The organism is Corynebacterium nasorum (assembly GCF_022347325.1).
Classification (GTDB): Bacteria; Actinomycetota; Actinomycetes; order Mycobacteriales; family Mycobacteriaceae; genus Corynebacterium; species Corynebacterium kefirresidentii.
This window is the reverse complement of the sequence record NZ_JAKRDU010000001.1, coordinates 1-461,373: the sequence shown is the minus strand read 5'-3', so window position 1 is coordinate 461,373 and position 461,373 is coordinate 1. Positions and strand designations below refer to the sequence as shown.

Annotated in this window: 421 protein-coding genes, 9 tRNA genes, 1 other RNA gene and 8 pseudogenes (1 of these 439 only partly in view); 294 read left to right on the top strand and 145 right to left on the bottom strand. The window is 58.3% G+C overall.

The features are described 5' to 3' along the window. A protein-coding gene (locus MHK05_RS02185) for a hypothetical protein (protein WP_239204518.1) crosses the window boundary here: on the top strand, positions 1-1,668 show its 3' portion. The gene continues 180 nt to the left of window position 1, outside the view; the window shows 1,668 of its 1,848 coding nt (coding positions 181-1,848); its start codon lies beyond the left edge, outside the window; the stop codon is at positions 1,666-1,668. A gap of 52 nt (positions 1,669-1,720) precedes the next feature. Here MHK05_RS02185 and MHK05_RS02180 read toward each other — a convergent pair whose 3' ends face one another. From MHK05_RS02180 to MHK05_RS02160, 5 genes and pseudogenes are all read right to left on the bottom strand, one after another. Further along, positions 1,721-2,884, bottom strand: a complete 1,164-nt coding sequence (locus MHK05_RS02180; RefSeq protein ID WP_239204516.1) for a hypothetical protein — start codon at positions 2,882-2,884, stop codon at positions 1,721-1,723. A gap of 168 nt (positions 2,885-3,052) precedes the next feature. Continuing rightward, a complete protein-coding gene (locus tag MHK05_RS02175; RefSeq protein WP_239204514.1) occupies positions 3,053-4,096 on the bottom strand; it encodes an ATP-binding protein in 1,044 nt (347 codons plus the stop codon). Between the two features lie 213 nt (positions 4,097-4,309). Continuing rightward, positions 4,310-5,503, bottom strand: a pseudogene (locus tag MHK05_RS02170) (IS3 family transposase). Between the two features lie 144 nt (positions 5,504-5,647). Further along, entirely contained in the window at positions 5,648-6,067 is a 420-nt protein-coding gene (locus MHK05_RS02165) for an organic hydroperoxide resistance protein (protein WP_239204512.1), read from the bottom strand. Between the two features lie 54 nt (positions 6,068-6,121). Continuing rightward, positions 6,122-6,541, bottom strand: coding sequence for an organic hydroperoxide resistance protein (locus MHK05_RS02160; RefSeq protein ID WP_239204510.1), 420 nt, complete (start codon positions 6,539-6,541; stop codon positions 6,122-6,124). Positions 6,542-6,641: 100 nt separating this feature from the next. Here MHK05_RS02160 and MHK05_RS02155 point away from each other — a divergent pair, with 100 nt between their 5' ends. After that, complete coding sequence (locus tag MHK05_RS02155; protein WP_239204508.1) at positions 6,642-7,124, top strand: MarR family winged helix-turn-helix transcriptional regulator; 483 nt, start codon at positions 6,642-6,644, stop codon at positions 7,122-7,124. Between the two features lie 5 nt (positions 7,125-7,129). Here the strand turns inward: MHK05_RS02155 and MHK05_RS02150 are convergent, their stop codons facing one another. The 4 genes from MHK05_RS02150 to MHK05_RS02135 all read right to left on the bottom strand — a co-directional run bounded on the left by MHK05_RS02150 (position 7,130) and on the right by MHK05_RS02135 (position 11,545). Then, complete coding sequence (locus tag MHK05_RS02150) at positions 7,130-7,741, bottom strand: hypothetical protein (RefSeq protein ID WP_239204506.1); 612 nt, start codon at positions 7,739-7,741, stop codon at positions 7,130-7,132. Positions 7,742-7,778: 37 nt separating this feature from the next. Next, positions 7,779-9,356, bottom strand: a complete 1,578-nt coding sequence (gene ulaA / locus MHK05_RS02145; RefSeq protein ID WP_239204504.1) for a PTS ascorbate transporter subunit IIC — start codon at positions 9,354-9,356, stop codon at positions 7,779-7,781. Positions 9,357-9,367: 11 nt separating this feature from the next. After that, a complete protein-coding gene (locus MHK05_RS02140; RefSeq protein WP_239204502.1) occupies positions 9,368-10,183 on the bottom strand; it encodes a PTS sugar transporter subunit IIAB in 816 nt (271 codons plus the stop codon). A gap of 456 nt (positions 10,184-10,639) precedes the next feature. Further along, a complete protein-coding gene (locus MHK05_RS02135; protein ID WP_239204500.1) occupies positions 10,640-11,545 on the bottom strand; it encodes a DUF5067 domain-containing protein in 906 nt (301 codons plus the stop codon). Between the two features lie 132 nt (positions 11,546-11,677). On the opposite strand from MHK05_RS02135, the gene MHK05_RS02130 reads away from it, so the two are divergent. Then, a tRNA-Ile gene (locus MHK05_RS02130) sits at positions 11,678-11,751 on the top strand. A 106-nt stretch (positions 11,752-11,857) separates the two neighbouring features. Further along, complete coding sequence (locus MHK05_RS02125; protein WP_239204498.1) at positions 11,858-12,913, top strand: trimeric intracellular cation channel family protein; 1,056 nt, start codon at positions 11,858-11,860, stop codon at positions 12,911-12,913. Positions 12,914-12,937: 24 nt separating this feature from the next. On the opposite strand, the gene MHK05_RS02120 is transcribed toward MHK05_RS02125, so the two are convergent. Beyond that, positions 12,938-13,459: a hypothetical protein gene (locus tag MHK05_RS02120; protein ID WP_232212601.1), complete on the bottom strand. Its 522-nt coding sequence runs from the start codon at positions 13,457-13,459 to the stop codon at positions 12,938-12,940. A 146-nt stretch (positions 13,460-13,605) separates the two neighbouring features. On the opposite strand from MHK05_RS02120, the gene MHK05_RS02115 reads away from it, so the two are divergent. Then, positions 13,606-15,213, top strand: a complete 1,608-nt coding sequence (locus MHK05_RS02115) for a mechanosensitive ion channel domain-containing protein (protein ID WP_239204496.1) — start codon at positions 13,606-13,608, stop codon at positions 15,211-15,213. Positions 15,214-15,356: 143 nt separating this feature from the next. Continuing rightward, positions 15,357-16,445: an alkene reductase gene (locus MHK05_RS02110; protein ID WP_239204494.1), complete on the top strand. Its 1,089-nt coding sequence runs from the start codon at positions 15,357-15,359 to the stop codon at positions 16,443-16,445. A gap of 146 nt (positions 16,446-16,591) precedes the next feature. Here MHK05_RS02110 and MHK05_RS02105 read toward each other — a convergent pair whose 3' ends face one another. After that, positions 16,592-18,283 carry an alkaline phosphatase D family protein gene (locus MHK05_RS02105; RefSeq protein ID WP_239204492.1) on the bottom strand — a complete coding sequence of 564 codons (1,692 nt, stop codon included), beginning with the start codon at positions 18,281-18,283 and terminating at the stop codon, positions 16,592-16,594. 156 nt (positions 18,284-18,439) lie between these two features. Here MHK05_RS02105 and MHK05_RS02100 point away from each other — a divergent pair, with 156 nt between their 5' ends. Together MHK05_RS02100 and MHK05_RS02095 are read left to right on the top strand one after the other, a co-directional pair. Continuing rightward, positions 18,440-19,234: a serine hydrolase domain-containing protein gene (locus MHK05_RS02100; protein ID WP_200288828.1), complete on the top strand. Its 795-nt coding sequence runs from the start codon at positions 18,440-18,442 to the stop codon at positions 19,232-19,234. Between the two features lie 500 nt (positions 19,235-19,734). After that, on the top strand, positions 19,735-20,145 hold the full coding sequence (locus tag MHK05_RS02095) for a hypothetical protein (protein ID WP_051138330.1): 411 nt from the start codon (positions 19,735-19,737) through the stop codon (positions 20,143-20,145). Between the two features lie 82 nt (positions 20,146-20,227). Here the strand turns inward: MHK05_RS02095 and MHK05_RS02090 are convergent, their stop codons facing one another. Both MHK05_RS02090 and MHK05_RS02085 read right to left on the bottom strand, forming a co-directional pair. Then, the gene (locus tag MHK05_RS02090; RefSeq protein WP_023021126.1) at positions 20,228-21,013 is read right to left on the bottom strand and encodes an HAD-IIA family hydrolase; all 786 of its coding nucleotides are present in this window, start codon (positions 21,011-21,013) and stop codon (positions 20,228-20,230) included. Further along, complete coding sequence (locus tag MHK05_RS02085; RefSeq protein WP_239204490.1) at positions 21,010-21,303, bottom strand: acyl carrier protein; 294 nt, start codon at positions 21,301-21,303, stop codon at positions 21,010-21,012. The genes MHK05_RS02090 and MHK05_RS02085 overlap by 4 nt, the downstream gene beginning before the upstream one ends. A gap of 27 nt (positions 21,304-21,330) precedes the next feature. Between MHK05_RS02085 and MHK05_RS02080 the strand changes: the two genes are divergently transcribed. Next, positions 21,331-22,329: an alpha/beta fold hydrolase gene (locus MHK05_RS02080; RefSeq protein ID WP_239204488.1), complete on the top strand. Its 999-nt coding sequence runs from the start codon at positions 21,331-21,333 to the stop codon at positions 22,327-22,329. Between the two features lie 115 nt (positions 22,330-22,444). Here the strand turns inward: MHK05_RS02080 and aceE are convergent, their stop codons facing one another. Further along, entirely contained in the window at positions 22,445-25,192 is a 2,748-nt protein-coding gene (gene aceE / locus MHK05_RS02075) for a pyruvate dehydrogenase (acetyl-transferring), homodimeric type (RefSeq protein ID WP_200288829.1), read from the bottom strand. A gap of 337 nt (positions 25,193-25,529) precedes the next feature. Here aceE and MHK05_RS02070 point away from each other — a divergent pair, with 337 nt between their 5' ends. Further along, positions 25,530-25,928: a DUF3052 domain-containing protein gene (locus MHK05_RS02070; RefSeq protein ID WP_239204486.1), complete on the top strand. Its 399-nt coding sequence runs from the start codon at positions 25,530-25,532 to the stop codon at positions 25,926-25,928. A 68-nt stretch (positions 25,929-25,996) separates the two neighbouring features. Beyond that, positions 25,997-26,072, top strand: a tRNA-Val gene (locus MHK05_RS02065). A gap of 75 nt (positions 26,073-26,147) precedes the next feature. On the opposite strand, the gene MHK05_RS02060 is transcribed toward MHK05_RS02065, so the two are convergent. After that, positions 26,148-26,678: a tyrosine-type recombinase/integrase gene (locus MHK05_RS02060; protein ID WP_239204484.1), complete on the bottom strand. Its 531-nt coding sequence runs from the start codon at positions 26,676-26,678 to the stop codon at positions 26,148-26,150. Next, positions 26,653-27,006 (bottom strand): annotated as a pseudogene (locus tag MHK05_RS11890) (site-specific integrase); the annotation flags it as partial. The pseudogene MHK05_RS11890 and the gene MHK05_RS02060, both read right to left, overlap by 26 nt. Before the next feature lie 255 nt (positions 27,007-27,261). Between MHK05_RS11890 and MHK05_RS02055 the strand changes: the two are divergent. Further along, positions 27,262-27,660 carry a DoxX family protein gene (locus MHK05_RS02055; RefSeq protein ID WP_239204475.1) on the top strand — a complete coding sequence of 133 codons (399 nt, stop codon included), beginning with the start codon at positions 27,262-27,264 and terminating at the stop codon, positions 27,658-27,660. 287 nt (positions 27,661-27,947) lie between these two features. Here the strand turns inward: MHK05_RS02055 and MHK05_RS11955 are convergent. From MHK05_RS11955 to MHK05_RS02045, 3 genes and pseudogenes are all read right to left on the bottom strand, one after another. Continuing rightward, a pseudogene (locus MHK05_RS11955) lies at positions 27,948-28,025 on the bottom strand (IS1/IS1595 family N-terminal zinc-binding domain-containing protein); the annotation flags it as partial. A 301-nt stretch (positions 28,026-28,326) separates the two neighbouring features. Further along, positions 28,327-29,334, bottom strand: coding sequence for an SURF1 family cytochrome oxidase biogenesis protein (locus MHK05_RS02050; RefSeq protein ID WP_239204473.1), 1,008 nt, complete (start codon positions 29,332-29,334; stop codon positions 28,327-28,329). A gap of 10 nt (positions 29,335-29,344) precedes the next feature. Further along, positions 29,345-29,836, bottom strand: a complete 492-nt coding sequence (locus MHK05_RS02045) for a low molecular weight protein-tyrosine-phosphatase (protein ID WP_239204471.1) — start codon at positions 29,834-29,836, stop codon at positions 29,345-29,347. Positions 29,837-29,931: 95 nt separating this feature from the next. Between MHK05_RS02045 and MHK05_RS02040 the strand changes: the two genes are divergently transcribed. The 5 genes from MHK05_RS02040 (at position 29,932) to MHK05_RS02020 (ending at position 34,806) form a co-directional block, all read left to right on the top strand. Further along, complete coding sequence (locus MHK05_RS02040; protein WP_239204462.1) at positions 29,932-31,071, top strand: Nif3-like dinuclear metal center hexameric protein; 1,140 nt, start codon at positions 29,932-29,934, stop codon at positions 31,069-31,071. Then, positions 31,072-31,788, top strand: coding sequence for a zinc ribbon domain-containing protein (locus MHK05_RS02035; protein WP_239204460.1), 717 nt, complete (start codon positions 31,072-31,074; stop codon positions 31,786-31,788). It begins immediately after the preceding gene. After that, positions 31,788-32,921, top strand: a complete 1,134-nt coding sequence (locus MHK05_RS02030; protein WP_239204458.1) for a bifunctional RNase H/acid phosphatase — start codon at positions 31,788-31,790, stop codon at positions 32,919-32,921. Before MHK05_RS02035 ends, MHK05_RS02030 begins: the two co-directional genes overlap by 1 nt. A gap of 15 nt (positions 32,922-32,936) precedes the next feature. Next, an RNA gene (gene rnpB / locus MHK05_RS02025) (RNase P RNA component class A) lies at positions 32,937-33,386 on the top strand. Between the two features lie 25 nt (positions 33,387-33,411). Further along, positions 33,412-34,806, top strand: a complete 1,395-nt coding sequence (locus MHK05_RS02020) for a ribonuclease catalytic domain-containing protein (RefSeq protein WP_239204450.1) — start codon at positions 33,412-33,414, stop codon at positions 34,804-34,806. Between the two features lie 12 nt (positions 34,807-34,818). On the opposite strand, the gene MHK05_RS02015 is transcribed toward MHK05_RS02020, so the two are convergent. Beyond that, complete coding sequence (locus MHK05_RS02015) at positions 34,819-36,093, bottom strand: galactokinase family protein (protein WP_239204448.1); 1,275 nt, start codon at positions 36,091-36,093, stop codon at positions 34,819-34,821. Between the two features lie 259 nt (positions 36,094-36,352). Between MHK05_RS02015 and MHK05_RS02010 the strand changes: the two genes are divergently transcribed. Continuing rightward, complete coding sequence (locus MHK05_RS02010; protein ID WP_049361312.1) at positions 36,353-36,541, top strand: hypothetical protein; 189 nt, start codon at positions 36,353-36,355, stop codon at positions 36,539-36,541. Between the two features lie 59 nt (positions 36,542-36,600). Here the strand turns inward: MHK05_RS02010 and MHK05_RS02005 are convergent, their stop codons facing one another. Together MHK05_RS02005 and MHK05_RS02000 are read right to left on the bottom strand one after the other, a co-directional pair. Continuing rightward, complete coding sequence (locus MHK05_RS02005) at positions 36,601-38,331, bottom strand: CYTH and CHAD domain-containing protein (RefSeq protein ID WP_086587349.1); 1,731 nt, start codon at positions 38,329-38,331, stop codon at positions 36,601-36,603. Positions 38,332-38,466: 135 nt separating this feature from the next. Next, a complete protein-coding gene (locus MHK05_RS02000; protein ID WP_239204446.1) occupies positions 38,467-39,525 on the bottom strand; it encodes a DUF2786 domain-containing protein in 1,059 nt (352 codons plus the stop codon). 192 nt (positions 39,526-39,717) lie between these two features. On the opposite strand from MHK05_RS02000, the gene MHK05_RS01995 reads away from it, so the two are divergent. From MHK05_RS01995 to MHK05_RS01970, 6 genes are all read left to right on the top strand, one after another. Continuing rightward, on the top strand, positions 39,718-41,055 hold the full coding sequence (locus MHK05_RS01995) for a glutamine synthetase family protein (RefSeq protein WP_239204439.1): 1,338 nt from the start codon (positions 39,718-39,720) through the stop codon (positions 41,053-41,055). A gap of 7 nt (positions 41,056-41,062) precedes the next feature. Further along, entirely contained in the window at positions 41,063-44,134 is a 3,072-nt protein-coding gene (locus tag MHK05_RS01990; protein WP_239204437.1) for a bifunctional [glutamine synthetase] adenylyltransferase/[glutamine synthetase]-adenylyl-L-tyrosine phosphorylase, read from the top strand. Positions 44,135-44,231: 97 nt separating this feature from the next. Next, positions 44,232-44,576: a Cgl2226 family protein gene (locus tag MHK05_RS01985; protein WP_239204435.1), complete on the top strand. Its 345-nt coding sequence runs from the start codon at positions 44,232-44,234 to the stop codon at positions 44,574-44,576. Next, positions 44,569-45,036, top strand: coding sequence for a hypothetical protein (locus tag MHK05_RS01980; protein ID WP_239204433.1), 468 nt, complete (start codon positions 44,569-44,571; stop codon positions 45,034-45,036). Before MHK05_RS01985 ends, MHK05_RS01980 begins: the two co-directional genes overlap by 8 nt. A 143-nt stretch (positions 45,037-45,179) precedes the next feature. Next, entirely contained in the window at positions 45,180-45,398 is a 219-nt protein-coding gene (locus MHK05_RS01975) for a hypothetical protein (RefSeq protein WP_023021145.1), read from the top strand. A 10-nt stretch (positions 45,399-45,408) separates the two neighbouring features. Next, positions 45,409-46,116 carry an AAA family ATPase gene (locus MHK05_RS01970; RefSeq protein ID WP_239204431.1) on the top strand — a complete coding sequence of 236 codons (708 nt, stop codon included), beginning with the start codon at positions 45,409-45,411 and terminating at the stop codon, positions 46,114-46,116. Between the two features lie 14 nt (positions 46,117-46,130). Here MHK05_RS01970 and MHK05_RS01965 read toward each other — a convergent pair whose 3' ends face one another. Beyond that, positions 46,131-47,438: an MFS transporter gene (locus MHK05_RS01965; protein WP_049361303.1), complete on the bottom strand. Its 1,308-nt coding sequence runs from the start codon at positions 47,436-47,438 to the stop codon at positions 46,131-46,133. Positions 47,439-47,477: 39 nt separating this feature from the next. On the opposite strand from MHK05_RS01965, the gene thrC reads away from it, so the two are divergent. Genes thrC through MHK05_RS01945 form a run of 4 tightly spaced genes read left to right on the top strand, consistent with a single transcriptional unit; the run spans position 47,478 to position 50,456 of the window. Further along, complete coding sequence (gene thrC / locus MHK05_RS01960) at positions 47,478-48,920, top strand: threonine synthase (RefSeq protein ID WP_239204429.1); 1,443 nt, start codon at positions 47,478-47,480, stop codon at positions 48,918-48,920. Positions 48,921-48,923: 3 nt separating this feature from the next. After that, on the top strand, positions 48,924-49,070 hold the full coding sequence (locus tag MHK05_RS01955; protein WP_023021149.1) for a hypothetical protein: 147 nt from the start codon (positions 48,924-48,926) through the stop codon (positions 49,068-49,070). Positions 49,071-49,092: 22 nt separating this feature from the next. Then, entirely contained in the window at positions 49,093-49,881 is a 789-nt protein-coding gene (locus MHK05_RS01950; RefSeq protein ID WP_239204427.1) for a trypsin-like serine protease, read from the top strand. Between the two features lie 29 nt (positions 49,882-49,910). Beyond that, complete coding sequence (locus MHK05_RS01945; RefSeq protein WP_239204425.1) at positions 49,911-50,456, top strand: NUDIX hydrolase; 546 nt, start codon at positions 49,911-49,913, stop codon at positions 50,454-50,456. Here the strand turns inward: MHK05_RS01945 and MHK05_RS01940 are convergent. The 3 genes from MHK05_RS01940 to glnA form a co-directional block, all read right to left on the bottom strand. Continuing rightward, positions 50,453-50,833 carry a hypothetical protein gene (locus tag MHK05_RS01940; RefSeq protein ID WP_239204423.1) on the bottom strand — a complete coding sequence of 127 codons (381 nt, stop codon included), beginning with the start codon at positions 50,831-50,833 and terminating at the stop codon, positions 50,453-50,455. The two genes, MHK05_RS01945 and MHK05_RS01940, sit on opposite strands and share 4 nt — an antisense overlap. A 64-nt stretch (positions 50,834-50,897) precedes the next feature. Continuing rightward, entirely contained in the window at positions 50,898-51,863 is a 966-nt protein-coding gene (locus MHK05_RS01935) for a TDT family transporter (protein WP_200288844.1), read from the bottom strand. Between the two features lie 241 nt (positions 51,864-52,104). Further along, positions 52,105-53,538, bottom strand: a complete 1,434-nt coding sequence (gene glnA, locus MHK05_RS01930) for a type I glutamate--ammonia ligase (protein ID WP_023021154.1) — start codon at positions 53,536-53,538, stop codon at positions 52,105-52,107. A 118-nt stretch (positions 53,539-53,656) separates the two neighbouring features. On the opposite strand from glnA, the gene MHK05_RS01925 reads away from it, so the two are divergent. Beyond that, positions 53,657-54,130: an RDD family protein gene (locus tag MHK05_RS01925; RefSeq protein WP_023021155.1), complete on the top strand. Its 474-nt coding sequence runs from the start codon at positions 53,657-53,659 to the stop codon at positions 54,128-54,130. 76 nt (positions 54,131-54,206) lie between these two features. On the opposite strand, the gene MHK05_RS01920 is transcribed toward MHK05_RS01925, so the two are convergent. The 7 genes from MHK05_RS01920 to sucB form a co-directional block, all read right to left on the bottom strand. Beyond that, complete coding sequence (locus MHK05_RS01920; RefSeq protein WP_239204421.1) at positions 54,207-54,992, bottom strand: DUF4191 domain-containing protein; 786 nt, start codon at positions 54,990-54,992, stop codon at positions 54,207-54,209. 81 nt (positions 54,993-55,073) lie between these two features. Further along, the gene (lipA, locus tag MHK05_RS01915) at positions 55,074-56,138 is read right to left on the bottom strand and encodes a lipoyl synthase (RefSeq protein WP_023021157.1); all 1,065 of its coding nucleotides are present in this window, start codon (positions 56,136-56,138) and stop codon (positions 55,074-55,076) included. A gap of 121 nt (positions 56,139-56,259) precedes the next feature. Further along, entirely contained in the window at positions 56,260-57,069 is an 810-nt protein-coding gene (gene lipB, locus MHK05_RS01910) for a lipoyl(octanoyl) transferase LipB (protein ID WP_239204419.1), read from the bottom strand. Between the two features lie 79 nt (positions 57,070-57,148). After that, on the bottom strand, positions 57,149-57,541 hold the full coding sequence (gcvH, locus tag MHK05_RS01905) for a glycine cleavage system protein GcvH (protein ID WP_023021159.1): 393 nt from the start codon (positions 57,539-57,541) through the stop codon (positions 57,149-57,151). Between the two features lie 35 nt (positions 57,542-57,576). Continuing rightward, positions 57,577-58,689 (bottom strand): glycine cleavage system aminomethyltransferase GcvT, encoded by a 1,113-nt coding sequence (gcvT, locus tag MHK05_RS01900; protein ID WP_239204417.1) that lies wholly within the window; start codon positions 58,687-58,689, stop codon positions 57,577-57,579. 2 nt (positions 58,690-58,691) lie between these two features. Then, positions 58,692-61,535 carry an aminomethyl-transferring glycine dehydrogenase gene (gene gcvP / locus MHK05_RS01895; protein WP_239204415.1) on the bottom strand — a complete coding sequence of 948 codons (2,844 nt, stop codon included), beginning with the start codon at positions 61,533-61,535 and terminating at the stop codon, positions 58,692-58,694. 292 nt (positions 61,536-61,827) lie between these two features. Beyond that, positions 61,828-63,531 (bottom strand): 2-oxoglutarate dehydrogenase, E2 component, dihydrolipoamide succinyltransferase, encoded by a 1,704-nt coding sequence (gene sucB, locus MHK05_RS01890; protein WP_239204413.1) that lies wholly within the window; start codon positions 63,529-63,531, stop codon positions 61,828-61,830. A 125-nt stretch (positions 63,532-63,656) separates the two neighbouring features. Here sucB and MHK05_RS01885 point away from each other — a divergent pair, with 125 nt between their 5' ends. After that, a complete protein-coding gene (locus tag MHK05_RS01885; RefSeq protein ID WP_023021164.1) occupies positions 63,657-64,067 on the top strand; it encodes a hypothetical protein in 411 nt (136 codons plus the stop codon). Here MHK05_RS01885 and thiC read toward each other — a convergent pair. From thiC to MHK05_RS01870, 3 genes are all read right to left on the bottom strand, one after another. Continuing rightward, complete coding sequence (gene thiC, locus MHK05_RS01880) at positions 64,059-65,840, bottom strand: phosphomethylpyrimidine synthase ThiC (protein ID WP_239204411.1); 1,782 nt, start codon at positions 65,838-65,840, stop codon at positions 64,059-64,061. The two genes, MHK05_RS01885 and thiC, sit on opposite strands and share 9 nt — an antisense overlap. 424 nt (positions 65,841-66,264) lie before the next feature. Continuing rightward, the gene (locus MHK05_RS01875) at positions 66,265-66,801 is read right to left on the bottom strand and encodes an isochorismatase family protein (protein WP_239204409.1); all 537 of its coding nucleotides are present in this window, start codon (positions 66,799-66,801) and stop codon (positions 66,265-66,267) included. 38 nt (positions 66,802-66,839) lie between these two features. After that, positions 66,840-68,327 (bottom strand): leucyl aminopeptidase, encoded by a 1,488-nt coding sequence (locus tag MHK05_RS01870; RefSeq protein ID WP_239204407.1) that lies wholly within the window; start codon positions 68,325-68,327, stop codon positions 66,840-66,842. A gap of 103 nt (positions 68,328-68,430) precedes the next feature. Between MHK05_RS01870 and MHK05_RS01865 the strand changes: the two genes are divergently transcribed. Beyond that, positions 68,431-69,528: a branched-chain amino acid aminotransferase gene (locus MHK05_RS01865; protein ID WP_275436255.1), complete on the top strand. Its 1,098-nt coding sequence runs from the start codon at positions 68,431-68,433 to the stop codon at positions 69,526-69,528. A gap of 8 nt (positions 69,529-69,536) precedes the next feature. Here MHK05_RS01865 and MHK05_RS01860 read toward each other — a convergent pair whose 3' ends face one another. Together MHK05_RS01860 and MHK05_RS01855 are read right to left on the bottom strand one after the other, a co-directional pair. Beyond that, positions 69,537-70,331: a nicotinate-nucleotide--dimethylbenzimidazole phosphoribosyltransferase gene (locus MHK05_RS01860; protein WP_239204403.1), complete on the bottom strand. Its 795-nt coding sequence runs from the start codon at positions 70,329-70,331 to the stop codon at positions 69,537-69,539. A 12-nt stretch (positions 70,332-70,343) separates the two neighbouring features. After that, complete coding sequence (locus MHK05_RS01855) at positions 70,344-71,036, bottom strand: DUF3043 domain-containing protein (RefSeq protein WP_239204401.1); 693 nt, start codon at positions 71,034-71,036, stop codon at positions 70,344-70,346. A gap of 141 nt (positions 71,037-71,177) precedes the next feature. Between MHK05_RS01855 and MHK05_RS01850 the strand changes: the two genes are divergently transcribed. Beyond that, positions 71,178-71,522 carry a HesB/IscA family protein gene (locus MHK05_RS01850; RefSeq protein ID WP_005324455.1) on the top strand — a complete coding sequence of 115 codons (345 nt, stop codon included), beginning with the start codon at positions 71,178-71,180 and terminating at the stop codon, positions 71,520-71,522. Positions 71,523-71,588: 66 nt separating this feature from the next. Here MHK05_RS01850 and asnB read toward each other — a convergent pair whose 3' ends face one another. Then, on the bottom strand, positions 71,589-73,511 hold the full coding sequence (gene asnB / locus MHK05_RS01845; RefSeq protein ID WP_239204399.1) for an asparagine synthase (glutamine-hydrolyzing): 1,923 nt from the start codon (positions 73,509-73,511) through the stop codon (positions 71,589-71,591). A gap of 388 nt (positions 73,512-73,899) precedes the next feature. Between asnB and ctaC the strand changes: the two genes are divergently transcribed. From ctaC to MHK05_RS01785, 12 genes are all read left to right on the top strand, one after another. Beyond that, positions 73,900-74,973 (top strand): aa3-type cytochrome oxidase subunit II, encoded by a 1,074-nt coding sequence (ctaC, locus tag MHK05_RS01840; protein ID WP_049361049.1) that lies wholly within the window; start codon positions 73,900-73,902, stop codon positions 74,971-74,973. A 19-nt stretch (positions 74,974-74,992) separates the two neighbouring features. Beyond that, a complete protein-coding gene (gene ctaF, locus MHK05_RS01835; protein WP_049361050.1) occupies positions 74,993-75,424 on the top strand; it encodes an aa3-type cytochrome oxidase subunit IV in 432 nt (143 codons plus the stop codon). A gap of 545 nt (positions 75,425-75,969) precedes the next feature. Continuing rightward, positions 75,970-76,581 carry an aa3-type cytochrome oxidase subunit III gene (ctaE, locus tag MHK05_RS01830; protein ID WP_432417960.1) on the top strand — a complete coding sequence of 204 codons (612 nt, stop codon included), beginning with the start codon at positions 75,970-75,972 and terminating at the stop codon, positions 76,579-76,581. A gap of 53 nt (positions 76,582-76,634) precedes the next feature. Then, positions 76,635-77,522: a cytochrome bc1 complex diheme cytochrome c subunit gene (gene qcrC / locus MHK05_RS01825; protein ID WP_049361051.1), complete on the top strand. Its 888-nt coding sequence runs from the start codon at positions 76,635-76,637 to the stop codon at positions 77,520-77,522. Then, positions 77,519-78,739, top strand: a complete 1,221-nt coding sequence (qcrA, locus tag MHK05_RS01820; protein WP_023021176.1) for a cytochrome bc1 complex Rieske iron-sulfur subunit — start codon at positions 77,519-77,521, stop codon at positions 78,737-78,739. Before qcrC ends, qcrA begins: the two co-directional genes overlap by 4 nt. Next, positions 78,739-80,361 carry a cytochrome bc1 complex cytochrome b subunit gene (qcrB, locus tag MHK05_RS01815; protein WP_023021177.1) on the top strand — a complete coding sequence of 541 codons (1,623 nt, stop codon included), beginning with the start codon at positions 78,739-78,741 and terminating at the stop codon, positions 80,359-80,361. Before qcrA ends, qcrB begins: the two co-directional genes overlap by 1 nt. Before the next feature lie 968 nt (positions 80,362-81,329). Further along, positions 81,330-81,959: a C40 family peptidase gene (locus MHK05_RS01810; protein ID WP_200288857.1), complete on the top strand. Its 630-nt coding sequence runs from the start codon at positions 81,330-81,332 to the stop codon at positions 81,957-81,959. 113 nt (positions 81,960-82,072) lie between these two features. After that, positions 82,073-83,116, top strand: a complete 1,044-nt coding sequence (locus tag MHK05_RS01805) for a C40 family peptidase (RefSeq protein ID WP_239204397.1) — start codon at positions 82,073-82,075, stop codon at positions 83,114-83,116. Continuing rightward, positions 83,117-84,220 carry a glycosyltransferase family 4 protein gene (locus tag MHK05_RS01800; RefSeq protein ID WP_239204395.1) on the top strand — a complete coding sequence of 368 codons (1,104 nt, stop codon included), beginning with the start codon at positions 83,117-83,119 and terminating at the stop codon, positions 84,218-84,220. A 38-nt stretch (positions 84,221-84,258) separates the two neighbouring features. Beyond that, positions 84,259-85,191 (top strand): ROK family protein, encoded by a 933-nt coding sequence (locus MHK05_RS01795; protein WP_239204393.1) that lies wholly within the window; start codon positions 84,259-84,261, stop codon positions 85,189-85,191. 23 nt (positions 85,192-85,214) lie between these two features. Beyond that, positions 85,215-85,955, top strand: a complete 741-nt coding sequence (locus tag MHK05_RS01790) for a lysophospholipid acyltransferase family protein (protein WP_239204391.1) — start codon at positions 85,215-85,217, stop codon at positions 85,953-85,955. A 65-nt stretch (positions 85,956-86,020) separates the two neighbouring features. Further along, positions 86,021-87,112: an acyltransferase family protein gene (locus MHK05_RS01785; RefSeq protein ID WP_023021183.1), complete on the top strand. Its 1,092-nt coding sequence runs from the start codon at positions 86,021-86,023 to the stop codon at positions 87,110-87,112. Here the strand turns inward: MHK05_RS01785 and MHK05_RS01780 are convergent. Beyond that, entirely contained in the window at positions 87,018-88,199 is a 1,182-nt protein-coding gene (locus MHK05_RS01780) for a glycosyltransferase 87 family protein (RefSeq protein ID WP_239204389.1), read from the bottom strand. The two genes, MHK05_RS01785 and MHK05_RS01780, sit on opposite strands and share 95 nt — an antisense overlap. 74 nt (positions 88,200-88,273) lie before the next feature. On the opposite strand from MHK05_RS01780, the gene MHK05_RS01775 reads away from it, so the two are divergent. Then, a complete protein-coding gene (locus MHK05_RS01775) occupies positions 88,274-88,783 on the top strand; it encodes a polyadenylate-specific 3'-exoribonuclease AS (protein WP_239204554.1) in 510 nt (169 codons plus the stop codon). A 44-nt stretch (positions 88,784-88,827) separates the two neighbouring features. Beyond that, positions 88,828-90,216, top strand: a complete 1,389-nt coding sequence (locus MHK05_RS01770) for a class II 3-deoxy-7-phosphoheptulonate synthase (RefSeq protein ID WP_023021186.1) — start codon at positions 88,828-88,830, stop codon at positions 90,214-90,216. Here the strand turns inward: MHK05_RS01770 and MHK05_RS01765 are convergent. Further along, positions 90,213-91,547 (bottom strand): protein kinase domain-containing protein, encoded by a 1,335-nt coding sequence (locus MHK05_RS01765; protein WP_239204387.1) that lies wholly within the window; start codon positions 91,545-91,547, stop codon positions 90,213-90,215. The genes MHK05_RS01770 and MHK05_RS01765 overlap by 4 nt on opposite strands. A gap of 10 nt (positions 91,548-91,557) precedes the next feature. Here MHK05_RS01765 and MHK05_RS01760 point away from each other — a divergent pair, with 10 nt between their 5' ends. Next, positions 91,558-91,962 carry an Rv2175c family DNA-binding protein gene (locus tag MHK05_RS01760; RefSeq protein ID WP_023021188.1) on the top strand — a complete coding sequence of 135 codons (405 nt, stop codon included), beginning with the start codon at positions 91,558-91,560 and terminating at the stop codon, positions 91,960-91,962. On the opposite strand, the gene MHK05_RS01755 is transcribed toward MHK05_RS01760, so the two are convergent. From MHK05_RS01755 to MHK05_RS01745, 3 genes are read right to left on the bottom strand one after another with little or no spacing between them, the layout of a single operon-like run. Next, the gene (locus tag MHK05_RS01755; RefSeq protein ID WP_239204385.1) at positions 91,931-93,421 is read right to left on the bottom strand and encodes an alpha-(1->6)-mannopyranosyltransferase A; all 1,491 of its coding nucleotides are present in this window, start codon (positions 93,419-93,421) and stop codon (positions 91,931-91,933) included. The two genes, MHK05_RS01760 and MHK05_RS01755, sit on opposite strands and share 32 nt — an antisense overlap. Before the next feature lie 9 nt (positions 93,422-93,430). Further along, entirely contained in the window at positions 93,431-94,510 is a 1,080-nt protein-coding gene (locus MHK05_RS01750) for a polyprenyl synthetase family protein (RefSeq protein ID WP_239204552.1), read from the bottom strand. A gap of 50 nt (positions 94,511-94,560) precedes the next feature. Beyond that, positions 94,561-95,115, bottom strand: coding sequence for a GNAT family N-acetyltransferase (locus MHK05_RS01745; protein ID WP_023021191.1), 555 nt, complete (start codon positions 95,113-95,115; stop codon positions 94,561-94,563). 231 nt (positions 95,116-95,346) lie between these two features. On the opposite strand from MHK05_RS01745, the gene MHK05_RS01740 reads away from it, so the two are divergent. From MHK05_RS01740 to MHK05_RS01640, 21 genes are all read left to right on the top strand, one after another. Further along, on the top strand, positions 95,347-95,778 hold the full coding sequence (locus tag MHK05_RS01740; RefSeq protein WP_239204383.1) for an SAV_6107 family HEPN domain-containing protein: 432 nt from the start codon (positions 95,347-95,349) through the stop codon (positions 95,776-95,778). 109 nt (positions 95,779-95,887) lie between these two features. Continuing rightward, positions 95,888-96,286: a DUF3040 domain-containing protein gene (locus MHK05_RS01735; protein ID WP_086587386.1), complete on the top strand. Its 399-nt coding sequence runs from the start codon at positions 95,888-95,890 to the stop codon at positions 96,284-96,286. A 451-nt stretch (positions 96,287-96,737) separates the two neighbouring features. After that, positions 96,738-97,172, top strand: coding sequence for a division/cell wall cluster transcriptional repressor MraZ (gene mraZ / locus MHK05_RS01730; RefSeq protein ID WP_005324499.1), 435 nt, complete (start codon positions 96,738-96,740; stop codon positions 97,170-97,172). A gap of 158 nt (positions 97,173-97,330) precedes the next feature. Then, positions 97,331-98,371 carry a 16S rRNA (cytosine(1402)-N(4))-methyltransferase RsmH gene (gene rsmH, locus MHK05_RS01725; RefSeq protein ID WP_275436251.1) on the top strand — a complete coding sequence of 347 codons (1,041 nt, stop codon included), beginning with the start codon at positions 97,331-97,333 and terminating at the stop codon, positions 98,369-98,371. Continuing rightward, positions 98,368-99,144, top strand: coding sequence for a cell division protein FtsL (gene ftsL / locus MHK05_RS01720; RefSeq protein ID WP_239204381.1), 777 nt, complete (start codon positions 98,368-98,370; stop codon positions 99,142-99,144). Before rsmH ends, ftsL begins: the two co-directional genes overlap by 4 nt. A gap of 207 nt (positions 99,145-99,351) precedes the next feature. Continuing rightward, positions 99,352-101,220, top strand: coding sequence for a peptidoglycan D,D-transpeptidase FtsI family protein (locus MHK05_RS01715; protein ID WP_034655422.1), 1,869 nt, complete (start codon positions 99,352-99,354; stop codon positions 101,218-101,220). A gap of 9 nt (positions 101,221-101,229) precedes the next feature. Further along, positions 101,230-102,765: a UDP-N-acetylmuramoyl-L-alanyl-D-glutamate--2,6-diaminopimelate ligase gene (locus tag MHK05_RS01710; protein WP_239204379.1), complete on the top strand. Its 1,536-nt coding sequence runs from the start codon at positions 101,230-101,232 to the stop codon at positions 102,763-102,765. 2 nt (positions 102,766-102,767) lie between these two features. Beyond that, a complete protein-coding gene (locus MHK05_RS01705; RefSeq protein ID WP_239204377.1) occupies positions 102,768-104,297 on the top strand; it encodes a UDP-N-acetylmuramoyl-tripeptide--D-alanyl-D-alanine ligase in 1,530 nt (509 codons plus the stop codon). A gap of 27 nt (positions 104,298-104,324) precedes the next feature. Beyond that, entirely contained in the window at positions 104,325-105,431 is a 1,107-nt protein-coding gene (gene mraY, locus MHK05_RS01700; RefSeq protein WP_023021199.1) for a phospho-N-acetylmuramoyl-pentapeptide-transferase, read from the top strand. Positions 105,432-105,472: 41 nt separating this feature from the next. Further along, the gene (murD, locus tag MHK05_RS01695; protein ID WP_239204375.1) at positions 105,473-106,864 is read left to right on the top strand and encodes a UDP-N-acetylmuramoyl-L-alanine--D-glutamate ligase; all 1,392 of its coding nucleotides are present in this window, start codon (positions 105,473-105,475) and stop codon (positions 106,862-106,864) included. 28 nt (positions 106,865-106,892) lie between these two features. Next, entirely contained in the window at positions 106,893-108,293 is a 1,401-nt protein-coding gene (locus MHK05_RS01690) for an FtsW/RodA/SpoVE family cell cycle protein (RefSeq protein ID WP_023021201.1), read from the top strand. Positions 108,294-108,316: 23 nt separating this feature from the next. Further along, on the top strand, positions 108,317-109,417 hold the full coding sequence (murG, locus tag MHK05_RS01685) for an undecaprenyldiphospho-muramoylpentapeptide beta-N-acetylglucosaminyltransferase (RefSeq protein ID WP_239204373.1): 1,101 nt from the start codon (positions 108,317-108,319) through the stop codon (positions 109,415-109,417). After that, positions 109,418-110,881, top strand: a complete 1,464-nt coding sequence (murC, locus tag MHK05_RS01680; RefSeq protein WP_239204371.1) for a UDP-N-acetylmuramate--L-alanine ligase — start codon at positions 109,418-109,420, stop codon at positions 110,879-110,881. Further along, positions 110,881-111,552: a cell division protein FtsQ/DivIB gene (locus MHK05_RS01675; RefSeq protein ID WP_239204369.1), complete on the top strand. Its 672-nt coding sequence runs from the start codon at positions 110,881-110,883 to the stop codon at positions 111,550-111,552. The genes murC and MHK05_RS01675 overlap by 1 nt, the downstream gene beginning before the upstream one ends. Before the next feature lie 310 nt (positions 111,553-111,862). After that, positions 111,863-113,182 carry a cell division protein FtsZ gene (gene ftsZ / locus MHK05_RS01670; protein WP_239204367.1) on the top strand — a complete coding sequence of 440 codons (1,320 nt, stop codon included), beginning with the start codon at positions 111,863-111,865 and terminating at the stop codon, positions 113,180-113,182. Positions 113,183-113,206: 24 nt separating this feature from the next. After that, a complete protein-coding gene (gene pgeF, locus MHK05_RS01665; protein ID WP_239204365.1) occupies positions 113,207-113,938 on the top strand; it encodes a peptidoglycan editing factor PgeF in 732 nt (243 codons plus the stop codon). Further along, entirely contained in the window at positions 113,938-114,636 is a 699-nt protein-coding gene (locus MHK05_RS01660; RefSeq protein ID WP_239204363.1) for a YggS family pyridoxal phosphate-dependent enzyme, read from the top strand. Before pgeF ends, MHK05_RS01660 begins: the two co-directional genes overlap by 1 nt. Positions 114,637-114,740: 104 nt before the next feature. Continuing rightward, positions 114,741-115,193, top strand: coding sequence for a cell division protein SepF (locus tag MHK05_RS01655; protein WP_023021208.1), 453 nt, complete (start codon positions 114,741-114,743; stop codon positions 115,191-115,193). A 76-nt stretch (positions 115,194-115,269) separates the two neighbouring features. After that, positions 115,270-115,563: a YggT family protein gene (locus MHK05_RS01650; protein WP_239204361.1), complete on the top strand. Its 294-nt coding sequence runs from the start codon at positions 115,270-115,272 to the stop codon at positions 115,561-115,563. Positions 115,564-115,767: 204 nt separating this feature from the next. Continuing rightward, positions 115,768-116,943, top strand: a complete 1,176-nt coding sequence (locus MHK05_RS01645) for a DivIVA domain-containing protein (RefSeq protein ID WP_239204359.1) — start codon at positions 115,768-115,770, stop codon at positions 116,941-116,943. Between the two features lie 99 nt (positions 116,944-117,042). Continuing rightward, positions 117,043-117,264, top strand: a complete 222-nt coding sequence (locus tag MHK05_RS01640) for a zinc-binding dehydrogenase (protein WP_239204357.1) — start codon at positions 117,043-117,045, stop codon at positions 117,262-117,264. A gap of 56 nt (positions 117,265-117,320) precedes the next feature. Here MHK05_RS01640 and MHK05_RS01635 read toward each other — a convergent pair whose 3' ends face one another. Continuing rightward, on the bottom strand, positions 117,321-118,316 hold the full coding sequence (locus MHK05_RS01635; protein WP_239204355.1) for an HNH endonuclease signature motif containing protein: 996 nt from the start codon (positions 118,314-118,316) through the stop codon (positions 117,321-117,323). Positions 118,317-118,603: 287 nt separating this feature from the next. Between MHK05_RS01635 and ileS the strand changes: the two genes are divergently transcribed. Beyond that, positions 118,604-121,774, top strand: coding sequence for an isoleucine--tRNA ligase (ileS, locus tag MHK05_RS01630; RefSeq protein WP_239204353.1), 3,171 nt, complete (start codon positions 118,604-118,606; stop codon positions 121,772-121,774). 69 nt (positions 121,775-121,843) lie between these two features. Here ileS and MHK05_RS01625 read toward each other — a convergent pair whose 3' ends face one another. The 6 genes from MHK05_RS01625 to MHK05_RS01600 form a co-directional block, all read right to left on the bottom strand. Continuing rightward, positions 121,844-123,076, bottom strand: coding sequence for an MFS transporter (locus MHK05_RS01625; protein WP_023021214.1), 1,233 nt, complete (start codon positions 123,074-123,076; stop codon positions 121,844-121,846). Continuing rightward, the gene (locus MHK05_RS01620) at positions 123,073-123,717 is read right to left on the bottom strand and encodes a GntR family transcriptional regulator (protein ID WP_023021215.1); all 645 of its coding nucleotides are present in this window, start codon (positions 123,715-123,717) and stop codon (positions 123,073-123,075) included. Before MHK05_RS01620 ends, MHK05_RS01625 begins: the two co-directional genes overlap by 4 nt. A gap of 65 nt (positions 123,718-123,782) precedes the next feature. Next, a complete protein-coding gene (locus tag MHK05_RS01615) occupies positions 123,783-124,406 on the bottom strand; it encodes a metallophosphoesterase (protein WP_239204351.1) in 624 nt (207 codons plus the stop codon). Beyond that, positions 124,396-126,060 (bottom strand): ABC transporter permease, encoded by a 1,665-nt coding sequence (locus MHK05_RS01610; RefSeq protein ID WP_239204349.1) that lies wholly within the window; start codon positions 126,058-126,060, stop codon positions 124,396-124,398. Before MHK05_RS01610 ends, MHK05_RS01615 begins: the two co-directional genes overlap by 11 nt. Positions 126,061-126,063: 3 nt before the next feature. Beyond that, the gene (locus MHK05_RS01605) at positions 126,064-127,125 is read right to left on the bottom strand and encodes an ABC transporter substrate-binding protein (protein WP_239204347.1); all 1,062 of its coding nucleotides are present in this window, start codon (positions 127,123-127,125) and stop codon (positions 126,064-126,066) included. 9 nt (positions 127,126-127,134) lie between these two features. Beyond that, complete coding sequence (locus MHK05_RS01600; RefSeq protein ID WP_239204345.1) at positions 127,135-128,115, bottom strand: ABC transporter ATP-binding protein; 981 nt, start codon at positions 128,113-128,115, stop codon at positions 127,135-127,137. Between the two features lie 158 nt (positions 128,116-128,273). Here MHK05_RS01600 and MHK05_RS01595 point away from each other — a divergent pair, with 158 nt between their 5' ends. Then, the gene (locus MHK05_RS01595; protein WP_239204343.1) at positions 128,274-129,662 is read left to right on the top strand and encodes a DNA polymerase IV; all 1,389 of its coding nucleotides are present in this window, start codon (positions 128,274-128,276) and stop codon (positions 129,660-129,662) included. Positions 129,663-129,666: 4 nt separating this feature from the next. On the opposite strand, the gene MHK05_RS01590 is transcribed toward MHK05_RS01595, so the two are convergent. Further along, positions 129,667-130,554, bottom strand: coding sequence for an asparaginase (locus tag MHK05_RS01590; protein WP_239204341.1), 888 nt, complete (start codon positions 130,552-130,554; stop codon positions 129,667-129,669). A 108-nt stretch (positions 130,555-130,662) separates the two neighbouring features. On the opposite strand from MHK05_RS01590, the gene MHK05_RS01585 reads away from it, so the two are divergent. After that, positions 130,663-131,313, top strand: coding sequence for a WKL family lipoprotein (locus tag MHK05_RS01585; RefSeq protein WP_023021220.1), 651 nt, complete (start codon positions 130,663-130,665; stop codon positions 131,311-131,313). Here the strand turns inward: MHK05_RS01585 and MHK05_RS01580 are convergent, their stop codons facing one another. Then, complete coding sequence (locus MHK05_RS01580; protein WP_239204340.1) at positions 131,314-132,255, bottom strand: hypothetical protein; 942 nt, start codon at positions 132,253-132,255, stop codon at positions 131,314-131,316. A gap of 41 nt (positions 132,256-132,296) precedes the next feature. Here MHK05_RS01580 and lspA point away from each other — a divergent pair, with 41 nt between their 5' ends. From lspA to MHK05_RS01555, 5 genes are read left to right on the top strand one after another with little or no spacing between them, the layout of a single operon-like run. Then, on the top strand, positions 132,297-132,788 hold the full coding sequence (gene lspA / locus MHK05_RS01575; RefSeq protein ID WP_034655419.1) for a signal peptidase II: 492 nt from the start codon (positions 132,297-132,299) through the stop codon (positions 132,786-132,788). After that, positions 132,781-133,707, top strand: a complete 927-nt coding sequence (locus MHK05_RS01570; RefSeq protein WP_239204338.1) for an RluA family pseudouridine synthase — start codon at positions 132,781-132,783, stop codon at positions 133,705-133,707. The genes lspA and MHK05_RS01570 overlap by 8 nt, the downstream gene beginning before the upstream one ends. Next, positions 133,704-134,240, top strand: a complete 537-nt coding sequence (locus MHK05_RS01565; RefSeq protein ID WP_239204336.1) for a hypothetical protein — start codon at positions 133,704-133,706, stop codon at positions 134,238-134,240. The genes MHK05_RS01570 and MHK05_RS01565 overlap by 4 nt, the downstream gene beginning before the upstream one ends. Before the next feature lie 60 nt (positions 134,241-134,300). Beyond that, a complete protein-coding gene (locus tag MHK05_RS01560; RefSeq protein ID WP_239204334.1) occupies positions 134,301-135,323 on the top strand; it encodes an HNH endonuclease signature motif containing protein in 1,023 nt (340 codons plus the stop codon). 24 nt (positions 135,324-135,347) lie between these two features. After that, positions 135,348-135,617, top strand: a complete 270-nt coding sequence (locus MHK05_RS01555; protein WP_239204332.1) for a permease — start codon at positions 135,348-135,350, stop codon at positions 135,615-135,617. Here MHK05_RS01555 and rarD read toward each other — a convergent pair. Further along, positions 135,604-136,473: an EamA family transporter RarD gene (gene rarD, locus MHK05_RS01550; RefSeq protein WP_239204330.1), complete on the bottom strand. Its 870-nt coding sequence runs from the start codon at positions 136,471-136,473 to the stop codon at positions 135,604-135,606. The genes MHK05_RS01555 and rarD overlap by 14 nt on opposite strands. A gap of 27 nt (positions 136,474-136,500) precedes the next feature. Here rarD and dnaE point away from each other — a divergent pair, with 27 nt between their 5' ends. Both dnaE and MHK05_RS01540 read left to right on the top strand, forming a co-directional pair. After that, entirely contained in the window at positions 136,501-140,073 is a 3,573-nt protein-coding gene (gene dnaE, locus MHK05_RS01545) for a DNA polymerase III subunit alpha (protein WP_239204328.1), read from the top strand. Positions 140,074-140,146: 73 nt separating this feature from the next. After that, positions 140,147-141,337: a cobalamin-independent methionine synthase II family protein gene (locus MHK05_RS01540; RefSeq protein WP_023021229.1), complete on the top strand. Its 1,191-nt coding sequence runs from the start codon at positions 140,147-140,149 to the stop codon at positions 141,335-141,337. Between the two features lie 48 nt (positions 141,338-141,385). Here MHK05_RS01540 and MHK05_RS01535 read toward each other — a convergent pair whose 3' ends face one another. Both MHK05_RS01535 and MHK05_RS01530 read right to left on the bottom strand, forming a co-directional pair. Beyond that, the gene (locus tag MHK05_RS01535) at positions 141,386-141,628 is read right to left on the bottom strand and encodes a hypothetical protein (protein WP_239204326.1); all 243 of its coding nucleotides are present in this window, start codon (positions 141,626-141,628) and stop codon (positions 141,386-141,388) included. Between the two features lie 30 nt (positions 141,629-141,658). Next, positions 141,659-142,099, bottom strand: coding sequence for a hypothetical protein (locus MHK05_RS01530; RefSeq protein ID WP_239204324.1), 441 nt, complete (start codon positions 142,097-142,099; stop codon positions 141,659-141,661). 182 nt (positions 142,100-142,281) lie between these two features. On the opposite strand from MHK05_RS01530, the gene ilvA reads away from it, so the two are divergent. The 4 genes from ilvA to hslR are packed head-to-tail and all read left to right on the top strand — an operon-like array spanning position 142,282 to position 144,820. Beyond that, complete coding sequence (ilvA, locus tag MHK05_RS01525; protein ID WP_023021232.1) at positions 142,282-143,550, top strand: threonine ammonia-lyase IlvA; 1,269 nt, start codon at positions 142,282-142,284, stop codon at positions 143,548-143,550. Continuing rightward, positions 143,550-144,188, top strand: a complete 639-nt coding sequence (locus tag MHK05_RS01520; protein ID WP_239204322.1) for a YigZ family protein — start codon at positions 143,550-143,552, stop codon at positions 144,186-144,188. Before ilvA ends, MHK05_RS01520 begins: the two co-directional genes overlap by 1 nt. A 2-nt stretch (positions 144,189-144,190) precedes the next feature. Beyond that, positions 144,191-144,430: a hypothetical protein gene (locus MHK05_RS01515; RefSeq protein ID WP_049361101.1), complete on the top strand. Its 240-nt coding sequence runs from the start codon at positions 144,191-144,193 to the stop codon at positions 144,428-144,430. After that, entirely contained in the window at positions 144,431-144,820 is a 390-nt protein-coding gene (hslR, locus tag MHK05_RS01510) for an Hsp15 family ribosome-associated heat shock protein (RefSeq protein WP_023021235.1), read from the top strand. Between the two features lie 10 nt (positions 144,821-144,830). On the opposite strand, the gene MHK05_RS01505 is transcribed toward hslR, so the two are convergent. The 5 genes from MHK05_RS01505 to MHK05_RS01485 form a co-directional block, all read right to left on the bottom strand. Continuing rightward, on the bottom strand, positions 144,831-145,829 hold the full coding sequence (locus MHK05_RS01505; RefSeq protein WP_239204320.1) for a GTP pyrophosphokinase: 999 nt from the start codon (positions 145,827-145,829) through the stop codon (positions 144,831-144,833). 10 nt (positions 145,830-145,839) lie between these two features. Then, complete coding sequence (locus tag MHK05_RS01500) at positions 145,840-146,457, bottom strand: hypothetical protein (protein WP_023021237.1); 618 nt, start codon at positions 146,455-146,457, stop codon at positions 145,840-145,842. A 76-nt stretch (positions 146,458-146,533) separates the two neighbouring features. Continuing rightward, positions 146,534-147,865: an exonuclease domain-containing protein gene (locus MHK05_RS01495; protein ID WP_239204318.1), complete on the bottom strand. Its 1,332-nt coding sequence runs from the start codon at positions 147,863-147,865 to the stop codon at positions 146,534-146,536. Positions 147,866-147,878: 13 nt separating this feature from the next. After that, the gene (gene glgX / locus MHK05_RS01490; RefSeq protein ID WP_239204316.1) at positions 147,879-150,077 is read right to left on the bottom strand and encodes a glycogen debranching protein GlgX; all 2,199 of its coding nucleotides are present in this window, start codon (positions 150,075-150,077) and stop codon (positions 147,879-147,881) included. 21 nt (positions 150,078-150,098) lie between these two features. Next, positions 150,099-150,638, bottom strand: a complete 540-nt coding sequence (locus MHK05_RS01485; RefSeq protein ID WP_023021240.1) for a TetR family transcriptional regulator — start codon at positions 150,636-150,638, stop codon at positions 150,099-150,101. A gap of 161 nt (positions 150,639-150,799) precedes the next feature. Between MHK05_RS01485 and MHK05_RS01480 the strand changes: the two genes are divergently transcribed. Both MHK05_RS01480 and MHK05_RS01475 read left to right on the top strand, forming a co-directional pair. Further along, entirely contained in the window at positions 150,800-151,570 is a 771-nt protein-coding gene (locus MHK05_RS01480; protein WP_239204314.1) for a hypothetical protein, read from the top strand. After that, complete coding sequence (locus MHK05_RS01475) at positions 151,545-152,057, top strand: hypothetical protein (RefSeq protein ID WP_232212597.1); 513 nt, start codon at positions 151,545-151,547, stop codon at positions 152,055-152,057. Before MHK05_RS01480 ends, MHK05_RS01475 begins: the two co-directional genes overlap by 26 nt. Positions 152,058-152,066: 9 nt before the next feature. On the opposite strand, the gene MHK05_RS01470 is transcribed toward MHK05_RS01475, so the two are convergent. Further along, positions 152,067-152,963: a type III secretion system chaperone family protein gene (locus MHK05_RS01470; RefSeq protein WP_239204312.1), complete on the bottom strand. Its 897-nt coding sequence runs from the start codon at positions 152,961-152,963 to the stop codon at positions 152,067-152,069. Positions 152,964-153,089: 126 nt separating this feature from the next. On the opposite strand from MHK05_RS01470, the gene hisD reads away from it, so the two are divergent. From hisD to MHK05_RS01395, 15 genes are all read left to right on the top strand, one after another. Next, entirely contained in the window at positions 153,090-154,400 is a 1,311-nt protein-coding gene (gene hisD / locus MHK05_RS01465; protein ID WP_239204310.1) for a histidinol dehydrogenase, read from the top strand. Further along, positions 154,401-155,531: a histidinol-phosphate transaminase gene (locus MHK05_RS01460; RefSeq protein ID WP_200288891.1), complete on the top strand. Its 1,131-nt coding sequence runs from the start codon at positions 154,401-154,403 to the stop codon at positions 155,529-155,531. Beyond that, on the top strand, positions 155,528-156,130 hold the full coding sequence (gene hisB / locus MHK05_RS01455; RefSeq protein ID WP_023021246.1) for an imidazoleglycerol-phosphate dehydratase HisB: 603 nt from the start codon (positions 155,528-155,530) through the stop codon (positions 156,128-156,130). The genes MHK05_RS01460 and hisB overlap by 4 nt, the downstream gene beginning before the upstream one ends. 5 nt (positions 156,131-156,135) lie before the next feature. After that, positions 156,136-156,303, top strand: coding sequence for a CG2302 family histidine operon protein (locus MHK05_RS01450; RefSeq protein WP_023021247.1), 168 nt, complete (start codon positions 156,136-156,138; stop codon positions 156,301-156,303). Next, positions 156,300-157,550 (top strand): MFS transporter, encoded by a 1,251-nt coding sequence (locus MHK05_RS01445; protein ID WP_023021248.1) that lies wholly within the window; start codon positions 156,300-156,302, stop codon positions 157,548-157,550. The genes MHK05_RS01450 and MHK05_RS01445 overlap by 4 nt, the downstream gene beginning before the upstream one ends. Positions 157,551-157,553: 3 nt before the next feature. After that, complete coding sequence (hisH, locus tag MHK05_RS01440; protein ID WP_239204308.1) at positions 157,554-158,186, top strand: imidazole glycerol phosphate synthase subunit HisH; 633 nt, start codon at positions 157,554-157,556, stop codon at positions 158,184-158,186. Positions 158,187-158,200: 14 nt separating this feature from the next. Beyond that, positions 158,201-158,989 (top strand): bifunctional 1-(5-phosphoribosyl)-5-((5-phosphoribosylamino)methylideneamino)imidazole-4-carboxamide isomerase/phosphoribosylanthranilate isomerase PriA, encoded by a 789-nt coding sequence (gene priA / locus MHK05_RS01435; RefSeq protein WP_239204306.1) that lies wholly within the window; start codon positions 158,201-158,203, stop codon positions 158,987-158,989. Positions 158,990-158,992: 3 nt separating this feature from the next. Next, positions 158,993-159,775: an inositol monophosphatase family protein gene (locus MHK05_RS01430; protein ID WP_023021251.1), complete on the top strand. Its 783-nt coding sequence runs from the start codon at positions 158,993-158,995 to the stop codon at positions 159,773-159,775. 30 nt (positions 159,776-159,805) lie between these two features. Continuing rightward, on the top strand, positions 159,806-160,576 hold the full coding sequence (hisF, locus tag MHK05_RS01425; RefSeq protein WP_239204304.1) for an imidazole glycerol phosphate synthase subunit HisF: 771 nt from the start codon (positions 159,806-159,808) through the stop codon (positions 160,574-160,576). Beyond that, entirely contained in the window at positions 160,573-160,935 is a 363-nt protein-coding gene (gene hisI / locus MHK05_RS01420; protein WP_023021253.1) for a phosphoribosyl-AMP cyclohydrolase, read from the top strand. Before hisF ends, hisI begins: the two co-directional genes overlap by 4 nt. Continuing rightward, entirely contained in the window at positions 160,932-161,654 is a 723-nt protein-coding gene (locus tag MHK05_RS01415) for a TIGR02234 family membrane protein (protein WP_239204302.1), read from the top strand. Before hisI ends, MHK05_RS01415 begins: the two co-directional genes overlap by 4 nt. Continuing rightward, positions 161,654-162,484 (top strand): indole-3-glycerol phosphate synthase TrpC, encoded by an 831-nt coding sequence (locus MHK05_RS01410; RefSeq protein WP_239204300.1) that lies wholly within the window; start codon positions 161,654-161,656, stop codon positions 162,482-162,484. Before MHK05_RS01415 ends, MHK05_RS01410 begins: the two co-directional genes overlap by 1 nt. Before the next feature lie 45 nt (positions 162,485-162,529). After that, on the top strand, positions 162,530-163,459 hold the full coding sequence (gene lgt / locus MHK05_RS01405; RefSeq protein WP_239204298.1) for a prolipoprotein diacylglyceryl transferase: 930 nt from the start codon (positions 162,530-162,532) through the stop codon (positions 163,457-163,459). A gap of 182 nt (positions 163,460-163,641) precedes the next feature. Further along, positions 163,642-165,057 carry a pyruvate kinase gene (gene pyk, locus MHK05_RS01400; protein ID WP_239204548.1) on the top strand — a complete coding sequence of 472 codons (1,416 nt, stop codon included), beginning with the start codon at positions 163,642-163,644 and terminating at the stop codon, positions 165,055-165,057. Positions 165,058-165,347: 290 nt separating this feature from the next. Beyond that, positions 165,348-166,238 (top strand): cation diffusion facilitator family transporter, encoded by an 891-nt coding sequence (locus MHK05_RS01395; protein WP_005328806.1) that lies wholly within the window; start codon positions 165,348-165,350, stop codon positions 166,236-166,238. A 7-nt stretch (positions 166,239-166,245) separates the two neighbouring features. On the opposite strand, the pseudogene MHK05_RS01390 reads toward MHK05_RS01395, so the two are convergent. Both MHK05_RS01390 and MHK05_RS01385 read right to left on the bottom strand, forming a co-directional pair. Further along, positions 166,246-166,997 (bottom strand): annotated as a pseudogene (locus MHK05_RS01390) (IS1634 family transposase); the annotation flags it as partial. 36 nt (positions 166,998-167,033) lie between these two features. Then, the gene (locus MHK05_RS01385) at positions 167,034-168,377 is read right to left on the bottom strand and encodes an IS256 family transposase (RefSeq protein WP_239204294.1); all 1,344 of its coding nucleotides are present in this window, start codon (positions 168,375-168,377) and stop codon (positions 167,034-167,036) included. 16 nt (positions 168,378-168,393) lie between these two features. Here MHK05_RS01385 and MHK05_RS01380 point away from each other — a divergent pair, with 16 nt between their 5' ends. Together MHK05_RS01380 and MHK05_RS01375 are read left to right on the top strand one after the other, a co-directional pair. Then, the gene (locus MHK05_RS01380; protein WP_239204292.1) at positions 168,394-168,708 is read left to right on the top strand and encodes a hypothetical protein; all 315 of its coding nucleotides are present in this window, start codon (positions 168,394-168,396) and stop codon (positions 168,706-168,708) included. 36 nt (positions 168,709-168,744) lie between these two features. After that, positions 168,745-169,536 (top strand): alkaline phosphatase, encoded by a 792-nt coding sequence (locus tag MHK05_RS01375; RefSeq protein WP_239204290.1) that lies wholly within the window; start codon positions 168,745-168,747, stop codon positions 169,534-169,536. A gap of 70 nt (positions 169,537-169,606) precedes the next feature. On the opposite strand, the gene MHK05_RS01370 is transcribed toward MHK05_RS01375, so the two are convergent. Beyond that, a complete protein-coding gene (locus MHK05_RS01370) occupies positions 169,607-171,997 on the bottom strand; it encodes a glycogen/starch/alpha-glucan phosphorylase (protein WP_239204288.1) in 2,391 nt (796 codons plus the stop codon). Positions 171,998-172,097: 100 nt separating this feature from the next. Continuing rightward, positions 172,098-173,302 (bottom strand): annotated as a pseudogene (locus MHK05_RS01365) (amidohydrolase). Positions 173,303-173,338: 36 nt separating this feature from the next. Here MHK05_RS01365 and MHK05_RS01360 point away from each other — a divergent pair. Beyond that, positions 173,339-173,737, top strand: coding sequence for a hypothetical protein (locus MHK05_RS01360; RefSeq protein ID WP_023021262.1), 399 nt, complete (start codon positions 173,339-173,341; stop codon positions 173,735-173,737). Here MHK05_RS01360 and MHK05_RS01355 read toward each other — a convergent pair. Beyond that, positions 173,734-174,816: a glycerate kinase family protein gene (locus tag MHK05_RS01355; protein WP_239204286.1), complete on the bottom strand. Its 1,083-nt coding sequence runs from the start codon at positions 174,814-174,816 to the stop codon at positions 173,734-173,736. The genes MHK05_RS01360 and MHK05_RS01355 overlap by 4 nt on opposite strands. Before the next feature lie 198 nt (positions 174,817-175,014). Here MHK05_RS01355 and gdhA point away from each other — a divergent pair, with 198 nt between their 5' ends. Continuing rightward, positions 175,015-176,361, top strand: coding sequence for an NADP-specific glutamate dehydrogenase (gene gdhA / locus MHK05_RS01350; protein WP_023021264.1), 1,347 nt, complete (start codon positions 175,015-175,017; stop codon positions 176,359-176,361). 200 nt (positions 176,362-176,561) lie between these two features. Next, positions 176,562-177,320: a DivIVA domain-containing protein gene (locus MHK05_RS01345; RefSeq protein ID WP_239204284.1), complete on the top strand. Its 759-nt coding sequence runs from the start codon at positions 176,562-176,564 to the stop codon at positions 177,318-177,320. 184 nt (positions 177,321-177,504) lie between these two features. On the opposite strand, the gene MHK05_RS01340 is transcribed toward MHK05_RS01345, so the two are convergent. Further along, entirely contained in the window at positions 177,505-178,152 is a 648-nt protein-coding gene (locus tag MHK05_RS01340) for a hypothetical protein (RefSeq protein WP_239204282.1), read from the bottom strand. 150 nt (positions 178,153-178,302) lie between these two features. Between MHK05_RS01340 and MHK05_RS01335 the strand changes: the two genes are divergently transcribed. The 16 genes from MHK05_RS01335 to ffh all read left to right on the top strand — a co-directional run bounded on the left by MHK05_RS01335 (position 178,303) and on the right by ffh (position 198,893). Further along, positions 178,303-178,848: a YceD family protein gene (locus tag MHK05_RS01335; protein ID WP_023021267.1), complete on the top strand. Its 546-nt coding sequence runs from the start codon at positions 178,303-178,305 to the stop codon at positions 178,846-178,848. Then, positions 178,845-179,615, top strand: a complete 771-nt coding sequence (gene rnc, locus MHK05_RS01330) for a ribonuclease III (protein ID WP_023021268.1) — start codon at positions 178,845-178,847, stop codon at positions 179,613-179,615. The genes MHK05_RS01335 and rnc overlap by 4 nt, the downstream gene beginning before the upstream one ends. Positions 179,616-179,617: 2 nt before the next feature. Beyond that, positions 179,618-180,433 (top strand): bifunctional DNA-formamidopyrimidine glycosylase/DNA-(apurinic or apyrimidinic site) lyase, encoded by an 816-nt coding sequence (gene mutM, locus MHK05_RS01325; protein WP_023021269.1) that lies wholly within the window; start codon positions 179,618-179,620, stop codon positions 180,431-180,433. A gap of 53 nt (positions 180,434-180,486) precedes the next feature. Then, positions 180,487-181,986: an alanine/glycine:cation symporter family protein gene (locus MHK05_RS01320; protein ID WP_200288901.1), complete on the top strand. Its 1,500-nt coding sequence runs from the start codon at positions 180,487-180,489 to the stop codon at positions 181,984-181,986. A gap of 22 nt (positions 181,987-182,008) precedes the next feature. Further along, on the top strand, positions 182,009-182,287 hold the full coding sequence (locus MHK05_RS01315; protein ID WP_239204280.1) for an acylphosphatase: 279 nt from the start codon (positions 182,009-182,011) through the stop codon (positions 182,285-182,287). 78 nt (positions 182,288-182,365) lie between these two features. Continuing rightward, positions 182,366-185,875 carry a chromosome segregation protein SMC gene (gene smc, locus MHK05_RS01310; RefSeq protein WP_239204278.1) on the top strand — a complete coding sequence of 1,170 codons (3,510 nt, stop codon included), beginning with the start codon at positions 182,366-182,368 and terminating at the stop codon, positions 185,873-185,875. 102 nt (positions 185,876-185,977) lie between these two features. Next, on the top strand, positions 185,978-187,942 hold the full coding sequence (ftsY, locus tag MHK05_RS01305; protein WP_239204276.1) for a signal recognition particle-docking protein FtsY: 1,965 nt from the start codon (positions 185,978-185,980) through the stop codon (positions 187,940-187,942). Between the two features lie 371 nt (positions 187,943-188,313). Then, entirely contained in the window at positions 188,314-191,292 is a 2,979-nt protein-coding gene (locus tag MHK05_RS01300) for a DUF4040 family protein (protein WP_239204274.1), read from the top strand. Further along, the gene (locus MHK05_RS01295; RefSeq protein WP_023021275.1) at positions 191,292-191,768 is read left to right on the top strand and encodes a sodium:proton antiporter; all 477 of its coding nucleotides are present in this window, start codon (positions 191,292-191,294) and stop codon (positions 191,766-191,768) included. Before MHK05_RS01300 ends, MHK05_RS01295 begins: the two co-directional genes overlap by 1 nt. Then, entirely contained in the window at positions 191,768-193,309 is a 1,542-nt protein-coding gene (locus MHK05_RS01290) for a monovalent cation/H+ antiporter subunit D family protein (protein WP_239204272.1), read from the top strand. Before MHK05_RS01295 ends, MHK05_RS01290 begins: the two co-directional genes overlap by 1 nt. After that, positions 193,310-193,843 carry a monovalent cation/H+ antiporter subunit E gene (locus MHK05_RS01285; protein ID WP_023021277.1) on the top strand — a complete coding sequence of 178 codons (534 nt, stop codon included), beginning with the start codon at positions 193,310-193,312 and terminating at the stop codon, positions 193,841-193,843. Then, the gene (locus tag MHK05_RS01280; protein WP_023021278.1) at positions 193,840-194,130 is read left to right on the top strand and encodes a hypothetical protein; all 291 of its coding nucleotides are present in this window, start codon (positions 193,840-193,842) and stop codon (positions 194,128-194,130) included. Before MHK05_RS01285 ends, MHK05_RS01280 begins: the two co-directional genes overlap by 4 nt. A gap of 1 nt (position 194,131) precedes the next feature. Then, positions 194,132-194,500 (top strand): Na+/H+ antiporter subunit G, encoded by a 369-nt coding sequence (locus MHK05_RS01275; RefSeq protein ID WP_049361135.1) that lies wholly within the window; start codon positions 194,132-194,134, stop codon positions 194,498-194,500. Between the two features lie 222 nt (positions 194,501-194,722). Next, a complete protein-coding gene (locus tag MHK05_RS01270; protein ID WP_086587453.1) occupies positions 194,723-195,061 on the top strand; it encodes a P-II family nitrogen regulator in 339 nt (112 codons plus the stop codon). Between the two features lie 7 nt (positions 195,062-195,068). Beyond that, complete coding sequence (locus tag MHK05_RS01265) at positions 195,069-197,192, top strand: [protein-PII] uridylyltransferase (RefSeq protein WP_239204270.1); 2,124 nt, start codon at positions 195,069-195,071, stop codon at positions 197,190-197,192. A 51-nt stretch (positions 197,193-197,243) separates the two neighbouring features. After that, positions 197,244-198,893, top strand: coding sequence for a signal recognition particle protein (gene ffh, locus MHK05_RS01260; RefSeq protein ID WP_239204268.1), 1,650 nt, complete (start codon positions 197,244-197,246; stop codon positions 198,891-198,893). Between the two features lie 139 nt (positions 198,894-199,032). Here the strand turns inward: ffh and MHK05_RS01255 are convergent, their stop codons facing one another. Then, positions 199,033-201,300: an acyltransferase family protein gene (locus tag MHK05_RS01255; protein ID WP_239204266.1), complete on the bottom strand. Its 2,268-nt coding sequence runs from the start codon at positions 201,298-201,300 to the stop codon at positions 199,033-199,035. Between the two features lie 353 nt (positions 201,301-201,653). On the opposite strand from MHK05_RS01255, the gene rpsP reads away from it, so the two are divergent. After that, on the top strand, positions 201,654-202,169 hold the full coding sequence (rpsP, locus tag MHK05_RS01250) for a 30S ribosomal protein S16 (protein WP_005325261.1): 516 nt from the start codon (positions 201,654-201,656) through the stop codon (positions 202,167-202,169). A 226-nt stretch (positions 202,170-202,395) separates the two neighbouring features. Here rpsP and MHK05_RS01245 read toward each other — a convergent pair whose 3' ends face one another. Together MHK05_RS01245 and MHK05_RS01240 are read right to left on the bottom strand one after the other, a co-directional pair. Beyond that, positions 202,396-203,082 carry a TetR/AcrR family transcriptional regulator gene (locus tag MHK05_RS01245; RefSeq protein ID WP_239204264.1) on the bottom strand — a complete coding sequence of 229 codons (687 nt, stop codon included), beginning with the start codon at positions 203,080-203,082 and terminating at the stop codon, positions 202,396-202,398. 38 nt (positions 203,083-203,120) lie between these two features. Continuing rightward, on the bottom strand, positions 203,121-203,525 hold the full coding sequence (locus tag MHK05_RS01240) for a cupin domain-containing protein (RefSeq protein ID WP_239204262.1): 405 nt from the start codon (positions 203,523-203,525) through the stop codon (positions 203,121-203,123). A 104-nt stretch (positions 203,526-203,629) separates the two neighbouring features. Between MHK05_RS01240 and rimM the strand changes: the two genes are divergently transcribed. The 13 genes from rimM to MHK05_RS01175 all read left to right on the top strand — a co-directional run bounded on the left by rimM (position 203,630) and on the right by MHK05_RS01175 (position 216,258). Continuing rightward, positions 203,630-204,127: a ribosome maturation factor RimM gene (rimM, locus tag MHK05_RS01235; RefSeq protein ID WP_034655408.1), complete on the top strand. Its 498-nt coding sequence runs from the start codon at positions 203,630-203,632 to the stop codon at positions 204,125-204,127. Continuing rightward, positions 204,124-204,996, top strand: coding sequence for a tRNA (guanosine(37)-N1)-methyltransferase TrmD (trmD, locus tag MHK05_RS01230; protein ID WP_239204260.1), 873 nt, complete (start codon positions 204,124-204,126; stop codon positions 204,994-204,996). The genes rimM and trmD overlap by 4 nt, the downstream gene beginning before the upstream one ends. 496 nt (positions 204,997-205,492) lie before the next feature. Then, positions 205,493-206,122 carry a hypothetical protein gene (locus tag MHK05_RS01225; RefSeq protein WP_239204258.1) on the top strand — a complete coding sequence of 210 codons (630 nt, stop codon included), beginning with the start codon at positions 205,493-205,495 and terminating at the stop codon, positions 206,120-206,122. A 143-nt stretch (positions 206,123-206,265) separates the two neighbouring features. After that, positions 206,266-208,599 carry a Tex family protein gene (locus tag MHK05_RS01220; RefSeq protein ID WP_239204257.1) on the top strand — a complete coding sequence of 778 codons (2,334 nt, stop codon included), beginning with the start codon at positions 206,266-206,268 and terminating at the stop codon, positions 208,597-208,599. A gap of 363 nt (positions 208,600-208,962) precedes the next feature. Next, positions 208,963-209,307 (top strand): 50S ribosomal protein L19, encoded by a 345-nt coding sequence (rplS, locus tag MHK05_RS01215; protein WP_005325245.1) that lies wholly within the window; start codon positions 208,963-208,965, stop codon positions 209,305-209,307. A 185-nt stretch (positions 209,308-209,492) separates the two neighbouring features. Then, entirely contained in the window at positions 209,493-210,296 is an 804-nt protein-coding gene (lepB, locus tag MHK05_RS01210; RefSeq protein ID WP_239204255.1) for a signal peptidase I, read from the top strand. Beyond that, entirely contained in the window at positions 210,274-211,011 is a 738-nt protein-coding gene (gene lepB / locus MHK05_RS01205; protein ID WP_023021293.1) for a signal peptidase I, read from the top strand. The genes lepB (MHK05_RS01210) and lepB (MHK05_RS01205) overlap by 23 nt, the downstream gene beginning before the upstream one ends. Continuing rightward, a complete protein-coding gene (locus tag MHK05_RS01200; protein ID WP_239204253.1) occupies positions 210,998-211,639 on the top strand; it encodes a ribonuclease HII in 642 nt (213 codons plus the stop codon). The genes lepB (MHK05_RS01205) and MHK05_RS01200 overlap by 14 nt, the downstream gene beginning before the upstream one ends. Positions 211,640-211,701: 62 nt before the next feature. Beyond that, on the top strand, positions 211,702-212,007 hold the full coding sequence (locus tag MHK05_RS01195; protein WP_005325239.1) for a DUF2469 domain-containing protein: 306 nt from the start codon (positions 211,702-211,704) through the stop codon (positions 212,005-212,007). Between the two features lie 172 nt (positions 212,008-212,179). Further along, positions 212,180-212,578, top strand: coding sequence for a YraN family protein (locus MHK05_RS01190; protein WP_086587468.1), 399 nt, complete (start codon positions 212,180-212,182; stop codon positions 212,576-212,578). Then, positions 212,565-214,127 (top strand): YifB family Mg chelatase-like AAA ATPase, encoded by a 1,563-nt coding sequence (locus tag MHK05_RS01185; protein WP_239204251.1) that lies wholly within the window; start codon positions 212,565-212,567, stop codon positions 214,125-214,127. Before MHK05_RS01190 ends, MHK05_RS01185 begins: the two co-directional genes overlap by 14 nt. Further along, positions 214,124-215,305: a DNA-processing protein DprA gene (gene dprA / locus MHK05_RS01180; RefSeq protein WP_239204249.1), complete on the top strand. Its 1,182-nt coding sequence runs from the start codon at positions 214,124-214,126 to the stop codon at positions 215,303-215,305. The genes MHK05_RS01185 and dprA overlap by 4 nt, the downstream gene beginning before the upstream one ends. 35 nt (positions 215,306-215,340) lie before the next feature. Then, positions 215,341-216,258 (top strand): tyrosine recombinase XerC, encoded by a 918-nt coding sequence (locus MHK05_RS01175; protein ID WP_023021298.1) that lies wholly within the window; start codon positions 215,341-215,343, stop codon positions 216,256-216,258. Here MHK05_RS01175 and MHK05_RS01170 read toward each other — a convergent pair. Further along, complete coding sequence (locus MHK05_RS01170) at positions 216,255-216,761, bottom strand: M23 family metallopeptidase (RefSeq protein ID WP_308767530.1); 507 nt, start codon at positions 216,759-216,761, stop codon at positions 216,255-216,257. The genes MHK05_RS01175 and MHK05_RS01170 overlap by 4 nt on opposite strands. Positions 216,762-217,154: 393 nt before the next feature. Here MHK05_RS01170 and rpsB point away from each other — a divergent pair, with 393 nt between their 5' ends. From rpsB to MHK05_RS01145, 5 genes are all read left to right on the top strand, one after another. Beyond that, entirely contained in the window at positions 217,155-217,988 is an 834-nt protein-coding gene (rpsB, locus tag MHK05_RS01165) for a 30S ribosomal protein S2 (protein ID WP_005325233.1), read from the top strand. A gap of 300 nt (positions 217,989-218,288) precedes the next feature. After that, positions 218,289-219,101: a translation elongation factor Ts gene (gene tsf, locus MHK05_RS01160; protein ID WP_023021300.1), complete on the top strand. Its 813-nt coding sequence runs from the start codon at positions 218,289-218,291 to the stop codon at positions 219,099-219,101. A gap of 268 nt (positions 219,102-219,369) precedes the next feature. After that, positions 219,370-220,056: a UMP kinase gene (gene pyrH, locus MHK05_RS01155; protein ID WP_023027755.1), complete on the top strand. Its 687-nt coding sequence runs from the start codon at positions 219,370-219,372 to the stop codon at positions 220,054-220,056. 71 nt (positions 220,057-220,127) lie between these two features. Continuing rightward, entirely contained in the window at positions 220,128-220,685 is a 558-nt protein-coding gene (gene frr, locus MHK05_RS01150; protein WP_023021301.1) for a ribosome recycling factor, read from the top strand. 151 nt (positions 220,686-220,836) lie between these two features. Then, positions 220,837-221,715 (top strand): phosphatidate cytidylyltransferase, encoded by an 879-nt coding sequence (locus MHK05_RS01145; RefSeq protein ID WP_023021302.1) that lies wholly within the window; start codon positions 220,837-220,839, stop codon positions 221,713-221,715. An 87-nt stretch (positions 221,716-221,802) separates the two neighbouring features. On the opposite strand, the gene MHK05_RS01140 is transcribed toward MHK05_RS01145, so the two are convergent. Then, a complete protein-coding gene (locus MHK05_RS01140; protein WP_200288924.1) occupies positions 221,803-222,210 on the bottom strand; it encodes a LapA family protein in 408 nt (135 codons plus the stop codon). A gap of 94 nt (positions 222,211-222,304) precedes the next feature. On the opposite strand from MHK05_RS01140, the gene rlmN reads away from it, so the two are divergent. From rlmN to MHK05_RS01125, 3 genes are all read left to right on the top strand, one after another. Continuing rightward, positions 222,305-223,417 (top strand): dual-specificity RNA methyltransferase RlmN, encoded by a 1,113-nt coding sequence (rlmN, locus tag MHK05_RS01135; protein WP_487019046.1) that lies wholly within the window; start codon positions 222,305-222,307, stop codon positions 223,415-223,417. A 75-nt stretch (positions 223,418-223,492) separates the two neighbouring features. Next, positions 223,493-224,266, top strand: coding sequence for an ABC transporter ATP-binding protein (locus MHK05_RS01130; protein WP_239204245.1), 774 nt, complete (start codon positions 223,493-223,495; stop codon positions 224,264-224,266). A gap of 5 nt (positions 224,267-224,271) precedes the next feature. Next, the gene (locus MHK05_RS01125) at positions 224,272-225,864 is read left to right on the top strand and encodes a hypothetical protein (protein ID WP_239204243.1); all 1,593 of its coding nucleotides are present in this window, start codon (positions 224,272-224,274) and stop codon (positions 225,862-225,864) included. A 180-nt stretch (positions 225,865-226,044) separates the two neighbouring features. Here MHK05_RS01125 and MHK05_RS01120 read toward each other — a convergent pair whose 3' ends face one another. Next, a complete protein-coding gene (locus MHK05_RS01120) occupies positions 226,045-226,506 on the bottom strand; it encodes a DUF2631 domain-containing protein (protein WP_023021307.1) in 462 nt (153 codons plus the stop codon). 177 nt (positions 226,507-226,683) lie between these two features. Between MHK05_RS01120 and dxr the strand changes: the two genes are divergently transcribed. The 5 genes from dxr (at position 226,684) to map (ending at position 233,221) form a co-directional block, all read left to right on the top strand. Beyond that, positions 226,684-227,844 carry a 1-deoxy-D-xylulose-5-phosphate reductoisomerase gene (dxr, locus tag MHK05_RS01115; protein WP_200288927.1) on the top strand — a complete coding sequence of 387 codons (1,161 nt, stop codon included), beginning with the start codon at positions 226,684-226,686 and terminating at the stop codon, positions 227,842-227,844. Between the two features lie 15 nt (positions 227,845-227,859). Continuing rightward, the gene (locus tag MHK05_RS01110; RefSeq protein WP_200288928.1) at positions 227,860-229,068 is read left to right on the top strand and encodes a M50 family metallopeptidase; all 1,209 of its coding nucleotides are present in this window, start codon (positions 227,860-227,862) and stop codon (positions 229,066-229,068) included. 106 nt (positions 229,069-229,174) lie between these two features. Continuing rightward, complete coding sequence (gene ispG / locus MHK05_RS01105; protein ID WP_023021310.1) at positions 229,175-230,338, top strand: flavodoxin-dependent (E)-4-hydroxy-3-methylbut-2-enyl-diphosphate synthase; 1,164 nt, start codon at positions 229,175-229,177, stop codon at positions 230,336-230,338. Positions 230,339-230,419: 81 nt separating this feature from the next. Further along, positions 230,420-232,273 (top strand): penicillin-binding transpeptidase domain-containing protein, encoded by a 1,854-nt coding sequence (locus MHK05_RS01100; protein WP_023021311.1) that lies wholly within the window; start codon positions 230,420-230,422, stop codon positions 232,271-232,273. Between the two features lie 78 nt (positions 232,274-232,351). After that, positions 232,352-233,221: a type I methionyl aminopeptidase gene (map, locus tag MHK05_RS01095; protein ID WP_238799681.1), complete on the top strand. Its 870-nt coding sequence runs from the start codon at positions 232,352-232,354 to the stop codon at positions 233,219-233,221. Between the two features lie 172 nt (positions 233,222-233,393). Here the strand turns inward: map and MHK05_RS01090 are convergent, their stop codons facing one another. From MHK05_RS01090 to MHK05_RS01075, 4 genes are all read right to left on the bottom strand, one after another. Continuing rightward, positions 233,394-233,792: a hypothetical protein gene (locus tag MHK05_RS01090; RefSeq protein ID WP_239204241.1), complete on the bottom strand. Its 399-nt coding sequence runs from the start codon at positions 233,790-233,792 to the stop codon at positions 233,394-233,396. A gap of 47 nt (positions 233,793-233,839) precedes the next feature. Beyond that, positions 233,840-234,226 (bottom strand): hypothetical protein, encoded by a 387-nt coding sequence (locus MHK05_RS01085; protein WP_239204239.1) that lies wholly within the window; start codon positions 234,224-234,226, stop codon positions 233,840-233,842. Positions 234,227-234,542: 316 nt separating this feature from the next. Then, on the bottom strand, positions 234,543-235,946 hold the full coding sequence (gene mtr, locus MHK05_RS01080; RefSeq protein WP_239204237.1) for a mycothione reductase: 1,404 nt from the start codon (positions 235,944-235,946) through the stop codon (positions 234,543-234,545). 27 nt (positions 235,947-235,973) lie between these two features. Further along, the gene (locus tag MHK05_RS01075; protein WP_239204235.1) at positions 235,974-237,005 is read right to left on the bottom strand and encodes an alpha/beta hydrolase; all 1,032 of its coding nucleotides are present in this window, start codon (positions 237,003-237,005) and stop codon (positions 235,974-235,976) included. Positions 237,006-237,269: 264 nt separating this feature from the next. Here MHK05_RS01075 and mqo point away from each other — a divergent pair, with 264 nt between their 5' ends. Continuing rightward, on the top strand, positions 237,270-238,766 hold the full coding sequence (gene mqo, locus MHK05_RS01070; RefSeq protein ID WP_239204233.1) for a malate dehydrogenase (quinone): 1,497 nt from the start codon (positions 237,270-237,272) through the stop codon (positions 238,764-238,766). 82 nt (positions 238,767-238,848) lie between these two features. Here the strand turns inward: mqo and MHK05_RS01065 are convergent, their stop codons facing one another. Then, a complete protein-coding gene (locus MHK05_RS01065; RefSeq protein ID WP_239204231.1) occupies positions 238,849-240,204 on the bottom strand; it encodes a protein adenylyltransferase SelO in 1,356 nt (451 codons plus the stop codon). Continuing rightward, positions 240,205-241,026, bottom strand: a complete 822-nt coding sequence (locus tag MHK05_RS01060; protein WP_239204229.1) for a PhzF family protein — start codon at positions 241,024-241,026, stop codon at positions 240,205-240,207. It abuts the gene before it with no gap. 67 nt (positions 241,027-241,093) lie between these two features. Between MHK05_RS01060 and MHK05_RS01055 the strand changes: the two genes are divergently transcribed. The 5 genes from MHK05_RS01055 to MHK05_RS01035 all read left to right on the top strand — a co-directional run bounded on the left by MHK05_RS01055 (position 241,094) and on the right by MHK05_RS01035 (position 246,119). Further along, a complete protein-coding gene (locus MHK05_RS01055) occupies positions 241,094-242,278 on the top strand; it encodes a sensor histidine kinase (RefSeq protein WP_239204227.1) in 1,185 nt (394 codons plus the stop codon). Beyond that, positions 242,271-243,014 (top strand): response regulator, encoded by a 744-nt coding sequence (locus MHK05_RS01050; protein ID WP_239204225.1) that lies wholly within the window; start codon positions 242,271-242,273, stop codon positions 243,012-243,014. Before MHK05_RS01055 ends, MHK05_RS01050 begins: the two co-directional genes overlap by 8 nt. Before the next feature lie 66 nt (positions 243,015-243,080). Beyond that, positions 243,081-243,980 (top strand): ABC transporter ATP-binding protein, encoded by a 900-nt coding sequence (locus MHK05_RS01045; protein ID WP_034655868.1) that lies wholly within the window; start codon positions 243,081-243,083, stop codon positions 243,978-243,980. 45 nt (positions 243,981-244,025) lie between these two features. Beyond that, positions 244,026-244,778, top strand: coding sequence for an ABC transporter permease (locus MHK05_RS01040; protein WP_023021324.1), 753 nt, complete (start codon positions 244,026-244,028; stop codon positions 244,776-244,778). Positions 244,779-244,805: 27 nt separating this feature from the next. Further along, a complete protein-coding gene (locus MHK05_RS01035; RefSeq protein WP_239204223.1) occupies positions 244,806-246,119 on the top strand; it encodes a DUF4921 family protein in 1,314 nt (437 codons plus the stop codon). Between the two features lie 30 nt (positions 246,120-246,149). Here MHK05_RS01035 and yaaA read toward each other — a convergent pair whose 3' ends face one another. Next, on the bottom strand, positions 246,150-246,872 hold the full coding sequence (gene yaaA, locus MHK05_RS01030) for a peroxide stress protein YaaA (RefSeq protein WP_239204221.1): 723 nt from the start codon (positions 246,870-246,872) through the stop codon (positions 246,150-246,152). A 31-nt stretch (positions 246,873-246,903) separates the two neighbouring features. Between yaaA and MHK05_RS01025 the strand changes: the two genes are divergently transcribed. Then, a complete protein-coding gene (locus MHK05_RS01025; RefSeq protein ID WP_239204219.1) occupies positions 246,904-248,673 on the top strand; it encodes a proline--tRNA ligase in 1,770 nt (589 codons plus the stop codon). 40 nt (positions 248,674-248,713) lie between these two features. Further along, on the top strand, positions 248,714-249,076 hold the full coding sequence (locus MHK05_RS01020; RefSeq protein WP_034655866.1) for a DoxX family protein: 363 nt from the start codon (positions 248,714-248,716) through the stop codon (positions 249,074-249,076). Between the two features lie 126 nt (positions 249,077-249,202). On the opposite strand, the gene MHK05_RS01015 is transcribed toward MHK05_RS01020, so the two are convergent. Together MHK05_RS01015 and MHK05_RS01010 are read right to left on the bottom strand one after the other, a co-directional pair. After that, complete coding sequence (locus tag MHK05_RS01015) at positions 249,203-249,532, bottom strand: transglycosylase family protein (protein ID WP_239204217.1); 330 nt, start codon at positions 249,530-249,532, stop codon at positions 249,203-249,205. 169 nt (positions 249,533-249,701) lie between these two features. Next, positions 249,702-250,553 (bottom strand): DUF4439 domain-containing protein, encoded by an 852-nt coding sequence (locus MHK05_RS01010; RefSeq protein WP_239204215.1) that lies wholly within the window; start codon positions 250,551-250,553, stop codon positions 249,702-249,704. 38 nt (positions 250,554-250,591) lie between these two features. Here MHK05_RS01010 and rimP point away from each other — a divergent pair, with 38 nt between their 5' ends. From rimP to MHK05_RS00965, 9 genes are all read left to right on the top strand, one after another. After that, positions 250,592-251,131: a ribosome maturation factor RimP gene (gene rimP / locus MHK05_RS01005; RefSeq protein WP_239204213.1), complete on the top strand. Its 540-nt coding sequence runs from the start codon at positions 250,592-250,594 to the stop codon at positions 251,129-251,131. A 23-nt stretch (positions 251,132-251,154) separates the two neighbouring features. Next, positions 251,155-252,171, top strand: a complete 1,017-nt coding sequence (nusA, locus tag MHK05_RS01000; protein ID WP_239204211.1) for a transcription termination factor NusA — start codon at positions 251,155-251,157, stop codon at positions 252,169-252,171. 84 nt (positions 252,172-252,255) lie between these two features. Continuing rightward, positions 252,256-252,603 carry a YlxR family protein gene (locus MHK05_RS00995; RefSeq protein WP_239204209.1) on the top strand — a complete coding sequence of 116 codons (348 nt, stop codon included), beginning with the start codon at positions 252,256-252,258 and terminating at the stop codon, positions 252,601-252,603. 106 nt (positions 252,604-252,709) lie between these two features. After that, the gene (gene infB, locus MHK05_RS00990; RefSeq protein WP_239204207.1) at positions 252,710-255,550 is read left to right on the top strand and encodes a translation initiation factor IF-2; all 2,841 of its coding nucleotides are present in this window, start codon (positions 252,710-252,712) and stop codon (positions 255,548-255,550) included. A 264-nt stretch (positions 255,551-255,814) separates the two neighbouring features. After that, positions 255,815-256,258 (top strand): 30S ribosome-binding factor RbfA, encoded by a 444-nt coding sequence (rbfA, locus tag MHK05_RS00985; protein WP_023021335.1) that lies wholly within the window; start codon positions 255,815-255,817, stop codon positions 256,256-256,258. Further along, positions 256,259-257,221, top strand: a complete 963-nt coding sequence (locus MHK05_RS00980; RefSeq protein ID WP_239204205.1) for a DHH family phosphoesterase — start codon at positions 256,259-256,261, stop codon at positions 257,219-257,221. Next, the gene (locus MHK05_RS00975) at positions 257,218-258,558 is read left to right on the top strand and encodes an MATE family efflux transporter (RefSeq protein ID WP_023021337.1); all 1,341 of its coding nucleotides are present in this window, start codon (positions 257,218-257,220) and stop codon (positions 258,556-258,558) included. Before MHK05_RS00980 ends, MHK05_RS00975 begins: the two co-directional genes overlap by 4 nt. Positions 258,559-258,642: 84 nt before the next feature. Then, positions 258,643-259,455, top strand: a complete 813-nt coding sequence (locus MHK05_RS00970; protein WP_239204203.1) for a metallophosphoesterase family protein — start codon at positions 258,643-258,645, stop codon at positions 259,453-259,455. Further along, entirely contained in the window at positions 259,452-260,126 is a 675-nt protein-coding gene (locus tag MHK05_RS00965; protein WP_239204201.1) for a 4'-phosphopantetheinyl transferase family protein, read from the top strand. The genes MHK05_RS00970 and MHK05_RS00965 overlap by 4 nt, the downstream gene beginning before the upstream one ends. Here the strand turns inward: MHK05_RS00965 and truB are convergent. Then, the gene (truB, locus tag MHK05_RS00960) at positions 260,123-261,016 is read right to left on the bottom strand and encodes a tRNA pseudouridine(55) synthase TruB (RefSeq protein WP_239204199.1); all 894 of its coding nucleotides are present in this window, start codon (positions 261,014-261,016) and stop codon (positions 260,123-260,125) included. The genes MHK05_RS00965 and truB overlap by 4 nt on opposite strands. A gap of 23 nt (positions 261,017-261,039) precedes the next feature. On the opposite strand from truB, the gene MHK05_RS00955 reads away from it, so the two are divergent. The 4 genes and pseudogenes from MHK05_RS00955 to MHK05_RS00940 all read left to right on the top strand — a co-directional run bounded on the left by MHK05_RS00955 (position 261,040) and on the right by MHK05_RS00940 (position 265,825). Beyond that, entirely contained in the window at positions 261,040-262,062 is a 1,023-nt protein-coding gene (locus tag MHK05_RS00955) for a bifunctional riboflavin kinase/FAD synthetase (protein ID WP_239204197.1), read from the top strand. Then, positions 262,063-262,995 (top strand): annotated as a pseudogene (locus MHK05_RS00950) (nucleoside hydrolase). 170 nt (positions 262,996-263,165) lie between these two features. Then, on the top strand, positions 263,166-263,435 hold the full coding sequence (gene rpsO, locus MHK05_RS00945) for a 30S ribosomal protein S15 (RefSeq protein ID WP_005278802.1): 270 nt from the start codon (positions 263,166-263,168) through the stop codon (positions 263,433-263,435). 143 nt (positions 263,436-263,578) lie between these two features. After that, positions 263,579-265,825 carry a polyribonucleotide nucleotidyltransferase gene (locus tag MHK05_RS00940; protein WP_239204195.1) on the top strand — a complete coding sequence of 749 codons (2,247 nt, stop codon included), beginning with the start codon at positions 263,579-263,581 and terminating at the stop codon, positions 265,823-265,825. 94 nt (positions 265,826-265,919) lie between these two features. Here the strand turns inward: MHK05_RS00940 and MHK05_RS00935 are convergent, their stop codons facing one another. Both MHK05_RS00935 and MHK05_RS00930 read right to left on the bottom strand, forming a co-directional pair. Beyond that, complete coding sequence (locus tag MHK05_RS00935; RefSeq protein WP_436406949.1) at positions 265,920-266,615, bottom strand: AMIN-like domain-containing (lipo)protein; 696 nt, start codon at positions 266,613-266,615, stop codon at positions 265,920-265,922. Positions 266,616-266,742: 127 nt separating this feature from the next. Beyond that, entirely contained in the window at positions 266,743-267,132 is a 390-nt protein-coding gene (locus MHK05_RS00930) for a VOC family protein (RefSeq protein WP_239204191.1), read from the bottom strand. 141 nt (positions 267,133-267,273) lie between these two features. Here MHK05_RS00930 and dapB point away from each other — a divergent pair, with 141 nt between their 5' ends. From dapB to MHK05_RS00895, 7 genes are all read left to right on the top strand, one after another. Further along, positions 267,274-268,020 carry a 4-hydroxy-tetrahydrodipicolinate reductase gene (dapB, locus tag MHK05_RS00925; protein ID WP_239204189.1) on the top strand — a complete coding sequence of 249 codons (747 nt, stop codon included), beginning with the start codon at positions 267,274-267,276 and terminating at the stop codon, positions 268,018-268,020. Positions 268,021-268,023: 3 nt separating this feature from the next. Next, positions 268,024-268,770 carry an FAD-dependent thymidylate synthase gene (gene thyX, locus MHK05_RS00920; RefSeq protein ID WP_049361193.1) on the top strand — a complete coding sequence of 249 codons (747 nt, stop codon included), beginning with the start codon at positions 268,024-268,026 and terminating at the stop codon, positions 268,768-268,770. Between the two features lie 56 nt (positions 268,771-268,826). Beyond that, complete coding sequence (gene dapA / locus MHK05_RS00915; RefSeq protein ID WP_239204187.1) at positions 268,827-269,735, top strand: 4-hydroxy-tetrahydrodipicolinate synthase; 909 nt, start codon at positions 268,827-268,829, stop codon at positions 269,733-269,735. 2 nt (positions 269,736-269,737) lie between these two features. Continuing rightward, positions 269,738-271,867: a ribonuclease J gene (locus tag MHK05_RS00910; RefSeq protein WP_023021349.1), complete on the top strand. Its 2,130-nt coding sequence runs from the start codon at positions 269,738-269,740 to the stop codon at positions 271,865-271,867. A 57-nt stretch (positions 271,868-271,924) separates the two neighbouring features. Beyond that, positions 271,925-272,560 carry a TIGR03085 family metal-binding protein gene (locus MHK05_RS00905; protein ID WP_239204185.1) on the top strand — a complete coding sequence of 212 codons (636 nt, stop codon included), beginning with the start codon at positions 271,925-271,927 and terminating at the stop codon, positions 272,558-272,560. Positions 272,561-272,777: 217 nt separating this feature from the next. Further along, positions 272,778-276,113 (top strand): FtsK/SpoIIIE family DNA translocase, encoded by a 3,336-nt coding sequence (locus MHK05_RS00900; protein WP_411338538.1) that lies wholly within the window; start codon positions 272,778-272,780, stop codon positions 276,111-276,113. 169 nt (positions 276,114-276,282) lie between these two features. Beyond that, positions 276,283-277,404 (top strand): TerC family protein, encoded by a 1,122-nt coding sequence (locus MHK05_RS00895; RefSeq protein ID WP_023027867.1) that lies wholly within the window; start codon positions 276,283-276,285, stop codon positions 277,402-277,404. On the opposite strand, the pseudogene MHK05_RS00890 reads toward MHK05_RS00895, so the two are convergent. Beyond that, a pseudogene (locus MHK05_RS00890) lies at positions 277,401-277,687 on the bottom strand (YciI family protein). The gene MHK05_RS00895 and the pseudogene MHK05_RS00890 overlap by 4 nt on opposite strands. A 59-nt stretch (positions 277,688-277,746) precedes the next feature. Between MHK05_RS00890 and pgsA (MHK05_RS00885) the strand changes: the two are divergent. The 4 genes from pgsA (MHK05_RS00885) to MHK05_RS00870 all read left to right on the top strand — a co-directional run bounded on the left by pgsA (MHK05_RS00885) (position 277,747) and on the right by MHK05_RS00870 (position 280,268). After that, the gene (gene pgsA, locus MHK05_RS00885; protein WP_023021354.1) at positions 277,747-278,331 is read left to right on the top strand and encodes a CDP-diacylglycerol--glycerol-3-phosphate 3-phosphatidyltransferase; all 585 of its coding nucleotides are present in this window, start codon (positions 277,747-277,749) and stop codon (positions 278,329-278,331) included. 7 nt (positions 278,332-278,338) lie between these two features. Further along, positions 278,339-278,836 (top strand): CinA family protein, encoded by a 498-nt coding sequence (locus tag MHK05_RS00880; protein WP_200288942.1) that lies wholly within the window; start codon positions 278,339-278,341, stop codon positions 278,834-278,836. A 26-nt stretch (positions 278,837-278,862) separates the two neighbouring features. Continuing rightward, the gene (locus tag MHK05_RS00875; protein WP_023021356.1) at positions 278,863-279,225 is read left to right on the top strand and encodes a helix-turn-helix domain-containing protein; all 363 of its coding nucleotides are present in this window, start codon (positions 278,863-278,865) and stop codon (positions 279,223-279,225) included. Positions 279,226-279,407: 182 nt separating this feature from the next. Next, positions 279,408-280,268 carry a PspA/IM30 family protein gene (locus tag MHK05_RS00870; RefSeq protein ID WP_200288943.1) on the top strand — a complete coding sequence of 287 codons (861 nt, stop codon included), beginning with the start codon at positions 279,408-279,410 and terminating at the stop codon, positions 280,266-280,268. 80 nt (positions 280,269-280,348) lie between these two features. Here the strand turns inward: MHK05_RS00870 and MHK05_RS00865 are convergent, their stop codons facing one another. From MHK05_RS00865 to MHK05_RS00855, 3 genes are read right to left on the bottom strand one after another with little or no spacing between them, the layout of a single operon-like run. Next, positions 280,349-280,969 (bottom strand): energy-coupling factor transporter transmembrane component T family protein, encoded by a 621-nt coding sequence (locus tag MHK05_RS00865; RefSeq protein WP_023021358.1) that lies wholly within the window; start codon positions 280,967-280,969, stop codon positions 280,349-280,351. An 11-nt stretch (positions 280,970-280,980) separates the two neighbouring features. Further along, a complete protein-coding gene (locus MHK05_RS00860; protein ID WP_023021359.1) occupies positions 280,981-281,673 on the bottom strand; it encodes an energy-coupling factor ABC transporter ATP-binding protein in 693 nt (230 codons plus the stop codon). Next, positions 281,673-282,236 carry a biotin transporter BioY gene (locus MHK05_RS00855; RefSeq protein ID WP_023021360.1) on the bottom strand — a complete coding sequence of 188 codons (564 nt, stop codon included), beginning with the start codon at positions 282,234-282,236 and terminating at the stop codon, positions 281,673-281,675. Before MHK05_RS00855 ends, MHK05_RS00860 begins: the two co-directional genes overlap by 1 nt. 163 nt (positions 282,237-282,399) lie before the next feature. Here MHK05_RS00855 and MHK05_RS00850 point away from each other — a divergent pair, with 163 nt between their 5' ends. From MHK05_RS00850 to MHK05_RS00830, 5 genes are all read left to right on the top strand, one after another. Then, positions 282,400-282,615 carry a DUF3046 domain-containing protein gene (locus MHK05_RS00850; RefSeq protein ID WP_239204182.1) on the top strand — a complete coding sequence of 72 codons (216 nt, stop codon included), beginning with the start codon at positions 282,400-282,402 and terminating at the stop codon, positions 282,613-282,615. A 182-nt stretch (positions 282,616-282,797) separates the two neighbouring features. After that, entirely contained in the window at positions 282,798-283,934 is a 1,137-nt protein-coding gene (gene recA, locus MHK05_RS00845; protein WP_200288944.1) for a recombinase RecA, read from the top strand. Positions 283,935-283,982: 48 nt separating this feature from the next. Next, complete coding sequence (gene recX / locus MHK05_RS00840) at positions 283,983-284,585, top strand: recombination regulator RecX (RefSeq protein ID WP_023021362.1); 603 nt, start codon at positions 283,983-283,985, stop codon at positions 284,583-284,585. Positions 284,586-284,630: 45 nt separating this feature from the next. Beyond that, positions 284,631-286,193: a tRNA (N6-isopentenyl adenosine(37)-C2)-methylthiotransferase MiaB gene (gene miaB / locus MHK05_RS00835; protein ID WP_200288945.1), complete on the top strand. Its 1,563-nt coding sequence runs from the start codon at positions 284,631-284,633 to the stop codon at positions 286,191-286,193. Between the two features lie 22 nt (positions 286,194-286,215). Next, entirely contained in the window at positions 286,216-286,842 is a 627-nt protein-coding gene (locus tag MHK05_RS00830) for an Rv2732c family membrane protein (RefSeq protein WP_023021364.1), read from the top strand. 40 nt (positions 286,843-286,882) lie between these two features. Here the strand turns inward: MHK05_RS00830 and MHK05_RS00825 are convergent, their stop codons facing one another. Continuing rightward, positions 286,883-288,010, bottom strand: a complete 1,128-nt coding sequence (locus tag MHK05_RS00825; RefSeq protein WP_239204180.1) for a GNAT family N-acetyltransferase — start codon at positions 288,008-288,010, stop codon at positions 286,883-286,885. Beyond that, entirely contained in the window at positions 288,010-289,314 is a 1,305-nt protein-coding gene (locus MHK05_RS00820) for a DUF349 domain-containing protein (protein WP_239204178.1), read from the bottom strand. Before MHK05_RS00820 ends, MHK05_RS00825 begins: the two co-directional genes overlap by 1 nt. Positions 289,315-289,450: 136 nt before the next feature. Between MHK05_RS00820 and MHK05_RS00815 the strand changes: the two genes are divergently transcribed. Genes MHK05_RS00815 through dapF form a run of 3 tightly spaced genes read left to right on the top strand, consistent with a single transcriptional unit; the run spans position 289,451 to position 291,812 of the window. Then, positions 289,451-290,050, top strand: a complete 600-nt coding sequence (locus tag MHK05_RS00815) for a hypothetical protein (RefSeq protein ID WP_200288947.1) — start codon at positions 289,451-289,453, stop codon at positions 290,048-290,050. Next, positions 290,050-290,946, top strand: coding sequence for a tRNA (adenosine(37)-N6)-dimethylallyltransferase MiaA (gene miaA, locus MHK05_RS00810; RefSeq protein WP_239204176.1), 897 nt, complete (start codon positions 290,050-290,052; stop codon positions 290,944-290,946). Before MHK05_RS00815 ends, miaA begins: the two co-directional genes overlap by 1 nt. Before the next feature lie 5 nt (positions 290,947-290,951). Then, positions 290,952-291,812 carry a diaminopimelate epimerase gene (dapF, locus tag MHK05_RS00805; RefSeq protein WP_239204174.1) on the top strand — a complete coding sequence of 287 codons (861 nt, stop codon included), beginning with the start codon at positions 290,952-290,954 and terminating at the stop codon, positions 291,810-291,812. Positions 291,813-291,835: 23 nt separating this feature from the next. Here the strand turns inward: dapF and MHK05_RS00800 are convergent, their stop codons facing one another. Both MHK05_RS00800 and MHK05_RS00795 read right to left on the bottom strand, forming a co-directional pair. Further along, complete coding sequence (locus MHK05_RS00800; protein WP_034655392.1) at positions 291,836-292,441, bottom strand: hypothetical protein; 606 nt, start codon at positions 292,439-292,441, stop codon at positions 291,836-291,838. Between the two features lie 35 nt (positions 292,442-292,476). Further along, entirely contained in the window at positions 292,477-293,274 is a 798-nt protein-coding gene (locus MHK05_RS00795) for a hypothetical protein (RefSeq protein ID WP_239204171.1), read from the bottom strand. Between the two features lie 75 nt (positions 293,275-293,349). Between MHK05_RS00795 and hflX the strand changes: the two genes are divergently transcribed. The 3 genes and pseudogenes from hflX to MHK05_RS00780 all read left to right on the top strand — a co-directional run bounded on the left by hflX (position 293,350) and on the right by MHK05_RS00780 (position 297,275). Continuing rightward, a complete protein-coding gene (gene hflX, locus MHK05_RS00790; RefSeq protein ID WP_239204169.1) occupies positions 293,350-294,843 on the top strand; it encodes a GTPase HflX in 1,494 nt (497 codons plus the stop codon). 30 nt (positions 294,844-294,873) lie between these two features. Next, on the top strand, positions 294,874-296,154 hold the full coding sequence (locus MHK05_RS00785) for a uracil-xanthine permease family protein (RefSeq protein ID WP_239204167.1): 1,281 nt from the start codon (positions 294,874-294,876) through the stop codon (positions 296,152-296,154). Positions 296,155-296,285: 131 nt separating this feature from the next. Continuing rightward, positions 296,286-297,275 (top strand): annotated as a pseudogene (locus tag MHK05_RS00780) (HNH endonuclease signature motif containing protein). 68 nt (positions 297,276-297,343) lie between these two features. Here the strand turns inward: MHK05_RS00780 and MHK05_RS00775 are convergent. From MHK05_RS00775 to MHK05_RS00765, 3 genes are read right to left on the bottom strand one after another with little or no spacing between them, the layout of a single operon-like run. Further along, positions 297,344-297,613, bottom strand: coding sequence for an HPr family phosphocarrier protein (locus MHK05_RS00775; RefSeq protein WP_023021375.1), 270 nt, complete (start codon positions 297,611-297,613; stop codon positions 297,344-297,346). A gap of 54 nt (positions 297,614-297,667) precedes the next feature. Continuing rightward, positions 297,668-299,773: a PTS fructose transporter subunit IIABC gene (locus tag MHK05_RS00770; protein ID WP_239204165.1), complete on the bottom strand. Its 2,106-nt coding sequence runs from the start codon at positions 299,771-299,773 to the stop codon at positions 297,668-297,670. A 13-nt stretch (positions 299,774-299,786) separates the two neighbouring features. Beyond that, entirely contained in the window at positions 299,787-300,752 is a 966-nt protein-coding gene (locus MHK05_RS00765; RefSeq protein ID WP_239204163.1) for a 1-phosphofructokinase family hexose kinase, read from the bottom strand. 194 nt (positions 300,753-300,946) lie between these two features. Here MHK05_RS00765 and ptsP point away from each other — a divergent pair, with 194 nt between their 5' ends. Further along, complete coding sequence (ptsP, locus tag MHK05_RS00760; protein ID WP_239204161.1) at positions 300,947-302,635, top strand: phosphoenolpyruvate--protein phosphotransferase; 1,689 nt, start codon at positions 300,947-300,949, stop codon at positions 302,633-302,635. A 21-nt stretch (positions 302,636-302,656) separates the two neighbouring features. Here the strand turns inward: ptsP and sugR are convergent, their stop codons facing one another. Both sugR and lexA read right to left on the bottom strand, forming a co-directional pair. Beyond that, positions 302,657-303,439 carry a transcriptional regulator SugR gene (gene sugR / locus MHK05_RS00755; protein WP_023021379.1) on the bottom strand — a complete coding sequence of 261 codons (783 nt, stop codon included), beginning with the start codon at positions 303,437-303,439 and terminating at the stop codon, positions 302,657-302,659. Positions 303,440-303,794: 355 nt separating this feature from the next. Continuing rightward, positions 303,795-304,499, bottom strand: coding sequence for a transcriptional repressor LexA (lexA, locus tag MHK05_RS00750; RefSeq protein ID WP_023021380.1), 705 nt, complete (start codon positions 304,497-304,499; stop codon positions 303,795-303,797). Between the two features lie 725 nt (positions 304,500-305,224). Here lexA and nrdR point away from each other — a divergent pair. Beyond that, a complete protein-coding gene (gene nrdR, locus MHK05_RS00745) occupies positions 305,225-305,683 on the top strand; it encodes a transcriptional regulator NrdR (RefSeq protein ID WP_049361220.1) in 459 nt (152 codons plus the stop codon). Here nrdR and hrpA read toward each other — a convergent pair. After that, complete coding sequence (gene hrpA / locus MHK05_RS00740; RefSeq protein ID WP_239204159.1) at positions 305,680-309,567, bottom strand: ATP-dependent RNA helicase HrpA; 3,888 nt, start codon at positions 309,565-309,567, stop codon at positions 305,680-305,682. The two genes, nrdR and hrpA, sit on opposite strands and share 4 nt — an antisense overlap. Positions 309,568-309,673: 106 nt before the next feature. Between hrpA and MHK05_RS00735 the strand changes: the two genes are divergently transcribed. Next, positions 309,674-310,582, top strand: a complete 909-nt coding sequence (locus tag MHK05_RS00735) for a hypothetical protein (protein WP_239204157.1) — start codon at positions 309,674-309,676, stop codon at positions 310,580-310,582. 88 nt (positions 310,583-310,670) lie between these two features. Here MHK05_RS00735 and MHK05_RS00730 read toward each other — a convergent pair whose 3' ends face one another. Then, the gene (locus MHK05_RS00730) at positions 310,671-311,615 is read right to left on the bottom strand and encodes a hydrogen peroxide-inducible genes activator (protein WP_200288966.1); all 945 of its coding nucleotides are present in this window, start codon (positions 311,613-311,615) and stop codon (positions 310,671-310,673) included. Between the two features lie 160 nt (positions 311,616-311,775). Between MHK05_RS00730 and MHK05_RS00725 the strand changes: the two genes are divergently transcribed. Beyond that, complete coding sequence (locus MHK05_RS00725) at positions 311,776-312,369, top strand: peroxiredoxin (protein WP_023021385.1); 594 nt, start codon at positions 311,776-311,778, stop codon at positions 312,367-312,369. A gap of 97 nt (positions 312,370-312,466) precedes the next feature. Then, positions 312,467-312,991, top strand: a complete 525-nt coding sequence (gene ahpD / locus MHK05_RS00720; protein ID WP_239204155.1) for an alkylhydroperoxidase, AhpD family — start codon at positions 312,467-312,469, stop codon at positions 312,989-312,991. Between the two features lie 88 nt (positions 312,992-313,079). Here the strand turns inward: ahpD and MHK05_RS00715 are convergent, their stop codons facing one another. Together MHK05_RS00715 and MHK05_RS00710 are read right to left on the bottom strand one after the other, a co-directional pair. After that, the gene (locus MHK05_RS00715; protein ID WP_239204153.1) at positions 313,080-315,623 is read right to left on the bottom strand and encodes a DEAD/DEAH box helicase; all 2,544 of its coding nucleotides are present in this window, start codon (positions 315,621-315,623) and stop codon (positions 313,080-313,082) included. 34 nt (positions 315,624-315,657) lie between these two features. Continuing rightward, positions 315,658-316,722, bottom strand: a complete 1,065-nt coding sequence (locus MHK05_RS00710; protein ID WP_239204151.1) for a proteasome assembly chaperone family protein — start codon at positions 316,720-316,722, stop codon at positions 315,658-315,660. Between the two features lie 89 nt (positions 316,723-316,811). On the opposite strand from MHK05_RS00710, the gene MHK05_RS00705 reads away from it, so the two are divergent. Then, complete coding sequence (locus tag MHK05_RS00705; RefSeq protein WP_239204149.1) at positions 316,812-318,065, top strand: DUF4192 domain-containing protein; 1,254 nt, start codon at positions 316,812-316,814, stop codon at positions 318,063-318,065. Here the strand turns inward: MHK05_RS00705 and galE are convergent. From galE to MHK05_RS00660, 9 genes are all read right to left on the bottom strand, one after another. Further along, positions 318,062-319,048: a UDP-glucose 4-epimerase GalE gene (gene galE / locus MHK05_RS00700; RefSeq protein ID WP_023021390.1), complete on the bottom strand. Its 987-nt coding sequence runs from the start codon at positions 319,046-319,048 to the stop codon at positions 318,062-318,064. The genes MHK05_RS00705 and galE overlap by 4 nt on opposite strands. Positions 319,049-319,050: 2 nt before the next feature. Beyond that, positions 319,051-319,728, bottom strand: a complete 678-nt coding sequence (locus tag MHK05_RS00695) for a metal-dependent transcriptional regulator (protein ID WP_023021391.1) — start codon at positions 319,726-319,728, stop codon at positions 319,051-319,053. Between the two features lie 223 nt (positions 319,729-319,951). Beyond that, entirely contained in the window at positions 319,952-320,965 is a 1,014-nt protein-coding gene (locus MHK05_RS00690; protein WP_023021392.1) for a sigma-70 family RNA polymerase sigma factor, read from the bottom strand. 181 nt (positions 320,966-321,146) lie between these two features. Next, on the bottom strand, positions 321,147-321,938 hold the full coding sequence (locus tag MHK05_RS00685) for a helix-turn-helix transcriptional regulator (protein ID WP_023021393.1): 792 nt from the start codon (positions 321,936-321,938) through the stop codon (positions 321,147-321,149). A gap of 146 nt (positions 321,939-322,084) precedes the next feature. Beyond that, positions 322,085-323,458 (bottom strand): L-serine ammonia-lyase, encoded by a 1,374-nt coding sequence (locus MHK05_RS00680; protein WP_023021394.1) that lies wholly within the window; start codon positions 323,456-323,458, stop codon positions 322,085-322,087. 46 nt (positions 323,459-323,504) lie between these two features. After that, on the bottom strand, positions 323,505-324,893 hold the full coding sequence (locus MHK05_RS00675) for an SLC5/6 family protein (protein ID WP_200288970.1): 1,389 nt from the start codon (positions 324,891-324,893) through the stop codon (positions 323,505-323,507). 356 nt (positions 324,894-325,249) lie between these two features. Next, positions 325,250-325,693 (bottom strand): D-aminoacyl-tRNA deacylase, encoded by a 444-nt coding sequence (dtd, locus tag MHK05_RS00670; protein WP_239204147.1) that lies wholly within the window; start codon positions 325,691-325,693, stop codon positions 325,250-325,252. 43 nt (positions 325,694-325,736) lie between these two features. Further along, positions 325,737-327,308 (bottom strand): DUF7782 domain-containing protein, encoded by a 1,572-nt coding sequence (locus MHK05_RS00665; RefSeq protein WP_239204145.1) that lies wholly within the window; start codon positions 327,306-327,308, stop codon positions 325,737-325,739. Positions 327,309-327,323: 15 nt separating this feature from the next. Beyond that, positions 327,324-327,698: a DUF3099 domain-containing protein gene (locus tag MHK05_RS00660; protein ID WP_239204143.1), complete on the bottom strand. Its 375-nt coding sequence runs from the start codon at positions 327,696-327,698 to the stop codon at positions 327,324-327,326. A gap of 104 nt (positions 327,699-327,802) precedes the next feature. Between MHK05_RS00660 and MHK05_RS00655 the strand changes: the two genes are divergently transcribed. The 5 genes from MHK05_RS00655 to dhaM all read left to right on the top strand — a co-directional run bounded on the left by MHK05_RS00655 (position 327,803) and on the right by dhaM (position 332,428). Continuing rightward, the gene (locus tag MHK05_RS00655) at positions 327,803-328,087 is read left to right on the top strand and encodes a DUF3039 domain-containing protein (RefSeq protein WP_049361236.1); all 285 of its coding nucleotides are present in this window, start codon (positions 327,803-327,805) and stop codon (positions 328,085-328,087) included. Beyond that, positions 328,084-329,868: a DEAD/DEAH box helicase gene (locus tag MHK05_RS00650; RefSeq protein ID WP_239204141.1), complete on the top strand. Its 1,785-nt coding sequence runs from the start codon at positions 328,084-328,086 to the stop codon at positions 329,866-329,868. The genes MHK05_RS00655 and MHK05_RS00650 overlap by 4 nt, the downstream gene beginning before the upstream one ends. 149 nt (positions 329,869-330,017) lie before the next feature. Next, positions 330,018-331,019, top strand: coding sequence for a dihydroxyacetone kinase subunit DhaK (gene dhaK, locus MHK05_RS00645; RefSeq protein WP_239204546.1), 1,002 nt, complete (start codon positions 330,018-330,020; stop codon positions 331,017-331,019). A 2-nt stretch (positions 331,020-331,021) separates the two neighbouring features. Next, positions 331,022-331,705 (top strand): dihydroxyacetone kinase subunit DhaL, encoded by a 684-nt coding sequence (gene dhaL, locus MHK05_RS00640; protein ID WP_239204139.1) that lies wholly within the window; start codon positions 331,022-331,024, stop codon positions 331,703-331,705. 3 nt (positions 331,706-331,708) lie between these two features. After that, positions 331,709-332,428: a dihydroxyacetone kinase phosphoryl donor subunit DhaM gene (gene dhaM, locus MHK05_RS00635; protein ID WP_239204137.1), complete on the top strand. Its 720-nt coding sequence runs from the start codon at positions 331,709-331,711 to the stop codon at positions 332,426-332,428. 457 nt (positions 332,429-332,885) lie between these two features. On the opposite strand, the gene MHK05_RS00630 is transcribed toward dhaM, so the two are convergent. Beyond that, on the bottom strand, positions 332,886-334,364 hold the full coding sequence (locus tag MHK05_RS00630; RefSeq protein WP_086587550.1) for an RNA polymerase sigma factor: 1,479 nt from the start codon (positions 334,362-334,364) through the stop codon (positions 332,886-332,888). Positions 334,365-334,564: 200 nt separating this feature from the next. Then, on the bottom strand, positions 334,565-335,323 hold the full coding sequence (gene ppgK / locus MHK05_RS00625; protein WP_239204135.1) for a polyphosphate--glucose phosphotransferase: 759 nt from the start codon (positions 335,321-335,323) through the stop codon (positions 334,565-334,567). Between ppgK and MHK05_RS00620 the strand changes: the two genes are divergently transcribed. Both MHK05_RS00620 and MHK05_RS00615 read left to right on the top strand, forming a co-directional pair. Next, positions 335,322-336,209 (top strand): inositol monophosphatase family protein, encoded by an 888-nt coding sequence (locus MHK05_RS00620; RefSeq protein WP_239204133.1) that lies wholly within the window; start codon positions 335,322-335,324, stop codon positions 336,207-336,209. The two genes, ppgK and MHK05_RS00620, sit on opposite strands and share 2 nt — an antisense overlap. A gap of 112 nt (positions 336,210-336,321) precedes the next feature. Further along, positions 336,322-336,612: a DUF4193 domain-containing protein gene (locus MHK05_RS00615; protein ID WP_239204131.1), complete on the top strand. Its 291-nt coding sequence runs from the start codon at positions 336,322-336,324 to the stop codon at positions 336,610-336,612. Between the two features lie 123 nt (positions 336,613-336,735). Here MHK05_RS00615 and MHK05_RS00610 read toward each other — a convergent pair whose 3' ends face one another. Further along, the gene (locus tag MHK05_RS00610; protein ID WP_034655386.1) at positions 336,736-337,272 is read right to left on the bottom strand and encodes a DUF3093 domain-containing protein; all 537 of its coding nucleotides are present in this window, start codon (positions 337,270-337,272) and stop codon (positions 336,736-336,738) included. Positions 337,273-337,336: 64 nt separating this feature from the next. On the opposite strand from MHK05_RS00610, the gene dut reads away from it, so the two are divergent. The 5 genes from dut to dxs all read left to right on the top strand — a co-directional run bounded on the left by dut (position 337,337) and on the right by dxs (position 342,849). After that, positions 337,337-337,810 carry a dUTP diphosphatase gene (gene dut / locus MHK05_RS00605; protein WP_023021406.1) on the top strand — a complete coding sequence of 158 codons (474 nt, stop codon included), beginning with the start codon at positions 337,337-337,339 and terminating at the stop codon, positions 337,808-337,810. Between the two features lie 48 nt (positions 337,811-337,858). Continuing rightward, positions 337,859-338,833, top strand: coding sequence for a DUF3710 domain-containing protein (locus MHK05_RS00600; protein ID WP_239204129.1), 975 nt, complete (start codon positions 337,859-337,861; stop codon positions 338,831-338,833). A gap of 17 nt (positions 338,834-338,850) precedes the next feature. Next, positions 338,851-339,579 carry a DUF3159 domain-containing protein gene (locus MHK05_RS00595; protein ID WP_239204127.1) on the top strand — a complete coding sequence of 243 codons (729 nt, stop codon included), beginning with the start codon at positions 338,851-338,853 and terminating at the stop codon, positions 339,577-339,579. Next, a complete protein-coding gene (locus tag MHK05_RS00590) occupies positions 339,572-340,795 on the top strand; it encodes a class I SAM-dependent RNA methyltransferase (protein ID WP_023021409.1) in 1,224 nt (407 codons plus the stop codon). The genes MHK05_RS00595 and MHK05_RS00590 overlap by 8 nt, the downstream gene beginning before the upstream one ends. Before the next feature lie 128 nt (positions 340,796-340,923). Beyond that, a complete protein-coding gene (gene dxs / locus MHK05_RS00585; RefSeq protein WP_023021410.1) occupies positions 340,924-342,849 on the top strand; it encodes a 1-deoxy-D-xylulose-5-phosphate synthase in 1,926 nt (641 codons plus the stop codon). Positions 342,850-342,870: 21 nt separating this feature from the next. On the opposite strand, the gene MHK05_RS00580 is transcribed toward dxs, so the two are convergent. Both MHK05_RS00580 and MHK05_RS00575 read right to left on the bottom strand, forming a co-directional pair. Continuing rightward, the gene (locus MHK05_RS00580) at positions 342,871-344,115 is read right to left on the bottom strand and encodes an HRDC domain-containing protein (RefSeq protein ID WP_239204125.1); all 1,245 of its coding nucleotides are present in this window, start codon (positions 344,113-344,115) and stop codon (positions 342,871-342,873) included. Position 344,116: 1 nt separating this feature from the next. Next, the gene (locus MHK05_RS00575; protein ID WP_232212620.1) at positions 344,117-344,710 is read right to left on the bottom strand and encodes a DUF3000 domain-containing protein; all 594 of its coding nucleotides are present in this window, start codon (positions 344,708-344,710) and stop codon (positions 344,117-344,119) included. A gap of 213 nt (positions 344,711-344,923) precedes the next feature. Here MHK05_RS00575 and hemQ point away from each other — a divergent pair, with 213 nt between their 5' ends. Continuing rightward, complete coding sequence (gene hemQ / locus MHK05_RS00570) at positions 344,924-345,625, top strand: hydrogen peroxide-dependent heme synthase (RefSeq protein ID WP_034655844.1); 702 nt, start codon at positions 344,924-344,926, stop codon at positions 345,623-345,625. 107 nt (positions 345,626-345,732) lie between these two features. Here the strand turns inward: hemQ and msrB are convergent, their stop codons facing one another. From msrB to MHK05_RS00545, 5 genes are all read right to left on the bottom strand, one after another. Further along, positions 345,733-346,155, bottom strand: a complete 423-nt coding sequence (msrB, locus tag MHK05_RS00565) for a peptide-methionine (R)-S-oxide reductase MsrB (protein WP_023021414.1) — start codon at positions 346,153-346,155, stop codon at positions 345,733-345,735. Positions 346,156-346,164: 9 nt separating this feature from the next. Continuing rightward, positions 346,165-347,316 carry a glycosyltransferase family 87 protein gene (locus MHK05_RS00560; RefSeq protein WP_239204123.1) on the bottom strand — a complete coding sequence of 384 codons (1,152 nt, stop codon included), beginning with the start codon at positions 347,314-347,316 and terminating at the stop codon, positions 346,165-346,167. 6 nt (positions 347,317-347,322) lie between these two features. Further along, complete coding sequence (locus MHK05_RS00555) at positions 347,323-348,021, bottom strand: pyrimidine reductase family protein (RefSeq protein WP_239204121.1); 699 nt, start codon at positions 348,019-348,021, stop codon at positions 347,323-347,325. 72 nt (positions 348,022-348,093) lie between these two features. Beyond that, positions 348,094-348,996, bottom strand: a complete 903-nt coding sequence (locus MHK05_RS00550) for a DMT family transporter (RefSeq protein ID WP_239204119.1) — start codon at positions 348,994-348,996, stop codon at positions 348,094-348,096. Between the two features lie 72 nt (positions 348,997-349,068). Further along, a tRNA-Val gene (locus tag MHK05_RS00545) sits at positions 349,069-349,143 on the bottom strand. 245 nt (positions 349,144-349,388) lie between these two features. On the opposite strand from MHK05_RS00545, the gene MHK05_RS00540 reads away from it, so the two are divergent. The 16 genes from MHK05_RS00540 (at position 349,389) to MHK05_RS00465 (ending at position 358,821) form a co-directional block, all read left to right on the top strand. After that, positions 349,389-349,464, top strand: a tRNA-Gly gene (locus MHK05_RS00540). A 46-nt stretch (positions 349,465-349,510) separates the two neighbouring features. Continuing rightward, positions 349,511-349,582: transfer RNA gene (locus tag MHK05_RS00535), tRNA-Val, on the top strand. A 38-nt stretch (positions 349,583-349,620) separates the two neighbouring features. After that, positions 349,621-349,696, top strand: a tRNA-Gly gene (locus MHK05_RS00530). A gap of 30 nt (positions 349,697-349,726) precedes the next feature. Then, positions 349,727-349,797: transfer RNA gene (locus tag MHK05_RS00525), tRNA-Cys, on the top strand. Positions 349,798-349,824: 27 nt separating this feature from the next. Then, positions 349,825-349,896 (top strand) — tRNA-Val (locus tag MHK05_RS00520). Between the two features lie 44 nt (positions 349,897-349,940). After that, positions 349,941-350,016: transfer RNA gene (locus tag MHK05_RS00515), tRNA-Gly, on the top strand. Between the two features lie 103 nt (positions 350,017-350,119). Beyond that, on the top strand, positions 350,120-350,347 hold the full coding sequence (locus tag MHK05_RS00510; protein ID WP_023021418.1) for a hypothetical protein: 228 nt from the start codon (positions 350,120-350,122) through the stop codon (positions 350,345-350,347). A gap of 202 nt (positions 350,348-350,549) precedes the next feature. Beyond that, positions 350,550-351,116 carry a copper resistance CopC family protein gene (locus tag MHK05_RS00505; RefSeq protein WP_239204117.1) on the top strand — a complete coding sequence of 189 codons (567 nt, stop codon included), beginning with the start codon at positions 350,550-350,552 and terminating at the stop codon, positions 351,114-351,116. After that, the gene (locus tag MHK05_RS00500; protein ID WP_239204115.1) at positions 351,116-351,718 is read left to right on the top strand and encodes a copper chaperone PCu(A)C; all 603 of its coding nucleotides are present in this window, start codon (positions 351,116-351,118) and stop codon (positions 351,716-351,718) included. Before MHK05_RS00505 ends, MHK05_RS00500 begins: the two co-directional genes overlap by 1 nt. A 2-nt stretch (positions 351,719-351,720) precedes the next feature. Then, positions 351,721-352,947, top strand: coding sequence for a Dyp-type peroxidase (locus MHK05_RS00495; RefSeq protein WP_239204113.1), 1,227 nt, complete (start codon positions 351,721-351,723; stop codon positions 352,945-352,947). 77 nt (positions 352,948-353,024) lie between these two features. Then, positions 353,025-355,088, top strand: a complete 2,064-nt coding sequence (thrS, locus tag MHK05_RS00490; RefSeq protein ID WP_239204111.1) for a threonine--tRNA ligase — start codon at positions 353,025-353,027, stop codon at positions 355,086-355,088. After that, positions 355,075-355,674 carry an HIT family protein gene (locus MHK05_RS00485; protein WP_408918441.1) on the top strand — a complete coding sequence of 200 codons (600 nt, stop codon included), beginning with the start codon at positions 355,075-355,077 and terminating at the stop codon, positions 355,672-355,674. The genes thrS and MHK05_RS00485 overlap by 14 nt, the downstream gene beginning before the upstream one ends. Further along, the gene (pgsA, locus tag MHK05_RS00480; protein ID WP_049360666.1) at positions 355,667-356,272 is read left to right on the top strand and encodes a phosphatidylinositol phosphate synthase; all 606 of its coding nucleotides are present in this window, start codon (positions 355,667-355,669) and stop codon (positions 356,270-356,272) included. Before MHK05_RS00485 ends, pgsA (MHK05_RS00480) begins: the two co-directional genes overlap by 8 nt. Before the next feature lie 40 nt (positions 356,273-356,312). Further along, on the top strand, positions 356,313-357,257 hold the full coding sequence (locus tag MHK05_RS00475; RefSeq protein WP_239204109.1) for a phosphatidylinositol mannoside acyltransferase: 945 nt from the start codon (positions 356,313-356,315) through the stop codon (positions 357,255-357,257). After that, positions 357,257-358,360 (top strand): glycosyltransferase family 4 protein, encoded by a 1,104-nt coding sequence (locus tag MHK05_RS00470; RefSeq protein WP_200287399.1) that lies wholly within the window; start codon positions 357,257-357,259, stop codon positions 358,358-358,360. Before MHK05_RS00475 ends, MHK05_RS00470 begins: the two co-directional genes overlap by 1 nt. After that, positions 358,360-358,821, top strand: coding sequence for a hypothetical protein (locus MHK05_RS00465; RefSeq protein WP_239204107.1), 462 nt, complete (start codon positions 358,360-358,362; stop codon positions 358,819-358,821). Before MHK05_RS00470 ends, MHK05_RS00465 begins: the two co-directional genes overlap by 1 nt. Before the next feature lie 14 nt (positions 358,822-358,835). Here the strand turns inward: MHK05_RS00465 and MHK05_RS00460 are convergent, their stop codons facing one another. Beyond that, positions 358,836-360,002, bottom strand: coding sequence for a glycosyltransferase family protein (locus MHK05_RS00460; RefSeq protein WP_239204105.1), 1,167 nt, complete (start codon positions 360,000-360,002; stop codon positions 358,836-358,838). Positions 360,003-360,331: 329 nt separating this feature from the next. Between MHK05_RS00460 and MHK05_RS00455 the strand changes: the two genes are divergently transcribed. The 13 genes from MHK05_RS00455 to MHK05_RS00395 all read left to right on the top strand — a co-directional run bounded on the left by MHK05_RS00455 (position 360,332) and on the right by MHK05_RS00395 (position 375,922). Then, the gene (locus tag MHK05_RS00455) at positions 360,332-361,204 is read left to right on the top strand and encodes an acyl-CoA thioesterase (protein WP_239204103.1); all 873 of its coding nucleotides are present in this window, start codon (positions 360,332-360,334) and stop codon (positions 361,202-361,204) included. 93 nt (positions 361,205-361,297) lie between these two features. Next, positions 361,298-362,053: a YebC/PmpR family DNA-binding transcriptional regulator gene (locus MHK05_RS00450; RefSeq protein WP_023021430.1), complete on the top strand. Its 756-nt coding sequence runs from the start codon at positions 361,298-361,300 to the stop codon at positions 362,051-362,053. Positions 362,054-362,241: 188 nt separating this feature from the next. Continuing rightward, positions 362,242-362,808, top strand: a complete 567-nt coding sequence (gene ruvC / locus MHK05_RS00445; RefSeq protein ID WP_086587570.1) for a crossover junction endodeoxyribonuclease RuvC — start codon at positions 362,242-362,244, stop codon at positions 362,806-362,808. A 33-nt stretch (positions 362,809-362,841) separates the two neighbouring features. After that, positions 362,842-363,459, top strand: coding sequence for a Holliday junction branch migration protein RuvA (gene ruvA, locus MHK05_RS00440; RefSeq protein ID WP_239204101.1), 618 nt, complete (start codon positions 362,842-362,844; stop codon positions 363,457-363,459). A 25-nt stretch (positions 363,460-363,484) separates the two neighbouring features. Then, positions 363,485-364,564, top strand: a complete 1,080-nt coding sequence (gene ruvB, locus MHK05_RS00435; RefSeq protein WP_239204099.1) for a Holliday junction branch migration DNA helicase RuvB — start codon at positions 363,485-363,487, stop codon at positions 364,562-364,564. 72 nt (positions 364,565-364,636) lie between these two features. Then, a complete protein-coding gene (gene yajC / locus MHK05_RS00430) occupies positions 364,637-364,999 on the top strand; it encodes a preprotein translocase subunit YajC (RefSeq protein WP_239204097.1) in 363 nt (120 codons plus the stop codon). A 239-nt stretch (positions 365,000-365,238) separates the two neighbouring features. Continuing rightward, positions 365,239-367,131, top strand: coding sequence for a protein translocase subunit SecD (gene secD / locus MHK05_RS00425; protein ID WP_239204095.1), 1,893 nt, complete (start codon positions 365,239-365,241; stop codon positions 367,129-367,131). Between the two features lie 2 nt (positions 367,132-367,133). Then, positions 367,134-368,294 (top strand): protein translocase subunit SecF, encoded by a 1,161-nt coding sequence (secF, locus tag MHK05_RS00420; protein WP_239204093.1) that lies wholly within the window; start codon positions 367,134-367,136, stop codon positions 368,292-368,294. Positions 368,295-368,347: 53 nt separating this feature from the next. Further along, positions 368,348-370,015: an ABC transporter substrate-binding protein gene (locus MHK05_RS00415; RefSeq protein ID WP_239204091.1), complete on the top strand. Its 1,668-nt coding sequence runs from the start codon at positions 368,348-368,350 to the stop codon at positions 370,013-370,015. Positions 370,016-370,069: 54 nt separating this feature from the next. Then, positions 370,070-370,615 (top strand): adenine phosphoribosyltransferase, encoded by a 546-nt coding sequence (locus tag MHK05_RS00410; protein WP_023021438.1) that lies wholly within the window; start codon positions 370,070-370,072, stop codon positions 370,613-370,615. Positions 370,616-370,702: 87 nt separating this feature from the next. Beyond that, the gene (locus MHK05_RS00405; protein ID WP_156900699.1) at positions 370,703-372,991 is read left to right on the top strand and encodes a RelA/SpoT family protein; all 2,289 of its coding nucleotides are present in this window, start codon (positions 370,703-370,705) and stop codon (positions 372,989-372,991) included. Between the two features lie 188 nt (positions 372,992-373,179). Then, positions 373,180-375,252 carry a bifunctional metallophosphatase/5'-nucleotidase gene (locus MHK05_RS00400; RefSeq protein WP_239204089.1) on the top strand — a complete coding sequence of 691 codons (2,073 nt, stop codon included), beginning with the start codon at positions 373,180-373,182 and terminating at the stop codon, positions 375,250-375,252. Between the two features lie 97 nt (positions 375,253-375,349). Then, a complete protein-coding gene (locus MHK05_RS00395) occupies positions 375,350-375,922 on the top strand; it encodes a DUF421 domain-containing protein (protein WP_239204087.1) in 573 nt (190 codons plus the stop codon). 126 nt (positions 375,923-376,048) lie between these two features. On the opposite strand, the gene MHK05_RS00390 is transcribed toward MHK05_RS00395, so the two are convergent. Together MHK05_RS00390 and MHK05_RS00385 are read right to left on the bottom strand one after the other, a co-directional pair. After that, a complete protein-coding gene (locus MHK05_RS00390) occupies positions 376,049-376,351 on the bottom strand; it encodes a hypothetical protein (RefSeq protein WP_200287419.1) in 303 nt (100 codons plus the stop codon). A 351-nt stretch (positions 376,352-376,702) separates the two neighbouring features. Continuing rightward, positions 376,703-377,563, bottom strand: coding sequence for a peptidylprolyl isomerase (locus MHK05_RS00385; protein WP_239204085.1), 861 nt, complete (start codon positions 377,561-377,563; stop codon positions 376,703-376,705). Between the two features lie 142 nt (positions 377,564-377,705). Between MHK05_RS00385 and tpx the strand changes: the two genes are divergently transcribed. The 3 genes from tpx (at position 377,706) to hisS (ending at position 380,218) form a co-directional block, all read left to right on the top strand. Then, complete coding sequence (gene tpx / locus MHK05_RS00380) at positions 377,706-378,203, top strand: thiol peroxidase (protein WP_239204083.1); 498 nt, start codon at positions 377,706-377,708, stop codon at positions 378,201-378,203. A gap of 84 nt (positions 378,204-378,287) precedes the next feature. Next, positions 378,288-378,923 carry an MBL fold metallo-hydrolase gene (locus MHK05_RS00375; protein WP_239204081.1) on the top strand — a complete coding sequence of 212 codons (636 nt, stop codon included), beginning with the start codon at positions 378,288-378,290 and terminating at the stop codon, positions 378,921-378,923. A gap of 5 nt (positions 378,924-378,928) precedes the next feature. After that, positions 378,929-380,218: a histidine--tRNA ligase gene (gene hisS, locus MHK05_RS00370; protein ID WP_239204079.1), complete on the top strand. Its 1,290-nt coding sequence runs from the start codon at positions 378,929-378,931 to the stop codon at positions 380,216-380,218. A gap of 26 nt (positions 380,219-380,244) precedes the next feature. Here hisS and MHK05_RS00365 read toward each other — a convergent pair whose 3' ends face one another. From MHK05_RS00365 to ypfJ, 5 genes are all read right to left on the bottom strand, one after another. Then, complete coding sequence (locus MHK05_RS00365; RefSeq protein ID WP_239204077.1) at positions 380,245-380,820, bottom strand: TetR/AcrR family transcriptional regulator; 576 nt, start codon at positions 380,818-380,820, stop codon at positions 380,245-380,247. A 10-nt stretch (positions 380,821-380,830) separates the two neighbouring features. Beyond that, on the bottom strand, positions 380,831-382,240 hold the full coding sequence (locus MHK05_RS00360; protein WP_239204075.1) for an L-serine ammonia-lyase: 1,410 nt from the start codon (positions 382,238-382,240) through the stop codon (positions 380,831-380,833). Between the two features lie 175 nt (positions 382,241-382,415). Next, the gene (locus MHK05_RS00355) at positions 382,416-383,075 is read right to left on the bottom strand and encodes an FMN reductase (RefSeq protein ID WP_239204073.1); all 660 of its coding nucleotides are present in this window, start codon (positions 383,073-383,075) and stop codon (positions 382,416-382,418) included. A 2-nt stretch (positions 383,076-383,077) separates the two neighbouring features. Beyond that, positions 383,078-384,190 carry an LLM class flavin-dependent oxidoreductase gene (locus tag MHK05_RS00350; RefSeq protein WP_239204071.1) on the bottom strand — a complete coding sequence of 371 codons (1,113 nt, stop codon included), beginning with the start codon at positions 384,188-384,190 and terminating at the stop codon, positions 383,078-383,080. A 716-nt stretch (positions 384,191-384,906) separates the two neighbouring features. Next, positions 384,907-385,785: a KPN_02809 family neutral zinc metallopeptidase gene (gene ypfJ / locus MHK05_RS00345; RefSeq protein ID WP_200287429.1), complete on the bottom strand. Its 879-nt coding sequence runs from the start codon at positions 385,783-385,785 to the stop codon at positions 384,907-384,909. 248 nt (positions 385,786-386,033) lie between these two features. On the opposite strand from ypfJ, the gene aspS reads away from it, so the two are divergent. The 13 genes from aspS (at position 386,034) to MHK05_RS00280 (ending at position 401,195) form a co-directional block, all read left to right on the top strand. Then, positions 386,034-387,866 (top strand): aspartate--tRNA ligase, encoded by a 1,833-nt coding sequence (gene aspS / locus MHK05_RS00340; protein ID WP_239204069.1) that lies wholly within the window; start codon positions 386,034-386,036, stop codon positions 387,864-387,866. Positions 387,867-387,990: 124 nt separating this feature from the next. Beyond that, positions 387,991-389,205: a protein kinase family protein gene (locus MHK05_RS00335; protein WP_239204067.1), complete on the top strand. Its 1,215-nt coding sequence runs from the start codon at positions 387,991-387,993 to the stop codon at positions 389,203-389,205. A gap of 42 nt (positions 389,206-389,247) precedes the next feature. Next, on the top strand, positions 389,248-390,639 hold the full coding sequence (locus MHK05_RS00330) for a replication-associated recombination protein A (protein ID WP_239204065.1): 1,392 nt from the start codon (positions 389,248-389,250) through the stop codon (positions 390,637-390,639). A gap of 101 nt (positions 390,640-390,740) precedes the next feature. Continuing rightward, positions 390,741-393,425 (top strand): alanine--tRNA ligase, encoded by a 2,685-nt coding sequence (gene alaS / locus MHK05_RS00325; protein ID WP_239204063.1) that lies wholly within the window; start codon positions 390,741-390,743, stop codon positions 393,423-393,425. A 10-nt stretch (positions 393,426-393,435) separates the two neighbouring features. Then, entirely contained in the window at positions 393,436-393,987 is a 552-nt protein-coding gene (gene ruvX / locus MHK05_RS00320) for a Holliday junction resolvase RuvX (protein ID WP_023021457.1), read from the top strand. 38 nt (positions 393,988-394,025) lie between these two features. After that, on the top strand, positions 394,026-395,219 hold the full coding sequence (mltG, locus tag MHK05_RS00315; protein ID WP_239204544.1) for an endolytic transglycosylase MltG: 1,194 nt from the start codon (positions 394,026-394,028) through the stop codon (positions 395,217-395,219). A 29-nt stretch (positions 395,220-395,248) separates the two neighbouring features. After that, positions 395,249-396,076, top strand: coding sequence for a shikimate dehydrogenase (locus MHK05_RS00310; RefSeq protein WP_239204061.1), 828 nt, complete (start codon positions 395,249-395,251; stop codon positions 396,074-396,076). A 113-nt stretch (positions 396,077-396,189) separates the two neighbouring features. Beyond that, positions 396,190-396,582 (top strand): prepilin peptidase, encoded by a 393-nt coding sequence (locus MHK05_RS00305; protein ID WP_239204059.1) that lies wholly within the window; start codon positions 396,190-396,192, stop codon positions 396,580-396,582. Between the two features lie 68 nt (positions 396,583-396,650). After that, positions 396,651-397,862: a chorismate synthase gene (aroC, locus tag MHK05_RS00300; protein WP_200287441.1), complete on the top strand. Its 1,212-nt coding sequence runs from the start codon at positions 396,651-396,653 to the stop codon at positions 397,860-397,862. A 3-nt stretch (positions 397,863-397,865) separates the two neighbouring features. Further along, the gene (locus tag MHK05_RS00295; RefSeq protein ID WP_239204057.1) at positions 397,866-398,402 is read left to right on the top strand and encodes a shikimate kinase; all 537 of its coding nucleotides are present in this window, start codon (positions 397,866-397,868) and stop codon (positions 398,400-398,402) included. A gap of 64 nt (positions 398,403-398,466) precedes the next feature. Further along, a complete protein-coding gene (aroB, locus tag MHK05_RS00290) occupies positions 398,467-399,537 on the top strand; it encodes a 3-dehydroquinate synthase (RefSeq protein WP_239204055.1) in 1,071 nt (356 codons plus the stop codon). A 3-nt stretch (positions 399,538-399,540) separates the two neighbouring features. Continuing rightward, on the top strand, positions 399,541-399,969 hold the full coding sequence (gene aroQ, locus MHK05_RS00285; protein ID WP_239204053.1) for a type II 3-dehydroquinate dehydratase: 429 nt from the start codon (positions 399,541-399,543) through the stop codon (positions 399,967-399,969). A gap of 119 nt (positions 399,970-400,088) precedes the next feature. Continuing rightward, complete coding sequence (locus MHK05_RS00280; protein WP_086587596.1) at positions 400,089-401,195, top strand: M24 family metallopeptidase; 1,107 nt, start codon at positions 400,089-400,091, stop codon at positions 401,193-401,195. Here the strand turns inward: MHK05_RS00280 and MHK05_RS00275 are convergent. Then, on the bottom strand, positions 401,192-402,088 hold the full coding sequence (locus tag MHK05_RS00275) for a GDSL-type esterase/lipase family protein (RefSeq protein ID WP_086587597.1): 897 nt from the start codon (positions 402,086-402,088) through the stop codon (positions 401,192-401,194). The genes MHK05_RS00280 and MHK05_RS00275 overlap by 4 nt on opposite strands. 263 nt (positions 402,089-402,351) lie before the next feature. Here MHK05_RS00275 and efp point away from each other — a divergent pair, with 263 nt between their 5' ends. The 3 genes from efp to MHK05_RS00260 all read left to right on the top strand — a co-directional run bounded on the left by efp (position 402,352) and on the right by MHK05_RS00260 (position 404,520). Continuing rightward, positions 402,352-402,915: an elongation factor P gene (gene efp, locus MHK05_RS00270; protein WP_023021466.1), complete on the top strand. Its 564-nt coding sequence runs from the start codon at positions 402,352-402,354 to the stop codon at positions 402,913-402,915. An 11-nt stretch (positions 402,916-402,926) separates the two neighbouring features. After that, complete coding sequence (nusB, locus tag MHK05_RS00265) at positions 402,927-403,556, top strand: transcription antitermination factor NusB (RefSeq protein ID WP_239204051.1); 630 nt, start codon at positions 402,927-402,929, stop codon at positions 403,554-403,556. A gap of 109 nt (positions 403,557-403,665) precedes the next feature. After that, on the top strand, positions 403,666-404,520 hold the full coding sequence (locus MHK05_RS00260) for a PPK2 family polyphosphate kinase (RefSeq protein WP_239204049.1): 855 nt from the start codon (positions 403,666-403,668) through the stop codon (positions 404,518-404,520). Between the two features lie 85 nt (positions 404,521-404,605). On the opposite strand, the gene MHK05_RS00255 is transcribed toward MHK05_RS00260, so the two are convergent. The 3 genes from MHK05_RS00255 to MHK05_RS00245 form a co-directional block, all read right to left on the bottom strand. Further along, positions 404,606-405,118: a YbjN domain-containing protein gene (locus tag MHK05_RS00255; protein WP_239204047.1), complete on the bottom strand. Its 513-nt coding sequence runs from the start codon at positions 405,116-405,118 to the stop codon at positions 404,606-404,608. Further along, positions 405,111-405,602 carry a YbjN domain-containing protein gene (locus MHK05_RS00250; protein WP_023021470.1) on the bottom strand — a complete coding sequence of 164 codons (492 nt, stop codon included), beginning with the start codon at positions 405,600-405,602 and terminating at the stop codon, positions 405,111-405,113. Before MHK05_RS00250 ends, MHK05_RS00255 begins: the two co-directional genes overlap by 8 nt. Before the next feature lie 265 nt (positions 405,603-405,867). Beyond that, a complete protein-coding gene (locus MHK05_RS00245) occupies positions 405,868-407,211 on the bottom strand; it encodes a TIGR01777 family oxidoreductase (RefSeq protein ID WP_239204046.1) in 1,344 nt (447 codons plus the stop codon). Positions 407,212-407,353: 142 nt separating this feature from the next. On the opposite strand from MHK05_RS00245, the gene pyrR reads away from it, so the two are divergent. From pyrR to whiA, 25 genes are all read left to right on the top strand, one after another. Further along, positions 407,354-407,962 (top strand): bifunctional pyr operon transcriptional regulator/uracil phosphoribosyltransferase PyrR, encoded by a 609-nt coding sequence (gene pyrR, locus MHK05_RS00240; protein ID WP_239204044.1) that lies wholly within the window; start codon positions 407,354-407,356, stop codon positions 407,960-407,962. 2 nt (positions 407,963-407,964) lie between these two features. Further along, entirely contained in the window at positions 407,965-408,921 is a 957-nt protein-coding gene (locus tag MHK05_RS00235; protein ID WP_086587612.1) for an aspartate carbamoyltransferase catalytic subunit, read from the top strand. 34 nt (positions 408,922-408,955) lie between these two features. Further along, positions 408,956-410,293, top strand: a complete 1,338-nt coding sequence (locus tag MHK05_RS00230) for a dihydroorotase (protein WP_239204042.1) — start codon at positions 408,956-408,958, stop codon at positions 410,291-410,293. 23 nt (positions 410,294-410,316) lie between these two features. After that, positions 410,317-411,498 carry a glutamine-hydrolyzing carbamoyl-phosphate synthase small subunit gene (gene carA, locus MHK05_RS00225; RefSeq protein ID WP_239204542.1) on the top strand — a complete coding sequence of 394 codons (1,182 nt, stop codon included), beginning with the start codon at positions 410,317-410,319 and terminating at the stop codon, positions 411,496-411,498. A 25-nt stretch (positions 411,499-411,523) separates the two neighbouring features. Next, on the top strand, positions 411,524-414,865 hold the full coding sequence (carB, locus tag MHK05_RS00220) for a carbamoyl-phosphate synthase large subunit (protein WP_239204040.1): 3,342 nt from the start codon (positions 411,524-411,526) through the stop codon (positions 414,863-414,865). After that, a complete protein-coding gene (gene pyrF, locus MHK05_RS00215; RefSeq protein WP_023021477.1) occupies positions 414,849-415,688 on the top strand; it encodes an orotidine-5'-phosphate decarboxylase in 840 nt (279 codons plus the stop codon). The genes carB and pyrF overlap by 17 nt, the downstream gene beginning before the upstream one ends. A 259-nt stretch (positions 415,689-415,947) precedes the next feature. Continuing rightward, positions 415,948-416,268, top strand: coding sequence for an integration host factor, actinobacterial type (mihF, locus tag MHK05_RS00210; RefSeq protein WP_005328460.1), 321 nt, complete (start codon positions 415,948-415,950; stop codon positions 416,266-416,268). A gap of 8 nt (positions 416,269-416,276) precedes the next feature. Continuing rightward, complete coding sequence (gene gmk, locus MHK05_RS00205) at positions 416,277-416,846, top strand: guanylate kinase (protein WP_023021478.1); 570 nt, start codon at positions 416,277-416,279, stop codon at positions 416,844-416,846. 40 nt (positions 416,847-416,886) lie between these two features. After that, on the top strand, positions 416,887-417,189 hold the full coding sequence (rpoZ, locus tag MHK05_RS00200; protein ID WP_005324891.1) for a DNA-directed RNA polymerase subunit omega: 303 nt from the start codon (positions 416,887-416,889) through the stop codon (positions 417,187-417,189). A gap of 130 nt (positions 417,190-417,319) precedes the next feature. After that, positions 417,320-418,567, top strand: coding sequence for a bifunctional phosphopantothenoylcysteine decarboxylase/phosphopantothenate--cysteine ligase CoaBC (gene coaBC / locus MHK05_RS00195; protein ID WP_200287469.1), 1,248 nt, complete (start codon positions 417,320-417,322; stop codon positions 418,565-418,567). Positions 418,568-418,676: 109 nt separating this feature from the next. Further along, complete coding sequence (gene metK / locus MHK05_RS00190; RefSeq protein ID WP_239204038.1) at positions 418,677-419,909, top strand: methionine adenosyltransferase; 1,233 nt, start codon at positions 418,677-418,679, stop codon at positions 419,907-419,909. 11 nt (positions 419,910-419,920) lie between these two features. Then, a complete protein-coding gene (locus MHK05_RS00185; protein ID WP_239204036.1) occupies positions 419,921-421,963 on the top strand; it encodes a primosomal protein N' in 2,043 nt (680 codons plus the stop codon). Positions 421,964-422,061: 98 nt separating this feature from the next. Further along, entirely contained in the window at positions 422,062-422,574 is a 513-nt protein-coding gene (gene def / locus MHK05_RS00180; RefSeq protein ID WP_023021482.1) for a peptide deformylase, read from the top strand. Positions 422,575-422,649: 75 nt separating this feature from the next. Beyond that, the gene (gene fmt, locus MHK05_RS00175; RefSeq protein WP_023021483.1) at positions 422,650-423,600 is read left to right on the top strand and encodes a methionyl-tRNA formyltransferase; all 951 of its coding nucleotides are present in this window, start codon (positions 422,650-422,652) and stop codon (positions 423,598-423,600) included. Then, the gene (locus tag MHK05_RS00170; RefSeq protein WP_239204034.1) at positions 423,597-425,150 is read left to right on the top strand and encodes an RsmB/NOP family class I SAM-dependent RNA methyltransferase; all 1,554 of its coding nucleotides are present in this window, start codon (positions 423,597-423,599) and stop codon (positions 425,148-425,150) included. The genes fmt and MHK05_RS00170 overlap by 4 nt, the downstream gene beginning before the upstream one ends. 19 nt (positions 425,151-425,169) lie before the next feature. Further along, positions 425,170-425,838 (top strand): ribulose-phosphate 3-epimerase, encoded by a 669-nt coding sequence (gene rpe / locus MHK05_RS00165; RefSeq protein WP_034655367.1) that lies wholly within the window; start codon positions 425,170-425,172, stop codon positions 425,836-425,838. Then, entirely contained in the window at positions 425,838-426,860 is a 1,023-nt protein-coding gene (ribD, locus tag MHK05_RS00160; protein WP_239204032.1) for a bifunctional diaminohydroxyphosphoribosylaminopyrimidine deaminase/5-amino-6-(5-phosphoribosylamino)uracil reductase RibD, read from the top strand. Before rpe ends, ribD begins: the two co-directional genes overlap by 1 nt. Before the next feature lie 35 nt (positions 426,861-426,895). Further along, a complete protein-coding gene (locus tag MHK05_RS00155) occupies positions 426,896-427,510 on the top strand; it encodes a riboflavin synthase (RefSeq protein WP_239204030.1) in 615 nt (204 codons plus the stop codon). Positions 427,511-427,521: 11 nt separating this feature from the next. Beyond that, positions 427,522-428,784 carry a bifunctional 3,4-dihydroxy-2-butanone-4-phosphate synthase/GTP cyclohydrolase II gene (locus tag MHK05_RS00150; RefSeq protein ID WP_239204028.1) on the top strand — a complete coding sequence of 421 codons (1,263 nt, stop codon included), beginning with the start codon at positions 427,522-427,524 and terminating at the stop codon, positions 428,782-428,784. A gap of 40 nt (positions 428,785-428,824) precedes the next feature. Beyond that, positions 428,825-429,304, top strand: a complete 480-nt coding sequence (gene ribH / locus MHK05_RS00145; RefSeq protein WP_086587628.1) for a 6,7-dimethyl-8-ribityllumazine synthase — start codon at positions 428,825-428,827, stop codon at positions 429,302-429,304. A 73-nt stretch (positions 429,305-429,377) separates the two neighbouring features. Further along, the gene (locus MHK05_RS00140) at positions 429,378-429,926 is read left to right on the top strand and encodes a PH domain-containing protein (RefSeq protein ID WP_023021490.1); all 549 of its coding nucleotides are present in this window, start codon (positions 429,378-429,380) and stop codon (positions 429,924-429,926) included. Between the two features lie 3 nt (positions 429,927-429,929). Further along, complete coding sequence (gene uvrC, locus MHK05_RS00135; RefSeq protein WP_239204026.1) at positions 429,930-432,005, top strand: excinuclease ABC subunit UvrC; 2,076 nt, start codon at positions 429,930-429,932, stop codon at positions 432,003-432,005. Between the two features lie 40 nt (positions 432,006-432,045). Further along, positions 432,046-432,927, top strand: a complete 882-nt coding sequence (rapZ, locus tag MHK05_RS00130; protein WP_239204540.1) for an RNase adapter RapZ — start codon at positions 432,046-432,048, stop codon at positions 432,925-432,927. Positions 432,928-432,950: 23 nt separating this feature from the next. Beyond that, positions 432,951-433,946, top strand: a complete 996-nt coding sequence (locus tag MHK05_RS00125; RefSeq protein ID WP_239204024.1) for a gluconeogenesis factor YvcK family protein — start codon at positions 432,951-432,953, stop codon at positions 433,944-433,946. Between the two features lie 171 nt (positions 433,947-434,117). Next, complete coding sequence (gene whiA, locus MHK05_RS00120) at positions 434,118-435,107, top strand: DNA-binding protein WhiA (protein WP_023021494.1); 990 nt, start codon at positions 434,118-434,120, stop codon at positions 435,105-435,107. A 130-nt stretch (positions 435,108-435,237) separates the two neighbouring features. Here whiA and MHK05_RS00115 read toward each other — a convergent pair whose 3' ends face one another. Further along, positions 435,238-436,884 (bottom strand): L-lactate permease, encoded by a 1,647-nt coding sequence (locus tag MHK05_RS00115; protein ID WP_239204022.1) that lies wholly within the window; start codon positions 436,882-436,884, stop codon positions 435,238-435,240. A gap of 541 nt (positions 436,885-437,425) precedes the next feature. Between MHK05_RS00115 and gap the strand changes: the two genes are divergently transcribed. The 4 genes from gap to secG all read left to right on the top strand — a co-directional run bounded on the left by gap (position 437,426) and on the right by secG (position 441,007). Next, positions 437,426-438,433 (top strand): type I glyceraldehyde-3-phosphate dehydrogenase, encoded by a 1,008-nt coding sequence (gap, locus tag MHK05_RS00110; protein ID WP_239204020.1) that lies wholly within the window; start codon positions 437,426-437,428, stop codon positions 438,431-438,433. A 119-nt stretch (positions 438,434-438,552) separates the two neighbouring features. Beyond that, on the top strand, positions 438,553-439,770 hold the full coding sequence (locus tag MHK05_RS00105) for a phosphoglycerate kinase (protein WP_239204018.1): 1,218 nt from the start codon (positions 438,553-438,555) through the stop codon (positions 439,768-439,770). Between the two features lie 37 nt (positions 439,771-439,807). After that, entirely contained in the window at positions 439,808-440,590 is a 783-nt protein-coding gene (gene tpiA / locus MHK05_RS00100) for a triose-phosphate isomerase (RefSeq protein ID WP_023021498.1), read from the top strand. Positions 440,591-440,773: 183 nt separating this feature from the next. After that, on the top strand, positions 440,774-441,007 hold the full coding sequence (gene secG / locus MHK05_RS00095; RefSeq protein ID WP_005324856.1) for a preprotein translocase subunit SecG: 234 nt from the start codon (positions 440,774-440,776) through the stop codon (positions 441,005-441,007). Between the two features lie 151 nt (positions 441,008-441,158). On the opposite strand, the gene pgl is transcribed toward secG, so the two are convergent. From pgl to tkt, 5 genes are all read right to left on the bottom strand, one after another. Next, on the bottom strand, positions 441,159-441,920 hold the full coding sequence (pgl, locus tag MHK05_RS00090; protein WP_239204016.1) for a 6-phosphogluconolactonase: 762 nt from the start codon (positions 441,918-441,920) through the stop codon (positions 441,159-441,161). Between the two features lie 41 nt (positions 441,921-441,961). Next, positions 441,962-442,897, bottom strand: coding sequence for a glucose-6-phosphate dehydrogenase assembly protein OpcA (locus tag MHK05_RS00085; protein ID WP_239204014.1), 936 nt, complete (start codon positions 442,895-442,897; stop codon positions 441,962-441,964). 14 nt (positions 442,898-442,911) lie between these two features. Further along, complete coding sequence (zwf, locus tag MHK05_RS00080) at positions 442,912-444,444, bottom strand: glucose-6-phosphate dehydrogenase (protein ID WP_023021501.1); 1,533 nt, start codon at positions 444,442-444,444, stop codon at positions 442,912-442,914. A 99-nt stretch (positions 444,445-444,543) separates the two neighbouring features. Continuing rightward, entirely contained in the window at positions 444,544-445,629 is a 1,086-nt protein-coding gene (gene tal, locus MHK05_RS00075; RefSeq protein ID WP_239204012.1) for a transaldolase, read from the bottom strand. Between the two features lie 29 nt (positions 445,630-445,658). After that, the gene (gene tkt, locus MHK05_RS00070) at positions 445,659-447,731 is read right to left on the bottom strand and encodes a transketolase (protein WP_239204538.1); all 2,073 of its coding nucleotides are present in this window, start codon (positions 447,729-447,731) and stop codon (positions 445,659-445,661) included. A gap of 347 nt (positions 447,732-448,078) precedes the next feature. On the opposite strand from tkt, the gene MHK05_RS00065 reads away from it, so the two are divergent. Then, entirely contained in the window at positions 448,079-449,023 is a 945-nt protein-coding gene (locus tag MHK05_RS00065; protein ID WP_239204010.1) for a heme o synthase, read from the top strand. An 88-nt stretch (positions 449,024-449,111) separates the two neighbouring features. On the opposite strand, the gene MHK05_RS00060 is transcribed toward MHK05_RS00065, so the two are convergent. From MHK05_RS00060 to mptB, 5 genes are all read right to left on the bottom strand, one after another. Then, on the bottom strand, positions 449,112-450,101 hold the full coding sequence (locus MHK05_RS00060) for a quinone oxidoreductase family protein (protein WP_239204008.1): 990 nt from the start codon (positions 450,099-450,101) through the stop codon (positions 449,112-449,114). Positions 450,102-450,165: 64 nt separating this feature from the next. Continuing rightward, entirely contained in the window at positions 450,166-451,194 is a 1,029-nt protein-coding gene (locus MHK05_RS00055; protein ID WP_239204006.1) for a COX15/CtaA family protein, read from the bottom strand. 69 nt (positions 451,195-451,263) lie between these two features. Then, on the bottom strand, positions 451,264-452,028 hold the full coding sequence (locus tag MHK05_RS00050; RefSeq protein ID WP_239204004.1) for an ABC transporter permease: 765 nt from the start codon (positions 452,026-452,028) through the stop codon (positions 451,264-451,266). Between the two features lie 57 nt (positions 452,029-452,085). Continuing rightward, entirely contained in the window at positions 452,086-453,015 is a 930-nt protein-coding gene (locus MHK05_RS00045) for an ABC transporter ATP-binding protein (protein WP_239204002.1), read from the bottom strand. A 6-nt stretch (positions 453,016-453,021) separates the two neighbouring features. Further along, on the bottom strand, positions 453,022-454,746 hold the full coding sequence (mptB, locus tag MHK05_RS00040; protein ID WP_239204000.1) for a polyprenol phosphomannose-dependent alpha 1,6 mannosyltransferase MptB: 1,725 nt from the start codon (positions 454,744-454,746) through the stop codon (positions 453,022-453,024). Positions 454,747-455,014: 268 nt separating this feature from the next. On the opposite strand from mptB, the gene MHK05_RS00035 reads away from it, so the two are divergent. The 7 genes from MHK05_RS00035 to MHK05_RS00005 are packed head-to-tail and all read left to right on the top strand — an operon-like array spanning position 455,015 to position 461,286. Next, entirely contained in the window at positions 455,015-455,752 is a 738-nt protein-coding gene (locus MHK05_RS00035; protein ID WP_239203998.1) for a helix-turn-helix transcriptional regulator, read from the top strand. Then, entirely contained in the window at positions 455,749-457,188 is a 1,440-nt protein-coding gene (sufB, locus tag MHK05_RS00030; protein ID WP_023021511.1) for a Fe-S cluster assembly protein SufB, read from the top strand. The genes MHK05_RS00035 and sufB overlap by 4 nt, the downstream gene beginning before the upstream one ends. Before the next feature lie 5 nt (positions 457,189-457,193). Further along, on the top strand, positions 457,194-458,348 hold the full coding sequence (sufD, locus tag MHK05_RS00025; RefSeq protein ID WP_239203996.1) for a Fe-S cluster assembly protein SufD: 1,155 nt from the start codon (positions 457,194-457,196) through the stop codon (positions 458,346-458,348). A 29-nt stretch (positions 458,349-458,377) separates the two neighbouring features. Continuing rightward, positions 458,378-459,136 (top strand): Fe-S cluster assembly ATPase SufC, encoded by a 759-nt coding sequence (sufC, locus tag MHK05_RS00020; RefSeq protein ID WP_023021513.1) that lies wholly within the window; start codon positions 458,378-458,380, stop codon positions 459,134-459,136. Positions 459,137-459,181: 45 nt separating this feature from the next. After that, positions 459,182-460,429, top strand: coding sequence for a cysteine desulfurase (locus tag MHK05_RS00015; protein WP_239203994.1), 1,248 nt, complete (start codon positions 459,182-459,184; stop codon positions 460,427-460,429). Then, entirely contained in the window at positions 460,426-460,878 is a 453-nt protein-coding gene (sufU, locus tag MHK05_RS00010) for a Fe-S cluster assembly sulfur transfer protein SufU (protein ID WP_239203992.1), read from the top strand. The genes MHK05_RS00015 and sufU overlap by 4 nt, the downstream gene beginning before the upstream one ends. After that, a complete protein-coding gene (locus tag MHK05_RS00005) occupies positions 460,879-461,286 on the top strand; it encodes a metal-sulfur cluster assembly factor (RefSeq protein ID WP_023021516.1) in 408 nt (135 codons plus the stop codon). Positions 461,287-461,373: the final 87 nt, after the last annotated feature.

The window sequence follows — 461,373 nt, the reverse complement described above, 5'->3', positions numbered from 1 at the left end:
ATAGGTGTGTGGAAAAGGACGAACGAGTCGAACCGCGTCGTCGCAAAGAAAGACTGGTGGGCGCATTCGAGCGGCCAGGATGTTTCCGAGCTCCTGTTCGAGAAGGTGTCCAGGCGTGGCGGCGAGGTTGTTTACACCGATCCTGTTTGGGGCAGCTATACGGCGATCTGGGGTGAGCGCTATCGCGATCGCGTCATACTATGGAACACAATTCCGGCTCTAGAAGCGGTACATTATGCGGAGACGGAAGATTATGTTTTCGCTAGCAACAGACCACTTCTTGCTGCAGTAGCAAGAGCAGAGGGAGAAGCTTCTCCAGTGGCATTGGAAACTGACTTTTTAGATCAGTATTTGATGTTTGGGTTTAACCTCGATGCCGTATCTCCGTTTGAAGGCGTATCTACGATTGCAGTGGACGAGGCACTCGAGGTTAATGGCGGAGAAGTAAAGATTATTCCTCGTCCAGCAGGTCTAACCGCGAATCTCCCTAACCTTCACTCTGAAGAGGAAGCAGCTGAAGCACTCGCCGACGCGCTAAAGGCCTCTGCTCAGAGAGCATTAGCGAAATTTTCGGGCAAGAACGTTCAACTACGAATGAGTGGCGGTAAAGACAGCCGGCTATTGCTCGGACTAGTTAAGGACTCGGAGCAATCTGTCTATGGGGTAACCTTTGGCAAGCCGAATGATGAAGAAGTCCGAGTGGCGCATAATTTGTGCCGAGCAGCTAAAAAGAACTTGGAAGTAACTGCACCAGCCCCAGTTGATCGGTCAAGCTTGGCGGAAAAGGTTGATCGAACAATTCTCATGTCTGATGGCATCCCGGCTTCTGAACCGCATACTTCTATTTATTATGGCTCCTCGCCGCGTGTTGCCGGTGACGCAATCATGCTGGGGCAGTGGCCACTAATGAAGGGCGGTCAGGCAAAGAAGCTGCACTATTCTGGGTCGGGCTTGCAAAACGCTTTGCGACGACAAGCCGGGTGGTTCGTAAACGAGGGAATCCGAGCGCAGTACGCTTATTTCCTTGAACAATGGCAGCGTGAAGTAGAGACGTCTATCGACCTCGAGTACTTGTATCTCTTTGCCCGAAACTTTAGGTCGGGACGTTGGCTGCATGCACACATAAACCTTTACGAGCGTGATGCAGTCATTGCTTATCCAATCGCTGATGAAGAGGTCGCTGCGATTTCTGACGCTATGACGATGTCAGAGAAGGTTTCACAGCGCGTTCTCTTTAGGGCCTTAGAAATGATTTGGCCCGAAGCGAACCGAATTCCTTTGTCCAACGGCAATAAATGGCGGTTTGAGAGTGCTGGTCCGGTGGAGAATCTTGGAGAAGATTCCTTTGCCGAGCGATATGCCGAAGTTCCTGCTCACGAAAGCGATGAATTCTTACAGGTGGATCCTCGGCTTAAAGATTCAAAAGCGATAGAGTACACCAAGGCTGTGGCCGTTCAGATGGCCAGAGAATTGGTGGAATCTGCTAACTGGGATCTGCTCATTTCAAAGGTCACTCCCGAATTTGGGAAAATCTTGGAAGCGGCCGCGAACGGAGAACTTATCGTTCCCGAAAAGTCGTCTCAAAGAGAGATCGTGAAATTCATTTGGCGTTTGTACGTGGCTGATCGTTGGCTGCGGAAGGAATGGCTAGCGGCGAAAGATGGTTAGCCCAAGGCTGTAGGTCGGTGAACATGATGTGCTCATGCTCACCGACCTCACTTTAGTCTTCGGTGGGAAATAGCTGCAGCTTTAGTTTGCAGAAGTCATGGCGAGAGGAAAGCATTTGCTTTTCTTTCAATGAGAAGGTCTCTTCTGTGCCTTTTGCAAACTTGTGCTGGGCGTAGTACGAGTCCAGATAGTGCGCGATGGGGTTTATAGACTCCCCGTAAGTGGGGTAGATAAAGGAGGTCGCGTGAGGGAAAGAGTTGACTTCCAAAACTCGTGGCATGTCGTCTTTCAAACTACGCACCATGATATCGACGCCGCCAGTGTATAGACCCGGAATCGCGGCAACTGCTCGAACAGCGGTGTCCCTAATTTCCTCTGAAATGATATCGGTGATATTTGCAGTTTCAGCACCGAAAGAAATATTAGAGATTGCGCTGAGGAGAACGCGTTCTCCTGCTTCGGGAATATCTGAGAAAGACAATGAATTGGAGCGCATGAACGCTTCCATGTTCGCGTTTCGGCGAAGAAGTCGCTTGCTTCGTGCGCGGTCCTTCTGACGCTCGTCATTTTTAAGCGCCATCAGTTCTTCGATGTTGTGGGTTCCGTCGCCGGTAACGTAGGCAGGGATTCGGATGATTGAACCGAAAAACTCTCCCTCCACAACGGTGACGCGCAATTCAAAACCGTCAACCATTTCTTGGACAATTACCGAGGGCTCTCGCTTTCGTTCCTTTTGCATCTCCACGCATTCGTGGAAGCGCTCTTTGAAGTCCTGTTCAGTAACGTTAAGAAAAACTCCGAGACCTTGGGAGAAGCTTGGTGCTTTGACCACGACTTCTCTCCGGCCTTGAGTAAAAGCGGTGTCGAAGGCGTCGTCAGCCTCGTCCGGTCCAAAAACCTGGTACCAAGGAACATTAATGCCAGCGGCGTGCAGGATTTTTTGTGTTTTTACTTTGTTCTGGCAGATTCGTCCAGCTGTCTTAGTGCAGGTAGGTACGTTCCAAGGAGTAACTACTCCGATGGGATCATCTGCAGAATCCTTTAGAGTGATATACGGACGGTTCTTTTTCGAGCGGTCAATATGGAAGTTGCGCCCCGAGCGGCGGACAGTCCGAATCCACGCGTTGTGTATGCCCGTGGTGTAACCATCTTGCCAATAATTTTGTTCAAGGCTGGGCAGAGAATCCAGAATATGGTTTAAGTGCTCGGTACGCATGTAGTTCCAATCATCTGAGCTAGGAGTGGGTTGCTTATCGCACAGATTTTAGCAACGAGGTCAGGCTGACAAGTTAGTTCGCCTTGGTCCTCACTATTAAGCCCGAGGCGGTGCAGAGATTTAGCGGTGTTACGCCGACCCAGCAACGCCTAGAGCCTTAACTAGTGCCTAAGAGTAGAGCAGCTGTGTTCGCTCGATCTGGTCGACAATATAACTGGCCGCATTAACAGGCTCGCCGTAGCTTACATAGTGGTGGATGTCGAAGAAAGGCTGCGTATTGATCTCTAGAACTGTGATGTCGGCGTCAGGCTGCAAGGAAGAGGTGAAAATGTCTACTCCCACTGTTCCCGTCCCTGGGAAGGCCCGAGCAGCGCGCTCTGCAACCGCGATGTGTTGACGAGAAATTTTATCGATGACATTAAGCGTGAAGCCGCCGCCACCTACGGAGGATATTGGATTTAGAACGACTACTTCGCCGTGCTCGGGCACTTGCTCGAGTGTCCAAGGGCTTTCGGCCAGCCAATCTTCATCTATGTTTATCTCCGTAGATTTTAGGTAAGCATCGGCTTGTCGGCGTTGGAGCTCGAGATCCACCAGTTCTTGAACCGTATGCTTCCCGTCACCTACTACAAATGCGTTTAGCCTAGAGCAAGCAACGCGTACACGGCCACCGATGACTAAGACGCGTATATCGAAACCAGCGAAGTATTCTTCGATTACAATTTCATCGCCGTAGCCGCTGTCAGCTGCTTTAGACCAAGCCTTTTCAAAGGTCTCGGTATCTTTGATATTGAGAGACACGCCGCGCCCTCGGGTACCGCCATTCGGCTTAACTACGACAGGGCGATCTTGCGCCTTAAAATATTCGAGGGCCTCAGCTTTAGTGGCTGAATTGAACTTCTGGCCGTTAGGCGTCGGCACGTTATTGGCTTGAAGAGTCAATTTTGTGGCCTGTTTGTCGTTGGAAACCCTTCTAGCGAACATGCTCTGGGTAGATGGGCCGTGATAAACGGTTCCTCCCACCGTTTTACCGTTATTCAAAAATATCCATGTGCCGTCTTTGACTTTTTGGGTCTCCCAGCCGCGGGACCTCGCTTCGCCCAGCATAAGTTTTGTGCGGGACTTAATCCGGTCATAAGTATTGATTGGCAGCTTTGGTTTCAAAATTTCGTCATTTACCAAAGCAATTAGGTTTCTAGGATCGTAGCTCACGTAGGCATAGTACATTTAAGATTCTCGCTTTTGTACCGACTAACTCACTAAAACTTATTCACTAGTTCGCCCCATCGATGACCCCTTCAAAATCACCGCAACACGTCCGACGTAAATAGTGGCAGTTCCTTGAACTTTCATAAGATGCTGTCTCTAATGTGGTGGGGTTTCTATGGGGCCTGACCCCCGGAAAGTAGACACGTCGGGGGTTAGCTATGCTGCTTGGGTCAGTGTAGCTGATGTGAGCGCTTCGAAGTCATCGGGAGCTTAGAAGGTTGCACCAGTAGTGCCGCCTGCGCGTGTTGTAGCGCATGCACCATCGGAAGACTTCTTGGCGGCAGCTGATTGGACTTTCAAAGAGTTTCCTATCACGCAGTACTTCACGCTTTAAGGCGGTGTTAAATGATTCTGCCAGGGCATTATCGGCACTCGTTCCCACTGCTCCCATGGATTCGCGCACGCCAAGCTGGGCGCAGTGGTCCCTAACAGCCTGTGAGGTGTACACACTGCCATGATCAGAATGGAAAATTGCCCCTTTAAGGCTTCCGCGGACTTTCCTGGCATGAGACAAAGCTTCGATAACCAGCGATACCCGCATGTGATCTGCGAGCGCATAACCTGCAAGTTTCCGCGAGTAAGTGTCAATAACTGTGGCCAAATACATGTTCTTGCCGCCCTTACACGGCAGGTAGGTGATATCGCCTACGTAAACGTGATTCGGCCTGTCAGCTGTGAATCTGCGGCCTACTAGATCTGGCATGACTCGACGTCCAGGCTTGCGCCTGATGGTGATACACCGACGCCGCTTAGTAAAGCCTTTCAGCCTCATGGATTTCATGATGCGTGCGACCTTCTTGTGATTGATCGGAGGAAAGTCCGTATCGTCGTTGAGGTTTGCAGCAATGCATTTTGCACCATAAAGCCCGAGCTCATCATCGAAGATGGTCTTGATTCGTGCACCAATAAGAGCATCAGAACACATCTTTAACCTGCGTTCTTCGCGAGTGTTGGCCCATTTGTAGAACGAGGAGCGATTGAGCTTTAACACCTGGCACATCCGCTTAACCGAGTACTCGGTTCGGTGGTCATAGACAAACTGGAAGCGGATTACCAGCGTGTCTCTTCGGCAAAATATTTCGCGGCCTTGCGTAGGATGTCGCGTTCTTCGCGCAGCTTCGAGACTTCTTTTTCTAGCTGGCGGATCCGTTCAGAATCAGTCGTCTCCTGGGCCTTGTCGCGTATGGTCTTCGTGCGGGCACGTTTGCCAGTGCCGTACTGCTTAAGCCAGGAATAAAGTGAGGAGCGATTGATTCCTAGCTCTGCTGCAGCCATGTGAAGTGAGAGGTCCTCATTGTTTTCGTAGAGGGCCACAGCATCACGTTTGAACTGTTCGGAATACCTAGGCATGGTGGTAGATTACCTTTCTTCCCAACCCAACCGGGCTGGATATCAGGTGTCTACCAAACAGGGGTCAGGTTCGGAGCACAACGTATAAAAATACCCACGCGGCGCGCATGGTGGCGCGGCGTGGGCTGGGGGGAGGACTAGAAATTAGTCCTGAGCAACACCGACGTTGATCTCGATGTTGCCGCGGGTGGCCTTGGAATAAGGGCACATCTGGTGGGCGGCGTCGGCAAGCTCCTGTGCCTTGTCATCCTCAACGCCTGGGATGGTGACCTCGAGGTCAACGCCGAGGAAGAAGCCCTCGTCGTTCTTGCCCAGCTTAACGCGGGCGCCGACGGAGGAATTCTCCACGTCAACACCCTTGTCCTTGGCCACTGCCTTGAGTGCGGAGTGGTAGCAGGCGGCGTAGCCGGCAGCGAAAAGCTGCTCCGGGTTAGCGCCCTCACCGCTGCCGCCCATTTCCTTTGGGGCGGTCATGGTGAAGTCCAGATCGGAATCCTTGACTACGGCGCGGCCGTCGCGGCCTGCTCCGGTGGACAGTGCTTCGGTGGTGTATACGGCGTCCATAATGACTCCTTTTCTATCGGGTCTTTGTACGTCCGCCGATTGTACGCAAGAATTCTAGTCCTCGACGACGTTGACGGTGACCTCAATATTGCCCCGGGTGGCATTGGAGTAGGGGCAGACCTTGTGGGCGGCGTCGGCAAGCTGCTGGGCTGTGGCCTTGTCTTGAGCCGGGATGGAAACCTCCAGGTCCACTGCAAGCTGGAAGCCTTCGCCCTGCTTTCCAATGCCCACTCGTGCCCCCACCGCAGAGTCACCCAGCTCGACCTTCTGGTTGCGTGCCACGGCCTGCAGTGCGGAGTGGAAGCAAGCGGCGTAGCCGGCGGCAAAGAGCTGCTCGGGGTTGGCGCCTTCGCCGCTGCCACCCATTTCCTTCGGAATGGCCAGGGTGAAGTCGAGGTCAGAGTCCTTGACGGTGGCGTGGCCGTTGCGGCCTGCTCCGGTGGCTAGTGCCTCGGTGGTGTACATGGCGTCCATGATTGCTCCTTTCGAGTTTACAATCCGGTTTTAATATCCACTTTTGATTGTACACAATTAAATTGCGGACAATATTTTCTTGGCGTCTATACTTTTGGCTATGAATGACGCGCCCACTGATTACCTTTCTCTCGATAGTCAGCTGTGCTTCTCGATTTACCGTGCGAGTAGGGCGGTAGTGCGTTCCTATCGGCCACTCCTCGATAAGCTGGGGCTGACCTACCCCCAATACCTGGTCATGTTGGTGCTGTGGGAGGCCGACGAACCGGTGCCACTTAAATTCATTCATTCCCGCCTCGGTCTGGATAGCGGCACGCTTACCCCGCTGCTTAAGCGCCTAGAAAAGCAGGGGTACGTGGAGCGACGCCGTGATCCCGCCGACGAGCGCCGCACCCTCGCTAGCCTCACCGCCGACGGCGACGCCCTGCGCTCCCGCGCCGAGTGCATCCCCGAAGCAATGGTCGAGGCCTATGAGAAGTTGGGCCTCGACCTAGTGGAATTTAAAGAGTCTCTCGATGTCCTTGCCGCTACTCTCGTCGACGTGGAGCTGCCCTGGCGCCCCGAAGATGACTTTGTGAGGTAGGGGGCTTAGTTCGTCGTGGCCACGCGCCTGGACCATATGCTTTTGTCGGCGGTTTCGAATGAGGCGCGAACTGTTTTGTCTCCGGGCTTTTCGCAGGTGAGAACCCGCTGGTCGCTGCCCATGCGGCAGTCAAGGTCATAGGATTGCTTGGTCACCGGGCTGCTGGCGGAGACATCCGCGTGGTATACCGATGTCACCGTGGGATCTGGGGAGCGCAGAGTGTAGCTGGCCTGCATCGCGGCATCAAAGACCGCGGCGGCGAATTCGCAGGAAGTCGCATCGCCGGCGTCGATGGAATCGCCTGATGAAGATGTACCGCAGTAGCCGCCAATCTGGCCTACATGGATGTTGTGTTTGCCGCCGGCCGGTGGTGTGGGCTGCTCTGGGGCTGCCTCTTTGGTGACCGTTTCGGTGCGGCGTTGCTTCGTTTCCTTCTCCGGGCTGGTTTCTTCTGCATTTTCACCAGCCGGGGAGTTGCTATCTTGCGCAGTGGAGAAGGCTGGCTCTTCTGCTGGGGTGGAATCAGAGTTGGAGTCTGAACCGGAGCCGCAGGCGCTTAGCACAAGACCGGTAGCGAGGAGCACGGACGCGAGAGGGAGAATGGAAGGGCGTTGCATAGGGATACTGTAGCGCCCTTCGGGGTGTGGCGCGCGGCTAATGGTCTATACGAGCGGGTGGAACTGGCGCACCTTCGGGTGGCAGAACCTTCGGGTACTTTGTGGCTGTGCCGGCGGAAGTGGGTGCGCCGGTTGCACCGCTGGTTGCGGCGGCATCGGCGTTGCTGGTGGGGGAAGGGCGGTGGGGAGTGGGGTCCCAGTGGGCGTCGACAAGCGTGCGCTGGCATACCCAGCCCAAAGCCAAAATAGCCAGTGCGATAAGGGCGATGAAGACGAGCCCCAGTGCACCGTCGGCGTGAATGGACCAGCCCAGCAGCAGGCCGAGCCAGCCAAAGTCAGCGTCGCCGAAAGTGGTATTCGCGGAGCCGAAGGAACCAAGGACACCGAGGAGGAATGCCGGCAGGAAAGTAATGATGAGGCCGTTGACAAAAGCACCGAGCGCGGCACCACGGCGGCCGCCGGTGGCATTGCCATAAACGCCTGCTGCACCGCCGGTGAAGAAGTGCGGCACCAAACCGGGCAGAATCAGCGCAATGCCAAAGGCTGGATTGAGCCAGGTAGACAGGACGGCGAGGCCGACAAGTCCGCCGAGGAAGGAAGAAATGAATCCGATGAGCACTGCGTTCTGGGCATAAGGAAAGACGATGGGGGCATCCAGTGCAGGGATCGCGCCGGGCACCACCTTGGCTGCGATGCCCTGGAAAGCAGGCACGAGCTCGCCCAGGATGGTGCGGACGCCAAACAGGATGACGGCCACGGCTACGCCAAACTGGAGTCCTTGGGTCACGGACTGCATCAAGAAATTGCTCACATTAGTGGCGCCATCTGGAAAGGCCGTGAAGGCTTCCTCGGAACCGGCGCGAGCAATGAAGAGCACGGCGAGGACCACGTACATCAGCGCCATGGATAGCGCGGTTGCCACCATGGAATCGCGCAAGAAGCGCAGGCCTTCCGGCAATTTCAGGTCCTCAGTGGAGGGCGACATTTTCTTACCCTTGCCGCCCACCAGCTTGCCGACGCCGCCCGCAGCCAAATACCCCGCAGTGCCAAAATGTCCGATGGCCACGGAGTCATCGCCGGTGATTCGGCGGGTAAATGGGTGCGCGATGGCGGGGAGGGAGACCATAAGGATGCCGAGCAGAACTGCGCCGAAGGCGATGACAATCCACGAGGAATACCCGGCCGGTGCAAGCACCATGGTGAGAAGAGTCGCCATAAAGAGAACATGATGACCGGTAAGAAATACGTAGCTCATTGGCGTAAAGCGGGCAAGCAGCAGCGAAACCACAAAGCCTAAGATCATGATCCAAGCGACTTGGCTGCCGAACTGATCTTGCGCAATACCTACGATGGCTTCATTGGTGGGAACCACTCCCTGAGCCCCGGTCGCGCCAGTAATCATGGCCCCCAGCGGCTCTAAGGAATCGGTGACTAGGCCTGCACCGGCGCCGATAAGGAGGAAGCCGAGCGTGGCCTTGATGGCGCCGCCAATGGTTTTGCCGGTTCCGCGGCCCATCGCTGCCAGCCCCACCGCGGTGATGATGCCGATGAGAAACGCTGGCACGGAGAGAATTTCATTAACAAGGAAATTCGCTATAGCAAGAAGAAAGTCCATGAGGATGCTCCTTAGATGTCATAGAGCTCGCGCAGAGCCCCATCGATTTCAGACATGGAGGTGAAGTCTTGGATGACGTAGACAGGAACCCCGACATCACCTAGCGTTGCAGCAATTTCGCCGGAGGTGAGCAAGAAATCCGCCTCACCAGCTCGTCCTTTGGCTGAGATGGTATCCGTGGCTTCCACGGTGAGGTAAGGGCCCCAACCCCACTCATCGAGCACCTGCTCGAGGGTGTTTTTGAGGAACAATGACGTACCTAGCCCGTTGCCGCATACCGTGAGAATTTTTCCTTTGGAGGCAACAGAATCGGCGGCCGTTTGCTTCGCTGGTTGCGCCTTTGGCCCCGACGTTGCTGTGGAAGCTGCGCGTTTCTTACTCGACGTCGATGCCGTGAGGACTGCGCGGAGCCCCTCTTCAGATTCTGCGCTATCAAGCTCGTCGCGTTTGGTGGCCAGCAGCTTTGCGAGCTGTTTCATCGCCTGCAGATGCTCGGAGTCACTCCGTGCGGCAAACGCTACGACGAGGTCTACAGGGTCATTGGAATCATGCCCGAATTCCACCGGCTTATCCAGGCGCACCCACGACAGTGAGGTTTCTTTTACCGCCTCCGAAGGGCGCGCGTGCGCAAAAGCGAAACCGGGAGCCACGACAATATATGGGCCCGTTTCTTCCACGGAGTGCACCATTGCTTCCGTGTAGTCTGCGGTTATCGTGCCAGCTTCTTCAAGCAGCGATCCCGCAAGATGGATAGCTGCTCGCCAGTCCTTGGCGGTGCCGTGCAAGTCCACGGCACCGGGCACCAAGAAGGAATCTAGTGTCGCCATATGTATCTCCCATCACAAATGCTGTGACATCAAGGTCAATGTCACTCTTGATTTTATGCCGCGGAGAAACGGGAGGTAAATGCAGGGGTAACGTTTGCACTGGGGGAGTTGCAACCGCTCAAGGGGCGGTCGAATTGGCTCTATCGGTCTTTAGCGTGGTCGCAATGCAAAGGGGACCGTGTGTTCTCGGAAAGGCCGGACCTGGAAATGGACCTGTGCTAAGGGGAAGGGAAATGAGAAATCCCCGCCGGCGCGGGGAGAAACACAGCTAAAGTGCTGCTTTGCGCACTACAACAGGCCCCTCCCATTGGATACAGGAGGGGCCTGGCTACGCCTGTCAAGTACTGCCTGCCTCAGTGAGAAATGGGCTCGATTTCCTTTGGGCGTTGTATCTCGGCGGGCTTTGCTTCCTGTATCGGCTAGAACGGGAGATTTAAGCGCGTTGCATACGGGCAGTTAATTGAGCTCGAAAGTTTGGCGTCCGATTTCATCTTGGCTGAAGGACTTAGTTGCAACAAGGTCCACAGGGGTAGTTAGATCATCGAGCTCGTAGGCTATGGTTCCAGCGACAGTGCCTCCCTTTTTAATCTGCTCAAGCTGAGTATCGTCAGTTTCAGGATCATTGTAGGAACCGAGGTCGAGCTCGTTTACTTTATTCGGATCATTGTCTTGGATGGCGGTGAAGTACACGACAAAGTCGGTGGTGGTTAGAGTTTCATCCGTTTTATTGGTTACGTCATAGTTAAAGACGAGAAGTGGCTTTTCACCTATTTCATTACCAGGCTCACCGGGCTTGATAACACGGTGATCGGTTATTTCGAACTTGGCGGCTGGAACATCCAGGACTCCATTTTTAAAGGTTTGGCCAAAATCCGTGCTCTTTAGCTCTCTAATGGTTGTCGGATCATCCTTCACTTTCTTCATGTGTGTGGTGAATTCCTTATCTTCAATCGCGACCTTGAAAGTTAAGGCGTCGTCATCGATAGAGAAATCTTTCTTGTCGGACGAAGCAGCCATCCACTCAGAGGCGGTGGCAACGGTATCGCGGTTTGAAGTAACGGTCTCACCGGATGCAGCGGCTTGAGCGTCAAAGGTGCCAATCCAGTAGATCATACGATTTTCGCCGTTGTCCATGACCCATTCGATGGTGATGACGTCGTCGGTGATGCTGGCCTCCATCCAACCATCTTCAGAAGCGCTGTCCTCTTGCTTCCACGTCCCAATTACGGACTTCGCATCGGCCTGTGCATCGGACGCGGAGTTACTGGAGTCGCTCGTCTTTGAGCTGTCACTACCGCTATCCGAGCAGGAGGTAAGCGTGAGAGCAGAGACGAGAATGAGAGAAGAGAGTAGTTTGCGCATAATTAACTTCTACCCGCAGGGGGTAGGAAGAGTACAAATACTCAATAGCGAAGGGGGCAAATTGGTCTTTGGCCGCTCTTTGACTAATCTTTTCAGGGCAGAGAGTCGCCCAAGTGGGCGTGCAATCTGCGTGGGGCTATAGCTCAGTCGGTTAGAGCTACGGACTCATAATCCGTTGGTCGCGGGTTCGAGCCCCGCTGGCCCCACGGTGATAGGGAGGCGTCGGCAAGCAGTGCTGGCGCCTCCTTGTGCTTATCTGCGCATATGGGTGTGCTGATTGCGCAAGGGCGGACGGTGAAGTCTAATAACTATATGGTTGAAGTAGATCCGCTCATTGAATCTCTCTACCGCTGGTCCGATATCAGTGGTGTGCTGCTGATGGGAATTATCGGTGGCACTATGGCGCGCAAGCGCGGCTACGATATCATCGGCTTTTTCTTCATTGCGATGTTCTCGTCGCTAGGCGGCGGCATGGTGCGCGACGTGCTCATTAACCGCGGCACCGTCGCGGCAATGAGCCAGCCGGAATACCTCTACTTGGCTTTTACCGGCGCGCTGATTGCTCGCTTTGTGTACTTCAAAGGCAAGACCTGGGATTATCTGCAAGCGCATGGCGACGCCGTCGTTTCCGGCCTGTGGGCCGCCACCGGCGCGGTGAAGGCTATTACCTACGGCCTGCCGCTTATTCCCTGCATCATGATGGGCGTGTTTACCGCCACGGGTGGTTCGATGATTCGTGACATCGTGATGGGGCGCGAGCCGAGCGTCTTTGGTGATAACCAGCCAACAGTCATTCCGGCCGTGGCTTGTGCGATTATTGTGCTGGTAGGCCACTATTTCGACATGATGGCAGTGGGCATGATCATTGGGCCTTTGGTCTCCATCTTCTTGGCGCTGCTGGGCATTTGGGCGGGGTGGCGCGTGCCGGCCTACCAAGACTGGGCACCTATTAATGACACCGCCGCACAGGTGAAGGTCCTAGCGAAAAAGGCCGAGAATAAAAACCGTGCCGTCGGCCGCCGCCTCGAGCCGCACCGCCTACGTTCTTGGCGCCACCGCCAGATGGAGGCAGCGCTGCAGCGCCGCGTTGAAAAGGAAGTGCGCTCTGGTAAGCGGCGCGTAGAAGCCGCCGCAGAGGCCAGCGAATTTCTGGAGTCCTTCGAATCCGATGTGGATCAGCTCAGTGCAGTGGTAGCAGAAGGCGATGATACGGACTTCGGCGTGGACCTCACCGGTGATTCCTACACCGAGGAGGAACAGGCCTCCCAGGAGGAATCCCAACGCCTCCTTGATGCCATTCTGGAAGATGACAAGCTTACGGATGAACTCATTGATCGCCTCATGAAGCGCTATGACTCCCGCGACTAGCCCGCGGTTCTTTAGCGCGGCGGCTTAGCGCCCAACCGCGCCGCAAACCTGCGGGTCCGTGATATAGCCTTGCTCGCAGCCATATTGGGTCTGGATTTCTCCGGAGCTCTTATTCCGGTTGCCGTTGGCATCGTTGCCATAGCCGCACAAGTAGGCCGGACACTCCGCACTCGGCCCATTGGGCGCTTGTACTGGCGGTTGAGCGTTTGATTCCTTGCACAACGCGGCAAACTCCACCCAGGTGCCGTCCGCGCATTGGTACTGCGCGGTGTTTTCCTGCTGCCGGTTTTCGGTAGGCGGTTGCACGGCTTCCTGATTTTCTGTTTGTGGTTCGGCGTGCTGCGCGGCATCTGTAGTTGCTACTTCCGTGGTCGTTTTTTCTGTGGACGTTTCCTCGGTGCTGGATTCTGTAGAGCTCGTTTCATTGGCCGTTTCCGTAACGGTTTCTTTCACCGTGGAAATGGTGGTGGCGGTCTCGTCGCTGCCGCCGCAACCGGTGGCAAAAAGGGCTAGGGAAAAGAAGGGAATAAGGAATGATTTCTTCATGCCCCATACCGTAGCCAAACAAGGCGGCGGGTGCCGGAGTCTGTGCAGGGCATAGGGGGAAACGGGCTGTGCGAGGGGGAGTGTTTGCATGGTGGCTGGCAGTGAACTGGCATCTAGTTTTCAGGTGTGCGCACTAATCTAGAGACATGAATCTGAAGTATTACTTCTACGAGCTGTGGAGCATCTTCGTTGACCACGGCTTACCGCTTATCGCGCTGCTGCTGATCGGCATTTTGATCCCGCGCATCGGCAGGCTGGCGATCCGCATCATAGAGCGCCGCCTCGATGAAGATGAAGAATCCACCAAGGCGCGCCTGGCGCTGACCGGTGCGCTGGTCTACATCGTGCAGGCCATCGCGTACTTCCTCATCATTTGGGCGGCGCTGACCAATATTGGCGTGCCCGCGGTAGGCGCGGCGGTGCCGGCGACGATAGTTTCGGCCGCCGTGGGCTTTGGTGCCCAGTCCATCATCGCCGATTTCCTCTCCGGCTTTTTCATCCTGTCAGAAAAACAATTTGGCGTAGGCGATTACGTCAGCTTCGATGGCGTAACCGATGTGGAAGGCACCGTGGTGATGCTGACTTTGCGCACCACCAAGGTGCGCACTCCCACCGGCGAGCTCGTCACCGTGCCCAATAGTTCTGCCGGGGCGGTAACAAACTATTCCCAGGAATGGTCGCGCGCCGTGGTCAACTTCGACGTACCCGTGCAAGAAGGAGAGACCCTGCCAGAGATTACCCGCCGAGTGCGCACCATTTCTGAGCAAGCCATCCAAGAGCCGTCCATCGCCGTGGATGTCAACGGCGAGCTCGAGGTGCTGCCAGCCACGCAGCTGGTTGCCCCGCAGGCCGCCGGCCAATCGTGGCACGTGACCTACCGCGTACTGGTCACCGTTAACCCGGCCCGCCAATGGGCGGTGGAACGCGCCATTCGCTCGGCGCTGCTCTCGGAGTTCTGGGATCACTACAATGTGGCCGATCTCGATGAACTGCAGCGCCCGCTGACCCCACCGCAGGGAAATACCGCGGCTCAAGAATCCGTAAAGGATGCTTCCACCGCAGGGGAGGGCCACCACCCTGAGACGAAGGTGGAGCGCAGTGCCGCCACCGCGGACGCTGAGGTGGATGGCCCGGCTAGTGACGGCCCCGGAAAACCCGCGCTGTCTGATGCGGACGACCAAGAACCAGAGCCCTCCCAGGGCATCTGGCGTGGCTTGGAGGCCAATAGCAAGTTCCAAAAGATCGCCACATTCGGCGGCCGAGTCCGCGCCTCCACCACGGGCCTTGTCCTCGCGCTGTTTGTCGTCGGTGCCTTGGCCTTGGCCTCGAGCAATCCCGAAAACGCGGACGCGGGCTGGCTCTCGCCCGAGCACTGGCGCGATAGCGGCAAGGAAACCTCCTCCTCACAGCTTTCCGACGCCCCCTCAAACCAACCCACCCCAGCAACCACCGAGACCGGTACACAGTCCGAACCAACGGAAGATAGTGCCGCTCCCACGGAGACCGACTACCCACAGGGCACTAATGACACTGGCGTGACTGATACGCCTGCCGGCGGCAGGCAGGGAACAGGCGCTACTGGTAATGCCTCCCCGGCCCCGAGTGCCCCCAATGGCGCAGACAACGTGGGGACAGATTCCGGGACCGGCGCCGGCACTGCGCCCACTGCGGGAGGCGACGCCGGCGACGGCGCCCAAGCTTCCGGAACGGCCGGTAGCGCAGGCACAGAGATTCCGGCAGAGCCTCGTCAGTAGGATGTGCCCTCCATTTCGACCACTGCTTCCTTTCGTGGTTGGCAAAGCCGGCATGATCGCTCATGTCGTAGCTCTTGACGTGCAGGAATGATTTTGTGTGGCAAAGATGAAATAGTGCGAGCCGGTTGCGCGTTGCACTTGGCATGACTTCACTATTTGAACCTCTGGAACTTGGCCGATACACGATAGATAATCGCGTGACCATGGCGGCGTTGACCCGCCAGCGCGCGGGTGAAAGCGGAATACCTACTGAGCTGCACCAGAAGTACTACTCGCAGCGTGCCACGGCCGGGCTGGTTGTCACGGAGGGCACCTTCCCCGCGTGGACCAACCGCGCATTTCCAGGCCAGGCAGGCATTGCCACCGAGGAGCAGGCAGAAGGCTGGCGTGCGGTAGCAGACCGCGTTCACGAGGCCGGCGGCACCTTGTTCATGCAGATCATGCACGGTGGCCGCACCAGCCACCCAGATCTGATTGACGGTGCAGATCCAGAGGCCCCGAGCTCCTTCGATTGGGGCGGAACCGTGCGCGGATTTTCCGGCAAAATGGATGCGCCTCTCCCGCGCGAGCTAAAGACTGAGGAGCTGCCGCGCATCGTAGAGGAATTCCGTCAAGGCGCGCGCCGGGCTATCGATGCCGGCGTCGACGGCGTGGAGATCCACGGCGCGAATGGCTACCTGCTGCATGAGTTTATGGCACCCTCCGCCAATAAGCGCGAGGATGAATTCGGCGGCAGCCCGGAAAATCGCTGGCGCCTGCCGGAGATGGTTATCCGCGCCGTGGCGGAGGAAATCGGCGCCGACCGCGTAGGTGTGCGATTCTCGCCGGCCCACAATGTGCAGGAGGTCATCGAGGATGACCAGGACGATATGCTGGCCACCTACGGCGGACTGCTCGATGCCCTGGCACCGCTGAACCTGGCTTATGTGTCCCTGCTGCACGGTGAGCCGGAAAGCGAGCTTATCGCCACGCTGGCGCAAAAAGCCCGCGCAAATGGCGTGACCAAGGTGCTGATGAATGACGGCTTCCCTACGGTGACTTCTAAGGAAGACGCGCAGCGTGAAATCGAGCTGGACTACGTGGATGCCGCAGTGGTGGGCCGCCAGCTCATCGCCAACCCGGACCTAGTGCGCCGCTGGCGTGAGGGCTTGGAGCTCAACGAGCCGGACCAGGATACGTTCTACCTGGGCGGCGAGCGTGGCTACATTGATTATGAATATGCCGCGGACTAGGGAAAAATCCGCGGCATAAAGGGGGGCCGAGAGGCATCAGAGTGATAGGTAGTGAAATTCCCCAGAGAGGGTCTTTCACTATGCCTATCGAAGGTGTACTACCCGTTCGTTAACACCAAGTGCCTGTCATGTGACAGAACTTACAACTACTTGGTATAGCCCTTGCCTGGGCGCCAGGTCATGGTCACAGCCTCGCGCACCGGGGACTTAGCGGTCAGCAGGTTGTCCACGCGCAGCCAGTGCATTTCTGCGGAATCCGGGCGCACGGTTACAAAGCTATAGCCGTGGTGGTCCAAGTCCACGTGGCGGGTGTGCGGGTTGGCACCTAGCAGGTAACGCTCGGCAAGCTTGGAAAGCTCGTTGCCTTCCGGCAGCTTGAGCTGCTCGTTGACATTGGGCGCAGAAACGGAGGCGCAGACCAGCTCGGCGCCAAAGATGCGGCCATCCTTGCTGATATTATGCGCCCACTCGGAATGGATATCGCCGGTGACAAAGAGGGTGTGGGCATCGTGCTTGGAAAGGGCGTCGATAAGCAGGCGGCGCTCTGCAGAGTAGCCATCCCACTGGTCGCCATTGACCGGAATGCCGGTGATATTGGAAGACAGCGAGGAAGAAACCGGCTTGGTCTTGTCATCCTTTTGCAGGGTAGCCAGGTTCATGGGGGAGAACATGACGGAATTGCCCAGCATATTCCACTTCGCAGAAGAGGTCTCAATCTTATTGAGCAGCCAATTATATTGCTCGGATCCGAGCATCGTGCGGCCTTCTGCGGCCATCTTGTGCGGGCCAAAGCGCACCTGCTCATCGCGGTAGGTGCGCAGGTCCATCATGGTTAGTTCCACCAGGTCACCAAAAGTCAGGCTGCGGTAGAGGTGGCCCTGCTCGGAAGGATTGGTTGCGCGCACCGGCATCCACTCGAAGTAGGCCTGCATTGCGGCCTTGCGGCGGTCGAGGAAGGCGCCCTCCTTGCCCTCGGTGTGGTTTTCGGCGCCCTCGCGCCAGTTATCGTTGGCCACCTCGTGGTCATCCCACACCACAACCCACGGCAGTGCCCCGTGTGCGGCTTGCAGGTTTTCATCGGTGCGGTAGCGGCCGAAGCGAATCCGGTAATCCTCTAACGAGATAATCTCGTGCGCAGGGTGGTGCAGGCGCACCGGGCCATTACCGGCGTACTCGCGCTGCGGGTATTCGTAGATATAGTCGCCCAAGAAGATCATATAATCCAGCTGGTCGGCGCGGCCGCGCTGGGCAATATCGCCATAGGCGTTAAAGAAGCCGGACTCCCAGTTTGCACAGCTAGCCACACCGAAGGTGAGCTCTTCTGGGGAGGCGCTCAGCGCCGGGGCGGTCTTGGTACGGCCAATGGGCGAGTACTTATCCTGCGCCTTAAAGCGGTAAAAGTACACGGTCTCCGGCTCCAAGCCGTGCGGGTCCACGTGCACGGTGTGGTCCTGGTTGGCATCGGTGGTCACTTCGCCCTGCTTGACGACGTCCCCAAAGCCCTCGTCCTTGGCAATTTCCCACTCCACCCGGGTGGCCTCGCCCAAGCCGGATCCCGGCATGGCATCGGCATCCGGGGTTACGCGGGTCCACAAAATGACCGAATCCGGAATAGGATCGCCCGAGGCAACGCCGTGGAGGAAGGGGCGCTCGCCCAGTTGGGGCTCTACCATGTGCTGCTCCACGCGCGGGGAGAGGCTGCTTTGGGCATTGGCAGAGTTGGCGGCGGCGGTGGACAAAGCGATGGCGGCGCCGGCGGTGCCGGTGGTTTGCAGGAAGCGGCGGCGATTGACGTTTCCGCGGGCAGAAGCGGACTGATTCTGAGAATTATTAGGCATGATTTAAAGCTTCGTCATGTTTGCCGCCTGTGCAAGCGATCCTAGGCCAATTACATAAAGAGTTCTTTTTGTCTTAACTGGCGGTTAACTTCCTTGCCCCTCGCCCGGCCCTAGAGTGCGGGCCTTGGGCGGGCTTGGCTCAGTAGGCTGGAGGGCATGAGTGAATTTAGCCAGATCAGCCAATGGCCCGCGGATACGGTGGCCGGTGCTTTGCTGCACCGCGGCGAGGTCATAGAAACGGTAGGAGATACCGCCCGCGAGTTTCCAGTGGCATCGGTGACCAAGCTGGTTGCGGCCTATGGCGTGATGCTTGCCGTGGAAGAAGGCGCGGTGGAATTGGGGCAGCCGGCCGGTCCGGAGGGCTCGACCCTGGAACACCTGCTTGCACACGCCTCTGGCATTTCCTTTGACTCCCGAGAGCCGCAGAAGCCGGTAGGCGAACGCCGCATCTATTCCTCGGCCGGTTATGAGTGGGCCGCAGATACCGTGGCCGATGCCACGGGCATGGACTTTGCCGAGTACCTACGCGAGGGTGTACTTACCCCGTTGGGCATGGATTCCACCCGGCTCGAAGGTTCGGCCGGTCACGGCTTGGTCTCCACGGTGAAAGATTTGGCGGCCTTTGCTGCGGAAGTCCAGGATCCGCAGCTGCTGCACCCATCCACCGTGGCCGATATGCGCCGCGTCCATTTTGGTGGCCTGCGCGGCATTGTCCCGGGCTACGGCAGTTTTAAAGATTGTACCTGGGGCCTTGGTTTTGAAATCCACGGCGACAAAGAACACTGGATGGGCGCCCTGCCTGCTGACGCCGTCGGTCACTTTGGCATGTCCGGCACCTACCTCTGGGTGGCCGGCGAGTATGCCATGGTGGCGCTCACGGACCGTGACTTTGGCGAATGGTGCAAGCCACTCTGGCACGATACGAATACCTCCATCTGGAACGCCTTGTAGGCGTCCGGACTCGGCGGAGCTAGCGCCTCCAGTGCGCTAGCGCGTGTCTATAACCTTTTATCGGGGAAGCGGCACGGTGGAAGGCTCCCCCGCAGGGTGGGAAAATCGAGGATTTTTGTGCGGTAGGAGCCATAAAACTTGGGATCGCGGCGTGCCTGTAACTAGCCGCTGTTGGAGGTAAGTCAAATAGGGTTTTCGCGCCCATGAGCAGGCCGTCTGGTGGAGAATATAGAACAAGCCTAGGAAGTTCACAGAAAAGGCCAAGTTTCACATTAATAACACTGGTTTCACCTGCAACTTTAGTCCCAGTCTGTACCTGGGGTTGAGGTTTAGCAAACGGGGGTTGAAGTGAAAGTTGAGGGTTGTAGGGGGAGGTGTGACGCAGGAAAACTGTGTGCAGACGCATCAGACAGTTCGTTGGGGAAGACGAAGCTCGTCTTGCATCGCGCCGGGCCGGCAGGCCTCGTGCGGTGGTGATCTATGTCGAGGGAGAATCGGCTATGAATACGTGCGTTAACCCTGCGCCGGTTGAACAGCCGGCCTCCACCTCCGCGTGGCCCTCCGTCAACGGTGGTGCCACCGTGGTTACCGGTGTGCTCAAGATTTCCGGGATGCCGCGCTCGCTGCGCTCGGAGATTGAACGCGCCATGGATCGGTGCATCCGTACCGAGTCGGAATTTATCATTCCGGGCGATGACCCACTGACCGCTCAGTGGTGCACTCGCTGGTTCCGGGATGGGCTTTCTGTCGCGGCGCTTGCTCGAGGCGGCAAAGCCTGTGCCCACTCAGACAGCGGTATTGGCTGCCACCAGGTGCTGACCGGCACCCGCGAAGAGCTAGATGCGCTGGACTGCGTCGTGCGCTACCTTGCACAGCGCCACGGCTTTACTGCTGCCGTGCGCCTGCCGTAGAAAGCACAGGGAGGGTGGACCAACAGCTGTTGGTCCACCCTCCCTTTTCCTTCTGCCATAAGTAGGGCCGGTTGAGGGCGGCCTATTCCTCCTCGGCGAAGGGATCAAAGATTTTGTCCGGCAGCTCGGCCACCGATTTCAGCACGGCAGAAGGGCGGTAGGGGTAGCGAGAAATCTCTCGGTCATCGGAGATGCCGGAGCGCACCAATACAGTGCGCATGCCGGCCTCGAGACCGGCCTTAACGTCTGTATCCATGCGGTCACCAATCATTACGGTGTGCTCCGAGTGGGCACCAATATGATTGAGCGCCGAGCGCATCATGACCGGGTTGGGTTTGCCCACGTAATAAGGCTCGCGGTTGGTAGCGGCGGTAATCAGTGCAGCCACGGCACCGGTGGCCGGCAATACTCCTTCCGGGGCAGGGCCGGTGACATCCGGGTTGGTGGCGATAAAACGAGCACCATTGCGGATGAGGTTAATCGCGTTGGTGATGGCCTCAAAAGAATAGGTGCGGGTCTCACCAAGCACCACAAAATCAGGGTCATCGTTGGTAAGGATCCACCCAGCCTCGTGCATGGCGGTGGTAAGGCCGGATTCACCCACTACATAGGCCTTGCTGGAGCTTACCTGGCTGGAAAGAAAATTCGCGGTGGCGGTGGCGGAGGTCCAGATGCGCTCGGCAGGAATATCCAAGCCGGTATTGCGTAGGCGGGCAGAAAGATCCCGTGGAGTAGACATGGAGTTATTGGTCAGCACCATGTACTCGATGTCATTATCCTTGAGCGCTTGGATAAATTTATCGGCGCCAGGGATCATCTCGCCTTCTTTGATGAGTACGCCGTCCATATCGGATAGATAAGAAATCATTGGTGGTCCTCCACATACTCGGCAATATCGCCGATGGTTTCGCAGTTGAGCATCGTTTCCTCAGAAAAACGCACCTGGAAGGTCTCTTCCGCGCGCACGGTCAGCTCCACTAGATCTAGCGATTCGACGCCAATATCCTTCAGCCGCGTATCCCGGCTCAGATCTTCCTCGGTACCGGTGACCTTGTTTATGAGCGCGAGGAGCTGGCCGAGCGTATCGCGCTCCGGCTCCTTTTCCGGCGCGCTCGCGTTGAACTTTGCCTGTAATTGGGCGCTGAGGTCGTTTGCCATGCCCACCAGTCTAGTATTGATCCCGTTATGGCATTGAGAAAACGTTCTTCCGTTGTGGCGCGTAGTTGGCTCAAGCGCCTGCGCCCCTCGCACCGCGCCGAGCTAGAAAAACTCTATGGCGGATTGCATGATCCCTCCACCGAGCCGGGCCTTACCCAGGTCAGCGCTTCCGGCACTGTGGAACACGATGGCCTAGATATTGCCTGGTACGAGGTGGGGAGCGAAGACGCGCCAGTAACCGTGGTCTTCATTCACGGCTATTGCTTATCCGCGGAAGCCTATTATGACCAGGCCAATTATCTCCGCGGTCGCAATGCGCGTGCACTCTTGGTGGATTTGCGCGGGCACGGCCAGTCCTCCACGGTCGCCCCAGAGGAGTGCACCGTTGATACGGCGGCTGACGACGTCCTCGCCGTCATTCGAGAGCGCGCTCCCCGTGGCAACCTGGTCATCGTCGGCCATTCCCTGGGCGGCATGGTTGCCTTAAACCTCATCCGCCGTGCTCCAGCCGAGGTTTATGAGCGCATCAAGGGCGCGCTGCTAATTTCAACTTCGATGCGCCGCTTTGCAGCAAAGGGCGTAGCGCAGATTCTGCAGTCGAAATCTCTGCATGCGCTCTACCGCCTCTGTCTGCGCCTGCCTGGTCGCGTCGATAGCGCGCGCTTTGAGGCCGCCCGGTTCATTGCGCCACTTTTTGCTGCGACCTTGGCCGGCTTTCCACAAATGGAGAAGCTGCAATTTCACGTTGCCATGCTTCTCGATACCCCCTTGGCCTCCTACTCCGGCTTCTTCGACGACCTTTTGGAACACGCCGAGTACGGCGCCGCCCCACGGCTGGCGAAGCTCAAGGGCGAGGTGGTAGTCGGAACCGCCGATATTGTCACCCCGCGTTCACAATCCGAGGTGCTCTGTAAGCATTGGCCCGCCGCGAACCTGCAGACGGTGGAAGGCTCCGGACACATGGTGATCCTCGAAGACCCCGAGGCTATCTCCGCGGCCCTTGGCCGCGTCCTTGATGCGATATAGACGGGCCGGATGCATAAGCCCGTTTGCTGGGTACGCAAAAGGCGCCGCGGCGCGGAAGCCGGCGGCGCCTTTCTTGTAGCGCGTGGCGCGGGCCTAGCCAGCACCAAAGCGGGGATTAGTCTTCGATGTGGGTGGTCACGGTCGGATCATCCAGCTTGAGATCCTTGGCTGCCTTCTCCACAACGGAGCGCTCAATCTTGCCCTCGCGAGCCAAGCCATCGAGCACTGCGACGACGATGGACTCGGCGTCGATATTGAAGTAGCGGCGAGCGCCCTCGCGCGTATCGGAGAAGCCGAAGCCGTCCGCGCCCAAGGTGATGTAGGTGCCTGGGACATACGGGCGGATTTGCTCCTGCAGCTCGGTGGTGAAGTCAGAGACACCAACGAACGGACCCTCGTAGCCCTTGAGCTGGGAGGTAGCAAAAGCCTCGCTCGGTTCCTCGCCCTTGCGCAGGGCTTCCTTGTTGCGGCGGGCGCCGTCGCGAGCCAGCTCGTTCCAGGAGGTGACGGAGAAGATGGAGGCCTTGACATCGAAGTCGTCGGCAAGCATCTGCTGTGCGCGCAGCGCCTCGTGCACGCCTACACCGGAAGCCAGGATATTGGCAGCAATGGAGCCGCCCTCTGCGGTATTGAAGTGGTAGATGCCCTTGTGCAGGCCCTCCACGTCCAAATCCTCCGGCTCGGCCGGCTGGTGTACCGGCTCGTTGTAGACGGTGAGGTAGTACATGATGGCCTCGTTGTCCTTGCCATACATGCGCTCAATACCGCGGGAAACCAAGTGGGCAACCTCGTAGCCGAAGGCCGGGTCATAAGAAACCACGGCCGGGTTGGTCGCAGCCAAGACAGGGGAGTGGCCGTCCATGTGCTGCAGGCCCTCACCGGTCAGGGTGGTGCGGCCGGCGGTTGCGCCAATGATGAAGCCGCGGCCCATCTGGTCGCCGGCTGCCCAGAAGGCATCGCCGGTGCGCTGGAAGCCGAACATCGAGTAGAAGATGTAGAGCGGAATCATGGCCTCGCCCTGGGTAGCGTAGGACGTTGCCGCAGCGGTAAAGGAGGCAGCGGCGCCGGCCTCAGAAATACCCTCGTGCATGATCTGGCCGTCGGTGGCCTCGCGGTAGGAGAGCATGAGGTCATGGTCAACCGGCACGTAGTTCTGGCCACGCGGGTTCCAAATCTTCATAGTCGGGAACCAGGAGTCCATACCAAAGGTGCGGGCCTCGTCCGGAATGATCGGCACGACGCGCTTGCCCAGCTCCTTGTTGCGCATAATTTCCTTGAAGGTGCGCACCAAGGCCATGGTGGTGGCTACTTCTTGCTTGCCAGAGCCCTTGCGTACAGAGCGCAGCTTGTCCAGAGCCGGTGCCTCCAGCGGGGTGAAGTCCTCGCGGCGCTCCGGCAGGAAGCCGCCGAGCTCTTTACGACGCTCCAGCATGTACTTGATCTCCGGGGAGTCCTTGCCTGGGTGGTAGTACGGCGGCAGGTATGGATCCTTTTCCAGCTCCGCATCGGAGAAAGGAATTTCCTGCTTATCGCGGAAGCGCTTCAGGTCATCCAGGGTCAGCTTCTTCATCTGGTGGGTAGCGTTGCGGCCCTCGAAGTTGTGGCCCAAGCCGTAACCCTTAATGGTGTGCGCGAGGATGACGGTTGGCTTGCCGGTGCCCTTGTTCTCCAGCGCGCGAGCGTAGGCGGCGTAGACCTTGCGGTAATCGTGGCCGCCGCGGCGCAGTGCCCAAATCTCATCATCGGACATGTCTTCTACCAGCTTGGCCGTGCGCTCATCGCGGCCGAAGAAGTGCTCGCGCACATAGGCGCCATCGTTGGCCTTGAAGGTCTGGTAGTCACCGTCAGAGGTGGTGTTCATGACGTTGACCAAGGCACCTTCGGTGTCCTTTTCCAGCAGCTTGTCCCAGCCACGACCCCAAATGACCTTGATGACCTCCCAGCCGGCACCGCGGAAGAAGGATTCTAGCTCCTGGATGATCTGGGTGTTGCCGCGCACCGGGCCATCGAGGCGCTGCAGGTTGCAGTTGACCACGAAGGTGAGGTTATCCAGCTCGTAGAGGGAAGCGATCTGCAGCAGGCCGCGAGATTCTGGCTCATCCATCTCGCCATCGCCCAAGAATGCCCACACGTGCTGCTTGGAGGTGTCCTTGATGCCGCGAGTCTCCAGGTACTTATTAAAGCGTGCCTGGTAGATAGCGTTAATCGGGCCCAAGCCCATGGACACGGTGGGGAATTCCCAGAACCATGGCATCAGGCGTGGGTGCGGGTAGGACGGCAGCCCCTCGCCCTCGCCACGGGATACCTCCTGGCGGAAGCTATCAAGGTCCTTTTCAGTCAGGCGGCCTTCCATGAAAGCACGTGCGTACATGCCCGGTGAGGCATGGCCTTGGAAAAAGACTTGGTCGCCGCCCGAAGGATCATCCTTGCCCTTGAAGAAGTGGTTCAAGCCCACCTCATAGAGCGGGGCAGCACCCGCGTAGGTCGAGATGTGGCCACCTACGCCAATTCCTGGGCGCTGTGCACGGTGCACCATGATGGCCGCATTCCAGCGGATCCAGCGGCGGTAGCGCTTTTCCAGTTCCTCGTCACCAGGAAACTCTGGCTCCATGGAGGTTGGGATGGTGTTGACGAAGTCCGTGGACGTCAACGAAGGCAGTTCAACGCGCTTAGCGGTAGCGCGCTCGAGCAGGCGCAGCATCAGGTAGCGTGCGCGCTCCGGATCGGAGTGCTCCAGCAGACCATCGAGGGAATCCATCCACTCGCGGGTCTCTTCTGGATCATTATCGTGAAGATACGATGCAACGCCGTCGCGGATGAGCGGGAAGTTGGAGTCGCCCTTGGTGGCGTCCTTCTCGGCCATTTAAACCTCCTGTATAAGGGTCTGCACAGTTTGCTTACTAGGATACGCGCTCACAGATCCACAATGGTTGTGAAGCCCGACTTAAGGGGACGTGCGGTACGTTACATCGCCATAACCAGTATCTTTGCCGGGTTTATTGGGGTAAAAGAGGGTAGTTTGCAAACTCTGCGGAACTGGGCGAAGTGGCGGGAGGGCCTGCAAAATGGGGGAATTGCGCCCCTTAGGCGGGTAAAAGGGGCCGGTGGGCGTTAAAATACTTCTATTAAGCCGCGATTTACCCGCAGGATGCGGGGGATGCGCGGACCGGACATTCACCAAATTAGGAAGGAAATGCATAGTGGCTGACGCTGCAGTCAAGCTCGGAATCAAGGAAGGGCAAATCGCCCTAGAGCTTGGTTGGGACGAGGATTGCGATACCGCGATCTCTGAATCGATCGAAGCCGTGCTCGGCGATGATTTCTTGGAAGAAGAAAATGACGAGCTGTGCGATGTAGTCCTTCTTTGGTGGCGCGACGAGGATGGCGACCTCGTGGATGGACTCGTTGACGCGAGCCGTCCGCTGGCCGATAACGGTGCGGTCTGGCTGCTTACCCCGGGTGCCGGAAAGCTGGGAACCGTCGAGCCTGGGCTCATCTCTGAGTCCGCTCAGCTGGCAGGCCTAGTGCAGACCAAGGCGGAGCGCCTAGGCGAGTGGCAAGGCTCGTGCTTGGTGCAGCGTGGCTACACCAAGAAGTAGGACTTTACCTGCCGATTTGTGTTGCTTCAGCAACCTGCGCTACTGTTTCTAACAGCGCAAGAGCGCATGCGGCTTTAGCTCAGCTGGAAGAGCAATTGGTTTACACCCAATAGGTCGGGGGTTCGATCCCCTCAGGCCGCACCAGGTCAGACCCCCTTTTCGAGAAATCGGAGAGGGGGTCTTACTCAACCCTACGACAAAAACGCTGCATCCGAAGAACTACGCCACACCCCACGACAACCCACGCAGCCCCTCATCTATACGACCTGCCACCTCATCCAAGTCACCATCAAGCAAATCCGCATACGTATCCAGGGTGAGCATTGCCGACTTGTGCCCCAACTGCTTTTGCACAGCCTTCACCGACGCACCAGACGCCACCATCAACCCCGCCGCCACATGCCGCAAACCATGTGGAGTAAGACTGTCCGAAATCACCCCATCCTGGACACACCGCTTCACCGCATGAGCAAAGAACGACGTATGCCCCAACGGACGTAAACACCCGCCAGAAGGCCGCTCCCACACAAACTCATCTGGCCCCTTACCCTCAATAGCTTTCACAATTAGAGGCATAATCGACGCAGCAACCGCCACCGTCCGCTGCTCCCACGACTTAGGCTCCATCGGCACCCACTCACCAGAATCATCACGAGCAATCGCCTGCGCCACCGTCAAACAACGCCGAAGAACATTCACATCCCTCACCCGCAGACCAGCCAACTCACCCCACCGCAATAATGTCACCACGCGGGCCGCTTTCCCGCACCAAGGCGTTAAGCTGCTCCTGCGTGGGATACACCGTCACCGGGCCGGGCTTCTTCGATAGTTTGACCCCCTTAGCGGGATTTTTACGTATTAGCCCGTCGTTGACTGCGACTTCGAGAATCTGCATGAGTACCGCATGACAGTTCAGGATTAGGGTTGCTGATGGTGTGGTGTCATGCTCGCGCCCATGGCGCCGCTTTTCTATCGACTCCACCCACGCCTGCACTTCTGATGGTTTGATGCTGTTTACTTTCCTGTGCCCCCAGTGGGGTTTAACGTGGTGCTCCCACGCGGAATTAAGTTGACGGCGATAGTTGGGTTTGCGTGGTGTGAGGGGTGCCCACTATGCGGGGTGAAGTTCCCCCACGGTTACTTTGCCAGCATTAGGGTCAATTCAGTCGCCAGTGCGGATGGTGGTGGCATTCTTGTCTGCCCAGGCTTGTGCCTCGTTTGGTTCGGAAGCCTTGTTTGTGCGGTTCTTACCATGGGGAAGCGGGGCCAGGCCCGTTAGGTTTTGAGCGTAGTTGAGAATATTTCATTGTTCGGTGATTTTGTGGCGTAGTGTATGGGTATGAGTAAGTTTAGTGAGCGTTTAACTGCTGGTGTTCTTGGTGGGTTTATGTCGTTTGCTGGTGTGTCACATTTGACTCATCAGCGTGAGGAGTTTCAGGCTCAGGTTCCTGATTGGTTTCCTGGTTCCAAGGATGCTGTTGTTGTGGCGTCTGGTGTAGCGGAGATTGTGTTGGGTGTAGGTTTGTTGATTTCGCGTCGCCGTCGTACTGCTTTTGGTGTTGCGTTGGCGGCTTTTTATACCGCTATCTTCCCTGGAAATATTGCTCAGTATGCGGAGCGGCATAATGGGTTCGGGTTGGATACTGATATTAAGCGTTTTGTGCGTTTGTTGTTTCAGCCGGTGTTGATTGCAGGGGCTTTGCATGCGGCGGGGCTACCAGCTAAGAAGTAGCGGTTTTGCTGGCCTTGGTGTCTTCCAAGGCCTTTTATTTTTGGGCTAGAATCATGCCTTGCTCGTTCATCGCATTTTAGATTTGAAGCTCTGTTTAGCCCACCAGGCCCTGAAGAAGTTGAAGCGGGCTATGAGTCTGTCTCGGTCACCTGGGCGTAACGCACCACGAGGCAGGAGTTCTTAATCCTTAAGTCAACAAATACTCCGACGCGTGTTGAGGGTATAGCTTGTCGTCGCGCAGATTATTGCACGGTCGTGACATGTGTCTACCTAACGGGGCTAGGTCCCGTCGTCAATGCCCCGCACATCGGTGAGGTGCAACGCCATCGAGTTGTACCTTTGGTTGTTGTGCCGTTTTTCTTCATCCACTAAGACAACGCGCACGCCTACCACAGACTCTGCATTGGAACGTGGATTGACCGTTCCGGGGACGTTTATATCGCTTTGAAGATTATAAACGCCCCAGTTTTACCCCCCTTCATCTGCGTGGACCCCACCCGCACAGACGAAATTTCCGTCGCATATCCTGGCAGGGTTGGGGGGGCAAGGCCTCGAGAGCCAACTTGTGGACGCGTTATGCCCCAAGAGGAGAGGGCATAACGCATTAACGTGGCTGTTCCTTGGGGCCTAGGCGGATGTTCAGGCAAAGGCCTAGGCAGAGAGTGGCTAGTAGCGCTCGCGGCGGCGCTTGTTTAGCTTGGCGTAGTGATCTGGTTTGGAGTCGCCGTAGCGCGAGCGATTGCGGCGGCCGGCGGCATGCGAGGAGGACGCGGCGGGAACGGCCGTGGCGGCATCGGTGGCGTCGTCAGTGACCGCGTGGACATCGTGCTGGGAGGTCGCAGGGGACGGGGCTTTTACGGGTGCGGAGCCTGAAGCGGAGGCGTCCTCGGGCTCGGATGGGGTTGAGGCATCGGCATCGAGGGCGGCCAAGGCCTCTTCCTCCTCGCGCAGGCGGCGGCGCTCACGGATTTCGGACCATACGAAGTAGCCCAAACCCAGCGGGGCCATGATGCCGAAGGCAATCCACTGGTAGCCGTAGGAGAGGTGGTTGCCGCGGTCGAGCTGCGGGATAGGCATGGCGTTGAGCACGCCGGGCTGGTCGGCGGAGAGTTGGATGTAGTCGTGGGCCAAGGGGGCGTCGATAAGCGAGGCAACCTGCTCCGTATGGATGGAGTAGACCTGCTGGTAGCCCTCCTGCTTAATGGGGGCGGACTGGTGCTGAGCCTCATCGGCGCGGATCATTCCGGTCAAAGTCGTTTCGCCAGAAGGGGCGGCGGGAATATCCGGCACGGCGTTGGCCTCGCCGGCCTTGACCCAGCCGCGGTTAACCAGGATGGTCAGGCCGGAATCGGTGTGGAAGGGAACCAGAGATTGGTAGGACGGACCGGAATCGACCGGGCGCAGGCGCAGCAGCACTTCATCCTGCGGCAGGTAGCGGCCGTGCAAGGTGGCGCGGGACCACTCATCGTTTTTGATAGCACCGTGGTCATCCACGAGGTCTTCTACCGGCTGGGGATCTGCCTCATAGGCGTGGGTGATGAGCTCGTTGCGTTCCACAATGTCATCGTCCTTGCCCAGTTGCCACGGGGCAAGGACGGTAAAAGCGAGGTAGGAAAAGGCCACGACGAACAGCAGCAGTAGAACCCAACCCGGCTTAAGGAACGTCTTTAGCATGGGGCCTAGTTTAGTCGTGGTGAGCGCGAATCCAATCCAGCAGGCCAGGTACGGCGGCCTCGATATTCTTGCGGGTGGTTTCGAAATCGGCGGCAGAACCGTAATACGGGTCTGCTACGTCCGCGTCTTCCGGGGAGTTGGGATCGAAGCTGCGCATCAAGCGGATCTTGTCCGGGTCGATGCTGCGCTCAATAAGGGCGTCGCGGTGGCCTTTGTCCATGGCGATGAAGAGATCAGCATCCATGTGCTCGGGCCCCAGCTTGGCCGCGCGGTGGGAACCACCATCGTGGCCGCCGCGGCGCAGCTCGGCAATGGCGCGCGGATCCGCTCCTTGGCCCACATGCCAGCCGCCGAGGCCGCAGGAGTCCACGGTGGCGACAAGGTCAAGCATGTCCTTTTCCATCTCATCGCGCGCGATGATTTCTGCCATGGGGGAGCGGCAGATATTTCCGGTGCAAACAAAGACGAGGTAGAGGCCGGAGCGGGCAGCGGATTCGGTCATGCGGAAAACCCCTTCGCGCGAATAGTACTGTGGTGCGGAAGATAGGATATAGCAGTAGTAACTATTCCATGAAACGAGCATAAAGGAGTACCTCCATGTCCGCTGTGAGCGTGGGCGATGTCCGCCGCGTACTCGATGAGGCCTACCCGCCGCACCTGGCAGAAAAGTGGGACGCCGTGGGGCTTATCTGCGGTGATCCGACCGCGGAGGTCAAGCGCGTGGCTTTTGCCTTGGACTGCACCCAAGCGGTAGCGGAGCGGGCGGTTGAACTCGGCGCGGATATGCTCGTGGTCCACCATCCATTGCTCTTGCGCGGGGTGGAGTCCGTGGCGGCCGATACGCCCAAGGGCAAGGTCATACACACGCTGCTGAGCAATGGTGTTGCGCTTTTTGCGGCCCATACCAATGCCGATAAGGCGCGGCCGGGCGTCAACGACAAGCTCGCGGAGCTGGTGGGCATTAACCCAGGCCGGCCCATCGTGCCGGAGCCCCAGGGCGTGGATAAGTGGGGCGTGCACGTGCCGGTTGCCGCGGCCGAGGAGGTGAAGCAGGCGCTTTTCGACGCCGGCGCGGGCCACATCGGCGCCTACTCTCACTGCTCCTTCGATATCGCCGGCACGGGCCAATTCCAGCCGGAAGAGGGAGCAGACCCGGCGGAGGGAGAATTTGGCGGACTGCACCGCGGCGAGGAAATCCGCGTCGAGTTCGTCGCGCCGGCTGCGCTTCGCTCCGCCTTGTTGCAGGCCCTGCACGCCGCGCACCCTTATGAAGTACCGGCCTATGACATCACGGAAACCGCCGGCCACCAAGACCTGGATAAGGCGCTTGGCCTCGGACGCGTGGGAGAACTGCCGCAGGAGATGACCCTGCGCGAGTTTACCCAGCAGGTGGCCAATGCCCTCCCCGAGACCGCCTGGGGCATCCGCGCCGCCGGGGATCCGGAACAAAAGGTGCGCACCGTCGCGGTTTCTTCCGGCTCGGGAGATTCCTTCCTCTCCGCGGCCGCGAAGCTAGGCGTAGACGCGTATGTCACGTCGGATCTGCGCCACCACCCGGTGGATGAGCACTTGCGTGCCGGCGGGCCGGCCGTCATCGATACCGCCCACTGGGCCAGCGAATTTCCGTGGACGGCCCAGGCGCGCGATATCGTAGAGAATGCTTTAGAACTGGATACGGAAATTATCAGCCTGCGCACCGACCCGTGGACTATCTCTGCGCACCCAAAGGAGTCATAAGTGAAACTATCGCAAGAACTACAGCCGGTATTGCTGGAGCTGGCCAACCTGGAACGCTCGCAGGGCCATGGCGCGAAGAAGGAAATCCCGGAACAATCCGAGTATGACAAGGCTAAAGAAGAACACAAGCGCCTACTGGATGCATCCGGCTCCGCGCAGATGGCCGTCGATGACATGGAGACCGAAATCTTGCGCATCCAGGCCGATGAGCGCAAGCTGCGCCAGCGCGAGCGCGATGATAAGCGCCAGCTAGGTGCTGCCGTAGATCCAGAAACGCGCAAGGACCTAGAGCACGATCTCTACGCCGCCAAGTCCCGCATCGCAGATCTCATGAGCGAGCTACAAGAAGCACATAATGAGGTGCACGCGCTGCGTTCTAACCTGGACGTGCACGGTGCGCGCGTTTCTGAGTCCGAGCGCAAGCTGGAAAAGCTGCGTCGCGCGGCCGAGGCGGCACAGGAGGCGGCTGCCAACCAGGAAGACCCGGCCGTGCGCATCGGCGAGTTGCGCCATCAGCTGCCTGCCGGGGTACTGAGCGAGTACGATACCCAGCGCGAGGAAAACGGCGTGGGCGCCGCCCAGTTCAAGGCCAACCGCGCTTGTGGCGGCTGCTTCATTGTCCTGCCGCCGGCGGAGCAAAACGCGGTGCGCAATGCCCCGGCCGATGAATTGCCGCAGTGCGGCGATTGCGGCTCCTACCTGGTGCGTTTGGTCTAATGAAGGTCATTATCTATGCCGATGGCGGCTCCCGCGGCAACCCTGGTGTGGCCGGTTCCGGCACCGTTATTTATGACGGCAGCGGGCAGCGCATCCTGCGCGAAATCGTCTACGTAGTAGGTACCAAGTCCACCAATAACGTCGCTGAGTACAACGGCTTATTGCGCGGCCTGGAAGCCGCCACCGAAATGGGCGCTAACGAAGTGGAGTTCCACATGGATTCCAAGCTGGTGGTAGAGCAAATCAACGGCCGCTGGAAGATAAAGCACCCGGACATGCAGAAGCTGGCCCTGCGCGCCCGCGACTACATCAACGGCTTTTCTTCCTTCAGCTTGGACTGGGTGCCGCGCGCTAAGAATAAGGTGGCAGACGCCCTATCCAATGACGCCATGGACGCCGCGGCCGCCGGACATCCTGAAGGCATCGTTGCCGGGGAGGAAGATACTGCCGAACCGGCACAGGCTACGGAACACGACACCACCGCGCCGCATCCCACCGATTGGCTTGGGGACCGCGGACCTACCACTCGCTTTATCCTGCTGCGCCACGGGCAGACGGACATGTCGGCCGCTAAGCAGTACTCCGGGCGCGCCAACCCGGGGCTTACGCAGCTCGGGCAAAAGCAGGCGCTGGCCGCAGCCCAAGCGCTTGCCGACGCCCACTTTGATGCCATCGTCTGCTCGCCCCTGCGCCGCTGCCAAGAGACAGCGGCGGCCGTGGCCAATGGCCGCGATATCGAGGTAGAGACCGTGGAAGGACTCATCGAGGTGGACTTCGGCGCATGGGAAGGCAAGACTGCCGCCGAGGCCCACCAGCGCGATCCGGAACTGCACGAGGAATGGCTGCATGACGCGAGCATCGCCTGTCCGGGCGGGGAATCGCTGCAGGCGCTAAACCGCCGCGTGCGCACTACCCGCAAGGAGCTACAAGAGCGCTTTGCGGGCAAAACCGTGCTGGTAGTAAGCCACGTCAATCCGATTAAGTCCTTTATCCGCCAGGCGCTTGATGCCGGGCCGGCTACCTTTGGTCATCTCTTTTTAGACCTGGCTGCCATTTCCCAGGTGGAATTCTGGGAAGGCGGCTCTATGGTGCACGGATTTAACGATGTGGGCCACCTGGCAGGCCTGCGCTAGAATAAGGAACGCGAATGAGCCGGCCGGGTGATCGCGTCGCTTCATACGGGCAGCGCGCTGCTGCCGCGTGGGCGCCGAGGAAAGTCCGGACTCCATAGAGCACGGTGGTTGCTAACGGCAACCCGGGGAAACCCGCGGGCAAGTGCAACAGAAAGTAGACCGCCTTGTGCCTCCGCTTGAGCTTCGGCCCAAGTTGGAGCAACAAGGTAAGGGTGAAACGGTGCGTTAAGAGCGCACCAGCACCGTCAGTGATGGCGGTGGCTGGGTAAACCCCACCGGGAGCAAGGCATCACGGCCCCGCCACGTTGCGGGGCCCGATCAGGCGTTTTAAGGCTGCTCGCTCGAGCCTGAAGGTAGCTGCTGGAACCAACTGGCAACGGTTGGTCTAGATGGATGTTCACCGCACGGTGCTCCCTTGGGAGTGCCGCGATTAGACAGAATCCGGCTTATAGGCCGACTCATTCGCCCCAAGACGTTTATGGTGGTGGACATGAAGCTCTACGCCGCCCCGCTCGATTTCCGCGCCATTGCCGCAGAATTTTCGGTAGCCACCGATTTTCCGGCTGCGGTCACTCACCAGGCCGCCCACGCGCAAGACCGGTATGCCGACTCGCGCCGCGACGCCCGCGATATTCCCTTCGTAACCCTCGATCCCGCCGGCTCCATGGACTTGGATCAGGCGGTTTACCTGGAAAAGCGCGATGGTGGCTACCGCGTCTTTTATGCCATTGCGGATGTCGCCGCCTTTATTGAGCCCGGCAGCGAGCTGGAGCGCGAGTCCTTCCGCCGCGGCCAGACTATTTATCTTCCCGATGCGCCAGCTCGCCTGCACCCGCCCGAGCTTTCCGAAGACCGTGCCTCACTGCTGCCTAAAACCGATAAACCGGCCGTGCTGTGGACCTTTGATCTAGATGACGCCGGTGAGGTGGAGTCTTTCCACGTCGAGCGCGCGCTCATCTACTCCCAGGCCCGCCTGGACTATGAGGGCGCGCACGCGGACTTGGCGGCCGGTAACCTGCACCCGTCTATTGCATTGCTGCCGGAGGTGGGACGATTGCGCCAGGAGTCCTCCCTGCGCCGCGAGGCCATTTCCTTGCGCCTGCCCTCCCAGCGCGTAGTGGAAAATTCTGATGGCACCTTTGAGCTCATTATCGAGCCTCGCTATGAGGTCATGGACTATAACTCGGAGATCTCTCTGCTTGCCGGCATGTGCGCGGGACGCCTCATGCAGGAAGCGGGCGTGGGTTTTCTGCGTACTTTGCCCGCCGCCGAACCGGAGCACGAGCGCCAATTTCGCGCCGAGGCCCAAGCCCTGGGCTTTGCGCTTGGCGATGCCCCCATTCCCCAGTTTCTCCTCACCGTCGACGCCGATTCCCCACGCGGCATGGCAGTCATGCGCGAGGCCCAAAGCCTCCTGCGAGGCGCCGATTATGCGTGGCTAGGAGAACAGGAAGCGCAGGTGCATGCCGGGATAGGCGGCTACTACGCACACGTGACCGCGCCGCTGCGGCGCCTGTCCGATAGGTTTGCAACCGAGGTCTGCCTAGCCCTCTGCGGCGATTACGAGGTCCCCGGCTGGGTGGGGGAGCGCGCCACGGAGGTCATTGGCGCAATGCGTTCTACCTCGCAGCTTGCCTCCCAAGTGGATAAGGCCTGCCTCAACCTCACCGAGGCCACCGTGCTGCGCCCCTGGCTCGGCACCAATTTCCCGGCCACCGTCGTAAGCGGCGATGCAAAGCGGGACAAAGCTCGGATTTTTGTGCCGGAGCCACCAGTCTTCGCCCAATCTGTAGGCGCGCCAGAAACCGGCAGCGAAACCACAGTCTCGCTGGTGACAGCGGATACCGATTCGCGCGAGGTACTCTTTGCGTGGCCTGCTGACTAGCTGGTGAGGCTACTAGCTCTCGCCGCGTGCGGCCTCGCCCGGCTGTAATTCGACTACGAGCAGGCCATCGTCTGCCAAGTCGGCCGCAAAATTATGCGCGCTCTTCGCCGAGACGTAGGCAATAACTGCGTTCGATGTGCCCGCGTGTGCCGAACGCCCCGCTACGGCACCGCGGACCGTGACTAGCTCGGCGAGTTTTTCTGCCGAGTCCAAGCCGTAGATATTGGCCAGGGAGGACTGTGACTGCAAAAGGATGGGGAAGAGCTCCGCGCCGCGATGCGAGCGCAGGAAGCGGGTGAACTTTTCTACCCGCTGGGTTTCTTCCTCATAAAAGGCCATCCACTCGGTGGCGGCGCTGATGCTCGGGTGGCCCTCCTCGCCGTAGACCTTGTGGACGGCCTTGAGCCAATCGAGGACGCGCTGTTGGGCGTCTGGAAGCAAGCGCAGCGAATCGGTGCCAAAGGAATGGCAGGCATCATCAATAAAGCGCTCCCGCTGGCGGATATCGGCGATGGCCTTTTCTTCCTGCGCGGAAAAATCTTCCGGCACCGCCACCGCGAACGCAGCTATCTCGCGACCAACAAGGTGCGGGGCGTGGGTGACAGAACCGTCGGCGTAATCCATGATGCATACGCCCTCACCCGTGCTGCGCAGAGCCGCGCTATGGCGGGCACGCAAAGGCGGCCGCGCACCAAAGGTAGTAACGGCCTGGGTGCATACATCTGCCACCCGAGCCCTTAGCGGCGCATCCAGGTCCGCATCAGCCCCCATGAGTGCCAGCGCTACCGCGACGTCCGCAGCGGCATCCGCACCCAAACCCGCACCTTCCGGAATATCGGAGGCGATAGTGATATCCGCGCCGGCTGTCTCACGAGAGAGCAACTGGCGGTTAATCATCGTGTGGACAATGCCACCTACGCGGGCAGCCAGCCCTCCCTCCGGAGCCGGCGGAATGATTGGCTGGCCCTCTGCATCCGTGGTGGGTTGTTGCGCTGTTGCCAGCTCTGCGAGCGCTTGCAGGCTTATCGAATCATGGGCAGGCTCACCTTCTGCCGGGTGGAAATGTACCGTTACCACGCCATCGGTGCGCGAGCTTACTGCCGCAGCGGCGCGTAGCTTGTCCACGCACATGGCAACAATGCCGCCGAAGTGGTCAATGTGTTCACCAATAAGGGACCACGTTGCCGGCGCGCTAGCGGTATGAGTTGGAGCGCTGCCCGTGAGATCAGTATGTGCTTGGGCGGCGCGCTCGGCTACAGGCTCTGCAGGCGTTGACCACAGTGGCATGGGTGCTAAAGCTCCTTTTCCAGGTTCTGGGACCAGTAGTCTTCGTTGCCACTCGCACGCGGCGGTGCGCTTAAAGCAACGAATGCCCGCCACCTTTTGGTGCGGCGGCGGGGAATACGACATGGAATCGTATAAAAGAAATGTGCTGCCCCACATTCTAGCGGGCATCGCTTAGACGGCGTGGGTAGTGTGGACACAAACCATACCAGCGGCAGCGATCAGCCGGTGCCGCTGGCGCTACGACTGAGAGGATAGTTTTATGAGCGATGCAGACCAGAAGTGGTTCTTCGATCCAGCCACCAAGGAAGTCAGCCAAGGCAAGACCTCTGGCTGGGAAAACCGAATGGGCCCGTATGACACCCGTGAAGAAGCAGAAAACGCTATCGAAATTGCCCACGCCCGCAACGATGCGGCAGATGCCGCAGACAAAGAAGATGACTGGAAGTAAATAACCTCCAGCCATCTTTTTCTACGCCGTGTTTCCCGGTAACTGCCTGGGAAGCGCGGCTACTTTAGTTTCTTACGCAGCGGCTTAAACGCCGCCTTGATGTCTTTGAAAGACTCGGCGTAATCATCCAGCGCCTTCAGCCCGATGGTGCGCTCGCGTTGATAGAGCAGGCCATAGCCAAAGGTATTTTCGCCACGGCGGCGAGCGGAATCTGCCAGTTCGAGCAGCTTATCGCGCGAGGTCACGGAATCTTGGAAATCACCGAGCACCGACTGCATCTGCTTGCAGGCCTTATAGAGACGCTTGGTCTTAAGGTTGGTGGCAGAACCAGCTGCTTCTGCTGCATAACGCAGCTTCTTTGCAGCCTTACGCATATCGTGGAAATAGTCCTCGCGCTCGTGCAGGGACAGCTCCGGGTTATCCCAATTCTCTACGGCCTTCTTATGGCGCTTGACCAGCTTGTTATAGGCCTTTTCAAGGTGCTGCGCCATCACAGTGTCCATGTCCGCGGACTTGTCCTTGGACTTCTTCTCTGGCTTCTTTTTGGCCTTCTCTGCAGCAGCTGCGTTATCCTCGCGGGACTCGGAAGAAGCAGCGCCTTCCTCCGTAGAGGACTGTTCTTCCGTCTGCTCCGCATCATCATTTACCGGAGCGGATTCTTGTTGCTTATCGGCCGTTGGCGGATCCGCGAGCAAGCGGTCGAGCGACTCTAGCAGCTCGAGGTAACGCTCGGAATCAAGGGCGGCGATAACGCGACGGTGCGCACGGCGGTAGGCGGTGCCCATATCCTGCGCAATGTGCTCGCGGGTGGAATCATCCAAGGTGTCAGAATCTTCGGACTCCAACAGCTTCTGCCAGCGCTCTTCAACAACCTCCGCATCGCGAGCAACCCCCAAAATGCCAGCGAGCTCCTTCAGATCGGCTTCAATTTTTTCGATTTCTGGTCCGACCACGATGCCATGGAAGGTCTGAAGGTGGCTGCGCAGCTCGCGGGTAGCTACACGCATCTGATGCACCGAGTCCCACTCATCGCGGCGAACACGTGGATCATAATCAACCAGCTTGTCGCGGTTAGCTTGCAGTGCGGTGATCACGGCGGCGGCAGGGGAATCCGGGTCCACGTCCGGCGATACCAGGGCCGGGGGAAGCGGGGCGTTGGCATAAGAATCACCCAAGGCCGATTTCAGCTTGGATGGGGAAGAAGATACGCGTGCACCGGCACCGATGAGAAGAGAGGTAGCACGGCGAATGAACTGCGTTCCTTCCTCGGTACCAGGTAGCTCACCTGCGAGCTCTACTTCCCATTCGCGCCACGACTGTTGCTCGCCGCCGGGAAGGAAGGAAAAGGCGGTGACATGGTCATCGCAAAACTCTGCCACTGGCTTATTATCGGCATCTGCCAAGACCATCTCGGTGCGCTTGTTGTCTACCTGAGCAATTGGGGTGAGCTCGTTGTGGCGGACAATGGAGCGAACCTGATGGAGCAGCTCGCTAGGAACTTCATAGCGGCCATCGACAGGCTCTCCCAATTCTGCGTGGATTTCGGTACGGCCAGCCTCGCTAGGGATCTTGATATGCCAGCCATCATCATTTCCTCCGGTGCGGCGGCGGAGGGTGACCTTAGCGTGGGTGAGGCGGAGGTCTTCAGTGTCGTAGTAGATGGCCGAAAGTGCGTGGTGGCGCGTGTCTGCGACGTGGTCAACTCCCTCAAGGCGGGTCAGTTCAGGGAGCTGAGTGGACTCGGCTACGGAGAATTTCGCTTCAACTTCGAGAAAAGACTGTGTAGACATTCACGTACCTTCTACTTTCTAGACCTAATCAATCTCATCGGTGATCTTACCTGTAATGACCTCGTTACGGTGCCATACTCTGCCCCCGTTCGCTAGCAGGGAACGGGGGCCAGGAACCGTATCAAACAGGGGAAATTACCGTGTAATTTCTGGAACTGAACCGAGCCCTGAGGCGTCACCTCCCAAGTGAGATTTATCGGCAGCGGCAATGCCATCGTTGATGCCGTGCAGACTGTTCATTGACAGCGACATCTCTGTGAGATTGGAGAAGAGGCGGTTGCGGGTATCGATGGCGTGATCGGTGCGTGCTTGCAAAGCGGGAAGGGTTTGGGTGGCTACAGCCTCTGCATGGTGAGAGCAATACTGAGACTCACGCAGGTTTTCAGCAATTCCGTCCTCATTAGCTTGGGTGAGCAATTCACCGATGCGGGCGGCATAAGACAGGCGGAAGCTGCGGCGATATGCGGCAGTGGAATTGGTAGCGCGGGCGATTTCCGCGCCATCGCCGTTACGCATAAACCAGTCGCATTGGCGGTTGAGGGAGGCAAAGAGGTCGGCGCAATGGGCGGCGTCGGCAGGAGCACCAATCACACAGGCTAGGCCTTTGTCATGGATGAGGAGCGTGGTGCATCCATTGGCGTCAGAAATGGTGCTGAGCAGGGAAGCCTGGTGCTTGATATAGGGCGGGTGGATGTGCACGCGGTGGGAAATGAGATTGGGGAGCTCGGAAGTAAGTAGATCCTCGATGCGATACTTCTGTTGCAAGGACTGCGCCTTAGAAATCAGAACCTCGGCCTCGTCTTCAAAACTAGTGGACTCAGCCTTGCGTAAAAGTCCTAGGACCTTTGCGCGAATTTTGCGTTGTTTATCGCTAAGCCCGTCTTCTCGCAAGGATTCGCCAGAGGCCAAAAGTTCAGTATCGCGCAGCCTAGGCAGGTGAATTAGCGCTTTCATAACGGCGCGCAGCTTATCGCGCGGAATGAAATTTTCGTCCGGCGGTGCCATTTGTAGCCAAGCCTTGCGTAAGGCAGGGGAGGTAATTCGTGCCGGCACATGGGGGCTAGCACGGTAGATAATGGGGTAAGCATGCGGGCCTAAGACGTGCTCTAAATCCGCCGGTGCCCAACCATGTTGCGCGGCGGTGATGAGGCATTCGATTACGTGAGTAGAAAGGTCATCGCAGTGGGTGGTCATAAAACTTCGTCCTTTAAGAGGTGTACGTGTGTTCGCTTGCTTCCTCAGCAAAGCATGCACATCAGTTGGCCCGTGAAGGAAAAGCCCCCGCTTGATACCCCCTAGATACTCTTGCGACCTGCGCATTTCACCCTGGAAAAACTGTCGCATGAACTGCACATCCCTCGGAGGTGAGCCGGTAAGGTCTAAGGCATGAATAGCCAACACGAATTTGTCCTGCGAACCGTTGAGGAACGCGATATCCGCTTTATCCGCCTGTGGTTTACGGATATTTTGGGCGCCCTTAAATCCGTGGTCATGAGCCCATCCGAGCTGGAATCGGCCTTTGAAGAAGGTGTTGGCTTTGATGGTTCTTCCGTGGAAGGGTTCTCCCGTATCTCTGAGTCTGACACCATCGCGTTGCCAGATCCCTCCACCTTCCAGATTCTGCCCTTTGATATGGATGAGCCGGACCTCCAATCGGCCCGCATGTTCTGCGATATCGCGCAGCCGGACGGCCAGCCCTCCATGGTGGATCCGCGCCATATCCTGCGCCGCCAGGTCACCGAGGCCGCCAATGATGGATTTACCTGCATGGCCTCACCAGAAATCGAGTTCTACCTTTTTGAGCGTGGCCGCGAACTCACGGACTTGGTACCGACCGATAATGGTGGTTATTTCGACCAAGCTACGCATGATACCGCCCCGCTTTTCCGTAGGAAGGCGATGCTGGCGCTGGAATCACTGGGAATTGCCACGGAGTTTAGCCATCACGAAACCGCACCGGGGCAGCAAGAAATTGATCTGCGCCATGCGGACGTGTTGACCATGGCTGATAGCATCATGACTTTCCGGCACGTAATCAAACAGGTGGCAACCAACTCCAACGTGCGCGCCACCTTCATGCCCAAGCCTTTCGAGCATCTGCCAGGCTCTGGCATGCACACCCACTTGAGCCTTTTTGAAGGCCAATCTAATGCCTTCCACGATCCGGACGATGAATTTTCCTTGTCGCAGACTGGCCGACAGTTCATCGCCGGAATCCTGGAACACTCCACGGAGATGTCCGCCATTGTTAATCAGTGGACAAATTCCTATAAGCGCCTGATGTTTGGCAACGAGGCACCGGGTTCAGCAACCTGGGGCGTGTCTAATCGCTCTGCGTTGGTCCGCGTGCCCACCTACCGGCTTACTAAGGAAGAATCGCGCCGGGTAGAAATCCGCTCCATTGATGCCTCGATGAACCCCTACCTGGGGTATGCGGTGCTATTGGCAGCAGGTCTGCGAGGCATCCGCGAGGGCTACGAGCTCGATGATCCAGCTGAGGACGATGTCCACCAGCTCACCCGCCGCGAGCGCCGGGCAATGGGCTATAAGGATCTACCCACCAGCTTGGATCAGGCCTTGCGAGAATTTGAAAAATCCGAGTTCATGGCAGAAGTCTTGGGCGAGCACGTCTTTGAGTTCTTCCTGCGCTCCAAGTGGGATGAGTGGCACCACTATCAGAGCCAAATCACCACCTTTGAGCTGCGCAATAACCTGAACTTCTAGGAGAAAAATGCGTCCTGCTGCTGTGCCTTCACCGGCCACACTAGGTCTTACCCGCCCGCATGCTGCGCAAGATATTGAGCAGCTGGGGTGGAAGAATCCGGAATCAGCGGATCTGTTGTGGACCCTCGCTGCCGTGGGTGACCCAGACCTGGCTCTCAATAATCTGATCCGCATCTATGAACAAGCCCCAGAGCTAGATGATGCCGTGCGGTCCAATGAAACTTTGCGCGTGCGCCTTTTTGCCCTACTGGGGGCGTCGACCGCCTTTGGCGATCATCTCGCGGCGCACCCTGAACTGTGGCGAGAATTAGAAAAACCCCTTCCACAGCCCGAAGAGATGCTGCAAAACCTGCTTGGTGCTATCGATGCCCAGCCTGCGGACTTTGTTCACGACGTGGACCGGCCTGATCCGGCGTGCGAGGACTTGAGCGCGGCGGGCACTTACCGCGCCGGTGAGGGGGAGCATAAGCAGGCGCTGCGCACCACCTACCGCACGTTAATGATGCGCATTGCCGCTTGCGATGTGGCCGGTACCTTCCATGCACGCAAGGGCCAGACCACACCCCAGCCGGAGGTAGGATTCCGCCAGATTACGGCGCTGACCACCGCGCTTGCCGACGCCGCCTTAACCGCCTCCCTCGCCTGCGCTGTGCGCACCATCTACGGGGACGAGCCTGTAGACGCGCAACTAGCAGTCATGGCGATGGGAAAGTGCGGCGCGGGGGAGCTGAACTATATCTCTGATGTGGATGTCATTTTCGTCGGCAGTGAGGCAACCCCGCGGGCCATGCGCTTGGCAGCGGAGTTCAATCGCATTGGATCCACCACCTTCTTCGAGGTGGATGCGAACTTACGCCCGGAAGGAAAATCGGGTGCTTTGGTGCGCACTTTGGAATCGCACGTTGCCTACTACAAGCGGTGGGCGGAGACATGGGAATTCCAGGCGCTCCTGAAAGCGCGCGCGATGACCGGTTACCTACCACTGGGCCAGGACTATCTGGATCAGATTCGCCCGATGGTGTGGACGGCCTCCCAGCGCGACTCCTTTGTGGAAGACGTCCAGGCCATGCGCCGCCGCGTGCTGGCTAATGTTCCTGCAGAACTAAAACATCGCGAGCTGAAGCTGGGCGTGGGTGGCCTGCGTGATATTGAATTTGCAGTCCAGCTCTTGCAATTGGTGCACGGGCGTTCCGATGAAACGCTTCGCGCATTATCCACAGTGGATGCGCTGGAGGCATTGGTTTCGGCAGGGTACGTCGGCCGTGAGGACGGCACCCAGCTCATCGAAGCCTATGAATTTTTACGTTTGCTTGAGCACCGATTGCAATTGGAGCGCTTCCGGCGAACGCACACGCTGCCGGAAAGTGATGATGAAGACGGGATGAAGTGGCTAGCACGCATCGCCGGTTTTTATCCGCAGGGCACTCAATCCGCAGCCGAGCGCATGCTTTCGCACCTGCGCCGGATTCGCCTGCGCATCTCCGAGCTGCATTCGCGCCTGTTTTATCGGCCGCTTCTTAATTCTGTGGTCACCATGTCTGCCGATGAGCTGAAGCTCTCGCCCGAGGCGGCCAAGCTGCAGCTGGCCGCGCTGGGGTATAACCACCCGGACCGCGCCTTTGAGCACCTGACTTCTCTGGCGGCAGGAACCTCACGCAAGGCGCGCATCCAGGCGATATTGCTGCCCACCTTGATGGAATGGCTTTCCGATACCGCAGACCCTGACATGGGCCTGCTGAACTATCGCAAACTTTCCGAGGCTGCGAAAGATAGGTCGTGGTTCTTGCGCATGCTGCGCGATGAAGGAATTGTGGGCCAGCGGCTCATGCACATCCTGGGCACGTCACCGTTTACCTCGGATCTGATTATTAGCGCGCCGGATTCGCTAAAGCAGCTTTCCGACGGCGCCACTGGCCCCAAGCTGCTGGAAACCAAGCCCGACCAGGTCTGCAAAGCACTGGTTAATTCCAGCAAGCGCCACGCCGACCCAGATAAGGCGGTGGCGGTGGCTCGCTCGCTGCGCCGGGTAGAGCTTGCCCGCATTGCTAGTGCGGATTTGCTGGGCTTTATGCCAGTCAAGCAGGTGTGTTATGAGCTATCTACCATTTGGGATGCCGTGCTGGAAGCTGCCCTTCGCGCCGAGGTGCGGGCATGGCGCCTAGCCAACGAGGATGCGGAGCCACCAGCGCGCATTGCCGTCATTGGCATGGGCCGGCTGGGAGGCATGGAGCTGGGCTTCGGCTCAGATGCGGACGTGCTCGTTGTAGCAGAACCCGCCGAACAGGATGCTGGCTCTGCTGCGGAAGGGGAGGCAGTAAAGTGGGCCATCGGGATCGTCGATAAGCTCCGGCGCCGCTTGTCTAAACCCTCGGGAGACCCGCCACTGGATGTCGACTTAGGCCTGCGTCCCGAAGGCCGCTCCGGTGCGGTGGCACGCACTATCTCATCCTATGAGCGTTACTACCGCGAATGGGGCGAGTCCTGGGAGCTACAGGCTTTATTGCGTGCGGCCTTCGTTGCTGGGGATAAAGAGGTAGGCGAGCGCTTTATGTCCATGGTGGATATCTTCCGCTATCCAGAAGGCGGCGCCAGCGCATCTACCATTCGCGATATTCGGCGCATGAAGGCACGTGTGGACAATGAGCGCCTACCGCGCGGCGCGGACCGCAATACTCACACCAAGCTTGGCCGCGGTGCGCTAACCGATATTGAATGGACCGTTCAGCTACTGACGATGATGCATGCCCACGAGTACGCCGAACTCCATGATCCGTCTACGCTGCGCGTGCTTGATGCTTTGGAAGAAACCGCTATCCTTTCCGCCGGGCAGGTATCTGACCTGCGCGAAGCCTGGCTAATGGCTACCGACGCGCGCAATGCGCTAGTGCTTGTGCGCGGCAAGCGCGTGGACCAACTGCCTGGACCTGGCCCGCAGCTGGCCCAAGTAGCCGGTGCCGCCGGATGGGCACCGGAAGATAACCAGGAGTTTTTGGAACACTATTTGAAACTAACCCGGCATGCCCGCAAGGTAGTCGATGAAGTCTTTTGGGGCGAGGAGGAATCCTTCGAGCATTCTTAGAGTTGCCCTTGAAAATCCCCGGTGTGAGCACTACGGCCTTACTTTTTGCACTGCCGGACTCTAGAGTGGGATGGGAAAGAGGAAGGACTGGCTAGTTATGTCTTTTAAGCTGCAACTTGATGTGAATAACGCTACGGTGGGCGAGCTATCCGCATTGCTTTCCGCTGCGCGTGCCGCGGGCGTGCGCGACGGCGACGCCCTCCACCTTGATGGCACCACAGTGACCATTGAGGTCTCCACGCCTCGGGAGCACAAGCCCACACCGCCGAGCCCGGAATCAACGCCGCAAAATTCCCGCCAAACCCCTCGCTCATGGGGCCGCGCCGACCGCATAGGGGAGGCCACCATTCGCTCCATCATTGATGCCCTCAATGATCGCGGCGAAAACCCGCGCGGCAATGACTACGGTTCTTTTAGCGATGGCGCTGGTTTCCATGGCTAAAATCAGTGGGGTACACCGCCGCAAACTCATCTATCTATGGGTCTTTGTGGCCGTGGCCGTCATCGTGGCCATCGCAGTAGGGGTATGGGCAACCAACCGCGACAATCCACCCAAAGGGACAATGACCGTGGGCGAGGCCGTGGCCGGTGGCGTAGTCCAAGAAGACGTTCCTGCGCAGGTCAATGGTGCCATTAAGGATGATAATTCCACCGATGCTAACCGGGTGACCTCCCTAGCTAAGGCATTGGGCATTCCCCTAAACTCCGTCCCGCGAGATATTACCCAGACCGAAAACGGTAAGTCTGATGTGCGCGTGTACCTTGAGCGCGAGCTGAGCAGTGCAGTGGAAGCCGGTGACATCAGTGAATCTGATGAAAAGGCGGTCCTCGTGGCCTTTGAACGAGGACTTGTAATGCCGGCTAGCGACGGCATCGTCGCAGAAAGCTACCCGGCGAACTAGCCGGGCTTAACTGCGAACTGGGGATGAAAATTCAGGCAACCCGCAGCCGGGCGGCATGGCCTTGGCAGTAACTCTTCCTAAGGTAAAACATCACAAATTGGTAACGGGCAGGGTGCTCGGTGCCGAAGCCTTTGGAGGAGACTATGACTTTCAAGTCCACGCTATCGACCGCGGTGGGAGTAATCGCCGCCATCGCCATCCCCATCACCGGTGGGGTAGGAGTGGCCTATGCCGTCAATACCGTGCCGGCCGATACCATCGCCCAATCACTTCCCACTGGTGAACTGGCCGGCCACCTGAAAAACTTTGGTGCGGAAGCTACACGTGAAGACGCGCTGCGCATATTGGATGAGCTGAATTAGTCTAGAGGCCATGCTGATTGATGCCCTAAGCCTGAAATTTAAGCCCGATGACTACAGGGCAAAGCTGTCGGTTTTCGATTACTTGGCCGACCTAGGAAGCTTTAAGCTGCGGAGGCCGGTAACCGTCTTCGTGGGGGAAAACGGCATTGGTAAATCTAGTTTGCTCGCCGGTGTGGCCAGTGATTTGGGCTGCTCTCCCGAAGGCGGACGGATGGACGATCCCGATGAAATCGTTCCCCGCAGCCCCATTCGCTGCGTCACGGATAAAGTCATCCAACGCGCCTATTTCCTACGCGCTGAAAAACACGAGTATCTGATTGCACGCGGAGATTCATCAGACGAACGCGCAGGCCGCTCCACCTTGTCCCAGAATGTAGATTTATCTCGCCGCTCGCACGGACAATCCGTCTTCGACATGCTCTATGAGCACATCAATGGCCAAGGCGTATATGTCCTTGATGAGCCAGAATCGGGACTTTCCGTTATCCGGCAGCTGGCCCTAGTGGGGGAAATAGCCCAAGCGGTTGACCGCGGCGCGCAGATAATCATCGCCACGCACTCGCCAATTCTTTTGGCCTGCCCGGGGGCAGACATTGTGGAACTAAACGATACTGGCTTTGAACGCATCGCCTTCGATGAGGCGGAAGCCGTGGCGGCTACCCGTGAGCTTTTAGCGGATCCTGAAGGAACCATCCGCTTTATTGTCAACCCCGAGTAACCAAGCTCTGGCCTTTAAGAAACCTCCACGATGGTAACAGAAGGCCCATCCTCGCCAGCGCGGCGCCGCAGGAAGTGGGTGACTACCACACCAATCATGCCGACCACCCACACGGCTAGCACCGCCGCGGAGGCTGCAGTGAAATCCGGCATGGAGTAGTTAGGGGCAGCAGAGGAATGGTCCAGCACCATGCCGAAGAGCTGAGCGCCCAGCATGCCGGAGGTAAACCCGCCCATATTGCCCAGGCCCGTAGCAGTGGCCACCACGGATCGATCCATGCGCTCGCGCACGATATCGAAGCCATAGTTAGCCGTCGGCGTGCAGAGCGCGGTAACGAAGGACACCACCAAAATCGCGGCCAGACCACTGTCGGTGCCGAAGGTAAAGAAAATGAGCCAGGTCAGAACGTGGACCGCTACAAAACCCAGGCTGAGCCACGGGCGAATATGCTGTGCGCGGGAGGAAATCTTGCCGTGCAATGGGCCGACGAGGACCAAAAATACCGCCAACAAGGTAAGCACCAGGCTGGACTTCGCCTTGGATAGCTCCATTCCTTGGGTCATCATGGGCATTCCCCAGAGCATGACAAAGACGATGAGCGGGAGCATACCGATGTAGTGAATGAAGTAGGCCTGCCATGCCACTGGGGAGCGGAATACTTTCTTCAGGCGCGCCGGGATGCTGGTGGCCTGAGAGTTGGGCGGTTCTTTTTCCGTGGGGATAATGCCCAGCTTTTCCGGTGAATCTGCCACCGCCACAATCGCGGCGATGGCCACGAGAATGCCCACCGCACCAAGGGTAACGAAGGCGGCGGTCCAGCCGGCTGCGCCCAGCAACCACAAGAAAGGCACTGCGGAGATGAATTGGCCCATTTGCCCGAGCGACGAGGTCACCTGGGTAAACATAGGCGTGCGGTGCAGCGGGAACCAATAGGGAAGGATGCGCATCACGGAGAGAAACGCCGTGGCATCGCCCGCGCCAATAAGTATGCGGGCAGCGATGGCTACGCCGTAGCTCGTGGTAAAACCCAGCACAACCTGACCGATGCCCATGATGACGGCGCCGACTACCAGGAGCAGGCGTGGGCCAAATTTATCGATCAATATGCCGGTAGGAATTTGGGCTAGGGCATACACGCCCAGCTGCACGGAGGTAAAGACCGCGATACGGCCGGCATCAACATCGAAGCGCTCAATAGCGTCCAGGCCGGCCACGCCAAAAGAGGTACGGCCAGTAATCGCTACGAGGTAGACCGCCATGGCGGCCACCCAAATGCCTAAAGCTTGAGTGGTAATGACTTCTCTGGGATTCGGCTGCGACATGGCTGATACCTTACGCCTTAACTACTAAGATTCTTTTGTGTGAAGTATATTTCGACCCGCGATACCGCCCGTCAGCCCGCATCTTTTACGGATATTCTCCTTGGCGGGCTTGCCCCCGATGGAGGTTTGTACCTGCCAGAGAGCTACCCGCAGTTGGATTTCGACACTTTAGATTCATGGCGCACGCTCCTTGCGGATGAAGGCTATGCGGCACTCGCGGCCGAGGTGCTCAAGCTTTTCATTGACGATATTCCGGCGCAAGATATCGAGGATATCGCTGCCCGGGCCTATACCAGCCCCAAGTTTGCAGACCCAGAGATCGTCCCCGTTACCGAACTGGGAGAGGGCCTTTTTATCGGGCACCTTTCTGAAGGACCTACTGCGGCATTTAAAGACATGGCCATGCAGCTTTTGGGGGAGCTTTTTGAATATGAGCTCGCCCGCCGCGGCGAGACGCTGAATATTTTGGGCGCCACCTCTGGTGATACGGGTTCTTCAGCAGAGTATGCGATGCGAGGTCGCCAGGGCATTCGCGTTTTTATGCTCACCCCGGCCGGCCGCATGACGGCCTTCCAGCAGGCACAGATGTTTGGCCTGGATGACCCGAATATCTTCAATATCGCCCTTGATGGCGTCTTTGATGATTGCCAGGATGTGGTCAAGGCGGTCTCGGGAGATGCCGACTTTAAGTCCACCTACCGTATCGGTGCGGTCAATTCCATTAACTGGGCGCGGCTTATGGCCCAGGTGGTCTACTACATCTCCTGCTGGCTGAAGGTCACCGACAATGCCGAGCAGAAGGTTTCCTTCAGCGTTCCTACCGGCAACTTTGGCGATATCTGCGCCGGCCACATCGCCCGCCAGATGGGGCTTCCCATCGATCGCCTCATCGTGGCTACCAATGAAAATGACGTGCTAGATGAGTTTTTCCGCACAGGAAACTACCGTCCGCGCCCTGCCGCAGAAACCGTGGCTACGTCTTCGCCGTCGATGGATATCTCGCGTGCCTCTAATTTTGAGCGGTTTGTGTTCGACTTGCTCGGCCGCGATGCAGCCCAAGCAGCGGAGCTTTTTGGCACGAAGGTCAAAGAGGGCGGTTTCAGCCTCAACCAAGAGAAGATCGCCGCAGCCGGTCAAGAGTACGGATTCCTATCCGGCTCCTCCACCCACGCCGATCGCCTCGCCACCATCAAAGACGTGCACGAGCGTTTCAACTACCTGGTGGATCCGCACACGGCCGATGGCATTAAGGTCGCCCGCGGGGCGCAGCGCGAAGGCGTGGAGACGCCCATCGTATGCTTGGAGACTGCACTGCCGGTGAAGTTTGCAGAGACCATCACAGAGGCCATTGGCTCTGCCCCCGAGCCGCCTGAGCGTTTTGCTGGCATTCTCGATACTGAGCGGCATGTTAAGGACTTGCCCAATGATGCTGCGGTGGTCAAGGATTACATCACCACGTCGATTCAGAAAACGGAGGTTTAGCTCATGGCCCTAGAAAATTTTGCCGGCCCGGAACACTACACCGAGTTTGACCCAGAAAAGTTCATCCGCGATCTCAAGGCCCAGGCGGAGATGGCTAAGGATGAAGACGCTAAGGACGACGCCGGGGATGCGGGCGCGGATAGCAACTAGCGTTGGTGCAGTCTGCACGGCCGTGCTCCTCGCGGCCTGCAGCCCGATTCGGGGTGGGGAAGAACCAAGTTTTTCTGCCCTGTCTTATAAAAACCTCATTCCTAATGAGGTCTATTCCCCGGCCGTGGCGCCTATCGCGCCGGGCACGGCTCTTGAGCTCTCCGGCGATGACCCGCAGCCGGGTGCTTATTTCCAGTACCACTCTTGTACGGCGGCATGGTCATTTACGCTTGCCGACGCCCGCACCATCGCCGTTACCGCCGGCCATTGCGGCAAACCTCACGATAAGGTCTGGGCTGGCTCTGCCGACGGTGAGTTCAAATATCCCGCCGAGCCCATTGGTGAGGTCATTTATTCTGATATCTACGCCGAAAAGAGTTATGACCTCGACGTAGCTTTTATCGAAATCACCGGCAGTGCTGATTACTATATCCCCGGGGAAGTAGACAATACCGTCGCCACCTCCCTGGCTCATCTGCCGCAGAAGGTGTGCAAGCTGGGCGTGGTTACTAATGAGACGTGTGGATCGCTATCCCATGATGCGGAAATTGCGCAGCTTACCTGGCAGGACCGCCAGTGGGATTCGCTTGCTGCACGGGCACATGTGTGCAGTACCAATGGCGATTCGGGCGGGCCGGTCTATGGCGAGGTAGAAGGCAAACAGACCATCGTGGGCGTGGTCTCCGGAACGACGCAATCCCTCGAAGAAGGGCGCTCCTGCGAGAACACACAGACGGATATGGAGCTGACTTTCACCTTGGCTACCGATATTCAACGGCTTGCCAAAAAGGTGTTGGGCCCGATGGCCTAGATCGGCGGCACTGGTCTACCCTAGGTGGCATGCCGACTCCAGATTTCATTGTTCAGCTGCGCGAAAAGATTGGTCACGATCAGATCTTCGTGCCGGCCTGTAGCGCCATTCTCCTCCGCGATGTACCCGCAGATGCCGCATTGTGGGAGGTTCCTTCCGTGCTCCTAGTCAAGCGCTCCGATAATGGTGTGTGGACACCGGTGGAAGGAATCTGTGAGCCGGGCGAGGAAATTACCACCACTGCGCTGCGAGAGGTCAAAGAAGAAGTCGGACTCGAGGCCAAGGTGGAAGCGCTTTTGGGCGTAGGGCAAACCGGCCCAGTGACCTATCCCAATGGCGATGAGTGCACCTTCATGGGAACGGCGCTGCGTGTATCGGTAGCAGAGGGCGCAGAGCCGGTCATCAGTGATGAAGAAAATACCGAGGCGGATTGGTTCTCGGTGGCGAAGCTTCCCGATAGCGTTTCGCGCCGCCACCGCCTCATGATTGCTGACGCAGTAGCCCAGATGAAACATCCCCGCGGCTTTGTTCCACGTATGGGCTGGATGAAGCGCAGCGAGCAACCAGGGCTTTAGGTCGGCTTTGTTGCGGCGTCGGCAAGCAGCTTGCACAGATGCTGCGGATTGCGGGTGGCGATGAGGTCTTGTGCAATGCAGTCGCGCGCCGTGGCGATGTCTTCTTTATCGCCGCAGGCAATCACCGCAGTATTAATGGTGATGAGGACCTTGCCCTGTCGCGCCAACTCATAGAAAAGCGGGCAATCATCTGCACTCCAGCGCCATGCTGTGGCGTAGAAGTCCCGTGCGCCTTGGCCCAGCCACGACGTCTCCAAGAGCAGGTGCTCGCCGTAGAGATAGATGCCGTTTCGCTGCACGCCGGCGAGTACCTGTCTTACTGCAGTCAGGTCCGCGCATTCCCAAGCGATGAAGGTGATGGGGGAGGAACTATACATCAGCGGCGACCGTTGCGGCGCTTCCCACCTTCAAAGCTGGCATCTCGCATAGCGGTTGCTCCTTTTATTGGCCTGTAGTGATAAGTGGCTCTTCAGGGCCTGTTTGCTTTTTGCCTTCCCATACCCAGCTCAGGAAGCGGGTGGAGCACAGCATCCAGTGCGCGGTGAGGAGAACCGGGATGGTGAGCGCAATGGCGTCGATAAGCTCGGAGCCATTGACCAATGCCAGCTGGTGGCCGCCCATGCTGACGGTTCCCGGCGGGAAGGTGCACGACCACCAGGCAGGGGAATAGGGGACCCACCGAGCTACATTGGGATAGAAGGTAAACATCGCGTAGATGGATAGCGGAATGGCGATGATGAGGGCAGTCAGGCCGTAATAGATGGATACCGGGCCGGGGAAAAGAATCTGCATAGCCGTGGTGGACTGGCCTACCACGCCTAGTGGTACCCAGGCAGTGGCTGATTTCGCGCCGGTAAAATCCACCTTCCCGTGCCATGCGGCCCAGTACACGCGAGCAAAGGTCGGCACCGCCGTTACCAGGGACATGAAGAAAAATATCGTGCCCATTACGTGGTAGAACTGGCCGTAATCGTGAGCCAGCCAACCAGAAACCGAGGCCGAAATCATGGGGCCAACCAGTGGCAGGCCCCAGGTGAACTTCGGCTCGCCATCAAAGCGTGTGAGCTGGATAGCCCACGTGATAACCGTAATTGGGCCACCGATCCAAAAGCCTATGAGGCGGAAAGTAGGAATGTCCGTGAGCCCGGAAAGCGCGGCGCCGAGCGCCAAGATTCCGATGAAAAACATCGACCATTCCGCCATTGTGGTGCGCTCGAAGCTGGGATGGCGGTAGCGCAAGAAACCCGCGGTGAGGACGACAAAGATGACGCACGCAATGGCGGCAAAAATGCCGGCCAGGATCATCATGCCTTCTTCCACGAGTAGGCGCGAAACGATGGAGGTGCCCATGAGGCTGCCTCCCCACGCGGGGCCAGGGGCTGGGAGTTGGCGGAATCTATCAGTCACACCCACATGTTAATTTCTTTCGGTCGGGTTATCAGAATTTTGCTCTCGTTTGGGCTGGTGAGAACTCTCGCTAAGTATGGATTTAGGGGCGGGGGTCAAGCCTAGATCATCTTGTGGCATCGATCGCATCTCGCGGGGTCGGCTTAGAAAAAGCAAGTCCCGACACCCACTGAAGGTCTCGGGACTGAGCTTTGTAGGCGCGTGCCCTTTCGTCCCCTATAGGACGCTGGCTAGCGCAGCTTTAGCAATCGAAATACATCTCAAATTCCTGCGGGGTCGGGCGCAGGCGAACGGGGTTAATCTCGTTCTCGTATTTGTAGTTGATGTAGGTCTCGATGAGATCCTCGGTGAAAACATCGCCTTCGGTGAGGAAGTCCATGTCCTCCTGCAGGGCCTTGAGGGAAGCCTCGAGGGAGGTCGGGGCCTGCGGGATGGATTCAGCTTCTGCAGGCGGCAGCTCGTAGAGGTCCTTATCTACCGGAGCGTGTGGCTCGATGCGGTTCTTTACGCCGTCGATGCCGGCCATCATCATGGCGGCAAAGCCCAAGTACGGGTTGCCGGATGGGTCCGGAGCGCGGAATTCGATGCGCTTAGCCTTCGGGTTGGAACCGGTAATCGGGATACGGATTGCAGCGGAGCGATTGCGCTGGGAGTAGACCAGGTTAATCGGAGCTTCGAAGCCTGGGACCAGACGGTGATAGGAGTTCAGCGTTGGGTTGGTGAACGCAAGCACAGCACCAGCGTGGTGGAGGATGCCGCCAATATAGTAGCGGGCGATATCGGAAAGACCTGCGTAGCCGGCTTCATCGTGGAACAGCGGCTTGCCGTCCTTCCACAGGGACATGTGGGCGTGCATGCCGGAACCATTATCGCCAGCCAACGGCTTGGGCATGAAGGTGGCGGTCTTGCCCCACTGCGCTGCGGTCTGCTTGACCACGTACTTGAAGGTCTGAATGTCATCGCCCGCGTGCAACATGGAATTGAAGCGGTAGTTGATTTCGTTCTGGCCGGCGCCCACCTCGTGGTGGAAGCGCTCGATGTGGAAGCCTACCTTTTGCAGGTTTTCCACCATGGCGTCGCGCACTTCACCGTGCTTGTCATACGGCGCGGTGGGGAAGTAGCCGCCCTTCAGGCGGGTCTTGTAGCCGGTGTTCGGGGTGCCGTCGAAGTTGGTTTCGCTATCGCGGTTCCACCAACCTTCATCGGAATCAACCTCGTAAAAGCCGTGCTGGACGTCGGTGCCAAAGCGTACGGAGTCAAAGAGGTAGAACTCGGCCTCAGCGCCAAAGTTGCAGGTATCGGCGATGCCGGTGGACTGCAGGTACTCTTCCGCCTTGCGCGCGATGTTGCGCGGGTCGCGGGAGAACGGTTCAAAGGTAAATGGGTCGTGGACGAAGAACTTGATATTCAGGGTCTTGGCCGTGCGGAACGGATCAATATGCGCGGTGGCTGGATCCGGCAGCAGGGTCATATCGGACTCATCGATGGTGGTGAATCCGCGGATAGAGGAGCCGTCGAAAGCGAGGCCGCTTTCGGCATCTTCTACGGTGAACTCTTCTGCTGGGATGGAAAAGTGGTGCTCGGTGCCTGGGACGTCCGTAAAACGGATATCGACGAATTTTACGTCCTCGTCCTGAATAAATTGGACGATGTCCTGCACTGTCTCGAAAGACACGTTTGTCTCCTCGTTGTTGACCGGTGAATTGTCTCTCTATAGCCTACTAGGTTCTCGCCTTAGGCATCGCGATTCCCCTCGTTTCACATCTCACTTTCCGCCCGCTAGATTGGTGAGCATGGCAGATAAGCGTACGTGGCTCGACGGTCCAAATATTCCGGGCGAATACGATGATATGGAAGGCCCCGGTCGCTGGCCGGGAGAAAAGCTGGGTCTTCCGGAGTCCGGACCGGGGTCACTAGCTTCCGTTGGCCGCCGCGCCGGCGCTGTGGCGATTGACTGGATCGTGTGCATGCTCATCGCCAACCTGATCCACATGTTCACCACGGAACTCGGCGGTGTGGCTTTCTTGGGCTACGCCCTCTGGGTCATCATGGGCATCGTGTGTGGTTGGCTCTTTGCTCGCACCCCCGGCATGCTGCTGTTGGGTATGGGCGTGGCGCGACTCGACGTCCCCGGCGCCCGCGTGGGCCTATGGCGCGCGGCGTTGCGCACGGTGCTCACCGGTGTGCTGTTCCCAGCAGCCATGGTTGATGCGGATGGACGCGGAATGCATGACCGCGCCACCGGTACCATCGTTATTCGCTCCTAAGTCGCCCGGATTTTCCGGGCAAGAGAAAATCCCTGCCACACCTCATATGGTGCGGCAGGGATTCGCTTTAGGCGCCCTACTTATTCTTTTTGCGCTGCTGGGCGCGGCGCATGCGGCGGTTCATGCCGGCCATGTTCTGCGCCTGGTGGGGCATTGGACCCTTGGGCATGCCCGGGGTGGTGCCCGGCATGGAATCCATGGCTTCGATTCGGCGGATGTTTTCATAGGTCTCGTTCTTATTGAAGTTGCGCGGCAGCTTCATGACCTTATTGCGCAGCTTGGATACGGGGACCTCGTCCTCGCCGTTGCCTACGAAGATCTCGTAGATGGGAACGCCGCCGGCGATCTTGTCTACGCGCTTCTTAAGCTGGTTGAGGGTAGGGCGCACGCGATTCTTATTGCCCTCGCACACGAAGATGACGCCGGCATTGCCGATGACGCGGTGGATAAGATCCTGCTGGCGGGTGGCGGCCACGCCGGTTTTGACGGACCAGACGATGCCCACGGTATTGCGCAGCTGCTGCTCGAGTGCCCAGCCCGCAACACCCGGCTGGTCTTCCACGCGCTTGTACATATCGCGCTCAAGGCGGCGGGTAAATAGGAACATTGCGAGCAGCGCGCCGATGCCCAAGCCCAGGATGAGCATGAACCACTGGCCGTTGAAAAGCGAGCCGATCAGGAAGAAGAGCAAGCCCATGCCCAGGAAGGCGCCCAGCATGATGGGGATAAGCGCCTTATCCTGCTTGCGCTGCATATTAAATGCTTGCCACATTTGGGACCAGGTTTGCTTACGCTGCTGGCGCTTGGCCGCGCGTTCTTGCTTCTTTGCAGCCTTTAGTGCTGCCTTGTCATCTTTCGCCATGGCTCCTACTTTAAAGGTCAATGGGCATGAATGTTAAAACGGCCCACGCGGAAAGCGCAGGCCGTTATGAAAACGTGTGGTTTAGCGGACGGTGGCCGCCGCCGAATTCGCATTAGCCGGAGCCTTGGCCATGCGGGTGGTCACGGGTGTTTCTTCCGATGGGCCGTATTTCTCCAGCAGGGTGGAGGCCTCTTGGGCGGTAGCACCCTGGGAGGTTTCCGCCAAATGCTTGAGGTTTTCCGGCAGCTCGAAGCCGCGCTTTTCCATGGCCTGCACGTAGAGACGGCCGGCGCGGTAGGACGAGCGCACCAGTGGGCCGGACATGACGCCGCCGAAGCCGAGCTCCTTTGCCAGCTTGGAGTGAGCCACAAACTCCTCTGGGCGCACCCAGCGCTCAATCGGGTGGAAGCGCGGGCCGGGGCGCAGGTACTGGGTGATGGTGATGATATCGCAGCCAGCAGAGCGCAGGTCACGTAAAGCTTCCTCGACCTCTTCCTCGGTCTCGCCCATGCCCAAAATCAGGTTGGACTTGGTAATGAGGCCATAATCATGTGCCTGGCGGATGACGTCCAAGGAGCGCTCGTAGCGGAAGGCCGGGCGGATGCGCTTAAAGATGCGCGGCACGGTCTCCAGGTTGTGCGCGAAGACCTCCGGCTTGGCCTCGAAGACCTCCTCCAGCAGGTCTGGCTTGCCAGAGAAATCCGGGGTGAGGTTTTCCACGCCGGTGTGGGGGTTAAGCTCGTGAATCTTGCGCACGACCTCGGCGTAGAGCCATGCACCCTCATCGGGGAGATCATCGCGGGTAACACCGGTAATGGTGGTGTAGTTAAGGTCCATTTCCCGGATATTTTCGGCTACGCGGCGCGGTTCATCGCGGTCTAGTTCTTCCGGCTTGCCGGTGGCAATATCGCAGAAGTCGCAGCGGCGGGTGCACTTATCGCCACCGATGAGGAAGGTAGCCTCGCGGGATTCCCAGCACTCGTGGATATTCGGGCAACCTGCCTCCTGGCACACGGTGTGCAGGGAGGCCCCAGCCACGCGGGACTTCATGTCCTCATAGCCCGGGCCAGTGCGAACCTGGTTGCGGATCCAGCGTGGCTTTTGTTCGATGGGTGACTCCGCATTCTTCTTTTCAATGCGGAGCATCTTGCGTCCTTCAGGCTTAACAGTCACAAAAACTCACTTTATCGGTTGATGGTGGTGATGGCTAATAGCTCTTCTAGGTATAAGTCGCCGCGGTCACATCCTATTCCGCGCCAGCCCCAAACTAGGGTTCTTGCCGCGCTTGCCGACGCCTCTGTCTAGCCCTTTCATTCGCTAACTTCGTGGGATCAGGGGCTGAGCCAAAGGTGTGGTCGGCGACAATGAGGCGGCCCGAGAGGGCGTCATCAAGCGCCTGCAAAAGCGGTTGGGTGGCATCCTCGAGGCTGACCTGGCGTCCGAGCTCCAGCGATAGGGTGGTGACATCGGCGTCATCGATGCCACATGCCACGATGTGGTCGTAGTATTCCAGCGTATTGCAGCAGTTAAGCGCCAAACCGTGCATGGTCACCCCGCGAGTAATGCGGATTCCAAGAGCGGCAATCTTGCGGTCACGCTTTGGAGCGGAGGGATCCTTGGCTTCGGTAGTGGAAGGAACCCACACGCCCGAGCGGCCATCGATGCGCCCGGCGGTGGTTACCCCCATCTGGCGGACCGTCTGGATGGTGGCCTCCTCGAGGCGGCGGACATAGTCGACGACGTCGACGGGCTCGGCCAATTTGATAATGGAGTAGATGACCAGCTGGCCTTCGCCATGCCAGGTGATGCGCCCGCCACGGTCAACGGTGATAACGGGCAGACCGTTATCTGGCATATCTTCCGGTTGGGTGCGCTTGCCGGCGGTATAGATATTGGGGTGTTCGACTACGAGCACCACATCGTCTTGTTCCCCCTTGGCGCGCGCGGCTGCTACCTCGGCCTGGTAGTCCCAGGCCTCCTGGTAGTCCATCCGGCCCAAGAAACGGACCTCTAGTGGTTTATCGGAGGCGCGGATAGAGCGCTCGGCGGGGAAGAAAGGATCGCGTGGTGCAGTCATAGCCAAAAGTTTCCTCTGGTGCGGTGGGCAAAGCAAAGCGGGAGGGTGCGCGTGGCACACCCTCCCGCGTGGGGTCGAATTAATCTAGGCCGTTGGCGGATGCATAAGCGGCAGCATCCATGAGCTCGCCGGCCTCATCAACCTCAACCTCGAAGAGCCAGCCCTCGCCGAACGGGTCGTTGTTGATGACAGCGTAGTCGTCGTGCACATCCTCGTTGACGGCCTTTACGGTGCCGGTGACAGGGGAGTAGAGGTCAGAGACGGACTTCGTGGATTCGACCTCGCCACAAGACTCGCCGGCGGTAACGGTATCGCCTACCTCCGGCAGTTCGGCGAAGACGACCTCACCGAGGCGGTCAGCAGCCACGGAAGTAATGCCGATGCGCACGGTAGCGCCAGCAACAGCATCGGCGGCAGCGTTGACCCACTCGTGGTCTTCGGAGTAGGAGAAATCTTGAGGAAGGTTAGCCATGGTGATGTAGTCCTTTCGGGCTGGTTGAAGGATGCTTACTTATCGCGCTTATAGAACGGCAACGCGGTTACTTCAAAAGGATAGCGCTTACCGCGAATCTCCACCTCTACAGCGGAGCCGGGCTCGAGGTTCGCGCTGGTATCCAGCAGCGCGATGGCCACTGGGTGTCCCAGAGTGGGGGAAGGCTGGCCGGAGGTGACCGTGCCTACCTTCTCATCGCCCACGAATACCTCGGCACCGGCACGCGCTGCGCGGCGCTGCTCGGAGGTGAGACCGGCGATCGCTACCTGCGGGCCTTCTGCGGCGCGCTGGCGGATGACCTCGGAGCCGACGAAATCGGCTTCCTTTTTGGCAAAGGCACGGGCCATGCCCGCCTCTACCGGGGTGATGTCGCGGGAGAGCTCGTTGCCGTAAAGAGGCATGCCGGCCTCGAGGCGCAGGGAATCGCGGGCGGCGAGGCCGCACGGCTTGAGGTCGTATTCTGCACCGGCCTTGAGCAGCTCTTCCCACAGCTGCGCGGCATCGGAGTTGTACACAATGAGCTCGAAGCCATCCTCACCGGTGTAGCCGGTGCGCGCGATGATGGCGAAGGTGCGCGCCACCTTACCCATGGTGGCGGCGTAATAGCCGAGGTTATAGACCTCGTCCTGCTTATTGTCTTCCACCAATGGGACGAGGATTTCTGCGGCCTTAGGGCCCTGGACGGCGATCATGGCCACGTCACGGGATTCGTTCTTCAAGGTGACATCGAAGCCCTCGGCGCGCTTGTTGAGCTCGTCCCACACGGTATCGGCGTTGCCGGCATTCGGGACGACGAGGAATTTATCTTCCTCAAAGCGGTAGGTGATGAGGTCATCGATGATGCCGCCGTCCTCGGCGGTGATCATGGAGTACTTGGCCTTGCCCACCTTGAGGGGCTCAAAGTTGGAGATGAAGGCATAAGACAAGAACTTGCCGGCATCAGCGCCGTTGACCCAGATTTCGCCCATATGAGACAGGTCAAAGAGACCAGCGCTGTTGCGTACGGCGCGGTGCTCGTCTAGCTCGTTCTGGTACTTCAGCGGCATGTTCCATGGGCCGAAGGCCGTAAAGGTGGCGCCGAGTTTCTCGTGCTCGGCATTGAGTGGGGAGGTAAGTAGTTCGGTCATGTTTACTCCTCAGAATCGTCGATATCGAATGCTTCCGGCGGCGGGCAGCTGCAGACCAAGTTGCGATCACCATAGGCCTCGTCGATGCGGCGCACCGGCGGGAAGTACTTGTAGCTCTGGCGCAGGGATTTCACTGGCCAAGCGGCCTTTTCTCGGCTGAAGACAAAGTCCCACGTATCGGCGCTAACGGACTCCGCGGTAAACGGAGCATGGTGGATGACGGAGCCTTCGTAGGACACCTGGCCGTCGATGATTTCCTGGATCTCGGCGCGGATGGTGCGCATTGCCTCGATGAAGCGATCCAGCTCGCCCAAGTCCTCGGACTCGGTGGGCTCCACCATGAGGGTGCCGGCCACCGGGAAAGCCAGGGTCGGGGCGTGGAAGCCAAAGTCTACGAGGCGCTTGGCGACGTCCGCGGCGGTGACCCCAGAGGCGTCGGTAAGCGCGCGCAGATCCAGGATGCATTCATGGGCCACTAAGCCAGCATTGCCGGTGTAGAGCACGGGGAAGGAATCTTCCAGAGACTTGGCCAGGTAATTTGCGCCCAAAATTGCGTGGGCGGAGGCTTGAGCAAGTCCCTGCGCGCCGCTCATAGCTAGGTATGCCCAGGAAATCGGCAGCACTCCGGCCGAGCCGTACTTGGTACTGGTGATAGGCACGCCTTGCCCAACCGGGGTAGCAGTGGTTGCATCCAGCTGCGGATCCGCGGCATTGGTGGGCAGGAACGGGATAAGGTGCTCGGCCACTGCTACTGGACCCACGCCTGGGCCGCCACCGCCATGCGGAATGGTAAAGGTCTTGTGCAGGTTGAGGTGGGACACATCGCCGCCGAACTGCCCTGGGCGGGCCCAGCCGGTCAGCGCGTTCATATTCGCACCGTCAATGTAGACCTGGCCGCCCACCGCGTGGACCTTATCGCAAACATCGCGAACCTCTGGGTCAAAGACGCCGTGGGTGGACGGGTAGGTCACCATGATGCCGGCGATGTGGTTGCCATGCTTGGCAATCTTTTCATCCAAATCCGCCAGATCAATAGAGCCGTCGTCCGCGGTCTTTACCACCACAACGCGCAGGTTAGCCAGCGTAGCCGAGGCCGCGTTTGTGCCATGTGCAGAAGCCGGGATGAGTACTACATCGCGCTCGTTATCGCCATTGGCTACGTGGTAGCGGCGGATGGCCAAAAGGCCGGCCAGCTCTCCCTGGGATCCGGCGTTGGGTTGGATAGAGACCTTGGCATAGCCGGTGATCTCGGCCAACCAACCTTCAATCTCCTCGACCAGTGCGCGCCAGCCAGCGGTTGTCTCTTCCGGGGCGTAGGGGTGGATGCCAGCAAACTCCGGCCAGGAAATCGGCTCCATGGCGGCGGTGGGGTTGAGCTTCATGGTGCAAGAACCCAGCGGGATCATGGTGCGGTCAAGTGCTAAGTCCTTATCTGCCAGCTTGCGCAGGTAGCGCAACATCTGGGTTTCGGAGTGGATGCGGTTGAAGACCTCGTGCTGGAGCGGCTCCTGGCTGCGCTGCAGGCTCTTAGGCAGGTCGAAGTCAGTCTCAGCCGCCCCAGCGCCGAAGGCTTGGGCGAGCTTGGCGACGTCCTCCTTAGTCGCCGACTCACCGAAGGACACCGATACCTTGTCCTCGCCGATCGAGCGCACGAGGTATCCCTCCTTCTGGAGGTTTTCCTTGATGCTGGTGGCATCCACGCCGGCGACGGTGACGGTATCGAAGAAGTCTTCAGAAACCAGCTGCTTTCCGGCATCCTTGACGGATTGGGCGAAGCTGGAGGCAAGCCCGTGCACGCGCTGTGCGATAGCCTTGAGGCCTTGCGGACCGTGGTAGACGGCGTACATGGAGGCGACATTAGCTAGCAAAGCCTGCGCAGTACAGATATTAGAGGTGGCGCGCTCGCGGCGAATGTGCTGCTCGCGAGTCTGCAGTGCCAAGCGGTAGGCCGGGCGACCATCCGCGTCCTTAGAAACACCGACGATGCGGCCAGGCATCTGCCGCTTGAGTTTTTCCGTAACCGCCATATAAGCGGCGTGCGGGCCACCGAAGAAGAGCGGCACGCCGAAGCGCTGGGAGGAACCGAGCACGATATCGGCGCCCAGCGAGCCAGGGCCTTCCAAGAGGAGCAGGGAAAGCGGGTCGGTGACCACAGCGGCTAGCGCGCCGCGGGTATGCAGCTCCTCGATGAGGGAAGAGGGATCAAAGATATCGCCCTCGGTGCCGGTGTAGGCAATGACGGCACCAATGAGATCCTCGCCCACGAGGCCTTCGCACAGGTCCACGATTTCCACCTCGAGGTCAATCGCGCGGGCACGTTCCGCGGCGACGGTAAGCACCTGCGGGTGCAGGCGGGAATCGAGCACCACACGGCGGCCCTTCTTTACCGCACGGGACATCAGGCCCACGGCCTCAGCCGCGGCAGAAGCCTCATCCAAGAGAGAGGCATTCGCAATCGGTAGTCCAGTGAGGGATTCAATCATGGTCTGGAAATTCAGCAGCGCTTCCAGACGCCCCTGGGAAATCTCCGGCTGGTACGGCGTATAAGCGGTATACCAACCAGCATCTTCTAGCAGACCGCGGCGGATGACCGCTGGGGTGAGGGTATCTGAAAAGCCCTGACCATAGAAAGGCTTGAGCACAGTGTTCTGGTTGGCGTACTCCCGCAACGTAGCCTGTGCTTCATCCTCCGAGAGTGCCTCAGGAAGCTGAGGCAATTCTGCGGCGCGGATCTTGGAGGGAATGGCGGCATCGACCAGCGCGTCCACGCTGTCGTAGCCTACCTTCGCAAGCATGGTTGCCTGCTCCGTAGAATCCGGCCCTAGGTGGCGGGAGATGAATTCCATGTCAGTGAGACTCCTTAGTGGGGGACAATGGCTATAACCGTCCTAATTATATGTTTAATAATGGGTGAGCCGATCCCCCTTGAGAAACTTTTATGCACCGCATCACTGTCTAAGGTGGCTCCAAAGGCGCTCACCACGGGCTTAGGGGGATCACCCGCGAAAAGCCTCGAATAAAACGGGATGGATGGTTCGGCTCAAGGCGGATCTATCATCCCCACTTGGCACCCCAGACATGGCAAAAGCCTTCCAGCCCCGCGGTGGGGCTGGAAGGCTTTAAGCGGCGATAGAACCTTTAGACTTCGAGGTCTGCCTGGAAGTCCGCGGTCTGCAGGCGATCCTTGATGGTGGTGATGAAGCGGCCTGCGTCCGCACCGTCAACCACCTGGTGGTCGTAGGTGAATGGCAGGTAGCACATCTGGCGGATGGCGATAGCATCCTGGCCGTTTTCGTTGACAACCACCGGACGCTTCTCAATGGCTGCGGTACCCAGAATGCCGGCCTGTGGCGGAACCAAGATCGGGGTATCGAGCATGGCGCCCTCGGAACCGATGTTGGTCACGGTGAAGGTAGCACCGGTCAGATCGTTCGGCTTCAGCTTGTTATTGCGGGCCTTATCAGCCAGCTCCGCAATCTGCTGCGCGATCTGTGGCAGGGTCATGTCCTGTGCCTTGGGGATGACCGGGGTGAGCAGACCCTTCGGAGTATCAACAGCGATAGCGATGTTGACATCCGCGTGGTAGGTCATCTCCTTGGTCTCTGGGTTATAAGACGCATTGACGTTCGGGTGGGAGACTAGGGCCTCAGCGGTAGCCTTTACGATGAATGGCAGGAAGGACAGGTTGGCACCGTGCTTGTCGATGAATGCCTGCTTGTTCTTCTTGCGCATATCCCAGATGGCAGTCATGTCGACTTCCTGCACGTGGGTAAGCTGTGCGGAAATCTGCAGCGCCTCTACCATCTTGGAAGCGGTGATTTCGCGAATGCGGTTAACCTTCTGGGTGGTGCCGATAAGCTCCTGCTTGGCCGGATCCACAGACTTGGTGGACCAACGAGCGCGTGGGGAGTTATCGGATTGCGCACCAGACTTGGCAGGTGCGTCTCCCTCGCCAGCAGCAGCAAGCACGTCCTGCTTGCGGATACGACCACCGACGCCGGTGCCCTCAACGTTGTTGAGGTCTACGCCGTGCTTATCAGCCAGCTTGCGTACCAGTGGGGTGACATAAGGAACGTTGTCGCCGTTGTTGACCTTCGCGGAGGTATTGAGAGAAGAATCCTGCTGGGTTTCTTTCTTGTCCTCTGCCTTTGGCTCCGGCTTCTTCTCTTCCTCAGCCTTTGGCTCTTCCTTCTTTTCCTCTTCCTTCTTTTCTTCGGCCTTTGGTTCTGGCTTGGAGTCGGAGGAGGATGCGGTGGCGTTTTCATCGCCGATGCGGGCGATGACTGCGCCTACCTCGATGGTGTCATCTTCGTCGGCGAGGATTTCTACCAGGGTGCCTGCTACTGGGGATGGAATTTCGGTGTCGACCTTGTCGGTGGAGACCTCGAGCAGTGGCTCGTCTACTTCGACGGTGTCGCCGACGGACTTGAGCCACTGGGTGATGGTGCCTTCGGTGACGGACTCGCCAAGTTCTGGCATTTCCACGTCGGATGCGTCGCCGGAGCCGCCGTTAGAAGAGTCAGCCTTTGGCTCTACCTGAGCTTCTTCTGCTTCTTCCTCGTCCTTGTCAGCGGAGGAGTCGTTGGATGCGGAGCCTGCCTCATCCTCGTCACCGATGATGGCAATGACCTCGCCAACCTCGATGGTGTCATCCTCGTCAGCCTTAATTTCAATAATGGTGCCGGCTACGGGGGAGGGGATTTCGGTATCGACCTTGTCGGTGGAGACCTCGAGCAAAGGCTCGTCTACTTCGACGGTGTCGCCGACGGACTTGAGCCACTGCGTGATGGTGCCTTCGGTTACGGATTCGCCCAGCTCGGGCATCTCAACGGAGTTCGCCATGAGTTATAAGACTCCTCGAAAGTTGGAAGTGTTCTATCGCTACCCGACAATCTTACAGCGTGATGCTCACCCTCGTGCAGATGTGGGGTTAGTAACTACCCTCCTTCCGGGTAAGCTAGGGAATTATGTTCAACCCCTTCCGCCGCAACAAGTCCAGATCGTCACTGCGACCACCCCGCGGACCGGGGGAGACCATCCGCCCAGAAGACGCGCAGGATTTGCAACAGTGGGCCGCCGGAAGAATGTATGTAGAGGCCTTTGTGGAGCCGGAAACAGTGGTCAACGAGATGTCGGTTGTCGTTGTCGATGAAAACGGCGAGTTCATCCGCCGTCGCATCGGCGGGCCAAAGGGTATCGACGCGGTGGCCGCATTATTGAGCTGCGATATTTATGACGTGGAAGAAACCGGCTACCCGCAGCGCATGCGTGAACGCCTGGAGCGAAACCGCATTCTGCGTAAAAGGGAAGAACAAAGAAAACGCCGCGCCCGGTTCGAGCGCGGCGAGAACCCCGATACGGGGACTGAATTAAGCTAGATCGCTCTCTTCACGTAGGTAGACCTGGGAGCCGCGGCGGCGGAATTCGGCAGACTTTTCTTGCATGCCTTTCTCCGGTGCAGTGCCGTCGACGGCCTCGCGGACTTGCTCACCTAGCGTTGGCATGCCTAGCTCGGCCATCTGCCCGCCAAACATATCCCGAATGTCTTGGCTGATGCGCATAGAGCAGAACTTGGGGCCACACATGGAACAAAAGTGGGCGGTCTTTGCTGGCTCGGCAGGCAAGGTTTCGTCATGGTAAGCCTGCGCGGTTTCCGGATCGAGGGAAAGCGCAAACTGATCATTCCAGCGGAATTCAAAGCGGGCCTTGCTCATCGCGTCATCCCAGGCACGGGCGCCAGGATGACCTTTGGCCACGTCCGCGGAGTGCGCGGCAATCTTATAGGTAATGACACCAGTTTTTACGTCATCTCGGTTGGGTAGGCCCAAGTGCTCTTTCGGAGTCACGTAGCACAGCATCGCCGTGCCACCCATAGCGATATGGGCGGCGCCGATGGCAGAAGTGATGTGGTCATAGCCGGGAGCGATATCGGTAACTAGCGGGCCGAGAGTATAAAAGGGCGCGTCAGAGGCCCAATCCTGCTCGAGCTCGTTATTTTCTTGAATCATGTTGAGCGGGACATGGCCAGGGCCTTCCACCATGACTTGGACGTCATACTCCCAAGCCCGGCGGGTAAGTTCGCCAATCGTCTTAAGCTCAGCGAACTGGGCTGCGTCGTTCGCATCGGCTAGGCTGCCGGGACGCAGGCCGTCGCCAAGCGAAAATGCAACATCGTATTGCGCAAAAATCTCGCATAACTCATCAAAGTGCTCGTAAAGGAAAGATTCTTTGTGGTGGGCCAAGCACCAGCCCGCCATAATCGAGCCGCCGCGGCTTACAATGCCAGTCACGCGATTGCTAGCTAAAGGCACATAGGCCAAAAGCACACCAGCGTGAATCGTCATATAGTCCACGCCCTGCTCGCATTGCTCGATGACGGTATCACGGAAGATCTCCCACGTGAGGTCCTCCGCTATGCCATTGACCTTTTCCAATGCTTGGTAAATCGGGACGGTGCCGATGGGAACCGGAGAGTTGCGCAAGATCCACTCACGGGTGGTGTGGATATCGTCACCCGTAGACAAGTCCATGACGGTATCCGCACCCCATTGGGTAGCCCAGCGCAGTTTGGATACTTCCTCATCGATGGAGGAGGTTACCGCTGAGTTGCCGATATTGGCGTTAATCTTGGTAAGGAATTTGCGGCCAATGATCATGGGCTCGGACTCGGGGTGGTTGACATTATTGGGAATAATCGCGCGGCCGCGAGCGACCTCCTGACGTACGAATTCCGCATCGCAATGCTCGCGCAGAGCTACAAATTCCATTTCTCGGGTAATAATTCCCTGGCGGGCATAATGCATCTGCGTAACGCGTTGGCCTGCCTTCGCCTTAAGCGGCAGGCGCTTAGAGCCCTTCCATTCTTGGGAGGCAGCACCGCGGCGCTGTGCGGCGCGGCCGTCATCAGCGAGCTCTCGGTTGCGGCCTTGGTATTCTTCGGTATCCGCGCGTTTTTGAATCCACTCGGTGCGCAACGCCGGAAGCCCCTGCTCCGGTGCGCATTCAGGACCACGCGTGCGGTAAACGCGGAAGGGCTCGTTAGGGGCATGAGGGGAATCGTCCAAGTGGATTTCGGTCTCTGGGACCTCTATACCGTTGTGTCGAATAGGGGAGTAGGAATGCTTGGGGTGGTTTTCTGGGGCAGCCGTCATGGCAGGCTCTCCTCTCTTCCTTCGTAGGTATTAACCAAACAGGTTCGAACGGTAGATACGCAGCTGTAGCGCACTCTCAGCCCGTGCTCGGGCACCCGTGGGGACGCAGATCACCGTATAACAAACGCTTCACCCAGCGCAGGGTTTTCCGCATGTGGTCTAGGCCTAGCGATGCGTGGTGGGAGGGTGAAGGAATGTGGTGCTAGGTCAACAGGAAACTTTCAGGATTCTTCCACCCGTATCCAATATCGGTAACCCATACTGAATTTATGCGTTTGAGAGAGCGCATGCGAGAGAGATAGAGAGAACCCCTCATGTTTCCAGAGGGCGGCTGTTTTAGCCGATACATGGAAACACCTTGTAGAGAGACGCCTGCGGCCCTCGGACCACTTTCGGTTCGAGGGCCGCAGGCGTTTTCTTTTGCCTAGCAGATCGTGGCGCCGGCAGCGGCTAACTCTTGCAACGCCACCTCACCGCGAGATTCATTTACCGGGGAGCAATAGTCACGCAGAACGCGGACGGTGAACCCCTCCTGTAGGGCATCAGTAGCGGTGGCACGAACACAATGATCGGTGGCAATGCCCACGATGTCTACGGCATCGATGTGGTGCTCGCGCAACCAGTCAGCAAGCAGGGTGCCGTTAGCAGCACCCTCAAATCCGGAATAGGCGGCGGTGTATTCGCCCTTGCGGAAGTAGGCTTGGGACGGCCCGATAGCCTCATGCATGGCCGCGCCGTGGGACTCGGCTACACAGTGCACGGGCCAGGAATCAACAAAATCCGGACTCTGCGAAAAGTGAGAGCCCGGATCTATATGCCAATCCTGCGTGGCTACGACGGTGTCATAATCCTGTTGCAGAGTCGCGATTTTGGCGGCGACTTCATTGCCTCGTTCGGTGCCTAAGGCACCGCCGGGGCAAAAGTCATATTGAACGTCAACGATAATCAGAGCAGGCTTCATGCCTTTAGGAGTTTAATCGCATAAAGCCTGCTGTGGTGCTACTTTAATTCAGCAATTTCGCGCAGGGCTGCTACCACCGTGCGGGTGGGCACGCCGGTGCCCATCTTTGGGTTGTATCCATAAGCGCCAGTGGTGTTGAAGGAAGGGCCGGCCACATCGATATGGGCCCATTCGATTCCTTCACCCACAAAGTGTTGGAGGTAGGTGCCGGCATATTCCATGCCGCCCTCACGCTTAGCGTTGATATTACGGATATCGGCGCTGGCGGATTTTACCGATTCCTCGTGTTCCTCCAGTAGCGGCATGGCCCAAGCCTTCTCGCCCACCTCGCGGCCGATTTCGGCCATGCGGTCACGGAATTCCTCGGAACCCATAACGCCGGCGGTCCGCTCACCTAGAGCAACCATCTGGGCGCCGGTGAGAGTAGCCGTTTCAATGAGGTAGTCAGGGTTGTCCTCGCTGGCGCGCGCAATGGCATCAGCAAGCACGAGGCGACCTTCCGCATCGGTGTTGAGCACCTCGGAGGTAATGCCGCCGTAGTGGGTGATGACGTCACCTGGGCGGGTGGCATCGCTGCCTGGCATGTTTTCTGCCAGGGGCAGGGTAGCGGTGATACCCACCTTGAGGTTCAGCTTTGCCGCAGCGATGATGGCAGCGGCCATTGCGGCGGAACCGCCCATATCGGAAATCATGTCCCACATCTTGGCGCCTGGCTTCAAGGAAATGCCGCCGGTATCAAAGGTAATGCCCTTGCCCACCAGCGCGACGTGGCGCTTGGCCTTCTTCGGGCGCCAGCTCAAGCGGACCAAACGCGGCGGACGTGCAGAGCCACGGCCGACCGCCAGGATGCCGCCAAAGCCCTGCTTTTCTAGGGTCTTTTCATCCAAGACCTCTACCTCAAGGCCCGCCTCTGCTGCTTGGGCGGAAAGGAAAGCGGCGTAGCTTTCTGGGTAGAGCAGGTTGGATGGAGTATTGACCAGATCGCGGGCGAGAAGAACGGATTCAGCGGTAATCTTCGCGTTTTCAAATTCCTCTTGGGCTGACTTCTCGGCCACTACGGTAAAGGTGGTGGGCACCGTAGATGGCTCGCTGCGTAGGCCGGAGTACTTATAGCCGCCGAGGATGAGGCCTTCTACCACTGGGGCGATGCCAAAATCGCCCAGAGAGGTAGCTACCTGTTCAATCTTGGTAATGGAGCGGGCGGCCTGGCCTGCAGCGCGGCGCAGCGTTTCATCGTCTACTTCTTCTGCTTCGCCCAATCCCACGGCGATGATGGAGGCTACGCCAGCCTTAGCTGGAGCCGGTACTCGCGTGACCTCGCCGGCGGTGCCGGAAGCCCCTACGGCCACCAGTGCTTCGTAGGTGGAGCGCAGTGCGGCAGCCCCTAGCAACTCGGTGCCCGGCAGTTCTAGCCCGCCTTCGCCCTCGAACGCAGCAATTAGTAGTGCGTCCGCCTTCTTTGGAACCTTCTTCCCCAGCTTTAGCTTGGGAAAGTGACCGCGTGCGGGCAATTCGTTTTGTGCCATAGTGTCCTCCTTTATAAAAAGGCTTATCAATCTTCCCTCTACTGTACCGCGCAGCGGTGAACTTATTCCTGCCTCGCTATAGATAAAGGGGTAGATTGTGGGCATGCTTGATTACACGATTACTCGGACCGATAATCCCACGTCTGCGGAGGAATTGAGCGAAATCCTCGCCAACCCCGGCTTTGGCAAGCACTTTACGGACCACATGGTCACCATTGATTGGACCGAAGAAAAGGGCTGGCACAATGCTCAGGTAAGACCGTACGGGCCGATGACAATGGAACCGGCAAGCAACGTATTCCACTACGGGCAGGCAATCTTTGAAGGCATCAAGGCCTATCGTCAGCCCGATGATTCCATTGCCACCTTCCGTCCAGACCATAATGCCCAGCGGTTTATCAACTCTGCTGAACGCTTGGCTATGCCGGAGCTGCCGCAGGAGGAGTTTATTGAGTCTTTGCGCCAGTTGGTGGAAGTAGATAAGGACTGGGTACCGGAAGCCGGTGGAGAAGCGGCGTTGTATCTGCGTCCCTTTATGATCTCCACCGAGGTTTCCTTGGGGGTTCACCCGGCCAAGTCCTACCGCTACGTGCTTATAGCCTCCCCAGCGGGTTCCTACTTCAGTGGTGGCATCAAACCGGTATCCGTCTGGCTGTCCACCGACTACGTGCGCGCAGCGCCCGGCGGCACCGGCGCGGCCAAGTTTGCGGGCAACTATGCGGGCTCGCTATTGGCCCAAGCTCAGGCGGATGAAAAGGGCTGTGACCAGGTGGTCTGGTTGGACGCTATTGAACGCCGCTACATCGAAGAAATGGGCGGAATGAACCTCATGTTTGTCTATGGCTCCGGCGAGAATGTGGAGACTGTTACGCCAGAACTATCCGGTTCCTTGTTGCCGGGCATCACGCGCGAATCTCTTCTGCAAGTTGCCCAAGACCTGGGCTACAAGGTCACCGAACGCCGCATTACGGCCGAGGAATGGCAGCGCGATGCAGAATCCGGCGCAATGTCGGAGGCCTTTGCCTGCGGTACTGCCGCGGTTATCACCCCGGTGGGCCACGTGCTGGGCGATTCCGCCGATTTCCAGGTCAATGGCAATGAAGCAGGCGAGATCACCATGACCTTGCGCGAGCACCTAACCGGAATTCAGCGCGGTGCTGTGGAAGATACCCATGGCTGGCTGCATACCCTGGTGAAATAGGCCGCGGCTTAGGCGTCTGCGGCGATCTCGACTCCGGTAAGTAGCATCGGCAGCGCCGCTAGGGCGCCGAGGGTGGGTTCCGGCTCCATTGCCAGTTGGTGCAGTGGCTGGAGCCCCAATTTTCCTAGCGCCAGCTCGTGGGCAGGGGCGGCGGATAGGGTAGTGGCGAAGAGCCACTCTTTCACGCCAGGGTTGTCGCGCTCGGCAAGGAGGGCAGCGGTGGCGGTCAAGGGGGCATCGATAAGCAAGGGAGTGCGACGCTCCGCGGCTCGGGTAATGAACCCCACCGCAGCGGCCAGCACCGCAGACTGGCAGGAGGCTACGAGCTCCATGCCCTCGAGGTTGCGGGCGCGGAACATAGCATCTCGAATGGCAGAGACCTCTCGCTTCCAGTCTTCCACGCTGGGCTGCTTGCCGACGATCACTACCGGCTCCGTCTGCGTCATCGTCGCCATGACCACGGCGGGGACGCGGGCGCTTTCCACGCCGCCGGGAATCAGTAGGTCCGCACCGGCATCAATTTCCGCATCTGCGGTAGCGGCTCCTAAGTCATATGCCTGGGATAGATCCGTCACCGTGACTACATTAAGTCCGGCCCCGGCCCGACGCGCAGCGGTCTCGGGAGCCGGTAGCTGGGTCTCCTGCTCAGCAAAGACGATGGCTCGTATACGCTGCGGCTCCTGAGCGGGGGCGCTGCCTTGGCAGGCGGCTAGCCATTGGGCGGCTTCGGTCAGGCGCCCATAAGGCGCGAGCTGTGCGTCGTGTGCGGTACGTGCCTGAGAATCGGGCTGCGGAATGGCCATGAGCACATCTCCCTAAACGTCAGCACCGAGCTCCACGCGGGGGCGCGGAATGCGCCACTTGCGCGGCTGGCTGGCGCGGGAATATGCATAAAAGCCCAGGCTAAAGCCGGCTTCAGTGGTGCCAGGGAACTTGGTACGCACGGCATTATTGCAACGGCGGGCCAAGATGATGCCCTCGATGGCAAAGATAATGAGGATAACCATCGCCACCGCGTTAATGACCGTCGCGATGCTTGGTACCGCGTAAGTCAAGAACACGACCACGATGAGAACTAGGGCCATTGGCATAACCCAATTGCTCAAGCTGCGGCGCGCATCTACCCAATCGCGCACATAGGCGCGTTCTGCGCCCTGATCGCGAGCGGGAAGGAAACGCGGATCACCGTCAGCCATGCGGGCCTGCTGCTCACGGTTGGCCTGCTGGCGCTCTTGGCGCTCCTTTTTCTTATATTCCTTCCACTCGTCCTTGCTCATGGACTTCTTCATGTCCTTGCGGTGCTGGTAACGCTGTGCTTCGGACATGCCATGGGGATCGCGCTTTACGCCGCGCGCGATCTCTTGTTCGGAGCGCTTTGGCGTAGGACGACCCTTCGGTGGGGTATAGCCCTTGCGCTGGGGCTCTTTCTGAATGTCTTCCTGCGCCTTGTCCTGCGCAGGAGCGGGCTCAGTGGAGGTCTTGTCATCTTTTTGCCACGGGAGTTTCACGCTCCTCACACTACAAGGTTTAGGCGCGAATAGGGGAATAGGCCCGGCCCAGTAGATGTTGTAGCAGTGGGCTACCTTTTCCCACCTGAAAGAAGCGGGTAGGGTAGTGGCAACGAAACCAATACTTATTGAGGAGAAGTGATGACCGCTCCAGCTTCCGCAACCGGCGTCATTCTGACTGAAGCAGCAGCCGCTAAGGCAAAGGCGCTGCTTGATCAGGAAGGCCGCGACGATCTCTCCCTGCGCATTGCCGTTCAGCCTGGTGGCTGCGCTGGCCTGCGCTACCAGCTTTACTTTGATGATCGCACCTTGGATGGTGACAAGGTCGACCAGGTAGGCGGCGTAAACCTCGTCGTGGACAAGATGTCCGTTCCTTACCTGACCGGTGCCAAGATTGACTTCGCTGACACCATCGAGTCCCAGGGTTTTACCATCGATAACCCGAATGCCACCGGTTCTTGCGCCTGTGGCGATTCCTTCAACTAAAAAGAAGGACAGCAAAGAGGGTGGGTGCCGATGGCACCCACCCTCTTGTGTATGTGTGGAAGGCTCTTAGAGCTTGACTGGATAGTCGCGCTGCTCGATCTGCGGATCGATGCGCTTTTCCACAAAGATGCCGTGCCAAATCATAAAGGACAGGACGGTCCACAAACGGCGGGAGTGGTCGGAGACGCCGTCGCGGTGCTCCTTGAGCATCTCGAGAACTTCCTTCTTATTGAAGATGTCCTCTGTCTGGGATTCGTTGATGGTGTCTTGGGCCCAGCCGTAGAGCTCGTCGCCGGCCAACCAGTGGCGCATCGGCACGGGGAAGCCCAGCTTCTTGCGGTGCAGAACGTGGGCCGGAACGATCTGCTCCATTGCCTTGCGCAGTGCGTACTTGGTGGTGCCGTGGGAAATCTTCAGGTCATAAGGGATGGACTCGGCCACCTTGAAGACTTCCTTGTCCAAGAAGGGCACGCGAAGCTCAAGCGAGTTGGCCATATTGATCTTATCGGCCTTGACCAAGATGTCACCGCGCATCCAGGTAAAGAGGTCCAGGTGTTGCATGCGTGCGACCGGGTCAAAGCCCTCAGACTGGGCGTAGATGGGCGCGGTTACCTCGCGGTGGTCCCATTCGCGCTTCGCCCACGGAATAACCCGCTGCATCTGCTCAAAATTGAAGGAACGTGCGTTGCCATAGTAGCGCTCTTCCATGGTCATCGAGCCACGGTTGAGCAAAGACTTGCCCTTCATGCCTTCTGGCAGCACCTGGGAGAGCTTGCCCAACCCGCGGCGCAGTGGGGAAGGGATCTTCTCAAAGGGAGCGAGGGACAGCGGCTCCTTATAGATGGTGTAACCACCAAAGAGCTCGTCCGCACCCTCACCGGAAAGAACAACCTTGACGTGCTTGCGGGCTTCTTGGGCCACGAAATAGAGCGGCACCAGCGAAGGGTCAGCTACCGGATTGTCCAGATACCACATGATCTTCGGGATGGACTCGGCATACTCCTCCGGGGAGACAATCTTGACGATGTGTTCCACGCCAATAGCTTCCGCGGACTCTGCCGCGACATCGACCTCAGAGTAGCCCTCGCGCTCGAAGCCGGTGGTGAAAGTCAGCAGATCAGGGTTGTGGCGCTTAGCCAGGGTGGCAATAGCGGTGGAGTCAATGCCGCCCGACAAGAAGGAGCCTACGGTGACGTCGGCGCGCATGTGCTTAGCGACGGAATCCTCCAGCGCCTCCGCAATCCGGTTAAAGAGTTGCTGCTCTTCACCTTGCTTTACCTGTTGAACAGGGAAGCGGGGCTTGAAGTAGCGCTCGGAGACAACCTCTTCGCCTGGACGAAGGGTAACGGTGCATCCGGATTCCACGCGGCGGATATTCGCGTGGAGGGACTCCGGCTCCGGGACGTATTGCAGGTCGACGTAATACTCAATGGCGCGGCGGTCAAGGTTGAGCTCTAGACCGATCTCGTCTGCCATTTCCAGAATGCACTTCATCTCGGAGGCAAAGACAGTGCCAGCGTCGGTGGTGGCGTAGTACAGCGGCTTGATGCCGAATTGGTCGCGGGCAGCAAACATCGTCTTAGTGTGGGTGTCCCAGATGACGATGCCGAACATGCCGCGCAGGTGGTTGACCACGTCCTTGCCCCAGTGGTGGTAGCCCACCACGATAGGCTCACCATCGCCTTCGGTATGGAAGGTATAGCCGAGGCCCTTGAGCTCTTCCCGCAGTTCTACGTAGTTGTAGATTTCGCCGTTGAAGGTCATGGCGTAGCGGTCGGGCTGGTCCTCCGGGCCCCAGCGAAGGGGCTGGTGGGAGTGTTCTAGGTCAATGATGGACAGGCGATTGAAGCCAAAGGCAGCATCGCCGTCGTGCCAGGTGCCTGCCGCATCTGGGCCGCGGTGGCGCATGCAAGGCAGGGAACGTTCTAGCGCGTCAACGTACTTATCTACGTCGCCCGTGGCGGCGAGCATGCCAAGAAGTCCGCACATGTAAAGATTGCTCCTTAATATAAGCGTCTATTGCTAGTCACCCACTTTACGGCTCGAGAGGTGCAAACTAGAACACGCCACGGCTTAAGGAAAGCTGTTGGCTGCCTTGGAAATAGCTTCCCCGATAGGGTGCGAACTTTCGGTTGATGTATCCCCGGGCAAGCTGTGAATTGACACACATGGCCGAGTTGGAACCTTAGGGTCCGGTTGGAACATTGTGCAGGTGGGGCGGTAACCTACAAGAAGGAGAATATGAAATGAGTGCACTAGGTGCCCTTTTATGCCTTTAAACAGGCTGGGAATCTGGCAATTTTCCTCTATTCTGATTGGGTAAGAGTGCTCTGTGAGTATTCGAGAAGTTTTGTGTGGACAGAAAGGCAGAACACACGTGGGACAGCGTAATAAGCGCACCTTTGCCCGCAAGGCGGGCGTAGCTGGCGCACTTGCCCTGGGTGGACTCGCTCTGGCAGGTTGTGACGTTCAGGCGCCAACTGCTGTAGAGAACCTCCTAGGATTCGGTTGGCCAAAGGGTATTACCCCTGAGGCAGAGGCCATGTACAACTTCTGGATTTGGGTCTGGGTTGCTGCGTGGATCGTTGGTTTTATTATGTGGGGCCTGTTCCTCACCGCTATCTTCCGCTGGAGCGCGAAGAAGGCGAAGAAGGATGGCAAGGGCGAGTTCCCGCGCCAGATTCAGTACAACGTACCGCTTGAGATGGTTCTGACCATCGTTCCGATCCTCATCATCATGGGCCTGTTCTTCTTTACCGTTCAGACCCAGCAGAAGGTTACCGCCTTGGATAAGGATCCGAAGGTTGTCGTCGACGTCACCGCTTTCCAGTGGAACTGGAAGTTCGGTTACGCGGAGAACCACGTTAACGGTGAGAACTATGACGGTGCTGATAAGGAACGTCAGGCCGAGGCGGAAAAGTCTGCTCACGACCCAGAGGGTATCGATAACCCGAACCCAATCCACGGCAAGTCCATGGGCGACCTTTCCTACCTGAACTACAACAAGATTGAGACCGTCGGTACTACCGAAGAGGTTCCGGTTCTGGTTCTTCCTTCCGATACCGCGATTGAATTCCGTCTCGCTTCTGGCGACGTATCCCACGCATTCTGGGTACCGGAGTTCCTGTTTAAGCGCGACGTCTACGCACACCCAGAGGCAAACGCTCAGGAGCGTAGCTTCCAGGTGGAAAAGATTGAGAAGCAGGGCGCATTCGTTGGTCGCTGTGCCGAGATGTGCGGTACCTACCACTCGATGATGAACTTCGAAATCCGCGTTGTATCCCCAGAGGACTTCAACAAGTACATGAAGTTCCGCGAGAACAATCCGGAAGCTACCAACGCCGAGGCTCTCAAGGAAATCGGTCAGGACCCATACGCGGTTACCACCCACCCGTTCTCCGGCGAGCGTGATACCGCTAATGGTGACAACTTCGTCAACACGGCGGCATAAGAGATAAGGACACAACACAATGCGTGCAACATCGAAAGTCTTTTACTCAATCGCGACCTACCTTCTTGTCTCGCTGATTGTCTACATCTTCGGCGTTACCTTCGTTAAGGACGACGGCTACCTGTATGGTGCCGAGTGGGTGGGCATCGTGGGTATGTTCCTCGCCTTCCTGCTGTGCATGATGCTTGGTGCTTACCTGCACTTCACCGATAACCGCAGCGACGTCCTGCCAGAGGATTGGGAAGAGGCAGAGACCGAGGACGCTGCTGGCATCCTAGGCTTCTTCTCTCCAGGCTCCATCTGGCCGCTGGCTATGACCGGTGCTATCGCCCTCCTTGGCCTGGGTATCATCTTCCTCTACTTCTGGTTGATCGCTCTCGGCGCTGTCTGTCTCATCGCAGCATGCACCGGTCTTTCCCTGCAGTACGGTCTGCCAAAGGAAAAGCACTAGTTCTTCACTCTGAAGAAATCCCCGCCTAAAACTTCTCCGCCCTCCTAGCTATGGGAGCTAGGAGGGCTTTGGCGATCGGCTGTCGGATGTTCCACGAAAAAGTTCCCTAGATTCCAAAAAACTTTTAAGAGGTGGGGTGGTGGCCGCACATCCAACAAGGAAGTTGCCTAACCGTCTGTGCGATTCGGCCACGTAGAGGCATCTTTTCGCGGGGGTCGACCGAAAGTTGTAGACCTGCGGGTTTGGGGTGGTGAGTGGGTGTGATTTATCTCTCCAGAAAGTATCAATCTCGCGTACTTGTTAATGCATCTACAGGTCAGAATTACTGAGGTGGGGGCGCTCGGGAATTTCTAAGCGTGGGGCGTCGTGTGTTGTCACCTGCATCGATGGGGCGTCGTAAAGCAGGGCAAAAAGTTCCCGGCGGAAAAAATAAAAATATCGCGGGGAACTAGCTGAACGTCTGCTGGCTAAAGCATCAAAAATGAATAGTGATAGCGGGGGGAATTGAGGTGACTTTGCCGCCCAGAACAGCCATAATGGCCTCTGTGACGAGCGTAGTTTCTAACCAAGGTATGACAGCACCACGTGCTGCCTCACTGAACCGACCAAATATGGTCAGTGTGGGCACCATCGTGTTCCTGTCTCAGGAATTGATGTTCTTTGCCGGACTGTTCGCGATGTGGTTCACCTCGCGAGCAAACGGTCAAGAAGGCGACTGGGCGGAGCACACCGCCCATATCAACCTGCCCATGGGTTTCCTCATTACGGCAGTGCTGATTACTTCTTCTGTGACCTCTCAGTTCGGCGTGTTTGCCGCAGAAAGGGGTGACGTTTACAAGCTTCGACTCTGGTACACCGTGACGCTGGTACTGGGCGTTGTGTTCCTGTGCATCATGGCATTCGAGTGGACCGAGTTGATTCACGCAGGTGTGACTGTGCAGTCCAGCGTCTTCGGTTCGGTGTTCTACATCATCACCGGCTTCCACGCTGCGCACGTGACCGCAGGTCTGATTTCTTTTGCAATCATCCTGGCGCGCGTTGCTAAGTCCAAGTTCACGCCGGCGCAGGCGACCGCCGCAATGGCAGTGTCTTACTACTGGCACTTCGTTGACGTTGTGTGGATCGGCGTCTTCACCGTTATTTACTTGGTCCAGTAGAACTGGCCACTATCCCCAAACAGTCCTCCCGTGTTCGAGTTATCTAAAGGAAAATGATGGATAACAATTCGCAGTCCGTGGCAGTGGAGCAGACCACTGCGGCGGCTAAGAAGACCCGCCGTCGCCGCAAGGCGAAGCGCACCATCGCCGGTGGCTTCGCTTTGGCGATTGGCCTGTCCGGTGCGGGCGTCTTGGCTTCTGCCTTGACCCCAGACGCACAGGTCGCCACGGCGGAAAAAGATGACCAAGCCCTCGTTCAGGAGGGCAAGGACATCTATGACACCGCTTGTATCACTTGCCACGGTGCCAATCTGCAGGGCATCGAAGGTCGCGGTCCGTCCCTCGTTGGCATCGGCGCTGGTTCCGTGTACTTCCAGGTGCACTCTGGCCGTATGCCAATGATGTCTAACGATGCGCAGGCAGAGCGCAAGGCTCCGCGTTATACCGAGCAGCAGACTCTGGCATTGGCTGCATACGTAGCAGCCAATGGTGGCGGCGCAGACATCGTTTACAACGATGACGGAAGCGTTGCCCAGGAATCCCTGCGTGGTGCTAACTACAACGGCGAAATCCAAGCAGAAGACGTAGCGAAGGGTTCTGAGCTCTTCCGCATGAACTGTGCATCTTGCCACAACTTCACCGGTCAGGGTGGCGCGCTGTCCTCCGGTAAGTTCGCTCCTGAGCTTGCCCCGGCAAGCGAGCAGGAGATTTACCAGGCAATGCTGACCGGCCCGCAGAACATGCCTAAGTTCTCAGACCGCCAGCTGACTGCAGACGAGAAGAAGGACATCATTGCCTACCTCAAGTCTGCAAAGGAAACTCCTTCCCCAGCAGGTTGGGACCTTGGTAGCCTCGGCCCCGTAGCGGAAGGCCTGGCAATGTGGATTATCGGCATTAGCGCCCTGTGCGCCGCCGCTATGTGGATTGGATCGCGCTCATGAGCAATGTAAAGAAGAATTACACTAATGCTGAGCTCGATAAGATGAGCAACGATGAACTCGCTGCTCTAGGTACCGAGCTCGATGATGTCACCGTCGCGTTCCGCAAGGAGCGCTTCCCGGTTGAAGGCGACCCGGCTGAAAAGCGTGCGGGCCGCAACGTCGCCATCTGGCTTTTCCTGTCTGTCATCGGCGGGCTGGGATTCCTCGGCGTTTACCTGTTCTGGCCGTGGCAGTACAAGCAGCTAGGGGAGGAGGGCCACATTTGGCACACCCTCTACACTCCTTTGCTGGGTATTACCGCCGCACTCGCAATTTGTGCGTTGGGTATCGCCATTGTTCAGTACGTTAAGAAGATCCTCCCAGAGGAGATTTCCGTACAGCGTCGCCATGACGGTCCTTCCGAAGAGGTTGACCGTCGTACCTTGACCGCGTTGCTGAATGATTCTTGGAAGACTTCCACCCTTGGTCGCCGTAAGACCGTTCAGGGGCTGTTGGGCGGAGCCGGCGTTCTGTTCGGCCTGACTGTGATTGCACCGCTGGGCGGCGCAATCAAGAACCCATGGAAGGTTCGCCACAACCTGAACTACGCCGGTGACGGAACTCTGTGGACCTCCGGCTGGACCCTTCATAATGAAGGTGTCAAGCTTTACCTGGCCCGCGACACCGGTACCATCGCTGAGAAGCACTCCGGTGAAACCGGCGAGCACTACAGCACCAAGGGCGTTACCCGCCTGGTTCGCGTGCGTCCGGAGGATCTGGCAGCAGGCGGTATGGAGACCGTCTTCCCGCTGGCAGAAGAAGACGTCAACGATGGCGATAAGTACGATGCCGAGCGCGATGTCTACGAGCACCACATGCACTCAATTCACGGCAACCGCAACGCCGTGATGTTGATCCGACTGCGTCACAACGATGCGCAGAAGGCCATCGAGCGCGAAGGTCAAGAAGACTTCCACCACGGCGACTACTACGCCTACTCCAAGATCTGTACTCACATCGGTTGCCCGACCTCTCTCTATGAGGCTCAGACCAACCGAATCCTGTGTCCATGCCACCAGTCGCAGTTCGACGCTTTGCACTACGGCAAGCCGGTCTTCGGTCCTGCAGCCCGTGCACTGCCACAGCTGCCTATCACGGTGGACGACGAGGGCTACCTCGTTGCACAGGGCAACTTCATTGAGCCTGTCGGCCCGGCATTCTGGGAGCGTAAGTCATAATGAGCAATAAACTCGCCCAAATGGGCAACAATATGGATGAGCGTTATAGCGCCGCCGGTGTGCTGAGGACTCAGCTGAACAAGGTCTTCCCGACCCACTGGTCCTTCATGCTCGGTGAGATGGCGCTGTACAGCTTCATCATTCTTGTACTGACCGGTATCTACTTGGCGTTGTTCTTCGACCCTTCCATTACGAAGGTCATTTACGACGGCACCTACGCACCGTTGAACGGTGTGGAAATGTCTCGCGCTTACGCCACTGCGCTGGACATCTCTTTTGAGGTTCGTGGCGGTCTGTTTGTGCGCCAGATGCACCACTGGGCAGCCCTGCTGTTCATGATGTCCATGGTGGCTCACATGCTCCGCATCTTCTTCACCGGCGCATTCCGCCGTCCACGTGAAGCAAACTGGATCATCGGCTGCGCACTCATCTTGCTGGGCATGATCGAGGGCTTCCTCGGTTACTCCCTGCCGGATGACCTGCTTTCCGGTGTTGGTCTGCGAATCATGTCCGCCATCATCCTCGGCCTGCCTATTATCGGTACCTGGCTGCACTGGGCAATCTTCAGCGGTGACTTCCCGTCTGACCTGATGCTGGATCGTTTCTACATCCTGCACGTTCTGGTCATTCCGGGCATCATCCTCGGCCTGATTGCTGCCCACCTGATTATGGTTTGGTTCCAGAAACACACCCAGTTCCCCGGACCGGGCCGTGCCGAGAACAACGTCGTTGGTGTCCGCATTATGCCGGTCTTTGCTACCAAGGCAATTGGCATGGGCATGATGGTCGCCGGCGTACTTGCTCTGATGTCTGGTCTGCTGACCATCAACGCCATCTGGACGCTTGGACCATACAACCCGTCCCAGGTCTCCGCCGGTTCTCAGCCGGATATCTACATGCTGTGGACTGATGGTGTTGCCCGTGTCATGCCAGCTTGGGAGCTCTACATTGGCAACTACACCATTCCTTCCGCGTTCTGGGTTGCTCTGCTGTGTGGTCTGATGGTCGTACTGCTTATGGCATATCCATTCTTGGAGAAGAAGTTCACCGGTGACGATGCACACCACAACCTATTGCAGCGTCCGCGCGATGTTCCTACCCGTTCCGCTATCGGCGCAGCTGCCATCGTATTCTTCTTGCTGGTCACGCTGTCCGGTGGTAACGACCACGTAGCGCACTTCTTCCAGATTTCGCTCAACGCGATGACCTGGGTTGGTCGTATCGGCTTGATCATCTTGCCTCCGATTGCATACTTCATGACCTACCGCATCTGCGTTGGTCTGCAGCGCTCCGACCGTGAGGTTCTGGAGCACGGTATCGAGACCGGCGTTATCAAGCAGATGCCGAATGGTGCCTTCATTGAGGTTCACCAGCCGCTCGGCCCGGTTGATGCCGATGGTCACCCAGTTCCCCTCGAGTACGCAGGTGCTCAGGTTCCAAAGCAGCTCAACCAGCTCGGCTTGGCGGATTCCGAGACTCAGGGCACCTTTAGCCCTGACGATGAGGCGCTCATGCACCGCGTCCATGAAATCCACTCGGATAACCACGATGAGGAAGCGGAGATGTTCCGTCGCCTCAACGAGGCTAACCGCCGCGAGGACGAGGAAAACGGCCGCATCTAAGCCCTTTTCTTGAGGATTACTCGAAACACGCTCATAGACCCACCCTGCTCCTGCTGAAGGAGCAAGGGTGGGTTTTGCGTTTTGCTGGCCCAATACTTCTCTAGGTGCTGTTGTTATTGAGGTGTAATGCCGAAGCGCAGAAAGAGTACTGGAATGGAGCCCCTGCGCGGTGAGCGGCCTTGGAGCATGGAGGAGCAATGTTTAGACGATAAACGCGTGAGAAGTCCATGGAGTTCCTCGGCAGGCGTTCATAGCCGGGCTTGTTGTTTTCGTTTGGCGTTGTCCCTACGGGCAGTCAGGCTTCGATGCTGCTTCTTGTAGGGGCTTTCTCAAGTTCCTTGTAGTTACGCCCTATTTTCTAGTCTCGCGGTGACCTTCACTATGGGTTTCGGTTAAAGATCTGTACGCGGCGAGAGGCCGATACTGCTCGGCTATGTAGGGAGGTTCGACTGTCGTGAAGGGGCTACAGTGCGGTGGAGTAGAAGGGGTTAACTTACGGCTAAATAGGGCCATCAAATGTGTTAGTGGCTAAAGTCACAAATTAGAACTTGCTTAATTGTTGAGTGTCAGCATTGTGAACATACGGCTTTGAGCGGTGTGGTCTAAGCTTTGATATTTATGCAGGTAGTGGGTTTATAAGTTCTGCTAGCGGTGAACTTATTTCGTTCTATGGGTGATAAGTCTCGTCTAGGTCAAGGGAAGGTAACGAACCGATAACAAAGCAAAATTGGGTAGTGCGAATGGACATCGGTTGTAATGATTTCGTAACCTATTCGAGACATTGAGTTACCGCCCGAAAGGTGCTCAATCTAAACAGAAGAATTACAGCGCCGCATCTGGCTCCTCCTACTGAGGGGCCGAGTGGAGGAAATCCTAAAGGAACGGATTTCCAACGAACGCTAGTCCCCCAGGGTCAGAGCTTCTCTTAGTAGAGAAGTAGGCGCGCAGGAAGATTTGGAGTTTTTCTCATGGCACAGCACCGTCGTCAGGGCATTAAGAACACCCGTCGAATCGCATCTACCGCAGCACTGGCTGCCACCGCAGCTGTCGTTGCGCCAGGCGTAGCGCAGGCGGCAGAGGTCGTCGTACCTAATACTGACTACCGCTTCGAGGTAGCAGGTCTGGAAAACGTCCCGAATATTGACCAGGTCCCGAACATTGACCGCTACGTTCCGTCTTTGGGCCAGGTTTCTGACCAGCAGAACACCAACTACGCAGCCGCCGGCCACAAGCAGGCAGCTCCGGCACAGCAGACCGTTGGTCAGAAGGCGCTGGCAGCAGCCCGCTCCGTTATCGGCTCCCCGTACGTTTACGGCGCTGCAGGCCCTAACGCCTTCGATTGCTCCGGCCTGACCAGCTGGGCATACGCTCAGGCTGGCAAGCAGATTCCGCGTACCTCTCAGGCACAGGCCTCCGGTGGTACTCCGGTTTCGCTGGATCAGCTGCAGCCGGGTGACATCATCGCTTACTACGGTGGTGCTTCCCACGTCGGCATCTACACCGGCCACGGCACCATCATTGACGCTTTGAACTCCGGTGTTCCGGTTCAGGAGCGCGACATGAACTACATGCCGATTCACTCCGCTGTCCGCTTCTAATAGGTTGCGGATAGAGCCCTCCCTTCCGTGGGAGGGCTTTGTTGTGCATTAGGGGGTAAAACCCGCTATAATTGATGCGATTTTTAAATTCCTCTTAGTCTAAGGGTCCTTACGTGTCTAAACGAGTACTTCCCGTAGCTGCAATCGTGGCAGCTCTTGCTGTGTCGTCGGTTTCTGGGATTTCGCAGGTAGTTGCGCAGGAAGCGGCGCCGCAACAGGAAAACGCCACGGAAGATATGGACGCGTTGGTGGAGCGCGTTGGCGAGGTTGCGCGCAAGGTTTCCGCCAAGAATGAAGAAGTAAAAGAGCTAGAAATCAAGCTCGAGGAAAAACAGGCGGAAGTCTCTGATTCTGAGAGCGCAGCCGCTGAGGCGCAAACTCGGGCGGATGAGGCGAAGGGTGACGTGACCGCGCAGCAGAGCCGCGTCGATGACCTCGCTCAGTCGCGCTACCGCGGCGATTCTCGCTCCGCTGTATCGGGAGCGCTGGCTGCAGAAAATCCTTCCGATGCAGTTGAGCGCATGGGTTACCTCGGCGCGCTTTCCCGCCAGGCGCAGCGCACCCTTGATGCAAAGGCGAGCGCCGCTTCAACGGCGGAGGGAGAAAAGCACAAGGCTGCTGAAGCCGCTACTAAGGTACGCGAGGAAAAGAAGGCGCTAGAAGAGCAGCGCGAGAAGCTCCTCAAGGAAAAGGAGGAGCTGGAAAAACAGCAAGAGGACATCGAGAAGCAGGTAGACGCCCTCGATGAGCAACAGCGCCAGGCCTGGGAAGGGCAGTTCGGCGGTACCGATAAGCCTGATATGGATTTGGGCGAGGTTGCTGATGGTGCCGCTTCAGCTGCTCTGTCGAAGCTGGGTGCACCTTATGGCTGGGGCGCTGCAGGCCCAGATCAATTTGACTGCTCTGGGCTGATGTTCTGGGCGTATCAGCAGATTGGCAAGTCGATTCCACGTACGTCGCAGGCTCAGATTGCTGGCGGTACCTCGGTACCGCTTGAGGACCTGCAGCCGGGCGATATTGTGGGTTATTACCCTGGTGTCACCCACGTGGGTATGTACATCGGTAATGGGCAGGTGGTCCATGCCTCTACCTATGGCGTGCCTGTTCAGGTGGTGCCGTTGAAGTCCATGCCGATTACCGGAACGGCGCGGTACTAAGTGGCCCGCGTTCTGCTGGTAACCAATGATTTCCCGCCCAAGATCGGCGGGATTCAGTCTTACCTCCGGGATTTTTTAGCAACCTTAGATCCGCGCGGCGTCGTGGTATTTGCCTCGACTCAGGAATCGCCGGCGGAATTCGATGCCGCGGTGGACTACAAGGTTATCCGTTGGCCTCGCCGAGTGATGCTGCCGACGCCGGCCACGGTGCGCCGCATGCAGGAGATTATCCGCGCCGAGGGCATTGACATCGTGTGGTTCGGTGCAGCTGCGCCCCTTGCCTTGATGGGCAAGGCCGCTAAAGAGGCAGGAGCCACCCGTGTGGTTGCTACAACCCACGGACACGAGGTGGGGTGGTCGATGCTGCCCGTCGCCAGGCAGTGCCTGCGCCGCATTGGTGATCACGCCGACGTCATTACTTATATCTCTGAATACACCCTGCGTCGGTTGCGCCGAGCATTTGGGCCGAATCCGCGGTGGGAGCATTTGCCTTCCGGCGTGAGTGTAGAAGGACTTTTCCCGGCCACACCGGAGCAACGTGCAGCTGCAAAGGCTGAGTTCGGTGTCAGTGGGCCGACTATCGTGTGCATATCGCGGTTCGTACCCCGCAAAGGCCAGGATCAGCTCCTACGCGCCATGCCCTTAGTACGCGAAGAATTCCCCGATGCGCAGCTACTTCTTATCGGGCGCGGGCGCTATCGCCGGGCCCTAGAGGAACTGGCGGATATCTACTGCCCGGATGCGGTGATTCAAGAAGCAGAAAGCATTGAGACTGCCTTGCACGCGGCGGATATCTTTGCCATGCCGGCGCGCACTCGCGGCGGCGGTCTGGATGTTGAGGGCTTGGGCATTGTCTACTTGGAGGCCCAAGCGTGCGGCCTGCCGGTTATCGCCGGAGACTCTGGCGGAGCACCGGAAACAGTAACGGGGGATACTGGGGTCGTCGTCAATGGCGCATCGGTGCAGGAACTGGCAGAGGCAGTAAAGGCTCTTTTGGCTGATCCGCAGCGTAGGCTCAGCATGGGGCAAGCGGGGCGTCGCCATGTAGAAGCTCATTGGACCTGGCGGATTATGGGCCAGCGATTGCGTCGGCTGATGTCCTGATGTGACCCTAACCAGGTTGTCGGTATATTCTGTTATGCATGCTTAAGAACAACTCCGCCGATCTCACTATCGGCTTTGACGTCGGTGGCACCAACGTGCGCGGTGGAGTGATCACTCGGGAAGGGGAAATTCTCGCCAGCCGTACCGTTCCCACTTCTATGGACGTCGAGCAACTGGAAGCGGACATAGTGGGTATCGTCGAGGAACTGCGCGCTGAATATACAGTGGATGCGGTTGGCCTCGCATTGGCGGGATTTCTGGATCCTTCGTGCGAAGTAGTGCGCTTTGCCCCGCATCTTCCATGGCGGCAAGCCCACGTGCAGGAATCGCTTTCGCGCAAGCTAGACATGCACGTGCGCTTGGAGCATGATGCAAATTCTGCTGCGTGGGGAGAATGGCGCTTTGGTGCTGGTCGTGGCGCGGAAGATTGGGTCTTTTTTGCAGTGGGAACCGGAATCGGCGCCACGCTGATGACGCATGACACCATTTACCGCGGTGCGTTCGGGACCGCACCAGAGTTTGGGCATATCGTGGTGTCTCCTAATGGGCGGCAGTGCTCGTGTGGCAAGCGTGGCTGTTTGGAGCGTTATGCCTCCGGGACTGCCTTGCCGGATACCTGCGCCGATCTGCGTGAACATTATGAGACTTCGTTGCCGGCGGAGCCTACAGGTAAAGAAATTACCCAGGCAGCGCGTAGGGGAGACCCGCTTGCTGTAGCGGTGATGGAAGACTTCAGCCGGTGGCTAGGCCAAGGCCTGTCCATTGTGGCCGATGTCCTCGATCCAGAGCTCATAGTGCTTGGCGGCGGCGTATCTCAAGACGCGGACTTGTACCTCGAAGGGGCCACCAAAGCCATGGGGCAAGATATTGTCGGGGCAGGGCATCGCCCCCTCGCACGTGTTGCCACCGCGGAATTGGGGTCTGCAGCGGGTATGATTGGCGTAGCCGATTTGGCCCGTAGCGGCCGTTAGAACGAACAAAGGACGACCTGGCGATGAAAAACAAGTGGTACTGGGCTTTTAAGTACATATTCTTCGGACCTGTCCTGCGCGTATGGAATCGCCCGTGGACCGAGGGAATTGAAAACATCCCAGCGGAAGGGCCCGCGATTTTGGTCTCGAATCACCAAGCTGTGATGGATTCTTTCTTCTTTCCTTTGGTATGCCCTCGCCAGATTACCTTTCCAGCTAAGTCGGAATATTTCACCACCCCTGGGTTCGTCGGTAGCTTGCAGAAGTGGTTTTTTACTTCGGTAGGCCAAGTCCCCATCGAGCGCGATAGTGAAGACGCTGGCGATGCCATTGTGCAAACCGCAGAAAGCATCTTGTCCCGCGGGGACCTTTTCGGTATTTACCCGGAAGGCACCCGTTCTCCGGATGGTCGCGTTTATAAGGGCCGCACCGGCATGGCGCGCATTGCGATGGAGACTAACCAACCGGTTTTCCCCATTGCGATGATCAACACGCGCAAAGCTAATCCCATTGACTCGTGGATTCCTCGCCCCTTCAAGGTCGGCGTGCGGGTGGGCGACGCCATCTGGCCGCATGAGTGGGCCAAAGAGCGCGGTATGAATCCAAAAGAGCATGAGACGATCCGTGCCTTTACTGATTTTGTGATGCGCAATTTGGCCGAGATGAGCGATAAGCCTTATGTTGATGTGTACGCCTCCGATGTGAAGGCTTCACTCAAAGCTGGCCATGGTTACCCCGCCGGCGCAGAATACAAGGGGAGGTAATCACTATTCCCAAGGCCCGCTTAGCCTGGCCAGATACCGCTAAAGGCGTATCCATTATCGGCGTCGTGCTGCTGCACGTCACGCTGGTAGTTCCAGAAGGTGAGCTAACGTGGTTGGCTGCCCTAAACGTATGGCTGGACCCGCTCCGCCTACCCTTGTTCTTTCTCGTATCCGGCTATTTCTCTACCAAGATTTTTCGCTATTCTTTTAGCGAGCTATTTACTCGACGCCTGTGGTTTTTCCTCGTTCCCTATACGGTGTGGATGACCGTTGAACTATGGACCAAGCGCATCGAGTATCACTGGGTTTTCGGTGATCCCTATCTCCAGGTTACTGAGCTACTGTATAACCTGCTTTTGGGGCACACGATGGCTTGGTTTATTCACTCGCTCATTTTGTTCAATATATTTTTGTGGGCCGTGCGCAAGCTGCCAGCGTGGGCGGGCATAGGACTAAGTTTTGCACCGCTGCTTTTTATAGCCTGGCAGGACCACTATTTTTTCATCGGCAAGGCAATTATGTTCTTGCCCATTTTCGTGGGGGCGGCCTATTTGCGTGGACCAATTACGCGGTTTGCCGACGCCGCCGAAGCACCCTTCAAGGGCAACTTCCACACAGGATCGCTATGGGTATATTGTGCGGCCATCATTAGCTACATCACGGGACTGTCCCTCCGCCAAACCTGGAATGCTATCGAAGGTGACGTAGCTGTGCAGTGGCCATTGCCAGGTGGGGACGTCCTCGGCCGGGGCGATTTAGATCTCTTGATTCGCTTTGCAGAGCAAACGCTCGAAACCCCAGCGGGCATCGTCGGTGCGGTCATCATCAGCCATATTCCGGCGCTTTCCACCTTCGTAAAATTTGTCGGCCGGCACACGTTGCCCATTTACTTGGCCCACCCCATTGGTATGACGGTGGGATTCGGGTTCTTCATGGCCCACCGAGACTACGCGGTGAGCCTGGCCGGCGCGTGGCCCATGGAAAATACCTGGTTCTGGATTGGAGCCTGCTTTTTCTACTCGGCAGCGGCCTCGGTGGCACTGTGGGCGCTGGGCAAGGTACCTATCCTTGGGTGGACGCTGGTTCCACCGCGGATTGATAAGCGCCGGCCCGTCGTAGAGCCAATGGTAGCGAACAAAGAACCAGCAGGGCAGTAACGATGGCGTAATCATTGCCCACGATGTGCTGCCACCAGGCCCAGCTTAGCTCTTGGCCATTGGCATGAGGCACGAGCCAGTGCCCGCGAGCCAGAAGCGCCAGCCACGTTAGTGCGGCAAACCCCCAGTGGCGACGGGCCACCAGAAGCACTCCCGCCAAAACGAGCCAGGTAAAGTGGTGCGACCACGACACCGGCGAGCACAGCAGCGAAACTGATGCGGCCAGAAGCATGAGCACCGCTTGGTTCTCCTGTGAGAGACGCTCCATGGTAAACCAGACGAGGGCAATGACGAGGAGAACAGCTACGAGCCATAGCTTTTCGGCGTGTTCTGGGGCTAGGCGGCTGAAGAATCCGCGCAGAGATTGGTTGGAGCTATAGGCAAGGCCGCCAATGCGGTTGGAATCGCGCAACGTATCGCTCCAGTACTGGATGGAACTATGCGGATTGCAAGCAAAGGCAAGGAGACCCGCGGCTAGGAAGGCGCCTAGCGCGCTGAAAAATGCGCGCCATTCCCTGCGGACAAAGAACACGGCGAGGAATACTGCGGGGGTGAGCTTGATAGCCATTGCAATACCGGTCAGCACGCCGCGGCCACGGCTGGGGCTAAGCCAGAGGATATCCACCACCACTAGTGCGGACAGCAAGATATTGACCTGCCCGAAGCTAAAGGTCTCCGTGATCGGCTCAGTAAGCATTGCGGCCAAAAGCGCCCAACCTGCCCAGCCAGGGCAGCGCAAAGCACGCAGAACGAGGGCTACGCAGCCCCAAAGCGCAGCAAAGGAAGCGATAGATATGAGGATGCTTGCGGCGGTGAGGGGAATCCAGCTCAATGGGACAAAAAGCAGCGCCGCAAACGGCGGGTAGGTAAAGGGGAGAGAGACATCGCGATTGCTGCCCACTAGGTAATCTTTGGCATATAAATCGCTGCCAAAGCCGGCACCGCCTTCGCGGTAAACGTCGAGGTCAATGTGGTAGTAGGTGGAGAAATGGCCGGAGAAAAGCTCCGGAATATCAATCAGCCACCAAAGGGCCACGAGGGCAGATAGGCACAAGGGAAATGCAGTAAACCACACAGACTTCTTCACGCCAGAAGTGTACAACTGTCTCTTTAAGGGGCCAATTTACCGCCCCGGATAAGGCGACGCTAGGCTTGGGAGACGTGCGCTACTTCTATGACACCGAATTTATCGAAGATGGACAGACCATTGAATTGGTCTCCATCGGCATCGTCGGTGAGAATGGCAGCGAGTACTACGCTGTGTCTACGGATTTTGATCCGGCAAAGGCCAATTCTTGGGTAAAAGACAATGTATTAGCCAAGTTGCCCAGCCCCCGGGATCCAGTGTGGAAACCTTTGGAGACCATCCGCACGGAGGTCTTTGAATTCCTGACCCAAAGTTCCACTCCGATAGAGCTGTGGGCGTGGGTGGGAGCCTACGATCACGTGGTATTGGCGCAGTTGTGGGGAGATATGGCCGGGCTGCCTAGGCGGATGCCGCGCTATACCCGCGAGCTCAAGCAGTACTGGGAGTTTGCAGGACGACCAAGCTTGCCCGCCGTGCCAAAGGGCAATCATGATGCGCTTGTCGACGCCCGCCATAACCTTGCCAAGTTCCGTGCCTGCGCCCAGGTGCTTCCGCTCTCTAAGGGCAATAGAATCAATATCTAGAATTTAACTAACGCGCTATAGGTCCTTAATGGTTAAATAGCAGTGTGAGTTGGACAGTAGATATTCCGCAAGGCGTTCTCCCGGACCTTCCACCATTGCCTGAGGGCATCGAGGAAGTCTTCCAAGACGTCATCAAGCGTGATGCAAAGCAGCAGCCAAGCTGGGATCCCTCCCAGGCCAATAACGTGCGCAAAATTCTCGAATCCGTGCCTCCTATCGTGGTTGCGCCCGAGATTGAAGCGCTCAAGAAGAAGCTGGCAGACGTTGCCCTAGGCAAGGCTTTTTTGCTGCAAGGCGGCGACTGTGCAGAAACGTTTGAGTCAAATACCGAGCCGCATATCCGCGGCAATGTGAAAACGCTGCTGCAGATGGCCGTGGTGTTGACCTATGGTGCCTCGGTTCCCGTGGTGAAACTGGGCCGCATCGCCGGCCAGTACGCCAAGCCGCGTTCCTCTGATACGGATTCTAACGGTCTGTTGAACTACCGCGGTGACATTGTCAATGGCGTGGAGCCAAGCGAGGAGGCGCGCCGTCACGACCCCGCCCGCATGATCCGCGCCTACGCAAACTCTTCGGCGGCAATGAACCTGGTACGTTCGCTAACCTCGTCTGGAACTGCGGATCTCTACCGCCTGCATGAGTGGAACCGTGAGTTCGTGCGTAAATCTCGCGCTGGTGCCCGCTACCAGGACCTAGCCCGTGAGATCGAAAACGGCCTGAACTTTATGAATGCCTGCGGCGTGCACGATGACACCTTGCGCTCTGCCGATATCTACTGCTCGCACGAAGCATTGCTGAAGGACTACGAGCGCTCCATGCTGCGCTTGGGCTTGGATAATAACGGCGATACCAAGCTCTACGATCTTTCTGCGCACCAAGTATGGATTGGTGAGCGCACTCGAGGTATCGAGGATTTCCACGTGAATTTTGCGGCGATGATTGGCAACCCAGTGGGCATCAAGCTGGGGCCAGGGGTAACCCCAGAGCAGGCCGTGGAGTACGCAGAAAGGCTCGACCCGAACCGCGAACCTGGTCGCCTGACCATGATTTCGCGCATGGGCCACGATAAGGTCCGCAGCGTTCTACCTGCCATCGTGAAGGCAGTGGAAGACTCAGGCCACAAGGTGGTTTGGCAGTCTGATCCGATGCACGGCAATACCTTTACCGCATCCAATGGTTATAAGACTCGCCACTTTGACAAGATTGTGGACGAGGTCCAAGGCTTCTTTGAGGTCCACCGTGAACTGGGCACCCATCCGGGTGGCGTGCACCTCGAGTTCACCGGTGAAGACGTCACCGAGTGCCTAGGCGGTGCCGAGGACATCACCGACGTGGACCTGCCGGGCCGCTATGAGTCTGCCGTAGATCCGCGCTTGAATACACAGCAATCGCTAGAGCTGTCCTTCCTCATTGCGGAGATGCTGCGTAACTAAATCCACAGGTTCGGCGTCATGCCATAAAGCGAAGAACCGAACCACCACCCGCCGATCGCCACCGCGCCAACAGCAATCGCTACCACTAGTAGGAAAAGAACTAGTGAAAGCGGATTGCGGTTGGTCAACGGACGCTCGGCGGGTTCTTCTTGTGCGCTGTGGACCGGTTGCTCAGGGACAGACGCCGGCACCGGTGGTGGCGCAGATGCAGCTGCCGGGGCAAACGGCTCGAGGGGGGACTCGGCCGTGGAATATGGCTGCGGTTGTGGCTGCGGCCCTGGAGCGGCCTCCGCCTGAGGCATATCCAGTTTTGTTTCAAAACTAAGGCGCTGCGGCGGGATGACTTCTGTCGGGCCACCGTCAAGATGTTCCGTTTCGTCCTGCGAGATGCTGCGAGTGGGCTCAAAGATCTCGGTGGCTCCTGTGCCAGAAAAATCCGTAGGAGCCTGTGCCGTGCGCGCTGCCGCAGCGTTCCTTGGCACGGGGATGGTCACGTCTGGGAGATCGAGCTCTCGGCAGACGTCATCGAGTGCCTCGAGAAACTCGCCGGCGTCGGAGAAGCGCTCACGGGGATCACGGGCGGTGGCGGTGGCCACGAGGGCGTCGACAAGCTTGGGCACACCAGAGATACGCGACGACGGCGCGGGGACGTCGGAATTTAAGCGGGCCGTGGCATGCGCCATGGGAGTATCGCCAGAAAAGGGAACGGTGCCGGTAAGCAGCTCGAAGAGGACAATACCGGCTGAATATACATCTGAGGCCGGGGTAATTTCCCCACCTGTGACTTGCTCTGGCGCAAGGTAGGACACGGTGCCCACAATCATGTTTGTCGTGGCTTCGGCATTGGTGGCGCGCACCAGCCCAAAATCGCCCACCTTTACTCGGTGGTGGGAGGTAATAAGCACATTATCGGGTTTGATGTCGCGGTGGATGAGCCCGGTGGAATGCACCTCCTCTAGGCCGCGGAGAACATTGCGCAGGGTAGAGGTGGCCGCCTGCACTGGGAAGGGGCCGCCTTCGGCCAGAAGCTCGCGCAGCGTACCGCCATCGATGAGCTCCATGATGAGGTAGATGGGCTCACCATCGGCCGAAAAGTCGTGAATAGCCACGAGGTTGGGATGCTGCAAACGAGCCATGGCGCGGGCCTCGCGCGAAAAGCGCTTGATAAAAACTGGGTCATCGGAATAGCGCTCGTCCATGACCTTGGCCGCTACCGCTCGCCCAAGCCGCATGTCCACGCAACGATAGACGGTAGACATGCCACCGCGGGCAATGGGGCGATCGATGCGGTAACGGTTTTCCAGCACGTCACCAATTTCCAACCTAGTCATGCTTCCCAGTATGGCTGATCCTCTAGCCCGCGTTAAAGTAGAGAACGTGACTAATGCAGAAAAATCCCTAGATACCTTGCTCGCTAACGAAGAACTGCTCAGCATGCAGCAAGTAGCAGAAAAGCTAGACTTGCCCATTACGCGCGCCTATGACCTGCTGCAGGACCGAAAGTTCATCGCCTGGGATTCCCCAGAAGGAAAGCGGGTGCCGCTGGCCTTCTTCAATGATAAAGGTGTCATTGCCAAGCATGTGACCGCGGCGATTACCGTATTGACCGACGGCGGCTATAAGGACACCGAAATCTTCAAGCACCTCTTTACTGAGGATGATTCACTGCCGGGCCGCCCCATCGATGCCTTGCATGGTCACCTCGCCCGCGAGGTTATCCGGCGTGCTCAGGCTGCCGCTTTTTAGGCACGCCTTCAAATATCCACTGAATGGCAAACCATGCCACCACGATCATCCCGATGACCCAGAACCAGTTGTAGAGCTGGTGATTGCCATCGCCGGAGAAGGAGACGCCGATAAACAGGGCCACGCCGGAGGCGAATTTAATAAGCCATAATGGCGGCCGGAACGTGCCCATCAGGGTAAAGATGGAGGCGTAATACCACGGCAAGGTCACGGCATTGAAGACAAAGGCGACCTGGTAGGCGGCCGCGGTGCCCATGACAGCGTCGCGGTCGTCCTTGCGGCATAGCCACCACACCGCCACCAGTCCGATGAGCATGCAGGCCATTGCGATGCTGCGCAAGACAGCCAGGATGGCGTTATAGGAAGCATCCGGCATAAAGATTTGCACGGCGGGGAAGATTACATCAGTGGCTAGGGTTGGCCCCGCAAGCGGGTTGATCACCTTGGAATTGCCGCTTACCTGAGACAACCAGCCCCAAGACGTTCCCGAAATCCATGTGATGAGGGCTACCGCAGCGATGATTTCTACCAGCGCAGTTAGGCCAGAAAGCACAAAGACGAATAGCGACCGCCACTTGCTAGAGCCTTTGGGCGCGTAGTAGTGAAGCATCATCCATACAATGAAAGGTGCCGCAATGACGGCAGTGGCCTTCATCGCCACTGCCGTGCCTACGAGGAGGAGGGCGGCGTGGAAATGCCTGTTCAAAGCTGCTAGCAGCCCGATAGATACGAGACCCACCATGAGAGATTCGTTGTGCATGCCGCCGATGAGGTGCAAGATAATGACTGGGTTTGCCACGCCGAGCCACAAAGCTACCGCCGGATCAGCGCCGAGTTTCGAAGCGATGCGGGGGATAGACCAAGCGATGGTGATAAAACCTAATAGGGAAAGAACCTTATACGCGGCGACACCTGCGGTGACGTTGTCACCCACCAAGCCGGTGACCAATTCACCTATCCATAAATGAAGGGGGCCATAGGGCGTGGTGGTATTGCGCCAGTCCTGGGAAACCTCAAGAAGGAAGGGGCCTGGATTGACAGCAGCACCTTCGGTATAAGGATCGAAGCCGTCGCGGACCATTGCGCCCTGCATGAGATAGGAATACACATCGCGCGAAGCCAGGGGACCGGCAAATACAAGGGGAGTGACCCAGGCAAAGAGGATGCGCTGGATATCGCGTAAGCCGCCCTTGGGGCGAGGGTTAGTAAGCTGCGGGCGAATAATGGTGCGCCCAGCGAGTACCCAAGCCGCAGCTAAGAGGAAAATGCCCACCCAGTACAGCGCAAGACCGAGATTGCGCCCGTGACCATAAGACAAGAAGCCAATATTTAGCGCCTCAAGGAGCCCGCCGCGGTTCCGGGTAGCGCCGCCGGAGAATGAGGCAAACAGCAAAATACAGGATGCCGATAATCCCAGTGGTAGCGCGCGCGGAATGGGAAAGGAGTACGTCTTTGACACGGCAAAAACCTACTTGTGGCGAGCCGTGGCCTTGATTGCCAACTGCTCTAGGGTTTCGGTTACCGCGGGATCTACTCGTGCGGCGCGCAGGTGCTGCAAACCGGATTGCGTCAGTGATGCGATGCGGCGCTCAATCTCTTCCGGTGCGCCCGAATCAGCGATAATCTGCGCTAAGCGCGATAGCTCCTGGGGATCTGAGGTGTGACCGATGAGCTTGCGTAGGGTGGCCGCAGCCTGCGGGTCGGATTCATCCGCGCGACGAAGCGCTAGCGCCAAAAGCTCGGTGCGTTTTCCTTCGCGCAGATCATCACCGGCAGGTTTGCCGGTTACGGCGGGATCGCCAAAGACACCCAATTGATCGTCGCGCAACTGGTAGGCAATGCCGATATCTTGCCCGTAGCCGCGGAAGGCTGCGATAAGTTCTTCGCTAGCACCGGCAATCGAGGCGCCCAAGTGCAATGGGCGTTCAATGGTATAGGCGGCCGTTTTATAGCGGTTGACGGAATTGGCAAGCTCTACGGATTCGGAACCGGCCGCCTCCAAAGAGATATCTAAAAGTTGTCCGCCAATGACTTCAGTTCGCATGCCGCGCCACGGGCTGCGAGCTCGGTGTAAAGCTGCCGCACTAAGACCGGAGTCCTGGAACATGTCCTCCGCATACACCAGCGCTAGATCGCCGACCAAGATTGCTACGGACGTGCCAAAAAATTCTGGGTCCCCCAAGTATCCCGACTCGCGGTGCAGCTTTTCGACGCCTCGGTGCACCGTAGGATTGCCGCGCCGGGTATTTGAAGCATCGATAATGTCATCATGGATGAGCGCACATGCCTGGATAAATTCCAGGGAAGCGGCCGCGCGGAGCATGGCCTCCGGGTCTTCTTCTCCGCGACCAGCAGCGAGGTAGCCCGCCCAGGCATAGGTGGGGCGCACCCGCTTGCCGCCGTCAAGCACGAAGGATTCCAAAAAGCTCACGGCCTTAGTTACAGGGGCACCAATTGCGGCCACCTGCTCTCGGCGTTGATCAAGAAAGGCAGCGAGTTCTTCGCGTACCGCACCGGAAATGTCCGCCAGCTCAGGAATATTTTGCATAGTCACATCCCACACGATACCGCCTAGAGCACATAAGAAATAACAGAGGTTTACAGCGGCAGCCTAGCGCCCAAGATGGCAAAAGGGCGGGCATCGGCGGGGTAGAGGTGATTGCGGAGGACATCGAAAAAACCGGCGGACCTATAGAGGCGGAAGGCACCGTTGTCCTCGTTTGGTACTTCAGGCGTGGACAATAGGGCATAACGCGCCGGGGCATTCCATAACAATCCCTCTAAGAGCTTTTTACCCAGGCCGTGTCCCTGGTATTGCGGCAATACGTGGATCTCCGCCAATTCGTAGTAGTTGCGTACGATGTCCCACTGCTCTTCAGTGGGACCGCCTTGCAAACGTAGCCCGCGACGAAGCTCAGCGTCCCACCAGCTATCCGGAGAACCTAGAAACCCATAGGACACCCCAACGATGCCGTCGTCCTGGGTGGCTATCTGCGCGCTGAATCCAGGGCGCGTCAAGTCACGTCGCCAGCTGGAGATGCGGCTGTGCACGATGGCGGGGTTGTAGTTCATTGCCTCGATATGGATTTCAACCAATTGAGGGGCCAGTAAGGAAAACTCCGGCGGGGTTAGGCGGCGAATTTCAAAGCTCACAGTATCTATGACACCAGAAGTCTGGCCCAGAGGCGGACAGTGGGGCGAACTCTGTCTTTCGGACGCGGTGTTAAAAAGTCGAACAATCGGCCTTATAGAACCTTGTGCGCAGGGTATACCCTTGTCTAATTCGAACAGGTGCACTATTCTTAAGGATGAAATGTCCGGCGGCTTCCTTAGGGTCAATGGGCAAAACCAACGACGTTATTTATTTAGTTAAGGACAAAGGCAATGGCACAGATTATTTCGGCAACGCGTACCCGTTCTAATGGCCGGGCGGGCGGCAAGCGAGCGCGGTTCCTCTTTCAGGCTCGAGAATTATTGGATGTCGCACGCGGTTATGCGGCTGAGGGGAGGTTCGATCAAGCTTTAGAGGTGGCGTACCAATCGGCCCTTCGCACCGCGGGGGCGCGGGTAGCTGTATCGGCGGTGGCTCGACGTCGCCGCCTCCCCTCTAGCGCATGGGACCGGCTAGCGCTCGTAGGTGTGGAGGAAAAGCGGTGGGCTGAATCTTTTGAGGGCTATTCGCGTACCCGCGCTCGCGTAGCGTCGGGCTTGGATGAAGTCCCGGGCGAGGATTTTGTCTACGGTCTTATGCAGCGTGCTGCACAGTTCTTGGATGAAAGTGAGTTAGGGACTTCTTTTGGCTCTTTTGCTGCGTAGTCACTGCGTGGGGGCGCTCACTACCTTTTAGGGAACATACTGATTATTCTGGGCGTTAGTATAAGTAGAACTATTGCCGCCCGAAGCCCAATCCCTAGTTGGAGGAACAGTGTCTCTTTCTGAACAGGAGCAGCGTACGCTCCGTGAAATTGAGGAATCGTTACTTGCTGATGATCCTAAGTTTGGCGCTTCCGTTTCTGAGCCTGCGTCGTTCGGTGGCTCTGGCGGCGCGGTAACCCTGCGTGGTGTAGCACTCGTTGTTGTCGGTCTATGCATGCTCATTGGCGGTGTTGCCCTCGCGCAACAGAGTCTGTGGTTTATTGCGCTTTCCATTGCGGGCTTTTTAGTGATGTTTGCCGCTGGTGTGTGGATGCTGCGCGGTGATGGCTCCGGCTATTCGGTGAAGAAGCGTGATTCTGGTGCCCGTGCAAAGAAGTCTGCCGCCCGTAGGGGCGGAGTCAGCGATAAGCTGGAGGAAAACTTCCGCCGCCGTTTTGAGGGGCGTTAGCGCTTCTCATTTTCAAGCTCACCCCGGTCGACCTAGCAAAGGTTGACCGGGGATTTTTTGTATCCAACCAAAAATCCCCACTTTGCCCCACCGGAGAAGCGTTCGGTGGGCTGTTGTGGGGTAGCTTTCCCGTAGGCCCAGTCAAAACGCCTTGATAACACAGGATATGGGGGAGGTGAGGGAATCGGGGCGCATTATATTGGTGTTACGGGTGGGGTGTAAGAGGTGGCTGTAGTGGGCTGTCAAGGCTCTTTAGGGGATTTCTTCCCACTGAAAAACCGCTATCTAGCTGCGGGAAATTGTGGACTAACTGAAGGACACGCGGCAATAAGTGGGTTAGGTGGGGGAAAGTGGGGTAGAGTGGGGCGCAGCGGAGGAAAGAGGGGCTTCAATGTCTCGATTCTGAAGTGAGAGAATCCGGAGTTTTCGAGTAAGGAAGGTGGATGCCGGGATGTTTCTCGGAACCTACACTCCGAAGCTCGATGACAAAGGACGTCTTACGCTTCCGGCAAAGTTTCGCGATGAACTCGCGGGTGGCCTCATGGTCACCAAGGGGCAGGACCACTCGCTGGCCGTGTACCCACGGGAGGAGTTTGCGGCACGAGCACGGAAGGCAGCGGCGGTTTCTCGAACCAACCCAGAAGCACGCGCTTTCATTCGCAACTTGGCAGCAAGTGCGGACGAACAGCGGCCGGACGGGCATGGTCGAATCACGTTGTCCGCGGGGCATCGGGAGTACGCGAACCTGTCCAAGGAATGCGTTGTGGTTGGCTCTGTGGACTTTCTCGAAATTTGGGACGCGGCCGCGTGGGCCGAGTACCAGTCGCAAACTGAAGATGCTTATTCGGCCGCAGATGCCGATGACGTACTGGCGGGCTTGCTCTAAGCCTGCACAAGAGTGCGTGTAAGGACTCTGTCCGAGGCGGATGATTCTGGTGTACTTCCCCGATATCAGAAACCTGCCTCGGACAGGGCCCTATACGCACTCGCATGCTTTCCACCACTGGAAGTCCGAGATTCGAAGAAAGGGGGTTGCGGGGAGACATGGCTATTGAAAACCTAAATTATGACGTGGCTGATAATCACGGCCATGTGCCTGTCATGCGCGAGCGCATGGCCGATCTCCTACGCCCCCAAGTAGAAACGGCGGGGGATAATGCCGTGCTTGTTGACGCCACCTTGGGCGCCGGCGGCCACACCCGCTATTTTCTAGAAGCTTTCCCCAATGTCCGAGTGATTGGCGTAGACCGCGATCAACAGGCGCTGCGCAACGCAACCGAACGTCTAGCGCCTTATGGCGATCGCTTCATTGGCGTCAACGCTCGCTTTGATGAGTTGGGCAGTGCCATTGCGGAAGGCGAGGGCTATAACTTTGATCTGGCCCGCAGCGTCGGCCTTGCCGGAGCCCTCTTTGACCTTGGCGTTTCTTCGATGCAGCTCGATCAGGCGGATCGCGGATTCGCGTACAAGACGGATGCACCGCTGGATATGCGTATGGATCCCTCGCAGGGGATTACTGCGGCGGATGTGCTCAACACCTATTCGCACGGTGATTTGGCTCGGATCCTCAAGACCTATGGCGATGAGCGTTTTGCCGGGAAAATTGCCTCGGCTGTACTGAAGGAGCGCGGTAAGGAGCCTTTCACTAACTCCGCGCGCTTAGTTGAGCTGCTTTACGACGCCATTCCGGCCGCGACCCGGCGTACAGGGGGACACCCCGCGAAGCGCACCTTTCAAGCCTTACGCGTCGAGGTCAACCGCGAGTTGGAGGCTATCGAAAATGTGCTGCCGGTTATTACCCAAGCACTATCGGTAGGAGGCCGTGCCGTATTTATGAGTTACCAGTCCTTGGAAGACCGCATCGTGAAGGCGGCCTTTAAAGAATTGACCACGTCCACAACTCCGGCCGGACTGCCAATGGACCTTCCTGGCACCGCGCCGAAATTCACAATCGTGACGCGAGGCGCGGAAAAGGCCTCCGAAGAGGAGATTGCAGAAAATTCCCGGGCCGCGTCGGTGCGTGTTCGTGCCATCGAAAGGCTCGAGGGAATGCCAGAATTTCTACCGCCGGGAGGCAGGCCATGAGCACAATCCCACGTCGAAACCACCTAAAGACTGACAGCCGCGACAGAGAGGCCACTCGCACCATGGGCGCCAGCCGAGACTTCACCACCGGAATCGATACCGGAGCCCCGACGGCGCTGCGTGAGCGTCCCAGCACGAAGCGTGCCCCGAGCCGCACCCGGGTGCCGCACCGCAGCCGCAGCACGAACCGCCTGGGATCGAAGCAGGTTGTTAGCTTCCGCGGCCGGCAGCTGCAGCCGCAGACTAAGAAGAGCGGGCTGTTTGCCCGCCTGTCTGTCATCGCGCTTACGCTTCTCATCGTCGGCGTAGCTGTGGCAATGTGGCTGTCCGGTTTGTCTACCAAGCAAACCTTTGCCATCCAACAGCTCACCGTTCAGGATTCCCAACTGGATAACCAGATTGAAACCCTCAACCGTGATGCAGAAAATCTCAGCTCTTCTGCAGACATCGCGCGCCGTGCGGATGAAATGGGCATGGCCATTCCTAAGCAGCCAGGTATTGCGGAAGTTGGCGGCGATGGAAAGATCATCGATAAGCGCGAAGGCACCCCGGATACGGAAAAGCTTATTGACGTAAACGGAGAACCTATCCGCCCCGGCCAAGCTTCCAGCGACCCGAAGGATACTGAAGGCCTCTCGGATTCCTTAAACGCCGTGCCGCAAGGCCAACAGCGCACCACCCGCGGCGGTGATGCCGGGAATACCGGCGCCGCGCAGGATGACGCGCGCCCCAACCTTCCCGCACGTGCGCCGTACGCCAGCCGCGCCGAGTAGCCGGAGTAGCTAGGAAAGAATATTCGGTGAAAATGATGATGCTCGCGCGTGGTGGCGCGGGCATTCTGACTTTTGTAGGGCACAATCAATACACGCAAGAAATTGTGGCGGAAATAGGGAAGGTGACATTGGACTGTGACTACGCCAAGTAGGGCTAGGCGCCGCCCGCGCCGCACCACCAGCTCCGCGGTGCCGCAAAAGAAGCTGATGCGCAAGCGTCTGCGCATTATCGTCTCCGTGGTGCTCGTGGCTATGGTTGTCCTTGTCGGCCGACTAGCCTGGGTGCAGCTCGTATGGGGTCCGGACCTTTCCGCCAAGGCCGTAACTCAGCGCGAGCGCGTCTATATTGAGCCGGCCCGTAGGGGAGAGATTTTAGACCGCGACGGCCAGCGCTTGGCTTATACGATGAAGTCTCGGTCCTTGACCGTCTCACCTACTCGTCTGCGCGATGAGCTAAAAGACAAGGCCGAAATCGAGGCCCAGAATGACGGCTCGACTGAGGGTATGGACGATAAGAAGCTCGATAGCTTCCTCAACCAGAAAATGGAGGAGACCCTCAAAGACATGGCGGAGGGAATCCCGAAGATGATTGAGGATTCGGGAGCTTCGACCTCCAAGGTGGAAAAGGAAGACATTCTTAATAAGCTCAAGGCCGATACCCAATACGAGGTATTGGTGCGCAATGTCGATCCGGATGTAGCCGTAGAGATTTCCAATAAGTACCACGGAGTGGCAGCGGACCGGCAAGACATTCGCCAGTACCCCAATGGCGCTATTGGGGAGAATGTCGTGGGCAAGGTATCCATGGATGGCCATGGCCAATTTGGCTTCGAGGCCGCGCGCGATACGGAACTAACCGGCATTGACGGCCAGTCAACCGAGGACGTATCCGCGGATGGCCAGGTTATCCCCGGCACGCTCCGTGATGTCGTTGATACCGTTGATGGCCGCGATGTCACCCTCACCCTCGATTTGGACCTGCAGACTTATGTGCAGCAAAAGCTGGAGAAGGCCAAGGCCAACTCCAAGGCTTCTGGCGCGGAGGCTGTGGTCCTTGATGCTGCGACCGGCCAAGTTCTCGCCATGGCCAATACCGATACCGTAGATCCCAACAAGAATATTGAGGATCAGCTCGATGAGGGCAAAGACTTTGAAAACCACAGCGTCTCGCACCCTTATGAGCCAGGCTCTGTAGCCAAGGTGGTTACCGCTGCTGCCGCATTGCAAGAGGGAGTGACCACCCCGGACGAGGTGCACCAGGTTCCGGGATCCATCGATATGGCGGGTGTGACCGTTAACGATGCGTGGCAGCACGGCACCGAGCCCTATACAACGACCGGCATCTTTGGTAAATCCTCCAATGTGGGCACCTTGATGCTTGCCGATAAATTGGGCCAAGAAAAGTACGCGAAGTACTTGGAAAAGTTTGGTTTGGGTAATACCACCGGCGTAGAACTACCGAATGAATCTGCCGGTAGCGTGCCGGACCTGGAGCAATGGTCCGGCGGCACCTTCGCCAACCTGCCCATTGGTCAGGGCCAGTCCTGGACCACCTTGCAGATGGCGAGCGTGTACCAAACATTGGCAAATGGCGGCGAGCGCATCGAGCCGCGCATCATTGACTCTGTGAAGGGGCCAGACGGCAAGGAAGAAAAGCTGGAGGAGCCAAAAAAGACCCAGGTGATAAGCCCTGAAACCGCCAAGACAACGGTGGATATGTTCCGGGCCGTCTTCCAAGACGATGACGCTGGCCTGCAAAATGGCACGGCCGGTAATGCGCAACTCAAGGGTTATCAGCTCTCCGGCAAGACTGGTACAGCTCAAAAGGTCGATCCGAATACCGGGGCCTATTCGAACTCCGCCTATTGGATCACCTTTGCCGGTATCGCACCGGCCGATGATCCGCGCTTCGTCGTTGCCGTCATGTTGGATGAACCCAAATCCGGTGTGGAGGACAATGGAGGCGGCGGCCAATCGGCAGCGCCGATTTTCCGAGACATCGCCTCCTGGCTGCTCAACCGTGACAATATTCCGACTTCGAAACCAGCACCGCGGCTGACCCTGCGGGCACAATAGGAGCTTAGTATGACCGTTTCATTGGATACTCTCGCCCAGCTTTCTGGCGGGCGCGTCATTGGTGATGCCTCCGTGGAGGTCTCCGCGTGCGGGCTGGATTCTTCCCGTCTGCCTGAGGGCGCGCTCTTTGCCGCCCTGCCGGGTACCCGTGCACACGGCGCGCAGTTCGCCCGCGATACTAAGGCTGCGGCTGTGCTTACCGACGCCGCCGGACTCGACCTGCTCAGCCGGGCCCAAGAGACCCGCCCCATTGTGGTGGTGGACGATATTCGTGCCGTGCTCGGTCCGATTTCCGCTGAAATTTATGGCCACCCCACCCGGGAACTGACGGTCATTGGCGTCACCGGTACCTCCGGCAAGACCACCACGAGCTACCTGCTTGAAGCTGGCCTGCTCCATGCTGGGCATTCCGTGGGGCTTATCGGTACCACCGGTACTCGTATTAACCGCACCCCGGTTCCTACCTCGCTTACTACTCCCGAGGCACCTACCTTGCAAGAGCTATTCGCGCGCATGAAAAGCGAGGGCGTCACCCACGTGGTGATGGAGGTATCTTCGCATGCACTGGAGTTGGGGCGTGTTCGCGGAACCCGGTTTGCCGTGGGCGGGTTTACGAATTTAAGCCAGGATCACCTGGATTTTCACCCCACCATGGAGGACTACTTTGAAGCTAAGGCCAAGCTCTTTGCTGGGGAACAGGCGGCCGAGCAGGCTGTAATCTGCCTCGATGATGAGTGGGGCGGGCGCATGCGCGCCGTCGCCGAGAGCGCTGGCCACCCCGTAACCACGGTGGCCACTCAGGGGGCTGCGGCCACGATTTCTGCGCACCAAACCGCCACCGAGGCTACCGGCGCCCAAGAGGTCGACTTGAACTATGACGGTGCCGATTTCTCCTTCCGGTTGCCACTGCCTGGCGAGTTCAATATCGCCAATGCCTGCTTGGCGCTGGGCATGGCCGTAGCGGTAGGAGAGGAGCCGGCGGAGTTCCTCTCGGGCGTGGAAAAGGTCGCTGTTCCCGGTCGTATGGAGCGTATTGACCGGGGCCAAGACTTTGTGGCCGTGGTGGACTATGCCCATAAGCCGGCAGCTATCGCCGCGGTGCTTGATACTCTGCGCGGCCAACTAGAAGGAACCAAGGGGCGCGTCGGCATCGTCGTCGGTGCCGGCGGAGACCGTGATAGCTCAAAACGCCCCATCATGGGCGCTGCCGCGGCCACCCGCGCTGACCTCACTGTGGTCACCGATGACAACCCACGCTCTGAGGACCCTGCCACTATTCGTGCTGCGGTGGTGGACGGTGCACGCGAAGCCGCGCCCCAGGGCGATATTCGTGAGGTAGGTTCTCGTGCCCGTGCCATCGATGAAGTCGTTGACTGGGCCGAGCCAGGCGATGCCGTCATCGTTGTCGGCAAGGGCCACGAGGCGGGCCAGCTTATTAACGGGAAAACCTTGCACTTTGATGACCGCGAAGAAATGGCACGCGCCATCGAGGAGAAACTGGCCGGAACCCTACAGCGCGATACCCTTAGGGATGCGAAGGAGTAGTCATGATTCCACTTTCTATTGCCGATATTGCCGAAATCACCGGGGGCAGCCTCGATTGCGTTTCCGACCCAGATCAGCGCGTTACCGGGTTCATCGAATTCGATTCCCGGAAGGTAACCAAAGGTGGGTTGTTTCTAGCCCTGCCCGGCGCCCGAGTGGATGGCCACGATTATGCGGAAAAGGCCATTGAGCAGGGCGCTGTAGCGGTGCTTGCCGCGCGGCCGGTCGGCGTTCCGGCGGTCATCGTCAAGCCTCAAGGCCGCGTTACCGGTGATGCTGCGAACGCGGATATCTATGCTCACGACGAGGACGGCTCTGCCGCTGCGGTTGTCCAGGCGCTGTCCGATATTGCCAGGGAAGTCACCCGCCGCCTGACCGCGGAGCAGGGCCTAGAGATAGTCGGTGTGACCGGCTCAGCCGGAAAGACCTCCACCAAGGACCTGCTGGCCACTATTTTCCGCGCAGAGGGCGATACCGTTGCCCCTCCTGGTTCCTTTAATAACGAGGTCGGTCTGCCCTATACCGCTTTGCGCTGTGATGAGCACACTCGCTTCCTTGTTGCCGAAATGTCTGCCCGCGGAATTGGCCATATCCGCCACCTGACAACTATTACCGCACCCACCGTGGGCGTAGTGCTCAACGTCGGCACCGCTCACCTAGGCGAGTTTGGCTCGCGTGAAAACATCGCCCAAGCCAAAGGCGAGCTTGTGGAGGCCCTGCCCTCGGCCGCTGAGGGCGGGGTCGCTGTGCTCAATGCCGATGATCCCTTTGTCGCCGGCATGGCGCCACGCACCTCAGCAAAGGTGGTTTACTACTCGGCAAATAAGCCGCCGGCTGCCGACGCCCAGTACTACGCCAGTGAAATCCAGCTCGCTGATGTGGCCCGCCCCTCGTTCGTGCTGCATGCGCCGGGCACAGACCCGCTTCCAGTAAAACTGCAGGTCTTTGGCCGGCACCAAGTATCTAATGCTTTGGCAGCGGCGGCCGCAGCCATTGAATCAGGCATGGACCCGCAGGTGGTAGCCAGCGCGCTATCGGGGCACCAAAATGCCTCCGAACACCGCATGGACGTACGCACCCGCCGCGATGGAGTCACCACCATCGATGACTCCTATAATGCCAATCCCGATTCCATGCACGCGGCGATTGCCGCGCTGGCCTATACCTCAGCCGCCCGTCCGGATGCCCGTGCCATCGCCGTGCTCGGTGAGATGGGAGAACTCGGCGGCGAAGCGGTGGCTGCCCACCGCACATTGGGCGAGGTCCTTTCCAAATACCACGTTGGCTACCTCGTGGCCGTGGGAGATAACGAGAATATGAGGGCGATGGTCGAGGCCGCACGGGCGCAGGGTATAAATACTACTATCAGCCCAGATGTTGACACCGCTGCGGCGGCGGTCGAAGACATCATTAGGGTAGCGCCTGCCGGCATCGAAGACTGGGCGGAGCGCGAGGCCAAAGACGTTGTCCTCATCAAGTCATCGAATGCCCAGCGCCTGTGGCGCGTGGCAGAAAAGCTCAATCGCCGTTAGTCCTCAGTACAAGGAGAAAGACCAGCAATGACTCAGATCATTATCGCGGGCATCCTCAGCTTCCTCGTCGCGATTTTTACCACTCCCATGTTGGTCCGCTATTTTTCCGGCGTAGGCAAGGGGCAGGAAATCCGTGAGGACGGGCCACAGCTGCACCTACGCAAGCGCGGCACCCCAACTATGGGCGGACTGGCGATTTTGCTCGCCATCACTGTGGCCTACCTTGTGGTGGGCATTTACGCCCGCGTGACGGGCAACGGTGGCTTTAGCCCCTCCGGTCTCTTGGTCTACTTCCTCACCATGGGCTTGGGCGGACTGGGCTTTGCCGATGACTTCATCAAGCTGTTTAAAAAGCGTAACCTCGGCCTCAATAAGACCGCCAAGCTGGTAGGTCAACTAGCCGTCGCGCTTATCTTCGGCATCTTGGCACTGCAGTTCCCCGATGCACACGGCTTGACCCCGGCGTCGACAAACCTGTCCTTCGTCCGCGATTTTGACACCTTCGATATCGCCGTAGGCGGCGCCATTATCGGCACCATCGTTTTCTTGGTCTTTCTCTATCTACTCATCGCGGCGTGGTCGAATGCCGTAAACCTCACCGATGGCCTCGACGGCTTGGCCGCCGGCACCACTGCGATGGTCATGGGAGCCTACGCGCTCATTTCCTTCTGGCAGTTCCGCAATTCTTGCGCGGTGTCGCCTGCGGCGGGGTGCTATGAGGTCCGTGATCCACTCGACCTCGCCGTGCTGGCTGCAGCTGGCCTGGGTGGTTGCTTGGGCTTTTTGTGGTGGAATGCCGCACCGGCGAAAATCTTTATGGGCGATACCGGCTCACTAGCACTCGGTGGTCTCGTCGCTGGCCTGTCCGTGACCACCCGTACCGAGCTGCTCATGATCATCATCGGCGCCATCTTCGTTATTGAGACGGTCTCCGTGGTTATCCAGATCATCGTCTTCCGCAGCACCGGAAAGCGCTTTTTCCGCATGGCGCCCATCCACCATCACTTTGAAAACGGTGGCTGGGCAGAGACCGCCGTGGTCACTCGCTTTTGGTTGCTCAGCGCCATGGCCGCCATTGCCGGCGTATGCATCTTTTATGGTGACTGGCTGTCCGCGGTCGGTTTTAGTTCTTAAGACTCACGCCTTCTAGTTTTATCGAGGAAAGAGGAAAACAGATGACCGAGTTGCCATCCTCCTTGCGCGGTCGCGTGCTCGTGGCTGGGGCGGGAGTATCCGGGCGCGGTTGCGTCGCTATGCTCACCAGACTCGGCGTGGATACTACCGTGGCAGATTCCAACGAAGATGCTCTAGAGGCGTTGGCGGAGGACTACGGCGTAGCTACGGTTTCCGTTGACTCCGCTGCCCAAAGCGAGTTTGACCTCGTGATTACCTCGCCCGGCTGGCGTCCTGACTCGCCTTTGTTGGTTGCTTTTCAGAACGCTGGGGTAGAGGTGATCGGCGATGTGGAGCTTGCCTATCGCTTGGACCGATCCGGCGTCTTCGGGGCACCGCGCACCTGGTTAGTGGTCACCGGAACTAACGGCAAAACCACCACCACCGGAATGTTGGCCCAGATTATGCAGGCCGATGCCGAGCGCACCGGCAAGCGCGCACTGGCGGTGGGCAATATTGGCGTTTCGCTTTTCGACGCCCTCACCGCCACCCCTTGCGTCGACGTCCTTTGTGCCGAGCTTTCTTCTTTCCAGCTGCACTGGTCTAGCCAGTTGCGCCCAGATGTGGGCGTGCTGTTGAACTTGGCAGAAGACCACCTCGATTGGCATGGCTCGTTCGACGCTTATGCGCAGGCCAAAGCCAAGGTGCTCGACGGCCAAGCCGCCGTCGTGGGCAAGGACGATGCCGCGGCGGTGCGCTACGCCGAGAATACAGCTAATCTATACGGCTTTACCGCCGCTGAACCTGCAGAGGGGGAGGTAGGCGTAAGCGCCGGCCGCCTTCTCTCTCGGCTCACCCAGGAGCGGGAGGATCTCGCTTCCGCCGAGGGTATCGAGCCCGCTGGCTTGGCAGGAGTCTTGGACGCTGCGGCCGCAGCAAGCGTCGCGCGCTTGGCAGGCGCTAGCCCGCGCTCCATCGCGCAGGGGCTGGCAGCGTATACCGTCGCCGGGCACCGTGGCGCTGTGATTCATGAGCATTCCGGTATCAGTTTCATCGATAACTCCAAGGCCACCAACCCACACGCAGCGGATGCAGCGCTAAAAGGGCTCAATTCCGTTTTATGGATTGCCGGCGGGCAGTTGAAGGGGGCGGAGGTAGACGGGCTCGTCGCCAAGCACGCCGCCCAGATCAAGGCCGCGGTAGTTCTCGGCGCGGATAGGCAAGAAATCGCCCAGGCACTGGCCGAACACGCACCACATGCACCTGTAGACGTTATCGAAAGCAACGACCCTGCCGCGGCCATGAATGCAGCGGTGGATGCTGCACTGCAACACGCCGAAGCCGGGGATACCGTCCTTTTGGCACCGGCTGCGGCATCGTTGGATATGTATACCGGCATGGCTCAACGCGGTGACTTCTTTGCCGCAGCCGCGCGGGAGCTCACCCGCGACTAGAGCTAGATATTGAAGATCAGGAGAACATATGACGGCCACCTCCCAGCAGCGCCCGCGCTCCAAGAGCTTTGGCGACCGCGTTCGTGAGCTGCGCGAGCAAGCCCGCCAGCAGGCCGGCCTGGATTATCAGCTGTTGCGCTTTATCATTTTCACGCTCGTGGGCATTGGTGTGCTCATGGTCTTTTCCTCTTCAATGGCCACGTCATTGACGGAGGACGGCGGGGTGTGGAACCAGGCGCTACGGCAGTGCGTCATGGTGTTTTTTGGTCTCCTTGCCTTTTGGCTGGGCCTGCAGGTTTCGCCACATACTTTGCGCAAGTGCGTGCCGTGGATCGTGGGCCTTTCTATCATTTTGCTCATTGCGGTGCTTATCCCCGGTGTAGGCACCGGCCGTGAAGAGGTGGGTTCGCAGTCGTGGATTTACCTCGGTCCGTTTTCCTTGCAGCCTTCGGAACTCGCGCGCATTGCCGTAGGCATGTTTGGTGCGAGCGTCCTGGCTGACAAGGAACACAAATCCATGAAGCTTTCTGACCCCTTCATGATGTATTCCTTTATTTCTGCAGGAATGTTTTTGCTCATCGTCGGTCAAGGGGACATGGGCATGGCGTTGTCCTTCGCCATCGTGGTGGTCTTTACCCTCATTTTCGCCGGCGTTGACTGGAGAGTCCCCGCAACGATTGGCGTTGCCGCGGTCTTGGGGTTGATCGGGATTTTCTTGAAAGGCGGTTTCCGCTCGAATCGCTTCCACACCTATTTCGACGCCTTGTTGGGCAATATCTCCGATACTCAAGGCACTGGTTTCCAGTCTTATCAGGGCTTTCTCTCGCTTGCCGACGGCGGCTTCTGGGGCGTTGGTATCGGCCAATCCCGCGCCAAGTGGTTCTACCTGCCAGAGGCGAAGAATGACTTTATTTACGCCATCGTGGGTGAGGAGCTTGGCTGGTGGGGCGGCGCGCTCGTTATCTTCCTCTTTGCCGCTTTGGGATATGTGGGCCTGCGCACCGCGATGCGGGCACAGAATCAGTTCCAATCTTTGCTCGCCGCCTCGTTGACCATCGGTGTGGTTACCCAGGCCTTCGTCAATATTGGCTATGTCATTGGCCTGCTGCCAGTGACCGGTATTCAGCTGCCCATGATCTCCGCCGGCGGTACCGCGGCGATTATCACCATCGGTTCGATGGGCGTGCTGTGCAATGTAGCGCGCCACGAGCCGATGCAGATTTCCGCAATGCAGAACTTTGGCCGCCCGTTTTTTGATCGCCTCTTTTTCATCGGCGAGCCGCAGCCGGTGTCTAAGCCGAAAAAGAAGCAGCGGGGGCGTCACGCCCGCCCGCAGGAGCCACGCTCCCGTGTGCGCGAAGAGCAATTTGGTCGCCCGGTGACTGGAAGCGGCCGCCGCTATCCGCGCGCCGAGCGCCGCTATCGATAGGTGGCGCTGGTAGCCTTTAGGCTATGAATTCCACGCCTGTTTCCGTCGTCATTGCAGGTGGCGGCACTGCCGGACACATTGAACCCGCCCTTGCCGTGGGCGAAGCTTTGCGTGAGCGCCACGGCGCTCGCATCACTGCTCTCGGTACCGAAAAGGGCCTTGAGCGCGATATCATTCCCGCCCGAGGCGTGGACCTTAGACTGATTACCCCCGTGCCGATTCCGCGCAAAATCAACGCGCAGCTTTTCAAGCTACCGTTTAACCTCTCCCGCGCGGTGAGGGAGGCCAAGCAGGTACTCAAGGACGTCGAAGCAGACGTTGTCTTTGGCACCGGCGGCTACGTGGCCGGCCCAGCCTATATTGCTGCGGGTTCCCTCGGGATCCCGTTCTATGTTTTGGAAACCAATGCCTTAGCCGGAATCGCCAATAAGCTCGGCGTGAAAATGGGCGGCATCGGCCTAAACGCCCACCCGGACTCCGGAATGCCGGGTGAGGTCGTGGGCATTCCCGTGCGCCCGAGCTTGGCGGAGGACCCGGAGGGGACCCTTGCTGCAGGCGCGCGCACCAAGTGGAACTTGGCCGAGCTTCCCACCGTCCTCATTACTGGCGGCTCCCAAGGCGCAGCCAGCATCAACCGCGCGGTTGCTGGGGCAGTGGAAGACCTAGCCAAGGACTTCCAGCTCCTTCATGCTTATGGCAAGAAGAATGAAGAGCCCGCAGCACATCCGAACTACGCTGCTTTGCCGTATATCGAGGATATGGGCTCGGCCCTTGCGGTAGCCGATCTCGTCGTATGTCGCTCCGGTGCTATGACCGTTGCCGAAGTATCTGCCGCAGGGCTGCCAGCGATTTACGTGCCGTTGCCGCATGGTAACGGTGAACAAGCGCTCAATTCCCGTGAAGTGGTCGAGGCGGGCGCTGCCATCCAGATTCCCGATGCGGAGCTGACCCCTGAGCGTCTTATCTCTGAGGTGCGCGGCATTCTCGATGACCCTAAACGTCTAGCATCGATGACGCATGCCGCCGCCCACGCCAGCGCCGGCGACGTGGCCAATACCATCGCAGACCGCATCGCTGCCCGCGTGTCCGAGGCCGAAACCGCCGCCGGAAGGAAGGAAAAATAAATGACTGATCCCGCACACTACGATCTCCACCGCGTTCACCTTATCGGCATTGGTGGCTCTGGCATGTCGGGGCTGGCGCGAATTCTTGCCACGCGCGGCGCCGTGGTTACCGGTTCCGATGTAAAAGACTCCACCCCGGTGGAGGTGCTGCGCACCATGGGCGCGAAGATCGCCATCGGGCACGCTGCCGAAAACCTGCGCCTATCGGGTGAACTGCCGACCGTCGTGGTGACTTCCTTCGCTGCCATTCCGCAAGACAATCCGGAGCTAGTAGCCGCGCAGGAAAACGATATCCCCGTCATCCGCCGCTCCGATTTGCTCGCCGCATTGATGGAAGGCCACAAGCAGGTATTGCTAGCCGGCACGCACGGCAAAACGTCCACGACGTCGATGACCGTGAGTGCGATGCAACACGCAGGTCTCGATCCTTCCTTTGCCATCGGCGGCCAGCTCAATCGCGCGGGCACCAACGCCCACGGCGGCACCGGTGAGGCCTTTGTCGCCGAGGCTGATGAATCCGATGCCTCCCTGCTGCGCTACAGCCCCGATGTTGCGGTGCTGACGACCATCGAGCCCGATCACCTCGACTTCTTCCACAGCGAGGAGGCTTACTTCAAGGTCTTCGATGACTTTGCTGGCCTGGTCACCCCAGATACCGGCTATCTTGTTGTCTGCGCCGAGGATGAGCCCGCCGCCCAAGCAGGCGAGCGTGCGCAGGAGCGCGGCATCAACGTCGTGGCCTATGGCGCAGCGGACAAGTCTTTTACCTCAACCGTGCCGCTGGCCGCTGAGCTGGAACGCGAGGAGACCACCGCTGAAGGGATGGACACCACCGTAAAGGTTAACCTTCCTGGCATCTCTGAAACTGTGCGCTACGAGCTGCAGATCCCGGGACACCACATGGTGCTTAACTCGATGGGTGCCTTGTTGGCTGGTGTGCTTTCCGGTGGCGCCCCGGCTGCCATTGCTGAGGGATTGGCTGATTTTAGCGGTGTGCGCCGGCGCTTTGAGTATCGGGGGAGCGTCGACAAGCAGGGAAAGCCCGCGCGCGTCTTTGATGACTATGCGCACCATCCCACCGAGGTTGCTGCAGTTCTGCGCGCCGCTCGGGCAAAGGTTGAGGCCGAAGGCCACGGCGGCCGTGTCATCGCCTGCTTCCAGCCGCACCTGTACTCGCGCACCATGGAATTCGACGCCGAGTTTGCCCAAGCGCTCTCGCTTGCCGACGCCGCCGTAGTCCTCGACATCTACGGCGCGCGCGAACAACCTGTGGAGGGAATTACCTCCCGCATCATTACCGATAAGATGCCAAGCGACATGCAGGTCATCTTCGAACCAGATTTTTCTGCCGCTGCCCGCGACGTTGTTTCGCTCGTAGAACCTGGCGATGTCGTGCTGACCATCGGTGCTGGCTCGGTAACTATGGTCGCGGCAGAAATTCTCGATGAATTGCGGGCGAGCTAGTGCGCGTATCCACCAAGCTCATTGCCGGGATCAGTGCAGCTGTCGTTGTCGTAGCCTTGATCATTGCCGTCGTAGTGTGGACGGTGCCCATCTTAAAAGTCCGCCATTTTCAGGTGGAAGGTACCCACCAGCTTGATGCCGCGCAGGTAGAGGAGGCCGCTGGGGTTGCCAAAGGAGAAAACCTCCTGCGCGTAGATGCAGGCAAGGCAGCCTCCGGTGTTGCTGGATTGGATTGGGTTGATTCGGTAACTGTCTCGCGCGATTTTCCCTCCACCTTGACTATCAATGTGGAAGAACACAAGGCTGTGGCTTTTGTAAAGCGCGATAATAAGCCTTTCCTGATTGATGATAAGGGCGAGGAATTTACCTCCGCGGAGCCTCCCGCCGGCGCGGTTGAGGTTACTGGTTCTGTTGATAGCGGCTCCCGCCAAACCCAAGACGCGGTGCGCGCGATCGCTGCGTTATCGGATGATCTGCGCAACCAAGTAGGAACCCTTGATGTGGCCGATGAATACTCGCTCGTCTTTACCACTAAGGATGGCCGCCGCGTCTTTTGGGGTGCGAGCGACTCCAATGATGATGACAAGGCGCGTGCCTTTGCCACCGTGTTGAAGATGGAAGGTCGCGAGTGGAATATTTCCAACCCTGAGTTGGTGACCACCCGCGGATAGGGGACGGGTGCCCCCGGACGCATTTTTTACCCTTCTGTGGTCCCTGCAGCGCCGCTTAAGCGCGTGCGCTGCAGGGGCCTTTTTCTCTGGCACCAATGTGGGGCGGATGGTGCGGGTGTGACTAACAAAACCGCAGGTGAACAACCCTAAAGTGCAACTTGAGGGTCTCGACACGCGCAAAATGTGCGTGAAAATTACACGGCTGTCGTTAAAGATGGAAAGGAACGCGATTCGTTTTCGGCGGACCGCATTACATTCCTCGTTTAATGCACGTGCAGACTTAAAGTAGCGAAAGGTGAGACCAACTCACATGATCTCTTCCAATAACAATCTCGCGGATATCAAGGTCGTCGGCGTCGGCGGTGGCGGCGTCAACGCCGTCAACCGCATGATCGAAGAAGGCCTCAAGGGCGTTCAGTTCGTCGCCATCAACACTGACTCTCAGGCCCTCATCTTCTCTGATGCCGATACCAAGCTGGATATCGGCCGCGAGGCCACCCGTGGCCTCGGTGCCGGCGCTAATCCTGAGGTGGGCAAGACCTCCGCAGAAGATCATAAGTCCGAAATCGAAGACGCCCTGCAAGGCTCCGATATGGTCTTCGTGACTGCTGGCGAAGGCGGCGGTACCGGCACCGGTGCCGCTCCGGTTGTGGCATCCATCGCGAAGAAGATGGGCGCGTTGACCGTGGGCGTTGTCACCCGTCCGTTCAAGTTCGAGGGTGCCCGCCGTACCCGCCAGGCTATGGCCGGCATCGAAGAGCTGCGTGAGGTATGCGATACGCTTATCGTTATTCCGAATGACCGCCTGATGCAGCTCGGTGGGGAAGAGCTTTCCATTGTTGAGGCTTTCCGCGCCGCCGATGAGGTGCTGCACAATGGTGTGCAGGGTATTACCAATCTGATCACCATCCCAGGCATGATCAACGTCGACTTTGCCGACGTCCGCTCCGTCATGTCCGACGCCGGCTCTGCCCTGATGGGCATCGGCTCTGCCCGCGGCGATAATCGCGCCATGACCGCTGCCGAGCAGGCCATTAATTCCCCGCTATTGGAATCGACGATGGAAGGCGCCAAGGGCGTGCTGTTGTCCATCGCCGGCGGCTCCGACCTTGGCCTGCACGAGGTTAATGCCGCGGCTTCCATGGTGGAGGAGCGCGCTGACGAAGACGTCAACCTTATCTTCGGTACCATCATCGATGACACCTTGGGTGATGAAATCCGCATCACCATCATTGCCACCGGCTTTGATGCCGAGGCCAATATGACCCAGGCCGCTGCACAACCGCAGAAGCAGCAGGAACAGCGCAAGCCGGGGTCCCTTTTTGACAATCGCCAGCGCGCGGCCGCAGAGCCCGTCACCCCGGCTCCGGCACAGCCTGGTGCGGCCGAGCCGGTACAAGATGATTACTCCCCGCGCCACTCCTACGAGCCGCGTGCCGGCCAGGAGCGGGAGCGCTACACCCCAGAGCGCCCTGTCGAGGAGCGCCGCCCAGAATCTACCGGTCTGTTCACCAACTCTGACCGTTTCTCCCGCGAGGAGCGTCGCGATGACTACCGTCTGTCTCGCCCGTCCCAGCGCCGCGATGATGATGGCGACGACGATCTGGACGTGCCTTCCTTCATGCGCTAAGCGCAAAGCGCTACGCTGGTGTGCATGCCAGTAAACGAGGAACATCGCACCAAACGCCCCGTCCGCATGGTCTTTACCAGCCGTGCCGGCGGGGCGTCTGCTATTCCATATGACTCTTTTAACCTAGGGCTCCATGTCGGCGATGACCCCGCCGCGGTTGCCGCAAATCGCGACCGCTTAAAGCGCGTGACCGGCGTGGACGATATCGTGTGGATGGAACAGCTACACACCAATACAGTCACCGTTATCGATGGTCCACAGGATGAACCTGTGTCAGCCACCGACGCGATTGTCACCACGCAGCGCCGCCTTGGACTGGGCGTCCTTGTTGCAGATTGCACGCCGGTTCTGCTTGTCGACGTCGCCGCTGGTGTCATCGCCGCCGCCCACGCTGGCCGCTTGGGCGCCCGCAACGGCATCATCGTTAATACCGTGCGCGAAATGGAGAAACTCGGCGCTCAGCCCGAGCGCATCCAGGTGGTTATGGGACCAGCTGCCTCCGGCAAAAACTACGAGGTGCCGAAAGAGATGGCTGAGGATGTAGAACGTCGGCTGCCCGGTTCGAAGACGAGGACGTCGAAAGGAACCTGGGGAATTGACGTTCGCGCAGGTTTGATCCGCCAGCTCATGGGCCTCGGCATCACCGCGATTGAATCCGATCCGCGCTGCACAATTGAAGACGAAAATTTCTTTTCCTATCGCCGCGAAGGCACTACCGGCCGCCAGGCCGGGCTGATCTGGTTGGAGGCTAACTAATGGCAGACCGTAAAGCACAGCTTCGAGAAAATCTCGCCGCCACTCGAGCCGAAATTGAACGGCTATCGGCGCAAGCAGACCGCAAGCCCCCGCAGCTACTGCCGGTGACGAAGTTTCATCCAGCTGCGAATATCGCCCTTCTTGCTGAACTCGGGGTTAGTGACGTTGCCGAAAACCGGGAGCAAGAAGCTCGCGCCAAAGCGGCTGAACTGCCACAGCTGCGCTTTCATATGATCGGCCAGATCCAGACCAAAAAGGCCAATCACGTGGCTCGTTGGGCGGCCAGCGTTCATTCGCTTGATTCCCTCAAACTTGCTCAGGCTTTGGAACGGGGCGTCGCCTTGGCAAAGGAACGAGGGGAGCGCGAGAGCAACCTGCCGGTCTTTGTCCAAGTGTCTGCCGATGGCGATGACGTTCGCGGAGGCGTTTCTCGCCACGCGCTCGACGAGCTCGTCGAAGCAGTAGAAGGAAGCGAACATCTCGACTTCGCTGGCCTCATGGTAGTCCCGCCCCTCGACGCCGATGCGGGCGAGGTCTTTCGCGGTGTGCGAGATGAGGTCGACCGGCTATCTGCCGCGCTGAAGCGCCCGCTGAAATTGTCTGCTGGAATGAGCGCGGACATGGCCGAAGCAATTGCTGCGGGCAGCGATATCGTGCGTGTCGGAACCAGTATCATGGGGCCGCGGCCAGTAGGTTGAAAGCATTGCAAAAGCGCATTTCACAGCGTAAATCACATGAGTCACACTAGACACATTTTGCGCGTTTAGACTTGTACAAATTTAGGTCAGAGGGAGACCCAAAAATGTCATTCATTGATAAGACGAAGGATTTCTTCGGGCTGGGCCCGGTGGACATCGAAGAAGACGATGCCTACTACAGCGAGGAGCCGCGTTATTCCGAAAATGCCTCCTCCGCCTACGCCCCGCGTCGTGCTCCGCAGTCTTATGAGCCTGCTCCGGTGAAAGAAGAGTTTGTGCCGACCATCGTGGCTATTTCGCTGACGTCTTTCAATGACGCTGCCAAGGTGGGCGAGCCTTTCCGCGACGGCGACGCAGTGGTCTTTGAGCTTACCGACGCCGACAAGGCCACCGCAAAGCGCTTCATCGACTTCGCTGCCGGTCTCTGCTTCGGCTTGGAAGGGCGCATGCTTAACCTCACCAAGGGATTGGATACCGAGCGCAAGGTCTTTTCTATCGTGCCGAAGTCTGCGGACATCGCTAGGCACGAGCTCGAGCGCGCCGCCGGCCTGCGCTAAAGCGGTAAGTTTCTCTTGACCCCCGCGGGGTGCCGATTGGGCACCTGCGGGGGTCTATTAGATAGGCTCGGTTATTGTGACACAACTCGGAATTATTCTTATCCTGCTCGTGCAGATTTATACGTGGGTTCTCATCGCCCGCATCATCATTGAGATGATTCAATCCTTCTCCCGGCAGTTTAACCCGCCACGTTGGTTTATGGTTGTGGCGGAGCCACTGTTTGTAATTACGGATCCGCCGGTAAAGGCGCTACGCCGTTTGATCCCGCCGCTCCAGATGGGCGGGGTGGCCCTCGACGTATCGGTGCTCGTGCTATTTATTTTGCTTTCGATACTTACACGAATCTTGCAAATCGTATTTTTCGGTTAGCACCCCCGTCGCCTCGCAACCTGTGGTAAACGTTGAGACTCGGCGGGGCGTCGATTATTGTGGTCGTTTGGTTACGATAAATCGCGATAACCCGTATTATGAACCACATGTACCTTTGTGGGGAAGGTTTAGTTAGACCTGAACCGCAGCTCCTAAGGCCCTGGAACCTCCGGGGTTGTATCAACCTGAAGGGGAAGAGAAGACATGCCACTGTCACCAGCTGATGTTCACAACGTCGCGTTCAGCAAGCCGCCCATTGGCAAGCGCGGCTACAACGAAGACGAGGTGGATCAGTTCCTCGACCTCGTAGAGGATGCGCTCGCCCAGCTGCAGGATGAGAACGAAGACCTACAGGCACAGGTCAGCGATCTCAACTCTCAGGCCAAGGCTGGCGCTGGCGCCGGTGCCGCTGGTACCGCAACGGCAGCGTCCGCTCGTACCGATGAGGCTGCACTGCGCAAGGAGATTGAGGCCAAGCTGCGCGCCGAGTACGAAACCAAGCTGGCGGACTCCAAGTCCGAGCTGTCCCGCGCTAAGGAAGAAACCAAGAAGGCGCGCGAACAGGTAAAGGCAGCCCAGGCGGAGGCTTCCAAGGCACAGGAGACCGGCTCTGCTGCCGCTTCCGCTTCTGCAGACCTGAAGGCCGCTCGCAATGAGGCAGCACAGGCAAAGAAGGAAGCCGAGGCAGCTCGTGCAGAGGCTGCACAGGCAAAGAAGGACCTTGAGGCTTCCAAGAAGGAAAATGATGAGCTGAAGAAGTCCGCTTCCGCAGCTGGTTCTTCCAAGGCCGGCGTTGCAGCTGCAGGCCTTGCAGGCGCTGGTGCAGCTCAGACTGCAGATGGTCTGGCTACCCCAGAAACCCACATGCAGGCCGCTCGCGTTCTGGGTCTGGCACAGGAGATGGCAGACCGCCTGACCTCCGAGGCCCGTGCGGAGTCCGAGTCCATGCTGTCGGAGGCACGCACCGCCGCCGAGAAGCAGCTGACCGACGCAGACTCTCGTTCCAAGGCGCAGCTTGCCGACGCCCAGAAGAAGTACGATGCCCAGCTGCAGGACGCGGATTCCCGCTCCAAGAAGCTGGTGTCTGACGCCGAGGCTAAGGCAAAGCAGACCGAGTCCGATGCGTCCTCCCGTGCTGAGGCACAAATCCGTCAGGCTGAGGAGAAGGCTGCTTCCTTGCAGGCCGATGCTGAGCGCAAGCACACCGAGGTTATGAACACGGTCAAGCAGCAGCAGACCGCACTGGAGGCTCGTATCTCCGAGCTGCGTACCTTCGAGCGCGAGTACCGCACTCGCCTGAAGACCTTGCTCGAGTCTCAGCTGGAAGAGCTGGCTACTCGCGGCACCGCCGCACCGAACGGCGAAGCTGGCAATAACTAATCCACCGCGTTCTCTCTAGCGCCCCCGCCACCGCTGCGGGGGCGCTATTGTTGTTTTAGACCGTGGTGCTCTATCCCGACCTAACCGAAAGGAACCATTGTGCTTGTTGCCGCCTTAGTTCTCGCCCTCGTGGCATTCGTAGCCTTGGTCAATTTCGTCATCTCGGGAGCCGATTGGTCGCTGTATGTCGTATTCGCCGCCGCTGGCCTCGGTCTGGTGTGCTTTATTCTGGACTGGGCGCATAAGCACCGCAGCGATAAAGCCCGGGCAGCACAACACCCTGAGCAAGATTCGTTGCGCGAGGCTTTACGCGAGAACTAAAATGGCACGCCAAAAAGGCGCTCGAGGCGCCTTATTTCGCGGTCTTGTCCTAGCAGTCAGGGGGGCTGCCACCGAATCTGTCCATTCGTGCGGCTAAGCCGTCCGCGTAGCGGCGGGGCGTTGGGATCGTCGTCGTTGGCTCCATTGTGGTAGGCGCAGGCTGTGGATAAGTTTGCGATATTGGTCAATCCACCCTGTAGCCAGGGGTCCAAATGGTGAATTTGGCATTCGTCGGCGGGCTTAGCGCACCGCGGCCACGGGCACACAGGATTTTCTGCACCCGCCATCAATCGCTGCTTAGCATTGGCGAAGCGCTCCGTGCGATACAGGTTCACCGCGCCTTCGTAGGGGCTGACCAGCGTGATGAGTCCATGTTCCTTTAACGTGCGGCGCAAGTATTGCGCACCCGAAAGCGTTGCCCCGTTTGTCATCTGCAGGGTGATTTCCTCACCGTCACCGTTGACGATGCGTACGTAATCTTCCAGCCGCACGATAACATTGGTTACTACGGTGCTCCGTTGTGCGCTATCGTCCCCGAAGAAGGTATCTTCCACCACATCTAGCGGCTTTTTATTCTGGTTTTCTACCGCTGCGTGCAAATCCGCAATAAACGAAGACGATCCATCGATCGCAAGCGTCCACGGAGCATCTTTGCGTCGGATGATGCGCACGCCTGGTTTCACGGTGCGCTTTTTCTTCGGGACTTTGGACTGAGCCAGCTTCTCCAGCGCCCCTGCTGTGGCCTTGGTAGTGCAGAGTTGTTCGCGGAGAACCCAGGCGTCGAAAAGCGTAGGCATTTTCCGCGCATACTTTTCAATGATGGATAAGGCAACAATGGAATGCCCATTGTGCTGGGCGCCTTCGATAGCGCGGCGACGTTTCCCCGTGAACTTGGTCGTGCCGCAGTATGCTTCCTTTAACAAGGCCAGCTCGCGGGCAGTCTTTTCGGCAGCGCCCCGTGCGCAGAGGTCGTCCTCAGACATGCCTGCGCACCCAAGGACGATGTCCATCCCAGGTGCCATGGCTGCGAGGTAAGTATCTAGCGCGTTCACGACTCACAATTTATTGCCCCGCGCAAGCCCCCACAAGGGAAAATTTTTAGCCTGTGGATAACTATTGTGCACGAAGATTCTGGGGCGCTATACTTTGTGCTACATGCAGTGATCCGGCCATCACCGGGGAGCAATTCAGAAGAACAGCCAGTGCGGCCTAGTAGAACTGAACGGGTGGGACCGTCAACTCCTTCACCGAAACGAAGCGGAGCCTTCGGGCTCAAGCAGGGTGGTACCGCGAGCCTGACAGGCGCGTCCCTGCACCGAGTGATGAGTGAAGGATTGTAATGGCGAAAAAGATTTACCCCAAGGTTGACATGACCGGAGGCTCAAGTCGCTTCCCGGATATGGAAGAGGAAGTTCAGAAGTACTGGAAGCAGGATGATACCTTCCAGGCTTCACTAGAAAAGACAAAGGATTGCCCAGAATACATCTTCTATGATGGCCCTCCCTTTGCTAATGGCTTGCCGCACTATGGTCACCTGTTGACCGGTTATGTAAAAGATATCGTTCCGCGCTATCGCACCATGGCAGGCAACTACGTGCCTCGTGTCTTCGGCTGGGATACCCACGGTCTGCCCGCCGAGCTGGAAGCGGAAAAGCAGCTGGGTATTACTGATAAAGCGCAGATCGAGGACATGGGCTTGGAAAAGTTCAATGAATACTGCGCTAAGTCCGTGTTGGAATACACCGACGAGTGGGAAGAATACGTCAACCGCCAGGCCCGCTGGGTGGACTTTGATAACGGCTACAAGACCATGGACATCAACTACATGGAATCGGTCATGTGGGCGTTTAAGGAGCTTTATGACAAAGGCCTGATCTACAAGGGATTCCGTGTCCTGCCTTACTCTTGGGCAGAGCATACTTCTCTGTCCAACCAGGAGACCCGACTGGATGATTCCTATAAGATGCGCCAGGATCCGACCCTGACGGTTACCTTCCCTGTGGAGGGTGCTCGTGAGGGAAGCGCGGCAGAAAAGACGCTGGCGGAGCACCCCGCGCTTGCCGACGCCTCCTTCCTCGCCTGGACTACCACCCCCTGGACCTTGCCTTCTAATGAGGCTTTGGCGGTTCACCCAGAGGTTACCTACGCGCTCTTTAAGGCCACCGAGGGTGATTTCGCTGGCCGTACCTTCATCATGGCGGAAAACCTGCTGGCTACCTTGGAAAAGGAACTAGGTGAGGCCGAGGTACTGGAGACCTTTACCGGCGCGCAGCTCGAGGGCTTTACCTATGAGCCGATCTTTGGTTTCTTCCCGGATTTGCGCAATGCTTACCAGGTATTGGTTGCTGATTACGTCACCACCGAGGACGGCACCGGCGTGGTTCACCAGGCTCCGGCGTTTGGTGAAGACGATATGAATACCACTAACCAGTACGATATCGAGCTGGTTATCCCAGTGGACGAGGACGGCAAGTTCACTTCGCAGGTACCGCCGTATGAGGGACAGCTGGTCTTTGATGCCAATAAGGACATCATCAAGGACTTGAAGGCCGCTGGGCGAGTGGTGCGCCACGTGACCATCGAGCACTCTTACCCGCATTCGTGGCGCTCGGGTGAGCCGCTAATCTACATGGCTCTGCCAGCCTGGTTTGTGAAGGTAACCGAGTTCCGCGATCGCATGGTGGAGCTCAACCACAATGAGATCGAGTGGCTGCCGGAGCACATTCGGGACGGTCAGTTTGGCAAGTGGCTCGAGGGGGCGCGCGACTGGAATATCTCGCGTACCCGCTACTGGGGTGCGCCAATCCCGGTTTGGATGTCCGATGATGACAATTACCCACGCATGGATGTCTACGGCTCCTTGGATGAGCTGGAGCGTGACTTCGGCGTCCGCCCGGAGTCTCTGCACCGCCCGCACATCGATGAGTTGGTGCGCCCGAACCCGGACGATCCAACCGGCAAGTCTATGATGCGCCGCGTGCCGGACGTATTGGACTGCTGGTTCGAGTCCGGCTCGATGCCGTTCGCGCAGAAGCACTACCCCTTCGAGAATAAAGAGTGGTTTGAAACCCACTCGCCGTCTGACTTCATCGTGGAGTACTCCGGTCAAACGCGTGGCTGGTTCTATGTGATGCACGCGCTGTCCACCGCGCTGTTTGATCGTCCGGCATACAAGAAGGTCGTAGCCCACGGCATCGTGCTGGGCAACGATGGCCTCAAGATGTCCAAGTCCAAGGGCAATTATCCAAACGTCAATGAAGTCTTTGACCGCGACGGTTCGGATGCCATGCGCTGGTTCCTTATGTCTTCGCCTATCCTGCGCGGAGGCAATCTCATCGTGACCGAGCAGGGCATCCGCGAGGGCGTGCGCCAGGCTATCTTGCCTATTTGGAACGCCTATACGTTCCTGCAGCTCTACGCGGAAAAGGAAGCTAAGTTCGACACCACCTCTACGCATGTTCTGGACCGCTATATCTTGGCTAAAACCCACGATGTCGTAGCTAAGGTGGACGCGGCGCTTGCCGATACCGATATCGCTACGGCAACCGAAGAGGTGCGCCTGTTCGCAGACGTTTTGACCAACTGGTACGTGCGTCGCTCGCGCGAGCGATTCTGGGAGGGAGAGGAAGCCCATCCTGAGGCATTCAATACCTTGTACACCGTGTTGGAAACCGTGACTCGCGTGGTCGCGCCACTTTTGCCGCACGTGGCGGAAGTTATCTACCGCGGGCTAACCGGCGAGCGTTCCGTCCACTTGGCGGACTTCCCGCAGGCCGCGGATTACCCAGCCGATGCAGATCTGGTGTCTGCGATGGATACGACCCGTGCGGTGGCCTCGGCGGCATCGTCGGTGCGCAAGTCCAATAAACTGCGCAACCGCTTGCCGCTGCCGAAGCTGACGGTGGCTCTTGCAGGGGCACAGCGTTTGGCGGGCTTTGCCGATATCATTCGCGACGAGGTCAACGTTAAGGAAGTTGAGCTTACCGATGACGTCGATTCGGTGGGCACCTTCCAGGTAGTCTGCAATGCCAAGGTCGCTGGTCCGCGCTTGGGTAAGGATGTGCAGCGCGCCATCAAGAACCTTAAGGCGGGCAACTATGAGCGCCGCAGCGATGAGGTAGTAGTTGACGGCGATATTGTGCTTGGTCCGGATGAGTACACGGAGCGCCTGCAGGCGGCGAACCCGAAGTCGACCGCGCGTATCGACGGGCTCGATGGCCTTGTGGTACTCGATACTGAGGTGACCGAAGAGCTCGAGGCCGAAGGCTGGGCTGCTGACGTTATCCGTGGCCTCCAGGACGCCCGCAAGGCTTCTGGATTCGAGGTTTCGGATCGCATCGCGGCCGTACTTGCCGTACCGGAGGCGAAGAAGGCATGGGCTGAGCGTCACGCCGACCATATAGCCGGTGAAGTACTCGCCACCGACTTCCAAGTGACCACCGAGGCGCTTGATGGCGAGGGCGTGCACGAGGTGGTTAAGGGGGTTAGCGCTACCGTCGTCAAGCAGTAGCGCGCTAGCTGCCACCTAAAAATAATTGCCCAGCCGGCGTGGCTGGGCAATTTTTATGAGTGATAGGACTTAGCGGACTGGACCGGGCAGGTGAGCGCGCCAGCCGAGGACCGCGTTAACTAGGCAGCACAGTGCAAGCACGGCGCCAATGAGGAATAGGGTGGTAAAGCCGAGCAGCGGGGCGAGCGCGCTGAAGGCCATGGGGATAAAGAAGCCGGTGTAGGACACCGAGTAGTACACGGCGGTGAGGCCAGCGAGTTCTTCAGGGCGGGCGATGCGCTGGACCTCGGATAGACCGGCGACAAGGGCTAGGCCATATCCTGCACCCATGACGGCTGCGCCGGCGATACCGAGCGGCAGCGAACGGGTACTAGAGGCAACCGCACCGAGGATGGTGCCTACGGTGATAACTCCCATTGCCACCGCGGAAGCACGGGCGGACCGGCTGGTGTCAATGACCTTGCCGAGCATTTGGACGCCAACGCCGCAGCCCAAGGTGATAACAGTCATGAGGCCGGAGAAAGCAATGGGTGCTTCACTGGCAGACTTGGACAAAAGTTGGGGCAAGAGCGCGTAGGCGGCACCAGCGCAGCCGAAGACCCACGGTGCTACCGGCAAGACGATGCGCACGAAGCGGCGGTGGGCTGCGGAGGGAATGTGCAGCATGCGCAGCATGTCGCGGATGCTCAGGTCGAGGAAGGTATCTTTTACCGTGGCGCCACGTGGTGGGCGAGTCTCCGGGGTATTCATCAACCAGATGGCGGTGGCTACGGTGAGGAGAATGTGCAGGATATAGGCCAGATGGGTTGGCCACGGGCCCCATTGGGCCAGCACCGATGCGAGGCCAGCGCCGATGAGAAAGCCTAGGGTTAGGCACATCGAAGCGTGGCGCGGGCCAGCAGCGGGGTCGCCGCCGGCGCGGGTGATAAGCTCCGCCACCCACGTGGAGCCGACCGCCATGACGATGCCTAGAGCCAAGCCACACATGATGCGGCCCACGGCGATGACGAGGGGCTCATTCGGTGCGATGGAGAGTAGGAATGAACCCAGCAGTGATAGGGGTGCGGCAGGCAGCATTGTGGGGCGGCGCCCGATGTAGTCCGAAAGCGGGCCAGAGATGAGCAGCGCCGGCACGATGCCGAGCACATAAGCGGCTAGGAGCCCGTTGACAGTGACCTGCGAGAAGTGTGATTGCTCGCGGTACATAACTAGGAGAGGGGTGAACTCATTGCCGCCCCACGCCACGGCAACCATGCTGCCGGCGACGGGAAACCATGAGTGCTGGGCAAACTTTTCGGTCATAGTTGATTCCTTGAGTTGGTTAGGTGGGTGTCCAATGTGGAGAGGTAGGCGTCGAGGTCGCCGGTGCGGAGGGCATCGGCAAGCGTGCGGTGCTGGTCCACGAAGGTGCGGGCACGGGCCACATTGCGGCCAATGGCTGTGGCGGTAAAGCGCTGCTGGCGTTCGCGCAGCTGGTGTCCCAGCCCGGCTAGCAGGCTATTTGCCCCGCCATCCATGATGATCTGGTGGAAACGTGCGTCCAGCTGGGCATAGGCGCGTAGGTCTGCGCCGTCTAGGGCGGTGTCTTGCTCCGCGATGGTCGCATCCAGCTGATCAGCAATGTCCGCGCGCTCGGCATCTGACATTGCACAGATTTTTTCGGCGCAGTGCCTGTCTACGAGTAAGCGCGCCTCATAGACCTCGCGGATTTCCTGCGGGCTAATCGGCACGATAAGTGCACCTCGCCTGGGGTAGAGCTGGAGGAAGCCTTCGACCTCTAGGCGCAAAAAGGCTTCATGCATCGGGGTGCGGCTAATCCCCATCTCGGTAGCGAGTGAGGCCTCGGAAAGCATCTGCGAGGGCTCGAAGGAGCCGTCAATGATCTTCTCTTTGACGAAGTCATAGGCACGCTCCGCAGCGGGTTGCATTCGTTCATTGGACATGCATCCATCTTGCATACAAGCTTGCATGCAAGCAAGCGTGAAGGTGTACTTTGTGGGGAACGAATCTAGTTAGGCAATCGTGTGACGTGGCACGTATTGGGGTCGAAGAGTAAGCCGTGGCCCATGCCGACCCAGCCGATGAAGGGGGCGTCGGCAAGCGTGTGCGGGGTGTGGACGTGCCCAAGGATCCAGGCATCGGCCTCGCAGGCCTGTAGCTCAGCCACGGAAAGCGGCAGGCAGGTGCCTTTAGAAAACTCACCGGTGACGGAAGAATGTAGGAGGCCGAGGACGGGGCCGTTGCTGCGGCGGGGAGGAAGCTGGAGGCGGCGCGGGTCCGGATCGGTGGCCACCGCTGCGGTTAGGACCGTGGTGTTTCCTATGCGAAAGGTATGCACCTGCGTGCCGTGGACTGTCACCTCGGGCGGGAAGTCCAGGTGGTGGTGGGTATCGTGGTTGCCGGAAATGAAGTGGACTTCGCTGAACAAAGTGACTGCATGGGCCATAACGGTGCGGGCCTGAGGCACAAACTCGGCCGAGTTAGCGTTGCGGTCAATGATATCGCCCAAGCACACGCACGCTGTGGCCCCTCTGTTGGCGGCAACCTCGAGTGCCTGCAGGGCCCAGTCCAAGCCGGGGGCGCCCGCGCGGCCTAGGTGCAGATCGGCAAAGACAAAAATGCTAGCGGGCATGTGCGGCCTTTCGGTTTTGCCACCACGTGATAGCTACCAAGACAATTGTGGACGTTCCGACACCGATGAGCGTCATAGCCATGGCCTCGGCACGGTGTCCTTGATCGAATTGGTTCATAATCCACGGAGCCAAGAGGTTGACCTGGCTGGGGCGAATGAGCGAGGACATGACCAGCTCGCGGATTCCTACGAAGAAGGCGAGGAGCCAGCCAGCGAAGATGCCAGGAGCAAGCAAGGGCAGGGTAATGCGCCCAAAAGTTTGCAGAGTTGAGGAACCCGAAATCGCGGCGGCCTCGTACATGGTGGGGGAGATGGACTCGGCTGAAGTCTTGATATTTTGAATAGTCATGGGCAAAAAGAGCACCGTAAAAGCCATGACCAGCATGCCCATCGTGCCGTAGGGCGACCAGGGCAGCCAAGGAGAGTTCCAGAGCAAAATAAAGCCAATGGCCAGCACAATGCCCGGCACGGTATCGGGGGCGACGGCCAAGAAATCGCTCAGCTTTGCGCCTATGAAGCTTTGGCGGCGGGTGAGCACCGTGACGAGGACACCTAGTGCTACGGCAGCGGTGGCGCCAAGGGCGCCCAGGCCGATGGAGCGAATCAGCGCTTCCTGTGCGGTGGGCATCTGCACAACGATGGAGAAGTAATCGAAGGTGAGGTTATTGAGCGTAGGTGGGGCCGAGCGCAGGATGGTCATCGCGGACAAAGTGATGGAAAGATAGGGAATGACCACCGAGGCCAAGAGGATGACTGCGGCAATGAGTGCGCCGAGGATAGAGCCGACGGGGCTGAGGCGGATGAGCACGGGGCGGCTTACACGTCCGCCGCCGGTGAGATCGTGGCGCGAAATCCACTGTTGGAATGCCCACGCAGCCACGCCAATGGCAAAGAGAACCGAAGAGGACGCGGCGGCGCTGGAAAAGTCGAGGGGGTCGATGGTGACGTCTTCATAAATAGAGGAGACGAGCACCTTGTATCCGATGGCATTGCCCAACGTAACTGGGGTGCCAAACTCGCCGGCGGCCTTGATGAAGATGATGAGTGCACCAAGGGAATATGGCCCAATAACATTTGGGGCGATGATGCGCACGGCCTGTTGCCAGCGGCTCGCGCCGGCTACCTGGGCCATCTCCAACGTTGACGCTGGAATGCAATTCAGGCAGGTGCGCAGGATGAGATATAAGAAAGGGAAAAGCTCCACGGCCATGATGAAGGCCATGCCCCACACCGAGTAAATGACATCGTGGGCGAGTTTGCCAGCGCCGTGGCCGAGAAGCATCTCTGCGACACCACCGCGGCGGGTGAAATCCATCCACGCCATTGCCGCCGCAAAGGGCGGAGTCATAAACGGGATCATGACGGCGATCTCGATCCAGTTGGCCGAGCTAAAGCGCGTCCACGCACGTAGAAAAGCGAGCGGGGCGGCCATGAGCGTGGCAAAAGCCACGACCAGCACGGACAACAAGATGGTATTGCCAAGGATGTGCAGCATGCCCGGTTGGACAATGTTGCCTAGGGCTGAGGGCTCATCGTGGTAGCCCACGGCCGCGTTGACCAACACGGAAGCCAGTGGTGCGGCGACGAGGGCGAGCAAGATAAGAAGGATCCCGTATATCCCAAGGCGACGTCGGGGAGTGGTGGTGGAGCTCATTGGTTATTTCAAATAGCGCTTGGCAAAGGTTTCCTTGATGTCCTTGGACTGAGAAACCAGGCCATCGAGGTCATCGTTGAGGGTCTTAATCTCATCCAACTTCGGGCCATTCTTTGGAGCGATGTCCTTATTGGCCGGAATCATGTTCTTGGAGGCGGAAATTTCTTGTGCCTCTTCGGAGAACATGAAGTCCACGAAGGCCTCTGCGGCTTCCTTGTTATCGGAGGACTTGAGGATCATGACTGGGCGCGGGGTGACCGTGGTACCGGAAGTAGGGATGGCGACCTCGAGCGGCTCACCCTTTTTCTGCGCGGAGTATGCGGAGTAGTCAACGCCGCCGAGGACGATGCCACGGGAACCGGAGGTGACCTGGTCGAGTGCTGGGCCATTGGCACCTTGGACGATCATGCCGTTGTCAAAGAGCTTGTCAAAGAGGTCCCAGGTCTTCTTCTCGCCCCATTGGTCCACCATGGCCGCGATGAGGTCGGCTGCGGTACCGGATTCGCGCGGGTCCGGCATGATGATTTGGTCTTTGTACTTCTCATCGGTGAGGTCCTCCCAGTCTTTCGGGGCCTCGTCCACGACGTTGGTGTTGGTTACCAGTGCTAGAGCCGAACCATCGCGGCCGGTAAACGTGCCGCTTTCCGACGCCCACTTGGACTCAATCTTGTCCGCTCCCTCCGGCGTGTACTTTTCAAGAGCGCCGGACTTGTCCTGCTTGCTAGCTGCCGCCCACGAGGCGAGGTAGACGACGTCAGCCTGCGGGTTTGCCTCCTCTGCCTTGAGCTTGGCGGTGATCTTTCCGGTGGTGTCGGCAAAAACATTGACGTGGACGTTGGTCTTTTCTTCGAAGGCCTCCACGAGGGCGTCGGTGAGACCCTGTGGGTTAGCGGAGTAGTAATCCACCTCGCCGGATAGACCTTCAGGCGCTTTCCACTTCTCAGCAGAAGAGGTGGACTCGTCGGTGGCGGTTTCGGTGCTGTCCTCAACGGACCCGCAACCGGTCAAGGCGAGCGCTCCAGCAGCGGTGGTAGCGATAGCGGCAGTAAACTTTTTGGTGAACATGTGTGGCTCCTATGCAGAAAGAGAAGATGGATAGTTGAGGTGGACGGTCTCGCCGCGAGCGATGCGGCGCGGTGAATATGCCACCCACGGCTCCTCGGCCCCGGGAACATTGCAGCGCAACTCGTAGCGCCCACCGATGTAGTGAGCGCCAAGAACCTGCGCCTCGACCCGGCGCGGGGAGGCGCCGGTGTCCTCCTCCGCAGTGGTGACGGTGAGATTTTCTGGACGTACGCTGGGTAGCTGTGGGTGGCGGTTCATGGTGCCTACGAAGCCAGCGATGAAATCGGTGGCCGGCTGTTCGTAAAGGGTGACTGGATCCGCGAATTGTTCGATATGGCCCTGAGTCATAACTACGACGCGATCCGACATGGCAAGTGCCTCGGCTTGGTCGTGCGTGACGTAGATGACCGTCAGCCCCAGCTCCTGTGCCAGCTGGGTGAGCTCTGCGCGGATTTGCACGCGCAGCGCGGCGTCGAGGGCGGACAGCGGCTCATCCATAAGCAGGACATCTGGATTAGAAACCAACGCGCGGGCGATGGCAACGCGCTGCTGTTGGCCACCGGAAAGTTGGTTTGGCCGCGCCTTCGCTTTGGAAGCGATACCCACCATGTCCATGCAGGCTCGGACCTTCTCGGCCCGTTGGCCTGCCGCCACCTTATTGCCTGGGGTGGTCAGCGGAAACTCGATGTTCTTTTCCACCGTCATGTGTGGCCACAGTGCGAGGTCCTGGAAGACCATCGAAAGCCGGCGCTTATTGACGGCTACGTTGGTTAGTGGGCCAAATACCTCCATCTCTCCGAAGGAGATGGTTCCCGCGTCAGGCGTTTCTAATCCGGCTATGCAACGCAGCAGGGTGGACTTGCCGCAGCCGGAAGGTCCGAGAATAGAGACGAATTCACCGCGGTTGATGCTCAGATCGGTCTCGTGGAGGCCCGTATTATCGGCGAATTCGCGCTTAACGCCGCGCAAGATGACGTGGGGTGAGTCCATAATCAGCGAAATACTTTCTTCAAGAAATAACCTCGAAAAAGATAAGGCCGTAATATTGCATGTGGGTGACGTGAAGATGGAAGGGGATTAAAGCTTTAATTAACGGCACGCAAACACCCAGGAGTGCATGTAGAGGTACGCCTATTAGACTGGGCCGCATGCAACGCTGGGTTTTACATATCGACATGGACGCGTTTTTCGCCTCCGTCGAGCAGCTGACCCGGCCTACGCTGCGGGGGCGTCCGGTTTTGGTGGGCGGAACCAGCGGACGCGGCGTGGTGGCAGGCGCCTCCTACGAGGCGCGCGTGTACGGTGCGCATTCGGCCATGCCGATGTACCGCGCGCAGCAGCTCGTTGGGCTACGCGCGGTAGTGGTGCAGCCGCGCCGGGTGGTCTATTCGGCGGCCTCGCGCCGGGTATTCGACATCATCGCGCAACACGTGGAAGTCGTCGAGCAACTTTCCATCGACGAGGCCTTTATGGAGCCCGCCGCCCTGCAAGGCGCGAGCGCGGATGAGGTCAAACGCTGGGCGGATGAATTGCGCGCGCTCATCCGTAAGGTGACGGGGCTGCCGTGCTCCATCGGTGCGGGTTCGGGTAAGCAATTTGCCAAGATTGGCTCAGGCGAGGCGAAACCCGATGGCACCTTCGTCATCCCGGCCGAGCGCCAGCTTGAAATGCTGCACCCGCTTGCGGTGAACAAGCTATGGGGAGTCGGCCCAGTGACCGGCGCGAAGCTGAATTCCATTGGGGTGGAAACCATTGGGCAGCTCGCGGCGATGACGCGCAAGGAAGTGGAGATTTCTATCGGCAGCGTGGTAGGTCTGCAGCTGTGGCAGCTGGCCCGCGGTATTGATGACCGAGAGGTAGCGCCGCGCGCTATTTCTAAGCAGATTTCCACCGAGCACACCTACCCGAAGGATCTGCTAACCGTGCCGGAGGTCGATGCAGCTATAGCCCGCGCGGCGGAGGACGCGCACCGCCGGCTGCTTAAGGATGGGCGTGGCGCACGCACCGTGACGGTGAAGCTGCGCATGGCGGACTTTCACATTGAGTCACGCTCAACTACCTTGCCGTACGCGACTGACGACGCCGCCGTGCTCACCGCCGCCGCCTTCAAGCTCGCCCGCTATCCCGATGAGCTCGGGCCCATTCGCCTAGTGGGAGTGAGCTATTCCGGGTTAGAAACCGCCCGCCAGGACGTGCTCTTCCCGGAATTGGACCGCGAAATCGTGCGGCCCGCGCCGGCAGATACGGACTATGAAACCGGAGTGAGCGACGACGTTGCGCCGCCAGTACCGACACCGACGGTGACGGTGGAAGAAGAAACCGATAACCAGTGGCACGCAACGCAAGACGTATTCCACCCCGAATACGGCCACGGCTGGATTCAGGGCGCCGGGCATGGGGTAGTGAGCGTGCGCTTTGAAACCCGTGCCACGGGGCCCGGCCGGACCAAATCTTTCGCGGCCGATGACCCCGTGCTCGTGCCGGCGGATCCGCTCGACTCGCTTGATTGGCAGGATTGGCTCACCACCGAAGACTAAGCATTTACTGTCGGAATAGCTCAGCTGGGTCGGTGCCAGTGGCCAGTGCCGCTGCCAGCAAGATTCGCGCCTGGCTCGGGCGGAAAGACCCGGCGTTAATAGCGCCCAGTTTCCCAAGGCTCGCGCCACCGCCGTCGCCGCCGTAGGCCAGCGCTGTTGGGCCGTAGGGCGTGCGGGTAGAAATGACGACGGGGAGGCCGGCGCGGAGGGCGTCGGCAAGCGCGCGGCCCATGTCCTCGCCCATATTGCCCGAGCCCATGGCCTCGATAATGAGGCCGCAGGTAGGGGAATTGGCGGCGGCATCAACCAGCAGGCGCCCAGCACCCGGATAGGCAGTGATGATCTCCACCGGATGCGGCGCCAGCGGGGCAGGAGCTAGGCGCGGCGTGGTGCCAGGGATACCCAGAGACTCGAATCCGCGCAGTTCACTAGTGTGCCGCTTGCGCGCACCGCGCGCCGGAATGCTCGCACCGCCAAAGCAGATAAACACCCCGGCGCGCCCGCTGGCTGCAAGATCGCGGGCATCGCGCAGGTTGCTAGGGCCGTCCGCCGCGGGGTGATCGTAGGAACGCTGCGCCCCCGTGAGCACGATGGGCTTTGCACCGCTACAGAAAATCTCCAGTGCCAACGCGGTCTCTTCCATCGAGTCGGTGCCATGGGTGATGATTACACCGTCGATGTCCTCCCGCGACGTTTGGGCGTTAACCACCGCGATGAGCTCATCGAGGTCCGCCAAAGTGATAGAGGAGGAGTCGAGTTGCCGAAACTCCACTACCTCGGCGTCGATATCGGCGGCTAGGGTCGCGCCGGAGACGGTGGGAACAAGGGAACCATCGGCTGTGGTGGTACACGCTATTGTGCCGCCGGTGGCGATCAAAGCAATTCGGGTCATGTACCTAAGGTTAAAGAAATCTGCGTCCACGCGGCGGGCGCAATCCGGAAAAGGGTGGTGCAGCTGTAAACTGATGGGAGTTTGGAACCCACACGTGAGGAGTTAGAATTGAAATTCCGCAAGTTTAGCGCCGCGTGCCTCGCACTGACCGCGGCTACCGCCCTGGCCGCCTGCTCTTCCGACGATGAGCAGGACAATTCCGCCGCCGCCAACACCGAGGCAAAGGAATCCGCTTCCTCGGACGGCGATTCCGCCGCCCCCGCGCTGCCGTCCCCGGCCGACCTAAACGCAATTTTGGCCAAGGCCACCGACCCCAATGCCTCCGAGCAAGAAAAGACCTCCACCGTGCAAGGCGGCGAGACCGCGCCGGAAATCTTTGACACCATGGCAAAATCCAAGGCGGAATCCGGCGCTGAATTCGAGGTCGTGGATCCTGTACTGCCGGGCTATGACCCGCAGTCCGTGCTTACCACCGTGAACTTCACCACCGCTGATGGTCAGCAGCAGACCGCAGACCAGGTGGAGTTTGTGTATGAAAATGGCACCTGGAAGCTTTCCAAGGCTTGGGCTTGCACGCTTATCCAAAACACGGTGCCGCCAGAGCAAGTTCCAGAAATGTGTGCGGACACTGGCGCCGGTGCCTCCGCACCTGCCCCGGCTCCGGCCGAGGGCGACGGTGCACCCGCGGAAGGCGATGCCCCCGCTGCTGGTGCCGAGCAGGCCCCGGCAGAGGCTCCTGTAGAAGCCCCGGCCGAGTAACTAGGAAAAGTTCAGCTCCGTCAGGCTCGACTGCACCACGCGCAGCTCCGAGCCGGCGGCACCATAAATGACCTTAGTGTCGAAGGACACGTCACCGTCTACGGGCAGCGGCTTGCTCAAATCCACCGTGATGCTGCCCTTGGATTTGGTGCTGGAATCTAAAACCTTGAGCTCTTTGTTCTCCAGCTCCGTGCCTTGGGCCTGGCCTTCAAAGGACAGTGCGCCTAGCGAGGGTCGCTGTTCTACCTCTACGTTTAGTTTCACTCGGTCGCCATCGATGGAATCGACCGTATAGCGCGTGGTCTGCAGCAGGGTAGACTCGCCGGTCACGCGCGAATCCACCGACCAGCTCGCGCCCTTGCCCACCTCCTCGGTAGGGAAAACTACGGGTAGGGCCGTCAGCTTCATAATCGCCTGTTCGACGGAGCCGCGGGCATCATCCGTGGCATTCTGGGGCGCAGCTAGGCGCAGCGAATTCATCTGGCCGGTGTCCTGGCCACGCCAACCAAATTGGAATCCCTCCGCCGAGGAGACGTCTTTATCTCCGGTAGATTCTGCAGTTCCGGCCGTGACGAAGGCATTGCGGCTGGCTGGTAGCTGGTCTTCGACGTCCTCGCTGGCCTTTTCTACCTTGGCCGATAGCGGCAGGGTAGTAGTGGTGGAATCGACGTCGGAGGCCTGAAACTTCTCAGCTGCGGACTTTTTGAGCAGGTCCTGCGCAAAGCCCTCGGTAACGCGGTAGTTTAGGTCCTGCGTGGAGTCGATATCGCGGTATTCCAGGAGTTTTTTCTCTCCGGTTCCGGGATTGTCCACGGTGACGCGTGGGGCGTCGATAGTCAGGCCTACGGGTTGTTCCACCGCCGGGCCTGGCTTTTCAGAGGAACACGCCGTAAGCGCTACGGCGGCTGTGGTCAGGGCTGCAAAAACTTTGACTCGAAACACGCTTACCAAAATACCGGACGCTCCCGTTTAGAATAGACCGGGTGAGTCAAAAACGAAGGAGCAAGACAGGACTTATTGCCGCAGTAGTCATTGCCGTGGCGCTGGTGGATCAAGCCGTGAAGCAAGTAATGCTCTCCATCCTTAACGAGGGCGAACCCCTGCCGGTGATTGGGGACTGGTTCCGTTTTACGCTGCTTTTTAATCCTGGTGCCGCCTTTTCCATGGGCGGGGAGGGATCTACGTGGCTGTTTACTACCATCCAATTGGTCTTTGTGCTCGGCGTGGCCGTAGCCGCCCCGCGCATTACCCACTCCGGTCAGGCAGTAGGCCTAGCGCTCATTGCTGGCGGTGCGCTGGGTAATTTTGCCGACCGCATCTTCCGCGCCCCCGGCTTCTGGTTCGGGCACGTGGTGGACTATATTTCGGTTGGCTCTTTCGCCGTGTTCAATATCGCAGATGCGGCTATCACCTGCGGAGTGGTGCTTTTCATTATCACCATGGTGCTGGAGGAAAGGAAGGCCGAGCATGAATAGGCAGATGCGCAGCTTCCCCATCCCCGAAGGGCTAGAAGGCATGCGTGCCGACGCCGCCCTGGCCAAGCTCCTTGGCCTCTCCCGCAGCGCCACCGCGCAGCTATGTGCCGAAGGCAGCGTCACCATCGATTCCCAGGAGCTGGGCAAGTCCGAGCGTTTGATTTCCGGCAACGTGGTCTCCGTGCTTTTGCCGGAGCCAGAAAAGCCGCTGCTGCCGCGCGAAGAGCTGGTCGAGGGCATGGACGTGCTCTACAGCGATGCCGATATCATCTGCGTGCATAAGCCGGTGGGCGTGGCCGCGCACCCCAGCGTGGGTTGGGACGGGCCGACGGTGATCGGCGGGCTGCGCGCGGCCGGCTATACCGTGGCTTCGTCCGGGCCGACCGAGCGCCAGGGAATCGTGCACCGCCTCGATGTGGGTACATCTGGCGTGATGGTCGTGGCTTCCTCGGAGCGCGCCTACTCTGCGCTCAAGCATGCCTTTAAGTACCGCAGCGTGAAAAAGACCTACCACGCCGTGGTTCAAGGCCTGCCAGATCCCATCGAGGGCACCATCGATGCCCCCATCGGCCGCCATCCCAAGTCGGGCTGGAAATTCGCCGTGCTTGATGACGGCAAAGCTGCCGTTACCCACTACAGCCTTATCGAGGCCTTCCGCGAGGCCAGCCTCATCGAAGTGCACCTGGAGACTGGCCGCACCCACCAAATCCGCGTCCACATGTCTGCCACCGGGCACCCGTGCGTGGGCGATCCCATGTACGGCTCCGATCCGAACCTGGCCAAGCGCCTTGGACTCGAGCGGCAGTGGCTCCACGCGGTAAAACTCGGCTTTACCCACCCCGGCACCGGCAAATGGTTCGAGATTCAGGCACCGTATCCAGCCGACCTCGACCATGCCTTGGAGGTGCTGCGGGGATGAGGGAGGTCTACCGGCGGCGTCGGCTAGCGGCGTTGGCGGTGCTCGCGGTGCTTTTTCTGGCAGTGCTCGCGCTCTTCGGCGCGTTGGGGACCCAGGCTACCTCGCAGGTGCAAGGAGACCAGCTAGGCCCCGATGGGGAAACGCGCGCGGAGTATATTGCGCGCGTGGCAGGCAGCGACATTCCCAATGAGCCTGCCTACGCCCTGGTTACCTTCGACGAGGATCTACCGCCCGTAGCCGCCGCGGCCGCCGTTGCAGCGGCCCCGCGCATGGATGCCATCCTCATTGGCTCCACCGCCCCCATCGACGTCCCCGAACCGAGCGCTGGTGAGGACCGGGCCGCCGTCATCCAGCGCGCCTTCGACCGCATCGATGCTTCCTATGGGCAGCGGCCCAGCACGGTAAGCGCAGTTGTGGTGTGGGGATCGGGCGCCCAGCTTGCCGACGTCGCCTCCACCCCCTCCGTTGCCGCCGTCGAACCCGCGCCTGCCGACGCCGCCTGGGGCAGCTTCGCTATCCGCCCTCCCAGCTAATTTCGCCTTCTGTGCTCCCGCAGCGCGCAGTGCCCCCGCAGCGCTTTTAGCATCAGGGGCATGGAACATATACGGGCCTATATCGCGGCACTGAACTCGGCAATGGATATCCTCGCCGAGGCCGCCGCCGTTTCTGCTGCCGACCTTGCCGCCGCCGGCATGCCCGATGCCGCAGCGGACAATATTGCCCAGCTCGCGCAGGTCTACTTCGGCCCCACCAGCTTTCGCCGCCGCCAACGGCGCGCGGTGGATGGGGCGCGGCGTAACAGGCATTCACTGCCGACGCTGGAGGTTATCGAAAAGCATGCGCGTCGCGCGCCCACCCAAGCTCGCGCCTGGGCCCTGCGCGCCGAGCTTGCCCATATCTCTTGTGACACGCGGGAGATGGAAAAGCTCGCCCGCACAAAGCTGCGCAAGATGCGCGCGCCACGCGAGCCTAAGCCTGGCGTGCGGCTGCGGCGCCGCGCCGCCGGAAAGCCGTGGACGCTTTCTATCACCGGTCCTTCCGCGCTCATTGCGGAACTTCACCAGCATGCCGGCTCGCTTGCCGACGTCGCCTCCCTCTTCCGCACCGGTGCCTCTACCTCTACCGTGCGCACTAATGTTGTGGTGCCACTAGATAAATTGGTCGGCGTGGCCCATGGCAGTGATGATGTGGTGCTGACTATGACCAACGGCGCGCAGATAACCGGTGCCGAATTGGCCCAGCGCGCGCTGGCAGAGGAGGGGTTTGTCACCCTGCTGCATCCCGTGGAAGGTCCGGTGAATCTGTACCGCATGCGCCGCGGGGCGACCTGGAAGCAGTTTATGATGGCTGCGGCGGAAAACCCCACCTGCCCGGTTAAGGGCTGCCACAAGCCTGCCGATGAGTGCCAAGTCCACCACATATTCAGCTGGGCCGGCGGCGGGTGGACGAACGCGAAGAACCTCACCACCGCCTGCGCTTATCACAATGGCCGCAATGACGATCATCGCACCGGCCCGCCGCGCAACGGTCGCTTCGAGCGCACGGCCCACGGCGTGCGCTGGGTCAACCCCTGGGAAGAGCCCCCGCCGGATCTGGTTGACACTAGCCCTACCTAGGCGCCTGCCGCGTAGGCTAGACCTATGTTCTCGCAGCAGCCTTTTTCGCAGTGGATGCCCAACTACAAGTTTGCTTATATCGCCGCCTGGGTTGCGGCGGTGGTCTCCGGCATCGCACTGCTTACTGGCCTCGTTACTGGCGGCACCCCGATGACGCTGGTGTTTTCCGCGATCGTTTGTGCTTATGGCATCTTCCTTATCGCAGTGATGCCGCGTTGGGCGCTGAAAGACGAGGAGGAACAGGCCGCCCGACGCCGTGCTCGCGCTGCCCGCGAAGAACTCAAGCGCTCCTAGCCATGCGCACCAGGTCGACCACGTAGATTGCTACCGCTAAGCCGATAATGCCGAAGCCGATCCACCGGTGGGTCGAAAAGTGCTCGTGGGTGACGAAAAGCGCCCATAGCATTTGCATGATGGGGGTGAGGTATTGGAGCATGCCGATCGTCGATAAGCGTAGCGACCGCGCGCCCTCTGCAAAGCAGAGAAGCGGCAGCGCGGTGATTAAGCCGGCGCTTACCAAAAGCAGCGCGTGGCCGGTGCCTTCGCTAGCGAAGGTGCCTTGGCCGCTACTTTCTAGCCACAGGATGTAGCCCACCGCTAGTGGTGACATCACGAGCGCCTCCGCTGCCACCGAGACGGCCGAGGATACCCGCACCTGCTTTTTGAGCAGCCCATAAATCCCGAAGCTGAAGGCCAATAACAGCGAAATATAGGGCGCCTGGCCGGTAAAGAACGTCAAATACAGCACCGCGATGGCCGCAACTGCCACCGCGCCGGCCTGCCACGGCCGCAGCCGCTCTTTCAAAAACACCATGCCGAGGGCAACTGATACGAGGGGATTGATGAAGTACCCCAGCGCCGCATCGGCTACGTGGTTGCTATTAATCGCTACCACGTAGGTGCCCCAATTGGCCGTGATAAATACTCCCGCGGCCGCGAGCCAGCCCCACGTGCGCTTGTCCATGCGCACTAACTCACGCCATCGGCCGGCGAGGCACAAAAATCCCGTGACCAACACCGCGGTCCACAGCACGCGGTGGGCCAGGATTTCTAAAGGCGATGCCGGCAACAAGAGAGGGAAGAACGCGGGGAAAAATCCCCACATGATGTAGGCGGCCAGCGTGTAGAGCATCACAAAATAATAGCCCATTTTGACCGCCCCGCTATGATGAGCCGCATGGCCAAAAACTCCTCCTTCGTCCACCTGCACAACCACACCGAATTTTCCATGCTGGACGGCATGGCCAAGGTCGATATGCTGGCAGACGAGGTGGTCCGCCAGAAAATGCCGGCCGTAGGCATGACCGACCACGGCAATATGTACGGCTCCGATGCCTTCTACCGCCGCATGACCGGCGCCGGTATCAAGCCCATTATCGGCATCGAGGCGTATATGGCACCGGAGTCTCGCTTCAATAAAAAGCGCGTGCTGTGGGGCACACCGGACCAAAAGCGCGACGATGTTTCCGCTTCCGGCGCCTACCTCCACCAGACAATGATTGCGGAAAACGCCACCGGCCTGCGCAACCTTTTTACCCTGTCCTCGTTGGCCTCCTATGAGGGCCAGCTGGGCAAGTGGCCGCGCATGGATGCTGAGCTCATCGCGGAGCATGCTGACGGCATCATTGCCACCACCGGCTGTCCTTCGGGCGACGTCCAGACCCGCCTGCGCCTAGGCCAGTTCAATGAGGCGCTTGAGGCTGCGGCCATGTGGCAAGACATCTACGGCAAAGATAACTTCTTTTTGGAGTTGATGGACCATGGTCTGGACATCGAAAAGCGCACGCGCGATGGCCTATTAGAGATCGGCCGCAAGCTGGACCTGCCGCCGCTGGTGACCAACGACTGCCACTACGTTTTGGAATCCCAGGCGCCGGCGCACGAGGCGATGTTGTGCGTGCAGACCGGCAAGACCTTTATGGACCCTGATCGCTTCAAGTTCGGCGGCACCGGCTACTACATTAAATCGGCCGCGCAGATGCGCGAGACCTGGGACGATATGATTCCAGATGGCTGCGACAACACGCTGTGGATTGCCGAGCGCGTCCAAGACTACGGCGAGATTTGGGAAGAACACACCCACGATCGCATGCCTATTGCCGACGTCCCCGAGGGCCACACCCCAACCTCCTGGCTCACCCACGAGGTTATGGAGGGCCTGCAAGCGCGCTTCCCCGGCCAGGATGTTCCGGAGGAATACATTGAACGCGCGAAGTATGAGATTTCCGTCATTGAGATGAAGGGATACCCGTCCTACTTCCTTATCGTGGCCGAGCTCATCAAGCACGCGCGCTCGGTGGGCATTCGTGTAGGGCCAGGCCGTGGTTCGGCGGCCGGCGCGCTTGTCGCTTACGCACTGACCATTACCAATATCGACCCCCTGGAACATGATCTCCTTTTCGAGCGATTCTTGAATCCCGAGCGCCCGTCCGCTCCCGATATCGATATCGACTTCGATGACCGCCGCCGCGGCGAAATGATCACCTATGCGGCCGAGCGCTGGGGCGAGGACAAGGTGGCGCAGGTGATTACCTTCGGCACGGTGAAGACGAAGCAGGCCATTAAGGACTCCGCCAAGGTGCACTTTGGCCAGCCTGGCTTCCAGATGGCCGACCGCATCAACGCGGCGTTGCCACCTGCGATCATGGCCAAAGATATTCCGCTTAAGGGCATCACGGACCCGGATCACGAGCGTTATTCTGAGGCCACCGAGGTTCGCCAGATGGTGGAATCCGACCCGGATGTGAAAAAGATTTATGACACGGCTAGGGGCTTGGAAGGCGTCGTCAGGCAGGCGGGCGTGCACGCCTGTGCGGTGATTATGGCCTCGGTCCGCCTCATGGACCACATCCCCATGTGGAAGCGCCCGGCCGACGGCGCCTACATTACTGGTTGGGACTACCCGGCGTGTGAGGCCATCGGCCTGCTGAAGATGGACTTCCTGGGCCTGCGTAACCTCACCGTTATCGGCGATGCCATCGAAAACATCAAGCGCAACCGCGGCGAAGAAATCCACCTGGAGCAGCTGCATGCCGACGACCCCAAAGTCTCCAAGGTCTATGACCTGCTCTCGCGCGGCGATACGCTGGGCGTCTTCCAGCTCGACTCCGGCGGTATGCAAGAGCTGCTCAAACGCATGAAGCCAACCGGCTTTAAAGATATTGTCGCCTCCCTTGCGCTCTACCGCCCCGGCCCGATGGGCGTCAACGCCCACTGGGACTATGCGGATCGTAAGAACGGCCGGAAGGAAATCACCCCGATTCACCCGGAGCTGGAAGAGCCCCTGAAGGAAATCCTGGATGAGACCTACGGCCTCATCGTCTACCAGGAGCAGATCATGCGTATCTCGCAAAAAGTGGCCAACTACACGGCCGGCGAGGCAGATGGCTTCCGTAAGGCGATGGGTAAGAAAAAACCCGAAGTGTTGGCCCAGCAGTACGACAAGTTCTGGGGCGGCATGCAAGAAAACGGCTATTCAAAGTCCGCCATGGATGCGCTTTGGGGCACCATCGAGCCCTTCGCGTCCTACGCGTTTAATAAGTCCCACGCCGCGGGCTATGGCCTGGTGTCTTTCTGGACGGCCTACCTCAAGGCCTACTACGCACCGGAATACATGGCCGCGCTGTTGACTTCGGTGGGCGATAAGAAAGACAAGTCTGCCATCTACCTTTCGGACTGCCGCCACCTGGGCATTAAGGTGCTCCCGCCTTCCGTCAACGAATCCGAAGAAGACTTCCAGGCGGTGGGAGAGGATATCCGCTTCGGCATGGGCGCTATCCGCAACGTCGGCTCGGAAGTGGTGGAATCCATCATTAAGTCGCGCCACGACAAGGGCGCGTTTACCTCGTTTGGTGACTACCTGGACAAGATCGAGCTGACCGCCTGCACTAAGCGCGTAACAGAAGCGCTCATCAAGGCCGGTGCCTTCGATGACTTGAACCACCCGCGCAAGGGTCTCATGCTCATTCATGAAGACGCGGTGGATGCGGTGCAAACCACCAAGAAGGCCGCTGATAAGGGCCAGTTCGATCTTTTCGCCGGAATCGGCGGAGGAGAAGATAACGAGGTCGCCAATGCCTTTGCCATGGATATCCCAGAAGATGAGTGGGACCGAAAGCACGAGCTTGCCCTCGAACGCGAGATGCTTGGCTTGTACGTGTCCGGCCACCCGCTCGATGGCTTCGAAGAGGCGCTGGCCGCGCAAACGGATACCCCGCTGACTAAGATCCTCAACGATGAGGTGCGCAACGGCCAAGAGCTCATCATCGGTGGCATCATCTCGGGCGTGGACCGCCGCTTCTCCAAGCGCGATGGCTCCCCATGGGCCATTGTCACGGTGGAAGACCACAACGGCGCACAGGTGGAAATCTTAGTATTCAACAAGGTCTACTCTCTCGTCGCCCCGCAGATTGTGGAGGACAACATCATCTTGGCGCGCGTGAACGTCAAGATTCGCGATGAGCGGCGTTCCCTGTTCTGCTCCGATATTCGCGTTCCGGACCTCGGCCCGGGCGGGGGTGCGGGCCTGCCGCTGCGCCTGACTATGCGCACGGACCAGTGCACCATGGAAAATATTGCCCGGCTCAAGCAGGTTCTGCTCAAAAACCAGGGCGAGTCGGACGTGTATCTCGAGCTTGTCGACGGCTCCGAGTCCACCATCATGATCCTCGGCGACCACCTGCGCGTGGAACGCTCCGGCAACCTCATGGGCGATCTCAAAGCCACCATGGGCGCGGGCATCTTAGGCTGAATCTAATTTCGGTGGCCGGCTACCCCCTCCACCAATATAGACAGCACAGTCTATTTTTGATGGAGGAAACCTGATGGTTGCTAAGATTCGCACCACCCATGTCGGCTCGCTGCCGCGCACCCCGGAGCTCCTGGAGGCCAACCTGAAGCGCGGGGAGCTGCCGGCCGCGGAGTTCCAGGGGATTTTGGAGGCTGCGGTGGCGGACGTCGTCAAGCGGCAGCTTGATCTGGGCCTCGATATCATTAACGAGGGCGAATACGGCCATATCACCTCGGGCGCTGTGGACTATGGCGCATGGTGGAATTACTCATTTAGCCGCCTAGGCGGGCTGACGATGACGGATACCGACCGCTGGGAATCGGCTGAGGTAGTGCGCTCCAAACCGGGGGAGCCGCGGCTGACGTCGTTCATTGATCGCCGCGACCGCGCGCTGTTTTCGGAGGCCTACAATGACCCGGATTCTGGCATCTTCACCGGCCGAGCCAAGGTGGCAAACCCAGAATTTACCGGCCCGGTAACCTACATTGGACAAGATGAGGTCGCCGCCGATGTCCGCCTGCTTGCCGACGCCCTACCTTCCGGCACCCCAGGCTTCATCGCCGCCCTTTCCCCCGGTTCGGCTGCGCGCCTTAACAATCGTTACTACGACGATGAGCACCAGCTGCTTGCCGACGTCGGCCGTGCCATGCGCACTGAATACCAAGCCATCACCGATGCCGGGCTCACTGTGCAATTCGATGCACCCGACCTGGCCGAGGCCTGGGACCAAATCAACCCGGAGCCAACCGTAGAGGACTTCCGTGGCTTCATTCGTGAGCGCATCGACGTCCTTAATGATTCCATCGCCGGCCTGCCCAAGGAACAAACGCGCCTGCACATCTGCTGGGGCTCCTGGCACGGCCCGCACGTAACCGACGTCCCATTTGCAGATATCATCGAGGAAATTTTGCGGGCCGAGGTCGGCGGATTCTCTTTCGAAGCCGCGTCACCGCGTCACGCGCACGAATGGCGCGTGTGGCAGGACCACGCGCTGCCGGAAGGCACCGTGATTTACCCAGGCGTGGTTTCGCACTCCACCAACGCGGTAGAGCATCCGCGCCTCGTGGCAGATCGCATCATCCAATTCGCCGAGGTAGTAGGCCCTGAAAATGTTATCGCGTCGACCGATTGCGGTTTGGGCGGTCGCCTGCACCCCCAGATTGCGTGGGCGAAGCTGCAATCTTTGGTAGAAGGCGCTGACATCGCTACCCGCGAACTGTTCTAAAACGCCGAAAGCCGCTCCGAAACTCCGGAGCGGCTTAATCTGTGGCGTTTAGAAGCGCACGCCCAGCTGCTTGAGGGCGTTCTTCATCGGCTCCAGCACAGCCGGGTTTACCGTGGCAACCATGTTGAAGGCCTGCAGCAGCGCAGCCACGAGGCTGGCGGCCACGGTCACCCAGCTCGTGACCTCGAGGAACTTTTCGGGGGTGGAAGAGCCCCAAATAGGCAGACGCTCAAGTGCCTCGATCTGGTGCTGCTCCGCCTCCTTGGCGACGCAGTCCGGCTCCTTGGGCATTCCGGAAGAACCGTAGCCATTGGCAAGGCCCTACATAAGCTCCTGCGGGGTGCGAGCGGAAGATCCGAGCTCGCCGCTCTTGATCTTTTTGAGGTGCTCTTCCTTGTCCTTGTCGACCTCGGCCTGGCACTCAGCCGAAAGTTGCTTTGGCTGCTCTTCTGCGGCAGAAGCGGTAGCTGGTGCGACGAGGCCTGCTGCCACGGCGGTGGCGGCCAGGCCAACGGGGCGCGCGGACACAGAGTTAATCTCCCTGTTACCACCAGCGGAGATGGCGCCGATCTTGTGCGGGTGGGAGGGATCGGAACCATCTAAGATATCGACCTCGCCGGAGCGCGCATTGACGGTGAGGATGCGCTGGGACGCGGCGTGATAAGCGACGATTTCGGCGGCCGATTTGCCCAGCACACCCGATTCATGAGAACCGATGGGGTTAAGCTGCAGCGCAGCGGTGGGCGCGGAATGCTCCAGCACGTTACCACGACGTGGGCATGCGCGGCAGGGGAGCAGGCGAGGACGAGCGAGGAGGTAACGCAGAGAGAGATGCGTTTGAGCATAGATATTCCTTTCTTGTGGTTATGTCCACTATTGCCTACGTAGGTAACGGTGCAACTAAAGGCCAGTGAATTTCCAGCGAATGGGTAGACTGTCAAGACATGACTGATTCGACCATCCATGCATCCGATATCCAGCAGGCTCAGGCACGGATTAGCTCGGAAATCGCCCCGACTCCGCTGCAGTATTGCGCCCGGCTTTCGGCCGAGACGGGCTGCGAGGTCTACCTCAAGCGGGAGGATCTGCAGGACGTGCGCTCCTATAAGATTCGTGGCGCGTTAAACGGGATGTCGAATCTGCCGCAAGAGCAGCGGCACCGGGGAATTGTTACGGCCTCGGCCGGCAATCATGCGCAGGGCGTGGCTTATGCCTGCCGCACAATGGGAATCGCCGGCAAGATTTTTGTGCCAGAGCCCACGCCAATGCAAAAGCGCGACCGCATCCTGGTTCACGGCGGCGACCAAGTAGAACTGGTGGTAGTTGGTTCCAACTTCGATGAGGCAGCCGCAGCCGCGCATGCCGACGCCGCCGAGCGCGACGCCGCCTTCATCGAGCCCTTCGACGCCCGCGATACCATCACCGGGCAGGGCACCGTAGCCGCAGAGGTTCTCGCGCAGCTTTCGGCCAAGGGCAAGTCGCCCGATGCCGTTGTCGTTCCCGTAGGAGGCGGTGGCCTGATTTCTGGCATCACCTCCTATCTGGCGGATATGGCACCGGATACTCGGGTGGTGGGCATGGAGCCGGAAGGGGCGGCGTCGCTAAGAGCGGCATTTGACCACGGGGGCCCAGTCACGCTGGATGCGGTCGACCCCTTCGTTGATGGCGCGGCCGTAAAGCGCTTGGGCGCGCTGCCCTATGAGATTTTGGACGCCAATCGCGAGCGCCTGAGCTTTGACACCGTGTCCGAAGGCGCGGTGTGCACGGACTTGCTCAACCTGTATCAAAATGAGGGCATCATTGCCGAGCCGGCCGGTGCATTGTCGGTGGCGGGCCTGCACCAGCTGGACCTGAAACCGGGCTCGACGGTGGTGTGCGTGATTTCCGGCGGCAATAATGACGTGCTGCGCTATGCGGAAATCATGGAGCGCTCCCTAGTCCACCGGGGGCTCAAGCATTACTTCCTGGTGAACTTCCCGCAGGAGCCCGGGCAGCTGCGCCACTTTTTACACGAGATTTTGGGTCCGACCGATGACATCACACTCTTTGAGTATCTCAAGCGCAATAACCGGGAAACCGGTGCGGCGCTAGTGGGCCTGCAGCTTAGCCGCGCCGAGGATCTCGACGGCCTGCTGCAACGCATGGGTGAATCCAAGATTTCGGTGCAGTACCTCAAGCCCGGTACTCCCGAGTATGAATTCCTCGTAGCCTAATGCAGAATTCTTATCGTCGCCCAGTAGGCCAGGTTGAACACGACATTGAAATCAAGCGTTCCCGATTTATTACTTTGATCGGCCGCGTCACCAATGAGGAAGAGGCCCGCGCGTTTATCGACGCCGCCCGCACCCGCTTTCCCGACGCCCGTCACCATTGCTCCGCCTACGTCTATCACGTCGACGGCGCAAACCCGGTGGAGCGCTCCTCCGATGATGGCGAGCCCTCCGGCACTGCCGGAAAACCCATGCTGGATGTGGTCAAAGGCTCCGGCATGCTCGATGTCTGCGCAGTGGTAGTGCGCTACTTCGGTGGCATCAAGCTAGGCGCCGGCGGCCTTGTGCATGCCTATGGTGGCGCGGTGAGTGAGGCCATGGAAAAGGTGCGTGCGGTAACCCGGGCGCGCCGGGAGCTCTATGCCGTGGAGTGCCCACATGCAACGGCCGGGCGAGTGGAGGCGGACCTGCGCGGGCGCGGTTATGAGATAACCGATACCGCCTACGCGGCCGCAGTAACCTTTACCGTGGCCGTGCGCCCAGGCGGGCTGGAAGAGCTGGAAGCAACGCTGGCAGCGATCTCGCAGGGCCAGCTCGCGGCGGCAGAAGCTGGCAGCGCGTGGGTTGAGGTAGGATCCTGAACATGAGTATGCAGCAGCGACCGAATAACCCCATTGCGCAGCGCAAGCAGCAGGTGCGCAAGCACTCCCGCAACGCCGTTGTGTGCGTGGCTGGCGGCCTCGGCGTGGGCGCAGTGCTGGGTGCGCTATCGGCTAGTTTCTGGGCCTGGATGTTGGTGGGCGCCATCGTCGCCGTAGTCGGTGGCGGCTATAACTGGCTGAAGATCCAGAAAATCGTCAACGAGAACCACAACCAGTATTAGATGCCGGCACCGCAACCTAGCGGCCGCCCAGTCCGGATTGATGCCTGGGTGTGGGCCGTGCGCATGTTTAAGACCCGTTCGGCGGCCGCGACGGCCGTGCGCGCCGGGCATGTCAAGATAAATGGCGAGGCTGTCAAGCCCTCCCAGCAGGTGGTGCCGGGCGACCGTGTGCGCGTGTGGCGCAATCACCACGAGCATGACCTTGAGGTCTTAGCGACTGTGGCCAAGCGCGTGGGCGCACCCGTGGCGCGTACGTGCTACACGGACCATGCGCCGCCGCCTCCACCCAAGGAGTTTATGCCGTCGGTACCCGTGCGCCCACGCGGGGCGGGCCGACCGACGAAGAAGGAACGACGCGATATGGAGAAATTCCGCGGCGGTTTCCGATAATCAGCCGAAACTAGTGGGCAGCGCGCAAAGCTTTCAGGCGCGCACTAAGCCGACGCTTGCGGCCCGGGCGGTCGCCGGATTCGGCGGTGGCCTCGATATGCTGCTTGCCAAATTTGTTGAGCAGCAAGTCGTCGATAAGCCGCACCTGGCCGGGACGAAAGCGGTAGCGCATGGCGTCGTGGACGTGGGCAATGGCAGTATCGTCAAGCAGCTGCTCGAGCTGGCTCAAGTGGCGCACGCCGTTTTGCTCCAATAACTCCGCCAAGAATCGGTAGTGCTCCGAGCGCGAGAGCGGGAAACGGTTGCCCAGGATAATGGCCAGCACGCCCGGTAGGGTCTCGGCGGTAAGCTCGACGTCGCGATCGGTTTCCGTACCTGGGGCCTTGAGTGCAGCAATCTCGTCGAATTGCTGGTCCGCAAGCTCGATAAGCCCCGCGGCCAAGGTAAAGAGGCGGTCCACTTCAGGTGAGGGCGGGTTGGGCCCTTGCTTGTAGCGGATATCGTGCTCAAACTCTGCCCATGCGTGCTGCAGAACGGTGCGAATCTGCACTTCAAAGGTCCAACCTACGTAGTTCGCGAGCTCTTCCATTGCGGCAGCGCTATCTTCGGTCACGGTGAGCACGAGGTGGTGGGAGCCGTAGCCAAAGCCGCCGGAAATGCGGGTCTCGGCTGCTTTATCAACGGAACGCTCGACTTTAAACGATTCACCAAAAACGCTCAGCGCTTCTGGAATCGCGGTGGAGTGAAACAGCGTGACCCGCACCCCCATCACATCGTGGATCTCCTGCCACGGCTGGGGGTAGACAAAATCGCCGTTCTCGCGTCGCTTTTTGGCCTTTGCCTTTAGCGAGGGCCAAGTCTTGACGCGGGTGGAAACGCGGTCGAAGATGATGCCGGCGTCATTGAGGAGATCCTCGATGGCGGTGCGGAAGTCCCCCGCAGCGGTGGGGTGGTTGCGCGCCCAGTCGTGGTACTGGTTGCTTAGCCGCGACATCCTACTTTCCGGCATGGTGCTCCTTTCATAACTCCCGCGGGAATCCGTTAGACCATACTAGCGGGCGCGGGTGGAGCACGGTGCGATGGTAGGGCACGCGCGCGACGGCATCGGCAGCCAGCTGGCAGGCATAGGTGTCCGGCAGGCGGGCAAAAACGAAGAGGGTGGCGGAGTCTGGGACAAGGTAGGTCAGCGAGTGCGAACGCAGGAGGCGGCGCATGTGCTTGTCCAGCACAGTAAATGTTTCTGGGTGAGCGATCCAGGAGGAAATCGGTGCGCCGTGGGAGCGAACCTGTAGGCCCCCGAGGTGGGAGGCGGAAGGGAGCTCGCAGGCAGCCGGACGAGTCCAGAAACGCAGTCCCTGCGAATCGAGGGCGGCGCGTTGCAGGTTATGTGAGGCGTGGTTCCACGCCCGGCGCGTGGAAATGTCCATGTCTGCCAAGCCGCGGTGGCTTAGTCGGCGAAAGCTACGCTTGCCTGGAAAGACAAGCGCCATGGACAGGCTGGGGGAGAGCTGGATGGTGGCAAGGGAATCGCAAAAGCCGTCGTCGGAAAGCCGCTGTTCTTTCAGCCAGGAACGGGCAAAGAGGGCAGGCAGCAGGTTTGCGGTGGTAGGACGCGGCGAACGCAGGGCGACGGTCACGACGGGGCTCTCCAGTGGGGTAGGGTGCAGTCGCCTTTATTGGACTGGAGAAACCGCCGTTTGGTTCCCGGGAAAATTAAAAGGGCGGCTCGGCGTCGAGTTGGAGTTCGGCAAAGAGCTTATCGGCCGGCCAGATGTCGATTTTTTGGCCCTTGGCCTGCAGTTCCTCCGCACGCTTTTCCTTGGAGGTTTTCTTGGCCCATTCGCCCACGATAAGCAGCGTGGTCTTTTTGGTGACGTTTTTGGCTACCTGGCCGCCGCGCTCGGCGATGCCCTGCCACAGCACCCCCTTGTCATAGGGCTCGAAATCACCGGTGAGGGTGACATGCTTGCCATAAAGTGCGCCTTCCGGATCAGCGTCTGGATTGGGCTCGGGGATAGTATCCGGCGTGGCGACAGACTGCCAGGGGGCGGGGCCACCGGACTTCTTTTTTGCCGAGCCGGCCGCACGGGTTTGGTCGCGGAAGTCGGTGCCTGCGCCGAGGTCGGCGCCGGAGGTCGGGGCCGTGTGGGCGCGCAGGACGGGAAGGACGGCCGTGGACTCGAGGCGGCCAAGGGTGAACTCGCGGGCGGTGAATAGATCGCGGATGCTGCCGGTGTGTCCGAAGCGCTCTGCCAAGCGGGCGATGATTTCGCCGGCTGCGCGGGCATCTTCGGTGGCGTCGTGATGGCTAAAATCCGGAGCGGAAAGGTGGGCTGCGACGGTGGGCAGCTTGTGATTGCGCACCGAAATTACCTTGGCTTTAGAGGCGTCGCGGGCTAGCGCGAGGGAGCATGCCAGCGGCACCGTGGGTACCTCGGCGCCGGAGGCAAGCAGGCCGGAGCGCAGTGCGGTGGAATCGAATTGGGCGTTGTGTGCGACAAGTACGTCGCCGCCGAGGAAGTCGAAGAGCTCCTTGGCGACGTCGGCAAAAGCTGGCGCCCCTTCCACATCGCTCGCGGTTATGCCGTGGATGGAGACGTTGATATCCGCAAAGTGCTCTAGGCCCGGCGGAGGGGTGCACAGCCAGGAACGGGAGTCGGTCTCTTGGCCATCGCGGAAGCGAACCGCGCCGATTTGGCAGATAGAGCCCCAGTTATCATTGGCCGTTTCTACATCCACGGCGGTGAAATCGAGCCCCGGGATGGTGGCGGTGGCGGAGGGGGCCTCGCCGCGCTGGGCGGCGGCGATGGCGCGGGCGACGGCCTGCGGGTCTTGGTGCGGGGCGAAAGCGATGGAACCGGCGGCGCCAAGGTCGAGGGCGCCAAAGCCGGTGGCGGTCGGTTCATTCACGCGCACAGTGTCGATGGAATCGAGCGGGATATCCTGCGTGGCGGGGGCGCCAAGACTGGTGGCCAGCAGCGTGCGGTGGAGCACGAGTTTATCCGCTGTGACATCGATGAGTACGCCGTGCGCGGGAAATGACACGAGGGGCCTTTCTCTAGGAGTCAAAAACGGGCGGCTCAACCTGACGCAAGATCAGCGTTGAACGCGGTTGCACCGTGATCGTACCCTCTGCCTCAATGAGGGTTTCCTCCGCGGGGTAGCCGCCGGAATCGGCGGTATCGACCATCAGCCGCCAGGTGGCGCCGAGATCCTTGGTAGGCAGGGTGAACTCGATTTCGCCGTCGTGGGAGTTGAATATCATGATGAAGGAATCATCGGTGATACGTTCGCCGCGGGAGGTGGTCTCCGTGATGGCATTGCCATTGAGGTAGACCATAAGAGCGCGGCCGAAATCGTGGTCCCAGTCGTCTTGGGTCATCAGGCGACCAGAGGGGACCAGCCAGGCGATATCGCGTTCTTTTACATCCGCTCCTAGCGGGCCACCGGCCAAGAAGCGTTTGCGGCGGAATACGGGGTGGCGGTTGCGAATGGCCAGCACGCGCTTGGTAAATCCCAGCATCGCGGCGGACTTTTCCTCTTTCAGCATGGACCAGTCCATCCATGCCAGCTCGTTGTCCTGGCAGTAGACGTTATTATTTCCGTCTTGGGTGCGGCCGAACTCATCGCCGTGCGAGAGCATCGGAGTGCCTTGGGAGAGTAGGAGAGTGGTCAGGAAATTGCGTACTTGGCGGCGGCGCAGCTTGCGGATTTCTTCGTTATCGGTGGGGCCTTCTTCACCGCAGTTCCAGGAGCGGTTGAAGGACTCGCCGTCGCGGTTGTCCTCGCCATTGGCCTCGTTGTGCTTGTCGTTATAGGACACGAGGTCGCGCAGAGTAAAGCCATCGTGGGCGGTGATGAAGTTGATAGAAGCGGTGGGGCGGCGGTCATTCTCGGCATAAAGATCCGAAGAGCCGGTCAGTCGGGAGGCGAATTCACCCAGGGTAGCGGGCTCACCGCGCCAGAAATCGCGGACGGTATCGCGGTACTTGCCGTTCCATTCGCTCCAAATAGGTGGGAAGTTGCCTACCTGGTAGCCATCGTGGCCAATGTCCCAGGGCTCGGCGATGAGCTTGACCTGGCTGACAATGGGGTCTTGTTGGACAAGGTCGAAGAAGGTAGCGAGCTTATCGACGTCGTCAAGCTCCCGCGCCAAAGTCGCCGCCAGGTCGAAGCGGAAGCCGTCGACTCGCATCTCGGTGACCCAGTAGCGCAGGGAATCCATAATCAGCTGCAGCGAGTGTGGGTTGCGGACATTGAGGGAATTGCCGGTGCCGGTGTAGTCCATGTAGTGGGCTTCATCGCCTTCGACGAGGCGATAGTAAGCGCCATTGTCAATGCCGCGGAAGGCAATGGTGGGCCCCATGTGGTTGCCTTCGGCGGTGTGGTTATAAACCACGTCGAGGATTACCTCGATGCCTGCCTCGTGGAAGGCGCGGACCATGGTCTTGAATTCGGAGACCACCTCGCCTGGCTTTTTGGCATAGGCGTAGTCATGGTGCGGGGCGAAAAAGCCGAAGGTGTTATAGCCCCAGTAGTTGCGCAGGCCCAAGTTGCGCAGCCGATCGTCTTGCAAGAATTGGTGGACGGGCATGAGCTCGACGGTGGTGACGCCGAGCTCCTTGAAGTAGTCAATGATGGCGGGGTGCGCCATGCCGGCGTAGGTACCGCGCAGTTCTTCCGGCACGTCTGGGTGGGTCATAGTCATGCCCTTGACGTGGGTTTCGTAAATGACCTTCTCGTTGTCTGGAATGTGCGGGCGATGGTCGCTGCGCCAGTCAAAGAAAGGGTTGATGACCACGGAGAGCATGGTGTGGCCCAGCGAATCTTCTTCGTTGCGGCCGGTGCCAGGTTCTTCGGCGTGGATGTCATAGGAATATAGGGAGGCATCGCCGTCGAATTCGCCGTCGAAGGCGCGGGCATATGGATCTACGAGGAGCTTGGAAGGATCGCAGCGCAGGCCGTTTTCAGGTTCATAGGGGCCATAAACGCGGTAGCCATAGCGCTGGCCAGGGGTGACATTGGGGAGGTAGACATGCCACACATGGGCGGTGACCTCTGACATTTCTATGCGCTCTTCATTGCCTTCTTTGTCGATGAGGCAGAGCTCGACCTTGTCTGCAACCTCAGAAAATAGGGCAAAATTGGTGCCGGATCCGTCAAAGGTGGATCCCAGTGGGGTAGGTTTGCCAGGCCAGATTTGGCGGCCGTAGTGCTCGGTGGGCGTGGGGACTGCGTCCATGGCGGGAGTGTTCATGCCCACGAGCATAACCACTTTTTAGTCTCCAGTGCCGTGCGTAAGCCCAGCGTGAATAATGCGAATGCCGCGATGGAGGTCGTCGCGATAATTAGAGCCAGGAGCCTCGCCGGTGGTTTCTGCAAGCTGGCGTTGGGACTGTTCCATCAAGGTGGCACCGAGTACGAGGTGAATGGCCGATAGGGCGGCGGCGCGGTGGGTACTGTCGGCTTCATAGGCACCACGCGCTGCGGCAGAGCAAAAGACGGATAAGAGGTAGTCCCAGGCGGGGGCCTGAGGCAGGGAGAGACCGGCAATGACTACCTCAGCGCCGTCGCGGTGGGCAAGTAGCGCATCGCGCAGGCTGAGGCTGAGCTCCTCGAGCGACTCCCCAGAAACGGGGGAGATAATGTACTCAGCCAAAGCCGCAATGAGCGCCTGTTTATTGGCAATGTGCCAGTAAAGCGCGCCGGGGGCAACGCCGAGGGAGGATGCAACGCGGCGCATGGTGACGTCGCCCAGCCCATAGGTATCAAGCAAGGAAATAGCGGCGTCGATAATACTCTCGCGATTGATATGCACCTTGGTGATTGTACGGACTAGGACTAGCGGGGCGGTAGCTCACAGGTTCCTTTAATGGAGTATCAATGTCATTTCCATCGTGGTGTTGTTAGTATTGCGAAGACAAAAAGAAGCTGCCTTAAGGCGCTTCACATTCGCAAGATTGATTCAGGAGTTTTCCCTTGTCCTTTTTGACCCCTGCTAAGAAGTCTCTTATCGCAGTAGCGCTGGTTGCCCCCTTGGCGCTGGCTGCATGTGGTTCGGATGACAACAACGACGATTCTAAGAAGGCTGCCGCCACCACTGCCTCCAAGTCTTCTGAGGATAAGTCTGCAGACAAGTCCCAGGACAAAGACGCCGATAAGGACAAGGACCAAAACAAGGATAAGGATAAAGACAAGGACGGCGAAAACAAGGACGGCGCTGCTGGTGCAGAGGGCCAAGACGGCGAGGGCCCAGATCAGATGGCCAACCCGCTAAATAATGGCGAGGATCCTTTCGCTGGGGCGAAGGACATCAAGCCGATTGAAGGTGGCCAGGACGCAAATGATGCTGACAAGCAGGCCATCGAGCAGCTGGTCCGCGGTCAGCACGAAATCGATAATGTGAAGGAATACTTCAACTACATGCCGCAGCACGCCTGCCAAGCCGTGCGTGAAGGCCAGGCCAAGGAGTTTAGCCAGTACCAGCAGTACGTCGATAGCCTGCCGAACGAGTCCTTCGCTGAGTACGCCAACTCCATGCGTCAGCAGGGCGGAGGCAACGGTGAGGTAGAGAAGTTCGCTAGCCAGCTGGAGTCCATCCCGCAGTCGACCAAGCTGCAGTCTGTTAACGACATTGTGGTCAACGGTGACGATGCTTCTGCAACCGTGAGCGTGTCCAACTCTGAGGGCAATGAGACCTCTACGGTTCGCTTCCGTCGCGAGAATGGCAACTGGACCTTCTGCAACTAAATTGTCTCTTTCCCAGCGCCGCTTACCCCGCACCCTAGGTTTTGGTGCGGGGTTACTCGCGTGTGCGCTCTTGGTCTTTGGCGTGGCAGGTGCGCTGTGGGGGCTTTTCCGTCCGACGCTTGCCGGCCATGAGGTAGACGATGGTGGTTATGCCATCGAAGCGATGGGCAGCGCCCAGTTCATCGCCTTCATTACCTTTGCCCTCATTACCGGCCTACTCGGACTGCTCTTGGGCTTGGGTGCGTATCTGCGACGGCAAGAGCGGGGCTTGTCGATGCTCTTGTGGGTCGGCGTGTGCGCCTTGGCAGGCGCGGCCTCGTTTTACGTATTTGGCGGGGTCACCGCCACACATCCGCCCGAAAACCCCGGAGAGTTCGTAGAATTTGCACCGAAATTCTCCCCGGCCATCTCTTGGGCGGTGGCGCCATTTATGGCGATGTTTTCCTACTGGTCCACGGCTTTTGTGAGTTCCGATGATGATTGGTAAGCCGCGCGCCTAGGGCCATTCTACGGGGGAGGCGCCGGTAACTTCCTGCGCGATGTCATCGATTCCGTGCAGGATGTGTTTAAGGCCGCGGCCGATAGCGCTAAAGAGTTGGGGCCGCGTTAGGCCGGCGGCGGCAATGGTGGTGGCATCCATCCGCACCTGCAGGCCTTCGGCGGTGTGGTGGCAATATGCAACGGCGCCGTGATGGGCGCGATTCCAGTCATTGCAAATAAGGAATAGGCGGGTAAATTCCGCTTCCTCCAAGCTAGGGTCCCAATGTCCCTTGATGATAAGGCTGGGGCCGTTGTCTAAAGCGAAGGAAAAGAGAACATCATTGACCCACGCGTAGATAGCCGTGGCGCCGTCGCTTTGGAAGCGTTGGATTCCGATAAGCGGCAGGATTTCGGCCAGGCTATCGAGGGTAAAGGGCTCTAAGGGGGCGTCGGCAAGCGGGTCTAGCTCCGGTGAGGCTTCGCGCACGAGGCCGGGATGGGATTGGGCAAGCAAGTCCATGAGGACCTCGGCATTGTGCAGCGCCGGTAAGACAAACGCCGCGAGCTGTTCCTGGCTCGGGGAGTTATCCGCCGGCAGGTAACTATGACCGGATACGCTTACGCACTCAGGCTGGTCAAAATCAACCACTATCGCCGGTGAGAGGCAATCGTGGTTCCACTCGTTGGCCACATGCGCTAGTTCGGATATCTCACTGAGGTCCACGCCGCCGCGGGGGCTGGTGTGTAGGTGGAGTACCGGTTCTTCTAGTTGGTCTATAAAGATGAAGGTAGATCCGCCGGCTGAGTGGGGTACTAAAAGTTCGCCTGAGGGTAGCGCCCAGCAGGACAAGCCATGTTCGCGGGCGATGGCGCGGACATGCGCGAGCAGAAGGGAAGGATCACTCTCGCTCATCACTGCCACCACCTTAAAGCTGTGTTGAGTCCGAGTCTATCGTCCAAACCCGCCCCCTCGCTGGCATTTGGACATTAGGATATTGGTTTAATAATAGAAATCCGATAAGAATAATGGGAGCCGGAAATGCTTCGAACCATCGATTTGCGCGGCACAGAGCTGCGCCCTGCCCAGCTGCGGCGAGTCCTGCCACGCGGCGGCACCGACGTCGCCGCTGTAGTGGACAAAGTGGCGCCAATGGTTCATCGCGTCCGTCAAGAAGGCGCCGCGGCGGCACTGGACTACAGCGAACTTTTTGATGGCGTGCGCCCGCGCCACCTGCGGGTACCGCAAGCGGAATTGGACAAGGCCGTCGCTGGCTTAGACCCGCAGGTGCGCCGAGCAATTGAGGCCTCGATTGAGCGCGTCCGCAAGGTCCACCTCGAACAAAAGCCGACCGCACATACCACCGAACTGGCTCGGGGCGCCACGGTGACAGAGGTCTTTCGCCCCATCGAGCGCGTCGGTTTGTACGTGCCGGGAGGCAAGGCCGTCTATCCCTCGTCTGTGATCATGAACGCGGTGCCGGCGCAGGCGGCCGGCGCAGAAAGCTTAGTGGTGACCTCGCCCCCGCAAAAGGAGTTCGGCGGTCTACCGCACCCCACGGTGCTAGCTGTGTGCCAGATGCTTGGCGTGGATGAGGTGTGGGCTATAGGCGGTGGCCAGGCCATTGCGCTGATGGCCTACGGCGATGATGATGCCGAGCTTGCACCAGTAGACATGATTACGGGGCCGGGAAATATTTTCGTTACCGCAGCCAAGCGCTTGGTGCGCGGGGTAGTGGGGACAGATGCAGAAGCAGGTCCGACCGAAATTGCCATCATCGCCGATGACACCGCAAACCCCGTGTATGTGGCTTATGACCTTATCTCCCAGGCCGAGCATGATCCGATGGCAGCGAGTGTGCTTATTACGGAATCAGAAAGCCTCGCTCAGCGGGTGAACGCGGAGGTGGAGGCGCGCTACGGCGCTACCGCTCATGCGGAGCGGGCGGCCGCGGCCTTAGGCGGCGAGCAATCCGGCATTGTGGTGGTCGATTCCCTGGACGCAGCGATTGCGGTGGCTAATGCCTATGCTGCCGAGCACCTGGAGATCCACACCGCAGAACCCGGCACGGTAGCTGAGCGGATTAAGCACGCTGGTGCCATCTTTGTGGGGGACTTCGCCCCTGTGCCACTCGGGGACTACGCTGCCGGTTCCAATCACGTGCTGCCCACCTCCGGCACGGCGCGCTTTTCGGCTGGCCTGTCTACCCACACCTTTATGCGGCCGGTCAACCTCATTAATTATGACCGAGCTGCGCTGGAAGAAATTGCCCCGCAGGTCATCGCCTTCGCTGAGGCCGAGGGGCTGCCTGCCCACGGCGAAGCAATCCGCGCCCGATTCGAGGAGAACTAAATGACGCAATTGACAGATCTTCCCCTGCGCGAGGAATTGCGCGGCAAGTCCGCCTATGGTGCGCCGCAACTCACTGTGGCCTACCAACTCAATACCAATGAAAATCCCTATCCGCCCTCTCCAGCGCTCGTTGCTGATTTGGTGGCGGAGACTCAGCGCCTTGCCTCCACGCTCAATCGCTATCCGGAACGCGATGCCGTAGAGCTGCGTAAAGCCTTGGCCCATTACGTTTCCGAACAGACCGGGGTGGGGGTTAGTTATGAGCAGGTATGGGCGGCGAACGGATCGAATGAGATTTTGCAGCAGCTTCTACAGGCCTTTGGTGGTCCAGGCCGCAGCGTGCTCGGCTTTACGCCGTCTTATTCCATGCACCCCATCCTTGCGGACGGAACCTACACGCAGTTTGTGGAGTGCCCGCGGGACGAGGATTTCCGCATAGACATGGACCGGGCTCTGGCGGCCGTGGCGCGGCACCAGCCGGATATCATCTTTGTGACAACGCCGAATAACCCCACCGGCGGGGTGACTAGTCTGGACGATATTGCCGCGCTTGCCGACGCCGCGCCGGGAATCCTCATCGTCGATGAAGCCTACGGCGAATTCTCCTCTTCGCCCTCCGCAGTGACGCTGCTGGATAAATACCCCACAAAGTTGGTGGTCTCGCGCACCATGTCCAAGGCCTTCGACTTCGCCGGTGGCCGCCTTGGCTATTTTGTGGCAGATCCGGCCTTTGTAGAAGCCGTCATGTTAGTGCGACTTCCGTATCACCTGTCTGTGCTCTCCCAAGCTGCGGCGACAGTGGCGTTGCGCCATAGCGCGGATACGCTCGCCACCGTGGAAAAGATCGCCAGCGAGCGCGAGCGCGTGGCAGCTCGCTTGCGGGAACTGGGCTATACGGTCCTGCCTAGTGAATCCAATTTCCTCTTCTTCGGCCGCTTTGCTGACCAGCAGCGCGTATGGCAGCAGTTCTTGGATAAAGAAGTACTCATCCGGGATGTCGGGATTGCCGGGCACCTGCGCATGACCGTGGGCCTGCCGGAAGAAAACTCGGCCTTTTTGGCAGTAGCTGAGGACCTTGCGGATACAGTAGTAGCGGATAATCCGGCCGGAGGAGAAAGGAGCGAACCATGAGCAACCGTGTAGGACGCGCCCAGCGGTCTACCTCTGAATCGCAGATTTCCGTGGTCATCGACCTAGACGGCACGGGACGCAGCGATATTTCCACCGGCCTGCCCTTTTTCGATCATATGCTGACCTCGTTTGCCACCCACGGCAGCTTTGATCTCACCGTGCAGGCAGCGGGTGATACCGAGATCGATGCCCACCACACCGTGGAAGATACCGCCATCGTGCTCGGTACCGCACTGCGGGAAGCAGTGGGGGATAAGGCCGGCATTCGTCGTTTCGGATCCCAGCTACTGCCCATGGATGAAACGTTGGTTGAAGCGGTGGTGGATTTTTCTGGCCGCGCTTATTTCGTGATGAACGGCGAGCCAGAGCACCTGCAGTGGCACATAATTGGTGGCCACTACGCCACGGTGATTAACCGCCACTTTTTTGAAACGCTTGCTGCCCACGCTGCGATAACGCTGCACCTCAACGTGCGCTATGGGCGCGATCCGCACCACCTTACGGAGGCGGAGTTTAAAGCCGTGGCGCGTGCGCTGCGCGCTGCCGTGGAACCCGACCCCCGTCGGACTGGAATTCCTTCGACGAAGGGAGCACTCTAAAAAGCATGCATGTTATGATCTTGGTTCTTTTCCTCGTGGCAGGCATGTTAGTAGGCGGTGCATGGACTGCCTACCAACAGGGGTCGAAGGCAATGACAGTAGTAGCCTCCCTTTTGGCCGCAATTACCGTGGTAGCAGCAATTTCGTGGATGGTAGGAGCGTTTGGTAAGTGAGCAAAACCCAAGAGACTAATATTTGGAAGATCCCGGGCTATACCGCCACTATGATGGCCATTGCCGCCGCTTTCGGCGCTTGGTCCATCCTCCTTCCGGTGGTGCCGCTCGCTGTCATTGACTCCGGCGGCTCAGCTACCTTGGCAGGCTCATCCACCGGCATCTTCATGGCCTTCACCGTGCTTACACAGATCATTTCCCCGTGGCTGCTGCGCCGTTGGGGTTATCGCCGCGTGATGGCACTTTCCGCCTTTACCTTGGGCGTCCCCGCCTTCGGACATCTTTTGGGAACAGATGCTTGGGTTGTCCTACTCTTTTCCGCTTTGCGCGGGGTGGGCTTTGGCGCGCTGACCGTTTCCGAGTCTGCGCTTATTGCCGAGTTGGCACCTGTTCGCCTTTTGGGCAAGGCCACCGGCATGATCGGTGTGTTTACGGGACTAGGCCAAATGGTCTTTTTGCCCTTGGGCTTGGTCATGGCGGAAAAGCTGGGTTATGCCTCGACGTATATCACTGCCGGCATCATTGGCTTCGTGGGCTTTGGTTTGTGCTTGCGCATTCCCAAGATAAAGGTCACGCTGGCTTCTGATACCGAAGACGAGCCCAACCTAATCCGCGTTCCCACGTGGAAGCTGGTGGCAGTGCCTGCACTAGCGTTAACGACTTTCTCCATGAGCTACGGCGCCGTGTCGTCCTTCCTGCCGCCGGCGGTGCAGGAACTAGATGCAGAGCGTGGCGCCAGCCTTGCCGGCATCATGCTGTCCATCGTGGGTGGCGCGGCCATGATTTTCCGCTACTTCGCTGGCATGGTGGCAGACCGCGTGGGCACTCCCGGCCGGTTGTATATCCCCAGCCAGATCATGGCCATTGTGGGTGTGCTCGCCATCGCCGTCCCGCTCTACCTCGACGGCTCCGTGTGGTGGCTTGTGCTGGGTGCCTTCCTATTCGGCGGGGCCTTTGGCATTGCCCAAAATGAAGCCCTGTTGTCGATGTTTGACCGTCTACCGCGCGAGCGTGTCTCGGAGGCTTCGGCCATTTGGAATATCTTCTATGATGGCGGCACCGGCTTGGGCTCGACCCTTTTGGGTGCGTTGGTTGCCGGCTACGGCTACGCGGGGGCGTTTGGCGCCGGTGTGGCTATCCTCGGCGTTGGCGTACTAATGACGCTGGCAGATTTTATCCTTGGGCGCACCCGCGTGAGTGAAACCAACGATATCCGAACGCGTCTGCGTCGCATGCGTAAGGTATAGCCCATGGCAAAGACGGTCGCATTATTGGATTACGGCGCGGGCAATGTGCGCTCGGCACAGCGCGCGCTGGAGCGAGTAGGCGCGGAAGTTGCCGTGACTGCGGATCCCAAAGCAGCGGTGGACGCAGACGGTCTGCTTGTCCCCGGCGTTGGCGCTTTTGACGCATGTATGCGCGGGCTAAACGCGGTTCAGGGGCCAAGGGTCATCGGCCAGCGCCTGGCAGGGGAGCGGCCAGTGCTGGGTATTTGCGTAGGTATGCAGGTGCTTTTCGACGTCGGGGTGGAGCACAACATCAATTCCACCGGCTGCGGCGAGTGGCCCGGCACCGTTGAAAAACTTCACTCTACAGTCCTGCCGCATATGGGGTGGAATACCGTTGCGGTTCCCGTCGGCAGCGATATGTTTGCAGGCTTGTCCGAAGACGAGCGGTTCTATTTTGTGCATTCCTATGGCGTCCGCCGCTGGGAGTTGGAAACGGAAATCACCCGTCCACCCTTGGTCAGCTGGGCCGAGCACGCGGGTGATAGGTTTGTCGCGGCGGTGGAAAATGGCGCTTTGTGGGCGACCCAATTCCACCCGGAAAAATCCGGGGACGCTGGCGCACAGCTTTTGGAAAACTGGATGCGCACGCTCTAGGTAGGATGATGACTATGACTTTTACCCTTTTGCCCGCAGTTGATGTCTCTCAAGGTCAAGCGGTGCGCTTGGACAAAGGCGAAGCAGGCACCGAAACCTCCTACGGCGCGCCGCGCGATGCCGCATTGAAGTGGCAGTCCCACGGCGCGCAATGGCTGCATTTTGTGGACTTGGATGCGGCATTCGGCCGCGGTTCCAACCACGAGCAGATGGCGAATATCACCGCAGAGCTGGGCATAAACGTGGAACTTAGTGGCGGCATCCGAGACGATGCCGCAGTAGAGCAAGCACTGGCTACCGGCGCGCAGCGCATTAATATTGGCACCGCTGCTCTTGAACAGCCGGAATGGATAGAAGATATCCTTGCGCGCTATGGCGATAAGGTTGCCGTGGATCTCGCCGTGCGCGAGGAAGGCGGCGAGTGGCGCACTGCGGGCAATGGTTGGGTTTCCGATGGCGGCGACCTGTGGGAGGTGCTCGAGCGCCTCGATGCTGCCGGATGCCAGCGCTTTGTGGTGACAGACGTATCTAAAGACGGCACGCTAAGCGGACCGAATATCGAGCTGTTGCGCGAGGTCGCCATGGCTACGGAAGCTAAAATCACCGCCTCCGGTGGTATCTCTAGCGTGGAAGACCTGCGCGAGCTTGCTCTCTATGAAAATGAGGGCATTGATTCCGCCATCATTGGAAAAGCCTTCTACGAGGGGAAATTCAGCCTCGAAGAAGCTCTCGCAGCAGTGGCCGAGGTAGAGCCGCTGCCGGCGGAAGAAACCATTGACCCGTTCGACCCTGAGGACAACTAAGCCATGATGGAACCCCGCGAGTTGGTGGCCTTCGCGGAGGCGGCCGTAGACCAAGTAGAACCCATTTTTCGTTCCGGCCTTGGTGCGCAGCCCGCCCGCTTTAAAGGGCAGGGAGATTTTGCCACCGAGGTAGATCTCGTCATCGAGCAACAGCTGCGGGATATTTTGACTCAAATGACCGGCATCCCGGTGTACGGAGAAGAATCCGGCGGCAGCGTGCTAGATACCGTGTGGGTGGTAGATCCGATTGATGGCACCGCAAATTACTCCGCTGGAAACCCTTTAGCCGGCATCTTGGTGGCGCTCATCCATAAGGGCGCACCTGTTGTAGCGGTGTCTGATTTCCCATTATTGGGGCGACGTTTGGTCACTTGCGATGGCTCTCCACTGCGCTCAGTAGGCGGGCCTGCTACTGGCTTCGGCGGTGGGGAGGACGCGATGGGCTTCGATGAAGCGCGCGGACACGTGGGCTGCTCTTCTCATCTGCCCACTGAGATCTTCCACGAGCTGCGCGAAACCGGCCTGCGCCCGCGGATGACCGGTTCAGTGGGGCTGGATAATGCCTTTGTTGCGCAGGGCGTATTTGATGGCGCGATTAACTTCTCCCCACACCCGTGGGATAACGCCGCTGGTGCACTGCAAATTCAAACCGCCGGCGGAGTAGTGACTGATCCGGAAGGAAATCCGTGGACTGCGCAGTCGCGTGGCTTGGTCGCAGGTACCCCGCAGGTCCATGCCACTATCGTGGACATCCTGTCCCGTCATAGCGGTTCCTTTCACCGCTAAGACTTCATTCTCACAAAGGAGGCGGCCGATATGGCTGTAGCCGTACGTGTTATCCCCTGCCTAGACGTGGACCAAGGCCGAGTGGTCAAGGGCGTTAACTTCGAAAACCTGCGCGATGCCGGCGACCCGGTGGAGTTGGCCGCGCGTTATGACTCCTTAGGCGCTGACGAGCTTACATTTTTGGATGTATCTGCCTCAAAGCAAGGGCGTTCAACCATGCTAGAGGTTGTACGCCGCACTGCGGACCAGGTATTTATCCCACTAACAGTTGGCGGCGGGGTACGCAGCGTCGACGACGTCCGGGAGCTACTGCGCGCCGGTGCAGATAAGGTTTCCGTAAATACGGCAGCGATTAAGAATCCGGAAGTGCTGCGCGAAATGGCCGAGGTTTTCGGGGCCCAATGCATCGTGCTGTCCGTTGATGCCCGCCGGTGCCGGGAGGAGTTTGCGCCCTCTGGTTACGAGGTCACCACGCATGGTGGCACGAAGTCGGCCGGAATAGACGCCATTGAGTGGGCTCGCCGTGGCGAGGAACTCGGAGTAGGGGAGATTCTCCTCAACTCGATGGATGGCGATGGCACCAAGCAAGGATTTGATGTGGACCTGCTGTATGCCGTGCGCGAGGCAGTGACTATTCCCATCATCGCTTCTGGCGGTGCGGGCAGCGCCGCGGATTTCCCACCGGCCGTTGCGGCCGGTGCCGATGCCGTTTTGGCCGCAAGCATTTTCCATTTTGGTGAGGTAGAAATTTGCGACGTAAAGGACACCCTAGACGCCGCAGGTTACGAGGTGCGCCGATGAGTAACCCGGCCGACTATGAACTAGATGGGGGCATCGCCAAGCAGCTCAAGCGCAATGACCAAGGCTTGGTGCCGGCCATTGCCCAGGCTGAGTCCGGTGAGGTACTGATGATGGCATGGATGGATGACCATGCTTTGGCGCATACCCTTGCCACGCGCAAGGCCACGTATTTTTCGCGCTCGCGCAATGAGTACTGGGTCAAGGGTGAGACTTCTGGCCACACCCAAGAGGTGCTGGGCGTTCGCCTTGACTGTGATGGAGATACTATCCTGCTGACCGTGCGGCAGCGTGGCGGCGCCTGCCATACCGGTGACCGCACGTGCTTTGACGCCACAGATCTCCTAGGAGGACAATCGTGAAGGCTAAACGCCTTGGACCGTTACTTATCGCTGTAGGAGCCATCGTATTGTGGCTGTCTTCCCGTGTCACGTGGGTGGTTGCTGCCAGCGAAGATGATAAGGCCGGCTCCGCCGCCAATGACATCATAGGTTCGGCATGGTCGCTAGAGATTATGGCCTTGACCCTTGTGTTGGTTGCCGGCGCCGTCGCGGGAATGGCTCTGCGCCGCATCGGTAGGCGCGTAGTGGGCATTATTTGTGCCCTCGCAGCAGCGGCCAGTGCATGGACCCCGGTTAGCTTGCTGACGGCGGGCGCGGATGCTGAGCGCGCACAGAAGATCTTGCAGGGTGCCTCGGCTAATAAGAATGCAGTAGATTCCGCGCAAATTTCTAAATGGGCCACAGTCATTTCCACCGAGGTGCATGCCTGGGGGCCGATTTTGGCCCTGGCAGGAGCGGCAATAGCCCTTTTTGGTGCGGTTATGCTAGCGCGCAACCCAGGCGAGGATAAAGTGAAGGCATCTAGCAAATACGAGACGCCGGCAGCGCGGCAAGCGAAATTGGAGGAGGATTTGGAAACCTCCTCTGATTCTGGCCGCGTGATGTGGGACGCGCTTGATAGTGATATCGATCCCACTGATATGGATAAAAATAGCCCCGTAGCCTGTGCAATTTCCGCAACTGCACGGGAGCGGGTTAACCTAAGTGTGATTTCAATCGCCCGTGGAGGGAGGTGCTGATGCCTACGCCCATTGCTGTTGACCACCTAGTAGCAGGAGTCTTAGAGGACGTCGCTGCGCGGGAGTCCCGTGTGTCGTTCCAGGAAGTAAAGGCACGCTCGCGTGACATGGAATCTCCCCGGGATGTGCGCGCAGCTCTCTTGCGCCCCGGCTGCTCCGTTATCACGGAGCTCAAGCGTGCCGTTCCCTACGGCGGTGAGATTGCACATGTTGGCTCTGCGGAGCACATGGCGCAATGGGCCCGCACCTTTGAGGACTGCGGCGTACACCTTATGGCGTGCCAGACTGATTTCCGCCGCTTCCACGGTTCTTTGGAGGACATGGCGGCTGCCCGCGCCGCGATTGATGTGCCCATGATGTCACGAGATCTCATCGTGGATCCCTACCAAATTCATGAGGCCCGCTGTTATGGGGCCGATGCTATTCCGCTGCAAGTAGAGCTGCTGGAGCAGGCTCGCTTGGAGGCGCTACTAGACCGCGTGGAATCGCTTGGTATGACCGCCATCGTCGAGGTACGCAACTGTGCGGAGGTCGACCGCGCTATTAAGGCTGCAAGTAGCGTTATTTCCATCAATGCGTGGTCTTTAGCCTCGGACGCGATTAACCGTGACGCGTTCAACGATATTGCCCCGGGCCTGCCCGAATCCATCCTGCGCATTGCAGTAGGTGGGGTAAACAACGCGCGCAACCTTTTTCACTATGCTTCCCGGGGCGCCGATGCGGTGCTCGTCGGCGAATCAGTCATGGCGGCCCAAGATCCTACAGCGTTGGCTCGGTCGTTGGTGGCCGCCGGCCAGCACCCAGCGTGCCCCGCGCGCAAATTAGAGTAATACCCCGACTAGCTGGCGGGGTGGGGGATAAGGCACACTGGCTACGTGCACACAGAAATTCTTGCAAATATTCCGTCTCCGCCGCAGGGCGTGTGGCAGGTGGGGCCACTTCCCATCCGTGCGTACGCGCTGTGCATCATCGTGGGCATTATCGTCGGCCTGCGCATGACCTTGCGCCGATATACTGCTCGCGGCGGTAACCCAGACACAGTGTGGGATGCTGCCATCGTGGTTATCCCAGCCGGCATCATTGGCGGGCGGCTCTACCACGTCATCACCGATAATCAGAAGTACTTCTGCGATGGTTGCAATCCCGCGGATGCGCTGAAGATTACCAATGGCGGCCTTGGCATCTGGGGCGCTGTTGCTCTCGGCGCGCTGGCCTTGTGGGTACTTTTCAAAGTGAAGAAGGTTCCACTCGGCCCCTTTGCTGATGCGGTGGCCCCGGGCCTGGTCCTCGCGCAGGCGATTGGGCGGCTAGGCAACTGGTTTAACCAAGAACTTTACGGGCGCCCGACCGACGTTCCATGGGCTTTAGATATTTACTACCGAGTCAATGACAACGGCGGTTATGCGCCGGTTTCCGGGCACTCCACGGGTGAGGTTATGACTTCGGTGCATCCGACCTTTCTCTACGAGCTGGTGTGGAACGTCCTTGTATGTCTATTCCTCTTGTGGGCGCACAAGGCATGGAAGTTGGGGCACGGACGAGTCTTTGCCCTCTACGTCATGGGCTATACGTTGGGCCGGTTCTTTATCGAAGGAATGCGTTCCGATGAAGCTACCCATATCTTCGGGCTGCGCGTGAATATCATCGTCTCCCTGGTGATTTTCATCATCTCTGCGGTCGTCTTTTTCTTGCTTGATAGGCGCCGCCAAGGCCCAGAATCTCCCGCAGAGGTAGATCCTAAGTATTGGGCCGAGCGCCGCGATAGTAACGGGCGTGGCGATGGTAGCGCGGTACCTGAGGGGTAGCATTCGGACTCTGCATCACCGTAGGTTCTACCCCGGTATTTCCGAATAGGTTTGATTGTGTGGGGGCTAGGGCATTTTTGAGTGTCCGTTCGGAAAATGGGGGTCCAAAATTGTGGCCGCAATCCATACGAAGGAGTAGGTTGGGGAGTGTTCAGTTTCCCCGACGGAATAGGCCAATAATGCTGGATAGAAGAACAAAGATTGTCTGTACTCTCGGCCCTGCCGTTGCTAGCGAGGATGGCATTTTGCGCCTCGTTCAAGACGGCATGGACGTAGCCCGCTTGAATATGTCTCACGGCGAGCACGCGGACCACGAGGCGAATTACAACTGGGTGCGCCAGGCTACTGATAAGACCGGCCGCGCCGTCGGTATTTTGGCGGACCTGCAGGGCCCCAAGATTCGCCTTGGCCGCTTTATTAACGGCGAGGAGCAGTGGGATAACGGTGAAATCGTCCGCATTACCGTGGACGATATCGAAGGCACCCACGACCGAGTATCTACCACTTATAAGGGCTTGGCCAAGGACGCCAAGCCGGGTGACCGCCTGCTTATCGACGACGGAAAGGTCGCCGTTGTCTGTAAGGAAGTCGACGGCAATGACGTCGTGTGTGAGGTTACCGAGGGTGGCCCAGTTTCCAATAACAAGGGCGTTTCCCTTCCTGGCATGGATATCTCCGTGCCGGCCCTGTCGGAGAAGGATATCGCTGACCTGCGCTTCGCTCTGAAGCTTGGCGTAGACCTTGTCGCGCTTTCCTTCGTTCGCTCCCCAGCTGACGTGGATAAGGTCCACGAGATTATGGATGAAGAAGGTCGCCGCGTTCCGGTTATTGCGAAGCTGGAAAAGCCGGAGGCAGTCGATGCCCTCGAGTCTATCGTGCTGGCCTTCGACGCCATCATGATTGCCCGTGGTGACCTCGGCGTTGAGGTGCCACTTGAGCGCGTGCCGCTGTTCCAGAAGCGCGCTATCCAGATTGCGCGTGAAAACGCTAAGCCGGTTATCGTGGCTACCCAGATGCTGGATTCGATGATTTCCAACCTGCGCCCGACCCGTGCAGAGGCATCCGACGTGGCCAACGCCGTGCTCGATGGTGCCGATGCTGTCATGCTCTCTGGTGAGACTTCCGTGGGCATTGACCCGCAGAACGTTGTGCGCACCATGTCCAAGATTGTGGCTAATGCTGAAGACGGCGGCAAGGTTCCACCGCTTACCCACGTTCCGCGCACCAAGCGTGGTGTGGTGTCCTACTCCGCTCGCGATATTGCAGAGCGCCTTAATGCTAAGGCCATCGTGGCCTTCACCACCTCCGGTGATACTGCCAAGCGTGTAGCCCGCCTGCATTCCCAGCTGCCGCTGTTGGCGTTTACCCCGAATCCGGCCGTGCGTTCCCAGCTGGCGTTGACCTGGGGCGCGGAGACTTTCTTGAGCCCGCACGTTAAGTCCACCGATGACATGATGGCAGCCATCGATGACGCATTGCTGGAGATGGACAAGTACGAGGAAGGCGACATGATTGTCGTCATTGCTGGTACGCCTCCAGGAATTGCCGGCAATACCAACATGATTCAGTGCCACTTGTTGGGTGAAACTAAGAAGTAATTTTCTTCGCATAAGCGCCGCGCCCCACCCCTTAACACGTTCCACGGGGCGCGGCGCTTTCGGCTATTTATACAAATGTAGATTTATATTTACCTCGAGTACACTCAGCGGTTGCTTTCCTGACATGCGGCTGCAGTACTTTTTGGTTGTTCATGTTTCAGCTTCTCTACGCATTCAAAGGACAACTGCACAATGACCTAAATCAGGCCGACTTGGCCTCAGTGGCTGCGCTTACCGCCATCTATTTTCATTTAATTGTCAATAAGCGTCGACGGGGATAGGCTGAGTGCATGGCACACGAGCACCACGACCACGATCACTCCAGCACGCCGCTGCGCGCACTCTTGATTGCGCTAGGCATTACCGGCACCGTCTTCTTCGCGGAGCTGATCGGCGGCTGGTTGGCGGGTTCGATGGCGCTGATGGCGGATGCGATGCACATGCTTTCCGACGCTGCGGGGTTGATCATCGCGGTGTTAGCGGTGTTGGTTGGGCGCCGACAAGCATCGGCTCAGGCCACGTACGGCTACCGACGAGTGGAGGTGCTTGCTGCACTGGCGAACGCAGTGATGGTGCTGGCGATCTCGGTGTGGATTGTCGTCGAGGCGGTGCGCCGCCTGCAGAGCCCGGCCGAAGTGCAGGGAAAAACGATGCTGATCATCGCGGTGATCGGCCTGGTGGCGAATGCGCTATCGGCGTGGGTTCTGCACCGGCACCGCAAATCCTCGATCAACGTGGAGGGCGCGTTCTTGCACGTGTTAGTGGATATGCTCGGCTCGGTCGCAGTAATCGTGGCCGGCATCGTGGTACTGACCACGGGGTTTGTGGCGGCGGACGTGATCGCCTCCCTAGCGATCGCGGCGATGGTGCTGCCGCGCGCCTGGCAGCTCATGCGGCTTTCGGCGAGCGTGCTGCTCGAGCAAGTCCCGGCGGACTTCGACGCCAGTGCGATCGAGCCCGCGCTGCGGCAGGTCGAGGGCGTTGCTGACATCCACGACCTGCACCTGTGGAGCCTGGACGGCGTGAACGTGCTCACGACCGTGCATATCGTGCGCGACGGCACCGTCGGCACCGGCCCGCTGTTGGATGCCGCCCAGCAGGCCCTGCGCGAACACGGTATCGAGCACTCCACCATCCAGATTGAGCACCCAGAGCACGAATCCCACGAGACGGTGTGCTGATTCCCTTCTAACCTGACTTAGGCCAATTTTTGTGCGGAAGTTCGCGGCCGGTGATTACTTGGATGGTGGCAGTGAGGTCGGGCGGGAATGGTACGGCGGCGTGAATGGTTTCGCCGCCAACGACGAGTTGAAAGCTGCGGTATTTCTTGAGTGTTCTCACGAGGCGTTTGATGAAGTGACCACTGCGGGTCTCCATCAGGTGGGTCACGGCTAGTGCCGCCATCACAATATTGAGATGTGCTGTGATCGAGTTTTGTTTCCTCGCATAGATTGGGCGTGCTTTCAGGTCTGATTTCGACATCCGATACGACATTTTCAATGTGGAATAGCCTGCGGTAATGCCCGATAACCTCCAGGGCGGGAAGAGCGGTCAGGTCGGTTTCATAGCCTTTAATTCCGGCTAGGGCTCGGTGTTTGGCAGCAAGAGCGTAGTTGACCTTCTTGTTCGGGGTGGAAAGATCGAAATAGCGGTTGCGCTTAATGGCGATTTCGCCGTCAACAGCGCGTTTGGCTTTTGCGACTTGCTCTTTGATTCCGCGCAGGCCGCGTCTGGCCCGATCATAGGAGTACTGGAAGTGGGTCACCGTATTCGGGGCTGTGTGTTTGCGCGCATCGCTTGCAGAGGCTTGTGTCCAGATCCGGCCGTGGGCGTAGGCTTCACCAGGGATTTCCCGCCGCCAGGTTTCAATCACCTCAGGCACGGTGGGGTTTCACCGACAAAATGTAGTGCAGACCTGCATCTATCAATGCTTGCTTGTTCGGAGGGTGTCAAGTTGTTTGTGTGTGGGGCTAGGTTTATAGGTATTTGTCGAAGCTGTCGGGGTAGGCCACGGCCATTTGGTTAATGGCTTGTTTCCAGCCGGAAACTCGGGTCCCTTCCATGAGTCTGCCGGTTGTCGCTGAGACTCGTTTGCCCTGCTTCGCTCTCTTGGCAGCTCGTCTGTCTTCGATATTGCAGATCATCAACCATAGCGTCTTGAGCGCTGATTCATTGTTAGTGAACTGCACCCTGTTGCGGGTAGCTTTCCGCAGTTCATTGTTGAATGATTCAATCGAATTCTTCGTGTAAATGACCTTGCTGGCTGCTGGTGGGAACTGGAGAAACGGTACGAAACGCGCCCATGCATCTTGCCAGACTTTGACTGAGCGTGGATACTCTTCTGCCAATTCAGAGGCTTCAAATTCGTCTAAGGCAGCCTTAGCTGTGGACTCGTCCGTGGCGGTGTAAATCTTTTTCAACGCGGCCGATACGCCCCGGCGATCCCTGTAGGCTACCCATCGGTTAGCGGCACGAATCAGGTGCACGATACAGGTTTGCACCATAGAGTTCGGCCAGGTTGCCTTTACTTCTTCCGGCAAGCCTTTGAACCCGTTACAGCAAACGATAAAGACGTCTTTAACCCCACGGTTAGAAAGATTGGCGCATACTTGCGCCCAGGATGAAGCGCTTTCTTCTTTGGCAATCCACGATTCCAAAAAGTGCTTGATACCGTCGAGAGCCACGCCGATTGCCATGTACGCGGACTTATTGACCACTAGGCCGCCATCGCGGATTTTAATGCGCAGCGCGTCCAGGAAAATGACCGGGTAGAACTCGTCTAGCTGGCGGTTTTGCCAGACCATGACCTCATCGAGGACGGCATCGGTGACTGCGGAAATCGTCTCATGGGAAATATCAACACGCATCGCCGTTGCCATATGGTGCTGGATGTCCCTAATTGTCATCCCACCGGCGTACAAGCTAACGGTCATGTCATCGACATCGGTCAATCTCCTCGAGCCTTTAGGGACCATAGTCAGCAAGAATGTGCCAGCCCTATCCCTCGGCACATCAACGGTAACTGGCCCGTAGTTAGAATCCACGGTCTTTGGATACGACCCGTTGCGGTGATTGTCTGTTCTAGCTGCAGCTTTAGCGCTCCTGTCGCCAGACTCGTAGCCCAGGTGGGCATCCATTTCAGCGTTGAGTCCCCTGGTAATCGAGGCTTGCAACATGCCGCGAACCAGGTCGTTGGCATCCGTTGTAGACGTGCCTAGGTCATCAATCAGCTTCGCGATTTCAGGGTTAGCAAGAAGCTTCTTTTCAATCGCATCAATCTTGGCCTTATCAGCCGGATCTCGTCTCGCCACAGTAGTCATTCTGGTCCATCTCCTCATGCAGGTTAGGTACCCACACAAACCATCAGACACTCTCTATTCCGAAGCCTCTCCGGCGGCGTGGGCCGCGCACAACAAGGACCGCGATAAGCTGCAGGACATTAGCCGTGAGATGCTCGGCAGCGCCTTCGACTTGGTCATGGCCGCTGGCCACCCGTTCTACGATAATGACCACCAGAAGGTCGATACTCCCGACTATAGCTTCATGTACGAGGACGACTACGCCAAGCTTTCCGGAGGCGAGACCGACTGGAATTACTTCGAGTCCAACGATGACTTCAAGAAGATGGCGCAAGGTGACGTCAAGCCGTAGCAGAAGTATTGGGGTATCGCGCAGGTAGGTTCCACGTTGCAGAACTCCCGCTCGGGCGAGGCAAAGGCACCGTACTCTGACCCGCTTAACGACGTCGTGGATCTTCCCACCATGACCACCGGAGCGCTCAATGCTTTGGGGCAGGATGAGGATGGTTTCTCCGTCATGATTGAAGGCGGTGCCATTGACTGGGCCGGCCACGGCAATAACCCGGTGCGCGATATCGAGGAGACCCAGGATTTCAATAAGTCGGTTGACGCCGCCATTAAGTGGGTGGAGGAAAACTCCTCGTGGGAAGATACTCTGCTCGTTGTTACCGCGGACCACGAGACTGGCTATCTCTCCGGCGCTAATGAGGTGCCGACAGAAGACACCCCTGAAGCGGACAACCGCTTCAATGCTATGGAAGGTGAAAAGGGCAAGGTTGCCCGCCACGGTTGGTACTCCGGGCAGCACACTAACCAGCTAGTGCCGTTCTTCTTCAAGGGGGCAGGCTCGGAGGACATTATGGCTCGTACCTCCGGTACCGATTCGGTGCGCGGTGAATACATCGACAACACTTTGGTGGCCAATTTGGTCTTTGACGAGTGGTGGAACGATGGCACCGATTCCGCTGGTGACCCAGAACAGCCGGGAGATACTGCTAATCCCTCGGATGGCGAAGGCAAGGACGGTAGTAGCAAGGGCTTTGCCGCAGGCCTCGCTACCGGCCTAGGAATCCTGGGGGCCGTCGTCGGTGGACTCGGCTTCCTGGCTACGCAAATGGGTGTGCTCAATATTGACTTGCAACCCATTTATGAGCAGCTAAAGCGCATGGGCCTGCGCTAAACAGAATTGAGCACAACGCCTTGCCAAAGGTCCTGCCCTCCGCCACGAAAGCGAAGGACAGGACCTTTTCTTAGCGTGAGGAAATCGGGGTGGGCTGGATCTTCCACACCTCGTTCGCGTAGTCCGCGATGGTCCGGTCAGAGGAGAAGCGGCCGGAATAGCAGATATTAAGCCATACCTTCTTAGCCCAAGCAAGGTCATCTTCCTCATAGTCCGCAGCCATGCGATCGCGGGTATCACGGTAGTCGGCAAAGTCACCGAGGACGTAGTACTGGTCTTGGGCGTGCTCGCCGTAACCATCGAGAAGTGAGGAGCGCAGGTCGCCGAAGATGCCGGTGTTTTCGGCGCCTAGGGTGCCGTCGACAAGCGCATCAAGCACGCGGGCTAAGCCTGGCACGCTCTGGTAAAGCTCGCCCGGGTTGTACTCGGCGCGCAGCGAAGGAAGCTCCTCGTTGCGAGCGCCAAAGATATAGGCGTTGTCCTCACCGACTGCCTCTACGATTTCTACGTTGGCACCATCCATGGTCCCCAAAGTCAGCGCGCCATTCATCATGAACTTCATATTGGACGTACCGGAGGCTTCTTTGCCGGCTACAGAGATCTGCTCTGAGATATCAGCGGCCGGGATGATGTGCTCGGCGGGGGAGACGTTGTAATTCTCCACGAAGACGACGCGGATGATGTCCTTGGTGGCCGGGTCATTATTGACCAGGTCTGCGATGGTGTTGATGAGCTTAATAATCGCCTTGGCGCGCTCGTAGCCCGGTGCGGCCTTCGCGCCAAAGATGAAGGTGCGCTTCGGCACAGTCTCGCCCTGGTCCTTGATGCGGAAGTAGAGGTCGAGGATGTAGAGGGCATTCATCAGCTGGCGCTTGTATTCGTGCAGGCGCTTAATCTGTACGTCAAAGATGGAAGCGGGATCAACGTCGGCGCCTTGGTGGTCTTTTACCCAGTTAGCAAAGTCGCGCTTGTTGGCCTGCTTGATGGCGATGAGTTCGCGAAGCAGGTTCTTATCCTCGGCCTTATCAGCGAGGTTAGCCAGTTGGGTGAGGTCAGTGACCCAAGCATCGGAGCCAGCCTGCTGCGTGAGCAGTTCTGCTAAGCGGGGGTTGCACATCTTGAGCCAGCGGCGCGGGGTGACGCCATTGGTCTTGTTATTGAATTTCTCCGGCCAGAGTTCGTGCCATTCGGCCAACGTATCGGCCTTGATGATTTCCGTGTGCAGGGCGGCGACACCATTGATGGAGTAGGCGGCATAGCAGGCGATCCAGGCCATATGCACGTGGCCGTTGGATACCGGCGCCATGTAGTCGATGCGGCCCTGATCCAGACCGCGGTGGGCCATATCTTCGCGGAAGCGGCGGTCGATTTCCTCCACCAACTGCCAAATGCGCCAAAACAGCTTCTGGAAGATGGACACCTCCCAGCTCTCCAGCGCCTCCGCCAGCACGGTGTGGTTGGTATAGGCGAAGGTTTCGGTGACGATCTTCCAGGCTGCATCCCAGCTCAGACCATGCTCATCGAGCAGGATGCGCAGCAGCTCCGGGATGGCAAGTACGGGGTGGGTGTCATTGAGCTGGATGGAGTTATACTTCGCAAACCCGGTGAGGTCTTCGCCGTGCTGGTCAATGTAGTTATCCACCATGGTCTGCAGGGAGGCAGAGACAAAGAAGTACTGCTGGCGCACGCGCAGTACCTTGCCCTCGTACGTGGTGTCATTGGGGTAGAGCACGCGGCAGATGTCCATAACACGCTCGCGCTCGACGATGGCCTCGGTAAAGCGCTGGGAGTTAAAGGCATCGTAATCGAAGTCATCGATGGGCTCGGACTTCCATAGGCGCAGGGTGCCTACGTTATCGGTCCCGTAGCCGGTGATAGGCATGTCATAGGGAATTGCGCGCACGTCCATGTCATCGAAGTGGACGCGGCGCTGTTCAGAGGCACGGCGAATGACAAAGTCATAGCCGTTTTCCATCCACGCATCTGGCTGTTCTTTCTGGAAGCCATTCTCAAAGGACTGTCGGAAAAGGCCGTAGCGGTAGAGAAGGCCATAGCCGGCTACGGGGTAGTCCTGAGTGACAGCGGAATCGAGGAAGCAGGCGGCAAGGCGTCCGAGGCCGCCGTTGCCGAGCGCGGCATCATGCTCGGCTTCGAGGACATCGCTCAGCTCGTGATCGGTTGCCTTGGCCGCGGTCTTGGCATCGTCAACAAGACCCAAGTTGGTGAGGTTATTGAGCAGCGCGCGTCCCTGCAGGAATTCCGCAGAGAAGTAGTGCTGTTGGCGCGTTTCCGCGTAGGCAGCACGGGTGCGCTCCCAATTATCGGCAATCTGCTCCATGACGGCACCGGAGAGGCCCGACCAGAACTTACGGTTGGAAGCGCTGTGCGGGCTCACGCCAGAGGCCGCGCGGACATGGGAGGGAACAGTGGATTCGAAAGCAGAATGCCGTGGCTGGCTCATTTTCAACCTTAAGTTTGTGGGGAGTCACGAAACGCCTGCCAGCTTAATAGCATTGGCCCTGCGCCGCAGGCGGGGGAATGAGAATACGCGTCTCGGGCACCTAGGGCGTGGCCAAGTAGGTCATTGCCGCACCATATGCCGCCCGGGTGGAGGCATAAACGGTGGGGGCATAGTCAGGCAGGAAGGTTGCTTGGTGGTTGACCGGAGGATCCTGCAACTCATCTTCCGGGGTGCAGCCGATGTGCCAAAAGACATAAGGTACCCCCACGCCTGCGGCAGGTAGCAAAAGTCCTCGGAGGCGGTGGAGGGGGCCGCGATGACTGAGTCGGAGCCAAAAGCGGCGTCGAAAACCTCGCCTACTGGGGCATGGGCAGCGGCGTCATTATCGGTGACCTCGCCGTGGGCGTAGTACTCAAAAATAGGGTCCTGCTCGCTTCCGGAGGCGACACACTCGGCCTTAACCATGCGTTCGAGGGAGTGGTAGACCTTTTCTGCCAACGCGGGATCATAGTAGCGAGTATTGAGTACCAGCTCGGCGGAGTCGGGGATGATGTTGTTTTTATCGCCGGAGTGAAGCTCGCCTACGGAGATGACAAAGAACTCGTGCGGGGCGACCTCGCGGCCCACAATGGCTTGGAGGCGGGTGACGATCATAGCCGCGATGTAGGTCGGGTCGATGGAGTTATGGGGCATGGAGGCGTGGGCGGATTTGCCAAAGACGCGGATACGCAGGGAATCGCAGCCTGCCATGATAGGGCCTGCGGTATGGCGCACGGTGCCGGCGCGGCCGGGCATGATGTGCTGGCCAAGGCAAATATCGGGGCGCGGGACGCGTTCGATGAGGTTATCGGCCAGCATGAATTTAGCCCCCATGGAGGATTCTTCGGCCGGTTGGAAAAGGGCGAGGAAGGTGCCGGACCAGGTGTTTCGGGAGGCGTTGAGAAGCGCGCAGGCACCTAGCAGCGCGGTGGTGTGCATGTCGTGTCCGCAGGCGTGCATCTTTCCATTGGTAGCGGAATAGGACACGCCAGTGGCCTCCTCTACCGGCAGACCATCGAAATCCGCGCGCAGCAAAGCGGTGGGTCCATCGCCATTGCGGAAGATGGCGACCATCCCATAACCCCCGATGTTCTCTACTACCTCGCAGTCAAAATCGGCGAGCTTGGCGCGGATGCGACCGGCGGTTCGCTCTTCCTCGTGGGAAAGCTCGGGGTGGCGGTGCAGGTCCTCATAAAAGTCCTGCTGCCACTCCAGATCGGCCTGCTGGGAAGTGACGAGCTGGGCGATGCGGGCAGAATCAGACATGGTTTCACACCTTAGGAATTGGGTAGGGTTAGCGCTATGCCGGTTATTCAATTTGATGTTTTGGTTCCCAACGCACAAGCAGAGCGCGTCGCGGATATCTTTACCACTGCCACCGACAAGTTGGTAGAAAGCGGTTCATTAGCCTCCGCTGAGGTTACTCGCCCCGATGCGCCGCAGTTTCCAGAGGGGTTGGAAGAACAGCTGCGGCAAAATTATCGCGATGAGCATGAGGACCGCGACCTTGAGGACGCGAGCGTGTACCGCTACGACATTGCGGTAACAGGGGTGAGCGGCTCGGTTAACCAACTAGGCATGGTGCTCTCGCGCCTTCTTACCCCGCATGCAGTGCTGCCGAAAGACCACGTCTTGTTGGAAGATGAGCTGGCGCATGAGCAGCCAGCTATCTTCCCGTGGTCGCTGTCTATCCGGCCTTAGAGCTGCTTGACGATGTCCCTGGCGGCCGCCGCCAGCTGTTGCGCCAGGGGGCCTTCTTGGCTAAGCGATGCGCAGTAGGCGTCCATGTCATGCTCGAAGGAACCGGCGATAATGCCCATAGGCGTGCCTGCGTCCTGGGCGAGACCCGCAATGGTTCCGACGGCCTTTCCGGTCAAAGATTGCTCGTCAAACCGGCCCTCGCCGGTAATGACGAGATCGGCGGAGGATATTTTTTCTGGCAGCCCGAGTGCAGTGGCGACATGTGCGCCGCCGGATAAGACGCGAATATGCTCATCTGAGCCCCAGAGCGTGCGAGAAAGCCAGTGCAGGCCGATGGGAAGGCCACCCGCGGCACCGAAAAATTCGGAGTCCGCATCTGCGCCGGTGACTTCGCATGTTTGCAACATGGCACCGGCCAGCAGGGCTACCTGCTCGCCTTGCGCTCCTTTTTGGGGGCCGTACATGGTTGCCGCCTGTACTGGAGTAGCGCGGGTATCTGCCAGCAATGTGAAATCAAGCATGCCCGCCTTGATATTGAGCTGCGCGGTGTCAATGTGATCGAGCTGAACTAGGGGAGCGCCGCCCTTGGGCAGGGCGTAGCCGCGGGCGTCGTGCGCGGCAGCGCCGAGCGCGGTAAGGATGCCCATACCGGCGTCGATGCTGGCAGTTCCTCCCAATCCGAGCACAATCGAGGTGGCGCCGCGTGTTTCTGCATCCGCAATCAGCACGCCGGTGCCATAAGAATCGGCGTGCAGCGGATCAAGGCTGTCCTGCACTGCGGGCAGGCCGGTGGCAGAGGCGACGTCGATAAACGCAGTGGTTCCGGCCAGAGCATAGCTTGCCTGAGTCAAGCGGCCTATGGCGTCGGTGGTAGGCAGGGTGATGTTTTCGACGGATTGTCCGCCGGCCGCGGCCGCTTGTGCGAGGACGGCGGCGGTTCCCTCGCCACCATCGGCCATGGGCAGGGTGGTAACCGTGGCCTCGGGAAGAACCTGGCGCACCCCCATAGCAATGGCTGCTGCGGCCTCGGGCGCGGAGGCGGTGCCTTTAAACGAGTCTGGCGCGACGACAATATGCATGCCCGTGATTATAAAGCCCGCCTGCGAAAGGAGTCTGTGCGGCTGAAGATCCGAACGTTCTACAGAAAATATTTTACTTTATTGTCGCTGGTAAAGACGGTTCGGATCTATGCAAGGTCTAGAAACTGCTTGCTTTATCGGTAGTTTGATAGGAAACTGGTATCTGTTCTTATACGTCCACAGAATGGAATGCACGCCATGTCAGTAGATAGCCAAATTTCTGAGTACTACGACAAATTGCTCAAGCGCAATGCGGGAGAACCAGAATTCCACCAAGCGGTTTCTGAGGTTCTGGACTCGCTGAAGATTGTCCTAGAAAAAGACCCGCAGTACGCGGACTACGGCTTGGTGGAGCGTCTCTGTGAACCTGAGCGCCAGCTCATCTTCCGCGTGCCGTGGATCGATGACAATGGTGATATCCAAGTCAATCGCGGTTTTCGCGTCCAGTTCAATTCTGCGCTCGGCCCCTACAAGGGCGGACTGCGTTTCCATCCTTCGGTCAACCTGGGCATCATTAAGTTCCTCGGTTTTGAGCAGATCTTCAAAAATTCCCTGACCGGCCTGCCCATTGGCGGTGGCAAGGGCGGTTCTGACTTTGATCCCAAGGGCAGGTCCGAGGTGGAAATCATGCGCTTCTGCCAGTCTTTCATGACGGAGTTGCACCGCCACATCGGAGAATACCGCGATGTTCCAGCTGGTGATATTGGCGTCGGCGGCCGCGAGATCGGCTTCCTCTTTGGTCAGTACCGCCGCCTGACTACCCAGCATGAATCCGGTGTCCTTACTGGCAAAGGCCTGACCTGGGGCGGTTCCCTGGTTCGTACCGAGGCCACAGGCTTTGGCACGGTCTATTTCACCAATGAAATGATGAAGACCCATGGCGAGTCCTTTGATGGTGCCAAGGTCATTGTCTCTGGCTCGGGCAATGTTGCCATCTACGCCGCAGCGAAGGCCCAAGAACTGGGCGCCACCGTGGTGGCCATGTCCGATTCTTCCGGCTATATCACCACCCCACAAGGCGTGGACATCGAGCTTCTCAAGAACGTCAAAGAAACTCGTCGTGAGCGTATTTCCACTTATGCACAAGAGGCTGGCAGCGGCGTGGAATTCCATGAGGGCGGAAATATCTGGGAAGTAAGGGCGGACGTGGCACTGCCGTGTGCTACCCAAAATGAGCTGGACGGCGACTCGGCCAAAAAGCTTGTGGAAGGCGGCGTGCGCTACGTGGCCGAAGGTGCCAATATGCCGTCCACCCCGGAGGCCGTCCACATATTCCAAGAATCCAAGATCAACTTCGCGCCGGGCAAGGCCGCTAATGCTGGTGGTGTTGCTACCTCCGCGCTGGAAATGCAGCAAAATGCGTCCCGTGATTCTTGGTCCTTTGACTACACCGATGACCGCCTCCACGCGATCATGTCTAATATCTTTAAAAACATCGACAACACGGCGAAGGAATACGACCGCGAAGGCGATTACGTAGCCGGCGCAAATATCGCCGGCTTCAAGAAGGTAGCGGATGCCATGCTGGCACAGGGCGTCATCTAAAAATCGGCCTTTATTCAAGCTCCCCTTTTGCGCCACAGAGCGTGGCGGTAAATGGGGGCGCTTGTATTTGTATATGCGTGCCATAAATTCTGTATGTGTGGGCGCGGACCGGCAAGACCGGTTATGGAAGTAAAATCTGCAGTACACACTCGGTGCGTGGCCTCCACGCATGGCGGGTGAGGGTATGTAAAATTCGCGGTATGTACCGTGTCTTTGAGTCTCTAGATGAATTAGTTCAGCACTTGGAGGGGGCCCATGGCTTCCCCATGACCTCTAATTGCGTAGTTCCGCGCCATGAAATGCTCGCGCTTCTCGACGACCTCCGTAACGCGCTGCCCGTTGAGATTGATGACGCGCAGGATGTCTTGGATAAGCAGGATGAAATCCTGCACGGCGCTGAAGAGCGCGCAGACCAAACCATCAATGATGCTAATGCCCAGGCAGATGACATTGTGGGCCACGCACGCGAGGAAGCAGATGCCACGGTGTCTCATGCAGAACAGCATGCCGCCAAGCTGGTGGCTGATGCTGAAGCCCGCGCTCAGTCCATGGTGGAGCAGGCCCGCGCGGAAGCAGACCGTACTATCGCTCAGGCGAATGATGAATATGAGCGTTCCGTCGCTGAAGGCCGCACAGAGCAAGAGCGTCTGGTTTCGGAATCAGAAGTTGTTCGCCGCGCCGATGAAGAAGCACATCGCATTGTGGAATCCGCCCACACCGAATCTAACCGTCTGCGCAGTGAATGCGATGAATTTGTGGATGGCAAGCTAAGCGAATTTGAAACCACCCTTAATGGTCTGCTGCGTACAGTAAACTCCGACCGCTCTGCCCTGCGCGGCGGCGCCGGAGTGCGCTCCCGTGGCGGCGACTATTCGGCTCCGGGACGCGCCGGCGGCGCCGCAAGCAACACACGTTACGCGGAAGGCGAGACCTATGAGCGCCGCTATAACGAGCGCTAAAACTTTAGTTTCTTTATCGGCCTTAAGCTCTATGGTTCGGTGCACACCGGGCCGTAGAGTAAGGGGCTAGGAAAGACCTATACACTAGGCACGGCCAAAGGCCCTATTTGGTGAGCAGGCGGTTCGTCGTACACCGTCTACTCACCAAATAGGGCCTTTATTCATCGCCGCTGGTCTGAGTAAATTAGGTGGTGGCACGAGTGCGAGGTTGCTTAGCGGCAATGGCCTTTCCTTTTTCATGGGGAGTAGGCGTTATGTGGGTGTGTAGGGGAACGGAGATGTCTTCCTGCTGCGGGAGAAGGTGTGCAGGCGCGGCGGATTGGACGGCCATGCATGCTGCAATAATCGCGGTTACCAAGCCTGGAAAAAGGAACGCAACGAGTGCAGTGAAGAAATAGGAAGACAATGATGTCAAGGGATTATCACTGAAATTTTGTGGAAAGCACACGGCACACACGCTAAGGAGCGCACCGGTAGCTAGCACCATCGTGCCCACAGAAATGAGCGCGGTAGGAATGGTCGCGCGGGAGAACCAAGTAATAGCACCTGCGCTTAGGGAAAAGATGAGCGCGCCGGCAAGGACCGAAAGGTCCATGCCGGTGGGCAATACTAAAATGGCACCGGCTACCAAACCGGCAACGACGCTACAGATGAGTGCGGTAAAGAGGCGAATGCCACGCGCGCCGTACATGCCTGAACGGTCCGGGCGTGGAGTGGCGTGAACGAGCATACCGGCAGTAGCTAACACCGCAGCGGGAAGACAGCTAAACACGGTGAAACCGAGCGCTATGCTGCGTAGATCCGTGGAGGCTAGTGCCAAGTGGTAGGTCATGCTTCCAGACTAAGGACGGCTTTCGCTCGGGAAAAGGCTAATCCGCAAAGGCATATGTCCTTTTACATTAAACGCCAGATTCTTGACAGAAACTTTCCTCGCGCGGGCCGCTAGGCGGAGTTTGCGGGGCAAGGTAGACTACCTAGTGTTATGACATCACCATTGAAGTTCGATGTGGGCGAATTGTTGAACGCCCAAGGCGCTGACGCACTGCCGGAACAACGCACCCAAACCGGCCCCTCACCTGAGAGGATCGGCGTGGAGATGATCGCCATCCCGCAGGGCGAAGAGCTCACCGTAGACGCTACCTTGACCCCTCTTGGTGCAGGTGTCTTAGTGGATGCCAACGTATCCGGACAGCTGACCGGGGAATGCGCTCGCTGCTTGAAGGAATTGCACCCACAGTTGGACTTGCACGTCACACAGGTCTTTGCAGCCGACGAATCCTTTGTCTCGGGAGATACCCCTTCAGACGGTGACGAAGGATCCGGAGATGAGATTCCAGAGATTGAAGATGATGAGCTGGATCTTTTGCAGGCCGTGATCGATGAGGCAGGCCTTAATCTTCCCTTTGCCCCGGTATGCGAAGATGGCTGCGAGATTGACACGCCTGAGGGCGTGACCACGGGTATCTCTGGCGAAGAGGACGAAGAAAAGGTCGATCCCCGTTGGGCTGGTTTGGAGAAGTTCCTATGAGCCGCAAGAAGAAGCTAACTGGGGAAGAGGCACTGGCTGCCGAGTTCGCTGCAGTAGACCATTCCCCGTTGTTGGAATCGCTCGGTGTGGAATTGCAACCAGAGCACCTGTGCCTAGCATTGACCCACCGTTCATTTGCTAATGAAAATGGGCACTTGCCAAACAACGAGCGCTTGGAGTTCTTGGGCGATGCGGTGCTGGGCCTCTCGGTAGCCTCTCAGCTCTACATCACCTACCCGTCCCGTCCGGAATCGGATATTTCCAAGATGCGCGCATCGATTGTCTCGCGCTACGGCCTGTCTGATATCGCCCGGGAAATAAACCTAGGACCGCACATTTTGTTGGGTAAGGGCGAGCAGTCCACCGGTGGCCGCGATAAAGATTCCATTCTTGCGGATACCACTGAGGCAATCTTTGGTGCCATTTACCGCGAGCATGGTTTTGAAACGGCGCGTGACGTCATCTTGCGCTTATTTGCGGAAAAGATCGAAAATGCGACTGTGAGCGGGCGCCACTTGGATTGGAAGACCACTTTGCAGGAGCTGTGCGCGGAGCTAAAGGCGCCGATGCCGGTTTATTCGGCTACTTCCACCGGACCAGAGCATGACCAGACCTTTAATGCAGTAGCTACTGTGGCTGGTCTGACCGTAGGAAATGGTGTGGGCCACAATAAAAAGTTGGCCGAGCAGCAGGCAGCTCAGGAGGCCTGCCAGACCCTGCGCGAAACTCCGCTTTTGGTGCAAGGCACTGCACATAAAGAGGGCTGAGCATGCCGGAATTGCCGGAAGTCGAGTCCGTCCGCCGTGGCCTTGCACCACACGTGGTGGGACGGACTTTTGAGTCTGTAGAGGTGTTACACCCGCGTTCCAATCGTGGCCAAGATGAGCCGCTTTCCGGTCTCCTTGAGGGCAAAGAGATCTCTGCGGTGGCCAGGCGCGGGAAGTTTATGTGGCTGGAATTTGTGGGCGAAGATGCCATGGACCCCCACCGTGACGTCCTCTTTATCCACCTAGGTATGTCGGGTCAGATCCGAATAGGTGCCACCGAATCTTCGCACCTTCGCATTACCGCCCAGCTGAGCGGTGGGGTAGAGGTGTGCTTTGTTGACCAGCGCACCTTTGGGTATTGGTTGTATGCGCCGTGGGACAAGATTGCGCACATTGGCATTGACCCGCTGGAACCGGATTTCGATAGTGCGGCTACAGCACGGCGCCTGCGTGCGAAGAGGACCGCAGTGAAGACCGCGCTTTTGGATCAAACGCTGACCTCTGGAATCGGCAATATTTACGCTGATGAATCCCTGTGGGCCGCGCAAATCTCACCCCGCAAGAAAGCCTCGACCTTGCGGCAAAAAGATGCTGTTGCTCTGCTTTCGGCAGCTCAGGAGGTCATGACAGCGGCCCTAAAAGTGGGTGGCACGAGTTTTGATTCCCTGTACGTAAATGTGAACGGCGAATCGGGGTATTTTTCGCGTTCCTTGGCCGCGTATGGGCGTGCTGGCCAGCCCTGTCTGCGGTGTGGAACGCCCTTGGAGCGCTGCATAATTTCAGGGCGGTCCACCCATTTTTGCCCCCATTGTCAATAATTTATGGCGCATGGGGTTCACGTTGTGAACCTTAAGGCAGTAAATTATTCTGCATGGATTTTCTTGAAAATGTCGTAACGACATTTAATGACGGCGTGTGGTCGTGGATTTTGCCGTGGCTGCTGATTGCTGCGGGCCTATTCTTCGGCATCCGTACTGCTTTGGTGCAAGTGCGCATGGTGCCGGATATGTTCCGCGCCGTCGTCGAGCGCCCCAAGGGGGAGGGCCGCGATGAGGACGAAGACTATGGCGGAATCTCCGCGTTTAAGGCCTTCACCATTTCAGCTGCTTCCCGCGTTGGCACCGGTAACGTTGCCGGCGTGGCAGTGGCCATTTCCGTTGGCGGCCCAGGTGCCGTCTTCTGGATGTGGCTGATTGCCATCCTGGGTGGCGCTACTGCGTTCATCGAGTCAACCTTGGCCCAGCTGTGGAAGGTCCGCGATGGCAATGGGTACCGCGGTGGTCCGGCGTATTATATGAAGCGCGGTTTGGGGTGGGGACCGCTCGGCGTGCTTTTCTCCATCGCCATCGCCTTTACCTTTGGCTTGGTATATAACGCCTTCCAGACCAACGCCATTGCGGATGCGGTGTCCTTTTCCTTTGACCGCGATGACACGATGTTCCGCTCCATTATCGGCATTGTTATCGCCGTGGTTGCGGGTCTTATCATCTTTGGCGGTGTGAACCGCATTGCCAATATCACCCAGGTCATCGTGCCATTTATGGCGGTGGCTTACCTGCTCATCGGTGGTTTTGTCGTCATTACCAATTTTGACAAGGTACCGGGAATGATTGGCGATATCGTCGGTCACGCCCTAGGAATCAAGGAAATTGCGGGAGCTGGTCTTGGCGCGGCCATGATGAAGGGTATTCAGCGCGGTCTGTTTTCAAATGAGGCCGGTGAAGGCTCTGCCCCTAACGCGGCGGCAACTGCGGCCGTATCTCACCCAGTCAAGCAAGGCTTGGTGCAGACCCTCGGCGTGTACTTTGACACCTTGGTGGTATGTACCATCACCGCTTTCATTATCTTGCTGGGACCAGAGATTGCCTATGGTGCAGAAGCAGAAGGCGTGTCCTTGACCCAGGCAGCCCTATCTTCTGAGGTGGGCGAGTGGGGAATCCACTTCGTCAGCTTTATCCTCTTCTTCCTGGCCTTCTCTTCCATCCTGGGCAATTACTACTTGGCGGAGTCTAACCTGGAGTACCTCACCCAGAGCAAGCCTGCGCTGGTGATTTTCCGCCTCGTCGTACTTTTCTTTGTCTGGTTCGGTGCGGTGGGCTCCTTGCCGCTGGTCTTTGCCTTGGCCGATACCGGCGCGGCAACCATGGTTATCCTCAATATCCTCGCCATCGTGCCGCTATCCGGGGTGGCCATCAAACTGCTCAAGAACTACAACGAGCAGCGCAGCCATGGCATAGACCCGGTATTCCACCGCGATATGCTGCCGGAGCTTAAAGGCGTGGAGTGCTGGGACGGCTCCGACCCCGTCACTCGTCGCAGCGAAGAGGACCGCCGCGTCCTGCGCGATAAGGGTCAACAAGATCACTACTAGGAGCTAGGGAGGCCGCTTGACCATGGAAAGAATGACCGCTTTTGTCCACGGGCACGTCCAAGGCGTGGGCTTTCGATGGTGGACGCGCTCCCGTGCCCTCGAGCTAGGCTTGAAGGGGCATGCTACTAATTTGGCCGACGGTCGGGTTCAGGTTGTAGCCGAGGGACCGCGGGAGAATTGTCAAGAATTGCTAGGACTCCTCAAAGAACAGCCCAGTATGACTCGCCGGCCAGGAACGGTGGACCTAGTAGTCGAGCAGTGGGCTGCCCCCAAGGGTGAGTCTGGCTTCATTGAACGCTAATGCATAGCATACGCCCGCAGTTTCGAGCCTTGAGGCTCGGCTGGGCAGGCGTGCTCTAAGCTTGCTAAACTAACCCAAATGCACCTGAAATCGCTGACGCTCAAAGGCTTTAAATCATTTGCGTCGGCGACGTCTCTGAAATTTGAGCCGGGCATTTGCGCTGTTGTCGGACCGAATGGTTCCGGCAAGTCCAATGTGGTCGATGCGCTAGCTTGGGTCATGGGCGAGGGAAGCGCCAAGACGCTGCGTGGCGGAAAGATGCAAGACGTCATTTTCGCCGGCGCCGGCGATCGCAAAGCCTTGGGCCGCGCCGAGGTAACTCTCACCATCGATAATGCGGACGGCGCGCTGCCGATCGAGTATTCGGAAGTTTCGGTCACCCGCCGAATGTTCCGTGACGGTGCCAGCGAATACGAAATCAATGGTGCCAAAGCGCGCCTCATGGATATCCAGGAGCTGCTCTCTGATTCGGGCATTGGCCGCGAGATGCATATTATCGTCGGCCAAGGCAAGCTTTCTGAAATCCTCGAATCGCGGCCCGAAGATCGGCGCTCTTATATCGAAGAGGCAGCGGGTGTGCTCAAACACCGCCGCCGCAAGGAAAAGGCGCAGCGAAAGCTCACTGGCATGCAGGCCAATTTGGATCGCCTGCAGGACCTTACGGATGAGCTAGGAAAGCAGCTTAAGCCTTTGGCCCGCCAGGCCGAGGCCGCGCAGCGTGCGGCCACGGTGCAAGCTGATCTGCGCGATGCCCGCCTGCGCTTAGCCGGCGATAGGGTAGTGCGGCTGCGCAGCAAGTTTCAGGAGGCCGAGCGCACAGCCGAAGTTCTCGCCGAGCAGGTTGAAGAAGTTACGGCGCAGCTGGAAGAAGCGACAGGCTCCCAGCTAGAGGTAGAAGCCCAACTAGAAGAAATAAGCCCCAAGGCAGATGCCGCCCAAAAACTATGGTTCGATCTGTCTACGCTTTCTGAGCGCATTTCCGCCACGCAGCGCATCGCGGAAGAGCGAGCGGCCAATGCTGGTGCGCAGGTGGCTTATTCTGGCCAAGATCCGGAGGACCTAGAGGCACGGGCCACCCGTGCAGATGAGGAGCATGCGGAGCTTCTCGCCGCGGCGGAAGAAGCTGCAGAACGCCTGGAAGCGATCCGCGAAGAGGTAGCAGAGCGCCGCGAAGCCTTCGAGGCGGCCGAGCGCGAACACATGGCCCAGCTGCGCGCCATTGCTGATAGGCGCGAGGGCGTAGTCCGCCTTATCGCGGCGGAGGAAAAGGCGGCAGGCCAGGTTACTTCGGCGGAAGAGGAGCTAGCGCGGCAAGAAGAAACCCTTGCTTCTACCAGTCAGCGCACTCAATCTGCCCAGGCAGAGGCGGATGAGGTGGCGGATAAACTGCAATCTTTGGCTGGCGAGCGCGAGCCGCTCGAGGAGGCACATGTGCGCGCGGCCAGTGAATCGGGTGCGGCTGATAAGCGCTTGGAACAGCTGCGCGATGAGCAGCGCGAACGCGAGCGCGCCGTGTACACGTTGCACTCCCGCATCGATACCTTGGCCCAGACCGCACCAGAAAAAATCGATGTAGGTGAGCAGTTCCAGCCGCTGGCCACATTCATCAGCACCTCATATGAGACAGCGGTTGCTGCCGCATTGGGCGCCTTCGCTGAGGCTCAGGCCGGCGAGATTTCCGTTCAGCTCATTGCGGACCTGGAAAAAGGTACGCGTTCCGCGCTTATCGATGTCTCCGTGGCCGCCCCCGCCACTTCCTGGCGCGTGGATGCAACTTTGCCCACCGGAACCTCGTGGTTGCTCGACCACATTGCTGTGGTTCCGGAGGTATCCGCCGCGCTGCACCGCCTCCTTGCGGATGTCGTGCTCGTTCCCGATTTCGCGGCGGCGAAAAAATTGGTGGCAGAGGATCCTCGCCTGCGCGCCGTTACCGAATCGGGCGTGGTGCTGGGCGAAGGTTGGGTAGAAGTAGGCACCGGTGCCTCGTCTACCGTAGAGGTCACCGCTCGCATCGCAGAGGCAGAGGAACAGCTGGAATCTGCGACGCAGGAGCTAGAAGAGCTATCCGGCACGCTTGAAGGTGCAAAGATTGCAGCAGAAGATGCCCGCGTGACCGCCGCTTCGGCGAAGGCTGCTTTGCGCGAACACGATACCGAGGTTGACGCGTGGAAGCGTGATCATCAGCGCCTGCTTAAGCAATACGAGGCCAATAAATCGGAACACGAAAAGGCCGCTGCGCGGGCGACCGAGATTGAGGTAAAGATCGCAGAAGCCCGCAAGCAGCTTGCCGACGCCCGCGATAGGCTCGCCCGCGTCGATGCGGACGAGCAGCCAGATGAGCCTTCTTCGGCGGAACGTGATGAGGCTTCGGCCGCATTAGAACAGGTTAAGTCGATGGAGATGGAGGCGCAGGTTGCAGCCCGCTCTGCTCAAGACCAGGTGGGTCAGGTAGCGGGGAAGGGCGAGGCATTGCGTCGCCAAGCGCAGCATGAACGCCAAGCCAAGGCTCGCCATGAGCAGGCCATGGCCCGGCGCAAAGCCCAAGGAGAATTGGCCGGTGTAGTGGCAAGGCATTCGCGTGATTTGGCCGCGCGCGCCACGCAATTGCTAGAGCGCGCCACCGCTGAGCGCGATGACTACTTTGCGCAGCGCACCTCCTTGAACGCGCAGCTGCAGCAAGTAAAACAACAGGTCTCGGCCGCGCGACAGCAGCTGGACCGGCTAACCAACCGCGCTCATGACTCAGAAATTGCTCGCTCACAAGCACAGGTGCGCGTCGATGAAGCAGAATCCAAGATCGTAGAGCAACTCGGCATTGCGATTTCGGACCTTTTGCAGGACTACACCCCGGGCGAGGATTTCGATCGCGGGGCGGAAAATGCGCGCCTGAAGCAAGCAGAAAAGGACTTGAATTCTTTGGGCAAGGTTAATCCGCTTGCGTTGGAAGAATATAAGGCTTTGGAGGAACGTTATTCCTTCCTGTCCACCCAGTTGGAAGATGTCATCCAAGCCCGCAAGGATCTTGCCGGGGTGATCGAGGACGTGGATGCGCAGATTTTACAGCTTTTCACCGATGCCTGGCATGACGTGGAAGCGGAATTCCCCAAGGTCTTCCAGACCCTTTTCCCTGGTGGCGAGGGCCGCCTCATCCTCACGGAGCCGGAGGACATGCTTACCACCGGTATCGAGGTGGAAGCGCGCCCACCGGGCAAGAAGGTCAAGCGCCTGTCCTTGCTTTCTGGTGGTGAGAAGTCGCTCACCGCGCTGGCAATGCTGGTAGCAATCTTCCGCGCCCGCCCCAGCCCGTTCTACGTCATGGATGAGGTTGAGGCAGCGCTTGATGATGTCAACCTGCGCCGCCTCATCGCCCTTTTTGAAGAGTTGCGCAAGGATTCGCAGCTTATCGTCATTACGCACCAAAAGCCGACGATGGATGTAGCTAACGTGCTGTATGGCGTGACCATGCGCGGCGACGGTATCACCCGTGTTATTTCGCAGCGCATGAATCCCGCAGGTAGTGCCCCTGGAACAGAGCAAGCCAGCGAGGACGCTACCCGCCTGGGCGTTGATGCTCCACGGGGCGACTAGCCAGGGTGGTAGCCGCGGGCGTCGCCTGCCGGTAGGCCCCTCTATCCGGGATAGGAGGGGGTTTGGCGTGCCGCGAGCCCGCAAGACTGGCACTATAGAGACATGAATTCTTTATGGTTATGGATCGGCATTGCGATCGTCGCCATTGTGCTGATTATTCTTCTCGTAGTAATCGGCAAAAAACGCGGCGACGCCAAGAAGGTGTCCTTTGACAAGCCCACTGAGGAAGAACCGAAGCAGCTTACTCAGGAGCAAAAGTCCGGCAATTATCAAGCTAAGTCCGGCTTTAACTTCGCTCCTGCCGGTAGTGCCAAGGAAAAGCAGAAAAGCCCGGTGCAAGCGGAAAAGCCCGTGAAGAACCAGCCAGCTGCGGATAAGTCAGCTCCGGCACATCAGGAGGCAAAGGCAGAGCCTAATGCTACCGACATTGCCAACGAGCAGCTTAGCGGCAAGACCCCACAACCACAGGCCAAGCCGCAAGCACCTGCGGACAAGCCACAGCCTGCTCAGGCTAAGACCGATGCTGCGGCCGACAAGCCCGCGGTAGAGCAACCAAAGGAAAATAAGCCGGCACCACAACAGCAGGCAAAGCCGGCAGAAACCAATAAAGCTACTGAGACCAATAAGCCGGCAGATGTCAAAGAGCAGCCGACTGACTCTCTCCCAGATAAGTCCGAAAAGAACCCGTCCACGGGCGCTGGAGCCACGGCGGCAACCGCTGCCGGTGCAGCAGGGGTAGCGGGTACGGCAGCTGCGGCTGCAGAAAGTAAAGAAACGCCTGCGGATAATGTCGCAGAGTCGGTCGAGCAGCCAGAAGCAACATCCGAGCCGAAGGAGCCAGCGACGCCGCAGGCAGATAAGTCAGCGGAGGAGGCTTCGCCAGCTGCTGAAAAGACAGAAGCTCCTGAAGATACCGTCGATGTGAAAGACGCCGCAGCAGCAGAGGAATCCCCAGTCTTTGACGAGGTCGTTGAAGACAAGAACGCGGAAGACATTGAAGAGCGCGTCGATGACCGCGAGGAGGCCGAAGAGGCTGCGGCTGCAGCCGAGGCACAAACCGGCGCGGCCGAAGCAGCCAAGGAGCAGACCGAAGTTCCAGAGGGAGAGCCGGCCCCAGCGCCAGCACCACAGGAAGACATCGCCCCCGCAGGTGGGCGCCTTGGGCGTTTGCGTGGACGCCTGTCCCGTTCGCAAAATGCCATCGGCCAGGGACTTATGGGAATTCTTTCCGCAGGCGATCTGGATGAAGATGCCTGGGAGGAAGTAGAAGATACTCTCATCATGGCGGACCTAGGCACCAAGTCCACTATGAAAGTGACTGACTCCCTGCGCGAGAAGATTGCTGAGCGCGGCGTCTCCAGCGAGGACGAGGCCCGTGCCATGCTGCGTGAATGCCTCATCGAGGCAGGCCACCCAGAGATGGACCGTTCCATTAAGGCCATGCCGAATGAGGGTAAGCCAGCCATCGTTATGGTTGTCGGCGTTAACGGCACCGGCAAAACCACCACCACGGGCAAGCTTGCCCGTGTGCTTGTAGCCATGGGTCATAAGGTACTTCTGGGCGCGGCGGATACTTTCCGTGCTGCGGCCGCTGATCAGCTCGAGACATGGGGTCGCCGCGTTGGCGCCGATACCGTGCGCGGCAAGGAGGGCGCTGACCCAGCATCGGTCGCCTTCGACGCGGTAGCTCGCGGTGTAGAACAGCAAGTAGATGTGGTCTTGGTAGATACCGCAGGCCGCCTGCATACCTCCACAGACTTGATGGACCAGTTGGGCAAGGTCAAGCGCGTGGTGGAAAAGAAGACCGATGTGGACGAGGTTCTGCTGGTACTGGACGCTACCGTGGGACAAAATGGTCTGACTCAGGCCCGCATATTCCGCGAGGTAGTAGATATCACCGGCGTCGTCCTAACCAAGCTGGATGGTACTGCCAAGGGCGGAATCGTCTTCCAGGTGCAAGAGGAATTGGGCGTTCCGGTCAAGCTTGTGGGCTTGGGCGAAGGCGCCGATGATCTCGCACCGTTTGAGGTCGAAGGCTTTGTCGACGCTCTCTTGGGCGAGAAATAACGCCTAACTTCAAAGCTCCCCCTGCATATCGGGAAGCGCGAGCGTGCGCTACGGTGTGCTGGGGGAGTTCTTCGTTTTCCTGGCTGAGTTCCAGCGTGTACCTTGCTCGCGAATTCTTTTCGTCGATTTGGGATCACCACTTCGCAAACTATGCGGAATGGGCAATTCAATTGCTATGGAAGAATGTCCTGCTAAGTGCCTGTGGTTTTTCTGACTATAAGCGTAATTGGGGCGGTTGTGCTCGCCTTTTATCAGTCGCCAGGGAATGCTGCAATGTGGTTTGGCCTTGGTGGGAATGGTAGCCTGAAGGGGCTGTATTTAATGCGAAATTCGCATTAAACCTAGACCAAGGTTCGTGAGGCAAGTATTTCGTGACGCTACTTTATGCAGTCCTCCTCGCGGCGCTGGCAGTGATCTTGGCACCGGTAACCGTAAAGGTTATTGACCGAAAGGCAGGCTATCCACTAGCTGGCCTTTTTGTTATTGCAGCGGTCCTTATTGCCAAGGAATTTCCTGCCATTGCAGCCGGGGAGGAATTGAGTTTCCACGCCACTTGGGTGCGCGATTTTATCGCACCGGGCGTCGACGTAAGTTTTGCTCTCCGCGGGGATGCGTTGAGTATTTTCTTTGCTATGTTGGCGCTGGTCATTGGTGCCGTCGTCTTTACGTATTCGGCGGCTTATCTGCCTAAGAATGAGGGTAATACCAGCTTCTACACCTTGATGACAGCGTTTACGCTGTCCATTTTATTGCTGGTTTTGGCCAATGACGTTGTGGTTTTGTTCCTTGCCTGGGAGCTAGTCTCCTTGGCTTCCTTTATGCTGATTGCGCGCTCCGGTTCGGGCGGCGAAGCTGGTTCGCAGCGCACCTTGATCCTGACCTTCGTTGGTGGATTGACCCTGCTGACCGGGTTGGGTATTGCTGCGACAGTGACCGGATCGACTGCGGTATCTGAGATTCTGGCGTCGCCGGTATGGACACAGCGCCCCGGTGTAACAGCGGCCGTAGCCGTGTTGATCGCGGCGTCTGCATTTACCAAATCGGCGCAATTCCCATTCCACTTTTGGCTTCCTGAGGCTATGGCCGCCGCCACTCCGGTTTCGGCTTTCCTTCACGCAGCCGCAGTGGTCAAGGCTGGCGTGTACCTGCTGATTCGCTTTTCCACGATCTTCCACGATGTGGCGGTATGGAATTGGCTGCTCATCGTGGTTGGAATGGGTACCGCGGTAATGTCCGCGGTCTTTGCAATGCAAAAGACGGATTTGAAGAAGCTCACGGCTTATTCGACCGTCTCCCATTTGGGCTGGATTGTCGCCACCATTGGTGTGGGAACCCCATTCGCTATCGCCGCAGCGTTGGTACACACGTTGGCGCACGCGCTATTTAAGTCCTCGCTGTTTATGCTTATTGGCGTCATCGACCACGAGGCCGGTTCGCGCGATATTCGCCGCCTCGGACCACTGTGGAATAAGATGCCGTGGACATTTTGCTCGGTAGTCATCGGCGCGGCCTCTATGGCCGCGGTACCACCGCTTTTGGGCTTTGTATCCAAGGAAGGCATGCTCACTGCGTTTGAAGACGCCCCGATTGGTGGCACTGGCCAGGTCATCTTGCTTATCGTTGCCGCCATCGGCGCCTTCTTTACCTTTACCTACTCCGCCAAGATCGTCTTCGGCGCCTTCTTTGATGGACCTCGCGATATGGGACATGTCCACGAGGCTCCGGTTTCCCTGTGGCTGCCTGCCGCACTACCGGGCTTTATGTCCCTGCCGCTGGTATTTGTACTCGGAATCTTTAATAACCCGATTGACCATGCAGTGGCTGCTGTTGGTCTGGAACATCATTCGCACCTTGCCCTCTGGCACGGGCTTAATGTTCCTTTCCTTATCTCGCTCGTGGTCCTTATCGCCGGTATTGCCGGTATCTTTGCCCGCAAGACGATGTGGGCAAGCTTTGAGGACAAGAAGTTTATGCCGCGCAGCGGCAATGAGTTGCTGCACTCTCTGCAGTTGGGCTGTTCGCGGCTGGGACGAGTCTTGGGCAAGATGTCCGATTCGCATAATCCGTCCCGCCACATGCTGCCCATTGTCATTTTGATTATCGTGTTGGCCGCGACCACGCTCATCCGCGATGGCGTCGATGGGGTAGCGCTGCAGCCGCGGGTAGATGGTCTGGATAACCCATGGGATCTGCTTCCATTGGGAATCATCGCGCTGGCTATGTTTGGTTTGGTGCGAACTCAGAACCGCTTGACCGGTGCCATCATGATCGGCATTGCCGGCTCTGGTGTAACCCTGCAGATGTTCCTGCTCGGGGCGCCGGACGTAGCTTTGACCCAGTTTATGGTGGAAGCCCTATCTGTCATCGTTATGATGATGGTGCTGCGCTACCTGCCGGAAACCTTCCAACCGGTGAAGGATAAGTCCCGCAAGACCGGCTCTATTGTCATCGCAGTTTTGGCCGGTGTTGCTGCATTCTTGGGCGTGTGGGGCCTCATGGGCCGACACGAGCGTTCGGATCTGGCCATGTGGTATCTCGATAATGCGCCGGATATTACCGGCGGCGATAACGTCGTGGCTACCATCATCGTGGAATTCCGTGCGCTCGATACATTGGGCGAGCTTTCCGTGCTGGGCATGGCTGCAGTGGTTATCGCAGCCATTACTACAACGTTGCCGCGATTCCCATTCAAGTCAGGTACACGTCCTGCGCCATTTGGCCAGTCACAGCTGAACTCTGTGCCATTGCGCAAGGGCGTAAACGTGGTGATCCCGTTGCTGGTAATCATGTCTGTCATCGTTTTCTTCCGCGGCCATAATGCCACTGGTGGTGGTTTCCCGGCAGCATTGATTATGGGCGCAGCAATCGGGCTTATCTACCTGTCCCGAGGATCTGATGAAATCGTCTTCGGCCGCATGACTCCGATTCACTTGACCGGTATCGGCATTATCACTGCCTTGGCTGCAGGCTTCGTGGGCTACTTGCACCACGGCCTTGGCAACGGTGGCTTCTTGGCGGCTATTCATGCTGAGGCCTTTGGTCAGCACTGGACTACCTCGCTCATCTTCGATTTGGGCATCTACCTAGCGGTGTTGGGCATGTTGACCATGGCGATTAATGCCCTGGGCGGTTACCTGCGCCCTGGCACGGAGCGTGACTTCCTGCCGTGGATTCATGATGATAATTCCGCGCTGCCAACCACGCCGCGCATTTCGCTTGAGGATGTCGACGATCCGTATCCGGACCCGATTAACCCCTCGACCGATCCTTTGGCTTTGCTGACGCCATCGGAAGCAAGGACGAAGAGGAAAAATAAACGGTCCATGCCTAAGCGAGGAGGAGAGAAGTAATGATCCTTGCATTGACTATTGCTTTGCTCATAGGCAGTGCCGTCTACCTCATCCAGCAGCGCGGTTTGGTGCGCATCGTGTTGGGCATGATGGCCTTCGGACACGGAGCTAACCTAATGCTGCTGGCTACGGGCGTGTACTCCTACCGCGGCGAGTCCTTCCCCTCCCAGGTTCCACACGACCAGATGGCAGATCCGCTGCCGCAGGCCTTCGTGTTGACCGCGGTGGTTATTTCCATGGCAACCTCGACCATCCTGTTGACGATGGCGGCAATGGGCAAGAACGACGACACCGATGTGGTGGAGCCGGTTGATGACAACACCATCGACCATGCCTTTTCAACCTTGGGCCGTGACGCCCAAAATCGCCAGATTCTGGAAGAATCCACCAACCAACTTGACCGTATCGGTCAGGTGGACCACGACACTCCCGTAGCAGAGCGCGGGGCAGCTGAACAGAAGGAGGATGATAAATAATGACTGATGCTGTAGCTCAACTCCTTCCGCTCTTCCCAGCGGTCCCGCTGATTGCAGCAGCCTTTGCACTGCTGGCACCGTGGCGTGCGGTGCGCGATTCCATCATGTTGATCATCCCGGGCATGGGAATCTTTGCTGGCCTGGTTCTGCTGATGTACACCATGAACAACGGGGTAGTTGCCCACACAGTGGGCCTATACCAAGGCAATGTGGGTATCCCGTTTGCTGCGGATGCTTTCTCCGCGTTGATGATCATCACCACGATGATTGTCGCTTTTGGCGCCAACTGGTTTGCCATTGCGGGCGGGGAGACCAAGTCTCGCTTTTATCCATCGCTCACCTTGATTTTGATTACCGGTGTCTGCGGTGCGTTGCTTACTGCTGACCTCTTTAACTTCTTCGTCTTTATTGAGGTTATGCTTCTGCCGTCTTATGGCCTTATCACCATGTCTGGTACTTGGTCGCGTCTGGCGGCCGGACGTGCCTTCGTCTTGGTGAACCTTTTCGCCTCCACCTTGCTGGTCGTTGGCGTGGGTTATATGTATTCGGTTACCGGCGCGGTTAACCTTGGCGCATTGAAGGGTGCGGCAGCAGGTAACGGGCCCGTCACCGTCGCCGCGGGTTTGATTCTCATTGCAATCACCGCCAAGGCCGGCGTATTCCCTGTGCAGTCGTGGTTGCCTCGCACTTACCCGGGGACCTCAGCTGCGGTGATGGGCCTGTTTTCCGGCCTGCACACCAAGGTGGCCGTGTACATGCTCTATCGCCTCTACGTGCAGCTATTCGGTCTGGATCAGCGCTGGAATGTGTTGATCATCGTGATCATGATCATCTCCATGATGATCGGTGCCTTTGGCGGCCTAGCGGAGAACTCCATTCGCCGCGTGCTCGGCTATCAGATGCTCAACGGCATGCCTTTCATCTTGGTAATGCTTGCTTTTACCTCTGATGACCCACGCCGCGCACTAGCAGCCGGCATTATGTACACGATTCACCACATGTTGACTGTTGGTTCGCTGATCTTGGCTTCTGGCGCCATTGAGGAAACCTACGGCACGGGCCTGCTAACCAAGCTGTCCGGTCTCGCTCGTCGGGACCCCATTATCGCGTGGATTTTCGCTGCCGGTGCGTTCTCCGTCGTAGGTTTCCCGCCGTTCTCCGGAATGTGGGGCAAGCTGATGATCGTCTTCGAGATTGCCCGGGTAGGAGGCGCGTGGGCGTGGATCGCTATCGCGGCTATTATCATTGCCTCCTTTGCCGCCTTCTTGGCCATGCTGCGGGTATGGCGCAAGGTTTTTGGGGGCAAGGGCTTGCCGGAAGATAAGGTTCCGGATGAACTGATCATCCGCAAAAAGCTCATGGCCCCCTCTGCCGCACTCATCCTTGGTTCGCTGTGCATGTTCATTTTCTCTGGAATCGTTCTGGACGTTGTGGATAGCGCCTCGGAGCAGCTGCTTGATACCACCGCTTATACTGAAACCGTCTTGGGAGACGAGCCGATTGCCGTTCCCAATATCGATGAAATTCAGGAGGGCCGTTAAATGAACGCAGTGGTGTATGCATTGTGGCTCATTAAGGAAATCTTTGTGGCCGGCATTAGCCTGGCGATGGCGGCCTTTAAGCCAGATAACGAATACCACCCGGTTATCATTCGTTATCCACTGCGTGTGACTGGCGCATGGGAGATCTTCTGGTTTACTTCTTCCATCACCGCAACGCCAGGAACGCTTTCGTTGGGTTTGCGCGAGCCACCCCGCAAGGGGCTGCCGCGCATCGTGCTGGTGCAGGCAGTTCAGGGATCTGACCCGGCGGCAATCGTGGCTGACTTGGCTGATATGGAGCAACGCCTTGCCCCACGGGTGAAAGACATCGACTACGGCGTCCCAGGCCAAGGAGAGACGACGGAATTGGATGAGGCATTCTACGAGTATCCCCTCGAATCTGTCGGTCGCTTTATGCGCTCGCCTGACTTGGCGCGGGCGGAGGACACTCCGCTTTCAGAAAGCGAAGCGGACGTCGAAAAGCCAAAGCGTCATGCCCGGAACATAAAACGCAGGAAGGAGACCGAGCGATGATTGATTTTGCCACACTGTCCCCGTTCGGCTGGGTCGTATTTGTATGCGTATTCATCATTGGCATCGCCACATGGTGCGGCGTGCTGCTTGCACTGCGCACACGCGATGAGCTCACTCGCGCAATTACGTCTGACATCGTGTTCTACGGCATGATCTGCATGTACTTGGCATGGTCGATGACCAATAACGCCCCGATGGCCTACTACATTGCACTCCTCGGTGCCATTGCCGCGGGCGTGCTGCCCACGCTATCTATGGCCCGCATTATCTCGAAGGGCAGGCGATAAAATGGCTATTTCTGAGATTATCGCCTCGGTGCTACTTATTATCGCCACCATTTTGGTGGTCGCGACGGTTATATCCCTGTGGCGGGCGCCCGACGCATTGACGCGCGCTAACCTGCTGGGGCCGACCGTGGGTCTTGCGGTACCGCTGATTATCGTGGCCAAACTAGTTGTAGATTTTGGCCGCGATGGCTTTTCCCTGTGGCTGCTCATTCAAGCCCTGATCGCCTGCTTCGGTGTGTGGATTATCGGTTCAGTAGGTTCCTTCTACCTGGGACGTTCCATCTACGGCGTAACAGTTACTGACGTCAAACACGCCAAGCATAACCACAAAAAAGTCCAAACCGTGCAAGCCAAGGAAGACGATATCTAGTCACCCTCAGCGCCTTCTGGCGGCGAGTCTTATCTGCAATAGCGCTCAATGGCGGAAATGCAGACGAGCTCGCCGCCTTTTGGTTTTACTGGATTGTGGCATTCACCGGGCCCTAGATTCATGACGCGAATATAGTGCACAGCAACTGCCGTGCTCGGGCTAGAATGGATGCACACTATTCGGTGCTTCTAGCCCGCCCCGAAGAGAAAACAAGGAGTAACAATGAAACTCATCACGGCCATCGTTAAGCCCTTTACCCTGCCGGAAATCCGTCAGGCGCTAGAGCAGCAGGAAGTACGCGGTCTCACTGTTACTGAAAGCCAGGGCTTTGGGCAGCAGCGAGGGCATAGCGAGGTATATCGCGGAGCAGAATACGCCACCGATTTTGTGCCTAAGGTCAAGCTGGAAGTAGTAGCGGCGGATGACCACGCTGAAGACATCATCAATGCCATTGTGGATGCTGCCTACACTGGCAAAATCGGCGATGGCAAGCTGTGGGTAACCCCAGTAGAAGATGCCATTCGTGTACGCACCGGGGAGCGCGGCGAGGCGGCATTGTAAAACCAGTATGCTTAACGCCGCACAGATTCGCGCCGAGGCCCATGCCTCGGCGCTTCGTGTATTGCGCAACCTCGAGCTCCCAGTGGGGACTGCGCTCGCTGCCACCGGGTCCTTCGCCCGCAATGAGATGACCCCGCAATCGGATATTGACGTCATCCTTATCTATCCGGAAGGCCACGATCCAGACCCAGCGCTGGTGGAGAAGCTGTGGTTGCCCGTATGGGATGCCAAGTATCGCCTAGATTATGCCCTGCGCACCCCGCAGGAGTGTGCGGCGATTGCTGCAGAAGATGCTTCTGCTGGCTTTGCACAGTTGGACTTGGCCTTTGTCGCAGGGCGCAAGATATTAGTGGATGAGGCGCGGGCACAGCTGCTCGCAGCGTGGCGGCGCCAGCTGCAGCGCGGCTTTGATGACTTTGTGGATACCGCGATTATTCGCTGGAAGCGCTCGGGCGCGGTAGCAGCAATGACGAATCCAGACTTGAAAAATGGCCGTGGGGGACTGCGCGATATTCAGCTTCTGCGCGCGATGGCTTTGGGTAACCTGTGCGACTTTCCTGATCTAGACGTCGAAAAGCAGCTGCTTCTCGACGTCCGCACACTCCTGCATGTCAAAGCCCGACGCCACCGCGATATCTTAGACCCCGAGTTCGCCGCGGACGTGGCTGCGGATTTGGGCTTTGAAAACCGTTATGCCTTAACCGCCGCTTTGGTAGGCGCCGCAGCCACTGTTAATAAGGCCGTAGAACGCGGCCTGGCCACCGCCCGAGGGGTGCTAGGGAGAAATGCGCTGGCGGCGGGCCGCGGGCAGCGCCGTCCACTCGATGTGGACGTGGTGGCAGAGGGCGGCGTTATCTACCTTTCGCGCAAACCGAATGTGGAGGATCCGTGGTTGCTTACGCGCGTGGCAGCTGCCGCGGCGCGCACGGGATATACCATCGCCGAGACCACCTGGCACCAGCTCCAAAAATTGCCGAATCTGCCGCCACGCTGGCCGCGAGCAGCGGTGGATGATTTCTTCGCCATTTTGTCGTCCCCGCAATATACGCCGCGGGTTATTCAGGATTTGGACCGCTATGGCCTGTGGGAACATCTAGTGCCGGAATGGGGGCATGTGCGCGGTTTGTTGCCGCGCGAGCGCAGCCACGTCAGAGCGGTGGACCATCATCTCATTGCGACGGTTACTCGGTGCGCGGAGGTGCGCACCTCGGTAGCTCGCCCTGATCTATTATTGCTGGCCGCGCTTTACCATGACATTGGTAAGGGCTACGAGCGCCCCCACGCTCAGGTAGGCGCGGAAATGATAGCTCGCCAGGCAGCCCGCATGCGGTTGAGCGTGGCCGATAGGTCGCGTGCTCAAATTCTGGTGGCAGAGCATACCACCTTAGCGCGGCTAGCTGCGACAATGGACCCGTTCTCCGATGCCGCTCGCGACGCATTGTTGGCCGCAGCGCATTACGATCCGCTGATTATTTCGCTGCTGGCGGTATTGGCTAAGGCTGATGCACAATCGACAGGGCCTAGCGTCTGGACACCGCGGGTAGAGCAAGCGCAGAAGCTTATCGTCTCGCGCGCTCTGGAAGCACTCAAACCAGGCGTCCTTCAGCGCCCCGCGGTGCACGTGCCGCTATCTACTGAGGGCGTTGCGCTTACGGTGGATTGGGAAGACCAAGAAGTTACTGTGTCCTGGTGTGGCTCCTCCAAAGGGGAGCTCAAGCGCATTTTTGCCTTGCTGTCCGCTTTGGGGTGGACCATCGTGCGGGCCAATATCGTCAAAGAGGATGACGGTACTTATAAGGCGGAGTTTTTCATCCGCACCGTACAACAGACCCTCAAGGAAGCGGCCCAGGAGATAAGGTTTATCCAGTCTTATAACTCCCGTACCTATACGGAGCTGCCAGATATCGAGGGAGAAGTAACCACCGCGGCTTTTGATGTGGGCGGCATCTTGGTGATCCGTACCGTCGAGCGCATTGGTGCTTTGGGGCACTTGATAGAGGCATTGCCAGACTTTGTGTGGCTGCGCCATGAGATTATGGGCGCGACAATGATCGTCAATGTCTTCCTTGCCGGGGAGGCTTCCCGCGCTACGGTGGTGGGGAATGTGACCAGGGCCCTGGCAAGGGACTAAGATTAAATAGTTGAACTTTAGATCGATCTAAATTAAGGGAGCGCATCCGTAGTGTTTGACTCACTATCAGACCGCCTACAGTCAGCCCTGGCGGGCCTGCGCGGTAAGGGCAAACTGACCGAGGCTGACATTAATGCCACCGCCCGCGAGATCCGCCTCGCGCTGCTGGAAGCTGACGTGTCTTTGACCGTCGTCCGTGGCTTTATCAAGCGCATCAAGGAACGTGCCCGTGGCGCGGAAGTCTCTGAGGCGCTCAACCCAGCCCAACAGGTAGTTAAGATCGTCAATGAAGAGCTCATTGAGATCCTCGGCGGCGAAACTCGCCGCCTGAACCTAGCGAAGAACCCGCCGACAGTGATCATGCTCGCCGGTTTGCAGGGTGCCGGTAAGACCACGTTGGCCGGCAAGCTGGCCAAGCACCTGGCCAAGCAAGGGCATACCCCGATGCTGGTGGCCTGTGACTTGCAGCGCCCAGGTGCGGTGCAGCAGCTACAGATCGTCGGCGAGCGCGCCGAGGTGCCGACCTTCGCGCCAGATCCGGGTACCTCCCTGGACTCCAATGAGCATGAAATGGGTACCTCCCACGGTGATCCGGTGGACGTCGCAAAGCGCGGTATTGCTGAAGCCAAACAGAAACAGCACGATGTGGTCATCATCGATACCGCCGGCCGCTTGGGCATTGATGAGACACTGATGACGCAGGCGCGCAATATCCGCGATGCCGTGAACCCAGACGAAGTCCTCTTTGTCATCGACTCCATGATCGGCCAAGATGCCGTTCAGACTGCCGAGGCTTTCCGCGATGGCGTGGACTTTACCGGTGTGGTTCTCACCAAGTTGGACGGTGATGCCCGCGGTGGCGCGGCCCTGTCTATTCGTGAGGTCACCGGCAAGCCTATTATGTATGCCTCTACCGGTGAGAAGCTCGATGATTTCGATGTCTTCCACCCCGAGCGCATGTCCAGCCGCATTTTGGGCATGGGTGACTTGCTTTCCCTCATCGAGCAGGCCGAGGCCACCTTGGATCATCAGAAGGCCGAGGAGGCCGCCTCCAAGCTTGGTTCTGGCGAGCTGACGCTGAATGACTTCCTTGAGCAGATGCTGATGATCCGCAAGATGGGGCCCATCGGCAACCTGCTGAAGATGATGCCCGGCGGCAAGCAGATGAATGAGATGGCCGCCATGGTGGATGAAAAGCAGCTGGACCGCATCCAGGCCATCATCCGTGGTATGACTCCGCAGGAGCGTGAGGATCCGAAGATCCTCAATGCTTCGCGCCGCAAGCGTATTGCTAATGGCTCTGGCGTGAGCGTTTCTGAGGTCAACCAGCTCATCGAGCGCTTCAACCAAGCTAAGAAGATGATGTCTAAGATGGCTGGCCAATTCGGCATGGGTGGTATGGGTGGCCGCTCTGCTACCAAGAAGAAGCCGAAGGGCCGCAAGGGTAAAAACGGCAAGCGCAAGAAGGGCAAGGGCGGCGGTGGAAACCGCGGCCCGAAGATGCCGGGCGGAATGCCGGGCATGGGCGGAATGCCAGGTATGCCCGGTGGTGGCGGCATGCCGTCCATGGAAGAACTGCAAAAACTCCAGCAGCAAATGGGCGGCGGCGGCATGCCGGGGATGCCGGGCATGCCAAAGATGCCGAAGGGAATGGAAAATATTAATCTCAACAACTTGGACTTTGGCAAGGGCAAAAAGTAGCGTGCCCCAGTCTTAAGGCATAGAACGAAGGAGGCTCCCACGTTATTGTGGGAGCCTCCTTCGTTCTATGCAGGCAGTTGGGTGCCTTATCCCCAGCGCCCGTGCTCGTAGGCGTTGGCGCGTGTTCGCGCGCTATGGCCTAGACGGCGTCGTCGTGCACAGTGTTGGGGTAGGGGACTGGGTTGGCATGTGGCTTGCCGGCGTCGGTAGGTGCGGCGGGTGCCGGCTCCACAGCTGCTGCGGCCTGCTCCGGGGGGATATCAGGGGCTTGCTGTTGGACCTTTTCCCCGTTGAGGAATGGCTTCAGGGCCTCTCGAATCATGGGCATAGCCGATTCCGCGAAGGCATTGGTGATATGGTGCATGTCGCGGTAGACCATCGTATTGCCGATGATGACTGGGCAGTCACCATTGTCATCGCAGAACCACGGGGCGGTATCTACCGAGAGCATATTCTGGTACTTCGAGAGCACTACTGCACCGGGGTCATAGGGCTGGTAGACCTGCTCAAAGCGCATGCCGCAACCATAGGCATCTTCGGTGGCTACATAGCACTCATCGAACTCGCGCGGACGGCCTTCCTCATCGAAGCCCCACGGGTTATCGCGGAAGCCCAAGAAGGGGATATCGCGCTCGGCTAATTCATCCCAAAATGCCTGGTAGCCAGCGGGAACAGCATCGGGGCCCGTGCCGTACTCATTTTGCGGGCGCGTGGTATTTGAAATCACCAAGGCTGGGTTTGCTTCTTCGATGCGATCCATCACCAGTTTGCCCCATTCGGCGCACTCAGGGGTCACGGTGACATCGTCACCCAGCTCGATGGGGCAACCTTGGCGTAGCAGCGGAACCAATTTAAAGCCCATTTCCTTGCCCAAGCGGTCAAGCGCGGAAGAATACTGTTCCGCGTGGGAGCCGCCTACCAAATAGACTTCCTTTTCTGCGTTTGTGTCACCGAAAATGCACGGAGTTTTGCCGTCTTTGCGGGTTTCGAAGAAGAAATCAGCGGGCTGGCTATCCGGAACAAAGCACCAATTAGCAGCCACTGGTGGCTGGATGCCGCCGGCCAGAATTGGGTCAGGCTTAATCTCTACATTATCCGGTGGGGTGAGGTGATTGATGAACGTCGTCGCACCGGGGTAGAGGGAAGGATTCAGAAGTTCTGCGTCGGCATCATCAAGCGTGCGCATCCACAGCGGCTGAATGGCCAGAAGGCCGACAACGGCCGCAGCAACCACGACACCACCGACGCCGCGAGCAGCGCCTGCCGGCTTCCGCAATGTCGATAGGCCCTTGCGTACCGGCAGATCCTCGGCGGTGGGGCGCTTGCGATGCTGGCGCAGTGGCCGCTCCAAAAAGCGGTGCGTGAGGTCCGCCAGCACCAGTGAAATGGCGATAATGATAACGCCCAGCCACCACGATGGGGTTTCTTGACCCAAATAAGAGGTGGACAGGATAAGCAGAGGCCAGTGCCATAGGTAGAGCGGATAGGCTACATCGCCCAGCCAGCGGGCCTGTTTGGAGGCCATGGCCTTGGAAATCTTGCCACCGCCACCCAAGATGATGAGCACGGCGCCGCCCAGCGGCAAGAGCGAAAGCGGGCCAGGATACGCGGTGGTATCGGCGATGATGGCACCGGTAAAGATGAGCATCACAAGGCCCAAACCCGTAAAGAGGTCATAAAGGCGGGGCGGAATCTTCCAGGCGGAACCGTAGATGGCTAGGACAGCACCCAAGGTCAACTCCCAAGCGCGTGACCAGGTGGAGTAGTAGTTCTCCGGGGTGCCGTAGAGGCCGTGGCGTGAAGCATAGGCGAAGGAGGCAATGGTGGCCACAATGAGGATCGGGCCCGCAATCTGGTTGACTGTGGGGAAGCTGCGCTTACCCAGTGGTTGGTGCTTCGGCCGGAACTTCATGATGGCTGCCAAGATGATCGCAAAGGCAATGCCCATGATGTAGAACTGGCCCTGTACGGCCATGGACCACATGTGCTGCAGCGGGGAGGTATCCGCTGCGGCCGCCGTGTAGTCGGCGTTTTGTTCCGCTAACTCCCAGTTTTGGTAGTACAGCATGGTGGCGGTGATCTGCTGGGTGAGCTCGGTGCGCATGAGCTGTGGGGTGAAAATGCGCACCAGAATGTAGGTCACGCCAATGACCAAAACTAAGCTGGGTACCAAACGTCGCAGGGTGCGCCAGATGGGCCACCAAGGGTTTAAAGAAGCGTTAGGCTTGCTGGCGTAGCGCAGCTGGGAGCCCAAGAAGAAGTAGCCGGATAGCAGCAAGAATACGTCCACGCCGCCGGAAACGCGTCCAACGAAGACGTGGTAGATAACTACTAGGCCGATGGCAATACCGCGTAGACCATCAAGGTCATAGCGGTACCGGAAATTTCGCGGTGATTCTTTAGTCATAAACTGTCTTTTCGTGCGCCAACGCCTTTACAGTGAGGCAGAAAGCGCGCCATACATATGGAACCAAATGTCTATATTCGGCCCTTAAGGCTACTCTGCTTTAGCATCGATGGCATAACGAACCTGCGTGAGTGGCGTCGTGATTTTTAAAATTGCAGATACTCGCGCTAAAATACTTCAGGTTATCTACTCGGATACTCCGGGCTAGGTAATCCACAGAACGTAATATTCTGCGTAGCACCGTTCCCGTCTACGGTCGGCCGGTATGTCACGCGCAGATTAAATCCAAGGGTTGAACCGGCGCACTACCTGGTGCGCGTCTGTACTGCCCAGTGACTAGAAAAGGAGCCGTCATGGCTGTCAAGATTAAGCTGCAGCGTTTGGGCAAGGTCCGCGCTGCTGAGTACCGCGTTGTTATTGCTGATGCCCGCACCCGTCGTAACGGCAAGGTAATCGAGAACATTGGTATTTACCACCCGAAGGAAGAGCCTTCCCTCATCCAGATCGATTCTGAGCGTGCGCAGCACTGGCTGTCCGTCGGCGCGCAGCCAACCGAGCCGGTTCTTGCTCTGTTGAAGGTCACCGGTGACTGGCAGAAGCACAAGGGTCTGCCTGGTGCAGAAGGCACCCTGAAGGTTGCTGAGGAGAAGAAGTCCAAGCTGGAGATCTTCAACGAGGCACTGGCTGAGGCTAACAACGGTCCGACCATCGAGGCCATCACCGAAAAGAAGAAGAAGGCCAAGGAAGAGGCTGAGAAGAAGGCCGCTGAGGAAGCTGCTGCTGCAGAGGCTGCCGCTGCTGCTGCCGGCGAAGCTGATGCCGAGGCCGAGGAGAAGGCTGAGGAAGCTTCCGAGGAGTCTGCAGAGTAATCTGCCTTCCTTTGCTAAACGCGCAGCGCTTCTAACTTCGGGCCCTGCCTACACCACGGTGCAAGTTGTGTAGGCGGGGCCTTTGTGCTGTGTGGATGAAATCAACCGGCCCAAAGAGATGACCGCGCACGCATGTCCTTGGTGGAGGTGCGTGCGCGGTCATTTTTAGAAAAGGTACGTTGAAACCCTGCAAGCTACAACGGGTGGGGGAGGGTGAATGTTTCCCTTAGCTCTGTGGCTTGTAGTCGGCATAGCGACTGTAGACATTAGACGGATCTTTAAAGTCCATGCCACGCAGGCCGCCGGCAACAACCGGAGCAAAAAGTTCTAGGATTTGCTCGCGTGGTAGCTGTGACATGGGGCCGTTGACGGCAAGAACGGTAAAGCCATGGATGGTAGACCATGCCAAAAGGGCGTTCTGCATGAAATATGTGGGGTCAGTAGTATTGTCCAAAGCTTGCGCGTGGCGGGCGAGAAGGGCGAAGAAATCGCGAATCTGCTGAAGGTGATCCATCTTCGGATCATCTTCGGTGTGTGGATCCACACCGAGCATGAAGCGCAGCGCCTTCCATTCCAACATGCAACGGAAGAAATTGGTCTCATCCAAGGCAAACTCGAGGTAAGCGTAACCGATTTGCACCAAGTGCTCTGGAAAATCCAAGTGCCCGGCAGCCTCAGTAGTCTCATGCAGGCGCCGGACCAGTTCGTCGGTGGCAAGCTCTGCTACCTTATCGTGTAGTTCTTCTTGATCCTTGAAGTGGCGGTAGGCGGAGGTAGGGGATACTCCGGCTTCGCGGGTAACGGCACGGACCGTGATGGCATTGGGGCCGCTTCGCTTGCCTAGCTGGACTGCGATGCGGAGCAGCTCATCGTGGAGGTTTCCATGATGGTAAGGCTTATTATGCGATTCCATGAGAGTCATTTTATCACCGAAACTTATTTTCCTATAAACTATTTTGTCAGCATAGTGAGCAACAAAATTGCGGGGGTAGAGGTACCGGAATCCGCAGCTGCAGCCTCGACTTTATGCACCTCATATGCAGGAAGATGCACGATCGTGTCTGGCGTAAGGGTGACGGTTTCTTCACCATAAGTGAAGTTGAGCTGCCCGCGGAGCGTCTGCACGATAATGGGATGAGCGGCCTTGTGGTCCGGTAGGGACTGTCCTGGTGCAAAGCTAAAGAGAATGAGATTAGCGCCATCGGTGCTCAAGACGCGCTGCACGCCTGGGCGGGGCCGCTGCGGATCCGTATCCGGTGCGATATCGAGCAAATTAAGTGTAGTCATAGCGGAAGCAGTGCCCAGATGGGAAGCCGCGCCAAAAGTATCCGGGGAATTGGTAGGTAAATCGCTCATGTGCCTACTTTAACGACAATGAGCCCCAGAAACTGGAACTTTTTCGAAGTAACTGAAAACCCATCACTGACAAGGGAAAAGGCTCGTGCTGTAGAATTTCCGCTATGGAATTGATGATTGGTCGCGTGATTAAATCGCACGGCGTGAAGGGTGAAGTAGTAATCGAGGCCACTACTGACGAACCGGAGGTGCGCTTTGCGGTGGGGGAAGCGCTCCATGGCACGCAGGGCAAAAAAGAGCACACGCTAACTATCAAGGCAGTCCGCACTCACAAGGGAAGGCTGCTCGTTACCTTCGAAGAAGTAAAAGACCGCAATGTGGCGGATAGCCTGCGCGGCACGAAGTTTTTCGCCGCGCCGCTCGATAACGATGATGGCGGTTTTTATGACCATGAGCTGGAAGGACTACGCGTACTTCTGGCGGGCAAGAACATTGGTGAGGTTACGTCGGTCATCCACGGTGGAAGCCAAGATTTGCTAGAGGTAAATCTCGACACTGGCAAGGAAGCACTCATTCCTTTCGTGCATGCCATTGTTCCTGACGTGGACCTTGCAGCAGGGACGTGCACCATTGACCCGCCGGAAGGATTGCTGGACCTATGAGGCTTGATGTCGTCACCATCTTTCCGGAGTACTTGGAGCCGTTGCGGCATGCACTTTTAGGAAAAGCCATTGAACAAGGTCGCCTTGAAGTAGGCGTACATGATCTGCGGCAGTGGGCGACTGATGCGCATAAGTCTGTCGATGATTCGCCGGTCGGCGGTGGCCCTGGCATGGTTATGAAGCCGGAAGTATGGGGGCCGGCACTCGATAGTGTTGCTGCTCAGGAAAGCGCACCGAACCTAGAATCGGCCCTTCCGCACTTGAACCGTCCCCGCCACGATGAGCTTGAAGGAGTAGAGGCGCACGCCTATGCGGTTGACGCCCAGCCCGAGGAGGATAGTGACCTCCCACTGCTCATTGTGCCTACCCCAACGGGACAGCCGTTTAGTCAAGCGGATGCGCGTGCGTGGTCGACTGAGGAGCATATCGTCTTTGCTTGCGGGCGTTATGAGGGAATCGATCAGCGTGTGGTGGATGATGCCGCGCGTCGCTACCGCGTCCGCGAGGTATCCATCGGTGATTATGTGTTGATCGGTGGGGAAGTAGCGACGTTGGTAATTGCAGAGGCCGTCGTGCGACTCATTCCAGGCGTGCTGGGCAATAAGCGCTCCCATGAAGAGGATTCCTTTTCTGATGGTCTCTTGGAGGGCCCGAGCTATACCAAGCCGCGAGAGTGGCGGGGTCTGGCCGTACCGGACGTTTTGACCTCGGGAAACCACGCCTTGGTGGATAAGTGGCGGCGCGAACAAGCATTATTGCGCACCTGGCAGCGCCGTCCCGAGCTGCTGGAAGTAGCAGAGCTAGACAAGGATGATAGGGCTTTCATTGCGCAATTGTTGCAGGAAGCTAAGGCTAAGGGTGAAGGCTAATGGAGGTTAGTGCTGATCTTTCCGTGCTTCTAGGAACTCGAGAGAATGAGGATTGCCTCGCAGGACTGCCTGACAGGCTACGTGCTCAGGGCTTTCATCCAGCTAGCATTTTCGTCATTCAGGTAGCGGAATCATGCCCGGAGAGCAGCCCGTTAGCGCAGGAATACCGTTTCAGGTTTGGTCAGCGACCGCAGGGAATTCCGGTGTGGCGGCTTATAGTTAACGGTGAGACCGCACACCCCTTAGCCACCGTGGCCCCCACTGTGGCGGAATGTTTGCCCCCGGAAGCGCTGTGGTTGGGGAGCGCGGAAATCGGTTTTACAGAGATGGGGCTTGGTACCCCAGCGGTATGGCGAGCGGAAGCTGCGTAATAGGCGCCGACGAGGAAATTAATTGCCGCATTTTCACGCTAAATCTGCAGCGCTTAGGCCGTCTGGGGGTTATAGTTAGGGGGACATTCCCTCCAATTTTCTATTCCCAAGGTGGTCCCTAAACCATGACGGCTCCCAATGGCAATAATTACGGTGGATTTAACCAGCAGCCGCCCCAGTACAACCAACAGTATTATCCCCAGCAGAACAATGGCGGCGTCAGCGGTGCCACGATCGCTGCGATTATCGCAGCCATTGTGGCGGTAATCGCGGTGGCTGCCATGGTTATTATGTTCGTGACCAATAACCAGAGCGATTCTACGGATAGCGCTGCAGGGGATAGCCAATTCCAGCAGGCGGATGCGAATAGTGGATCCGGAACTGGGTCGGGGTCCGGCAAGAAGTCCGGTTCCTCCAAGGATTCTGCAGAGGATGAGGACTCCAGCCCGGTCACGGTGACCGAGACCAAGGAAGCCCCGGCACCAGCACCGGCACAGGCTGGTTCCGCTGGCTCCAGCAATGGACATTCCTGGGGTGATTACCCTAACTATTATGCGACTGGCCCGACTTCCAGTCCTTTTGCTCGCAACGTCTACACCGCTTTTATGAATAACTGGGTTGCGGGTGGCGGCACCAACGTCACCTTGAGTGTCTATTCGCCGAGCACCGGTCGTACCTACACCATGTACTGCTCCGGCAGCTCCGCCCGGGTTACTTGCACCGGCGGCAAGAACGCCCGCGTGGTTATCCACTAGGCACGCGCCGCACCTTCCTCCTTTCCTTGCTGGAAAGGAGGTTTTGCGTTGAGGGGGCGTCGGCAAGCGAAGGCGGTGAAGGGGCAGTGCGGTAAATTGGGTGGGTCTAATCCCAAACCTCGAGAAAAGAGTGAGGAGACCACGTGAATATTGCGGCAACCATCGCCGCCGAGCTCAACGTAAAGGAAACGCAGATTTCCACCGCGTTGCAGCTGCTTGCGGAGGGCAATACTGTGCCTTTTATTGCCCGCTACCGCAAGGAGGCCACCGGCGGGCTGGATGACTCCCAGCTGCGCACTATTGAAGAGCGCGCGAACTACCTGAAGGAATTGCAGGAGCGTAAGGAGACCATCCTTGCGGCGATTGAGGAACAGGGCAAGCTTAGCGACGCCCTGAAGGAACAAATCCTTGCCTGCGAAACCAAGGCGCGCTTGGAGGACCTGTACCTGCCGTATAAGAAGCGCCGTAAAACTAAGGCGGATATTGCCCGCGAGGCCGGCCTAGAAGAGCTGACCGATAAGCTCATCGCGGATCCTCACGCCACCCCAGAAGATCTAGCGCAGGCCTTCCTTTGCGAGGGCTTTGAAGATACAAAGAAAGCCCTCGACGGCGCCCGCGCCATCCTGGTGGATCGCTTCGCACTGGACGCTGACCTGGTGGGTGAGGTGCGAGAGCGCATGTTTACTAAGGGTGTTATGGGCGCGCACGTCATTGAGGGCAAGGAAACAGAAGGGGCGAAGTTTAAGGATTACTTCTCCTTCAACGAGTCTTTCCACACATTGCCCTCGCACCGCATTTTGGCGCTCCTGCGGGGCGAGAATGAAGGCGTATTGCAATTGCAGCTTGATGCTGGCGATGACGCGGACTATGAGGACGTTATTGCCTCCCGCTTCGAACTGGATCGCTCCTCCAAGTGGCTTGCTGACACCGTCCATTGGGGCTGGCGCACCAAGCTTTATATTTCCTCCAGCCTGGATGTACGTATGCGCCTGAAAGAAGTGGCAGAGGAAGGTGCGCTCAAGATCTTTGCCACCAATTTGCGGGACGTGCTACTTGCTGCGCCGGCAGGTCAGCGTGCCACCATTGGCCTGGATCCGGGATACCGCAATGGCGTCAAGTGTGCGGTTGTAGACAAAACCGGCAAAGTGCTCGATACCGCCATTGTCTACCCGCACCAGCCGCAGAATCAGTGGAGCCAGGCGCTACAGACCTTGTCTACCATGTGCGCCAAGCATTCAGTGGACCTTATGGCCATCGGAAATGGTACTGCCTCCCGCGAGACCGAGAAGCTCGCCCAGGAGATTGCGGACCTCATCAAGCAGGCCGGAGGCCAGCGTCCCACGCCCGTCGTAGTCTCAGAGTCCGGCGCTTCGGTGTATTCTGCCTCGCAGCTGGCGGCGGAGGAATTCCCCGACATGGATGTCTCGCTGCGTGGCGCAGTTTCCATCGCCCGTCGTTTGCAGGATCCTCTGGCGGAGCTGGTAAAGATCGATCCGAAGGCTATTGGGGTGGGGCAGTATCAGCACGATGTTAACCAGACCGCGCTCGCTCGCACCCTTGATGGTGTGGTGGAAAGTGCCGTGAACGGCGTGGGCGTAGATCTCAACACTGCTTCCGTCCCGCTGCTGGAGCGGGTGGCTGGAGTTAATTCCACCATCGCTGCCAATATTGTGGCTTACCGCAATGAAAATGGCTCCTTTGCTTCCCGCAAGGAACTGAAGAAGGTGCCGCGTCTCGGACCTAAGGCGTTTGAGCAGTCAGCCGGCTTCCTTCGCATCAATGGCGGCACCGATCCATTGGATGCCTCCGCCGTGCACCCTGAGGCTTATCCAGTTGTCTCCCGCATTGCGGAAAAGACCGGTCTGGGCATTTCCGAGCTTATTGGCAATACCCGCGTACTTTCCAAGCTTGCGCCAGCAGATTTTGCAGATGAGACCTTTGGTATCCCTACGGTGACCGATATCATCGCTGAGCTGGATAAACCCGGCCGCGACCCGCGTCCGGAATTTAAGACCGCAACCTTCAAAGAGGGGGTACATAAGGTCTCCGATCTCACCCCGGGAATGATCCTTGAGGGCACAGTTACCAACGTGGCGGCCTTTGGCGCTTTTGTGGACGTTGGAGTACATCAGGACGGCCTCGTCCATGTTTCTGCCATGAGCCACAAGTTCGTCTCTGATCCGCACGAGGTCGTGCGCTCTGGCCAAGTGGTCAAGGTAAAAGTCATGGAGGTCGACGTCGAGCGGCAGCGCATCGGCTTGTCTTTGCGCCTCGATGATGAACCGGGGCAGCAGGCTCCCAAGCGCCGTGGCGATGCGCAACATGCCGCAAACTCTGCCGCCAGGGGAGAAGGGAAGCGCTCCGGACACAAATCCGGGCGCGGTTCCCGGGGCGGCTCGCGCGGCCGCACTGGCGGACGAGGTGGCTCCGGCGGTGGTGGTGCCATGGCCGATGCCCTGAAGAAGGCAGGCTTCTAACCGCCGTGGTCTAGTGTTTTGCCTGCTGCTTTAGCTCCCATCGTTGCGTACGGTGGGAGCTTTTGCAGTCCGGAGGGAGGATTCTGCCACGTTGTTGTCGGAACCATGATGCGGGCGAGGTGGAACCCATCCAATCACCTGCGCAAACTTCACCTAGCGGTGGTGGGGACGGCCGCTTAGCAGTTTCCCTCCTAAGCTGCGGCGGCGTAGCTTGGGCGGGGGAGAGAAAGAAGTGCTGGGAAGGAAATTTGGTTCCTGCAGGTACATATGGAAAAATAGTGCACCGTTCTATGTAACGGGCACGAACCGGTTAGGCTTCACGCCGCTAGGGTCCTCTGTCCCAAACTGAAAAGGAATATTGGCATGTCCAACATTATTGACAAGGTCGATGCAGCACAGCTGCGCGACGATATCCCGTCCTTTCGCCCAGGCGATACCCTCGACGTTAACGTAAAGGTTATCGAGGGTAACAACGAGCGTGCACAGCTGTTCAAGGGCATCTGCATCCGTCGTCAGGGTTCCGGCATCCGTGAGACCTTCACTGTCCGTAAGGTCTCCTTCGGTATCGGCGTTGAGCGTACCTTCCCGGTTCACTCCCCGAACCTGGAGTCCATCAAGGTCTCCCGCCGCGGCCGCGTTCGCCGTGCGAAGCTGTACTACCTGCGCGATCTGCGCGGTAAGAAGGCTCGCATCAAGGAGCGTCGCTAGTATTAGTGCGCTGCGCGCCACCATCCCCCTTGCACCCTTGTGGGTGCAAGGGGGATTTTTGTGCCTATTGCCAGCTATTTCCTGGTGTCAGCCGGCAGGCTTTAACCGGATAGTTGCCTGTGAATTCTCCAGCCGCGAGGGGGATAAGGCGGGAACCGGGACGTGGGGTTGCTAGGATTTAGCGCGTGAATAAAGACAGCATCTCGCAGGAACAGTCGCCTGAAGGTGAGGGGGCCAACCCCGTAGAGGGGATCGCCTCCCCGCAAGGCGAAGGGGCAACCAAGAAAAAAGACATGCCGTGGCTGCTGGAAACCCTTCTGGTCGTGGCAACGGTCCTTGTTATCGTGGGCCTTTTCCAGAACTTTATCGGACGGCAGTATGTGATCCCTTCCGGCTCGATGGAGCCGACACTGCATGGCTGCGAGGGCTGTACGAATGACCGTATCTTTACGGAAAAGATCTCCTATTACGGCGATGGCGAGCCAGAACCAGGCGATGTTGTCGTATTCAAAGGCACCGAGGACTGGAATTCGAGTTATGTCTCGCCGCGCTCGTCCAACCCGTTAATCCACGGGGTGCAGGACGCGTTGAGCTTTGTATCCTTGGCACCGCCCGATGAAAATACCCTAGTCAAGCGTGTGGTTGCTACCGGTGGGCAGACAGTGTCTTGCCAAGAGGGTGATCCTGCAGTCATGGTTGATGGCAAGCCCATCGAGCAAGACTACGTGCAAGACCCGCCCACGTACCCGGTAGATAAGTCGACAGGCTCGGAAGCTTGTGGAGGCCCGTATTTTGGTCCCGTGGAAGTACCGGAGGGCAATATCTGGGTCATGGGTGATAATCGCACGGCCTCGGCAGATTCTCGCTATCACATGACCGATAAATTCCACGGCACAGTACCGGTGGAAAATGTCCGCGGCAAGGTGAAGTTCGTCTTCTGGCCGTTTACCCGCATCGGTGGCATCGATGACCCGGACATCCAGGAATAAGCCTTCTTCCCAACGCCTGCGCACCCGGGATTTTTTCTTCCCCGTGGTGGCAGGTTTTGTCCTGCTGGTGCTGTTACAAGCATTGGTGGGACGGATGTATGTCATTCCTTCTGCGTCGATGGAACCTACCCTGCATGGTTGTGCCGGCTGCGAAAATGATCGCATCGTAGTGCAGAAGGTCAGCTATTACTTCACAGACCCACAACCTGGGGAGGTGGTTGTCTTCGAAGGGCCGGAGTCGTGGAATAACGAGTTTCAGGTAAAACGCTCGGGCAACATTATTGTGCGTGGTGCGCAGAATGCCTTGGCAGCCGTAGGACTATTGCCCAACGGGGAAAATATCCTCGTCAAGCGGGTAATTGCTACCGGCGGACAAACGGTGAGCTGTGAAGCTGGTGATCCTTCGGTGATGGTGGATGGTCAGCCGATTGATCAATCATTCGTGCTTGATCCACCGGAGATTCCCGTAGACCCCGGCGTTGGCTCCCAGGAGTGTGGCGGCGAGTACTTCGGCCCCGTCACCGTCCCGGAGGGGCATCTCTGGGTAATGGGAGACAATCGCACCAACTCCCTCGATTCGCGTGCGCACTTGGGCGATAACCTACAAGGCACCGTGCCAGTGGATAATATTCGCGGCCGAGTTGAGGCTGTCATCTTGCCTCTGTCGCGGTGGGGTGGGGTGGAACACCCAGAGATTTCGCATGCGGCGGCTTAAGCAACGACGCACCTATGAGCTGGCCTTGAGCAAGGCTGGGCTCGGGCCGGTGGCTGGAGTGGATGAGGCCGGGCGTGGCGCGTGTTGCGGGCCGATCACCATCGCGGCCTGCATTATGCCTGATCGCCCGATCAAGGAGCTGGCGGAGCTTAGCGATTCCAAAAAGCTGACTCCCCGGCAGCGCGAGCGGCTCTTTCCACTCATTAAGGACAAGGCTGTGGACTGGTCTGTGGTGCACATTAGCGCGGGGGACATCGATAAGCGCGGCATCCAGCACGCTAATATTTCCGGTATGCGCAGGGCGGTAGCACGCCTGGATATCCGCCCAGGCTATGTGCTTAGCGACGCCCTCTTTATCCCCGGCCTTACCCAACCCCAGCTGCCCATCATCAGCGGCGATGCAGCCGCGCGGTGTATCGCCGCGGCAAGTGTCTTGGCAAAAGTGAGTCGCGACCACCTGATGCGCGACCTTGATGCGCGCTACCCCGGCTATGAATTAGCCAAGCACAAAGGCTATGGGACTAAGGCACACGAGGCCGCAATTTCGGCGCTGGGAGCGTGCCCGGAACACCGGATGAGCTATGACAATGTCCGCCGCGCTCATGCGGAGTTCGCCGCGCGTGCCTAGCGAAAATCTAGCCTCCTGCACGCTAAGCTTAAGCGAGCTAACCCACAACCTGGAGGTCCACCGTGAGTGCAGAGGAACTCGATAACTACGAGGCTGAGGTAGAGCTGTCCCTCTACCGCGAGTACCGAGACGTTGTCAGTCAGTTTTCCTATGTCGTTGAAACTGAGCGGCGCTTTTACCTTGCTAATGCGGTAGAGCTCATTCCGCATACCTCTGGGCCTGATGTGTACTACGAGGTGCGCATGTCCGATGCTTGGGTATGGGATATGTACCGCTCCGCCCGCTTTGTGCGCTATGTTCGCGTCATTACCTACAAGGACGTCAATATCGAAGAGCTGGATAAGCCTGAATTCATGATGCCGGAGTAATTTTGTCAACTCGGCACTACAAGCGTTGTGCCCTGGCTGTGGATAACAGTGCCTCGAAGCCTAGTTATCCACAGCCTGGGCACTTTCCGTTTTGTACACCTTGTGCACCCCATGCTAGCTGCGGTGTTCTGTGCAGGCCGATGAATTTCACGACGCACAAGGATAAACTGCAATGCAATTTAGTTCAGAACACCACCTAGCCACGAAGAAGCCTCGCCATAAGCAAGTCTTAGGGAAAAGGGGAGAAGCCTTCGCCGCGCGCTACCTCCGTGAACGCGGGGCCGAAATTATTGCCGCTAATGTCTCTTATAGGGTAGGAGAAATTGACCTCATCGCGCGCGAGGCGGACGGAACCATCGTCTTTGTTGAGGTTAAAACGCGCGCCACTCCCAGCTTCGGGGTAGCAGAAGCCGTAACCCCGCAGAAGCTAGCGCGCCTTCGCAAGGCTGCAGCGCAGTGGCTCGATGGAAAGCCACTGTCTTCGGTGCGATTCGACGTTATAACGTTGTTGGAGCGCGGGCAGGGATTTGCGTTAGAACACTTCAAGGGGGTTGAAGATGGCTCTAGGTAATTGCTTGACGATGTCCCTCAACGGAGTTCTAGCACAGTTAGTCGATGTAGAAGCGAACGTTGGCCACGGCCTGCCAGGGATACATGTTGTGGGGCAGACGGATACCGCGATCTCTGAATCGCGGGATAGGATCAAGACTGCAGCCTTTAACTCCCACCTTCCTTGGCCCAAGACCAAAGTGGTCGTCTCGATGTCTCCAGCGTCGCTTCCCAAATCCGGTTCCCACTTTGACTTACCCATAGCGCTCGCGATCTTGGCTGCACAGGCAGAAAGTGACTTTCCGCGCTTTGGCAACTCGCCTTCGCCCGCGAGGCGGCTGCAGCGCACCTTGGTTTTGGGAGAACTCGGCCTCGACGGATCCGTTCGGCCCGTCGCAGGTATTATTCCGGCCCTTCTAGCCGCAAGAGAGCAGGGAATATCAACTCTTATCGTGCCGCCGGGTAACGCAGCCGAGGCAACCTTGGTGCCGGATTTAGACGTACTCGTTGCGGCTTCTTTGAAGGAAGCGTTCAGCTGGGCGTGTGGAAGCCGTGGGTTACCGCAGGCGGCGAGTTTTCCTGGATCGCCCGACCCCGCGCCCGCAGCTGCAGCACGCCCGGATTTTTGCGATATCGCGGGCCAAGCTAATGCAAAATGGGCCGCCGAGGTTGCTGCGGCCGGCGGGCACCACCTTATGATGATCGGTCCTCCAGGGGCGGGAAAGTCCATGATTGCTTCCCGCCTGCCCACCATCCTGCCTACACTTACCCCGGATCAGCAGGTAGAGACCACCGCGATTCATTCGCTTACCGGAACGCCAGGTGAGGTCATTGAGCATGCTCCGTTTATCGCCCCGCATGCCTCGGTTACTCGGGCCGCGCTACTAGGCGGCGGCTCCGGGCATCCGCGCCCAGGAGCGGTAAGTCTGGCCCACAATGGTGTGCTCTTCCTCGACGAGGTCAGCGAGGTTGCCGCACCGGTACTCGATGGCCTGCGTGCCCCGTTGGAAGAAGGGCAAGTACGGCTTGCGCGCTCGCGCCGAGAAGTTATCTATCCTGCTCGCTTCCAACTGGTCATGGCAGCAAACCCGTGTAGGTGCTCGGCAGAAGATCCTTCGCAGTGCAGGTGTAACCCCCACGAGCGCATGAACTATCTGTCCAACCTCTCCGGTCCGCTCCGGGACCGTCTAGATATGGTGGTCACCTTAAGTGGGCAGGCGGCGACGATTAACGCGGAGGGCGAAGAAGACTCCGCAGTCATTGCCGAGCGAGTTGCCGCTGCCCGCGAGCGTGCCGCTGCGCGGTGGTGGGCGGATGGCATTTCCGCGCGGACCAATGGCGAGGTCCCTTCGTCCTACTTGCGCCGAAAGCGGCCGGCTGCGGATGCTGCAATGGTCATGTTGTCCGCCTACCTGGCGGAAGGCGAAATTTCCCAGCGCGGGGTGGACCGTGTGCTCAGGCTTTCGTGGACCCTAGCTGATTTAGCAGGGAAGATGCAGCCGGACTTGGATGAGGTGGGACGCGCACTCGACCTGCGTGGCTCCATCAACGTGGGAAGGCTCGCGGCATGAGCGAATTAGACCTCTCCACACCTTATGCCACCTGGGTATACCTCAACCGCGTGGTAGAAGGCCCTTCCGCTGCCTTGCAGGCCCTGCTTACGCAGTATCCGGCTGGGGAAATCGCCCATGGAATTTACCATCGTGCCGATTGGATAGGACCGCTGCTTGCGCGCACGGCCTCCCGTTATGATTGGCTGCGTCAAGCGGAGGATATGGCAGCAGCAGAACGCGTTGGGGCTCGGCTCATCACGGCAGAAAGCCCAGAATGGCCAACGGAGGAGTTTGATTCCGCATTCGGCTTTTATCAAAACAGCGGGGAAGCCCCAGCTACCTTTGATGACCAAGCACTGCCGCCGCACAGCCTCTGGGTGCGTGGCGCCCCTGTGAAACAGGAGGTTGCTCAGGCTGTAGCGATTGTTGGCACTCGCGCCATTTCTCGCTATGGCTGGCAGGCAACCCAAAACGTAGTGTCCGGATTGGTTCAACACGAATGGACTCCTATATCTGGCGGCGCCCTAGGCGTTGATACCGTGGCGCATGAAACTGCTTTGCACAACAACGGGCACACGGTAGCTATAGCAGCGTGCGGCATCGATAGGGACTATCCGGCTCGCAATGCCAACCTATTTGCCAAGATCGCGGATAACGGGTGCGTTATTTCTGAATTCGCACCGGAAACCGCACCGAAGCGACACCGGTTCCTAACGCGCAATCGTTTAGTAGCAGCACTCAGTCACGGCACCGTAGTTATGGAGGCGGCTTTTCGATCCGGCGCACTTAATACTCTCAACTGGGCAGAAGCGCTAGGACGCGTGGCCATGGCTGTACCGGGGCCGATAACCACTAGCGGCTCGCTGGGCTGTCACCAGCGCATTCAGGAAGGCCGTGCACAGTTGGTCACCAGCGCCGATGAAATTCGCGCCTTAGTCAGTCGCACCGGGGAAGTAGATCCAGGTGCACAATATGAAATCAATTTTGCGGCAACAATGACACAACGTCTCTCCCGCAATGAGTTGCGAGTCTTTGATGCAACACCGCCGCCAGGCCAAGAAAAAGCTACGGCAGAGGACATTGCCCGCGACGCGGGATTTCGTCTGCCGTTGACAGTTCACCTTTTATTGGCGTTAGAGAAGATGTGTGTCGTTGTCCGCCACGGCAATACCTGGGCGCGCAGGGAAACGGAATAGATAACCCCAGTGAAAGGCGAGTACACTGCTGTGACATGAGTGAAGATGGAGTTTCCGCGAAAGCGCCGGATATTCAAGGGCAGATGGCTGAGGCTATCGAGGATTTCGTGGATTTCCAACTGCACGTGAAAGGCCGTGCGGAGGCAACGGTACGTGGGTATCGCTCAGATCTGCGCGACCTTGCTCGCAGCGTTCCTACCTTTGCGGAATTTAACCTCAACAACCTGCGCCAATGGCTGGCAGAGGCCGTGGCGGAAGGAAAGTCGCGCTCCACCTTGGCGCGGCGCACCGCAGCGGTCAAAGGATTTTCCACTTGGGCAGTGCGCGAAGGGCACCTCGAGCGAGATGTAGCCGCACGGCTGGTCACGCCCAAGGTGGGCCGTCACCTACCGACGGTTCTATCCCCCGAGCAGGCCGGTGAGCTCATGGGCAATGCGGTTTCTGCAGACGAAGCTCACTTCCTGCGCGATAGTGCCATCTTGGAGTTGCTGTATGCCTCCGGGATGCGCGTGGCGGAGCTGGTGCGCCTAGACCTGAGCGATATTGATTTTCATCGCGGCACCTTGCACGTAACCGGTAAGGGAGATAAGCAGCGCGTGGTGCCTTTTGGTCATGCGGCGGACGACGCCTTGCGGCAGTGGATAGAAAAGGGCCGTGGACAACTCGCTGAGGAAGGAACTAAAGCCGTATTCGTAGGCAGCAGGGGAGGGCGCATTGACCAGCGCCAGGTGCGGCGCATTGTGGATAGGGCCGCCAAAGTTAGCGGTGCACAAGGGCTTACCCCGCACGGAGTGCGGCACTCGGCTGCCACCCACCTCCTAGAAGGCGGGGCAGATTTGCGGGTTGTGCAAGAACTATTGGGGCATTCCTCGCTTAATACCACGCAGATCTATACCCACGTATCTGCGCAAAGATTGCAACGCGTATATAACCAGGCGCATCCTCGAGCTTAAAGTGGCTTGAGGCGTATCACTGGCATATCCAGCAAGGTTAAAGGATCGATATAGGTATCTTTTGCAATGAGGGCGCCCCAGTGCAGGCCGGGATAGCCATCGACGGGATTGCCCAAGCGGCCAATGACTTGTCCTTCGCGAACTTCTTGGCCTTGTTTTACGGTGCCGTGTACGGGCTGATAAGTCGTCCTTACCCCGTCTGCATGGGTGATGGAAACGACCGGTTTTCCTGCCACCGTGCCGACAAACGCGACAACGCCATCTTCAGCGGCTACCACCGGAGAACCCACGGCAAGGGCCATGTCTACACCGCGGTGGCCGGGACTCCACTTTTGTTCGGGAGCTTCAAACCCGCGCAAAACCCGCGCCGGGTTTGGCTTACCCGAGGCAGGATCAACGTAGGCCGTGGCCGGCGGGCAGCACAGTAGTAGGAGGGAAGAAACGACGAGGAAGGCAGTGGTGGTGAAGGTGGGGCGTCGGAAAGCGGGCTTTGAAAAAGACACAGAAAAATGGCTCATGGGAAAAGCATTAACCAGAGGTGAGCTGTCAGAAAACCCTTGCCTGTGGGGCTGTGGATTACGAGTAGCGGATGGTCCAATTGGGGTGAATGTGGCGCATGATGCTTAGCAGCTTCGACCCTAGTGTGAATAAGTTGTATTCGGTTTGGAAAAACCAGCGTAGAGGGATTATTCTTTGAGGCAGCAGTGTGTCCACCGTGTGGAGGCATTGACTACGCGCGGCGAAGTTGTCGCTTCCTGCTGGAAGGAAGAGACAGCCTGGCGGCTGACGTGGTCCTTGGAAACAAGGTGTCAGCGGGGCCTTCGTTGCTAGGGTGCGGAATAAAACACCGCACAATTGGAAAACCGAAAGACAAGATAAAAGAAAGCGAGCGAATCATGGCAGTTGTAACCATGCGCGAGCTCCTCGACGCTGGTGTGCACTTTGGCCACCAGACCCGTCGCTGGAATCCGAAGATGCGTCGTTTCATCTTCACTGACCGTAACGGCATCTACATCATCGACCTGCAGCAGACGCTGACCTACATTGACGAGGCTTATGAGTTCGTCAAGGAAACCGTTGCACACGGCGGCACCATCCTGTTCGTTGGTACCAAGAAGCAGGCTCAGGAAGCAGTTGCTGAGGAAGCAACCCGCGTCGGTATGCCTTACGTAAACCACCGCTGGTTGGGCGGCATGCTCACCAACTTCCAGACCGTGTCCAAGCGTCTGAAGCGCATGAAGGAGCTTCAGGCAATGGACGAGCGTGAGGACGGCTACAAGGGCCGCACCAAGAAGGAAGTTCTCATGCTCAACCGTGAGCGCGCCAAGCTCGAGCGCGTTCTGGGCGGCATCTCCGATATGGCTAAGACCCCGTCTGCTCTGTGGATTGTTGATACCAACAAGGAGCACATCGCGGTCAAGGAAGCTCACAAGCTGAACATCCCAGTTGTTGCTATCTTGGACACCAACTGCGACCCGGACGACGTTGACTTCCCGATTCCGGGCAACGACGACGCTATCCGTTCCACCAAGCTGCTTTCTGGCATCGTTGCTTCCGCTGTAGAGGAAGGCAAGAAGGCTCGTGAGGAGCGTCAGCTGGCTGCAGCCAAGGAAGCTGCCGGCGACTCTGCTGAAAAGGAAAAGCGTGACGCTGAGGCGGCTGCCGCAGCTTCCGATCCGGCTTCCGCAGAAAAGTCTGAGGAAGCATCCGCAGACAAGGCCGAGAAGTAATCGTACTTTCTTGGTAGGAACCTTCCTTACCTGCGTTTAACTGAATACCCCACGCACTTTTGGTGTGGGGCAGCAAGGGAGTAATACCTGCCCAAGGCTGTTTACCAACCCCCGCCACCGTGCTCAAACGGCGGCGGGGGTTGGTTTTATCTATGCTGGGTGCTGCTGAAGCCAGCTCCACCTTCATGCATAGGTGAGAAAAGGGGTGGTTTCTGCCACCCTAAAGCGGCGCGATTTCACCGCGTCGACTACGCTGTTTGAACGAACACTGTTTGATTTTCAAGGAGGATCGCCCCAACTATGGCGAACTACACTGCTGCAGACGTCAAGGCACTGCGCGAAGCTACCGGCTCCGGCATGCTCGATTGCAAGAAGGCTCTGGAAGAGTCCAACGGCGACTATGATAAGGCCGTTGAGTACCTGCGCATCAAGGGCGCTAAGAACGTCTCCAAGCGCGCTGACCGCGAGGCAACCGAAGGCCTGATTGCTGTTTCTGGCAACACTATGGTCGAGATCAACTGTGAGACCGACTTCGTTGCTAAGAACGAGGCTTTCAAGACCTTCGCAGCCAAGATTGCTGACGCTGCCGCTGAGGCCAAGGCAAACTCCGCAGACGAACTCAACAACATTGAGATCGACGGCAAGAAGGTTTCCGAGGTAGTGGACGAGGAGTCCGCTAAGACCGGTGAGAAGCTGCAGGCACGCCGTGCAGTTACCGTAGAGGGTGACAACATTGCCGTTTACCTGCACCAGCGTTCCGCTGATCTGCCGCCGGCAGTGGGCGTTCTGGTTTCCTACGAGGGCAACGAGGAAGGCGCTCACGCTGCCGCCCTGCAGATTGCTGCAATGAACGCTGAGTACCTCACCCGCGAAGACGTTCCTGCAGAGATCGTCGAAAAGGAGCGCGAGATCGCTGAGGCCACTACTCGTGAGGAGGGCAAGCCGGAGGCAGCCCTGCCGAAGATCGTGGAAGGCCGCCTGAACGGCTTCTTCAAGTCCATCGTTCTGCTGGAGCAGGCTTCCTTGTCTGATAACAAGAAGACCGTAAAGCAGGTTGCGGAAGAGGCTGGCACCACCATCACTGGCTTCGTTCGCTACGAGGTTGGCGCTTAAGCACGCTCTCGCTTTTAAAACCTAGCCCACAAAGGACCGTCCTTTGTGGGCTTTGTTGTGCGCTAATGGGGTGACCGGCGCGAGGTTCTCTCTTCTCTAGGTGCCTTTTTGATGCCTAGCTTAAACCCACCGGGCTGCATCGGCAGGTGGTGTGAGGATGCGAAAGATATATGGGTAAGATGGGGCGGAGATTGAAACTGCCCCGCGTTAAGGAGACGAAGTAGGCGTGACTGCTGCAGATATTAAGCGAACCGGATATAAGCGAGTAATGCTGAAGCTGGGCGGTGAGATGTTCGGCGGCGGTAAGGTCGGTATCGATCCGGATGTGGTTGAAAACGTTGCCCGCCAAATCGCCGAGGTCTCCCGCCAAGGAATCGAGATTGCAGTGGTGATTGGCGGCGGAAACTTCTTCCGCGGCGCGGAGCTATCCCAGCGCGGTATGGACCGGGCACGCTCGGATTACATGGGCATGCTCGGCACGGTAATGAATTCCCTCGCACTGCAGGATTTCCTCAAGCAGCAAGGTGTTGATTGCCGCGTACAGACCTCCATCAACATGGCGCAGATTGCTGAGCCGTACCTGCCGCTGCGTGCGGACCGCCATTTGGAAAAGGGCCGCGTAGTTATCTTCGGCGCTGGCATGGGTATGCCGTACTTCTCCACGGATACCACCGCCGCGCAGCGCGCCTTGGAAATTGGCGCCGAGGTTCTGTTCCTAGCCAAGGCAGTCGACGGCGTCTATTCGGATGACCCGCGCACCAATCCGGATGCAGAGTTGTACTCCGAAATTACCCCGCGTGAGGTCATTGAAAAGGGCCTAAAGGTGGCAGATGCAACGGCCTTTAGCCTGTGCATGGACAATGATATGCCGATTTTGGTCTTTAACCTGCTGGAGGAGGGCAATATTGCCCGCGCAGCTGGCGGTGAAGTTATCGGCACGCTGGTGCAGTCCTAATACTGTAGCGGCTGCGAACCTGCTACCTTTTTATACAGCCACCCCTATTCGTTTAAGGATGATTTAGCCTCATGATCGATGAGATTCAGCTCGAAGCAGAAGAGCACATGACCGCTTCCGTCGAGCACACCCGCGAGCAGCTGGTGACCATTCGTACCGGCCGCGCGAACCCCGCCATGTTCAACGGCTTGGTAGCCGAATACTACGGTGTTCCCACCCCGATTACCCAAATGGCTACCATCTCCGTACCAGAGCCGCGCATGCTGCTCATCAAGCCTTATGAGCAGTCCATGATCCATGAGATTGAAAATTCCATCCGCAACTCGGATTTGGGCGTCAATCCCACCAACGATGGTCAGGTTCTTCGCGTGACTGTCCCGCAGTTGACGGAGGAACGCCGTAAAGAAATGGTGAAGCTGGCTAAGAGCAAGGGTGAGGATGGCAAGATCGCTATCCGTAATATTCGCCGCAAGGCCATGGAGCAGTTGAAGAAGCTGCAAAAGGACGGCGATGCCGGCGAGGACGAAGTCATCGCAGCAGAAAAAGAAATGGAAAAGATTACCTCCGGCTACATCGAGCAGGTAGACAGCTTGGTAGAGAATAAGGAAAACGAGCTGATGGAGGTCTAGGACCTCCGCTTTGTTGCCGCCGTGCCTGTCTCCCCGGCCGGCGGCGCTTTTTCTGTTCCAAGGCCCGCCGCTCCCACAAACGGGGCAGAGCCGGCGGAACTGAGCAAGTTAGCCGGGGAATCACACAAGACAGCGAAAGGAGCCGGTCACGGTGAGTGACGCCATAAACCGCCGATTGCCACAGCCAAAGAATGGTGCAGGCCGCGACTTGCCGGCCGCTATCGGTGTTGGCGTGGGGCTCGGCGCTCTTGTGGTGCTTGCCGTGTGGGCTGGTCCGCTGGCTTGGTATGCGGTCGTAGCGCTTGCAGTAGGCGTTGCCATGTGGGAGGTCCTCAGCCGCCTGCGGGAGCATTCCTACTATGTTCCGCGTACGCTGCTTATCATTCTGGGCCAAGCCATGGTGTGGATCTCATGGCCCCTGGGGGCGCCGGGCTTGGTAGCAGTCTATGTCACCGCGGTGCTGGCACTTATGTTTGGCCGCCTTTTCCATAACGGTCGTCATCGTCCGCCTATCAACTACTTGCGCGATATGTCCGTCGGTATTTTTGTGCTGACGTGGATTCCGCTTTTTGCCACCTTCGCAGCCATGTTGTCGCTGGTGTCGACTCCATTTTCCAGTGGGGCTGCCTCCATCGTCGTCTTTATGCTGTGCGTTGTGGCTTCCGATACCGGCGGATATGTTGCGGGCGTGATGTTTGGTTCGCACCCCATGGCACCTGCGGTGAGCCCTAAAAAATCGTGGGAGGGGTTTTGTGGGTCCATCATCTTCGGCGTGGTGACCGGTGCGCTCACGGTGAAATTTCTGCTCCATCACGATGCCTGGGTGGGTGGCCTGATGGGGCTCGGTCTAGTTATCTGTGCCACCTTGGGAGACTTGGTGGAATCCCAATTTAAGCGCGAGCTGGGTATTAAAGACATGTCGGCATTATTGCCCGGCCACGGCGGCCTCATGGACCGTTTGGATGGCATGCTACCTTCTGCCATGGTCACCTGGGTAGCGATTAGCTTCCTGTCTACGTTTACACCATAGGAACATCAGACAAACAAAAGCCGCCTCTCCCGTATAAACTGCCCGAAAAAGACGGCAGAACAGGGGAGAGGCGGCTTTTATATAGATTTATACCTGCTGCGCTTGCTTGCGTAGCTGGCGACGCAACTCAAACATGCGCCAGCCACCGACTAGCGCCATGATGAGTGCGCCGCCGATAGCAAAAATGAGGAAAGCAATTCCGGCGGGGAACTCGCCAGACCAGCCCAGGAAGTTCATAGGAACCTCGTGCTGGTTTTGCATGATGAACACAATGAGGACAATCAGCAGCAGGAATCCTACGATAAGCGCCATCCACGTGCTGGCCGCGAAAGATCCCTTCGCCTTGCCAGAGGGCTGGGTGGAGTGAGAAGTAGAGTCAGAAACGGCTGGTTCTAGGTCAGAACTAGTCTCCGGTTCAGAAGCGTTCAGCTCCGCCGAGGAGAGGTCTGCGTCGGAAGAAGAAAAATCATCTGCAGGATAATTTGGATTTGTCATGTATCCATTATTTCTTTAATCCTGTCGATTATGCCACTTGGCACGGCCTCCAATTGGAAAATCCCACGCAGACCGTGGAAAGATGGGCAATATTATGGCTCAACCAGTGAAACTTAACTTTTCCGCCCCGCGCCGCGGATTGCCTCCTAAGCATTTTGCGGACCTGACCGAAGACGAGCGCATTGACAAGCTCGCAGAAATTGGCCTACCTAAATTCCGTGCGAAGCAGCTGGCTAAGCACTATTACGAGCACTACACCGACAACGTCGAGGATATGACCGATATCCCCGCCGGCAAGCGCGAAGCAGTCAAGGAAGCCTTCTTCCCTGAGCTGATGAAACCCATCCGGACCACCTCCACGGACGACGGCGAGACCACTAAGTCCCTGTGGCGGTTGCACGACGGCACGCTACTGGAATCAGTGCTGATGCGCTACCCAGGTCGCGCTACTTTGTGTATTTCTTCCCAGGCAGGGTGCGGCATGGCCTGCCCGTTCTGCGCTACTGGCCAGGGCGGCCTTGATCGTAACTTGTCCACGGGCGAGATTGTCGAGCAATTCCGCCACGCTGCGTCCGCCATGGCTGCAGAAGGTGGGCGTTTGTCCAACGTTGTCTTTATGGGCATGGGTGAGCCGCTGGCCAACTATAAGCGCGTGGTCCAGGCCGTACGTCAGATTACTGGCCAGGATGGTACGGGTTTTGGCCTTTCCCAGCGCAACGTGACCGTCTCCACCGTGGGCTTGGCTCCGGCAATTCGCAAGCTTGCGGACGAAGACTTGGCCTGCACTCTGGCCGTTTCCTTGCACACTCCGGACGATGAGCTGCGTGACGGTCTAGTGCCGGTCAACAACCGGTGGTCTGTTGATGAGGTGCTGGATGCCGCGCGCTACTATGCGGATAAGTCCGCCCGCCGCGTGTCCATTGAGTACGCCCTGATTCGCGATAAGAATGACCAGGATTTCCGCGCCGATATGCTGGGGCGCAAGCTGCACCAGAAGTTGGGCTCCAAGGTCCACGTTAATGTTATTCCGCTGAACCCCACGCCGGGCTCAGAGTGGGATGCGGCCCCGCAAGACCGCCAGGACGATTTCGTGCGTCGCGTGCAAGCCCAAGGCGTTCCCTGCACGGTGCGCGATACAAAGGGCGATGAGATTGCGGCGGCTTGTGGTCAGCTTGCAGCGGATGAGCGGGAAGATAAGTCAGCCTAACTGATAAGATTGGCGGACATGATTGTTCCGAATTAGCCGCCACTTGCAGATGATCCGACCACGCAGGCCTTTGCCGTGCGCGGTCTGAACAAAATTTTCGCTGGACGCCCCGTGGTGTCGAATTTGAGCCTCGACATCCCGCGGGGCTCTATTTATGGCATCGTTGGCCCCAATGGCGCGGGCAAAACCACCATGTTGACCATGGCGTGTGGCCTCCTGCGCCCAAATAGCGGCGAGGCCTTTATCGCCGGGCACAATACCTGGCAGGAGCCACTGCCAGCCAAGGCGGCCATGGGCCTGCTTGTCGACGGCGCTCCGGTCTTCGACCGTTTATCGGGCCCAGAGTACTTGTTCTATCTCGGCGCATTGCGCCGCATGAATCAAGCCGAAGTCGAGCACCGCAGCGCACAGCTTTTGGATGCCTTGCAGCTTGCCGACGCCGCCGATAAACCCATCGCGGACTACTCCGCCGGTATGACTAAAAAGATACTTCTGGCGGGCGCGCTCCTGCATAACCCAGAGGTCGTGATACTAGATGAGCCCCTAGAGGCAGTGGATCCCGTTTCGGGGCAGCTTATTCAAGAGATCCTGCGCGCCTATGTCGCCCGCGGAGGCACAGTAATCCTGTCTTCACATGTTATGCAATTAGTGGAAGGCTTATGCGATCACGTAGCCATCATCGCCGGTGGCCAGGTGCTCTCCGCCGGCCACGTGGAAGATGTGCGCCAAGGCGGCAGCCTGACGGATGCCTTCATTCACTTCGCCGGCGGAAGTGAATTTGATGCGGACTCTTTCGAGTGGTTGCGCAGCGAAGGCAGCACAACGCAGCGCGGGGAAGGGGAGTTGTAGACGCAATGACTTCGACGCTTCTCAAGCTGCACCGCACACTATGGGTGCGAAGCCTTAAAACGAATGCTGCAGCGGTTATGATCCCGATCTGCCTTTTGCTCTATGGACTCATCGGGCTAGCATCGCTCGCCGCTCTTGCTGCGGCAGATATTTCCACCGGAACTGGGAACGTGCAAGCCTTAACCGTGGCCCCTGGTCTTGGCACGCTGGCTTTCATCGTTATCACCCTCATCATGCCCAGCGGAGAGAACCAGCTATCTGCCCGCGAGCTTTCCGCGTTTCCGCTGCGGCTGAAAGACATCACACCGGCACTCGCTATCGCCTCGGTGCTTAATCTGCGTGCCCCGGTCTCAGTCTTGCTGTCCATTGCTTATGCGGTGGCCGGAAGCGTGATCCTGGCGGCAAACGGGAAGGCATTGTTCATCTTGCCTTTCTGTCTAGGAATGCTTTTCGCCCTTGTACTGACGCTGGTGCTGGTGGATCTTGCGGTTCATGTCGGGTCAACTGTCGCGGAGCTTAGTTCCACGAAGCTTAAGGCCTTGGGCTCGGTGGCGGTGTTCGTGCTTATCTTCGGCTCGACTAAACTTTCTTCCCTCGCGGGCTCTGACTTCCCTTTGGGAACGGTAGGTGAAGGATTAGCGTGGACGCCTGTTGGAGCACCGGTGGGGTGGGCGCTTGCGCTTGCTCAAGGCGAGCTAGTGAAAGCCTGCGCACAATTTCTCATCGCCGTAGTAACGCTGGGCGTAGCTGTGTGGGCGTGGCATCAATTGCTGCGGCGGCAATTCGAGCACCGTACGGTTTCCCCGTCGGCACGCAATCACCGTGAGAAGTCCAAGGGGATAAGCCGCTTTTCCCTTGGTTCCTTTTCCTATAGCAGCCCTGCTGCCATGGAATTTACGCGCTCGCTGCGCTATATTTTCCGTGACTCCCGCCTTATTGGCAGCATTATCATGCAGCCAATTCTGGCAGTCGTCTTGATTATCCAGGGCTTTGCTACTGACTCCGATTTATCTTCAGTAGGTTTGTTATTCCTCGGGCTGATAGGCGGAATCGTCGCCACCAATGATTTTGGTTATGACGGTCCAAGCCTGTGGGTAAAGATGGCCGCCCCAGTTCGTCCGCGCACGCTGCTCTACGCGCGGCACTGGGCGCACGTGGTGCTTTCAGCCATAATTGTTGTGCTCACGGCGATGCTGCTTTTTGCGCTAAGTGCGGATAAAGCTCTCACTGCCTGTTTGGTGGTTGCTGCCCTGGGAATCTTCATTTCTTCCGCCGGATTGTCATTGCTGCTCACCACCTTTAATCCCTTTGCCACCGCGCGGCCTGGCGGGAATATGTGGGCGGATAAATCCGGCTACTCGGCTAGCGCCTTCTTAAGCGCTATTTTGAGTTTGTTTATTGGCTGGACGCCCATCATCCCAGGCGTCATCCCAATGGCTATCGGCTACGGCTCGAACATGGTGCTGGTCGCGCTGGGGTTTGTACTCGTCATAGCCGTGCCTGTTGCGTGTTATGTCCTCGCACTGCGGGTCAGTGGCAAGCGCGTCGATAACACCCTGCCCGAGATCTACGCCAAGGTGGGCCACTGGGTGTCTTAAAACTCGGGCGCTTCTTAGCAAGTATCGCCCACACCGCGCTCTTGCTAAGGGTGGGTGTGGACAGGGCGGCACCCAGCAGAGTGAGCGCTGAGTAAGGGGAGAGGCGTCGGGAAGCGGAGGCAAAAAGAAACCGCCGACCTTCGCGGGGAAGGGCGGCGGTAGCTAAAGTGTGCTGAAAGCTTAGAGCGCGTGCTTGCTGGAGGAAACCGGGGTGGCGTTGTTAGTGCCTGGCTCAACGCGCAGGTGAGAAACGCGGGAAGGCTCGATATTCAGCGCGCGCAGCTGGGAATCGCTCAGCTCGGCGTACACACCGGTGTTGGTCTTTTGGTCGTAGACCCAGTCTGGCTCCTGGTGGCCCACCGGCTGGTTGCGGGCGGTCACGGTGCGCACCTGGTGCAGCTTAGGCTGGAAAGCATGAATGAGCAGGCCGATTACCAGCAGGACAGTCAGTACGACGAGCCAGACAGTCTCAACGTGGCCCTTGTGATTACCAAAGTGGTAGGCGATCAAGAAGAGAACGGAAATCCAACCGGCGATCTGCACGCCCGAGCGGCTGATGCGGGACCAACCGAATCCTGCGGATGGGACGTCCTCAGTAGAAACACCGTCATATACCTGCGGTACCGGCTTGTGGGAAGACACTTGCTCTCCTTCGCTTCTGCGTATGCCCGTCTGCGCGATGGGCGTGCGGGCACACCAATGCCATTTGTCTGCTACACATTCTAAATCATCGCGCCTTAGATGGCGATTAAACACCCCCGCCGCAGTACTGGTTACCTGCCATGCCCGCCCCGTGGTGATGGGCGCTAGGGTGGAAGGGTGACTACACAGCGAATACTCATTCTTGGTTCCACCGGTTCAATCGGCACGCAGGCTCTGGAAGTTATTGCGGATAATCCCGATAAATTCGAGGTAGTGGGAATCGCGGCGGGCGGCTCCAACCCGCAGCTCATCATTGAACAGGCTCGTCGCCTCAACCTTTCGTTTGACCACGTTGCAGTGGCTAAAGAGGATGCTGCTGCCGAGGTTTCCGCTGCCTTAGGCGGTTCGGTATTAAGTGGCGCCGATGCTGCAGAGAACCTAGTGCGTTCGACTCCGGCCGATACTGTGCTCAATGCTCTAGTGGGATCCCTCGGCCTTAAAGCCACTCTAGCGACGCTGGAGATGGGGGAGTACTTGGCCTTGGCCAATAAGGAATCCCTCGTCGCCGGTGGCACGCTCGTCACCCAGGCCGCGCGCCCTGGTCAAATCATTCCCGTCGATTCGGAACATTCCGCCATGGCGCAGTGTCTGCGCGCCGGCGAGGAAGGGGAGCTGGATAAGCTTGTTCTTACCGCCTCAGGCGGTCCCTTCCGTGGTTGGTCGCGCGAAGAGATGTGGGACGTGACCCCAGAGCAGGCGGCGCAGCACCCGACCTGGTCTATGGGCCAGATGAATACCCTCAATTCAGCAACGCTCATGAATAAAGGTCTGGAGCTCATTGAGGCGACGCTGCTCTTTGACATCGACCCTGAGCGTATCGATGTCACCGTGCATCCACAGTCCATTATTCACTCTATGGCTACTTTCAAAGATGGCTGCACCATCGCCCAAGTTTCGCCGCCGTCGATGAAGCTGCCGATTTCGCTGGCGCTGAATTGGCCGCACCGCGTGCCGGGTGCGCAGCCTTCCTTAGATTTTGCGCAGGCGCATGAGTGGCGCTTTGAGCCGCTTGACGATGCCGCCTTTCCCGCCGTCGATCTCGCCCGCCGTGCCGCGGCCGAGGGAACGGGGGTCATTTATAACGCGGCCAATGAGGAAGCGGCGGCCGCATTTTTATCCAGGCGTATCCACTTCCCAGAAATCGTGGACGTAGTGGGCAAGGTCCTTGATTCCGCTTCTGAGTTTGCTGGTGTAGTCTCTAGCCTCGATGAAATCCTCGCAGTAGAAGGCGAGGCGCGCAGGCGCGCGAACGCGCTGATTGATTCGCTGGCTGACTAGAAAGCTTTTCACACCATGGCAAATTTGCTGGGCATTGTGTTTTTCGCCCTTGGCATCGGGCTTACCGTAGCGCTGCATGAAGCAGGCCATATGCTTAGCGCGCGTGCCTTTGGTATGCGCGTGCGCCGCTACTTTATCGGCTTTGGTCCGCGCGTATTTTCCTTCCGGAAGGGGCACACGGAATACGGGCTGGCGGCCTTCCCTGTGGGCGGCTTTTGCGATATCGCCGGAATGACTGCCCAGGATGAATTCCTCACCGAGGACGAAGAACCCCACGCCATGTATAAAAAGCCATGGTGGCAGCGCATCATTGTGATGGCAGGCGGTATTGTCGTCAACCTGATTTTGGGCTTTGTCATTCTCTATTTTGTCGCGATGACGGCTGGCCTGCCCAACCCGGATGCCGATGTGCGCCCCCGCGTAGGCGAGGTGACCTGCTCGGCCAATCAGAAGCCGAACCAAGAGCTGGAAAAGTGTACGGGTCCAGGCCCCGCCGGAAAGGCCGGTGTGCGGGAGGGCGATATCATCGTCGCCTTCGAGGGCCAGAAGATAGACTCTTTTACCCAGCTGCGCGATGAGGTAATGCAGCGTCCTGGTGACACCATCACGCTGACAGTTGAGCGCGATGGAAAAGATAAAGACATCCCAGTCCACCTGGATACCGTTAAGCGGCTCAATAAGGACGGAGAACTTATAGATGCCGGCTCTATCGGGTTGAGCAATCAGCTTATCGACGTCGTCGAAAAGCACGGCCCTGTTGACGCGCTACCAGCAACGTGGCGGTTTAGTACCTACTCGTTGGAAGCAACGGTAGATGGCCTCAAGCAATTTCCTGGCAAGGTGCCGGGCGTGGTGGCCTCCATCTTTGGCCACGAACGCGAAGCTGACGGCCCGATGTCCGTTGTCGGTGCTTCCCGTGTGGGCGGCGAATTGGCGGAGCGTTCCCTGTGGTCGATGTTCTTTATGATGCTGGCAACGCTGAACTTCTTCCTCGCTCTATTTAACCTAGTTCCGTTGCCGCCTTTCGACGGCGGGCATATCGCCGTCATCATCTATGAAAAGCTGCGCGATGGTATCCGCAAGCTCGCGGGCAAGCCGGCCTTGGGCCCGGCCGATTACACCAAGTTGATGCCGGTGACCTATGTGATGGCCGCACTGCTGATGGGCGTCGGCGTCATCGTTATCGTCGCCGATGTAGTTAACCCTATCCGGCTATTTGGTTAGCAGCCGTGTCCCCACAGCGCGCACTTCAGGCATAAAGCAAGCAGTGCTAGAGTGGGGGCGTTAATCACCCACCTTATAAATTTCTGTGCTTCAACAAGGAGAATTCATGTCGACCCCCATCGGTCTAGGAATCCCAGACGGCCCGCCACCAGTACTGCACCCGCGCCGTAAGACTCGGCAGTTGCAGGTGGGCCCGGTCGGTGTCGGCTCTGACTCACCAATTTCGGTGCAGTCGATGACCAATACGAAGACGCACGACATCAATGGCACACTGCAGCAGATTGCGCAGCTGACCGCTTCCGGCTGCGATATCGTGCGTGTGGCTTGTCCTAAGCCCATCGATGCGGAAGCACTTCCGGCCATTGCTAAGAAGTCGCCCATCCCGGTGATTGCGGATATCCACTTCCAGCCTAAGTACATCTTCCAAGCCATCGATGCCGGCTGTGCCGCCATCCGTGTTAACCCGGGCAATATCCGCGAGTTCGACGGTCGCGTGAAGGAAGTTGCAAAGGCTGCAGGCGATGCCGGCATTCCTATCCGCATCGGCGTTAATGGTGGTTCTTTGGATAAGCGCCTGCTGGAAAAGTACGGCAAAGCCACCCCGGAGGCACTCGTCGAGTCCGCCATTTGGGAAGCTGGCCTGTTTGAGGAGCACGGCTACGGCGATATCGCTATTTCCGTCAAGCACTCCGACCCTGTCCTGATGGTGGAGGCGTACCGCCAGCTGGCGGAAAAGACTGACTATCCGTTGCACTTGGGTGTGACCGAGGCAGGCCCGAAGTTCATGGGAACCATCAAGTCCTCGGTTGCCTTCGGCGCGCTACTGGCAGAGGGCATTGGCGATACCATTCGCGTGTCCTTGTCCGCGCCGCCAGTAGAGGAGATCAAGGTAGGCGACCAGATCTTGCAGTCGCTCAATTTGCGCCCGCGCAAGTTGGAGATCGTGTCCTGCCCTTCCTGCGGCCGCGCTCAGGTGGACGTCTACAAGCTGGCAGAGGAAGTTACCGCTGGCTTGGAGGGCATGGAGTTCCCGCTGCGCGTTGCCGTTATGGGTTGCGTTGTCAACGGTCCGGGCGAGGCACGCGATGCTGACCTCGGCGTTGCTTCCGGCAATGGTAAGGGCCAGATCTTTGTCAAGGGCGAGGTCGTTCGCACCGTGCCGGAAGACAAGATTGTAGAAACCCTCATTGAAGAAGCCATGCGCATTGCCGATGAGCAGGGCATGGAGGCCGTGGAAGGCGCTAAGGCTGAGGTTCGCGTAACCCAGTAATCCACCCACATTAAGTAGACTGCCCCGCACTTCGGTGTGGGGCAGTCTTTTTTAGCTCTTGCGCTGCTAGAGTGCCAAGACATGAAGAAGTTGGTCGCGCTGGTTGCAACTATCACGCTCGCTTCCACCAGCGTGGTTGCTTGTACCCCGAAGCCGGTATCTGCAGAACCGGTGGCGGAGGAATTCCTCGAAGGGATGGAATCTCGCAATAACGACGGTTTGGCCGCGCTTACCGATTCCCCCTCTGACGCCACCGCCGCCCTGGACGCCACCTACTCCGGCCTGCAGGCCGAGGGGCTCGATATTGAGCTAGAAGGTGTCGATCAAGACGAGAACCTCGCTACGGCGAACTACAAGGTCACCTGGGATCTGCCCAAGGAACGCACCTTGAGCTATGACACGCAGATGACGCTTACTAAGACCGAGGATGAGTGGACGGTGCGCTGGAAGCCGAGCCTTATCCACCCAGACTTGGGCGCAAACCAGCACTTGGAACTGCGCGCATTGGAGGCAAAGCGTGCCAGCGTGGTCTCTTCCAATGGAGTGGAATTGATGAGCCCAGGGCTGAACTACCGGCTGGTGGTAGATACCAGTTCCTTGGAGGATGTGCGCCCTACCGCGGCAAAGATTAGCGGTGCGTTGGCAGCTGCCCATCGTCAGGATGATTCAATTGCAGAGATTGATGCCAAGGATTTGGCCAAGAAATTGGAGGATGCGGATGGTTCTTTCTCCGTAACTATGTTCACAGAAGACCAAGCCAAGGCTGTGCGTCCCAAGGTGGAAGGCATGGACGGTGTGCGCCTCAACGAGGAGCCAGCCTTGGTTACCCGCGACCGCGGTCTTGCGCCCGATCTCATGTCGCGCGTGCGTTCTGCGGTCCAAGACGAGGTCGATGGTCAAACTGGCTGGTCCATTTCCGTGGTCAATGAAAATGGTGCGGCACTCTCGGACGTCGAAAAGCATGATCCCAATGCTGCGCCATCGATCAAGGTTGGTCTCGATTACGATGTGCAGCGCGCCGCGCAAGAAGCGGTAAACGAGCGTGCCGATTCGCAGGCAATGCTCGTAGCCATCCGACCTTCCAATGGCGATATTTTGGCCGTAGCGCAAACCGAGAAGGCTGATGAGGACGGCGACGTCGCCCTCCAAGGCCAGTACCCACCCGGTTCTGTTTTCAAAATTCTCACCGCCGCGGCTGGCGTGGACAAACAGGGCCTAAATACCGATACCATCGTTCCGTGCCCGGGCACTATGGATATCTATGGCCGCGTAGTGACCAACTACAATTCCTTTTCTTTGGGCAGTGTTCCGCTTAGCCAAGCCTTCGCGCAGTCCTGTAACACCACCTTTGCGGATATCTCCACCAAGCTCAAGCCTGGTGAGTTGAAGGACATGGGCAAGAAATTCGGCTTCGGCGTTGAGTATGACATCCCCGGGTTGACGACCATCACTGGCTCTATTCCAGACGGAAAGGAGCCATTGGAGCGCACTGAATCCGGATATGGTCAGGGCTACGACTTGGCAAGTCCTTTTGGCATGGCCCTTGTTTCTGCCACGGTTGCCAACGGCAAGACGCCTACACCGACGCTTATCGAGGGGCACAAGACCAAAGCATCCGATAAACCGCAGCAGATTCCCAAGCCCGTGCTGGACAATGTCCGTGCCATGATGCGCCAAGTGGTCACCAGCGGTACCGCGCGCAGCATGGCTGCTGGCGGCACCATTTATGGCAAGACCGGTGAGGCGGAAATCAATGAAGGCTCGCACGCCTGGTTTACCGGCTACCGGGAAGAAGATGATATTGCCTTTGCCACCCTCGTGGTTTTGGGTGGCGGCTCCGATGCCTCGGTCAATATCACCAGCAATTTCTTGCAGAAGGTCGATGCCTACCGCTCCGGTCCGCACGAAGGTGCAGCGCCGCCGGCCGAGGGATAGTCGCCGCGCTGCGTCTGCAACCCCGCCGCAGGACCCCGGCTCCCGCGTTAGCGGTGGAGAGGACTACCATGGGAAACCATGAGTAATCGAGGAAAGCTAAAGCCAGGCAAGCCCACTCCGATCCTCACCGTTCCGGAAAGCATTGAGCGCCCAGAGTACGTGTGGAAGGACGAGGTACAAGAGGGCATTGGCGAGCCCTATGTCCAGTCCCCAGAGGTCATTGAGAAGATGCGCGAGGCCTGCAAGATTGCGGCCAACGCCCTCAAGGAGGCTGGAAAGGCCGTTAAGCCGGGGGTAACTACTGATTATGTAGACCGCGTGGCACACGAATACATGTGTGACCACGGCGCTTACCCTTCTACGCTGGGGTACCGCGGCTTCCCTAAGTCCAGCTGCGTATCCCTTAATGAGATTGTCTGCCACGGCATCCCAGACACCACCGTGATTGAGGATGGCGACATCGTCAATATCGATATCACCGCGTATAAGAACGGTGTGCACGGCGACAATAACGCGACCTTCCTCGCCGGCGATGTCTCCGAGGAGCACCGCCTGCTGGTAGAGCGCACCAAGGAAGCCACGATGCGCGGCATTAAGGCCGCAAAGCCTGGCCGTGAGATTAACGTTATCGGCCGCGTTATTGAGTCTTATGCCAAGCGTTTTGGCTACAACGTCGTGCGTGACTTCACCGGCCACGGCGTTGGCCCGACCTTCCACAACGGGCTCGTAGTGCTGCACCATGACTCGACCGTCTACCGCGATATCCTCGAGCCGGGTATGACGCTTACCGTCGAGCCGATGATTAATCTTGGCTCGCTGGATTACGAGATCTGGGATGATGACTGGACCGTCCAAAACACGGACGGCAAGTTCACCGCCCAGTTTGAGCACACCCTCGTCATTACTGAGGACGGCAACGAAATCCTTACCATCCCCGATGAGGACTAAGCTTCGCTAACGAAGGCCGCCTCCACGACCCCAAGCGGGGAAGTGGAGGCGGCCTTTTGCGTACTTTGCTTGCCGACGTCCGGCGCAAGGCATCAGCACTCAGCACGTAGCTGCACATAGCAAAGGGGCCCCTGCAAGCCCTAGCTATCTAGAGCCAATCTGCGGCTAATAATTAGCGGCGGAAGATTGGGTCCAAGATGTGCTGCGGGACGATGCCGGTGTAAACGGCGTAGTTGTAAGCGCCGATGATTGCGCCGACAATGGAGGTGATGCCCAGTGCGGTAGCACCCTTCTTCCAGTTGGAAGCCCACTCCGGGATGTCTTCGGAGGTTTCGGTGCCGAACATGTCCTCGCCGGTGACCTGGTTTTCAGGCTTAACGACAGGCTTGCCGTCCTCGCCCTCGGTCCATGCGCCCCAGTCCTTGCCCAGCTGGGTGAGGGAGCTGGAAGAAGAGGAGGAGGTGGTGTTCTCGTTGGTGGAGGGGGTCTCTGCAGAAGCAACTGCGGTGCCGCCGAAAGCTACGGTGACTGCGGTAGCGGCAGCAACGGCTGCGGTGCGGAAGTTACGCATTGTGAAAATACCTTTCGGAAGTTTTGATTGAGCCGAGTGGCTGTTGCTTAGAAGGAAGGGCCGTGTACGAAGAAGTTGTAAACAGGGCCGATGATGCCGCCGAGCAGGGCGCCAACGCCTGCTAGCACGGTAGCACCGTAGAAGACCTTTGCCCATGCTGGCTGGCCGGAGAAGTCCTTGGAAGAACCGAAGATGCCAACGCCGTTAGCTGCCTTGTCACCTTCAAGCTTGTGGCCAAGCTCGGAGGACAGGGAGCCGCCGGACTTGCCGTTGTCGTCGTCGCCGCCCTTTGCGGTGTTGGATGGGTTCTGCGGCTGGACGGTGATTTCGTTGCCGTTCTGGTTGACGGTCTCGTCAGCGGAAGCAACGGTGGTGCCACCAAAGGCAACGGCGAGAGCGGTTGCGCCAGCGATAGCTGCATTGCGGATACGCATATCAAAATTCCTTAAAAGTCGTACTTGCAAGGCTTCCACACTGGGAAACCAAAGTGTTATTGAATGTACAGGGAACATACAGAAACATGCGGTAGCCGTGTTCGTATCGGCTCGAGCCGGTGCCCCCAGTAAATCTAGTAAAACTCTTGTCCTTTTGCGCGTCAAAGACCGGAATTTCATCCATTAAATTAACGTGTGTCCCTAAATGGTGGTGAATTTCCTGCAGTCACGAATGTGACTTCCTTGGCGTGAAATGGGAATATGCCCTGGAAGCTGGGAAAAATCTGGGTATGTATGAGGAAGGTCACGTAACAATTTACTTTTGCCACTCCAGTCCCAAAAGGGCGTTTTCCACTACTTCTGGTAGCGCGGGGTGAATCCAATATTGGTTGCGGGTGAACTCCCGCATGTCCAACGAGTAGGCCATCGCGGTAATCAATTGCTGGATGAGGGTAGAAGCCTGCGGTCCCATCAAGTGAGCTCCGAGAAGCTGCCCGGTAGCGCGATCTGCCACTAGCTTGCATATACCGGTTTTATCTTCCATGGCCCAGCCGTAGGCAACATCGCCAAAGTTCTGCACCTTGACGGTTACATCGAAGCCTTCCTCGCGAGCCTGCTTTTCGGTCCGGCCCACCGTTGCGATCTGCGGGTGGGTAAAGACGGCGGCAGGGACATTGTCATGGGGGAGCGGGCGGAGGTCTTCTGGGTGCAGCAGGTTGTGCTGTACGGAGCGCATCTCGGCATTGGCTACGTGCTTGAGCATGTACGGCGAAGAGACGTCGCCAAGCGCCCATACGCCCTCGGCAGTGGTGCGGCCGAACTCATCGGTTTTTACGCGGCCGTCGGCAAGCAGCTCAATGCCTGCCTTATCCACATCCATCTGATCGCCATTGGGGGTGCGCCCAGTGGCAACCAGAATGGCCTCTGCCTCAATAGAGGTGCCATCATCTAGCTCCAACCGCACTCCCTTGTCGGTCTTCTCGAGCTGGGTGCCATTGGCAATGCGGACGTCGAAGCAGTCGCGAGCAATCTGATTGAAGCGACTAGATAGATCATCATCAAGGTGGCGCAGCAAAGTCTCGGAGCGATTGACCACGGTGACCTTCGTGCCGAGCCCGTCAAAGACATGGGCAAACTCCATGGCGATATAGCCACCGCCCACCACAATGAGGCTTTGTGGCTGATGGTCCATGCGCATGATGTCTTCATTGGTGTAGTACTTCACGCCAGACTTGGCATAGACCTCTGGAATGACCGGGCGGGAGCCGGCCGCGATGACGATTTGCTCGCCAGTGATGACATGTTCGCCGGTCTGAATAGTCTTCGGGCCAATAAAGCGGGCGTGCTCGTCAAATACGGTGATATTTGGGGTTTCCTCCCCGCGGCGGTACTGCTCGCCGCCCTTGGCAATCTGGTCGATGCGGTTGGTGAAGACGCGGTCCACGATGGAATCCCAATCCACGCTATTGACCTGAGCATCTAGGCCTAGACGGCCGGCCTCGCGCGCGGCCAAGGCGATATCGGCGGCATAGACATACATTTTAGTGGGAATGCAGCCCACGTTGAGGCAGGTACCGCCAAAAGTACCCTTTTCAATGATGGCGATTTTTTGGTCATCAAACTCCGGGCTAGGGATGGAGTTTCCGGAGCCGGTGCCGATGATGATGAGGTCAAAATGTTCCTCGGCCGCGGGCGTATGGTTCTGGTGTGAAGAAGTCACGTTTATTCCTTATATATAGGGAGTAAATTACTGGACGGGTTTAGCGGAATCTAAGACGGTGGGCAACCACTCATCGCAGGCGTTGAAGGCCTCTTGCAGCGGATCCGGAAGGGATAGAAAAACATCGTGCCTAGCGCCCTTGATGGGGTGCAAGGTGTAGTGGGCGCTTAGTTCCTTTGCCCAGCGGCGCGTTTGGGCAACGTCGATGATGACATCCGCGTGGTTCGCGCTATCGGAATAAGGCCGGCCCAGTTGAGTGCGAGTGGACTGCAGCGTCAAAATTGGTACGCCGGCATCGATACGACCGCTATGGATGGCATCAAAGCCATGGAATACTGCGGCTAGCCAGCCAACATACTTCTTATGGCCAGCCAGTGGCTTAAAGCGGAGGTCAAATTCCCACTCGCCGTAGAAATCTTGGTGAACAGACTCGCCGTAGGCGGTGAAGTTGCCACCGGGCAGGGGAGTCCTGGGGACGATGCGGCCAAGTGCGTACAACAGCGGTTTGAGCGGGGTAAGAACCTGGCCGGGTACGCCCATCATGTCGAGCCACGGGCTATTGAGGATGAGCCCCTTCAAGCGCTGGTGGCGTTCGAAGTCGGTTCGGCGCAGATGATCCATCCATAGCGGGGCGATGAGGCCACCGGTGGAGTGAGCGATGAAGATAACCTCATCATTAGGGATGGCATCGAGTGCAGCGGTGAGGTCAGCAAAGTAGAACGCCAAGTCCGATACATAGTGCCATGACTGGCCGGAGCGGCGCGAGCGACCACACTTGCGCAGATCGACAGCGTAAAAGTCATAACCTTGGGCGGCAAAGTGCTCGGCTACGTGGGTGTGGAAGAAGTAGTCGGTCATACCGTGTAGCCACACCAAAGCCGGGCGCGATGAGGCAGCGGATGGTTCGCGTGCCGCATCGCCCGCCTGCTGGGGCGCGTAGTGCACCAGCGTGGTGACCACGTTGCCCTCGCCGTCGGGGTCTGCGCCCAAGTCAATGGTGGCAGCTTCATAGTCGGGGCCGAGTTTGTCCGGGCCCCATACCGGGGAGTGTGTAACCATGCCTCGATTCTAGGTGTAATAAAGGATTTATGGTGCTGGTGCTGGGGTGTAGATAGTGGGGGCGGAAATTCCCACATTTTTGTCACTGGTCTGGGGGAGAAATCCCAAATTGCATAAGAAAAGCGTAGAGTAAGGCCTTAACGCGTGACGCACTGCCAGGTTGTCTTAGTGCAACGATGGTGGCGCGGGGCGCTAAGCGCTATAAGTCAAGGCGTAGACCGCGCCGATGGATATCTATTTTCAATTCGAAGAGGTAATAACAGAGTGTCCTCCGCTAAGAAGACAGCACAGGTTGTAGACGAGGTCGACGTAGCACTTATTGGTGCCGGCATCATGAGCGCCACCTTGGGCGCAATGCTCCGCGAGCTGGAGCCTAGCTGGACCCAGATGGTCTTTGAGCGTCTCGACGGCCCCGCACTGGAGTCCTCCTCCCCGTGGAATAACGCCGGCACCGGCCACTCCGCACTGTGCGAGCTGAACTACACCCCGGAGAAGAATGGTCGCATTGATATCTCCAAGGCTCTGGGGATTAATGAGAAGTTCCAGAAGTCTCGCCAGTTCTGGTCTCACCAGCTCAACAACGGTATTCTTACCGACCCGAGCGAATTTATTAACCCGGTTCCGCACGTGTCCTTCGCACAGGGCGAAATTCAGGTTGACTACCTTAAGCGTCGCTATGACGTTTTGAGCGAGAAGCACATGTTCCCAGGCATGCAGTTCTCCGCTGATGATTCTGTCTTTGCGGAAAAGCTGCCGTTGATGGCACAGGGCCGTGACTTCTCCAATAAGGTAGCCATCTCTTGGACCGATGCCGGCACTGACGTTAACTTCGGCGCGCTGACCAAGCAGTTCCTGACCGCAGCTAAGGCCTCCGGCACCGAGATCCGCTACGGCCATGAGGTCATCGACATCAAGCGCGATGGCTCTTCCTGGAAGGTCTATTCCAAGAACAAGCACACCAGTGACATCACGGTGGTCAAGGCTAAGTTCGTCTTCGTGGGTGCCGGCGGCTATGCCTTGGACCTGCTGCGCAAGGCCAAGGTTAAGGAAGTTGCCGGTTACGCAGGCTTCCCAGTATCCGGTCTGTGGCTGCGTTCCAAGAACCCAGAGCTTATCGAGCAGCACCAGGCGAAGGTCTACGGCAAGGCTGCTGTGGGCGCCCCACCAATGTCCGTGCCGCACCTGGATACCCGCGTTATCGACGGCGAGAAGGGCCTGCTATTCGGTCCCTACGGCGGCTGGAGCCCCAAGTTCCTGAAGAAGGGCAGCTACCTGGACCTATTTAAGTCCATCCGTCCGGATAACATCACTTCTTACCTTGGCGTTGCCGTCCAGGAGTTCGGCCTGACCAAGTACTTGGTAGACGAGGTACGCAAGAACTTCTCCGACCGCGTTGAGACCCTGCGCGAGTACGTCCCGGAGGCAAAGGAAAGCGACTGGGAGACCGTCATCGCCGGCCAGCGCGTCCAGGTGATCAAGCCTGCAGGTGCCCCGCAGTTCGGCTCCCTCGAGTTCGGTACCACCCTGGTCAATAACCAGGAGGGCAATATCGCCGGCCTGCTCGGTGCATCCCCGGGCGCATCCATTACCCCTGCCGTCATGTTGGAGCTGCTGGAGCGTTGCTTCGGCGAGCACATGATCGATTGGGCGGATAAGATCCGCGAGATGGTTCCGTCTTATGGCATCAAGCTGCGCAACGATGAAAAGCTCTATGACGAGATGTGGGAGTACACCCAGAAGACCTTGAAGCTAGACCGCTAGAACCAGCTTCTTCCTAGATAACCCCCTGTACCGCACCGAGACGGTACAGGGGGTTATTCGGTCTGGGCTCGGTGAACAGCAGCTAGGTGCCACAGTAGGTGAGGTATCCCTCCAAGCCATTGGGGTCCGGCGATTCGAATGAGGGGTTGGGCTCCCACGGGTGGGTTACCGCGTGGAGGAGTTCTTGATAGGGGCTCATGTCCCCGCGTTCTGCAGCGTTAAGGGCAGCTTCCACCGCGAGGTTGCGCGGGATAACCCGCGGCATCGCGCTATTAACGCGGGATGGATCGGGCGAGGACGCTAGGTACTCATCCAAAAAGTCTCCCTCGGGCAAAAGCTCACGGGCGGGGGTGGGGTGGCCCGCGGCGGCGTCGGCAAGAGCGCGGTGGGCCAGCGTAATATCTGGGCCGTTGAGCTGCATAGCAGCGGAATAAGCAGAGAGGATGTCTGGAGAGGCATCCAATGCTGCTACCATGTCTGCCTTGCGCTGGGCCTCGAAGCGATCTGCAAAGCCATTTATTGTCTCTTGAGCAAAATCCATGGCCTTATTCAAATCCAAGTCAAAGAGCGGCAGGAGGGACTCCGCCAAGCGCGCTAGATTCCAGCCCAGGATGGAGGGTTGATTGCCAAAGGCATAGCGGCCTTGGGTATCGATGCTGGAAAATACCGTGCTCTGGGAATAGGACTCCATGAAGGCACACGGTCCATAGTCAATCGTCTCGCCGGAGATGGTGGTGTTATCCGTATTCATCACGCCATGGATGAAGCCTAAGCGCATCCACTGGGATACAGCGCGAATTTGTGCATCCATCAGCTGGAGGAAAAAGTCCCGGTAGTCGCACCCAGGATAGTGGCGGGCGATGGCGTAGTCGGCGAGTTGGCGGGTGTAATCCGTCTGCGCGGCCAGGTGGAAAGTGCCCACCCGGATATGGCTCGCAGCCACACGCACCACAATTCCGGCGGGCTGTACGTGGCCGCGCTGGATGGGCCGGCCGGTGGAGATGACCGCTAGTGCCCGAGTGGTGGGCACGCCCAAGGCATGCATGGCTTCGGAAACTAGGTATTCGCGCAACATGGAAGAAAGCGTTCCGCGGCCATCAGAGCCTGGGCGGGAAAAGGGGGTCAGCCCAGTTCCCTTGGCATGGAGATCCCACAGCTGGCCGTCATTTTCCACCTCGCCTAAAAGCATGGCGCGGCCGTCTCCCATCTGCGGATTAAACGCACCGAATTGGAAGCCAGAATAGGCCATGGCGTGTCCGCCCGCGCGACCCGTGAGGAACTCGATTCCCTCGGAGGAGCGCAGCCAGTCCGGGTCAAAGCCCAACTGCCTGGCCAGTTCCTCGTTTAGGATGACCATCTCTGGGTTCGGCTGCTCTTCGCCCTCGGTAGGGCAAACCAAGTGGGGAAGGCGTTGGGCAAAATCGTGGTGTAGCTGCATTTAAACCTCCAGTGTTCCGCGCACGCGAATATGGGCGCGCCCGCCTACCCAGATATCCGTGCCGTCATCGTTGATAAATACTTCGCCCGCTCGGCCTATCTGGCTGCCTTGTGTTGCGGTATAACGCGTTGGCACCAGGTTTCGCGCGCGCATAAACTGCGCGGCGCCGCCATTGAAAGAACCGGTGACTGGGTCTTCGAATTGCGTGGTAAAGGCCCGAACCTCATAGGCCGACTCGCCCTCTGCGGCGTTGGGATTAAGGCCCACTACGCCGACCTTGGGGCGCTCGCCATGGGGCTTAACCGCACGCACCGCCTCGGCATCGCGCAATTGGAGCAGGCGCCAGCCCGGGCCATTGTCCACCCAGCCATGGTCCACAATATCCGCGCTATCTAGCCCCAGCCCACCGCAGGCCTCCTTCAGATCCGCCGGGCTTAGCGGTTCTTCGCGGCGCAGCGGCGGGGTAGCAAAGGACAAGACTTCGCCCTCTTCGCGGACGGTTACCAAGCCCACGCCGCATTCTTGGACGATGGTTCCCTCTGTCTGCGGGTTATTGCCTAGCGCCCGCCACGCGGCAGCGCTGCCCAATGTGGGGTGGCCGGCAAAATCAAACTCTTCGTACGGGGTGAAAATGCGCACGCGGTAGTCCGCGCGGGCGTCGTTAGGTTCGAGCAAAAAGGTAGTCTCAGAAAAGTTGGTCCAGTTCGCGATTGCTTGCATCTGCTCGGTACTTAGGCCGTCGGCGCTCGCAATTACCGCCAAGGCATTGCCATTAAAGGCACCCGTGGCAAAAACATCGACCTCAAAGAACTCGTGGTGCATGCCAGCCAGTCTAGTCAGCCCCAGGGATGAGGACTATGGCCTAGAGCCTGCGCTAGCCTAGAAAGCCATGAAGAAGCTATGGCCCGATGCACTTCGAGCGTGGGTAGGCCCACCGTGGAGAATTGTCATTCCACTGTTTTTCTGGGTTTCTTCGGTGCCGGCGGCAGAAGGCGCCATTGATAGATCCTCGCCTTTCCAGAAGTTGGTCCTCGTGCTTTATGCAGTCGGTATTCCACTAGCATTGTGGCTACACCCCAAGCTCAAGGAATACGCCATCGGCTTCATGGCAGTAACACTAACGGTGTGTATCTTTACCCCGCTGGCTGCCATGGGTAACGCTCACTTCTTCCCAGTGGCATACTGCGTATTTCTTATAGGCGCACATTCACCCAAGCGCTTACAACGGTTCTGGATAGGGTGGATTGCCTTAGGCACCTTGGCGGCCACTGCAGCGGACCTTTATGGGCGGAGACTCATAGATGGCATCGACTTTGGTCTGGAAGATGCCAGCATCGGCCCTCTGGCTGCTTTCGGCTCAGTCATTGCCATTGCGTGGCCGGTCATGGGATTTTTCTTCTTGCTTGGCACCAATGACCGCAAAAAGCGCGAGGACCAGCAACTGTTGAAAGAACGCGCGGAAATGGCCGGTGCGGTTGAGCGCAACCGCATTGCCCGCGAGATGCATGACATCGTGGCGCATAATTTAGCGGGCGTTATTGCCCTTGCCGACGGCGCCCGGTTCGCCGCCGCCAAAAATCCCGCAGCGGCCACAGAAGCCTTGGAGACCATCGCCTCTACCTCCCGCGATTCCCTCAAACAGATGCGCGGTTTGCTCTCCGTGCTGCGAGATGGTGATTCCCGCGCCGATACCAAGGCACCCGGTGCCAGCGATATCGCAGGACTCATCTCGGAAGCCCGCCGCAGCGGCTTCGATATCACCGTGCACGGGCTGGAGGACCTGCCGACCGAAAGCGACGAACTCTACCAATTCACCGTCTACCGCGTGGTGCAAGAAATTTTGACCAATATGCTCAAGCATTCCCGCGATAAAAGAGGAGTGCTGCGCTTCCGCTCTATTGGAAACGGCCTAGTATTGAGTGCCGAAAATCCGGCCGCACGCATGCCGGATAATCACAAGCCCGGCTACGGACTTATTGGAATGAGCGAGCGTGTCAAGGCCTATGGCGGCAGCGTTGCTACCCGCACCGAGGCCGGACACTTCTTTATTACCGTGGAGGTACCCAATGACTAACCCTGAGCAGCCAACAGGTGCGCCCGCTGGCCCCATCCGTATCGGCCTAGTCGATGATCAGCCCCTCGTGCGCGCCGGGTTCGCCATGCTTCTTGGCTCCCAAGAGGACTTAGAAGTTATCTGGCAAGCATCCGACGGTGATGAGGTGCTCGAGCTTGCCCGCGCGCAGCCGGCGGATATTGTGCTTATGGATGTACAGATGGCCCGCGTCAATGGCATCGCCGCCACAGAAAGGCTGCTGCCGGAATTCCCGGACACCCAGGTCATTATGCTAACCACCTTCGATGACCAGAATTTTGTCCACGGAGCAATTTCCGCTGGGGCCTCCGGTTTTCTGCTGAAAGATGTAGAACCCGAAGAGCTCCTTTCTGCCATTCGCACCGTGTATTCGGGAGAGGCTGTGCTCTCGCCGCGCATTACCGCCCAGGTGCTGCAACAACTGCGCAGCGAGCAGTCTGTAGCACAGCCCGATTCACATGCCACCCCCGTTGCGGCAGCAGCTACCGCCCCTCCGGCCGAAGATCTCACGCCACGCGAGCTGGACGTCCTCAAGCTGATGGCACTGGGGTATTCGAATACCGAAATCGCGGAGTGCGAGTTCGTGTCCATGGCCACGGTCAAGACCCACGTGCGCCATATTCTTACTAAGACCAGCTCGCGCGACCGTGTGCATGCCGTGCTCTACGCCCTAACTCATGGCGTGGTCTCGGTGGAGGAGCTGCTGTCTCATCCCTAGGTATGACCTGCTAAATCACTCCCGAGGATGGTTACTTCGTGCTGGTCAGGCGGCACGATGGAAACCATGCTCAAAGTTTCACACCTTTCTAAGAATTTCCGTTCCTTTAAAGCAGTAGATGACCTCTCCTTTGAGGTCCCAGACGGTCAAGTCACCGGCTTCCTCGGACCGAATGGTTCTGGCAAGTCCACCACCATGCGCATGTGCGTGGGGTTGGAGAATCCGACTTCCGGCACCGCGACTTTTGATGGCACGCCCTTCCGCGGGCTGTCCAATCCTGCTACCACGGTGGGCACCTTGTTGGACGCCACCTGGTTCCACCCGGGCCGCAGCGCCCGTGCTCACCTGGGCTACATGGCCGCGTTGCAGGGCGTGTCCATGAACCACGTGGATGACACCCTGGACCGCGTCGGCCTTACCCAGGTAGCCACCAAGCGCGTGGGCGGCTATTCGCTAGGCATGAAGCAGCGCCTGGGCCTTGCTTGTGCGCTCATCGGCGAGCCGAAGCACTTGCTTCTTGACGAACCCGTCAACGGCCTCGACCCCGAAGGCGTGCACTGGATGCGTGCCCGCATCCGCGAATTCGCCGAGGCCGGCTGCTCCGTGTTGGTTTCCTCCCACCTGCTTTCGGAGATGCAGCTCACCGCAGACCGCCTCGTGGTCATCGGCAAGGGCAAGTTGCTGGGCGAGGGCACCGTGGAGGAGTTTGTCAATGGCACGGGAGGCGCAAGCCTCGAAGTGATTGTGGACCAGCCCGATGCACTCCTGCGGCTGTTGCACGGCACCGATGCGGAGACCTCCTTTGACGGGGAAGTCCTGCGCGTGCGCGGTCTCGAAGGCTCCGACATCGGCCGCATCTGTCTGGATAACCGCATTCTCATCTCCAGCTTGGAACGCAAGCAGCCCTCCCTGGAAGAGGCCTACCTCGGCGCGACAGCCGACCACGTGGCCTACCGCTCTGCATAGTTTTTCACCTGCACAACACGCTCCATCTGCAAAGGATAGATTCACATGAACGCTCTGATTTCTGAATCCCGGAAACTATTTTCGCTCCGCTCTACTTGGATATACCTCGCCGTAGTTTCAGCTGGCATGGCTGCCGGCGCTGTCTTGTTGGCTTGGGCGAATGACTTCAATGGAACGGTCGACGGCAAGTTCGAGGCTGTCGATGTGTCTATTTCCGGTTCACTCGCCATTGTCGTGATGGTGTTTGCTGCCGCCATGATGGTAGGCGGCGACCAAAGTAAAGGAACAGTTTCATGGTCATACCTCTCATCAAATCGCCGCGTAGGTATAGTGCTGAGCCAATTTTTCATCATCACCTTTTCGCTACTGCTCGCGGCCACACTGGGCATGGTGGTAGCCACGCTGTTGATTACTGCCTTCGGAGGTGATTTCAATTTTGACAGCTTTATGCATTGGCCGGATAACAATGGGTTCATCCTTGCCTACGTTGAGTGGACTGTCTTTATCCTGTTAGCTACCAGCTTGGCCTACCTTTTGCGCAGTGGTGCATTCGCAGCGATGATTCTCGTGGCAGAGTATTTCGTCATTGAAACCGCCCTCGATGCCGTTAGCGCTCCTTGGGCTAAGGCTATCCTCCGCGTGCTACCTGATGCCAACGCTTGGGGGCTAGTAATGGGCGCCAACCGCAGTGGTGATGAGCAATCTCGAGCTGTCGCCGCTGTCGTTCTAATCGTGATGATCGTGCTCACCGTTGGTGGGTCCTGTGCGGTGGCGCGTCGTCGCTCTGTTGCGAAATAGGTACTAGGCGTTACTACCCTAGTGGGCATGAGTGATGCACTTTTTGCCCGCATTGAGCCCATCCAAACCATGCGGGATGGCACGGTCAAACAGGTCAACCCGTTCTCGGGAACCGAGGTATGGACCGTGCCAGGCCGCGGCAACCGCCCGCTGTCTGTACCAGTAGCTAACCCGCAGCCACTGCAAGAGGAAGACTTTAGCCATCGCTGCGCCTTTTGCTCTGGGCGCTTGACCGATACCCCGCCGGAAAAGGCACGCATTCTGCCTTCCGGCGGGATTGTGCGTGGATTGCCCTTGCAGGAATACGATCACACAGTGCCGGCCTTTCGGCGCATCCCCAATCTGTTTGAAATCGTCTCTTATGACTATTGGCATGCCAATTACGGCTTTGAGATGGATGCCGAAACCCGCCAGCGCATGGACAACTACCTTAGCGATCCGGCCGGCCGGGAACATGTGCTCAAGATAGTGCGCACGAAGCGCAAAGCAGCGCACTTGCCTGAGACAAGCGAAGAAGAACTGGTGGACCAGGCTGCTGGATTCTTCGCCGGCGGTCACGACGTCATCGTGGCTGGCCGCCATTTTGAGCGCGGCGCACAGGATGATTCGCAGTTGGCATCTTCGGGCACGCTAAGCGCTGAAGAACACCTGCTCTTTATGCAGCTGACTATCGACGCCATGCGGGATCTCTACGAGCGCAACCGCTATGCCCCGTACGTGGTGGCTTTCCAAAACTGGTTGCAGCCAGCCGGTGCTTCCTTCGAGCACCTGCACAAGCAGCTCGTTGCTATTGATGATCGCGGTATGGCTTCTCACCGAGAGGTCCAGATGCTGCGCAGCAATATGAACATGTACAACGAGTGGGCGGTGGATTATGCCGCTAGCCGCAATCTCGTCATAGCGGAAAACGACCATGCTGTCCTCTTCGCCGGCTTCGGACACCGTTATCCCACATTGGAGGTGTACTCCAAGTCCGCAACCTGCGAGCCGTGGCTGCAGTCGGAAGAAGAAATTCGTGCCATGAGCGATCTAGTCCACGCTGCCCACGCCGCAGTAGGCCGCGAGGTGCCCTGCAATGAGGAATGGCACCACAAGCCCGCCGACGTCGATGTTGCCCAACCATGGCGCATTCTTATCAAGTTACGTATTTCTACGCTCGCTGGATTCGAAGGCGGTACCAAGATCTACCTCAACACCATTTCGCCCTGGGACCTGCGCGATAGGGTAGTAGGCCAGCTTTACCCCCTGCGCGAATCCGGACATGTTTCCGGCTCAATACGCGTGGCGACGGAGTGCTCGGTGCAACGCAATAGCCTGCTATATAACCCGCAGCTGCGCTAAACAGACCGCGCTGGGCAAACGGTGGTCGGCTCAGCGCCTGACCAGGAGCGTGAGCTCGCACGAACCCGGCCGCGGTTCTTCAACGGTCATACCTGCGGCGCGCGCGATAGCAGCAACGTCGGCGGCGCTATAGGCATCGGCAGGAGAGAGCGCTAGCTCGCGGGCGAGGAGGCCCTTGTAGTGCTTATTAAAGTGGCTGACTACCTTGCGCGAGCCATCTTCTTGCACGCTTTCTACCCGCACCGTTACCGCGTCTTTCACCCGGCCCAATTGTTGGTACGTACCCGAGCGCAGATCAACAATAAGCTCGTCTACCCCCTCGAGAGTCTGCGTAATCTGCTTGCCCCAGTGCGATTTCATGGTGCGCCCGCTAAGTTTTGTCCCGCCCGAAAGCCGGTAATGGGGGATGGGATCGCTGGCGCGGAGGATGCCAAAAAGGGCGTCGCCAATGGCAAGGCGATCCCATGTGGGGAGGGTGGGAGCGTCTAGGGCATCAAAAAGCACGCCGGTATAACGCAACACGGCCGGCATGGTGGGGGTGGTAAAAAGACCCTGGTTGGACTCGGCTTCACCGCGCAGCTTTTCTGAGAGTTTCAGCACCTTCATTGCCTCATCTACCGAAAGAGACTGCAGCTCAGCTGCAATTTCGCGCCGGGTTTCGTTTAGTCCCGGAAAGGAAAGCTGCGCGAAATCAAGCGCGTGTCCTGTGCCGCCGTGGTCCTTAGTTTCTGAAGGAGGGAGGATAATGAGCATATATACACAGTAGCGGGGTATATTTTTGACCATGATTACCCGCCTTTCTGAACTATTTCTCCGTACCCTTCGTGAGGACCCGGCTGATGCTGAGGTCCCCAGCCACAAGCTGCTCGTGCGCGCCGGCTATGTCCGCCGCGTTGCGCCGGGCGTTTATACCTGGCTGCCGTTGGGCCTGCGCACGCTGCGCAAGATTGAAGACGTAGTCCGTCAGGAAATGGATGCTATTGGCGGTCAGGAAATGCTTTTTCCTGCTTTGTTGCCGCGCGAGCCTTATGAAAAGACCAACCGTTGGGTTGAATACGGCGATAATCTCTTCCGCCTGAAGGACCGCAAGAACGCAGACATGCTACTCGGCCCTACCCACGAGGAGATGTTTGCCAGCGCCGTAAAGGACATGTACTCCTCTTATAAGGATTTTCCGGTTACGCTGTATCAGATTCAGACCAAGTATCGCGATGAGGAACGCCCCCGCGCCGGTGTGCTGCGCGGCCGCGAGTTCACCATGAAGGACTCATACTCCTTCGACATGACCGATGAAGGATTGGATGAGTCCTATGGCCGCCACCGGAAGGCGTATCAAAATATTTTCAACCGTCTAGAGATTGATTACGCCATTTGTAAGGCCACCTCTGGCGCGATGGGTGGTTCTGCCTCGGAGGAGTTCCTCGCCGTCTCTGAAGTCGGTGAAGATACCTTCGTGCGCTCTACTGAAGGCGATTATGCTGCCAACGTGGAAGCCGTAGTTACCCCAGCACCTGCGGAGAAGGACATCGAGGGCCAGCCAGAGGCGCAGGAATACGACACCCCGAATGCAGAGAGCATTGATTCACTCGTTTCCTGGGCAAAGCAAGCAGGCATTACTATCGACGGCCGCGAGGCAACGGCCGCAGATACCCTCAAATGCATGATGGTAAAGCTCTTCCACCCAGCTGCTGAGAGCGAAAAGCGCGAGTCCGAGTTGGCCGCCGTGCTCATCCCGGGCGATCGTGAACTGGATGAAAAGCGCCTCGAGGCTGCACTCGAGCCGGTGGAGTTTGAATTGGCCGGGGACAAGGACTTTGCTGACAATGACTTCCTAGTCAAGGGCTATGTTGGACCGCGCGTATTGAACGCCAATGACATTAAAGTCTTGGCCGATCCGCGCGTGGTCAAGGGTACGGCGTGGATTACCGGCGCTGACGCAAGCGAGCGCCACGTGGTTGGTTGCGTGGCTGGCCGCGATTTCACCGTGGATGAGTTCATTGAGGCTGCAGAGGTTAAAGAAGGCGACCTGGCTCCTAATAACCAAGGCACCTTGACCTTGGAGCGCGGCATTGAGCTCGGTCATATCTTCCAGCTGGGCCGCAAGTACACCGAGGCCTTCGATGTCCAGATTTTGGACGAAAACGGCAAGCGTGCGGTTCCTACCATGGGGTCCTATGGCATTGGTATTACCCGCATGCTGGCCGTCTTGGCCGAGCAGCGCCACGACGACAAGGGCCTCAACTGGCCGGTTGCCGTCGCTCCTTACCAGGTACACGTAGCCGTTGCCAACAAGGATGCAGCAGCCATGGAGGCCGGCGACAAGCTGGTAGAAGAGCTATCTGCCAAGGGGCTCGAGGTGCTCTTCGATGACCGCCCAAAGGTCTCCCCGGGCGTGAAGTTCAAGGATGCAGAGCTCCTTGGCATGCCCTTCGTGGCTATCTTGGGCCGTGCCTTCAAGGACGGCAAGATTGAACTGCGCATCCGCGGGGGAGAGACCCTCGAGGTTCCAGCCGAGGACATCGTGGACAAGATTCTTGAGCTGGTTCGCGGTTAGAAAAGCGCGCAATGATTCGCGTCGGGGTACCGTGGAAGGCATGAATTTCCAAAAGAATGGACTTTCCACGGTGCTTTCCGCCATGGGCGTATTGCACTTTGTGAAGGCGCAAACTTTCGAATCCATCGTTCCGCCGCAGCTGCCCGGCCCCGCACGGTTTTATAACTTTGCTTCTGGTCTCTGGGAGATAGTCACTGGCGCGTTGCTGCGGCGCCGCGCTACCCGTGGGTTCGGCGGTGCTTCTGCGCTTGCGCTCTTTGCCGCTGTATGGCCAGCCAATATGTACCACGCCTGGATTGAGCGCAAGGCAGGATGGCCGAAAAAGATCTACCACATCATCCGTCAGCCGCTGCAGGTGCTGCTTATGATGTATGCCTGGAATATCGCCAAGCACGAGGCTTAAAGGAATTGGCATTGCTGTGCGTTAGCCAGGAAGACGCAGCAGAAAAGCCGGCCCCGTCCTCAACCCCGCGGAAACGCCGCAGGGTGGGGAGGGGCCGGCTTTCTCTTTCGTGCCGGAGCCTAGGACTTAGCCGGCAACTGGGCCGCCGCAGTTAGGCCATGCGCCAGCGCCCTGGGCGGCCAAAACGTTTTCGGCCACGGCAATCTGCTGCTCTCGCGTTGCCTGGTCAGCGGTTGCAGCGTACTGGGTGCCGCCATTGGCAGCCCAGGTTTGCGCGTTGAACTGCAGGCCACCCTGGTAACCGTTTCCGGTATTGATATGCCAGTCACCGCCGGACTCGCAGGCAGCAACCTGATCCCAAGCGCTAGCCGGTGCGGCAGTAGCGGCAGGGGCGGCAAGGCCAGCAAGGCCCAGTACGGCGGCGGATACAGTCAAAATGGTCTTCTTAGAACGCATTGAGAGGAAACTCCTTCTCTTTGTATCTTTTAGGCTCGCGGTATCTCCTGCAAGCTCATGGTGCACCAACCTACGCACGCTTGTAGAGCAGAAGCAATGCATAGCGTCGTAGAGCTCGCTACATTTTCACTGTCCGGCGTTCAGGGGATTGACAGACAGGCGTCGCGTTCTAGCGCATGCCGTGGGATTCGGCCGCGATGCCGATAAGCCAGGTGATCCAGTCTTGATCTGGTGATTCTTCTTGCGCCGCCTGCGCAGCGGCGGCGGACCATTTCCGGCCGTCCTGTTCGGCGAGGCCGCCTAAAAAGTTCAGCGCAGATGCGGAATCATGGGGAAGTTCTTGGTCGCCGGAAGAATAAGCCGGCTCGGGTTGCGGCACGGTGCCATACCGGCCTAAGGCCTCCTGCAGGGCATCGATGCGGCGGTGGTGGACCTCTAGGCGGTGGTCCACGTTGCCCTCGTGCTCTGCGCCGACGTAGGCCCGGGCGAAATCCAGCGCATAAACCTGCTCATACTCCCAGGCAAGGAGATCGGCAGCACTTTTTTGCTCTGGTTGGGAAAGCTCTGGGATAGCGGGAGCATCGCCTGGCAGCCAAGCATTGAGCGCGATGGCTTGCTCGGTCACCAGGGTGCGCGATTCAACGGTGACTTCATCGGCTGCCGCTGTCGTAGCAGAGGCGGCATTTTCCATAACCTCGGAAGAATCCGCGGCGCGGTTAGCTTTAGTGGGGCGCTCTACCTCACACGAGCGTGGGGGATTGTCGGCATCGTCGGTACCGCAGAGGCGCGTAATTTCGGCATAGAGGGCATCCGCCTGGGAACTGCGGATTCCTGCGGCGTGGTCGTCGACGCCGTTTAAAGCAAGGGCGTCGGTTGCGGCGGCGTCGGCAAGCGCGAGCAGCCTATTTTCCGGCCGGGGGCCGAAATAGTCGACGACGGAATCAACTGCCTGGCACCCGGTTAAGGCGGGCAGGGTGGCGGTTGTGGCTACGAGAATCAAAGCTATACGTCGGCGGTTCACGCAAAAGACTGTACCCGGTAGCACGTAGGCTAGTGGGCATGGCTTTCCCAGATGCACAACAATTGACCGAACTCTTGCAGCCAAAGCTAGCTGAGCGGGGATTGGATGTAGAAGACATTAAGACCACCAAGGCGGGGAAGAAATCCCAGGTGGTTATCCGTATTGATGGTGATAAGCGCCCTAGCTCGGACGTGCTGGAGGAAGTATCTAATGAGATTTCTGCTTTCTTTGACGCCAAGGAAGAAGCAGGCGAGCTCAATTTTGGTGCCGGCTACACCCTGGAGGTTTCCACCCCCGGAGTGGATTTGCCGTTGACCGCCCCACGCCACTGGCGCCGCAATCGGGGGCGCAAGGTTTCCTTCGACCTTGGCGATGGCAAGTCTCAGACAGCTCGCATTGGCGCGCTTAACGACGCCGCCGATGCCGTAATCCTCATCACGGCAAATAAAAAGGACGCGCAGACGCGCGCAGAGCGATTGGAAAACATTGCCCGGGCAGTGGTAGAAATTGAATTTGCGCAGCCGTCCGAACAGGAAATAGAGGCAGTGCACAAGACGTTTGAAGAAGCCGAGAATTAACCGGCAACCGAGAGGAATGACAAGTGAATATTGATCTGCAGGCACTTCGCACCATCGAATCCGAACGCAACGTCCCGGTAAAGGACTTGCTGGAAGCGATTGCGGGTGCCTTGTTGTATTCCTACCTGGATTACCGCGAGTCTAATGCTGGCGGCAAGGTAGAAGGTGCCAAGTCCCGCGTCGATATCGATACCACCACTGGTGCCGTCAGCGTCATCGTCTCGGAGCGCGACCCGGAAACTGGGGAAGTAACCACCGAATACGATGACACCCCAGAGAACTTTGGCCGCGTAGGCGCACAGGCCGTGCGCGAGGCCATCTTGCGCAAGCTGCGCGAGGCGGAGGCAGAGCGCACCTATGATTCCTACTCGGGGCTTACCGGCCGCGTGATCAGTGGCATCGTCCAGCGCGATGCCCGCGCTAATGCCCGCGGCATCGTCGTGGTCCAGTTGGGCTCTGAGCTGGAATCCCAGGACGGCATTCTACTGCCTGCCGAGCAGATTCCCGGTGAAAAGCTGGAGCACGGTGACCGCATTAAGGCCTACGTTGTCGGCGTGAATCGCAATGGTGCCCAGGTGCAGATCAACCTCTCGCGTACCCACCCTGAATTGGTGCGTGGCCTTTTCGAGTTGGAAGTTCCAGAGGTTGCCGATGAGACCGTAGAAATGATTGCCATCGCCCGCGAGGCGGGGCACCGCTCCAAGGTGGCGGTTGTGGGCCACGCGAAGGGCCTGAACGCGAAGGGCGCTTGCATCGGGCCACGCGGCCAGCGCGTCAACAACATCATGCGTCAGCTCGGCGGTGAGAAGATTGACATCATTGACTTCAGTGAGGACCCCACGGTCTATGTGGGCAATGCGCTAGCCCCCTCAAAGGTGGTTAAGGTCACCGTCGTGGACAACGAAGCACAGGTCGCCCGTGTGGTAGTGCCGGATTACCAGCTCTCCCTGGCCATTGGTAAAGAGGGGCAAAATGCTCGACTAGCTGCTCGTTTGACCGGTTGGAAGATTGATATCCACTCGGACGCTGACGCTAATTAAGGATCTGCGCGGTTGTAGCGTAGTCTAGTAAACGGCCCAGTTGCAGAATGGGGCATAGTGGCGACGCGAAAAGTAAGGAGTTGAATGTCTGAGAGGCTAAGACTCCGGACCTGCATCGCTACTCGCCGCCGCCTGCCAGATACGGACTTGCTACGAGTGGTTATCGACCGAGATGATCCGCATGGCCGCCGTCTGGTAGCAGATCCCCACCGCCGGCTTCCCGGTCGTGGGGCGTGGATTAGCCCCACCCTTTCTGCACTCGAGCTGGCGGAGCGCAAACGTGCTTTCAAGCGCGCGCTTCGCACGTCCGCACCCGTGGACACAGGTCAGGTACGTCAATACTTGGAAGCGCAGAGCGGACAAGTAGCTAAGGCGGAAGACACCGCGTTAGATTCGTACAAACCAGAGTTACAAAGGAAGACCGAACACTGATGAGCGCACAACGATGAAGCATCAGCGATGAACGTCCAACAAACCTAACTAGGGGTCAGGCCAGTTTCCGTGGCCTTGGCTCCTAGTCGATACCAAGAGGAGACAAGTGCCCGGAAAGCTACGTGTTCACGAGCTAGCAAAGCAGCTCGGAGTAACCAGCAAGGAACTGCTCGCCACCCTGAAAGAACAGGGTGAGTTTGTAAAGACTGCTTCTTCCACCATCGAACCGCCGGTGGTTAAGAAGATGCGAGCTCATTATGAAGCACAGTCCGGTGGCGATGAGTCCGCCGAGAAGAAGCAAGACAAAAAGCCTGCCAAGGGCGCTGCTAAGAGCACTGCCAAGGCAAGTGCTCCTAAGCCAGGGGCGCAGTCCGCTGCGGCCAAGCCCGGGGCAAAGGCTGCCGCACCGAAGCCGGGGGCCAAGCCTGCCGCACCAAAGCCAGGTCAGGGCGCTCCTAAGCCCGGCGCACAGCCGGCTGCACCGAAGCCCGGGGCAAAGGCTGCCGCACCGAAGCCGGGCGCACAGGCTCCGAAGCCGGGGGCCAAGCCTGCCGCACCAAAGCCCGGCCAGGGCGCGCCTAAGCCCGGCCAGGCTGGTGGCAAGAAGACGGGCGAGCGCCCGACCCCAGGCAATTCCATGCCTCGCCCGATGCCGAAGCCAGGCGGTACCCGCCGCGTAGCCAATAACCCGTTCTCCACGGGCGGCGGCGATAGCCGGCCGGGCCCACGTCCAGGCGGCTCTAAGGGCCCGCGTGGCGGCAATAAGCCAGATAACCGCGGCAAGCGCGGCGGTCAAAACGAGGGCGGAAATAGCCGCCAGGGTGGCAATAGCCAGGGTGGCGGCGGTCGTCGTCCATCCCCAGCGATGATGCCTTCCCATCCGAACCCTGCATCGATGCCGTCTAAGGCACCGAGCGGTGGTGGACGCGGTGGCCGTGGCCGTGGTGGTCACGGAGGACCAGGCGGCGGTCGGCCAGGTAGCGGCCGTCCAGGCGGTTTCCGTGGCGGCGGACGCGGCGGACGTCGCGGTGGCACCGCAGGTGCATTTGGCCGTCCAGGTGGCGCTCCACGCAAGGGCAAGAAGTCTAAGCGTCAGAAGCGCCATGAGTACGAAGAGCAGCAGAAGCATGTCGTAGGCGGCGTGCGCTTGCCAGATGGCAAGGGCAAGACCGTCCGCCTGCGTCGCGGCGCTTCCCTTTCGGACTTCGCTGAGAAGATCGGTGCGGATCCAGCAGCACTGGTGCAGGCGCTGTTTAACCTTGGCGAAATGGTGACGGCAACCGCTTCTGTATCGGAAGATACGCTGCAGCTGCTCGGCTCCGAGATCAACTACAACGTCGAGGTCGTCTCCCCTGAGGATGAGGACCGCGAGCTCCTCGAGTCCTTCGACCTGCAGTTCGGTGAGGACGAAGGCGGCGAGGAAGCGCTGGAGAATCGTCCTCCAGTCGTCTCCGTCATGGGTCACGTTGACCACGGTAAGACCCGCCTGTTGGACGCCATCCGCAAGACCAACGAGGGCGCCCGCGAGGAAGGCGGCATCACCCAGGGCATTGGTGCATACCAGACCACGGTAGACGTGGACGGCGAACGCACCATTACCTTCCTGGATACCCCGGGTCACGAGGCCTTTACCGCCATGCGTGCCCGTGGTGCTAAGTCCACCGACTTGGCTATCCTCGTGGTTGCTGCCGATGACGGCGTCATGCCACAGACCGTAGAGGCCATCAACCACGCCAAGGCTGCGGATATTCCGGTAGTCGTGGCAGTCAACAAGGTGGATAAGCCGGAAGCTCAGCCGGATAAGATCCGTGGCCAGCTCACCGAATACGGCTTGGTTCCGGAGGAATACGGTGGCGACACCATGTTCGTGGACATCTCCGCGAAGCAGGGTAAGAACATCGATCAGCTGCTCGAGTCCGTCATCCTGACCGCGGATGCGGCCTTGGAGCTGACCGCTAACCCAGATATGGACGCACAGGGTGTGGCAATTGAGGCACACCTCGACCGCGGCCGTGGTCCGGTTGCTACCGTCATTGTCCAGCGCGGTACCTTGCACGTGGGCGATTCCATCGTCGTGGGCGATGCACACGGCCGTGTGCGCCGCATGCTCGATGAATTCGGCGGCGACGTCGAAGAGGCCGGTCCATCCCGCCCGGTTCAGGTCCAAGGCCTGTCTGGTGTGCCTGGCGCTGGCGATAACCTGCTCGTGGTGGAAGACGACCGCGTTGCCCGCCAGATTGCCAATCAGCGTGACGCCCGCAAGCGCTCTGCCCTGCAGGCCAAGCAGCGCAAGCGCGTCTCCCTGGAGGATCTGGACAAGGTATTGCAGGAGACTTCGGCCCTCAACCTCATCCTCAAGGGCGACAATGCCGGTTCCGTCGAGGCACTGGAAGACGCCCTGCTGGACATCAAGACCGAGGACGAAGTCGAGCTCAACATCATCGACCGTGGTGTGGGCGCTGTGACCGAGACCAACGTCTCCCTGGCTGCGGCTTCCGACGCCGTTATCATTGCCTTCAACACTCGTGCGGAAGGCAAGGCGACGGAGATGGCCACCCAAGAGGGCGTGGATATTCGTTACTACACGATCATCTACAAGGCCATCGAAGAGGTCGAGGCTGCGCTTAAGGGCATGCTCAAGCCGATTTACGAGGAACGCGACACCGGTGCGGCCGAGATCCGTGCCCTGTTTAAGTCCTCCGCAGTGGGTACCATCGCCGGCTGCATGGTCACCGAGGGCAAGGTTGTCCGCAACGGCAAGGTTCGCTTGCTGCGCGATAACAACGTCATCACTGCCGACGCCAAGATTGAGTCCCTGCGTCACGAGAAGGACGACGCAACCGAGATCAAGGCCGGCTATGAGTGCGGTATGGTGCTCTCTTACCCGGATATCCAGGTAGGCGACATCATCCAGGCCTACGAAGAGGTCGAGGTTCCGCGCGACTAAATGACGCCGCCGCAAGGCCCACTTCTACACTCACCGTCTCTCCACTGAATGTGCTTCCAGCACACAGGTGGGGAGGATTGGGGAGAGTGGAAGTGGGCCTTTTGCTTTAGCAGCTTGTTTATAGCGATGATTTTGCATGGCCCACTTCGTACCTGTGCAAGCGGTACGGGTTTTCATTGTCCGGTATTGCGCACTAAACTGGTGGGTTCTATACCGGTTGGCGGTAATTTTAAAGATGGATTCTTTTTGAGCTGGGAGGTTCACATGGTTGATCACGCACGCGCAGCGCGTATGGCCAAGCGCATTCAGGAAATCGTGGCAAGCGCCATCGAACGCCAGATTAAGGATCGCCGCCTTGAGCTGGTGACCATCACGGATACTCGAGTCACAGGCGACCTGCACGATGCCACCGTTTTTTATACCGTGCGCGGAAAAGACATTGACTCCGAGCCGGATTTCCAGCAAGCAGAAGAAGCTCTCAAGCGCGCTAAGGGGCAGCTGCGCAAGATTGTAGGAGATCAACTCTCCGTGCGCTTTACCCCGACGCTGACCTTCGAGGTCGATACCGTCCCAGAAGCTTCAGCTCATATGGAAGAACTATTAGCTCGTGCCCGTGCCCGCGACGAGGAGTTGGCGAAGCTGAAGGAAAACGCCCAGCCCGCAGGGGACGCAAACCCATATAAGACCTCCGATGAAGACGAGGCTTAAGTGACTAAAAAGCAATACCAGCCGGCCGTTGCTGCCCTGCAGGATGCCCACAGCATCTGCATTGTCACGCATCTGCGGCCGGACGCCGATGCTATCGGTTCTGCTGCGGCGTTGCTGCTCGCGTTGCGGCAACAGGGCAAAGACGTGTGCGCCGTCGTGGGCCAAGATCGGGAAATCTCCCGGAACTTATACACCATTCCCGGTGCCGAGGACGTCATCGTCAGCCGCGAACTGCCCGAAGGCTACGACCTTTATGTCACCGTTGATTGTGGTTCCTTGGACCGGACGGGATTTTTTGCAGACCACATTGAGCAGCTAGCCCAGCAGGGCCGGGTTCTGTGCATTGACCACCATTCTTCTAATCCAGGATTCGGTGCCATCAATGTGGTGGATACCGAATGTGAATCCACCACCGTGGTCTTGCTGAGCATTTTGGATTCTCTAGAAATTCAAGTTGACCGCCATATCGCGCACTGCCTTTATGCTGGTTTGATGACTGATACCGGCAGCTTCCGCTGGGGTAGGCCGGCAATGCATGATATTGCCACCCGCCTTATGCATTACGATCTCGATACCAAGCAGATCGCCGCTGACCTCTTGGATTCCATCACACCGGACGATCTACAGATGATTGGTAGGGTACTGGCTGGTCTACGTATTGAGGAAGCAGGGGAGCACACCCTAGGCATCCTTGTCGCGCGAAGGGATGATATCCACGGCCACTCAGATTCGGCCGTGGAGTCACTGGTGGAATTCGTCCGTGCGCTAGAAGGAACCACCATAGGCGTGGTGTTTAAAGAGCAGGCTCCGGAGGTATGGGCGGTATCCTTGCGTTCCTCTCGGATTGATTGCTCCTCCGTTGCGCTTAACTTTGGCGGCGGCGGGCATGTTCCAGCCGCAGGGTATACCGCTCACGGAGCTCCAGAAGAAATCATTAAGGAATTGGTGGCCGCTATTCAATGAGTACAGGGCAGACGGATGGATTGAACACCCAGGATCGCTCCACCGCCGGCACAGTAACCGCACGCGAGGTCTTTGGCCTCGCGTTTCCTGCGCTTGGCGTGCTAGCGGCGATGCCGCTCTATCTTCTGTTGGATACTGCGGTGGTCGGCCGCCTTGGCGCGCAAGAGCTAGCTTCTCTGGCCGCAGCGACCACGATTCACTCCGTGGTGACTACGCAGTTGACATTTTTGTCCTACGGCACGACCGCTCGCTCTGCTCGCCTCTTTGGCTCCGGAAAACGCGAGGCTGCGGTTGCTGAGGGCGTACAAGCTACCTATGTGGCCTTGGGAGTAGGCGGGCTTCTCGCGGTTATCATGTGGATTTTCGGCGGCGTATTTGCTCGTGCTTTAACTGGTGATCCCGCCACGGCTGCCGGAACGGCGTTGTGGCTGCGCATCGCGGCACTTGCCATTCCCGTTACATTGGTGGAAATGGCTGGCAACGGGTGGATGCGCGGAGTCCAAGATACAAAGAAACCGCTGTATTTCACCTTGGCTGGCATGATTCCCGGCGCGATTGCAGTGCCCATCTTTGTCCATTTCTGGGGGCTGGCCGGCTCCGCTATAGCCACGGTACTGGGCATGAGCATTATTGCTGCGCTATTTGTCCGCGAATTACACAAGGAACATACCGGCTCTTGGCACATTCAATGGCATGTAATACGGGAGCAGTTGATTTTGGGCCGCGATCTTATTCTGCGCTCGGCTAGCTTCCAGGTGGCCTTCCTCACCGCCACGGCCGTGGTCTCCCGGGTGGGTACCGCTTCTCTGGCCGGTCACCAGATCATGATGCAGTTGTGGAACTTTATGTCCCTCATCTTGGATTCTTTGGCCATTGCCGCACAATCTTTGACGGGAGCGGCCCTAGGCGCTGGCTCTGCTAAGCATGCACGCGGTGTAGGCAGCAAGGTCGTGTTGTACTCTACGATTTTTTCGGGACTGCTGGCCGCTGTTTTCGCTGCCGGCGCGGGAATTATTCCACGCATCTTTACCTCCGCTCCGGAGGTACTCGATGCCATTGGCCAGCCGTGGTGGATCTTGGTAGCCATGGTCATTGGCGGTGGCGTAGTCTTCGCGCTCGATGGCGTACTGCTTGGCGCCGGCGATGCAGCCTTCTTGCGCACACTGACTATTTCTTCGGTTCTGGTGGGATTTTTGCCAGGCGTCATCTTGGCGCATTTTATGGGCACAGGGTTGACTGGCGTGTGGTGCGGCCTTGCTGCATTCATTGCTTTCCGTATGGTGGGCGTGGTCTACCGGTTCCGATCCATGAAATGGGCCGTAGTACAAGAGAACTAGCTGCGCTAAAGTGGGCGTATTGATATTCGCGGGTGATGCACGTCTCCGTGCAGTGCGCAGTTGTTTGGAAGGCAGGTAGAACCTATGCCAACAGTGTGGGCGGTTTCTGACCTGCATGGTGCGGTAAGCGCCAATAGTGAGCGCATTGCTCAGCTCACGCCGCCAGATCCCGCGGATTGGCTCATCGTGGCTGGAGATGTAGCAGAGCGCACCGATCTCATCATTCGTATTCTGCGCCAGCTCAAAGACCGCTATGCCAGAGTCATCTGGGTGCCTGGCAATCATGAACTTTTCTCGCGCTCACAAGAGCAATATCAAGGCCGAGACAAATACACGCACCTGGTAGATAGGTGTAGGGAAATCGGAGTTATCACTCCCGAAGACCCGTATCCGGTATTCCACGGGACTACTATCGTGCCGCTTTTTACGTTGTATGACTATAGCTTCCGTCCACATGGTCTTAGCGTGGACCAAGCTATTGCAGCGGCACGTGCAAAGCAACTGATGATGACGGATGAGTTCGCCATTGCCCCCTTTGTAGACATTCGGGCGTGGTGCTGGGATAGATTGGCCTATTCCATTAAACGTCTTTCCCGCGTGAATGGTCCTACGGTGCTGGTCAACCATTGGCCGTTGGTGCAAGAGCCGACGATGCTGTTGCGCTTTCCCGAGATTGCCTTATGGTGCGGAACGCGGCATACACGGTCGTGGCCGCGCCGCTATAACGCCGAATCCGTAATCTATGGACACTTGCACATGCCCTCCCGCATCAATGTGGACGGCGTGGACCACATAGAGACATCGTTGGGGTATCCCCGAGAGTGGCAGGGCCGCGAGACCGCCCAGGCGTGGCCCTATCCGGTACTGCGTTTCCTTGAGGAGGAGGGGACACCATGATGTATCCAGAGCTATTTCCTGACAGTGCGCGATATTGCTATGTGCGCACGGATTCGAGCTACGCGGATTTGGCCAATTTTGAACAGCTCGCGGCCGAAGAAAAGTCACTCGTTTCCCAGGCAGTTGATGTACGCAAGGCGGAGTTCGGCGATGCGAGGTGGTGCGCGCACCGAGCCTTACAAGAATTGGGGGCTAACCCGACGACGCCGATTTTGCGCGGCGAGCGGGGCATGCCGCTATGGCCAGAAGGCTTTATCGGGTCGATGACGCATACTGAGGGAATGCGGGCCGCGGTGGTTGCTCCGACCTCCGCCCTAAAATCTGTGGGCTTGGACGCAGAACCCGCCGAGCCGCTGCCGGATCATGTTCTTGCCATGATTGCCCGAGCCGGGGAGATGCCGCAGCTCTTGCGGCTAAGTAAGGCGGGGATTAACTGCCCAGACCGATTGCTCTTTTGCGCCAAGGAAGCCACGTATAAATCGTGGTTTCCCATGACCTTCCGCTGGCTCGACTTTGATCAAGCTGAAATTGATCTGCGCGAGGATGGCACGCTCATTTCCTATATTTTGGCCCGGCCCACTCCGGTGCCGTTTATCACTGGGCGCTGGGTGATTCGAGATGGCTACGTCATCGTGTCCACATCGGTTCCGGCCCTAGACTTTAGCCATTAAAGGGTAGAGGGCCGTGCGACAAACACGGTGGCTAGGCGCTTGCCCTTTTCCTTGATGAGCGCGACCGCCTGACCATTGGGAGCCACGGCAGCATGCACGCCTTTAAGCCCGCGGGGTTCGAGCCATTTGCCCATAGCTAGAGCCGCCGCCTCATCCGCGGTGACGGATAGAACCGGGAAGCAGCGAGCCAAGGCTTCGTCCAAGCTCAAGGAAAGGCGCGGGGAATCGGCAAGGTCGTCGAGCGAGAGGGCGTCGGCAAGCGTAAAAGGGCCCACCTTTGTGCGGCGCAAAGCAGTAAGGTGCCCGCCTACCTGAAGGGCCTCGCCCAAATCACGGGCCAGGGAGCGGATATAGGTGCCAGAGGAGCAATCTACCGTGACATCTAGGTCGATATAGTCGCCCTCGCGGCGCTGTGCGAGAACGTCGAATGTATCCACCGTTACCGGACGCGCGGGAATGTCTACCTCGTGGCCCTCGCGTACGAGCTCATGGGCGCGGCGGCCATTAATCTTAATGGCTGATACGGCCGCGGGCTTTTGCATGATATCGCCAGTGAGCTTGGTAATTTCAGCGTCAACTGCAGGGCGGTCAACGCCTGCAGCGCTAGCGCCCCAGGAGTATTCCCCCTCGGCGTCATCGGTGGTGGTGGCGGCGCCGAGCCGGATGGTGGCGTCGTAGGATTTAGTGGAGGCAACCATGTGGGCCAAGAATTTGGTGCCCCGCTCCAGGCCAAGGACAAGCACGCCGGTGGCCATGGGATCCAAGGTGCCGGCATGGCCCACCTTTTTGGTGTGAAAATACCTGCGTAGGCGGCCGACAACATCGTGGGAGGTCATACCGGCGGGTTTGTCTACGATGACGAGGCCGGAGTTTGCGAGCACATCAGTCATAGCCTCTAAGTCTATGCTCTACGATGGTCTGCGTGGATATTTGGTACGGAATCGATGACATCCCTGCGGAAGTAGGCCCAACGTCAGTAACAATCGGCGTCTTTGATGGCCTACATCGCGGCCATCAGCAGCTCATTTCCGCCTGTGTGGAGCACGCTCGCGCCAGTGGTGAGCGCGCTGTCATGGTAACCTTTGACCCGCACCCGGTGTCGGTATTCTTACCGGAGCGTGCCCCACTGGCGGTGCTCAGCTTTGAGCGCCGGCTGGAATTGGCCGAGGAGCTAGGCATTGAAGCCGTGCTTGTCATCGACTTCACCAAAGACCTAGCCGGCGTGGAGCCGCGGCCCTACGTGGAAGAATTATTGGTGGGAAAGCTCAATGCGCAGCACATAGTGGTGGGGGAGAACTTTACCTTTGGCGCGGGTGCCACCGGAACCGCCCGGGCCATGCAAGATTTTGGTGCCGAGTTTGGCTTTAGCGTGGATATCGTCCCGTTGCTGGATGATGCGGGCGTGCGTATTTGTTCTACCCATATTCGCGAGTGTCTTGCAAACGGGGACATTGAATCCGCTAATTGGGCGCTCGGCCGCCATTTCACCGTGACCGGGCCCGTGGTACGCGGCGCGGGTCGGGGAGGAAAGGAACTGGGATTTCCTACGGCCAATCAGTACTTCCCGGATACGGTGGCCATCCCGGCCGATGGCGTTTATGCAGGGTGGTTTATTGTCTACTCTGACGCTTCCATAGACGGCGACATGCGCCCTGGCGTGGCCTACGCGGCTGCTATTTCCGTGGGCACCAACCCCACTTTTGGTGACGAGGAGCGCTCCATCGAGTCCTTCGTGCTCGACCGCGATGCGGATCTGTATGGATATGAGGCCACGGTGCATTTCGTCGGTCACCTTCGCGATATGGTGAAGTTCAATTCCGTGGATGAGCTGCTAGAGGCCATGGCCAATGACGTAGCCAAGGCCCGCCAGGTGCTTGCCGCCGATGCTAAGGCACAAGGCTGGACCGCCAAAGACTGTTTCCTACGGGAGAAATAAATGAAGGCCATTCTCGATCTCGATACCGGCATTGATGATGCCTTGGCGCTGGCGTATGCCATAGCCCATCCAGACTTGGAACTAATCGGTGTGACCTGTACGTACGGCAACGTGACTGTGCCCTTGGCCGTGCGCAATACACTTGCCCTCCTGGAGCTGCTGGGCAAAGGTGATATTCCGGTTTTTGCCGGCCCCAGCCCGGATGGCTTTCGGCCGAGCGATATTTCCTCCTTTATCCATGGCCGCAACGGCGTAGGCGAGGTCCTCCTGCCGCCGGCAACCGGGCAGGTCCAGTCTCAACCCGCGGCAGATTTCCTCATCCAAGCAGTCCACGAGCATGGCGCTGATTTGGTCATCATTCCTACCGGTCCTTCCACCACTATTGCGGCCGCAATGCGCCAAGACCCCAGTTTTGCCGCGAACGCGCACCTGGTGATGATGGGCGGGGCGCTCACAGTACCTGGAAATGTCACGCCGTGATCTGAGGCTAATATTTCCCAGGATCCGGAGGCTACCGATTACCTATTCCGCCATGCCGGCGATATCACCATGGTGGGCCTGGATGTCACTTTGCGCACGTTGTTGACTGCGGAGGAATCCGCTCGTTGGCGCGCTTCAGGTACCCGTGCCGGCCGTATCTTTGCGGACATGGTCGATTATTATATTGGTGCCTATGCCACTACGTCGCCGTATTTGGGCGGTTGCGGCCTGCACGATCCACTGGCCGTGGCGGTGGCGGCAGATGCCTCGCTTGTCGACGTCCTTTCGATAAACCTCAAGACCGATACCACCGGCCCTACCCGCGGTCGGACAATCGCAGACGAAACGCGGCTTTCGACACCGGCAACCGCGAAAGTAGCTGTGGGTGTAGATAGCGAGCGCTTTGTGCGGGAGTTTGTAGAACTACTGGAAACCCTCTTTAGCGAGCTCTAGCAGGCCAGACTTAAGGGCCAGGGAGTTTTGATTTTCTGTGTCCGAACGCTGTAAGGTGTTTCCTTGGCTTAGCGACTGCGGTTCACAGCAGTTGCGGCACGTACAAGTCCCGCGCACCGCGCAGGCTTATGCGTCACGATAATGTGGACTGAAATAAAGGAGAAATACTCATGGCTTTGACCACTGAGAAGAAGGCTGAAATCCTCAAGGAGTACGGCCTGCACGAAACCGATACCGGTTCCCCTGAGGCACAGGTTGCCCTGCTGACCTCCCGCATCAATACCTTGACCGAGCACCTGAAGTTCCACAAGCACGATCACCACTCCCGTCGTGGTCTGCTGCTGATGGTTGGTCGCCGTCGTGGCCTGCTGAAGTACCTGGCTGAGAACAACGTCGATCGCTACCGTGATCTGATCTCTCGCTTGGGCCTGCGTCGTTAATTTCGGCTCAGCTTTGGCCCTCTCGCCCCGCCCTTAGGCGGGGCTTTTGTGGTTTTTCTGTTAGAATTTGACAGCGTTGTCGTAGACAAAATTAACCAGGCGGCACCGACGATCGCCTAAACCACTCAAGGAGACATTTTTTAATGAGCGTTCAGAACTCCGTCGAGTTCAACATTGACGAGGACTTCGGCATTACCGAAGCCATTGCCACGCTAGACAATGGTGACTTTGGTACCCGCACGTTGCGCTTTGAAACCGGCCAGCTAGCCCGCCAGGCAGACGGCTCCGTGACCACCTACTTGGACGATGACACCATGTTGTTGGCCACCACCACCGCTTCTAACCAGCCGCGCGAGGGATTCGACTTCTTCCCCTTGACCGTTGACGTAGAAGAACGAATGTACGCCGCTGGCAAGATTCCGGGCTCCTTCTTCCGCCGAGAGGGACGCCCTTCTTCTGAGGCAATCCTGGCCTGCCGTCTCATCGACCGCCCGCTGCGCCCGACCTTTGTCAAGGGCCTGCGCAATGAGGTCCAGGTTGTCGTCACCGTCATGTCCCAGGATCCGGAAGAGTACTACGACGTCGTTGCCATCAACGGTGCTTCCGCCGCTACCCAGCTGTCTGGCTTGCCCGTCTCTGGTGCTGTAGGCGGCGTCCGCATGGCTCTTATCGCCGACGATAAGCACCCGGAAGGCCAGTGGGTGGCTTTCCCGAACCACGAGCAGCACGAGCGCGCGCTCTTTGAGATGGTTGTTGCCGGCCGCATGGTTAAGAAGGGCCGCAAGGACGACGTGGCCATCATGATGGTCGAGGCTGGTGCCGGCACCAACGTTGCAGAGCGCATTGCTGAAGGCGCTCCTGCGCCGCAGGAAGCAACCGTTGCTGAAGGCTTGGAAGCAGCAAAGCCATTCATTAAGACCTTGTGCGAAGCCCAGAACGGTCTCGCGGAGCGTGCCGCCAAGGAAACCCAGGAGTTCCCACTCTTCCCGGCATACGGCGATGATGTCTTCGCGGCAGTGGAAAAGGCTGCTAGCAAGAAGCTAGAGAAGCTGCTGACCATTCCGGGCAAGCAGGAACGTGACGACGCCACCAATGAATACATGGAGCAGGTCGAAGAAAAGCTCTTGGACCAGTTCGAGGACCTGGAAGAGGCCGATGCGTCTAAGCAGATTCGCGGCGCTTATAACGCTTTGATGAAGCAGATCGTACGCCAGAAGATCCTCTCCGAGGGCTTCCGTATCGATGGCCGCGGCGTTACCGATATCCGTGACCTCTCCGTTGAGGTGGACCTGGTTCCGCGTGCTCACGGTTCCTCCCTGTTCGAGCGCGGTGAGACCCAGATTCTGGGTGTTACCACCCTGGACATGCTCAAGATGGAGCAGCAGATTGATTCCCTGACCCCGGTGGAATCCAAGCGCTATATGCACCACTACAACTTCCCGCCATTCTCCACTGGCGAGACTGGCCGCGTGGGCTCCCCGAAGCGCCGCGAGATCGGCCACGGTGCGTTGGCCGAGCGCGCTCTGCTTCCGGTCATCCCATCCCGCGAGGACTTCCCATACGCCATCCGTCAGGTCTCTGAGGCCTTGGGCTCCAATGGCTCGACCTCTATGGGCTCTGTGTGTGCCTCCACCTTGTCCCTCTACAACGCCGGTGTTCCGCTCAAGGCACCCGTAGCCGGCATCGCAATGGGCTTGGTTTCCGGTGAGGTCAACGGTAAGGAGAAGTTTGTCGCCCTGACCGATATCCTCGGTGCCGAGGACGCCTTTGGCGATATGGACTTCAAGGTCGCAGGTACTTCCGAGTACATCACCGCCCTGCAGCTAGACACCAAGCTGGATGGTATCCCGTCTAAGGTCTTGGCTCAGGCATTGGAGCAGGCTCGTGATGCCCGCTCTACCATCCTGGAAACCATGGCTGAGGTCATCGATACGCCGGATGAGATGTCTGGCCTCGCCCCGAAGATCACCTCTGTGAAGATCCCGGTCAATAAGATTGGTGAGCTCATTGGGCCAAAGGGCAAGACCATCAACCAGATCACCGAGGAGACCGGCGCAGATGTCTCCATCGAAGATGACGGAACCGTCTATGTTTCCGCTGCTACCGGTGAAGCCGCAGATGCTGCCATCGAAAAGGTCAATTCCATTGCTAACCCGCAGCTGCCGAAGGTAGGAGAGCGCTTCCTAGGCACCGTGGTAAAGACCGTTCCGTTCGGCGCATTCGTTTCCCTGACCCCGGGTCGCGACGGTCTGATTCACATTTCCAACCTGGGTGGCGATGAGCGCATCGAAAAGGTGGAAGACGTCATCAACGTTGGCGATAAGGTTCAGGTAGAAATCGCTGACATCGATAACCGCGGCAAGATTTCCCTGGTTCCGGTTGAGGATTAATCCTCAAGCCTAAAAGGCCCTGAGCTCCAGTTCACCCACTGGAAGTCAGGGCCTTTCTTGATTTTTGCGTACCCCGAGCGGTGATGTCAGAACTTTAATTCTGGAAATCAATCACCACGCGCGATGGCTCTTGCAGAAAAGTCACCGAGTAGGGAGTCTTTTTCTTAAGGCCGATAATGAGCTGGGTTTGTGCCTCAAATGTGGTGGCGTAGTTGATTTCGCTCACCACCCCGGCACCCGGAGTAGTGCCTGGGGACATGTATTTTTCCTTGAGCTCAGGGGTTGAAGGCCATGGCGTTCCCTCAATGCCTAGGTTTAGAAAGGTAGTGCCCTGAACCTCAACTGGCTTGCCGGATGCCTGTTGGGCGGGGGCATCGGTATAGGAGGTAAACCACCCCGGTTCACCTTCGCCCTCCAAGTCGATAACAACGCGCGTAAACCCATCATGAGCTCCCACTCGCACACCCGTGGGGATGAGGTTTCCAAGTCCTTCCGGCATATGCTGTTGGTCCTCGAGCGAGGCTGTGCCCATGCCCGCAAACGCAACTGGGGACGCGACTTGTGGGATTGATTGCTGGCCAGCATCCGCCGCTGAGGTACTTTGCGGGGCGGAAGTAGTAGGTGGGGTGGTGCTGGCTGCGGCCTCAGCCGTGTCGACAGTTGACTGAACCTCGCTAAGCGCCGGTGAGCTTTGCTGCGTGGAGTCCTCTGCGGAACAAGCGGCAAGCGCTAATGCGCAACCTGCGCTGGTGGCTAGGGCGAGAGTGCGAGAGAAAATTGAACGAGACAAGTTCATCACTTCCTTGGTGCTTACCGTGCTATAAGCCCCATCCTACTGAGGCTGATGAGGCAGGGGATAGAAAGTGATCCAATTGTTAAACGGCCTAAGAGGCGCGTTGCGGAAGCGGGAAGTAGGCCTACTTCTTTAACTGCACGAGCTGAATAAGGTTTCCCACGGTGTCATCAAAAGCGGCAATGATGGAGGGGCCAACATCGGTGGGCTCCATGGTAAAGTGCACGCCCTTGTCGCTGAGCTCCTTGTATTCGCTTTCAATGTCCGTGGAGAGAAATTGGGTGACCGGAATTCCATCGGCCTTTAGCGCCGCGGCATAGTCTTTTGCTGCGGGGTGGCCTTTCGGCTCGAGAAGTAGCTCGGTGTCTCCCTCGCCATCAGCATTGGTGACGGTAAGCCACCGGAAATCGCCGTGGGTAACGTCATCCTTAACGCGGAATCCTAGCGTGTTGACATAGAAATCGTGAGCGCGTGCAACGTCATCTACGGGAACGGAAGCGATATATATCTGCATGCAGGCCATCCTAGTGATGAAGCTCGGGCACCGTTTAGGAGAACACGTTCTTTGCAGCAGGCGAGGAATTGCGCAGCTATCATGCGCGTTAGGATGGGGAGAAAAGTATTAACGATGTGGCTGAAATAAGGAGAACACACCATGGCTATCAAGGTTGGCGTACTAGGTGCTCACGGGCGCGTGGGTCAAGCAATCGTCGAAGGTGTAAACGCAGAAGATGATCTAGAGCTGGTGGCAGAAATCAACCGCGGTGATGATTTGCAGCAGCTTGTCGACGCCCACGCGGAGGTCATCGTGGACTTTACTCAGCCGGACTCCGTCATGGGAAATCTGGAATTCTGCATTGCCCAAGGCATTCACTGTGTGGTGGGGACCACTGGCTTTGATAAGGAACGCTTGGGGCAGGTAGAGGAGTGGACTAAGAAAGACGGTGCTGGCAATGTCCTGATTGCGCCGAATTTTGCCATCTCCGCTGTGCTCACCATGGTGTTGGCAAAGCAGGCCGCTAAGTTCTTTGAAACTGCAGAGGTCATTGAATTCCACCACCCGACAAAGCTGGATGCGCCGTCCGGTACCGCCATCCATACCGCTGAAGGGATTGCAGCAGCTCGCAAGGAGGCAGGCTTAGGCGAGATGCCGGATGCCACGGAAAAGCAACTGGACGGTGCACGCGGAGCCAATGTCGACGGCATTCCGGTACACGCGGTACGCACTCGCGGCATGGTCGCACACGAAGAGGTTATTTTCGGTGCCCAAGGTCAGTCTCTGACTATTCGCCAAGATTCTTATGACCGTGCGTCATTTACCCCGGGCGTACTGGTGGGCGTGCGCCAGATTGCGCAACACCCAGGTTTGGTCGTCGGCCTAGATAAGTACTTGGGGCTTTAAGCTATGGCTAAAGCAAGTGAGCTAGACATTCAGCTCATTGCCGCAACGCAATTTCACGCCCCGCGCACTGTGGACTGGACCGCGGATGATTCGGCCTCAGATGGGGAAGCACTAGTCGAGTTTGCTGGAAGAGCGTGCTACGAGTCTTTTGACAAACCAAATCCCCGCACGGCAACGAATGAAGCCTATCTGCACCACATCATGGAGGTAGGTCATACCGCATTGCTTGAGCATGCCACAGCAACGATGTACATCACGGGGCTGTCGCGTTCGGCGAGCCATGAGCTTGTACGCCACCGGCACTTTTCCTTCTCGCAGCTTTCCCAGCGCTTTGTCCACCCAGATGAAACTGAAGTGGTTTTGCCTAAATTGGTGGCCGAAGACGAGCAGCTTAGCCGGTTGGTCATGCAGGCTGTAGATGAAACTCGCTTTGTCTATGACGAGCTGCTTAGCGCGCTCGAAGAGAAACTGGATGAGCCTAATGCACTCCTGCGTAAAAAGCAGGCTCGGCAGGCGGCCCGTGCCGTGCTTCCCAACGCAACAGAAACCCGCATCGTTGTCACCGGCAATTATCGCGCGTGGCGGCATTTTATCGGTGCACGTGCCGCGGAACAGGCCGATGAAGAGCTGCGCCACGTCGCGGTAGAGTGCTTGAAGTTGCTGCAGAGCAAGGCGCCGGTGCTCTTTAACGACTTCAATATCACCACGTTGGCTGATGGCACCCAGATGGCGGCAAGCCCCTACGCCTAACACGCGCGAGACCCCGATGCGGCTAATTGTTAGCCAAAAGGGTAATCTTGACGCCTATGAGCACAGGTATGACAGCAAAGACTGGCGTCGACACCTTCGGACGCATCGGCGTCGCCATGGTTACCCCGTTTGACCGTGACGGTGCGCTGGACGTTGCAGCAGGTCGTCGCCTAGCGGCTCATCTCGTAGACAATGGCGTTGATTCGCTCATCCTAGGTGGAACCACGGGCGAATCACCGACCACGTCGGTTGAAGAGAAGCTGGAGCTGCTCAAAGCCGTAAAGGAAGAAGTCGGAGACCGCGCAAAGCTATGCGCCGGTGCCGGAACGAATGACACCGCAGCTTCCATCAAGCTGGCCAAGGCCACCGCGGATGCGGGGGCAGATAGCCTATTGGTGGTGACTCCGTACTACTCGAAGCCCTCCCAAAAGGGTGTTTATGAGCACTTCGCCGCAGTCGCGCAAGCCACGGATCTACCAATCTGTGTCTATGACATTCCTGGCCGCTCGGGCATCCCAGTGGCGCCGGATACCCTCCGCCGCCTTGCGGATTTGCCGAATTTTCAAGCCGTGAAGGACGCCAAGGGCGACCTTCCTGCGGCCGCAGAACTGATCCAAGAAACCGGCCTGGCCTGGTATTCCGGTGATGATCCGATTAACCTGCCGTGGCTTTCCCTCGGCGCTTCTGGTTTCATCTCCGTCATCGGCCATGTTGTGCCGCGTGCCTTGGTAGAACTTTATGAAGCTTTCGACGCGGGCGATATGGCCCGCGCCCGAGAAATCAATACCACAACGCTCCTTCCGCTTACCCGGGCACAAGCACGGTTGGGCGGAGCGACGTTTGCAAAGGAAGCCCTGCGCCTGCAGGGCATCGAAGTTGGCGATACCCGTCTTCCTGTTACCGCTGCGAGCGAGGAGGAACGCGAGGTACTTCGCCGTGATCTGGAACAATCTGGAGCCCTTTAAGAATGAATGAACCCCGTAACCGTTCCCGCAAGGTGACCCGCAAGGCGGGCCCACCGGCGGAAAACGAAACCGCCTCCAACGAGGCGGCTTCGCCAGTTTTCCAAGCCCCAGCTACTGATGCTGGCAATTCCGCACAGGATAAGCCGGCTAAGGGCGATAAGGACAACTCTGGCAAAAAGAATTCTTCCGATAACCACCATGATGGCGGCGGTAACAACCGCCGCTCCCGTTCCCGTGGTAGCCGCGGCCGTGGCCGTGGTGGTAACGGCAACGGCAATAACCATGGTGGAAATAATAACCATGGCGGCAACAACAAAAATGGCAACGGTAAGGGCCGCGGCCGCAATAACCGTGGTCGCCGCAACGTGCCCAAGTCGATGCAGGGTGCGGATCTAACCAAGCGTTTGCCAGAGCCACCAAAGCAGCCGAAGGATGCACTTCGCATTTATGCTTTGGGCGGAATCTCGGAGATCGGCCGCAATATGACCGTCTTCGAGTATGGTGATGACCTCCTCATCATTGACTGCGGTGTGCTCTTCCCGTCTTCCGGTGAGCCGGGCGTGGATCTTATCCTGCCTGACTTTGGCCCCATTGAGAAGAAGATCCACAAGGTCAAGGCCCTCGTCGTTACTCACGCGCACGAGGATCACATCGGAGCTATTCCGTGGCTGCTGAAGCTGCGCCCGGATATCCCTATTGTTGCTTCTCGCTTCACCATCGCGCTCATTGCCGCGAAGTGTAAGGAACATCGTCAGAAGCCGAAGTTCGTCGAGGTTAATGAAAAATCCGACGTGACTTATGGACCATTCCGGGTTCGCTTCTGGGCAGTTAACCACTCCGTACCGGACGCCTTGGGCATCATGTTGGGAACCCCAGCGGGCAATATCATCCATACCGGTGATATCAAGCTGGATCAGACCCCACTGGATAATCGTCCAACCGATCTGCCAGCCCTGTCTCGTTACGGTGATGAGGGCGTCGACCTCATGCTGTGTGATTCCACCAATGCCACCGTGCCTGGTGTATCTGCATCTGAGGGTGATATCCCCGCCAACTTTAAGCGTCTCGTTGCCGGCGCGAAGCAGCGCGTTATCTTGGCTTCCTTCGCATCCAACGTCTACCGCGTGCAGGCTGCTATCGACGCTGCCGTGGCAAATGGCCGCAAGGTGGCTTTCAACGGCCGTTCGATGATGCGCAACATGGAAATCGCGGAAAAGATGGGCTTTTTGAAGGTCCCTCGCGGCACCATTATCCCCATTGATGAGGCTGCCAAGATGGCTCCGCACAAGACCATGCTCATCACCACCGGTACGCAGGGTGAGCCAATGGCCGCTCTATCGCGCATGGCTCGTCGCGAGCACCGCCAAATTACCGTACGTGATGGCGATACCATCATCTTCTCCTCCTCGCTTATCCCGGGCAATGAGGAAGCGGTCTACGGCGTGATTAATATGCTGTCTCAGATTGGTGCCAACGTCATTACTAACCAAGACGTCAAGGTGCACGCCTCGGGCCACGGTTATGCCGGTGAGCTGCTATTCCTGTACAACGCAGCGCGCCCGCGCAACGCTATGCCGGTGCACGGCGAGTGGCGCCACCTACGTGCCAATAAGGAACTGGCCATTTCCACCGGTGTGGACCGCGATCGTACGGTGCTGGCGCAAAACGGCGTCGTCGTGGATTTGCGCAAGGGCCGCGCCGAGGTCGTAGGCCAGATGCAGGTGGGCAACCTCTACGTCGATGGTGTGTCCATGGGCGATGTGGATGCCGATACCTTGGCCGACCGCACCAACCTGGGAACTGGTGGCGTGGTATCTATCACGTGCGTGATTGATAACCGCACCTCGCGCCTATTGGAGCACCCAACGGTATCTACCACAGGCTTTTCCGATGATGACCGCGGCATCGTGCCGGAGGTCGCAGAAATGGTAGAAAACACCATGAATGATCTCGCCGCCGAGGGCGAGAACGATACCTACCGCATGGTGCAGAAACTGCGCCGCAAGGTATCTAAACTTATGGATTCGAAGTACAAGCGCGAGCCGGTCATTCTGCCGACCATCGTGCCGACCAACTCCGGCCCATTGGTTACCGATGATGAAGACGTAGATGCTTCTCGTGAGTCCCTGTAAATAGCAGGGTTCTTCGTATAAAGGCAGACGCAGCCCCAGCATGCCAGCTAGCTCGGTATGCTGGGGCCTATGTCGTTTTGTTCTGCTGAGCGCGCCAAAATGGTCGCGCTATTTCATAAGCTTGGTCCTGATGCCCCTACTTTGTGCGAGGGTTGGACTACCCGTGACCTAGCCGTACATCTGTGGGTGCGGGAAAATCGCCCCGATGCAGCCGCTGGAATTTTTGTCAAGGCATTGTCCGGCCACCTAGAAAAGGAATCGCGCAAGGTTTCCGAACGCGACTTTGATGAGCTCGTTGATGACTGGGGGAGGGGACCGGCTACCTATAACCCCGTTCGTTTCGTGGATGCACAGCAAAACTTTGTAGAGCATTTTGTTCACCACGAGGACATTCGCCGGGCTAATGGCATGGGTCCGCGAGATTTCTCGGCAAGAATCAAACAGCAGATGCATAGCTACCTGAAGCTCTTAGCTAAGGTGGCCCTGCGAAACTCGACTCGCCCGGTCATTATGCAGCCCGAAGGATTACCGCGCATTGTCGCCGCAGATAAGCACGGCGTAGCAGATAAGGGAGATGCCGTAGTCCGAGTATCGGGGGAGGTAGGCGAACTGATTCTGTGGTCCTTCGGACGTGACGCTGCCGAAGTCACGCTCGAGGGAGATGCCAAACCCGCCGTACGGTCAACTCTCTAGCCTTGAATTAGTACTATTATCGCAATCGTCGTGCGCCGTTGGGGGTGTGACTTTAGATTATGACCCTAGGCCTCGGGGGAAACGCGTGTGGCTAATGTGATTTATGGGGTGTCAAGGTTAAGGTAGAGGCATGTCTGTCAAAAATGCCTCTTCGCGCGGGACGCGCCGAAAGACGAATCGTTCACGGCCATCTGGCCGCAGCCGGTCCGGTGCTGGCATGCCGGAAACCTTGGCTATGACGTCCTCGCATCGGCGTGCTGCAGCGACCTCACAGGAGCGCACTGGTAGTGCGTTCCGGGCCGTCGGCAAGGGCTTGGGCGCAGTGTTTGGTGCCACGGCGCGCGGCATGGGAAACATGGCGCGAGGTGTAAGCCATGGAATGGCCGGGCTGAAGCCGAGCGAAGACGTATATGACACCGAGGAGTACGAGACGACAAGGGAGTCGGAAGAAATTTCTGCACGCGGGGAGAATAAAAAGAAAAGCAAGGTTACTCGTGCCAATGATGAAGCAGCGGAAGAACACCCTTCGACCATGGAATTGGGTGAGTCGGAGTCGCGCGGCATTCAGGTGAAAAATCCCGATGCGGTGGCACTCGTGCTCATCGGTATTGCCATCGTGCTCGCGGCTACGGTCTGGTTCGGCGTCGCTGGCCAAGTAGGTGCCTGGGTGGGCAATATCGTGCGCTATGTCATTGGTGCGGGCGCATGGGTGCTGCCAGTGGCCTTAGTGGCTTTGGCCATTGCCTTGATGATGGATATCTCCGGCCCGGCGGGGCATTTTAAGCCGCGCATTGTGGGCGGAATTAGCGTCATTGTATTGGCCATGCTCAGCTTGATCCATATCTTTGCTGGCACCCCTGAACTTGGCTTTACCCCGGAAAGTGCCGGTGGCGCGGGCGGAGTAATCGGCTATGCCATTGGTGGCCTGTTGGAGACTGCCTTTACCTCCTTCGTTGCAGTGCCGTTGCTTTTCCTCGTCATTATCTACGGCGCCCTTTTGGTCACCGGAATCACCATCCGCGAGGCTTATGAGTTGGTGGCTGATGCCATCGCTGCAGCTTTCTCTCGCTTTGGCGGTGCGGATGAAGATTATTACGAAGACGAAGGCGATGACCTCTATGGACACGTCACCGGCGATATCGATGATATTGCGGAAGGGCGTGAGCGCAGCACCCGCCCGGCCCGACCTGCAGCCAAGCGCCGAACCTCTGAACGCGGTGGAAGCCTGCGCGCTTTCCGAGGCCGCACTGAAGGCCCCTCTCCGCGTGGTTCCTCTTATCCCACAGAGTCCCCCGCTGCGGCGGAGGAGGACGAAGCAACCCGTACCTTTAGCGCGCCAACGCGTGGCGGCTTTCAGTCCGTGTCCACTCCGGCGGAGAAGCCAGTTTCGCGCGATATTGAGGATACCGATGAGATTCCAGTCGTAGAAGGTCCTGCTGCGTCTTCGCCGGCCCAGCCAGACTCCGTAGACTCGGAGCCGACCCGCGTTCTGGGCACCGCTGGCCAGCGCTCCGCATTTGACTCTGCTCGCTCTGCTTCAGCAGCGGGTACCGCCGCCGGTTCCGCTGTGGGATCGGCTGCGGGGGCAGCCGCTGGCGCTGCGGGAGCTGCAGGGGCGGCACGTGGCGCAGCTAAGGCTGCAGGTGCCGGTGCTGCCGGAGCCGCTGGAGCCGCGGTAGCAGGTGCTGCCGCAGGTGCCGCTGGGTCCGCTGCACAAGGAGGCGCGGATGCAGTATCGTCCGCGCACGAGAAGGCTCGCCAGCTCTTCCGTGAACGTTCTGGACGCGATGCAACGACCGGCGCGCAGGTGGATAGCTCTCAACCGACGGCCGAACCAGGAGCGGGAACGGGTAGTGCCGGTGCGCCCGCGCCAGCTGAGGCGCCCGCCGCCGCGCCCGCCGCACAGTTTGGCAACGAGAATTACGCGGTTCCTTCTACGGATTTGTTGACTCCGGGAACCCCAGCCAAGGAGCGCACCGAGATTAATGACCGCATTATCGAGGCCATTACTGATGTCTTTGAAGAGTTCAAGGTGGATGCGCAAGTCACCGGTTTCAGCCGTGGTCCAACAGTGACCCGTTATGAAATCGAGCTAGGGCCAGGCGTCAAGGTATCCAAGATTACGAATTTGCAGTCCAATCTCGCCTACGCCGTAGCCACGGACAACCTGCGCTTGCTGACGCCTATCCCCGGCAAGTCAGCTGTTGGCATTGAAGTTCCCAACCCAGACCGCGAGATGGTACACCTGCGTGAGGTGCTTGATGCGCCCAGCATGACTAGCTCTCCTGACCCGATGCTTATTGGATTGGGCAAGGATATCGAAGGCGAATACACCTCGTTCTCGGTACAAAAGATGCCGCACTTGCTGGTCGCCGGTGCTACCGGTTCCGGTAAGTCCGCTTTCGTCAACTCCATGTTGGTCTCGCTGCTAACCCGAGCCACCCCTGAGCAGGTTCGCCTCATCCTGGTGGACCCGAAGATGGTGGAACTTACCCCGTACGAGGGCATTCCGCACCTGATCACGCCCATCATTACCCAGCCGAAGAAGGCCGCAGCAGCCCTGCAATGGCTGGTGGAGGAGATGGAGCAGCGCTACATGGATATGAAGGCTGCTCGCGTGCGCAAGATTGAGGACTATAACCGCAAGGTGGTCTCCGGCGAATACCAGGCACCAGCAGGGTCCGAACGCGAGGTTCGCCCGTACCCGTACATCGTCTGCGTCGTCGATGAGCTGGCAGACCTGATGATGACCGCACCGAAGGAGATTGAAGACTCCATTGTCCGCATCACTCAGAAGGCGCGCGCCGCCGGAATTCACCTGGTCCTGGCAACCCAGCGCCCGTCCGTTGACGTGGTGACCGGTCTGATTAAGACCAACGTGCCTTCACGCTTGGCCTTCGCGACGTCCTCACTGACGGACTCTCGCGTTATCTTGGACCAGGGTGGCGCGGAAAAGCTCATTGGTATGGGCGATGGCCTCTTCATTCCGCAGGGCAAGCGTCCTGTGCGTATGCAGGGCGCATTCGTCTCAGATGATGAGGTTATGGCGGTTGTCGATGCCGCCAAGTCGCAGGCCGCGCCGAACTACACCGAGGGCGTGACTGAAGAGAAGCAATCCGAGGCCAAGCAGGAAATCGATGAGGAAATTGGCAAGGACATGGACGACCTCCTCGAAGCCGTCGAGCTGGTGGTCACCGCCCAGTTGGGCTCGACCTCGATGCTGCAGCGCAAGCTGCGCATCGGTTTTGCCAAGGCCGGTCGTCTGATGGACCTGATGGAATCTCGTGGCGTCGTCGGACCGTCCGAGGGCTCCAAGGCCCGCGAGGTCCTAGTGAAGCCGGAAGAGCTCGATACCATCATTTGGATGATCAAGGGCGCCGACCCTGCCGAGGCGCCAAAGGAAATTCAGGAGGAGATGCAACAGCAAGAGGAGGACGAAGCTGCCGCTACTTCCGACGCCTCCTCCGCAGGCTCCGATTCCTCCCCGCAGGGCGATGCTGGCGACACTCGTACCGTCCAGGCAACGTATAACCCTTCGACAGGTGCCTTCTAAGATCGTGTAAAGTTGGACGGGTCTTGGAGGGGAGTACCCCATCCTTCGGCACCGATCGTCAGCACGGAAGCGTTATGCTCCCGGTCGTGCCGGCCCGGCTGCAGCTATCTAGCCGGGCGGGGGAGACCTCCGGTCACTTTGTTGTATCTTCGACCGGAGGGATGTACCAATGCATGTGCCATTGTGGATCTGGGCGATTTCCATCGTCGTCATTCTTGGATTCTTTGTTTTTGATTTCTACTCCCACGTGCGCACCCCGCACGAGCCGACGCTGAAGGAATCCGGGTTCTGGACCCTATTCTATGTCGGTATTGCTTTACTTTTTGGTGCCGGCGTATGGGCCATATGGGACCACGAGCACGGCATCCAATACCTCACGGGTTACGTGACAGAGAAGGCGCTATCCGTAGATAACCTCTTTGTTTTCGCGCTTATCATGGGCGCCTTCAAGATCCCGCGCAAGTACCAGCAAAAGGTATTGCTCATCGGCATCGTTATTGCCTTGGCATGCCGCCTGGTGTTTATCCTTTTGGGTGCTGCGGTCATCGCGGCATGGTCCGATATCTTCTACCTGTTCGCGATATTTCTTATCTACACAGCAATCAAGCTCATCGTCGACGAGATTCGGGACGCCCCCGAAACCGATCCCAATGACATGGGCATCATCAAGCTGATCCGCAAGGTAGTCCACGTCACCCCGCGCTACCACGGCGATAAGCTTACGCACCGCGTGGAAGATTCTTCGGGCAAGCGTAAATTCGCGTTCACCCCGCTTTTTATTGCGTTGGTGTCCATCGGCCTTATCGACGTGATGTTTGCCTTCGACTCCATTCCGGCCATTTACGGTATTACCTCGGAAGCGTTCTTGGTCTTTACCACGAATGCTTTCTCCCTCATGGGCTTGCGCCAGATGTACTTCCTGCTGGATGGCCTACTGGACCGCTTGGTGTACCTGCCCTATGGTTTGGGCATCATTTTGGGCTTCATCGGTGTAAAGCTCATGTTCCATGCGCTGCATGAGAATAACTTGCCGTTTGTCAACGGCGGCGAGAACGTGGAGTCGATCCCAGAATTTTCCACCATCACCTCACTTATCGTGATCGTGGGCGTCCTGGTTATTACGGTTATCGCCTCGATTATTAAAAACAAACGCGATGAGAACCAAGGCGGAGTACCGGTATCGCACAATCACTTCGACTGGGACGAGGAGGGCAATAAGATCGTCCGGAACAAGAAGGGCGAATTCGTGGGCAAGGCCGAAGACCTGCCCAAGGAAGAGCTACCACACTAGAAGCGGGCGTTTACGGGATTCCATTCGCGGAAGCTGCGGCCGGTGATGCAGCCGGCTTGGTAGAAGGGGTCTTTGTCCATGAGGGCGATGGCGTCGGCGACCACGGCGTCGTCGGCAAGCCCCGCAATGATGAGCGCGCCGCCCTTGGAATCCGTCAAGGGGCCGGTGGCAATGATGGTGCCCTCCTCAAAAGTTGCGCGGTAAACTCGCGGTGCGCGGGGCGAGCCTTAGCAATCTCAGGATTATTGGGGTTGTAGTCGTAGCTAACAGCAAAATACTTCATGCTTCGCATTTTAAAATGCAGGGGCATCCAAGCGCAGGTGCTTGGTGCTAACAGGTAGTATGTATAACGTGAATCAACCCGGAACACAGTCAGCGCAATCCTCGGATGTGAATCCGCAGGTGTCCAATTGGAACCTGCCAAATATTCTCACCAGCCTGCGCATTCTTTTCATTCCGGTTTTCGCATGGCTGGTCATTGCCGGCCATGAATGGTGGGCTTTTGGCCTATTCACGGCCTTAATGCTCACAGATAAGCTCGACGGGGACATCGCACGTGCCCGTGGCCTTATCACCAATTTTGGCAAGATTGCTGATCCCATCGCGGACAAAGCGCTTATGACTACCGCACTGGTATGCCTCAACATCATCGGGGTGCTGCCAGTGTGGATTACCGTGGTCATTCTCATCCGTGAGTTCGGTATCACCATCTGGCGTATGGTGTTGTTGCGCCGCGGCAAGGTGGTACCTGCTTCGAAGGGCGGCAAACTGAAGACTGTATTGCAATCCTTGGCAGTCGGGCTGTATCTGTGGCCGTTGCCGGAGTGGATGAACGTTCCTACCTTCCTAGTGATGCTGTTGGCTGCAGTGGTGACCTTAGTTACCGGCGTCCAGTACCTCATTGACGGCAAGAAGCAGAATAGCTAGGTAGTTCATGAGCACCATGGCAACCCGCCTCGTGTCCGAGCTCACCGAGCGCGGCGAGACTTTGTCCTTTTGTGAGTCACTTACTGCTGGGTTGGCCAGCGCCACGGTCGCTTCTGTCCCTGGAGCTTCGGCTGTATTGCGCGGAGGGCTTATAACATATGCCACCGAGGTGAAATCCCACTTTTTGCACCAACCGGTAGCCGATATCGAAGCTGCCGGAGTGGTTTCTGGGGAGACCGCCCTTGCAATGGCCCGCGCAGCGGTGGCAGAAACCGCTGCGGACTGGGGAATAGGCCTTACCGGAGTGGCAGGACCAGACCTACAAGAAGGCAAGCCGGCGGGCACCGTATATATCGGCATCTATTCTCCTGGTAGAGTCGCTTTCTCCCAGCTGCTATCCGGTTTGGGCAAGGAGCGCAACGAAATTAGAGAGGCCACGGTCGCAGCCGCCTTTCGTCTACTGTGCGCAACTGTGGAAGAAAATCCGGCACTGCGGGAACAATAGCGAGACAAGGAGCGTTGACCATAGTGATGAACACTTCTACTGCAGTCCTCGAACACTCGGTAAACGGCGCTACTGCACCAGCGGCGCCCGCCACTGCTCGTACTCCTGAGCCGCTTTTGCGTGAGGCTCTTGGGTTGACGCTGCGCGCCTTCCGCGCGGACAAGGGAGTGACCCTGCGCGAATTGGCCGGGGTGGCCCGCGTGTCGCCGGGTTACCTTTCAGAGCTCGAACGCGGTCGCAAGGAGGTCTCCTCTGAGCTCCTTGCGTCTGTGTGCCACGCGCTAGATTGCTCGGTCTCTGACGTATTGATTGAAGCAGCCGGTTACATGGCCCTGCCCTCTATGGATGAGGAGCTAGCCCATACGGCACCTGCCGCATCAGAGCTCTAGCACACAGCGGTCTATGTCAACAGCCGGCCTATTCTCTCGCGAGGAGGGTCGGCTGTGGTGGTTAAGGGGGCGTCGGCAAGCGCCCGCGACCGCGGGGAGTGCAAGCGGTGGAAACAGCGCTTCGCTAGTATAAACAGCAGAACATTACGCACATTTTTAACCTAGAAAGGTTGAAGCACACCATGGCGAACCCATTTGTTAAGGGCTGGAAGTACCTGATGGCACTCTTCGATAATAAGATCGAGGAAAACGCCGATCCGAAGGTGCAGATCGAGCAGGCTATTGAGGATGCTCAGCGCCAGCACCAGGAGCTGTCTCAGCAGGCGGCCGCCGTGATTGGTAACCAGCGTCAGCTGGAAATGCAGCTTAACCGCCGCTTGGCAGAGGTAGAAAAGCTGCAGGGCAATGCTCGCCAGGCTCTGGAATTGGCTGATCAGGCCCGTGCTAAGGGCGATGAAAATAAGGCCGTGGAGTACGAGAACGCGGCAGAGGCCTTCGCCGCCCAGCTGGTTACGGCTGAGGAGTCCGTGGAGGATACCAAGAAGCTGCACGACCAGGCACTACAGCAGGCAGAAAAGGCCAAGAATGCGGTTCAGCGTAATAACGCCGCGCTGCGCGAAAAGGTCAATGAGCGCTCCAAGCTGCTTTCCCAGCTGGAGCAGGCAAAAATGCAGGAAAAGGTCTCTGAGTCTTTGAACTCCATGAACGAGCTAACTGCCAATGGCAATACGCCGTCTCTGGATGCTGTGCGCGATAAGATTGAGCGCCGTTACTCCAAGGCGCTAGGCCAGGCCGAGCTTGCTGAGAACTCCGTGGAAAACCGCATGGCCGAGGTTCAGCAGGCGGGCATACAGATGGCCGGTCATTCCCGCTTGGAGCAGATTCGCAGTGAAATGAACTCCTCTAAGTCCGTGGAAGCCAATAAGGCTCAGGCCATTGAGGGCAATAAAGCTTCTGGCTCTGCTGCCGACAGCGCTGCCCAGCCAGGCAGTGCCAACAACGATGCTGTACAGGCCCGTCTGCGTGAGTTGCGTGGGGAGTAAAACCCTCGACTGTCTTTTAAAAAGTTATCGCCTCCCTTGGCCATCATTTGGTGGTGCAAGGGAGGCGATAACTTACGCTGCTAGTCACCGACGCCGCGGGCCTGCAACGCTTCCCCCATCGCGCGCGCTCGCCGGATGGAGCGAATAATAACGGGGGTGCCAAACGCCAGCGGGGACATCCCGGCACCGCGCGCTTTGCGGGCATCTAGGACTTCATAGACGGTTTCAAACATCAGCGGGATGAGCCGAATAGTCAGTGACATAGCCAAGCTGATGTTTTCTACCGGTATTCCTAGTCGCTTTAGGGGCTGCAGCGACTCTTCCAGCGACTCCATGATTTCATCTACCGTGGAGGTCAGCGTGAGCAAGAAGGCAGCCATCATAGCGGCGAAGACATTGAGGAACATCACCGCCGCATAGTCGAAGTCCTTTGCCCACCATTGAAAGCCTGCCAACGGGACTAGGAAAAAGAGAGGCGGCCAGATTTGACTCCACGCAATGCCCAGTGGGATCCGAGCGCAAGCATAAAGGATGACAACGAAGATGACCCCGCCTGCTGCCCACGGAATGGACTTGAAAAAGATGCTGGTAACAAGGATAAAGACTAAGAGGAATGCGATCTTCCAACTGGGTTTGATGCGATGAACAAAACTGGTGCCATCAACATAGACGGAAAGTGGGAGATTCGTGCGTCGTTGCATGACAATTCTCCCTACAGCGGCCGCTGGGCCATGAGGTCTTGGTAAAAATCTATGACCTCCGCCGGTCGGCCATCCGCGGCGATGCGGTGGTCATCGATGCAAATGACCCGATTAAAATCGCGCAGAAATTCCAGATCGTGCGTCACCACAATTAGTTGCTGTTCCAATCGCGCGAATTCTCTTTTGATTCGATCGCGGTTACGCAGATCCAGCAGGGTAGTGGGCTCATCAGCGATGATGAGAATCGGGTCGATGACCATGACCGCTGCCAGCGCGAGGAGCTGCTTTTGTCCGCCGGAGAGCGTATGCGGTGAGCGCTCAGCAAATTCGGCGAGTCCGAAGCGCTCGAGGGCAGCATCCACGCGGGCGAGGCGCTCGTGTTTGGGCAGCTTAAAACGGCGGAGCGAAAAGGCGACGTCATCGCGCACATTGGGCATGACAATCTGGTTTTCGGCATCCGAAAAGACAAAGCCCACCTTTTCGCGCACCTTTTTGCCCTGCTTGGCGACGTCCATCTGGTCCACCGTCACCGTACCGGCACTAGGCTCGCCCAACCCATTAATGAGCCTGGTCAAGGTGGATTTTCCGCCACCATTCTGGCCGATGATGCCAATGCGTTGTTCGGTGAGGGTGAGGTTAATGTCCTCGAGCACCACGGTGTCATCAAAAGCCACCGAAACCGAGGAAAATTCGATCGTGGGCACTAGGCGGCCTTTCGTCCCATCAGATCGGGGAAGGCCGAGTGAACACCGAGAGCGATGATGACGGCAACGACAAGCTTTCCGGCATCGACAGGGATGAAGGGCAATTGGGCTGCGAAGGCTGGCCCAATTTCCAAGCCAGAGCGGATCATGAGACCAAAGGCGCCGCAGATGTATTGGACGGCAAGGCCGACAATGGCAGCAATGGCAAGTATGACCGCCATGCCACCCTTGTTCTTAGGGGAGCGGTAGGCAATTGCACCTGCAACCGCTGGCGAGAGAACATAGCCGATGATGTAGCCCGCGGTTGGGCCTGCCAAGGCACGCAGCGTGGTACCGCCACCTGCTAAAACTGGGAGGGCAAGGCCCAGGAACAAAAAGAGGAGTCCCACGTAACCGCCGCGCTTGCTACCCAAAATAAGGCCGGCGAGGATCAGCGCTGCGTTTTGCAACACGATGGGCACGCCGGCCGAACCGATGGGAATGGACACGAAGGCAAGGACGATGACGAGAGCGGTAAACACGGCAACATAGGCAATGGTCGTTGCCAGAGAGTTCTTTTTCATGTTCAAGAGGTTAGCACTGCATGAAAACTGCAGACAATTGAGGGTTTTGAACGGTGTTCATCTGAGGCTGATAATTGTGAGGTGGGGCCATTGCGGCGGGCTCCCAATCGACACTTTCTGGACCGCTGGCGCCCGTGCTTTAGTGCTGAGTAGGATGGCGCGCATGCGATTGACTGAGTATCACCAGCTCATTGTGGACGAATTTGGCGAGTCTAAGGGAAAGTGGATTAGTCACTCCCATGCCTTGCCCGACCTCGGGGCAACGCCCGATGAGCTTATCGAACGCGGCGTCGATCCGCGTCGCGTCTGGCTGAGCCTGTGCGATGACTTTGATGTACCGAAGGAGCGCAGGTTGGGGGTCGATTACCCTACTTTATAGCGCCGTCGAATTTGGCGGACTGGCGTGTTCACTTTCAAAATTCGAACAGATGTATGTAATATGGCGGAGGTGTCGATGCAGTCGTCTACAGTGGGATGGCGTTGACGGAGGGAACCGTTTGAGTTCCACGGCAGTCTAATAATGCGTTAGTACATCGTCGTTAAAGATAAGGATGAAAGTTAATGGCAACCAAAAAGAAGTCTTCTTCTGCCGCCTCTAAGGGAGATGACCGCCAAAAGGCCCTCGATGCCGCAATGGCCATGATTGAGAAGGATTACGGCAAAGGCGCTGTGATGCGCCTGGGTGATGACAACCGCCCACCGATTAAGGCCATTTCTTCCGGTAATACCGCAATCGATGTTGCTCTGGGTATTGGTGGTTTCCCGCGCGGGCGCATCGTAGAAATTTATGGCCCGGAGTCTTCTGGTAAGACCACTGTTGCGCTGCACGCCATTGCATCTGCACAAAAGGACGGCGGCATTGCCGCGTTTATTGACGCCGAGCACGCGCTCGACCCGCAGTATGCTCGCCTGCTTGGCGTGGATACCGATAACCTTTTGGTTTCCCAGCCAGATACCGGCGAACAGGCCTTGGAGATCGCCGATATGCTGGTACGCTCTGGCGCAATTGACATCATTGTCGTTGACTCCGTTGCTGCACTTACCCCGAAGGCGGAAATTGAAGGTGAAATGGGCGATAGCCACGTCGGCCTCCAGGCCCGCCTGATGTCGCAGGCGCTGCGCAAGATGACCGGTGCCCTGTACAACTCCGGTACCACCGCTATCTTCATTAACCAGCTGCGCGAAAAGATTGGCGTGATGTTCGGCTCGCCAGAGACCACCACCGGTGGTAAGGCGCTCAAGTTCTACTCTTCCGTGCGCTGCGATATCCGCCGCATCCAGACCTTAAAAGATGGCCAGGATGCCATCGGTAACCGCACCAAGCTCAAGGTAGTAAAAAACAAGGTCTCGCCACCATTTAAGATTGCCGAGTTCGACATCATGTATGGCGAAGGCATCTCTCGCGAGTCGTCCATCATCGACCTTGGCGTCGAAAACGGCTTCATCCGCAAGTCCGGGTCCTGGTTTACCTACGAAGGCGACCAGCTGGGCCAGGGTAAGGAGAAGGCGCGTAATTTCCTGAAGGATAATCCGGACCTTGCCAATGAAATCGAGCAGAAGATTTTCCAGAAGCTTGGCATCGGCGAGGCTGCGGCCGAGGGTGAAGAGGCTGCCGCGATGGATGTTCCTGGCGCCGATGACCCATTGACCGATGAGTCCGTTGATCTCGTTCCAAACGTCGATTTTGACGACGACTAGAATCGTCTAACCCGCACCCGCACACCGCGTACCATTTGAATCTGCATCATGAATCAGCCCGCCCCCGAAAAGCTCGCCCAACTCCGTCAGGCCCTCGAGGCCTATGAGAATGGAGCAGCTGGGGGCGGGCTTTTTGATCGAGAGGCAGAGGAAGCCAAGGCCAAGGTCCGCTCTCGGGCGCTGGGCCTTTTGGATCAGCGTTCTAGGTCCCGGAAAGAGCTCTATGATCGTCTGGTAAAGGCCGAGTTTGAGCCAGATGTCGTTGAGGACGTGCTAGATGATTTAGCCCACGCGGGGCTGGTGAATGACGCAGCCTTTGCACACGAGTGGGTGCGCCAACGGCATAAGCGGCGCGGCAAGTCCAGCTCGGTTCTCAACAGGGAATTGCGGGAAAAGGGCGTGAGCGAGGCCGACCGTGCTGAGGCCCTCGAGCAAATTGACCCTGCCGATGAACAAGCCATGGCGCAGGCCCTTGCGGAAAAGAAGGCTCGCTCCATTAAGACTGTCCCGCCGGATCGCAAGGAGCGCGACAAGGCCCTACGCCGCATCGTGGGTGTGCTGGCACGCCGCGGCTTCAATGAAGGAATGTCATTGCAGATCGCAATCGCAGCGCTTGACGCGCGGTGCGCGGAACTGCGCGCAGAGGACTGATACGGCCAAGGAAGGGTAGCGCCGGAATGGCCAAGTCCGGCAGTTATGAGATGCCTAACTACATGGCTAAACTATGCCGACGTGGAGCAGACAATCGCAGATACCCGTACTTATGAAGTCCGAACCTTCGGATGCCAGATGAATGTGCATGATTCCGAGCGCATCTCTGGCCTTTTGGAGGAGGCAGGCTACTCGGCCGCCGGCGAAGGTGTAGAGCCAGACCTTATCGTCTTTAATACCTGCGCCGTGCGTGAGAATGCCGATAAGCGGCTCTATGGCACCTTGGGCGCTTTGAAGAAAACCAAGGAAAACCACCCAGGCATGCAGATTGCCGTGGGCGGTTGCCTGGCGCAGAAGGACAAGGACACTGTCCTTGATAATGCACCGTGGGTCGATGCCGTCTTTGGCACCCACAACATGGCGGCTCTTCCGACCCTGCTAGAGCGCGCTCGCCACAACGATGAAGCCCAAGTGGAGATTGTCGATTCCCTCGAGGCGTTTCCGTCCGTCTTGCCGGCCAAGCGTGAGTCTGCCTATGCCGGCTGGGTTTCTGTTTCAGTAGGCTGCAATAACACCTGTACCTTCTGCATCGTTCCTTCCCTGCGCGGTAAAGAAGAGGACCGTCGGCCGGGCGACATTTTGGCCGAAGTCCAAGCGCTGGTGGATCAGGGCGTATCTGAGGTCACCTTGCTGGGACAAAACGTTAATGCCTATGGCGTTAATTTCGCCGATCCGGAGATGCCGCGCGACCGCTTCGCTTTCTCTAAGCTGCTGCGCGAGGTAGGCAAGATCGAAGGCCTTGAGCGCCTGCGGTTTACCTCCCCGCACCCGGCGGAGTTTACTTCTGACGTTATCGACGCCATGGCGGAGACCCCGTCCGTGTGCCCGCAGTTGCACATGCCGCTGCAGTCCGGCTCCGACAAGGTTCTCAAGGACATGCGCCGTTCCTACCGCACGAAGAAATTCCTGCGGATTTTGGATGAGGTACGGGAGAAGATTCCGCACGCCGCGATTACCACGGATATCATCGTGGGCTTCCCAGGCGAGACCGAGGAAGACTTCCAAGACACGATGGAATTGGTGCGCCGCGCCCGCTTTGCCTCTGCCTTTACCTTCCAGTATTCGCCGCGCCCAGGCACCCCGGCCGCGGAAATGGAGGACCAGATTCCCAAGGACGTCGTCCAAGATCGCTTCGAGCGCCTCGTTGCTTTGCAAGATAGCATCCAGGCCGAGGAGAACAAGAAGCTCATCGGCACAGACGTTGAACTTTTGGTCCAGGCAGAGGGCGGCCGCAAGAACGATGAGACCCACCGCATGACTGGTCGCGCTCGTGATGGGCGCTTGGTGCACTTCACCCCGGTTGATTCTGACGGCGCGGACATCTCCACCGCGATTCGCCCGGGCGATGTGGTCCATACTCAGGTCACCGGTGCGGGTTCTTTCTTCTTGCTTGCCGACGCCGCCGTTACCTCCCACACCCGCACCAAGGCCGGCGACATGTCGGCCGCCGGTGAGACCCCGACGACGGCGCCCATCGGCGTGGGTCTGGGATTGCCGTCTATTGGAAAGCCAGCGGCCGCTGAATCCGGCGATTCTTGCGGTTGCTAAGAGGGGAGTAGGCTAGGGACCCATGACTGAGGAAAAGCCCACCACCGCCGCCCAGAAAGCAGCTACCGCGGAGCGCCGCGCAGCACAAACAATGGACCTCGGCGGCCACAAAGTCACACTGTGCATCGCGGTGGTGGCTTATATCCTCTACCTGGTTTTGCCCTACGCCGGCCCCTCACACGGTTGGGAAGCGTTGACCTTCGGTACCACGTCCAGCGGAGTCAGAATATCCCTCATGGAAACCGTCTCCGCGTGGCTCGCTCTCCTTGGATTGGGCGTTCTCACCCCGGTGACACTGTTTACCCGCCGAGCTACGCCTGGACTTGTCGCTTGGATGCTGGTGACTGTGTCCTTCTTTGCCAACCTGTGGGGTTTCTGGTTCCGCGGGTCTACCGCTGACGGGGCATCGCTGGGAATGTGGGTAGGAATGCTGGCTACCTTCCTAGCATTTTTGGCCTATTGCTTAGTGGCGTTGCGCCGCAGCCCAGAGCAAAAGGCTGCCGAGGCTCAAGTGCGTGCCACCGCCGGACAGCTCGATGAGGTGGGCGAATTCCAACCTGCTATTAACGCGGCGCCGCGGCAGGTGCCAATTGTGGATAATCGCCGCAAGCAAGCTGCTGAGCGTCACCGCGCCCAACGCGGCGAGTAAAAAGCGCGCCGCCGCGCCTTTATCTGTGACGCCTGCGGCTCTAGTCTCGCAATCGCAACTCCCATGCACAAGAGCGGGAAAGCTCTCGGGCACCCAATCTACGGTAGATGGCATTCATCGCTTCGTCTTTGTCCGCCACGGAGCCGTAGCAACGACGTACTTGTGGCCAATGGCGTGCAACGGCGTGAAGCGCTGTGAGCTTGGCTAATTGCGCGAGTCCGCGGCGCCGGTGCGGACGATCGGTGACGGTCAAAGTCCACTCGGCTACCTCAGGATTCGCATCCTCGTGCCTGGCTACTTCTGCCAGCGCGAGGATTTTCCCCTCTTCGCTGGTGAGTGCGATAAGTAACGTATGTCCGCGGCGAGAACGCAGCCGGCTGTGGGCTTCGCGCAACCGCGTGCGAGTCCAGACGATGGGCTCCACCGTCAAATCCCCGGTCTCCGCGTCTTGGGAGGCTAGGGTAAGCAGCCGCATGACCTCGTCGAGGTGGCTTTCTGGGATGTCGTAATCAGCCCACGCTTGCGAGGTGATTCCCGCTGGAAGGAGTGCCGCCACGGGGCTTTCGGGGATGTCCATCACGAGTTGGTGTTCTGCATGCCGGTGCTTAAACCCCAGCTGGCGGTAGACGCTTCCCATGACATCGTAGTCTGGGTCCGTCCCCGGTGGATGCAGAAGACCGACGTGCGCAATGGTGCGGCCGAGCTTCCGGGCAAGCTCCAGCGCCTTTATGCCCATCCACTCGGCTACTTTCTGCCCTTCCTCCTCGAGTTCTTGCCCAGGGAGAGGCAGATCGCACAGCACGCATTCGATCTCGGCGGTTTCGCGCTCTTCTAAAAGCGGCAGGCTAATGTGGATGAACCCGAGGAAATCCAGCTCCGAGCTGGGTTCTATTGCGGGAATCTGTGGCAGTCCCAGCTCAGAAACCTCACCAAGAGTGGAGTCGCCGTCCACTACAGCAAAAAGATGGGTCTGTGATTCGCTAGAACCCTGCAGGCGCTGGACCACGCGGCCCGGCGACGTCGATGCCGCGGCATCACCGCTTGCTTCTTGGGCCGCCAAGTTGGCCCAAAAGACGAAGCTGCGAATGCAGTCCGCAGGTTCGCTGGGCCGGGCGTGGGCGGTAGGCGAGTGCGGCCGCGGTGGCCGAGCAATGTGGACGAGGTGCACTACTTACCGTTGACGGCGTTAGCGGCGGCGTCGGCAAAAGCCTGCCACTGCTCGGCCTGTGCGCGCAGATCAGCGGCCTTTTTCGCATTGCCCTTGGCCTCAGCTGCCTCGGCCTGAGAGTTAAACTCATCGACCTTAGCCTGGAACTGCGCCACGCGTGCTTGCGCCTCAGGGTCGGTGCGGCGCCACTCGGACTTTTCAGCCTCGGTGACGCGCTGCTCCAACGCCTCAATCTTGGACTCGTACTCGCGTACTTGCTTGCGGGGAACGAACCCTACCTCTTCCCACTTTTCCTGCAGCTCGCGCAGCTTGGCTTTCGCACCCTCGATGCTCTTGGACGGGTCGATCTGGCCGTCGTATTCCGCAATCAAGGCGTCCTTGGCCTTGGCATTTTCTGCAAACTCGCGGTCGCGCTCGTCATTGACGGCATTGCGGGCATTGAAGAACTTGTCCTGGGCGGCGCGGAAGCGGGCCCAAAGCTTATCGTCCACGTCGCGCGGGGCGCGGCCGGCGGCCTTCCACTCGGTCATCAAATCGCGGTAGGCGCGAGCGGTGGGGCCCCACTCGGTGGAATCCTGGATGGCCTCGGCACGCTCGACGAGTTCTTCCTTCTTCTTGCGGGCAACCGCACGGGCGCGGTCCAGCTCGGCAAAGTGGGAGCCGCGGCGGCGGTTGAAGGAATCGCGGGCGCGAGAGTAGCGCTTCCACAGGGCATCATCGGTCTTACGGTCGATACCCTTAATCTGCTTCCACTCCTCCAAGATGGCGCGGATGCGGTCGCCAGCGGCCTTCCACTCGGTGGAGTTTTCAGCAATTTCTTCTGCTTCAGCCGCCAGCTTTTCCTTGGCAGCGATTGCTTCTTCGCGGCGACGCTCCTTATCGGCCTGCGCCTGCTCGCCGGCTTCTACCGAGTGTTCAATCACCGCGCTAAGGCGCCGATCCAAGGCAGCGATGTCTCCGATGACCGCAGCAGTAGGTAGGGTTTCGCGCAACTGCGCTGCGGTCTTTTTAATGCCGGCGGCCTCATCAGGATTGGCGCGTAGGCGTGCCTCGAGCAGCTCGATTTCGGTAGATAGATCGTCATAACGCGCGCCGTAGTGCTTAAGGCCTTCCTCGGGGGTACCGGCTTTCCACTCGCCGATCTTGCGTTCGCCCTCTGGAGCAGAAACGAAGATGGAACCATCTGCGTCGATCCGGCCCCACTTGGTCGGGTCAATGTTGCGTGGGGCCTGAACGGGAACAGGCTTTGCAGTGGGGCGAGGGCCCTTCTTGGGCATGGAACCTGGGGTAGGGATGGGAGACATGACAAGCCCTCCTATGCATAGATCGCCGCGCGTCACGGCTGCCGGATAAAATCATTGGATACATTACCGCGAATATCTCGCGCGCGCCCAGATTCTATTTAATTACCTCCACTTGGGTAGATAGTATGGAGAAATAATGTTCAATCTCATGGTAATGCCAGCCTCACCAGCGCTGGCCGTGGAGCTTTCCGCTCATGACGCTGCCTCTCGTGCACTGCTCGCCGCTGCTCGCTCCCTTGCGGTGGAGGCTGCCGCGGCCGGTATCACAGCCGTGGATATCGTTGGCAGCCAAGACCAGCGCTGGTATACCGCCCATACCGGCAGTTTACAGGCCTGGGGAGCAGCCACGGACCTGGGCGGCGGCAATTTTTTGCCCGAGATAATGGCGCGCTACGTACTACACAGCGTGCCGCAGCTTAGCGTCCGCGGTAGTCGGGAGGCTATCGGCCAGCCGGATCCAGCGGCGCTGACCATCGTCGTGGCAGATGGCAGTGCAGGCCTAACCGAGCGCGCCCCTTTGGCGCTTGTTCCAGACGCCCAGGCGGCGCACGAGTGGTGCGAGGAGGTGCTGATGGGGGCGTCGGCAAGCAGGGCAGGTGAGTGGCTTTCCCAGCGCGGCGTCATAGAACCCGCACTGTGGGAGGAATTGGCGGGCTTGCGGCCAAAGAAAGCGCAGCTTTTGGCCACCGATGCCACCTTGGGCGTTGGCCGCTATGTCGCAGGATGGGAGGTCTAATGCACCCGATTGCAGTCTTTGGTCCCACCGCCTCCGGAAAATCTGCCTTAGGTCTGGCGCTTGCGCATGAACTAGACGGAGAGGTGGTCAACGTCGATTCCATGCAGTTATATCGCGGCATGGATATTGGCACCGCCAAGCTCACCCCGGCCGAGCGCGAGGGGATCCCGCACCATCAGCTCGATGTGTGGGAGGTGACCCAGACCGCTTCCGTGGCGCGCTACCAGCGCGATGCTATCGCGGACGTGGAAGGTATCATGGACCGCGGCAAAACGCCTATTCTGGTCGGTGGCTCCATGCTCTATGCCCAAGCGCTTGTCGACGACTGGCAGTTCCCACCCACCGACCCCGCCGTTCGTGCCAAGTACGAGGCACGGCGCGTGGAAATCGGTACCGATGCCCTGCATGAGGAGCTGGCGCAGGTGGATCCGGCCGCAGCCGCCATTATCGAGGATAAGGATCCGCGCCGTACCGTCCGCGCGCTCGAGGTCATTGAACTAACCGGCAAGCCCTTTAAAGCCAGCCAGCCGCCGAAGGATGCCCCGCCGCGGTGGGGAACCCGCCTCTTGGGGCTGCGCACCACCGCGGACTGGTTGAATCCGCGCATTGAGCTGCGCACGCGCCAGATGTTTGAGCGTGGGCTTATCGAGGAAGTGGAGAATCTCCAAGGACAAGGCTTGGTGGCTGATTCCACCGCTGGCCGCGCCATCGGCTATGCCCAGGTATTTCAAGCCCAGCGCGGCGAACTCACGTGGGATGAGGCGGTAGAGCGCACCATTACCGGGACGCGGCGGTATGTGCGCCGTCAGCGCTCCTGGTTCAACCGCGATAAGCGCATTACATGGCTGGATGCTGCAAGCGATACGGCCGCCCAGGCGTTGCGCGCGCTAGGGTAGGGAACATGAAATTTGCCAAGGGTCATGGAACTGAAAATGACTTCGTCATCGTGGAAGACCACGCGGCTGCCACGCCGCTTAGTCCCGAGCGCGTAGCGGCGCTGTGCGATCGCCGCGCCGGTATCGGAGGCGATGGTTTGCTGCGCGTCGTGCGCGCCGATGCTTTGCTCGCAGCAGGTGAAATCGCCGAACTGGCCGAGGGCATTGCGCCCTATGATTGGTTCATGGATTACCGCAACGCCGATGGCTCCGTGGCCGAAATGTGCGGCAACGGCACCCGCGTATTCGCCCACTGGCTGCGCTCGCGAGGCCTAGTGGACGAAGATAAGTTCACCATCGGCACTCGGGCGGGCGCCAAGCTCGTTACTGTCCATTCGTGTGATGCACACGCGGCCGAGGTCACGGTGGAGATGGGCCCGGCCGAAGTAATTGGCGTGTCCACCGCATCCATGGCGGGGGAAAAATATGCCGGTTTGGGCGTAGACATGGGAAATCCCCACCTGGCGGCCGTGTTGCCGGGGCTGGAGGCTAAGGAGCTCGCGGCAAAGACGCTGGAGCAACCCGTTGTCGATGCGGCTTTCTTCCCGGATGGCGTAAACGTCGAGCTGGTGACTCCACTGTGCGACGGCCACGTGCACATGCGTGTCTTCGAGCGCGGAGTAGGAGAGACTCGCTCCTGCGGCACCGGCACTGTGGCGGCAGCGACCGCCGCGCTTGCCGACGCCGCCGTTGACCACACCAGCACCCCCCACGGCACCGTGCACGTACACGTACCGGGCGGGGAAGTTATCGTCGATATTTACGAGGGCGGCTCGCGCTTGACCGGACCTTCCGCGATCGTCGCTACCGGCGAGACCTCGCTGTAGACCGCCTCGTGTCTGGCTAGTGTTTAGGCGCTGCGCCCTTCGCCTTCCTCGAAGGCTTGCTCTTCGAGTTCTTGGCGGCGCAGCGCGCGATTTTCTACTTCGTTCTTTTCATACTTCGGCCCGAGCGCGAAGGCAGCACGGCGGGCAGACAACCACGTTTCTTTCAGTTCGCGGGCGCGCTCATCGGTGACCCTGAGCAAAGATTCCAACTCGTTGGTGCTAATTTCTTCCGCATTAACGCGCAAGTTCAACCGACGCAGGAACCGCCGGGCGCCGGAAAGCTCGTAATGGAAGGCTTGGATGGTGGGGTCGGAACAATCCAAATCTAAAAGCGCCGGCCGATAGAGCGTGCGGTCAGCCATTTTCTCTGCGTCCGCGGAGGAGCGGAAGTCCTCGTATTCCGCCACGACATCTTCGATGTCTTCCGCCGAAAGGCGAATAGAACTGCGCAGGGCTGCCTGCTCTGAGGCATCCGGCCGGGTATGCAGCATAAGCAGCGCCGCCGCGATGAGCAGCGCTGCAATGAAAACCCCGGAGACTTTCAGGGTTGCCACAACCGCCACTGATCCCACCAGGATCAGCACGAGAACCATTACCCGCCGGTTCCTCGCATTTTCAGGGAAGGGCATCCACACAGCTATTTCACCAGGCCTTTATGTCCGTTCTAATGGCCGCCGCAGCCGCAGCCACCGGAGCCACAACCGCAGCCAGCGCCATCGCCGCAACCGCCGCTGGGCAGCTCAATAGACGCCGTAAGCATCGCGGTACCGGCCACGATAGAGTCCTTCGCCGGCAGCTCGCCGGCTCCCACTGGCAGGCAGAGGTCGAAGGGGAATAGTCCATCTATGACGAGGTGAGCGAATTTCTCCCCGGTCAGCTCGTTGGTGCGCCACTCAGATTCCATGACGCGTGCGGCAAAGGAGGCGGCAGGGGTCGGGACCTTGGCACCGGAGCCGGAGGAAATAACCTTGGCCCCCGCGGATTCGAAGAGCGCGGGGAACTCGCCCTCGGCCGCCTCATAGGCAGCGGCGGAATCGTAGGTGCGCACATCCAGCCCCATGGCGGTTAGGGAAATTTGCTGCCACTGCTGCAAGGGTTCGTCGACAAGCAAAGGCCCCTGCGCCAGGTTTGCGGTGGCCTGGGCGATGGTGGTGCCGAAAGGATCGATGATTTCCAGCAGGGCCAGGACATCGTTGACCATCTCCACGTGGGCAAACCCTTGCGTGACGGCATCGAAGCCGATGAAGGTGGCAAAAGGCTCTACCGCGAGGATATTAAGCTGCGCGCCCGACGGATCGGTGAACTGAATGAGCTGGCCACCGCGCACCTCACCGGTAACGGCTAAGCGGTCGCTGGCGATGGCCGCCTCGACCGCATCCTGCCAGCGCTCGAAATTGAGGCCAATGGCCTGCATCTCGGTATTCTGCTTCACCCCAGTGTCCTTAACGTTCATGCCCGCCATTGTATCGCCTTGTCCACCCAGCTAAGAATCCGAAATTCCCGCTTTCGGCCGCAACATGCAAAAATGAAAGGTAGTATGACCGAATTTCCCCAGCATAATAACGACGATCTCCTCGCCCGCGCCTTTCGCGATAACGACGCCCCGGCCACGCCGGAGGCGACGCCCACCACCGGTGACCTTGATCTGGCAGAGCGCAATGCCTTCCGCCGCATTACCCGTGAGACCACCATCCGCGCCGAGGACACTACCGATGGCTACGAGGTGGAGTACCGAAAGCTGCGCCTCGAGCGAGTCATTTTGGTCGGCGTGTGGACCGAAGGCACCGTGGCCGAAGTGGAAGCCACCATGGACGAGCTGGCCGCGCTTACCGAAACCGCCGGCGCCGAGGTAGTGGAGATGATTTACCAAAAGCGCGATAAGCCGGACTCCGGCACCTACATCGGCTCCGGCAAGGTGAAGGAATTGCGCGATATCGTCGAGGCCACCGGTGCCGATACCGTGGTCTGCGATGGTGAGCTTAACCCCGGCCAGCTCACCGCACTCGAGCGTGCGCTTAACACCAAGGTCATTGACCGCACCATGCTCATCCTTGACATCTTTGCCCAGCATGCGAAATCAAAAGAGGGTAAGGCCCAAGTCTCATTGGCGCAGTTGGAATACTTGTATACGCATACCCGTGGTTGGGGTGGCAACCTCTCGCGCCAGGCAGGCGGCCGCGCCGGTTCCAATGGCGGCGTGGGCCTGCGTGGTCCCGGTGAGACCAAAATTGAGACAGACCGTCGCCGCATCCGCACGGAGATGGCCCGCCTGCGCAAGGAACTGCGCGCCATGAAGACCGCACGTGAGGTCAAGCGTTCCAAGCGCCAACGCTCAACCATTGCACAGATAGCTATTGCGGGCTACACCAATGCCGGAAAGTCCTCCCTCATTAACGCCATGACCGGCGCCGGGGTATTGGTGGAAGACGCGCTCTTTGCCACATTGGACCCCACCACTCGCCGTGCCACGCTTGCCGACGGCCGCCAGGTCGTCTTCACCGATACCGTCGGCTTCGTCCGCCACCTGCCTACGCAGCTGGTGGAGGCCTTTAAATCCACCCTGGAAGAAGTACTAGCCGCCGATATTATGCTGCACGTGGTCGATGGCTCAGACCCGTTCCCACTAAAACAGATTGAGGCGGTCAATCAGGTCATCTATGACATCGTCTCTGAGACAGGGGAGCAGGCCCCGCCCGAAATTATCGTGATCAATAAGATCGACCAGGCCGATCCGCTGGTGCTTGCTGAGCTGCGCCACGTCCTCGACCATGAGGACGTCGTCTACGTATCTGCCCGTACCGGTGAGGGAATCGACGAGCTTACCGCGCGTGTGGAACTCTTCCTCAACTCCCGCGATAGTCACGTTAAGCTGCAGGTTCCCTTCACGCGCGGGGATGTGGTGGCACGCGTGCATGCCGAGGGCACGGTGCGCCACGAGGAGTATACGGCCGATGGCACGCTTGTCGACGTCCGCCTTCCCTCACCCACCGCCCGTGAACTCGCTGAATTCATCGTGGAGGAAGTTTCCTAAACCAGCTCCGGTGATCCATAATTAAGGCTCGTGAGCTTAAAAGGTTGGACCGTCCACGGAGACGGTAAAAAGATTGCCCCAGGCGCGGTGGTGGCGCCGGAAGAACGACTCAGCTGGGGCCGCACCATCGGCATCGGTATGCAGCACGTGGTGGCCATGTTCGGCGCCACGCTGCTAGTTCCCACCCTGACCGGATTCCCAGTCAACACGACGCTACTTTTCTCCGGCCTGGGAACCATTTTGTTCCTACTTATTACCCGCAACCGATTGCCGTCCTACCTCGGTTCCTCCTTCGCGTTCATCGCCCCGCTTTCTGCTTCGCAGCAGTACGGTATCGCCGCGCAGGCCGGCTCCATTTTGGTTACTGGCCTTGTCCTTGCCGCGGTGGGCGTCGCCGTAAAGTTCGCCGGCCGCCGCGTGTTGGACGCCGTCATGCCGCCGGCCGTGACCGGTGCGATTGTGGCACTTATCGGCCTGAATTTGGCGCCGAATTCGGCCGAGAACTTCGCCTCCCAGCCGCTCGTGGCGGCGGTGACGCTGCTGGTAATTCTGCTGGCCACCGTCGCCGGCCGCGGCATGGTTTCGCGCCTGTCCATTCTCCTCGGCGTGGTCGTGGGCTGGATTTTCGCCGCTCTCACCGGCAACCTCGGCGATGACGCCGTCGCGGCCATTGATGCCGCCCCGTGGGTGGGCCTGCCGCAATTCCACGCACCTTCCTTCAACGTCTCCGCCATTGCCGTCGCGCTTCCCGTGCTGGTGGTCCTCATCGCGGAAAACGTCGGCCATGTCAAGGCCGTTTCCGAGATGACCAAGCGCGACTTGGATGACTTGGCCGGTGACGCTCTTATCGCCGATGGCCTCGCATCCACCCTCGCTGGCGGCTTCGGCGGCTCTGGCACCACGACCTATGCTGAAAATATTGGCGTGATGGCCGCTACCCGCGTCTATTCCACCGCCGCGTACTGGGTAGCAGCCTTTACCGCCATCCTTCTGGCTTTCGTGCCGAAGTTTGGCGCGCTGATTTTCACCATTCCTACCGGCGTTCTCGGTGGGGCCTGCATCGTCCTTTACGGGCTCATCGGCATGTTGGGTGTGCGCATTTGGATGGACAATAAGGTCAATTTCAATAACCCGGTTAACCTGACCGCGGCCGCAGTGGCGCTCATCGCGGGCATCGGCAACCTGACTCTCAGCGTTGGTGGGGTTTCCCTGGAAGGCATCGCGTGGGGTTCAGTGGGCATTATCGTCGCCTATCCGATCATGAAGAAGCTATACGCTTCCGTCGGCGAAGGCTACGCCGCCAAGTACTAATTTTTCTGCTGTGGATAATTGCCCGCCGCGCGCCCGCGGCGGGCTATTTTGTTGACGGGGCAACGCGGGTTATCCACACCGCTCTTGTACCTGGCTCGCGTGGGCTTGCGCAGGCTGTTTAACTCAGCGGCATGACCGCATTGGACGCATACTTAGACGCCATGAGCGCCGGAATGGACATCGTCGCCGCCGCTCAAGGGCTCAGTGATCGCGAGCTCATCGCGCAAGGTGCTTCCGACATTGCCGCGCGTGACCTGCTACGACTGTGCGATACTTACTTTGGCAAGTGCGGCTTTTCTGCCAAACAGCGAGCAGCGCGACAGACTACTCATTCCCTCGACGTGCTGCTGCTCATTTAAAAATACGCCCTGCGCTTGCCGACGCAGCGAGATGCCTGGACCCTACGCTGCGAACTGTGTGCCTTTCGTGGCAGTGCTACAGCACTAGAAAAGCGTGCTCGGGCCTTGGTCCGCGAGCTGCGCCCGCGCCGCACACCGGAAAAAGGCGTGCGCATTACCCGTCGTTCCGGCGGCCCGTGGTCGCTGACCATTACTGGGGATTCAGCCGATGTAGCAGATATGCACGCCGCATTGGATGCCAATAAGCCGCTGGAATCTGCCAAAGACCTCTTTTTCGGGAAAGCGAATGCGGCACGCACCACGGTAGCGACGCAGGTAGTGCTCACCCTCGATGAGCTCGACCGAATAGTCGACGGTGGGGGCGAAGAAATTACCCTGCAGTTGACCAATGGCGCTCAAATGACGGGAGCGGAGCTCGTGGCGCGGACACTAAGCGATCACGGCTATGTCACACTCGTTCACCCGCACGAGGGGCCGGTAAACCTCTATCGAACCTCGCGGCTAGCCAACGACAAGCAGCGGCTGATGGCGGCTGCGCTAAACCCGGTGTGCCCGTGGGAGAGCTGTAATTTTCCCGCGGATGAATGCCAAGTCCACCACCTGAAGGCGTGGAAGCACGGCGGAGAGACTAACGCTGCGAACCTCGCGACTTGTTGTCCCTACCATAATGGAGTCAATGACGATGGCCCCAATGCCCCGCCTCGCCGAGGACGGCTGGCCCGGGTGAACGGGCAGGTGAGCTGGGTGCCACCGTGGGGATAGGTGGCGTCGGCAAGCGAAAAGCTCCCCACCACACAGGCGGGGAGCTTTAAAGCGAACCGTTTTAGGGCTTAGGAAGCGTCTAGGTCCTTTTCGATGAGGGCAGCAATCTTTTCTACCGCTTCTTCGTTGTCGGAAGTAACAGTAACCTCATCGCCCTGTTCTGCGCCAAGAGCCATAATCATCAAAGAAGAGGCCGCATCGGTCTCATCTTCATCGTCATCGCCAACGAGGTTGAGGAAGATGTCTTCGTCGAACTCGCCAGCTGCGTCCGCGATAATGGAGGCGGGACGTGCGTGTAGGCCTACAGAGGAACCTACCTTTACAGTCTTGGAAGCCATGGAAAAGATCCTTTCTTATGGGGATTGTTGCAATCCAGTGTACGAGTGTTTGGTTTATGCCGCCACGTTCTGAGCAGCTTCTTCGACGGCTTTATTAGGCCAGAACTGCTTCATTGCCAGCACCGCTGCGGTCGAGACAACCACACCGGCCGCGATAGCGACGAGATAGCCCCAGAACGGGTCGATGGCGAAGAGGACGAACACACCGCCGTGTGGAGCTCGGGAGCCGACCGACAAGGCCATCGAAACCGCGCCTGTCACCGCGCCGCCGGCCATCATCGAAGGGATAACGCGGAAGGGGTCGGCCGCGGCGAACGGGATGGCACCCTCCGAGACGAAGGACAGGCCCAGCAACCAAGCGGACTTGCCGTTTTCCTGCTCGGCCGGAGTAAACAGCGACTTGCGGATGAACGTGGCCAGGGAGAGCGCAATCGGTGCAACCATGCCGGAGGCCATAACCGCGGCCATGATCTGCATGGAGGACTCGTCGCCGGTAGAAAGTCCGGCCGTAGCGAAGAGATAAGCCGCCTTATTGACAGGGCCGCCCAAATCAAAGCACATCATCAAGCCGAGGATGATTCCTAGGAGCACGGCCGAGGAACCGGACATCGACGAAAGCCAATTCTGCAGGCCATCCATGATGGCTGCCAGCGGTGCGCCCAGCAGTAGGTACATCGCAAGGCCGACGACGAGCGAGGTCAGTAGTGGGATGATGACAACTGGCATAAGCGAGCCCAGCCAGCGTGGTACCTTCCAATTGCCAATCCACAAAGCGACGAAGCCCGCCAGAAGACCAGTTACCAGGCCACCGATAAAACCAGCACCTAGGGTAACCGCGATCGCGCCGCCCGCGAAGCCTGGGGCGATGCCTGGACGGCCGGCGAGCGCGTAAGCGATATAACCGGAAAGAGCAGCAACGATAAAGCCCATCGCTGCTTGGCCAATGGCGAAAAGAACAGCACCGAGATACAGCAAGAACCCGGAGCGCTCGAAATGCATAAGTTCGCCGTCCACGGTTACGTCATGACCAGGAAGATTGCCTAGTGAAAAGTCCGTTGACAATGCCTGCCAACCGTTTGCCATATCGGCGCCGCCAAAAAGGAAGCCAAGGGCAAGCAGAAGACCACCGGCCGCGACGAATGGAACCATATAGGATACGCCGGTCATGATGGCCTGCTGGATGCGCTTGCCCCAACCGAGAGACTTTCCCTCTTCTTCTGCATCGGCCCGGGTAGCGGTGCCGGATACCTTGTGCGCGTGGGGGTTTCGGGCGGCGGCGACGGCCTCGTCGAGCATGGTGCCAGGCTCGTTGATAGCGCGCTTGACACCAGACTCAATTACCGGCTTGCCAGCGAATCGCTCCCGGTCGCGTACGCCAACGTCCGTGGCGAAGATGACCGCATCGGCCGCATCGATGGCGGCTTGGGAGACGGACTCATTATTCGACGAACCTTGCGTTTCTACGGTCAGCGCTACGTCATCGCGTTCGGCCGCGGTCTGTGTGAGGGCGTCGGCCGCCATGTAGGTGTGGGCGATGCCGGTAGGGCAGGCGGTGATGGCCACGATGCGGGTGACGTTGTCCGAAGAATCCGCGGTAGTTGGGGTCGCGGCCGAGGACGAGCCGTTGGAGGCGGAGGAGGAGCCTGTACCGGCGGCACCAGCGGCGGGGGCAGCCGACTCGGTGGCCGGTTTCTTCTTTGGCTTTTCTGCGTTGACTACATCCAAGACAAGGCGAACGATTTCTTCCTTGGTGGGGGCGCTGCGCAGTGCCTCGAGGAAGTCTTTTCGGACAAGGGCGCGGGCTAGCTTGGACAAAATCTTTAGGTGAGCCTTGCCGCCACCGGCCGGAGCGGCGATGAGGAAGACCAACTGGGCGTCTCCATCAGGGCCGGAGAAATCTACACCGCGGCCTAGGCGGGCGAATGCGAGGGTTGGTTCGGTGACAGCCTCGGAACGGCAGTGCGGGATGGCAACACCGCCGGGTACGCCGGTGCCGGCTTTAGTCTCGCGGTCGATGGCGGGTTGGGACAATCCGGCGACGTCGGTGGCTCGGCCGGTGTCGTGGACTAGCGTGGCTAGGTTGGTAATGACGGAGTCAACACTGTCGCCAAAGTCGGCGTCAAGGGCGACAAGTTCCGTAGTAATGAGTTCGGAAGCCATTTTGGGGCGCTCCTTAGGCCAGCGAGTTAACGGTGGTATTAGCGATATCTATTTCTTCAGGACGAGGAAATTGCGTGCCTTGCTTGGATGCAGCCGCGGTCCCGTAGGCCACGGATCGGGCAAGGCTTGCGGCCGGAGATTTACCAGCGGTGCGGCCGAGAAGGTATCCGGCGAGCGCTGCGTCTCCAGCACCTACGGTGGATTTCACGGTGGCTGGAGGGGGAGTGGCAGCCCATGCTCCTTCAGCCGTAACCAGTACGGCACCGGCGCCACCGAGGGTGACGAGCACTTCTGCGATGCCTCGCTTGACGACGTCGCGTGCCGCGCTAACCACTCCCGAATAGTCACCGCGTGCAGCTTGTGCTTCCAGCTCGCGGCCGTCGGTGCCGGTGAGTTGGCCGAGCTCTAGACCATTGGGCTTTATAAGATCGGGTGCCGAAGACTCGAGATTTTTCCCGATGGCCAGCATCGGAGCATCGGAGGTATCTACCGCGATGCGGGCCTGTGGTGCGGCCGCACGGACAGCGGAGATGAGCTCGCAATACCAATCGGTGTCCACGCCGCGCGGTAAGGAACCTGCCAGCACCACCCAGTCGGCCGTGAGGGCGCGGGCGGTGAGGGTGGAGGTAATGGCTTGGGCATCGGCGTCGGAAAGCACGGGGCCTGGGCCGTTGACCTTGGTGGTGGTGCCGTCGGGCTCGGTGATGGTGGTGTTGACGCGAATGGAGCCATCCATAGCAGTAGCCGAAGAAGGCAATCCGGCCGCGTGGATGAGATTCAGGAAGGAATCGGAGTCGTGGGACGGAAAAAGTGCCAGGGTTTGCTCGCCGGCTAGGTGCACGGCATGGGTGACGTTTACGCCCTTGCCGCCTGCAACCTGTGTGACCTCGCTGGCACGGTGGACACCACCGGAAGTTAAAGGCCCGCTGAGTACGAGGGTGGCGTCGATACTGGGATTGGGGGTCAGCGTGAGAATCAAGTTGTCCCTTTCGCAGGTTATATATTGGGGCCGAACGCCGCTGGAGAGAACCTTTGGGAATGGCCCGCCCTTAATGTTGATTCTTGTCCGAATGTGTCCGAAAGTCAACAGAAAACTGTGGTATACATTGCTTTTCTATCCGTTTTGTGGTGTTCTGGAAGTCAATAACCGCTATCTTCGAAGGAAGTATGCTCATGGAAAACGCGTCTCAGTCCACAATCAAAGGCACCGGTGTCGTTGCCGGGGTCGCCTACGCCGAAGCCGTGTGGGTCCGCCCTCGCCCGGCCCTGCCTACCGAGGGAAGCATTGACCCAGAGCAAGCGAGTGAATCCGAGTACAACCGCTTTCTTGCGGCCGTAGATACGGTTGCTAATCGATTGGAGAAGCGCGCGGCATCCGCAGAGGGCCAAGCGGCCGAGGTTCTCACTGCAACCGCCGGTATGGTCAAGGACCGTGGCTGGCACAAAACAGTGCGCAAGAATATCCGCACCGGTAGGAATGCGGAATTTGCCACTGTTGGCGCGACTGACAAGTTTGTCACCATGTTCGAAGCCGCTGGTGGCGTGATGGCCGAGCGCACGACCGACTTGAAGGACGTACGCGACCGCGTCATCGCTGAGCTACGTGGTGAGGATGAGCCAGGCCTCCCTTTGGTAGATGGCGAGGCCGTCTTGTTTGCAGATGATTTGGCCCCGGCCGATACCGCAACGCTAGATACCAAACACATTAAAGCCCTTGTTACGGAGCTCGGTGGCCCCACTAGCCATACGGCCATCATCGCGCGCCAATTGGACATTCCGTGCATCGTGGCGGTGGGCGCTTCGCTTGGCGACATTGAAAGCGGCACGCTGGTATTTGTCGATGGCGCAGTAGGAACCGTGACTTGTGGTGCTGATGCGGAGACCTCCACCAAGGCCGTTGCTGAATACCGTGAGCGTGCAGCACGCGTTGCTCAGTGGCGCGGACCAGCTAAGACCAAGGACGGTCACAGCGTGCAGCTGCTGGCAAATGTTGCTGATGGCAATGCCGCCCGCATCGCTTCGGAGTCTCAGGCAGAAGGCATCGGCCTGTATCGCACGGAGTTGTCCTTCCTTTCGGCCAGCGAAGAGCCCAGCGTGGAGGAACAAGCAAAGATCTACGGAAAGGTTTTCAAGGCCTTCCCCGAATCCAAGGTAGTTGTGCGCACATTGGACGCAGGCTCCGATAAGCCAATTTCTTATGCCACGCTAAGCTCTGAGGAAAACCCGGCATTGGGCGTTCGCGGTCTGCGTATCGCGCGCGACAATGAAGCTTTGCTGACCCGCCAGCTTGATGCAATTGCGCAGGCTGCCGAAGCCCGTGATGATAAAGCCTCTACGTGGGTGATGGCTCCCATGGTTGCCACTTCTACCGAAGCTCAGTGGTTTGCCAACTTGTGTCGTGAACGCGGCCTGACTGCTGGCGCCATGATTGAGGTTCCCGCCGCAGCGCTGATGGCGGACAAAATCATGCCGCACCTCGACTTCGTATCCATCGGCACCAATGACCTGACTCAGTACACGATGGCTGCAGACCGTCTGTCCCCGCAGTTGGCCTACCTGACCGACCCGTGGCAGCCGGCCGTGCTGCGACTTATCCAGCACACCTGCATTGTGGGCCAGGCCAATAACGTTGCGGTAGGCGTATGCGGAGAAGCAGCCGCCGACCCCATGCTGGCCTGCGTGCTTACGGGCTTGGGCGTGAATTCGCTGTCCGCAGCGTCTACTGCAGTAGCAGGCGTAGGCGCACAGTTGGCAGACGTTACCTTGGAACAGTGTCAACAGCTCGCTGAGGTGGCATTGGATGCGGAAAGCCCTGACGCTGCCCGTACTGCAGTGGTAGAAACCATGGCGTCCTTCGCCTAGCTTGGGGCAAAGGAGCGGGGATTATTCGCTGGCGAGCACGACTTCAATTTCGTGCTCGCGCAGCGCCTCCACGAAGGAATCGGGGGCTGCGGCGTCAGTAATGACGACATCGATATCAGCGGCGGGGGCGAAGCTTACCAAGTAGTCATTGCCCAGCTTGCTGGAATCGCACATCACTACGACCTTGTGGGCGTTGGTGACGAAGGCAGACTTGATGGCTGCTTCTTGGGGATCGGCCGTGGAAAGTCCGTGATCCAGGGTCAGGGCATTGGTTCCGATGAAGGCGACGTCGGCGCGCATGAGCGCTAGCGTGCGCAGGGCGGTGTCGCCGACGACAGCTTGGGTGATCGCGCGAACCGTGCCGCCAAGCAGCTGGACGTCCGGTACTCCGCTGCCTGCTAAGGACAAGGCGATGGGCAGACTATTGGAGACGATGTTGAACTGGCCTTGGGGGTATTGCTGTCCTATCAGCTCAGCAAATGCATTAATCGTAGTGCCCGCGTCGAGGAAAATGCTGCCGCCGCCGTGGGGTAGAAAATCCAGCGCAGCTCGGGCGATGGCGGCTTTCGCGCCGGAGGCGGAACGCTGCCGAGTGTCTAGGGTAAGTTCCGCAGTTTGAAAGGACTGGGATGCTACTGCGCCGCCATGCACGCGATGGACGACGCCCTCTCGATCCAGCACCGCTAGATCGCGTCGAATGGTTTCGGCCGTGACTTCGAAGCGCTCGGATAGCTCAGTGACGTTGACGCGACCTTCAACGGCGGTGAGAGACGCTATCTGGCGGCGCCGCTCTTCTGCGTACATTATTCCTCCTTGGACTTAAGCACACCGCGGGGAGTAGCGGGGGTAAAAATTCCCGGATTCTGTGGATAGGAAAGTCCCGCGATGTTGTTTTTCTTAGTCCATTGTCTCAAAAATCGGGAATAACCGGACTAAAGCAAAAATTTGCACAGCTATCACCGCGCTACGAAGTGCGAAAATAACTGGTCAGGGCAAAAATTGGGAAAGTGGGATTTTCTTCTCCTTTGCTGTCTGGGTCCAAAATGGCGCCAAAATGGGGGTGGCTGGCGGAGAAGCTATATTAATGAGAAATGCGCACAAATAAGCCCCGCACGGCCTGGGGCGGCCGTTGCGGGGCGGAGTGATGCTGGGTGAGTGTTTAAAGTTTGCGGAACACGGATACAACCTTGCCCATAATTTCTGCATCATCGCCATTAATGGGCGAGTAAGCATCGTTGTGGGGAAGTAGCCATACGCCCGACGAGTCGCGGTGGAATTCCTTAACCGTGGCCTCAGAACCGTCCAGCAGCGCTGCGACAAACTCGCCTTCCTCAGCAACGGACTGGGAGCGAATAATCACCCAGTCACCGTCGAGAATCCCTGCATCCTTCATTGAATCGCCGACTACCTGCAGCATATATAGGTCGCCGCTGCCGACAACCTCGTCAGGCATGGGGAAGTACGTGTCGACGTTTTCCTCAGCGGTAATGGGTGCTCCCGCAGCGATGCGACCGACCACAGGAATATAAGACACAGCGCCTGCGTCCTCGGGAACCTGCTGTTCGGGCTTAGCGGGCTTGCGGCCAGGCTTCTTGGTGCCTTCGTCTGTGTTGAGATGTCGAACATCTACGGCACGCGGCTTATTTGGGTCGCGCCGGAGAAATCCCTTTTCTTCCAATTGCTTCAGCTGATAGGCAACTGAGGATGTGGACTGCAGGCCAGCTGCATCGCCGATTTCGCGAATGCTTGGTGGGTAGCCACGCAGCATGACGGCGTCACTAATGACATTGAGGATTCGTCGTTGGCGGTCGGATAGGGATGCGTAATCGGTCTTCTCGGCGGACTTTTTTGGCTTGCGGCCCATTGCTGGCTCCTACGTAGGGTCGGGTGACTTCGTTGTCGGTCTATTAGTGGGCGGATTTAGAGTGCCACAAGTCATTTGTAGCACGAAAAGTACAGATGTTCGAGATTTGTGTCCACGGGTGGACAAGTATTCGAAGCGGTGCTATAAATCGAACGTACCAACTAAATCGAACATTATGGCGACTGTTTCAAATTAAGTGTCCAGTGGGATGCCTATGGTGAGTTCGGTCGTCGAAAGGAAAAACATGTCTCTACTTATTAATTCTCGAAATGACCTGGCAAAGCGTAATTCTGCAGACGCTCTAGTGGTTTCTCCCGCATCTGTATGGGACGTGGATCGATATGCCTCTCGCGCGGCGCGAGGGAGCGGTGATTCGCGGTATGTTCGAACTCTCCGCGTGGAAGATCGAACGACATATCGTTCGAATCGAGTGAAATCTGGCGGGGGCGACGGTCTTTCACAGAGAGCTCAACGTAGCGCGGTGAAGTCGAACACAGGTAACTACGTTTTAGGTGGCGTGTTTGGAATCGCGGTCTTTTTGGGCACGCTCCTAGGCGGATTGGGAGGGGCGGAAGGAAGTAGTGCACCGCAACCGCCGACCTCAGACATTCAACAGGTCGAGGCTGCTGTAGTGCATTAGTGAGGCGGTGGCCTTATGCTCGGTGGTTGGGCGGACTGCTGGGCGAGTAAACTACTGGGGTAACAACGTCAGTGAAAGGACCTCTGTGTATTGCCCCTTCTGCCATAATGAGCAATCCCGTGTCATTGACTCCCGCGTCGTCGATGCTGGAGCGTCGATTCGGCGCCGGCGTGAGTGTGCTTCGTGTAAGGGGCGTTTTACCACGGTCGAAAAGGCCGTGTTGTTGGTGGTCAAGCGGAACGGACTCGCGGAACCTTTTAGTCGAGATAAACTGATTCGCGGCGTACGGCGCGCCTGTCAGGGGCGAGATGTGGGTGACGATGCCCTGAAAAAACTGGCGCAAGAAGTGGAAGAAACCGTACGCGGGCATGGTTCCTCTCAGGTCAACGCGAATGAGATTGGCCTGGCCATCTTGGAACCGCTTCGCGATCTTGATGAGGTGGCCTATCTGCGTTTTGCCTCGGTCTACAAGTCCTTTGAAAGCGCTGATGATTTCGAATCTGAAATTCGTCTCATGCGAAGGCGCGACCGAGAGGATTTCTAGCGCAATTTGTCAACGGCCTTCTGGATGCGGCGGAGTGACACTGCGTGAGCGGTGCCGAGGCGTTGGGCGAATAGTGAAACGCGAAGTTCCTCCACCATCCAGCGAATGTCCTTGACTTCGCGCGTCTTTTCGCGGCCAGGTGGTAGGCTGCGCAGCCGGTTGGCGAGGTAGGCCTTGGCGTTATCTACCTCGGCCTGGCGGTCTGCGTCGCGGTCAGGGTCAAGGTTCATGTCCTCCAAGCGAATGCGCGTGGCTTGGATATAGCGTGGTAGATGACGCAGGTGGGACATGCCATGGATTGTGATGGCATTACGGGGTAGGAGGAACTCCAATTGCTCGCGCATGTCATCGATGGCCGCACCGTCCCAGTGGGCGAGTTCGGCTCGCAGGTTGGAATACTCGGCGAGTCCTGGGGCGATAGCCACCACCGCTTGACGCACACGGCCCGGAACCTGGGGCTTGATGGTGTCTTTGAGCTTCTGGAAAGCGGAAGGAGTGCGGACGGGTCCGCCGGCCTCTAGCATCAGGTCGCGTATGGCCGCGACGCGGGCGTCGTTGACCAGGCCATCGGCGCCGCCGTGGGGATAGGAGTCGACGGCGACGCGTTGTTGCAGCGGCAGGCCCTTGACCATTTGTGCAGTATTGACCGCAATGTCGCGCATAAGCAGGGTAAGGGTGGTGGTAACCATAGCGGCATCGGCTGCGGCCTTGGTGGGATGTACCTTGAGTTCAACGCCGTCCTTTGTGGCGACGAGGGCGGGGTAAGCCGTGACTTCGTGGCCGTCGACGTTGGTGGTAACCGTGTCATCGATGGCACCTAGAGTATCTTCGGTCCACTCGCTGACAGCGGTGGACTCAGCGGTGCGAGAGACGCGGGACACAGAGGATTTGATATGCCCGGACTGGCGGCGGATAAGCGCTGCGAGGTCGCGGTCGGAGTCGACGATCTTGCCGCGCTTGTCGATGGCCCCGTAGTTCATCCGCAGGTGCATCGGTAGCTTGCTGGGCTGGAAATCGGTGGCGTTGATGCCTTGGCCGCCGAGTTCACGGAGGACGTCGGCAAGCTGCTGGGTGATGGTGCCTTCATAAGGGACGAGGCGGTCGATGGCGCGCTCAGCGAATTCGGGCGCGGGAACAACGGTGCGGCGCAGGGCCTTGGGCAAGCTGCGGATGAGTTCGGTTACGAGCTCGAGACGCAGGCCAGGGACGAGCCAATCGAAGCCTTCGGTATCTAAGCCGGCGAGCATGGGGATGGGTACCATCACGGTAACGCCATCGAGTGGATCGCCGGGTTCAAATTTATAGGTTAGTTCGTAGTCGATGGAACCCTTTCTCCAGTGGTCGGGGAAGGATTCTTCGGTGACCTCGTGGGAGTCATCGATGAGCTTTGTCGGATCAAAATCCAGCAATTCAGGGTTGCGACGGCGTTCTTTTTTCCACCACGAGTCGAAATGACGGCCGGTTGTTACATTTGCTGGGATGCGCTGGTCATAAAAGTCGAAGAGGGTGTCTTCGTCTACGATGAGGCCGCGGCGGCGGGCTTTTTCTTCGTATGCGGCGGCGTCGTCAAGCGCTTGGGCATTGGTTTTGAAGAAGGCGTGGTGGGTATTCCAGTCGCCGGCAACGAGCGCGTTGCGGATGAACATATCGCGCGCGGCGGTGGGATCGACGCGGTGGTAGGGCACGGTGCGGTCGGCCACAATGGGTACACCGTAGAGTGTGGACTTCTGGTGAGCGATGGCGGCGGCGCGTTTGCGGGACCAGGTGGGCTCGGAATAGTTGTGCTTGAGCAGGTCTGCGCCCAGCTTTTCTACCCAGGCGGGATCGATGGTGGCGACGTCGCGTGCCCAGAGGCGGGAAGTTTCCACCAGCTCGGCGGCCATGAGGAACTCCGGCGGCTTTTTGGCCAAGGCGGAGCCAGGAAATACCAGGAATCGGGTGTTGCGCGCGCCTTGGAATTCTTTGGAGTTGCCATCGCGGGCGCCGATATTGGATAGCAAGCCTGACAGGAGTGACATGTGGATATCATCGGCGCGGCGCTCGGTACCTTCCTGGTATGTCCAGCCCAGCTGCTTGGCGACGTCCTTGAGCTGGCGTACCAGGTCAAACCACTCGCGAATGCGCATGTAATGGAGAAACTCCTGCTTCATGCGTTTGCGGAATTTATTGCCGGATTGCTCGTTGCGGGTTTGTTTAATGTAATCCCAGAGCTTAAGCATGGACAAGAAATCCGAGGACTTGTCCTTGAAGCGGGCGTGGGCTTGGTCGGCCTGGGCCTGGAAATCAAGGGGGCGTTCGCGAACGTCCTGGATGGTCATGGCGGCGACGATGACCATGACATCATCCAGGCATCCGTTGGTATTGGCCTCAATGAGCATGCGTGCCATACGCGGATCTAGCGGGATGCGCGCTAGGTCGCGGCCAGTAGCGGTCAGCGTGGGCTTATCCTGCTTGTCGTGGAGAGCGCCGAGCTCGTGCAGGAGGTTAAGGCCATCGCGGATGGCCTTGTGCTCGGGCGGTTGGATGAACGGGAATTGTTCGATGTCGCCTAGCTTGAGCGATACCATCTGCAAGATGACGCTGGCGAGGTTGGTGCGCAGAATTTCTGGGTCGGTGAATTCGGAGCGGCTTTCAAAGTCCTGTTCGCTATAGAGGCGAATGGCGATGCCATCAGCGACGCGGCCGCAGCGGCCGGAGCGCTGGTTGGCGGAGGCCTGCGAGATGGGCTCAATAGGCAGGCGCTGGACCTTGGTGCGCGTGGAATAGCGCGAGATACGGGCAGTGCCGGTATCAACCACATAGCGGATGCCGGGCACAGTAAGCGAGGTTTCTGCAATATTCGTGGCCAGCACGATGCGGCGGCCACGGTGTTCGCTGAAAACGCGATGCTGTTCTTGATTAGATAAGCGGCCAAAGAGGGGAGTGACCTCGACGTTTTTCCACTTCTTGCCTTCGATGGCCTCCATGGCATCGCGGATATCGCGTTCGCCAGGGAAGAAGCAAAGGATATCGCCGTCGCCTTCGTGCATCAGCTCTTCGATTGCCTCGGTCAAACCGTCGAGCGGGTCTTGGTCCACCACCTTTCCGCCGGCCTCGAACTCGAGGGGCCGGTAACGGATTTCTACCGGGTAGGTGCGGCCGGAGACCTCGATAATGGGGGCAGGGTTTCCGTCGGCGTCGGCAAAATGGGCAGCGAAGCTTTCCGGATCGATGGTTGCGGAGGTAATGATGACCTTGAGATCGGGGCGCTTGGGCAAAAGACGCTTGAGATAGCCCAATAAAAAGTCGATGTTGAGGGAGCGCTCGTGGGCCTCATCGATGATGATGGTGTCGTACTTGTTGAGGAAGCGGTCACGCTGCATCTCGGCGAGTAGGATGCCATCGGTCATGAGTTTCACCGCGGTGGTCTCAGAGACGCGATCATCAAAGCGGATGGCGTAGCCGACGGATTCGCCAATCTTTTGGTCCAGTTCTGAGGCGATGCGTTCGGCCACGGTGCGTGCTGCAATGCGGCGTGGCTGGGTATGTCCGATTAGTCCGCGGCGGCCGCGGCCCAGATCAAGACAGATTTTTGGGATCTGTGTGGTCTTACCGGAGCCGGTCTCGCCGGCAATGATGACTACCTGGTTATCCCGGATGGCCTCGGCAATGTCGTCCTTACGGGCTGTGACGGGGAGGGCGTCGGGGTAGGTGATGGTGGGGACGGCGGCGTCGGTAAGCGCGACGCGCTCAGCCGCAGCGTGGATTTCAGCGCCGATTTCTTGGAGCGCTTTCGGGGCACGGGCCTTTTTCAGGCGGCGGCGGAAGGAGCGGGCTTCGGCCAAGGTGACATTTTCGAGTGCGGCGAAAAGCTCGTCGCGGGAAGGGGTTTCATTCATAGTCATGACTAGGCACAGAGTTTACCTGCCCGCCTGAAATGAGGAAAAAGTTGTTAAAGTGGCAATACTTATTCATGCACTGATTGGCATTCCTTAAGGAGGAGCCCCGGTTATGACGAACCCGTATTCGGGCGGAAATGATGATTTTCCGCGCTACGAACCGACAGATCACCCCGAAGACCGACCCAACTATGGCCAGCTTCCGTCTTATGACGGCAGCCACGAAGAAAACACCCGGGGCTATGTGGGCTACCAAGCCGGCCAGCGCCCATATACCGGCAAGGTCTCTGCCGTAGACGCCGTTTCTTGGGCGTTTAGGACCGTCTTTAGCAATTGGAAGCTATGGATTTTGGGATCCCTAGCGCTTTTTGCGCTAGGCATTGTTTTTGTTGTTATTGCAGCTGGCATCAATGCTGCGGGCGACTCCGGAACGGGTCAGGCAACCGCGGGCTCTTTGGTCTCTCAACTCATTTCGACTGTCCTAAGCCTTGTTTTGTCGCTGGTAGTTATGCGCCTGGCGCTTTTCCAGATTGATGACTCTCGCACCGGTTGGGGCTACCTGTTTAAGAACGTGCGTTGGTGGCAGCCGCTGGTCATCATGCTCGTCATCGGGGCGGTGTCGATGTTCATTGTATTCTCTGTAGTAGGTGGAACCGTCACTGGGCTGCTTGGTGACGCCGAGAATCTCACGGAGGAAGAAGCAGTTGCGGCAGTATTAAGCGTCATGGGCATCATGGGCGTACTTTTGGTGATTAGTTTCTTTATTCAACCACTTTTCTCACTGATGCAGTGGTTTGCGGCTGACGGCGATGGCGTTGGCGAAGCAGTAAAGAATGGCTTTAAGGCAGGCAAGGACAACTATGGCCAGATGTTGCTGCTTGCCATTTTGAACTTTTTCATCATTGTTGCCGGCTTCTTGCTTTTGGGCATCGGCCTTATCGTGGCGTATCCGGTTACGCTCTTGGCACAGGCGCACATGTTCCGCCAGTGCGCGGGGCGCAATACTCTCCCGCAGGCGTAGCGCACCACAGTTAAAGGCCACCGTTCCAGTTAGGGGCGGTGGCCTTTGGTGTGCTTGGCGACGCCCCCGTGGGGCTTGCCGTGAACGATTACTGCCGGGAGCGCTCAATCGCCTTGTTATAGGCGGCGGTGATGAGCGTGCCGAATTCGCGGAATTCCTCGGCGCGGGCGGCGGAGGAACGGAATACGAGGCCGACCTCGCGTTCGGCTGTGACGTCGGGGGCGAAGTGGGCTACGGCTACATCCTTGCCGTGGCATTCGGTTGCCAGGGCGGATTCTGGGACGAGGGTGCAGCCCAGCCCGCCCATGACCAGCTGCATGATGGTGGTCAGGGAGGAGGCGCGGGTGACCGAATTGGTGGCCTCGGCCGGGTTGATATTGGCGTGGCGGCAAAGGTCGACTACCTGGTCGCGCAAGCAGTGGCCGTCGTCAAGCAGCAGCAAATCCAGGTCCTTGAGTTCCGCAAGCTCGACGTCCTCACGGCCGGCGATGGGGTGATCGGGCGGGCAGACAATGGAGAATTTCTCGGTGTAAAGCGGGCTATCGACCATGCCGGTGGCCTCGGAAGGAAGGGCCATGATGGCTAGGTCCAGGTTGCCGTTGCGCAGGCGGGTGATGAGGTGTTGGGTTTGCTCCTCGACGAAGCGCGGCTGGAGATCCGGGTAGGCCTCGGCAAGCATGGAGAGCAGATCGGGGAGGATGTAGGGGGCGATGGTGGGGATAACGCCGATCGTTAGTGGGCCGGCAAGGGTGCCGTTGGCGCCGCGAGCGTGGGCGAGGAAGGTATCGGCTGCTTCAAGCGTTGCCTTGGCGTAGGGGAGGAGGGTCTCACCAGCCGAGGTGACGATGACCTTGCGGGTGGAGCGCTCAATAAGCTGCAGGCCCAAGCCCTGCTCGAGGGCAACGAGGCCCTGGGAGAGGGAGGGCTGGGAAATTTCGAGCTTGGCGGCTGCGGTACCAAAGTGCTTGTTTTCCGCAACGGTGACGAAGGTACGCAGCTGAGCAAGTGTAGGGCGATACTCTTTATTATGCATGCCTATCACTCTAACACTTACCTATAGGATTTGCTATTGACGCGAGCCGAAAAGATGGTATAACTGATCGTGTTGGGCCGGACACGGTCCGGCCCCGCTGCTTGTACGCCAAGCGGCAGGAAACTTAGAGGAAAAGCCTTTGCTAAAGGAGTTGAAGACTATGCCTATTTTGACCGTCGGCGAGAAGTTCCCAGAGTTCAACCTCACTGCCCTGACCGGTGGCGATCTGCACGACGTCAACGCTAACCAGCCGGAGGACTACTTCGAGCAGGTATCCCTGGACAAGTACGAGGGCAAGTGGAAGGTCGTCTTCTTCTACCCGAAGGACTTCACCTTCGTCTGCCCGACCGAGATCGCTGCCTTTGGCAAGCTGGACGAGGAGTTCCAGGACCGCGATACCCAGATCCTCGGCGGCTCCACCGATAACGAGTTCGCTCACTTCAACTGGCGCGCAACCCACCCGGAGCTGAAGGAAGTTCCTTTCCCGATGTTCTCTGACGTGCGCCACGACCTCATCCGCGCACTGGGCGTAGAAAACGCTGATGGTGTTGCTGACCGCGCTACCTTCATCATCGACCCGGATGGTGTTATCCAGTTCGTCTCCGTTACCCCGGATGCTGTCGGCCGCAATGTAGACGAGGTTCTGCGCGTGCTTGACGCTCTGCAGTCCGAAGAGGTCTGCGCTTGCAACTGGGAGAAGAACGACCCCACCAAGAATATCAACAAGATGGACGTCGTTCAGTCCGCGCTCTAAATCTCACTGAGATGCAGGTTTACCCCGCTTTCGTGGCGGGGTTTCCTTTTAAATCCAGCACAGCAAATTCCTATCAAAATCCCAAAGGAGAAAAGCTATGTCTATTGATAATCTGAAGTCTTCCCTGCCGGAGTACGCCAAGGACCAGAAGCTCAACCTCGGTGCGCTGACCCGTTCCAAGGACTTGGACGAAGAGCAGCTGTGGGGCTGCCTGCTGGCATCGGCCGCAGCAACCCGCAATGACACCGTGCTGGCAGAAATCGCTGAGGAAGCAAAAGAGCACCTCTCCGAGGAGGCTATTGAGGCAGCCTACGGCGCAGCCACCGTCATGGCGATGAATAACGTTGCTTACCGCGCCAAGGGCTGGTTGGGCGATGACTACGCACAGGTAAAGTTTGGCCTGCGCATGAACATCATCTCCAAGCCGGGCGTAGACAAGGCTAATTTCGAGCTGTGGAATACCGCAGTTTCTGCCATCAATGGTTGCGAGCACTGCCTCGGCGCCCACGCTCAGGAACTCAACGAGGCTGGACTGAGCAAGGAACAGGTCTGGGAGGCCGTCAAGGTCGCTGCCGTAGTTCAGGCTGTGGCACAGGCTGTCCAGATTGAGGCCGCACGCTAAAATAGCCGGCCTTTAGCCGCCCTCGCGCTTGCCGACGTCCCCTTACTTCGGGGCGAGGCAGCCAGGGCGGCTTTGTCGTTTTGGCTGGCTAGTACTCCACGCGCAGGTCCGACAGTCGGACTTCGCCAGCCTCATCGGAGGCATCGAGATTTACCGTAGCGACGAACTGGTAGGCGTGGTCGCCGTCTGGGTCCTTGATGATCTGGCGCACGGACCACGCACGCGAGTCAGTATCGCCTAGACGGAAAAACTCCGGGCCGCGGGCCTCGGGGCCGGAATCGATGTCATCATACTCATCGAAGTAATCATCTAGGATAGCGCCGAAGTCCGGTACCTCGTCCAGATAATCAAGCAGCTCCGCCAAGCGGTCTTCCTTTTCCAAAGCAAAGAGCTGCACCAAGCGGAACATGTAATTGCGCACCATGATGGTAAAGGCGCGGCGATTGGCCGTGAGCGCGGAGGGGTCCTCCACGCCAAAGGCCAGCTCGCGGTCCACTGTGTCTTGGTCGATGGGGGAGTCTTCGCCGGCCATCTGCGCCCATTCGTCGACAAGCGAGGAATCCACCTGGCGGATAAGTTCACCCAGCCAGATGACGATGTCCTCGAGCTCCGGGGTGTTGTACTCATCGGGGATGGATTGTTTGAGGGTACGCCAGGCATCGGTCAAGTAACGCAAAATCACGCCCTCGGAGCGGGCCAAGCCGTAGGTGGCGACCAAATCCGAGAAGGTCATTGCATTCTCGAGCATGTCGCGCACCACGGACTTGGGTCGCAGCTCAAACTCCTTGACCCACGCATTGGTCTCAGCGAAAGTGTCGTAGGCCTGCTCCAATAGCTCCTCGAGCGGCTTCGGCCAGGTGATATCCTCCACGATATTCATGCGGTCGGTGTAGTCCACCCCGTCCGCCTTCAGCGCGGCGATCTCTTCGCCACGGTGCTGTTTCTGCTGGGCGATGAGTACCTGGCGCGGGTCATCCAGGATGGACTCGAATACGGAAATAACGTCCAAGTTATAAGTGTCCGCCTCCGGATCCAGCAGCGAGAGCGCGGCTAGGGCGAATGGTCCCAGCGGTTGGTTAAGCGCGAAATCGCGGGGGAGTTCTCGCACCAAATGATAGGGTCGGCCGTAGATATCCAAGCCCTTGGTGGATTTTTGCACTACGCCAGAATCCACCAGCCCGCGGAAAAGGTCGAGGGCTGTGAGAATGTCCTTATTCTGCTTGCTGCGATTATCGTGGTTGTCCCGCAGCAGATGGCGCATGTGTTCATAGCCGTTGCCATGTCGTGCCAATACATTAAGCAGCATCGAGTTAGAGACGCGGAATTGAGACGTCAGCTGCTCAGGCTCAGCCTCAGTAAGGCGCGCAAAGGTCTTTTCGGACCACGAAACCTCGCCCTCTCGAGCGGACTTTTTCTTTAGCTTCTTCAAGCGTTTGGGGTCATCACCGATGCGGCGGCGTTCCTTAGCGTTTTCGATTTCATGCTCGGGGGCCTCAACCACCACGGTGCCCTCGGTGTCATAGCCGGCGCGGCCGGCACGCCCAGCAATCTGGTGAAATTCGCGCGATTTCAAAATGCGCTGGCGCTGTCCATCGAACTTAGCCAGCCCCGTCATGAGTACGGTACGGATAGGCACGTTAATGCCCACGCCCAAGGTATCGGTGCCGCAGATAACCTTGAGCAGGCCCTTTTGTGCCAAACGCTCTACTAGGCGGCGGTACTTGGGCAGCATACCCGCGTGGTGGATGCCAATACCCTTGCGCAGCAACTTAGATAGATCCTTGCCAAAGGCAGTGGTGAAACGGAAGCCGCCGATTTCCTGGGCAATGGCCTCTTTTTCTTCTTTGGTGATTATCCCCGAAAGCGAGGTGAGCGCCTGGGCGCGCTCGGCCGCTTCACGCTGCGAGAAGTGCACCACGTAGATGGGTGCCTTCTTATCGGCCAAGAGCTCTTCGATGGTCTCGTGTACCGCACTAAAGACATAGGAAAAATCCAGCGGCACGGGGCGCGTGGTACCAGCAACCAGGTCGGTAGCGCGGCCGGTACGACGGCTAAGGTCTTCTTCCAACCATGTGGTATCGCCCAGGGTGGCGGACATAAGCAAGAACTGCGCGTTGGACAATTCCAGCAGCGGCACCTGCCAGGCCCAGCCGCGGTCCGGTTCGGAGTAGTAGTGGAACTCGTCCATCACCACCTGGTCGATATTGGCCTCGGCGCCATCGCGAAGCGCAATATTAGCCACAATCTCAGCCGTAGCGGCGATGATGGGGGCATTGCCGTTGACGGTGGCGTCACCAGTCATCATGCCCACATTTTCCGCGCCAAAGATATCGCAGAGAGCAAAGAACTTCTCACTTACTAGAGCCTTGATGGGCGCCGTATAAAAACTGCGCTGGCCACGGGCCAAGGCGATAAAGTGTGCGGCATTGGCCACCATGGACTTTCCGGAGCCAGTCGGGGTAGCGAGGATGACATTATCGCCGGTCAAGATCCCCAGCGAGGCCTCCTCCTGCGCTGGATACAAATTAATGCCCCGGCCGGTGGTCCACGAGGTAAAGGTATCCCAGATTGCCTCATCTACGAGGGACTCGGGCACTTCCGATAAATCTGGCAGCAGCTGAGATAAGTTCACCCCCACCACCTTAGCGGTGATAAGGGTGGGTTAGTTAGATATCGTCACCTAAGTCGCCATCGCCCTGAGCGGAATCTGGATCATCCTTGCCGTTATCGGCTTGAGAGCCCTCGCCATCGGCGGAATCTTCGCGGTCATCTATGTCAGAGTTAATGATCTGCTGGCTTTCTTCCTTATCCAAAGAAGCCAAGAAGGCTTGGAACTCCTCGCTGATTTCCTCGCCGGTAGGCATAGCTTCCTCGCCGGGCATGATAGCCTGCGGGTGTTCCTTGCGGTAGCGCTCCATATAGGCGTCATACTGCTGCTCGAGTTGCTGAACCACGCTTTCTATCTCATCCGAGCCACCAACTTGTTCTTCCAATTGGTTTTCTACGCGGGAAATATCAGCCTCGATGCTGCCCAAAGGAATATTGAGGTGCGCGGCCCGAGCTACCGAATCCAATAACTGGAACGTGGCTTGCGGGTAGGGCGAAGCCGCAAGATAATGCGGCACGTGGACGGTATATCCGGCTACGGTGCGCTGCTTATCCGCCAGTGCTTTTTCCAGATACAGTGCAGCAGAGCCTGGGACCATCATGGTGGAATCCATCGACAACATATGCTCAGTCAGACGGGAGGAAGTGCCATGCGCCGTGACCACCGTGGGGCGGGTGTGCGGAACCGGCATAGGTGCTGCATAGAGCATGATGGTGTCATTGATATTGAACTTTTCCACCAGCTTGACCACAGCAGTGGTAAAAGCCTCCCAGCGCATGTCGGGCTCTGGGCCAGACAGCAGTAGGAAGGTTTTGCCGGAATTATCGCGCAGGACCTTGATACCCAGATCCATCGATTCAATTTCTAGCGCCCGATCCTTATCGATGGTGACGGCTGGCCGGCGCGAGCGGTAATCAATCAGCTCATCAGAGTTAAACGAGGCCAGTTGGCGGCCTTCCAAAGCTGCCTTCAAATGGTCCGCACTAGCCTCGATGGCCTGGCCGGCGTCTGCATAGCCGTGCATGGCAACAATCATGGTGGGGCCTTGTCCGTCACCGGAATCATCCCTAATCACCGGGGCTGGATACTCCAGCTCATACATGCGGCGATCTTCTTCGTGCATGTTGTGTTACCTCCTTGCTTTCTTACCTACCCCAACGCCGCAGGCGGGCTCAGTATTCCCGCGCGCACTGGGAGGTTAAATAACTGATTGTGCCCCAAATCGCCGCACATTGCCAGCGCAATCCCGGGCGGGGTGTGGACAAGCCGCTTGCCGACGCCCCCTCACCCCGCCTATCCCCAGATTCTTACCACTTCTTGATGCTTGTCCTATACATGGTTGCGCGCGTGGCTGAAGCTGGGGCCATGAACATCTCAACACCAACTCAGCCCATTCGTACGCCCGGCGATATCCTCGCCAATATCCCAGGAATTCTCGGATTCTTCCCCTCCGAATCAGTCATCCTCATCTCCATTCAGCCCAGCCCACACGGATTCAGTATGGGGCCGGTAGCCCGCCTCAATCTGAACGATGTCCCTGCCGCCTTGCAAGAAGTGATGGATGCATTTCACTGCGGCAACCCCGAAAGCATCTTTGGTTTCGTTCTCTCTCAACGCCAAGAAGAAGATTTATGGGATATCTTGCACTCCCTCTACCGCTTTCAGGATCGCTCTGGTGTGGGCATTGACGCCTGTTGGCTGGCCGAAGAGCTATCTACTGATACCGCCTACGACCTCATTTTTGGCCACGCGTCCGAGGACGGCGAGGGCCCGCTGCAGAATTGGATGGAAGGAACCATTCCCGCCATATCGACGAGCCACTCCATGCGTGAGTGCGTGAATAATGGCATGCTTCCTGAACTCAGCCGCAATGACTTGGTTCAGCGTTTTAAGGACCACAACCCATACTTTGGGAAAGAAGAAATTAGCGCAATGGAGCGATGCTGCAGAGAAATCGCCCGCCAACTGCGCGCCGGGCGCGGTTACCAAACTTCAGATCCAGTGCAGGTGGTCAAGCGCCTTATCGCTGATGTCCGCTTCGTGCTCAGTGAGGTGGAATCGCTGGAGGAGACTTTGGAAAATGAGGAATTGCTGTGTGCAGCAGCCATGTGGATGTCTACCACGTGGACCCGTGACCTGGTCATCACAGAGCTGGTGTCTGCGCCGCGGGAAGCAGGGGACCTCCTCCTAGCGGTGGCACGTACATTCCAGGGGTCCATCCGCTATAACGCCCTAGCCTTATACGCAGCTAGCCAGGTATACCATGAATTCGGAATTTATGCGGGTCCGGCGCTTTCTGTACTAGTAGAAGAGGCGCCCCATCATAATTTGGGGCGCCTCATAGCGCAGGGGTATCGCAGCGGCATGGGAAGGCGGTTGGTTACGAGCCTCTGCCATGGCTGTGAGTTAGCCCGCGAAGCGGCGGGGCTTGGCGCTGATGCCCCGCAAAGTAGCTTTGGAGGCTAGGCCCGCTTCGCTGAATGTGCCTTATCACCTAGTTGGCGGGTGAAATTCCATGCATCGGTAACGATCGTTTCCAGATCCGTGCGGGTGGGGTTCCATCCGAGCTCCCGCTTGATCTTCTCTGAGGAAGCGATGAGGGTGGCTGGGTCGCCTGCGCGGCGCGGAGCCACCTCAGCAGGAATGTCGTGGCCGGTGACCTTGCGGCACATCTCAATGACCTGCTTGACGGAGTAGCCATCACCAGAACCCAGATTGTAAATGCGGTGACTACCAGACTCATTCGATTCGAGAGCAAGCACATGGGCATCGGCCAGATCACGGATATGGATATAGTCACGCACTGGGGTGCCGTCTGCGGTATCCCAGTCATCACCGAACATGAAGATCTTATCGCGGTGGCCCAAGGCCACCTGCAACACGATGGGGATGAGGTGGGTTTCTACCTCGCGGTTCTCACCGATGTTTCCGTAGGCTCCAGCCACATTGAAGTAGCGCAGGGAGGTCGCCCCCAATCCATAGGCGTGGGCGAAAGAGGTGATCATGTAGTCGATGGCAAGCTTGGTTGCACCATAGGGATTGGTGGGCTGGGTTGGCATATCCTCTGTAATCGGCACTTGGTCCGGCTCACCGTAGGTTGCAGCGGTGGAGGAGAAGACGAGATTTTTGACCTCGTTATCCCGCATGGCATTGAGCAGCGTCAGGGTAGTAACGACATTGTGCTGCCAATACTCATCGGGCTTTTCCACGGATTCGCCCACCAACGAGCGCGCCGCGAAGTGGATGACACCCTCGAAACCACCTTCTCCCAGGACCTCGGCGGCCTTATCCGCCACGTCGCCCTCGACGACGCGGGCTGTTTCTGGAACGGCTTCGCGGTTTCCGGTGGAGAAATTGTCAATGATGGTTACATCATGGCCTTGTTCGACCAATACAGCGGCGCACACGCTGCCGACATAGCCGGCGCCACCGGTGACAAGAAGTTTCATGGTTATACCTCCACGCGCACTGCGTGCGCCAAGTCGTCGGAAAGCACGACGCTGCCGCCATCCGGTGTCGACAACGTAATCGTGCCGCTGTTATTGACTACCGATACCTTTGCTCCCACGCGGATTCCGGCAGCGGTGAGTTCCTGGAAGGTGCCATCATCAACCTGCAAAATCTCATTGACCTGGATGACGGTGGCGGAGACCTCCTCACCATTGGGGAGATCGACTGCGCGGGTGCCCTGGTCCGGCTGCGGAGCATCGAAGCCCAGTGCAGACAGCGCCGGGATAGGGTTGCCGAATGGTGACCGGGTTGGATCATCGAGAACCGCGACCATGCGTTTTTCTACTTCTTCGCTCATCACATGCTCCCAACGGCAGGCCTCGTCGTGAACTTTTGCGATGTCGAGCCCGAGGACGTCGGTAAGCAAACGCTCTGCCAAACGGTGCTTGCGCATGACTGCGGTAGCCAGGTCGCGGCCCTTGTCCGTGAGATCCAAACTGCGGTCGGTACGCACGTGCAAAAGGCCGTCGCGTTCCATGCGAGCTACAGTTTGAGAAACCGTAGGCCCAGACTGCTCCAAACGCTCCGCGATGCGGGCGCGAAGGGGAGTAATACCTTCTTCCTCTAGCTCGTAGATGGTGCGTAGATACATCTCCGTTGTATCAACTAGGTCCCTCACGTGGGCATACCTTTCTGTGTGAATACAGTTTCGCGGCTAATCTCCCGACCAAGGACGGGAAAGCGCTTTCTAGACTCTGCAGTCCAGATTAGCCTACCTAAGCCCTTGCTCGCCGCGTCGAACTAAGCCGCTGCCTTTCTAACGCCAAACCCCGAGCCCGTGGCAGTATTGTGCCGAATGGACTCGGGGAGGAGGACTGGGCGCGGAGCGCTGCCAGCCCAGATTAAAGAGCGTACTCGCGCAGGCGATCGGCGCGGTTGCCATCGCGCAGCTTTGCCATAACTTCGCGCTCAATTTGGCGTACACGTTCGCGCGAAAGACCGAAGCGGCGACCAATCTGATCCAAGGTGCGCGGAACACCATCATCGAGGCCGTAGCGCAGACGAATTACGTCCTGCTCGCGCTTTTCCAAGGTGTCAATCACTCCGCGAATATCGGAATGGCGCATGGAGGCTACGACCGCGGTTTCTGCATCGGTAGCTTCGGCGTCTTCAATGAAGTCACCCAAAGGAGCTTCTTCATCGGTACCTACCGGCATATCGAGAGAGACTGGGTCGCGCGACTGGCGCAGCAGCATCTCAATCTTGTTTTCGTCAATGCCTGATTCCTCCGAAAGCTCTTCATTGGTAGCTTCACGGCCCAGGGATTGATACATCTCGCGCTTAATGCGGGACAGCTTGTTGACCTGTTCTACCAAGTGGACTGGGAGGCGAATGGTGCGAGACTGGTCAGCCATGCCGCGGGTAATTGCCTGGCGGATCCACCACGTGGCATAGGTGGAGAATTTAAAGCCCTTGGCGTAATCGAACTTTTCCATCGCGCGGATGAGGCCGAGGTTTCCCTCCTGGATGAGATCCAGCAATGGCATACCGCGGCCGGTGTAGCGCTTTGCCAGCGAGACCACGAGGCGCAGGTTGGCTTCAAGCAGGTGGGAGCGTGCCTTTTTGCCTTCACGGGCGAGGATTTTAAGGTCACGCTTTTCTGCACGGGTGAGCTTTTCAGCGTTATTGAGCTTGTACTCCGCGTACAGTCCAACTTCGATGGCCTGAGCGAGTTCTACCTCATCTTCCGCGCTGAGCAGTGCGGTCTTGCCAATGCCGTTGAGATAAACACGAACGAGGTCGGCAGAGGGGTTGTCGTTGGTTTGGTTGCGGCGAGATCCGCGATCTACTTCCTGTTCTTCATTAGTAGTGGCAGCTGAAGCGCCCTTGGCGGTGGTGGCAGATGTCTTCGTCATAGTGAAGCCTCCTGAATTTGTCGCCGGTTTCACAAAGTACAACGGAGTCTTTAGAGATTTAGTTCCCAATGTGGAAAGAATTGATAAAACGCGGCGTTCCCCGTGGTACGACTCCACCTTTTCGGGGGAGATGTGCCACGGAGAACGCCGCGCTCTGCGATGGGGCAGGTACGTAGGAGTACTATCCGCGTACCTGTACGAGATAGCGGTAAATGGTGGGTTCGGAAACACCTAGCCGCTCTGCCGCTGCGGCAATTCCTCCCTTAAGAAGGAAGAATCCCGCATCCTCCAAATCTGAGACCACCTCGAGGCGCTCCTCGCGCTGCATGCGAGGGGCAGGGGTGTTTTGGTTAGAAATGGCGGAGTCCAACATTGAGTCCAGAAGGTGTTCCACGTTGGAACGCAAAGACTCGCTGACTCCTTCCTTGTCCGCTTCTTCCTCTACCGGTTCCTTATCTGGAACTGGGTCTGGTACTGCAACGGGGCGGTTGGGTAGCTCAGTTTCACCTGGGTAGCCGCCGAAAGCCTTTGACTTATCGAATGCGGGATCATCGGCCTTGCCGATGAGTGCTGCGGCCGCATCGCGAATGTGTACTAATTCGGATACATCAACATTGATGCACAGCATGCCGCGCATATGCCCGGAGTCGTCTCGGATGAAGTAGCTAGAGGAGCGGCAAATCTTGCCTTCCGCATTGACGGCGCGGTAGCCGGTCATCATGGGGATTGCTGCGGCATCGCCCTGTTTCATAAACCATAGAGCGAAGTCGGTCACCGGGCCGCCAAGTTGCCGGCCGGAGATGTGCCCATTGGCGATGGCCATGATGGATTTATCGGGAACGTCGAGATCGTGGAGGACGATTTCGGTGTTGGGGCCCATTGCCTTACCGAGGAATTCGACGAGGGGAATATACTGCTCGAGGAAGTTTTCTTCGGAGGCACTGCCGCTAGGAAAATTCATTAGCTGAAGCATGTCCTTTAATTCCTGTCAGGTTATAGCGAAGGTACCACATGGAAGCGACTCGGTGGAAGAAAGGGAATAGTCCGAAGAAAGCCGGGTGAACACTAGCGGCTTAGCGCTGTGCTCACCCGGCTCATCGCTTCATTACAGGGTGTTCTTTATCCACACACCGGGACTGGTGGGTGAACTGCTAGGGCCAGACCACCTTGTGAGGTCTCCCTGTACTTGGCATTCATATCCTTACCAGTCTTGTACATGGTCCAGATGACTTCGTCCAAAGAAACACACGGCTTGCTCTCACGCTCTAGCGCCATGCGAGCACTGGTGATGGAGTCGACCGCAGCAACGGCGTTACGCTCAATGCAGGGTACCTGAACCTGTCCGAGGACTGGGTCACAGGTCAAGCCAAGCTTGTGTTCCATGCCAATCTCAGCTGCGATGCATACCTGCTCTGGGGTAGCGCCCATGAGCTGGGCGAGTCCGCCGGCAGCCATGGAGCACGCCACACCAACTTCACCTTGGCAGCCGACCTCAGCGCCAGAGATGGAAGCGTTCATCTTGTACAGGGAAGCAATCTGGTTGCAGGCGAAGATGTAGTCAGCGAACATCTCCGTGGTAACTGGCTCGACAAACTTGTCGTAGTAAGCCAGGACTGCGGGGACGACACCACAGGCGCCGTTCGTAGGAGCGGTAACAACGCGGCCGCAGGCTGCATTCTCTTCGGAGATAGCCAGTGCAAACATGTTTACCCAGCTGAGGATGTTCAAACCATCGTGCGGTTCGGACTGCTCAAGACGACGCTTAAGGGCAGCCGCGCGACGCGGAACGAGCAGGGAACCAGGCAGCGGACCATCGGTGGAGGAACCGCGCTTGATGCCGGTGTACATGACATCGCGAACCTTGCGCAGGTGCTCATTGACCTCATTTTCAGAGCGCAGTGCCAATTCGTTGGCCAAGCCCAGCTCGGGGAGGGTCATATCGTTCTTTTCGCACAGTTCGAGCATTTCTGCAGCGCTGGCATATGGGAAGGGGATATCAACCTTGACGTCCTGCCGCTTTGCAAAGTCTTCCTGCTTGACGATGAAACCGCCGCCGACCGAGTAGTAGGTCTTGTGCAGGATGTTTTCTTCGCCGGCGAAGGCGATAAGACACATACCATTTTCGTGCATCGGGAGGTATTCGTCGTGGAAGAAGAAGCCGCCGTCCTTGGGGAATTCTACCTCGTGGGTGCCGCCCAGCATGAGCTTCTCGCTGCTGCGGACGTTCTTCATGAATTCGGAGATGCCGTCGATATCAACGGTCTCTGGCTCTTCACCGGCCAAGCCGAGGAGGATGGCCTTGTCGGTGGAGTGGCCGATACCCGTGAGGGAGAGGGAACCGTAGACATTTGCCTGCACTCGAGTGACCTTGTCAAAGAGGTCTTTTTCCTTGAGCTCGTCTACGAAAGCCTTGCCGGCCTTCATTGGCCCTAGGGTGTGTGAGCTTGAGGGGCCGATACCAATCTTGAACATATCGAAGATGCTGATGAACATTGTTCTTTCCTTGAATCCTCTGCGAATTTCTCGTCTACGGCGGTGCTTAGAAGGCGTGGACGATGGAGTAGATGATGGTTGCTAGGGCGACGAGGCCCATGAAGAAGACGAAGTAGTTGGAAGCCTTGCCCTTGTAGCGCTGGAGAGCAGGAACCTTGTGGATAGCGACCATCGGGATGATGAAGAGCATGATGGCAATCGTTGGACCACACAGGGTTTCAATCATGCCCAGGATGGACGGGTCAGCCCAAGCGACGAGCCAAGCGGTAACCAGCATGAAGATGAGGGTGATGGTGTCGAGCTTGTGAGCCGACTGTGCGTCATCCTTGCTTGCGTTCTTGCTGCCCTTGACGATGAGACCCTCGAAGCCTTCGGCTGCGCCGAGGTAGTGGCCAAGGAAGGACTTAGCAACTGCAATCATGGCGATGATAGGAGCAATCCACTGGATAAGTGGGGTATCGAAGTGGTTGGCCAGGTAGGACAAGATGGTGATGTTTTGTGCCTTAGCTTCTGCCATATCAGCCGGGGAGAGGCTCAGGGCGCAGGAGAAGACGAAGAACATAACCACGACGACCATGAGGATCTCAGCGCGGAGCAGGGTCTTGCGGGACTTGGCTTCTGCGAACTTGCCGTAGGTCTGGCGGCGGTCAACGGCGAAGGAAGAAATCATCGGGGAGTGGTTGAAGGAGAAGACCATAACCGGAACCAAGAGCATCAGGGTAACGCCCATGCCGTGACCAGAGGCTTCGCGAGCAACGTTTAGGTCAAAGGAATCGAAGAGTGCGGTGTTCCACTTCGGGATGAGGTAAAGGGAAAGGAGAACCAGGATGCCGATGAACGGGTATACCAGGTAGGACATGACGTGAACCACGACGTCCTTGCCCATGCGGACAATCAAGATGAGTCCACCAACGAGCAAGAGAGAGGTTAGCCAGCGGTGCGGCGGGGTAACGCCGAGCTGGTGCTCCAGGAAAGAGTTGACCGTGTTGGTGATGGTGACTGAGTAAACCAGCAGGATGGGGTAGACCGACAGGAAGTACAGGATGTTCATGAGAACACCGGCCTTCTTGCCAAAGTGCTCTTCGACGACGTCCGTGAGGTCACCGTCTGGCTTGGAGCTGGACAGTACCAAGCGGGTCATTCCGCGGTGAGCCCAGTAGGTCATAGGCAGTGCTACGACCGTCATGATGAGCAGCGGGATGATACCGCCGATACCGGCGTTGATGGGGAGGAAGAGGACGCCGGCGCCGATGGCGGTGCCGAACAGGGAGAGCATCCATACGGTGTCTTCCTTATTCCACTTCGGTGCGCCCTTCTGGCCATCGAAGGGGGTGTCGATGCCAGGAGCCGGTGCGGCTGTCTTGGGGGTTTCGGGCATTTCTGCCCTGTTTTCTGGGTGCTGGGCTGAATTGCGCCGCTTGAGTGAGTGGGACATTTTCTTTCCTACATCTAGTTGGTCGGCCGAAGCGTTTGGGCTTCTGCAACCGTGACTGAGAAAAAGATTCTCATTCAACTTTGCGTTAGTAGGACCTTGAGAAAAGTTCTCTCATCCTGCTTGTCCAGCCCTTTTGCTTCGCTGTGCCTTCAGTATAGAACAGAAACTTGCAGGATGATAATAAATTATTGCACTACAGGTAGGGCATTTATCACTCTCGAAAAATTTGCAATCTGCCGTTCTTTATGGCTTGTTCCATATAATTTCACCGAGAGTGGCACCAGTCACAAGTGCTCTAATGAAAGTACTGCTTAATACGTTTTGAGGATCGTTGGGGCGGGAGAAGGGCGCGCAAATTACGTCTCAACTAAAACGGTGAAAGGGCCTTCATTTACAGAGGAGACGCGCATTTTAGCCCCGAATTGGCCTGTTTCTACTGACACGCCGCGTTCCTTGAGGTGGTTGATAATCGTTGAAACAACCGGCTCAGCTTCCGGACCTGGCGCGGCATCCGCCCATGAAGGGCGTCGCCCCTTGGCAGTGCGACCATACAAAGTAAATTGGCTCACTACTAGTACCGGAGCTGCGGCATCGATCACCGAGACCTCGCCGTCAAGAATGCGCAGTTCTGCAATTTTGCGCGCCATTTTCTCTGCTCGAGGCTGCCAATCATCCATATCCTCGCGCGAGACGCCGACGAGCGCGAGAAGACCGCCGGTATCGGGACAATCAATGGCCCCGACGGTCTCTCCATCGACGGTTACTGTGGCCTCTGAAACTCGAGTCAAAACTGCGCGCACCGCTTACTTCTCCTTATCTATCCAGTGGGTTGAAAATGCGGTATCAGCTAAGGTTCGTTGAACCGGTGTCCAAGAGGAGATCTGCTGGGATAAGCAGACCGTGGCGGACCATATCGATGACTGCGGGGAGGGCAGCGGCGGTGAGTTCTTCCTCATCGAATCCGTGCGCCGCCGCATACAGCCCAATTGTCTCTTCTAGGTTCAGACCCTGTGGGTTGAGACCAGCGACAATTGCGGCAATGTGTTCATCTACCTCGTGGCTCCAACGCGGGCCGTCTGTGCGGGTTAGGCGCAAGGCGGCGCGGGTGAATCCCTGTCCCAAATCTTCATCTGGGGTGCCGATATCTTCGCGTGCCAAGCCGGGCCTTACTTGGAAGTGCTTTCCCTGCAGTTCTCCCGGCACAAGATCGCGCAGCCACGCCACACGGGCAAAGTATTCTTCTACTTCGGGGCCAAGCGGATCGCTGAAGGCCTGCGGCATTTCTTCGGCCAAGATATCTGCAGGCTCATCGTCACCGATGCGTTGAATAGCTACGAAACCAAAACCAATGCCGTTTACTTCGTGTTTCTGGAAATGTTCGAGCCAGGCGCGAGAGCGCTCTTGCCCCTCAGGGCAGCGAATATCGAGGGATTCATCTTCGAGCCAGGTGGACACATAAAGTGCGGGATCGGCAACGTCGCGCTGAATGACCCAGGCGGCGATCCCTTTATCCGGCAACCAGGAAGCAACGCGTTGCTGCCATGTTTCGCCACTGGTGTGTACCCATGCAGCCAGAAGGTGAGCGGTTCCGCCGGGCGTCAGGTGATCGGTGGCTTGAGAGACAACCAATTCACTGGCTCCGTCGAGGTTTAATCCGGAATCGCGGTAGACGTGGCCCACTTCGGGAAGGCCTACAACAAAAGGCGGGTTAGCTACTAGACGGTCAAAGCGGCGACCAGCTACGGGCTCAAACCATGACCCAGGGAGCAATTCCACTTTGTCGCCCTCACCAGCGGCCGCGATGGTGGCCGTGGCCAAATCCAAGGCACGCTCATGCACATCGGTCGCGGTGATTTTTTCTGCGCATTCGATTTGCCCCAGCAATTGAACACCCGAGCCGGTGCCCAGATCGAGAACGCTGCTGACTGGACTTACTGGCGTGGACTGCAGCAAAGAGAGACTCGCCGCGCCTACTCCCAGCACATGGTCAGGGCCGGGTACGTGATCCACGAGGGAGGCATCGACGTCGGAGAAGATGAGCCGGTTAGCGCCCACGATGGTGTGGGGGCGGATGTCGAGGGCAATGTAGGCCATGCCGTGGGCGTCGGCAAGCGCAACCTTGGCATCCAGCAACTGGGTAGCCAGGCGCGCTCCTACGGCCTCACCCAAAAGCGTGGCAGGCAGGTGCTCGTGCAGGAGGAAAAAGCGGATCAACAAGTCCATCTGAGATTCGCTGTGCGCGGCTAGCGAAACAGGTGCCGGCTCGCCGCGGAATAGGGCTTCAGTAACCTCCGGCCCTAGGTACCCGGCCACGCCATCGGTGGTAAAGCCTGCGGCGGTAAAGACGTCCGCAAGTTCAGGGGCCAACGTGGCCAGTGCCGCGGCATCGAAATCGGGTCCAAAAGTAGTCGTCATGTGGGCAGGATTCCTTTACTCTTCTTCGTGGTCGATGATGTCGTGTTTAGCCTCAATCGGCCGCGCCGTGCCGCTGGAGACCTGTGGTGCGTGTGTATGGCCATAAAGCTGCCGATTTATGGCTGGCTTGTACACATTCTTTTCGCGCTTATCCTTCTTTTCTCCTCGGCCGTTCCCAATTACCACGGCGATCCACGGGAGGGGAAAAGTCACGCCCACAACGATTGCGGCTAGCAGCCACCAATGCATATAGAGGAAAAAGCCGGCGATGAGCAAGGAAGGAACGCGCAAGAACTGGAAGATTCCGTACTGAATCTCGCGGCGCTTACGGTCCTGGCCAGGCGTGAGCTTGGCATCTGTGATGAGGTAGCGCTCTTTTTTGCCAAACAACCTAAACTCGGCTCCCCTCGCGCGCGGTAGTCATCCCTCGATATGGGGAAAGGGGCGCAGTGGCTGGCGTGCATGAGGTGTCCATGTTCTCCAAGGGTAGACGCATGACTCGCAAAGTTCGATGCCGATGCGGCAAAATAGAGGGCGTGACTACGACTACGAAGACAATTGAACGGCCAGATATTCGTGAAGACACTTCGACGACGGATAATGACACGCCGAAGTTCTTCCATTACGTCAAAAAGGATCACATCCTCGATTCCGCGGTCAACGGGAAGTATGTCGTTGCCCTATGCGGCGAGACCTTCCCGGTGACCAAGCAGGCAAAGCCGGGTTCTCCGGTATGCCCCGATTGTGAGCGTGTGTATAAGGGTCTGCGCCGCAAGTGAGGACTTTTAAAAAGACTAACCTTCGCGCCTGGCAGCAATCCGCCCTTGATAAATTCCTCGCCACTAAGCCGCAGGATTTTATGGCGGTGGCGACTCCGGGCGCCGGCAAAACTACTTTCGCGCTGCGCATCGCAACCGAGCTCATGGAAGACCGCACGGTCGAGCGCGTCATCGTGGTGGTGCCTACCGAACACCTCAAGACCCAGTGGTCCAGCGCTGCCGCGCGAGTAGGTTTGGCGTTGGATCCTGCGTTTAGCAATTCCTCTGCTGTCAATCCCTCGATGGATGGCATTGTGGTGACCTATGCGCAAGTAGGAATGCACCCCTTCAAGCACCGCGCGGTGGCCTCAGCCCGGCGCACTTTGGTGATCCTGGATGAGATTCACCACGCCGGTGATGCCAAGAGCTGGGGTGATGGTGTCAAGGAGGCCTACGATGACGTTAACCATCGCTTGGCGCTGACGGGTACGCCGTTTCGTTCCGATGACTCGCCCATCCCCTTTGTTCAGTATGTAGACGATGGGGAGGGACACAAGGTCTCTCGCTCGGACCATACCTATGGCTATGGCGATGCGCTTGCCGACGGCGTCGTGCGCCCCGTTGTCTTCCTCTCTTACTCCGGCGAGGCCCGCTGGCGGGATTCGGCTGGCGAGGAACATGCCGCGCGCTTGGGTGACATTATGAATGCGGAGCAAACCGCCCGTGCGTGGCGCACCGCGTTGGACCCCAAGGGCGAATGGATCCCTGCAGTGCTGCAGGCGGCGCACACCCGGCTGATGCAGATGCGCCGCAACATGCCGGATGCTGGCGGCCTCGTGCTGGCAACCGACACGACGACGGCGCGTGCCTACGCCAAGATCCTCAAGCAGATCTCCAACACCCCGGTCTCCGTCATCCTGTCCGATGACCCGGGTTCGTCCGCGCGCATTGCCGAGTTCTCTGAATCCACCGACGAGTGGATGGTGGCCGTGCGCATGGTGTCTGAGGGCGTCGACGTCCCCCGCCTCGCCGTGGGTGTCTACGCCACCTCGGCGTCCACCCCGCTCTTCTTCGCGCAGGCCATCGGTCGCTTCGTCCGCTCCCGCATGCCGGGAGAGACCGCCTCAGTATTCCTGCCCTCCGTACCGGTTTTGTTGGGCCTGGCGGAGAATATGGAAAAGCAGCGCGATCACGTCCTCGGCGGGGAGAAGAACCCCGACAAGGAGGGCTGGGACGACGAGCTGCTTGAGGATGCCAATAAGAAGAAGTCCGAGCCCGACATGCTCGAGCCTTCTTATGAGTCCCTCGGCGCGGAGGCAGAGTTCTCCGGCCTGCTGTACAACGGCTCCCAGTTCAGCACCGGAGCAATCACTGACGAGGACGAGGACTTCCTGGGCATTCCGGGGCTTCTCGACGCCGACCAGGTCAAGGACCTGTTGCGCAAGAAGCAGTCGGAAGAGATGGACCGCCGCGAGGCCGAGGAGAAGGCGCGCCGGGCTGCAGAGGCAGCCGAGGAACAGCGTCGCAAGCTCTACGGCACCCCGCACGCGCCGAAGCGTGGGGGACAGGCGGGTGCCGCGGGGGCGGCACCAAGCTCTGCCGGCTCCGATGCCGGAACGGTGGATGAAATCTCGGCGCTGCGCAAGGAACTCAACACCGTCGTGTCTATCACCGCGCAGCGCACCGGACGCCCGCACGGCGCCATTCACACCGAAGCACGCAAGGCCTGCGGCGGGCCGCCCACCGCGCTGTGCGACGCCGAGCAGCTTCGCGAGCGCATCGACTACCTGCGCAAGTGGTAAACGCTTCGAGAAGCGTCCGCTGAGTCTCAGCGGAGGTGCGCCGAACGTGCGTCTGAAAATGTGAACGGTGTAAATGTTTTTAGGAAGAGTAAGCTCGATATCATCCTGCCCGTAGGCCTTTGGCTTAAGAAGATCCAAGGAGATGGATGATGAAGAAGCTCATCAACTCGCCGGAAAACGTTGTTGCTGAATCTGTTGAAGGATTCGCGCAGGCACACAAAGACATCGTCACGCGTGCAACTGACCCTCTATTCGTAAGCCGCAAAGAGAAAAAGGAGAGCGGCAAGGTCGCCGTCGTTTCTGGCGGCGGTTCGGGACACGAGCCGCTCCACGCGGGATTCGTTGGCCATGGCATGCTCGACGCTGCTGTTCCCGGTGCGATGTTTACCTCACCGACGCCGGATGCGATTCAAGCAGCAACCAACGCCGTCAATGCCGGCGCGGGCGTGCTTTACATTGTTAAGAACTACACGGGGGACGTCCTCAACTTCGATACGGCGGCTGAACTCGCCGAGTTTGATGACATTGAGGTCAGCCAGGTCATCGTAGATGACGATGTCGCCGTTGAGGACTCAACGTATACCGCTGGCCGCCGCGGCGTGGCTGGAACCCTTCTCGTGGAGAAGCTGGCGGGCGCGGCCGCCGAGCGAGGCGATGACCTTGCTGCCGTTACTGCTGTCGCAAAGAAAGTAGTGGAGAACACTGCCACTATGGGGGCAGCATTGTCTGCGTGCACCGTGCCCCATGTGGGAAAGCCCTCCTTTGATTTGGGGGAGGACGAGGTCGAGTTGGGCGTCGGTATTCACGGTGAACCCGGCCGGAAAGAAATCCCGATTGTTTCTGCTGACGACGTAACGGATCACCTGCTGGATCCCATCCTGGCGGACCTTAAACTGAGTGAAGGCGAGCGCACCATCGTTGTGGTGAACGGCATGGGAGCTACGCCTGCTTCGGAACTCTATGTGGTCTACCGCCGTGTGGCTCAACGTCTCAAGGACGCGGGCGTGACCATCGAGAGATCACTCGTGGGTGACTTCGTTACTAGCTTGGATATGGAGGGTTGTTCTGTCACCGTGATGCGCGCTGATGATCAAGATATTGCGCTGTTCGACGCCCCCTGCCACACCGCCGCTCTACGCAAAGGAATGTAATCATGACTAACCTTTCAACTGTTTGGGCACAGGACTGGATGAAGAACTGTGCTGCAGCCGCCCATGACCATCGTGATGAGCTCATCGAGCTAGACCGTGTGATTGGTGACAGCGACCATGGTGAAAACGTCGACCGCGGTTTCCGTGCCGTGGTGGACAAGGTTGCTGCCGGAACCACTGAAGACGGCTCGACCGTTGTGGACGTGCTCAAGCTCACCGCCAAAACTCTGATGTCCACTGTTGGTGGTGCCTCCGGGCCTCTGTTGGGCACCGCGTTCTTACGTGCTGCTAAGGCAGCCGGCTCTGGTGATCTCGATGCCTCTACAGCGGCTGCAGTTATCGAAGCCGCCGCTGAAGGAATCACCTCGCGAGGCAAGGCCACGGAGGGGGAGAAGACGATGGTTGATGCTTGGGCTCCTGCTGCCCGTGCTGCCCGTGAAGCAGCAAATGCCGGACGCAGCCCAGCTGAGGTTCTGCGCGCGGCTGCCGAAGCCGCAGCCGAAGGCGCCGAGGCTACCATCTCAATGGTGGCGACGAAGGGACGTGCCTCCTATCTGGGAGAGCGATCCGTAGGGCACAAGGACCCAGGTGCGGCGTCCACCGCGCTCTTTCTAGCAGCGGCTGCCGACGCAGCCTCGAGCGCAGTGGCTGAAGACAGCGGCAACAACAAAGCAGAGGAGGCTTAGACGATGCCACAACCACACGTTGGCCTCGTACTCGTTTCTCATTCGGCCAAACTTGTCGAAGGTCTCGCGGAACTCGCAGCCCAGATGGCCTCGGACGTCACCATCCGCACAGCTGGTGGACTCGAAGACGGGGGAATTGGAACCTCGTATGACCTCATCGAATCTGCCATCAACGACCTCCTAAGTCAGGAGCTCGGTGTGGTTGTTCTCACTGACTTAGGCTCAGCCACGATGACAGTGGAGTCTGTACTGGAGTTCCTAGAAGATGATCCGGTGACTTTCGTTGATGCACCGTTGGTGGAGGCCGCCATTGCCGCGGCTACGTCTGCGCAACAAGGAGATGACCTTGCCGCCGTAGCCACGGCAGCAGCACAGGCCATTGATATCTTTGTCGCATCGAATTCTTCCCGCTCGGCGACAACTGACGAAAGCACTGCGAGTGCAACATCAGAAACGGGAGAGTCATATAAGCGAACCGTCACTGTTGCGGACGCAGCGGGCCTGCATGCCCGGCCCGCTTCAAAAGTCGCTGAAATGGCGGCGACGGCAGACGGTGACATCGTCATTACTTACGATGGTGAGGACGCTGAAGCAGATTCAGCAATGATGCTGATGTCTCTCGGCGCGCCTCATGGCGCGTCAGTCACCGTCAGCGGAGAAGCTGGTGACTCTGCCCTTGTCGACCAGATTGCTGACGGTATCGCTCAGGGACTCGACGAGTAAGTCAAGAGTACTTCCACGGGTGCCATGATATGAGGGGTAAATGGCCCGCCCGTGGTGGTTTCGTGCCCTGACTGGTTGGATAGCGGTTGAGGTGGAACGCAGCTAAGTTCCCGTGAAAGCGCAAAACCCTGAACCAACCAAATCCAGCGAATCGGTATGGCAACACCGGCAAGTTCCTACTACGCGCCTCATGCGGATGCTTATGGAGCCGGCCCAAGGCCGGCTCTTACTTCACGAATTCCGCGTCGGCGTAGACGGGGAAGATCTCACGAGAGAAGTTGTGTTCGCCTTCGATGCTCGCCGTAGAGGGAATCCCGCAGGTTCCTATAAGCGCGGTAACAGTTGTCGTGCTTTCGGCGGATCTTCTACAGTCCATCCTGTAGGAGCTTAGATCAAAAGCGGCGAAGGATACGTAATCTCCTCGCCGCTCTCCCTTTTTCGCAAGGGCTACATGCAACTAGTCCAAGTAGTCACGCAGGACCTGCGAGCGCGACGGGTGGCGCAGCTTCGACATCGTCTTGGACTCGATTTGGCGGATACGCTCGCGGGTCACTCCGTAGACTTGGCCAATCTCGTCTAAAGTGCGCGGCATGCCGTCGGTCAAGCCAAAGCGGAGGCGAACCACGCCGGCTTCGCGCTCGGACAGGGTAGTCAGCACGTCTTGGAGCTGATCCTGCAGCAAGGTGAAGGATACGGCGTCGACCGCAATGACGGCCTCGGAGTCCTCGATGAAGTCACCCAACTGGGAATCGCCTTCGTCACCGATGGTCTGATCCAAGGAAATGGGCTCGCGGGCGTACTGCTGGATTTCGAGCACCTTTTCCTCGGTGATATCCATCTCCTTCGCGAGCTCCTGCGGGGTAGGCTCGCGGCCCAAGTCCTGCAAGAGTTCGCGCTGGATGCGGCCCAGCTTGTTGATGACTTCCACCATGTGAACCGGGATGCGGATGGTACGAGCCTGGTCCGCCATGGCGCGGGTAATCGCCTGGCGGATCCACCACGTGGCGTAGGTGGAGAACTTGTAGCCCTTGGTGTAGTCGAACTTCTCCACGGCGCGGATAAGGCCCAAGTTGCCTTCCTGAATGAGGTCCAAGAAAGCCATGCCACGGCCGGTGTAGCGCTTGGCTAAGGAAACCACCAGACGCAGGTTGGCCTCCAGTAGGTGGTTTTTGGCCTTGCGGCCATCGCGGGCGATGCTGCGCAGGTCGCGCTTTTCCATGGGGGAGAGCTTAGCGGCCTTATCGCCTTCGGCGCGGGCCTTTTCCATCTCATCCATGCGGTGCTGTGCGTAAAGACCAGCCTCGATGCGCTTGGCCAAGGAAACCTCTTGCTCGGCGTTGAGCAGGGCCACCTTACCAATCTGCTTGAGGTAGGCACGAACGGAGTCAGCAGAGGCAGTCAGCTGCGCATCCTTGCGTGCCTGACGCAGTGCAGCGGATTCTTCCTCGTCCCAGACGGAGGAGGAGTCCTCTTCTTCGTCATCGTCCTCATCGTCTTCGTCCAAGTCCTCTTCGAGGTCCTCGTCCTCGAGATCTTCACCGCCTGCGAAGTCATCATCTTCCTCGATGTCCGCATTGGTGGGATCGAAGTCGACGTCTTCGTCGTGCTCGTCCTCGTCGAGCTCTTCTTCTACCTCCGGCTGTGCTTGCTTTTCGGACTCAGCGGGGGATTCCTGCTTCTTCGCCGCGGACTTGCGGACCGTCTTCTTCGTGGCCTTCTTAGCAGACTTTTTAGTGGTCTTCTTGGCCGACTTCTTAGCGGTCTTTTTCGCAGTCTTTTTGGCTGTTTTCTTAGCGGTCTTCTTGGCCGTCTTTTTTGCCGTCTTCTTCGCGGTTTTCTTTGCCGTCTTCTTGGCGGTCTTCTTTGCAGGAGTAGATGCCCCGGCGGCGTTTTCGCCCTCGCCGAGTGCCTGGTCTGAAGATTCAGTGGCTGCCACGTACGCCCTTTCGACTTACTTCTTGATTAAAACAGCTCAGTGCGCCCTAGCTGGGCGCTCGTCCATCACTGTGATGTTAACGCGCTGTGGCCTTATGCAGGCCAGACACGCCTTAGAGCTATTTAACTTAGGATCGACCGCCCAGTATAGAGGATCTTTCTACTCTGCCGGTGGATAGGGTCACCAGCAGTGCATAAATTTTATGGTTTCAAGCCCTCTACCGCCGCCATTGCGGCACCAACAATCCCTGCACGATTGCGCAATTGTGCAGGCCTGACGGGGGTGGCAATGTCAAGGTGCGGGCCCCACTTTTCAAACTTGCGCGAGATACCACCCCCAATGAGGAAAGCCTGCGGGTTAAAAAGCTTTTCATACTCCGCAAGGACCTTATTTAACCGCTTAGCCCAGTGCTTGTACTTGAGCCCTTCGCGGTCCTTGACGGCCGAAGATGCAATCCTTTCGGCTTCATCATCGCCCACCAGCATGTGCCCTAGCTCGGTATTGGGAAAGAGCTGACCATTCAAGAAGAAGGCCGAACCAATGCCGGTCCCCAGAGTCAAAAAGATTACGGAGCCCTGCTTGGCGATGTCCTCTCCGTAGGCAACCTCGGCTAGTCCCGCCGCGTCGGCGTCGTTAAGCACGGCAAAATCCGCATCCAAGTAATCAGCGAATAGCTCTGTAGCATTAATGCCAATCCATTCCTTGGAAATATTCGCTGCCGTTTCTACCTCTTGGTTGCGGACAACGGAAGGCAGGGTAATGCCTACTGGGCCTTCCCACTGCTTTTCCTGGATGATCTGGGCTACCACCTTGGCAACATCGTGCGGAGTCGATGGCTGCGGCGTGGCGATTTTCATACGCTCGCCCACGAATTCGCCGGTGGCAAGGTCCACCTCTGCGCCCTTAATGCCCGAACCGCCGACATCGACGCCAAAAGAATGTCCAGAAAGAGTAGTCATGCCCGACAGTGTAGAAGAAGGCACAATAGTTGGCATGACTGAGCACATCGATTTTCTCCAATTGCGGGATTTTGCCGTCTCTACCGCCACGCGAGCGGCCGAACTAATTGCCGCCCGGCGCGCAGAGCTTGTCGCCGGTGATGGCATCGCGGCGCATACCAGCACCAAGTCCAGTGATGTGGATCCGGTAACTGAGGTCGACACCGCCACAGAGGAATTCATTGCCACCACCATTCGTACCCAACGCCCAGGGGATGGAATCTTTGGGGAAGAAGGCGCCAATGTGGAATCCACCAGCGGTGTTACCTGGATAGTGGATCCGATTGATGGCACCGTAAATTTCCTCTACGGGGTGCCGGATTTTGCAGTTTCTATCGGTGCGGAATATCAGGGGCGCCTGGTAGCTGGCGCGGTGGTCAACGTGGCCCGCGGGCGCACTTATGCAGCCGCGGCCGGTCAAGGCGCCACGGTCACCGGCCCGGACGGGAAGGTGCACCCATTGCAGTGCGCCCACACCAAAAATCCCGCGTTGGCACTGGTAGCCACTGGCTTCGGATACGATGCCCAACGGAGAGCAGCGCAAGCCGAGCTGCTCACCAAGCTCTTGCCCCAGGTACGAGATATTCGCCGCATCGGTGCTGCCGCGCTGGATTTATGCCGCGTAGCTGAGGGCACGGTTGATGCCTACTTTGAGCACGGCATCAATGCTTGGGATTTTGCCGCCGGGGCAGTTATTGCCCGCGAAGCAGGCGCGGTGGTGCACCATCCAGGCTTTGAGAAGGGGTCCGCTCACGGCGAACTTACCTGGGCCGCGGGGGCAGATTTGGCCCCCGCCTTTGAGGAACTTTTGGCAGCACACAACGCCACAGGCGCGTTGCGGGGGTAATAGTTTTCCACGCTAACGGCCGGTGAGATGACATCTAGCCATTTGTGCTTTACTATGCGCGATCGATAATTACCCATTCCTTAAAGCAATTTGACCATTAGGGGCGTGCATTATGGCCACCGATTATGACGCACCGCGCCGGCGCGCGGAAGATGAACCCGAAACTGACTCCCTAGAGGGGCTCAAAGCCGCTGAAAGCGACAACAACGGCATGGACGATGACGGAGAAATCGTCGAATCGTTCCAGCCGCCAACAGTTGACCTTACCGGTGAGGAGCTCAATGTTGAGGTAGTTCCCCGCCAAGAAGACGAGTTTACTTGCGGCTCTTGTTTCCTAGTGCAGTCCAATAAGCGCTATTCCCACGATGAGGATGGCCAGCCTATCTGTAAGGACTGTGCTTAAAGGAAAAATCGCAGCAGTAAAGAAACCCCGCACACGGCAACTTGCTTAAAGCCGAGTGCGGGGTTTGGTGTTGTGGCCGCCTCGAATCTGCCGGTTCGAGGATGCCTACAAAATCTTTAAAATTTAGTGCTGTTCCGGCAGGAAGGCATGGAGTAAAGCTTCTGGGTCCTTCGAAGCGATGAGCCAATAAGGGGTATCGTCCTCAGGATCATTGAGCACCATCATGGCGTGCTCATCCACCCAAGCGTGGGAGACCAAGAACGCCGCGGGATCGAATTGCGGGCCTAGCGCATTACGCCGTGCAGATTTGGGAACCGTGATAGACCGCGAGACCACGTCGTTGGGTAGTTGGGCGTCTTTGACTGAGAGCCAACGCGTTCCGTCTGGGTCACGCTCTACCACGATGACCGTATTGGACCACGTAATAAGTACCCACACGGCGATGGCGCCAAGGAGTATTGCAGGAATAATGGTCCACCACATGGAGCGGTTTAGCCCGGCGGTAGCAGAAGTAAGTGCCACGATGCCGGCGGCAAAAAGCCAAAAGTACCAAGGCACCCATTGGCGTTCGCGGTAGAGCACCTGAGGGGCCATCGTGCCCTGTGCAGAAGCGGAGCTCGACGGTGCCGGAGTTGCGGAAGAAGCAGATGTATCAGACACGTCTAGCTAGTCTAGTCCACACGCACCACAGAATGAACCTGCTAAGGCAGGTAGGATTGGCCAGGTGACTGACTCGTTTCCATATTCTCAGCCAGAAAGCCCTTTCGGCGATATTAAAGTCAAGCGTCTAGACAAGGAGCTTCCGCTGCCGAAACGCGCCCATCGCGGCGACGCCGGTGCGGACCTCTACGCAGCAGAAGCACTTACGTTGCAACCCGGCGAGCGCGCCCTTGTAGGCACCGGGATTGCAATTGCGCTGCCACTAGGAACAGTCGGTTTGATTCATCCACGGTCCGGGTTGGCTGCAAAACAAGGGCTTTCGGTAGTTAATACTCCGGGGACAGTGGATGCTGACTACCGCGGGGAAATCAAAGTCTGCCTTATCAACCATGACCGGCATACCCCTATCGAAATCGAACGCGGAATGCGTATCGCTCAGCTCGTGGTCCAGCGCGTTGAGCTAGTGGGATTTGCTGAGGTCGAAGAATTGGAGGACACGGACCGGGGAGCCGGTGGCTATGGCTCTACCGGCGTGTAGCTAAAGCAATAGAGACTTAACGAAACTTCTAGAAAGGATGTAGCAACCATGGGAATCTGGCCCTTTGGCAAGAAGAACGAGGATGCGAAGAAGGAGCAGGCACAGCCTGCAGCAAAGGGCGAAAAGCCGGCGGGCCCCGAGTCCGTGGATAAAGATGCCCAGGAATCATATGCTCCGGTAGAAGATACCGCAGCCGATGCTCCGGTAGAAGATACCGCAGCCGATGCTGCGGTAGCTTCTGGCAATGAACCACGCGAATTTGCCCATGACGCTATCAACGGTCAGACCGGCCCCTTTGATGGTGACTCCGTAGATATCGAAACTTTCGATTTCAGCGACTTTTCCATCGGCATTTTAGATTTGGGCTCTCTGCGCATCCCACTGCCAAAGGAGTCCCAGGTACAAGTAGAAATGGGCGAGCAAGGCCCGCGAATGCTGCACATCGTAACCAAGGTGGGCCGAATTACCCCCGTAGCCTTTGCCGCCCCACGCAAGCCGGGCCAGTGGGCAGAATCCGTCGAGGAGATCAGGGAAGGCATGAGCCGCGACGGTCTCACCGTTACTACCGAGCCAGGCCCGTGGGGTGCTGAGGTCGTGGGTAAAAACGACAATGGCCAGGTTCGCGTCATCGGTGCAGATGGCCCACGGTGGATGCTGCGCATGACGCTGGCGGCACCGGCAGGAATGGAAGCTGACCTGGCAGAAATGGCCCGCGAGGTAGCCGCGCGCACCTTTGTCTACCGTGGAGAAGACCCCATCTTGGCCGGAAACGCTTTGCCGGTCATCATGCCCGAGCAGCTCGTAGAGCAAGTCAAGCAGGCCATGGACCAGCGCCAGCAGGAGCAGCAGGCAGCCGCTAATGCCCAGAACCACCCAGAAAACGGCGTTGGCGGTCCAGACCCTGCAGCAGAAGCAGAGGCGGAACAGCACTTGCGCGATTTGGGCGGCACCCCACAGGAGGGGGAGAATGGATCGTCCCCGCAGGACCCCGATGAGGGTTCTGCACCTACTTCCAAAGACTAGGCAAAGCAGTAAACCACGTGACACATTCTTCCTCGCCGCAGTCCTCCCAGGACGCAAAGAACCTTGACGCTAATGAGTCTCAAGCCGAACCCACCCTATTGGAACAAATGGGTGGGCTATCCGGGCTCGTTTCCGCTACCTTGCCGGTCCTTGTGCTGATTCCAGTCAATAACTTTTTTGGGCTGGGCCCAGCCCTCGCAGCGGCGCTTGGTGTAGCCGTTGCTATCGCTATCTGGAGGGTGCTTCGCAAAGAGACCCTTCAGCCAGCCATATCGGGGCTTTTGGGCGTCGCTCTGTGTGCGGCAATCGCCTGGTTTACCGGTGATGCCAAAGGGTATTTCTTGTACGGTATCTGGATGTCGTTGGCGCTATGCATTGCCGCCGTACTCTCGATCCTATTCCGGTGGCCCGCGGTGGGCGTTATCTGGAAGGGGATTAACGGCGAGGAAATGCAGTGGCAGAAGATTACCCCAGCGCGCCGGGCCTATGCCATAGCTACCGGTGGGTGGGCGGTAATCTTTCTCGCCCGTTTTATTGTCCAGCGCGCCATCTATGATGCCGATGCAACTACAGCATTGGGAGTGACCAGAATCCTAATGGGATGGCCCCTGACCCTTCTGGTAACGGCGCTTACCGTGTGGATGGTGCGGCGCGCGGACACAGCTGTGGAGGAAGCTACAGGCGCGGGTGAGCGTACGCAGGCACAACCAGAACCACTACAAGAGGCCGAGGTAGAAAATGACTGAACCTACGATTAGCCGGGGCGATATTCTTGAGGTGAGAATTGACCGCATGGCACACGGCGGGGAAGGAATCGGCCAGGCGCCTGATGGGCGAGTTGTATTTGTTCCACGCGCATTTCCAGGAGACGTCGTTAAGGCTAAGGCCGGCCGAGTCAAGAAGTCGTTCATTAAGGCGGACCTGGACAGTGTAGTGACCCCGGGTGCGCTGCGCGTGCCATCGTCGTGCCCAGCTGCGGAACAAGGGGCAGGCTGCTGCGATTTTGCAGAGCTAGATCCTGCGGCCGAAACTGGGATTAAGGCAGAAATCTTAGCGGAGCAGCTGCGCCGCACTGGCGTTAAAACCAGTGCGGGCCTAGACATTGAACAACACACCCTAGAGCCGGTGAGGGGCTGGCGCACTCGGGTTCGGTGGGGCGTCGACAAGCAAGGGCGTGCTGGAACCCGTGAGCGTCGGTCCAATGAGCTCGTTACGGCAGCCGCCTGTACGCAGCTGGCTCCGGGATTGGCAGACGGCCTCGTCGGAGAAGGCGCACGTCGTTTTACCCCAGGTGCAGAGGTCATTGCTGTTGTCGATGGCGCGGGAGACCGCCATGTAGTAGAAACCCGCAAAGCCCCGCGCGGACGCCGCGTAGAGACCATCCGTGAGGTGGTAGAAGGCAGCGGCCAAGTGCAAGAACATGTGGGTAGTAGGACGTTTAGCTTCCCCGCCACTGCCTTTTGGCAAGCCCATAGTCAGGCGCCGGCAGCGTATACCCAGCTGGTAACTGAGTGGCTCGGTCAACGTGAGTACCAGGAACGTACCGCCTGGGATCTTTATGGCGGCGTTGGGCTTTTCGTTCCAGCACTGGCAGCAGCCGTGCAGGGCAAGGTCATCTCCGTGGATTATTCGCCAGCGGCAACGGCAGCGGAGCAGCCCTGCCTGGCGGACTGCGATGTGGAACTAAAATCCGCGAAGGTGGAGCAGGTTGCTGCGCAGTTACCTAAACCAGGCGCTGTAGTCCTCGATCCCCCACGCACCGGCGCAGGCAAAGACGTGATTCGTTCCGTGGCGGCCGCTGCACCCCAAGCGGTCGTGCACGTGGGATGTGACCCAGCCACCTTTGCTCGCGATCTGCATTACTGGGACGAACACGGGTACGGGATTGAAAAAATGGCGCTCATTAACGCGTTTCCCGGAACGCATCACTTCGAAACGATTGCGCTCATTACCCCTGCCTAATGCGCCGCATAGGTGCCCAAGCGCGGCCGGGTACGGTGCCGCGCCCTAGCCGGAATATAATATTCACCGCCCGCCGCGGGTACGGTAGAAAAGAAGAACTAAGCACAGAAGGAGTTGAAGGCCGCTCCATGACTATCTTGGATACCATTAACTCGCCGCAGGATCTCAAGGCACTGTCCGCAGACAAGCTTGAAGAGCTTGCGGCAGAGATTCGGCAGCGTCTCATTGATAAGGTTTCCGTCACAGGCGGACATTTGGGTCCCAACTTGGGCGTGGTGGAACTGACCATAGCGTTGCACCGCGTATTTGATTCCCCGCGCGAGCCCATTATTTTTGATACCTCGCACCAGTCTTATGTGCATAAAATGCTTACCGGTCGCACCGATCAATTCGATACCTTGCGGCAAAAAGATGGTCTTTCGGGGTACACGGACCGCGGCGAGTCCGAGCATGACTGGACCGAGTCCTCGCACGCTTCGGCCTCGCTGTCTACGGTGGATGGCTTGTCAAAGGCCTTTAAAATCCGCGGCGATGGTCACCGCAACGTTATCGGCGTCGTTGGTGATGGCGCCCTGACCGGCGGTATGTGCTGGGAGGCACTCAACAATATCTCCGAGGACAAGGACCGCAATGCGGTGATTGTGGTCAATGACAATGGCCGCAGCTATTCGCCCACCATCGGTGGCCTCTCGGAAAATCTTGGTCGTATCCGCTCTCAGCACGGCTATGACGAACTTATGGAGCAGGGCAAGCGCCGCCTGAAACAAATGGGTTGGGTAGGCGAGCGGGCCTTCGATGCCCTGCATGCCATGAAAGAAGGCGTCAAGTCTACGGTCTTGCCAACCGAGATGTTCCCGGAACTAGGCATGAAGTACATCGGTCCCATTAACGGGCACGATATCGATAGCTTGGTGCATGCCCTGACCTATGCCCGCGATTATGACGGACCCATCATTGTGCATGTGGTTACTGAAAAGGGCCATGGGTTTGCCCCAGCCGTCAATGAGCCAAAGGATCAGATGCACTCAACCGGTGCTATTGATCCGGTCACCGGTGTGGCAAAAGGAACTAAGCAGCCTGGCTGGACCGCAGCTTTTTCAGAAGAGCTTGTAGCCGCTGCTGAAAAACGCGAGGACATTGTGGCCATTACCGCTGCCATGGCAGGGCCGACTGGGCTCACGCCGTTCCAAGAGCGCTTTCCTGAACGCTTCTTTGACGTGGGAATCGCAGAGCAGCACGCGATGACCTCCGCCTCTGGTCTTGCGCTCGGGGGTATGCACCCGGTCGTGGCGGTATATTCCACCTTTTTAAATCGAGCCGTGGATCAGGTCATTATGGATATTGCGCTGCTGAAGCTGCCAGTAACCATCGTGCTCGACCGGTCCGGGGTTACCGGTTCCGATGGAGCATCGCACAATGGTGTGTGGGATATGGCGCTGATGAGCATCGTACCGGGCATACACATTGCCGCCCCGCGCGATGGCGCGCGCCTGCGGGAGCTCTTACGGGAGTCGCTAGAAATCGAATCCGGCCCCTCCGTAGTTCGTTTCCCTAAAGGCAACCTGCTGCCGGATATGGATGCGGTAGAAACCTTGGGGGATGGCGTCGACATCCTCCACTACGGCGAAGCCGACGCTGGCGAGGACACCCCAGAGGTGCTTATCGTCTCTATCGGTGCCATGTCCGCGCGCAGCATCGAGGCAGCGAAGCTGCTCGGAGAGCAAGGCGTTAACGTAACCGTCGTTGACCCGCGTTGGGTTGTGCCGGTTCCAAGTTCTATTGTGGCACTCGCCGCTGACCACGATCTGGTGGTTACGGCAGAAGACGGCCTTGTACGCGGCGGTATTGGCTCCATGATTTCTGAAGCCCTCAGCGCAGCCGAGGTAAATACCCCTGTGCGCCGACTTGGCGTTCCGGGATACTTCCCTAAGCACGGCTCGCGCGGCGAGGTCCTAGAGGAATTCGGGCTTACCCCTGAACTTATGGCGGCCTCGATTAGCGAGTGGGTAGAAAACTTCACTGCTGATGCCAATGAGCTGGGAAATGAAGGCTAGGCCTGTCCTGATAAATATCTTCTAGAAAAGACCGTCCACGATAAGCGGGGCGGTCAATTCTATTTGCCATTCGCGCGCGCCTTCCGCGCGGAGAAACGCAGCGACGTCGTCTGGCTGGCGGATGGAACCGGCAACAGAATCAGGTCCGCGGTGGCGTTTATCAGCACGTACCCCTACCTTCGCCCATACTGCGGCGCGCACGGTGGCGGGGCGGATAATAAGCTCGGAGGACATTCCAAGATCATCGCCTAGTTCCGCGATGTCGGCGCGAATAGTTTGATATATCTCCCAGAGATCAGGGTAGTCCTTGGTCCAGATGGTCTTGGAAGGGACCGGATGCGGGGTACGGTGCACGCGAGGCCGCTGGTGCGGGGGAATGGCGCGCGCCTGGTTTAGCACCGCCATCCAGCGGGCGGTGGCCCCCTTGCGCCGGCGGGGAAAACCCTTGATGCGGGCCAAATCGCTGCCAGAGGTGGGGAGAGCGCGCGCAATTTCTACCAGCGTCTTATTCGCTAAAACCCGGCCGGGTGCAGTATCGGTGCGCCGAGCTATTGCGTCCCGTTTGAGCCATAGCGCACGAGCGGCGGCAAGCTGGCTGCCGTTGCGCAGGTTGGAGACTCCCTTTAGGTCGCGCCAAGTAGGTGGCTGCGGGTGAGTATCACCGGCATGCTCGCGGACAATGGAGGAAAATTCCTCTAGCGCCCAATCCATTTTGTCTTGTTCGGCCAAGATATCGCGTAGTGAATCGGCTAGCTCGAGGAGCAGCTCCACATCTAGTGCGGCATAGGCCTTGAGTTCCTCGCTGAGCTGCGGGGTTGACCAGTCAGCGTCGCCGTAGCCTTTTTCTAATTCGATATCAAAAAGCTCTGCAACCATTGTGCCCAGATTCGGGCGGTCGAAACCAGCGAGCCGCGCCGCTAGCTCGGTATCAAAGATGGAGCCGGGGAATAGCCCAAGCCACCCTAGGCAGGGCAAATCCGAATGCGCGGCATGAATTATCCATTCCGCCCCGTTGAGTACTGGGGCGAGGGCAGCGGTGAGCTCCGCGCGATGGCCTTCAGGGGCAAAAAGCATGGTGCCTGCGCCGCAGCGGCGAATTTGAACTACGAAGGCGCGGTCATCGTAGCGATAACCAGAGGCGCGTTCAGTATCGATGGCAAACGGGCCCGTACCTGCAGCTAGGCGTGCGGCGGCAGCGGTGAATTCATCCCGGGTAGCAAGGACCGCCGGGATGCCCTCTACCGGCCGGCTGCGCAATTCTGGCATTCTAGTGGCCGAGCTTGGTAACGCCCTCAGGAGGGAGGCCGGCAACGTTAGCCAATACCTTTGCAAAAGCCTGCACGTGAGGCGCCAGATCGAGGCCTTCAGCGGTCCACGAAGCACGCATTTCGATTTGATAGGCGCGCGGTGGGCCACCAATCTCCCCAAATCGAACGGACGCGGTAGAGGTGACGGTGCCACCCAAGTTGGTGTGGTCGGCACCTTCCTCTTCTAGGCCTTCATTGAGCCACTGCCAAGCCACATCGGGCAAGAGCGGATCTCCTGCTACGGCATCATCCATATCGGCCTGAATATACGCCACAAGGCGCATAGCGCCCTCCCAGGCTTCCTCAGCACCCGGATCGTGGAGCAAGATAAGGCGGCCAAATGCATCGCCTTCCGCATCAGTGGGCACGATGTCTGGGTTGTCTTCGCCTCCCACCTCGAGGCCGATAGCGTGGCTAAACGGCGCAAGGCGCTGCGGTGGGCGAATGGAGCCCAGGGTTATCTCGGGGCGCAGGTCGGCCGCGTGCATTGACTCCACTGCTTGGGTGAATGCGGCGGGGGTAGCTGGTTCGTGGCTTTCCGCCTGCCTGTGCAAAGGAGTGGGGGCGGAAGCCTCGGCGCTGCGTGGGGTGGTCGATTCGGAATTGCTCACGACGTTCAAGCTATAGTTTCACAGCCTCTAGCTGGGGGAGGCGCGCCGATGCGAGAGCGTGTCGGCATCCCCGCGGCGGGGGAAGTGACAAGGTTTCGTAACCAACTTATGATGGATATGTCCGATTACCCAGAGGCTTTGGCAAAGGAGAACGCAATGGCGAAGCTAGACTACAAGGAACTCAATGCGGTTCAGCAATATTCCCAGCACGCAGTTTTTAAGGTGATCCCGGGGGCGCTCGGCACCGAGCGAGCGGAAATCATCGCCCAAGCGCAGAAGTTCTTCGCCGACGTTGAAGAGGCTGGCAAAGTGACGGTGCGCGGTATCTATGACCTCACGGCTATGCGCGATTCTGCTGATTTTATGATCTGGTGGCACGCCGAGGAATTCTCTGACCTGCAGAAGGTCTTTGGGGACTTTCGCCGCGAGACCACCTTGGGCCAGGTTAGCGAAGTGACCTGGGTAGGCAACGCTTTGCACCGTCCAGCGGAGTTTAATAAGTCGCACCTGCCGTCTTTCATCATGGGCGAGGAGCCAAAGGAGTGGATCTCGGTCTATCCCTTCGTGCGCTCCTATGACTGGTACACCATGGACGAGGAAAAGCGCCGCCGCATCCTTATGGAGCACGGCATGCAAGCGCGTGATTATCCTGATGTGCGAGCTAATACCGTACCGGCTTTTGCGTTGGGTGACTACGAGTGGATTCTGGCCTTTGAGGCGGATGAGCTCCACCGTATCGTCGACCTGATGTACCTGATGCGCTATACCGAAGCCCGTCACCACGTGCGCGAGGAAATTCCTTTCCACACCGGCCGTCGCGTCAAGGACGTAGCAGAACTTATTGCAGTACTGCCCTAAAAGAAGCGTCGCCCAGCAAAAGCCCTGCTTGGCGACGTCCCGGGCTGCGCCCCTTCACTAGCCTGGCAGCCAGGCTGCTGACGGGGCGTAAGTTGTGTCGGGGCCCTTTAAGCGGTGCCACCTTCTACCGGTTTTTCCTCCAGGTCAAGGCAAATGGAGTTAATGCAATAGCGAAGGTCAGTAGGGGTGTCGTAGCCCTCGCCCTCAAAGACGTGGCCTAGGTGCGATTCGCAGTTGGCACACAAGACCTCTACTCGGCGCATGCCTAGCGAGTTATCTTCTCGCTCGATGATCTTGTCTCCGGCAAGCGGGGAGAAGAAAGACGGCCAGCCACAATGGGACTCAAACTTTTCCGTGGAACGGAAAAGCTCCGCTCCACACGCGCGGCAAGAATAGACACCCTCGGTAGTAGTATTGGTGTACTCGCCTACATGGGGCGGCTCCGTACCTGCCTCACGCAGAACATAGTATTCCTCGGGGCTTAAACGCTGGCGCCATTCGGTATCAGCAATGAGCTTGAAATCGGTCATGAGCCGAGTCTAAACCGCTCTGCGCGCGGCACGCCACCAGCCAGCGACCGTAGCGAAAATTGCGACGATAAGCAGCGCCCATCCTGCCGTGGCCGTGAAAAAATTCATCCACCGCCCAGCATCCGGGTGCGATGCAGACGCCCACGAGATCGGAGCCAAAAAGAGAAATGCGGCCAACCACGCTCCTGCGGAATGAAATACAGAGCGCGGGAGCACAACGGTAAACATCAGCGGGAAAAGCCACATGGAATAGTACTGCTGGCCTAGGGAAGACAGGAAGAAAATTCCCACCATTATCGCCCCGCTAGTGGTCAGTGCCCACAAGGTTGGGTCGGAGTTGCGCCAGCGTAAAAGCCCGAGAATCGCTGCGGCCGTAAGACCGGCAAAAATCAGCCACACGGTCCAATACAACCCGGCGCCAAAATTAACGTAGGCGTGGAAACCCGCCCAGGAAGAATTGGCATAGTCACGAGTTTCCGAAAGATAGGGCAGCAGCTTTTCGAAAAAGCCGCTGGCGCCCGGCACCACCGGCCACGCCAGTAGATTGAGAATCACCGGAACTCCGATGCCCTCGGCGAGACTGCGCCACTGGAGCTTTACCAAGGGCAGGAAGAGCAGCGGCGCAAACTGCGGCTTAATGACGATGGCAAGGCCAATGACCACGCCTGCCACCCAGCCCAACCACGGGGTGCGCTCGGCCCGCAAAAAGGCCCACAAAAACACGGCCAGACACAGCAAGAGAACGCCGTTGATATTGGTAAAGGCAAGCGTATTGGTCACTGACTCCGTGACAAACGCCAGCGCAATAGATACCGGCCACACGGGCGAGGTGAGCTTGCGGTCCACTATAAGGGTAAGCACCGCCAGTGCCGCGATGATCGCGGCCGCATTCGCCACGATGAATAGTCCTCGCGCAAGTGAGAAGTCTAGGTGCCCTAATGGCGCAAGCAGCAGCGTGGCTCCCGGGGTATACAGATACAGCGGGTCAACGTGGTTATAGGCCTGCTCGTAGACCGGCTGGCTGCTGGACATGCGCGCCACCGCGTTATACACGGTGGTGAAATCATCCGTTGGCGTGCCGTTGCGCGCAATGATGAATACGCGGTGCACAACGAGCAATACGGCCACGGGCCAAGCGGCAACACTGATTCGGGAATTCACGGCGCCTTAGTCTACGTCCTCGCGGGTGCGGGAATACCGCAGAAACACCGTGCCATCCGTATCGGCCGCGACATTTTCCAACTGCATGCGCCGGTGGGAATGCTCGCCCTTAAAAGTAGCCATCGGAGTCTCTACGCCGGTAGACAGATGCGGATCCAGGGTCAAATACATCTGGTCAATCGCATCGGCGTCCACTAATTGCCCAATCATTCCTGGTCCGCCTTCACATAGCACGCGCTTGAACCCGCGATCCTTCAGGACGGATATGTAGTCGCGCACGCTTCCTTCACCGGCATCGCAGACCTCCGCCCCCGTGCTTTCAATAGCCTCGATTCGGGTAACGATGTCTTCATCCTCCCAGCTGCTGTGTGGGGCCAAGATGACAGGTGGGGTAGTAAAGTCTGTAAAAAAGTCCGAGTCGATATCGAAATCAAGGCTGCGAGAAGGCACTGCAATAGGAGCTGGGCGCGAGCCATCGGTGCTAGGAACAACGCCGGAGTAATCTTCTGCGCGCACCGTTTGCGCGCCCACCAACACCACGTCTGCCCAGTCCCGTAGAGCTGCAAAAACTTGTCCATCGGTGTCATTTCCCATGTCTTCTGAGACATGGTTCATCGTCGCCGATCCGGTCAATGTGCTGACCATATTCGTACGGATGGTGAATGTGCCGCGGGAATCAGGACCCAAAAGCGAAGAGATATCCATGTCATCCCAGTGTAGCCAGAGCGGCGAGTGCCCAGCATGGCAATAACAGCGCCATAACCTCAGCAAGACGGGCTACACCAGACGGATGAGAATCACGCCGACCAGTATCACTGCAATGCCGGCTACCTGGCGCAGCGTTACGCGGGCGCCACGCAAGCGATCAATGAGTAGGGACCCCAGCATGGAGCCGAGCAGAGCCGCGACCACGGTAAGCCCCGTGCCCAGTTGTGGTACCAAAGCCGCGTTGCCAAAAACAAACAACGCACCCAGGACGCCACCAACCCACATCCACCAGGGATTGTTCTTCCCCTCGGGGCGCTCAATGCGAGGTCGCCAGCGTAGAACAATATTCACAATGGCAAGGGCAGATACCCCGACGCTAAAAGAAACTAAAGCCGCGCTAACAGGTGAGCCAGTAATCTGGCCCAGGTGACCATTGATCGCGGATTGGCTTGCAGTAAAACAGCCAAAAACAAACCCCGCTAAGCGCCACATCCACAGCGCTGTGGCACTGTCCTCACGCTTCGTGGGCGCGCCGGGGCCGGCGACGATGGCGATTACTCCGCCTAGGACGATGAGAGCCCCTAGCATGCGAACCACGGTCAGCGGGGATATAGGGGAGTCAAAGAGCCCAAGGTGATCGATGACGAGCCCCATGATGATCTGACCGGCGATGGGAAGAACTACGGTCTGGACGGCACCCAAGTGGGGAAATAGGAGAATATTCCCAGTAAGCGCAACTACGCCGAGCAAACCGCCGAACCATATCCACAGTGGTTGGCCAGCTGTGCGGGAAAGGCCGAATTCACCGCCGGTGACAGCGGTGGCGATAACGAGCAAGGTCACCGTGCCCACGGCGAAAGAGATAAGCGAAGAAGAAGAGGGCGTGCCTGTTGACAAGCGCAAGCGCGTATTAACCAGGGTCTGTACGGGCAAAACGAGCCCAGCGATAACGCCTAAAAGGATCCACAACACGACGGAACACTTTACCGGCACACAAAGTAACCCGCCCAGGCTCCTTGTGAAGAGGAGCGCTGGGCGGGGAAGTGGTGGTCCTAACTGGGATTGAACCAGTGACCTTTCCGGTGTGAACGGAACGCTCTCCCACTGAGCTATAGGACCGTGCGGTGGCTAAATGTACACCGCTTGAAATTCAAATACCTAATTGGCTGCGTAGGGCTACTCATGAGCGGGAGGCGGCTGGGCGCCTGCGGTCCACAAGAATCACACCGGTGTGATTTGGGAACGTACAAACGTGGAATATCGGCGGTTAAAAGCAAGGCGCTGGGCTGGGGATTTGGAAACTGGCGCGGAGCACGATAATGTTTCTTCTCGCACCGCAACGGAATAAAAGTTTGCGGCGCAATGCGGATGTAGCGCAGTTGGTAGCGCATCACCTTGCCAAGGTGAGGGTCGCGAGTTCGAGTCTCGTCATCCGCTCCACGCTTTTCAAAGGGCTACCTGTGAAGAGTGATTCTAAGTGAATAGCGCGCGATTAGCTCAGTGGGAGAGCGCTTCCCTGACACGGAAGAGGTCACTGGTTCAATCCCAGTATCGCGCACAAGGACTTTGTCCTAGAAACCGGGCCTGGTTTCGCATGCGGATGTAGCGCAGTTGGTAGCGCATCACCTTGCCAAGGTGAGGGTCGCGAGTTCGAGTCTCGTCATCCGCTCCAGCACTGTATTGTGTGAGGCGGTATCGCCACGGTGGAATGGCCGAGTGGTGAGGCAACGGTCTGCAAAACCGTGCACACGGGTTCGATTCCCGTTTCCACCTCAACTTCTTAATGCCTTCGGGCATTAAGCGCGATTAGCTCAGTGGGAGAGCGCTTCCCTGACACGGAAGAGGTCACTGGTTCAATCCCAGTATCGCGCACGAGAGTCTCTTTTTAGGCTCTGTAGCAAACTCCGGTTTGTTGTGCGGATGTAGCGCAGTTGGTAGCGCATCACCTTGCCAAGGTGAGGGTCGCGAGTTCGAGTCTCGTCATCCGCTCCATGTAGCCGCCCCAGAGACGGGGCGGCTTTTTTCTTGTCTCCTTCCGTGTGCTGTGTGATACGCTTGCCTTTGAAGAGTCATAACCCAAAGCGGAGGAGGAAAGATGTCACGCGCACTAGTGGTACCGCTATTGGTTGGAGCCTGCGGCTTCGCGTCTTTTGTTTCGGGGACTGTGCTTTTCTTTATGGGCCTTACTGCGGCAGATGCGGCTGGAGGCAGTGGCAGCGGGGCGTGGCCTTTGACGCTCATCGGTGTTGGCGTCGCCCTGGTTATTTTTGCTCTGATGGTTTCTGGTCCGTTTTTTAATGCCCGGCAGGGGGAGAGGTCCTAAGGCTAGGTCCGCTGGAATTGAGTCAACTTGGCTTAAATAGTGATAAATACCTCTTTTTATTAAGGAAGCGGAACTCGAGCCCAGTTCAAGCCGACATATGACTCGACGCGCTGCTTTTTGTGATTGCCGCTATGGCAAGTCGCGGGGCTAGTATGTCTGACAATTCAACTTGTGCTTTTCCAACATCACAAAGGAGCTATCTATGGGCTACCGCGTACCTTGGCTGCGCCGCACAGCCGCAGCAGTGGGCACAGCCGCACTGGTCTTGGGCGGGTCGATGCCTGCCGCATTCGCGCACGACTCCGTTATTGGCGGTTCGGTCAAAGACGGCGATCAACTCGATGAGTTCCCTAAGGAAATCACCCTTGAGTTTTCTGGCATCCCCAAAGAGGACTTCAACACCTTTGCCGTAACCAACGCCGATACCGGTGAGAAGCTCTTTAGCCAGGAACCGCAGCTCCATGAACGAGACCTCACAATTGAGACTCCTGAGGGGGTTAACCCTGGGCCGGGCAACTACCAGGTGGGTTTCCAAATCACGTCTTCGGATGGACACGCTACTCGCGGTGGTGTGGAATTTTCCGTTAAAGGTGACGGGGCCGAAAACCCCGAGGCTGGCGAGTCTGACGCGACAGACCAGGAAGCAACCGAGGGGCTGCCGATGTCGCTGAAAATCATTTTGGGCGTGGGCGGGGTTTTGGCAATTGCCACAGTAGTTGCCCTATTTATTGGCAAGTCTCGTCGCATTGATTCGGAAGGTGAAAAATAATGTCCAAGATTTCTAGCATTGCCCTTGTGGGGTTGATTGTGGCCGGCCTTGCCCTGGCGGGTTGCTCCCCGCAGAACCAAAATGACTCCACCGAGTCGAAGGCTGATGCCACCTCCAGCGCTGCGGAGAAGTCCTCCCCCGCCGCAGCCGAGGACCTGACCTTCGAAGACGCGGTCGTGCGTGCCAACGAAGATAAAGACATGACTGCTATTTTTGGCACCTTGGTGAACCACACCGATAAGGACATCGCTATCACCGGTTTTTCCACCAGTCTTAATGCCAAGGTGAACCAGATCCATGAGACCGTCGATGGCAAGATGCAGGAAATGTCGAGGCCGTTGGTGGTCAAGGCCGGCGAGTCCCACGAACTTGCACCAGGCGGTGACCACTTCATGCTCATGGAAATGGGAAACCACATCGCTCCCGGCGAATCCCTTGACCTTAAGGTGAAGCTAGAAGGCGGCGAAGAGCTCGATCTGGGCGAGATCCAAACGCGTAGCATGCCTTCCGGGGATGAGGACTACGGCGATATGGAAGGCCACGATATGTCCCACATGGAGCACGGAGATATGTCCCACAATAAGGAAGGCCACGACCACTAACCATGTCTGGGTTCAGCAGAAGGGGATTTCTCACTGGCGCTGCGGTATCGACCAGCGCCTTCGCGTTGGCAGGCTGCAATAACCAGGGCTCTTCCCCGGATGCTGGGGCACAGGAACAGCCTGCGCTTGCCGACGCCCTCGTGGCTTTTGACGGCGAGCATCAGGCGGGCATTGCTACCGCAGAGCAGGCTCACCTGAATCTGGTGGGGTTTGACTTTAAAAGGGGCGTCGACAAGCGAGAGTTTGCCAACCTCATGAAGCTGTGGACCGAGGACGCCCGCGCGCTGTGTACGGGGGAGCCGCCGCTGGGCACCCTGGAACCGGAAATGGTGCAACAGCCCGCCAACTTGACCATCACCTGCGGTCTAGGCCAGAAGGTATTCTCCCTGCTCGGCGTGGAGAAACCACACTGGTTGGGAGATGTGCGTTCCTTTAAGCGTGATGAGCTGCAACGACAATGGGGACAAAGCGATATTGTCCTTCAGATTTGTTGCGATGACCCGTTGATGAATACTTATGCACTGCGCCACATGGTGCGAGCCGGTGAGCACTATGCCAGTGTGAAGTGGCTGCAGCAGGGATTTATTCATGCCTATGGCAGCCACGAAAAGAGCGCTACTGCGCGCAATATGTTCGGGCAAAAGGACGGCACCGTTAACCCGCGCAGCGAGGAAGATTTTGCAGCCCAAGTGTGGATCGATGAAGGGCCGAAGTGGGCGCAAGGGGGAACGGCCATGGTGGTGCGTCGTATTCGCATGAACGTGGATACGTGGGAGAAGCTGGATCGCTCCTCCCGTGAAAATGCGGTGGGCCGTAAGCTTGACACCGGCGCCCCGCTTACCGGTGAAGAAGAATTTGATGCTGCAGATTTCGATGCGGTAGATGACTACGGCTTGCCGGTGATTGATAAAAACTCGCACATGGCCGTGGCCGCGCCACCTGCTGATCATCCGGAGCAACGCATCCTACGCCGGCCGTATAACTATGAGCTGGCCCCCGATGGCAAGGATGGGCAGCTTTCCAATATCGGCCAGGTTTTCATCTGCTATCAGCAGGATCCCACCAAGCAATTCGAGCCTATCCAGGCCCGTTTGGATAAATCTGACCTGATGAATGAGTGGCTGACCCATATCGGCTCCGCTATGTATTTCTGCCCGCCGGGCACCCTCGACGCGGATGGGCGTGAATCTTGGTGGGCGAAATCGCTTTGCGAGTATGCAGGGTTGTAGAATAGCTATCCGTAAATTTAAATAGCGGACGCGGCCAGGTATGCCGCCGACGCACGAGCGCATAAAGGAGCGCGATTATGGCGGAACTCATTCCCGCAGTACCGGTCAATTACGATTCCTTCACCGTGCCCGCCGGCCAGGCCGTGGGCGCAGCAATGCGAGAGCTCAATCTTCCCAATAAGGGCCCTGAGGCTGTCGTAGTCGTTCGCGGTGAAGACGGCACTCTCTTTGATTTGTCGCACACCCCCGACACGGAATCCACCTTCACCCCGGTAGCCGCCTGCGAGGAAGACGGTCGCGCGGTAATCCGCCACTCCTGCGGCCACGTTATGGCGCAGGCCGTGCAGGCCGAATTCCCCGGCACCAAGCTGGGCATCGGCCCGGCCATTGAAAATGGCTTCTACTTCGATTTTCAAACCGCGGAGCCTTTCACCCCGGAAGATCTCAAGGCGATTGAAAAGCGCATGAAGAAGATCATTAAGGGAGGCCAGCGTTTTGAGCGCCACGTTTACGAATCCGCTGCAGAAGCGGAGCAGGCGCTTGCCGGAGAACCCTTCAAGCTCGAGCTGGTCCAGGACAAGGGCAACGTTGACCCTGACTCCGATGAGGCCGCCGAGGTTGGTTCTGGCGATCTGACCCACTATGACAACATCAACCCGCGCACCGGGGAAGTAGAGTGGTTCGACCTCTGCCGCGGACCGCACGTTCCAACCACCAAGTACATCCCGGCCTTTACGCTAACCCGCTCTTCTGCTGCATACTGGCGCGGAGATCAGTCTAAGGCTGGCCTGCAGCGCATTTACGGCACCGCTTTTGAGTCCAAGGAGGCCCTGGAGGCCTACCAGACCATGGTGGAAGAGGCTGAAAAGCGCGACCATCGCCGCTTGGGCCAAGAGCTAGACCTCTTCTCCTTCCCAGATGAGATTGGCTCCGGTTTCCCGGTATTCCACCCGAATGGTGCCACCGTGCGCATGGAGATGGAAAACCACTCTCGCAACCGCCACGTCCAGGCCGGCTATTCCTTTGTCAACACTCCGCATATCACCAAGGGTGATCTCTTCAAGAAGTCGGGCCACCTGGACTTCTACGCCGATGGCATGTTCCCGCCAATGCAGCTCGATGGCGAGTATGACGAAGAAGGCAATACCGTCAAGGAGCCGCAGGACTACTACGCCAAGCCCATGAACTGCCCGATGCACAACCTGATTTTTGCATCCCGTGGACGTTCCTACCGCGAGTTACCGCTGCGCCTATTTGAGTTCGGCACCGTCTACCGCTACGAAAAGTCCGGCGTGGTCCACGGTCTGACCCGTGCCCGCGGCTTTACCCAGGACGACGCGCACATTTACTGCACCGAAGAACAGCTGGAAGAAGAACTCACCAAGGTCCTAGACTTCATCATCTCCTTGCTGAAGGACTATGGCCTGTCTGATTTCTACCTGGAGCTTTCCACCAAGGATCCGAATAAGTTCGTCGGTTCCGACGAGATTTGGGAGCGCTCGACTTCCATCTTGCAGTCGGTCGCGGAAAAGTCTGGCTTGGAGCTGGTACCGGACCCAGCCGGCGCCGCGTTCTACGGTCCAAAGATTTCTGTCCAGGCCCGCGATGCCATTGGCCGTACCTGGCAGATGTCTACCGTGCAATTGGACTTCAACTTGCCCGAGCGTTTCGAGCTGGAGTACACCGCTTCGGACGGAACAAAGAAGCGCCCGATCATGATTCACCGTGCGCTCTTTGGCTCCATTGAACGTTTCTTTGGTGTGCTACTGGAGCACTACGCTGGCGCATTCCCGGCTTGGCTGGCGCCGCACCAGGTGGTGGGTATCCCGGTGGCAGATGAATTCTCCCCGCACCTTGAAGAAGTTGCCACACAGCTGCGCCAGAAGGGAATCCGCGCCGATGTGGATACCTCCGATGACCGCATGCAGAAAAAGATTCGCAATCGCACCACCGGAAAGGTCCCATTCATGCTGGTCGCCGGTGCCCGCGATGTGGAAGCCGGCGCCGTGTCCTTCCGCTTCCTAGATGGCACCCAGGTCAACGGTGTGCCGGTGAATGAGGCTGTGGAACTCATCACTGCGTGGGTCGCAGAACGCAATAACGAGCAGCCGACTGAAGAGCTCATCAGTGCCCGACGCTAAAAAGACGCGCGAGACCGAAAGCTCCGCCGCGTTCGACAATGGAGCGGTGGAGGGGACCTTCGTTGACTCAGGCGCGGGCGACCCGGACCGTCTAGAACGGCTGTGGGCACCTTATCGCATGGCTTATATAGCCAAGCGCTCTGAGGACCCCTTCGTTGCCGCCCCGCAGGGTAGCGACGAAGACGGGCTCATCATCGCCCGCGGCAAGAGCGTTTATGCATTGCTAAACCTCTTTCCGTACAACGCTGGACACCTCATGGTGGTGCCGTACCGTAAAGAATCTCAGCTTGAGAACCTAACGCAAGAGGAATCTCAAGAGCTGATGGAGTTTGCGCAAAAGGCTATCCGGGTACTCAAACGCGTCTCTCACCCAGAGGCCATTAACGTAGGTTTGAACTTGGGTCGCGCTTCAGGAGGCTCCGTGGGAGATCACCTGCACCTGCATGTGGTGCCAAGGTGGCCTGGGGATAGTAACTTTATGACTGTCCTTGATGGGACTAAGGTATTACCGCAGCTTCTGCAGGATACACGCCGCGTGCTGGCAGAAGGTTGGCGCGAGATGGAAGAGGAGGATTCGCGTGCTTAGCGTGCATGGGCGAAAGCCCGCCGCCGTGGTGGTGGAACCTATAGCGAAGGCCTTTTTAAAGCTGGGCCTGACCCCGAATGTGGTCACTATTGTGGGAACCATTGTCACCATTGCTATTTCGGTGATCCTCATTCCTACCGGTCACCTGTTTTCCGCTGCCGTATTATCCGGCCTCTTTGCCGCCTTTGACATGCTCGACGGCACCATGGCGCGTCTGACTGGCAAAGCCACCGCCTTTGGCGCGACCTTGGATGCTTCCTGCGATCGAATCACCGATGGTGCCTTGTTTAGCGCTATTGCGTGGTGGCTGATTTATTCCGCGGATTCTTCCCGCATTACGGTCATCGCTTGCTTTGTCACCTTGGTATGTTCCCAGGTCATTTCCTATATCAAGGCTAGGGGAGAGGCGTCTGGGTTCAAGATGGTCGGCGGCCTCATCGAGCGCCCTGAGCGGCTTATCTTGGGCTTGGGCGGCATTGGCCTTGAGGGCCTTGGCGTTCCGCATGCTATCGAGGTAGCGCTGTGGATCCTTGCCGTTGGCTCCATCTTCACCGTGTGCCAGCGCATGGTCATCGCTGCCCGCCAGGAGCAGCACTAGCTCGCTGAGTACCACCGAAAAACCAGGAGGTTTTAACACCATGTGGGATAAAGAAGACCTCTCCGCGGCGGGCTACCTCGCGGGGTGGAAGGTGGTGCGCCGGTTACCCGAGCCCATCGCGCGCACGCTGTTTCGGTGGGGCGCCGACTTTGCCAGCAGGAACGGCCGCGGAATGGATGGCTTGCGCCGCAACCTTGCCCGCGTGGTGGGGCCAGAAAACGTTACCCGCGCGCTGGTACGCGATTCCGTTCGCTCCTATATGCGCTATTGGATGGAGGCCTTCCGCCTGCCGGCTATCCACGGCGATGCCAGCCTGCACGAGCGCTTGCTCAGCGGCTTGGAAGGTCTCGAGCATTTTGATGCTTCCGCTCAATCCGGACGCGGCACTATTTTGGCCCTCCCACATTCGGGTAATTGGGACATGGCGGGTGTCTTCCTCGTGAGCCACTATGGCCAGTTCACCACTGTCGCAGAGCGCTTGAAGCCCGCAGTGCTTTTCGACGCCTTCGTGGACTACCGCGAAACCCTCGGTTTTGAGGTCCTTCCCCTCACCGGGGGCGAAGCCTCGCCTTTTGCTCGCCTCAAAGAAGTATTAGAAGCTGGCGGCGTGGTGTGCCTGCTGGCCGAGCGTGACCTGACTCGAAGTGGTGTGAGCGTAGATTTCATGGGGGAGGAGGCCAATATGGCCGCCGGACCCGCCCGGCTTGCGCTGGAGACTGGCGCCGCCCTCCATGTGGTGCACTCATGGTTTAAGGGAGAGGGCTGGGGCCTATCGGTGTCTCCGGAACTTGAGGTAACAAACGTACAAGAGACTACGCAACGCATGGCCGATGGCTTCGCTGCCAATATTCGCCGGCATCCGGAGGATTGGCATATGCTGCAGCCGCAGTGGAATGTCGATATTGAGAGGCGTCGGCAAGCGCGCGCCGCGCACAAGGCCCGTGATAGCCGCCACGCTGGTGCACGGCAGGAAGGCGAGAAATAATGCGGATCGGCATCGTGTGCCCCTACTCCTTTGATGAACCGGGCGGAGTTCAAGCCCATATCCTTGATCTAGCCACCGTATATATAGAGCAAGGGCACTATGTTCAGGTCATCGGCCCCGCTTCTGACTCCACGCCGCTGCCTGATTTTGTGGTCAAGGGAGGCCCGGCTTTTCCCATTGCTTATAACGGTTCGGTGGCCCGCCTGTCCGTCGGACCTCAGGTAACGCGCAAGGTCAAACGCTTTATCAAAGATGGCGACTTTGATGTTTTGCACATCCATGAGCCCAATTCCCCGAGCTTTTCCATGACCGCGCTGGCCGTAGCGCAGGGACCGTTGGTGGCCACGTATCACGCCTCCGCGTCGAGCTCGCTGGTCTTGACCCTTGCCAAGCCTTTCCTCGCGCCTTTTTTGGAAAAGATCCGCGGCGGTATCGCGGTTTCAGATATGGCGCGGCGCTGGCAGGTGGAGCAATTGGGCGGAGACCCAGTCCTCATTCCCAACGGCGTGGATACATCGGTATACGCGCAGGCACGGCGCCGCAGCCCAGCCAAGGCCCCCGGAGATCCTTTAGAAGTAGTCTTCTTAGGCCGGCTCGACGAGCCGCGCAAGGGGCTGGATATCCTGCTTCGTGCGCTCCGCCAGATAGACCACCCCCTCCGCGTTACCATCATGGGTGGCGGCCGTGCTCGCGAGGTAGAAGGCGTAGATTTTGTCGGCCGAGTCAGCGATGCCGAAAAGGCCGAGATCCTCGGCCGCGCCGATGTATACGTGGCCCCAAATACCGGGGGCGAAAGTTTCGGCATTGTGTTAGTAGAGGCCATGGCGGCCGGCGCGGCAGTAGTTGCTTCTGACCTTGAAGCCTTCCGCGCGGTGTGCAACGCCGATTCTGATGAGCCTGCCGGCGCACTCTTCCGCAATGAGGATAGTGAAGATCTGGCGCGCGTCTTAAGTGAGGTGCTTGATGATGCCGAGTACCGGGTTCGGCTGACACGTAATGGCGTCGAGCGTGCCAGCACGTATGACTGGGACCATGTGGCAGCAGCTGTTATGCAGGTCTATGAAACCGTCCAGGACGGAACCAAGGTGAGGGTGAAGCGCTAATGGCCATTGAAATTGCGCTAGTCCTCTTTCTGCTCATCATCGTGGGCTCCTGGGCGCTTTTTACCGCTCAGCGGCTCAACTCACTGCACATTCGCACCGATGCCTCGCTGGCACAGCTACAGGCGGCCCTAGACCGCAGGGCAGCGGTCACAGCGGCAGTGGCACCGGGCCTGGCGGCCCTGGCCCAAAGAGCCGAATCCACCGAGCTCTACCAAGGCCACTTCGAACCGCGCACGCTGGCCGAGCGGGAGCTTTCTGCCGCCATTGTGCGGAAGTTTCCCGCAGAGCGCCGCCCCGCTGCGCTTGCCGACGCCGAAGGGCGTATCCAGCTCGCCCACCGCTTTTATAACGAAGCGGTCAGCGATACTCGCGCTTTGCGTCTGCGCCCTGCGGTGCGGCTTTTCCATCTGGGCGGCACCGCAAAGCTGCCGGAATACTTTGACTACATGCTGGCTGAGTAGCCTGCTGAGCGGTTTTATGACCGAAGCGAGTGCCGGCCGCCTCGGCGGCGTAAAACCGGCTGTGCCAGGGCGCTTGGCGCGTGTGGCTGGTGAATTCCTGCGCGTTCCAGTTTTCCAGCCAGCGCCACCTCGAGCGCAAACCATATAAGCCCAATGATGGCCATAACCACGATGAGAAAATTGCGGGCCACCAAGAGATACACGGGGAGCATATTCTCGCCCACGTAATGCCAGATGTAGTCGTAGTTAAACGGATAGACCAAAGTACCCAGCGCAGCGGCGATAATGGCGCAGACCGCTAGCAGGCGCTGGACTACCCGCAAGGCAGTAAACCCTTGTGGAAGTCGCTGGCGGATCACCACTGCAAGCAGCGGGCCGAGCCAGACGATGTATTGCGGGGAGAAAACCTTATTGGTCGCGATAAGGAGCAAGACCATAACGCTAAAGAACGCCATGGTGGTGCGCGTGGTCCATCCGCCGGCACACAGCCGGTAGAGCGCCCATCCCACCGCAAACACCAGCATGATAATGATGGCTATGGTGCTCCACCTGATGGCGGTATCCACGCCGGGCCCGGAGATCTCAAAGCTCTTGGAAGCGGCGTAGCCCAAATCCCAGCGGCCGGGGTGGCGATGCGCTTGCAGCAACAGGAAGGTCGCCGGGATGGACTCCAACTGGAGTCCGCGCACGCCCTGGTAGTTTAAAGGTGAAAGTAAGCGTTCGGTGCCACAGGTGGCAACCGATATGGCGCAGACTGCAATGATGGTGCAGAAGAAGACGAGCAGGCGTTGCCAGGTCGCAGGCCTATTGAAGCGGCCCACTAAGCCTGCGGCGAGCACTCCGGGCCAAAGCTTCATGGTGGTGGCAAAGCCCAGTAACGCCGAGGCAATAAGGGGATGGGTAGCCAGAAGGGCGGCTGCTCCGGCGACGGCTAGGGCGGGGAAAATATCGAGGCGCCACACAAAGGCATGGCCGGCCGCGGTGCCGAAGAAAACCCAGAACCAAGCGGCCCAAAAAGCGCGCGGTTGGGTGGGATGGTGGCGCAGCAGCAGGGCTAAAAACGCGGCGTCGACAAGCAGCGTCATGATGGTAAAGCCGATATAGAAAGCGGTGATATTTTCACCGGTGAGCCACCCCAAAAGCACCGTAGGCCACGTGCCTGCATGAGGGTACTCGGTCATTTGAGTTGGGTCGTCGCCGTAGATACCCGCAAAATAATATGCGACATCGCCCCTGGGACTGTGGTCAATCTTGAGTAGATATACAAGGCACAGGCGGGCGATAACCCACCCAATCCAAACTGCAGGAACAGAAGCGAGGCGTTTCACCCAAAAGACTTTATTCAAAGAGCGCTCACTTCGGTGGCGGACATAGTTTCTTCTAGAAAATTCTTCCACTTATGCCAAAAAATGGGGGAGAGATAATGAGAAAAGGAATCGGCGGCTCGGCCTTTTAGTAGTGTGGACGACAATTGCTAGCGGTAGTGATTTAGGACATTGGGAGTGTGGAGATGGCAGCCATCCGCGAGATTTTGGACATAGAGAAAACGGGAGCGGACGATGTCTTTAGTGGCCCGGCGGTGGAGTCGCGGATTGAGCGTACCTTCGGCGGACATATTGCTGGCCAAGCAGTGGCCGCGGCCCAACGCACCGTTTCCGGGAAAGAGGTTCACTCCCTGCACGGCTATTTTGTGGGGCCTGGTGACGCGAGCCGGCCGATTGAGTTGCGGGTCGAGCGCATTCGGGACGGCAGATCCTTTGCCAACCGGCAGGTACGCGCCTACCAAGGGGGCACGCTACTTTTCTCTGCCATGGCGAGCTTCCACCGCAATGGGGACTGCGGCCCGCAGCACCAAGATCCCATGCCGGAGGTACCTGGGCCCGAAGAAACAGCTCGTTCCGGTGGCGGTGCGCCTTACTCCACCCGCATCATCCTCAAAGAATGGGAGGAATGGGATATCCGCTTGGTGCCAGAGGAAGGCCGAGTCCCTGTGGCAGCGGAACGCACCGGTGCAGGATTTCGTCATATCTGGTTCCGCAATACCGGTGAGCTTCCGCAGGATCCGGCTTTCCACCGCGCCGCGCTGACCTACATGTCGGATATGACTCTCATCCGCTCCGCGCTCCTTCCGCATCAAGGAGAGAAAGTGCAGTTGGCCAGCCTCGACCATGCCATTTGGTTCCTGCGTCCTATTCGCGTGGATGAATGGCTCTTATATGAGCAAGTATCACCCTCAGCATTTCAAGGAACGGCAATTGCGCGCGGCAAGCTCTTTACGGAGGAGGGCGAATTGGTGGCGTTGGTCAATCAAGAGGGCCTTACACGCTTCTTGGATGAAAAGCTGGGCAGCGGTTCCGCCCATGGCAATTGGCACAACGTGTAAATATGCCCCGCTTATAAGGGGGTCGCTTTCACGCATTCATGCAGCACACGTATAATTGCCACCAGTTTCAGCACCCGATTAGAAAGGGACTACATGTCAGGCCACTCGAAATGGGCAACTACCAAGCATAAAAAGGCTGCCAACGATGCAAAGCGTGGCAAGGAATTTGCCAAGCTGATCAAGAATATCGAAGTGGCGGCCCGCACCGGCGGTGGTGACCCAGCGGCTAACCCAACCCTTGATGACATGATCAAGAAGGCCAAGAAGGCCTCCGTCCCCAATGACAATATTGAGCGTGCTCGCAAGCGTGGATCCGGTGAGGAAGCCGGCGGCGCCGACTGGGAAACCATCATGTACGAAGGCTATGGCCCCAACGGCGTGGCCATGCTCATTGAGTGCCTTACGGATAACCGCAACCGTGCGGCGACCGACGTGCGTACCGCTATGTCTAAAAACGGCGGCAACTTGGGCGAATCCGGCTCTGTGGCCTATATGTTCACCCGTACCGGCTACGTCCTAATAGAAAAGGGTGAGCTGACGGAAGACGATGTTTTGATGGCCGTGCTAGAAGCTGGCGCGGAAGAGGTAAAGGACCAGGGCGAGAAGTTTGAGATCGTCTGCGCCCCGACGGATGTGCAGGCCGTTAAGGACGCGCTCAAGGAAGCCGATATTGAGGTCGATGACTCTGATAATGACTTCCGCGCTTCTGTTGAGGTGCCGCTTGATGCCAATGATGCCAAGAAGATTTTCCGCCTCATTGATGCTTTGGAAGACTCCGATGACGTGCAAAACGTCTACACCAACATGGACCTGTCCGATGAGGTACTAGCCGAGTTGAACGAGGGTTAATCACCTCTTCGCCGCAATAGCGGCGGCTATGTAGCGCCGGGAGCGCTCCGCGAGAATTGCTCGCCGGAGGCGCTGCCGGCGCTTCGCTATGGTGGGGTGGACTGCTACGTTTGTAGAACACCTGTGTGTAGTCCATAATGGGGGCAGTAGGCGGTGCGATAAGGCGCTGACATGACAATGGGGGAGAGATGAACCTAGAAGGAATGCGCGTGATGGGGATTGACCCGGGCTTGACGCGCTGTGGACTTTCCGTGGTTCAAGCTGGTCGCGGCCGAGCAATCCTCCCGGTTTCTGTAGGTGTGGTTCGTACCCCTAGCGATAAAGACTTAACGGAGCGCCTCCTGCGTCTTTCAGTGGCAGCGAAAGAATGGATGGATGACTATACGCCGGATGTAGTAGCGATCGAGCGCGTCTTCGAACGTGGCCAGGTCTCCACGGTCATGCAAACTGCCCACGTGGTAGGGGTGTTGGTGCTGGCTGCAGCTGAGCGCGACATTCCGGTGTATATGTACACCCCATCCGAGGTGAAAAAGGCAATCTCTGGAAATGGGCGCGCCGATAAAAAGCAGATGACCACTATGATCACCCGTATTCTGGGGTTGACGGAGCCGCCCAAGCCTGCCGACGCCGCCGATGCACTTGCCCTGGCCGTATGTCATTGCTGGCGTGCCCCTGCCATTGCGCGGATGGACCGGAATGGTCTTGGGCTTGGGGCCAAGACAAGTGGCGTGCGCGGACAAGCTAAGAAGCGGTAGAGAAATTTACTGAGAGAAAAGGATAGGAAGCCAATGATTGCTGCACTGCGTGGAGAGGTAATCCATATTGGACTCGACCATGGGGTCATCGATTGTGCAGGCGTGGGATACAAGTTCTTGGCCACCCCAAAAACGCTGGGCACTTTGCGCCGCGGGGAACCAGCTACGGTTCTCACCAACTTGGTGGTCAAGGAAGACTCCCTGACTCTTTATGGCTTTAGCGCTGATGAGGACCGCGAGATGTTCCAAGTTCTGCAATCCGTGTCGGGGCTCGGACCAAAGCTTGCCTTGGCGGCGCTTTCGGTCATGGGCGCTGGGGAGCTCGCTGCAGCGATTGGTGCGGAAGACGTGAAGGCGCTGCAATCTATCCCGGGCGTCGGTAAGCGTATGGCTCAGCGCTTGGCATTGGAGCTGAAAGATAAGGTGGCGGCCTTTGCGCCAAGCGAGCCCTCTACTGCAGGTGCCAGCGACACCGCCGTCGCGCCAGCCGGCGGGGCCGTGGTAGAAAGCGTGACGGAAGCGCTCATTGGTCTTGGGTTTACTGATAAGGGAGCGCGGCCTGTGGTGGAAGCGGCATACGCGGAGAACCCTGATGCCGATACGTCTTCCCTCTTGCGTGCGGCTCTAGCGCAGCTGGGCAAGAAAAAGTAACGGCAGGTAGGAAGGCTGAACAATCATGTCCGATATTGAGCGCACCGAATTTAACCTCCCCGACGGCGTCGACGCGGCGCATTCCTCGCAGCGCAATAGCGACGTCGAAGCGACCGCACACTCCGAGGAACATGATATTGAGCGGTCATTGCGCCCGAAGTCGCTAGATGAGTTTATAGGCCAGCCCAAGGTGCGCGAGCAGCTTTCCTTGGTGCTCAAAGGCGCTAAGAATCGTGGAGTTACGCCGGACCACGTTCTGCTCTCTGGCCCGCCTGGCCTGGGTAAGACCACCATGGCGATGATTATTTCCCAGGAGTTGGGGACCTCGCTGCGTATGACTTCGGGGCCTGCCTTAGAGCGCGCCGGCGATTTGGCCGCCATGCTTTCAAATCTGATGGAAGGCGACGTGCTTTTCATCGATGAGATCCACCGCATTGCCCGGCCAGCAGAAGAAATGCTGTATATGGCGATGGAAGATTTCCGTATTGACGTCATCGTAGGCAAGGGGCCTGGTGCTACCTCCATTCCGCTGGAAATCCCGCCTTTTACCCTGGTAGGGGCTACAACCCGCGCCGGCATGCTTACTGGCCCCCTGCGTGATCGATTCGGCTTTACTGCGCAAATGGAGTACTACGACACGGCTGACTTAACTCAGGTGATTAAGCGTGCGGCGCACATCTTAGACGTAGATATTGACCATGATGCAGCGGTAGAAATTGGTTCTCGTTCGCGTGGCACCCCGCGTATTGCTAACCGTCTGTTGCGCCGCGTTCGCGACTATGCCGAGGTCAACGGCTCGGGTCTGATTGATCTTAGTGCGGCCCAGGGGGCGCTCGAGGTCTTCGACGTGGATGAAATGGGCCTCGATCGCTTGGACCGGGCGGTACTCGATGCCTTAATTAAGGGGCACGGCGGCGGACCAGTCGGCGTGAGCACCCTTGCCATTGCGGTGGGCGAGGAACCCTCGACGGTGGAGGAGGTGTGTGAGCCCTACCTGGTGCGTGCCGGGATGATTGCGCGAACAGGACGCGGCCGCGTAGCTACCGCCGCCGCGTGGCGTCACTTGGGGCTTACTCCTCCTGAGGGGGCAGCCGGCGTGTTTTAATTCCAGGCGCCAGCCTACTTGGTTAAGCATTCTGGTTTTTGTGTCCACTTCCGTCTGGCACACTAGGAAGCTATGGAAATCATCATTCTCATCATTATTGGCATCCTGTTCGTCATTCCCTCTTTCATGGCTATGCGAAAGCAGCGCCAGCGCCAAAATGATATGCAGACCCTACAAAATTCCCTCAAGCCGGGCGATTCCATCGTCACCGCGGGTGGTGTGCACGGCGTGGTGCGTAGCACCAGTGACAAGGATGTGGATCTAGAAATCGCCCCAGGAGTGGTGGTTACTTTTGACAAGATGGCCGTGATCCGCACCGAGCAGGAAGCCAATGAGCTCGAGCGCCCAGCAGCTGCTGAGGAAGCAAACGGCGATGCGGAAGATAACCTGCCTGATGGCAATACCCCTCCGTTCGACGGCGAGAGGAAGAACTAACCCCCGCCTTTCCTGAGAACTATCTTAACGTTTGCTAGGTGGGTGGGAACTTTATGGAGCGTAGAACCCATCACACTTTGGGCCTTATCTGGCCCTCGTTAAGGAAAAATCCGTCTCATGACGTACGATTGTGCGTTGTTGACGTGCCTGCGCCATTCGGTCGGGCCGTATTTATTGTCTAAGCACCCTGTTATAAGCAGCACAGGAGATTATCGTTGTCCGCATCACCCCGTCGCGCTATGAAAAATAGCCAACGCCAATGGCCGAAGCGCGCTATCGCGTTATTCGTCCTCATTGTGGTTGTTATCTATGCGCTTATCTTTCTTACTGGTAGCCGTCAAAGCACGCCGAAGCTCGGCATTGACCTGCAGGGCGGTACTCGCGTAACGCTTGCTCCGCAAGGCGAGGAACCCACTCAGGACCAGCTCAAACAAGCACGCACCATCTTGGAACAGCGTGTCAATGGTATGGGCGTTTCTGGCTCTGAGGTTGTCATTAACGGCAATACCCTGGTTATTACCGTGCCAGGAGAGGACGCTTCCCAAGCACAGGCCGTAGGTAAGACCTCGCAGCTCTTCTTCCGCCCAGTGGCTAAGCCATCCATGCCGGATATGGGCAAGCTCAATAAGGAGCTAGAAGACATGGCCAACCGCTGGGTAAAGTATGGCGTGCTAAGCGCAGACGAAGCGAACAAGCAGATGGATCAAGGCGTCAAGGCCATCTCTGCGCAGGAAGCGCAGATGACCGGACAGAAGCCAAAGGAGAAGAAGGCTCCAAAGGTCAGCGCTAAGCCCCTGGATGAGCCAAGCAACTCCATTGAGCAGTCGAAGCGCCGTGATGAAATCACGGAGATGTTGCTCAAGGACCGCCAGTCCGAGGATCCGACGACCCAAGCCGCAGCTTCGATGCTGATGACCTGTCAGGGCGATACCGATCCGCTGGCTGGCGCGGACGATCCGGCTAAGCTATTTGTTACCTGTGATTATTCCAAGGGCAACCCGTACGTTCTCGAGCCCGCGCCACTTCTTAACGGCATCAAGGATGAAAATGGCACCCGCCTAACCGGCAATGAGATCAATACCAATGGTCCTATCGAAGGCGGTATGAACAACAAAACCGGCCAAATGGAGATCAACTTCTCTTTCAAGACCGGAGATGGACCAAACGGTTCCCAGACGTGGGCGGACCTCACCAAGGAACACCTCAACGACCAAGTCGCCATTACCCTTGACTCCGCAGTTATCTCTGCACCGGTGATCCAGGGCGCAACTCCAGTTGGGTCCGCAACCTCTATTACTGGTGATTTCAGCCAGGAGGAAGCACAGAACCTGGCCAATAACTTGAAGTATGGCGCACTGCCGCTGTCCTTCGCCGGTGAAAATGGCGAGCCGGGCGGTACCATTGAGTCCATTCCGCCGACACTGGGTAAGGCCGCCCTGCAGGCCGGCCTTATCGCGGGCCTAGTCGGCTTGGTACTCGTGATGGCTTATTCGCTGTATTACTTCCGCGCACTGGCCGGCGTCTCCCTCGTCTTCCTCATTTCTTCTGGCCTGTTGACCTATGGTGCCTTGGTGCTGCTGGGTCGTTGGATCGGCTACTCACTGGATCTCTCCGGTATTGCTGGTCTGGTCATCGGTGTGGGTGCAACGGCTGACTCCTTCGTGGTCTACTACGAGCGCATCAAGGATGAGCTGCTAGAGGGACGCACTTTCCGCTCCGCTACGCAAAAGGCGTGGGAGCGTGCTCGTGCGACCATCGTGACCGGTAACGCGGTGACCCTCATCGGCTCCGTAGTGGTCTACTTCCTCGCCATCGGTGAGGTTAAGGGCTTCGCCTTTACCATGGGCCTGACCACGGTCTTCGACCTTGTCGTATCCTTCTTGGTTATGGCACCACTGATGCAGTTGGTGGGCCGCCGTCCAGCTGCAGCCAAGCCTTCGATGAACGGCCTTGGCGGTATCTACGCCTTGGTGGAAGAGCGCCGTGAACGCGGCTATTTCGGCTCGGGGCATCGCAAAGCAGGCTCCACTAAAACCTCCGCAACCAAGGAGGCAGCCACCACAGAAACGGCAGCACATACTGCCGCAGGAACCGCACGTCCCGTTGATGCTGCGGAAGATGAGGAGAAATAAGCATGGCTGTTTCGACTAAGCACAAGATTTCCCGAATGGACCGCCTCTACGAGGATGAGCGCGGTTATGACTTCATTGGCCGCACCAAGCTGTGGTACGGCATCACCGCCGCGCTGATCGTGGCGGCCGTGGCCGCAATCCTAATTCGCGGCTTCAGCCTCTCGATTGACTTCGAAGGCGGCACTACGCTGTCCATGCCGGCAGGGGACCTTAAGGAAGAAGAAGTAGGACGCGTCTTTGAAGATTCCACCGGCGTAGAACCCGAGCAGGTACATATCGTAGGCTCCGGCAACTCCGAGACCTTGGAGATTGTCTCCGAACGCCTCAGCCAAGAAGAGGTGAATGCGGTTCGTACCGCTATCTACGAGGACTTTAAGCCGAAGGATGAAGAAGGTAAGGCCACCCCGGATGCCATCGGTTCGTCCACGGTATCTGAGTCTTGGGGTTCTGCCATTACCCAGCGCATGCTTATCGCCATGCTGGTCTTCTTGGTAGCTGCCACCGTTTATGTGGCCATTCGCTTGCAGAAGAACATGGCTTTTGCCGCTATCATCGCCCTGATTGCAGACGGCCTGATTATTGCCGGCATTTATGCGCTCTTCGGATTCCAGGTTTCCCCTGCTGTCATTATCGGTCTGCTTACCGTCCTGACCTTCTCCATGTATGACTCGGTCATCGTCTTTGACAAGATCAACGAGAACACGGAAGGCCTGGAGGGACAGCGCAAGAAGACCTTTGCTGAGCTGACGAACCTGGCGATTAACCAGACGGTCATGCGCTCGATTTCTACCTCGGTGATTTCTGCGCTGCCGATTATCGCGCTCTTCGTGGTGGCCGTGTGGCTCATGGGCATTGGTACCCTGCGCGATTTGGCACTCATCCAGCTCATCGGTGTGGTTGAGGGTATTTTCTCCTCCATCTTCTTCGCTACGCCATTGGTTGTCACCTTCGCCAATATGTCCAAGAAGACTAAGCGCCACAATAAGCGAGTAGCGGACTACCGTGCTGGTAAGGATGAGAAGGGTGCTGCAGAAGATGACGCACCCGCAGCGGGGCGCACCGTGGTTTCGCCAGTAAGTGCTCAGTCCACCCCGGCTGGCAATGAGGCCGAATCGGCGGAGTCCACCGGACACCCTGGCGCAACGTGGCGGCCAGGCAGGTAACTTCCGGTAGTAAAATTCAGGCGGATCGCTAGCTGAAGTGAGGGCACATAACCATGCTTAAGGAAAAGAGCAGTTCTGGAGGACGTCATAGGGGGAGGCGGGCCCTTGCTTCATGCGTATCCGCACTCGCCCTGGCTGCATCTGCCTGCAGCGGGCAGGGTGGCGAGGATGAGTCTTCGGCTGCGCCCCAGGAACCAGAATCCTATGGATACTTTGGGTACCAGGTAAATTCCCGTCTGGCCACTACCAACGCAGGCACCTCCTTTGGTTCTGCCAGCTCCGCCGGACTGTTGTCCACGCGCCTATATCCTGGCCTTTTCGTACCTGGTCCCGCGGGCGAATTGATCCCCAATGCAGACCTAGTAGAAACGGAAGAGCTCCCGCCCGCTGAGGGCAGCGACCAGCGCAGCGTCCAGCTGACCTTGGCCGAGGATGCCGTCTTTTCCGATGGCACTCCCGTGACCTGTGATGATTACTATTTGACTTACGTTGCCGGCACCCATCCGGCTGAATTCGCCTCCCATATGCCGCTGATGAATGACATTGCGAATTTCAGCTGCGAACCCCACAGCAAATCGTTTACGTTGACCTTTAATAAGGATCAGGGGCAGCGCTGGCGCCATATGTTTGGCGCCGGAACGGTCATGCCCGCCCATGCGCTGGCAGAAAAGGCTGGGTTGAGCCTTGAGGAGCTTAATGCGGCGCTGGCAGCCGAAGATATGCAGGCGCTAGATCCAGTTGCTCAGGCATGGCGGTATGGCTTTTCCGTGGCAAAGGATCAACTCGATCCAAAACTGCAGGTGTCTTTTGGCCCCTATGTCATCGACAAGATAGGCGATGAGGGCGAGGTTATCCTCAAAGCGAACGAAAAATACTTTGGGGATGCGCCAACCGAGGACCACGTTGTGGTGTGGCCAGCGGATGCTGATGCGCACAAGCTGGTAGATAAGGGGGCACTGCGCGTGGTCGACGCCGCCAATGCAACCCCTGACTGGCTTGACCGGAATCAAAGTGAGTCAGGGGAGGACTCCTATGAAGCTACCCCAATGGTAGGCGAGCTAACGGATACGCTGACGCTGTCTGAGGCTGGGGTATTCGCCGAGCCGTGGGCGCGCGAGAGCTTCGCTGCGTGCGTCGATCAGCAGGCGGTGGCTCAGGCAAGCTCCGCGGCCTCTGGCGTAGAGGTGCCACCGGCTTATGTGCGCACCGTTTCCGTCACCAACCCGGTTGCCGACGGCCTCGACAAAGTGGGTAAGGAGCACCAGGGTACCGATCTGGCGCAGGCGGGGAATCTGAATGGAACGACCATCAAGGTCGGCTACTTAGGACCGGATAAGCGTTACGCAGCTATGGTGGAACAGCTCCGTGCATCCTGTGAGCCGGCCGGAATCACCATCGAGGATGCGTCTGCGGAGTTTATGTCTCAGCACTACCTGGAAATGGATCCAGAAACCTGGGCACCTACCGTCGACGCTTTCCTTGGACCGGTAGATCCTCAGACGGAGTACTCCGCGGTCGAAGCTAGTATGAAAAACTCTGCGGAGCTTAAGAAGACAGAAGAAGCTTTGTGGAAGGATATTCCGTCCATTCCGCTCTCCGCGCAGCCGCGTGTCTTCCTCGTCCGCCGCGACGTGGAAGGTGTCCTGGCGTACACTGGCGTCTCGGGCATCGGTTGGAATATGGATCGCTGGCGTAGCACCGCTCCAACCGAAAAGAAGTAGGACCCGCAACAGCGGCCGTTAACGACCTCTCGCAATTATTTCTCAAGGAAGATTATGAGTTCGCACTACGAATCAGCAGCACAGGCTCTCAAGGATAAGGTTCGCCTCGTTCAAGACTTCCCAGAGGAGGGTATCCTCTTCGAAGATCTCACCCCAGTTTTGGCAGACCCAGAGGCTTTTCGCACCGTCGTAGACGGCTTAGCGGCCGCCTGCGAGGAACTGGGCGCGGAAATGATCGGTGGCCTAGATGCCCGTGGCTTCCTCCTCGGCTCGGCCGTGGCCTACAAGATGGGCCTGGGTATCCTAGCCATCCGCAAGAAGGGCAAGCTTCCTCCTCCGGTATACACCGAGGAATACGAGCTGGAATACGGCTCGGCGGCGCTGGAGATTCCGGCCAGCGGCGTCGACATCAAGGGCAAGCGCGTAGTGCTTGTCGACGACGTCCTAGCCACCGGTGGCACCCTCCATGGTGCGAAACTTCTGCTCGAGTCCGCGGGTGCCGAGGTTGCCGGCAACGTCGTTGTGCTGGAAGTCAAAGGCCTCAATGGGCGTGAGCGTTTATCCGGCCCGCCGCTCATTGTGCTAAATGCCACAGACTAAGATGAAGTGTCTAAGCTAGATCCCACGATCTAGACGAATATGAGGCCAATATGGCCCGTGGCACTGTGAAGGGCGGTAGAAATGGCCATGGATAAACCCGTAAAGCGCCAGACCGGCGGCGGTATGCGTAGCATGTCGGCTCGCCTTGCCCGTTCGCTCACAGGCGGCCGAGTCAGGGTGAATCCGGTGCTGGACCCGCTGATGTCCATCCACCGCAAGTTTCACCCTAAGGCCGACTCAGACCTGCTCAATCGTGCTTATAACACCGCCGAGCGTCTGCATGAAGGGGTTTTCCGCAAATCTGGAGAACCTTATATCACCCACCCACTTGCCGTTGCTACGATCGCTGCGGAAATTGGTATGGACACCACCACCATCGTGGCAGCGCTCTTGCACGATACGGTGGAGGATACGGACTACTCCTTAGACGACCTCACCAGGGATTTCGGCCCCGAGGTGGCCCGGCTGGTTGACGGTGTGACGAAGTTGGATAAGGTGGCGCTGGGCTCGGCCGCAGAGGCGGAAACCATCCGCAAGATGATCGTAGCCATGGCCACTGACCCGCGCGTCTTGGTCATTAAGGTAAGCGACCGCCTGCACAATATGCGTACGATGCGGTTCCTCCCGCCCGAAAAGCAGGCCAAAAAGGCGCGCCAAACCCTCGAGGTTATCGCTCCATTAGCTCACCGCTTAGGCATGGCCAGTGTGAAGTGGGAGCTGGAGGACCTATCCTTTGCCATCCTGTACCCCAAAAAGTACGACGAGATTGTGCGCATGGTGGCAGACCGCGCCCCCTCGCGTGACCGCGCGCTCAAAGAGATCATTAGCCAAGTTAGTGCGGCATTGAAGGAAAACGGCATTGAAGCTGAGGTTATGGGCCGGCCAAAGCACTACTGGTCCATCTACCAAAAGATGATCGTACGTGGCCGCGACTTTGCAGAGATTTTTGACCTAGTGGGTATCCGCATCCTAGTAGAGGATGTCAATAGCTGTTATGCCGCAATTGGCGTGGTTCACTCGATCTACCAAGCTCTGCCCGGGCGCTTTAAGGACTATATTTCTTCGCCGCGATTTGGTGTCTATCAATCGCTGCACACCACAGTGCTAGGCGATGGTGGTGCCACGCTGGAGGTCCAGGTACGCACCCACGAGATGCACTACAACGCCGAATTTGGCGTGGCCGCTCACTGGCGTTACAAGGAAACCAAGGGCAAGAACTCGGGCCACCAAGAAGAAGTGGACCAGATGGCGTGGATGCGCCAACTTCTGGACTGGCAGAAGGAAGCAGCTGACCCTAATGAGTTCCTAGATTCCCTGCGCTATGACCTTACCGCTAAGCAAATCTTTGCCTTTACCCCTAAGGGTGACGTAGTAAATCTGCCAGCAGGTTCTACTCCGGTGGACTTTGCCTATGCAGTACATACCGAAGTGGGGCATAGGTGTATCGGTGCCAAGGTCAATGGCAAGCTGGTAGCACTGGAATCGAAGCTAAAATCCGGTGACAAGGTTGAGATCTTTACTTCTAAAGACCCTAACGCAGGCCCGTCCCGTGATTGGCAGGACTTTCTGGTATCTGCACGCGCTAAGACTAAGGTACGGCAGTGGTTTGCCAAAGAGCGCCGCGAAGAACATTTGGAGGCTGGGCGAGATGCCCTAGCCACTGAAGTCCAGCGAGGCGGCCTGCCGATGCACCGCCTGTTTACCGCCAGATCCATGAAGCAGGTGGCGGAGCAGCTGCACCACGCTGATGTCGATTCGCTGTATACCGCCATCGGCGCGGGCCAAGTATCTGCGCAACATGTTGCCAATCAATTGGTTGCCATGTTTGGGGACCAGGACGATGCAATTGACACTTTGGCCTCGCGCACGCCGCTGTCTGAGATTGAAAATTCCCGTGCCCAGCACACCGAGGACTCCGCATCGGGCACCGGCATCTTGGTGGAGGGCAGCCCTGATGTAATGGCCAAGCTCGCCAAATGCTGCCAGCCTGTACCAGGCGATACCATCTTTGGTTTCGTAACCCGCGGCGGCGGAGTATCAGTGCACCGAGCCGACTGCACCAACGCGGAAAAGCTCAAAGCAGAACCCGAGCGCATGCTAGAGGTGGCCTGGTCTTCTGGGACCTCCGCTACCGGTGCTTTCTCTGCGACGCTGCAATTGGAAGCCCTAGACAGGCAAGGCCTTCTTTCAGAGCTCACTCGTGTTATGAGTGATGAGAACATCAACGTTTTGACCATGAACTCCAACCGGGGTGATGACCACATTGCGACGGTTAGGTTTACGTTCTCGGTGTCAGACACCAAGCAGCTGGGCACGTTGATGACGACCTTGCGCAATACGGAAGGCGTCTTCGACGTCTACCGAGTAACTGCTTAGCGCGCTTTCTCCTTACCCTCAAGGAGGGGCGGGGCAAGCAACGCGAAGGCTTCGGGCGGGTTACCAGTGTATGAATTTTCGGCTTCTGCCAGGTAAATCCCCAGCAAGCGAGCTTAGTTTCTCCTGCCAAGTTGTTAGTAAAGCGATATAAATTATCCTGTTGCTTTCTACAATCTAGGAGTATTTCCATGCAGTTTCGCCGCATCGGCCAGCTTGTGGCCGCCACTACCGTATCCGCTGTAGCTCTCTCCGGCGCGCAGGCGGTAGCACAAGAAAACAAGACCACCATCTCTGTCACCAATATCACCGATATTCACGGTCACTTGGAGGACAAGATCGGTGACCCAGCAAAGGCCGGCGATGAAATTGGCGTGGCCCGTTTGCAGTCTCTTATCCAGCAGGTGAATGAAGGTCAGGAATTCAACCTGACTTCTTCGGGCGATAACGTAGGCGGCTCTGCCTTTGTATCTGCAATTTCTGATGACAAGTACACCCTTGAGGCCCTCAATCAGATGGGCATGAAGGTATCCGCAGTGGGCAACCACGAGTTTGATAAGGGCACCGAGGATCTAACCGAGCGCATTCAGCCGAACTCCACGTATCCCATCTTGGGTGCCAACGTGCTTAAAGACGGCAAGCCCTTGCTCAAGCCTTCTCACGTTGAAGACGTAGACGGCGTCAAGGTGGGCTATGTCGGAACCGTGACGGAAAATACCAAGTACAAGGTATCTGCGGCCAAGATCCCGGGCGTTACCTTCACGGACCCGGTAAAGGCAACCAATGAAGAGGCCGCCCGGCTAAAGGAGTCCGGCGAAGCGGACGTTGTTGTCGCCCTTTTCCACGAGGATGCCCAAGAATATGCCGAGGGCTTCAGTAAAGACGTAGACGTGCTTTTCGGCGGCGATACTCACCAGCGCACCAAGGGCGAAGTCCCGCGCGATGGTGCACTCCCGTTGCAATGGGCGCAGGGGCATGAGTATGGCAAGTTGCTTAACGACGTCGACATTACCTTTGACAAGTCCGCCAAGAAGGTAACCGACATCAAACTCAGACAGTACGATGCTACCGACGCTGCCGCTGTCGAGCCGGACGCTGGCATTGCAGCTGTGGTGGAAAAGGCACAAAAGGAAGCCGAGGTAGAAGGCTCCAAGACTGCAGGAAACGTCAAGCAGGACCTGTTCCGTGGCTCTGACGAAGGCGCAGAGGCAGGCTCCAACCGTGGCGTAGAATCCACCCTCAATAACTTCATCGCAGATGGCCAACGCTATGCCATGAGCAAGCAGGTAGGTAAGGATATCGAGATCGGTGTCATGAACGCCGGTGGTGTGCGTGCTGACCTGAAGGGTGGTGACGTTACCTACAAGGACATCTTTGAGGTGCAGCCGTTTGGTAACTCCGTGATTACCGCAAAGATTTCCGGCGAGGAGTTCATCAATGCTTTGGAAAACCAGTGGCAGGAAGGCAGCCGTCCGCGCTTGGCCATGGGGCTTTCCAATAATGTGCAGGTGGTCTACGACCAGAAGGCCAATAAGGGTGAGCGGGTAAAGTCCGTGACCATCAACGGCGAACAGATTGACCCGAAGAAGGATTATTCCATCGCGCTGTCGTCCTTCCTTGCTTCTAGTGACGAAGAAGCCGGCGGCGATGGCTATTTCAACGCTGGTTCCATCAAGGACAAAAACGATGTGGGCTACATGGACACTCAGGCCATGATTGACTACATCAAGTCGGGTGAATCTGAGGTCCGCACCGGACAAGGTCAAATCGGTGCCCACGTTGAAGGTGAGGTGAAGCCGGGTAAGGAAATTACCGTCAATCTGTCTAGCCTTAATTACTCCACCGAGGGTGAGCCGATGGCCAAGAAGGCAACCGTGAAGTTGGGTGACGCTGAGCAGACCGTCGACATCGACAACGCTGCCCAGGAAGGCGATGCGCAATTTGGCGAGCGCGGACGTGCAACGGTAAAACTCACCGTTCCAGAAAACCTCAGCGGCAAGCAAAACCTCGAAATCACCACCGATGCCGGCACGAAGGCAACTCTGCCTATCGAGGTAAGCGGCGAGGGCTCCCAGGAGCCGGGTGCTAAGCCCGAGCCGAAGGGTTCCTCCTTGTCCTCTAACGGTTCTTCCATGGGCAGCGCAGTATTTGCCATTGTTGCGGCGCTGGTAGCTGGTGTTGCGGTTGTGGGTATGAACCCGCAGATTCTTCCTGCCCCAGCGCGCAAGATGATTGAGGACCTGCGCAAGCAATTCCACCTCTAAGCCATCACGGCGCTAGGCGGAGCGGTTCTTCCTGAACGGGGGAGTATCGCTCCGCCTTTTCTGTATGCCGTGCAGCAGCCAGGTAACCTAATCAACCGTGGATACTCTAGACCTCTTCCTGCGCGAACTTACCTATCAACTAGGCATTGAATGGCACCGTATCCCCGTTGTCGTATTGGCCACTTTGGGCATTTATCTATCCTTCATGATCCTAGTGAAGATATTTGGCTCCCGGGTCCTTACTTCCATGACGGCCTCAGATGCCATCATCATCATTATGTTCGGCGCGGTTGCAGGCCGTGTCATTGTGGGTAATCCACCGACCCTGGCCGCCGGCGTAATCGGCTTGACTACTCTGATGGCTCTAGAGGCCGCGTTCGGTACTATCCGCAAAGTGGTGAAGTGGACTCGCTTTCTTGACCGGCGCCCAGTTCTCCTAGTATTTCGCGGGAAAATGGTTGAGGATAACTTGACCCTGGCGCATATTACTAAGTCAGATATCTATTCTGCTGCCCGCAAGGCAGGCATTAGCCGCATGCAGGACGTACAGATTATAATCCTGGAGCCCACGGGTCATATCTCTGTCATCAGAGTCGGTCAAACGATCGATCCAGAGCTTTTCAAAGACCTCGTAGGGTCCGAGTACATTGAAGACGCCAAAGAGTCCTAGATGCATCCCTAAGCCTGGAAAGCTCAAGCGTCGGTCAGTTCTTCCGATTGCTCAAAAGCCTATGAAAAAGCCGCTGCATTCCCTTTTGGAATGCAGCGGCTTAAGAATCGCTATGAAGCGGTGACCTTACTTGTTGCCGAAAGGCAGGTCGAGGTACTTGTTTGCGAAGGCGAACAGGGTGCCCAGAGCGCCGATGACGGAGGTAACAACGCCGATCCAAGCCTTGATTTCCTTAGGATCCATATCCTTGATGGAGGAACCCTCCTCGGTCGGCTCAGCGCCATTGGTGGTGGTCGCAGCGGCGGACTCCTTGTTCTCGGTGGAGGACGCTGGAGTGGTCTCGGCAGCGGTAGCAACGGTGGTGCCAGCGAAGGTCATGGACAGAGCGGTTGCGCCGGCAACGAGTGCCTTGCGGGAGAAAAGCTTCATTTTTGATTCCTAACAAGCTTGGTGCGTTCAAAGACGTTTCAAATACTAGACAGGCTGACAGGCTTCCGCAACAGTATTGGCAGGTTTTGTTTACTCGCTGAAATATCTGAAAGTCTGCTGTGTGCTGCAAGTTTACTCTTGTGGCTAGTGTGAACTAGGGGAATTTTAGAAGGTTAGTGTTTCTGCAGCTAAGGGCTCATATTCAGGCTCAGGTCAAATTAAGGAAAGTAAAAGCCCCGGCGCGTCCGTACGTTGTGAAAGTGACGAATGCGCGGGGCTTAACCCTTGCCCCCGTTAGGGGGTGTGCGGTGGTGGCAGGGGAGGCGTCGCCAAGCAGGGCTTTTAAAGCGCCTAGGCCTTGACGGTTGCCTTCTTGATCTTGACTTCCTTTGCTGGCTTGCCGTCTGGCTGGCCGCCTTCGACACCGTTCTTGGCAATCTTGTCCATCGTCTTCATACCTTCATCGGTAATGGTGGCGAAGTAGGTGTAGTTCGGGGCCAACTCGGAATCGTCATAGTTGAGGAAGAACTGAGAACCATTGGTGTCTGGACCGCTATTTGCCATGGCGACGGAGCCGCGCGGGTAGATAACGGGGTTCTGGGCATCCTTCTCATCCACCTCGTCGGTGGGGTACTCATCAGCGAAGCTGAAGCCAGGGCCGCCGGAACCGGAACCGGTCGGATCGCCACACTGCAAGACGTTGAGACCACCCGAGGTCATACGGTGGCAAACGGTGTTGTCGTAGTAGCCAGACTTTGCCAACTCAGAAATTGCGTTGGTGGCACACGGCGCCTTGGCACGATCCATCTCCATCTCAATGGTGCCCTGAGAAGTCTCAAAGGAAACGGTAACGGTGCCCTTGGTGGAAATATCCTTTCCATTCGGCTTAGTCGCACCATTGGAATCTTGACCGGTGTCCTCGTACTTACAGGTCACGGTATCCGGCAGAGCCTTTGCACGCTTATCTGCGATGGGCTGTGCCTGTGGGGTTTGCTGCGAGGTCTCAGCTGCGGAGGACTCCTCAGCCTGTACCTTCTCATCGTCGCCTTCGCGGGTGGACAAGTAGTAAATACCGCCTACCAGGGCGAGGATTACTACGAGGGACGCGAAGACAACGCCCAGCGGGCGTGTCTTTTGCTTGCGTTCGCGGGATTTTAGCTCGCGCTCGAGCTTGCTCAGCGCCTCTTCGCCGCGCTTTTTATTATTTGGCACCGGGAGTCAACCTTTCTAGCGATTTTCGGTGGCATGATTCAACCTGACCGAGTTTAGCGGTTCCATACTTCGAAGAAAGCGTGGGCACGTAAATCGGGCTAGTCAATGGCTATTGAGCCAAGTCATAAGTACTCTGGTTTCTATGGTTGAACCAGATTTTATCGACCCGCCAACACCCACCGTTGGTGAACTTCCCGCAGTGGGAGACCCGCTGCCCGAATTCGAACTCATCGGTACGGACCTGACTCAGATTAACAATGAGACTTTCGCGGGCACGCGCCTTATTATCTCCATCTTTCCCTCTATCGAAACCCCTTCCTGCCAGGAGCAACTGCGCCGTTTCCATGAGCAGGTTGCGCAGCTAGATAACACTAAGCTTCTTTGCGTTTCTCGTGACTTGCCTTTTACCCTCAAGCGTTTTTGCGCTGCGGAAGGCATTGCTGATGTCATCGCCGCCTCCGCATTTCGATCGGATTTTGGAGAGAAGTTCGGCGTGACCGTACGCGATTCCGTATTGGAAGGCCTCCTTGCCCGCTCCGTGGTCGTGGCCAATGAAAATCACCGGGTGATGCACACACAAATGGTTCCAGGTGTTGTCACCCAGCTTGACTACGAGAAGGTGTGGGATGTTTTGAGCTAGGCCGCACGGCGTTGCTGGTCGAGGTTCATCTACGAAGACGGGGCCGGACGGCTCTTTATTATCTGGGCAGCTAGGGTGGTGGGTATGGAAATTTTCGGTTTTACTGCCGGTCCCTTTCAGACCAATACCTATGTGATTGCGGAGGGCCGTCGCGCCTTTATCGTCGATCCCGGCATGGATGCGATGGAAAAAGTCCTAGAGCATGACTTGGACTATGAGGCTATCGTGCTTACCCACGGCCACATTGACCACACCCGCGACGCCGGATCCCTTGCCGAAAAGCTCGATATCCCTGTTTATATCCACCCCGCTGATAAGTTTATGCTCGCCAGCGGCGAAGGTGTTTCGCCCCAGGCGCAGGAGCTTTTCGACGCCGCTCATATGGTCCCCATCAACGATGTGCGCGAGCTACAAGACGGGGAAACCCTAGAACTTCTCGGCCATACCTTCTGCCTGAAGCATGCGCCCGGGCATTCTCCGGGATGCACCATGATCATTGCTGAGGACTTTGCCTTAACTGGTGATGTGCTCTTTGCCGGTGCCATTGGTCGTACCGACCTACCTCACTCGGATCCCAAAGCCATGCAGAAGTCCCTTGCGGGCCCAGTGTGGAGTTTGGCGGATAACCTCGACATTCTGCCCGGCCATGGTCCCACCACAACCATGCGTAAGGAGAGGGCGACCAATCCGTTCTTCGCTACATTGAGGGAGGTACTGTAATACCCGTGAGTAATAAAAAGCAGTTTCAAGCCCTGTCCGCTCCTAAAGGTGTCCCAGACTATTTCCCACCGCAATCGGCCGCATTCTATAAGGTGCGCCAGACCATGGTGGAGCAGGCACATCTCTCCGGCTTCCAGCACATTGAGCTGCCCATTTTTGAAGACACCGCGCTCTTTGCTCGTGGCGTAGGCGAGTCCACCGACGTGGTATCTAAAGAGATGTACACCTTCGCCGATCGCGGTGACCGCTCCGTTACCTTGCGCCCAGAGGGTACTGCCGGCGTGATGCGCTCTGTCATTGAGCACAACTTGGACCGTGGCCAACTGCCCGTGAAGCTTAACTATTTTGGTCCGTTCTTCCGCTACGAACGCCCGCAAGCCGGCCGCTACCGCCAGCTCCAGCAGGTGGGTGTGGAGGCAATTGGTGTCGACGATCCTGCGCTAGACGCCGAGGTCATTGCTTTGGCAGACCGTTCCTTCCGTGCGCTGGGGCTTAGCGGCTTCCGCCTCGAGCTCACCAGTTTAGGCGATCGCAATTGCCGTCCGGCTTACCGGGAGAAGCTGCAGGAGTTCCTCTTTAAGCTTGATTTGGATGAAGAGACCCGCCACCGTGCTGAGATCAATCCTCTGCGTGTGCTGGATGATAAGCGTCCGGAAGTCCAAGAGCAGCTTGTCGATGCCCCCTTGATGCTCGACCACCTTAATGCGGAATGCAGCGAGCATTTCGAGACCGTTACCGGCATGTTGGATGATATGGGCGTAGCTTATGAGATTAATCCGCGCATGGTGCGCGGACTGGATTACTACACTAAGACCTGCTTCGAGTTCGTCCACGACGGCCTTGGTGCGCAGTCCGGTATCGGTGGCGGTGGACGCTACGACGGCCTGATGGCCCAGCTGGGCGGCCAAGACCTATCCGGCATTGGCTATGGCTTGGGCGTCGACCGCGCCCTGCTGGCTCTTGAAGCCGAGGGCATCACCCTAGAAGGCGTAGATTCTCGCGTGGACGTCTTTGGCGTGGCGCTGGGTGCCTCCGCAAAGCGCACCATGACCACTCTTATCAATGATCTCCGCAAGGCCGGCATTTCCGCGGATATGTCTTTTGGAGACCGTGGCCTCAAGGGCGCGATGAAGGGTGCGGACCGCGCAGGTGCGCGCTTCGCTCTGGTACTGGGCGAGCAGGAGCTAGAAAACGGCACCGTTGCGCTCAAGGACCTAGCCGCGCACGAGCAGCACGACGTCAATGTCTCTGACCTAGTTTCCGTCCTTACACGCGAAATGCACGGCGAGGCTTAGGTTTTTGTAGCCGGTGGGCATCGCGCTTAGGCGCGGTGCCCTCTTTTAATACCCGCCAAGTACAGATCAATAATCATTTCTTGGAGGTCCGGCTGGTAGGCCTCAACATCGACCTCGCGGGGCCGCGCCAAGCTGAGAAGGCCCACAATGAACTCGAGGTGGGTGACTCCGGGGCCGATCTCGCCGTGCTGTTGCCCAAGCTCAATAAACCTGCGCCCATTGCTCTCCAAGAGGTCACGCTGAGCGGTTAGCTCGGGGCTCAGAGAATCCAAATCCTGAGGGATGAAGGCAGGGATAAGGGTATTAAGCTCCATGGTAAGGATATGGGTGGCATAAGCGCGGACATAATCATTGCCGGAATTCTTAGGATCCTCAAAGTCAGCGATGAGACGCTGTTGGAACCTCGCAAAGGCATCGCCCATATATTCTGCGCAAGCGCGGATAAGGCTCGCGCGGTTAGGGAAGTTGCGATAGACGGTGGCTACACTCACCCCAGCCTGTGCGGCTACCTTATCCAAAGCGACATTATCGCCGTGGGATCGGAATAACTGACACGCCGCGGCAATAATAGCTGTGCGGCGGTGAAGGGCATCTGCGCGCATGGAGTCTGTTTTAGCACTCCACCTGGGACACACTAAAGCCCATGGTCTTAGCCAATCCGCCCAGGGAGGTTTCCTTGTATTTGGAGAGCATATCGCGGCCGGTCTCTGCCATAGTTTGCACTGCATTATCCAAGGTCACATGATGAGTGCCTTCGCCCATCTTGGCCATGCGTGCGGCATTGATGGATTTAACCGCACCGATGGCATTGCGTTCGATGCACGGAATCTGCACCAATCCGCCAACTGGGTCGCAGGTCAGGCCCAAGTTATGCTCCAATGCGATCTCCGCGGCATTTTCTACCTGCGCCGGAGTAGCGCCGAGCAGCTCTGCCATACCCGCAGCGGCCATAGCGGAGGCGGAACCTACCTCGCCTTGGCAGCCCACCTCAGCTCCGGAGATGGACGCATTTTCTTTGATGATCATGCCGATAGCACCGGCGGTCAATAGGTAGCGCCGGGCGGTAGAACGGGTGAAGTCTGCGCGGAAATCGCGCGCATAATGCAGTACCGCTGGAATGATGCCGCACGCACCATTGGTAGGTGCGGTAATGACGCGGCCACCGGCCGCGTTTTGCTCATTGACCGCGAGGGCGTAGAGATTGACCCACTCCATGGCAGAGAATCCACAGCTGGTGTCATCCTGATTTTCCAGTAACTGGGCGTACATCTTCGGGGCGCGACGTGGCACACGCAACCCACCCGGTAGCAGGCCTTTGGTGGAAATGCCTTCGGTCACGCACTCCCGCATGATGTCCCAGACCAGATCAAGGTGCCGCAAAACGAATTCGGCGCCGCCTTCGTCACGGTGCAAGGCTTCCTCATTGGCTAGCACGATCTCCCAGATTGCCTTGTCATGGGCTTCGCACAGATTGAGCAATTCTTCGCCCGTGGTGAAATGATAAGGAACGGTGTCATCAACCTGCGCTGCGGCTACGCCAGCGGGCACCTCATTGCTTTCGGCGACTTCCGCATCAAGCTCGGAGCGAGAGAGAATAAAGCCGCCGCCGACAGAGAAGTACTCTTCCTTTTCTGCGATGAGGTTGCCGCTTTCATCCCAAGCACTAAAAATCATGCCATTGGGGTGTTGAGGAAGTGGTTCGTTATCAAAAGCGATCTCATAGTCCACCGTGCCGCGGGGGCCAGAAATCGTTCCTTCACTGGGAATAAATCCACCTGCGTGCGGCTCGGCGTCGATAGGCACGCTTAGTGGATCCCAGCCAGCGAGACCGAGGATGACAGCGCGGTCGGAGGCATGCCCGCGGCCAGTGGCAGAAAGAGAACCGCGCAACTCGGTATACACCTTCGCCGGGTGCTTCTCGAGGGAATCGAGGAATTGCTTAGCCGCGCGCATGGGCCCAACGGTGTGCGAAGAGGACGGGCCGATGCCGATGGAGAAGATGTCCGTGACGCTAATTGTCATAGTTAAGCTGTGCCGAACCTTTCTGGGTGGATATGTGTTTGGTTCCTAGGGCTTTTCTCGTATCAAGGGGCAAAGCCGGAAGCGAGGGGAGAGGCAAATTTTCTGTGCCCAGCGTAGCGAAAGTCACACCTTCTATCAATCGCCGCCTATGCGAAGTACCGACCGCGCCTGTGGCCTAGTCGCCGTATCCATTCAGGAGCTTTCCCAAGGGGATGAAGTTCTCCTTGGCTAGCCGCACAGTAGAGTGGCCACCCAACCCCTCCAGCTCGCCAGCGATTCCAGACACCCTGTCCCTGGGGGCAACCATTTGGTCAGCTAACTGAATGGCAGAGCGCTCAATGCGGGTGACAATGCGTTCTCCTTCTGGAGTGCCCAAGTCTTCCGCAGCCTGAAAAACTCCCGTTGGCACGATATTTGCGTGGAGTTGATTAAACAGTGGGCGAAGCGCGTAATCCAAAATTAGGGAGTGGCGCGAAGAACCAGCTGTAGCTGCGATAATGGTGGGAAGATCGTCTAGTGCATGGGGCTTCAAGGTATCAAAGAACATCTTGAAGAGGCCTGAGTAGCTTCCCTGAAATACAGGGGTGACGGCAATAAGCCCATCGGCCTGAGCAATGCACTCCTGGGCCCGGGCCAACTCCGGCGTCGACGCAGTCCGATCTGTCATGGCAGTAGCTAGTTCGAAAGCCAAATCGCGAATCTCAATGACGTCGATCTGGGTCCCTTCACCGCGCGCGGAGATTTTGGCGCGGGTAGCCTCTGCAAGCATGTCTGCCAGCCGGCGAGAGGAAGACGGTTGCGATAAGCCAGCTGAAATAACGAGTAGGGAGCGCATAACTAGTGTTCCTTTCCAGGGCTGACCTGCAGGTGAGAAGAATTGGGCTCAGCGAGCAAGCTAGCGTGCGTCGGCGGGTTAGAAGGAACGTGGCTGGGACGGCGTTGTTCAAAGCGTCGTCGCAGCTCGGGGACTACTTGGGTGCCAAGGATTTCTATCTGCTCGAGGACTACTTCTTGCGGTAGCCCGGCATGATCGATGAGGAAAAGCTGACGCTGGTAGTCCCCGGCCCAGTCAGCAAAACTGAGGGTCTTTTCAATTACTTGCTCCACGGTGCCAACGGTCAATGGGGTCTGGGCCGTGAATTCTTCGAGGCTGGGGCCGTGTCCATAGACCGGGGCATTGTCGAAGTAGGGGCGGAAGAAATCTTTAGCCTCTTGCTCGGTATCGCCGATAAAGACCTGGCCACCAAGGCCTACAATCGCTTGGTCCGCTTGGCCGTGGCCGTAGCTTGCAAAACGACGGCGGTAGAGATCTACCATCTGAGCAGTGTGTTCCTTATTCCAAAAGATATTGTTATGGAAGAAACCATCGCCGTAATAAGCAGCTTGCTCGGCAATTTGCGGCGAACGAATTGAGCCGTGCCAGACAAAGGGTGGAATTCCATCCAGCGGCGCCGGGGTCGCGGTAAACCCTTCCAAGCCTGTGCGGAACTTTCCTTGCCAATTAACAACTGGCTCGCGCCAGAGCCTGCGCAGCAGGTGATAATTTTCAATAGCCAAGGGAATGCCTTGCTGGATATCCTTGCCAAACCACGGATAGACCGGGCCCGTATTTCCGCGGCCCAGCATGAGGTCTACTCGTCCTTGTGCAAGGTGCTGCAGGAAGGCATAGTCCTCTGCGATCTTGACTGGGTCATTTGTAGTAATAAGAGTCGTTGCAGTCGAGAGCTGCAAGCGCTTAGTCTGCGCGGCGATATAGGCCAAGTGCGTGGTAGGTGAGGACGGCACGAAGGGCGGGTTGTGGTGCTCGCCGGTGGCAAAGACATCAAGGCCTACCTCCTCGGCCTTGAGTGCAATCTCCGTTAAGTTGCGGATGCGCTCGGCCTCAGAGGGAGTTTTTCCTGAGTTGGGGTCAGTGGTTAAATCCCCGATACTGAAGATGCCGAATTGCATGGTTACCTTTCTCTGCGGTGCCCAGGGGTAAAAGACGCAGTGTGAACGGCTGGCGAATCATTCCCATTCTAGGGCATCCATTAGTACCGGTAGGTCCGCCGGTGCAACCAACCACAGCGGAGTCTCATTTACTTTGCCGTGTTCTGTGATGACGGCTGCGCACGGGCGGTTCCCCAGGCTATCGGTTTCTGATGGGCAATCCATCGGTTCCTGCACACTTACCGTGCGGGCCAGAAAGATGGCGCGATCGCTGGGCTCTTGATACCTCGCTCTATCCGCACTGTCGGCGGCATCGAGTTTGTGCTTATCGCTGCAATCCGCGGCGACCCATCGATGCGGCTGCAGGACGCGAAGGGTCTCGGGAGGGGACACCACTATGTCCCGGAGGGTGGAAATCTGCTGTACCACTGCTGCGTGCGGCTGAGCGATGAGCTCTGATTTGTAATAGCGGGCGTGGGAAAGGAGTTCTTTGCGTTCACAATGGAGCGCAGGGTTTTAAGGTCATGAAAGCGGCCAATAATGCACTAGCTAGGTGAATAGTGATAGGTGCCAGTGTGGAGAAGGGTGGAAAGGGAGGGCGTCGCCAAGCGCGGAGTGCTTGCAGCGCCCTGGGATAGGGATAAGAAAACCCGCTAGCCCCGGCACAGTCGGTATGGCTAGCGGAGGTGGCGAGTCCGTCTAGGCTCTTAGAGGATAGGCGGCGGCCAAAAGTAGTTTTAGCCGCGGTAGGCCCCGCGCTCCAAGGTGTCGCACTGGGACATCTTGCCGGAGTTATAGCCAGCGAGGAATGCCTTCTCGCGTTGTTCAGAAGAGCCATGGGTCCAGGAGTCAGGCTGGACCTGGCCCCCGGAACGGCGTTGAATATTGTCATCGCCCACCGCTTGGGCAGCGGCGACAGCATCCGAGACCTGTTCTTTGGTAATGGGCTCTAGCAAGGGATTGTCACCCTTGTCGGCGTAGGAGGCCCACAGCCCGGCGTAGCAGTCAGCCTGCAGCTCGATCTTCACAGCGTTGGAATCGGCGCCAGGGTTGTTATAGTCCGACAAACCGAGGGTGCCCTCCAGGTTTTGAATGTGGTGGCCAAACTCGTGGGCCACGATGTACATGCGGGCCAAGGGGGCATTTTCCGCGCCGAAATTGCGCAGGGAATCAAAGAACTCGGTATCGAAGTAGGCGGACTCATCGCGTGGGCAATAGAAGGGGCCGGTAGAAGAGGATGCCGCGCCGCATCCGGTATTAACGCCACCGTGGAAGACCACGCGCTCCGGTTCGGTGTATTGGATATTTGCCTGTTCTGGCAGCACCTTGGACCAAACGTTGTCCACGCTGCGGCCGGTGAACTCTACCAGGCATTCATCTTTGGTATTGCCATCTTCTGCAGTTTTGCATTCTGGGCTATCGCCCTGCGCGGCGCCATCGGACTGAGACTGTTCATTGCCTAAAATCGCGCCCAAGTCTGAGGGGTTACCGCCAAGTAGGAGGAAAAGGCCAACCAAAACAATCGAGCCGACGCCACCGCCGATGGCGATGCCACCGCCGCCGCCACCGGAACGAGCTTCCTTGCCGCCGAAATCGGCACCAGATCTAAAAGTCATGTCTAAATAGTGTCACATGGCCCCTTAAAACACAGGATGAAGATGGGTGCACAAGGGGGCAAGGAAACAGGGGGAGTGTCGCGCCTTGTAGGCCTCCGGGGCGTCGCTGCGTCTACCTTACTACGCTGCATGTACCGGTAGGGATGTAGGATTGTGCACGTTCCTAGTCTTGTGCTTGGTTTGGCGCGCGCTGTTTACGCGTGGCGGGACCCGCAAGTGACACAATTTTCAGAAGGGATTGAACAACAGTGCTGCGTACCCACTTAGCTGGTGAGCTCCGCAAAGAACTCGCAGGAGAGACCGTCACCCTAACCGGTTGGGTTTCCCGCCGCCGCGATCACGGTGGTGTGATCTTCATTGACCTGCGCGATCGCTCTGGCATCGCCCAGGTTGTCTTCCGTGAATCTGACGTGGCAGAACGCGCCCACGACCTGCGCTCCGAATACTGCGTGAAGGTTACCGGTACCGTAGAGCCACGCCCGGAAGGCTCTGAGAACCCCAACCTGCCGTCCGGCGAGATTGAGGTCAATGTCGCGGATCTTGAGGTGCTCAATAAATCCGCAGCGCTGCCGTTCCAGGTTGATGATCCTTCGACCTCGGGTGAGGTTGGCGAGGAGACTCGCTTGAAGTACCGCTACCTGGACCTGCGCCGTGAGCGCCAGGCGAAGGCCCTGCGCCTGCGTTCTGCCGCTAACCGTGCGGCCCGCAAGGTGCTGGATTCTCATGACTTTGCAGAAATTGAGACTCCGACCTTGACTCGTTCCACCCCGGAGGGTGCGCGTGACTTCCTGGTGCCAGCGCGCTTGAAGCCAGGCACGTGGTACGCACTGCCACAGTCCCCGCAGCTGTTCAAGCAGCTGCTCATGGTCGCTGGCATGGAGCGCTACTACCAGATTGCTCGTTGCTACCGCGATGAGGATTTCCGCGCCGACCGCCAGCCGGAGTTTACGCAGCTGGACGTGGAGATGTCCTTTGTAGACCAGGACGATGTCATCGCCTTGGCAGAAGAGATCGTTACCGAGCTGTGGAAGCTCATTGGCTACGAGATTAAGACTCCTATCCCGCGCATGACCTACGCTGATGCGATGAAGTACTACGGCTCTGATAAGCCAGACCTGCGCTTCGACATCAAGATTGTAGAGTGCACCGAGTTCTTCAAGGACACCACCTTCCGCGTCTTCCAGAATGAATACGTGGGCGCCGTGGTTATGGAGGGCGGCGCCTCCCAGCCGCGCCGTCAGTTCGATGCTTGGCAGGACTGGGCTAAGCAGCGCGGTGCGAAGGGCTTGGCTTATATCACCGTGGGTGAGGACGGCACATTGGGCGGCCCGGTAGCTAAGAACATTACTGACGCCGAGCGCGAGGGCATCGCAGAGCACGTCGGCGCTAAGCCAGGCGATGCCATCTTCTTTGCCGCTGGCGACACCAAGTCTTCACGTGCCCTGCTGGGTGCTGCGCGCGGCGAGATTGCAAAGAAGCTGGACCTTATCAAGGAAGGCGACTGGGCCTTTACGTGGGTTGTTGATGCCCCGCTCTTCGAGCCTTCTGCCGACGCAACCGCTTCCGGCGACGTCGCTTTGGGTCACTCCAAGTGGACCGCGGTCCACCACGCCTTCACCTCCCCGAAGCCGGAGTGGATTGATTCCTTTGACCAGAACCCGGGCGAGGCTACCGCCTACGCTTATGACATTGTCTGCAACGGCAATGAGATTGGCGGCGGTTCCATCCGTATCCACCAGGAAGACGTGCAAAAGCGCGTCTTTGATGTCATGGGAATTGGGGACGAGGAAGCTCAGGAGAAGTTTGGCTTCCTGCTCGATGCCTTCTCTTATGGCGCCCCGCCACACGGCGGCATCGCCTTTGGCTGGGACCGCATTGTCTCCCTGCTGGGCGGCTTCGACTCCATCCGCGACGTCATTGCGTTCCCGAAGTCCGGCGGCGGCGTAGACCCGCTTACCGAGGCCCCTGCGCCAATCCCTGCCGCACAGCGCAAGGAAACCGGCGTAGACTACAAGCCGGAAAAGAAGAAGGAACAGGACAAGGCCGGTTCCACTGCGGGAGAGACTGCTGAGGAGAAGTAAGCAGATAGCTTGAACCTCAGCCGTTAAGGCACACCGTGCGGGGCACATCGTAGGCCGTGGCCATTTTCGCTGCGGGCGAACTTGTGACCCCGCTTTGGTGTGAGGGGGCATACTGGATAGAACTATGGATGAAAACGATACTGTGCTATCGCCCGAGGACGTCATCAAGGCCGCCTCGGAGATGTTGTCGCGCCGTTTTGGTGGCACCCCGGAGATGTCGAGCGTCGAGCGCTTGGACGGCTCCGGCAATGCAATGGTCCTGCGCGCAAGGATTGCCCCCGGCGCCTTCCTGCCTCACCGCTCGGTAGTCATTAAATACAACCCGGTCACAGGCTATGGCGTTGATGATGCCGCAATGCTGCGTGAGGTTGTGGCTTATCAATTTACTACCGCGTTATCTGAAGATGTGCGCCCTGGCCCGGTGCTGCTCGCTCATGATTTAGATAAGCGCATTATCGTTTTGACGGACTTGGGAGAGGGCGAAACGCTTGCCGATGTCCTGGTTCAATCCACCGATGCCGACCGCGTCCGAGTGCTGCGCTCGCTGGGCAGCGCACTGGGCCACATGCATGCGGGGACCGCCGGGCATGAGCAGGATTATGAAACCTTGCTTAGCCGCATGTTGCGCAAGAACCCGGAATTGGCCCCGCACCAATCCGTGCGTGATGAGGCATTGGAAGGCTCCATCGGAATCGGCCTTGATTTGCTGGATACGGCGGGGCTCGAAGCCCCCGAAAGCTTCCGTGAGCTAGCAAGGCAAGCAGCCAGGTCTTTGGCCTCCGGAAAAGACCGGGCCTTTACCCCCTTTGACCTTTCTCCAGATAATATTATCGTCTCGCAGCACCTGCACTTCTTGGATTATGAATGGGCGGGATTCCGCAATGTGGGCTTCGATGTAGCCTGCGTTATTGCCGGTTTCCCACAGTTCCTGTTTTCTAAGCCGATTACGGACGAGGAGGCAGATATTTTTATCTCCGCCTGGTCTCGTGCGGTAGCAGACGTGTGGCCGCTGTTTTCTGATCCGGAAGAGATCCATGGACTCATCGTGGCTTCACTAATCGGCTGGGCGCTGTCGAGCGTGACCACCATGCAAGCAGGCGGCATTGAAGGGCTGGTGGCCTTGGTCAGGGGAGAAGCCGAGGTCTTCCACGATCCGCAGCATTCGATCTTGCGCCCGGCCGATCACGGGCCGTTTACGGAAGATGAATTGCTGGTACGCCGCGATCTGTACGAAACCTTTGAGGCGCTGTCGCGCTATGCCGCGCGCTGCGACGGCCCCGCCTGCGCACCCATCGCAGAGTTTGGCAGCGCAATTGCGCGCCGCTTGGATGATGAATAGATAACTTTGATGTGCCCGCACACTGCTAGGAGGTAGGTTTTAGTGTCTCAAGACTCACTCTTTGGCGGGCCCACTCCCGGGGACAATGCCGCGTCTTTGCCTGGGAAGAACCTCTTTGCCACCCACGCAGGATCGCCGCTGGCGGCGCGCATGCGCCCGCAGAGCTTGGATGAAGTGGTCGGACAAGACCACCTTTTGGCTCCTGGCAAGCCATTGCGCCGCCTAGTGGAAGGCTCAGGGGAGGCCTCTGTCATTTTGTATGGCCCGCCAGGTACTGGCAAGACCACGATTGCCTCTCTTATTGCGAGCCAGATGGGGCAGAATTTTGTGGGTCTATCCGCGCTCGATTCGGGCGTGAAGCAGGTCCGCGAGGTCATCACCCACGCCCGGCAAGAGCTCATTCACGGGCGCCGGACGGTGCTTTTTATCGATGAGGTACATCGATTTTCTAAAACCCAACAGGATGCGCTGCTCGCGGCCGTGGAAAACCGCACGGTACTGCTCGTGGCGGCGACGACGGAAAATCCCTCATTTTCCGTTGTGGCGCCGCTCCTGTCGCGCTCGCTGCTTTTGCAGCTGCATTCGCTAAGCGACGACGACCTAAGGGGCGTCGCCAAGCACGCGCTAGAAAGCGATCGAGGCTTGGGCGAGCGCAAGATTCGGATCGCCGACGAGGCCTTGGAGCAGCTAGTTCTTTTGGCCGGCGGTGATGCGCGGCGCACATTGACCTACCTGGAGGCGGCGGCCGAGGCGGTCGCCGACGGCGGGGAAATTACCGCACAGACGGTCACAGACAACGTCAATAAGGCGGTCGTGCGCTATGACCGCGACGGCGACCAACACTACGATGTGGTCTCTGCGTTTATTAAATCCATTCGTGGTTCCGATGTTGATGCTGCGCTGCACTATCTAGCCCGCATGGTGGAAGCGGGAGAGGATCCGCGCTTTATAGCGCGCAGGCTCATAGTGCATGCCTCCGAAGACATCGGTATGGCCGATCCCACTGCGCTCCAGGTAGCTGTGGCGGCGGCCGAGGCCGCACAGCTCATCGGAATGCCGGAGGCGAGAATTCCCTTGGCGCAGGCCACCATCCATCTGGCCACCGCGCCGAAGTCTCCATCAGTAATCTCCGCCATCACGCAGGCCCAGGCAGACGTGGCCGCCGGCAAGGTGGGCCACGTGCCGGCGCATCTGCGCGATGGACACTACGAGGGCGCAAAGCGGATGGGAAATGCCGTGGGCTATGTTTACCCCCACGATGATCCCCGCGGCGTAGTAGAACAGCAATACCTGCCCGATGAGTTGGAAGGCTCCGTATATTATGAACCCACCGATCATGGAGCTGAAAAGCGCGTTTATGACTATATAGGCCGCTTGCGCAGCATTATTCGCGGCAAGCGTTCTCCCGGTAAAAACGCTCGCCGGCCGCGCTGATACCTACCCAAGGGAAATTGCGGTGCGGCGAAGGGTAAAGTTGGGCGGGTTAGAAACTTCTCGATAGAAGATGAAAGCTCATACAGTTAGGATTGTTGCTCGTGAAGACTCATGAGATCCGGGAACGGTTTACCCAGCACTTCGTCAATTCTGGTCACGAGGCGGTACCAAGTGCCTCGCTGATCCTGGATGACCCTAACCTGCTTTTCGTAAACGCGGGCATGGTTCCATTCAAGCCCTACTTCCTGGGCCAGCAGAATCCGCCCTTTGCCAAGGGGCTAGCCACCTCTATTCAGAAGTGCGTGCGCACCCTTGATATTGAAGAGGTGGGCATTACCACCCGCCACAACACCTTCTTCCAGATGGCCGGAAACTTCTCCTTTGGCCAGTACTTCAAGGAAGGCGCCATCACCAATGCCTGGACCTTGCTTACCCGCTCCGTTGAGGAGGGCGGTTTTGGTCTAGACCCAGAACGCTTGTGGGTGACGGTGTACCTGGATGATGATGAGGCCGCCGAAATCTGGCGCGATAAGATTGGCGTTCCTGAAGAGCGCATTCAGCGCCTCGGCATGGAGGATAACTACTGGTCCATGGGTATCCCTGGACCCTGTGGCCCGTGCTCCGAGATTTATTACGATCGCGGTCCTGAGTACGGCAAGGACGGCGGACCCATTGCCGATGATAACCGCTACATGGAGATCTGGAACTTGGTCTTCATGCAAAACGAGCGCGGCGAGGGCATTGGCAAGGGCAACTTTGAAATCGTTGGCGAGCTGCCCAAGAAGAACATCGATACTGGCCTTGGCATCGAGCGCGTGGCCTGCATTTTGCAGGGCGTAGACAACGTCTACGAAACAGACCTGCTGCGTCCAGTCATTGACGTAGCTGAGGAACTTACCGGTGCCACCTACGGCGATAAAGCCTCTCAGGAAGACAATATCCGCTTCCGAGTGGTAGCGGACCACTCCCGCACCGGCATGATGCTCATTTTGGATGGCGTAACCCCGGGCAATGAGGGCCGCGGATATATCCTGCGTCGCCTGCTGCGCCGCATTATCCGTTCCGCCAAGCTGCTGGGCGCTACCGGTGCCACCATGGAGCGCTTCATGAACACGGTCATGGATACCATGACTCCGTCTTATCCGGAGATTGCGGACAACCGTGAGCGAATTCTGCGCGTGGCCGTCAACGAAGAAAAGGCCTTCCTCAAGACTCTGGAGTCCGGCACCCGCCTCTTCGACGATGCCGTGCAGGAGCTCAAGTCCACCTCTCGTGCGAAGACCGCAAAGGTCCTGCCGGGTGAGAAGGCCTTTGAGCTGCACGATACCTATGGTTTCCCCATCGACTTGACCCTGGAAATGGCCCAGGAAGCGGGCCTTGAGGTGGACATGGATGGCTTCAACGACGCCATGGGTGAGCAGCGCCGCCGCGCCAAGGCCGATAACCAGGCCAAGAAGCACGGGCACACTGACCTTTCCCTCTACCGCGACTGGGTAGACAATAACCCCACCGTCTTCACCGGCTACGAGGAGCTTACTTCCGACGCCCGCGTGATCGGCCTTGTCCGCGGCGGCGAGAAGGTCGATGAAGTCCACGAGGGTGAAGAGGTCGAGGTCATTTTGGACCACACCCCACTTTATGCCGAAGCGGGCGGCCAGATGGCTGATCGCGGGCGCATTGTGGCCGGCGAGTCCTTGCTGGAGGTCAATGACGTCCAAAAGATTGGCAAGAAGCTGTGGGTCCACAAAGCCACGGTTACGGCTGGCGGCCTAGACCTGGGCATGTCGGTTGAGGCGGGCGTCGACGAGCAGTGGCGCCATGGTGCTACCCAGGCTCACTCCGCTACCCACCTCATTCACGCCGCACTGCGCCAGGTGCTTGGCCCCACCGCGGTCCAGGCTGGTTCTATGAATCGCCCGGGTTACCTACGGTTTGACTTCAACTACACCGAACAGCTCAGCCAGGCCCAGCTGGAAGAAATTGCCTTGATTACCAACCAGGCAATTGACTCCAATTTTGCCGTCAACACCATCGAGACCTCCTTGGAAGAGGCTAAGGCCATGGGCGCCATGGCGCTCTTTGGTGAGAACTACGGCAAGGAAGTCCGCGTGGTAGAAATCGGCGGACCGTTCTCCATCGAGCTATGCGGCGGTACCCACGTGGGATCCTCCGCTGAAATCGGCCCGGTTTCCGTGCTGGGTGAATCTTCCGTAGGCTCTGGCGCTCGCCGCATTGAGGCTTACTCCGGTATGGATGCCTTCCGCTACTACTCCAAGGAAACCGCCTTGGTGGAAGGAGTCTCCCGCGAGCTTAAGGTACAGACCGAGGACCTGCCTGAGCGCATTGCTCAGCTATCTGAGAAGCTCAAGGCAGCAGAAAAGGAAATCGAAACCCTGCGCAAGCAGCAGCTGGCTGCGCGTGCCTCCGAGTTTGTCGGCGCCGCCAAGGACATCAATGGTTTCAAGGTTATTGCGCTGACGTTGCCGGATGGAACCACCGGTGGGGACCTGCGCACCGTGGCTACGGACCTGCGTAACCGCCTGCGCGAGGAAGAAGCCGTCATCGTCTTGGGCGCCCAGGACAAGGGCAAGTTCCCGTTCATCGTGGCAGCCACCGACAAGGCCGTCGAACGCGGTGTGAAGTCCGGGGACGTCGTCAAGCAATTTGGCCAGTACGTTGATGGCCGCGGCGGCGGTAAGCCGGACATGGCCCAGGGCTCCGGTTCTTCAGCTGCAGGTGCAGAGCGCGGCTTTGCCGCCGTCGAGGATATGCTCGAGTCCCTGTAGGAGTTCGAACGTGGCACAAGTGGAACCAGATATCCCCGGGGTTGATGATCCGGGGCAGGGCCGCCGGCTCGCGCTTGACGTCGGTACTGTGCGCATCGGCGTAGCAGTGTCCAATAGGGAAGCAACGCTTGCCACCCCAGTGGAGACCGTTCACCGCGAAACCGGGTTTAAGGACCGCGATAAGGGTGATATCGACCGGATCCTAGAATTGATTGATTTTTATGAGGCGGTCGAGGTCATCGTGGGGCTGCCACGAGATTTGCAGGGAAATGGCTCAAAAAGCGTAAAACATGCTAAAGAAATTGCGTTTCGGATCCGCCGTCGGTTGAATCGAAATGCAAATATGGATAAAGTTCCACCACCAGTACGTTTGGCTGATGAGCGTTTGACTACCGTGGCAGCGACCACCGCGCTGCGCGCGTCAGGCGTGTCCGAGAAGAAGGGCCGTAAAGTCATCGACCAAGCAGCAGCGGTGGAGATATTGCAGACATGGTTGGACGGGCGTGCAAACGCTCTCCGTCCAAGGGATGCAATAGATCAGCCTTCAAACTCAGGAGACTAAAACAAGTGAGCCGTAATCAAGAACGTCTCGGTCGATCGATGGAGCCGAAACACGTCAAGCGCCGCCAGCGCGGCATTGCCGTTATCATTGCGTCGATCATCGTTATCCTTGGTGCCCTTATCTACATCGGATTCCGTCTCGGCAATACCTCTGCCGATTATGAGGGAACCGGCAACGGTACCACCCAGCTGGTGGAGGTGCCGGAAGGCTCGTCGATGTCCGAGCTCGGTCCTGCACTGGTGGAAAAGAATGTGGTCAAGACCCAAGACGCCTTTGACTCTGCTGCGTCTATGAACCATAGCGCAAGCCAAATCCAACCTGGCTTCTACCGCCTGCAGGAGGAGATGAGTGCCAACGCCGCGGTAGAGGCGCTATTGGATAAGAATAACCGCGTCGACATGCTCGAAGTCCAAGGCGGCGCAACCTTGGAGGACGTCAAGGTTGTTGGTGGAGACGTTCGTTATGGCATCTATTCCTTGATTTCTGAGGTCAGCTGCAACGATGGCAACTGCCTGAAGAAGGAAGACCTAGAAAAGGTCGCTGCGGAAACTGATCCTGCTGAGCTGGGTGCGCCACAGTGGGCACTCGAGGCCATCAACAAGCGCGGCAACGATCCTAAGCGCATTGAGGGCCTTATCGCTCCAGGCCAGTACGTCCTGGACCCCAATATGGAGGCCAAGGATATTTTGAAGGACCTCATTACCCGCTCTACCAAGCGCTACAACGAGACCAAGATCGAAGAACGCGCCCAGGCTATCGGTCTGAGCCCTTATGAGCTGCTTACTTCCGCATCCCTAGTGGAGCGCGAGGCGCCAGCAGGTGAGTTCGACAAGGTCGCCCGTGTCATCCTCAACCGTCTGGACGAGCCGATGCGCTTGGAGTTTGACTCCACCGTGAACTATGGCTTGGAAGACGTTGAGCTGGCCACCACCGATAAGGCCCGTGAGGAGAAGACTCCGTGGAATACCTACGCAAAGGAGGGCCTGCCGGATACCCCGATTGCTTCTCCTTCGGATGATGCAATCAAGGCCATGGAGCAGCCTGCTGAGGGCAATTGGAAGTTCTTTGTCACCGTGGACGAAGAAGGCACCACCGTCTTCTCCGATACCTACGATGAGCACTTGGGCCGCGTTGATGACGCCATCCGCTCCGGCGTGCTTGACTCCAAGCGCGAAGGGGAGGGCGCTGGTTCCGGCAACGGCGACGCCGCTGCCGAGCAGCCCGCCAAATAAAGTCGCAAAACCACGAAGAGGTAGAACCGATGCCACGTGCGGCAGTCCTTGGTAGCCCCATCGAGCACTCACTGTCTCCGGTGCTCCACAATGCTGGCTACGAGGCTGCCGGGCTCGAAGGTTGGGACTACACCCGCTTTGAAACGGCTGCGGAGGGCTTGCCGGATCTGGTGAGGGGGAGTACCCCTGAGTTCGTAGGGTTCTCCGTCACCATGCCGGGTAAGTTCGCCGCCCTCCGCTTTGCGGATACCGTAAGCGATCGCGCACAGCTGATAGGTTCCGCAAACACCCTGGTGCGTAAAGAAGAAGGGTGGTTTGCAGACAATACCGACACCGAAGGCGTGCGTGGCGCGCTCATAGAACTTTTGGGGGATTCCCCCGCACGGCACGCGATGCTCATTGGAGCTGGGGGCACAGCGCGTCCAGCTTTGTGGGCGCTGGCTGAGCGCGGAGTGTCTACCGTCACCGTGCTCAATCGCTCGGACCGTAGCGCCGAGCTACGGCCACTTGCCCAAGAGCTGGGACTGGAGCTTTCTTTCACCGGTTTCGATGGTGACCTATCTGCACTGTCTCGCGCAGCCGATGTCATTGTATCCACCGTTCCCGCCGCTGCGGTGGAGGACTGCGTCTTCGACATCGCCCACGCACCGGTGCTCGACGTCATTTATGATCCCTGGCCCACGCCGCTGACCACGTGCGCGGCGGCCAACGGGTACAAGTCCGTCGGCGGACATGTCATGCTCGCATATCAAGCATTTAGCCAGTTCGAGCAATTTTCCGGGGTGGCCGCACCGCGGGAAGAGATGCTAAATGCATTGAATGAGGAATTGCAGCGGCGGTCGCAAACTGTCAAATAAAACGAGGCCTGGACAAGTGCGGGCTATCCTTCGCGTCTGGCTCACGCTGCACAATTCGCCCTCTGAGTGGAAGCCTCGAGCGCTAGGCGGTACCTCGCTTTACTCTAAGTCCCGTGTTGATCTTTGGGGGAATTGTTTATTGCCTTTGGGCCGCGGCACTGTCTTGGTGGGACTTTCGGCATCGCCGCTTGCCCGACTGGTTGACGCTGCCAGCCGCTGCGTTGTCACTTGTACTTGCCAACTGGGGCGGGCTGTGGTGGCCGGGGATATATCTCGTGCTTGGGCTGGCCCATACAGGGGTGGGCGGCGGCGATATTAAGCTGGCCGTGCCCTTAGGGATGCTGGTAGGGCATGCTGCTGGGTTCATAGGGGTGGTGGCGGCGAGCGGCTGCGCGTCCCTGTTAACGTTCGTCTGGTCTGTGTGTGCTGGGCAGAAAGAAAGCGCGCATGGCCCCGCGATGTTATTGGCGGCGGCACTCGTCGTGGCTTGTGTTTACCCTTTTTGAGGGGGTGGAAGAATATATTGCGGGGCCAAGTTCATACCGGATTGGCCTCATCGTGCGATAATACCCGCATGCTTCGTTGGACTACTGCAGGTGAATCCCACGGCCAGGCTCTTATTTCTCTGCTGGAGCACATGCCCGCCGGGGTCCCAATTACCCGCGCCGATATTTCGCATCAGCTTTCCCGGCGCCGCCTTGGCTACGGCCGTGGCGCCCGCATGAAGTTTGAGGCTGATGAGGTTACCGTGCTGGGCGGAGTCCGCCACGGGCTGACTCTGGGTAGCCCTATTGCCATAATGATTGGCAATACGGAGTGGCCGAAGTGGACCACCATCATGTCGGCCGATCCACTGGATATGGACGATGAAGAAAATATAAAGGCCATGAATTCTGGACGAGGTGCAGCCCTGACTAGGCCGCGTCCAGGCCACGCGGATTTTGCCGGAATGGTGAAATACCGCCATAGTGAAGCGCGCCCCATTCTAGAGCGTTCCTCCGCGCGTGAGACTGCAGCGCGTGTGGCTGCCGCTACCGTCGCGCGCAACTTCCTGCGCGAGACCCTCGGCATCGAGGTACTCTCCCACGTCATTTCTATTGGGGCTTCTGAGCCTTATGAGGGCCCTGCGCCGGCGTTCGCGGACATCGAGGCTATCGATGATTCACCCGTGCGCGCCTGTGATAAGGAGGCAGAGGCCTCCATGATTGCAGAAATCGAAACCGCCAAGAAACAAGGCGATACCTTGGGCGGCATCGTCGAAGTCGTGGTAGATGGCCTGCCTATTGGACTGGGCTCGCACATTTCCGGCGATGACCGTTTGGATGCGCAATTAGCCAGCGCTTTGATGGGTATTCAGGCTATCAAAGGAGTGGAAATCGGTGATGGCTTCGCAGAGGCTCGTCGGCGCGGCTCCGCTGCTCACGATGAAATGGTGCGTACCGCTGAGGGCATTTCCCGCCTCACCAATCGCGCAGGTGGCCTCGAAGGCGGCATGACTAATGGGCAGCAGCTTCGTGTGCGGGCGGCGATGAAACCAATCTCTACCGTCCCGCGCGCATTGCGCACCGTTGATATGGAATCCGGCGCCGAGGCAACTGCCATTCACCAGCGCTCCGATGTCTGCGCGGTTCCGGCGGCCGGCGTCGTAGCAGAAGCCATGGTTGCCCTTGTTCTTGCGCGCGCTGTGCTTGAGAAATTCGGCGGAGATAGCCTCGAAGAAACCTCTCAGGCTATTGCCGCGTATGATAGATACGTTTCGGACCGCCTTGCTTTTGACCAGGAGTAAGTTATGACCACCCCAACCGCCGTTACGGGCCAACCCCGCCCACGCGTTGTTTTGGTTGGCCCGCCAGGCGCGGGTAAATCCACACTTGGCCGCCGCCTATCCCATGCCCTGAGCTGTGAATTTACTGACTCTGACCACCTTATTGAACAGGCACAAGCAAAGCCTTGCGGGGAAGTCTTTAGCGAGCTCGGTGAGCAGGACTTCCGTGCGCTTGAAGCGCAACACGTTGCGGCCGCGTTGCGTACCGATGGGGTCGTAAGTCTCGGCGGCGGGGCAGTGCTCACGGAGTCCACTCGTGACCTCCTGGAGCGGCACACGGTAATTTTTTTGGATATTTCCCCTGAAGAAGGAGCAAGGCGCACCTCCGGTGATAGCAATCGGCCGGTTCTTGCAGCCGCTGACCCCCTCGAACATTACCGAAACCTAGTGGACGTGCGGCGCCCGTATTACCAGGAGGTTGCCGATTATCGAGTGCGCACAGATACCCGAACCCCGCAGCAGGTAGTAGGCGATATTCTCGGTTTCCTCGACATCCTTTAGCTGCCCGCTGCGCTCGTACTTGTTCCTCGCCACACTGCCTCGGCGGCGAACGGAAAGGACCACCATGCCCACCATTGCCGTTAATGGACCGCAGCCTTATAAAGTTCGCATTGGCGCCGGTCTCAATGAAGACATCGCGCAGCGCTGCGCAGAGATTGGCGCTAGCCGGGCAGGTATTGTCTTCCAGCCGCCACTGCGCGCCGCCGCCGAGCACCTAGCAGAGCTTGTTGGTGCCCAGGGGGTTGTGCCCGTGCTCATTGAGGTTCCCGATGCCGAGGCGGCTAAACAGCTCAGCGTCGTTGGCGGTGTCTGGGACAAGCTGGGGGAGAAGGGCTTTACCCGGCGTGACGTCATCATCGGCCTAGGCGGTGGTGCCACCACCGATATGGCGGGGTTTGTGGCGGCTGGGTGGATGCGTGGCATCAAGATTATCCAGGTGCCTACCACGCTATTGGCCATGGTTGATGCCGCCGTGGGCGGAAAAACCGGCATCAATACGGCGGCCGGGAAGAATCTTGTCGGCGCCTTTCACGAGCCGGATTCCGTCTTTGTGGACCTAGAGCGCCTTGACACTCTGCCCGAGGCGGAAATCGTTGCCGGTTCGGCGGAGATCATCAAAACTGGGTTCATCCATGACCCGGTAATTCTGGAACGCTATGAGGACAACCCTGGGGCCTGCGTGGACCCGCAGGGCTTCTTGCCAGAATTAATAGAACGCTCCATCGCAGTAAAAGCCGCCGTGGTAAGTCAAGACTTGAAAGAGTCAGGTATGCGCGAAACGCTGAACTACGGTCACACCTTTGGCCATGCTGTGGAGCGCCGTGAGAACTACGAATGGCGCCATGGCAACGCGGTGGCAGTGGGCATGATGTTTATTGCCCACCTGTCGCATTCCCGCGGACTCATTGACGCTCAACTGGTGGAAAAGCACCGCCGGATCCTGCACAGCATTGGGCTTCCCACGCGGTATAAGGCAGGCCATTTCGCCGACCTGTATGAGGCCATGACCCATGATAAGAAGAATAGGGACGGAAAAATCCGGTTTGTGGCCTTGACTGGGGTGGGTGAGACCACCCGCCTGGAAGGTCCTAACTTGGAAGAGCTCGAGGCGGCCTACGCCGCGATTTCGGAGTAGAAGATGAAGATTATTGTTCTCAACGGCCCGAACTTAAACCGCTTGGGAAAGCGACAACCGGATGTCTACGGCTCAACCACCTTGGCCGATGTGGAGCGCATGATTGCCTCGCGTGCCGCCGAACACGGGGTAGATGTGGAATGTTTTCAATCCAACCATGAGGGCGAGCTCATTGAGAGGGTACATGCCGCCGCGGATGCGGGCCATCCCGTGATTATCAACCCTGGCGGGTTTACCCATACCTCGGTGGCTTTGCGCGATGCCCTGGCTGAAGTGGCGGAGGGAGCCGGATTCGTCGAAGTGCATATCTCCAATGTGCATGCGCGCGAGCCCTTCCGCCATCACTCCTATCTCAGTCCGATTGCCCGCGGTGTGATTGCTGGCTTGGGGGTCTTTGGTTACGTTGCGGCAGTGGACTACCTCTGCCAATAGAAGCGTCCCACTGGGCTTCGTGGCGTCCGGGCAGAAAGAAAACGGCCCGACCGCGGTGGCAAGGTCGATATACTGGGTGAATACTTTCAACACCGCAGTCAACCCAGGAGGATTAAATCATGGCTTTGGCAGATACCCGCTTTAGTGACCGGCGCCGCAAGCTTGCCGCGACACTAGCCAGCCAGCGCATCGATGCCGTTTTAGTAACCCACCTCACGCATGTGCGTTATCTTTCGGGGTTTTCCGGATCCAATGGTGGTCTGCTTTTGCGCAAGGATCTTTCCGCACAGGTTGCTACCGATGGCCGCTACACCACGCAGATTTCCCGCGAGGTCCCTGATCTGGAAGCTATTCAGGGGCGCGCTGTAGGCAAGGTGCTCCTGCAGCAATTTGCCGATGTGCAAGGACCGGTCCGCGTGGGCTTTGAGGCAGACTACCTGACGGTATCTGAATTGAAGGAACTCGAAGATTCGGCCCCAGAGTCAGTCACCTTGGTCCCCGTTACTGGCGTGATTGAAGATATTCGGCTGTTTAAAGACCCACTCGAGCTGGAAAAGCTGGAGGAAATTGCCGCGCTGGCTAATCAGGCGCTGGAGGATCTCCTGGCCGCAGGCGAGCTGCGTGCCGGCCGCACGGAGCGCCAGGTGGCTGCCGATTTGGAGTACCGGATGCGCATGCTCGGGTCGGAGCGGGTGAGCTTCGATACCATCGTCGCTTCCGGTCCCAATTCGGCCATGCCACACCATGGTGCGGATGACCGGGTTATCGAGGACGGAGATTTGGTGACCATCGACTTCGGTGCGCATCTGCGCGGGTTCAATTCCGATTGCACGCGCACCTACGTCGTGGGCGCGGCGAATGACTTTGCTAAGGAAATTTATGATGTGGTGCTACGCGCCCAGAAAGCGGGCGTGGCAGCGTCGGTGCCGGGCGCTAAGCTTGCCGACGTCGACGCAGCTTGCCGCGACATTATTTCCGCCGCCGGCTATGGCGATTACTTTGTGCACTCGACTGGACACGGAGTAGGTCTCGACGTACACGAGGCGCCCTTCGCCGCCCAGACCGGGAAGGGCGAACTGGCCGCGGGCATGACCTTGACCATCGAGCCGGGCATTTACGTGCCTGGCAAGGGCGGTGTGCGCATTGAAGATACTCTTATCATTACCGATGGCGCGCCGAAGATCATCACCGCCGCGACGAAGGAATTTACTGAACTACCCGCCTAGTGAGCCAGCACCTTGGAGTTGAGCAGCTGGGCGACGTTGCGGTTGCCCAGGTGCGTGAGGTGGTTGAAAAGGTTGTGCGGTACGGAGTACTCCCACTTGCCGGAAATCCAGCGCGTGCTATCCGGCGCACACATGCCATGGTTGATGGAATCGGCGCGTAGGTCGTAGTACTGGACACCGTTGGCACGTGCTGCCTTGTACATCGCGCTATTGATTTGGTCCTCGCCGGTGCGTACCAGGCCCGCGTAGTCCAGATTGAAACCGGCGTCGGTGGAGCCCGGCGCGGACGTGCGTACCGGGCATACGGCCCCGTTACGGGCGGAGATGGCGGGATACCCTACGACGGTGATGTGCGCATGAGGCGCGGCCTGACGGACACGCTGGATGGAACGCTTCATGCCGTCAAAATAAGGATTGGCGGAAGATAGCGATGGCCGCAAAATTTCCTGGAGGTCGTTGGCGCCGAACTGAATCAAAACATTCTTGGTTGCACCATTGAGATCGTTATTGGCAATGGCCCCGTTTATCTGCTCCTCGAAGTCCTTGCGGTGCGACTGGCCGGCGGCTTTCGCGGCAGAACAGGCGTAGTTGGCTACGTGCTGGCCAGAAACCCGCTCCAGTTCGCGGCCTACATTGCTGTGACCCTGCGGGCAGCCCTGCGGGGAAGGTGCACCCGGGGTGTCTTCAATGCCATGGGTAGCAGACGAGAGAGCAGTGTCTGCTGCGGGGGACAGGCTGGAGGTTGTCCCGATCTGGCCATAGGTAGGGTTAGCGAAGATAGAATCGCCGAACATCACGGTTTGGGCATCCGCCGCCAGTGCTTGAGGAGCGCTAAGTGCTGCTAAAGCTGCGCCAGTCACGGTAGCCACAGCAGAAAGCTTCTTGAAAGGCATCGCAAAAATCCTTGGTAGAAATGTGAAAAATTAATACGGCAAGACTGTACCGTACAGCCAGTTATCGTTGGATAAAAACCATTACGTGTCTGTTCTCCACCTGCTGCGTATGGTCACAAGCTGCGGAAGTTTCTCTTTTAGCCAAGATAGGGCAGAAGTGTGGGGCGGAAATGGGGGACCAGTAATACCCCGAAAGGCAGTTGTCCGGTAGGCTTGATCATTGTTTTCAACCTTTAGTCCACAATTTCGGGAGTTTAACCGCAATGGCTGATACTACTGATTTCAAGAACGGCCTCGTTCTGAAGATCGACAACAAACTGATGCAGATCGTTGAGTTCCAGCACGTAAAGCCGGGCAAGGGCCCAGCCTTCGTGCGTACCAAGCTTAAGGATGTTGTCTCCGGCAAGACCGTGGACAAGACCTGGAACGCAGGCGTGAAGGTAGAGACCGCTACCGTGGACCGCCGCGATATGACCTACCTCTACAACGATGGCACCAGCTACGTCGTCATGGATGAGAAGACCTTTGAACAGTTCGAGCTCCCGCCGGAGAAGTTTGGCGATGCCGCTCGCTTCCTGCTGGAGAACATGCGCGTACAGGTTTCCTTCTACGAGGATGAGGCGCTGTTCGCAGAACTGCCTATTTCCGTAGACCTCAAGGTCGAGCACACCGAGCCTGGCCTGCAGGGTGACCGTTCCTCCGGCGGCACTAAGCCTGCCACCTTGGAGACCGGCGCGGAGATCCAGGTTCCGCTGTTTATCGAGATCGGCAATGTTCTCAAGATCGATACCCGCACCGGTGAGTACCTCTCCCGCGTCAACAACTAGGGCATCTGACTGTGTCTGATAACACCCCTAAGCGCGACATTAACTACAAGCGGCACACCGCGCGCTATCGCGCACGTCGCCGCGCCGCGGACATCCTATACGAGGCTGAGAATCGAGACATCGATCCCGTAGCCATCGTGGAGGACCGCATCGCATTGGCGCGCGAAGATCGCAATGCGGTAGCGCCGATTGCCGAGTACACCAAGGTCATTATCAAGGGAGCAGCGGAAGAGCTTGACGTCATCGATGAGACTATCGCTCGCTACCTTTCCGAGGACTGGGAGCTACACCGCATTCCTGCAGTAGATCGCGCTATCCTGCGCGTTTCGGTCTGGGAACTGCTCTTCAATCCCGAGATTCCTACTGCTACCGCTGTAGTAGAAGGCGTAGAAATCGCCTCTCAGTACTCCAATGAGCAGGCGGCACCGTATATCCACGCGGTATTGGACGATGTGGCGCAGTCCCGCTCCGCCGAAAGCCCAATGTCTGCAGAACACCAGGGCCTAGAAGAAGACGGGCACGATACTGCTGCGGCTGAAGACACGACGGATGCCGTGTCCCCGGCCGAATCAGCAGAGACTGCGAGCAACACAGCCGCTACTGATGAAGCCTCCGCACCAGCGGAAGACTCGGCCCAGTAATACCGGCGAGTAGTAGCCGCGCCCTTTAGCGTGAGCCATTTTCCGTCCGCGGCTGGCTTGGTTGAAATACCAGGCTGGCTGCGGGCGGTATTTTTGTACCATGGCAGGCATGGGCAAATTTAAGATTCATGATGCACTGGGCCTGAGGGCAGGAAAGAATTTCCGCCTCGCTGATGTAGACCCCGCCGGCACGCCGGGGTTTAGCGGCTCTAAGAACGACCTTGCCGCTCGCTTTGCGCATTACGACGAAGAGCTTTATGAGCTCCAAGAGCGTCTTTTTGCTAATGGCCGCGCACATGAAGAAAATGCGCCGTCATTGCTGGTGGTTTTGCAAGGCATGGATACCTCCGGCAAAGGCGGTGCCATCCGTAATGTCTTTTCGGTCTTTGACCCGCAGGGCACCAAAACTGTCGGCTTTGGTAAGCCGACAGAGGAGGAGCTGGAGCACGACTTTTTGTGGCGCATTCGCAAACATGACCCCGTGCCGGGCCAGATTGTGGCCTTCGACCGCTCCCATTATGAAGATGTGCTCATCCAGCGGGTGCATAAATGGGTAGACGAAGACGAAGTGGACCGCCGTTTTGCAGCCATCCGGGACTATGAGCAGGAACTTGCCGGCAAAAACGTCAAGATTTTAAAGATATTCCTGCATATCTCTCCACAGTTCCAAAAAGAAAACTTGCTGGAGCGCACCGAACGCGAGGACAAATATTGGAAATACGACCCATCCGATATTGAGGAGCGCGGATACTGGGACGAGTACATGGCTGCTTATGAAGATGCCATTCGCCGAACGGATGAGATCTGGGCACCGTGGTACGTCATCCCCACAGATAATAAGAAGTACGCCCGCATGGCATTGAAGTTCCTCATCGTGGACGCGCTGCGCCACCTAGAGCTTTCTTGGCCCGCACCGGATTTTGATCCGGAAGAAGAACGCCAGCGCATTCTCGACGCCGAGTAATTGTGCACAAAAAGCTCCCTTTCTGCCGCCTTTTCCAGATGAGGAACGGCGGGCTCAGGGAGCTTTTGGTTCTTTGGGGGCTTAGCTAACTCGTGGCGTCTCCTGCACCCGAGGTATTGCCTTCCTCGCCGGCCTTGGCGGCGGTCTCGGAGCCGAGCTTGGCCATCTCTTCTGCAGCAGAGACCATAGCGTCCTGCCCACGGATTACGCCGTCTACTGCAGATTTTAAGGCTGCCTGCAGCTGCTCATCATTCATACCAGCGGCAGCGGGGATATCGCGCTCGGTGCGCACGACGAGCATGTCATCGTGCTCTGAGATAACCGCGCGCGCTCCGAAAGCTACCGAGTTGATCTGGTTTGCAGCCAGGAATAGGCCAGCGTCGGCCTTGGAATAGGCGGCGTCGGTAGGCACGTCGCAACGAACGATAACGACGGAGTCTAGTACCGCGAACATGGTGGGCAGACCATTGAGGTTAGCGGTGGCTGCGTCGATATCAGCGTCCATTGTGGTCAGCTCAATATCGAAGGTACGCATTGCCTCGATAACGCGGTCCAGGCTGATTTCTGGCAGGTTATTTTCCGTAGATGCATTAGTCATGGTTGTGCTCCTCCCAGGTCACGAGCTGTGGGTAATGTTCCTCGACGAAGGCGAAGGACTGCAGCATAGAGTCCAGGGTGGACATCACAAAGGAACCAATCTGGTTCCGGGAAAGGCCGTGTGCCACATTAATTTCGCGTACACCGGAGACCGCGAGGTTGTTTTCTGCGGATTCGAAAAAGCGCAGGGTCGGTGCAAAGTGCTGCTGGTTCCACTGGTTGAGGACCATCAGCAGGCTCGGTCCTTCAGAAGAAGGGACGTTGCCGCGCCAGACAGAATCGGCGACGAGGACGTCATCGCGAACCTGCATAGCAATGGCAACATTGGAAAAGCCAGTACGCAGGATGCGTACGGTCTCGTCCTCGCCTACAGGCTGCTCTTCTAGGCGGTACTCGAGGTTTTCGGACTCAAAGATCTCACCAATACGCTCGAGAGTAACGGGCTCTACCGGCGTATCGGGATACAGGGTTGGTTCTTCAGACACTTAAACAGTCTCAATCCATGTACTAATCGGGGTTAAGGTCAACCCTTCCCAGCCTACCTAACTACACCCGTGCTTTCTGGCAGGAGAAGAACACCGCAGGTCTTGCTCGGAAGTTATATCAGGGTGGTGCAGTACGTGCGCGTTGCCGCAACGAGCTGCGATGGTGAATCACTGCCCACAACCTTTGGCTGACCGACAAATTGCGTCGCACTCCGGTGGCGCTGCGCCAAACGTGTCTGGGGCGTCCACGGGGAGTGGCCCGCAACTAGCAGAGGCTTTCGCCACCCAGTTCATGCGCCAAGGCGGCGTCGATAGTGGGGTAGCGGAAGCTATGACCGAGCTCGGTGAGCACGGTGGGTGCTACGCGCTGTTCTGCCAAGGCTAATTCCTGGGCGCCCTCGCGCCCGAGCAAGAGTGCAGGACCAAAGGAGGGCACAGGCAAAATAGCCGGCCGGTGGAGCTCTTTGCCCAATGCAGCAACGAACTCCTTATTGAGGACCGGGTTGGGGGAAGCCGCATTGACTGGGCCGGAAAGCGAATCATCCACGATGGCGCGGAAATAGGCATCCGTAAGGTCATCGATGGCAACCCAGCTAAACCAGAAATTGCCATCGCCAAAGGAGCCACCCAGTCCGGTGGAGAAGAGGGCTCGCAGCAGCGGCAGTAGGCCGGAGCCGCCTGACATGGCAATGCCGGTGCGGATATTGACTACGCGGGTGCCCGCTGCGCGGGCGGGTTCGCAGGCGTCCTCCCACTGGCGCACGACATCGGCTAAGAATCCCTCGCCCGGTTCGGAGTCTTCAGTTAAGACTTCCTCGCCCCGGTTTGCGCCATAAAAGCCGATAGCAGAGGCGCACACCATGGCTTTTACGGAGGGCGTTTCGCCGGCGATGCGAGCCAAGCTCCGGGTAGGGCCCACGCGGGAATCCCGAATGGCAGCCTTGTGTTCCTCATTGAAACGGCCGAAGATGGGCTCGCCCGCAAGGTGGACGAGGACGTCCACGCCATCTAGCAAATGCGGATCGGGGAGGTTGGTATTCCAGTGGCGCTGGCCACTGCCCGCCTTACCACGCACGAGCTGGATCACTGTATGGCCGGCGGTGCGTAGCTGCGCAGTAAGCGCCGTGCCCACACTGCCGCGCGAACCTGTCATCGCAATGGTCAATGGTCGGGTATTAAGTCCTGCATCGCGCAGCCGCTTGAAGAAGGCAAAGTCTTCAATCAGCTGATGCTGACGATAGGCAAAGACTGATTTCAATGCGGAGGAAGGAACGCGCGTGTCCACCTCATCCGTCACCCGGGTACCGGCTGGGTCCTCGGCGAAGGTGTGGGTGTGGCGCCACTGAGTCAGCTGGCGCAGTGGGGAATTGACGCACTCATCACTAAAGGAATAGCCCTCCTGGTAACGGGACAACACATGTTGTGCCTTCCACTGCAGGCCACCAGGCAAGCGCAGAATCGAAGTGCCATCACCCAGGCTCTGTGCTTGTTGCACTGGGGTCATAAAGGCGAACGGGGCGTTGAGCCGGGTGAGAGCACCGGGGCGGGTATGCCAGGCCCAGACATCTGTGCGGGGAGCAGGGACTACGTGCTGTGCGGAAAAACTCACCGTCGAAGTACCTTTCTGGGTTGCCTCACCCGAATGGCGGGTAGGGTGCTAAAGTATCTTGTGTCTAACACCATAGACACTTTTGAGACCATCTATCGGCATCCTTTAAAGACCGCACCGTGAGGCGGGGAAGGAGGTCACGATGAGTGAAACTGACGCTACCGCGAAACAATTGGAGCTTTTAAGCTCCGATGATGTCTCGCGTACCGTTGCACGCATCGCGCACCAGATCATTGAAAAAACGGCGCTCGATTCCGCGGAAGCCCCGCGGGTCATTTTGCTTGGCATTCCCTCTGGTGGCGTGCCGCTAGCACAGCGTCTTGCACTTAAGATCGCAGAATTTTCCGGGGTAGAAGTCCCATGGGGCTCCCTCGATATCACCCTCTACCGCGATGATTTGCTCAATAAGCCGCATCGCGCATTGCAACCCACCACCATTCCTACCGGCGGTATCGATAACGCGATTGTCATCCTAGTTGATGATGTTTTGTATTCCGGCCGCACGATTCGCGCCGCCCTTGATGCGCTAAGCGACGTTGGCCGGCCCGATATTATCCAGCTCGCAGTTCTGGTAGACCGCGGCCACCGCGAAGTTCCCATCCGCGCAGATTATGTGGGCAAAAACCTGCCTACCGCGCGAGAAGAAGACGTCACCGTATATAACAATGAGATTGACGGTCGAGACGCAGTCGTGCTGACCCGAGCTGCCGTCAACCTCGATGCCGCAGGCACTGAGAAGGGGGAGGCATAACCATGAAGCACCTCATCGATATGGCGGAGCTCGATAAGTCTGAAATTATCGGCCTGATGGATGAAGCGGATCGCTTCCGCGAGGCCCTCGAAGGCCGCGAAGTTAAAAAGCTTCCTACCTTGCGCGGGCGCACCATCTATACGCTTTTTTATGAAAACTCCACTCGCACCCGTTCCTCCTTTGAAACGGCCGGCAAGTGGATGTCGGCGGACGTCATCAACCTATCCGCCTCCACCTCCTCGGTAAAGAAGGGCGAGTCCCTGAAGGATACGGGCCTTACCTTGGCCGCCATCGGCGCCGATGCGATCATCATGCGTCACCCTTCCTCTGGTGCACCGCAGCAGCTGGCCCAGTGGGTAGCCCCTGAGGGCAAGGGCCCCTCCGTTATCAACGCCGGTGATGGCGCCCACCAGCACCCAACGCAGGCGCTGCTTGACGCGGTAACCATGCGGCAACGACTCGGCTTGCAGGGCGAGCAAGGCTTTGCCGGTCTCAAAGTGAAAATTGTGGGCGATTGCCTGCACTCGCGCGTGGTGCGCTCTAACGTGGATTTGCTTAACACGCTGGGGGCAGAGGTAACCCTCGTGGGGCCAGCTACGCTTATGCCCTTTGGGGTGGAGAATTGGCCGGTGCGCGTGTCCTATGACTTTGATGCAGAGATCGCCGAGGCCGATGTGGTCATGATGCTGCGCGTGCAGCAAGAGCGCATGAATGGCGGTTTCTTCCCGTCCCACCGCGAATACGCCAACCTTTTCGGCCTGTCCAAGGACCGCGCGGCGGCAATGCACAAAGACGCCATTGTCATGCACCCTGGCCCTATGCTGCGCGGCATGGAGATCAATTATGGCGTGGCTGATCTGGATAAAACCGCCGTCCTACAGCAGGTACACAACGGCGTGCACGCCCGCATGGCCGTGCTGTTTACCCTGCTGACCAATGGCGAAAACGCCGGCATTTAATATCGCGACCCGCAATCAACCTTAGGGAGAGAAAATGACTACTTACCCAGAAACCGGTCGCCTTTCCGCGCCGGCGGAATCCCCACTTGTCATTAAGAATGTGCGCTTGTATGGCGAAGGCGAGCCCACCAGTGTGCTGGTTAAAGATGGCGTTATTTCAGCCATTGGCGGTGACGTTGCGGCACAAGACGCTAAGGTCATTGATGGCGAGGGCAACGTTCTGCTACCGGGGCTCGTGGATATGCACGTGCACCTGCGCGAGCCCGGCCGTGAGGACACCGAAACCATCGAGACCGGTTCCAAGGCTGCCGCTAAGGGTGGTTTCACCGCCGTGTTTACTATGGCCAATACAAACCCGGTGACCGATCAGCCGATCATCGCGGAATCCGTGTGGGCTAAATCCCAGGCCTTGGCGCTGTGCGACGTCCACCCAGTGGGCTCTATTACCAAGGGCCTGGAAGGCAAGACTCTGACCGAGTTCGGCATGATGGCTCGCTCGGATGCCAAGGTCCGCATGTTCTCCGATGATGGCAAGTGCGTTCAGGATCCGCAGCTGATGCGTCGCGCCTTGGAGTACGCCAAGGGTATGGATGTGCTGCTGGCTCAGCACGCCGAGGATGATCGCATGACCGGCGGTGCTTCGGCGCACGAAGGCGAGACCGCAGCCAAGCTAGGCCTGCGTGGCTGGCCGCGCGTGGCGGAGGAATCCATCGTGGCCCGCGATGCACTCTTGGCGCGCGACTATGGCAATCGCGTGCACATTTGTCACGCATCCACTCAGGGAACCGTGGAGCTGCTCAAGTGGGCCAAGGAGCAGGACATCCCGCTGACTGCTGAGGTCACCCCGCACCACCTGTTGATGACTGACGATAAGCTGCGCACCTACGATGGCCTCTTCCGCGTTAACCCGCCGTTGCGCGAGAAGCGCGATACCGAAGCGCTGCGCCAGGCGCTGCTCGACGGCACCATCGACTGCGTGGCCACTGACCATGCCCCGCATGGCTCCGAAGACAAGTGCGTGGAGTTTGAAAATGCCCGACCAGGCATGTTGGGCCTGGAATCTTCCCTGGCCGTTATCGCCAAAATCTTCGTTGAGACCGGACTGGCCGATTGGCGTTTTGTCGCCCGCGTTATGTCCGAGCGACCGGCGGAAATTACCCGCCTGCCGGGTCACGGCCGTCCCATCGCAGAAGGCGAGCCCGCGAATTTGATCATTGTGGACCCGGCCCACCACTGGGTTTCTGATTCCTCCAAGCTGGCATCCAAGTCCGAAAACAACCCGTATGCAGGTGAAGAGTTCGGCGCCCGCGTTACCCACACCATTTTGCGAGGAGCCGTCACTTTTGACTTGGCAGCCTCCGAAGAAGACTAACCTTGCACACTGAGACCACCTATATGGCAGAGAAAGGCCACGACGTGACTGATAGAACCCCAGCAATCCTCGTTCTCGCGGACGGGCGCACCTTCCGCGGTTATGGCTTTGGTGCCACCGGCACCACCTTGGGTGAGGCCGTATTTACCACGGCGATGACCGGCTACCAGGAAACCATGACGGACCCGTCCTACCACCGCCAGATTGTGGTTTCCGCAGCGCCGCATATTGGCAATACCGGGTGGAATGACGAGGATAATGAGTCCCACGGCAACCGTATTTGGGTTGCTGGCCTCGTTATCCGCGACCTCGCCCAGCGCGTTTCCAACTGGCGCGCAGAGCGCAGCCTGAGTGAAGAGATGGAGAAGCAGGGCGTCATCGGTATTCGCGGCATCGATACCCGCACCTTGGTACGCCACCTGCGCAATTACGGCTCTATCGCCGCCGGACTCTTTTCCGGCGAGGATGCGCAGCGTCCAGTAGAGGAGCTGCTCAAGGAAGTTAAGTCCCAGGATTCTATGGAAGGCGCCGATCTCGCCGCGGAGGTATCTACGGACGAGCCCTACACGGTTGAGGCCGTGGGGGAGAAGAAGTACACCGTCGTTGCCTTCGATATGGGTGTGAAGACCGCGACTCCGCGCCACTTTTCTCAGCGCGGGATTGAGACCATCGTTGTGCCTGCAAATACCTCCTTTGACAAGGTGAAGTCCTATAACCCGGATGGCGTATTCGTCTCCAATGGCCCGGGCGACCCGGCTACGGCCGATGAGATGGTAGGCATCATCAAGCAGGTGCTTGAGGCAAAGATTCCGTTCTTCGGCATCTGCTTTGGCAACCAGCTCCTCGGGCGCGCGCTGGGCCTGGATACCTACAAGATGAAGTTCGGCCACCGCGGCATCAACGTTCCAGTGCGCAATAACTTAACCGGCAAGATCGATATCACCTCGCAGAATCACGGCTTCGCGCTCAAGGCGCCGGAGGGCTATGACCTAGAGAGCAAGGACGCCGAGTTTGATACCGACTTCGGTCCCGCGCAGGTTACGCACATCTGCCTGAATGATGACACGGTGGAGGGCGTTGCTTTGAAGAATGGCATGGCCTACTCGGTGCAATATCACCCCGAATCCGCAGCTGGACCGCACGATGCCAATCCACTTTTTGATCAGTTCGAAGAACTGATGGCTAACCACACCCCGAATAAGTAAACAACCAGGAAAAGGAAGAAAAACTATGCCAAAGCGCAACGACATCAACCACGTCCTGGTCATCGGCTCCGGCCCGATCGTCATCGGCCAGGCCTGCGAGTTCGACTATTCCGGCACGCAGGCCTGCCGCGTGCTCAAGGAGGAAGGCTTGAGGGTGACCCTGGTCAACTCCAACCCGGCCACCATCATGACGGACCCCGAGTTCGCGGACCACACTTACGTTGAGCCCATCGAGCCGGACTACATCGAAAAGATTCTGGTCAAAGAGCAAGAAGAGGGTCACCCTATTGATGCTGTGCTCGCCACCTTGGGCGGCCAGACCGCGCTGAATGCGGCAGTCCAGCTGGACCGCAAGGGGATTTTGGACAAGTACGGCATTGAGCTCATCGGCGCCGATATTGACGCCATTGAGCGCGGCGAGGACCGCCAGAAATTCAAGGACATTGTCGCCTCCATTGGCGGCGAGTCCGCTCGCTCCGCGGTATGCCACAACATGGATGAGGTACACGAGACCGTCGACAAGCTCGGCCTGCCCGTAGTGGTCCGCCCCTCCTTTACCATGGGTGGTTTGGGCTCAGGTCTGGCCTTCAATAGTGAGGACCTAGACCGCATTGCCGGCGGCGGCCTGGCCGCGTCCCCTGAGGCCAACGTGCTTATTGAGGAGTCTATTCTCGGCTGGAAGGAATACGAGCTCGAGCTCATGCGCGATGGCGACGACAACGTCGTGGTCGTGGCCTCCATCGAAAACGTTGACGCCCTCGGCGTGCACACCGGCGATTCCGTTACGGTTGCCCCAGCGCTGACCCTGACCGACCGTGAGTTCCAGAAGATGCGCGACCTTGGTATCGCGATTATCCGCGAGGTCGGCGTCGATACCGGTGGCTGCAATATCCAGTTCGCCGTCAACCCGGATGATGGCCGCATTATCGTCATCGAGATGAACCCGCGCGTGTCCCGTTCCTCCGCGCTGGCGTCCAAGGCCACCGGCTTCCCCATTGCCAAGCTGGCTGCCAAGCTCGCCATCGGCTACACCTTGGATGAGGTACAAAACGACATCACCGGCGAGACCAAGGCCGCATTCGAGCCCACCTTGGACTACGTCATTGTCAAGGCCCCGCGCTTTGCCTTTGAGAAGTTCCCAGGCGCAGACGATACCTTGACGACCACCATGAAGTCCGTGGGCGAGGCCATGGGAATTGGCCGCAACTACATCGCGGGCCTCAATAAGGTCATGCGTTCTTTGGAAAACAAGCCCAATGGCTTCTGGACCAAGCCAGATGAGTACTTCGCCGGCGAGCGCGCTGGTGACCTCAAGGCGGTACTCAAGGATCTAGAGCGCCCGACCGAGGGCCGCATGTACGACATTGAATTGGCCCTGCGCCTCGGCGCCTCGGTGGACGAGGTCCATGAGGCTTCCGGCGTAGACCCGTGGTTCATTGCTGAGCTGGCCACGTTGGTCGCCTTCCGCCAGGAGCTTATCGATGCCCCAGTGCTCACCGAGGAGCTGCTGCGCGAGGCCAAGGTCTTTGGGCTTTCCGACGCCCAGATTGCCGCCCTCCGCCCCGAATTCAACGGCGAAGATGGCGTACGCAGCCTGCGCTGGCGCATGGGTATCCGCCCTGTCTACAAGACCGTTGACACCTGTGCCGGCGAGTTCGAGGCACAGACCCCATACCACTACAGCTCCTATGAGCTTGATCCGGAAGCCGAGACCGAGGTTCGCCCCGCACCGGAGGGCTCCAAGGGCAAGGTCATTATTCTGGGCTCCGGACCGAACCGCATCGGTCAGGGTATCGAATTTGACTACTCCTGCGTGCACGCAGCTCTCGAGCTCTCGGAGCAGGGCTATGAGACCGTCATGGTCAACTGCAACCCAGAGACCGTGTCCACTGACTATGACACCGCGGACCGCCTCTACTTTGAGCCGTTGACCTTCGAGGACGTTATGGAGGTCTACCACGCGGAGGCCGCTTCCGGTGATGTTGCCGGCGTCATTGTTCAGCTCGGCGGCCAGACTCCACTGGGCCTTGCAGCCCGATTGGAGGAGGCAGGAGTACCAGTTGTTGGCACCAGCCCAGCAGCTATTGACTCCGCTGAGGACCGCGGCGAGTTTGGCAAGGTCCTCGACGAAGCCGAATTGGCAGCACCAGAGTATGGCACCGCCACCTCCTTTGCTGAGGCGCGCGAGGTTGCCTCCTCTATCGGCTACCCAGTATTGGTCCGCCCGTCCTATGTCCTGGGCGGCCGTGGTATGGAGATCGTCTACGACGAAAAGGCGCTGGAAGACTATATCGAGCGTGCTACCGAGCTTTCCCCGGACCACCCGGTCCTGGTGGACCGTTTCCTAGATTCCGCGATCGAGATCGACGTCGACGCACTCTGCGACGGCAACGAGGTCTACTTGGGCGGTGTGATGGAGCACATCGAGGAAGCCGGCATCCACTCGGGTGACTCTTCCTGTGCACTGCCGCCTATGACACTGGGACCAGAGGATATCGAAAAGGTCCGCACCTCCACCCGACTTCTAGCGGAGGGTATTGGCGTCAAGGGCCTGATGAACGTTCAGTTCGCCCTGAAGGACGACATCCTCTACGTCATCGAGGCCAACCCACGTGCTTCCCGTACCGTGCCATTTGTCTCCAAGGCGACCGGCGTTCCACTAGCTAAGGCAGCTTCTCGCGTCATGATGGGCTCTACCATCGCGGAGCTGCGCGCCGAAGGCATGATTCCTTCTGAATATGACGGTGGTTCCTTGCCGCTGGAGCACCCGATCGCAGTCAAAGAAGCGGTCTTGCCGTTTAACCGCTTCCGCCGGACCGATGGCAGCCTGCTCGATACGCTGCTGTCGCCGGAAATGAAGTCCACCGGTGAGGTTATGGGCTTGGCTACCAACTTCGGTGCGGCCTACGCCAAAGGCGAAATCGCTGCCTTCGCCGTGCCGCCTACGGAGGGCACTATCTTCGTATCCGTCGCCAACCGGGACAAGCGCACCTTGATTTTCCCGATCCAGCGCTTGGCGAACATGGGTTACAACATCGTCGCTACCGCCGGTACGGCGCAGATGCTGCGCCGCAATGGCATCGAATGTGAGGTTGCCGCCAAGGTCTCTGAGGCTAAGGAAGGCGAAGAGTCCATCGTGGATAAGATCTTCAACGGTGAAATCGACTGGATTCTCAACACCCCTGCGGGCTCTGCAGGCGCGCGCCACGACGGTTACGATATCCGCGCTGCCGCGGTCCACATGGAAATCCCGCTGGTAACCACCGTGCAGGGCGTAACCGCAGCCGTCCAAGGTATCGAAGCGATGCGCATTGGCAACCTGCAGGTACGCGCGCTTCAGGAGCTTGAGCATGGCCCACAAAACTAAGGGATTTGGTGAGCTGCTTGAGGCAGCGGGCCAGGCGCGTGGTCGCCTCTGTGTGGGTATAGACCCGCATCCGTATCTGCTGGAAAAGTGGGGACTGGAGCCCACCGCTGATGGTCTGCGGACCTTCAGCATGCGCTGCGTAGAAGCCTTCAGCGATACCGCTGCCTTGGTAAAGCCGCAGGTTGCCTTCTTCGAGCGCTTCGGTTCCCAGGGGTTTGCGGTCCTCGAGGACGTCTTGGCGTCCCTACGCGAGGTGGGATGCCTGACCGTGGCCGATGCCAAGCGTGGCGATATTGGCTCGACCATGGCCGGCTACGCAGATGCTTGGCTAGGTGATAGCTCACCCCTGCGCGCAGATTCGGTGACCGTGTCTCCCTATCTAGGCGTTGGTGCGTTAGGCCCGGTATTTAGCAAGGCCGAAGAAACCGGACGCGGCGTATTCGTCTTGGCGGCTACCTCCAACCCGGAGGCACGTGCCATCCAAGCCGTCCCAGTAGGCGAGGAGAGCACCATCGCACAAGGAGTGGTCGATGAATGTGCCGCGCTCAATGTAGCGGCGCACAAGGCCGACAAGCCGGGAGACATCGGGGTAGTCGTTGGGGCTACTTTGGACAATCCACCTCGCCTGGATGCGCTCAATGGCCCGGTTCTTCTGCCAGGCGTTGGCGCCCAAGGTGCTGGCCCAGAGCAAGTGCACAGCATTGTCTCTGCTCGGCCATCGCTGGGATTCGCGAACGTGTCCCGAGCAGTATTGGAACAAGGACCTGCTCTCGCTGACCTGCGCAAAGCGGTGAATCGCGTGGCTCAGGAGTTCCGGGACTAAAAGGGGCGGCGTGGCAGATTACTGGCCGCGCTGCTTACCTGGTACTTTGTTTAAGGTATGTGCGGTGACGTGCTAAAATAGGCGTGCTTTTGGACCCGCTAATCGTCACCGTTCAATGAGCAGTGCTAGGATTACCAGAAGTCGGTTTGCCCGAAGGTTATTGATAACTTTCCGCGGTGTATAAACTGCGTTAGGCAACCGTAATCTGGTACCAAGTACTAGACGTAACAGAATCAATCTAATGAATCGGAGGAAACCCGTGGCCCTTCCAAAGTTGACTGATGAGCAGCGCAAGGAAGCTCTCGCAAAGGCCGCTGAGGCCCGTAAGGCTCGCGCTGAGCTCAAGGCTGCGCTCAAGCGCGGCGAGACCGACCTGAAGGACGTGCTCGAAAAGGCTGAGACCGATGAGATCATCGGCAAGACCAAGGTTTCTGCACTCCTCGAGGCTCTGCCGAAGGTTGGCAAGGTCAAGGCTAAGGAAATCATGGAGGACCTGGAGATCGCTCAGACCCGTCGTCTGCGCGGCTTGGGTGAGCGTCAGCGTCGTGCTCTCCTCGAGCGTTTCGGTTACGGCGAATAGTTACAACCATGGCTGACGCAACTGCACGCGGTCGCCTCGTCGTTCTGGCGGGGCCATCCGCAGTGGGAAAATCCACCGTGGTTTCGCGTCTGCGCAGTGACGTCGAGGGGCTGTACTTTAGCGTGTCGATGACTACGCGCCAGCCCCGTCCCGGGGAGCAGGATGGTGTTGACTACTTCTTCGTCACCCCAGAAGCCTTCCAGCAGCGAATCGACGCCGGGGAAATGCTCGAATGGGCTGATATTCACGGTGGATTGCAGCGCTCTGGAACCCCTGCTCAGCCGGTAGAGGAAGCTTTGGCCGCAGGACGCCCAGTGCTCGTTGAGGTTGATCTTGCGGGCGCTAGGAGTGTTAAGAAAGCACTGCCGGAGGCAGACTTGGTCTTTTTGGCACCCCCATCATGGGACGTGCTTGTGGAGCGGCTCACCGGCCGCGGTACTGAGCCGCAAGACGTCATTGACCGTAGGTTGCAAACTGCGCATGAGGAACTAGCCGCACAGGATGAGTTCGACCACGTCGTTGTTAACGAGGATTTGGACCAGGCAGTGGCTGCCATCAGTGATATCCTGCAGGCATAGACCTCCTTTTTGACCATCTTCAATCAATGTAAAGGTGCATGTGACTAACGTGACCACCCCTTCTAACACTGAAGCCGCAAAGGCGGAGCCAGTATTTGATGATCCGATCGGCATTACTGATCCCCCGATCGATGAGCTTTTGGACAAGGTTTCCTCTAAGTACGCTTTGGTCATCTTCGCTGCTAAGCGCGCCCGCCAGATCAATAGCTACTACCAAGAGCAGGATGAAGGTGTCTTCGAATTCGTAGGCCCACTGGTTACTCCAGAGCCAGGCGAAAAGCCTTTGTCCATCGCATTGCGCGAAATTGACGCTGGCTTGCTGGACCACGAGGAAGGCAAGTAGCTAGCGCACAAGCGTGCAATAGCTTGTAGGCTCCACGCGTCGCCACGGACGTGTATCCCCGGCTAGGGGTGCACCTTCCCGGGGCGGCGAGTGGGGCCTTTCTTTGTGCCGCCAGGTACCATCATGCGGTGTGATTGAAAAAGATAGCTCTCGCAATATTGTTGTAGGCGTTGCTGGCGGCATCGCCGCCTACAAAGCGTGCCACCTTGTGCGCAATCTCAAGGAGGCGGGCGATGATGTGCGCGTTGTCCCTACGGAAAGCGCACTAAACTTTGTTGGCGCTGCAACGTTTGAAGCCCTGTCCGGCCACCCGGTTTCCACCAGCGTTTTTGAGGCTGTGGATGAGGTGCAGCACGTTAACATCGGGCAGCGGGCGGATGCTGTGGTAATTGCGCCCGCAACTGCGGATCTAATCGCGCGACTGGCCGCCGGTCGGGCTGATGATCTACTTACGGCGACCGTGTTGGTGGCGACGTGCCCGGTCATCATTGCTCCGGCCATGCATACAGAGATGTGGCACAATCCCGCCACGCAAGACAACGTCGCTACTTTGCGGCGGCGCGGTATTACGGTTATTGAGCCCGCCCATGGCCGTTTGACCGGCAAGGACTCAGGTCCTGGTCGCCTTCCGGAGCCGGAGCAGATTGCTGAGGTAGTGCGCACCGAATTGGCTGGTTACCGGGTTGAACATACCTGGCAAGACAAAAGGGTAGTCATATCAGCGGGAGGCACCCAGGAAGAACTGGACCCAGTGCGGTACTTGGGTAATCGATCTTCTGGTAGGCAGGGATTCGCGCTCGCGGAATGGGCCGCCCAGAAGGGGGCTCAGGTCACCCTTGTGGCTGGGAATACTGCGCAGCTGCCTGTCCCCAGCGGTACGAAGGTGCGCCACATTGTTTCCACCCGGGAACTGGAGGAAGCGATGCACGAAGAGGCCCGTGATGCGGACGTGATCATTATGGCTGCCGCAGTTTCTGATTTCCGCCCCGCGGAGGCAGCTGAGTCAAAGATGAAGAAGGGGCAAGCAGACGACGCACTCTCGGCCCTACATTTGGTAGAAAACCCGGATGTCCTCAAAGGGCTTGTGGCCGCACGAGAGCGCTCGGAGATTCCGGCGGAGTGTGTGATTGTGGGGTTTGCCGCCGAAACGGGTGACGCCCACAAGTCTGCCTTGGAATATGCCCAAGAAAAGTTTGTTCGCAAAGGCTGCGATGTGCTTATGGCCAATGAGGTCGGTAGGGCCAAGACCTTTGGCCAAAAGTCGAATGAGGGATGGATTTTGCGGCCAGATTCCGCGCCGCAACGGGTGGAACATGGCTCGAAACAAGTAGTCGCCGCACAGATTTTGGCGGCTGTGAATGAAATGTTTCGGGTGTAGACAGCTAAAATTGCATTTATAGACCGCTTGGTCTAGGATTGCGAGGTATTAGGCTTGGGCGTAGAAAACCCACAGCATCGAATCAACAGTGAGAACGAAGGAAGTTTTTGTGACTGATAACGCTGCAGTGGCAGCTCGTCTTTTTACCAGCGAGTCCGTTACGGAAGGCCATCCCGATAAGATTTGTGACGCCATCTCGGACGCCATCCTCGATGCCCTGCTGGAAAAGGATCCCGTATCCCGCGTCGCCGTTGAGACGTTGGTTACCACCGGTCAGGTTCACGTGGTGGGAGAGGTACGCACCGAGGCATATGTAGAAATCCCGGCGCTCGTGCGCGATACCCTAAAGTCCATTGGCTTTACCTCCTCTGAGGTGGGATTTGATGGCAATACCTGCGGTGTCAATATTGCCATCGGTGAGCAGTCCCAGGAGATCGGCGCCGGCGTAGATAACTCCACCGAAGCCCGCGCCCATGACGAGGGCTATGACGAGGAAAATGACACCGCTGGTGCAGGTGATCAGGGCTTGATGTTCGGCTATGCCTCCAATGAGACCGCCGAGTATATGCCCCTGCCTATCGCCTTGGCACACCGGCTTTCTCGCCGCCTGACGCAGGTGCGCAAGGAGGGCATCGTGGATCACCTGCGTCCGGATGGCAAGACCCAGGTGACCTTCGCCTATACCGATGACAATGAGCCTTCCCACCTAGATACCGTGGTGATTTCTACTCAGCACGATACTGAGGTTGATAGCGCTTGGCTGGAGGGCCCATTGCGCAGCGAGGTCCTTGAATGGGTCATTAAGGACGCGGGCTTGGAGAAGTACTACACCGAAGACACGACGTTGTTGGTCAACCCTTCAGGGTCTTTCATTCTCGGTGGACCCATGGGTGATGCCGGTCTTACCGGCCGGAAGATCATCGTCGATACCTACGGTGGTATGGCTCGTCACGGCGGTGGCGCCTTCTCCGGTAAGGACCCCAGCAAGGTAGACCGCTCCGCTGCTTATGCAATGCGCTGGGTGGCTAAGAATATCGTCGCCGCTGGTTTGGCGGATCGCGCCGAAGTTCAGGTTGCCTATGCAATTGGTCGTGCTAAGCCGGTGGGCTTGTACGTGGAGACGTTCGGCACTGCTAAGGAAGGCCTGAGCGATGCGAATATTCAGGCTGCGGTAAATCAGGTATTCGACCTGCGTCCAGCCGCGATTATCCGCGAACTCGACCTGCTACGGCCCATTTATGCCCAGACTGCGGCTTATGGTCACTTTGGCCGTACCGATGTTGAGCTGCCATGGGAACAGTTGAACCGAGTAGAAGCACTGCGCGCGGCCGCCGGTCTGTAGAATCGGGGCTTATGCCTAAGAAAACACCCGCCACCCGGAAACCGGTTGTGCGGGTGTTGCCTCTTTTAGGGGTCGCGCACCTTGACCGGGGTTTTGATTACCTTGTAGAAGAGGCAGATTCGGAGGACGTTCAGCCGGGCATTAAGGTCCGCATCCGCTTTAATGGACGCTTGGTTGATGCGATAGTGCTAGAGCGGCTGCATGATTCTGAATTTGGCGGTAACCTGCGCTTTATCGAGCGCATCATCTCACCGTTCCAGGTGTATCCGCCGCAGCTTGCCCGGCTTATCGACGCCCTAGCGGACCGCTATGGCGGAGTGCGCTCAGATATTATCCGCTCTGCTATTCCACCTAGGCACGCAAAGGCGGAGGAATCCGATTTGGAAACCCCGTGGGAGGAGCTCGGTACCACGAGCGAGCCTGACCTTTCGGGGTGGTCTGCTTATGAGCATGGTGAGGCTTTCGTTGATTCAATCCTGTCTGGCAAGCTCGCCCGTGCCGCATGGCAAATCGCCCCGGGCGATGATTGGGCGCATGCCTTAGCTGCGCTCGCGGCCAAGGTGGCGTTAGACGGAGGCGGGGTGCTCTTAGTTGCCCCGGACCAGAAGAGCGTTGATGCGGTAGAAGCCGCCCTTCGCCAGGTATTAGGGGCGAAGCAGATTACAGTGCTGACTACTAGTATGGGCCCGCAGGCCCGCTACCGCCGCTACCTATCAGCCCTGGTAGGCCAGGCGCGCGTCGTAATTGGTACTAGGTCCGCCGCCTTCGCCCCAGTAAAACATCTACAGCTGGCGGTTATCCTCGATGATGGCAACGATAATTTGGTAGATAACCTCAAACCTTATGTCCATGCCAGGGAAGTGCTAACCACCCGTTCTGCTTTTGAAGGTTGCAGCATGGTCTTGGCAAACCATTCGCGGACTGCGGAAACGCAGCTCCTCGTGGAGTCAGGCTGGGCGCACGATGTGGTCGCCAAAGAACAAACGATCGGGGCGCGTTGCCCAGCCATTGAGGCGGTAGGCCCATTCGGTCTATCGATTGCTCGCGATTTAGAAGGCGGCACCACTTCAGTTCAGGCACAGGCCTTCCAAGCCGCCCATCAGGCGCTGGATAGGGGAGAGCCGGTATTGGTGCAAGTACCGCGCAAGGGATACGCACCAATTTTGGCCTGCGGCCGATGCCGCGCGCCGGCGCGCTGCCGGCACTGCAACGGGCCATTGGGGCTGCCGCCGACGGGGGCGTCGCCAAGCAAGGGCGGCGCGGAGGAGACAGGAATGCCCACCTGCCGCTGGTGCGGTCGCATCGAGGCGCGCCATCGCTGCAGTGAATGCGGATCCCCGCGCCTGCGCGCCATCGTTTTAGGCTCAGAGCGCACCGCGGAGGAATTGGGCCGTGCCTTTCCTAATACCCGGGTAGTGGTCTCTGGCGGAAATAAGATCCTCGAGGCAGTGGATAATGCGCCGGCCCTAGTCATCGCCACCCCTGGCGCCGAACCGAATGTACGAGATGGCGCCTACGGTGCGGCGCTGCTCTTGGACGCTGGTGCATTGCTCAACCGCCAAGATCTGCGTGCTACTGAAGACACGTTATCGAAGTGGGCGCAGGCGGCCACGCTAGTGCAGCCGCATTTCAAGGGCGGCCGGGTAATTGTGGCTGCCGATGAGTCTCTTAACGTGGTTCAGCATTTCTTGCGCTGGGATATGGTTGGCGCGGCCGCAGCCGAGCTTGCTGCCCGGCGAGAAGTACGATTCCCACCTGCGGTGCACTTTGCCGCCATTGACGGTGCGGATGCGTCCCTGGATGGCTTTGCTGAGCATGTGGATCTTCCTGAGCATGCGGAGGTTTTGGGCCCAGTTCCTCTTCCCCCGGGCCATAGCCTGCCCGGCGACTACGATAGCCAGCGCTTTGGTCCCGCGCAGCGGCTGGTGATCCGCACCCCACTGGGGCCTCGTTCCCAATTAGGGCGCGCCTTGCGCAGTGCAAACGCGGCGCGTAGCGCGCGCAAGGATGACTTGCCACTGCGTATCGTGGTTGATCCTATCCACGTGGGTTAGCCGTATCGGGTGGCTAGGGCTTATGCGCTAGTCTCGACGGGGAAACCCTCCATTGTCAGGCCGGCTTTATTTCGGCGCATCAGAAAGGTGTGATTGCCATGTCTCTTCGCGGAATCCGTATCTACGGCGACCCTGTCCTGGGCAGTCGCGCAGAAGAAGTAAGCACGTTCGATCGCGGACTGCGCATTTTGGCCAACGGTATGCTCGAGACCATGGACGAAGCTGGGGGAGTAGGGCTGGCGGCCAATCAAGTGGGCATACTCAAACGGATTTTTGTCTATGACTGCTCGCATACCCAATCTGGCTTGCGTGGCGCGATTGTTAATCCCGTCTGGACGCCGTTGGGCGCGCAGCAGCAAATAGGCCCGGAAGGATGTCTTTCTATTCCCGGCATTAGCGCGCAAACCACCCGCTTCAACCGCGTCTTTGTCAGCGGTCAGGATATAGAGGGCCGCCCCTTATCCATGGTGGCTGCGGGGCTGATGGCTCGGTGCATCCAGCATGAAACAGACCATCTCGATGGAGTGCTTTTCCTGCAGCGCCTCGATGCCGTGGACCGAAAAGACGTTATGCGCGCCATCCGTGAATCCGAGTGGTTTAACGCCTCATAGCCCGCTTACTGTGGCGGCAGCGCTACGGCGTTGTAGCCTAGTAGTTTGAACGAGATTAATAGGAGAGTTTCCCGCATGCGGATTATTTTTGCCGGTACCCCTGAGCCCGCTGTTGTGGCCTTGGAAAAGCTAATTGCCTCCTCGCATGAGGTGGTGGCGGTAATTACCCGCCCAGATGCTAGGAAGGGCCGCGGCCGTAGCCTTCACCCCAGCCCGGTGAAAGCAGTAGCCCAAGAACATGGCATCGAAGTGCTAACTCCTAGCAGCTTGCGTCCAGACACGGAGGACGGGCAGGCCCTGCGTGCCCGCCTGCGGGAGCTCGAACCCGAGGCAATTCCGGTGGTGGCTTATGGCAATCTGGTCACCAAGGACCTGCTGGAGCTGCCGCAGCATGGTTGGGTGAACCTGCATTTTTCCCTGCTCCCGGCATGGCGTGGCGCGGCACCGGTACAAGCTGCCATAGCTGCCGGTGATGAGATTACCGGCGCATCTACGTTCCGCATTGAAGAAGGCCTAGATACCGGTCCGGTGCTGGGCACCGTGACGGAGGAAATCCGCACCACCGATACTGCCGATGACCTGCTCACTCGCCTTGCCTATTCCGGCGGCGATCTGCTCGTCGCCACCATGGATGGCCTAGCGGCGGGTCAGTTGGAGGCACAACCGCAGCAGGGCGAGGCCACCTATGCCCCGAAAATCTCTACCGCACAAGCTCGCGTGGAGTGGTCCCAGCCTGCCTTTGCCATCGACCGGCATATTCGTGCGCACACCCCAGGTCCTGGCGCATGGACCATGTGGGACGAGGCCCGGGTAAAAGTGGGACCAGTAAGCCCCGTGGAGGCAGCAGCCGCGGTACCGGAGCACTTAGAGCCTGGGCAGCTCTACATTGCAAAGAACGCCGTTTTTGTTGGTACCGCAACGCAGCCGGTCCAGCTGGGTAAAATCCAGCCACCAGGCAAGAAAATGATGAATGCGGCCGACTGGGCCCGCGGACTAGGCAAGGATGCCGAGGTGAAGTTCCAATGAGTGGTGGTTTCCGTTCCCGTAGTAAATCTGGTGATAAGTCGCCGGAAGGCAAGCCGCAGGACCCCCGGAAATCCGGTGGAGCGAAAGGCCGTGGTGGCCGCCCGCACCAGCAGCAACATGGTGGACGTAACGGCCACCGCAGAGGTCGACAGGCTCATGCTTCTGGTCAGCGTTCCGGCAAGCGCCAGGAAGGCAGTCTGATTCAGGCTGCACTGACCGCTGGTGTGGACGCGCCGCGTGCGGTGGCTTTCGACGTCGTGCGTCGGGTGAGCGATGACGATGCCTTTGCCAACCTCATCTTGCCCACAGCACTGCGTAAGCAAAAGCTCACCGGGCGAGACGCCGCCTTTGCCACCGAGATCACCTACGGCACCCTCCGCACCCTCGGCGTAGTAGATGCCGTCATCGCAGAATGCTCCTCGCGCAGCCTCGAAGCCATTTCTCCAGCTGTGGTTGATGCCTTGCGCTTGGGCGCGTATCAGGTTCTCTATACCCGCGTGGAGGCCCATGCGGCGGTTGATACCACCGTGCGCTTGGTGGAAGCCAGCGGTGAGGTCAAGGCCAAGGGTTTTGCCAATGGCATTATGCGCACCATTACCCGCACGTCGGCCAAGGCGTGGCTGGACAAGCTTGCCCCGGAGGGAGAAATCGCCGGCATTGCCTTCAAACATGCCCATCCCACCTGGATCGCGGAATCGTTTAGTCGTGTGCTGGGGCTGGGCGAGCTAGAGGCCGCCCTGGCTGCGGACTCCGATAGGCCTGCGGTGCATCTGGTGGCCCGTCCCGGGGAAATCTCGGCCGAAGAATTAGCACTTGTGACCGGCAATGAGGAAGGGCGCTTTTCCCCCTACGCCGTGTATATGGAGTCCGGCGATCCCGGCCAATTGGAGCCGGTACGTCAGGGTTTGGCTGCAGTCCAAGATGAAGGCTCGCAGCTTATCGCCCGCGCGGTATGTGAAGCGCCGGTGGAGGGCGAAGACACTGGTCGGTGGCTGGATCTCTGCGCCGGTCCCGGCGGTAAAGCGGCCTTAATGGGTGCGCTTGCCCGCATCGACTCCGCGCACGTGGACGCGGTGGAGGTATCCCCGCACCGTGCGGCTCTGATTGAAAAAACGGTAAGTGATTTACCTGTGGACGTTCATGTGGCAGATGGACGCAATCCGGGCGTGGGTCAGGGGTTTGACCGAGTGCTTGTCGATGCCCCGTGTTCCGGACTCGGCGCACTCCGTCGCCGCCCCGAGGCGCGGTGGCGCAAGTCTGAGTCCGACATTGCCGAGCTTACTCAGCTGCAATTTGAGCTTTTATCCTCGGCCTTAAACCTGGTGCGCCCAGGCGGAGTGGTCATTTATTCCACGTGTTCGCCAGACTTGCGCGAGACTCGTGGCATCGTCGACCGCGCCGTACGCGAGCTCGGTGCCACAGAGCTAGACGCGCAGAGGCTCATTCCTGATATGGGCGATGTAGGGCATGAAAAGTCCGTGCAAATGTGGCCACATCGGCACGGTACCGATGCCATGTTCTTTGCGGCTCTGCGCCGCGCGGCTGACTAATCGCGATAGACTAGTGGGCATGTCCGCACCGATTATTTCTCCTTCCATCTTGGCCGCTGATTTTTCTCGCTTGGGCGAGGAATTAGCGGCGATTGAAACCGCAGACTGGGTCCATGTGGACATTATGGACGGGCACTTCGTGCCCAACCTGTCCTTCGGCCCGGATATCACGGCAACGGTCCATCGGCTTACCAATAAACCATTGGATGTCCACCTCATGATCGAGGAACCCGAGCAATGGGTGGAGACCTATGCCAAGGCGGGTGCGCATACCATTATCTTCCACGTGGAGGCTGTCGCCGATGAGCAGGCGGCGGTGGATGTGGCGCAGAGCATTCGAGAACTAGGGGTGCGTGCTGCCTTTTCCATTAAGCCGGGTACAGCTATCGAACCGTGGCTGGATAAATTGCATCACTTTGATGAGGTGCTCGTGATGTCCGTGGAGCCTGGTTTTGGCGGGCAGAAATTCATGCCAGAGATGCTGGAAAAGGTCCGGGTGCTGCGCCAAAGCATTGATGAGCAGGGGCTCGACACCGTCATCGAGATTGATGGCGGAATTTCGCCAGACACCATCGCCCAAGCCGCCGCGGCTGGGTGCGATGCTTTTGTAGCTGGCTCGGCCGTATTCAAGGCAGAAGATCCCGCCGGGATCGTACATCAGCTGCGTGAATTGGCGGCTGGTGCCTAGTGGGCGCGGAGCTAGAGGAGAGTACCCTTTCCGCAGCGCTGTCTCGGGCAATGGCCGCGGGAGCTGAGGTGCGTGGAACCACGAGCCCCAACCCGCCGGTGGGCGCGGTCATCGTGTCCACTGCCGGTGACATCGTGGGCGTCGGTGCTACGCAGCCCGTGGGAGGCGCGCATGCCGAGGTCATGGCGTTGCGCGAGGCTGGCGATAGGGCGCGAGGAGCCACCGCCGTGGTCACCTTGGAGCCGTGTGCGCATACCGGTCGCACGGGTCCGTGCGCACAGGCGCTTATCGATGCCGGCGTGGCTCGCGTGTACTACCTTCATGCAGACCCCACTCCGCAGGCCGCCGGTGGAGCGCGTGTGTTGGCGGAGGCTGGGGTGGACGTCGCCAAGCTGGAAAAGCCCCCGCACGCCGATGATGCGCTCGTGCCTTGGCTCTTTGCCATGAAAGCACGCAGGCCGCACGTAACCTTAAAGTTCGCCCAGACGCTGGATGGCTTTACTGCCGCAGCGGATGGGTCAAGCCAGTGGATTACGGGCGAAGGGGCGCGCGATTGGGTGCATGCAGATAGGGCTCACCGCGACGCCATCATCGTCGGCACCGGCACTGCGCTTGCTGATAACCCGTCACTTACCGCGCGGTTTAGCGACGGCAGTTTGCGGGAACACCAGCCACGCCGGGTGGTAATTGGCAAGCGAGATTTGGAATCGGCAGGCGATGCGGCAAGCAACCTACGCGAGTTGGGATATGAGCACTACGACAGCATCGAGGAAGCGTTATACGAGCTCTACGCCAGCGGGGCACGCGACGTCCTTGTAGAAGGCGGCGCCGGACTCGCCAGTAGCTTCCTCAAGGCCGACTTGGTCGATGCTATCTCTGCCTATATTGCGCCCCTGTTGCTGGGGGAAGGCCGTGGCGTGCTCGCCCATCCCGTGACCCAGACTCTGGCGGGGGCCACCCGATTCCAGCGCGTGGGAATGAAGGCGCTGGGTGATGACGTTCTAATTGAATATGTGCGCTAGGCGCTCGGATTAGCAGATATCGAGAAAGGCTGGATGTGTTTACTGGGCTAGTACAAGAGTTGGGCACCGTAGCCGGTATGGAACCGCACGCGGACGCCTTGCGCTTGAGCATTCGCGCCCCGCGCACCGTCGCGGAGGCGGCACTGGGGGATTCCATTGCTATCAACGGCGTATGCCTCACCGTGGCGGATCTATCTGGAGATATATTTTGCGCAGATGTGATGCAGGAGTCCCTCGACCGGACAGCTTTGGGCCGCCTAGCTGAGGGCGATTCGGTCAATGTGGAACCGGCATTGCTGCCTACCACCCGGCTAGGCGGTCACATCATGCAAGGACACGTGGATGGCACCGCGACGCTGCAGAGCCGGACTACCTCCGAGAACTGGGATATCCTCCGGTTTAGCTTGCCCGCCGAGCTTGCCCGGTACGTCGTAGAAAAAGGCTCAATTGCCGTTAGCGGCACCTCGCTGACTGTTAGCGCCGTGGGGCCGGACTGGTTCGAAGTATCCCTTATCCCCACCACTTTGCGGGACACTATTCACGGTGCATTGCCAGTTGGAGGAGAAGTCAACCTCGAGGTGGATGTGCTGGCCAAGTACGTAGAAAAGATGCTTCACCCCGAAGCGCTAACCCCTGAGGGCAAGGACTAGACTGCTACCTTATGAGCGCGAGTGATAATTGTATCCGTCTTGATTCCATTGAGCAGGCCATAGCGGATATCGCCGCTGGTAAGCCGGTAGTTGTTATCGATGACGAGGATCGCGAAAATGAAGGCGACCTGATTTTCGCCGCTGAGCTAGCCACCCCGGAACTGGTGGCCTTTATGGTGCGCTACTCTTCTGGATATATCTGCGCACCATTGTTGCCAGAAGATTGTAATCGCCTGAATCTACCGCCGATGTTGGCGGTCAACGAGGATGTGCGCGGCACCGCTTATACAGTGACGGTGGACGCAGCTACGGGTAGTACCGGTATTTCTGCGACCTCGCGGGCAGAGACTATTCGCCGGCTAGCAAACCCTGATACCACGCCGGACGAATTCACCCGCCCGGGTCACGTGGTGCCGTTGTGCGCGCGCCCTGGTGGTGTTCTAGAGCGGGATGGCCATACGGAGGCTTCCATTGACCTTGCCCGATTGGCGGGCCTGCGCCCGGCCGGTGTGCTGTGTGAGATCGTCTCTGAGGATGACCCCACGGACATGGCACGATCGCCAGAGCTGCGCCGCTTCGCAGATAAGCACGGCCTGTCCATGATCTCTATTGCACAGCTCATCGAGTGGCGCCGCCATAATGAGAACCAGGTCATTCGCCAGGTAAGCACCCAGCTTCCCACCGAGTATGGTCATTTCACCGCCATTGGCTACCGCCATGAAATAGATGGACAGGAGCATGTCGCGTTGGTGGCAGGCGATCCCGCCCAACTGCGCGGCGCGCGTGAGGTCATGGTGCGAGTCCATTCGGAATGCCTGACCGGTGATGCCTTTGGCTCGCGGCGCTGCGATTGCGGTCCGCAACTGCATGAGTCCATGCGCCGTATCAGTCAGGAAGGCAGCGGCGTGGTTATCTACTTGCGCGGTCAGGAAGGCCGTGGCATTGGTCTTTTGCATAAGCTGGAGGCGTACCGGCTGCAGGATTCCGGCATGGACACCGTCGATGCCAACCTAGAACAGGGCCTGCCCGAAGACGCACGCGAGTATTCCGTAGCCGGCCAGATCCTGCGTGATCTTGGCATAGAGTCCGCGAACCTGCTGACTAATAACCCACATAAGGGCGAAGGCCTGAGCGGTTTTGGTGTGGATGCAAGTCATCACACCCCGCTAGCAATCCCGGCGCATGCGGATAATATTGAATATCTCCGTACGAAGCGCGACCGCATGGGCCACGATCTTCCGCAGGTTGCCCAGTGGGATGAGGCGCATAAGTAGATCTTTAGTAGCTTTGTGGAGATCACGCGAAAGGAAAGAAATGAGTAAAGAAGGCCTACCCGAAATTGCCCAGGTAGATGGCAGTGGACTGCGCGTTGCCGTGGTGACTGCGACATGGAACGCGGAGATCTGCGATCAGCTCCACGCCCAAGCGGTAGAGACCGCTACGGAAAATGGCGCCGAGGTTGCCGAGTACCGCGTAGTTGGCGCCTTGGAACTTGGCGTTGTTGTCCAGGCGGCCGCCCGCACATACGATGCGGTGGTGGCATTGGGCTGCGTTATCCGTGGGGGAACGCCGCATTTTGACTACGTCTGTGACTCGGTTACCCAGGCGCTTACCCGCATCGCGCTCGATGAATCCACCCCGGTAGCGAACGGCGTCCTTACCGTCAATGACCAGCAGCAGGCCATTGATCGCGCCGGCTTTGCAGACTCGGCAGAAAACAAGGGCGCCGAGGCAATGATGGCGGCTTTAGATACCGCCCTGCAGTTGCGTAGACTAAACGCAGCAGAGAAGTAACTTTTAGCAATGCGTCAGCGCCCCACGCTAGATCACCACGATGGACTGTGGGGTGTTCCAGAGGAGTATGCACATGAACGAGGCGCAGGCCCCAAAGAATCCGCAGCGAAGCCGGCAGCTTAGCGACGCCGAAGTATTGGCCTATACCAGTGCCGATCCCTTTGCCCAGACAACGTCTAAGCCGTGGGAGTTTAAGGCGACCTCGCCCTTTTTGCGTAAGGTGGCAATCGGCTGGGTGATCCTCGTTATGGCTATCCATATCTTCATGGGAATCACCTTGGATGTGTCTTTTACCGGCGCGCATGTCACCACCATTGATAAATTCGCCTTTCCCGGCGTGGGCCTCCTTATTTCCATTTTGTCTTGGGTTGCCCTTAACCGGCCGCGCCTGCGCGCCAATGAGGATGGGGTAGAGGTCCGCAATATTGTGGGTACCCGCTTTTATCCCTGGCAGGTGGTCTATGGGCTGTCCTTCCCCGTGGGCCAACGTATGGCGCGTCTTGAGCTTCCCGAGTTCGAGTTCGTTCCCGTCTGGGCTTTGCAGTCTGGTGACAAAGACACCGTCATCGACAACGTTCGCCGCTTCCGCGACGTGGAAGCTAAGTACATGCCACAGGATTAACAATTGGCTGACCCCACTACCTACCGCCCGGCTCCGGGAACCATTCCCACTGACCCGGGCGTCTATAAGTTCCGCGATGAAAACCGCCGCGTAATCTACGTGGGCAAAGCCAAGAATCTGCGCGCAAGACTATCGAACTATTTTCAGGACATCACTCAGCTGCACCCGCGCACACGCCAAATGGTGCTCACGGCCAATTCCGTGGAATGGACGGTAGTGGCCAGTGAGGTGGAAGCCTTGCAGTTGGAGTACACGTGGATTAAGCGCTTTGATCCCCACTTCAACGTCATGTACCGCGACGATAAAACCTATCCTATGCTCGCGGTTTCGGTCGGAGAAACAGTTCCTCGCGCCTTTTTCTACCGCGGCCCTCGCCGCAAGGGCGTACGCTACTTCGGCCCGTATTCCCATGCTTGGGCCGTGCGCGAAAGCCTAGACCTGCTCACCCGCGTCTTTCCCATGCGCACCTGTTCCAAGGGCGTTTATAACAGGCACGAGCGCCTTGGGCGGCCGTGTCTATTGGGCTATATCGGCAAATGCGATGCCCCCTGCATCGGCCGGGTAAGCAAGGAAGAACACCGGGATACCGTCAATGAACTCGTTTCATTCATGAATGGAAACACCGGTGCAGTCCGCCGCAAACTCACCCATGACATGGAGCAGGCCGCCGAGAATCTAGAGTTCGAACGCGCCGCACGCCTGCGCGATGACTTGGGCGCTATTGACAAGATCATGGAGCAACAGGCCGTGGTTTTCACTGACGGTACAGATGCCGATCTCATTGCTTTTAGCTCGGATGAACTCGAAGCAGCGGTGCAGATCTTCCATGTGCGTGACGGACGCATTCGCGGGCAGCGCGGGTGGGTAGTAGAACGCGCCGGTGACCAAGCTAGCTCTGAGCCCTTGGAAGAAGGCCAGCCTGATCCCGCGCTGCCGGCATTGGTACAAAATTTCCTCATCCAGTTTTATTCGGATGCAGTGGAGCGCGAGAAGCAGGAGGCGCGCGAGGACGCCGCGCTTGCTGCGGACGTAAAACGGCGCGGGGTGGACCAGGAATCGCACATGAAGTCCCGCCGTGTCCAAGTCATCCCACGCCAAATTTTGGTGCAGGCCCTGCCGGATGAACCTGATCAGGTCGTCGCCCTTTTAGAGGAACTGCGCGGTGCCCAGGTGGACCTGCGCGTTCCCCAGCGCGGCGATAAAAAACAGCTCATGGCCACGGTGGAGAAAAACGCCAAGGAGCAGTTGCGCCAGCACAAGCTCAAGCGGGTGGGAGACCTCACCGCCCGGTCGGCGGCTTTGCAAGATATTCAAGAGGCTTTGGGCATGGAGCAAGCCCCATTGCGCATCGAATGTACCGATATCTCCCATATTCAGGGCACAGATGTGGTTGCTTCTTTGGTGGTTTTTGAAGATGGCTTGCCCAAAAAGTCGGACTATAGGCGCTACCGCATTAAAGAGGCAGCGGGCGATGGCCGCTCTGATGACGTCGGATCTATCGCAGAAGTCACTCGCCGTCGGTTTAAGCGCCACAAACAAGATAAGTTGGCGCATCCGGATGAGGAAGTAGAAGAGTCCTCCTTCGCGGAAGAAAAAGTGGCGGAAGAGTTTGCCGAGGCAGGCCGTCGCTTTGCGTATCCACCGCAGCTTTTCATCGTGGATGGCGGCGCACCCCAGGTTGCCGCAGCTCAAGAGGTATTCGATGAGTTAGGCATTGTGGATGTGACCTTGGTGGGCCTGGCCAAGCGCCTCGAGGAAATTTGGGTTCCCGGCGATGATGAACCGGTCATTTTACCGCGAAACTCGCAAGCTCTTTTTCTCCTGCAGCAAATTCGCGATGAAGCGCACCGTTTTGCCATCTCTTATCACCGGCAACAGCGCTCTAAGCGAATGCGCTCTTCAGTACTCGACTCCGTTCCGGGCTTAGGTCCGCAGCGGCGCACCGACTTGGTGAAACATTTTGGCTCGGTGAAAAAGCTCAAGGCCGCCACGGTGGAAGAGATCTGTGAGGTAGATGGCTTTGGGCCAAAGCTAGCCCAGACCGTGTACGAGAATTTGCACGATTCTACGGGTAAATAAGGGGCATACTCCTAGAGACGGCGAATCTTGAAGCGCTAGACTGAGGGGCATGACGCATTTCGAAACTCCACCCATTTTGATAACCGGCATGTCCGGCGGCGGGTTGAGTTCCGCTGCCAAAGTATTTGAGGATAAGGGCTACTACGTGGCCCATAATATTCCGCCTCGCGCCATTGTGGATCTGCTCAAACTGTGTAACCAGGAAGAAACCCCAGTGGGCAAGGTCGCAGCCGTAACGGATGTGCGCTCGCGCATGTTTCCAGGGTCTCTGCTAGAGATTATGGAAGAGCTCACGGAATTAAATATGAAGCCCACCGTGCTCTTTTTGGATGCTCGTGATGACGTGCTCATTCGTCGTTTTGATTCAGTACGCCGCACCCACCCGTTGCAAGAGGGCGACACACTCAAAGTAGGCATCCAACGCGAACGTCAAGCAGTAGCAGACGTGCGAGCTCATGCGAACATCATCATTGACACCACCAACCTATCCATTCATGATCTCCGCCGTGCTATTGAGGCGGCGTTTGGTGAGATGCAAAATGAAAAGCAGCATGTGACCGTTGAATCCTTTGGGTTTAAAAATGGTTCACCCCGCGATGCAGATTTGGTGGTTGATGTGCGTTTCCTACCCAATCCCTATTGGGTACCGGAGCTGCGTAGATACCGTGGCACGGATGAGCCGGTTGCTCAGTATGTGCTCTCACAGCCAGCGGCACAGGAATTCGTGGATAATTTCATAAGGATGTTTTCCACCATGCTGGATGGTTACCGGCACGAAGGGAAGAATTTCATAACTTTAGGCGTGGGCTGTACGGGTGGCCATCACCGCTCCGTTGCCGTAGCAGAGGCTATTGCGGCACGGTTGCGGGACAATGACACTTTGGACGTCAGCACCTTGCACAGGGATATTGCTCGAGGCTAGAGCGCAGGAGTTTTAACGCTTTTATGACCAATCCTTCACACATGGTCTGCCTAGGAGGCGGCCATGGACTTTATCAGACTCTTTTGTCCGCCCGATTGAGCGGAGCAGGCGACATTTCCGCCATTGTTACTGTTGCAGATGATGGTGGCTCCTCCGGCCGATTGCGCCGCGAGCTAGAAATAATCCCGCCTGGAGATCTGCGCATGGCGCTAGCTGCGTTGGCTAATAGTGATCCGGTGGGTGACCTCTGGGCGCGTACCTTGCAGCACCGTTTTAGAGGCACCGGTGCAATGGCGGGGCATGCGGTGGGCAATCTAATGATTGCAGGGTTGACCGAGGTGCTCGGTGATTACCAGGCCGCGTTAGATACCATCGCAGAGCTTACTAATTCCCAGGGCCGGGTATTCCCTGTGGTCAACCAAGCCTTAGAGATTGAGGCGGAAGTAGCCGGGCTTGACGACGACCCCCGTGTCATGCGCCAAGTCCGGGGGCAGGTCGCGGTTGCCTCCACACCGGGGCAAGTCCGGCGTGTGAGTATCGTGCCGGAAAACCCCAAAGCAAATCCGGATGTCCTCGATGCCATTGAGCGCGCGGACCTAATTACTATTGGCCCGGGTTCTTGGTTTAGTTCGGTATTGCCACATACTCTCGTGCCTGAGGTCGTGGAAGCCATTTCTGCGTCTGATGCGCTGCGCGTAGTTGTTTTAAACCTTTCCGCCGAGCCGGGCGAAACGCATGGTTTTTCCGCAGAGCGCCATTTGCATGTGCTTTCTCAGCACGCCCCGGATTTGCGCATTGATCGCATTCTGGTGGACGGGGCGGCTTTGCCTACTGATAGTGAGCGCGTGTATATCCAGCGCGCCGCCCAGTCCCTTGGTGCCCGTGCCACGTTCGCGGATGTGAGCGAAGTTGATGACAATGGTCGGAGCATCAATAAACACGATCCGGAGAAGCTGTCTGCGGCACTCCTCGACCTGTATTCGGACTATCGCAACACTGGCGATCCCAACCGGAGCTGATACATCTCGGCAAAGTCCCATCGCTCGCGTCGTTCGGGTTCGGCCGACTGCGCGGTGCCTGAGCGCGCGCGGTATGATGGCAGAAATCCTTTCACCGCACCGGGCCTTGCATAGTGGCCCTGGCCTGTGCGTATATCTTGTGACTGTGAGAAAAGAAATGGGGCGAACTAGGTGACCACACCATTGACCGACCAGGTCAAAGAAGAATTGACGGCTGTCGTTGTGCCACGCCAGTCCGCTCGCGCTGCCGAACTAGCCGCGATGCTGCGATTCGCCGGCGAGCTAGATATTTCCGGCGACAACATGGCCTATGAGTTGGAATTAGAAAGCCACGCTATTGCGCGGCGCGTGATCGCTGCACTCGATGAGCTTTATGGGATTTCCGCTGATAGTCACGTAGCGGGCCCAGCAGGAACCACGAAGAAATCCCGAGTTACGGTGCGCATTTCCACCGGGGCGAAGGAACTTACGCGCCGTCTCGGCCTTATTACCCGCTCCGGCCATGCGGTAGTGGGGCTTCCTCCGCAGGTTATTTCCGGCACCGTCGCTGATAGCGAAGCAGCGTGGCGCGGAGCCTTCCTAGCCCATGGCAGCCTCACGGAGCCGGGTCGTTCTTCTGCGCTTGAAGTTACGTGCCCGTGCCAGGAGGCGGCATTGGCCCTAGTGGGTTGCGCCCGCCGCTTGGGCATTTCTGCCAAAACTAAGGAGACCCGCGGGGAAGACCGCGTCGTTGTCCGCGATGGCGATGCCATTGGGGCACTGTTGACCCGTATGGGCGCGCAAGAAACGCGATTAAGCTGGGAAAAGAAGCGCGTCAAGCGAGAGGCGCACGATACGTCCCGGCGCTTGGACAATTTCGATGATGCAAATCTCCGTCGCTCGGCTCGTGCTGCAGTCACCGCGGCGGCCCGCGTTGACCGAGCGATGGAGATCCTTGGTGATGACGTCCCCGAGCACCTTGCTGATGCAGGACGCCTGCGCGTGCAGCACCGTGAGGCCTCGCTGGAAGAATTGGGCCGCTTGGCTGAGCCTCCCATGACTAAAGATGCGGTAGCCGGGCGTATTCGCCGCTTGCTTTCTATGGCCGATAAGCGAGCGGAAGAGCTTGATATCCCCGATACTAACCAAGCGATCACCGACGACCTCTTCAAAGAGTCCTAAACGCCGCAATCACCGGCACATACACAACTCCCCGCAGCGCGGATACCTGAGCGGTAGCCGTCACTGTGGGGAGTTTTCTCTGTGATAGCTAGCTGGTGGGGAAACCAGCTAGCCAGGGAGAACTAGATGCCTAGGGAACGAGGAATCCTAGGGCGTTGGTCATCAAGAATACGATGATGCACACAACGGCCAAGAAGACCACGGAGTAGCCCACTACGTTTTTCAGGATGACAGACTCCTTGCCTTCCATTTTTACAGCGGTGGCCGCAATAGCGAGGGACTGCGGGGAGATCATCTTGCCCACAACGCCGCCTGCGGTATTGGCGGCCAGCATGAGGTCCGGGTTCACGCTGATACGCTCGGCCGCTGCTACCTGCAGGTTGGCGAAGAGGGCATTGGCGGAGGTATCGGAGCCGGTGACCGCGGTACCAATCCAGCCCAGTACCGGAGCGAAGAGTGCGAAGATGCCGCCTGCAGAAGAGACGAACTCACCAATAGCAATCGTTTGGCCGGAGTAGTTCATCGTATAAGCCAATGCCAGCACCAGAATGATGGTGAGGGCCGAGAACTTCATGCGGCTGGCGACGTCCCCAAAAGCGCTGACCGGCTGCCCGAAGCTGAGACTGTAGCGGCCATTTTCATTAAAGAAGTGGTAGACAACCGCAACGATAATGCCCGAGAGTAGAAGGAGCGTACCTGGGTTACCAAAGACGTTGAAGCTGAAGCTGGTGTCCATGAGGTTGCCGTCGGCGTCGACAATCGCGTCATCCAGCAAAGGCCAGGCAAAGTGGAGCTTGAGGAAACCAAAGATGGCTGGGGCCGCAGTAGCAACAGCAAAGACAATAGTTACTACAGCGTAGGGAAGTAGTGCCATCCAAATGCGGCGACCATTCAGGTCGGTGGTCGACTCAGCGGCGGGCAGCTCGAGGCGCTCGCGCAGCTCCTTAACACCCTTAGGCTTCCACACTCGGAGGAAGGCAAAGGCACAGCCCAGGGAAACGATGCAGGCGATAACATTGGTGAGCTGGTAAGCAAAGAACGTTGCGGCCAGCCACTGTGCCAAGGCAAAGGAAACGCCAATCACTGCGGCTGCCGGCGCAGTTTCCTTGACGCCGCGGACACCGTCCAAAATGAAGGCGATCAGGAAAGGCACGACGGCGGCGATGATGAGCACCTGCAAAGAGATAAGTGCGGCAATATCATGGGTTTGTTCAGCGCTGCGTCCAGCGACCTCGCCAGCGGTGGTCACTGGGATGCCCACCGCGCCGAAAGCAACCGGTGCCGTATTAGCAATGAGCACTACGATTGCTGCGCGTAGGGGCTTTACACCGAGTGCCATAATCATGGTCGCGGTAATGGCTACGGGTGCGCCGAAGCCGGCGAGGGCCTCTAGCAAGCCGCCAAAGCAAAAGGCGATAAGAATTGCTTGGATGCGAATATCGCCATCGCCTAGAAGGTCGAAGGTTTTACGAAGGTCCTCGAAGCGTCCTGAAGCGACGGTGATTTCATAAAACCAGATTGCGGTAATGATTACCCAGACAATGGGAAGTAGTCCGAAAAGGCCGCCGCGCACGGCGGAGGACAAGGCCATATCTACCGGCATAGAAAAGCCGACGATGGCGATAAGAAGGGATACTGCGAGGGCGACGGCGCCAGAAGTGTGTGCGCGCGCTTTGACGCCGAGCAGCATGATAAAGAATGCGATGAGAGGGAGAATCGCCACCAGGGCGGTAAGCCCGAGGCTGTCACCCACAGCAGAGGTATTAATTTCGAACAAGAGACGTCCTTGGGTTCTACGGTGGTCCTGCCCGTTGAAGAATAACGAGCACCTGAAGCATTCTCACGGTGACCAACGATTGCGCTGGAACAGATGTAGTGGACTGAAACGCGAATGTGAGCCAGTGAGTATTGAAAGCATATCGTGTGATGGTCGAGGCGAAAACAATTCGGTCGACTTGGTTGCCATCAGGACTGAGGCTCGGAAATGTCCGACCGGACAGAGGCGGGCGTAACCCTGGAAGCTATACAGTGATATATTTCACGTTAACAGCGTCAAGGCCACATAAACCCACGCGTTCGGGCGTATCCAGCGGGTTTATGGCGGAGAAATAAAAAGGATCGGCAAAGTGTACGCTCTTTTGGATAATCTGTCATCCGATAGTTCTCAAGGCTGCTAGCGCACTGCACTGTTAAAAAACGCTCGGTAGTATCGGCATTGTAAGGGAAAACGCTCGGGCGCTTCTCAAGCACCGAATATATCGAAGGGCCCGCGCACATACCCATACGCACATTTACTCGACTCTTTGAGGAGAAATACAGTGACTATCCGCGTAGGTATCAATGGCTTTGGCCGTATCGGCCGCAACTTTTTCCGTGCAGTCGCTCAGGGCGACAACAACCTCGAAGTTGTTGCAGTAAACGACCTGACCGATAACGGTACGCTGGCTAACCTGCTCAAGTACGACTCCGTACTGGGCCGCTTCGATGGCGAGATTACCCATGATGATGAATCCATTACCGTTAACGGTAACCGCATCGTGGTTACCGCGGAGAAGGACCCGAAGCAGCTCAAGTGGGGCGAATACGACGTAGACCTCGTGATCGAGTCCACCGGCCGTTTCACCAATGGCGATGACGCCAAGGCTCACCTCGAGGCTGGTGCTAAGAAGGTCATCATCTCTGCTCCGGGCAAGGAAGTAGACGCAACCTTCGTCTATGGCGTTAACTCTGACACCTACGATCCGGCAAACCACAATGTTATTTCCGCAGCATCCTGCACCACCAACTGCCTGGCGCCGATGGCAAAGGTCCTCAATGACAAGTTCGGCATCGAAAAGGGCTTGATGACCACCGTCCACGCCTACACCGGCGACCAGCGCATCCAAGACGCACCGCACAAGGATCCGCGCCGCGCCCGCGCCGCTGCTGTAAATATGGTGCCTACCTCCACCGGCGCAGCTAAGGCTGTCTCCCTGGTACTGCCTGAGCTGGAAGGCAAGCTGGATGGCTACGCCATGCGTGTTCCAGTTATCACCGGCTCCGCTACCGACCTGACGTTTACCGCTTCCCGCGACGTAACCGTTGAAGAGATTAACGCCGCCCTGAAGGAAGCTGCTGAAGGCGAGCTCAAGGACACCCTCGCTTATACCGAGGACCCGCTGGTTTCCACCGATATCGTAACCTCCCCGCACGGCTGCATTTTTGACTCCGGCATGACCAAGGTCTCCAACGGCAACCTTGTTAAGGTTCTGGGCTGGTACGACAATGAGTGGGGATACACCTCCCAGCTTGTACGTATGACTAGCCTGGTGGCAGACAAGCTCTAAACTTAGAGCTTTAATAATGAGAGTCCGGCCCCGATGCAAGCCTAAACGGCATTGTGTCGCGGTCGGTATTCTTATATCTACAGCCTTGTGAACAATCCGAATTTAAGAAGGAGAAAATAATGGCTTTCCAGACTCTGGATGATCTTCTCAAGGAAGGCGTCGAATCTCGTCACGTCCTTGTTCGTTCTGATTTCAATGTTCCCCTTGATGAAGAAGGAAACATTACTGACCCGGGTCGCATTAACGCTTCTCTTCCCACCATCAAGGCTTTGGTGGAAGGCGGCGCTAAGGTCATTCTGTCCGCGCACCTTGGCCGCCCCAAGGGAGAGGTAAACGCTAAGTACTCCTTGGCCCCAGTCGCTGAAGCTCTGTCCGAGGCTCTTGGCCAGTACGTTGCCTTGGCCGGCGATGTCACCGGCGAGGACGCTCATGAGCGTGCGAACGGGCTCAACGATGGCGATGTCATGTTGGTGGAAAATGTCCGCTTCGACCCTCGCGAGACCTCCAAGGATGAAGCGGAGCGCGGCGCATTTGCTGATGAGCTCGTTGCTTTGGCAGCCGATAATGGCGCTTTCGTCTCCGATGGCTTTGGCGTTGTCCACCGTGCCCAGGCATCTGTGTATGACGTCGCAAAGCGCCTGCCGGCTTACGCAGGCAAGCTCGTAGAAAAGGAACTCTCCGTCCTTTCCACCGTGGCCCAGAAGCCGGAGCACCCATACGTAGTAGTACTTGGCGGCGCCAAGGTCTCGGATAAGCTCGGCGTAATTGAGGCGTTAGCAGATAAGGCAGACGAGGTCATTATCGGTGGCGGCATGTGCTACACCCTTCTGGCCGCCAAGGGCTACAACGTCCAGGAGTCCCTCCTGCAAGAAGACCAGATTGATAACTGCAAGGAGCTGCTCGAACGCTTCGGTGACAAGCTGGTCCTTCCTGTGGATCTCATTGCCGCAAGCAAGTTCGCAGCGGATGCGGAACACCAGGTTGTCGAGCTCGACGGCATCCCAGAGGGCTGGATGTCCCTAGACATCGGGCCAAAGTCTGTGGAGCACTTCGCAGAGGTGCTTGCTTCTTCCAAGACCGTCTTCTGGAACGGTCCGATGGGTGTCTTCGAAATGGAGGCCTTCTCCAAGGGTACTGCGGGCGTCGCGCAGGCTATTATCGACGCCACCGAAAACAACGGCTCCTTCTCGGTTGTCGGTGGCGGCGATTCCGCGGCCTCCGTGCGCATGCTCGGCCTGGACGAGGATGGCTTTAGCCACATCTCCACCGGTGGCGGCGCCTCCCTTGAGTACCTAGAGGGCAAGGAGCTTCCGGGCGTCTCCGTCCTTGAAGCCTAAAATCTGCTGAGTCACTTGCTAAAAGAGAGGAAAAATCATGGCACGTACGCCACTTATCGCAGGTAACTGGAAGATGAACCTCGACCACGTCGAGGCTATCGGTTCCGTTCAAAAGTTTGCGTTCTCCCTGCCTAAGGACTACTACGAAAAGGTCGACGTGGCCTATATGGTCCCGTTTACCGATATTCGCACCATCCAGACGCTGGTAGAAGGCGACAAGTTGCAGATCACCTACGGCGCGCAGGACATCTCTAAGCATGAGTCTGGCGCCTTCACCGGCGAGGTATCTGGTCAAATGCTAGCCAAGCTCGGCTGCAGCTGGGTAGTCGTGGGACACTCGGAGCGCCGTCAGTATCATGGCGAGACCGATAAGCTCGTCGCAGAAAAGGCCGCCGCAGCCTTGGATAATGACATTAGCCCCATCGTGTGCGTAGGCGAGCCACTGGCCGTTCGCGAGGCCGGTACTCACGTGGACTACGTGGTTAACCAGACCCGTAATTCTTTGGCTGGCCTTAGCGCTGAGCAGCTTGCCAAGACCGTCATTGCTTATGAGCCGGTCTGGGCCATTGGTACCGGCAAGGTAGCCTCCGCAGACGACGCACAAGAGGTTTGTGCCGCCATCCGCGAGCTCGTGAAAGAGCTCGCCGGTGACGAGGTAGCGGAAGGCATTCGTATTCTCTACGGCGGTTCCGTCAAGGTTGATTCCGTTGCGGAGATCGTCAGCAAGCCAGACGTAGACGGCGGCCTCATCGGTGGCGCCTCCCTGGTGGGCGAAGAGTTTGCCAAGTTGGCTGCCAACGCAGCTAATGCCCTGAACTAACAGGAGATATCACCTGTCACAGGTTCGCGTTCGGCGCGGGTTGGAATGGTTCCGGCCCGCGCCATCGTGTACAGTGGGCCGGTGTGACTGCTTTGCTGGACGCAAAGCCTAAAAGTACGATTCCGCGCTAGTGGGTGGCAAGAGTCAACCACAAGGCGCACGTTAGAAATAAGGATTATCCTCATGGTCTTGGCACTGGAAATCATCTTGGTCATCGCAGCTATTTTGATGTCCATCTTCGTGCTGCTGCACAAAGGTAAAGGCGGCGGCCTGTCCAGCCTCTTCGGCGGTGGCGTGCAGTCGAACCTTTCCGGCTCGACCGTCGTGGAAAAGAACTTGGATCGCTACACCGTGGTGATGGTTATCATCTGGCTGGCCTGCATTGTGGGCCTAAACCTGATCCAAGCCTTCGCTTAAGCGAAAAGCCAGGATAGCGAAAGCGCCGGCACTAGCTTCCTACCACTAATTTTCCTAGGGGATCTGAAAGTGGGGAAGCGGTGCCGGCGCTTTTCGATTGGCGTCAGGCGCTAAAAGCAATGTGCCCGCACGCACACTGCGGATTGCCTGCTTATATCTCGGAAGCAGCGTCATCGGCAAGGAAGAGAACGGTTTCCTTCCTACCGTGTACGCCGGCTGCCGGCCATTCCTCGGCCGCAGCGCCCTTTACCACGTGCTTGGCCGCTTCCGACTTGGCTTCGCCGGCCACAAGGAGCCAAATGCGATCGGATTTATTGACCGCCGGAAGGGTGAGGGTAATGCGCTCGCTGGGCGGCTTTGGGGAATCGTGGACGGGAACAGCTAGTTCTTCTTGCTCCCGAATAGCGGAGGAATGCGGGAACAAGGAATTAATATGGCCCTCCTCACCCATGCCTAGTAGGTGTAGGTCGAAACCATGAGGGGCAAATTCCTTCAACTCTGGTTCATATGCGCTTGCCGCTGCTTCCATAGACACCGCGCCCAGATCAAAACCGTGAATATTTTGGTTTGGGATATCTACGTGGTTGAGCAACGCATTGCGCGCCTGGCCCTCATTAGAATCTGCGTCGGAAACGGGTACATTGCGTTCGTCGCCGAAGAAAACGTGAACACGCGACCAATCGATGCGCTGAGCAGGAAAATTTTCACCTTGCTGCTGTGCGGCGAAATCCAAACGGGCCAACTCGTGGAGAACGCCAATTCCGGCTCCGCCGCCAGTGAGGACAACACGCGCGACACCATCGTCGTGGAGGCCGCCACCCGATGCTTGGATACGCGCTACGGTATCCACGAATTTCAGTGCGGCCTGGGAGATAAGGTCATCCACATCGCTCACGCGGTGAAGAGTTACCATTATGTATCGCTATCCTTTACAAAGATTCAGATTAAAGCCGTTTACTGATTACTGTAGTCTACCTGGGCTAGTGCACGGAGCGCTTGTGCATAGGTTTTATCGGCATCCAAATGGCGCAGTTCTTCAGAAAGCACCTCAGCTTGTGAGCGCTTATTGAGGCTCACCAAGGATTCCGGCGAACCCGGAACACACACACGCACCGTGCGCTCGTCAATGACATCGACGTCTACGTGGGTTGTCTCCCGATTGAACCGCAAATGAGTCACTGGGAAGTGGTCCTCCTCGGAGTCGGCCACTGCGCGATGTACGGGAACTGCCAAGCGGTCGAGCAACCATCCAGCGGCGAAATCCGGGGCTGGGTGGCCGGCCGGACCTGCTACCTCTACCGACTTCACCGGCTCGTGGGGATGACGGTCCAAGGCGGAGGCAACGACACCGCGCCACAAGGTGATGGCAGCCCAAGACATATCGGAATCACCCGGCGTGTACCCGGCAGATAAGGTGCGAAGATCTTCGCCGGTCACGCGTCCGTCAAAGGCAACGTTAGTTATGCGGCGCTGCGCCAACTTTCCCACCGAGCTGGAGGCAGGGTCCGGTGGGCACAGAGTAGGCCACCAAGCGACCAGCGGGGTATCAGGTAGTAGCAGCGGCGTGACTACTGCTTCGTCTTGGTTTGCCAAAGCACCGTGCAACTTCATGATGACCATCTCGGAGGCACCTGCTTCGCCGCCCACGCGTAGCTGTGCATCAAGGTGGGTTTCGACCTGCGGGTCTCCCGTTACTACGACCAACACACGTGACGGGTGCTCGTGGGAGGCATCGCGCACGGAAGCGAGAATGCTTTCAAGGTCATCATCCTCACGGGCCGCCACGATTAGAGTGAGCACTCGGCCGGTAGTCAGGGTGTAATGTTCTTGCGCCTCTACTAACTTCTTGGAGATTTCACGCGTAGTGGTATTGGGCAATGGAATAATCATTGTCTGCGTCCCTCCTATGGGCGGCGCCAGGAGTGACCCCGGCGACGCAGTATTTTATCGGCGGATTCTGGTCCCCAGGTGCCAGCGCGGTACTCCTCGGGCTGTCCTGCTTCGGCCCAGTAGTCGATGATGGGGTCCAAAATCGACCAGGAAAGTTCTACCTCTTCATTGGTGGGGAATAGCGAAGACTCGTCCAAGAGGGCATCCAAGATCAATCGCTCATAGGCCTCCGGGGATTCCTCGGTAAAGGCCTCAGCGTAGGCAAAGTCCATATTGACGTCGCGCACCTCCATAGTGGAGCCGGGCACCTTGGAACCAAAGCGCATGGTGACACCCTCATCCGGCTGCACGCGGATAACGACCGCGTTTCTGCCCAGCGCATCGGTTTGACCATCGACGAATGGCTGGTTAGGAGCCGCCTTGAAAACTAGCGCAATCTCGGTCACTCTGCGGCCTAAGCGCTTGCCCGTCCGCAGGTAGAAAGGTACTCCTCCCCAGCGGCGGGAGTTGACTTCCAAGGTACAGGCAGCGTAGGTCTCCGTTGTGGATTCCGGATCGAAGCCTTCTTCCTCGCGCAACCCCTTGACAAACTCGGAGCCTTGCCACCCCGCGGAATATTGGCCGCGAGCAGTGGTCTTATTCAGAGGGTGAACGGCATGGGTAGCGCGCAAGACCTTTACCTTTTCAGCCCGCAATTCTTCCGGCTCGAAGGACGACGGTTCTTCCATCGCGACGAGGGCCAAGAGCTGCAAAAGATGGTTTTGGATGACGTCTCGAGCTGCGCCGATGCCATCATAGTAGCCAGCGCGACCGCCTAGGCCGATGTCTTCAGCCATGGTGATTTGGACATGATCGATATAGTGGGCATTCCACATAGGCTCAAAAATCTGATTTGCAAAGCGCAAAGCCAAGATATTTTGTACCGTTTCTTTGCCCAGATAGTGGTCGATGCGGAACACCGCGGACTCAGGAAAGACAGCGTTGACAATCTCATTGAGCTTGCGTGCAGATTCCTGGTCATGGCCGAAAGGCTTTTCAATGATGACGCGGCGCCATGAGTCTGCAACGGAGTTGGCCATGCCCACCCGCTCCAGCTGGTGGCAGATATTGGAGAAAAACTCCGGTGGAACGGAAAGGTAATATGCCCAGTTGCTGCCGGTTCCTCGCTCTCGGTCTAGCTCGCCCAAGCGGGCGGAGAGGCGATCGAAGCCGGCATCATCGAAGGAACCTTGGACAAATTCGATGCCCTGCGACAGGTGCTGCCAGACATCTTCATTAAATTCGGTGCGCGAGCCCGCCACTACAGCTGACCGAACGTAGTCACAAAATGCGACCTTGTCCCAGTCACGGCGACCATAACCCACCAGGGTAAAACCAGCGGGCAAGAGACCTCGGCTCGCTAGGTCGTAGATTGCGGGCAGTAGCTTTTTATATGCTAGGTCACCGGTAACGCCGAAGATGACCATGCCCGCGGGTCCTGCGATTCGCGGCAATCGCTTGTCGCTGGCATTGCGCAAGGGGTTGACCCAAGCGGCTGAGTCGGTCACGAAGAATCCTTCCTGAGTTTATGGGCTTTTAGCTCGCTAATATTCTAGCGGCAGAATGCCCCGCCGAATTTTCGGCGGGGCACAAGTCACACGGCTAGTTTACGCGAGTCGTTCCTCGATGGAAGCAAGTAGTTCATTCCAAGCGGCAACAAACTTTTCTACTCCCTCGCGCTCTAGCACGGCAAAGACATCGTCGAAATCAATGCCAACCTCGTTTAGCTGGGCAAAGACGCCTTCTGCCGTCTCGCGGCTGTCCGATAGGGCATCTCCGTGAAGATTGCCTTGGTCGAGAACCGCATCGATGGTCTTTTCCGGCATGGTGTTGACCGTATGCGGACCGGCTAGCTCAGATACGTACAAGGTGGCTGGGTAATCGGGATTTTTCACACCGGTCGAAGCCCACAATGGACGCTGAAGGTGGGAGCCTTCTGGCAAGTCGGCGTCGTCAAGCAAAGTGTCCTGGAAGAGGGCATAGGCGCGCTGTGCATTGGCGACGCCCGCCTTGCCCCGCAGTGCTAGGGCTTGCTCGCTGCCAATGGCCTCCAAGCGCTTGTCTACTTCGGTATCCAAACGGGAAACGAAGAAGGACGCTACGGAGTGGATAGTTGTGACGTCCTTTCCGGACTCGGCGGCACGCTTGAGACCGGTACAGAAGGCCTCGATGACAGCGCGGTAGCGTTCCACAGAGAAAATGAGGGTGACATTGACACTGATACCTTCCGCCAGGGCATCCTCAATTGCTGGGAGGGAGCCGGTGGTGGCTGGAATCTTGATCATGACATTAGGGCGATCGACCTTCGACCACAGCTCACGGGCCTGTTCGAGTGTGGCGGTAGGGTCATCCGAAATTCGCGGATCGACTTCTATGGATACACGGCCATCTGCCCCATCAGTGGAGGAGTAAATATCCGCAAAGAGGGCACACGCATTTTGAACGTCTTCAATGGCAAGGGCGTATACCGCTTCATCGGCGCTGGCCTTTGACTCCTTTAGCGTTGCCAGCTCGGCGTCGTAAGCGGTGCCATTGGTCATCGCCGCAGCGAAAATCGCTGGGTTGGTGGTCACGCCCACAATGGACTTGGTCGAAATGATTTCCTTGAGGTTGCCGGAAACGAGACGCTCGCGAGAAAGATCATCAAGCCAGGTCGAGGTTCCCAGCTGGGCAAGTTCCGAGATATGGTTCATGCTTTATCCTTATCCAGTCCTGTTAGGGGTTACTTATTCGCGGCGGCTAGGGACTCCTGTGCCGCCTCAACTACCGCTGCAGTGGTGAATCCAAACTTTTCAAAGAGCTCGCCTGCAGGAGCAGATGCGCCGTAGTGCTCAATGGAGATGCTGCGGCCAAAGGAACCGGTGTACTTATGCCATGACATTGCATTACCGGCCTCAATAGAAACGCGCGCCTGCACCTTGCTGGGGAGCACAGATTCGCGGTAAGCGTCATCCTGCTCATCAAACCACTCGAGGCAGGGTGCGGACACAACGCGGGTCGCCGTTCCAGCTGCCTCTAGCTCCTTCGCGGCAGCGACAGCCAGCTGCACCTCAGAGCCTGTAGCAAGAAGGATGACCTCTGGTGTCTCCTTGGACTCTTCCACCAGAACATAGGCACCGCGGCGGACGCCGTCATGCGCCTTTTCCTTGGTGCCTTCCAGCACTGGTAGTCCCTGGCGGCTCAGCGCCAGGCCCTTAGGCGCGGCCTTGTACTCAAGGGCTGCCGCCCATGCCTGTGCAGTCTCGTTGGCATCCGCAGGGCGGATAACGGACAGGTTGGGAATGGCACGCAGGGCAGAAAGAGTCTCTACTGGCTGGTGGGTAGGGCCATCTTCGCCCAAACCGATGGAGTCATGGGTCCACACGTAGTAGGTATCGGTCGACATCAGGGAACCCAAGCGCACAGCCGGGTACTGGTACTCGGAGAAGATAAGGAAGGTGCCGCCGTAGACGCGGGTATTACCGTGCAGGGCAATACCGTTCATAATCGCAGACATTGCGTGCTCGCGAATACCGAAGTGCAGGTTGCGGCCATAGGGTTGAGCCGACCACATATCGGTAGTAATGGCCGCGGGGCCGAAGGAATCCGCGCCCTTGATCACGGTGTTATTAGAACCGGCAAGGTCGGCAGAACCGCCCCACATCTCCGGCAGAGAAGCAGCCAAGGCCTGGATGGCGGCTTCAGAAGCCTTGCGGGTTGCCAAAGTTTCGCCTGGTTCCCATTCCGGTAGATCAGCACTGAAGTCTTGCGGCAATTCGCGCGCATTCATGCGGTCAAAAAGTGCCTTACTCTCCGGATTAGCTGCAGCCCATGCGTCGAACTTTTCTTGCCACGCAGAGTGTTTTTCTGCGCCGCGCTCGCGCAACATGCGGGTGTGCGCAATGACCTCATCATCGATGTGGAAGCTGCGCTCCGGATCAAAGCCCAAGACTTCCTTGGTGGCAGCTACCTCGTCATCGCCCAACGCAGCACCGTGGACACCGCCGGTATTCATCTTATTCGGGGCAGGGTAGCCGATAACCGTCTTTACGCGGATGAAGGACGGACGATCGGTTTCTGCTTGAGCAGCCTTGACAGCAGCCTCAATGGCTACGACATCTTCTCCGGATTCCACCGTTTGGACGTGCCAGCCGTAGGCCTCATATCGGGCCACCACATCTTCATTGAAGGCAATATTTGTATCGTCTTCAATAGAGATTCGGTTATCGTCCCAGAAGACGATCAAGTTGCCCAGCTTTTGCGTGCCAGCCAGAGAAGAAGCCTCCGCGGTAACGCCTTCTTGTAGGTCGCCATCGGAGGCGATGGTGTAGATGTAGTGATCGAAGGGGGATTCACCAGCAGGGGCTTCTGGATCGAAAAGGCCGCGCTCCTTACGCGCCGCCATGGCCATTCCAACGGAGGACGCTAGACCTTGGCCGAGGGGGCCAGTGGTGATTTCAACACCGTCGGTGTGGTGGACCTCGGGGTGGCCTGGGGTGCGTGACCCCCACGTGCGCAGCTGCTCGAGGTCTTCCATTTCCAAGCCAAAGCCGCCCAAGTAGAGCTGGATGTACTGGGTAAGGGAAGAGTGGCCGACCGAAAGTACGAAGCGGTCGCGGCCAGCCCAGTGCACGTCAGCGGGATCGTGATTAATGACCCGCTGGTAGAGCGTGTAGGCGAGGGGAGCGAGTGACATTGCCGTGCCGGGGTGACCGGAACCGCACTTTTGTACCGCGTCGGCGGCTAGTACTCGCACGGTGTCGATAGCGCGGGTGTCAAGCTCCGACCAATCCTCCGGATAACGGCGCTCAACCATAGTTTGGAGCTCTGGGGACAACTTATCTTTCGACACGAAAAGCCTCGCTTACGTCTAGGCAAAAAGTACTTAACTTTATTAAGTCTAGTAATTTTTTAGCCGGCGGTGCGCAATTATAGAAAGCCAGGCATAACCGGTATGCTGGCATGGCTAAGCGGTGCACGCGAGCACGCAAAAGCGTGTGCCAAATCTAGCGGACATGGGTCTGTAACCTCTCGCGCCTGCGCCGAAAAATGTGAGTGAGAGAACTGGAACTTTTTCACGGGCATGTGCGACCGCTAGGGGTGACCGCGCGCAGGATACGTGCGAGGCACAGTTCACCAACGTTCAGATAGTGGAGGAATTCCTTGGAGACCATCAAGGCCTATTTTGCGCTAACGAAACCGAGGATCATTGAGCTCCTCCTCGTGGCCGCAATCCCGGCGATGCTCCAAGCGCAGCGCGGCGTGGAGGCCGTTTCAGACAATATCTGGCTTATCGTGTCGACCATTTTTGGCGGTTGGATGGGCGCTGCCGCCGCCCACACGTTTAATAACGTCGTGGACTACGAGCTGGATCAAAAAATGCAGCGCACGAGAGCCCGCCCGTTGGTAAGGGCCAAGATTTCTAAGCGAAACGCAGCAATTTTCGCCTGGGTAATGCTCATCCTTTCCGTGCTGTGGCTGGGCCTCCTTGCCCATTCTTGGCTCGCAGCTTTCTTCGTCGTGTTGACGAACTTCTTCTATGTCTTCGTCTACACCAAGTTTTTGAAGATGCGCAATGCGCAAAACATCGTCTGGGGCGGCCTCGCAGGCTGTATGCCGGCCATGGTTGGCTGGGCCGTAATTCGGGATAACGCCCCAGCCGGAGAGCCTGACCGCTGGTGGCAGGCAGTGGTGCTCTTCCTCATTATTTTCTTCTGGACTCCGCCGCACACATGGGCGCTGGCCATGAAGTACAAGGAAGACTACCGAAAAGCCGGCGTGCCGATGCTGCCTGTAGTGGCAGGCGAAGCGGAAGTCACTCGCCAGATCGTGTGGTACACCGTGGGAACGGTGATCGTGACCCTACTCATCGTCCCCGCAGCATCGTGGATCTACTTGGTCGCAGCGCTTGCTTCGGGTGCGGTATTCCTGTGGATGGCTATCCGTTTGCATAAGGGAGTTAAAAATGGCGCCAAGGTTAAACCGATGCGCTTGTTCATTTACTCCAATAACTACCTTTCGGTGCTCTTTATCGGTTTGTCCATCGACGCAGTCTTAGGCTGGGAGCCCTTGGGCCGGATGCTGGGCTGGTCGGCCACGTTATTCTAACTGTGCCCCATTCCAAGAGCGGGGCAAAAAGAGCGCGGGAGAAGCAGTGCTGCTTTTCTCCCGCGCTCTAGGTGTAGGTGGGTGAAACCTAGTCCTTGTCCCCGTCTCCGTCGCCGTCTTGGACGCGCAGAACGATGGAGCCGGTAGTCTTGCGCTCCTGCAGGTCGCGGTGAGCCGCAGCGGCTTCTGCCAAAGGATAGGAGGCCGTGACGTTAAAGCGTAGGTCGCCGTCCATGACAGCTTGGACGACTGCTTGGGCGCGCATTTGAAACTCGCCTTCTTGTGCCGTCCATGCGCCGATGGAAGGCCGCGTCAGGAAGATGGACCCATGCTTGTTCAGCAGCTGTGGGTCGATAGGCTCAACCGGGCCAGAGGCGGCACCAAAAAGCGCGACGGTGCCGCGTGGGCGTACTGCCTCTAGCGATTCCTGGAAGGTAGCTTTGCCGACGCCGTCATAAACCACGTCGACGCCCTTGTCACCGTTGTAGCGGCGAACTTGCTCGGCGAGCCCCTCGCCGTAGCGAAAAACCTTATCCGCCCCGGCCGCGTAGGATAGTTCTTCCTTTTCGTCCGTGGACACGACCGTATAAACGGTAGCACCTAGCGACGATGCCATCTGGGTGAGGATTTGCCCCACGCCGCCGGCACCGGCGGTAATCAGGCAAGAAGCACCTTCGCCCAATTGATAGACCCCGTGCGCTAGATAGTGCGCGGTAATGCCTTGGAGCAACATGGATGCTGCGACCTCAGGTTGGAAATCGTCTGGGACTGCCACCAGTCCCTCGCGCGGGACGCAGACCTTTTCGGCGTAGGAGCCGAAGGCCTGGTTCCACGCCACCATTGTGCCTTCCGCAATTTCTCCCTTTGGATCGTGGACGACTCGCCCAGTACCTTCGAATCCGGGAATGAAAGGGGCGGTCGCATTATAGATACCCTCACGGTAATAGGTATCGATGTAGTTGACGCCGGCCATGATGACGTCTACCAAGACCTCATCGTCATTCGGGGTGGGGGCGGGAACTTCGGTATAGCGAAGTACTTCTGGTCCGCCGGTTTCTGTGACCTGAATTGCGTGCATATAGCCAGGCTAGCGCAAAAAGCCGGCCGAGTGCAGGACTTCGGCCGGCTGGTTGCGCTGCGCGTTAAGCCGTCACGCGTGCTGCTTCTAGCGAGGCTTGGCGTGCGGCGTACTTTTCATCGCCGCTAGGGGAGCCGGTGATGAGATCTGCGGTGCCATCGGTACGGCGTACGCCGTGTGCCCACAGTAGTGCGGTATAGGCCGTGACAAAGGAGGATAGCCCAATGTGGAAAGGAACAGTCCAGCGCGGAATGCTCATATAGAACTGGTAGACGCCTACGGCCCACTGGATAAGGATGCAGGCGATGAGGACCCAGCCCGCCTTCTTCGCGTCCTGTGGGGCACGGTTCTTATAGAGCAGGAAGATGGTAATCACGGTAAGCGTCAGGTAGGCGTACATGCACATGGCGTGGGTGACGGCCATGGCTTCGGTATCCACCTGCAAGCGGCCTTCCATTCCGACCCCGGAATCGCCAGAGTGGACGCCCGAACCGGTAACCATAGTGCCGGTGATAAGGACAATGCTGAGGGCAACGGTAGCGACTGCAGCGAGTAAGCGAATCGCCTGGGGGAATCGTGCTCGTGGCGTTCCGTCATCGGGTTCCAAGATGCGGGAATAGAGCATTGCCGCCAGCCATACCAAGAGCATTGATGGCAGGAAGTGCAGTGCTACAGACCACCAGCGCAGGTCGAGATGGACAGAAATTCCGCCAATGACCGCCTGTAGCACAATGCCAGCGACATTGAGCCATGCATACACCTTAAGCTCTGTGCGCCGACGTGCCATGCGCATGGCGATGACGGCGGCTACCGCCGCAGCGGTGACGACGAACGTGAGCAGGCGGTTACCAAACTCGATGGCCTGGTGCAGTGCAGGAGCGGCGCCTTCCATGGGGACAAGGGAGCCAGGCTGGCACTCGGGCCAGGTAGGGCAGCCGAGTCCCGAGCCGGTCACGCGGACAATGGACCCAGACACGGTAATGCCACCCTGGCATAAGAGAAGGATGAGCGCGATGAGGCGCTGTTGCTGCAGCGTAGGGGCGGCTTCTTTAAAGAAGCGCTTGATTTTTGTCCAGTAATTCACGCATAGCATCCTACTAGTCGGGAGATTTTGGGCATAAAAATTCCTCTTGTTTCGGGCGGAACCGGACAAAAGTCACATTTAGCCCTCGAAGCGGAACCAACGGACCGCTGCGAACGACGCCACGGCGAGCCAAGCTACCAAGGAAATAAGTTCGAGGCCGGGGAAGGTGGAATTGGAGGCGTCGGTAAGTGCGCCAGCCAGAGCGACGGTGGGGACCACGTTGAGGATGCCATTATCGCCCAATCCCTGGGAGTATAGGGTCCACCCGACCACGCCGAGGAGCAGGAACCAGATGAGGTTGGCCAGCGCGAGCACCATCTCTGAACTAAGCGTGCCGCCAAGCAGTAGCCCCATGGCGGTAAAAGCCGCGACGCCAAAGAAAAGGGAGAGGAGCATGAGCAACACCCCACCCGCGCTGATACGCAGACCCAAAATGAAGGCGGCTATGCCCAAGACAAGGATTTGGAATACCACCATCGTGAGCACGCCGAGGATTTTGCCGCCGATAATGGCCCATGCCGGCACCCCGGATGCCCCGGTGCGCTTGAGGGCCCCGTAGCGTCGGTCAAAGGCAAGTGAAATAGCTTGACCTGTAAAGCCCGCAGAGGTGGCCGCAACTGCAAGCACCATGGGGAAAACCTCGTGCAGGCCGTGCTTGGTAACGGACTCCAAGTGGGCCGCACCAATGAGGATGGCCAGTGGAATGATGACGCTGAGCAGTTGCTGCTCGCCGTGGCGCAGCATGAGCTTAGCTTCCATCGTGCCTTGCGCGAGCAGCATAGCGCCGGCGCTGGTCCGCTTGGGGGCGGGAGTAAAGGTCCCGGGTTTAAAGGTGGTGCTCATAAATGGCTTCTTTCCTCGACACAATGAATTGAATATTTTCCCAAGATGGGATTGCAGCTAGCTGCGCAAGTGGCGGCCCGTGAGGTCAAGGAATACCTCTTCCAGATTGCGGTGGGCCGCATCTAAGTACCGCAGTAAGACTCCTTGGCGGGCGAGCTCAGCGCTGAGCGTGGCGATGGTCTCGGGAGTGCCGGCTTGGCTCAAGCGGTAATGCAGGGGACGGGATTTGGTGGCATTAATCCCCGCCGCAGCTAGGGCCTCCATATCTACGTCGATGTCGGTGCTGAAATTAAGCCCTGCCGATTCCGTCTGGGCGGTAAGTTCTGCGGGGGTGCCGTGAGCTACCAGCTGACCATGATCCATGATGGCCAAGCGGTCTGCCAGCGACTCCGCCTCATCCATCAGGTGGGTGGTTAGAACGATGGTTACGCCATCCCGCTGCAGGGCTCGGACTAGGTCCCAGACCGCCAACCGGGATTGTGCATCCATGCCTGCCGTAGGTTCATCCAGAAAAACCAACTCGGGTCGTCCGATGATAGCCAAGGCGAGGGACAGGCGTTGCTGTTGTCCTCCAGATAGCCTGCGATAAGGGGTGCGAGCCACCCCCTCAAGCCCCAACGTTTCTAGTAGCCACTGCGGGGAGAGAGGCCGGGCGCTGTATCGGGCAGAAAGCTCCAGCATTTCTAGCACGCGGATGCCGGAATAGGAACCGCCGCCTTGGAGCATGATACCGACCTTTTCTCGCACCCTATCTGGTTCGGTACTTGGGTTTAGCCCTAGGACGTCGATGGTGCCGCTGGTGGGATGGAGAAAGCCCTCTGACATTTCAATCGTCGTGGACTTTCCGGCACCATTGGGGCCAAGGAGACAAAAGACCTCGCCCCGGGCAACGCTGAGGCTAAGGCCGTTTACGGCAGTGGTGGAGCCAAACTTCTTCACCACGTTGTCCAAGGTTAGGGCTGGGCGGTCGGCTGAAATGGAATTCACGTGGCATTAGTTTAGGACACGGATTCCGCTGCGCCGCACTGCAACCCACCACAGGGTGGCGATAGCAGTGAAGGCACAGGCGGCTGACACGTAGACCACAGTGATGGTGCTGGGGGGAAGGCCGAGACCGCGCGGCAGCACAAAGAAGCTCATCGCTGCGGAATAGGCTACGACGCTGAAGCGGAAAATGAGCCTATTAGCCCACGCGGCCAAAGGTAGTACGGCCCATAGGATGTACCACGGATGGACGACGGGGAAAAAGATAACCAGTACTAAAGAGGCGATGCCGAGTCCTCCCACGGGGTGGATGTGGCCGCGCAAGGTGGCAAAGAGCATGCGGGCCATGAAGGCTACCGCCACGAGAACACCAAAGGTGCGGGTGACTGTGAGAATGGCTTCGGTGTGGTCGCCAAGGCCTAGGAGCATTCCGATAAAACCGGTACCTACGCCTACGGCGGTGGACGTAGAAAGCCACGAGCGAATGGACGCCGCCCCGCCTTGCCCGGTAATCCACCCCAAGCTAATGCCGGTGCAGACGCTAATAAGAGCAACGGTTGCTACTAAAACGATTATTTGCAAAGCGATGGCGTAGGCCAGGGCCTTCCAGCGTGCCGTACCGTGTGCGTTGATGAGGCGGCGAGCGTAGGCCATGCCCACAAAGCCCAGCCCAATAAAGCCAGTAACCTTGACCATTCCGGCACAGGAAAGGCAAAAACCGGAAGCTACCAGGGCTAGGTAGGCACTGCGTCGGGAGGCATCCAGCTTGTCGACGCCGCGGAGACCCAGTTCCATGCCCACCAATAGCAAACCCAACATGATGGACTCATTATGGATTCCGCCCACTAGATGCAAGATGGTCAGCGGGTTGAGGATGCCGAGCCACAGTGCAGATTCTGGAGATACCCGGCAGCGCCGCGCGAGACAGCTTATGGCCCAACCAGCAACAATAATCCCGGCGATGGACAATAGGCGATGGGTGATAACGCCCAAGAGGATGGAGTTAGAAGTAACCGCGCTGACCACAGCTGCTAGGCCGAGTGCTACCGGGCCATAAGGGGAAGGGGAATTAGCCCAGATAAACGGCACGGAGCGGGCGAGCTTATTACCTGCCCCTAGCAATTGAACGGGCCCGGCAGAATATGGATCCATGCCCTGTGCCACGATGGAACCATTAGCCAAGTAGGAGTAGATATCTTGGGTGAATAGCGGGGCGGTAAAAATCAACGGGATGACCCACCCCGCCCAGGTTTGCCACAGTTGATGCGTGGTCACCAGACGGCGAGCACCCGCTGGGGCGGTGGCCTTGTCCTGAGGTTGGCGCAAGGGGGTTCCGACAAAGGGGGCGAGGAACACCCAAGCGGAGACCAATAGGCCTACTCCCACCATTACTATGGCGGAGGAGGTTTGCAGCATGCGGGACATCAAGGAGCCGAAGGGCACGTTGTCGTAGGGATTGCCCACCACGGGGAGTGCGCCGGCGCCTAGGGCGCCGAACGCAATGAGCAGGGAGCCTACCGTGCCTACCCAGCGCAGAATGAAAAATGTCCGCCACTGTGCTGTGGTGGTGCGCTTGAGGCCATCCGCATTGGCGGGGACAAAATCAAACCGAGAATCAGGTTCGGCGGCCCCCGTGTCTTCGGCGTGTAACCGTGCCGACCGGGAACCAGCGGTACCCAGCTGCGGCAGCTCTGCCTTCACGCCAGAAAATAAGCCGCGGATTTTGCCTGTCATGGCATATGACTTTACGCGAATCAATTGCTTAAACCCCAGCGGGCCCGCCCACATCGTGGGCAGCACGGTCGAGTCGGGCCGTTAGGGGAGTGTTGCCACCCCCGTGCCACGCCGAAGTTTGGCCAATGGTGGCATTCCGGAATGAATTAAGGAACACTAGTGTTGTCTAATATTGAAGGCGCTGTTGAACTGCGGCGAGCATCCCGGAGCTACGGGAGGACGTTGCGGGGCGGCAGTAAGTGTCTGAAGCGCGAAGGGAGGTCCCAGCATGAGCAGTCCGCAACGTAGTGTGGCTACGCCGAAGCCGGCGAAGGAATCCCGCACCACGGATGGTGATACCCGCCGTCAAGTTATGCTGTTGCTGTTGAAAGACGGGCCCGTTACCGCTTCCCACTTGGGTGAACGCCTTGGCCTTTCTGCTGCCGGAATTCGCCGGCACTTAGACAACTTGGTGGAAGAGGAACTGACGGAGGTCGTGCGCCGCCGCCCCGCTCCCCGCGGCTCTGCGGTCAGCGGTTCTGGTCGCGGGCGACCAGCCAAATACTTCCGCCTCACCGATCGTGGCCGCGCACAATTCGGTCACGCTTATGATGATCTGGCCTCAGAAGCCCTGACAGCTTTACGCGCGGTCGGCGGGTCCGAGGCCGTCAAACACTTTGCCAAAGTCCGCTTTGAGCGCCTCGTGGCAGATGTTCGGCCTCTGATAGAAGAGGGCGAGTCTGTTGAAGACGTGGCTCGCAAGCTGGCCGAGGTCTTGGATGAGCACGGGTACGCCGCCACGGTGGACCGCGCCGGCCAAGGAGTGCAGATCTGTCAACACCATTGTCCGGTCTCCCACGTGGCGGCCGAGCATCCAGAGCTGTGTGAGGCGGAACAGGAAGTCTTTTCTGCTTTATTAGGCAAACACGTACAGCCTTTGGCTTCCATTGCTGGAGGTCACGGAATCTGTACCACTAACATCCCCTTGACACCCGTTAATACAAATACTGAAAGGAGCGAGTCATGACCCAGGCACAATCGGCACCCGACAACAAGATGACCGATGATGAAATCATTGATTCCATTGGTGCATATGAGTACGGCTGGCACGACTCGGACGCGGCTGGTGCTTCTGCTCGCCGCGGCTTAAACGAAGATGTAGTACGCGATATTTCCGCCAAGAAGGGCGAGCCAGAATGGATGCTTAACCAGCGCCTAAAGGCTCTCAATATCTTTGATAAAAAGCCCATCCCCACGTGGGGCGCGGACCTATCTGGCATCGATTTTGACCAGATTAAGTACTACGTGAAGTCCACCGAGGAGCAGGCCCAGACGTGGGAAGACCTCCCGGATGACATTAAGGCCACTTACGATAAGTTGGGCATTCCAGAGGCCGAAAAGCAGCGCCTCGTTGCAGGCGTGGCAGCCCAGTACGAATCTGAGGTTGTCTACCACCAGATTCGTGAGGACCTAGAAAGCCAGGGCGTTATCTTCGTCGATACCGACACTGCGCTGCGTGACTACCCAGAGCTCTTCAAGGAGTATTTCGGTACCGTCATCCCCGCGGGCGATAATAAGTTCTCCGCGCTGAACTCCGCCGTGTGGTCGGGTGGCTCCTTTATTTACGTGCCAAAGGGCGTGCACGTGGATATTCCGCTGCAGGCTTATTTCCGCATCAACACGGAAAACATGGGTCAGTTTGAGCGCACCCTCATCATCGTTGATGAGGACGCCTATGTGCACTACGTCGAGGGCTGTACCGCACCTATCTATAAGTCTGACTCTTTGCACTCTGCAGTAGTGGAGATCATTGTGAAGAAGGGCGGCCGTTGCCGCTACACCACCATTCAGAACTGGTCCAGCAACGTCTACAACTTGGTGACCAAGCGCACCAAGGTAGAAGAGGGCGGCACCATGGAATGGGTCGACGGCAATATTGGTTCCAAGGTCACGATGAAGTACCCGGCAGTGTGGATGACCGGACCATATGCAAAGGGCGAGGTCCTCTCCGTTGCTTTTGCTGGTGAGGATCAGTTCCAAGACACCGGTGCCAAGATGACCCACATGGCCCCGCACACCTCTTCCAATATCGTTTCCAAGTCGGTGGCACGTGCCGGCGGTCGCGCCGCTTACCGCGGCTTGGTGCAGGTCAATCAGAACGCGCACCATTCCACTTCGAACGTCGAATGCGATGCGCTGTTGGTCGACAACATCTCGCGTTCGGATACATATCCGTATAACGACATCCGTAATGACCACGTCACGCTGGGCCATGAGGCAACCGTTTCCCAGGTTTCTGAGGAGCAGTTGTTTTACTTGATGTCCCGCGGCATTGCGGAAGAAGAAGCAATGGCGATGATCGTGCGTGGCTTCGTTGAGCCGATTGCTAAGGAGCTGCCGATGGAGTACGCCCTCGAGCTCAACCGCCTCATCGAACTGCAAATGGAAGGATCGGTCGGCTAAAGAAAATGGTCGCTTCGAACGAATTCAATCCGGATAAGATCACCAAGGGTGATGTCTTTACCTCCACCAACGTGGAGGACTTCCCGGTGCCGCACGGCCGTGACGAGGTCTGGCGCTTTGTTTCCCTGCGCAAGCTCCGTGGCCTGCATAATGGCGACTTTGCTGAGGCTGTAGCCCAGGATGTCACCGTGAGCGAGCACCAGGGCGTAAGCTCCGAGACCGTCGCTCGTGAGGATGAACGATTGGGTCGTGTAGGTACCCCGTCTGATCGTGTCGCGGCACAGGCATGGACCTCCATGCCAGAAGGCCAGGTTGTCACCATCGATGCAGAGGCTCAGGTCGAAGAACCCGTCGTCATCACCTATACCGGCAGGGGAGAGGGCGTAACGTCCTTTGGCGCCACCTCCATCGAGGTAGGCCACCACGCCGAAGCTACCGTCATTTTGAAGTATGTCGGCTCCGGCACCCACGCGGATAACGTCGAGTTCATCGTGGGCGATGGTGCTCACTTGACCGTTGTCGTTGACGTTGACTGGGAAGACGATGCGGTTCACCTGTCCAACCACGTTGCCCAGCTCGGCCGCGATTCCGTGCTACGCCATAACTCTGCCATTTTTGGCGGCGAAGTAGTACGCATCGTGCCGCGCGTGAACTTCACCGAGCAAGGTGGCGACGCAGAGCTATTGGGCGTGTACTTCGCGGACGAAGGCCAGTACTTTGAGAACCGCATGCTCGTGGATCACTCCGTTCCTAACTGCCGCTCCCATGTTCTTTATAAGGGCGCGCTGCAGGGTACTAAGCAAAATGAGGCCCGCACCTGCTGGGTGGGCGATGTTCTCATTCGCTCCAATGCACAGGGCACTGATACCTACGAGACCAATAACAATCTGATCCTGACCGAGGGCGCTCGCGCGGATGCAATCCCTAACCTGGAGATTGAGACTGGTGAAATTACCGGCGCTGGCCACGCAGCCACCGTTGGTCGCTTCGATGACATTGAGTTGTTCTACCTCATGTCTCGCGGCATTCCAGAGGCTGAAGCCCGCCGCCTCATCATCCGTGGCTTCTTCAATGAGGTCATCCACCGCATCCCGGTGCAGTCCCTGTCTGAGGAATTGGAAGACCGCATTTCCGAAGAACTGGAAAAGATCTCCGCCTAAAGCTTTCATAGAAGGAAACCACACACATTATGTCTACTCTGGAAATTAAGAACCTCCACGCTCAGGTGCTGCCGACGGAAGAAGGCGGCGAGCCGAAGGAAATTCTCAAGGGCGTCAACCTGACCATCAACTCTGGCGAGATCCACGCCATTATGGGCCCGAACGGCTCCGGCAAGTCCACCTTGTCCTACACCATCGCCGGCCACCCAAAGTATGAGGTCACCGAGGGCGAGGTGCTGCTCGACGGCGAAAACCTACTGGACATGCCCGTCGATGAGCGCGCTCGTGCCGGCCTTTTCCTGGCCATGCAGTACCCCACTGAGGTCCCAGGCGTAAAGGTCTCCCAGTTCATGCGTTCCGCCGTCACCTCCATCCGTGGTGAGGCACCGAAGCTGCGTGAATGGAATAAGGAGCTTACCCAGGCCCGCGAGAACCTGAAGATCGATAAGTCCTTCATCTCCCGCTCCGTTAACGAGGGATTTTCCGGTGGCGAGAAGAAGCGCCATGAGGTTATGCAGCTGGATATCCTCAAGCCAAAGTTCGCAGTGATGGATGAGACGGACTCCGGCTTGGACGTTGACGCCTTGCGCATCGTTTCTGAGGGCATCAACAGCTACCAGAAGGAAACCAATGGTGGCATTTTGATGATTACCCACTATAAGCGCATCCTGAACTACGTGAAGCCGGATTTTGTCCACGTCTTCGCTGATGGCCACGTCATCAAGACCGGTGGCGCTGAATTGGCCGATCAGCTCGAGTCTGACGGCTACGACCAGTTCCTCAAGTAAGGACCGGCCACCGGCCGGTCAACCGAGACTATCCTAAGAAGATTCATGTCTGGATTTGATGTAAACGCAATCAGGGAGCAGTTCCCGATTCTCCAGCGCACCGTCCGTGGTGATAAGCCTCTGGTGTATCTGGATTCAGGCGCTACCTCCCAGCGCCCGCTGCCGGTGTGGAAGGCGGAAGAGGAGTTTGTGTTGCACACGAACGCTCCTGTTCACCGCGGTTCCTACCAGTTGGCGGAAGAAGCCGATGATGCCTATGAGTCCGCGCGACAGGCTATCGCCGCGTTCGTAGGCGCGGACCGCGATGAAATCGCCTTTAGCAAAAACGCCACCGAGGCCCTGAACGAGGTTGCTTATGTGCTTAGCGACGAACGCGCGGGGGACCTCTACGTAGGCGAGGGCGATACCGTTGTGATCACCGAACTGGAGCACCACGCTAACTTGGTGCCGTGGCAGGAGCTTTGCGCTCGTACCGGCGCTACGTTGAAGTGGTACTCCATGACCGAAGACGGTCGCATCGATCTCGACTCGCTCGAACTCGATGAATCCGTCAAGGTCGTTGCGTTTACCCATCAGTCCAATGTGACCGGTGCTGTGGCGGATGTGGATGAGCTGGTACGCCGCGCCCGCGCGGTTGACGCCATGGTTGTACTCGACGCTTGCCAATCCGTACCGCACATGGCGGTAGATTTCCACGCCTTGGATGTGGACTTCGCGGCGTTTTCCGGTCACAAGATGTGTGGCCCCAGCGGCGTTGGTGTCCTCTACGGCAAGGAGGAGCTGCTCAAGAAGCTGCCGCCTTTCTTGACCGGTGGCTCCATGATTGAGATTGTCAAGATGGAAGAGACAACCTTTGCCGAGCCGCCGACACGCTTTGAGGCAGGCACGCAGATGACCAGCCAGGTAGTAGGCCTCGGCGCCGCGGTGAAGTTTTTGGAAGAAGTGGGCATGGATAATATCCACGCGCACGAAAAGAAACTTACGGAGCGCGCACTGCGCCAGCTGAAGGAAATCCCGGGCCTGCGCATCATCGGCCCGGAAACCACTGAAAACCGCGGCGGTGCCATTTCTTTCACCGTGGACGGCGTTCACCCGCATGACTTGGGCCAGGTCCTCGATGACCACGGCGTGTCCATTCGCGTTGGCCACCACTGCGCGTGGCCATTGCACCGCGCCTGCGGGGCACAGTCCACCGCCCGAGCCAGCTTCTACCTCTATAACACCGAGGAAGAAGTAGATAAGCTGGTGGAAGCAATCAAGGCCGCCCGCGAATTCTTTGGAGTTGCCTCATGAACCTAGATTCCCTGTACCAGGACGTCATCCTGGACCACTACAAGAACCCGCAGCACGCCGGACTGAGGGAGCCTTATCAGGCTGAGGTTCACCATGTGAACCCGTCCTGCGGAGATGAGCTGACCCTGCGCGTGCGTCTTTCCGATGACGGCAAGACCGTTGAGGACGTCTCCTATGACGCGGAAGGCTGTTCCATCTCGCAAGCTTCTACCTCGGTTATGGCTGAAGAAATCGTTGGGCTACCGCTCGCGCAAGCCAATGAGAAGCTGGCCGAGTTTGAAAAGATGATCACCTCTCGCGGCCAGGACGAGGGCGATGAAGACCTCATCGGTGATGGCGTAGCCTTCGCCGGAGTGTCCCAGTACCCAGCGCGCGTAAAGTGTGCGCTCCTCGGATGGAAGGCCTTCCAGGCTGCTTCCGCCGATGCACTAACAGAAGTGGAGAGCTAGATGACTGATCCGGTAGATCCTTATCAGAACGAGAATTCCTCTTTCTCCGGCAGCGGCGAGCGACCGGAGCAAACCGAAGAGCAGATTTCCAAGGCCTTTGACGTCACCGAATTTATGCGAGACGTCATTGACCCTGAGCTCGGGATCAACGTTGTTGACTTGGGCCTTGTCTATGATCTGTGGTTCGAAGAGGACAATGGCAAGGAGATCGTCATGATTAATATGACGTTGACCTCGCCGGCCTGCCCATTGACCGATGTCATTGCTGAGCAGGTGGAAGACATCGTCAAGGCCAATAAATTGGCCGATGCCGTCCGTATCAACTGGGTATGGATGCCACCATGGGGTCCGCAGATGATTACGGAAGAGGGCCGCGAGCAACTTCAGGCCCTCGGCTTCGCGGTTTAAATCGCGTCCTACGCACACGCCTCCAGCAGCGCATTTCCCGGTCTAGGGAGACAGTTGTTGGGGGCGTTAGCGCGTCTTAGCGTCGGC

Bases quoted from the DNA above. Each gene is read 5' to 3' on its own strand.
- MHK05_RS02180 (WP_239204516.1), bottom strand. From the start codon at position 2,884: ATGCGTACCGAGCACTTAAACCATATTCTGGATTCTCTGCCCAGCCTT.
- MHK05_RS02165 (WP_239204512.1), bottom strand. From the start codon at position 6,067: ATGGACGCCGTATACACCACCGAAGCACTGTCCACCGGAGCAGGCCGC.
- MHK05_RS02160 (WP_239204510.1), bottom strand. From the start codon at position 6,541: ATGGACGCCATGTACACCACCGAGGCACTAGCCACCGGAGCAGGCCGC.
- MHK05_RS02155 (WP_239204508.1), top strand. From the start codon at position 6,642: ATGAATGACGCGCCCACTGATTACCTTTCTCTCGATAGTCAGCTGTGC.
- MHK05_RS02150 (WP_239204506.1), bottom strand. From the start codon at position 7,741: ATGCAACGCCCTTCCATTCTCCCTCTCGCGTCCGTGCTCCTCGCTACC.
- ulaA (WP_239204504.1), bottom strand. From the start codon at position 9,356: ATGGACTTTCTTCTTGCTATAGCGAATTTCCTTGTTAATGAAATTCTC.
- MHK05_RS02140 (WP_239204502.1), bottom strand. From the start codon at position 10,183: ATGGCGACACTAGATTCCTTCTTGGTGCCCGGTGCCGTGGACTTGCAC.
- MHK05_RS02135 (WP_239204500.1), bottom strand. From the start codon at position 11,545: ATGCGCAAACTACTCTCTTCTCTCATTCTCGTCTCTGCTCTCACGCTT.
- MHK05_RS02125 (WP_239204498.1), top strand. From the start codon at position 11,858: ATGGTTGAAGTAGATCCGCTCATTGAATCTCTCTACCGCTGGTCCGAT.
- MHK05_RS02120 (WP_232212601.1), bottom strand. From the start codon at position 13,459: ATGAAGAAATCATTCCTTATTCCCTTCTTTTCCCTAGCCCTTTTTGCC.
- MHK05_RS02115 (WP_239204496.1), top strand. From the start codon at position 13,606: ATGAATCTGAAGTATTACTTCTACGAGCTGTGGAGCATCTTCGTTGAC.
- MHK05_RS02110 (WP_239204494.1), top strand. From the start codon at position 15,357: ATGACTTCACTATTTGAACCTCTGGAACTTGGCCGATACACGATAGAT.
- MHK05_RS02105 (WP_239204492.1), bottom strand. From the start codon at position 18,283: ATGCCTAATAATTCTCAGAATCAGTCCGCTTCTGCCCGCGGAAACGTC.
- MHK05_RS02100 (WP_200288828.1), top strand. From the start codon at position 18,440: ATGAGTGAATTTAGCCAGATCAGCCAATGGCCCGCGGATACGGTGGCC.
- MHK05_RS02095 (WP_051138330.1), top strand. From the start codon at position 19,735: ATGAATACGTGCGTTAACCCTGCGCCGGTTGAACAGCCGGCCTCCACC.
- MHK05_RS02090 (WP_023021126.1), bottom strand. From the start codon at position 21,013: ATGATTTCTTATCTATCCGATATGGACGGCGTACTCATCAAAGAAGGC.
- MHK05_RS02085 (WP_239204490.1), bottom strand. From the start codon at position 21,303: ATGGCAAACGACCTCAGCGCCCAATTACAGGCAAAGTTCAACGCGAGC.
- MHK05_RS02080 (WP_239204488.1), top strand. From the start codon at position 21,331: ATGGCATTGAGAAAACGTTCTTCCGTTGTGGCGCGTAGTTGGCTCAAG.
- aceE (WP_200288829.1), bottom strand. From the start codon at position 25,192: ATGGCCGAGAAGGACGCCACCAAGGGCGACTCCAACTTCCCGCTCATC.
- MHK05_RS02055 (WP_239204475.1), top strand. From the start codon at position 27,262: ATGGGTATGAGTAAGTTTAGTGAGCGTTTAACTGCTGGTGTTCTTGGT.
- MHK05_RS02050 (WP_239204473.1), bottom strand. From the start codon at position 29,334: ATGCTAAAGACGTTCCTTAAGCCGGGTTGGGTTCTACTGCTGCTGTTC.
- MHK05_RS02045 (WP_239204471.1), bottom strand. From the start codon at position 29,836: ATGACCGAATCCGCTGCCCGCTCCGGCCTCTACCTCGTCTTTGTTTGC.
- MHK05_RS02040 (WP_239204462.1), top strand. From the start codon at position 29,932: ATGTCCGCTGTGAGCGTGGGCGATGTCCGCCGCGTACTCGATGAGGCC.
- MHK05_RS02030 (WP_239204458.1), top strand. From the start codon at position 31,788: ATGAAGGTCATTATCTATGCCGATGGCGGCTCCCGCGGCAACCCTGGT.
- MHK05_RS02020 (WP_239204450.1), top strand. From the start codon at position 33,412: ATGAAGCTCTACGCCGCCCCGCTCGATTTCCGCGCCATTGCCGCAGAA.
- MHK05_RS02015 (WP_239204448.1), bottom strand. From the start codon at position 36,093: ATGCCACTGTGGTCAACGCCTGCAGAGCCTGTAGCCGAGCGCGCCGCC.
- MHK05_RS02010 (WP_049361312.1), top strand. From the start codon at position 36,353: ATGAGCGATGCAGACCAGAAGTGGTTCTTCGATCCAGCCACCAAGGAA.
- MHK05_RS02005 (WP_086587349.1), bottom strand. From the start codon at position 38,331: ATGTCTACACAGTCTTTTCTCGAAGTTGAAGCGAAATTCTCCGTAGCC.
- MHK05_RS02000 (WP_239204446.1), bottom strand. From the start codon at position 39,525: ATGACCACCCACTGCGATGACCTTTCTACTCACGTAATCGAATGCCTC.
- MHK05_RS01995 (WP_239204439.1), top strand. From the start codon at position 39,718: ATGAATAGCCAACACGAATTTGTCCTGCGAACCGTTGAGGAACGCGAT.
- MHK05_RS01990 (WP_239204437.1), top strand. From the start codon at position 41,063: ATGCGTCCTGCTGCTGTGCCTTCACCGGCCACACTAGGTCTTACCCGC.
- MHK05_RS01985 (WP_239204435.1), top strand. From the start codon at position 44,232: ATGTCTTTTAAGCTGCAACTTGATGTGAATAACGCTACGGTGGGCGAG.
- MHK05_RS01980 (WP_239204433.1), top strand. From the start codon at position 44,569: ATGGCTAAAATCAGTGGGGTACACCGCCGCAAACTCATCTATCTATGG.
- MHK05_RS01975 (WP_023021145.1), top strand. From the start codon at position 45,180: ATGACTTTCAAGTCCACGCTATCGACCGCGGTGGGAGTAATCGCCGCC.
- MHK05_RS01970 (WP_239204431.1), top strand. From the start codon at position 45,409: ATGCTGATTGATGCCCTAAGCCTGAAATTTAAGCCCGATGACTACAGG.
- MHK05_RS01965 (WP_049361303.1), bottom strand. From the start codon at position 47,438: ATGTCGCAGCCGAATCCCAGAGAAGTCATTACCACTCAAGCTTTAGGC.
- MHK05_RS01955 (WP_023021149.1), top strand. From the start codon at position 48,924: ATGGCCCTAGAAAATTTTGCCGGCCCGGAACACTACACCGAGTTTGAC.
- MHK05_RS01945 (WP_239204425.1), top strand. From the start codon at position 49,911: ATGCCGACTCCAGATTTCATTGTTCAGCTGCGCGAAAAGATTGGTCAC.
- MHK05_RS01940 (WP_239204423.1), bottom strand. From the start codon at position 50,833: ATGTATAGTTCCTCCCCCATCACCTTCATCGCTTGGGAATGCGCGGAC.
- MHK05_RS01925 (WP_023021155.1), top strand. From the start codon at position 53,657: ATGGCAGATAAGCGTACGTGGCTCGACGGTCCAAATATTCCGGGCGAA.
- MHK05_RS01920 (WP_239204421.1), bottom strand. From the start codon at position 54,992: ATGGCGAAAGATGACAAGGCAGCACTAAAGGCTGCAAAGAAGCAAGAA.
- lipA (WP_023021157.1), bottom strand. From the start codon at position 56,138: ATGCTCCGCATTGAAAAGAAGAATGCGGAGTCACCCATCGAACAAAAG.
- lipB (WP_239204419.1), bottom strand. From the start codon at position 57,069: ATGACTGCACCACGCGATCCTTTCTTCCCCGCCGAGCGCTCTATCCGC.
- gcvH (WP_023021159.1), bottom strand. From the start codon at position 57,541: ATGGCTAACCTTCCTCAAGATTTCTCCTACTCCGAAGACCACGAGTGG.
- gcvT (WP_239204417.1), bottom strand. From the start codon at position 58,689: ATGACCGAACTACTTACCTCCCCACTCAATGCCGAGCACGAGAAACTC.
- gcvP (WP_239204415.1), bottom strand. From the start codon at position 61,535: ATGGAATTCATCTCCCGCCACCTAGGGCCGGATTCTACGGAGCAGGCA.
- sucB (WP_239204413.1), bottom strand. From the start codon at position 63,531: ATGGCGAACTCCGTTGAGATGCCCGAGCTGGGCGAATCCGTAACCGAA.
- MHK05_RS01885 (WP_023021164.1), top strand. From the start codon at position 63,657: ATGTTCAACCCCTTCCGCCGCAACAAGTCCAGATCGTCACTGCGACCA.
- thiC (WP_239204411.1), bottom strand. From the start codon at position 65,840: ATGACGGCTGCCCCAGAAAACCACCCCAAGCATTCCTACTCCCCTATT.
- MHK05_RS01875 (WP_239204409.1), bottom strand. From the start codon at position 66,801: ATGAAGCCTGCTCTGATTATCGTTGACGTTCAATATGACTTTTGCCCC.
- MHK05_RS01870 (WP_239204407.1), bottom strand. From the start codon at position 68,327: ATGGCACAAAACGAATTGCCCGCACGCGGTCACTTTCCCAAGCTAAAG.
- MHK05_RS01865 (WP_275436255.1), top strand. From the start codon at position 68,431: ATGCTTGATTACACGATTACTCGGACCGATAATCCCACGTCTGCGGAG.
- MHK05_RS01860 (WP_239204403.1), bottom strand. From the start codon at position 70,331: ATGGCCATTCCGCAGCCCGATTCTCAGGCACGTACCGCACACGACGCA.
- MHK05_RS01850 (WP_005324455.1), top strand. From the start codon at position 71,178: ATGACCGCTCCAGCTTCCGCAACCGGCGTCATTCTGACTGAAGCAGCA.
- asnB (WP_239204399.1), bottom strand. From the start codon at position 73,511: ATGTGCGGACTTCTTGGCATGCTCGCCGCCACGGGCGACGTAGATAAG.
- ctaF (WP_049361050.1), top strand. From the start codon at position 74,993: ATGCGTGCAACATCGAAAGTCTTTTACTCAATCGCGACCTACCTTCTT.
- qcrC (WP_049361051.1), top strand. From the start codon at position 76,635: ATGATGGATAACAATTCGCAGTCCGTGGCAGTGGAGCAGACCACTGCG.
- qcrA (WP_023021176.1), top strand. From the start codon at position 77,519: ATGAGCAATGTAAAGAAGAATTACACTAATGCTGAGCTCGATAAGATG.
- qcrB (WP_023021177.1), top strand. From the start codon at position 78,739: ATGAGCAATAAACTCGCCCAAATGGGCAACAATATGGATGAGCGTTAT.
- MHK05_RS01810 (WP_200288857.1), top strand. From the start codon at position 81,330: ATGGCACAGCACCGTCGTCAGGGCATTAAGAACACCCGTCGAATCGCA.
- MHK05_RS01795 (WP_239204393.1), top strand. From the start codon at position 84,259: ATGCTTAAGAACAACTCCGCCGATCTCACTATCGGCTTTGACGTCGGT.
- MHK05_RS01790 (WP_239204391.1), top strand. From the start codon at position 85,215: ATGAAAAACAAGTGGTACTGGGCTTTTAAGTACATATTCTTCGGACCT.
- MHK05_RS01765 (WP_239204387.1), bottom strand. From the start codon at position 91,547: ATGACTAGGTTGGAAATTGGTGACGTGCTGGAAAACCGTTACCGCATC.
- MHK05_RS01760 (WP_023021188.1), top strand. From the start codon at position 91,558: ATGGCTGATCCTCTAGCCCGCGTTAAAGTAGAGAACGTGACTAATGCA.
- MHK05_RS01750 (WP_239204552.1), bottom strand. From the start codon at position 94,510: ATGCAAAATATTCCTGAGCTGGCGGACATTTCCGGTGCGGTACGCGAA.
- MHK05_RS01740 (WP_239204383.1), top strand. From the start codon at position 95,347: ATGGCACAGATTATTTCGGCAACGCGTACCCGTTCTAATGGCCGGGCG.
- mraZ (WP_005324499.1), top strand. From the start codon at position 96,738: ATGTTTCTCGGAACCTACACTCCGAAGCTCGATGACAAAGGACGTCTT.
- rsmH (WP_275436251.1), top strand. From the start codon at position 97,331: ATGGCTATTGAAAACCTAAATTATGACGTGGCTGATAATCACGGCCAT.
- ftsL (WP_239204381.1), top strand. From the start codon at position 98,368: ATGAGCACAATCCCACGTCGAAACCACCTAAAGACTGACAGCCGCGAC.
- MHK05_RS01715 (WP_034655422.1), top strand. From the start codon at position 99,352: ATGCGCAAGCGTCTGCGCATTATCGTCTCCGTGGTGCTCGTGGCTATG.
- MHK05_RS01710 (WP_239204379.1), top strand. From the start codon at position 101,230: ATGACCGTTTCATTGGATACTCTCGCCCAGCTTTCTGGCGGGCGCGTC.
- MHK05_RS01705 (WP_239204377.1), top strand. From the start codon at position 102,768: ATGATTCCACTTTCTATTGCCGATATTGCCGAAATCACCGGGGGCAGC.
- mraY (WP_023021199.1), top strand. From the start codon at position 104,325: ATGACTCAGATCATTATCGCGGGCATCCTCAGCTTCCTCGTCGCGATT.
- murD (WP_239204375.1), top strand. From the start codon at position 105,473: ATGACCGAGTTGCCATCCTCCTTGCGCGGTCGCGTGCTCGTGGCTGGG.
- MHK05_RS01690 (WP_023021201.1), top strand. From the start codon at position 106,893: ATGACGGCCACCTCCCAGCAGCGCCCGCGCTCCAAGAGCTTTGGCGAC.
- murG (WP_239204373.1), top strand. From the start codon at position 108,317: ATGAATTCCACGCCTGTTTCCGTCGTCATTGCAGGTGGCGGCACTGCC.
- murC (WP_239204371.1), top strand. From the start codon at position 109,418: ATGACTGATCCCGCACACTACGATCTCCACCGCGTTCACCTTATCGGC.
- ftsZ (WP_239204367.1), top strand. From the start codon at position 111,863: ATGATCTCTTCCAATAACAATCTCGCGGATATCAAGGTCGTCGGCGTC.
- pgeF (WP_239204365.1), top strand. From the start codon at position 113,207: ATGCCAGTAAACGAGGAACATCGCACCAAACGCCCCGTCCGCATGGTC.
- MHK05_RS01660 (WP_239204363.1), top strand. From the start codon at position 113,938: ATGGCAGACCGTAAAGCACAGCTTCGAGAAAATCTCGCCGCCACTCGA.
- MHK05_RS01655 (WP_023021208.1), top strand. From the start codon at position 114,741: ATGTCATTCATTGATAAGACGAAGGATTTCTTCGGGCTGGGCCCGGTG.
- MHK05_RS01645 (WP_239204359.1), top strand. From the start codon at position 115,768: ATGCCACTGTCACCAGCTGATGTTCACAACGTCGCGTTCAGCAAGCCG.
- ileS (WP_239204353.1), top strand. From the start codon at position 118,604: ATGGCGAAAAAGATTTACCCCAAGGTTGACATGACCGGAGGCTCAAGT.
- MHK05_RS01625 (WP_023021214.1), bottom strand. From the start codon at position 123,076: ATGACCGAAAAGTTTGCCCAGCACTCATGGTTTCCCGTCGCCGGCAGC.
- MHK05_RS01620 (WP_023021215.1), bottom strand. From the start codon at position 123,717: ATGTCCAATGAACGAATGCAACCCGCTGCGGAGCGTGCCTATGACTTC.
- MHK05_RS01615 (WP_239204351.1), bottom strand. From the start codon at position 124,406: ATGCCCGCTAGCATTTTTGTCTTTGCCGATCTGCACCTAGGCCGCGCG.
- MHK05_RS01610 (WP_239204349.1), bottom strand. From the start codon at position 126,060: ATGAGCTCCACCACCACTCCCCGACGTCGCCTTGGGATATACGGGATC.
- MHK05_RS01605 (WP_239204347.1), bottom strand. From the start codon at position 127,125: ATGTTCACCAAAAAGTTTACTGCCGCTATCGCTACCACCGCTGCTGGA.
- MHK05_RS01600 (WP_239204345.1), bottom strand. From the start codon at position 128,115: ATGGACTCACCCCACGTCATCTTGCGCGGCGTTAAGCGCGAATTCGCC.
- MHK05_RS01595 (WP_239204343.1), top strand. From the start codon at position 128,274: ATGCAACGCTGGGTTTTACATATCGACATGGACGCGTTTTTCGCCTCC.
- MHK05_RS01590 (WP_239204341.1), bottom strand. From the start codon at position 130,554: ATGACCCGAATTGCTTTGATCGCCACCGGCGGCACAATAGCGTGTACC.
- MHK05_RS01570 (WP_239204338.1), top strand. From the start codon at position 132,781: ATGAATAGGCAGATGCGCAGCTTCCCCATCCCCGAAGGGCTAGAAGGC.
- MHK05_RS01565 (WP_239204336.1), top strand. From the start codon at position 133,704: ATGAGGGAGGTCTACCGGCGGCGTCGGCTAGCGGCGTTGGCGGTGCTC.
- MHK05_RS01560 (WP_239204334.1), top strand. From the start codon at position 134,301: ATGGAACATATACGGGCCTATATCGCGGCACTGAACTCGGCAATGGAT.
- MHK05_RS01555 (WP_239204332.1), top strand. From the start codon at position 135,348: ATGTTCTCGCAGCAGCCTTTTTCGCAGTGGATGCCCAACTACAAGTTT.
- rarD (WP_239204330.1), bottom strand. From the start codon at position 136,473: ATGGGCTATTATTTTGTGATGCTCTACACGCTGGCCGCCTACATCATG.
- dnaE (WP_239204328.1), top strand. From the start codon at position 136,501: ATGGCCAAAAACTCCTCCTTCGTCCACCTGCACAACCACACCGAATTT.
- MHK05_RS01540 (WP_023021229.1), top strand. From the start codon at position 140,147: ATGGTTGCTAAGATTCGCACCACCCATGTCGGCTCGCTGCCGCGCACC.
- MHK05_RS01535 (WP_239204326.1), bottom strand. From the start codon at position 141,628: ATGCCCAAGGAGCCGGACTGCGTCGCCAAGGAGGCGGAGCAGCACCAG.
- ilvA (WP_023021232.1), top strand. From the start codon at position 142,282: ATGACTGATTCGACCATCCATGCATCCGATATCCAGCAGGCTCAGGCA.
- MHK05_RS01520 (WP_239204322.1), top strand. From the start codon at position 143,550: ATGCAGAATTCTTATCGTCGCCCAGTAGGCCAGGTTGAACACGACATT.
- MHK05_RS01515 (WP_049361101.1), top strand. From the start codon at position 144,191: ATGAGTATGCAGCAGCGACCGAATAACCCCATTGCGCAGCGCAAGCAG.
- hslR (WP_023021235.1), top strand. From the start codon at position 144,431: ATGCCGGCACCGCAACCTAGCGGCCGCCCAGTCCGGATTGATGCCTGG.
- MHK05_RS01505 (WP_239204320.1), bottom strand. From the start codon at position 145,829: ATGCCGGAAAGTAGGATGTCGCGGCTAAGCAACCAGTACCACGACTGG.
- glgX (WP_239204316.1), bottom strand. From the start codon at position 150,077: ATGAACACTCCCGCCATGGACGCAGTCCCCACGCCCACCGAGCACTAC.
- MHK05_RS01475 (WP_232212597.1), top strand. From the start codon at position 151,545: ATGGCAACTGGACCTTCTGCAACTAAATTGTCTCTTTCCCAGCGCCGC.
- MHK05_RS01470 (WP_239204312.1), bottom strand. From the start codon at position 152,963: ATGAGCGAGAGTGATCCTTCCCTTCTGCTCGCGCATGTCCGCGCCATC.
- hisD (WP_239204310.1), top strand. From the start codon at position 153,090: ATGCTTCGAACCATCGATTTGCGCGGCACAGAGCTGCGCCCTGCCCAG.
- MHK05_RS01460 (WP_200288891.1), top strand. From the start codon at position 154,401: ATGACGCAATTGACAGATCTTCCCCTGCGCGAGGAATTGCGCGGCAAG.
- hisB (WP_023021246.1), top strand. From the start codon at position 155,528: ATGAGCAACCGTGTAGGACGCGCCCAGCGGTCTACCTCTGAATCGCAG.
- MHK05_RS01450 (WP_023021247.1), top strand. From the start codon at position 156,136: ATGCATGTTATGATCTTGGTTCTTTTCCTCGTGGCAGGCATGTTAGTA.
- hisH (WP_239204308.1), top strand. From the start codon at position 157,554: ATGGCAAAGACGGTCGCATTATTGGATTACGGCGCGGGCAATGTGCGC.
- priA (WP_239204306.1), top strand. From the start codon at position 158,201: ATGACTTTTACCCTTTTGCCCGCAGTTGATGTCTCTCAAGGTCAAGCG.
- MHK05_RS01430 (WP_023021251.1), top strand. From the start codon at position 158,993: ATGATGGAACCCCGCGAGTTGGTGGCCTTCGCGGAGGCGGCCGTAGAC.
- hisF (WP_239204304.1), top strand. From the start codon at position 159,806: ATGGCTGTAGCCGTACGTGTTATCCCCTGCCTAGACGTGGACCAAGGC.
- hisI (WP_023021253.1), top strand. From the start codon at position 160,573: ATGAGTAACCCGGCCGACTATGAACTAGATGGGGGCATCGCCAAGCAG.
- MHK05_RS01410 (WP_239204300.1), top strand. From the start codon at position 161,654: ATGCCTACGCCCATTGCTGTTGACCACCTAGTAGCAGGAGTCTTAGAG.
- MHK05_RS01395 (WP_005328806.1), top strand. From the start codon at position 165,348: ATGGCACACGAGCACCACGACCACGATCACTCCAGCACGCCGCTGCGC.
- MHK05_RS01385 (WP_239204294.1), bottom strand. From the start codon at position 168,377: ATGACTACTGTGGCGAGACGAGATCCGGCTGATAAGGCCAAGATTGAT.
- MHK05_RS01380 (WP_239204292.1), top strand. From the start codon at position 168,394: ATGCAGGTTAGGTACCCACACAAACCATCAGACACTCTCTATTCCGAA.
- MHK05_RS01370 (WP_239204288.1), bottom strand. From the start codon at position 171,997: ATGAGCCAGCCACGGCATTCTGCTTTCGAATCCACTGTTCCCTCCCAT.
- MHK05_RS01360 (WP_023021262.1), top strand. From the start codon at position 173,339: ATGCCGGTTATTCAATTTGATGTTTTGGTTCCCAACGCACAAGCAGAG.
- MHK05_RS01355 (WP_239204286.1), bottom strand. From the start codon at position 174,816: ATGCATATTGTCGTCGCGCCAGACTCGTTTAAAGGCACCGCCTCCGCG.
- gdhA (WP_023021264.1), top strand. From the start codon at position 175,015: ATGTCAGTAGATAGCCAAATTTCTGAGTACTACGACAAATTGCTCAAG.
- MHK05_RS01345 (WP_239204284.1), top strand. From the start codon at position 176,562: ATGTACCGTGTCTTTGAGTCTCTAGATGAATTAGTTCAGCACTTGGAG.
- MHK05_RS01340 (WP_239204282.1), bottom strand. From the start codon at position 178,152: ATGACCTACCACTTGGCACTAGCCTCCACGGATCTACGCAGCATAGCG.
- MHK05_RS01335 (WP_023021267.1), top strand. From the start codon at position 178,303: ATGACATCACCATTGAAGTTCGATGTGGGCGAATTGTTGAACGCCCAA.
- rnc (WP_023021268.1), top strand. From the start codon at position 178,845: ATGAGCCGCAAGAAGAAGCTAACTGGGGAAGAGGCACTGGCTGCCGAG.
- mutM (WP_023021269.1), top strand. From the start codon at position 179,618: ATGCCGGAATTGCCGGAAGTCGAGTCCGTCCGCCGTGGCCTTGCACCA.
- MHK05_RS01320 (WP_200288901.1), top strand. From the start codon at position 180,487: ATGGATTTTCTTGAAAATGTCGTAACGACATTTAATGACGGCGTGTGG.
- MHK05_RS01315 (WP_239204280.1), top strand. From the start codon at position 182,009: ATGGAAAGAATGACCGCTTTTGTCCACGGGCACGTCCAAGGCGTGGGC.
- smc (WP_239204278.1), top strand. From the start codon at position 182,366: ATGCACCTGAAATCGCTGACGCTCAAAGGCTTTAAATCATTTGCGTCG.
- ftsY (WP_239204276.1), top strand. From the start codon at position 185,978: ATGAATTCTTTATGGTTATGGATCGGCATTGCGATCGTCGCCATTGTG.
- MHK05_RS01295 (WP_023021275.1), top strand. From the start codon at position 191,292: ATGATCCTTGCATTGACTATTGCTTTGCTCATAGGCAGTGCCGTCTAC.
- MHK05_RS01290 (WP_239204272.1), top strand. From the start codon at position 191,768: ATGACTGATGCTGTAGCTCAACTCCTTCCGCTCTTCCCAGCGGTCCCG.
- MHK05_RS01285 (WP_023021277.1), top strand. From the start codon at position 193,310: ATGAACGCAGTGGTGTATGCATTGTGGCTCATTAAGGAAATCTTTGTG.
- MHK05_RS01280 (WP_023021278.1), top strand. From the start codon at position 193,840: ATGATTGATTTTGCCACACTGTCCCCGTTCGGCTGGGTCGTATTTGTA.
- MHK05_RS01275 (WP_049361135.1), top strand. From the start codon at position 194,132: ATGGCTATTTCTGAGATTATCGCCTCGGTGCTACTTATTATCGCCACC.
- MHK05_RS01270 (WP_086587453.1), top strand. From the start codon at position 194,723: ATGAAACTCATCACGGCCATCGTTAAGCCCTTTACCCTGCCGGAAATC.
- MHK05_RS01265 (WP_239204270.1), top strand. From the start codon at position 195,069: ATGCTTAACGCCGCACAGATTCGCGCCGAGGCCCATGCCTCGGCGCTT.
- MHK05_RS01255 (WP_239204266.1), bottom strand. From the start codon at position 201,300: ATGACTAAAGAATCACCGCGAAATTTCCGGTACCGCTATGACCTTGAT.
- rpsP (WP_005325261.1), top strand. From the start codon at position 201,654: ATGGCTGTCAAGATTAAGCTGCAGCGTTTGGGCAAGGTCCGCGCTGCT.
- MHK05_RS01245 (WP_239204264.1), bottom strand. From the start codon at position 203,082: ATGGAATCGCATAATAAGCCTTACCATCATGGAAACCTCCACGATGAG.
- MHK05_RS01240 (WP_239204262.1), bottom strand. From the start codon at position 203,525: ATGAGCGATTTACCTACCAATTCCCCGGATACTTTTGGCGCGGCTTCC.
- rimM (WP_034655408.1), top strand. From the start codon at position 203,630: ATGGAATTGATGATTGGTCGCGTGATTAAATCGCACGGCGTGAAGGGT.
- trmD (WP_239204260.1), top strand. From the start codon at position 204,124: ATGAGGCTTGATGTCGTCACCATCTTTCCGGAGTACTTGGAGCCGTTG.
- MHK05_RS01225 (WP_239204258.1), top strand. From the start codon at position 205,493: ATGACGGCTCCCAATGGCAATAATTACGGTGGATTTAACCAGCAGCCG.
- rplS (WP_005325245.1), top strand. From the start codon at position 208,963: ATGTCCAACATTATTGACAAGGTCGATGCAGCACAGCTGCGCGACGAT.
- lepB (WP_023021293.1), top strand. From the start codon at position 210,274: ATGACCCGGACATCCAGGAATAAGCCTTCTTCCCAACGCCTGCGCACC.
- MHK05_RS01200 (WP_239204253.1), top strand. From the start codon at position 210,998: ATGCGGCGGCTTAAGCAACGACGCACCTATGAGCTGGCCTTGAGCAAG.
- MHK05_RS01190 (WP_086587468.1), top strand. From the start codon at position 212,180: ATGCAATTTAGTTCAGAACACCACCTAGCCACGAAGAAGCCTCGCCAT.
- MHK05_RS01185 (WP_239204251.1), top strand. From the start codon at position 212,565: ATGGCTCTAGGTAATTGCTTGACGATGTCCCTCAACGGAGTTCTAGCA.
- dprA (WP_239204249.1), top strand. From the start codon at position 214,124: ATGAGCGAATTAGACCTCTCCACACCTTATGCCACCTGGGTATACCTC.
- MHK05_RS01175 (WP_023021298.1), top strand. From the start codon at position 215,341: ATGAGTGAAGATGGAGTTTCCGCGAAAGCGCCGGATATTCAAGGGCAG.
- rpsB (WP_005325233.1), top strand. From the start codon at position 217,155: ATGGCAGTTGTAACCATGCGCGAGCTCCTCGACGCTGGTGTGCACTTT.
- tsf (WP_023021300.1), top strand. From the start codon at position 218,289: ATGGCGAACTACACTGCTGCAGACGTCAAGGCACTGCGCGAAGCTACC.
- pyrH (WP_023027755.1), top strand. From the start codon at position 219,370: ATGCTGAAGCTGGGCGGTGAGATGTTCGGCGGCGGTAAGGTCGGTATC.
- frr (WP_023021301.1), top strand. From the start codon at position 220,128: ATGATCGATGAGATTCAGCTCGAAGCAGAAGAGCACATGACCGCTTCC.
- MHK05_RS01140 (WP_200288924.1), bottom strand. From the start codon at position 222,210: ATGACAAATCCAAATTATCCTGCAGATGATTTTTCTTCTTCCGACGCA.
- rlmN (WP_487019046.1), top strand. From the start codon at position 222,305: ATGGCTCAACCAGTGAAACTTAACTTTTCCGCCCCGCGCCGCGGATTG.
- MHK05_RS01125 (WP_239204243.1), top strand. From the start codon at position 224,272: ATGACTTCGACGCTTCTCAAGCTGCACCGCACACTATGGGTGCGAAGC.
- MHK05_RS01110 (WP_200288928.1), top strand. From the start codon at position 227,860: ATGGCAAATTTGCTGGGCATTGTGTTTTTCGCCCTTGGCATCGGGCTT.
- ispG (WP_023021310.1), top strand. From the start codon at position 229,175: ATGTCGACCCCCATCGGTCTAGGAATCCCAGACGGCCCGCCACCAGTA.
- MHK05_RS01100 (WP_023021311.1), top strand. From the start codon at position 230,420: ATGAAGAAGTTGGTCGCGCTGGTTGCAACTATCACGCTCGCTTCCACC.
- map (WP_238799681.1), top strand. From the start codon at position 232,352: ATGAGTAATCGAGGAAAGCTAAAGCCAGGCAAGCCCACTCCGATCCTC.
- MHK05_RS01090 (WP_239204241.1), bottom strand. From the start codon at position 233,792: ATGCGTAACTTCCGCACCGCAGCCGTTGCTGCCGCTACCGCAGTCACC.
- MHK05_RS01085 (WP_239204239.1), bottom strand. From the start codon at position 234,226: ATGCGTATCCGCAATGCAGCTATCGCTGGCGCAACCGCTCTCGCCGTT.
- MHK05_RS01075 (WP_239204235.1), bottom strand. From the start codon at position 237,005: ATGGTTACACACTCCCCGGTATGGGGCCCGGACAAACTCGGCCCCGAC.
- MHK05_RS01065 (WP_239204231.1), bottom strand. From the start codon at position 240,204: ATGCAGCTACACCACGATTTTGCCCAACGCCTTCCCCACTTGGTTTGC.
- MHK05_RS01060 (WP_239204229.1), bottom strand. From the start codon at position 241,026: ATGCACCACGAGTTCTTTGAGGTCGATGTTTTTGCCACGGGTGCCTTT.
- MHK05_RS01055 (WP_239204227.1), top strand. From the start codon at position 241,094: ATGAAGAAGCTATGGCCCGATGCACTTCGAGCGTGGGTAGGCCCACCG.
- MHK05_RS01050 (WP_239204225.1), top strand. From the start codon at position 242,271: ATGACTAACCCTGAGCAGCCAACAGGTGCGCCCGCTGGCCCCATCCGT.
- MHK05_RS01045 (WP_034655868.1), top strand. From the start codon at position 243,081: ATGCTCAAAGTTTCACACCTTTCTAAGAATTTCCGTTCCTTTAAAGCA.
- MHK05_RS01040 (WP_023021324.1), top strand. From the start codon at position 244,026: ATGAACGCTCTGATTTCTGAATCCCGGAAACTATTTTCGCTCCGCTCT.
- MHK05_RS01035 (WP_239204223.1), top strand. From the start codon at position 244,806: ATGAGTGATGCACTTTTTGCCCGCATTGAGCCCATCCAAACCATGCGG.
- yaaA (WP_239204221.1), bottom strand. From the start codon at position 246,872: ATGCTCATTATCCTCCCTCCTTCAGAAACTAAGGACCACGGCGGCACA.
- MHK05_RS01025 (WP_239204219.1), top strand. From the start codon at position 246,904: ATGATTACCCGCCTTTCTGAACTATTTCTCCGTACCCTTCGTGAGGAC.
- MHK05_RS01020 (WP_034655866.1), top strand. From the start codon at position 248,714: ATGAATTTCCAAAAGAATGGACTTTCCACGGTGCTTTCCGCCATGGGC.
- MHK05_RS01015 (WP_239204217.1), bottom strand. From the start codon at position 249,532: ATGCGTTCTAAGAAGACCATTTTGACTGTATCCGCCGCCGTACTGGGC.
- rimP (WP_239204213.1), top strand. From the start codon at position 250,592: ATGGCTTTCCCAGATGCACAACAATTGACCGAACTCTTGCAGCCAAAG.
- MHK05_RS00995 (WP_239204209.1), top strand. From the start codon at position 252,256: ATGTCTGAGAGGCTAAGACTCCGGACCTGCATCGCTACTCGCCGCCGC.
- rbfA (WP_023021335.1), top strand. From the start codon at position 255,815: ATGGTTGATCACGCACGCGCAGCGCGTATGGCCAAGCGCATTCAGGAA.
- MHK05_RS00975 (WP_023021337.1), top strand. From the start codon at position 257,218: ATGAGTACAGGGCAGACGGATGGATTGAACACCCAGGATCGCTCCACC.
- MHK05_RS00970 (WP_239204203.1), top strand. From the start codon at position 258,643: ATGCCAACAGTGTGGGCGGTTTCTGACCTGCATGGTGCGGTAAGCGCC.
- MHK05_RS00965 (WP_239204201.1), top strand. From the start codon at position 259,452: ATGATGTATCCAGAGCTATTTCCTGACAGTGCGCGATATTGCTATGTG.
- truB (WP_239204199.1), bottom strand. From the start codon at position 261,016: ATGACTGATGTGCTCGCAAACTCCGGCCTCGTCATCGTAGACAAACCC.
- MHK05_RS00955 (WP_239204197.1), top strand. From the start codon at position 261,040: ATGGTCTGCGTGGATATTTGGTACGGAATCGATGACATCCCTGCGGAA.
- rpsO (WP_005278802.1), top strand. From the start codon at position 263,166: ATGGCTTTGACCACTGAGAAGAAGGCTGAAATCCTCAAGGAGTACGGC.
- MHK05_RS00940 (WP_239204195.1), top strand. From the start codon at position 263,579: ATGAGCGTTCAGAACTCCGTCGAGTTCAACATTGACGAGGACTTCGGC.
- MHK05_RS00930 (WP_239204191.1), bottom strand. From the start codon at position 267,132: ATGCAGATATATATCGCTTCCGTTCCCGTAGATGACGTTGCACGCGCT.
- dapB (WP_239204189.1), top strand. From the start codon at position 267,274: ATGGCTATCAAGGTTGGCGTACTAGGTGCTCACGGGCGCGTGGGTCAA.
- thyX (WP_049361193.1), top strand. From the start codon at position 268,024: ATGGCTAAAGCAAGTGAGCTAGACATTCAGCTCATTGCCGCAACGCAA.
- dapA (WP_239204187.1), top strand. From the start codon at position 268,827: ATGAGCACAGGTATGACAGCAAAGACTGGCGTCGACACCTTCGGACGC.
- MHK05_RS00910 (WP_023021349.1), top strand. From the start codon at position 269,738: ATGAATGAACCCCGTAACCGTTCCCGCAAGGTGACCCGCAAGGCGGGC.
- MHK05_RS00905 (WP_239204185.1), top strand. From the start codon at position 271,925: ATGCTGGGGCCTATGTCGTTTTGTTCTGCTGAGCGCGCCAAAATGGTC.
- MHK05_RS00900 (WP_411338538.1), top strand. From the start codon at position 272,778: ATGCCGGAAACCTTGGCTATGACGTCCTCGCATCGGCGTGCTGCAGCG.
- MHK05_RS00895 (WP_023027867.1), top strand. From the start codon at position 276,283: ATGCATGTGCCATTGTGGATCTGGGCGATTTCCATCGTCGTCATTCTT.
- pgsA (WP_023021354.1), top strand. From the start codon at position 277,747: ATGTATAACGTGAATCAACCCGGAACACAGTCAGCGCAATCCTCGGAT.
- MHK05_RS00880 (WP_200288942.1), top strand. From the start codon at position 278,339: ATGAGCACCATGGCAACCCGCCTCGTGTCCGAGCTCACCGAGCGCGGC.
- MHK05_RS00875 (WP_023021356.1), top strand. From the start codon at position 278,863: ATGAACACTTCTACTGCAGTCCTCGAACACTCGGTAAACGGCGCTACT.
- MHK05_RS00870 (WP_200288943.1), top strand. From the start codon at position 279,408: ATGGCGAACCCATTTGTTAAGGGCTGGAAGTACCTGATGGCACTCTTC.
- MHK05_RS00865 (WP_023021358.1), bottom strand. From the start codon at position 280,969: ATGCAACGACGCACGAATCTCCCACTTTCCGTCTATGTTGATGGCACC.
- MHK05_RS00855 (WP_023021360.1), bottom strand. From the start codon at position 282,236: ATGAAAAAGAACTCTCTGGCAACGACCATTGCCTATGTTGCCGTGTTT.
- MHK05_RS00850 (WP_239204182.1), top strand. From the start codon at position 282,400: ATGCGATTGACTGAGTATCACCAGCTCATTGTGGACGAATTTGGCGAG.
- recA (WP_200288944.1), top strand. From the start codon at position 282,798: ATGGCAACCAAAAAGAAGTCTTCTTCTGCCGCCTCTAAGGGAGATGAC.
- recX (WP_023021362.1), top strand. From the start codon at position 283,983: ATGAATCAGCCCGCCCCCGAAAAGCTCGCCCAACTCCGTCAGGCCCTC.
- miaB (WP_200288945.1), top strand. From the start codon at position 284,631: ATGAGATGCCTAACTACATGGCTAAACTATGCCGACGTGGAGCAGACA.
- MHK05_RS00830 (WP_023021364.1), top strand. From the start codon at position 286,216: ATGACTGAGGAAAAGCCCACCACCGCCGCCCAGAAAGCAGCTACCGCG.
- MHK05_RS00820 (WP_239204178.1), bottom strand. From the start codon at position 289,314: ATGTCTCCCATCCCTACCCCAGGTTCCATGCCCAAGAAGGGCCCTCGC.
- MHK05_RS00815 (WP_200288947.1), top strand. From the start codon at position 289,451: ATGTTCAATCTCATGGTAATGCCAGCCTCACCAGCGCTGGCCGTGGAG.
- miaA (WP_239204176.1), top strand. From the start codon at position 290,050: ATGCACCCGATTGCAGTCTTTGGTCCCACCGCCTCCGGAAAATCTGCC.
- dapF (WP_239204174.1), top strand. From the start codon at position 290,952: ATGAAATTTGCCAAGGGTCATGGAACTGAAAATGACTTCGTCATCGTG.
- MHK05_RS00800 (WP_034655392.1), bottom strand. From the start codon at position 292,441: ATGCCCTTCCCTGAAAATGCGAGGAACCGGCGGGTAATGGTTCTCGTG.
- MHK05_RS00795 (WP_239204171.1), bottom strand. From the start codon at position 293,274: ATGGCGGGCATGAACGTTAAGGACACTGGGGTGAAGCAGAATACCGAG.
- hflX (WP_239204169.1), top strand. From the start codon at position 293,350: ATGACCGAATTTCCCCAGCATAATAACGACGATCTCCTCGCCCGCGCC.
- MHK05_RS00775 (WP_023021375.1), bottom strand. From the start codon at position 297,613: ATGGCTTCCAAGACTGTAAAGGTAGGTTCCTCTGTAGGCCTACACGCA.
- MHK05_RS00770 (WP_239204165.1), bottom strand. From the start codon at position 299,773: ATGGCTTCCGAACTCATTACTACGGAACTTGTCGCCCTTGACGCCGAC.
- ptsP (WP_239204161.1), top strand. From the start codon at position 300,947: ATGGAAAACGCGTCTCAGTCCACAATCAAAGGCACCGGTGTCGTTGCC.
- sugR (WP_023021379.1), bottom strand. From the start codon at position 303,439: ATGTACGCAGAAGAGCGGCGCCGCCAGATAGCGTCTCTCACCGCCGTT.
- lexA (WP_023021380.1), bottom strand. From the start codon at position 304,499: ATGGGCCGCAAGCCAAAAAAGTCCGCCGAGAAGACCGATTACGCATCC.
- hrpA (WP_239204159.1), bottom strand. From the start codon at position 309,567: ATGACTATGAATGAAACCCCTTCCCGCGACGAGCTTTTCGCCGCACTC.
- MHK05_RS00735 (WP_239204157.1), top strand. From the start codon at position 309,674: ATGACGAACCCGTATTCGGGCGGAAATGATGATTTTCCGCGCTACGAA.
- MHK05_RS00730 (WP_200288966.1), bottom strand. From the start codon at position 311,615: ATGCATAATAAAGAGTATCGCCCTACACTTGCTCAGCTGCGTACCTTC.
- MHK05_RS00725 (WP_023021385.1), top strand. From the start codon at position 311,776: ATGCCTATTTTGACCGTCGGCGAGAAGTTCCCAGAGTTCAACCTCACT.
- ahpD (WP_239204155.1), top strand. From the start codon at position 312,467: ATGTCTATTGATAATCTGAAGTCTTCCCTGCCGGAGTACGCCAAGGAC.
- MHK05_RS00710 (WP_239204151.1), bottom strand. From the start codon at position 316,722: ATGCACGAAGAAGATCGCCGCATGTATGAGCTGGAGTATCCAGCCCCG.
- galE (WP_023021390.1), bottom strand. From the start codon at position 319,048: ATGAAACTTCTTGTCACCGGTGGCGCCGGCTATGTCGGCAGCGTGTGC.
- MHK05_RS00690 (WP_023021392.1), bottom strand. From the start codon at position 320,965: ATGACGAAGACATCTGCCACCACCGCCAAGGGCGCTTCAGCTGCCACT.
- MHK05_RS00685 (WP_023021393.1), bottom strand. From the start codon at position 321,938: ATGCTTCAGCTAATGAATTTTCCTAGCGGCAGTGCCTCCGAAGAAAAC.
- MHK05_RS00680 (WP_023021394.1), bottom strand. From the start codon at position 323,458: ATGTTCATCAGCATCTTCGATATGTTCAAGATTGGTATCGGCCCCTCA.
- MHK05_RS00675 (WP_200288970.1), bottom strand. From the start codon at position 324,893: ATGTCCCACTCACTCAAGCGGCGCAATTCAGCCCAGCACCCAGAAAAC.
- MHK05_RS00665 (WP_239204145.1), bottom strand. From the start codon at position 327,308: ATGACGACTACTTTTGGACCCGATTTCGATGCCGCGGCACTGGCCACG.
- MHK05_RS00655 (WP_049361236.1), top strand. From the start codon at position 327,803: ATGACTCGCAAAGTTCGATGCCGATGCGGCAAAATAGAGGGCGTGACT.
- dhaK (WP_239204546.1), top strand. From the start codon at position 330,018: ATGAAGAAGCTCATCAACTCGCCGGAAAACGTTGTTGCTGAATCTGTT.
- dhaL (WP_239204139.1), top strand. From the start codon at position 331,022: ATGACTAACCTTTCAACTGTTTGGGCACAGGACTGGATGAAGAACTGT.
- dhaM (WP_239204137.1), top strand. From the start codon at position 331,709: ATGCCACAACCACACGTTGGCCTCGTACTCGTTTCTCATTCGGCCAAA.
- MHK05_RS00620 (WP_239204133.1), top strand. From the start codon at position 335,322: ATGCCCGACAGTGTAGAAGAAGGCACAATAGTTGGCATGACTGAGCAC.
- ppgK (WP_239204135.1), bottom strand. From the start codon at position 335,323: ATGACTACTCTTTCTGGACATTCTTTTGGCGTCGATGTCGGCGGTTCG.
- MHK05_RS00615 (WP_239204131.1), top strand. From the start codon at position 336,322: ATGGCCACCGATTATGACGCACCGCGCCGGCGCGCGGAAGATGAACCC.
- MHK05_RS00600 (WP_239204129.1), top strand. From the start codon at position 337,859: ATGGGAATCTGGCCCTTTGGCAAGAAGAACGAGGATGCGAAGAAGGAG.
- MHK05_RS00590 (WP_023021409.1), top strand. From the start codon at position 339,572: ATGACTGAACCTACGATTAGCCGGGGCGATATTCTTGAGGTGAGAATT.
- dxs (WP_023021410.1), top strand. From the start codon at position 340,924: ATGACTATCTTGGATACCATTAACTCGCCGCAGGATCTCAAGGCACTG.
- MHK05_RS00580 (WP_239204125.1), bottom strand. From the start codon at position 344,115: ATGCCAGAATTGCGCAGCCGGCCGGTAGAGGGCATCCCGGCGGTCCTT.
- hemQ (WP_034655844.1), top strand. From the start codon at position 344,924: ATGGCGAAGCTAGACTACAAGGAACTCAATGCGGTTCAGCAATATTCC.
- msrB (WP_023021414.1), bottom strand. From the start codon at position 346,155: ATGACCGATTTCAAGCTCATTGCTGATACCGAATGGCGCCAGCGTTTA.
- MHK05_RS00555 (WP_239204121.1), bottom strand. From the start codon at position 348,021: ATGGATATCTCTTCGCTTTTGGGTCCTGATTCCCGCGGCACATTCACC.
- MHK05_RS00510 (WP_023021418.1), top strand. From the start codon at position 350,120: ATGTCACGCGCACTAGTGGTACCGCTATTGGTTGGAGCCTGCGGCTTC.
- MHK05_RS00505 (WP_239204117.1), top strand. From the start codon at position 350,550: ATGGGCTACCGCGTACCTTGGCTGCGCCGCACAGCCGCAGCAGTGGGC.
- MHK05_RS00500 (WP_239204115.1), top strand. From the start codon at position 351,116: ATGTCCAAGATTTCTAGCATTGCCCTTGTGGGGTTGATTGTGGCCGGC.
- MHK05_RS00495 (WP_239204113.1), top strand. From the start codon at position 351,721: ATGTCTGGGTTCAGCAGAAGGGGATTTCTCACTGGCGCTGCGGTATCG.
- thrS (WP_239204111.1), top strand. From the start codon at position 353,025: ATGGCGGAACTCATTCCCGCAGTACCGGTCAATTACGATTCCTTCACC.
- MHK05_RS00475 (WP_239204109.1), top strand. From the start codon at position 356,313: ATGTGGGATAAAGAAGACCTCTCCGCGGCGGGCTACCTCGCGGGGTGG.
- MHK05_RS00470 (WP_200287399.1), top strand. From the start codon at position 357,257: ATGCGGATCGGCATCGTGTGCCCCTACTCCTTTGATGAACCGGGCGGA.
- MHK05_RS00465 (WP_239204107.1), top strand. From the start codon at position 358,360: ATGGCCATTGAAATTGCGCTAGTCCTCTTTCTGCTCATCATCGTGGGC.
- MHK05_RS00460 (WP_239204105.1), bottom strand. From the start codon at position 360,002: ATGACCGAGTACCCTCATGCAGGCACGTGGCCTACGGTGCTTTTGGGG.
- MHK05_RS00455 (WP_239204103.1), top strand. From the start codon at position 360,332: ATGGCAGCCATCCGCGAGATTTTGGACATAGAGAAAACGGGAGCGGAC.
- MHK05_RS00450 (WP_023021430.1), top strand. From the start codon at position 361,298: ATGTCAGGCCACTCGAAATGGGCAACTACCAAGCATAAAAAGGCTGCC.
- ruvC (WP_086587570.1), top strand. From the start codon at position 362,242: ATGAACCTAGAAGGAATGCGCGTGATGGGGATTGACCCGGGCTTGACG.
- ruvA (WP_239204101.1), top strand. From the start codon at position 362,842: ATGATTGCTGCACTGCGTGGAGAGGTAATCCATATTGGACTCGACCAT.
- ruvB (WP_239204099.1), top strand. From the start codon at position 363,485: ATGTCCGATATTGAGCGCACCGAATTTAACCTCCCCGACGGCGTCGAC.
- yajC (WP_239204097.1), top strand. From the start codon at position 364,637: ATGGAAATCATCATTCTCATCATTATTGGCATCCTGTTCGTCATTCCC.
- secD (WP_239204095.1), top strand. From the start codon at position 365,239: ATGAAAAATAGCCAACGCCAATGGCCGAAGCGCGCTATCGCGTTATTC.
- secF (WP_239204093.1), top strand. From the start codon at position 367,134: ATGGCTGTTTCGACTAAGCACAAGATTTCCCGAATGGACCGCCTCTAC.
- MHK05_RS00415 (WP_239204091.1), top strand. From the start codon at position 368,348: ATGCTTAAGGAAAAGAGCAGTTCTGGAGGACGTCATAGGGGGAGGCGG.
- MHK05_RS00410 (WP_023021438.1), top strand. From the start codon at position 370,070: ATGAGTTCGCACTACGAATCAGCAGCACAGGCTCTCAAGGATAAGGTT.
- MHK05_RS00405 (WP_156900699.1), top strand. From the start codon at position 370,703: ATGGATAAACCCGTAAAGCGCCAGACCGGCGGCGGTATGCGTAGCATG.
- MHK05_RS00400 (WP_239204089.1), top strand. From the start codon at position 373,180: ATGCAGTTTCGCCGCATCGGCCAGCTTGTGGCCGCCACTACCGTATCC.
- MHK05_RS00390 (WP_200287419.1), bottom strand. From the start codon at position 376,351: ATGAAGCTTTTCTCCCGCAAGGCACTCGTTGCCGGCGCAACCGCTCTG.
- tpx (WP_239204083.1), top strand. From the start codon at position 377,706: ATGGTTGAACCAGATTTTATCGACCCGCCAACACCCACCGTTGGTGAA.
- MHK05_RS00375 (WP_239204081.1), top strand. From the start codon at position 378,288: ATGGAAATTTTCGGTTTTACTGCCGGTCCCTTTCAGACCAATACCTAT.
- MHK05_RS00365 (WP_239204077.1), bottom strand. From the start codon at position 380,820: ATGCGCGCAGATGCCCTTCACCGCCGCACAGCTATTATTGCCGCGGCG.
- MHK05_RS00360 (WP_239204075.1), bottom strand. From the start codon at position 382,240: ATGACAATTAGCGTCACGGACATCTTCTCCATCGGCATCGGCCCGTCC.
- MHK05_RS00355 (WP_239204073.1), bottom strand. From the start codon at position 383,075: ATGCGCTCCCTACTCGTTATTTCAGCTGGCTTATCGCAACCGTCTTCC.
- MHK05_RS00350 (WP_239204071.1), bottom strand. From the start codon at position 384,190: ATGCAATTCGGCATCTTCAGTATCGGGGATTTAACCACTGACCCCAAC.
- ypfJ (WP_200287429.1), bottom strand. From the start codon at position 385,785: ATGACTTTTAGATCTGGTGCCGATTTCGGCGGCAAGGAAGCTCGTTCC.
- MHK05_RS00335 (WP_239204067.1), top strand. From the start codon at position 387,991: ATGGATGAAAACGATACTGTGCTATCGCCCGAGGACGTCATCAAGGCC.
- mltG (WP_239204544.1), top strand. From the start codon at position 394,026: ATGGAGCCGAAACACGTCAAGCGCCGCCAGCGCGGCATTGCCGTTATC.
- MHK05_RS00310 (WP_239204061.1), top strand. From the start codon at position 395,249: ATGCCACGTGCGGCAGTCCTTGGTAGCCCCATCGAGCACTCACTGTCT.
- aroC (WP_200287441.1), top strand. From the start codon at position 396,651: ATGCTTCGTTGGACTACTGCAGGTGAATCCCACGGCCAGGCTCTTATT.
- MHK05_RS00295 (WP_239204057.1), top strand. From the start codon at position 397,866: ATGACCACCCCAACCGCCGTTACGGGCCAACCCCGCCCACGCGTTGTT.
- aroB (WP_239204055.1), top strand. From the start codon at position 398,467: ATGCCCACCATTGCCGTTAATGGACCGCAGCCTTATAAAGTTCGCATT.
- aroQ (WP_239204053.1), top strand. From the start codon at position 399,541: ATGAAGATTATTGTTCTCAACGGCCCGAACTTAAACCGCTTGGGAAAG.
- MHK05_RS00280 (WP_086587596.1), top strand. From the start codon at position 400,089: ATGGCTTTGGCAGATACCCGCTTTAGTGACCGGCGCCGCAAGCTTGCC.
- MHK05_RS00275 (WP_086587597.1), bottom strand. From the start codon at position 402,088: ATGCCTTTCAAGAAGCTTTCTGCTGTGGCTACCGTGACTGGCGCAGCT.
- efp (WP_023021466.1), top strand. From the start codon at position 402,352: ATGGCTGATACTACTGATTTCAAGAACGGCCTCGTTCTGAAGATCGAC.
- MHK05_RS00260 (WP_239204049.1), top strand. From the start codon at position 403,666: ATGGGCAAATTTAAGATTCATGATGCACTGGGCCTGAGGGCAGGAAAG.
- MHK05_RS00255 (WP_239204047.1), bottom strand. From the start codon at position 405,118: ATGACTAATGCATCTACGGAAAATAACCTGCCAGAAATCAGCCTGGAC.
- pyrR (WP_239204044.1), top strand. From the start codon at position 407,354: ATGAGTGAAACTGACGCTACCGCGAAACAATTGGAGCTTTTAAGCTCC.
- MHK05_RS00235 (WP_086587612.1), top strand. From the start codon at position 407,965: ATGAAGCACCTCATCGATATGGCGGAGCTCGATAAGTCTGAAATTATC.
- MHK05_RS00230 (WP_239204042.1), top strand. From the start codon at position 408,956: ATGACTACTTACCCAGAAACCGGTCGCCTTTCCGCGCCGGCGGAATCC.
- carA (WP_239204542.1), top strand. From the start codon at position 410,317: ATGGCAGAGAAAGGCCACGACGTGACTGATAGAACCCCAGCAATCCTC.
- carB (WP_239204040.1), top strand. From the start codon at position 411,524: ATGCCAAAGCGCAACGACATCAACCACGTCCTGGTCATCGGCTCCGGC.
- pyrF (WP_023021477.1), top strand. From the start codon at position 414,849: ATGGCCCACAAAACTAAGGGATTTGGTGAGCTGCTTGAGGCAGCGGGC.
- gmk (WP_023021478.1), top strand. From the start codon at position 416,277: ATGGCTGACGCAACTGCACGCGGTCGCCTCGTCGTTCTGGCGGGGCCA.
- MHK05_RS00185 (WP_239204036.1), top strand. From the start codon at position 419,921: ATGCCTAAGAAAACACCCGCCACCCGGAAACCGGTTGTGCGGGTGTTG.
- def (WP_023021482.1), top strand. From the start codon at position 422,062: ATGTCTCTTCGCGGAATCCGTATCTACGGCGACCCTGTCCTGGGCAGT.
- fmt (WP_023021483.1), top strand. From the start codon at position 422,650: ATGCGGATTATTTTTGCCGGTACCCCTGAGCCCGCTGTTGTGGCCTTG.
- MHK05_RS00170 (WP_239204034.1), top strand. From the start codon at position 423,597: ATGAGTGGTGGTTTCCGTTCCCGTAGTAAATCTGGTGATAAGTCGCCG.
- rpe (WP_034655367.1), top strand. From the start codon at position 425,170: ATGTCCGCACCGATTATTTCTCCTTCCATCTTGGCCGCTGATTTTTCT.
- MHK05_RS00150 (WP_239204028.1), top strand. From the start codon at position 427,522: ATGAGCGCGAGTGATAATTGTATCCGTCTTGATTCCATTGAGCAGGCC.
- ribH (WP_086587628.1), top strand. From the start codon at position 428,825: ATGAGTAAAGAAGGCCTACCCGAAATTGCCCAGGTAGATGGCAGTGGA.
- MHK05_RS00140 (WP_023021490.1), top strand. From the start codon at position 429,378: ATGAACGAGGCGCAGGCCCCAAAGAATCCGCAGCGAAGCCGGCAGCTT.
- MHK05_RS00125 (WP_239204024.1), top strand. From the start codon at position 432,951: ATGACCAATCCTTCACACATGGTCTGCCTAGGAGGCGGCCATGGACTT.
- MHK05_RS00105 (WP_239204018.1), top strand. From the start codon at position 438,553: ATGGCTTTCCAGACTCTGGATGATCTTCTCAAGGAAGGCGTCGAATCT.
- tpiA (WP_023021498.1), top strand. From the start codon at position 439,808: ATGGCACGTACGCCACTTATCGCAGGTAACTGGAAGATGAACCTCGAC.
- secG (WP_005324856.1), top strand. From the start codon at position 440,774: ATGGTCTTGGCACTGGAAATCATCTTGGTCATCGCAGCTATTTTGATG.
- pgl (WP_239204016.1), bottom strand. From the start codon at position 441,920: ATGGTAACTCTTCACCGCGTGAGCGATGTGGATGACCTTATCTCCCAG.
- MHK05_RS00085 (WP_239204014.1), bottom strand. From the start codon at position 442,897: ATGATTATTCCATTGCCCAATACCACTACGCGTGAAATCTCCAAGAAG.
- tal (WP_239204012.1), bottom strand. From the start codon at position 445,629: ATGAACCATATCTCGGAACTTGCCCAGCTGGGAACCTCGACCTGGCTT.
- tkt (WP_239204538.1), bottom strand. From the start codon at position 447,731: ATGGTTGAGCGCCGTTATCCGGAGGATTGGTCGGAGCTTGACACCCGC.
- MHK05_RS00060 (WP_239204008.1), bottom strand. From the start codon at position 450,101: ATGCACGCAATTCAGGTCACAGAAACCGGCGGACCAGAAGTACTTCGC.
- MHK05_RS00055 (WP_239204006.1), bottom strand. From the start codon at position 451,194: ATGCTATGCGTGAATTACTGGACAAAAATCAAGCGCTTCTTTAAAGAA.
- MHK05_RS00050 (WP_239204004.1), bottom strand. From the start codon at position 452,028: ATGAGCACCACCTTTAAACCCGGGACCTTTACTCCCGCCCCCAAGCGG.
- mptB (WP_239204000.1), bottom strand. From the start codon at position 454,746: ATGACAGGCAAAATCCGCGGCTTATTTTCTGGCGTGAAGGCAGAGCTG.
- MHK05_RS00035 (WP_239203998.1), top strand. From the start codon at position 455,015: ATGAGCAGTCCGCAACGTAGTGTGGCTACGCCGAAGCCGGCGAAGGAA.
- sufB (WP_023021511.1), top strand. From the start codon at position 455,749: ATGACCCAGGCACAATCGGCACCCGACAACAAGATGACCGATGATGAA.
- sufD (WP_239203996.1), top strand. From the start codon at position 457,194: ATGGTCGCTTCGAACGAATTCAATCCGGATAAGATCACCAAGGGTGAT.
- sufC (WP_023021513.1), top strand. From the start codon at position 458,378: ATGTCTACTCTGGAAATTAAGAACCTCCACGCTCAGGTGCTGCCGACG.
- MHK05_RS00015 (WP_239203994.1), top strand. From the start codon at position 459,182: ATGTCTGGATTTGATGTAAACGCAATCAGGGAGCAGTTCCCGATTCTC.
- sufU (WP_239203992.1), top strand. From the start codon at position 460,426: ATGAACCTAGATTCCCTGTACCAGGACGTCATCCTGGACCACTACAAG.
- MHK05_RS00005 (WP_023021516.1), top strand. From the start codon at position 460,879: ATGACTGATCCGGTAGATCCTTATCAGAACGAGAATTCCTCTTTCTCC.